This window comes from Indioceanicola profundi (genome assembly GCF_003568845.1).
Lineage (GTDB): Bacteria > Pseudomonadota > Alphaproteobacteria > Azospirillales > Azospirillaceae > Indioceanicola > Indioceanicola profundi.
In genome coordinates this window covers 1,456,992-1,910,513 of the sequence record NZ_CP030126.1, presented here as the reverse complement: position 1 = coordinate 1,910,513, position 453,522 = coordinate 1,456,992, and the positions used below count along the sequence as shown (strand labels likewise).

The 453,522-nt window shown below is 66.3% G+C and carries 428 protein-coding genes, 9 tRNA genes and 1 riboswitch (2 of these 438 running past the window's edge); of the genes, 262 read left to right on the top strand and 175 right to left on the bottom strand.

Translation table 11 applies throughout. From position 1 onward, the window contains the following. From DOL89_RS09090 to DOL89_RS09080, 3 genes are all read left to right on the top strand, one after another. A protein-coding gene (locus tag DOL89_RS09090; RefSeq protein ID WP_119678856.1) for a histidine phosphatase family protein crosses the window boundary here: on the top strand, positions 1-561 show its 3' portion. Its footprint begins 18 nt before the window's first position; the window shows 561 of its 579 coding nt (coding positions 19-579); its start codon lies beyond the left edge, outside the window; the stop codon is at positions 559-561. Positions 562-651: 90 nt separating this feature from the next. After that, a complete protein-coding gene (locus tag DOL89_RS09085; protein WP_119678855.1) occupies positions 652-840 on the top strand; it encodes a hypothetical protein in 189 nt (62 codons plus the stop codon). Positions 841-919: 79 nt separating this feature from the next. Further along, complete coding sequence (locus DOL89_RS09080) at positions 920-1,267, top strand: cupin domain-containing protein (RefSeq protein ID WP_119678854.1); 348 nt, start codon at positions 920-922, stop codon at positions 1,265-1,267. A gap of 11 nt (positions 1,268-1,278) precedes the next feature. Here the strand turns inward: DOL89_RS09080 and DOL89_RS09075 are convergent, their stop codons facing one another. From DOL89_RS09075 to DOL89_RS09045, 7 genes are all read right to left on the bottom strand, one after another. Continuing rightward, entirely contained in the window at positions 1,279-2,082 is an 804-nt protein-coding gene (locus DOL89_RS09075; RefSeq protein WP_225889741.1) for a ZIP family metal transporter, read from the bottom strand. A 170-nt stretch (positions 2,083-2,252) separates the two neighbouring features. Further along, positions 2,253-2,804, bottom strand: coding sequence for a universal stress protein (locus DOL89_RS09070; protein WP_119678853.1), 552 nt, complete (start codon positions 2,802-2,804; stop codon positions 2,253-2,255). 116 nt (positions 2,805-2,920) lie between these two features. Further along, positions 2,921-3,355, bottom strand: coding sequence for a CBS domain-containing protein (locus DOL89_RS09065; protein ID WP_119678852.1), 435 nt, complete (start codon positions 3,353-3,355; stop codon positions 2,921-2,923). Positions 3,356-3,690: 335 nt separating this feature from the next. Further along, positions 3,691-4,176 (bottom strand): hypothetical protein, encoded by a 486-nt coding sequence (locus DOL89_RS09060; protein WP_119678851.1) that lies wholly within the window; start codon positions 4,174-4,176, stop codon positions 3,691-3,693. Between the two features lie 136 nt (positions 4,177-4,312). Next, on the bottom strand, positions 4,313-7,840 hold the full coding sequence (gene smc / locus DOL89_RS09055; RefSeq protein WP_119678850.1) for a chromosome segregation protein SMC: 3,528 nt from the start codon (positions 7,838-7,840) through the stop codon (positions 4,313-4,315). Positions 7,841-7,885: 45 nt separating this feature from the next. After that, positions 7,886-8,542, bottom strand: a complete 657-nt coding sequence (locus DOL89_RS09050) for a DsbA family protein (RefSeq protein ID WP_162937413.1) — start codon at positions 8,540-8,542, stop codon at positions 7,886-7,888. Positions 8,543-8,618: 76 nt separating this feature from the next. Continuing rightward, positions 8,619-9,080, bottom strand: a complete 462-nt coding sequence (locus DOL89_RS09045; protein ID WP_119678848.1) for a DUF721 domain-containing protein — start codon at positions 9,078-9,080, stop codon at positions 8,619-8,621. Between DOL89_RS09045 and mutY the strand changes: the two genes are divergently transcribed. From mutY to DOL89_RS24810, 4 genes are all read left to right on the top strand, one after another. Further along, on the top strand, positions 9,079-10,251 hold the full coding sequence (gene mutY, locus DOL89_RS09040; RefSeq protein WP_119678847.1) for an A/G-specific adenine glycosylase: 1,173 nt from the start codon (positions 9,079-9,081) through the stop codon (positions 10,249-10,251). The genes DOL89_RS09045 and mutY overlap by 2 nt on opposite strands. 15 nt (positions 10,252-10,266) lie before the next feature. Further along, a complete protein-coding gene (locus tag DOL89_RS09035; RefSeq protein ID WP_119678846.1) occupies positions 10,267-10,989 on the top strand; it encodes a DUF1194 domain-containing protein in 723 nt (240 codons plus the stop codon). A gap of 291 nt (positions 10,990-11,280) precedes the next feature. Further along, positions 11,281-11,568, top strand: a complete 288-nt coding sequence (locus tag DOL89_RS09030) for a hypothetical protein (protein WP_162937412.1) — start codon at positions 11,281-11,283, stop codon at positions 11,566-11,568. An 84-nt stretch (positions 11,569-11,652) separates the two neighbouring features. Further along, positions 11,653-11,814: a hypothetical protein gene (locus tag DOL89_RS24810; RefSeq protein ID WP_162937411.1), complete on the top strand. Its 162-nt coding sequence runs from the start codon at positions 11,653-11,655 to the stop codon at positions 11,812-11,814. Between the two features lie 38 nt (positions 11,815-11,852). Here the strand turns inward: DOL89_RS24810 and glgB are convergent, their stop codons facing one another. From glgB to DOL89_RS09010, 4 genes are all read right to left on the bottom strand, one after another. After that, positions 11,853-14,039, bottom strand: coding sequence for a 1,4-alpha-glucan branching protein GlgB (gene glgB, locus DOL89_RS09025; protein WP_205574684.1), 2,187 nt, complete (start codon positions 14,037-14,039; stop codon positions 11,853-11,855). A 144-nt stretch (positions 14,040-14,183) separates the two neighbouring features. After that, a complete protein-coding gene (gene treS, locus DOL89_RS09020) occupies positions 14,184-17,498 on the bottom strand; it encodes a maltose alpha-D-glucosyltransferase (protein ID WP_119678843.1) in 3,315 nt (1,104 codons plus the stop codon). 210 nt (positions 17,499-17,708) lie between these two features. After that, complete coding sequence (locus tag DOL89_RS09015) at positions 17,709-18,347, bottom strand: outer membrane protein (RefSeq protein WP_119678842.1); 639 nt, start codon at positions 18,345-18,347, stop codon at positions 17,709-17,711. Positions 18,348-18,640: 293 nt separating this feature from the next. Then, the gene (locus tag DOL89_RS09010; RefSeq protein WP_119678841.1) at positions 18,641-22,081 is read right to left on the bottom strand and encodes a maltotransferase domain-containing protein; all 3,441 of its coding nucleotides are present in this window, start codon (positions 22,079-22,081) and stop codon (positions 18,641-18,643) included. 212 nt (positions 22,082-22,293) lie between these two features. On the opposite strand from DOL89_RS09010, the gene DOL89_RS09005 reads away from it, so the two are divergent. Next, positions 22,294-23,097 (top strand): polyphosphate kinase 2 family protein, encoded by an 804-nt coding sequence (locus tag DOL89_RS09005; protein WP_119678840.1) that lies wholly within the window; start codon positions 22,294-22,296, stop codon positions 23,095-23,097. 24 nt (positions 23,098-23,121) lie between these two features. On the opposite strand, the gene DOL89_RS09000 is transcribed toward DOL89_RS09005, so the two are convergent. After that, complete coding sequence (locus DOL89_RS09000) at positions 23,122-24,417, bottom strand: hypothetical protein (protein ID WP_119678839.1); 1,296 nt, start codon at positions 24,415-24,417, stop codon at positions 23,122-23,124. Between the two features lie 438 nt (positions 24,418-24,855). Between DOL89_RS09000 and DOL89_RS08995 the strand changes: the two genes are divergently transcribed. After that, the gene (locus tag DOL89_RS08995; RefSeq protein WP_119678838.1) at positions 24,856-25,296 is read left to right on the top strand and encodes a hypothetical protein; all 441 of its coding nucleotides are present in this window, start codon (positions 24,856-24,858) and stop codon (positions 25,294-25,296) included. Positions 25,297-25,317: 21 nt separating this feature from the next. Here the strand turns inward: DOL89_RS08995 and DOL89_RS08990 are convergent, their stop codons facing one another. Further along, complete coding sequence (locus DOL89_RS08990; RefSeq protein WP_119678837.1) at positions 25,318-26,481, bottom strand: trans-sulfuration enzyme family protein; 1,164 nt, start codon at positions 26,479-26,481, stop codon at positions 25,318-25,320. Between the two features lie 364 nt (positions 26,482-26,845). Between DOL89_RS08990 and DOL89_RS08985 the strand changes: the two genes are divergently transcribed. The 7 genes from DOL89_RS08985 (at position 26,846) to DOL89_RS08955 (ending at position 34,434) form a co-directional block, all read left to right on the top strand. Beyond that, positions 26,846-27,961, top strand: coding sequence for an NAD-dependent epimerase/dehydratase family protein (locus tag DOL89_RS08985; protein WP_119678836.1), 1,116 nt, complete (start codon positions 26,846-26,848; stop codon positions 27,959-27,961). Further along, positions 27,958-29,049, top strand: a complete 1,092-nt coding sequence (locus DOL89_RS08980; protein WP_119678835.1) for an NAD-dependent epimerase/dehydratase family protein — start codon at positions 27,958-27,960, stop codon at positions 29,047-29,049. The genes DOL89_RS08985 and DOL89_RS08980 overlap by 4 nt, the downstream gene beginning before the upstream one ends. 43 nt (positions 29,050-29,092) lie before the next feature. After that, on the top strand, positions 29,093-30,211 hold the full coding sequence (locus DOL89_RS08975) for a glycosyltransferase family 4 protein (RefSeq protein WP_119680339.1): 1,119 nt from the start codon (positions 29,093-29,095) through the stop codon (positions 30,209-30,211). A gap of 8 nt (positions 30,212-30,219) precedes the next feature. After that, on the top strand, positions 30,220-31,347 hold the full coding sequence (locus DOL89_RS08970) for a CgeB family protein (protein ID WP_119678834.1): 1,128 nt from the start codon (positions 30,220-30,222) through the stop codon (positions 31,345-31,347). A gap of 3 nt (positions 31,348-31,350) precedes the next feature. Continuing rightward, complete coding sequence (locus DOL89_RS08965; RefSeq protein ID WP_318658489.1) at positions 31,351-32,472, top strand: CgeB family protein; 1,122 nt, start codon at positions 31,351-31,353, stop codon at positions 32,470-32,472. Further along, positions 32,469-33,608: a CgeB family protein gene (locus DOL89_RS08960; protein WP_119678833.1), complete on the top strand. Its 1,140-nt coding sequence runs from the start codon at positions 32,469-32,471 to the stop codon at positions 33,606-33,608. Before DOL89_RS08965 ends, DOL89_RS08960 begins: the two co-directional genes overlap by 4 nt. Before the next feature lie 133 nt (positions 33,609-33,741). After that, positions 33,742-34,434, top strand: a complete 693-nt coding sequence (locus DOL89_RS08955; protein WP_119678832.1) for a fused DSP-PTPase phosphatase/NAD kinase-like protein — start codon at positions 33,742-33,744, stop codon at positions 34,432-34,434. 6 nt (positions 34,435-34,440) lie between these two features. Here the strand turns inward: DOL89_RS08955 and ubiA are convergent, their stop codons facing one another. Continuing rightward, complete coding sequence (gene ubiA, locus DOL89_RS08950) at positions 34,441-35,469, bottom strand: 4-hydroxybenzoate octaprenyltransferase (RefSeq protein WP_119680337.1); 1,029 nt, start codon at positions 35,467-35,469, stop codon at positions 34,441-34,443. 182 nt (positions 35,470-35,651) lie between these two features. Here ubiA and DOL89_RS08945 point away from each other — a divergent pair, with 182 nt between their 5' ends. The 3 genes from DOL89_RS08945 to DOL89_RS25500 all read left to right on the top strand — a co-directional run bounded on the left by DOL89_RS08945 (position 35,652) and on the right by DOL89_RS25500 (position 39,513). Continuing rightward, on the top strand, positions 35,652-36,425 hold the full coding sequence (locus DOL89_RS08945; RefSeq protein WP_119678831.1) for a 16S rRNA (uracil(1498)-N(3))-methyltransferase: 774 nt from the start codon (positions 35,652-35,654) through the stop codon (positions 36,423-36,425). A 53-nt stretch (positions 36,426-36,478) separates the two neighbouring features. After that, complete coding sequence (locus DOL89_RS08940) at positions 36,479-37,846, top strand: glutamate--cysteine ligase (RefSeq protein WP_119678830.1); 1,368 nt, start codon at positions 36,479-36,481, stop codon at positions 37,844-37,846. 134 nt (positions 37,847-37,980) lie between these two features. Next, positions 37,981-39,513, top strand: coding sequence for a sensor histidine kinase (locus DOL89_RS25500; RefSeq protein WP_225889962.1), 1,533 nt, complete (start codon positions 37,981-37,983; stop codon positions 39,511-39,513). A gap of 8 nt (positions 39,514-39,521) precedes the next feature. Here the strand turns inward: DOL89_RS25500 and tldD are convergent, their stop codons facing one another. Further along, positions 39,522-40,958 (bottom strand): metalloprotease TldD, encoded by a 1,437-nt coding sequence (gene tldD / locus DOL89_RS08930; protein ID WP_119678829.1) that lies wholly within the window; start codon positions 40,956-40,958, stop codon positions 39,522-39,524. 513 nt (positions 40,959-41,471) lie between these two features. On the opposite strand from tldD, the gene coxB reads away from it, so the two are divergent. The 9 genes from coxB to DOL89_RS08890 all read left to right on the top strand — a co-directional run bounded on the left by coxB (position 41,472) and on the right by DOL89_RS08890 (position 49,602). Further along, positions 41,472-42,326: a cytochrome c oxidase subunit II gene (coxB, locus tag DOL89_RS08925; RefSeq protein ID WP_119678828.1), complete on the top strand. Its 855-nt coding sequence runs from the start codon at positions 41,472-41,474 to the stop codon at positions 42,324-42,326. 20 nt (positions 42,327-42,346) lie between these two features. Further along, positions 42,347-43,939 (top strand): cytochrome c oxidase subunit I, encoded by a 1,593-nt coding sequence (ctaD, locus tag DOL89_RS08920; RefSeq protein ID WP_119678827.1) that lies wholly within the window; start codon positions 42,347-42,349, stop codon positions 43,937-43,939. 297 nt (positions 43,940-44,236) lie between these two features. After that, the gene (cyoE, locus tag DOL89_RS08915) at positions 44,237-45,163 is read left to right on the top strand and encodes a heme o synthase (protein WP_119678826.1); all 927 of its coding nucleotides are present in this window, start codon (positions 44,237-44,239) and stop codon (positions 45,161-45,163) included. Positions 45,164-45,176: 13 nt separating this feature from the next. After that, on the top strand, positions 45,177-45,338 hold the full coding sequence (locus DOL89_RS24805; RefSeq protein WP_162937410.1) for a hypothetical protein: 162 nt from the start codon (positions 45,177-45,179) through the stop codon (positions 45,336-45,338). Beyond that, a complete protein-coding gene (locus DOL89_RS08910; RefSeq protein WP_119678825.1) occupies positions 45,335-45,988 on the top strand; it encodes a cytochrome c oxidase assembly protein in 654 nt (217 codons plus the stop codon). The genes DOL89_RS24805 and DOL89_RS08910 overlap by 4 nt, the downstream gene beginning before the upstream one ends. Positions 45,989-46,072: 84 nt before the next feature. Next, on the top strand, positions 46,073-46,927 hold the full coding sequence (locus DOL89_RS08905; RefSeq protein ID WP_119678824.1) for a cytochrome c oxidase subunit 3: 855 nt from the start codon (positions 46,073-46,075) through the stop codon (positions 46,925-46,927). A 26-nt stretch (positions 46,928-46,953) separates the two neighbouring features. Further along, on the top strand, positions 46,954-47,358 hold the full coding sequence (locus tag DOL89_RS08900; protein WP_225889739.1) for a DUF983 domain-containing protein: 405 nt from the start codon (positions 46,954-46,956) through the stop codon (positions 47,356-47,358). Between the two features lie 4 nt (positions 47,359-47,362). Next, positions 47,363-48,121, top strand: a complete 759-nt coding sequence (locus tag DOL89_RS08895) for an SURF1 family protein (protein ID WP_119678823.1) — start codon at positions 47,363-47,365, stop codon at positions 48,119-48,121. Continuing rightward, a complete protein-coding gene (locus tag DOL89_RS08890; protein ID WP_119678822.1) occupies positions 48,118-49,602 on the top strand; it encodes a carboxypeptidase M32 in 1,485 nt (494 codons plus the stop codon). The genes DOL89_RS08895 and DOL89_RS08890 overlap by 4 nt, the downstream gene beginning before the upstream one ends. Before the next feature lie 20 nt (positions 49,603-49,622). Here DOL89_RS08890 and DOL89_RS08885 read toward each other — a convergent pair whose 3' ends face one another. The 3 genes from DOL89_RS08885 to DOL89_RS08875 all read right to left on the bottom strand — a co-directional run bounded on the left by DOL89_RS08885 (position 49,623) and on the right by DOL89_RS08875 (position 52,776). After that, positions 49,623-50,462 (bottom strand): protein phosphatase CheZ, encoded by an 840-nt coding sequence (locus DOL89_RS08885; RefSeq protein WP_119678821.1) that lies wholly within the window; start codon positions 50,460-50,462, stop codon positions 49,623-49,625. A gap of 29 nt (positions 50,463-50,491) precedes the next feature. Then, the gene (locus DOL89_RS08880; RefSeq protein WP_404813494.1) at positions 50,492-50,830 is read right to left on the bottom strand and encodes a response regulator; all 339 of its coding nucleotides are present in this window, start codon (positions 50,828-50,830) and stop codon (positions 50,492-50,494) included. Positions 50,831-51,108: 278 nt separating this feature from the next. Then, a complete protein-coding gene (locus tag DOL89_RS08875) occupies positions 51,109-52,776 on the bottom strand; it encodes an NAD+ synthase (protein WP_119678820.1) in 1,668 nt (555 codons plus the stop codon). A gap of 247 nt (positions 52,777-53,023) precedes the next feature. Between DOL89_RS08875 and DOL89_RS08870 the strand changes: the two genes are divergently transcribed. The 3 genes from DOL89_RS08870 (at position 53,024) to DOL89_RS08860 (ending at position 57,082) form a co-directional block, all read left to right on the top strand. After that, the gene (locus tag DOL89_RS08870) at positions 53,024-54,628 is read left to right on the top strand and encodes an FAD-dependent oxidoreductase (RefSeq protein ID WP_205574551.1); all 1,605 of its coding nucleotides are present in this window, start codon (positions 53,024-53,026) and stop codon (positions 54,626-54,628) included. Between the two features lie 127 nt (positions 54,629-54,755). After that, positions 54,756-56,480 carry a peptide ABC transporter substrate-binding protein gene (locus DOL89_RS08865; protein WP_119678819.1) on the top strand — a complete coding sequence of 575 codons (1,725 nt, stop codon included), beginning with the start codon at positions 54,756-54,758 and terminating at the stop codon, positions 56,478-56,480. 89 nt (positions 56,481-56,569) lie between these two features. Continuing rightward, entirely contained in the window at positions 56,570-57,082 is a 513-nt protein-coding gene (locus DOL89_RS08860) for an FKBP-type peptidyl-prolyl cis-trans isomerase (protein ID WP_119678818.1), read from the top strand. Positions 57,083-57,091: 9 nt separating this feature from the next. Here DOL89_RS08860 and DOL89_RS08855 read toward each other — a convergent pair whose 3' ends face one another. Further along, positions 57,092-58,279: a class I SAM-dependent methyltransferase gene (locus DOL89_RS08855; RefSeq protein WP_119678817.1), complete on the bottom strand. Its 1,188-nt coding sequence runs from the start codon at positions 58,277-58,279 to the stop codon at positions 57,092-57,094. 148 nt (positions 58,280-58,427) lie between these two features. Between DOL89_RS08855 and bioB the strand changes: the two genes are divergently transcribed. From bioB to DOL89_RS08830, 5 genes are all read left to right on the top strand, one after another. Then, a complete protein-coding gene (bioB, locus tag DOL89_RS08850; RefSeq protein WP_119678816.1) occupies positions 58,428-59,414 on the top strand; it encodes a biotin synthase BioB in 987 nt (328 codons plus the stop codon). Positions 59,415-59,519: 105 nt separating this feature from the next. After that, on the top strand, positions 59,520-61,721 hold the full coding sequence (locus DOL89_RS08845; protein ID WP_119678815.1) for a TonB-dependent receptor: 2,202 nt from the start codon (positions 59,520-59,522) through the stop codon (positions 61,719-61,721). Positions 61,722-61,818: 97 nt separating this feature from the next. After that, a complete protein-coding gene (locus DOL89_RS08840) occupies positions 61,819-62,022 on the top strand; it encodes a ribbon-helix-helix domain-containing protein (RefSeq protein WP_119678814.1) in 204 nt (67 codons plus the stop codon). A 75-nt stretch (positions 62,023-62,097) separates the two neighbouring features. After that, positions 62,098-62,814, top strand: coding sequence for a hypothetical protein (locus tag DOL89_RS24800; protein ID WP_162937409.1), 717 nt, complete (start codon positions 62,098-62,100; stop codon positions 62,812-62,814). Beyond that, positions 62,811-63,797, top strand: coding sequence for a 2Fe-2S iron-sulfur cluster-binding protein (locus DOL89_RS08830; protein WP_119678812.1), 987 nt, complete (start codon positions 62,811-62,813; stop codon positions 63,795-63,797). The genes DOL89_RS24800 and DOL89_RS08830 overlap by 4 nt, the downstream gene beginning before the upstream one ends. A 6-nt stretch (positions 63,798-63,803) precedes the next feature. On the opposite strand, the gene DOL89_RS08825 is transcribed toward DOL89_RS08830, so the two are convergent. The 5 genes from DOL89_RS08825 to DOL89_RS08805 all read right to left on the bottom strand — a co-directional run bounded on the left by DOL89_RS08825 (position 63,804) and on the right by DOL89_RS08805 (position 70,787). After that, positions 63,804-64,910: a CaiB/BaiF CoA transferase family protein gene (locus DOL89_RS08825; protein ID WP_119678811.1), complete on the bottom strand. Its 1,107-nt coding sequence runs from the start codon at positions 64,908-64,910 to the stop codon at positions 63,804-63,806. A gap of 4 nt (positions 64,911-64,914) precedes the next feature. After that, positions 64,915-66,159: a metal-dependent hydrolase family protein gene (locus DOL89_RS08820; protein WP_119678810.1), complete on the bottom strand. Its 1,245-nt coding sequence runs from the start codon at positions 66,157-66,159 to the stop codon at positions 64,915-64,917. Between the two features lie 68 nt (positions 66,160-66,227). Then, positions 66,228-67,562, bottom strand: a complete 1,335-nt coding sequence (locus DOL89_RS08815; RefSeq protein ID WP_119678809.1) for a spinster family MFS transporter — start codon at positions 67,560-67,562, stop codon at positions 66,228-66,230. A gap of 74 nt (positions 67,563-67,636) precedes the next feature. Further along, positions 67,637-69,895 carry a TonB-dependent receptor gene (locus DOL89_RS08810; RefSeq protein ID WP_119678808.1) on the bottom strand — a complete coding sequence of 753 codons (2,259 nt, stop codon included), beginning with the start codon at positions 69,893-69,895 and terminating at the stop codon, positions 67,637-67,639. Between the two features lie 37 nt (positions 69,896-69,932). Continuing rightward, complete coding sequence (locus DOL89_RS08805) at positions 69,933-70,787, bottom strand: alpha/beta fold hydrolase (protein ID WP_162937408.1); 855 nt, start codon at positions 70,785-70,787, stop codon at positions 69,933-69,935. Between the two features lie 170 nt (positions 70,788-70,957). On the opposite strand from DOL89_RS08805, the gene DOL89_RS08800 reads away from it, so the two are divergent. Genes DOL89_RS08800 through DOL89_RS08785 form a run of 4 tightly spaced genes read left to right on the top strand, consistent with a single transcriptional unit; the run spans position 70,958 to position 73,882 of the window. Continuing rightward, entirely contained in the window at positions 70,958-71,590 is a 633-nt protein-coding gene (locus DOL89_RS08800; protein ID WP_225889738.1) for a TetR/AcrR family transcriptional regulator, read from the top strand. Further along, positions 71,587-73,122 (top strand): acyl-CoA synthetase, encoded by a 1,536-nt coding sequence (locus DOL89_RS08795; protein ID WP_119678805.1) that lies wholly within the window; start codon positions 71,587-71,589, stop codon positions 73,120-73,122. Before DOL89_RS08800 ends, DOL89_RS08795 begins: the two co-directional genes overlap by 4 nt. After that, a complete protein-coding gene (locus DOL89_RS08790; RefSeq protein ID WP_205574550.1) occupies positions 73,119-73,514 on the top strand; it encodes a MaoC family dehydratase in 396 nt (131 codons plus the stop codon). Before DOL89_RS08795 ends, DOL89_RS08790 begins: the two co-directional genes overlap by 4 nt. Then, positions 73,511-73,882, top strand: a complete 372-nt coding sequence (locus tag DOL89_RS08785; protein ID WP_119678803.1) for a hotdog family protein — start codon at positions 73,511-73,513, stop codon at positions 73,880-73,882. The genes DOL89_RS08790 and DOL89_RS08785 overlap by 4 nt, the downstream gene beginning before the upstream one ends. A gap of 22 nt (positions 73,883-73,904) precedes the next feature. On the opposite strand, the gene DOL89_RS08780 is transcribed toward DOL89_RS08785, so the two are convergent. Further along, on the bottom strand, positions 73,905-74,384 hold the full coding sequence (locus DOL89_RS08780) for a YchJ family protein (RefSeq protein WP_119678802.1): 480 nt from the start codon (positions 74,382-74,384) through the stop codon (positions 73,905-73,907). A gap of 85 nt (positions 74,385-74,469) precedes the next feature. Between DOL89_RS08780 and DOL89_RS08775 the strand changes: the two genes are divergently transcribed. Then, on the top strand, positions 74,470-74,787 hold the full coding sequence (locus DOL89_RS08775) for a hypothetical protein (RefSeq protein WP_162937407.1): 318 nt from the start codon (positions 74,470-74,472) through the stop codon (positions 74,785-74,787). A gap of 79 nt (positions 74,788-74,866) precedes the next feature. Further along, positions 74,867-75,040, top strand: a complete 174-nt coding sequence (locus DOL89_RS24795; RefSeq protein WP_162937406.1) for a hypothetical protein — start codon at positions 74,867-74,869, stop codon at positions 75,038-75,040. Between the two features lie 24 nt (positions 75,041-75,064). On the opposite strand, the gene DOL89_RS08770 is transcribed toward DOL89_RS24795, so the two are convergent. From DOL89_RS08770 to DOL89_RS08745, 6 genes are all read right to left on the bottom strand, one after another. Further along, positions 75,065-75,523 (bottom strand): YybH family protein, encoded by a 459-nt coding sequence (locus DOL89_RS08770; RefSeq protein ID WP_119678800.1) that lies wholly within the window; start codon positions 75,521-75,523, stop codon positions 75,065-75,067. Between the two features lie 96 nt (positions 75,524-75,619). Beyond that, positions 75,620-76,711 carry a formate dehydrogenase subunit gamma gene (locus DOL89_RS08765; RefSeq protein WP_119678799.1) on the bottom strand — a complete coding sequence of 364 codons (1,092 nt, stop codon included), beginning with the start codon at positions 76,709-76,711 and terminating at the stop codon, positions 75,620-75,622. 48 nt (positions 76,712-76,759) lie between these two features. Next, positions 76,760-77,392, bottom strand: a complete 633-nt coding sequence (gene fdh3B / locus DOL89_RS08760) for a formate dehydrogenase FDH3 subunit beta (protein WP_119678798.1) — start codon at positions 77,390-77,392, stop codon at positions 76,760-76,762. A 15-nt stretch (positions 77,393-77,407) separates the two neighbouring features. Continuing rightward, the gene (locus DOL89_RS08755) at positions 77,408-80,341 is read right to left on the bottom strand and encodes a formate dehydrogenase subunit alpha (protein ID WP_119678797.1); all 2,934 of its coding nucleotides are present in this window, start codon (positions 80,339-80,341) and stop codon (positions 77,408-77,410) included. A gap of 12 nt (positions 80,342-80,353) precedes the next feature. Next, positions 80,354-80,560, bottom strand: a complete 207-nt coding sequence (locus DOL89_RS08750; protein ID WP_119678796.1) for a twin-arginine translocation signal domain-containing protein — start codon at positions 80,558-80,560, stop codon at positions 80,354-80,356. Positions 80,561-80,619: 59 nt separating this feature from the next. Beyond that, the gene (locus DOL89_RS08745; protein ID WP_225889737.1) at positions 80,620-81,219 is read right to left on the bottom strand and encodes a TorD/DmsD family molecular chaperone; all 600 of its coding nucleotides are present in this window, start codon (positions 81,217-81,219) and stop codon (positions 80,620-80,622) included. A 184-nt stretch (positions 81,220-81,403) separates the two neighbouring features. On the opposite strand from DOL89_RS08745, the gene DOL89_RS08740 reads away from it, so the two are divergent. Next, complete coding sequence (locus DOL89_RS08740; protein ID WP_119678794.1) at positions 81,404-81,961, top strand: hypothetical protein; 558 nt, start codon at positions 81,404-81,406, stop codon at positions 81,959-81,961. Positions 81,962-81,996: 35 nt separating this feature from the next. On the opposite strand, the gene DOL89_RS08735 is transcribed toward DOL89_RS08740, so the two are convergent. Further along, positions 81,997-82,908 carry a Clp1/GlmU family protein gene (locus DOL89_RS08735; RefSeq protein ID WP_119678793.1) on the bottom strand — a complete coding sequence of 304 codons (912 nt, stop codon included), beginning with the start codon at positions 82,906-82,908 and terminating at the stop codon, positions 81,997-81,999. 435 nt (positions 82,909-83,343) lie between these two features. Between DOL89_RS08735 and fusA the strand changes: the two genes are divergently transcribed. Next, positions 83,344-85,485 carry an elongation factor G gene (fusA, locus tag DOL89_RS08730; protein ID WP_119678792.1) on the top strand — a complete coding sequence of 714 codons (2,142 nt, stop codon included), beginning with the start codon at positions 83,344-83,346 and terminating at the stop codon, positions 85,483-85,485. A gap of 172 nt (positions 85,486-85,657) precedes the next feature. On the opposite strand, the gene rsmD is transcribed toward fusA, so the two are convergent. From rsmD to DOL89_RS08710, 4 genes are all read right to left on the bottom strand, one after another. Beyond that, positions 85,658-86,224, bottom strand: a complete 567-nt coding sequence (gene rsmD, locus DOL89_RS08725) for a 16S rRNA (guanine(966)-N(2))-methyltransferase RsmD (protein ID WP_119678791.1) — start codon at positions 86,222-86,224, stop codon at positions 85,658-85,660. After that, positions 86,205-87,998, bottom strand: a complete 1,794-nt coding sequence (locus DOL89_RS26005) for a pseudouridine synthase (RefSeq protein WP_119678790.1) — start codon at positions 87,996-87,998, stop codon at positions 86,205-86,207. The genes rsmD and DOL89_RS26005 overlap by 20 nt, the downstream gene beginning before the upstream one ends. A 121-nt stretch (positions 87,999-88,119) precedes the next feature. Then, complete coding sequence (locus tag DOL89_RS08715; RefSeq protein WP_119678789.1) at positions 88,120-88,623, bottom strand: pyridoxamine 5'-phosphate oxidase family protein; 504 nt, start codon at positions 88,621-88,623, stop codon at positions 88,120-88,122. 54 nt (positions 88,624-88,677) lie between these two features. Continuing rightward, on the bottom strand, positions 88,678-88,992 hold the full coding sequence (locus tag DOL89_RS08710) for a dodecin (protein WP_225889736.1): 315 nt from the start codon (positions 88,990-88,992) through the stop codon (positions 88,678-88,680). A 190-nt stretch (positions 88,993-89,182) separates the two neighbouring features. On the opposite strand from DOL89_RS08710, the gene DOL89_RS08705 reads away from it, so the two are divergent. Next, on the top strand, positions 89,183-89,617 hold the full coding sequence (locus DOL89_RS08705; RefSeq protein WP_119680331.1) for a nucleoside deaminase: 435 nt from the start codon (positions 89,183-89,185) through the stop codon (positions 89,615-89,617). Between the two features lie 307 nt (positions 89,618-89,924). On the opposite strand, the gene DOL89_RS08695 is transcribed toward DOL89_RS08705, so the two are convergent. The 4 genes from DOL89_RS08695 to DOL89_RS08680 form a co-directional block, all read right to left on the bottom strand. Further along, positions 89,925-90,116, bottom strand: coding sequence for a hypothetical protein (locus DOL89_RS08695; protein ID WP_119678787.1), 192 nt, complete (start codon positions 90,114-90,116; stop codon positions 89,925-89,927). Between the two features lie 61 nt (positions 90,117-90,177). Continuing rightward, on the bottom strand, positions 90,178-90,684 hold the full coding sequence (locus tag DOL89_RS08690; RefSeq protein ID WP_119678786.1) for a hypothetical protein: 507 nt from the start codon (positions 90,682-90,684) through the stop codon (positions 90,178-90,180). Next, entirely contained in the window at positions 90,684-91,211 is a 528-nt protein-coding gene (locus tag DOL89_RS08685) for a hypothetical protein (RefSeq protein WP_119678785.1), read from the bottom strand. Before DOL89_RS08685 ends, DOL89_RS08690 begins: the two co-directional genes overlap by 1 nt. Before the next feature lie 116 nt (positions 91,212-91,327). Beyond that, complete coding sequence (locus tag DOL89_RS08680) at positions 91,328-92,002, bottom strand: RT0821/Lpp0805 family surface protein (protein ID WP_119678784.1); 675 nt, start codon at positions 92,000-92,002, stop codon at positions 91,328-91,330. Positions 92,003-92,238: 236 nt separating this feature from the next. Here DOL89_RS08680 and DOL89_RS08675 point away from each other — a divergent pair, with 236 nt between their 5' ends. From DOL89_RS08675 to DOL89_RS08665, 3 genes are read left to right on the top strand one after another with little or no spacing between them, the layout of a single operon-like run. Then, complete coding sequence (locus tag DOL89_RS08675) at positions 92,239-93,531, top strand: 3-deoxy-D-manno-octulosonic acid transferase (protein ID WP_119678783.1); 1,293 nt, start codon at positions 92,239-92,241, stop codon at positions 93,529-93,531. Next, positions 93,528-94,520, top strand: a complete 993-nt coding sequence (lpxK, locus tag DOL89_RS08670) for a tetraacyldisaccharide 4'-kinase (protein ID WP_119678782.1) — start codon at positions 93,528-93,530, stop codon at positions 94,518-94,520. The genes DOL89_RS08675 and lpxK overlap by 4 nt, the downstream gene beginning before the upstream one ends. Beyond that, positions 94,507-95,427, top strand: a complete 921-nt coding sequence (locus DOL89_RS08665; protein WP_119678781.1) for a lysophospholipid acyltransferase family protein — start codon at positions 94,507-94,509, stop codon at positions 95,425-95,427. The genes lpxK and DOL89_RS08665 overlap by 14 nt, the downstream gene beginning before the upstream one ends. 4 nt (positions 95,428-95,431) lie before the next feature. On the opposite strand, the gene DOL89_RS08660 is transcribed toward DOL89_RS08665, so the two are convergent. The 3 genes from DOL89_RS08660 to DOL89_RS08650 form a co-directional block, all read right to left on the bottom strand. After that, positions 95,432-96,175: a metallophosphoesterase family protein gene (locus DOL89_RS08660; RefSeq protein WP_119678780.1), complete on the bottom strand. Its 744-nt coding sequence runs from the start codon at positions 96,173-96,175 to the stop codon at positions 95,432-95,434. Further along, positions 96,175-97,029, bottom strand: a complete 855-nt coding sequence (locus DOL89_RS08655) for a nucleotidyltransferase family protein (RefSeq protein ID WP_225889735.1) — start codon at positions 97,027-97,029, stop codon at positions 96,175-96,177. Before DOL89_RS08655 ends, DOL89_RS08660 begins: the two co-directional genes overlap by 1 nt. 128 nt (positions 97,030-97,157) lie before the next feature. Further along, positions 97,158-97,703, bottom strand: coding sequence for a hypothetical protein (locus DOL89_RS08650; RefSeq protein WP_162937405.1), 546 nt, complete (start codon positions 97,701-97,703; stop codon positions 97,158-97,160). Positions 97,704-97,936: 233 nt separating this feature from the next. Between DOL89_RS08650 and DOL89_RS08645 the strand changes: the two genes are divergently transcribed. From DOL89_RS08645 to DOL89_RS08630, 4 genes are all read left to right on the top strand, one after another. After that, a complete protein-coding gene (locus DOL89_RS08645) occupies positions 97,937-99,805 on the top strand; it encodes an ABC transporter ATP-binding protein (RefSeq protein ID WP_119678777.1) in 1,869 nt (622 codons plus the stop codon). A 114-nt stretch (positions 99,806-99,919) separates the two neighbouring features. Continuing rightward, entirely contained in the window at positions 99,920-100,606 is a 687-nt protein-coding gene (locus tag DOL89_RS08640) for an SDR family oxidoreductase (protein WP_119680330.1), read from the top strand. A gap of 94 nt (positions 100,607-100,700) precedes the next feature. After that, positions 100,701-101,732, top strand: a complete 1,032-nt coding sequence (locus tag DOL89_RS08635) for an alkane 1-monooxygenase (RefSeq protein WP_162937404.1) — start codon at positions 100,701-100,703, stop codon at positions 101,730-101,732. 176 nt (positions 101,733-101,908) lie between these two features. After that, the gene (locus DOL89_RS08630; protein WP_162937403.1) at positions 101,909-103,894 is read left to right on the top strand and encodes a S9 family peptidase; all 1,986 of its coding nucleotides are present in this window, start codon (positions 101,909-101,911) and stop codon (positions 103,892-103,894) included. A 328-nt stretch (positions 103,895-104,222) separates the two neighbouring features. On the opposite strand, the gene DOL89_RS08620 is transcribed toward DOL89_RS08630, so the two are convergent. The 3 genes from DOL89_RS08620 to DOL89_RS08610 all read right to left on the bottom strand — a co-directional run bounded on the left by DOL89_RS08620 (position 104,223) and on the right by DOL89_RS08610 (position 106,972). Then, positions 104,223-104,534 carry an NfeD family protein gene (locus DOL89_RS08620; RefSeq protein ID WP_225889734.1) on the bottom strand — a complete coding sequence of 104 codons (312 nt, stop codon included), beginning with the start codon at positions 104,532-104,534 and terminating at the stop codon, positions 104,223-104,225. 1 nt (position 104,535) lies between these two features. After that, a complete protein-coding gene (locus DOL89_RS08615; RefSeq protein ID WP_225889733.1) occupies positions 104,536-105,768 on the bottom strand; it encodes an SPFH domain-containing protein in 1,233 nt (410 codons plus the stop codon). Positions 105,769-105,865: 97 nt separating this feature from the next. Further along, on the bottom strand, positions 105,866-106,972 hold the full coding sequence (locus DOL89_RS08610; protein WP_119678773.1) for an AI-2E family transporter: 1,107 nt from the start codon (positions 106,970-106,972) through the stop codon (positions 105,866-105,868). A 143-nt stretch (positions 106,973-107,115) separates the two neighbouring features. On the opposite strand from DOL89_RS08610, the gene DOL89_RS08605 reads away from it, so the two are divergent. Beyond that, the gene (locus tag DOL89_RS08605; RefSeq protein WP_119678772.1) at positions 107,116-107,619 is read left to right on the top strand and encodes a CreA family protein; all 504 of its coding nucleotides are present in this window, start codon (positions 107,116-107,118) and stop codon (positions 107,617-107,619) included. A gap of 23 nt (positions 107,620-107,642) precedes the next feature. On the opposite strand, the gene DOL89_RS08600 is transcribed toward DOL89_RS08605, so the two are convergent. Together DOL89_RS08600 and DOL89_RS08595 are read right to left on the bottom strand one after the other, a co-directional pair. Continuing rightward, positions 107,643-108,794, bottom strand: a complete 1,152-nt coding sequence (locus DOL89_RS08600) for an AbrB family transcriptional regulator (RefSeq protein ID WP_119678771.1) — start codon at positions 108,792-108,794, stop codon at positions 107,643-107,645. Next, the gene (locus DOL89_RS08595; protein WP_225889732.1) at positions 108,791-109,741 is read right to left on the bottom strand and encodes a M14 family metallopeptidase; all 951 of its coding nucleotides are present in this window, start codon (positions 109,739-109,741) and stop codon (positions 108,791-108,793) included. The genes DOL89_RS08600 and DOL89_RS08595 overlap by 4 nt, the downstream gene beginning before the upstream one ends. 234 nt (positions 109,742-109,975) lie before the next feature. Between DOL89_RS08595 and DOL89_RS08590 the strand changes: the two genes are divergently transcribed. Continuing rightward, entirely contained in the window at positions 109,976-110,845 is an 870-nt protein-coding gene (locus DOL89_RS08590) for an N-formylglutamate amidohydrolase (protein ID WP_119678770.1), read from the top strand. Positions 110,846-110,851: 6 nt separating this feature from the next. Here DOL89_RS08590 and DOL89_RS08585 read toward each other — a convergent pair whose 3' ends face one another. Then, complete coding sequence (locus DOL89_RS08585) at positions 110,852-111,682, bottom strand: NAD kinase (protein ID WP_119678769.1); 831 nt, start codon at positions 111,680-111,682, stop codon at positions 110,852-110,854. 69 nt (positions 111,683-111,751) lie between these two features. After that, positions 111,752-112,798 (bottom strand): GTP 3',8-cyclase MoaA, encoded by a 1,047-nt coding sequence (gene moaA / locus DOL89_RS08580; RefSeq protein ID WP_119678768.1) that lies wholly within the window; start codon positions 112,796-112,798, stop codon positions 111,752-111,754. A 211-nt stretch (positions 112,799-113,009) separates the two neighbouring features. On the opposite strand from moaA, the gene DOL89_RS08575 reads away from it, so the two are divergent. The 5 genes from DOL89_RS08575 (at position 113,010) to gatB (ending at position 118,860) form a co-directional block, all read left to right on the top strand. Next, a complete protein-coding gene (locus tag DOL89_RS08575) occupies positions 113,010-115,109 on the top strand; it encodes an AsmA family protein (protein ID WP_119678767.1) in 2,100 nt (699 codons plus the stop codon). A gap of 94 nt (positions 115,110-115,203) precedes the next feature. After that, positions 115,204-115,479 carry a hypothetical protein gene (locus tag DOL89_RS08570; RefSeq protein WP_162937402.1) on the top strand — a complete coding sequence of 92 codons (276 nt, stop codon included), beginning with the start codon at positions 115,204-115,206 and terminating at the stop codon, positions 115,477-115,479. 85 nt (positions 115,480-115,564) lie between these two features. After that, entirely contained in the window at positions 115,565-116,038 is a 474-nt protein-coding gene (locus DOL89_RS08565; RefSeq protein ID WP_119678765.1) for a GNAT family N-acetyltransferase, read from the top strand. Between the two features lie 98 nt (positions 116,039-116,136). Further along, positions 116,137-117,285, top strand: a complete 1,149-nt coding sequence (locus tag DOL89_RS08560) for a PQQ-dependent sugar dehydrogenase (protein ID WP_119680328.1) — start codon at positions 116,137-116,139, stop codon at positions 117,283-117,285. A gap of 120 nt (positions 117,286-117,405) precedes the next feature. Continuing rightward, positions 117,406-118,860, top strand: coding sequence for an Asp-tRNA(Asn)/Glu-tRNA(Gln) amidotransferase subunit GatB (gene gatB, locus DOL89_RS08555; RefSeq protein ID WP_119678764.1), 1,455 nt, complete (start codon positions 117,406-117,408; stop codon positions 118,858-118,860). 84 nt (positions 118,861-118,944) lie between these two features. Here the strand turns inward: gatB and DOL89_RS08550 are convergent, their stop codons facing one another. Beyond that, complete coding sequence (locus DOL89_RS08550; RefSeq protein ID WP_119678763.1) at positions 118,945-119,601, bottom strand: DUF3313 family protein; 657 nt, start codon at positions 119,599-119,601, stop codon at positions 118,945-118,947. A 219-nt stretch (positions 119,602-119,820) separates the two neighbouring features. Between DOL89_RS08550 and DOL89_RS08545 the strand changes: the two genes are divergently transcribed. Continuing rightward, positions 119,821-119,912: transfer RNA gene (locus tag DOL89_RS08545), tRNA-Ser, on the top strand. Between the two features lie 162 nt (positions 119,913-120,074). Here the strand turns inward: DOL89_RS08545 and DOL89_RS08540 are convergent. Further along, on the bottom strand, positions 120,075-120,728 hold the full coding sequence (locus DOL89_RS08540) for a helix-turn-helix domain-containing protein (protein ID WP_119678762.1): 654 nt from the start codon (positions 120,726-120,728) through the stop codon (positions 120,075-120,077). Positions 120,729-120,947: 219 nt separating this feature from the next. Here DOL89_RS08540 and DOL89_RS08535 point away from each other — a divergent pair, with 219 nt between their 5' ends. From DOL89_RS08535 to DOL89_RS08525, 3 genes are all read left to right on the top strand, one after another. Further along, on the top strand, positions 120,948-122,003 hold the full coding sequence (locus tag DOL89_RS08535; protein WP_225889731.1) for a DMT family transporter: 1,056 nt from the start codon (positions 120,948-120,950) through the stop codon (positions 122,001-122,003). Between the two features lie 15 nt (positions 122,004-122,018). Beyond that, complete coding sequence (locus DOL89_RS08530; RefSeq protein ID WP_119678760.1) at positions 122,019-122,771, top strand: DUF6065 family protein; 753 nt, start codon at positions 122,019-122,021, stop codon at positions 122,769-122,771. A 66-nt stretch (positions 122,772-122,837) separates the two neighbouring features. Next, the gene (locus DOL89_RS08525; protein ID WP_119678759.1) at positions 122,838-123,296 is read left to right on the top strand and encodes a DUF2934 domain-containing protein; all 459 of its coding nucleotides are present in this window, start codon (positions 122,838-122,840) and stop codon (positions 123,294-123,296) included. Between the two features lie 20 nt (positions 123,297-123,316). Here the strand turns inward: DOL89_RS08525 and DOL89_RS08520 are convergent, their stop codons facing one another. From DOL89_RS08520 to DOL89_RS08510, 3 genes are all read right to left on the bottom strand, one after another. Then, entirely contained in the window at positions 123,317-123,547 is a 231-nt protein-coding gene (locus DOL89_RS08520) for a hypothetical protein (protein ID WP_119678758.1), read from the bottom strand. Positions 123,548-123,781: 234 nt separating this feature from the next. Further along, positions 123,782-124,450 (bottom strand): haloacid dehalogenase type II, encoded by a 669-nt coding sequence (locus tag DOL89_RS08515; RefSeq protein WP_119678757.1) that lies wholly within the window; start codon positions 124,448-124,450, stop codon positions 123,782-123,784. A gap of 84 nt (positions 124,451-124,534) precedes the next feature. Beyond that, complete coding sequence (locus DOL89_RS08510; RefSeq protein WP_225889730.1) at positions 124,535-126,505, bottom strand: lytic transglycosylase domain-containing protein; 1,971 nt, start codon at positions 126,503-126,505, stop codon at positions 124,535-124,537. 87 nt (positions 126,506-126,592) lie between these two features. Between DOL89_RS08510 and dapA the strand changes: the two genes are divergently transcribed. Beyond that, complete coding sequence (dapA, locus tag DOL89_RS08505) at positions 126,593-127,468, top strand: 4-hydroxy-tetrahydrodipicolinate synthase (protein WP_119678755.1); 876 nt, start codon at positions 126,593-126,595, stop codon at positions 127,466-127,468. Between the two features lie 25 nt (positions 127,469-127,493). Continuing rightward, positions 127,494-127,970, top strand: a complete 477-nt coding sequence (gene smpB, locus DOL89_RS08500) for an SsrA-binding protein SmpB (protein ID WP_119678754.1) — start codon at positions 127,494-127,496, stop codon at positions 127,968-127,970. A gap of 21 nt (positions 127,971-127,991) precedes the next feature. On the opposite strand, the gene DOL89_RS08495 is transcribed toward smpB, so the two are convergent. Together DOL89_RS08495 and DOL89_RS08490 are read right to left on the bottom strand one after the other, a co-directional pair. Next, a complete protein-coding gene (locus DOL89_RS08495) occupies positions 127,992-128,642 on the bottom strand; it encodes a uracil-DNA glycosylase (RefSeq protein ID WP_119678753.1) in 651 nt (216 codons plus the stop codon). An 89-nt stretch (positions 128,643-128,731) separates the two neighbouring features. Next, a complete protein-coding gene (locus DOL89_RS08490; RefSeq protein ID WP_119678752.1) occupies positions 128,732-129,370 on the bottom strand; it encodes a LabA-like NYN domain-containing protein in 639 nt (212 codons plus the stop codon). Between the two features lie 196 nt (positions 129,371-129,566). Here DOL89_RS08490 and folK point away from each other — a divergent pair, with 196 nt between their 5' ends. From folK to DOL89_RS08410, 16 genes are all read left to right on the top strand, one after another. After that, on the top strand, positions 129,567-130,079 hold the full coding sequence (gene folK, locus DOL89_RS08485; RefSeq protein ID WP_119680327.1) for a 2-amino-4-hydroxy-6-hydroxymethyldihydropteridine diphosphokinase: 513 nt from the start codon (positions 129,567-129,569) through the stop codon (positions 130,077-130,079). A gap of 96 nt (positions 130,080-130,175) precedes the next feature. Next, entirely contained in the window at positions 130,176-130,607 is a 432-nt protein-coding gene (rpoZ, locus tag DOL89_RS08480) for a DNA-directed RNA polymerase subunit omega (RefSeq protein ID WP_119678751.1), read from the top strand. A gap of 121 nt (positions 130,608-130,728) precedes the next feature. Beyond that, positions 130,729-132,909: a RelA/SpoT family protein gene (locus DOL89_RS08475; RefSeq protein WP_119678750.1), complete on the top strand. Its 2,181-nt coding sequence runs from the start codon at positions 130,729-130,731 to the stop codon at positions 132,907-132,909. A gap of 46 nt (positions 132,910-132,955) precedes the next feature. Next, positions 132,956-133,708 (top strand): pyridoxine 5'-phosphate synthase, encoded by a 753-nt coding sequence (locus DOL89_RS08470; RefSeq protein WP_119678749.1) that lies wholly within the window; start codon positions 132,956-132,958, stop codon positions 133,706-133,708. Continuing rightward, on the top strand, positions 133,705-134,157 hold the full coding sequence (gene acpS, locus DOL89_RS08465) for a holo-ACP synthase (protein WP_119678748.1): 453 nt from the start codon (positions 133,705-133,707) through the stop codon (positions 134,155-134,157). The genes DOL89_RS08470 and acpS overlap by 4 nt, the downstream gene beginning before the upstream one ends. Positions 134,158-134,199: 42 nt before the next feature. Then, the gene (lepB, locus tag DOL89_RS08460) at positions 134,200-134,982 is read left to right on the top strand and encodes a signal peptidase I (RefSeq protein WP_119678747.1); all 783 of its coding nucleotides are present in this window, start codon (positions 134,200-134,202) and stop codon (positions 134,980-134,982) included. A 32-nt stretch (positions 134,983-135,014) separates the two neighbouring features. Beyond that, a complete protein-coding gene (rnc, locus tag DOL89_RS08455; RefSeq protein WP_119680326.1) occupies positions 135,015-135,701 on the top strand; it encodes a ribonuclease III in 687 nt (228 codons plus the stop codon). Next, positions 135,698-136,669, top strand: coding sequence for a GTPase Era (gene era / locus DOL89_RS08450; RefSeq protein WP_119678746.1), 972 nt, complete (start codon positions 135,698-135,700; stop codon positions 136,667-136,669). Before rnc ends, era begins: the two co-directional genes overlap by 4 nt. A 20-nt stretch (positions 136,670-136,689) precedes the next feature. Further along, positions 136,690-137,439 (top strand): DNA repair protein RecO, encoded by a 750-nt coding sequence (recO, locus tag DOL89_RS08445; RefSeq protein WP_119678745.1) that lies wholly within the window; start codon positions 136,690-136,692, stop codon positions 137,437-137,439. Then, a complete protein-coding gene (gene parC, locus DOL89_RS08440; protein WP_119678744.1) occupies positions 137,436-139,721 on the top strand; it encodes a DNA topoisomerase IV subunit A in 2,286 nt (761 codons plus the stop codon). Before recO ends, parC begins: the two co-directional genes overlap by 4 nt. Positions 139,722-139,972: 251 nt before the next feature. Next, on the top strand, positions 139,973-140,758 hold the full coding sequence (locus DOL89_RS08435) for a tetratricopeptide repeat protein (protein WP_162937401.1): 786 nt from the start codon (positions 139,973-139,975) through the stop codon (positions 140,756-140,758). Between the two features lie 156 nt (positions 140,759-140,914). Then, a complete protein-coding gene (locus tag DOL89_RS08430) occupies positions 140,915-141,325 on the top strand; it encodes a MerR family transcriptional regulator (RefSeq protein WP_225889729.1) in 411 nt (136 codons plus the stop codon). 125 nt (positions 141,326-141,450) lie between these two features. Then, a complete protein-coding gene (locus DOL89_RS08425) occupies positions 141,451-142,587 on the top strand; it encodes a thiolase family protein (RefSeq protein WP_119678742.1) in 1,137 nt (378 codons plus the stop codon). A gap of 24 nt (positions 142,588-142,611) precedes the next feature. Continuing rightward, positions 142,612-144,954 (top strand): 3-hydroxyacyl-CoA dehydrogenase/enoyl-CoA hydratase family protein, encoded by a 2,343-nt coding sequence (locus tag DOL89_RS08420; protein WP_119678741.1) that lies wholly within the window; start codon positions 142,612-142,614, stop codon positions 144,952-144,954. A gap of 283 nt (positions 144,955-145,237) precedes the next feature. Then, entirely contained in the window at positions 145,238-147,031 is a 1,794-nt protein-coding gene (locus tag DOL89_RS08415) for an acyl-CoA dehydrogenase C-terminal domain-containing protein (protein ID WP_119678740.1), read from the top strand. Positions 147,032-147,188: 157 nt separating this feature from the next. Continuing rightward, positions 147,189-147,731 carry a thioesterase family protein gene (locus DOL89_RS08410; protein WP_119678739.1) on the top strand — a complete coding sequence of 181 codons (543 nt, stop codon included), beginning with the start codon at positions 147,189-147,191 and terminating at the stop codon, positions 147,729-147,731. A gap of 7 nt (positions 147,732-147,738) precedes the next feature. Here DOL89_RS08410 and DOL89_RS08405 read toward each other — a convergent pair whose 3' ends face one another. Continuing rightward, on the bottom strand, positions 147,739-148,323 hold the full coding sequence (locus DOL89_RS08405) for a thymidine kinase (RefSeq protein WP_119678738.1): 585 nt from the start codon (positions 148,321-148,323) through the stop codon (positions 147,739-147,741). 158 nt (positions 148,324-148,481) lie between these two features. Here DOL89_RS08405 and DOL89_RS08400 point away from each other — a divergent pair, with 158 nt between their 5' ends. Continuing rightward, entirely contained in the window at positions 148,482-149,006 is a 525-nt protein-coding gene (locus tag DOL89_RS08400; RefSeq protein WP_119678737.1) for a cell wall hydrolase, read from the top strand. A 259-nt stretch (positions 149,007-149,265) separates the two neighbouring features. Next, positions 149,266-149,709 carry a cell wall hydrolase gene (locus DOL89_RS08395; protein ID WP_162937400.1) on the top strand — a complete coding sequence of 148 codons (444 nt, stop codon included), beginning with the start codon at positions 149,266-149,268 and terminating at the stop codon, positions 149,707-149,709. A gap of 37 nt (positions 149,710-149,746) precedes the next feature. Here DOL89_RS08395 and DOL89_RS08390 read toward each other — a convergent pair whose 3' ends face one another. From DOL89_RS08390 to DOL89_RS08360, 7 genes are all read right to left on the bottom strand, one after another. Beyond that, the gene (locus DOL89_RS08390; RefSeq protein WP_162937399.1) at positions 149,747-150,280 is read right to left on the bottom strand and encodes a cell wall hydrolase; all 534 of its coding nucleotides are present in this window, start codon (positions 150,278-150,280) and stop codon (positions 149,747-149,749) included. A gap of 97 nt (positions 150,281-150,377) precedes the next feature. Beyond that, a complete protein-coding gene (locus DOL89_RS08385; RefSeq protein ID WP_162937398.1) occupies positions 150,378-151,634 on the bottom strand; it encodes an RNA polymerase sigma factor in 1,257 nt (418 codons plus the stop codon). Continuing rightward, positions 151,624-151,971 carry a YciI family protein gene (locus DOL89_RS08380; RefSeq protein ID WP_119678733.1) on the bottom strand — a complete coding sequence of 116 codons (348 nt, stop codon included), beginning with the start codon at positions 151,969-151,971 and terminating at the stop codon, positions 151,624-151,626. Before DOL89_RS08380 ends, DOL89_RS08385 begins: the two co-directional genes overlap by 11 nt. Before the next feature lie 128 nt (positions 151,972-152,099). Then, positions 152,100-152,798: a glutathione binding-like protein gene (locus DOL89_RS08375; protein WP_119678732.1), complete on the bottom strand. Its 699-nt coding sequence runs from the start codon at positions 152,796-152,798 to the stop codon at positions 152,100-152,102. A 141-nt stretch (positions 152,799-152,939) separates the two neighbouring features. Further along, positions 152,940-155,828 (bottom strand): ATP-binding protein, encoded by a 2,889-nt coding sequence (locus tag DOL89_RS08370; RefSeq protein ID WP_162937397.1) that lies wholly within the window; start codon positions 155,826-155,828, stop codon positions 152,940-152,942. An 84-nt stretch (positions 155,829-155,912) separates the two neighbouring features. Next, entirely contained in the window at positions 155,913-157,412 is a 1,500-nt protein-coding gene (locus tag DOL89_RS08365; RefSeq protein WP_119678730.1) for an SAM-dependent methyltransferase, read from the bottom strand. 117 nt (positions 157,413-157,529) lie between these two features. Further along, positions 157,530-158,057 carry a DUF523 domain-containing protein gene (locus DOL89_RS08360; RefSeq protein WP_119678729.1) on the bottom strand — a complete coding sequence of 176 codons (528 nt, stop codon included), beginning with the start codon at positions 158,055-158,057 and terminating at the stop codon, positions 157,530-157,532. A gap of 302 nt (positions 158,058-158,359) precedes the next feature. Here DOL89_RS08360 and DOL89_RS08355 point away from each other — a divergent pair, with 302 nt between their 5' ends. Both DOL89_RS08355 and DOL89_RS08350 read left to right on the top strand, forming a co-directional pair. Continuing rightward, on the top strand, positions 158,360-158,815 hold the full coding sequence (locus DOL89_RS08355; protein ID WP_119678728.1) for an RT0821/Lpp0805 family surface protein: 456 nt from the start codon (positions 158,360-158,362) through the stop codon (positions 158,813-158,815). Positions 158,816-158,843: 28 nt separating this feature from the next. After that, positions 158,844-160,115, top strand: a complete 1,272-nt coding sequence (locus DOL89_RS08350; protein ID WP_119678727.1) for a serine hydrolase domain-containing protein — start codon at positions 158,844-158,846, stop codon at positions 160,113-160,115. A 69-nt stretch (positions 160,116-160,184) separates the two neighbouring features. On the opposite strand, the gene DOL89_RS08345 is transcribed toward DOL89_RS08350, so the two are convergent. After that, positions 160,185-160,499, bottom strand: coding sequence for a hypothetical protein (locus DOL89_RS08345; protein WP_119678726.1), 315 nt, complete (start codon positions 160,497-160,499; stop codon positions 160,185-160,187). Positions 160,500-160,816: 317 nt separating this feature from the next. On the opposite strand from DOL89_RS08345, the gene DOL89_RS08340 reads away from it, so the two are divergent. Beyond that, positions 160,817-162,505: a methyl-accepting chemotaxis protein gene (locus DOL89_RS08340; protein ID WP_119678725.1), complete on the top strand. Its 1,689-nt coding sequence runs from the start codon at positions 160,817-160,819 to the stop codon at positions 162,503-162,505. Positions 162,506-162,583: 78 nt separating this feature from the next. Here the strand turns inward: DOL89_RS08340 and DOL89_RS08335 are convergent, their stop codons facing one another. The 4 genes from DOL89_RS08335 to DOL89_RS08320 form a co-directional block, all read right to left on the bottom strand. Beyond that, positions 162,584-163,267: an orotate phosphoribosyltransferase gene (locus DOL89_RS08335; protein WP_119678724.1), complete on the bottom strand. Its 684-nt coding sequence runs from the start codon at positions 163,265-163,267 to the stop codon at positions 162,584-162,586. Between the two features lie 176 nt (positions 163,268-163,443). Continuing rightward, complete coding sequence (pyrC, locus tag DOL89_RS08330) at positions 163,444-164,502, bottom strand: dihydroorotase (RefSeq protein ID WP_119678723.1); 1,059 nt, start codon at positions 164,500-164,502, stop codon at positions 163,444-163,446. A gap of 95 nt (positions 164,503-164,597) precedes the next feature. Further along, positions 164,598-166,775, bottom strand: coding sequence for a xanthine dehydrogenase family protein molybdopterin-binding subunit (locus DOL89_RS08325; RefSeq protein WP_119678722.1), 2,178 nt, complete (start codon positions 166,773-166,775; stop codon positions 164,598-164,600). Positions 166,776-166,789: 14 nt separating this feature from the next. Continuing rightward, positions 166,790-167,236, bottom strand: coding sequence for a (2Fe-2S)-binding protein (locus tag DOL89_RS08320; protein WP_119678721.1), 447 nt, complete (start codon positions 167,234-167,236; stop codon positions 166,790-166,792). Between the two features lie 207 nt (positions 167,237-167,443). Between DOL89_RS08320 and hisS the strand changes: the two genes are divergently transcribed. Together hisS and DOL89_RS08310 are read left to right on the top strand one after the other, a co-directional pair. Beyond that, entirely contained in the window at positions 167,444-168,805 is a 1,362-nt protein-coding gene (gene hisS, locus DOL89_RS08315) for a histidine--tRNA ligase (protein WP_119678720.1), read from the top strand. Between the two features lie 66 nt (positions 168,806-168,871). After that, positions 168,872-169,531 carry an EF-hand domain-containing protein gene (locus DOL89_RS08310; RefSeq protein ID WP_119678719.1) on the top strand — a complete coding sequence of 220 codons (660 nt, stop codon included), beginning with the start codon at positions 168,872-168,874 and terminating at the stop codon, positions 169,529-169,531. Positions 169,532-169,543: 12 nt separating this feature from the next. Here DOL89_RS08310 and DOL89_RS08305 read toward each other — a convergent pair whose 3' ends face one another. Next, positions 169,544-170,140, bottom strand: a complete 597-nt coding sequence (locus DOL89_RS08305) for a LysE family translocator (RefSeq protein WP_119678718.1) — start codon at positions 170,138-170,140, stop codon at positions 169,544-169,546. Positions 170,141-170,427: 287 nt separating this feature from the next. Here DOL89_RS08305 and DOL89_RS08300 point away from each other — a divergent pair, with 287 nt between their 5' ends. Continuing rightward, positions 170,428-173,484: a transglycosylase domain-containing protein gene (locus DOL89_RS08300; protein WP_119678717.1), complete on the top strand. Its 3,057-nt coding sequence runs from the start codon at positions 170,428-170,430 to the stop codon at positions 173,482-173,484. Here DOL89_RS08300 and DOL89_RS08295 read toward each other — a convergent pair. After that, complete coding sequence (locus tag DOL89_RS08295) at positions 173,465-174,406, bottom strand: L-lactate dehydrogenase (protein ID WP_119678716.1); 942 nt, start codon at positions 174,404-174,406, stop codon at positions 173,465-173,467. The two genes, DOL89_RS08300 and DOL89_RS08295, sit on opposite strands and share 20 nt — an antisense overlap. Positions 174,407-174,568: 162 nt before the next feature. On the opposite strand from DOL89_RS08295, the gene DOL89_RS08290 reads away from it, so the two are divergent. From DOL89_RS08290 to DOL89_RS08260, 7 genes are all read left to right on the top strand, one after another. Then, positions 174,569-175,210 (top strand): SCO family protein, encoded by a 642-nt coding sequence (locus DOL89_RS08290; RefSeq protein WP_119678715.1) that lies wholly within the window; start codon positions 174,569-174,571, stop codon positions 175,208-175,210. Positions 175,211-175,220: 10 nt separating this feature from the next. Then, on the top strand, positions 175,221-175,757 hold the full coding sequence (locus DOL89_RS08285) for a copper chaperone PCu(A)C (RefSeq protein WP_119678714.1): 537 nt from the start codon (positions 175,221-175,223) through the stop codon (positions 175,755-175,757). A gap of 309 nt (positions 175,758-176,066) precedes the next feature. Continuing rightward, positions 176,067-176,294: an AtpZ/AtpI family protein gene (locus DOL89_RS25490; protein ID WP_225889728.1), complete on the top strand. Its 228-nt coding sequence runs from the start codon at positions 176,067-176,069 to the stop codon at positions 176,292-176,294. A 7-nt stretch (positions 176,295-176,301) separates the two neighbouring features. Next, a complete protein-coding gene (locus tag DOL89_RS08275; RefSeq protein WP_225889727.1) occupies positions 176,302-177,045 on the top strand; it encodes a F0F1 ATP synthase subunit A in 744 nt (247 codons plus the stop codon). A gap of 65 nt (positions 177,046-177,110) precedes the next feature. Next, positions 177,111-177,338, top strand: a complete 228-nt coding sequence (locus tag DOL89_RS08270; protein WP_119678711.1) for an ATP synthase subunit C family protein — start codon at positions 177,111-177,113, stop codon at positions 177,336-177,338. Between the two features lie 194 nt (positions 177,339-177,532). Further along, entirely contained in the window at positions 177,533-178,180 is a 648-nt protein-coding gene (locus tag DOL89_RS08265; protein ID WP_162937396.1) for a F0F1 ATP synthase subunit B family protein, read from the top strand. After that, on the top strand, positions 178,180-178,662 hold the full coding sequence (locus DOL89_RS08260) for a F0F1 ATP synthase subunit B family protein (RefSeq protein ID WP_119678709.1): 483 nt from the start codon (positions 178,180-178,182) through the stop codon (positions 178,660-178,662). Before DOL89_RS08265 ends, DOL89_RS08260 begins: the two co-directional genes overlap by 1 nt. An 81-nt stretch (positions 178,663-178,743) precedes the next feature. On the opposite strand, the gene DOL89_RS08255 is transcribed toward DOL89_RS08260, so the two are convergent. From DOL89_RS08255 to DOL89_RS08240, 4 genes are all read right to left on the bottom strand, one after another. Beyond that, positions 178,744-179,700, bottom strand: a complete 957-nt coding sequence (locus DOL89_RS08255) for a glucokinase (RefSeq protein WP_119678708.1) — start codon at positions 179,698-179,700, stop codon at positions 178,744-178,746. 5 nt (positions 179,701-179,705) lie between these two features. Continuing rightward, positions 179,706-181,118: an alpha,alpha-trehalose-phosphate synthase (UDP-forming) gene (gene otsA, locus DOL89_RS08250; protein WP_119678707.1), complete on the bottom strand. Its 1,413-nt coding sequence runs from the start codon at positions 181,116-181,118 to the stop codon at positions 179,706-179,708. A gap of 429 nt (positions 181,119-181,547) precedes the next feature. Continuing rightward, the gene (locus DOL89_RS08245; protein WP_119678706.1) at positions 181,548-182,105 is read right to left on the bottom strand and encodes a GNAT family N-acetyltransferase; all 558 of its coding nucleotides are present in this window, start codon (positions 182,103-182,105) and stop codon (positions 181,548-181,550) included. Positions 182,106-182,110: 5 nt separating this feature from the next. Continuing rightward, complete coding sequence (locus tag DOL89_RS08240; protein WP_119678705.1) at positions 182,111-183,055, bottom strand: N-formylglutamate amidohydrolase; 945 nt, start codon at positions 183,053-183,055, stop codon at positions 182,111-182,113. A 180-nt stretch (positions 183,056-183,235) separates the two neighbouring features. On the opposite strand from DOL89_RS08240, the gene DOL89_RS08235 reads away from it, so the two are divergent. Continuing rightward, a tRNA-Val gene (locus DOL89_RS08235) sits at positions 183,236-183,310 on the top strand. A gap of 318 nt (positions 183,311-183,628) precedes the next feature. Here the strand turns inward: DOL89_RS08235 and DOL89_RS08230 are convergent. After that, a complete protein-coding gene (locus tag DOL89_RS08230) occupies positions 183,629-183,853 on the bottom strand; it encodes a hypothetical protein (protein WP_119678704.1) in 225 nt (74 codons plus the stop codon). Positions 183,854-184,007: 154 nt separating this feature from the next. Between DOL89_RS08230 and DOL89_RS08225 the strand changes: the two genes are divergently transcribed. The 4 genes from DOL89_RS08225 to DOL89_RS08210 all read left to right on the top strand — a co-directional run bounded on the left by DOL89_RS08225 (position 184,008) and on the right by DOL89_RS08210 (position 187,837). Then, a complete protein-coding gene (locus DOL89_RS08225) occupies positions 184,008-184,283 on the top strand; it encodes a GNAT family N-acetyltransferase (protein ID WP_205574548.1) in 276 nt (91 codons plus the stop codon). A 109-nt stretch (positions 184,284-184,392) separates the two neighbouring features. Then, positions 184,393-185,931, top strand: coding sequence for a dynamin family protein (locus DOL89_RS08220; RefSeq protein ID WP_119678703.1), 1,539 nt, complete (start codon positions 184,393-184,395; stop codon positions 185,929-185,931). A 90-nt stretch (positions 185,932-186,021) separates the two neighbouring features. Next, positions 186,022-186,630 (top strand): CDP-alcohol phosphatidyltransferase family protein, encoded by a 609-nt coding sequence (locus DOL89_RS08215; protein WP_119678702.1) that lies wholly within the window; start codon positions 186,022-186,024, stop codon positions 186,628-186,630. A gap of 7 nt (positions 186,631-186,637) precedes the next feature. Beyond that, the gene (locus DOL89_RS08210; protein ID WP_119678701.1) at positions 186,638-187,837 is read left to right on the top strand and encodes an ABC transporter substrate-binding protein; all 1,200 of its coding nucleotides are present in this window, start codon (positions 186,638-186,640) and stop codon (positions 187,835-187,837) included. Positions 187,838-188,156: 319 nt separating this feature from the next. Here the strand turns inward: DOL89_RS08210 and accC are convergent, their stop codons facing one another. The 4 genes from accC to DOL89_RS08190 form a co-directional block, all read right to left on the bottom strand. Continuing rightward, positions 188,157-189,500, bottom strand: coding sequence for an acetyl-CoA carboxylase biotin carboxylase subunit (accC, locus tag DOL89_RS08205; protein ID WP_119680323.1), 1,344 nt, complete (start codon positions 189,498-189,500; stop codon positions 188,157-188,159). Positions 189,501-189,518: 18 nt separating this feature from the next. Then, positions 189,519-189,983: an acetyl-CoA carboxylase biotin carboxyl carrier protein gene (gene accB / locus DOL89_RS08200; RefSeq protein WP_119678700.1), complete on the bottom strand. Its 465-nt coding sequence runs from the start codon at positions 189,981-189,983 to the stop codon at positions 189,519-189,521. 35 nt (positions 189,984-190,018) lie between these two features. Then, positions 190,019-190,477 carry a type II 3-dehydroquinate dehydratase gene (aroQ, locus tag DOL89_RS08195; protein WP_119678699.1) on the bottom strand — a complete coding sequence of 153 codons (459 nt, stop codon included), beginning with the start codon at positions 190,475-190,477 and terminating at the stop codon, positions 190,019-190,021. Positions 190,478-190,642: 165 nt separating this feature from the next. Then, positions 190,643-191,395: a DsbA family protein gene (locus DOL89_RS08190; RefSeq protein ID WP_225889949.1), complete on the bottom strand. Its 753-nt coding sequence runs from the start codon at positions 191,393-191,395 to the stop codon at positions 190,643-190,645. A 276-nt stretch (positions 191,396-191,671) separates the two neighbouring features. Here DOL89_RS08190 and DOL89_RS08185 point away from each other — a divergent pair, with 276 nt between their 5' ends. Next, positions 191,672-193,228, top strand: coding sequence for a DUF3369 domain-containing protein (locus DOL89_RS08185; protein ID WP_162937395.1), 1,557 nt, complete (start codon positions 191,672-191,674; stop codon positions 193,226-193,228). Positions 193,229-193,565: 337 nt separating this feature from the next. Here DOL89_RS08185 and DOL89_RS08180 read toward each other — a convergent pair whose 3' ends face one another. Beyond that, the gene (locus tag DOL89_RS08180) at positions 193,566-194,933 is read right to left on the bottom strand and encodes a M48 family metalloprotease (RefSeq protein ID WP_119678697.1); all 1,368 of its coding nucleotides are present in this window, start codon (positions 194,931-194,933) and stop codon (positions 193,566-193,568) included. A 154-nt stretch (positions 194,934-195,087) separates the two neighbouring features. On the opposite strand from DOL89_RS08180, the gene DOL89_RS08175 reads away from it, so the two are divergent. Continuing rightward, a complete protein-coding gene (locus DOL89_RS08175) occupies positions 195,088-196,194 on the top strand; it encodes a pyridoxal phosphate-dependent aminotransferase (protein ID WP_225889961.1) in 1,107 nt (368 codons plus the stop codon). Positions 196,195-196,200: 6 nt separating this feature from the next. Here DOL89_RS08175 and DOL89_RS08170 read toward each other — a convergent pair whose 3' ends face one another. Continuing rightward, a complete protein-coding gene (locus DOL89_RS08170; RefSeq protein WP_119678695.1) occupies positions 196,201-196,974 on the bottom strand; it encodes a M48 family metallopeptidase in 774 nt (257 codons plus the stop codon). A gap of 170 nt (positions 196,975-197,144) precedes the next feature. On the opposite strand from DOL89_RS08170, the gene mnmA reads away from it, so the two are divergent. The 25 genes from mnmA (at position 197,145) to DOL89_RS24780 (ending at position 220,782) form a co-directional block, all read left to right on the top strand. Further along, the gene (mnmA, locus tag DOL89_RS08165) at positions 197,145-198,278 is read left to right on the top strand and encodes a tRNA 2-thiouridine(34) synthase MnmA (RefSeq protein ID WP_119680320.1); all 1,134 of its coding nucleotides are present in this window, start codon (positions 197,145-197,147) and stop codon (positions 198,276-198,278) included. Then, on the top strand, positions 198,275-199,039 hold the full coding sequence (fabI, locus tag DOL89_RS08160) for an enoyl-ACP reductase FabI (RefSeq protein ID WP_205574657.1): 765 nt from the start codon (positions 198,275-198,277) through the stop codon (positions 199,037-199,039). The genes mnmA and fabI overlap by 4 nt, the downstream gene beginning before the upstream one ends. Before the next feature lie 189 nt (positions 199,040-199,228). After that, a complete protein-coding gene (locus DOL89_RS08155; RefSeq protein ID WP_119678694.1) occupies positions 199,229-199,975 on the top strand; it encodes a YebC/PmpR family DNA-binding transcriptional regulator in 747 nt (248 codons plus the stop codon). Between the two features lie 14 nt (positions 199,976-199,989). Continuing rightward, complete coding sequence (gene ruvC, locus DOL89_RS08150) at positions 199,990-200,517, top strand: crossover junction endodeoxyribonuclease RuvC (protein WP_119678693.1); 528 nt, start codon at positions 199,990-199,992, stop codon at positions 200,515-200,517. A 63-nt stretch (positions 200,518-200,580) separates the two neighbouring features. Further along, on the top strand, positions 200,581-200,841 hold the full coding sequence (locus tag DOL89_RS08145) for a type II toxin-antitoxin system VapB family antitoxin (RefSeq protein ID WP_119678692.1): 261 nt from the start codon (positions 200,581-200,583) through the stop codon (positions 200,839-200,841). Between the two features lies 1 nt (position 200,842). Then, a complete protein-coding gene (locus tag DOL89_RS08140; RefSeq protein ID WP_162937394.1) occupies positions 200,843-201,277 on the top strand; it encodes a type II toxin-antitoxin system VapC family toxin in 435 nt (144 codons plus the stop codon). Beyond that, positions 201,274-201,897 carry a Holliday junction branch migration protein RuvA gene (ruvA, locus tag DOL89_RS08135; RefSeq protein WP_119678690.1) on the top strand — a complete coding sequence of 208 codons (624 nt, stop codon included), beginning with the start codon at positions 201,274-201,276 and terminating at the stop codon, positions 201,895-201,897. The genes DOL89_RS08140 and ruvA overlap by 4 nt, the downstream gene beginning before the upstream one ends. A 38-nt stretch (positions 201,898-201,935) precedes the next feature. Next, positions 201,936-202,982 (top strand): Holliday junction branch migration DNA helicase RuvB, encoded by a 1,047-nt coding sequence (gene ruvB, locus DOL89_RS08130; RefSeq protein WP_225889960.1) that lies wholly within the window; start codon positions 201,936-201,938, stop codon positions 202,980-202,982. Next, positions 202,975-203,463: a YbgC/FadM family acyl-CoA thioesterase gene (locus DOL89_RS08125; RefSeq protein WP_119678688.1), complete on the top strand. Its 489-nt coding sequence runs from the start codon at positions 202,975-202,977 to the stop codon at positions 203,461-203,463. Before ruvB ends, DOL89_RS08125 begins: the two co-directional genes overlap by 8 nt. 50 nt (positions 203,464-203,513) lie before the next feature. Continuing rightward, a complete protein-coding gene (gene tolQ / locus DOL89_RS08120) occupies positions 203,514-204,218 on the top strand; it encodes a protein TolQ (RefSeq protein WP_225889948.1) in 705 nt (234 codons plus the stop codon). 3 nt (positions 204,219-204,221) lie between these two features. Next, complete coding sequence (tolR, locus tag DOL89_RS08115; protein ID WP_119678687.1) at positions 204,222-204,677, top strand: protein TolR; 456 nt, start codon at positions 204,222-204,224, stop codon at positions 204,675-204,677. Positions 204,678-204,721: 44 nt separating this feature from the next. Next, on the top strand, positions 204,722-205,660 hold the full coding sequence (locus DOL89_RS08110) for an energy transducer TonB family protein (protein WP_119678686.1): 939 nt from the start codon (positions 204,722-204,724) through the stop codon (positions 205,658-205,660). A gap of 79 nt (positions 205,661-205,739) precedes the next feature. Then, complete coding sequence (gene tolB, locus DOL89_RS08105) at positions 205,740-207,092, top strand: Tol-Pal system beta propeller repeat protein TolB (RefSeq protein ID WP_119678685.1); 1,353 nt, start codon at positions 205,740-205,742, stop codon at positions 207,090-207,092. 147 nt (positions 207,093-207,239) lie between these two features. Next, positions 207,240-207,731: a peptidoglycan-associated lipoprotein Pal gene (gene pal / locus DOL89_RS08100; RefSeq protein WP_119678684.1), complete on the top strand. Its 492-nt coding sequence runs from the start codon at positions 207,240-207,242 to the stop codon at positions 207,729-207,731. 239 nt (positions 207,732-207,970) lie between these two features. Beyond that, positions 207,971-208,894 carry a tol-pal system protein YbgF gene (gene ybgF, locus DOL89_RS08095; RefSeq protein WP_162937393.1) on the top strand — a complete coding sequence of 308 codons (924 nt, stop codon included), beginning with the start codon at positions 207,971-207,973 and terminating at the stop codon, positions 208,892-208,894. Positions 208,895-208,949: 55 nt separating this feature from the next. Further along, positions 208,950-210,230, top strand: a complete 1,281-nt coding sequence (tilS, locus tag DOL89_RS08090; protein WP_162937392.1) for a tRNA lysidine(34) synthetase TilS — start codon at positions 208,950-208,952, stop codon at positions 210,228-210,230. A 90-nt stretch (positions 210,231-210,320) separates the two neighbouring features. After that, positions 210,321-212,258 carry an ATP-dependent zinc metalloprotease FtsH gene (gene ftsH, locus DOL89_RS08085; protein WP_119678681.1) on the top strand — a complete coding sequence of 646 codons (1,938 nt, stop codon included), beginning with the start codon at positions 210,321-210,323 and terminating at the stop codon, positions 212,256-212,258. A gap of 151 nt (positions 212,259-212,409) precedes the next feature. After that, positions 212,410-213,513 carry a dihydropteroate synthase gene (gene folP, locus DOL89_RS08080; RefSeq protein WP_119678680.1) on the top strand — a complete coding sequence of 368 codons (1,104 nt, stop codon included), beginning with the start codon at positions 212,410-212,412 and terminating at the stop codon, positions 213,511-213,513. A 92-nt stretch (positions 213,514-213,605) separates the two neighbouring features. Continuing rightward, positions 213,606-214,973 (top strand): phosphoglucosamine mutase, encoded by a 1,368-nt coding sequence (gene glmM, locus DOL89_RS08075; protein ID WP_205574656.1) that lies wholly within the window; start codon positions 213,606-213,608, stop codon positions 214,971-214,973. Between the two features lie 202 nt (positions 214,974-215,175). After that, a complete protein-coding gene (thiD, locus tag DOL89_RS08070) occupies positions 215,176-215,976 on the top strand; it encodes a bifunctional hydroxymethylpyrimidine kinase/phosphomethylpyrimidine kinase (RefSeq protein WP_119678679.1) in 801 nt (266 codons plus the stop codon). Continuing rightward, entirely contained in the window at positions 215,973-216,407 is a 435-nt protein-coding gene (locus DOL89_RS08065; protein ID WP_119678678.1) for a DUF3293 domain-containing protein, read from the top strand. Before thiD ends, DOL89_RS08065 begins: the two co-directional genes overlap by 4 nt. 578 nt (positions 216,408-216,985) lie before the next feature. After that, entirely contained in the window at positions 216,986-218,002 is a 1,017-nt protein-coding gene (locus tag DOL89_RS24790; protein ID WP_162937391.1) for an NACHT domain-containing protein, read from the top strand. Next, a protein-coding gene (locus DOL89_RS08060) for an IS5 family transposase (protein ID WP_119678677.1) occupies positions 217,959-218,787 on the top strand; the annotation gives its coding sequence in 2 pieces (ribosomal slippage) (positions 217,959-218,327 and positions 218,329-218,787; 828 coding nt in all). The genes DOL89_RS24790 and DOL89_RS08060 overlap by 44 nt, the downstream gene beginning before the upstream one ends. A 72-nt stretch (positions 218,788-218,859) precedes the next feature. Next, on the top strand, positions 218,860-219,462 hold the full coding sequence (locus DOL89_RS24785) for an NACHT domain-containing protein (RefSeq protein WP_162937390.1): 603 nt from the start codon (positions 218,860-218,862) through the stop codon (positions 219,460-219,462). Positions 219,463-219,480: 18 nt separating this feature from the next. Next, entirely contained in the window at positions 219,481-220,782 is a 1,302-nt protein-coding gene (locus DOL89_RS24780; protein ID WP_162937389.1) for an NACHT domain-containing protein, read from the top strand. A gap of 185 nt (positions 220,783-220,967) precedes the next feature. Here DOL89_RS24780 and uvrB read toward each other — a convergent pair whose 3' ends face one another. Beyond that, positions 220,968-223,184 carry an excinuclease ABC subunit UvrB gene (gene uvrB, locus DOL89_RS08055; protein ID WP_225889959.1) on the bottom strand — a complete coding sequence of 739 codons (2,217 nt, stop codon included), beginning with the start codon at positions 223,182-223,184 and terminating at the stop codon, positions 220,968-220,970. A gap of 97 nt (positions 223,185-223,281) precedes the next feature. Then, positions 223,282-223,968 carry an NERD domain-containing protein gene (locus DOL89_RS08050; RefSeq protein WP_119678676.1) on the bottom strand — a complete coding sequence of 229 codons (687 nt, stop codon included), beginning with the start codon at positions 223,966-223,968 and terminating at the stop codon, positions 223,282-223,284. Positions 223,969-224,160: 192 nt separating this feature from the next. On the opposite strand from DOL89_RS08050, the gene DOL89_RS08045 reads away from it, so the two are divergent. From DOL89_RS08045 to DOL89_RS08030, 4 genes are read left to right on the top strand one after another with little or no spacing between them, the layout of a single operon-like run. Further along, entirely contained in the window at positions 224,161-225,057 is an 897-nt protein-coding gene (locus DOL89_RS08045) for a prephenate dehydratase (RefSeq protein WP_119678675.1), read from the top strand. Beyond that, a complete protein-coding gene (locus DOL89_RS08040; protein WP_162937388.1) occupies positions 225,054-226,136 on the top strand; it encodes a 3-deoxy-7-phosphoheptulonate synthase in 1,083 nt (360 codons plus the stop codon). The genes DOL89_RS08045 and DOL89_RS08040 overlap by 4 nt, the downstream gene beginning before the upstream one ends. A 60-nt stretch (positions 226,137-226,196) precedes the next feature. Further along, positions 226,197-227,399 carry a pyridoxal phosphate-dependent aminotransferase gene (locus DOL89_RS08035; protein ID WP_119678673.1) on the top strand — a complete coding sequence of 401 codons (1,203 nt, stop codon included), beginning with the start codon at positions 226,197-226,199 and terminating at the stop codon, positions 227,397-227,399. 25 nt (positions 227,400-227,424) lie between these two features. Continuing rightward, positions 227,425-227,988 carry a GNAT family N-acetyltransferase gene (locus DOL89_RS08030; RefSeq protein ID WP_162937387.1) on the top strand — a complete coding sequence of 188 codons (564 nt, stop codon included), beginning with the start codon at positions 227,425-227,427 and terminating at the stop codon, positions 227,986-227,988. A 46-nt stretch (positions 227,989-228,034) separates the two neighbouring features. Here DOL89_RS08030 and DOL89_RS08025 read toward each other — a convergent pair whose 3' ends face one another. The 4 genes from DOL89_RS08025 to DOL89_RS08010 all read right to left on the bottom strand — a co-directional run bounded on the left by DOL89_RS08025 (position 228,035) and on the right by DOL89_RS08010 (position 233,993). Continuing rightward, a complete protein-coding gene (locus tag DOL89_RS08025) occupies positions 228,035-228,970 on the bottom strand; it encodes a phosphoribosyltransferase family protein (protein ID WP_162937386.1) in 936 nt (311 codons plus the stop codon). A 420-nt stretch (positions 228,971-229,390) separates the two neighbouring features. After that, the gene (locus DOL89_RS08020; RefSeq protein WP_119678670.1) at positions 229,391-230,638 is read right to left on the bottom strand and encodes a hypothetical protein; all 1,248 of its coding nucleotides are present in this window, start codon (positions 230,636-230,638) and stop codon (positions 229,391-229,393) included. Between the two features lie 188 nt (positions 230,639-230,826). After that, on the bottom strand, positions 230,827-231,315 hold the full coding sequence (locus DOL89_RS08015; RefSeq protein WP_119678669.1) for a Dps family protein: 489 nt from the start codon (positions 231,313-231,315) through the stop codon (positions 230,827-230,829). 173 nt (positions 231,316-231,488) lie between these two features. Beyond that, complete coding sequence (locus tag DOL89_RS08010) at positions 231,489-233,993, bottom strand: ligase-associated DNA damage response DEXH box helicase (RefSeq protein ID WP_119678668.1); 2,505 nt, start codon at positions 233,991-233,993, stop codon at positions 231,489-231,491. A 52-nt stretch (positions 233,994-234,045) separates the two neighbouring features. Between DOL89_RS08010 and DOL89_RS08005 the strand changes: the two genes are divergently transcribed. Next, complete coding sequence (locus tag DOL89_RS08005) at positions 234,046-234,834, top strand: 5'-methylthioadenosine/adenosylhomocysteine nucleosidase (RefSeq protein ID WP_119678667.1); 789 nt, start codon at positions 234,046-234,048, stop codon at positions 234,832-234,834. Between the two features lie 244 nt (positions 234,835-235,078). Then, positions 235,079-236,977, top strand: a complete 1,899-nt coding sequence (gene mutL / locus DOL89_RS08000) for a DNA mismatch repair endonuclease MutL (RefSeq protein ID WP_119678666.1) — start codon at positions 235,079-235,081, stop codon at positions 236,975-236,977. A gap of 364 nt (positions 236,978-237,341) precedes the next feature. On the opposite strand, the gene DOL89_RS07995 is transcribed toward mutL, so the two are convergent. Then, positions 237,342-238,562: a beta/alpha barrel domain-containing protein gene (locus DOL89_RS07995; protein ID WP_225889947.1), complete on the bottom strand. Its 1,221-nt coding sequence runs from the start codon at positions 238,560-238,562 to the stop codon at positions 237,342-237,344. A 122-nt stretch (positions 238,563-238,684) separates the two neighbouring features. On the opposite strand from DOL89_RS07995, the gene DOL89_RS07990 reads away from it, so the two are divergent. After that, the gene (locus DOL89_RS07990) at positions 238,685-239,185 is read left to right on the top strand and encodes a YciE/YciF ferroxidase family protein (protein ID WP_119678665.1); all 501 of its coding nucleotides are present in this window, start codon (positions 238,685-238,687) and stop codon (positions 239,183-239,185) included. 39 nt (positions 239,186-239,224) lie between these two features. Here the strand turns inward: DOL89_RS07990 and DOL89_RS07985 are convergent, their stop codons facing one another. The 4 genes from DOL89_RS07985 to DOL89_RS07970 all read right to left on the bottom strand — a co-directional run bounded on the left by DOL89_RS07985 (position 239,225) and on the right by DOL89_RS07970 (position 241,348). Continuing rightward, positions 239,225-239,680 carry a periplasmic heavy metal sensor gene (locus tag DOL89_RS07985; RefSeq protein WP_119678664.1) on the bottom strand — a complete coding sequence of 152 codons (456 nt, stop codon included), beginning with the start codon at positions 239,678-239,680 and terminating at the stop codon, positions 239,225-239,227. Next, positions 239,677-240,159 carry a hypothetical protein gene (locus DOL89_RS07980; RefSeq protein ID WP_119678663.1) on the bottom strand — a complete coding sequence of 161 codons (483 nt, stop codon included), beginning with the start codon at positions 240,157-240,159 and terminating at the stop codon, positions 239,677-239,679. The genes DOL89_RS07985 and DOL89_RS07980 overlap by 4 nt, the downstream gene beginning before the upstream one ends. Continuing rightward, entirely contained in the window at positions 240,156-240,749 is a 594-nt protein-coding gene (locus tag DOL89_RS07975) for an RNA polymerase sigma factor (protein WP_225889946.1), read from the bottom strand. Before DOL89_RS07975 ends, DOL89_RS07980 begins: the two co-directional genes overlap by 4 nt. 104 nt (positions 240,750-240,853) lie before the next feature. Beyond that, a complete protein-coding gene (locus DOL89_RS07970) occupies positions 240,854-241,348 on the bottom strand; it encodes an EF-hand domain-containing protein (protein WP_162937385.1) in 495 nt (164 codons plus the stop codon). A 209-nt stretch (positions 241,349-241,557) separates the two neighbouring features. Here DOL89_RS07970 and DOL89_RS07965 point away from each other — a divergent pair, with 209 nt between their 5' ends. Together DOL89_RS07965 and DOL89_RS07955 are read left to right on the top strand one after the other, a co-directional pair. Continuing rightward, positions 241,558-242,412, top strand: coding sequence for a hypothetical protein (locus DOL89_RS07965; protein WP_119678660.1), 855 nt, complete (start codon positions 241,558-241,560; stop codon positions 242,410-242,412). 497 nt (positions 242,413-242,909) lie between these two features. After that, complete coding sequence (locus tag DOL89_RS07955) at positions 242,910-244,124, top strand: acyl-CoA dehydrogenase (protein ID WP_119678658.1); 1,215 nt, start codon at positions 242,910-242,912, stop codon at positions 244,122-244,124. A gap of 9 nt (positions 244,125-244,133) precedes the next feature. On the opposite strand, the gene DOL89_RS07950 is transcribed toward DOL89_RS07955, so the two are convergent. Beyond that, positions 244,134-244,610: a hypothetical protein gene (locus tag DOL89_RS07950; RefSeq protein WP_119678657.1), complete on the bottom strand. Its 477-nt coding sequence runs from the start codon at positions 244,608-244,610 to the stop codon at positions 244,134-244,136. Between the two features lie 74 nt (positions 244,611-244,684). After that, a complete protein-coding gene (locus DOL89_RS07945) occupies positions 244,685-244,882 on the bottom strand; it encodes a hypothetical protein (protein WP_162937384.1) in 198 nt (65 codons plus the stop codon). A 126-nt stretch (positions 244,883-245,008) separates the two neighbouring features. Here DOL89_RS07945 and DOL89_RS07940 point away from each other — a divergent pair, with 126 nt between their 5' ends. From DOL89_RS07940 to DOL89_RS07900, 10 genes are all read left to right on the top strand, one after another. Beyond that, positions 245,009-246,184 carry an adenylate/guanylate cyclase domain-containing protein gene (locus DOL89_RS07940; protein ID WP_119678655.1) on the top strand — a complete coding sequence of 392 codons (1,176 nt, stop codon included), beginning with the start codon at positions 245,009-245,011 and terminating at the stop codon, positions 246,182-246,184. Positions 246,185-246,428: 244 nt separating this feature from the next. Continuing rightward, complete coding sequence (gene cysS, locus DOL89_RS07935) at positions 246,429-247,802, top strand: cysteine--tRNA ligase (protein WP_119678654.1); 1,374 nt, start codon at positions 246,429-246,431, stop codon at positions 247,800-247,802. A gap of 139 nt (positions 247,803-247,941) precedes the next feature. Further along, positions 247,942-248,994 (top strand): cytochrome-c peroxidase, encoded by a 1,053-nt coding sequence (locus DOL89_RS07930; protein WP_119678653.1) that lies wholly within the window; start codon positions 247,942-247,944, stop codon positions 248,992-248,994. An 85-nt stretch (positions 248,995-249,079) separates the two neighbouring features. Next, positions 249,080-249,207, top strand: a riboswitch (TPP riboswitch). Between the two features lie 80 nt (positions 249,208-249,287). Further along, positions 249,288-251,153 (top strand): phosphomethylpyrimidine synthase ThiC, encoded by a 1,866-nt coding sequence (gene thiC / locus DOL89_RS07925; RefSeq protein ID WP_119680315.1) that lies wholly within the window; start codon positions 249,288-249,290, stop codon positions 251,151-251,153. 174 nt (positions 251,154-251,327) lie between these two features. Next, entirely contained in the window at positions 251,328-251,987 is a 660-nt protein-coding gene (locus tag DOL89_RS07920) for a DUF2987 domain-containing protein (RefSeq protein WP_119678652.1), read from the top strand. Positions 251,988-252,110: 123 nt separating this feature from the next. Then, positions 252,111-253,691: a glutamine-hydrolyzing GMP synthase gene (gene guaA, locus DOL89_RS07915; protein ID WP_119678651.1), complete on the top strand. Its 1,581-nt coding sequence runs from the start codon at positions 252,111-252,113 to the stop codon at positions 253,689-253,691. Positions 253,692-253,772: 81 nt separating this feature from the next. Further along, the gene (locus DOL89_RS07910; RefSeq protein ID WP_119678650.1) at positions 253,773-254,543 is read left to right on the top strand and encodes a substrate-binding periplasmic protein; all 771 of its coding nucleotides are present in this window, start codon (positions 253,773-253,775) and stop codon (positions 254,541-254,543) included. 126 nt (positions 254,544-254,669) lie between these two features. Further along, complete coding sequence (locus DOL89_RS07905) at positions 254,670-255,185, top strand: ferritin-like domain-containing protein (protein WP_119678649.1); 516 nt, start codon at positions 254,670-254,672, stop codon at positions 255,183-255,185. A 192-nt stretch (positions 255,186-255,377) separates the two neighbouring features. Continuing rightward, the gene (locus tag DOL89_RS25830) at positions 255,378-255,512 is read left to right on the top strand and encodes a hypothetical protein (protein WP_263973579.1); all 135 of its coding nucleotides are present in this window, start codon (positions 255,378-255,380) and stop codon (positions 255,510-255,512) included. A gap of 105 nt (positions 255,513-255,617) precedes the next feature. Continuing rightward, positions 255,618-256,787, top strand: a complete 1,170-nt coding sequence (locus tag DOL89_RS07900) for a baeRF3 domain-containing protein (RefSeq protein WP_119678648.1) — start codon at positions 255,618-255,620, stop codon at positions 256,785-256,787. A gap of 78 nt (positions 256,788-256,865) precedes the next feature. Here DOL89_RS07900 and DOL89_RS26000 read toward each other — a convergent pair whose 3' ends face one another. Together DOL89_RS26000 and DOL89_RS07890 are read right to left on the bottom strand one after the other, a co-directional pair. Beyond that, positions 256,866-257,831: a hypothetical protein gene (locus DOL89_RS26000; protein WP_162937383.1), complete on the bottom strand. Its 966-nt coding sequence runs from the start codon at positions 257,829-257,831 to the stop codon at positions 256,866-256,868. Positions 257,832-258,269: 438 nt separating this feature from the next. Next, entirely contained in the window at positions 258,270-259,172 is a 903-nt protein-coding gene (locus DOL89_RS07890; protein WP_119678646.1) for an ROK family protein, read from the bottom strand. Positions 259,173-259,357: 185 nt separating this feature from the next. Here DOL89_RS07890 and DOL89_RS07885 point away from each other — a divergent pair, with 185 nt between their 5' ends. Beyond that, positions 259,358-259,909 (top strand): hypothetical protein, encoded by a 552-nt coding sequence (locus DOL89_RS07885; RefSeq protein WP_119678645.1) that lies wholly within the window; start codon positions 259,358-259,360, stop codon positions 259,907-259,909. A gap of 12 nt (positions 259,910-259,921) precedes the next feature. Here the strand turns inward: DOL89_RS07885 and DOL89_RS07880 are convergent, their stop codons facing one another. Further along, positions 259,922-260,173: a hypothetical protein gene (locus tag DOL89_RS07880; RefSeq protein ID WP_119678644.1), complete on the bottom strand. Its 252-nt coding sequence runs from the start codon at positions 260,171-260,173 to the stop codon at positions 259,922-259,924. Between the two features lie 150 nt (positions 260,174-260,323). Between DOL89_RS07880 and DOL89_RS07875 the strand changes: the two genes are divergently transcribed. Next, entirely contained in the window at positions 260,324-260,545 is a 222-nt protein-coding gene (locus DOL89_RS07875; RefSeq protein WP_119678643.1) for a hypothetical protein, read from the top strand. A 12-nt stretch (positions 260,546-260,557) separates the two neighbouring features. Here DOL89_RS07875 and DOL89_RS07870 read toward each other — a convergent pair whose 3' ends face one another. Next, positions 260,558-261,586 (bottom strand): MBL fold metallo-hydrolase, encoded by a 1,029-nt coding sequence (locus DOL89_RS07870; RefSeq protein ID WP_225889945.1) that lies wholly within the window; start codon positions 261,584-261,586, stop codon positions 260,558-260,560. Between the two features lie 270 nt (positions 261,587-261,856). Between DOL89_RS07870 and DOL89_RS07865 the strand changes: the two genes are divergently transcribed. Next, positions 261,857-262,042, top strand: coding sequence for a hypothetical protein (locus tag DOL89_RS07865; protein WP_119678642.1), 186 nt, complete (start codon positions 261,857-261,859; stop codon positions 262,040-262,042). A 236-nt stretch (positions 262,043-262,278) separates the two neighbouring features. Continuing rightward, on the top strand, positions 262,279-263,355 hold the full coding sequence (locus DOL89_RS07860) for an OmpA family protein (protein WP_119678641.1): 1,077 nt from the start codon (positions 262,279-262,281) through the stop codon (positions 263,353-263,355). An 87-nt stretch (positions 263,356-263,442) separates the two neighbouring features. On the opposite strand, the gene DOL89_RS07855 is transcribed toward DOL89_RS07860, so the two are convergent. Next, positions 263,443-264,099, bottom strand: coding sequence for a LuxR C-terminal-related transcriptional regulator (locus tag DOL89_RS07855; protein ID WP_119678640.1), 657 nt, complete (start codon positions 264,097-264,099; stop codon positions 263,443-263,445). Between the two features lie 266 nt (positions 264,100-264,365). Here DOL89_RS07855 and DOL89_RS07850 point away from each other — a divergent pair, with 266 nt between their 5' ends. Further along, positions 264,366-265,121 carry a response regulator transcription factor gene (locus DOL89_RS07850; protein WP_119678639.1) on the top strand — a complete coding sequence of 252 codons (756 nt, stop codon included), beginning with the start codon at positions 264,366-264,368 and terminating at the stop codon, positions 265,119-265,121. Between the two features lie 110 nt (positions 265,122-265,231). On the opposite strand, the gene DOL89_RS07845 is transcribed toward DOL89_RS07850, so the two are convergent. Beyond that, positions 265,232-265,963 carry a protein phosphatase CheZ gene (locus DOL89_RS07845; protein WP_119678638.1) on the bottom strand — a complete coding sequence of 244 codons (732 nt, stop codon included), beginning with the start codon at positions 265,961-265,963 and terminating at the stop codon, positions 265,232-265,234. A gap of 188 nt (positions 265,964-266,151) precedes the next feature. Here DOL89_RS07845 and DOL89_RS07840 point away from each other — a divergent pair, with 188 nt between their 5' ends. Together DOL89_RS07840 and DOL89_RS07835 are read left to right on the top strand one after the other, a co-directional pair. Continuing rightward, positions 266,152-266,646: a YgaP family membrane protein gene (locus DOL89_RS07840; protein WP_162937382.1), complete on the top strand. Its 495-nt coding sequence runs from the start codon at positions 266,152-266,154 to the stop codon at positions 266,644-266,646. A gap of 189 nt (positions 266,647-266,835) precedes the next feature. Then, positions 266,836-267,336, top strand: a complete 501-nt coding sequence (locus tag DOL89_RS07835) for a phasin family protein (protein WP_162937381.1) — start codon at positions 266,836-266,838, stop codon at positions 267,334-267,336. A 58-nt stretch (positions 267,337-267,394) separates the two neighbouring features. On the opposite strand, the gene DOL89_RS07830 is transcribed toward DOL89_RS07835, so the two are convergent. The 3 genes from DOL89_RS07830 to DOL89_RS07820 form a co-directional block, all read right to left on the bottom strand. Then, on the bottom strand, positions 267,395-268,240 hold the full coding sequence (locus DOL89_RS07830; RefSeq protein ID WP_119678635.1) for a 23S rRNA (adenine(2030)-N(6))-methyltransferase RlmJ: 846 nt from the start codon (positions 268,238-268,240) through the stop codon (positions 267,395-267,397). 16 nt (positions 268,241-268,256) lie between these two features. Next, entirely contained in the window at positions 268,257-269,216 is a 960-nt protein-coding gene (locus DOL89_RS07825) for a DMT family transporter (RefSeq protein WP_119678634.1), read from the bottom strand. Between the two features lie 153 nt (positions 269,217-269,369). Beyond that, positions 269,370-270,068 (bottom strand): transglycosylase SLT domain-containing protein, encoded by a 699-nt coding sequence (locus DOL89_RS07820; protein ID WP_119678633.1) that lies wholly within the window; start codon positions 270,066-270,068, stop codon positions 269,370-269,372. A gap of 326 nt (positions 270,069-270,394) precedes the next feature. On the opposite strand from DOL89_RS07820, the gene DOL89_RS07815 reads away from it, so the two are divergent. Beyond that, positions 270,395-271,747 carry a tetratricopeptide repeat protein gene (locus DOL89_RS07815; protein WP_162937380.1) on the top strand — a complete coding sequence of 451 codons (1,353 nt, stop codon included), beginning with the start codon at positions 270,395-270,397 and terminating at the stop codon, positions 271,745-271,747. A 40-nt stretch (positions 271,748-271,787) separates the two neighbouring features. Here the strand turns inward: DOL89_RS07815 and DOL89_RS07810 are convergent, their stop codons facing one another. From DOL89_RS07810 to DOL89_RS07795, 4 genes are all read right to left on the bottom strand, one after another. Beyond that, positions 271,788-272,510, bottom strand: coding sequence for an LrgB family protein (locus DOL89_RS07810; RefSeq protein WP_119678631.1), 723 nt, complete (start codon positions 272,508-272,510; stop codon positions 271,788-271,790). Then, positions 272,507-272,878, bottom strand: coding sequence for a CidA/LrgA family protein (locus DOL89_RS07805; RefSeq protein ID WP_119680313.1), 372 nt, complete (start codon positions 272,876-272,878; stop codon positions 272,507-272,509). Before DOL89_RS07805 ends, DOL89_RS07810 begins: the two co-directional genes overlap by 4 nt. A gap of 72 nt (positions 272,879-272,950) precedes the next feature. After that, positions 272,951-274,474 (bottom strand): alkaline phosphatase D family protein, encoded by a 1,524-nt coding sequence (locus tag DOL89_RS07800; protein ID WP_119678630.1) that lies wholly within the window; start codon positions 274,472-274,474, stop codon positions 272,951-272,953. An 82-nt stretch (positions 274,475-274,556) separates the two neighbouring features. After that, positions 274,557-274,796 carry an anti-sigma factor family protein gene (locus DOL89_RS07795; protein WP_225889944.1) on the bottom strand — a complete coding sequence of 80 codons (240 nt, stop codon included), beginning with the start codon at positions 274,794-274,796 and terminating at the stop codon, positions 274,557-274,559. A 226-nt stretch (positions 274,797-275,022) separates the two neighbouring features. Between DOL89_RS07795 and DOL89_RS07790 the strand changes: the two genes are divergently transcribed. Beyond that, the gene (locus tag DOL89_RS07790; RefSeq protein WP_119678629.1) at positions 275,023-275,901 is read left to right on the top strand and encodes an SDR family oxidoreductase; all 879 of its coding nucleotides are present in this window, start codon (positions 275,023-275,025) and stop codon (positions 275,899-275,901) included. A 118-nt stretch (positions 275,902-276,019) separates the two neighbouring features. On the opposite strand, the gene DOL89_RS07785 is transcribed toward DOL89_RS07790, so the two are convergent. After that, positions 276,020-276,493: an RNA polymerase sigma factor gene (locus DOL89_RS07785; protein WP_119678628.1), complete on the bottom strand. Its 474-nt coding sequence runs from the start codon at positions 276,491-276,493 to the stop codon at positions 276,020-276,022. Between the two features lie 820 nt (positions 276,494-277,313). Here DOL89_RS07785 and DOL89_RS07780 point away from each other — a divergent pair. Then, the gene (locus DOL89_RS07780; protein ID WP_119678627.1) at positions 277,314-279,800 is read left to right on the top strand and encodes a glycogen/starch/alpha-glucan phosphorylase; all 2,487 of its coding nucleotides are present in this window, start codon (positions 277,314-277,316) and stop codon (positions 279,798-279,800) included. Positions 279,801-279,867: 67 nt separating this feature from the next. Here the strand turns inward: DOL89_RS07780 and DOL89_RS07775 are convergent, their stop codons facing one another. After that, positions 279,868-281,235: a metal-dependent hydrolase family protein gene (locus tag DOL89_RS07775; protein WP_119678626.1), complete on the bottom strand. Its 1,368-nt coding sequence runs from the start codon at positions 281,233-281,235 to the stop codon at positions 279,868-279,870. 114 nt (positions 281,236-281,349) lie between these two features. Then, positions 281,350-281,487, bottom strand: coding sequence for a hypothetical protein (locus DOL89_RS24775; protein WP_162937379.1), 138 nt, complete (start codon positions 281,485-281,487; stop codon positions 281,350-281,352). A 427-nt stretch (positions 281,488-281,914) separates the two neighbouring features. On the opposite strand from DOL89_RS24775, the gene DOL89_RS07770 reads away from it, so the two are divergent. From DOL89_RS07770 to DOL89_RS07750, 5 genes are all read left to right on the top strand, one after another. Next, on the top strand, positions 281,915-283,381 hold the full coding sequence (locus DOL89_RS07770) for a DEAD/DEAH box helicase (protein WP_119678625.1): 1,467 nt from the start codon (positions 281,915-281,917) through the stop codon (positions 283,379-283,381). 166 nt (positions 283,382-283,547) lie between these two features. Then, entirely contained in the window at positions 283,548-285,161 is a 1,614-nt protein-coding gene (locus DOL89_RS07765; RefSeq protein WP_119678624.1) for a peptide chain release factor 3, read from the top strand. Positions 285,162-285,334: 173 nt separating this feature from the next. Then, on the top strand, positions 285,335-285,670 hold the full coding sequence (locus DOL89_RS07760; protein ID WP_119678623.1) for a hypothetical protein: 336 nt from the start codon (positions 285,335-285,337) through the stop codon (positions 285,668-285,670). A gap of 10 nt (positions 285,671-285,680) precedes the next feature. Beyond that, on the top strand, positions 285,681-287,147 hold the full coding sequence (locus DOL89_RS07755) for a methyl-accepting chemotaxis protein (RefSeq protein ID WP_119678622.1): 1,467 nt from the start codon (positions 285,681-285,683) through the stop codon (positions 287,145-287,147). A 67-nt stretch (positions 287,148-287,214) separates the two neighbouring features. Then, positions 287,215-287,688, top strand: a complete 474-nt coding sequence (locus DOL89_RS07750) for a gamma-glutamylcyclotransferase family protein (RefSeq protein WP_162937378.1) — start codon at positions 287,215-287,217, stop codon at positions 287,686-287,688. 51 nt (positions 287,689-287,739) lie between these two features. On the opposite strand, the gene DOL89_RS07745 is transcribed toward DOL89_RS07750, so the two are convergent. The 3 genes from DOL89_RS07745 to DOL89_RS07735 are packed head-to-tail and all read right to left on the bottom strand — an operon-like array spanning position 287,740 to position 294,527. Then, positions 287,740-288,669 (bottom strand): transglutaminase family protein, encoded by a 930-nt coding sequence (locus DOL89_RS07745; protein ID WP_119678620.1) that lies wholly within the window; start codon positions 288,667-288,669, stop codon positions 287,740-287,742. Then, positions 288,647-291,214 carry a circularly permuted type 2 ATP-grasp protein gene (locus DOL89_RS07740; RefSeq protein ID WP_225889943.1) on the bottom strand — a complete coding sequence of 856 codons (2,568 nt, stop codon included), beginning with the start codon at positions 291,212-291,214 and terminating at the stop codon, positions 288,647-288,649. Before DOL89_RS07740 ends, DOL89_RS07745 begins: the two co-directional genes overlap by 23 nt. Beyond that, positions 291,207-294,527, bottom strand: coding sequence for a transglutaminase family protein (locus DOL89_RS07735; RefSeq protein ID WP_119678619.1), 3,321 nt, complete (start codon positions 294,525-294,527; stop codon positions 291,207-291,209). The genes DOL89_RS07740 and DOL89_RS07735 overlap by 8 nt, the downstream gene beginning before the upstream one ends. 327 nt (positions 294,528-294,854) lie before the next feature. On the opposite strand from DOL89_RS07735, the gene DOL89_RS07730 reads away from it, so the two are divergent. From DOL89_RS07730 to DOL89_RS07695, 8 genes are read left to right on the top strand one after another with little or no spacing between them, the layout of a single operon-like run. Further along, entirely contained in the window at positions 294,855-295,376 is a 522-nt protein-coding gene (locus DOL89_RS07730) for a flagellar basal body-associated FliL family protein (protein ID WP_119678618.1), read from the top strand. A gap of 41 nt (positions 295,377-295,417) precedes the next feature. Then, positions 295,418-296,491 carry a flagellar motor switch protein FliM gene (gene fliM / locus DOL89_RS07725; RefSeq protein WP_119678617.1) on the top strand — a complete coding sequence of 358 codons (1,074 nt, stop codon included), beginning with the start codon at positions 295,418-295,420 and terminating at the stop codon, positions 296,489-296,491. Beyond that, on the top strand, positions 296,488-296,970 hold the full coding sequence (locus tag DOL89_RS07720; protein WP_119678616.1) for a DUF6468 domain-containing protein: 483 nt from the start codon (positions 296,488-296,490) through the stop codon (positions 296,968-296,970). The genes fliM and DOL89_RS07720 overlap by 4 nt, the downstream gene beginning before the upstream one ends. Further along, a complete protein-coding gene (locus DOL89_RS07715) occupies positions 296,967-297,803 on the top strand; it encodes a MotE family protein (RefSeq protein ID WP_119678615.1) in 837 nt (278 codons plus the stop codon). The genes DOL89_RS07720 and DOL89_RS07715 overlap by 4 nt, the downstream gene beginning before the upstream one ends. 59 nt (positions 297,804-297,862) lie before the next feature. After that, entirely contained in the window at positions 297,863-298,498 is a 636-nt protein-coding gene (locus tag DOL89_RS07710) for a protein phosphatase CheZ (protein ID WP_225889942.1), read from the top strand. A 21-nt stretch (positions 298,499-298,519) separates the two neighbouring features. Next, the gene (locus DOL89_RS07705; protein ID WP_119678613.1) at positions 298,520-299,227 is read left to right on the top strand and encodes a flagellar motor protein MotB; all 708 of its coding nucleotides are present in this window, start codon (positions 298,520-298,522) and stop codon (positions 299,225-299,227) included. Further along, positions 299,224-299,970, top strand: a complete 747-nt coding sequence (locus tag DOL89_RS07700) for an OmpA/MotB family protein (RefSeq protein ID WP_119678612.1) — start codon at positions 299,224-299,226, stop codon at positions 299,968-299,970. The genes DOL89_RS07705 and DOL89_RS07700 overlap by 4 nt, the downstream gene beginning before the upstream one ends. Then, positions 299,967-303,086 (top strand): tetratricopeptide repeat protein, encoded by a 3,120-nt coding sequence (locus tag DOL89_RS07695; protein WP_119678611.1) that lies wholly within the window; start codon positions 299,967-299,969, stop codon positions 303,084-303,086. The genes DOL89_RS07700 and DOL89_RS07695 overlap by 4 nt, the downstream gene beginning before the upstream one ends. Before the next feature lie 600 nt (positions 303,087-303,686). Here the strand turns inward: DOL89_RS07695 and DOL89_RS07690 are convergent. The 6 genes from DOL89_RS07690 to DOL89_RS07665 form a co-directional block, all read right to left on the bottom strand. Next, complete coding sequence (locus DOL89_RS07690) at positions 303,687-304,142, bottom strand: PaaI family thioesterase (RefSeq protein WP_119678610.1); 456 nt, start codon at positions 304,140-304,142, stop codon at positions 303,687-303,689. Positions 304,143-304,437: 295 nt separating this feature from the next. After that, on the bottom strand, positions 304,438-305,553 hold the full coding sequence (locus DOL89_RS07685; RefSeq protein WP_119678609.1) for a TRAP transporter substrate-binding protein: 1,116 nt from the start codon (positions 305,551-305,553) through the stop codon (positions 304,438-304,440). 60 nt (positions 305,554-305,613) lie between these two features. Next, positions 305,614-306,471 carry an arginyltransferase gene (locus DOL89_RS07680; RefSeq protein WP_318658533.1) on the bottom strand — a complete coding sequence of 286 codons (858 nt, stop codon included), beginning with the start codon at positions 306,469-306,471 and terminating at the stop codon, positions 305,614-305,616. Between the two features lie 37 nt (positions 306,472-306,508). Next, positions 306,509-307,501: an alpha-E domain-containing protein gene (locus DOL89_RS07675; RefSeq protein ID WP_119678608.1), complete on the bottom strand. Its 993-nt coding sequence runs from the start codon at positions 307,499-307,501 to the stop codon at positions 306,509-306,511. A 3-nt stretch (positions 307,502-307,504) separates the two neighbouring features. Then, positions 307,505-309,076 carry a circularly permuted type 2 ATP-grasp protein gene (locus tag DOL89_RS07670; RefSeq protein WP_119678607.1) on the bottom strand — a complete coding sequence of 524 codons (1,572 nt, stop codon included), beginning with the start codon at positions 309,074-309,076 and terminating at the stop codon, positions 307,505-307,507. A gap of 183 nt (positions 309,077-309,259) precedes the next feature. Continuing rightward, positions 309,260-310,291 carry a flagellar motor protein MotB gene (locus DOL89_RS07665; RefSeq protein WP_119678606.1) on the bottom strand — a complete coding sequence of 344 codons (1,032 nt, stop codon included), beginning with the start codon at positions 310,289-310,291 and terminating at the stop codon, positions 309,260-309,262. Positions 310,292-310,516: 225 nt separating this feature from the next. On the opposite strand from DOL89_RS07665, the gene DOL89_RS07660 reads away from it, so the two are divergent. Beyond that, positions 310,517-310,999, top strand: a complete 483-nt coding sequence (locus DOL89_RS07660; RefSeq protein ID WP_119678605.1) for a flavin reductase family protein — start codon at positions 310,517-310,519, stop codon at positions 310,997-310,999. 39 nt (positions 311,000-311,038) lie between these two features. Here DOL89_RS07660 and DOL89_RS07655 read toward each other — a convergent pair whose 3' ends face one another. Then, positions 311,039-312,532, bottom strand: coding sequence for an aldehyde dehydrogenase family protein (locus DOL89_RS07655; protein WP_119678604.1), 1,494 nt, complete (start codon positions 312,530-312,532; stop codon positions 311,039-311,041). Positions 312,533-312,812: 280 nt separating this feature from the next. On the opposite strand from DOL89_RS07655, the gene DOL89_RS07650 reads away from it, so the two are divergent. From DOL89_RS07650 to DOL89_RS07640, 3 genes are all read left to right on the top strand, one after another. After that, positions 312,813-314,021, top strand: a complete 1,209-nt coding sequence (locus tag DOL89_RS07650) for a type III PLP-dependent enzyme (protein ID WP_119678603.1) — start codon at positions 312,813-312,815, stop codon at positions 314,019-314,021. Between the two features lie 69 nt (positions 314,022-314,090). Further along, positions 314,091-314,942: an alpha/beta fold hydrolase gene (locus DOL89_RS07645; protein ID WP_119678602.1), complete on the top strand. Its 852-nt coding sequence runs from the start codon at positions 314,091-314,093 to the stop codon at positions 314,940-314,942. Positions 314,943-314,952: 10 nt separating this feature from the next. Further along, positions 314,953-315,927 (top strand): YheT family hydrolase, encoded by a 975-nt coding sequence (locus DOL89_RS07640; RefSeq protein WP_119678601.1) that lies wholly within the window; start codon positions 314,953-314,955, stop codon positions 315,925-315,927. A gap of 51 nt (positions 315,928-315,978) precedes the next feature. Here the strand turns inward: DOL89_RS07640 and hemB are convergent, their stop codons facing one another. Both hemB and DOL89_RS07630 read right to left on the bottom strand, forming a co-directional pair. Beyond that, complete coding sequence (gene hemB / locus DOL89_RS07635) at positions 315,979-316,989, bottom strand: porphobilinogen synthase (protein ID WP_119678600.1); 1,011 nt, start codon at positions 316,987-316,989, stop codon at positions 315,979-315,981. Between the two features lie 56 nt (positions 316,990-317,045). After that, positions 317,046-317,993, bottom strand: coding sequence for a diacylglycerol/lipid kinase family protein (locus DOL89_RS07630; protein WP_119678599.1), 948 nt, complete (start codon positions 317,991-317,993; stop codon positions 317,046-317,048). 171 nt (positions 317,994-318,164) lie between these two features. Here DOL89_RS07630 and DOL89_RS07625 point away from each other — a divergent pair, with 171 nt between their 5' ends. The 5 genes from DOL89_RS07625 (at position 318,165) to DOL89_RS07605 (ending at position 322,184) form a co-directional block, all read left to right on the top strand. Then, positions 318,165-319,307: an isobutyryl-CoA dehydrogenase gene (locus tag DOL89_RS07625; protein WP_119678598.1), complete on the top strand. Its 1,143-nt coding sequence runs from the start codon at positions 318,165-318,167 to the stop codon at positions 319,305-319,307. Between the two features lie 81 nt (positions 319,308-319,388). Beyond that, on the top strand, positions 319,389-320,471 hold the full coding sequence (locus DOL89_RS07620; RefSeq protein ID WP_263973578.1) for an enoyl-CoA hydratase/isomerase family protein: 1,083 nt from the start codon (positions 319,389-319,391) through the stop codon (positions 320,469-320,471). 45 nt (positions 320,472-320,516) lie between these two features. Beyond that, positions 320,517-321,404: a 3-hydroxyisobutyrate dehydrogenase gene (mmsB, locus tag DOL89_RS07615; RefSeq protein WP_119678596.1), complete on the top strand. Its 888-nt coding sequence runs from the start codon at positions 320,517-320,519 to the stop codon at positions 321,402-321,404. Positions 321,405-321,499: 95 nt separating this feature from the next. Next, entirely contained in the window at positions 321,500-321,970 is a 471-nt protein-coding gene (locus DOL89_RS07610) for a MarR family winged helix-turn-helix transcriptional regulator (RefSeq protein ID WP_119678595.1), read from the top strand. Positions 321,971-321,992: 22 nt separating this feature from the next. Further along, on the top strand, positions 321,993-322,184 hold the full coding sequence (locus DOL89_RS07605) for a DUF6898 family protein (protein WP_119678594.1): 192 nt from the start codon (positions 321,993-321,995) through the stop codon (positions 322,182-322,184). An 80-nt stretch (positions 322,185-322,264) separates the two neighbouring features. Here DOL89_RS07605 and DOL89_RS07600 read toward each other — a convergent pair whose 3' ends face one another. Beyond that, positions 322,265-322,708: a MucR family transcriptional regulator gene (locus DOL89_RS07600; RefSeq protein WP_119678593.1), complete on the bottom strand. Its 444-nt coding sequence runs from the start codon at positions 322,706-322,708 to the stop codon at positions 322,265-322,267. Between the two features lie 537 nt (positions 322,709-323,245). Here DOL89_RS07600 and rpiB point away from each other — a divergent pair. The 11 genes from rpiB to DOL89_RS07545 all read left to right on the top strand — a co-directional run bounded on the left by rpiB (position 323,246) and on the right by DOL89_RS07545 (position 333,494). Beyond that, complete coding sequence (gene rpiB / locus DOL89_RS07595; protein ID WP_119678592.1) at positions 323,246-323,692, top strand: ribose 5-phosphate isomerase B; 447 nt, start codon at positions 323,246-323,248, stop codon at positions 323,690-323,692. A gap of 46 nt (positions 323,693-323,738) precedes the next feature. Next, complete coding sequence (gene glyA / locus DOL89_RS07590) at positions 323,739-325,028, top strand: serine hydroxymethyltransferase (protein ID WP_119678591.1); 1,290 nt, start codon at positions 323,739-323,741, stop codon at positions 325,026-325,028. A 31-nt stretch (positions 325,029-325,059) separates the two neighbouring features. After that, positions 325,060-325,530, top strand: a complete 471-nt coding sequence (nrdR, locus tag DOL89_RS07585) for a transcriptional regulator NrdR (protein WP_119678590.1) — start codon at positions 325,060-325,062, stop codon at positions 325,528-325,530. Positions 325,531-325,538: 8 nt separating this feature from the next. Beyond that, positions 325,539-326,675: a bifunctional diaminohydroxyphosphoribosylaminopyrimidine deaminase/5-amino-6-(5-phosphoribosylamino)uracil reductase RibD gene (gene ribD, locus DOL89_RS07580; protein ID WP_225889941.1), complete on the top strand. Its 1,137-nt coding sequence runs from the start codon at positions 325,539-325,541 to the stop codon at positions 326,673-326,675. Positions 326,676-326,757: 82 nt separating this feature from the next. Further along, positions 326,758-327,363 carry a riboflavin synthase gene (locus tag DOL89_RS07575; RefSeq protein WP_119678588.1) on the top strand — a complete coding sequence of 202 codons (606 nt, stop codon included), beginning with the start codon at positions 326,758-326,760 and terminating at the stop codon, positions 327,361-327,363. After that, the gene (ribB, locus tag DOL89_RS07570) at positions 327,360-328,520 is read left to right on the top strand and encodes a 3,4-dihydroxy-2-butanone-4-phosphate synthase (protein ID WP_119678587.1); all 1,161 of its coding nucleotides are present in this window, start codon (positions 327,360-327,362) and stop codon (positions 328,518-328,520) included. The genes DOL89_RS07575 and ribB overlap by 4 nt, the downstream gene beginning before the upstream one ends. A 12-nt stretch (positions 328,521-328,532) precedes the next feature. Further along, positions 328,533-328,997 carry a 6,7-dimethyl-8-ribityllumazine synthase gene (locus tag DOL89_RS07565; protein WP_119678586.1) on the top strand — a complete coding sequence of 155 codons (465 nt, stop codon included), beginning with the start codon at positions 328,533-328,535 and terminating at the stop codon, positions 328,995-328,997. Between the two features lie 22 nt (positions 328,998-329,019). Continuing rightward, positions 329,020-329,559 carry a transcription antitermination factor NusB gene (gene nusB / locus DOL89_RS07560; RefSeq protein ID WP_119678585.1) on the top strand — a complete coding sequence of 180 codons (540 nt, stop codon included), beginning with the start codon at positions 329,020-329,022 and terminating at the stop codon, positions 329,557-329,559. Beyond that, positions 329,556-330,590 carry a thiamine-phosphate kinase gene (gene thiL, locus DOL89_RS07555; RefSeq protein ID WP_119678584.1) on the top strand — a complete coding sequence of 345 codons (1,035 nt, stop codon included), beginning with the start codon at positions 329,556-329,558 and terminating at the stop codon, positions 330,588-330,590. The genes nusB and thiL overlap by 4 nt, the downstream gene beginning before the upstream one ends. A 100-nt stretch (positions 330,591-330,690) precedes the next feature. Next, positions 330,691-331,152: a flagellar basal body-associated FliL family protein gene (locus DOL89_RS07550; protein ID WP_119678583.1), complete on the top strand. Its 462-nt coding sequence runs from the start codon at positions 330,691-330,693 to the stop codon at positions 331,150-331,152. Positions 331,153-331,367: 215 nt separating this feature from the next. Then, positions 331,368-333,494: a sodium-translocating pyrophosphatase gene (locus DOL89_RS07545; protein WP_119678582.1), complete on the top strand. Its 2,127-nt coding sequence runs from the start codon at positions 331,368-331,370 to the stop codon at positions 333,492-333,494. A 78-nt stretch (positions 333,495-333,572) separates the two neighbouring features. On the opposite strand, the gene DOL89_RS07540 is transcribed toward DOL89_RS07545, so the two are convergent. Further along, positions 333,573-334,022 carry an outer membrane protein assembly factor BamE gene (locus DOL89_RS07540; RefSeq protein WP_119678581.1) on the bottom strand — a complete coding sequence of 150 codons (450 nt, stop codon included), beginning with the start codon at positions 334,020-334,022 and terminating at the stop codon, positions 333,573-333,575. Between the two features lie 215 nt (positions 334,023-334,237). Between DOL89_RS07540 and DOL89_RS07535 the strand changes: the two genes are divergently transcribed. The 7 genes from DOL89_RS07535 (at position 334,238) to DOL89_RS07505 (ending at position 338,687) form a co-directional block, all read left to right on the top strand. Beyond that, a complete protein-coding gene (locus DOL89_RS07535; protein ID WP_119678580.1) occupies positions 334,238-334,789 on the top strand; it encodes a ubiquinol-cytochrome C chaperone family protein in 552 nt (183 codons plus the stop codon). 3 nt (positions 334,790-334,792) lie between these two features. Then, positions 334,793-335,362, top strand: coding sequence for a YceD family protein (locus DOL89_RS07530; protein WP_119678579.1), 570 nt, complete (start codon positions 334,793-334,795; stop codon positions 335,360-335,362). Between the two features lie 101 nt (positions 335,363-335,463). Next, positions 335,464-335,646 (top strand): 50S ribosomal protein L32, encoded by a 183-nt coding sequence (rpmF, locus tag DOL89_RS07525; RefSeq protein ID WP_119678578.1) that lies wholly within the window; start codon positions 335,464-335,466, stop codon positions 335,644-335,646. A 29-nt stretch (positions 335,647-335,675) separates the two neighbouring features. Then, positions 335,676-336,731, top strand: a complete 1,056-nt coding sequence (gene plsX, locus DOL89_RS07520) for a phosphate acyltransferase PlsX (RefSeq protein ID WP_119678577.1) — start codon at positions 335,676-335,678, stop codon at positions 336,729-336,731. Further along, on the top strand, positions 336,731-337,705 hold the full coding sequence (locus tag DOL89_RS07515; protein ID WP_205574655.1) for a beta-ketoacyl-ACP synthase III: 975 nt from the start codon (positions 336,731-336,733) through the stop codon (positions 337,703-337,705). The genes plsX and DOL89_RS07515 overlap by 1 nt, the downstream gene beginning before the upstream one ends. 117 nt (positions 337,706-337,822) lie before the next feature. Continuing rightward, the gene (locus DOL89_RS07510; RefSeq protein WP_119678575.1) at positions 337,823-338,143 is read left to right on the top strand and encodes an integration host factor subunit alpha; all 321 of its coding nucleotides are present in this window, start codon (positions 337,823-337,825) and stop codon (positions 338,141-338,143) included. 7 nt (positions 338,144-338,150) lie between these two features. Next, positions 338,151-338,687, top strand: a complete 537-nt coding sequence (locus tag DOL89_RS07505) for a MerR family transcriptional regulator (RefSeq protein WP_119678574.1) — start codon at positions 338,151-338,153, stop codon at positions 338,685-338,687. A 98-nt stretch (positions 338,688-338,785) separates the two neighbouring features. Here DOL89_RS07505 and DOL89_RS07500 read toward each other — a convergent pair. Then, a tRNA-Pro gene (locus DOL89_RS07500) sits at positions 338,786-338,862 on the bottom strand. 200 nt (positions 338,863-339,062) lie between these two features. Between DOL89_RS07500 and cutA the strand changes: the two genes are divergently transcribed. The 3 genes from cutA (at position 339,063) to DOL89_RS07485 (ending at position 341,242) form a co-directional block, all read left to right on the top strand. Next, positions 339,063-339,419: a divalent-cation tolerance protein CutA gene (gene cutA, locus DOL89_RS07495; RefSeq protein WP_119678573.1), complete on the top strand. Its 357-nt coding sequence runs from the start codon at positions 339,063-339,065 to the stop codon at positions 339,417-339,419. Beyond that, positions 339,416-340,645: an MFS transporter gene (locus tag DOL89_RS07490; RefSeq protein ID WP_119678572.1), complete on the top strand. Its 1,230-nt coding sequence runs from the start codon at positions 339,416-339,418 to the stop codon at positions 340,643-340,645. The genes cutA and DOL89_RS07490 overlap by 4 nt, the downstream gene beginning before the upstream one ends. Positions 340,646-340,762: 117 nt before the next feature. Further along, complete coding sequence (locus DOL89_RS07485; protein ID WP_119678571.1) at positions 340,763-341,242, top strand: response regulator; 480 nt, start codon at positions 340,763-340,765, stop codon at positions 341,240-341,242. Positions 341,243-341,299: 57 nt separating this feature from the next. Here DOL89_RS07485 and DOL89_RS07480 read toward each other — a convergent pair whose 3' ends face one another. Genes DOL89_RS07480 through DOL89_RS07470 form a run of 4 tightly spaced genes read right to left on the bottom strand, consistent with a single transcriptional unit; the run spans position 341,300 to position 343,917 of the window. Then, the gene (locus DOL89_RS07480; protein ID WP_119678570.1) at positions 341,300-342,592 is read right to left on the bottom strand and encodes an O-acetylhomoserine aminocarboxypropyltransferase; all 1,293 of its coding nucleotides are present in this window, start codon (positions 342,590-342,592) and stop codon (positions 341,300-341,302) included. A gap of 26 nt (positions 342,593-342,618) precedes the next feature. Beyond that, positions 342,619-342,978 (bottom strand): CoA-binding protein, encoded by a 360-nt coding sequence (locus DOL89_RS07475; protein ID WP_318658532.1) that lies wholly within the window; start codon positions 342,976-342,978, stop codon positions 342,619-342,621. Between the two features lie 21 nt (positions 342,979-342,999). Beyond that, on the bottom strand, positions 343,000-343,128 hold the full coding sequence (locus tag DOL89_RS25935) for a hypothetical protein (protein WP_318658531.1): 129 nt from the start codon (positions 343,126-343,128) through the stop codon (positions 343,000-343,002). A gap of 6 nt (positions 343,129-343,134) precedes the next feature. Beyond that, on the bottom strand, positions 343,135-343,917 hold the full coding sequence (locus DOL89_RS07470) for an enoyl-CoA hydratase (RefSeq protein ID WP_162937586.1): 783 nt from the start codon (positions 343,915-343,917) through the stop codon (positions 343,135-343,137). Between the two features lie 214 nt (positions 343,918-344,131). On the opposite strand from DOL89_RS07470, the gene DOL89_RS07465 reads away from it, so the two are divergent. Then, on the top strand, positions 344,132-344,581 hold the full coding sequence (locus tag DOL89_RS07465) for a PaaI family thioesterase (RefSeq protein WP_119678569.1): 450 nt from the start codon (positions 344,132-344,134) through the stop codon (positions 344,579-344,581). Between the two features lie 61 nt (positions 344,582-344,642). Here DOL89_RS07465 and DOL89_RS07460 read toward each other — a convergent pair whose 3' ends face one another. Beyond that, a complete protein-coding gene (locus DOL89_RS07460) occupies positions 344,643-344,873 on the bottom strand; it encodes a glycine zipper domain-containing protein (RefSeq protein ID WP_119678568.1) in 231 nt (76 codons plus the stop codon). Positions 344,874-345,216: 343 nt separating this feature from the next. Here DOL89_RS07460 and rplM point away from each other — a divergent pair, with 343 nt between their 5' ends. From rplM to DOL89_RS07435, 5 genes are all read left to right on the top strand, one after another. Continuing rightward, positions 345,217-345,681: a 50S ribosomal protein L13 gene (gene rplM, locus DOL89_RS07455; RefSeq protein ID WP_119678567.1), complete on the top strand. Its 465-nt coding sequence runs from the start codon at positions 345,217-345,219 to the stop codon at positions 345,679-345,681. 2 nt (positions 345,682-345,683) lie between these two features. Next, positions 345,684-346,163, top strand: a complete 480-nt coding sequence (gene rpsI / locus DOL89_RS07450) for a 30S ribosomal protein S9 (protein WP_119678566.1) — start codon at positions 345,684-345,686, stop codon at positions 346,161-346,163. 93 nt (positions 346,164-346,256) lie between these two features. After that, on the top strand, positions 346,257-346,718 hold the full coding sequence (locus DOL89_RS07445) for a GNAT family N-acetyltransferase (protein WP_119678565.1): 462 nt from the start codon (positions 346,257-346,259) through the stop codon (positions 346,716-346,718). 69 nt (positions 346,719-346,787) lie between these two features. Next, positions 346,788-347,843: an N-acetyl-gamma-glutamyl-phosphate reductase gene (gene argC / locus DOL89_RS07440; protein ID WP_119678564.1), complete on the top strand. Its 1,056-nt coding sequence runs from the start codon at positions 346,788-346,790 to the stop codon at positions 347,841-347,843. Between the two features lie 56 nt (positions 347,844-347,899). Then, complete coding sequence (locus tag DOL89_RS07435) at positions 347,900-348,457, top strand: gamma carbonic anhydrase family protein (RefSeq protein ID WP_119678563.1); 558 nt, start codon at positions 347,900-347,902, stop codon at positions 348,455-348,457. A gap of 7 nt (positions 348,458-348,464) precedes the next feature. Here DOL89_RS07435 and hrpB read toward each other — a convergent pair whose 3' ends face one another. Together hrpB and DOL89_RS07425 are read right to left on the bottom strand one after the other, a co-directional pair. After that, on the bottom strand, positions 348,465-350,960 hold the full coding sequence (hrpB, locus tag DOL89_RS07430) for an ATP-dependent helicase HrpB (protein WP_119678562.1): 2,496 nt from the start codon (positions 350,958-350,960) through the stop codon (positions 348,465-348,467). 42 nt (positions 350,961-351,002) lie between these two features. Continuing rightward, positions 351,003-351,440 carry a response regulator gene (locus DOL89_RS07425; protein WP_119678561.1) on the bottom strand — a complete coding sequence of 146 codons (438 nt, stop codon included), beginning with the start codon at positions 351,438-351,440 and terminating at the stop codon, positions 351,003-351,005. Between the two features lie 219 nt (positions 351,441-351,659). Here DOL89_RS07425 and DOL89_RS07420 point away from each other — a divergent pair, with 219 nt between their 5' ends. Both DOL89_RS07420 and pssA read left to right on the top strand, forming a co-directional pair. Beyond that, positions 351,660-352,352 (top strand): phosphatidylserine decarboxylase, encoded by a 693-nt coding sequence (locus DOL89_RS07420; protein WP_119678560.1) that lies wholly within the window; start codon positions 351,660-351,662, stop codon positions 352,350-352,352. Next, entirely contained in the window at positions 352,352-353,227 is an 876-nt protein-coding gene (pssA, locus tag DOL89_RS07415) for a CDP-diacylglycerol--serine O-phosphatidyltransferase (protein ID WP_119678559.1), read from the top strand. The genes DOL89_RS07420 and pssA overlap by 1 nt, the downstream gene beginning before the upstream one ends. 83 nt (positions 353,228-353,310) lie before the next feature. Here the strand turns inward: pssA and DOL89_RS07410 are convergent, their stop codons facing one another. The 7 genes from DOL89_RS07410 to DOL89_RS07380 form a co-directional block, all read right to left on the bottom strand. Next, the gene (locus DOL89_RS07410; protein ID WP_119678558.1) at positions 353,311-356,508 is read right to left on the bottom strand and encodes an efflux RND transporter permease subunit; all 3,198 of its coding nucleotides are present in this window, start codon (positions 356,506-356,508) and stop codon (positions 353,311-353,313) included. Beyond that, on the bottom strand, positions 356,505-357,575 hold the full coding sequence (locus tag DOL89_RS07405) for an efflux RND transporter periplasmic adaptor subunit (protein WP_119678557.1): 1,071 nt from the start codon (positions 357,573-357,575) through the stop codon (positions 356,505-356,507). Before DOL89_RS07405 ends, DOL89_RS07410 begins: the two co-directional genes overlap by 4 nt. Positions 357,576-357,625: 50 nt before the next feature. Beyond that, entirely contained in the window at positions 357,626-358,165 is a 540-nt protein-coding gene (locus DOL89_RS07400; protein ID WP_225889940.1) for a PadR family transcriptional regulator, read from the bottom strand. A gap of 148 nt (positions 358,166-358,313) precedes the next feature. Further along, positions 358,314-359,204: a class I SAM-dependent methyltransferase gene (locus DOL89_RS07395; protein WP_119678555.1), complete on the bottom strand. Its 891-nt coding sequence runs from the start codon at positions 359,202-359,204 to the stop codon at positions 358,314-358,316. A gap of 73 nt (positions 359,205-359,277) precedes the next feature. Beyond that, positions 359,278-359,619, bottom strand: a complete 342-nt coding sequence (locus DOL89_RS07390; RefSeq protein ID WP_119678554.1) for a hypothetical protein — start codon at positions 359,617-359,619, stop codon at positions 359,278-359,280. A 167-nt stretch (positions 359,620-359,786) separates the two neighbouring features. Beyond that, positions 359,787-362,147 (bottom strand): Tex family protein, encoded by a 2,361-nt coding sequence (locus DOL89_RS07385; RefSeq protein WP_119680308.1) that lies wholly within the window; start codon positions 362,145-362,147, stop codon positions 359,787-359,789. A 297-nt stretch (positions 362,148-362,444) separates the two neighbouring features. Next, positions 362,445-364,118, bottom strand: a complete 1,674-nt coding sequence (locus tag DOL89_RS07380; protein ID WP_162937377.1) for an AAA family ATPase — start codon at positions 364,116-364,118, stop codon at positions 362,445-362,447. A gap of 616 nt (positions 364,119-364,734) precedes the next feature. On the opposite strand from DOL89_RS07380, the gene otsB reads away from it, so the two are divergent. Continuing rightward, entirely contained in the window at positions 364,735-365,529 is a 795-nt protein-coding gene (gene otsB, locus DOL89_RS07375) for a trehalose-phosphatase (RefSeq protein ID WP_205574654.1), read from the top strand. A 19-nt stretch (positions 365,530-365,548) separates the two neighbouring features. On the opposite strand, the gene DOL89_RS07370 is transcribed toward otsB, so the two are convergent. Next, the gene (locus DOL89_RS07370; protein ID WP_119678551.1) at positions 365,549-365,728 is read right to left on the bottom strand and encodes a hypothetical protein; all 180 of its coding nucleotides are present in this window, start codon (positions 365,726-365,728) and stop codon (positions 365,549-365,551) included. A gap of 267 nt (positions 365,729-365,995) precedes the next feature. On the opposite strand from DOL89_RS07370, the gene DOL89_RS07365 reads away from it, so the two are divergent. The 3 genes from DOL89_RS07365 (at position 365,996) to DOL89_RS07355 (ending at position 369,488) form a co-directional block, all read left to right on the top strand. Continuing rightward, the gene (locus DOL89_RS07365; protein WP_225889939.1) at positions 365,996-366,574 is read left to right on the top strand and encodes a polysaccharide biosynthesis/export family protein; all 579 of its coding nucleotides are present in this window, start codon (positions 365,996-365,998) and stop codon (positions 366,572-366,574) included. A 132-nt stretch (positions 366,575-366,706) separates the two neighbouring features. Beyond that, positions 366,707-368,113 (top strand): nSTAND1 domain-containing NTPase, encoded by a 1,407-nt coding sequence (locus DOL89_RS07360; protein WP_119678550.1) that lies wholly within the window; start codon positions 366,707-366,709, stop codon positions 368,111-368,113. A 676-nt stretch (positions 368,114-368,789) separates the two neighbouring features. Beyond that, positions 368,790-369,488, top strand: a complete 699-nt coding sequence (locus tag DOL89_RS07355) for a LuxR C-terminal-related transcriptional regulator (protein ID WP_119678549.1) — start codon at positions 368,790-368,792, stop codon at positions 369,486-369,488. Between the two features lie 124 nt (positions 369,489-369,612). Here the strand turns inward: DOL89_RS07355 and DOL89_RS07350 are convergent, their stop codons facing one another. Beyond that, positions 369,613-370,263, bottom strand: a complete 651-nt coding sequence (locus DOL89_RS07350; protein ID WP_119680306.1) for a response regulator transcription factor — start codon at positions 370,261-370,263, stop codon at positions 369,613-369,615. 582 nt (positions 370,264-370,845) lie between these two features. On the opposite strand from DOL89_RS07350, the gene DOL89_RS07345 reads away from it, so the two are divergent. The 6 genes from DOL89_RS07345 (at position 370,846) to DOL89_RS07320 (ending at position 377,159) form a co-directional block, all read left to right on the top strand. Further along, positions 370,846-371,520 (top strand): response regulator transcription factor, encoded by a 675-nt coding sequence (locus tag DOL89_RS07345; RefSeq protein ID WP_119678548.1) that lies wholly within the window; start codon positions 370,846-370,848, stop codon positions 371,518-371,520. A gap of 114 nt (positions 371,521-371,634) precedes the next feature. Continuing rightward, positions 371,635-372,189 (top strand): thioredoxin family protein, encoded by a 555-nt coding sequence (locus tag DOL89_RS07340; protein ID WP_119678547.1) that lies wholly within the window; start codon positions 371,635-371,637, stop codon positions 372,187-372,189. A gap of 134 nt (positions 372,190-372,323) precedes the next feature. Further along, a complete protein-coding gene (locus DOL89_RS07335; RefSeq protein ID WP_119678546.1) occupies positions 372,324-372,983 on the top strand; it encodes a tetratricopeptide repeat protein in 660 nt (219 codons plus the stop codon). Further along, positions 372,980-374,362 carry an outer membrane protein assembly factor BamB family protein gene (locus tag DOL89_RS07330; protein ID WP_225889938.1) on the top strand — a complete coding sequence of 461 codons (1,383 nt, stop codon included), beginning with the start codon at positions 372,980-372,982 and terminating at the stop codon, positions 374,360-374,362. Before DOL89_RS07335 ends, DOL89_RS07330 begins: the two co-directional genes overlap by 4 nt. 35 nt (positions 374,363-374,397) lie before the next feature. Then, positions 374,398-375,885, top strand: a complete 1,488-nt coding sequence (gene der / locus DOL89_RS07325) for a ribosome biogenesis GTPase Der (RefSeq protein WP_119678544.1) — start codon at positions 374,398-374,400, stop codon at positions 375,883-375,885. A gap of 74 nt (positions 375,886-375,959) precedes the next feature. Further along, positions 375,960-377,159: a hypothetical protein gene (locus DOL89_RS07320; protein WP_119678543.1), complete on the top strand. Its 1,200-nt coding sequence runs from the start codon at positions 375,960-375,962 to the stop codon at positions 377,157-377,159. A 30-nt stretch (positions 377,160-377,189) separates the two neighbouring features. On the opposite strand, the gene sciP is transcribed toward DOL89_RS07320, so the two are convergent. From sciP to DOL89_RS07290, 6 genes are all read right to left on the bottom strand, one after another. Then, positions 377,190-377,480, bottom strand: a complete 291-nt coding sequence (gene sciP, locus DOL89_RS07315; RefSeq protein WP_119678542.1) for a CtrA inhibitor SciP — start codon at positions 377,478-377,480, stop codon at positions 377,190-377,192. Positions 377,481-377,550: 70 nt separating this feature from the next. After that, positions 377,551-378,225, bottom strand: coding sequence for a flagellar hook assembly protein FlgD (locus tag DOL89_RS07310; RefSeq protein WP_119678541.1), 675 nt, complete (start codon positions 378,223-378,225; stop codon positions 377,551-377,553). Between the two features lie 22 nt (positions 378,226-378,247). Beyond that, positions 378,248-379,450, bottom strand: a complete 1,203-nt coding sequence (locus DOL89_RS07305; protein WP_162937375.1) for a flagellar hook-length control protein FliK — start codon at positions 379,448-379,450, stop codon at positions 378,248-378,250. A gap of 1,066 nt (positions 379,451-380,516) precedes the next feature. Next, the gene (locus DOL89_RS07300) at positions 380,517-380,948 is read right to left on the bottom strand and encodes a hypothetical protein (RefSeq protein WP_119678539.1); all 432 of its coding nucleotides are present in this window, start codon (positions 380,946-380,948) and stop codon (positions 380,517-380,519) included. Next, positions 380,948-381,292, bottom strand: coding sequence for a rod-binding protein (locus tag DOL89_RS07295; RefSeq protein WP_119678538.1), 345 nt, complete (start codon positions 381,290-381,292; stop codon positions 380,948-380,950). The genes DOL89_RS07300 and DOL89_RS07295 overlap by 1 nt, the downstream gene beginning before the upstream one ends. Next, positions 381,292-382,449, bottom strand: coding sequence for a flagellar basal body P-ring protein FlgI (locus DOL89_RS07290; RefSeq protein WP_119678537.1), 1,158 nt, complete (start codon positions 382,447-382,449; stop codon positions 381,292-381,294). Before DOL89_RS07290 ends, DOL89_RS07295 begins: the two co-directional genes overlap by 1 nt. A 253-nt stretch (positions 382,450-382,702) precedes the next feature. Here DOL89_RS07290 and DOL89_RS07285 point away from each other — a divergent pair, with 253 nt between their 5' ends. Next, entirely contained in the window at positions 382,703-383,113 is a 411-nt protein-coding gene (locus DOL89_RS07285) for a flagellar assembly protein FliX (RefSeq protein WP_119678536.1), read from the top strand. Between the two features lie 132 nt (positions 383,114-383,245). Further along, positions 383,246-383,671, top strand: a complete 426-nt coding sequence (gene dksA, locus DOL89_RS07280) for an RNA polymerase-binding protein DksA (protein ID WP_119678535.1) — start codon at positions 383,246-383,248, stop codon at positions 383,669-383,671. A gap of 236 nt (positions 383,672-383,907) precedes the next feature. On the opposite strand, the gene flgH is transcribed toward dksA, so the two are convergent. The 6 genes from flgH to DOL89_RS07250 all read right to left on the bottom strand — a co-directional run bounded on the left by flgH (position 383,908) and on the right by DOL89_RS07250 (position 388,613). After that, positions 383,908-384,687 carry a flagellar basal body L-ring protein FlgH gene (gene flgH, locus DOL89_RS07275; RefSeq protein WP_119678534.1) on the bottom strand — a complete coding sequence of 260 codons (780 nt, stop codon included), beginning with the start codon at positions 384,685-384,687 and terminating at the stop codon, positions 383,908-383,910. An 11-nt stretch (positions 384,688-384,698) separates the two neighbouring features. Beyond that, positions 384,699-385,652 (bottom strand): flagellar basal body P-ring formation chaperone FlgA, encoded by a 954-nt coding sequence (gene flgA, locus DOL89_RS07270; RefSeq protein ID WP_119678533.1) that lies wholly within the window; start codon positions 385,650-385,652, stop codon positions 384,699-384,701. A gap of 19 nt (positions 385,653-385,671) precedes the next feature. Beyond that, positions 385,672-386,457, bottom strand: coding sequence for a flagellar basal-body rod protein FlgG (gene flgG, locus DOL89_RS07265; protein ID WP_119678532.1), 786 nt, complete (start codon positions 386,455-386,457; stop codon positions 385,672-385,674). 13 nt (positions 386,458-386,470) lie between these two features. Further along, positions 386,471-387,193, bottom strand: coding sequence for a flagellar basal-body rod protein FlgF (gene flgF, locus DOL89_RS07260; RefSeq protein WP_119678531.1), 723 nt, complete (start codon positions 387,191-387,193; stop codon positions 386,471-386,473). 278 nt (positions 387,194-387,471) lie between these two features. Then, entirely contained in the window at positions 387,472-387,945 is a 474-nt protein-coding gene (locus DOL89_RS07255; RefSeq protein WP_119678530.1) for a peptidylprolyl isomerase, read from the bottom strand. A gap of 107 nt (positions 387,946-388,052) precedes the next feature. After that, positions 388,053-388,613 carry a peptidylprolyl isomerase gene (locus DOL89_RS07250; RefSeq protein WP_119678529.1) on the bottom strand — a complete coding sequence of 187 codons (561 nt, stop codon included), beginning with the start codon at positions 388,611-388,613 and terminating at the stop codon, positions 388,053-388,055. A 160-nt stretch (positions 388,614-388,773) separates the two neighbouring features. On the opposite strand from DOL89_RS07250, the gene DOL89_RS07245 reads away from it, so the two are divergent. Genes DOL89_RS07245 through DOL89_RS07235 form a run of 3 tightly spaced genes read left to right on the top strand, consistent with a single transcriptional unit; the run spans position 388,774 to position 391,942 of the window. Continuing rightward, on the top strand, positions 388,774-391,374 hold the full coding sequence (locus DOL89_RS07245) for a YdbH domain-containing protein (RefSeq protein ID WP_119678528.1): 2,601 nt from the start codon (positions 388,774-388,776) through the stop codon (positions 391,372-391,374). Further along, positions 391,371-391,598, top strand: a complete 228-nt coding sequence (locus tag DOL89_RS07240; RefSeq protein ID WP_119678527.1) for a YnbE family lipoprotein — start codon at positions 391,371-391,373, stop codon at positions 391,596-391,598. Before DOL89_RS07245 ends, DOL89_RS07240 begins: the two co-directional genes overlap by 4 nt. Continuing rightward, a complete protein-coding gene (locus tag DOL89_RS07235; RefSeq protein ID WP_119678526.1) occupies positions 391,595-391,942 on the top strand; it encodes a YdbL family protein in 348 nt (115 codons plus the stop codon). Before DOL89_RS07240 ends, DOL89_RS07235 begins: the two co-directional genes overlap by 4 nt. 10 nt (positions 391,943-391,952) lie before the next feature. Here the strand turns inward: DOL89_RS07235 and DOL89_RS07230 are convergent, their stop codons facing one another. From DOL89_RS07230 to DOL89_RS07210, 5 genes are all read right to left on the bottom strand, one after another. Further along, positions 391,953-393,146, bottom strand: coding sequence for an iron-containing alcohol dehydrogenase (locus tag DOL89_RS07230; RefSeq protein WP_119678525.1), 1,194 nt, complete (start codon positions 393,144-393,146; stop codon positions 391,953-391,955). A gap of 105 nt (positions 393,147-393,251) precedes the next feature. Beyond that, positions 393,252-393,980, bottom strand: coding sequence for a hypothetical protein (locus DOL89_RS07225; RefSeq protein WP_119678524.1), 729 nt, complete (start codon positions 393,978-393,980; stop codon positions 393,252-393,254). Positions 393,981-394,121: 141 nt separating this feature from the next. After that, the gene (locus tag DOL89_RS07220; RefSeq protein WP_119678523.1) at positions 394,122-396,326 is read right to left on the bottom strand and encodes an LPS-assembly protein LptD; all 2,205 of its coding nucleotides are present in this window, start codon (positions 396,324-396,326) and stop codon (positions 394,122-394,124) included. A gap of 153 nt (positions 396,327-396,479) precedes the next feature. After that, positions 396,480-396,722, bottom strand: coding sequence for an Lrp/AsnC ligand binding domain-containing protein (locus DOL89_RS07215; protein WP_119678522.1), 243 nt, complete (start codon positions 396,720-396,722; stop codon positions 396,480-396,482). A gap of 3 nt (positions 396,723-396,725) precedes the next feature. After that, positions 396,726-398,186, bottom strand: coding sequence for a DEAD/DEAH box helicase (locus DOL89_RS07210; protein WP_119678521.1), 1,461 nt, complete (start codon positions 398,184-398,186; stop codon positions 396,726-396,728). 252 nt (positions 398,187-398,438) lie between these two features. On the opposite strand from DOL89_RS07210, the gene DOL89_RS07205 reads away from it, so the two are divergent. After that, positions 398,439-399,161 carry an alpha/beta fold hydrolase gene (locus DOL89_RS07205; RefSeq protein WP_119678520.1) on the top strand — a complete coding sequence of 241 codons (723 nt, stop codon included), beginning with the start codon at positions 398,439-398,441 and terminating at the stop codon, positions 399,159-399,161. Positions 399,162-399,230: 69 nt separating this feature from the next. Next, entirely contained in the window at positions 399,231-399,356 is a 126-nt protein-coding gene (locus DOL89_RS25825) for a hypothetical protein (RefSeq protein WP_263973577.1), read from the top strand. A 27-nt stretch (positions 399,357-399,383) separates the two neighbouring features. Here the strand turns inward: DOL89_RS25825 and DOL89_RS07200 are convergent, their stop codons facing one another. The 3 genes from DOL89_RS07200 to parE form a co-directional block, all read right to left on the bottom strand. After that, the gene (locus DOL89_RS07200; RefSeq protein WP_119678519.1) at positions 399,384-399,920 is read right to left on the bottom strand and encodes an isochorismatase family protein; all 537 of its coding nucleotides are present in this window, start codon (positions 399,918-399,920) and stop codon (positions 399,384-399,386) included. A gap of 90 nt (positions 399,921-400,010) precedes the next feature. After that, complete coding sequence (locus tag DOL89_RS07195; RefSeq protein ID WP_119678518.1) at positions 400,011-400,514, bottom strand: GNAT family N-acetyltransferase; 504 nt, start codon at positions 400,512-400,514, stop codon at positions 400,011-400,013. 38 nt (positions 400,515-400,552) lie between these two features. After that, positions 400,553-402,544, bottom strand: a complete 1,992-nt coding sequence (gene parE / locus DOL89_RS07190) for a DNA topoisomerase IV subunit B (protein ID WP_119678517.1) — start codon at positions 402,542-402,544, stop codon at positions 400,553-400,555. 103 nt (positions 402,545-402,647) lie between these two features. On the opposite strand from parE, the gene DOL89_RS07185 reads away from it, so the two are divergent. After that, positions 402,648-403,067 carry an acyl-CoA thioesterase gene (locus DOL89_RS07185; RefSeq protein WP_119678516.1) on the top strand — a complete coding sequence of 140 codons (420 nt, stop codon included), beginning with the start codon at positions 402,648-402,650 and terminating at the stop codon, positions 403,065-403,067. Between the two features lie 79 nt (positions 403,068-403,146). Here DOL89_RS07185 and DOL89_RS07180 read toward each other — a convergent pair whose 3' ends face one another. Both DOL89_RS07180 and DOL89_RS07175 read right to left on the bottom strand, forming a co-directional pair. After that, positions 403,147-403,482, bottom strand: coding sequence for a hypothetical protein (locus DOL89_RS07180; protein WP_119678515.1), 336 nt, complete (start codon positions 403,480-403,482; stop codon positions 403,147-403,149). Between the two features lie 193 nt (positions 403,483-403,675). Continuing rightward, complete coding sequence (locus DOL89_RS07175; RefSeq protein ID WP_119678514.1) at positions 403,676-404,098, bottom strand: response regulator; 423 nt, start codon at positions 404,096-404,098, stop codon at positions 403,676-403,678. 276 nt (positions 404,099-404,374) lie between these two features. Between DOL89_RS07175 and DOL89_RS07170 the strand changes: the two genes are divergently transcribed. Then, the gene (locus tag DOL89_RS07170) at positions 404,375-404,881 is read left to right on the top strand and encodes an OsmC family protein (protein ID WP_225889937.1); all 507 of its coding nucleotides are present in this window, start codon (positions 404,375-404,377) and stop codon (positions 404,879-404,881) included. A gap of 97 nt (positions 404,882-404,978) precedes the next feature. On the opposite strand, the gene DOL89_RS07165 is transcribed toward DOL89_RS07170, so the two are convergent. The 4 genes from DOL89_RS07165 to DOL89_RS07150 form a co-directional block, all read right to left on the bottom strand. Beyond that, positions 404,979-405,383: a hypothetical protein gene (locus tag DOL89_RS07165; RefSeq protein ID WP_119678513.1), complete on the bottom strand. Its 405-nt coding sequence runs from the start codon at positions 405,381-405,383 to the stop codon at positions 404,979-404,981. Between the two features lie 194 nt (positions 405,384-405,577). After that, complete coding sequence (locus DOL89_RS07160; RefSeq protein WP_162937374.1) at positions 405,578-407,449, bottom strand: DUF885 domain-containing protein; 1,872 nt, start codon at positions 407,447-407,449, stop codon at positions 405,578-405,580. A gap of 43 nt (positions 407,450-407,492) precedes the next feature. Continuing rightward, positions 407,493-409,343, bottom strand: coding sequence for a DUF885 domain-containing protein (locus DOL89_RS07155; RefSeq protein WP_119678511.1), 1,851 nt, complete (start codon positions 409,341-409,343; stop codon positions 407,493-407,495). A 12-nt stretch (positions 409,344-409,355) separates the two neighbouring features. Next, positions 409,356-412,049 (bottom strand): M1 family metallopeptidase, encoded by a 2,694-nt coding sequence (locus DOL89_RS07150; protein ID WP_162937373.1) that lies wholly within the window; start codon positions 412,047-412,049, stop codon positions 409,356-409,358. Here DOL89_RS07150 and DOL89_RS24770 point away from each other — a divergent pair. Next, positions 411,975-413,336 (top strand): M10 family metallopeptidase C-terminal domain-containing protein, encoded by a 1,362-nt coding sequence (locus tag DOL89_RS24770; protein WP_162937372.1) that lies wholly within the window; start codon positions 411,975-411,977, stop codon positions 413,334-413,336. The genes DOL89_RS07150 and DOL89_RS24770 overlap by 75 nt on opposite strands. 62 nt (positions 413,337-413,398) lie before the next feature. On the opposite strand, the gene DOL89_RS07135 is transcribed toward DOL89_RS24770, so the two are convergent. Continuing rightward, a tRNA-Ser gene (locus tag DOL89_RS07135) sits at positions 413,399-413,488 on the bottom strand. Positions 413,489-413,646: 158 nt separating this feature from the next. On the opposite strand from DOL89_RS07135, the gene DOL89_RS07130 reads away from it, so the two are divergent. Beyond that, positions 413,647-415,665: a response regulator gene (locus DOL89_RS07130; RefSeq protein WP_162937371.1), complete on the top strand. Its 2,019-nt coding sequence runs from the start codon at positions 413,647-413,649 to the stop codon at positions 415,663-415,665. A gap of 135 nt (positions 415,666-415,800) precedes the next feature. Further along, complete coding sequence (locus DOL89_RS07125; RefSeq protein ID WP_119678506.1) at positions 415,801-416,019, top strand: hypothetical protein; 219 nt, start codon at positions 415,801-415,803, stop codon at positions 416,017-416,019. On the opposite strand, the gene DOL89_RS07120 is transcribed toward DOL89_RS07125, so the two are convergent. Beyond that, positions 416,016-416,450: a GFA family protein gene (locus tag DOL89_RS07120; RefSeq protein WP_119678505.1), complete on the bottom strand. Its 435-nt coding sequence runs from the start codon at positions 416,448-416,450 to the stop codon at positions 416,016-416,018. The genes DOL89_RS07125 and DOL89_RS07120 overlap by 4 nt on opposite strands. A gap of 163 nt (positions 416,451-416,613) precedes the next feature. Here DOL89_RS07120 and mfd point away from each other — a divergent pair, with 163 nt between their 5' ends. After that, entirely contained in the window at positions 416,614-420,273 is a 3,660-nt protein-coding gene (gene mfd, locus DOL89_RS07115; RefSeq protein WP_225889936.1) for a transcription-repair coupling factor, read from the top strand. Here the strand turns inward: mfd and DOL89_RS07110 are convergent. After that, a complete protein-coding gene (locus tag DOL89_RS07110; RefSeq protein ID WP_119678504.1) occupies positions 420,263-420,904 on the bottom strand; it encodes a DsbA family oxidoreductase in 642 nt (213 codons plus the stop codon). The two genes, mfd and DOL89_RS07110, sit on opposite strands and share 11 nt — an antisense overlap. A 134-nt stretch (positions 420,905-421,038) precedes the next feature. Here DOL89_RS07110 and DOL89_RS07105 point away from each other — a divergent pair, with 134 nt between their 5' ends. Together DOL89_RS07105 and DOL89_RS07100 are read left to right on the top strand one after the other, a co-directional pair. Beyond that, positions 421,039-421,452, top strand: coding sequence for a hypothetical protein (locus tag DOL89_RS07105; RefSeq protein WP_119678503.1), 414 nt, complete (start codon positions 421,039-421,041; stop codon positions 421,450-421,452). 19 nt (positions 421,453-421,471) lie between these two features. Beyond that, positions 421,472-422,479: an alpha/beta hydrolase family protein gene (locus DOL89_RS07100; RefSeq protein ID WP_119678502.1), complete on the top strand. Its 1,008-nt coding sequence runs from the start codon at positions 421,472-421,474 to the stop codon at positions 422,477-422,479. A gap of 7 nt (positions 422,480-422,486) precedes the next feature. Here the strand turns inward: DOL89_RS07100 and DOL89_RS07095 are convergent, their stop codons facing one another. After that, positions 422,487-422,732, bottom strand: coding sequence for a hypothetical protein (locus tag DOL89_RS07095; protein WP_119678501.1), 246 nt, complete (start codon positions 422,730-422,732; stop codon positions 422,487-422,489). 108 nt (positions 422,733-422,840) lie between these two features. Here DOL89_RS07095 and DOL89_RS07090 point away from each other — a divergent pair, with 108 nt between their 5' ends. Then, the gene (locus tag DOL89_RS07090) at positions 422,841-423,071 is read left to right on the top strand and encodes a hypothetical protein (RefSeq protein WP_119678500.1); all 231 of its coding nucleotides are present in this window, start codon (positions 422,841-422,843) and stop codon (positions 423,069-423,071) included. Between the two features lie 77 nt (positions 423,072-423,148). Here the strand turns inward: DOL89_RS07090 and glnA are convergent, their stop codons facing one another. Both glnA and DOL89_RS07080 read right to left on the bottom strand, forming a co-directional pair. Beyond that, positions 423,149-424,558, bottom strand: a complete 1,410-nt coding sequence (glnA, locus tag DOL89_RS07085; RefSeq protein ID WP_119678499.1) for a type I glutamate--ammonia ligase — start codon at positions 424,556-424,558, stop codon at positions 423,149-423,151. A 158-nt stretch (positions 424,559-424,716) separates the two neighbouring features. Then, on the bottom strand, positions 424,717-425,055 hold the full coding sequence (locus DOL89_RS07080; RefSeq protein ID WP_119678498.1) for a P-II family nitrogen regulator: 339 nt from the start codon (positions 425,053-425,055) through the stop codon (positions 424,717-424,719). Positions 425,056-425,405: 350 nt separating this feature from the next. Here DOL89_RS07080 and DOL89_RS07075 point away from each other — a divergent pair. The 28 genes from DOL89_RS07075 to nuoN all read left to right on the top strand — a co-directional run. Continuing rightward, positions 425,406-425,481, top strand: a tRNA-His gene (locus tag DOL89_RS07075). 140 nt (positions 425,482-425,621) lie between these two features. Continuing rightward, a complete protein-coding gene (locus DOL89_RS07070) occupies positions 425,622-426,377 on the top strand; it encodes a 2OG-Fe(II) oxygenase (RefSeq protein ID WP_162937370.1) in 756 nt (251 codons plus the stop codon). A 9-nt stretch (positions 426,378-426,386) separates the two neighbouring features. After that, the gene (locus DOL89_RS07065) at positions 426,387-427,847 is read left to right on the top strand and encodes an NAD(P)H-hydrate dehydratase (RefSeq protein ID WP_119678496.1); all 1,461 of its coding nucleotides are present in this window, start codon (positions 426,387-426,389) and stop codon (positions 427,845-427,847) included. 283 nt (positions 427,848-428,130) lie between these two features. Beyond that, the gene (locus tag DOL89_RS07060; protein ID WP_119678495.1) at positions 428,131-428,397 is read left to right on the top strand and encodes a hypothetical protein; all 267 of its coding nucleotides are present in this window, start codon (positions 428,131-428,133) and stop codon (positions 428,395-428,397) included. Positions 428,398-428,537: 140 nt separating this feature from the next. Beyond that, on the top strand, positions 428,538-430,889 hold the full coding sequence (locus DOL89_RS07055) for a 1-deoxy-D-xylulose-5-phosphate synthase N-terminal domain-containing protein (protein WP_119678494.1): 2,352 nt from the start codon (positions 428,538-428,540) through the stop codon (positions 430,887-430,889). A 184-nt stretch (positions 430,890-431,073) separates the two neighbouring features. Further along, positions 431,074-431,158: transfer RNA gene (locus tag DOL89_RS07050), tRNA-Leu, on the top strand. 103 nt (positions 431,159-431,261) lie between these two features. Further along, positions 431,262-432,593, top strand: coding sequence for a trigger factor (gene tig, locus DOL89_RS07045; protein ID WP_119678493.1), 1,332 nt, complete (start codon positions 431,262-431,264; stop codon positions 432,591-432,593). Positions 432,594-432,807: 214 nt separating this feature from the next. After that, the gene (gene clpP / locus DOL89_RS07040) at positions 432,808-433,422 is read left to right on the top strand and encodes an ATP-dependent Clp endopeptidase proteolytic subunit ClpP (protein ID WP_119678492.1); all 615 of its coding nucleotides are present in this window, start codon (positions 432,808-432,810) and stop codon (positions 433,420-433,422) included. Positions 433,423-433,726: 304 nt separating this feature from the next. Next, positions 433,727-434,992: an ATP-dependent Clp protease ATP-binding subunit ClpX gene (gene clpX, locus DOL89_RS07035; RefSeq protein ID WP_119678491.1), complete on the top strand. Its 1,266-nt coding sequence runs from the start codon at positions 433,727-433,729 to the stop codon at positions 434,990-434,992. Positions 434,993-435,294: 302 nt separating this feature from the next. Beyond that, positions 435,295-437,703 (top strand): endopeptidase La, encoded by a 2,409-nt coding sequence (gene lon / locus DOL89_RS07030; RefSeq protein WP_119678490.1) that lies wholly within the window; start codon positions 435,295-435,297, stop codon positions 437,701-437,703. 141 nt (positions 437,704-437,844) lie between these two features. Continuing rightward, positions 437,845-438,117 (top strand): HU family DNA-binding protein, encoded by a 273-nt coding sequence (locus DOL89_RS07025; protein ID WP_119678489.1) that lies wholly within the window; start codon positions 437,845-437,847, stop codon positions 438,115-438,117. A gap of 171 nt (positions 438,118-438,288) precedes the next feature. Then, positions 438,289-438,363 (top strand) — tRNA-Val (locus tag DOL89_RS07020). A gap of 304 nt (positions 438,364-438,667) precedes the next feature. Further along, positions 438,668-438,744, top strand: a tRNA-Asp gene (locus tag DOL89_RS07015). A 29-nt stretch (positions 438,745-438,773) separates the two neighbouring features. Then, positions 438,774-438,850 (top strand) — tRNA-Asp (locus DOL89_RS07010). Positions 438,851-439,226: 376 nt separating this feature from the next. Continuing rightward, positions 439,227-439,607 (top strand): NADH-quinone oxidoreductase subunit A, encoded by a 381-nt coding sequence (locus DOL89_RS07000; RefSeq protein ID WP_404813484.1) that lies wholly within the window; start codon positions 439,227-439,229, stop codon positions 439,605-439,607. A 49-nt stretch (positions 439,608-439,656) separates the two neighbouring features. Beyond that, entirely contained in the window at positions 439,657-440,229 is a 573-nt protein-coding gene (locus DOL89_RS06995) for a NuoB/complex I 20 kDa subunit family protein (RefSeq protein WP_119678487.1), read from the top strand. Positions 440,230-440,279: 50 nt separating this feature from the next. Then, positions 440,280-440,990 carry an NADH-quinone oxidoreductase subunit C gene (locus DOL89_RS06990; RefSeq protein WP_119678486.1) on the top strand — a complete coding sequence of 237 codons (711 nt, stop codon included), beginning with the start codon at positions 440,280-440,282 and terminating at the stop codon, positions 440,988-440,990. Between the two features lie 12 nt (positions 440,991-441,002). Beyond that, a complete protein-coding gene (locus DOL89_RS06985; RefSeq protein ID WP_119678485.1) occupies positions 441,003-442,223 on the top strand; it encodes an NADH-quinone oxidoreductase subunit D in 1,221 nt (406 codons plus the stop codon). Then, positions 442,220-442,858, top strand: a complete 639-nt coding sequence (nuoE, locus tag DOL89_RS06980) for an NADH-quinone oxidoreductase subunit NuoE (protein WP_119678484.1) — start codon at positions 442,220-442,222, stop codon at positions 442,856-442,858. The genes DOL89_RS06985 and nuoE overlap by 4 nt, the downstream gene beginning before the upstream one ends. A 21-nt stretch (positions 442,859-442,879) precedes the next feature. Continuing rightward, a complete protein-coding gene (gene nuoF, locus DOL89_RS06975) occupies positions 442,880-444,184 on the top strand; it encodes an NADH-quinone oxidoreductase subunit NuoF (protein WP_119678483.1) in 1,305 nt (434 codons plus the stop codon). A 16-nt stretch (positions 444,185-444,200) separates the two neighbouring features. Further along, positions 444,201-446,267, top strand: a complete 2,067-nt coding sequence (nuoG, locus tag DOL89_RS06970) for an NADH-quinone oxidoreductase subunit NuoG (RefSeq protein ID WP_119678482.1) — start codon at positions 444,201-444,203, stop codon at positions 446,265-446,267. Positions 446,268-446,273: 6 nt separating this feature from the next. Continuing rightward, a complete protein-coding gene (gene nuoH / locus DOL89_RS06965; protein ID WP_119678481.1) occupies positions 446,274-447,275 on the top strand; it encodes an NADH-quinone oxidoreductase subunit NuoH in 1,002 nt (333 codons plus the stop codon). Between the two features lie 102 nt (positions 447,276-447,377). Then, entirely contained in the window at positions 447,378-447,866 is a 489-nt protein-coding gene (gene nuoI / locus DOL89_RS06960) for an NADH-quinone oxidoreductase subunit NuoI (RefSeq protein WP_119678480.1), read from the top strand. 123 nt (positions 447,867-447,989) lie between these two features. Beyond that, positions 447,990-448,598: an NADH-quinone oxidoreductase subunit J gene (locus DOL89_RS06955; protein ID WP_119678479.1), complete on the top strand. Its 609-nt coding sequence runs from the start codon at positions 447,990-447,992 to the stop codon at positions 448,596-448,598. Position 448,599: 1 nt separating this feature from the next. After that, positions 448,600-448,908, top strand: coding sequence for an NADH-quinone oxidoreductase subunit NuoK (nuoK, locus tag DOL89_RS06950; RefSeq protein ID WP_119678478.1), 309 nt, complete (start codon positions 448,600-448,602; stop codon positions 448,906-448,908). 19 nt (positions 448,909-448,927) lie between these two features. Beyond that, the gene (gene nuoL, locus DOL89_RS06945) at positions 448,928-450,859 is read left to right on the top strand and encodes an NADH-quinone oxidoreductase subunit L (RefSeq protein WP_119680302.1); all 1,932 of its coding nucleotides are present in this window, start codon (positions 448,928-448,930) and stop codon (positions 450,857-450,859) included. A gap of 19 nt (positions 450,860-450,878) precedes the next feature. Continuing rightward, positions 450,879-452,435: an NADH-quinone oxidoreductase subunit M gene (locus DOL89_RS06940; RefSeq protein ID WP_119678477.1), complete on the top strand. Its 1,557-nt coding sequence runs from the start codon at positions 450,879-450,881 to the stop codon at positions 452,433-452,435. Positions 452,436-452,450: 15 nt separating this feature from the next. Further along, positions 452,451-453,522 carry the 5' portion of an NADH-quinone oxidoreductase subunit NuoN gene (gene nuoN, locus DOL89_RS06935; protein WP_119680301.1) on the top strand. Its footprint extends 374 nt past the window's final position, so the window shows 1,072 of its 1,446 coding nt (coding positions 1-1,072); the start codon lies at positions 452,451-452,453; its stop codon lies off the right edge, out of view.

The window sequence follows — 453,522 nt, the reverse complement described above, 5'->3', positions numbered from 1 at the left end:
ATCCTTTTCCTGTTCCTTCTCGTCACTTTTCCGGCTGCGGCCGATGCTGCGGAAGAGGAACTCTGGGCGCTACTCCGCAATGGCGGTGCTATCGCCATGATCCGCCATGCCGAAGCGCCGGGCGTCGGCGACCCCTCCCACTTCGAGCTTTCGGACTGCGCCACGCAACGCAACCTCTCCAAAGAAGGGCGCGCGCAGGCCCGCGGCCTGGGAGAGGCGTTCCGGAGGGAGCGGATTCCGATAGCGCAGGTCCTTTCCAGCCGCTGGTGTCGTTGCCTGGACACCGCGCGCCTTGCCTTCGGCGAACTCACGCCATTCGCGCCACTCGACAGCTTCTTTGGACAAATTGAATCAGGAAATGTCCAGACACAGGCCGTCAAAGATCACATCATTGCGTGGAATGGGAAAGGTACCCTGGTCCTTGTCACGCATCAGGTGAATATCACTGCCTTGACGGGAGTCTATCCCAGGTCCGGGGAAGTGATCGTTCTGATGCGGGATGGCGGGGATTTGAAGGTCGCCGGAAGGCTGAATCCCTCCTTCGATTTTGCCGCGGAATGAAACATTCGAAACAGGTTGCCGACATCTTTCAGACACGAACCATTGTTGTTCTTCGACTATCGGAAACGCTCGACCTGATGGAGGCCGACCATGACCAAGCACCGGACCGCACTGATCCTTCAGGCATTGATCCTGATCGGATTGCTGCTGGCTGCGGTCATTTCCGCCCCGTCGCGCGCCGCCCCGACGGACCGTCCGGTCGGCGAACTCGGTCGTGAGGATCATGTCGCCAAGGCTCCGACCGATTATGTCAGGGTGACTGCCGCCGGTCGGCACTGAACAGTACCCTGCACAGCTTCCAACACAGGGGCGCCGCCGCTATCCTGGCTGTCCCGCAGACAAGCATACGGAAGCGCCCATGCCCCCGGTCGTCAGCTTCAAGGACAGCCTGCCGTCCCCCGACAGCTACCGCCCCGATGCCGAAAAGATCGTAACCGGCGACCCGGTCCAGACGGTGGCGAACGGGTTCAGCAGCACGGATGGACGCTTCAACTGCGGCGTCTGGACGGGGCAGGTTGGCTCCTGGCGAGTCTCCTTTACGGAGAACGAGTTCTGCCATCTGCTGGAGGGCAAGGTCATCGTGACCGACACGGCCGGCGACGCCCGCACCTTCACCGCCGGCGACGCCTTCGTCATGCCGGCCGGGTTCGTAGGCACCTGGGAAGTGGTGGAGCCGGCAAAGAAGCTCTATGCGGTGTATGAGTAGGCGTCGCCCGCTTACCCCAGCGACACGTCCAGAAACATCATCAGCGCCAGCCCGACCATCAGCCCGCCTGTTGCCTGGGTCTCGTGGCCCTTGCGGTGGGTTTCGGGGATGATCTCGTTGCTGACCACGAACAGCATGGCGCCTGCGGCAAATCCCAGGCCCCAGGGCAGCAGGGGCTGCGACAGGGTGATCGCCGCGGCCCCGACCAAGCCTCCAATCGGCTCTACCAGTCCGGTGAGCAGAGCGATCAGCACAGCGTGGGACCGCTTGTAGTCCAGCCCGATCAGGGAGGCCGCAACGGCCAGACCTTCCGGCATGTTCTGCAAACCGATGGCCAGGGCCAGAGAATTGCCGCTGGTGACGTCGCCAGCCCCATAGCCGACGCCGACAGCCATCCCCTCGGGGAAGTTGTGCAGCGTTATGGCGATGACAAACAGCCAGATGCGCCACATCTTGGACTGGCTGTGCCGATCATTGCTGCCGCTGACGAAGTGCTCATGCGGGGCATAACGGTTGACCAGATAGAGCACGACGGCGCCCAGCAGCACGGCCGCGGCAACTGTCGCCGCGGCCGCGCGCGGCGTTCCGCCATTCTGCTGAAGATTGTCCAGCGCCGGAATGATCAGGGAGAAGAAGCTGGCGGCCAGCATGACGCCGGCGGCAAAGCCCAGTAGCCCATCCTGTACCCGTTGCGGCACCCGCCGGACCAGCAGCATGGGCAGAGCGCCTACACCCGTTGCCGCGCCCGCAGCCAGACTGGCCAGCGCGCCCAGGGCGACCGGGTTGCCTTCGAACCAGGAAATGAGCGCGTCCACTGGTCGCCGTGCCTCAGCGGCTCACGGGCATCGCTCCATCGTGGCCGTGGCTGGGTCGTCGATCACTGTGCTGCGCGTCATCATGCTTCCTCCCGTACAGGGCGGTGAACGCCAGGAGGGAGCAGGCGGTTCCGTTCCCCTGCCCACGGAATAGCCGCGGGGAGGTGGGCTCAGGCCAGAAGGTCGATCTGCCGGTCGGTCAGGTTGCCGGGTACGACAACCAGCGGGATTTCCAGCTCTCCCGCCAACTGGCCGGCCAGCCAGGAGATCAGCTTGCCTCTCCGGACAGAGGGAGGGGCGGCGCCCACGACCAGAGCATGGATGTCGCCATCCTCCTGGATCGCAGAGAGGATCTCCTCCCCGATCTGGCCGCGCCGGATCTGCAGTTCGGGAATCAGGCCGGTCAGCCGGTTCACCTGACAGGCCATGTCGTGCAGCAGCAGCTCGGCCTCCTCGCGCTGCTCCATCTCCATGGTGTCGGCGATGCTCATCCATTCGCCGAATTCGACGGGCTCGACCACATGCATCAGGGCGAGCAGCCCGCCAACCTTGTGGGCGCGCATGGCGGCGAAGCGCAGGGCGGCGGTGGATTGCGGGCTGCCGTCCACGCAGACGAGGAACTTGAACCGCTCTCCCGGTTCGGGCCGCGCATCGGCCGCGGGGAAGGGAGCAAGCTCGGGGCGGTGGACCGGAGTTGGCTGCATCAGGCGTTCGAAATACATGGCATGCCTCCGTCAAGGTGGGCCGGGCACGTCAAGGCAGGTTGCGCGCACCGGGCCGTCAGGCCCGATGCCACCGGTTTCGCTGAAATCACAGGAACCCGTGCTCTGGCGGCCGGTCAGAGGCCGCCCGACACGTATTCGCGCAAGGATTCCACCTCCTGCGCATATTCCTCCACCCGGAGCTTCACTACGTCGCCGATGGAGATGAAGCCGACCAGCTTTCCGTCATCGACCACCGGCAGGTGGCGGAAGCGGCCTTGGGTCATGCGCTCCATGATGCTGGCGATGGTGTCGGTGGACTGGCAGGTCACGACCTTTCGGGTCATGAATTCTGCGACTGGACGGTCCAGCACGCCGGCGCCGTGCACGGCAAGTCCCCGCACGATGTCACGTTCAGACAGGATGCCTGCGATCTCACCGTCCGAATCCACCACCAATACCGCGCCGATCCGGTTCACATGCAGCAACTGCGCGACCGTGCCCGTGCTTTCCTCCGGGCGGGTGGTGATGATTGCGGCCCCCTTGTTCTTCAGGATCGTCGAGACGTGCATGACCGTCCTCTCCTCCGCATCTATGGGCCTTTTGGTCTGCGGGTCGGTGGCCCGGTCGCCCTGTTGCAACAAGGGAACGCCATGTTGCGGCGCACGCGCAAGAGCCTTTCGATGCTGCAACAGCAAAGTAATAGATGCTGCGGCAGCACTGTCAGCGGCGAGGTCAGGTAATAAGACGCGTCAAGTTCTTGAACTCGGCCGGTTCTGGCGCCGAACAATCCCGCTTCTGCATGGAATCAACTTCAAATCGGATGGGAAAAAGAAAAGGGCACCCCCGAACGGAGTGCCCCTGAAAACCGTCACGCCCTGGCCGGCGAAGCCGGTACGCCGGGAGATCAGCGAACAAGCTGCTGCTGCGGCACCAGCGCCAGGCAGTTCTCGACGATCTGATAGCACTGGTCGAGCCGGGCGCTCGGCCCCGCAGACGAGCTGTTATAGACCACCTGCTGAACCGTGCCGTTCTTCAGCGTGAAGGTGGCTTCGCAGTTCCGGCTTTCGATCTCCGTCCGGTCGTCCCAAGCTCCCCAACCCGGGCTGTAGCGCCAGCCATACCAGGGATGCCAGTACGGGCTGAAACCCATGGATGGCACGCTGCGGGATACGATCCGCTCACTGCTGTAAGTGAAATAATCCAGGTTATCGACGTTCGCCTGCCGATCCGGCACGCCGGCGCAGGACAACAGCGTTTCGGCCGGCATGCCGACAAAGGCCTGCTGGGCAAACAGGGCCTGATCCGCCTGCGGATTGGCGCAGGCGCCCAGCCCCAGAACCAGTGCGCCTGCTGCCAGCGCACGGCCTGCCTGGGTGCCAAACTTGCTCATCGCAATTCGCTCCTCAATCGCGGGCACCGCCTCGGTACGGGACCCCAACTTACAACCCCTCCCGCCCCAGGATAGTCACCGCGATGGCATTATTAGGGCAGAAACGTTTCCGACCGGTCAGGGCGGGCAAAGCCCGTCAGGCCGCCCCGCGCAGCTCCTCCGCCATGGCGAGGTCGACGGAGACGAGCTGGCTGATCCCGCGCTCCGCCATGGTCACGCCGAACAGGCGGTCCATGCGGGCCATGGTCAGCCGGTGGTGGGTGACGATCAGGAAGCGGGTGTAGCCGCCCCGCGCCATCTCCTCCACCAGATCGCAAAAGCGGCCGACATTCGCCTCGTCCAGCGGCGCGTCCACCTCGTCCAGCACGCAGATCGGCGCGGGATTGCAGATGAAGACGGCGAAGATCAGGGCCAGGGCCGTCAGGGCCTGCTCGCCGCCGGACAGCAGCGACAGCACCTGCAGCTTCTTGCCGGGCGGAGAGGCGTAGATCTCCAGCCCGGCGTCCAGCGGGTCCTCCGCTTCGGTCAGCTTCAGGTGCGCCTTGCCGCCGCCGAACAGCTTGGTGAACATCTCCTGGAAATGGCCGTCCACCTTGGTGAAGCTGGCCAGCAGCCGCTCCCGCGCCTCCCGGTTCAGGGAACTGATGCCCTGGCGCAGGCGGGCGATGGCGGCGATCAGGTCCTCCCGCTCCGCGGTCATGGTGCCGATCTGGGCTTCCAGCTCGGCCACCTCGACCTCGGCGCGCAGGTTCACCGGGCCCATATTCTCCCGCTCCGCGGTCAGCCGCTCCAGGCGGGTTTCAACGGCGGCAGGCTCCGGCATCTGCTCGCCGGGTTCGATTTCCGCAACGGCCAGGATTTTCTCCGGCTCGCACTCCAGGCGTTCGGCGATGCGTTCGCGCAGACTGTCCTGGAGCTGGCGGGCGGCGCCGACGGCGGCCTCGGCATGGGCGCGGGCCTCGCGGGCATCGGCAAGCCGGCTTTCCGCCTCCCGCAGCGCCCGCTCCACCTCGTTCAGATGGCCTTCCAACTGGACCAGCTCGTCGGCGGCCCGCTTGCGGGTGCGCTCGGCCTCCGCGATGCGGTCCAGCAGGGCGGCCCGCTCCAACTCGATCTCCGCCGGGCGTTCGGCCAGGGTCTCCAGCTCGGCGCGGCCCTCCGCCGCCCGCTCCTCCAGCTCCCGGAGGCGGCCATCGGTGCCGGCCAGCCGGCCGGTCCAGGACGCCTCCTCCTGCGCGATCGCCGCGAGGCGGCGCTGACGGCTTTCCGCCTCGCGGACCAGCCGGTCCATGGCATTCTGCCGTTCGGACTGCGCGGAGCGCGCCTCCGCCAGCCTGGCGCGGAATTCGGCGATGCGGTTGCGGCCCTCCGCCGGGTCGGGCAGCTCTTCCAACTGGGCGCGGGCCTCGGCCCATTCGGCCTCCGCCTCCGCCCGGTCCTCCGCCAGGGCCTCCACGGCTTCGGTCAGCGCCTGGAGACGGCTTGCGGCGGCGGCGGAGGCCTGGGCCAGCTTGGCATGGGCATCGCGGGCCTTGGAGGCGGCGGCGAAGGCGGCGCGCACGGCGTCGCGCGCGGCCCGGTCGCGGTTCGCCGCCTGGTCCACCGCCTGTCGGGCGGCGGTCAGGGTGCTCTCGGCCTCCTCCCGCGCATCCTCCAATGCGGCCTTGGCGGTCAGGGCGCGTTCCTCGGCCTCGTCCAGCCCGGCCTCAAGCTCCGTCAGGCGGTTGCGCTGCTTCAGCCGCTCCGCCGCGGCGGTGGGGGCGCCGGCGCGGACGGTCAGACCGTCCCAACGCCATGCGCCGCCGAAACGGGTCACCACGATCTGGCCGGGCTTGAGCGCCAGCGCCGCCCGGTCCCCGGCGACACCGTCCTCGACCACGCCGACATGGGCAAGGCAGCGCGCCAGATGGGCAGGGGCCTTCACATGGGCCGCCAGCGGTTCGGCCCCGGCGGGCAGGGGGGCCGGGTCGGGCAACGCCGGCATGGACCGCCAATGGATCGGGGCGGATTCCTCGAGAGCCGCCGCCAGATCGTCGCCAAGCGCCGCGGCCAGGGCGGCCTCATAGCCGGGGGCGACGGTCAGGCTGTCGATGGCCGGGGCGTGGTTGCCGGGCGTGCCGGCCTTCAGGACCGAGCGCAGGGCATCGGCCTCCGCCTTCAGCTTCGCGTAGGCGGTGTCGAGCTGGGTCAGGGTTTCGCGGGCGCGCGTCTGGGCGGCCTGCCCCTTGGCGCGGACTTCCTCCAACTGCCGGTCGGCGGCTCCCTTTGCGGCCTCGGCCTCCTCGGCTTCGGCGCGGGCCATCTCCAGCCGCTCCTCCGCCGTGGCGATGGCCTCCTCGGCTTCCGATAGAGCGCCGGCCCCCTCCATCTGGCGCTTCAGCGCGTCGCGCTGGCCCTCCTGCTCCTCGATGCGGCGGTGGAGCGTGGCGGCGCGGGCTTCCAGCTCGCGCACCTGCCGGTCCAGGGCGCCGCGCTTCGCCTCCTCCGCCGCTATGGCATCCATGGCGCGGGCCAGTTCCCGGTCGATGCTCTCGACCAGATCCTTCGCCTCCAGCAGCGCGCCCTGCGCCTCCTCCCGCAGCATCTCCTCCTCGGAGGTCGCCTCGGTCAGGAACTGCCGCTCCTCCGCCAGCCGCTCGATGGCGCCCCTGGCGTCCATGGCCAGCGACTTCTCGCGGGCGAGGTCGCCGTCGATCTGGGCCAGCCGACGTTGCAGGGCGGCATAGCCCTCCTTCGCCCGCCGCTCCTCCGCATCCAACTGCTCGCGCGCCAGCACCAGCCGTTGCAGGGCGGCAGCCGCCGCGGCTTCCGCCTGCCGTTTCGGCTGGATGTCCGCGGCGGCCATGGTGCGCTTGGTGGTGTTCTGGGTCACCGCCAGCATCAGGTTGCGGACGGCATTCTCCGCCTGCTCGAAGCCCGCGCGGGCGCGGGCCAACTGGTCCTCCGACTGCGACCAGCGCAGATGCAGCAGGATGGCTTCCGCCCGGCGGATATGCTCCTGCAGGTTCCGGTAGCGGCTGGCCTGCCGGGCCTGTTTGCGCAGGCCCTGGAGCTGCGTGTCCATCGCGCCCAGAACATCGTCCAGGCGGGTCAAGTTGGCTTCCGCCGCGCGGAGACGCAGCTCCGCCTCATGCCGGCGGGCGTGCAGGCCGCTGATGCCGGCCGCCTCCTCCAGCAACTGGCGGCGGTCGCCGGGACGGGCGTTGATCAGCGCGCCGACCCTGCCCTGGCTGACCAGGGCGGGGGAGTTGGCGCCGGACGCATTGTCCGCGAACAGGATCTGCACGTCGCGGGCGCGGACATGCTTGCCGTTGATGCGGTAGTCCGACCCCTCCGACCGTTCCAGCCGGCGGGTGATCTCCAGCACGTCGGCCTCGTTCAGGCCGGCGGGGGCGGTGCGGCTGCTGTTGTCCAGCACCAGCCCCACCTCGCAGACGTTCCGAGCCGGCCGCGTCGCGGTGCCGCCGAAGATGACGTCGTCCATGTCGGCCCCGCGCATGCGCTTGGCCGATGTCTCCCCCATGACCCAGCGGAGGGCTTCCAGCAGGTTCGACTTGCCGCAGCCGTTCGGCCCGACTACGCCGGTCATGCCGGGTTCGATCAGCAGTTCGGTCGCGTCGACGAACGATTTGAAGCCGGAAAGGCGGAGCTTTGTGAACTGCACGGCGGCGTGGTCCTGGGAACCGACGGTCTGGAAGCCTTCCGGGAATTACGGGGCCTTGCGCTTGGCGCCCGCATCCTCTAGCGCTTCGAACAGTTCCTTCTCATTCGCGCCGGCAACGGTGGTGCCGGTATTCTCAACGATGAAGGTCGGGGTGGAATTGACGTTGTACTTGGAACCGCCGGTCGCCTGGCTCTGGATCAGGAAGTTCTCAAGCTGCTTGTCGGCCATGCAAGCGTCGAACTGCGCCTGGGTCAGTCCGGCCATCCGGGCGACCATGGCGAGACGCTTTTCGTAATCCTGGTTCAGCCAGGTAGCTTGGCTCTTGAACAGCACGTCCTTCAAGCCTTCGAACCGCTTCTCCCCAGCGCAGCGGGCAAGCTGGTGGGCGCGCAGGCCCGGCGCGTTCAGGGGGAAGTCCCGGAAGATCAGCTTCACCTGACCGGGATCGACGAACTCCGCCTTCAGCTTCGGCCAGATCTCCTTGTGGAAGGTGGCGCAGTGGGAGCAGGCGAGAGAGGCGTACTCGATCAGCGTGACCGGCGCGTCGGGATTGCCATAGACTTTCTCCCCCATCCAGGGATCGAGCCCGGCCCCACCTGAAGCGCCCTGTGCCCAGGCGGGCAGGGCGGCGGCGGCCGTGGCGGTCAGGGTCAGGCCGAACAGGCCGCGGCGGGTCAGATCGGTACGAAGATTTCGGCGCATGCTCGCATCCTCAACACAAGATGTTGGACTATAGATAAGGGAAGGCGCCCGTCGCAAGCGGGCTGGGCCGTCGCGGTCAGGCCGGGCCGATGGCGCGGCCCAGCCGTTCCAGCGCATCGCGCAGGTCCGGGCTTTCCAGGCCGGCGGTCCGTCCCTTCAGCTCCGCCTCCTGCTGCGGGGTGAGGCGCTTGGGCGCAGGTGCCGGCTTCCAGTTGATCTTGAGGGCAGGGGCGCCGTGCACCAGCTTCAACCGGGCCACCGCGCGCCAACCGAAAAAGGCGTTGATCCGCTCCAGCAACTGCGGTTCCTCATGCTGGAGCAGCAGCGCCGCCGGGCTGGTGACGCGAAGGTGCAGCGTGGCATCCTCCCGCTTCCCCTTGGGGAAGACCAGCTTGAGGGGGGAGGTCTGCTCGGCCAGCCGCGGGCCCATGATGCTGGACCAGTCGGCCAGCAATGACCCGAACGCCATGCCATGCTTGCCCAGCGCCTTGCCGGCGATGGAAGTCACGTGCCGTCCCAGCCGGTGGGGTCCTGTCATGGTTCAGCGTATCCGTTCTACGAAGCCCGACCTTAATCCCGAGCACAGCCTGCTTAAAGCAGAACCGGCCCGGCCTGACCAGCCTGCCGACGCCGGCCTGTCCGTTCAGCCCGACCGCGGCGCCCTGCCGCCCCGGCTTCTGGACTGGTACGACCGGCACCGCCGAATCCTGCCCTGGCGCAGCCCGCCGGGGGAGCTGGCCGACCCTTACCGCGTGTGGCTGTCGGAAATCATGCTCCAGCAGACCACGGTGGCGGCGGTCGGACCCTACTTCCAGGACTTCACCACGCGCTGGCCCACGGTCGTGGACCTTGCGGCGGCGGAGCTGGACGACGTGCTGCGCGCCTGGGCCGGCCTTGGCTACTATGCCCGCGCGCGGAACCTCCACAAATGCGCGCAGACCGTAGCCAAGGATCACGCCGGCATATTTCCAGAGGATGAAGAGGGATTGCGGCAGCTTCCGGGCATCGGCACCTATACGGCCGCCGCCATCGCCGCCATCGCTTTCGGCCGGCCCGCCACGGCCATGGACGGGAATGTGGAGCGCGTCGTGGCACGGCTGTTCGATGTCCGCGACCCTCTACCCGGCGTGAAGCCTGTTCTGAAGGAGCTGGCATCGGAGCTGGTTCCGGAGCACCGTCCGGGGGACTACACCCAGGCCCTGTTCGATCTGGGCGCTACGATCTGCACGCCGAAGAAGCCCCGCTGCATGCTGTGCCCAGTGGCCGATCTCTGCCGCGCGCGGGCAGCCGGAAGCCAGGACGGGCTTCCTGCCAAGGCGGAGAAATCAGCGAAGCCGGTGCGGCGCGGCATCGCCTTTTTCCTTACCGACGCCGCCGGCAACATCCTGCTGCGGCGGCGGGCGGAGACTGGCCTGCTGGGCGGGATGATGGAGGTGCCCTCCAGCGCCTGGGGACCGGCTGCGCCGACCCTGGAGGACGCAGCGGGACAGGCGCCGCTCGAGCCTGCCGCATGGCGAACCCTGCCGGGGCTGGTCCGTCATACTTTTACCCACTTCGAGCTTGAACTTGCCGTGGTTGCCGGACAGGTAGGCTCCGCGCCGGCCCCGGAAGGATGCCGCTGGGCGGCGCCCGACCGGCTGGGGGAAGAGGCGCTTCCCACTGTCATGCGCAAGGTGTTGCGGCATGCCCTGGCGGCGTCATCGGGCTGAGGAACAGGTGCTTGAATGGGTGAGGGAGGTGGGCGCATCGGCCGGCGCGGGGTGCTGGCGGGCCTGGGCGCCGGCGCAACCCTGGGGACCGCGGCGGCCCTGATGCCGCGACAGGTGATGGCCGACGCGGGATCGCCGGCCGTGGATGTGGCCCTGCTGCTCGCCGTCGATGCTTCGGCCAGCATCAGCAAGGGATTGCTGGATTTCCAGCTTCGCGGACATGCCGATGCCTTCCGTCATCAAGGCGTGGCGGCCGCCATTGCCGGTGGTCCCATGGGGCGGATCGCGGTCCAGCTCTGTCAGTTCGCCGGGCCGGATACGCTGACCACGCTGGTGCCGTGGACGCTTCTGTCGAATGCGGAGGAATGCGCCGACTTCGCCAGGCGTATCGATGCTGCGCCCGGCATCGCGATGGGGGGAAGCACCGCCCTGGGCAGCGCCGTCATCCAGGGAGTCGAGCGGCTGGACGGAATTCCCTTCAGCAGCACGCGACGGACCATCGATATCGTCTCCAACGGCTTCAACAATGCCGGACTCGACCCGCTGACCGCCCGTGGCCATGCGGCCGCGGCCGGAGTCACCGTGAACGCGCTCGCAATCCTGGACGAATATGACTGGCTGGAGAGCTACTACGCCGGCAGCGTGATCGCGGGCCGGGGCTCCTTCGTCCGCACGGCAGCGACGCGGGAGGATTTCGCCGCGGCCTTTCTTGCAAAACTTGTAACGGAAATCGCCTGATCCCAATGGTTCGGCGAGAGAATGCCGGCCTGCTCACCTGCTATTCCCTTGGCGCAGGCATTCCACTTTTTCTCATAGAACCGGCTTCTCTTGATGTTTTCTTTCTGGACGCGGCTGCTGCGAAGTAGCCCCGTTGCGTTGAGAGGTTTCGGATGGCTGAGCTGCGGCGGCGGCATAAGCTAACCCACTGATCTGAAACAGACAAGAAACATTCTTTCCACATATCTTCCGCATCGAAAGCGCGGCCCGCCCGAAGAGTTGACGGACCCGCTTCAAATTGACGAGCGGAAGATGCGTACGAGAATGGTGATCGTGGAAATGATCTGGTCCCTTGCCGTCCTGGCCGCCACAGTGGCTACGGCGATGCCCGCATTCGCGGAGGAGACGGCTCCCGAGCAGGTAGCGGAACTTGTCCGGGCGGAACCGCCCGCCGCCGCGCCCGGGACTGCCCCGGAGGGAACGGTGGAGGAGTTCGCCCGCCAGCTTGAAGAGGCGAGCAACAGCTTGCGCGGGCAGATCGAACTGGTGCGGATGCCTCTTCCAGCCGACCGCCCGGCGGAGCAGCGGCCGGGCCTGTGACTTCCGGCGGTTCCGCCGCCGGATGATGCCCGGGCAGCAACCGCTTTGCATTCCTGCTGTTGAAGGGCTTTCTAGGAGGCGTTCATGCGACAGCACGGAGCGATCCGGGAGAACCGGAACGGCCTTGCGGCCGTCCTCGGGCTTCTAGGCGGCATCATCGCCGGAGCACTGCTCCTGGCGCCGGCTGAAGAGAGCAAGGCCGGGGAACCGGCGCTGCATTATCCCACCGCCCGCGGCGAGCGCTGACCCGCCGCCAGCAGGGCGGCGGGCCGCGGCGGCCGGCATCAGCGGGTGAGCTGGAACATCATGGTGGCGAGCGGCGGGAGCGTCAGATTCAGGCTGTAGGGCCTGCCGTGGGCAGGGATCTCGTCGGCCTGGAGCCCGCCGCCATTGCCGACGTTGGACCCGCCATAGACCTCCGCATCGGTGTTGATGCGTTCCGCCCACCAGCCGCCCGAGGGAACGCCGAGGCGGTAGTCCTGGCGGACGATCGGCGTGAAGTTGCAGACCACGGCCACCAGATTGCCTTCTCCATCCTTGCGGACGAAGGCCAGGACCGAGTTCTCGCTGTCGGCGCCCTCCAGCCACTCGAAACCTTCCGGCTGGCAGTCCAGCTTGTGCAGGGCCGGCAGCTCCCGGTAGAGGCGGTTCAGATCGCGCACGAGATTCTGCACGCCCTTGTGGTCTGGCAGGTCGGTGACGAACCAGTCCAGGCCGCGGTCGTGGTTCCACTCCCGCTCCTGAGCGAACTCGCCGCCCATGAACAGCAGCTTCTTGCCGGGATGGCCCCACATGAAGCCGAAATAGGCGCGCAGGTTCGCAAACTTCTGCCAGCGGTCGCCCGGCATCTTGCCGATCAGGCTGCCTTTGCCGTGCACGACCTCGTCATGGCTGAGCGGCAGGATGAAGTTCTCGGAGAAGGCATAAACCAGGCTGAAGGTGATGTCGTTGTGGTGCCAGCGGCGGTGGATCGGTTCCTTCGAGATGTACTGGAGCGTATCGTGCATCCAGCCCATGTTCCATTTGAAGCCGAAACCCAGCCCGCCCAGATAGGCCGGCCGCGACACGCCGGGCCAAGCCGTGCTCTCCTCCGCCACCGTCATGGTGCCGGGATAGCGGCCATAGGTCAGCTCGTTGGTCCGGCGCATGAAGTCTATGGCTTCCAGGTTCTCCCGCCCGCCGAAACGGTTGGGAACCCACTGGTCCGCCTTGCGGCTGTAGTCCAGGTACAGCATGGAGGCGACGGCATCCACGCGCAGCCCGTCCAGATGGTAGTGGTCCAGCCAGAACAGGGCGTTGTCCGTCAGGAAATTCGCCACCTCCCGCCGGCCGAAATTGTAGATCAGGGTATTCCAGTCCTGGTGGAAGCCCTGGCGGGGATCGGCATGCTCATACAGATGCGTGCCGTCGAACATGCCCAGCCCATGCGGGTCGGTGGGGAAGTGCCCCGGCACCCAGTCCAGCAGGATGCCGATCCCCGCCGCATGGCAGGCCTCGACGAAGGCCTTGAACTCCTCCGGCCCGCCATGGCGGCTGGTCGGCGCGTAGAGGCCGATGGGCTGGTAGCCCCAGGAGCCTTCGAACGGATATTCCGTGATCGGCAGCATCTCGATATGGGTGAAGCCCATCTCCGCCACATAGGGGACCAGCTCCTCCGCCATCTCCCGGTAGGTCATGTGGCGGTTGTCTTCCCCGCGCTTCCAGGAGCCGAGATGGACCTCGTAGATGCTGATCGGGGCCGTGCGATCGTTGGACTGGGCCCGGCGGTCGCGCCAGGACTGGTCCGACCATTCCCACTGCGGAATCCCGTGCACCACGCTGGCGGTGCGGGGCGGCAGTTCCGCCTGGAAGGCGAAGGGATCGGCCTTCTGCGGCATCAGATGACCATGCGGGCCGCGGATCTCGAACTTGTAGGAGTCGCCCTTGCCCACATGGGGGACGAAAATTTCCCAGACGCCGATGCCGGGGTGCAGGCGCATCGGCAGGCGGCGCCCATCCCAGGCATTGAAATCGCCGACGACGGACACCTTCCTCGCATTCGGCGCCCAGACAGCGAAGGCAGTGCCGGCAACGCCCTCATGGGTGACCACATGGGCGCCCATCTTTTCCCAGAGCCGCTCATGGGTACCTTCGCCGATCAAGTGCCGGTCCAGGTCGCCCAGCCAGGGACCGAAGCGATAAGCGTCCTCCATCTCCATGGGGCCGCTGCCGAAGTCGATCTCGAACCGGTAGGGCCGCTGGGCGCCGGGAATACGGGCCAGCCAGAAGCCGGCATCATGGATGCGCTGCGCCTCGGCCAGCCGTTCCCCGGTTTCCTGGTCGATCACCGCCAAGCTCTGGGCCTGGGGAAAGATGGCGCGCACCTGCCAGCCGCTCTGCGGATCGGAATGAGGACCCAGTACGCTGAACGGGTCGCCATGGTCGGCATCCATCAGGGACTGGATGGCATGGGTAAAGCGGGTGTCGATCATGATGTCGGGCATGGGCGGGCGAACCTCCCCTGGCGGAACGGATCATCGGGTGACGTGCGGACGTACCGCGTCAACCCGTGAAGAGCGGATTTGTCAGTAGGCGGGTCCGGGGAAAATGCACTGGCATCCCCGGACCCTGTCCTGTCAGCCGGCCTGCTCGCCACCCTTGGCGCCCAGCATGTCGAGCACGCCGCTGACCGGGATGGAGAGCCAACCGGGACGGTTGCCCGCCTCGTAGGCGATCTCGTAAAGCGCCTTCTCCAGCTCGAACAGCTCCATCAGCCGGTCGGCCTCACCCTCGCCCTTGGGGTAAGCGGGGCTGTCGCCGATGTGGGAACGATAGCCTTCCAGGAAGTTCCGGCGGGCTTCCGCCTCCCACTGCTCCGCCATCGGGCGGAGCCGCGGCATGGTGTCGGCATGGACCTCCGCGATGTGTCGCAGGGCTGCCCAGGAGACGTAGTCGAAGCTGCGCAGCATCCCGGCCACGTCCCGCATGGGGGCGTTCTTGGCCCGGCGCTGGGCCAGGTTCTTCATCGGCTCCCCTTCGAAGTCGATGATGTACCAGTCCGTGGAGGAGCGCAGCACCTGGCCCAGATGGTAGTCGCCATGGATGCGCACCTTCGCAGCGTCCACCGTGCCGTGGGCGAGGCGGGCGAGGCGCTTCATCACCTCCTCCTCCCGCGCCAGGAGGGCATCCACGTCGGCCGCGGTTTCCTCCGGCAGGTCGTTGCGGACCAGCCGCAGGGCCTGGAAGGCGCGGTCGGCCTGCTTGCGGGCCTGTTCGTGCCAGCCCTGCATGTCGGTTTCGGTCACCGGCTCCGGATCGAAGTCCGGGTTGCCGGTGGCGGTAGACAGGGCGACATGCATTTCCGCCGTCCGCTCGCCCAGGGTACGGGCCAGCGTGTTGTAGAGGCCCCAGATGTCGGCAGGTGAAACCGGCTCCTCCGGCTCGTTCTCGGTGCCGGCGGAGAGCTTCAGCCGCTCCTCCTCCAGTTCACGGTTGAGGTAGTCGAGGGTGAAGCCCCAGCCGTCGCCCTGGTTCCGCACGAAGCCCTGAAGTACCGCCACCGCGATGCAGTGGTCGCCTTCTTCCATCTCGACCGAGCCCAGAAGGGGCGGGGTATTGGCGAACGGCACCTGTTCGGTCAGGAACCGGCTGATCTCCAGCTCCGGATGGATGCCGGACTCCAGCTTGCGGTAGACCTTGAACACCATCTCGTCGCCGATGATGACGGAGGTGTTGGACTGCTCCGCCCCCAGGCTGCGCACGACGACATCGTCGGGCAGCGGCTCCCGGCTGAGCCGGTTGGTGGGCCGGAAGCGCAGGGTGGCGCTGCCGGGCACCTGCGTGCCCCTCTGCATGGCCTGAATCACCGTACGGACGAATTCCGGGTGCTGCATGGCATCGAACGCCGCCCCGACGCGTGGGCCACGGCGTGCCTTCGCCACCGTGTAGGGCAGCAGTGACCAGCCGGTGTTGCCGGCACTCTCCTCCCAGGAGAGGGCAAGCGGCAGGAAGTAGGACTGCGGCTCCGACGATCCGGTGTGGGACACCTCCACCCGCGCCATCAGATAGCCTTCGGCGCCGTTGGGGAGCACGGCCGTGCCGGCAAGGCGGGTCCCGGTGATGCGGGCGTCCTTCGCGCCGAACCAGCGCTGCTTCGGGATGTAGAGCGGCAGGGCTTCCTGCTCCAGCTCCCGGGCGGAGCGTCCGCTCAGCGCGTCCTGCCAACTGTTGCGCAGGACCAGAGTGATCAGGTCGGGGGTCACCTCCGGGATCGGCTCGTGCCAGCTCGGCAGTTCCGGCTGGGAGGTCAGGATGAACCAGTAGAAGCCGAAGCTGGGCAGGGTAAGCAGGTAGGGCAGGTCGCCCACGGGCGGGAAGATCGACCGGCCGAGCAGCTCCACCGGCACCCGGCCGCGCAGCTCCCGCAGGTCGAGTTCCACCGCCTGCGCCGAGCGGGACAGGTTGGCGACGCACAACACCGTCTCTCCCTCATGCTCCCGCAGATAGGCCAGGACCTTGCGGTTGCCGGGGTAGAGGAAGCGGAGCGTGCCGCGGCCGAACGCCTTGTGCGACTGGCGCACCGCCACAATCCGGCGCATCCAGTTCAGAAGAGAGGAGGAGGAGCGGGCCTGCGCCTCCACATTGACGGCGTCGAAGCCATAGATCGGGTCCTGAAGGGCGGGCAGGTAGAGCCGCGCCGGGTCGGCCCGGCTGAAGCCGCCATTGCGGTCCGGGCTCCACTGCATCGGCGTGCGGACACCGTCCCGGTCGCCCAGGAAGACGTTGTCGCCCATGCCGATCTCGTCGCCGTAATACATGACCGGCGTGCCGGGCATGCTGAACAATAGGCTGTTCAGCAGCTCGATCTTGCGCCGGTCATTGTCCATCAGCGGGGCGAGGCGGCGGCGGATGCCGAGATTGATGCGCGCCCGCCGGTCGGACGCGTAGAAGTTCCAGAGATAGTCCCGCTCCTTGTCGGTCACCATCTCCAGCGTCAGCTCGTCATGGTTCCGCAGGAAGATCGCCCATTGGGCGTCGGACGGAATTTCCGGAGTCTGACGCATGATGTCGGTGATCGGGTGCCGGTCCTCCATGGCGAGCGCCATGTACATGCGCGGCATCAGCGGGAAGTGGAACGCCATGTGGCATTCGTCTCCGCCCTTCTCCGGGTCGCCGAAATAGGGCAGCACATCCTCCGGCCACTGGTTGGCCTCGGCCAACAGCAGGCGGTCGGAATAGTGCTGGTCCATCTCCGCCCGGATCTTCTTCAGGATGTCGTGCGTCTCGGGCAGGTTCTCGCAGTTCGTGCCCTCGCGCTCGATCAGGTAGGGCACGGCGTCCAGGCGCAGCCCGTCCACGCCCATGTCCAGCCAGTACTTCATAACGTTCATCACCTCCCGCAGGACGCGGGGGTTGTCGAAGTTCAGGTCCGGCTGGTGGCTGTAGAAGCGGTGCCAGTAGTAGGCCTGCGCCTCCTCATCCCAGGTCCAGTTCGACTTCTCCGTATCGCAGAAGATGATGCGGGTTCCGGCATACTTCCGGTCATTGTCGGACCAGACATAGAAGTTCCTGTGGTTGCTGCCCGGCGGGGCCTTGCGGGCGCGCTGGAACCAGGGATGCTGGTCGCTGGTGTGATTCACCACCAGCTCGGTGATGACGCGCAGGCCGCGCGCGTGGCACTCCCGAATGAAGGTGCGGAAGTCGCGCAGGTCGCCGTACCGGCTGTTGATGTCGCGGTAGTCCGCGATGTCATAGCCGTCGTCGCGTAGCGGGCTGGGATAGAAGGGCAGCAGCCAGATACAGGAGACGCCCAGCTCCTGGATATAATCCAGCTTGCTTGTGAGCCCGGCGAAATCGCCGATTCCATCATTGTTGGAGTCGAAGAACGCCTTGACGTGCGTCTGATAGATAACGGCGTCCTTGTACCAGTGCCGGTCGTTGCGATCGATCATGGGCGGTTTTTTTCTGCGTGCGGGGTAAGAACTGAACAGGACGGAGCGCGAAGGGTTGCGCTCCCCTAGTCCAAACCACCTCGGCCGGGAAATTCACCACGCTAGAGCGTATTACCCTTTATGAGCGATGCAGCCGGAAGCCAGCGCCGGAATCGAAACGGCCGCCCGATGGGGCGGCCGTGGTCGATGAGCGGCGGGAGAGGGCCGGACCTAGTTGCTGCCGCCGAAGGTGAAACGGAAGCCGGCCAGCGCCGACCAGCTCTGCAGATGGTTGTCGGACATGCTGGAAATGCCGAGATTGAAATCGTCGCTGCGCATGAAGCGGCCATCGGCGAAGAAGGACAGCGTGTCGGAGAAGGGAACCGACAGACCGACGATGCCCTGATAGGCGAAGACGTCGTCGCGGGTGCTGAAGCCGGTCACCGGCTCCACGCGGGTCCAGCCCACGCCGACACCGACATAGGGCGTCGCCCAGTCGCTGATGTTGAAGTCGATCAGCGCATTCGCCATCAGGCTGCGCGAATCGAGGGTGCCCGTGCTGGTCTCCGCAATCGCGCCGATGCGTTCGTTGCTGGCGTTCCGGTAAAGATATTCCAGTTCCACCCGGAGGCTTTCCATCGGCTGCCAGCCCAGTGAAGCGCCGGAGCTGATGTTCGCCAGGGCCGGATCGAGGACGGTGGAGGAGGCTGGAGCACCGCTGAGGGTGCTCCATCCGCCAAGCCCCTGCAGATAGACGCCGCCTTCCGCCTGTCCGCTCTGCTCAGACGGAGTCTCAGCGTGGCTCGTCGTGACGGCGATCGGGGCGGCAGCCAGGGCCAGGGCGAAAAGGGTCGTCTTGAGCGCGTTCATGGGTCCTACTCCACTTCCGCACTATAGCCGGTGACGCTCTTAGAGTCATGACGTCAGCCGCCCGACCCTTTTCGATCACCTGCTGTTGTGTCTGCCGGAACACACTGGAGAGAACCCATCCTAGGTGCGCAAGGTTTCTCGCACCCAGTCCCCAATCGGTAGCCTATCCCGATGAGTCCGGCGAGTGATCAAAATGGGTGAGACCATCCCCTAGGTAACTGGCGGCACGACCTTTGGCCTAGTCCGGGTCCGGCAGGGCCGGGCCCGGACTACCGTCGGATATCGCCCCGGCCTCAGCCGGTCCTGGCGATCCGCCAGATGGCCGCCGGGTTGATGCCGGGGTCCAGCGTCACATGCTGCCACTTGCCGTACCAGAACCAGCGGCCGCCGGTGAACAGGTCCTCCACCTCGACCACGCCATCGTCAGGCAGCCCGAACTCCCAGAGCGGGACTTCGATAGCGACATGGTGGGCCGTCTCGTTCGGGTTCATGTTGACCGCGGCCAGGATCATTTCCCCGCCCTGCGGGGCGAGCTTGCCGTAGTAGATCACCTGGTCGTGATAAGCGTTGTAGAAGCGAAGGTTGGTGAGCTGCTGCAAGGCGGGATAGCGCCGCCGCATCCGGTTCAGGGCGCGGATATAGTCCCGGATATTCTTGGGATCGTCCCAGTTCCAGGCCTTCAGCTCATACTTCTCGGAGTCGAGATACTCCTCCTTACCCGGCACAGGCTTGCCGACACACATCTCGAACCCGCTATACATGCCCCAGACGCTGGACAGCGTGGTGGCCAGGGCGGCGCGCATCTTGAAGGCGGCCGGGTTCTCCGAATGCAGGTAGGGCGGGTCGATGTCCGGAGTGTTGACGAAGAAATTGGGACGGTAGTGCTCCTTCTCCGGTCCCTGCGTCAGTTCCACCAGATATTCCGTCATCTCCTGCTTGTGCTGGCGCCAGGTGAAGTAGGTGTAGCTCTGGGAGAAGCCCAGCTTCGCCAGCCGCTTCATCATCTTCGGCCGGGTGAAGGCCTCCGCCAGAAACAGGGTATCAGGATGGCGGTCCTGCACCTCGCGGATCATCCATTCCCAGAAGGGCAGGGGCTTAGTGTGGGGATTGTCCACGCGGAAGATCTTCACGCCCTGCTCCACCCAGAACAGGATCACATCGCGCAGAGTGATCCACAGGCTGGGCAGGCCGCCCTGGTAGAAGCTGACGTTGACGATGTCCTCGTACTTCTTGGGCGGATTCTCGGCGAAGCGGATGGTGCCGTCCGGCCGCCATTCGAACCATTCCGGATGCTCCTTGATCCAGGGATGGTCCGGGCTGCACTGGATGGCGAAGTCCAACGCGATCTCCAGCCCGTGCTCGCGGGCGGCATGGACCAGCCGGTGGAAATCCTCCAGCGAGCCCAGCTCGGGATGGATGGCGTCGTGGCCGCCGGCCTCCGACCCGATGGCGTAGGGGCTGCCGGGATCGCCCGGCTCCGCCTTCAGCGAATTGTTGCGGCCCTTGCGGTTGGTCAGCCCGATCGGGTGGATGGGCGGGAAATACAGGACGTCGAAGCCCATGTCCCGGACATAGGGCAGCTTCCGGATGACGTCGTCAAAGGTGCCGTGCCGGTTCGGGTCGTCCGACATGGAGCGCGGGAACAGCTCGTACCAGCTTGAGAAGCGGGCGGCCGGACGGTCAACGAAGACCTCGTATTCGCGGGAGTGGGACCGGTTCGTCCGCGGGCCGAAGCGGGCCATGTCGGCGGCCAGGCTCTCGCTCAGCATGGCGTCGGTCAGACGGTTGCGGTCCCAATCCGGGATGTTCCTGACAAGGTCGAGATGGGCGGCCAGGGTGGCCTTGCCGCGGTCACGGGCCTGCTCCACCGCCTGTTCCAGCAGCGTGCGGCCTTCCACCAGTTCCAGCGAGATGTCGCGGCCGGCATCCAGCTTCTTGCGCGTATCCGACCGCCAAGTGGCATACAGGTCGCGCCATGCCTCGATCCGATAGACCCAGCGAGCATTGCGGGTCAGCGACACGCGGCCCGTCCAGCGGTCGTTCTGGACGACCGCCATGGGCACCTCGGCCCAGTCTTCCTCGCCGTCCGGCGTCTTCTCGCCCAGGATGCGGTACTGGACGACCGCGGCGATCTTATCGTGACCGTCGGCGAATACGTCCGCCCACACCTCCAGCACGTCGCCAACGGCGCGTTTCACGGCAAACCGGCCGCCATCGATGGTGGGATAAACATCCTCCACCGCCACGCGGTCATCGGCCAGCCGGTTCAGCAGGTCCATACTCTCCTGCTCCGAACGCTGGACGGAGACGCGGATGGACTGACCGCGGAAAACGCGCAGCTCCAACGGTTCCAGCATCACCGGAACGCCTGGGTCCAGCCGCATCGGCGCTCGGCCGGGAGTCACGTCGCGGAAGCTCATCCCGTTGGCGGCGGTCAGCAGGATGCCGGGATCGATGCCATGTGCCTGCCATCCGTCCGGGTTCAGCAGGATCAGCGCGGACTCGCCCGACACCGGGCATGCCCGCAGCAGGCCGACCAGGGCATCGTCCGGCCGCGTCAGGCGGGAGAGGGGGCCTTCCATGTTCAGGGCCGGGGTGGCGGCCTTCATGGCATTGACCTCGGCGATGAAGCCGGTCAGGTCCAGCCTGGGCTGCGCGGCTTCCGCCTGCCAGTCGCCGGGGCGGGTGTTGACCACATCCAGCTTGCGGGTGAAGGCGTACTCGAACCCGGCGGGCACCATGACGCCGCTGCTGATGCTGGCGGAGAAAAGATAGCGCATGCGCAGCGCCGCGGCGAGCTGGCGGGGATCGTCCGTGCCCAGCTCGGCTTGAAGCTCCGCCGCCAGGCGGTTGGTATCATGGCTCTCGGGAAAAGCGATGGAGGGGGCGATGGTCCTGAACTGCTCGAACTGCTCCAGCAGCCAGTCGGAACGGAAATCCCACCATTTCGAGCTGTTGAAGATATAGTCGAAGCCGGCATCCGCCAGCGCCTCGACCTGCTCCGTGGTGCAGCCCAGCGTCTCGGCGAAGAACTTGCAGTCCGGGTCCTCCGAACGCGCCGCCTCGATCAGGGCGCGCCAGACGCCGGCCGGCACCAGATAGGCGGCGTCGCACCGGAACCCCTTCACGCCCATCGCCACCTGTTGCTTCACCCAGTCCGCGAAGTAGCGGATCAGGCCGTCGCGGGCGGTGGGATTGTCATAGTCCAGCTCGGCGAGGTCCCCCCAGATGGTAACGTTGGACGGGTCCTCCGGGTCGATGGCGCGGGGGCTGTAGAGGGTCCCGTCATTCTCACGCCGGTACCAGTCGGGATGCTGGCTCACCAGGGCGGAGTCCTTGGCGGTGTGGTTCACCACCAGATCCAGCATGACCTTCAGCCCGTGCCGTCCGGACTCCTCGAAGAAGCCTTGGAGCTGTTCGGACTCGTCGCCCTCGCCGGCCCGGAACAGGTCGTTCAGCCGGAAGGGGTCCTTAACCGCATACAGGCTGCCGGAAAAGCCGGGGTAATGGATCGGGTTCAGGTAAATCCAATCGAACCCCATCCTGGCGACACGCGGCAGATGCTGTCGCCAGTCGGCGACGGTGCCGGCAAGCAACGGGAACAGATTGTAAATGCGCGGACCGGGCGCGGTCTGCTGCCCTGCCGAGGGCTGGGCGCCCGGCGGCGGGGAGCCGAGGCGGTTCTCCGGCGGGCTGGTATCGGCGGGGCTGATGCGGAGGGCGGGATTCGACATCGGCGGCGGCCTGCTTCTGCGGGTCGGGGTCGGAAACGGACTCAGCCCGTCAACCCCTGGCGGATGCGGCCGGTTCCCGAACTACCCGTCCGTCATGTCGCGGAACTCTGGCGCGCCGGTGTTTTCCGGTGCAGCCTGCCCACTGCCGGCCCGCAACCAACCGCGAATTCGGGCGTTGCGGAAACACCTCCTGAATTCGGAACAGAGGCCTTATGCCCGACACACCGTCCCCGATCCGCTTCGCCGATCTGCCGATGGATCGCTCCGCATATGGCGAGAAGCAGGATTACGAAAAGGAGCTGGCCCGGCTCCAGGAAACCGTTCTGCATGTGCAGCAGGCGTACTGGCACGGCGGGTTGCGGGCCGTGATCGTGCTGGAAGGATGGGACGCGGCTGGCAAGGGCGGGGCGATACGCCGACTGACCGAGAAGCTGGACCCGCGCGGCGCCCATGTCTGGCCGATCGGCGCGCCATCCGCGGATGAGCAGGGGCGCCACTATCTCTACAGGTTCTGGCAGCGCATCCCGTCGCCCGGCACCTTCGCGATCTTCGACCGGTCCTGGTACGGGCGCGTGCTGGTGGAGCGGGTGGAGGGCTTCGCCAGCCGGGAAGCCTGGACCCGCGCCTATCGCGAAATCAACGAGTTCGAGAGGATGCTGACCGACGACGGGGTCCGGATCGTCAAACTGTTCCTGCACATCACCAAGGAGGAACAGCTCAAGCGCTTCGAGGAGCGTCTCAAAAATCCCTACAAGCGCTGGAAACTCACCGAGGAGGATCTGCGCAATCGGGAGCGCTGGGACGATTATATCCGGGCCGCTGAGGAGATGTTCGACCGGACAAGCACGCCCGATGCGCCTTGGACCCTGATCCCGGCCAACTACAAATGGCACGCCCGGACCGCCGTGCTGCGCGCCGTGGTGGACCGGTTGGGCGAAGGCGTGGACGTGACGCCGCCGCCCCTGGACGCGAGCGTACAGAAGGCGGCGGCGGACATGCTGGGGATCAAGCTCTGAGCCTGATCCCCTCGCAAAGCGGGCTTACTGCCCGGCAGCGGCGGGAGCCGGAGCCTGGCCCTGCTGCGGCTGTGCTTCGGCCTTGGCGTCGAGATCGCGCAGGACCTTGGCCAGATTAACCGTGGCATCCTCCGCCACCTTGCGGTTCGCCTCCGGCGCCTCGTGGGTGAAGATGTTCAGGAGCTGCAGACGTTCGGTCTTGCCGTCCTGGGTCTTCACCTCCGGACCGGGGACGAGCTGGAAGAGCAGCGAGACGAAAGCGGTCTCCTTTTCCCCCTTGCAGATCGCCTCGCCGGTGCGCAGCCCGAAGTTCTTCAGCTTTTCGGGGTCTTTCAGGCTCTGGGTGAAGGTGCCTTCGCAGGTCTGCTTCAGGCGCTCCAGATAAGTCTCCGGAACCTTGCCGATGTCGCCCGCCGAAGCCGGAACCGGCAGACCGCGAACCGACCCCAGGACGTCCTGGCCGATCTGCCAGGCGAAGTCGCCGGGCTTCTGCTCGGGCGGGAAACGGTCCACCGGCAGGGCGCGGGCATCCTTCAGCCCGGCGGCGACCAGCATCTGGGCCAGTTGGGGCGGCATGGCCGGCGGCGGGGGCGGAAGCTCCAGCTTCCCTTCCATCGCCTGGGTCACGCAGTTGCTCAGATCCGTCATGGCCTTGGCGGTGCCCTTCAGGCGGAACTGGGCCACGTCGCCCGGAACCTCCACGGACAGGACGCTGCCGGTGCCGATCGCCTTGATCAGCTCCGCATCCTCACCCAGCGCAATGACCAGCGCCTCCGGCTGGGTCACGGCCGCCGGCCGCTCCCGCTCCAGGCTGCTGTCGATCTTCACCTTGACCGGCAGGCGGGCGCCCTGCTGCATGCGGGCGCCCGGCACGCCAAGGATCAGGTTGACCTTGTTCTCTGGGTTCTTGAGGAACAGCAGCTCCAGCCCGTTGTCGAACTGGTTGCCGGTCACGCACATCTTGAAAGCGCCGTCGGAGAAGACCTCCGGCGACACCTTCCATTCGCCGGTCGGGGTGCCGACCTTTGCGGGCTCCTTCGGCTTGGCGGCCTGGGCCTGAGCCTGCGGACGCTGCTGCTGCTGCGCCTGAGGCGCGGCGGCGGGCGCCTGGGGCGCCGGCTGCGGCCGGGCCTGCGGATTGATCGTGCCAGCGGCGGAGCCGCCGGGCGACTGGACCGTGCCCGGAAGCACGAGTCCGCCGCCGGATGGCTGCGTGGTCGTACCGGCGGCAGGCGTGTTGTTGGACTGGGCGGCGGCGGTGCCCACTGCCAGGGACATGGCAGCGCCGGCAAGCAGCAGGCGGGCGAGCGAACGCGACATGGTACGGACCACGATAAAGTGAACCCTTCTCGAGATTGGGCCAGCGGACCCTAGGGCAGCGGCGTGCGGCGTGCAAGTGGCATCGGGACTTCGGCCGGACAACTCCCGACTCCAGAGCCGGCTGTCCCGATTCCATTCGCCTGACGCATGACCCCGGGAAAGTCTAGGCGGGACCGGTTTCCATTTCCTTGCCGGAAACCAGCTTTCAAGACGCCCCTCGGGGGCCCGGCTCATCGCTGTCTATGGTGCGAAGATGGCGGGAAGGGGGCGGGAGGGATTTTCCGCGTATGCAGGTGGTGCGCCTGCCCGCCAATCAAACAAAATTGTCGCAATATTCTGCGAATTGTCCTTCAGCAATAATGACTTCGGCGCCAAATAGCTGTTGGATTTAGTTCCACTCCGGAGGTATAGTTACCCTATTCCAAAGGGGTTGCCACCATGCGCCTGATCGCGGTTTTCGCCCTCACCCTTTTGTTCGCCGCTCCCGATCTGGCCCGCCAGGAACTGGGGTCGGATGAAATCGGCCGCTTCGTCACCTCGGCGGAGGAGATGGCGATGGAAGAAGGGCTCACCGCGACGCGGACGGCGCTCCCGCCGGGGGGTGAGGAAATCGCCCGTCGTCACGGCTTCGAACCGGAAGCCTGGACGGTCATGGCCCGGCGTGTCTGGGGCGCATATGAGGCGCGCCACATGGCCCCGGCACTGTCTCCGGCCTCGGAAAAGGTGAAGCTCAACGGCCTCACCGGCGCGGAGCATGGTGAGCTGAAGACGATCCTCACCACTGCCCGAAGCGATCTCGCCTTCATCGCGGCGGAGACGGAAGCCGACCGCGCCGCCATCTCCCCCTTCATGGATCGCCTGGACAGGTTGGCTGAATAAACCATCCAGGGCGCGTCCAACCTACGCCCGGACCTTTTCCAGCGCCTGCTCCAGATCGGCGATCAGGTCGCCCGGATGCTCGATCCCGCAGGACATGCGCAGCAGGTCGGGCGGACAGGGGCTGTCGGCCCCCTCCACCGAACGCCGGTGCTCCACCAGACTTTCCACCCCGCCCAGCGATGTGGCGCGGGTCCAGATTTCCAGCGCCGCGGCAACATCGATCGAAGCCTGCTCCCCGCCGGCGATGCGGATGGACAGCATGCCGCTGAAGCCGCCCCGCATCTGGCGCGCCGCTACCGCATGGCCGGAATGGCTCTCCAGCCCGGGATACAGCACCTCCGCCACGCCGGGATGGTTCGCGAAGTGCCGGGCAATCGCCATGGCCGTCGAACTGGCGCGCTCCACCCGCAGCCCCATGGTGCGCATACCCCGCAACAGGAGCCAGGCCTCGAACGGGCCGGGGATGCCGCCATGGTCGGCACGCACCGCCCTCACCTTGGCCCAACGCTCATCCTCCCGCGCGGTCACCAGCGCGCCGGCCAGCACGTCGCTATGACCATTGAGGTATTTGGTGGCCGAATGCATCACGATGTCGGCGCCGAACTCGATTGGTCGGGTCAGCAGCGGGGTGGGGACCGTGTTATCCACCGCCAGGATGGCGCCGACTCCGTGGGCGATCTCCGCCATGGCAGTCAGATCGGTGATGCACCAGGTGGGGTTCGCCGGAGTCTCCACCCAGAGGATGCGGGTGCTGCCCGTGCGGACGGCGGCGCGGACAGCGTCCGCGTCCGTCATGTCGACGAAGTCCACCGCCAGTCCCCACTGGGCGGCGAAGCCGCGCAGCCATCTGCGAAGGGCCCAGTACATCACCTGCGGCGCGATCACATGGTCGCCCGGCGACAGCGTCTGGAACAAAGCCGTCGCAGCCGACATGCCGGAAGAGAAGAGAAGGGCCTCCGCCCCGCCTTCCAGCGTGCACAGCAACTGTTCCGCCGCCGTGAAGGTGGGATTGATCGGCCGGGCATAGCTATAACCGGCGGGGTAGCTCAAATCGCCCGCCCGCAGGAATGTCGTCGCCGGATGAATGGCTGGAATCACGCCGTAGGTATCCGCATCATGGACTCCCATGCCGTTGGCCAGCAGCGTATCGGGATGCGGGGTCTCGGGCGTCGTCCTGGCGGCCATGTCCATCCTCCGGTCTAAGCGGCAATGCGGGTGTAGCCCGTCCGGCGCCTACGGGCCAAGAGCTTTGCCGGAGCCGCGACAGTCGGGCGCGCGGGGAGCCCGCCGTGCGTTTTACCCCCTCCGGAAGAGCGGATACTTCGATGGGCATCTTCTACAAAGAAGATGAAGAAGGTCCGGAACAACGTCCATCAGGCAACGTTGATCCTGCCGAGTTGGATGCAAATCGAATAGTCGGCCATCGCCTTCCCAATCCGTGGACAGTACCACCTCTCCGGTGGGTCGTCACGCCAGACAAATCCTTCCCACGGTCGCCTATCAAGGGCGGTTCCCGATCCGATGGCCGGGCTGGTGATTAGGGGAATACATGGCAAAGAACATCCTCATCACGGGCGGCGCCGGTTTCATTGGTTCGCATCTGGCGGATCAGTTATTGGCAGCCGGCCACCGCGTGCGTGCGCTGGACTGCCTGTCGCCGCAGGTGCATCCAGACGGTGAGCGGCCCGACTATCTCGATCCCGATGTCGAGTTGATCAAGGGCGACGTCCGGGATGCCAACGCCGTGACGTCCGCGCTGAAGGGCATCGACACTGTCTATCACTTCGCCGCCATGGTCGGCGTGGGGCAGAGCATGTACCAGGTCGCCGACTATACAGGCGTCAACGACCTCGGCACCGCCGTGCTGCTCCAGGCCCTGATCGAACGCCCGGTGGAGCGGCTGGTCGTCGCCTCCTCCATGAGCGTCTATGGCGAGGGGCTCTACCGTCAGGCTGATGGAACGCTGGTCGAGGGGCAGGAGCGTCCGCGCGCCCGGCTGGAGCGGGCCGAGTGGGAGCTGCCGGGCTCCGACGGCGGGGAGCTGGTTCCGGTGCCGACGCCGGAGTCGAAGCAGCCGGTGCTCTCCTCCATCTATGCGCTCGGCAAGTATGTCCAGGAGCGGCAATGCCTGCTGATCGGCAGCGCCTACGGTATCCCGACCACGGCCCTGCGGTTCTTCAACGTCTATGGTACCCGTCAGGCGCTCAGCAATCCCTACACCGGCGTGCTGGCGATCTTCGCCTCCCGCCTGCTGAACGGGAAGCGGCCGATGATCTTCGAGGATGGGCGGCAGCAGCGTGATTTCGTCCATGTGAAGGACGTGGCGAATGCCTGTCGGCTGGTGCTGGAAAGCCCCGCCTCCGCCAATGCCGTTCTGAATGTCGGCAGCGGCCGCGCCGTCTCCATCGCGGAGCTGGGCGAGCGGTTGGCCCGCATCGTCGGCAAGGAGCACCTGACGCCGGAGGTGACCGGCCGCTACCGCGTCGGCGACATCCGCCACTGCTTCGCCGATATCGGCAAGGCCCGTGCACTGCTGGGCTATGAGCCGCAGGTCACCCAGGAGGAGGGCATGGCGGAGCTGGCCGAATGGCTGTCGGGTCAGGTCTGCGTGGACCGGGTGGACGAGGCGTCCAAGGAACTGGCCATGCGGGGGCTGACGGTATGAAGGACGGAACCTCTCCCATCCTGGACCGGAACGGCGACCGTCCCGTCCTGATCACCGGCGGGGCTGGCTTCGTCGGCACCAATCTGGCCTCCCGGCTCGCGCGCCAGGGCCGCAAGGTCATCGTCTACGACAACCTTTCCCGCGCCGGGGTGGAGCGGAACCTGACCTGGCTCAAGGCCACCCATGGCGACATGGTGGAGGCCGAAGTGGCCGACATCCGCGATGGGGAGCGGCTGGCGGCCGCCGTTGCGCGGGCCGGCAGCGTGTTCCACTTCGCCGCCCAGGTGGCGGTGACCACCAGCCTGACCGACCCGGTTCATGATTTCGAGGTCAATGCCCTGGGCACGCTCCGCCTGTTGGAGGTGGTGCGGGCGCAGCAGACCCCGCCCACTGTGCTGTTCAGCTCCACCAACAAGGTCTATGGCGCGCTCGCCGATCTGGAGCTGGAGGAGGGGCCGGCCAGCTACCAGCCGCGCGATCCCGTCCAGGCGCTGGGCGTGACGGAGGACCGGCCGCTGGACTTCCACAGCCCCTATGGCTGCTCCAAGGGCGCTGCCGACCAGTATGTGGTCGACTATGCCCGCAGCTACGGCCTGCCTGCCGCGGTGCTGCGGATGAGCTGCATCTACGGCCCGCACCAGTTCGGGACGGAGGATCAGGGCTGGGTGGCCCATTTCCTGATCGCCGCCGGCAAGGGCGACACCATCACCCTCTATGGCACCGGCAAGCAGGTGCGCGACATCCTGCATGTGGACGATCTGGTAGACGCCTTCCTCCTGGCGGAGGAGCGGATGCCGGACCTGCGCGGGCAGGCCTTCAACATGGGCGGCGGCGCGGAGAACGCGCTCAGCCTCCGCACCGTGCTGAACATCATCGAAGAGCTTCAGGGGGCGGCCCCGGCCGTCAGCTTCGGCCCCTGGCGCACTGGCGATCAGCCCTGGTACGTGGCCAATTCCGCCCGCTTCCGGCAGGCGACGGGCTGGTCTCCCAAGGTGGAAGCGCGCGACGGCATCGGCCGGCTGCACCGCTGGCTGACCTCCGGCCAGATCGCGCCGGCCTCTTCCGCCGCCCTGGCGGAAAGCCGGTAAGGCCATGCGCGCCACCTATTCCGCATTCTCCGGACCCACCACGATGACCGAGCCGCCCGGCCATGTCCTGATGACCGCCGATTGTCTCGGCGGCATCTGGGATTATGCGCTGACGCTGGCGGGGGAACTCGGTCGGCGGGGCACGCAGGTGACCCTGGCCGTGCTGGGGGGACCGCTGGCGGAAGACCAGCGTGCCGCGGCGCAGGCGGTCCCTGGCCTGTCCCTGGCGGAAAGCGGCTTCAAGCTGGAATGGATGCCGGACTGCGGGGACGATGTCGCCCGGTCGGGACAGTGGCTGCTGGAGCTGGAGCGGGAGGTGAAGCCCGATCTGGTCCACATCAACGGCTATGCCCATGCCGCCCTGCCTTTCACCGCCCCGGTTCTCTGCGTCGCCCACTCCTGTGTCGCAAGCTGGTTCGCCGCGGTGAAGGGGGAGGAGCTGCCGGAGCGCTTCGACGGGTATTGGGAGAGCGTCGCCGCCGGCCTTGCCGCGGCAGGCAGGGTGGTCGCGCCTAGCCGCACAATGGCGGCCGATCTGGCCCTGCACTATGGCGTGGCGCCGGAGGTGACCGTCATCCCGAACGGCATCGATCCGGCCGGCTTCGCTCCCGGCGCCAAGGAACCGGTCGTGCTCTCTGTCGGCCGTGTCTGGGATGAGGCGAAGAACATCGCCGTGCTGGACCGTGTCGCCCGCGGCATCGGCGCGCCCGTGCTGGTGGCGGGCGATGTCCGCGGTCCGGACGGGACGGAACGGCGGCCGGACTACGCCATGGCGCTGGGGCGGCTGCCGCGGGCTGAACTGCGCGACCTCTATGCCCGCGCCCGCATCTTCTGCCATCCGGCCCGGTACGAGCCCTTCGGGCTGGCCGCGCTGGAGGCGGCGCTGTCCGGCTGCGCGCTGGTGTTGGGCGACATCCCCAGCCTGCGGGAGGTCTGGGGCGATGCCGCCATCTATGTCCGGCCGGACGATGTGGACGGTTTGCGCCGCGCCCTGAACGGACTGCTGGCCGATTCCTGCCGGGCGGCCGATCTGGCCCAGCATGCCCGCATCCGCGCCCGCCGGTACACCGCCTCCGCCATGGTGGAGGCCTATCTCGACCTCTATGCCGATCTGCGGGAACCGCGCGCGCCAAGAGCGGCCGAAACCGCCACCGCTGCCTGAGGAAGCACATGCGCTTCGTTTTCTTCGTCCATTCCCTCTTCTCCGACTGGAATCACGGCAATGCCCATTTCCTGCGCGGACTGGTGAGGGAGCTTCAGACCCGCGGTCATGCGGTCCGTACGTTGGAGCCCGCCGACGGCTGGAGCCGCAGCAACATGCTGGCCGAGGCGGAGGGGCCGGCGGCGCTGGAGGACATCCACCGCACGTTCCCCGACCTCGCCTCCGAGCTTTACGATCCGGCGGCGCTGGACCTGGATGCGGCGCTGGACGGGGCGGATGTGGTCATCGTCCATGAATGGAACGATCCGGCCCTGATCGCGGCGCTGGGCGCCCGTCGCAAGGCCGGCGGCGGCTTCCGACTGCTGTTCCACGATACGCATCACCGCAGCATCACCCAGCCGCAGGAGATGTCGCGCTACGACCTCTCCGCCTTCGACGGGGTGCTGGCCTTCGGCGAGGCGGTGCGGCAGCGCTATCTGGCGGAGGGCTGGAGCCGGCGGGCCTGGACCTTCCATGAGGCGGCGGATACCAGCATCTTCACCCCGCAACCCGCCGCGGAGCCGGTCCGCGACCTGATCTGGGTCGGCAATTGGGGCGATGAGGAGCGGACGGAGGAGCTGCACCAGTTCCTGCTGGACCCCGTGCGCCGCCTGAAGCTCGATGCCGACGTCTGGGGCGTGCGCTATCCGGACGAGGGGCGGATGGCCCTGGCGGCCAGCGGCATCCGCTACCGCGGCTGGATGCCGAACCACCGGGTTCCGCAGGCCTTCGGCGAGAGCCGCGTCACTGTCCATGTGCCGCGCCGACCCTATGTGCAGGCCCTGCCGGGCATTCCCACCATCCGGGTGTTCGAGGCGCTGGCCTGCGGCATCCCGCTGGTCTCCGCCCCCTGGGAGGATGCGGAGGGGCTGTTCCGGGTCGGCCGGGATTTCCGCATGGTCCAGGACGGCGCCGCCATGACGGCCGCCCTTCGCGAGTTGCTGATGGACAGCGACGCGGCGGCGGAGCAGGCCCGTTGCGGCCTCGAAACGATCCGCGCCCGCCACACCTGCGCCCACCGGGTGGACCAGCTTCTTGGCATCTGCGCCGAGCTTGGCGCCCCCGGTTCCTTCCTGACCCTGGCCGAGGTGTCCTGACACATGGGACTGACGATCTCCTTCTACGGCTCCAGCCTGGTGAGCGCCTATTGGAACGGGGCGGCCACCTATTACCGCGGCATCATCAAGGAGCTGGCCCGCCGCGGCCACCGCGTGACCTTCTACGAGCCGGACGCCTATGACCGGCAGAAGCACCGGGACATGAAAGAGGACCCGGACTGGGCCGAGGTGGTGGTTTACGAGGCGACGCCGGAAGGCGTCTCCCGCGCCGTGCAGGCCGGCCGCAACGCCGACATCATGGTCAAGGCCAGCGGCGTCGGGGTCTTCGACGACTGGCTGGATGCGGCGGTGCTGGATGCCCGGCGGGCGGATGGCCTGGCCGTGTTCTGGGACGTGGACGCGCCGGCCACGCTGGACCGCATGCGCGACAATCCCAACGATCCGTTCCGGCCACTGGTGCCGAAATACGATGCCGTCTTCACCTATGGCGGTGGCGATCCGGTGGTGAACGCCTATACGGAGTTCGGGGCGAAGCTCTGCGTGCCGGTCTATAACGCCGTCGATCCGGACACGCACCATGCCGTTCCGCCGGACCCGAAATTCACGGCCGACCTCGGCTTCCTGGGCAACCGTCTGCCGGACCGGGAGGCGCGGGTGGAGGAATTCTTCCTGAAGGCGGCCGCCCTGGCGTCGGAGCGGACCTGCATCCTCGGCGGCTCCGGCTGGGGCGACAAGCCGATGCCGGGCAATGTGAACTATATCGGGCACGTTTACACGGCCGACCACAATGCCTTCAACTGCACGCCGCTGGCCGTGCTGAACATCAGCCGGGAAAGCATGGCCCGCTACGGCTTCTCCCCCGCCACGCGGGTGTTCGAGGCCGCCGGGGCCGCCGCCTGCCTGATCACCGACCATTGGGTCGGGCTGGAGCTGTTCCTGGAGCCCGGCGAGGAGGTGCTGGTCGCCCGGAACGGGGAGGAGGTGGCCGAACATCTCCGCGCCCTGACGCCGGAGCGCGCCCGCGCCATCGGTCAGGCCGCCCAGCGGCGGGTCCTGTCGGAACACACCTACGCCCATCGCGCCGCCCAGGTGGAGACGCTGCTGACGACCGGTGAGCTGGCAGCGGGGAAGATCGGGGGCGGGAAGATGAGGGCCACGGCATGAAAAGCGCGCTCGACATCGTCATCCTCGGCCTGTCGATCACGTCGAGCTGGGGCAACGGACACGCGACCACCTATCGCGGGCTGGTTCGCGAACTGGCGGCGCAGGGGCATAAGGTGACCTTCCTGGAACGGGACGTGCCCTGGTACGGCGGCGCGCACCGCGACCAGCCGGAGCCGCAGGGCTGCCGCACCATTCTCTATGCCGGGCTGGACGAGCTGTTCGAGACCCATGCCGGCCTGGTGCGCGATGCCGATGCGGTGATCGTCGGCTCCTACGTGCCGGACGGGCGGGAGGTCGGGGCCTGGGCGCAGGCCACGGCCAAGGGGCTGGTCGCCTTCTACGACATCGACACGCCGGTGACCCTGGCGGCGCTGGAGAATGGCGGTACCGCCTACCTCGCCGCGGACCAGATCCCCGGCTACGGCCTCTATCTCTCCTTCACCGGCGGGCCGACGCTGACCCGGCTGGAGCGGGAGTTCGGTTCGCCGATGGCGCGGGCCCTCTACTGCTCCGCCGATCCGGACATCTACCGGCCGGACGAGCAGGCGGAGCGCTGGGCACTGGGCTATCTCGGCACCTACAGCATCGACCGGCAGCCCACCCTGGACAAGCTGCTGCTGAAGGTGGCGGAAGCGCTGCCGGAGCGGAAGTTCGTCGTCGCCGGCCCGCAATATCCGGGCGACATCGTCTGGCCGAGGAATGTGGAGCGCATCGAGCACCTTCCGCCGGGAGAGCACCGCGGCTTCTACACCACCCAGACATTCACGCTGAACGTGACCCGGGCCGACATGATCCGGGCGGGGTGGAGCCCCAGCGTGCGGCTGTTCGAGGCGGCAGCCTGCGCCGCCCCCATCATCTCCGACCATTGGGAGGGGCTGGACGAGCTGTTCCGCCCGGGCCGGGAGATCCTGATCGCCCACAGCACCGACGACGTGGTCAAGGCGCTGACGGAGATGACGCCGGAGTCGATCCGCGCCTTGGGCCTACGCGCCCGCACCCGCGTTCTGGCCGCTCATACTGCCGCCCACCGGGCGGAGGAGCTTGCCACACATCTGCGGGAGGCCATCGGCCGCCGTGCCGTGGTCAGCCGCCCGTCCCGCCGCCGCGTCGCAGCGGCTGCCCGCGCCGGTGCCTGACGCCTCGCCCGATCCGCATGTCACCCCTTCGCTGAGCTATCTGCTCCGCATGGCCGTCCATCCCTAAATGGGGTGGACGGCCACCGGCGGCGTAGGTTACGCCACCGCGGGTCAATGCGGAGATCGAGGAAACATGTCGAAGAGCGGGCTGGCCAACGAGACCACGGCGCTTACGCCGGTCGGCCGGCGGCACCTGATCGGGCGGTATGTGAACTCGATCTTCAAGGACCATGCCTTCATCCGCATGGTCTACAAGAACATGTTCCGCATCACCGACAGGATGTGGCGCTCCAGCCAGCCTACCCCGGCGCATGTGGAAGACGCCCAGAAGATGGGCATCAAGACCATCATCAATCTGCGTGGCCGGCGCGATGACTGCGGCAGCTATTTCCTGGAGGAGCGGGCGTGCCGCCGGCACGGCGTCACGCTGGTGGATTTCCCGGTGAACAGCCGCGACGCGCCGAAGAAGGAAAATCTGCACAAGGCGCGGGAGATCTGGAATTCGATCGAATATCCGGCCCTGATGCACTGCAAGGCCGGGGCCGACCGCGTCGGCTTCATGAGCGCGCTGTATCTGCTGGTTCATGAGAAGCGGCCGGTGGATGAGGCCATGAGCATGCTGCACTGGCGGTTCGGCCATGTGCGTCAGGCCAAGACCGGTATCCTGGACCGTTTCTTCGAGGAATACCGGGAGTACAGCGCCAAGACGCCCATAGACTTCTACGACTGGGTGGACAACGTCTACGACCCGGTCGAATTCAAGGCGCGCTTCATGTCCACATGGTGGGCGAACACCATAACCGAGACGATTCTGAAGCGCGAATAGGGACGATCAGCGGACCGGATAGCTGACCAGCTCGAACGGTGGGGACAGGTGCGGCGCATGGCGGCTGCGGAGCGGCTCAACCGGTACGCCGCCTCCGCCGTTGCTTGCCGCCGCAGGCGGCTGGGATGCGACGCCGGCCACGATCGCCAGCAGGAGCGCCCAGCCGACGAACCGTGCCGCCTTGAAGGTGGCCAGACTGTCGGCCGGATCGTCCGGCTCCCACCCCCGCACCTGCGTCGCCAGCAGCAGACCCGTGATGAGCAGCGGCAGCGTCATGGCCCACTGGTCGCCAAGGGGAACGACGGCCACCGCCCAGAGCATGAACGCGCCGGCATAGAAGGCCGACACCCATTGCCGGGAACGTCCGCCGAACAGCAGGGCGGTGGACTTGATGCCGATGCGGGCATCGTCCTCCTTGTCCTGGTGCGCATAGATCGTGTCATAGCCCAGCGTCCACAGGATGCAGCCGGCATAGAGCAGCAGGGCAGGAGCATCAAGGGCGCCCGCCACCGCTGTCCACCCCATGAGGGCGCCCCAGTTGAAGGTCAGGCCCAGGAAGGCCTGCGGCCACCAAGTGATCCGCTTCATCAGCGGGTAGCTGAAGACCAGCGCCAGGGAGGCTATGCCCAGCCCGATGGAGAGCCAGTTCAACTGAACCAGAACCAGAAGGCCGGCCAGCAGCTGCGCCGCAAGGAACAGCAGCGCCTGCCGCACGCTGACCTGTCCGCTGGGGATCGGCCGGACGGCTGTCCGCTCAACCTGGGCATCCAGCTTGCGGTCCAGAATGTCGTTGACGGTGCAGCCTGCCCCTCGCATCACTACCGCGCCGATGGCGAAAAGCGCCATCAGATACAGGTCCGGCCACTGGCCTGCCGGGGTTGCCAGGGCAATGGACCACCAGCAGGGGAACAGCAGCAGCCATGTGCCGATGGGCCGGTCGAGCCGTGCCAGACGCGCATAGGGGGTCAGGGCCGCCGGAAGCCAGCGGTCGACCCAGTTGCCGGCGCGGATATCGGTATGACCCGTACCGGCCATGCCCTCCGCGCGATGCTCGTCCGTGTGGGCCGTGCTGCTCATCTCGTCCGGATCGCTGTGGTGTGCGGGTGAGCTTAGCGCAACATGTCGCCGAAATCACCAATATGGTGCGGCTGGACCTGGACGGGTCCCGGTGTCACCTTTCGGCTCTCGCCGCCCCGCTTCTGGACAGCTGATCCCGAATGACCGCCGACCGCCCGCGCACCCGCCTCTTCGTCGAATCCGCCCTGGCTTCCGGCGGCGAGGCGCCGCTTTCGCCCGGTCAGGCGCATTATCTCGGCCGTGTCCTCCGCATGGGGACCGGCGACCGGCTTCTTGCCTTCAACGGGCGTGATGGGGAGTGGCTGGCCGAGGTCGGCGCGCTCACCAAGTCCGCCGGGACATTGCGCCTTCTGGAGAAGGTCCGTCCGCAGCCGGCGGAGCCCGGCCCCTGGCTGCTCTTCGCGCCGCTGAAGGGCGGGCGCACCGAATATGTGGTCGAGAAGGCGGTGGAGCTTGGTGTCGGCGCGATCCAGCCGGTCTTTACGCGCCGATCCGATGTCAACCGGGTCAATCAGGAGCGGATGCGCGCCAACGCTGTTGAGGCGGCGGAGCAGTGCGAGCGGCTGTCGGTTCCGGAGGTCCGGGAAGCAGCGGACCTGCTGCGGGTGCTGGAGGGATGGGATGCCGGCCGCACCCTGTTCGTGGCCGCCGAATCAGGTCGAGCGGAACCGCTGGTGATGGCCGTCACAGCGCGGAAGGGGCAACCCGCCGCATGGCTGATCGGACCGGAAGGCGGCTTCGATTCAGAGGAGCTTGACGCCCTGAGGCACTTGCCCTTTGTTGTGCCCGTCGGTCTCGGTCCCCGCATTCTGCGGGCCGACACGGCGGCGTTCGCCGCGCTGGCAGCCTGGCAGGCGCTGGCGGGCGACTGGACGGGCGATGCCGACGGCGTGCGGCCTCCGTTCCGCGCCTGAGCCGACCTGTAGTTCACTGTTTCAACGCCTCTCTTTCTTAGGAACCCAGCGCCATGTCCGCCCCCCCGAAGTCGCGCGGCGAACCGGTCACCAGCCGCCGCCAACTGGTGGAATATCTGGAGCAGGGCTGCAAGCCGGCCGCCGAATGGCGCATCGGTACGGAGCACGAGAAGTTCGCCTTCCGCACGGCCGACTACCGGCCGCTGCCCTATGAGGGGCCGGGCGGAATCGGCGAAGTCCTGCAGGCCTTCGTGGACCGCTTCGGCTGGGAGCCGCTCTATGAGGGCGACAACGTCATTGCCCTGCAGAAGGGCATGGCGAACATCTCGCTGGAACCGGGCGGCCAGTTCGAGCTGTCGGGCGCCCCGCTCTCGACCATCCATCAGACCTGCGCGGAGGTGACGGAGCATCTCTGTCAGGTCAAAGAGATCGGGCAGGATCTCGGATTCGGGATGCTGGGGCTGGGCTTCAACCCGCTGTGGCGGCGGGAGGACATCCCCTGGATGCCCAAGGGCCGCTACAAGATCATGCGGGAATACATGCCGAAGCGCGGCAATCTCGGCATCGACATGATGACCCGCACCTGCACTGTGCAGGTCAATCTGGATTTCAGTTCCGAAGCCGACATGGTGAAGAAGTTCCGCGTCTCGCTGGCCTTGCAGCCGGTAGCGACGGCGCTGTTCGCCAACAGCCCCTTCACGGAGGGCAAGCCCAACGGTTTCCAGACCTTCCGCAGCCATATCTGGACCGACACGGACCCCGACCGCACCGGCGATCTTCCCTTCGTGTTCGAGGACGGATTCGGGTTCGAGCGCTATGTGGATTATGCGCTCCAGGTGCCGATGTATTTCGCGTACCGCGACGGCAAGTACCTGGACGCCTCGGGCCAGGATTTCCGCCGGTTCCTGGAAGGCAAGCTGCCCGTCCTGCCGGGGGAGCAGCCGCTGCTGACCGACTGGAACGACCATCTGACCACCCTTTTCCCGGAAGTCCGGCTGAAGCGGTATATGGAAATGCGCGGCGCCGATGGCGGCCCCTGGAAGCGCCTCTGCGCCCTGCCGGCCCTCTGGGTCGGGCTTCTGTACGAGGGATCGGCCCTGGACGCAGCCTGGGATCTGGTCAAGGACTGGACGCATGAGGAGCGCGCCATGCTCCGCCGCGATGTGCCCCGTCTCGGCCTGGATACCCCGTTCCGCGGCGCAACACTTGCCACGGTGGCGCGGCAGGTTGTCGCCATCGCCAAGGAGGGGCTACGCCTGCGGGGACGGAAGGCGGGTATGGGCGATGACGAAACCCACTTCCTGGAACCGCTCGCCCGCATCGCCGAAACGGGTGTCACGCCGGCTGGGGAACTGCTCGCCAAGTATCACGGCGCGTGGAACGGCAATGTCGAAAAGGTCTATGACGAATATGCGTACTGAGCGGATGCTCCCCAGGGTGCTTCCGTTCAGCTATCTGTTCCACCTGCGATGAACATTAGGGTAGGCTTAATCCGTCGGTATATATGCCGCCGCGGACCTACGTTTCTGCGCCGGCCTCTGGAGGCTGCGTGGACATGTTGAGGCACGGCCAGTTCGCCGATCCCGCGATGGAGCGGGCCTACCGGTTGCACAGCATGGAGGGAGAGGTCGTCTCCCTCCGCCGCAACCTGTTGGGCCTCATGGTCTTCTATCTGGCTCCGCTGCTGCTGGATTTCGTCTATTTCAGCAGCGATACCGTCTTCTACATCTTCCTGCCGCTGCGCGTCGGCGTCTACGCCACGATCCTTGCCGTCGTCCTGCTTCCGATCCGGGAGGACACGTACAATCTGCGTCACGCGCTGCTGATGCTGCTGCTGACCTATATATGGGCCATGGCGGTGATGGTCGCGCTGATGGTGGATCGGCCAAAGGCGACTCTGACCGTCTCCTTCTTCGTCCTCATCATCGTGCTGATGAACTACCTGTTCCTGCCGACGCGCTGGCGGCTTCAGGTGATATTCGGCGTGCTGGCGAGCGCGGCCTATGTCGGCATCGTCATGCCGATCGGGGACGGGCAGCCGAGCGAGATGGCTACCGTCTCGGTGATGCAGTTCCTGGCGAATCTGTTCGGCGGCCTGACCGCCTGGCAGCTCGCTACCCTGCGCCGGACCGAATTCGCGCGGATGCGGCAGTTGGAGGAGGAGCGGGAGCGTCTGCGCCAGGCCAATGATGGCCTGCTGCGCTCGGAAACGATCATTGCCCAGCAGCGCGATCAGCTTGCCCAGCAGGTGAGGGAACTGAAGGAGGCTCAGGAGAGGCTGATCATGGCCCAGGCGAGTCTGGTCCAAGCGGAGAAGCTGGCGTCCCTCGGCCAACTCGTGGCCGGCGTGGCGCACGAGCTGAACACGCCCATGGGAATCGCCGTCACCGCAGTTTCCCACCTTGGCGACAGCATCGCGGAACTGGAACGGGCGGTGGGGCAGGGGAAGATCACCCGCAAGCAGTTGAACGAGTTTCTCTCCATCCTGGCGGACAGTTCCCATCTGGTGAACGCCAATGTCAGCCGCGCGGCGGAGCTGATCCAGAGCTTCAAGCAGGTCGCGGTGGACCAGGCCAGCGCCGAGCGGCGCGGCTTCGAGTTGAAGACCTATCTGGAAGAGGTGCTGCAAAGTCTGGCGCCGCGGCTGAGGCGGCTGCCGCACAAGGCGGAGCTGGACTGCCCGCCGGGCATCCTGATGGACAGCTTTCCCGGCGCTATCTCCCAGGTGGTAACCAATCTGGTGCTGAACGCCACCATCCACGCCTTCGGCCCCGGACAGGCCGGGCGCATCGCCATCACCATCCGCGACCATGGCCCGGATCAGGTGGAACTGCTCTTTGCCGATGATGGGCGCGGGATTCCCCTGGAAAACCAAGGGCGTGTTTTCGATCCCTTCTTCACCACGAACCGGTCGAACGGCGGCAGCGGGCTCGGCCTGCACATAGTCTATAATCTGGTGACACAGACTCTGCGTGGATCGATCAGTCTTCGCTCCGCACCGGGGCAGGGAACCAGCTTCCTGGTCCGTCTGCCCCGCCGGGTAGATGCATGCGCGGACCACCCGGCCATGGACCGGGCAGCCGGCTGAGCAACCCGTCAGGCGGCGCGGGTGCCGCCCACGGTCAGGCCGTCGATGCGCATGGTCGGCTGGCCGACGCCGACCGGTACGCCCTGTCCCTGCTTGCCGCAGACGCCGATGCCAGGGTCGAGGCAACTGTCATTGCCGATCATCGTGACCTTGGTCAGCGCGTCCGGCCCGTTGCCGATCAGGGTGGCGCCCTTGACCGCCGCGCCGATCTTCCCGTCCTCGATCATATAGGCCTCGGAGGCGGAGAAGACGAACTTGCCGGAGACGATGTCCACCTGGCCGCCGCCGAAATTCACGGCATAGAGCCCGCGCTTCACGGAGGCGATGATCTCCTCCTTCGGCTTGTCGCCGGAGCGCATCACCGTGTTGGTCATGCGCGGCATGGGCATGTGAGCAAAGGACTGACGGCGGCCGTTGCCGGTGGGCTTCACCCCCATCAGCCGTGCGTTCAGCCGGTCCTGCATATAGCCGACCAGGATACCGTCCTCGATCAGGGTGGTGCAGTTGGTGGGCGTGCCCTCGTCATCCACGCTCAGGGACCCGCGCAGGCCTTCCAGGGAGCCGTCATCCACGACGGTCACGCCGGGCGCTGCCACGCGCTGACCCAGCAAGCCCGAGAAGGCGGAGGTCTTCTTGCGGTTGAAATCGCCCTCCAGCCCGTGGCCGACGGCCTCGTGCAGCATGACGCCGCACCAGCCCGGCCCAAGCACTACGGGCATCTCACCGGCCGGGGCGTCCACGGCGGACAGGTTCACCAGCGCGCCGCGCAGCGCCTCGTCCACATGGGACTTCCACACCTCCGGCTCCAAGAACCGCTCATAGGTGGTGCGCCCGCCGGCGCCATAGCTGCCGGTCTCCATCCGGTCGCCTTCGCCGACCACGACGGAGACGTTGAGGCGGACCAGGGGCCGCACGTCGGCCACGCGGGTTCCGTCAGCACGGACGATCTGCACCGCCTGCCACTCCCCGGCAAGCGAGGCGGAGACCTGCTTCACCCGCGGGTCGAGCGACCGGGCATATCCGTCGATCTGCTCCAGCAGCTTGACCTTGGCCTCGAAAGGAACGAGGCCCAGCGGATTGTCGCTGGCATAGAGGGCGCGGTTGGTGCCGACCGGCGGCTCGGCATAGATGCCGGCATGCCCGGAGTGCACCGCCCTGACCGTGTCGCCCGCGCGCCGGATGGCATCCTCGCTGAGCGTGGAGGCATGGGCGTACCCCGTCGCCTCGTCCGCCACGGCCCGAAGGCCGAAGCCTTGCGCTGTGTCGAAGCTGGCGCTGCGCAGCTTCCCGTCATCCCAGGAAAAGCCTTCCGACTGGGCGTATTCCAGGAACAGTTCGCCATCGTCCGCCCCGCGGAGCGCGTCGGCCACGATGCTTTCGGTGCGCGCCCGGTCCAGCCCGGCACGGGTGTAGAAGATATCATCGGTCTGGGCGAGGTTCGACATGCGCTCACTCCGAAGCGGAACGGGATCAGGCAACCGTAAGAGAATGGCGATCCAGGGCCCGTCCGGCAACCCGCCGGAGCGCTTTCCAGCCCGGCAGGAAGAGCAGGAAGCTTGGCCGGATTCGCACCCAAATGCCCATACCGAAGTTGCGGATTCCGGCTGCGCCAATGAGATGGATCAAGCTGCGACCGTTTGCCCCCGGCCTTGGAAGCCTAGCGGAATCGGACTTTCTTTACGTGTGCCGGCCGGGTGGCTATGGTCTGCGACGATATGTGCGCCTCGTCACAGGGGCTTGCATGTTGTTCGAATGCCCATCGCGCGTGTAGGTTCCCGGCCAGCCTGATAACAACGGGTTCGGGGTCGCGTCACGCCGCGACGTCGCCAGTGCGCTCAATCCCGGTCGGGCGGTGTTGCCGGCCAACGGTATTCCGGGATCTGGGCTCGCGCTGGCGGGCGGGCGGTCCGGCTAGCCTAGGGGCGCCAAGTCCCCGACAACGATGAGAGTGGTTAGGGATGTCTGTACGCAAGATCGGCGCCGCAGTGTCGGCCTTTTTCCTTACCGCGCTGGGCAGCGCCATGGCCCTTGCCCAGGACGCGACCAACGTCGGTGCGCCGACCCCGTGGCAGATCGGCCTCCAGCAGGCCGCTTCCCCGGTGAAGGCGCAGCTCGACGGGTTCCATGACCTGTTGCTCGGCATCATCGCCGCCATCGTCCTGTTCGTCGCCGGCCTGTTGGCCTACGTGCTGGTCCGTTTCCGGGCCTCCGCCAACCCGGTGCCGTCCAAGAACACGCACAACACCCTGCTGGAAGTTGCCTGGACGGTTGTCCCGGTCGTCATCCTGGCGGTGATCGCGGTTCCGTCCTTCCGTGTGCTCTATTACATGGACAAAGCGCCGAACGCCGAGATGACCCTGAAGGTGACCGGCTACCAGTGGTACTGGGGCTATGAGTACCCGGACCAGGGCGGCATCGCGTTCGAGAGCTATATGCTCCCGGCCGAGCAGGTGACCAATCCTAACCTCCGTCTGCTCGAAGTGGACCAGCGCGTCGTCGTGCCGGTCGACACCGACATCCGCGTGCTCGTCACCGCCTCCGACGTCATCCACTCCTGGGCCATGCCGGCCTTCGGCGTGAAGAAGGACGCCGTCCCGGGCCGCCTGAACGAGACCTGGTTCCGCGTCGAGCGCGAGGGCGTCTATTACGGCCAGTGCTCCGAGATCTGCGGTGTGAACCACGCCTTCATGCCGATCGCCATCGAGGCTGTTTCCAAGGAGGCTTTCGCCGACTGGGTTCAGCAGCAGCAGGCCAAACTCGGCATTGAGCCGACCACGCAGGTGGCGAAGGCCGCCATCCCTGCCGGCGAGTGATATTAGGAAGGAATTGAGACATGGGTGCTGTCTCCGGGGCTCACGCCCACGATCACGATCACAAGCCGGGCTTCGTCAAGCGCTGGCTGTTCTCGACCAACCATAAGGACATCGGTACCCTCTACCTGTTCTTCTCGGTCATCGCCGGCCTGATCGGCGGCCTGTTCTCCGTCATCATGCGTATGGAGCTGCAGGAGCCGGGAATGCAGTTCCTGGCCGACGGTCAGATGTGGAACGTGCTGATCACGGCCCATGGCCTGATCATGGTGTTCTTCGTCGTCATGCCCGCCCTGATCGGCGGCTTCGGCAACTGGTTCGTGCCGCTGATGGTCGGCGCGCCGGACATGGCGTTCCCGCGCCTGAACAACATCAGCTTCTGGCTGATCGTGCCGGCCTTCCTGCTGCTGCTGGGCTCCGCCTTCGTGGGCCAGGGTGCGGGCACGGGCTGGACGATCTACCCGCCGCTGTCCGACGATTTCGGTCATGCCGGCCCCAGCGTGGACATGGCGATCTTCGCCCTGCACCTCGCCGGCGCCAGCTCGATCCTGGGTGCTGTGAACTTCATCACCACCATCTTCAACATGCGCGCCCCGGGCATGACGCTGCACAAGATGCCGCTGTTCGTCTGGGCGATGCTCGTCACGGCGTTCCTGCTGCTGCTGGCCGTGCCCGTCCTGGGCGGCGCCATCACCATGCTGCTGACCGACCGTAACTTCGGCACGCACTTCTTCGATCCGGCCGGCGGTGGCGATCCGGTGCTGTTCCAGCACCTGTTCTGGTTCTTCGGCCACCCCGAAGTGTACATCATGATCCTGCCGGCCTTCGGCATCATCAGCCACATCGTGTCGACCTTCTCCCGCAAGCCGGTCTTCGGCTATCTGGGCATGGCCTACGCGATGGTCGCCATCGGCGTGGTTGGCTTCGTGGTCTGGGCGCACCACATGTTCGCGGTGGGTCTGGATGTCGATACCCGCGCCTACTTCACGGCGGCCACGATGATCATCGCGGTTCCGACAGGCGTGAAGATCTTCTCCTGGATCGCCACGATGTGGGGCGGCTCCATCGAATTCAAGTCGCCCATGATCTGGGCCATCGGCTTCATCTTCCTGTTCACCGTCGGCGGCGTGACGGGCGTGGTGCTGGCCAATGGCGGCATCGATATCGTGCTGCACGATACCTACTACGTGGTTGCGCACTTCCACTACGTGCTCAGCCTCGGTGCTCTCTTCGCCATCTTCGCCGGCTACTATTACTGGATCGGCAAGATGAGCGGTCGGCAGCACCCGGAATGGGCGGCCAAGGTGCATTTCTGGACCACCTTCATCGGCGTCAACCTGCTGTTCTTCCCGCAGCACTTCCTGGGTCTGGCCGGCATGCCGCGCCGTATCCCGGACTATCCGGACGCCTATGCCGGCTGGAACATGATCTCCTCCTTCGGCGCTTACATCGCCTTCGCCTCCACGCTCTTCTTCTGCGTGATGGCGATCTACACCCTGGTGGCCGGCCGCCGGGTTGAGGGCGACTACTGGAAGACCGGTGGAACCACGCTGGAGTGGACGCTGTCCTCCCCGCCGCCGTTCCACCAGTTCGAGACGCTGCCGCGCATCAAGTGATGCGGCGGCGGGACGGCGGGGTCGACCTGCCGTCCCGCCGGTCTTTTGAGGGTCCGCCGCCTTCCGGCGGCCTGGGGCAGGGACGTGTCGTCCGGCCCCGCACTGAGGCGGTTCATGAGGGGAAGGCCGCGCGGGATGCACCGTCCCGCGCGGTCTTGCCACCCGGCAGACCGCAAAGCCCGGCGACGGGAGCGGCTGGTGCAAAGGCGGGCCATAACCGCCGTCCAGCCGGTATGTGATGACAGGCCGGCCCGATCCGACGGGCCGCAGGGGTCGTAGGGACGAAAGACAAGCGGGATGAGCGATACCGCACTCGATACACGCACCGGCGCCGCACTTGGCGGTTACGAGCAGGCGACGGCTGGCGTGGGCGACTTCATCGCCCTGCTGAAGCCGCGCGTCATGTCGCTGGTGGTGTTCTCCGGGTTCGCCGGCCTGATGCTGGCCCCCGGCCATTTGCACCCGGTCCTTGCCGCGGTGGCGATCCTCTGCATCGCCGTCAGCGCAGGTGCTGCCGGTGCCGTCAACATGTGGTACGACCGCGACATCGACGCGATCATGACCCGCACCCAGAAGCGGCCCATTCCCGCCGGCAAGGTCGATCCGGACGAGGCGCTCGCCTTCGGCGTGGTGCTGTCCGTAGCGCCGGTGATCCTGATGGGTCTCGCCGTGAACTGGGTCGCGGCCGGGCTGCTGGCCTTCGCCAGCGCCTTCTACATTTTCGTCTACACCATGTGGCTGAAGCGCAGCACGCCGCAGAACATCGTCATCGGCGGTGCTGCCGGCGCGTTCCCGCCGATGATCGGCTGGGCGGCCGTCACCGGCGACATCAGCCTCGCCAGCGTGGTGCTGTTTGCCCTGGTCTTCTTCTGGACGCCGCCTCACTTCTGGGCGCTGGCCCTGTTCCGCAGGATCGATTACAGCGACGCCGGCGTGCCGATGCTTCCCGTCGTGGCTGGCGAGCGCGAGACCAAGCGGCAGATGCTGGCCTATACGGTCCTGCTGTTCCCGCTGGCGCTAACGCCCTACGTGCTCGGCGTGTCCGGAGTGGCCTATGCCATCGGCGCCGCGGTGCTGGGCGGCCTATTCCTTCTGTCCGCCGTGCGCGTGCTGCGCGCGGAGGAGGGGGACTACAAGCCCGCCAAACAGATGTTCGCTTTTTCCATCCTCTACCTGTTCCTGCTGTTCGCCCTGATGGTGGGCGAACGGCTGGTGCTCGGCTGAGCGGGAGGGAACCATGGATGAGGACAAGCAGCCAAGCCGCGGCAATCCCAGGAGCGAGTTGCACAAGCGTCAGCGGGGCAAGAACCTCGCGGTGCTGGCGGTGCTGCTGTTCCTGGTGGGGCTGATCTATGTGATCGCGATGGTCCGCATGTCGGGGGGAGGCATCACGCCATGACCCGGCAGCAGAGACATGGCGGTCGCAGCAACGCCCGCGTTGCCGTGGTGCTGGGCGGGATCGTGGCCGGCATGACCGGCCTGACCTTCGCGGCCGTACCGTTGTACGATCTGTTCTGCCGTGTGACGGGCTTTGCCGGGACGCCGCAGGTGGCGGACGGCATCGCCGGTCCGGTGCTGGACCGCAAGATCACCATCCGCTTCAATGCGGACGTGAACCGGGACCTGAAGTGGAGCTTCCGACCGGAGGCGAACACCATGGACGTGCGCGTGGGCGAGCCGGCATTGACCAGCTACCACGCCCGCAACAACACGGATGCGGCTCTGGTCGGGACGGCGACGTACAACGTCACGCCGGAGAAGGCTGGGATCTATTTTAACAAGATCCAGTGCTTCTGCTTCACCGAGCAGATGCTGGAACCTGGGCAGTCGGTGGACATGCCGGTCTACTTCTTCGTGGACCCGGCGATCGCCGAGGACCCGCATATGGACGATGTGACCACCATCACCCTGTCCTACACCTTCTACAAGGCGCCCGATCAGACGCTGGCCCATCAGGCTATGGACGGCGAGGGCGCCAGGGATTACCAAGAGAGCGCCCAGGCGGCCCCTCCGGCCGTCGCGGGCACTCCGGCGGAGCGTTTGAACTGAAAGACACCGGGCCCGCCCCGACCTCCATACAGCGGGAGGATCGGGACCGATCGGGAAGCCGGGCGAGCCGAGGGATAGAGAGAGATGGCTGACGTACAGGCGCAGAACGAGGGCATCAAGCAGCCCTACCACCTGGTAGACCCCAGCCCGTGGCCGCTGCTCAGCAGCTTCGCCGCCGGCCTCCTGGCCACTGGTGCGGTGCTGCAGTTCCACGACATGGGCTGGTACCTGCTGGCCGCCGGCTTCGTCGCCGTGCTGGCCTGCATGTTCGGCTGGTGGCGCGACGTGGTGCGGGAGAGCGTGGTCCAGAAGGCCCACAGCCCGATCGTCAAGATCGGCCTCCGCTACGGCATGGTGCTGTTCATCGCGTCGGAAGTGATGTTCTTCGCGGCCTTCTTCTGGGCCTTCTTCGACGCCAGCCTCTTCTACAACGAGCCGATTCAGACGGCCCGTATCGAGGCGACCGGCGGTGTCTGGCCCCCGGCCGGCACCGTCCCGATGAACCCGTTCGACCTGCCGCTGATGATGACCGTCATCCTGCTGCTGTCGGGCTGCACGGTGACCTGGGCCCACCATGAGATCGTGGAAGGCAACATGAAGGCCGCCTCCAAGGCCCTCGGCCTGACGGTCGCCCTCGGCGTGCTGTTCTCCGGCTTCCAGATCTACGAGTACGGCCACGCCACTTTCGCCTTCAACCAGAACGTCTATTCGTCCGCCTTCTACATGGCGACGGGTTTCCACGGCGCCCATGTGATCATCGGGACGATCTTCCTGGCGGTCTGCTGGTACCGCACGGCGCGCGGCCACTTCACCCCGACCAGCCATTTCGGCTTCGAGGCGGCGGCGTGGTACTGGCACTTCGTCGACGTGGTCTGGCTGTTCCTGTTCGTCTCCATCTACTGGTGGGGCGGCGGCGGCGCCTGGCCGGCCGCGCACTGATCCTGCTGAAACCAAGCGAGACCGTGGTGTCGCAATCGACCCACAGTGACGATGTCCTCCCCTACCTGCGCGCGGGCCTGCGGTGTCGCTGCCCGCGTTGCGGGGAGGGGAGACTCTTCAAGGGTTATCTGGACGTCGTGGACCTATGCGAGGTCTGCGGCCTGGAACTGGCCCGGAACGACAGCGGCGACGGTCCGGCTGTCTTCCTCATTTTCATTCTCGGCTTCACCATCGTTCCGCTGGCGCTGATGGTGGCCATGCGGGTGGACTGGCCGCTCTGGCTCCATGCCATCATCTGGTCCGTGGTGATCCTCGGCACAGCACTCGGCATGCTCCGCCCTGCCAAGGGCATGACCCTGGCGCTCCAGTATCGCTACCGCCGCGACGAGTTCGATCGCGCCCCGGACGAAGCGCCGGGCGGGCAAGGCTGATGCCATGAGCGCTCCCGACGGAGCCGACCATCTCGGTCCCCGCCGATTCCGCCCAAGTCTCTGGATGACGCTTGCCAGCTTGGTTACGCTCGCGGCGCTGATCACGCTCGGCACCTGGCAGTGGCAGAGGCTGGAGTGGAAAACCGCGCTGATCAACCGGATCGAGACGCGGCTCGACGCCGATCCTGTGCCGCTGCCGCCCTCCATCGACGATCCCGAAGCCTGGGACTACCGGCCGGTCAGCGTTACGGGCACCTTCCTGCATGACCGCGAACTCCATCTCGGCCCGCGCACCATGCAGCAGCCGAACGGCACGAACCGCACCGGCGTGCATGTGCTGACCCCACTACGGCGCAGCGACGGGCAGGGGACGGTCCTGGTGGACCGCGGGTTCGTACCGGATGACCTGCGCGATGCCGTCCGGCGGGCGGAGGGGCAGGTGCCCGGCGAGGTGACCATCCGGGGAATCGCCCGCACGCCCGACAGCCCGAACTGGCTTCAGCCCGAGAACCGCCCCGCTGAGAATTTCTGGTTCTGGACCGACCTGCCCGCCATGGCCGTCGCAGCCGAGGTCCAGGAACTCGCTCCTGTCGTTGTTCAGGCGGACAATACGCCGAACCCCGGCGGCTGGCCCTTGGGCGGCCGCACGGTGGTCAATCTGCCCAACAATCATCTCTCCTACGTCATCACCTGGTACGGCCTGGCCCTTACCCTGGTTGGCGTCTGGATCGCCGCAAGTTTCCGGAGATTGCCGCTGAAATGAGTTCCGCCTACGCCCGCCTGGAAGCCCACTTTGCCCGCCGCTCCGCGCTTCAGGGGGCGCTCGGGATACTGAACTGGGACACCCGCACGATGATGCCGGAGGCGGCCAGCCCGGCCCGGGCGGAGCAGGTGGCAGCGCTGGAAGGGGTGCTGCACGCGATGCTAGCGGAGCCGCGGCTGGCGGACTGGCTGAACGAGGCCGAGTCGCGGGCTGGCGAGCTGGATGACTGGCAGCTTGCCAATCTGCGGGAGATGCGGCGGATGCAAGCGCTCGCCGTCTGTCTGCCGTCCGAGCTGGTGGAGGCCAGCGCCCGCGCCAGCTCCAGGGCGGCGATCATCTGGCGCGATGCCAAGCGCAATAACGACTTTGCGGCACTCCTGCCCGCCCTCCGCGTGGTTCTGGCCCGGCAGCGGGAAGAGGCGGAACTGAAGGCCGGCGTGCTGGGCTGCGGCCTTTACGATGCGCTGCACGACAGCTATGAGCCCGGTAGTCGGGTCGCGGACTTCGCCGGCGTGTTCGAGAGCTATGCCGCCTGGCTTCCCGGCTTTCTGGAGAAGGTGGAGGCGCGGCAGGCCAATGAGCCGGAGGCCCTCCCGATGGAGGGGCCTTTCGATCTGGAGGTCCAGCGGCAACTGGCCGCCGACATCGCGGCGCGCATCGGATTCACCGGCCGGCTGGACCGGTCCCTGCACGCCTTCTTCGGCGGGGCGACCGGGGACGTCCGCATCACTACCCGCCTGGACCCGGACGACTGGTTCAAGGCCTTCAAGTCCAGTCTGCATGAGACCGGGCACGCCATGTACGAGATGGGACGTCCGGCCCGGTGGCTGTCGCAGCCGGTTGGGCAGGCGCGGGGGCTCGCCGTGCATGAGAGCCAGAGCCTCATGCTGGACATGCAGGTGGGCCGGCATGCGGGTTTCCTGGCCTGGGCAGCTCCCATCCTGGCGGCCGGCTATGGCAAGTCCGGGCCGGCCTGGACCGCGGACAATCTCCTACGGCGCATGCGCAAGGTCGAGCGGAGCTTCATCCGCGTGGATGCGGACGAGATGACCTATCCGGCGCATGTGATCCTGCGCTGGCGGCTGGAGCAGGCGATGGTGGAGGGACGGCTCGACCTTGGGGACCTCCCGGACGCCTGGAACCAGGGCTTCCGGGAGCTGCTGGGAGTGACCCCGCCCAACGATGCTATGGGCTGTATGCAGGACATCCATTGGCCCAGCGGGCTCTGGGGCTATTTCCCGACCTATACGCTCGGTGCCATGATGGCGGCCCAGCTCTTCGACATGGCGCGCAGGGTGTTGCCCGACCTGGACGGGGACATCGCCCGCGGCGATCTCTCGGGCCTGCTGGGCTGGCTCGGCGAATCCATCCATGCGAAGGGGCGTCGCTACACCGGTACGGAGCTTCTGGTGCAGGCGACCGGACGTCCCCTCGACGCGGATGTCTTTAAGCGCCACCTCGAGGCGCGCTATCTCGCATAGGCGCTGGTCGGCGGGTCAGCTTACGGGAACAGGTCGTCCACGGCCGACTGGGACAGCGGCTCCGCAGCTTCCCCGTCGGCCAAGGTCGCGGCGGGGCGGTCGGGCACGGGGGCCGGCGGCTTCTGCGCCAGCGGATCGTCCACGCTCCGCGTCGCGGCGACGGCTCCCGCCAGCAGTGCGTCAACGGCATCCTGGTTGATGCCGCCCCGCAGCGCAGGCCCGTGCAGCAGGTGGGCGTCGGGCCGCGTGTCCTTTGGCTCATCCGACGGGTCGTTGGTAAGATCTTCCTCTTCCAGCCCGCCCCAGATCTGGATCATGGCATGCACCCGGCGCTCGATATAGCGCAGGGCGTTCACCACCTTGGTCATGCGCTGTCCGGTGATGTCCTGGAAGCTGCAGGCGGTCATTATCTCCATGACCTCCCTGTCCAGAATCGACGCCAGCTCCGGCTGATCCTTCCGCAGGCGGTCGGCCACGGACTGTATCCGCTCCGATCCGTTCAGGATTTCCGTCGTGGCATGCTCAGTAGCCTGGAGGATCGCATCCAGCTCCTCCGTCGCAACCATGATCCGGTTGGCGGAAGGATCGTCCGGCTTCAGCGCTGCGACCTCACGCCGGGTCTCGGCGATATGGGCGGACAGTTCCTGCAACTCGCGCCGCAGGATTTTGATGTGGCTGGCCGGGTCTATATGGGGCGTGTCCCGCGTCTCACGGAACAGGCGGCGGACATCGTCGACGGCGACCACTCGGTGCCGCCGGTCCCGCATCCGCAGGAAAGCGCGACCGCGGCGGGAAGAGAGCAGAGCGTCCTCGATCTGCTCATATTCCCGGTCCGTCAGATCGGCGACGATGTCGCTCACGGCCGCACCGTTCCGGACGGGTCCGTCCGTCAGGTCAGAGCGCCGATGACGCTCTCGATCTTCTTCTTCAAGGTGTCGGCGTTGAACGGCTTCACGATGTAGTTATTCACGCCGGCTTCCTTGGCGGCAACGACGTTTTCCGTCTTCGACTCCGCGGTCACCATGATGAAGGGCGTGGCCTTCAGGCGGATGTCCGCCCGCACTTCCTTCAGGAGCTGCAGGCCGGTCATCGGCTCCATGTTCCAGTCGGAGATGACCAGACCGAAGGTGCCTCCGCGCAGCTTCGCCAGTGCTTCCGCCCCATCGGCCGCTTCCTCGATGCGAGTGAAGCCGATCTGGGTGAGCAGGTTCCTGATGATGCGCCGCATCGTCGCGTAATCGTCGACAACCAGCACCTGGATATTCGTGGACACGAGGAAGCCCCCACCTGAACCGTTGCGCCTTGATGCAGCCGTTTCCAGCTGCCCGGGGCCGATCCTACGCGAAAGAGGTTAAGGCATTGTGCCTTCGCCTCAACCATTCCCCGATCGATCGGCTACAGGCAGGCACTTTGGTGTTTCCGCCCGGGGATTGTCAAGTAAGGGGTAGGGGCCGGGCACCCGGTCTCGCCGGTGCGGCAAGCGAAGTGCCTCGGCCGGCGCGTTGATCAACCGGCCAGGATGGATATGAAGCCGCTGGTGATCGGATAGCGGCGGTCCTTGCCGAAACTGCGGCGGGTGATCTTGACGCCCGGCGGGGCCTGGCGGCGCTTGTATTCGGCCCTGTCCAGCAGACGCCAGACCTTGTTCACCACCTCTGCCTCATGACCGCGGGCGACGATCTCCATCAGGCCCATGTCCCGCTCCACAAGACATTCGAGAATATCGTCCAGCGCGTCATAAGGGGGCAGGCTGTCCTGGTCGGTCTGATCCGGTTTCAGCTCCGCGGACGGCGCCTTGGTGATGATCCGATCCGGCACCACCCGGCCGGACGGTCCCATCACGCCGGCGGGCAGATGGGCGTTCCGCCAGCGGCACAACTCATAGACGGTGGTCTTGTAGATGTCCTTCAGCACGTTGAACCCGCCGCACATATCGCCATACAGCGTGGCGTAGCCCACCGACATCTCCGACTTGTTGCCGGTGGACAGGACCATGCCGCCGAATTTGTTCGACAGCGCCATCAACGTCACCCCACGGGAGCGGGACTGCAGGTTCTCCTCCGTGATATCCGGGTCCTTGCCGGCGAAGGCGGGAGCCAGCATGGAGTCGAAAGCCTGCATGGCCGGCTGAATGGAGATGGTATCGATGCGCGCGCCCAGCAACTCCGCGGCCTCGGCAGCGTCGTCCAGGCTGTGCTGGCTGGTATAGGGCGACGGCATCATCACCAGATGCACCGCGTCGGCCCCCAGCGCGTCCACGGCCACGGCGGCGGACAGGGCGCTATCCACGCCGCCGGACATGCCGATGATGACGCCGGGAAAGCGGTTCTTGCCGACATAGTCGCGCAGGCCCAGCACCATGGCCCGGTAGATCGCCTCCAGCCGTTCCGCCGGCTTCGCAAATTCGGTGCTGGCGCAGCGCCAGCCGTCTGCCTCGCGCGTCCAGTGCGTCATGCCGAGATGCTCATCGAAGCCTGGAAGCTGTGCGGCCAACGACCGGTCGGCGTTCAGCACGAAGCTTGCCCCATCGAACACCAGCTCATCCTGCCCGCCGACCTGGTTCACATAGATCAGCGGCAGCCCGGTCTCCGTCACGCGGGCGACGGACAGGTTCATGCGCATGTCGCTCTTGTCGGTCTCGAACGGGCTGCCGTTGGGGACCACCAGGATTTCCGCTCCTGTCTCGGCCAGGGTCTCCGCCACGTCGGGCGTCCACATGTCTTCGCAGACCAGCAGACCCAGCCGCACGCCGCGGAAATTCACCGGGCCGGGCAGGGGGCCGGCGGAGAAGACGCGCTTCTCGTCGAAGGGGCCGTAATTCGGCAGGTCGTGCTTGTAGCGCACGGCGGCGATCTGCCCGCCGTCCAGAAGCAGGGCGGCGTTGTAGGTCCGGCCCTGGTCCTGCCAGGGCGCGCCGATCACCATGGCCGGCCCACCATCGGCGGTGTCCGCCGCCAGTTCTTCGACAGCCTTTCGCACCCTTTCCAGGAAGAAGGGCTTCAGCACCAGATCCTCCGGCGGATAGCCGCAGATCACCAGCTCTGGATAGACCACCAGATCGGCCCCACGCGCCGCAGCATCCGCCCGCGCGCTTCGAATGCGCGACTGGTTCGCGCCCAACGCGCCGACAGTAGGGTTGACCTGCGCAAGGGCGATGTTCAGGCGGTCGGTCATATCGGTCTTTTCCTGTTCCCGGGCCGGCAGCCCAAAATGCGATTCCTTATGCTCGCGGCGAGCATAAGGCGTCAACCGTGCCTCGCGTGGCGTGGCACAACTCCAGTCTGCCACATCGGGACCGGCTTTTGGCAAGGGAGCCTGGCCTGGAATCACGGCCGGAACCATCCTCAAACCGCCCATGTTGAGCGGGCATCCCCCTTCCGGCCGGACTCCGGCGGACCCCGATCTTGATGGAGAGGCGCCCATGCCCGTTGCCCGTACGATTTCCCTCTGGATGGACACGGCGCCCTGGCCGGAAGCGCAGACCTACTTGCCCCACCCGGACGAGCCGCCCAGCGAATCCGGCCTGACGATGGCGGACACGCTCAATTTCGCGCCGCATAGCTTGATCGACCGCCGCCCCCCCGCCGACGTGGTGGTGGTCGGGGCGGGCATCGCAGGCATGACCACCGCCTATCTGCTGGCGCGGGAGGGCCGGAAGGTGATGGTGGTGGACAAGGGGGAGATCGGCGGCGGCGAGACCTCCCGCACGACCGCCCACCTGTCGAACGCAATCGACGACCGCTACAGCTTTCTGGAGACCCAGCACGGGGAAGAGGGCGCGCGCCTTGCCGCGGAGAGCCACACGGCCGCCATCGACCTGATCGAGCGGATTGTCGCGCACGAGAAGATCGACTGCGACTTCCGCCGGGTGGACGGTTATCTGTTCCTGGCTCCGGAGGACCGGCGGGAGCTGCTGGAGGAGGAATTGGCAGCGGCGCACCGGGCCGGTCTGGGCGATGTGGCGCTGATCGAGGATTTCCGGCTGCCCGGCACCTATGCCGGCCCCGCGCTGCGCTTTCCCCGCCAGGGCCAGTTCCACCCGATGAAGTATCTGAACGGCTTGGCCAAGGCCATCACCGCCATGGGCGGGCTGCTGGTCACCGGCCACTGCATCGTCGAGGTGGAAGGGGGCGAGCTGGCCATCATCCATGACAGTGAGGGACGCTCCCTGCGCGCCCAGGCCTGCGTGATCGCCACCAATTCCCCGGTGGTGGATAAATTCGCCGTTCACTCCAAACAGGGACCGTACCGGACCTACGTCGTGGCTTTGCGACTGCCCAAAGGCAGCGTGGAGCCAGCGCTGTGGTGGGACACCCGCGAGGACTACCACTATGTCCGCCTGCAACCCGCCCAGGACGGCAGCGGCGACGACATCCTGATCGTCGGCGGAGAGGACCATAAGAACGGCGAGGCCCATGACATGCAGCAGCGCCTCGTCCGGCTGGAGGACTGGGCGCGCAAGCACTTCCCCATGGCGACGGAAACGGTCTACCGCTGGTCCGGTCAGGTGATGGAACCGTTCGACGGGCTGGGTTTCATTGGCCGCGACCCTGCCAATACGGCGAACATCATGATCGCCACCGGCGACAGCGGCATGGGAATGACCCATGGCACGATTGCCGGCATGCTGATCACCGATCTGCTCCAGGGGCGGCACAACAGCTGGGCGGGCCTCTATGATCCCACCCGCAAGATGACCCGGAACCTCAGCGAGTTCGTTCGGGAGAATCTGGACAACGCCCGCGAGTTCGCCTTCGGCGGCGGTGCCGAAGTCATGACCGAAGCGGCAATTCCCGTGGGCGGCGGGGCGATCATCCGCGAGAAGGGCCAGCTGGTGGCCGCCTACCGCGACGACAACGGCGAGGTCATCCGGCTGTCCGCCACCTGCCGCCATCTCGGCTGCACCGTCCATTTCAACGAGCTGGAAAAGAGCTGGGACTGCCCCTGCCACGGCAGCCGTTATGCCGCCGACGGCAAGCTTCTCACCGGCCCCGCCACCTCCGACCTGCCGCGGATCGAGGAATAGGGCGGGACCGGACATCCGAGACGCTCCCGTCCCGGTCGTCGGGCCTCCGATGGCGCGATGATCGGCGGCGGGTGCGTGGGCAACCGGACCGGTGGATTTCGGGTGCGGATTCAGCAATGATGCCGGAATGCGCACGACCACTTTCGAATTTGCCGCAGCGGCCCTGGGTTTCCTTGGTATCCTCATTTCGGGTCCGGTCGGGAACGGGCTTGCTCCGGAGCCGGCGCAGGCAGCGGAAGCGGCGCCCGACTCCAAGGAACTGCGCATCGGCGTCTCGGAATATCCCGGCAGCTTCCACCCTAACTTCAATGGCCAGGGCATCCGCTCCTATGTGGGCTGGATGACCTATCGGCCGCTGACGGCCTACGATAAGGACTGGCGGCTCTACTGTGCGCTCTGCACCGAACTGCCGAGCCGGAAGAACGGCCGCATCAGGGACGTCACGCTGCCCGACGGACGAAAGGCGGTCGCGGTTCGCTTCACGCTGCGTCCCGACGCCGTCTGGGGCGACGGAACGCCGGTCACGACCCGGGACGTCGCCTTTACCTGGGAAGTCGGCAGCAACCCGGCCGTTGGCGTCATCGAGCAGGATTTCTTCACCAAGGACGTTGTGAAGCTGGAGGTGGCGGATGAAAAGACCTTCATCCTCTACCGCCAGCCCAATACATGCACGCCGGAGAACTCGAAGGGCCTGATCCTGCTGCCGGAGCATGTTGAGCGGGCGGCCTATGAGCGGGACCCGGCCAACTACAAAGTTTCCAGCCGCTATGAAAGCGACACGACCAATCCCGGTCTCTGGTTCGGTCCCTACCGGGTGACGCGGGTGGAGGCAGGTGCCTCCATCGTCCTGGAGCGCAATCCGACCTGGTACGGTCGCAAGCCGTATTTCGACCGGATCGTTGTCCGCACCATCGAGAATTCCGAGAGGCTGGAACAGGCGCTGCTGAACGGCGAGGTGGACTATGTGTCGGGCGAGTACGGCTTCACGGTCCAACGGGCGGCCCAGTTGGAACCGCGGCAGCAGCACCGGTTCAAGATCCTGTGGCAGCCCGGCTTCGCGTACCGGCACCTCGACCTGAATCATGATCATCCGGCCCTGGGCGATGTGCGGGTCCGGCGGGCCCTGCTGCATGCGCTGAACCGGCTGCGGATCAATGATCGGCTCTTCTACGGCCGCAATATCCTGGCCCACGCGGACATCCATCCCATGGACAGGGGCTATGAGAAGGATGTGTACAGATATCCGTACGATCCGGTCCGCGCGGGCTGGCTGCTGGATCAGGCGGGCTGGCGCGCGGGACAGGACGGCATCCGCCGTAACGAGGACGGGGTTCCGCTGGAGATCGAGCTCTGGGCCGGCGCCGGGGACCGTACCATCGAGTTGGAGCAGCAGTTCATCGAGGACAGCTGGCGCCAGATCGGCGTCCGCACCATCCTGAAGAACGCGACGGCGCGGGTGCTGTTCGGCGAGATCCTGCAGGAGCGACGCTTCAATGGGGCGGCCCTGTTCTCCTGGATATCCCTGCCGCACGATCCCCAGGACACCGTGCTGCATTCCCGCCAGATCCCCACGGCGGAGAATGGGTGGAGCGGGCAGAATTTCCTCGGCTACAGCAATCCGCGGATGGACCGGATACTGGACCAGATCGGACAGGTCTGCGATCCATCGGCGAACCAGGCGCTCTGGTCCGAAATGCAGACCCTGTATGCGGAAGAGCTGCCGGCCCTGCCGATCTTCTTCTTGTCGCAGCCCTATTTCATGCCCCTCTGGCTGGAAGGGGTGGAGCCAACGGGCCATCAGTTCGAAAGCACCATGGGCATCGAGAACTGGCGCCGGGCGGAGGACAGGTAGGGACGTGTTGCGGGCTTGCGGCGGGCCGCCGATCCGACCATGATCCCGCGCCTGACAATCAAAGACCCGAGACCACGGAGAGTCGCCCCATGAGCGTCCGCACCGCAGCCGCAGCCCTGGCGCTTTTCGCCTTCTGTGCGCCGATGTCGCTCGCCCTGGCCCAGGACCAGTCGGCACCGGCCCAGGCGGAAACCGATCCGCAGAAGCAGTTCCTGATCGAGAATGGCAAGAAGAAGGGCTGGCGCACGACGCCCAGCGGCCTGCAGTACCGCATCGTCAAAGACGGCGAGTTCGGCGCCAAGTCGCCTAAATCCAGCGATGCCGTGCTGGTGCATTACGAGGGCCGGCTGATCGACGGCACTGTCTTCGACAGCTCCTACGAGCGTGGTGAGCCGATCAGCTTCCCGCTGAGCGGCGTGATCCCCGGCTGGACCGAGGGCGTCGGGATGATGCGAGTCGGGGAAACGCGCGAACTGGTGATCCCGGCCGAACTGGCCTACGGCGCCCGCGGCGTGCCGGGTTCCATCCCGCCGAACTCCACGCTGATCTTCAAGGTGGAATTGCTGGAGATCGTCGATCCGGCCGCCATGCCGCCGCGTTGAGGCGGACCCTCAGAATGACGGCCTGTCCAGCAGCTCGGCCAGCTTGGGCCTGACGCCCCAGCTCCGGGTCAGCTCCCCGTACTCCGCCGCGACGGCGGGGTCCGGGGCAGCGCCGGTGCGCACGGCCCGCAGCAGCGTGTTGCGCGGCGTGTGCTCGCTGCCCACGAACTCCACCACATCCACCTTGTACCCGGCCTGACGCAGCAGGGCCGCCCGCAGCGTGTCCGTCAACACGTCGGCGAACCGCTCCCGCAGGATGCCGTGGCGCAGCATCATGGCCCAGGGTGCCGGCGGTTCCGCCTGCGCCTTGATCTGGGATTGGATATCGTGGTGGCAGCAGGGGGCGGCCAGCACGAACGGAGCCTGCCAAGTCACGGCCCTTGCCAGCGCATCGTCCGTCGCCGTATCGCAGGCATGCAGCGCCAGCACCACGTCCGCCCCATCCACATCGGCCCCGGCGATGGTGCCCTCAACGAAGTTGAGGCCGGTCCAGCCGAGCTGCTCCGCCAGTTCGGTATTGCGCTCCTTGGCCTGGCGCTTCACGTCCACGCCCGTCAGCTCCACCTCCAGCCCGCGCACGCTGGTCAGGAACCGGTAGGCGGCGAAGGTCAGGTAGGCGTTGCCGCAGCCGAGATCGACCACACGCAGGGGTCGATCGGCGGGCAGCTTCTCCTGCTTCAGCGTGGCGTCCAGCGCGTGGACGAAGGCTTCCACCTGCCGGTACTTGTCCATGCGCGACGGCTTGATCCGCCCGTCCGGCCCGGCGATGCCGACCGCCTGCCAGAAGGGGTCGGCCGGGTCCAGCACGCGCTGTTTGGCGCGGTTGTGGTCCAGCTTCTGTGCGCCGGTACGGGACTTGTCGCGATGGACCATGGCCTCGCCCTTCTTTGTGACGCGAAGCTGTACCGTCCCGTCCGTCGTTTCCACATGCCAGTTTCCGAAGGGCAGGGCCAGATGGGCATCCACCGCCTGTTCGGCCGCCGGCCCGTAGAGGGCGTTGCTGGTATGGGCCTGTCGTTCGTCATAGGCGACGGATTGCAGGTGCCGCCCGGCCTTCAGCTCCACCGGGCGCAGCTCCAGCCGCCGCCAGGGCACAGTCGTGTTCCGCTGCCGTCCGGAGGCGACCGCCCGCACGAAGCGCTCGGAATCCAGGATCAGGCCGCGCAGCTCGGCCAGGGCGTCGGGAAGGGTGGGCATGTCGGTGTCGGACCTGGATCGGAAATCGTCCGAAGGTAATGGCGATCCGTGGTCACGGGGTCAACAGGGTGGGGCATCTCGTCCGCCTGGACAGCGGTGCCCGATCCCTGCTACCCGGCTGGTCCCTGTCGGAACAGCATGACCCGCCATGACGCTTGCCCTTGATGCCGCCGCCCCGGCCCGGACCAGCCCGATCCGCCACGACTGGACGCGGGAGGAGGTGGCCGCCCTTTTCGACCTGCCGTTCCCGGATCTGATGTTCCGGGCTGCGGACCTGCACCGGCAGTTCTTCGACCCGGCGGAAGTCCAGATTTCCACCCTGCTGTCGATCAAGACCGGCGGCTGTCCGGAGGATTGCGCCTACTGCCCGCAATCGGCCTCCTACGAGACCGGCCTTACCGCCTCCAAGCTGATGGAGGTGGATCGGGTGCTGGCGGAGGCGCGGGCGGCCAGGGAACGCGGGGCGAGCCGCTTCTGCATGGGGGCGGCCTGGCGCAGCCCCAAGGACCGCGACATGGACGCCGTCTGCGCCATGGTCGAGGGCGTCAAGGCGCTGGGTATGGAAACCTGCGTTACGCTGGGCATGCTCAATGCCGATCAGACCCGGCGTCTGAAGGATGCCGGCCTGGACTACTACAACCACAATCTGGACACCTCCCCGGAGTTCTATGGGGAGATCATCACGACCCGGACGTATCAGGAGCGGCTGGACACGCTGGCGCTGGTGCGGGATGCCGGGATCAATGTCTGCTGCGGCGGCATCGTCGGGATGGGAGAGGGGAGGGCGGATCGCGTCGGGCTGATCCACCAGCTTGCCACCCTGCCCAAGCACCCCGAATCCGTGCCGGTGAACTTGTTGGTCCAGGTGCAGGGCACGCCATTGGCGGACGGCCGTGGGCTGGACCCGTTCGAATTCGTGCGCACCATTGCGGTCGCCCGCATCGCCATGCCCGCCAGCATGGTCCGGCTTTCCGCCGGGCGTGAGGACATGAATGAGCAGATGCAGGCCATGTGCTTCCTGGCCGGCGCCAACAGCATCTTCTATGGCGAACGCCTGCTGACCACCCCCAACCCCCAGGCCGACAAGGACATGGCCCTGCTTGCCCGGCTCGGCATGCGGCCGATGGAGGGGTAAGGCGGCATCGGGCGGCAGGTGAGAACCCATCCGCCTTTACAGGCGACCCCGCACCTGCTACCGGGCTGCCGCCGCAACGTCCCATTAACACGCGACGCTCCGATCATGACCCGGTCCAGCCCTCTGTCCACCGCCTTGCTGCTGGCGGCGGCCAGCCCCCTTGCCCTGACCGCGCCCGCCCTGGCCCAATCCAGAGGCCCGGTGGAGGAAATCGTGGTGACCGCGCGCCAGCGGGACGAAGCGGCGCAGAGCACGCCGGTCTCCCTGGCCGTTTTCACCGCCGCGGAGATCGAGCGGGCGCAGATCGAAAGCATCGCCGGCATCGCAACCCGCGCGCCGGGGCTGGTGGTCAGCGACCCCTTCGGCCGCTTCAATCCGGCCCCGGCCATCAGGGGCCTGACCCAGCCCGGCGTGGGAGAGGAGCCTTCGGTGGGCTTCTTCCTGGACGGCGTCTACATTTCCGGCCGCAGCTCCATCAACCTGTTCCTGGACGATCTGGAGCGGGTGGAGGTGCTGAAAGGCCCTCAGAACGCTCTGTTCGGGCGCAACAGCTTCGGCGGCGCGGTGAACCTCGTCACAAGGAAGCCGGGCGACACGGTGGAAGGCTTCATCGAAGGCGGCATCGGTACGAAGGACCGGCGGGAGCTGTCCGTCGGCGTCTCCGCCCCGCTGATCCCCGGAAAACTGGCCGCCCGCGCCAGCTTCGCCCTGGATGAATATGGCGGCTTCTACAGCAACCCCGTGCCTGGCGGTCCCGACATCGGGTCAGAGCGGTCGGTGGCTGGCGCCCTGACCCTACGCGCCACCCCCACCGACAGCCTGGAGGCCGTCCTGCGCGTCTCCTATGCCGAGGATGACGACGGACAGCCCAAGGGCTGGTACCTGGCCACGAACTGCGAACCGCGGCTGGTGAACGGGCAGCCCTCCGGCAGCCTCAGCCAGTTCTGCGGGGAAATACCGGATGGCGTTCCGGCCTCCATGGCCGCCAATGCGGAGCATTTCGGCTTCGCCCGCGATGCCTGGCGGACGGCTGCGACGATCAATTACCGGTTGCCCTTAGCCACCTTGACCAGCATCAGCGCCTTCAATGCTGAAACCAACGAGTTCAACCGCGACAACGACTACAGCCCGGCCCTGATTTCCCAGGCCGGCCAACTCACCGACCGCTGGGACGCCAGCCAGGAATTTCGCCTGCTGGGCGGGGAGGGCGGGCCGCTGACCTGGGTTGCGGGGGCGAGCTGGTACCGCTTCGACAATGAGACGGAGCGGCGGAACATCGAGTTCTGGTCCGGCCAGACGGCGACGGCCGGTCTGCCGCGTACGAATGAGGAAACGGACAGCCTCGCCGCCTACGGCTCGGTCACTTGGCAGGTCCTGCCGGATGTGGGGCTGACGGCCGATCTGCGTTGGCAGCGCGACTGGAAGGAGTTCCAGACGACCAGCCTGGACCGCAACGGCAATCCCATTGCCCTGGACAATGCATGGACCATGTGGACCCCGCGCTTCGTGGCCGACTGGCAGGCGACGGAGGACGTGCTCCTCTATGCCAGCGTCGCCAAGGGGGCCAAGAGCGGCGGCTTCAGCACCATGGCGAACCTGTTCGAGGAAGAGCGTAGTTTCGATCCCGAAACGAACTGGACCTATGAGGTCGGTGCGAAGACCACCTGGCTCGACGGGCGGCTGACGGCCAATGGCGCCCTGTTCTGGATCGACTGGACGGACCAGCAGGTCGTCGCCGCCAGCACCGCCGGCACCAACAACAATTTCTATACCAACAATGCCGCCCGCAGCCGCAGCCGCGGCTTCGAGCTGGAGATTGCCGCCGTGCCGGCGGACGGGTTGGATCTGCGCTTAGCCTACAGCTACGTGGATGCCGAGTTCCGCGACTATCAGGACCCGGATTATCGCGACATCCCGTCCTTCGCGCCGGACGGCGACATCTCTGGCCTCGCTCTGCCCCGCCAGTCCAAACACCAGCTCGTCGCCAGCGGCCAGTATTCGGCCGACCTGCCCGTCGCTGCCGGCCTTGGCTGGTTCCTGGGCGGCGAATGGCTGTGGCAGTCTAAGCAGTATACGGAGAACTCGAACCTCTCCTGGATTCCCGCCGACGGGAAGCTCAACGCCTGGACGGGGCTGGAGCATCAGGGTCTTCGCCTGACCCTGCGCGTACAGAACCTGCTGGACGACCGCTCGCCGCCCGTAGCCGTGCGCTTCAGCGAACCTACCGCCGCAGGCTACCGCCGTGCATGGCTCGTCACCCCAGGCGATGGGCGCACCTGGACCGTCCAGGCGCGGTGGAGCTTCTGAAGTGTCGGGGCGGCGCTAGTTGCTTTCGCGTCTCTTCAGCGCCCGTTGGGAACGCGTCTCCTCTGTTGCTTTACCCTTGCAGGGCACACCACCCGCCATGATCAAGAAGCGCTCCCTGATGATTGCCGGCCACCCCACCAGCGTGACGCTGGAGGCGGAGTTCTGGGAGGCGTTGAAGGAACTGGCAGCCGCCCGCGGCACCACCGTTTCAGCCCTGGTGGAGCAGATCGACCGGGAGCGGGAGGGAAACCTGTCCAGCGCGATCCGGGTCTGGGTCCTGAACGCCGTCCGTGGCCGGTAGCTCCTGCCGCACTTGTCACCGCGACCTCGGCGGAGGATTGTGGGGCAGGGGACATCGGGCGTCAGCGGGGCGGGGATGAATCAGGGTGGTGCGGTCCGGCGGTGGCGGCGCTGGCATGTGTGGCTGGCGCTTCTGGTCGGCGTACAGGCGGCGATATGGACGGTCAGCGGGCTCTACATGACCGCCATCAGCATCGACACCATCCATGGCGATCATCTGATCCGCCCGGACGAGCCGACGTCCATCCGCCTGGACGGGCTGGGCACCGATGTCAGGGCGTTGCGCAGCCACTACGGCGCGATCACGGGGTTGCGCCTCGGCAGCGTGGCTGGCGGAAGCTTCCTCGTGGTCGATCATTCCCGCGGTCAGGCCGTGCTGGACCCCACTACCGGGCAGGAGCTTTCCTGGCCGGACGAGGCGGACATCCGCCGCATTGCCGCCTCCTTCTATGCTGGCAGCCATGCCATCGCCAGGGCCGAACTCCTCCGGGACATCCCGGACGAAATCCGCGGCCGTGCGGCCCCGATCTGGCGGGTGGAATTCGACCATTGGAACAGGCCGACCCTCTATCTCTCCGCCGCGACGGGCGAGCTGGTGACCCGCCGGCATGAGCTGTGGCGGCTGTTCGACTTCGTCTGGATGCTGCACATCATGGATTACGAGGCGCGGGAGAATGTGAACAACACGCTCCTCCGCGTGGCGACCCTGGCGGCGCTGGCCCTGTCGCTGGCCGGGGCAGGGCTGCTGATCCTGCGGCTGTGGCGGGGCCGGGCGCAGGGGGATGCGGCATGAGGACCCTGCGCGCCATCCACAAATGGCTGGGGCTGCTGGTGGGACTGCAGCTCCTCGCCTGGGTGGGAAGCGGGGCGGTGATGTCCCTGCTGGACCATCAGGCAGTGTCCGGCCATTCCGTCTCCCGCCCGCAGCCGGCTCCCGTTCTGGGCCGCACCCAGCCTGTAGCGGAGCTGTCGGCGCTTCCAGCGGCGCTGGGGAGGCCGGAAGTCCGGTCGCTGCGTCTCCGCCCCCTGCTGGACCGCTGGGTGTATGAGGCGGTGCTGCCGGACGGGACCTTGCGGCTCCTGTCAGCCGAGGACCTCTCCCCGGTGGCGGTGGATGAGGCGCTTGCGCTGGAGATCGCGCGCGCTGGATATGCCGGTCCGGGGCCGGTGTCGGGCGTTGCGGCCCTGACGGCGCCGGTGCAGGAGCTGCGCAAGCATGAAGGACCGGTCTGGCGCGTGGATTTCGCGGATGAGGACGCCACGGCGGTCTATGTGGATGGCGGCACCGGCCGCATCCTGGCCCACAGGACCGATTCCTGGCGGCTGTTCGACATCGCCTGGATGCTGCACATCATGGATTACCGGGGGCGGGAGGACTTTAACCATCCGCTGATCATCGCCGCCGCGATTGCCGCTACATGGCTGGCCCTGACCGGGCTGGTGATGCTGCCTGCCGGCCTGCTGAGGGACCGGTTCGTCCTCCGCCGGCAGGTTGCGGTTCCGGCGCGGCTCACCGGCGGCCCGTTCGGTGAGGGGCAGGCGGTCGACCTTCCGGCCGGGAAGAGCTGGTTCGAGGCCTTGGCCGCCACGGGAACCGCACTGCCGTCCGAATGCGGCGGGGTGGGGGACTGTGGCCGCTGCCGCATCACCCTGGACCCGGCCCCAGCCGCTTGCGAGGCGGATCGCCGCCGCATCCCCCAGCGCCGCCTGGACCAGGGCGTGCGGCTTGCCTGCCAGCATGCGGTTGCGCCGGGCAGTTGCGCCCGGCTGCCCTGAACGGGCTCACGCCGGCTTCACGCCCCAATCCTTCAGCACCTCATCCGTATGCGCGCCCGGCTTGGCCGGGCCGGAGGCGATGCCGCCGGGGGTGCGGGACAGGCGGGGGGCCGGGGCGGGCTGGGTCATGCCGGCCGCCTCATCTAGCGTGCCGCGCGCCTGCATGTGCGGGTGGCTGGCGGCTTCCTCCAGCGTCAATACGGGCGTCAGGCAGGCGTCGCTGCCCTGCATCAGGGCGGCCCATTCGTCCCGCGTCCTGGTCCGGAACAGATCGGTCAGGCGCTGGCCGATCTCGGCCCAGTTGGACCGATCCATATAGCGGTCGAACAAGGGATCGCTCAGCCCGGCCAACCGGCGGAACTCGGCCCAGAATTCCGGCTCCAACGCGCCCAGCGCCACATGCCTGCCGTCCGCGCATTCATATGTCGTGTAGAATGGGGCGCCGCCGTCCAGCAGGTTCTCCCCCCGGCGCGGGGTCCACGCTCCTGCCCGGCCCATCCAGTGGAACAGGGACATCAGGGAGGAAGCGCCATCCACCATGGCGGCGTCCACCACCTGTCCCTTGCCCGACCGCTGCGCCTCGATATGAGCCGCCAGCAGGCCGAAGATCAGGAACATGGACCCGCCGCCGAAATCCGCCACCAAGTTCAACGGCGGCACCGGCTTGCCATCCTTCGGACCGATCGCGGCCAGAGCGCCCGTCAGGGCCAGATAGTTGATGTCGTGCCCCGCCTTGTCCGCCAGCGGCCCTGACTGGCCCCAGCCGGTCATGCGGCCATAGACCAGCCGTGGATTGCGGGCCAGCGCCACCTCCGGCCCGAGCCCCAGCCGCTCCATCACGCCGGGCCGGAACCCCTCGACGACCATGTCCGCCCTGTCCATCAGGCGCAACGCGGTTTCCATGTCGCCCGGGCTTTTCAGGTCCAGGGCGATGGAGCGGCGGCCCCGGTCGAATGCGCCGAAGGGATGGCTGAGTTTGGCATCCGGCCGGTCCACCCGCACCACATCCGCCCCGAAATCGGCCAGCAGCATGGCGGCATAGGGAACCGGGCCGATGGCGGCGAACTCCAGCACGCGCAGCCCCGTCAGCGACCCCGTCCTCTCCGCCGCCATCGGGTCAGAAGCCGGGCTGTGCCGCGAAGGCCGGCGCACCGGGGCGGGAGGCAAGTGCGCCCAGAACGGCCCGGACGTCGATACCGCCCTTCCAGATGCAGCGGTGGTTGCTGCGGTCCGCTGCCATGCTGATGTCCTGCTCCGGATTGCCCTCCACCAGAAGCAGGTCCGCGGCGGCCCCGTCCCGGAGCCGGCCGGCATCGGGCAGGTCCAGCAGGTCGGCGGCATGGGAGGTGCCGGCGCGCAGCGCTTCCAGCGGGGGAAGGCCCAGATCCACCATGTGGGCCAGCTCCTGGGCATTCTCCCCATGGCGGTTGGCGGGCGTGCCGGCATCGGTTCCCATTGCCACCTTGCCGCCGGCCTTGGCATAGCGGCGGAAGCTGTCGGCATGCATGGCCCCGAAGCGCTGGATCTTCTCCCGCACATAGGCGGGCAGCCGCTCCGGATTGGCCAGCAGGTTGCGGGCGGCGGCCAGGGTGGCGACCAGATAGGTGCCGCGGGCCAGCATCTCCGCGATGATGTCGTCGGTCAGCTCGAACCCGTGCTCGATGCTGTCGATCCCGGCAGTGACCGCATTCCGGATGCCGGCGGCTCCCTGCGCGTGCGAGGCCGTGTGCTTCCCCAGCCCGTGGGCGGTGCGGACGGCGGAGGCGATCTCCTCCGCCGTGAAGTGGGCGGCCAGCGGATCGACGCCGGGGGTCAGCACCCCGCCCGTCGCCATGATCTTGATGCAGTCGGCGCCATGCTTGACGTTCAGGCGCACCGCCCGCGCGACCGCATCCGTCCCGTCGGCCTCGATCCCGATCCAGTGGCCGTGCCCGCCGGTCATGCAGACGACGCGCCCAGCACAGCGCAGGGTGGGGCCGATATAGCGCCCGGCCTTGATGGCGTCGCGGACATCCATCTCCACATAGTCGCGCCCGCCGAGGTCGCGCAGGGCGGTGATGCCGCCCGCCAGCGTGGCCTGCGCATTCTCCAGCGTATGGAGCGTCAGCTCGCCCGCCGGCATGTCGCGCAGCAGGCCCACCACATTATCCTGCGCTCCCATGTTCAGATGCACATGGCAGTCGATCAGGCCCGGCATCAGGGTGCAGCCGGCCGTATCCACCCGCGTCCCGGCATAGCCGTCGAACTCCGCCAGCGGGGCCACGCGGCGGATGCGGCCGCCCTCCGCCAGCACGGCCCAACCCTCCCGCACCGGGTTGGTGCCGTCGAAAATCAGGCCGCCAAGGAACAGGGTGGTGGACATGTGTGGCGCTCCATAGCCGGAAGGTCGGGGCGCGATGCTACACGATCCGGTGCTGAATGGGAGGCGTCCTACCGGTGCCAGTCCCTGTCCAACCGGCGGGAGGCCAGGAAGAGGAAGAGAGCGGCCAGTACATAGAAGACCAGCCCGATCAGGATGGAGTAGCGCAGCGACTCCGCCCCGTAACGGGGGATCAGGAAGTCGGACAGGCGGCCCAGGAAGAAGGTGCCGAAGCCGATGCCGAGCAGATTGTTGATGAACAGAAAGGTGGCCGAGGCCGTCGCCCGCATGGACGGCGCCACCAGCCCCTGGATGGCGGAGAGCACGGGGCCCAGCCAGACGAGGCTGAGGGCCTGGGGAATCAGGAACAGCAGGAACGCCGCCAGCAGGTTCGGCGCCAGGATGCCGGCACCGAACAGCGGGATCGCCAGGGCGAAGGCGCCGGCGGGTACCAGCGCATAGGCGGCCTTGCGGGCATGGCCCAGCTTGTCCGCCAGATAGCCGCCCATCCAGACGCCCAGCACGCCGCCCAGCAGGATGATGCTGCCGAAGAACAGCGACGTGCCCACCAGCGTGAGGTCCACGCCCTCGCCGAATCCGACGGCACTGGCAAGCTGCTGAAGTTCGGCGGGGTAGCTGCGCTTGAAGAAGCTGGGAAGCCAGAAGATCAGCCCGTAGCCCATAATGGAGCTGCAAGAGGCGCCGAAGGAGATGAACCAGAAGCTGCGCTTGGTTGAGAGGACCCTGAGCACCTCCCCGATGGACGGGGCGGCAGCCCGCGCGGTCGGCGGGTCGAAGCGCCCACGCACCGGCTCCCGCACGGTGAAGCGCAGCAGGGGAGCCAGGACAAGACCGGCCAGCCCGACCACCATGAAGGCGCTGCGCCAGTCGATATAGGCGGCGATCAGCCCGCCGAACAGGATGCCGGCGGCCGATCCCAGCGGGATGCCGAAGCTGAACACGGCCATGGCGCGCCCGCGCTCGCTGGCCGGGAAATAGTCGGAAATCAGGGAATAGGCCGGGGCCACGCCGCCTGCCTCGCCGACGCCGACGCCGACGCGGGCCAGGAAGAGCTGCCAGAAATTCTGGGCGAAGCCGCAGATGGCGGTGAAGCCGCTCCAGATCGCCAGCGACCAAGTGATGATCCGGACCCGGCTGTACCGGTCGGCCAGCATGGCGATGGGAATGCCGAGACCCGTATAGAACAGGGCGAAGGCCAGTCCGCCCATCAGTCCCAGCTGGGTGTCGGACAGGCCCAGCTCCGCCTTGATGACTGGGGCCAGGATGCCGATGATCTGCCGGTCGATGAAGTTGAAGATGTAGACGAGCAGCAGGACCACCAGCACATAGCTGCGATAGCTGCGCTCCGACTTCTCCTCCGCAGTGCGGATCACGGTATCGGCCATGTACGGGTCCTCTGGGCCTGGAACGGAAAAGACGCCCGGACCTGAAAGGCCCGGGCACCGCGGTATTCATATCATCAGAAGAGGAATTCGACCGTGGCCGTCACGGTGCGCGGCGGACCGTAGAAGGCGGTGATGGAATTCCCGAACAGGGCGCCGGGGAAGACATACCCGCCGACCCGGTATTCCTGATCCGTCAAGTTGCGGCCATGCAGCCCGAACTTGATGTTCTCCGCCTCGTTCGTCCACACCAGCGACAGGTCGAGCAGGGTATAGCCGTTCTCGTCCAGCAGGGGGTTCGGAGTCTCGAAGAGCGAATAGGAGTCGCGGTAGCTGGCCGCGCCCGTCACCGTCAGATACCCGTAGTTGCCCAGGTCCCGGTTGTAGGTGAGCGTCAGATTGCCGGTCCATTCCGGCGTGTTCTGGAAGACGCGGGTGTCGGACACGTCGGCTTCGATGAACTGCTGATTGCTCGGTCCGGCCGGCTGTGCGGGATCGAAGGCGGGGTTGAGGACGAAGGTGCGGAATTCCTCGAACTCCGGTTCGATCCAGCCCACCGAGAAGCTGGCGCTCAGATCCTGTGTCAGCGAAACGAAGCCCTCCAGCTCCACGCCCTTGATGGTGGACTGGCCGGCGTTGCCGACGTCGCTGGCGATGTTGCCGGTCAGCGTCGGGGTCTGCTGCGTGAACTGCATGTTCTTGTAGTCGGCATAGAACGCTGCGAGGTTCAGCCGGAGACGACGATCGAAGAAGGCGCCCTTCACGCCCACCTCATAGCTGTCCACCGTCTCGGGGTCGTAGCCTTCCGTCGTGGTCGGGATCAGCGACGCATCGCCACGCATGTCGAAGCCGCCGGATTTGAAGCCCTGGCTGAAGCTGGCATAGGTGTTGATGTCGTCCGTCAGTTCATAGGACAGGGACACGCGCGGCGTGAACTCGCTGAAGGTCCGCTCATTGGTGTAGTCGGTCAGCGGAGCGCCCAGCGGGCCGGTCTGGCTGCCGCCGAAGGTGGGGCTGCGCAGGCCCAGATAGTTGGCGCGGAAGACGGTGCCTTCTTTCGTGTCCTCCGTGTAGCGGGCGCCGACGGACAGGGACAGGGCATCGGTCAGGTCGTAGCTGACATCGGCGAAGGCCGCCCAGCTTTCCGTCTTCACCTCACCCGCGGTCAGGATCGTGACACCGAGATTGCCTACGACGGTGTCGAACGCGCCCGCGGCGTTCGCATCCATGTAGTAGACGCCGGCAACACCCTGCCAGCGGTCCCCGGTGAACAGGGCCTGGAACTCCTGGCTGAACTGGTCGTCCTCATAGAAGGCGGGGATGTCCAGGATCGGTTCCGGCAGGCCGTCGAAGTCGATGATGGTGTCGGTGTTGCCGTCGCGGTAGGCCGTGATGCTCTTCAGCGTGACCATGTCGGTCACGTTCCACTCGCCCAGCAGGGAGATGCCGCGCGTCTCCACGCTGTTCTCGTCGCCAGCGCCGGAGCGAGTGTCATAGATGTCGTCCAGCGGCGCTTCGCCGGTCGGCGTCGGGGTGAGGCGGTATCCGTGCCGTGGGGCGGAGGTGTCCCGGGTCGCGTCAGCCGACAGGCGGAAGAACAGGGCGTCGGTCGGCGTCGCCTCCAGCGTCAAACGTCCGGTGCGCACATCCTTGTTGTAGTGCTCGGCACCGGTGGAGACATTCTCGCCATAGCCGTCCCGCTTCAGCACCGCGCCGGCAGCGCCGATGGAGACCTTGCTGTTGATCGGCAGGCCGCCGGACACGATCAGGTCCCGCTGCCCGTAGGAGCCGAGATTGCCCTTGACCCTCAGCGAGGCCTCGTCGCCGATCTTGCGGGTCACGTATTTGACCGCGCCGCCGATGGTATTGCGGCCATACAGCGTGCCCTGCGGTCCGCGCAGCACTTCGATCCGCTCGATATCGAAGATGTCCAGCACGGCGCCCTGGGGGCGGGCGACATAGACGTCGTCGAAGTACAGGCCGACGCCCGGCTCGAAGCCCCAGAGCGGGTCCTGCTGGCCGACGCCGCGGATGAAGGAGATCAGGGTGGAGTTGGAGCCGCGCGCGACTTGAAGCGTCAGGTTCGGAGTCGACTGCTGAAGGTTCGTGATGTCGATGGCGCCCTGGTTCTCCAGCGCTTCCGCGGTGAAGGCGGTGACGGCCACCGGAACATCCTGCAACGTCTCTTCACGCCGTCGGGCGGTGACGACGATCTCCTCCAGCGGGCCGCCGAGGCCGGGCGCCTGCTGGGCCAGGGCGGGCAGGGCCGCCGGCATGGTGAACAGGGCGGTACCGGCATAGAGCAGTGCCGCACCGGTTTTGAAACGCGTCTTCATGTGTTCCTCCCTCCTCTTTATTGCTTGTGACGGCGCATCAGGCCGCTTTGCTGGTTCCGCGGGCCGGTGGCGGCAGTTCCGCGGCGAACTGGATCAGGGTCGAATTGAACCGGGCCGGCTCCTCCAGATGCGGGGCATGGCCGGAATGCTCGAAGGCGATGATGCTGGCGCGGGGCAGCAACCCCTGCAGCTCTGCCGCCGTTTCCGGCGCATAGAGACGGCTGCGGGTTCCGAAGGCGATCAGGGCGGGCAGGTCCAGCCGGCGGAGTTCCGCCCGGAAATCCATGCCGGACAGCGACACCCACAGGGCAGCCATGGCGTCCGCATCGGCACTGCCGATTTCCGCAGCCGCCCACTGCTTCAGCTCCGCATGCTCGCCCTCGTGGCCGTGTGCGAAGATGCGCTGGGATGCCCGGCGGCTGACCGTGGGCCAGTCGGCGCGCATGATTTCGGCTGCTTGGTTCGTGCTGCGGCCGGGGCTGCTGCCGCGCAGCCCGTACATCCAGTCCGGGCCGTTCACCACCTTCGGGGACATGTCGACCACCACCATGCCGGCGGTACGGTCCCGCATCCCGTCCAGAAGCGCTTGCCACAGCACCATGGCGCCCATCGACCAGCCCACGGCCAGCATGCCGGTCAGGTCGAGGGAATCGGCCAGGGTGCGGAGATCGTCGGCCAGTTGCCGCACGTTCGGCCGGTCCCCCTCACGGTGGGACCGGCCATGCCCGCGCAGATCGACGCTGATGACGCGGAACCGGTCGGGCAGCCCTGCAATCTGCGGGCTGAAGAAGCCCCCATGCGTGGCCCAGCCATGGACCAGCAGCAGGGGCCGTCCCTCACCGGCGGCATCGTAAACGATGCGCGCGCCGTCGCTTGCCACTACGTGCGGCATATGGGTGGTTGCCTCCCTATCGCGCATCCGCCCTGCCGGGCTTGGCGCGGTCGGTCCCGGTTATCCCGGTGACCCTTTTGATGGCGCTATGCTTGCGCTAAACTGAAACCTGAGTCAATGTTCAAGTTGAACGGCCATTCAGGTTTTTGACGCCCGGGGAGGATATGGCCTTGGAAGATTCGGCAGAGACGGCGCTGTCCAAGGCGCCCCGGACCGAACGCGGCAAGCGCACCCTGCGCCGTCTGCTGGATGCGGCAGCGGCGGAGTTCGGGGAGCGCGGCTATCACGACGCCTCGATCAGCGGCATCACCCAACGGGCCGGGGCTGCGCTGGGCACCTTCTATACCTATTTCGACAGCAAGGAGCAGGTGTTCCGCGCCTTGGTGGACGATATGGGCCGCCTGACCCGCCACTGGATCGCGGAGCGGGTGGGCAATGCGCCCGACCGCCTGACGGCGGAGCGGGTGGGGCTGGAGGCATTCATCGAGTTCGCCCGGGAGCACAAGGACCTCTACCGCATCGTCATGGAGGCTCAGTTCGTCGCCGAGGATGCTTATCGCGAATATTACCGTGTCTTCGCCGAAGCCTACCGGCGCAACCTGGCCCAGGCCGTGGCCAAGGGTGAAATCCGCCCCGGCCCGGCGGAGGAGCGGGCCTGGGCGTTGATCGGCATGGGCGTTTTCCTGGGGCTGCGCTACGGCGTCTGGAACCAGGACAAATCCCCGGCGGAGGTGGCGGCCGCCGTCTCCGATATCCTGACCCATGGTCTGCGGCCGGACCCCGCGGCGGGGGAGGGGCCATGATCCGGGAGCTGTTCGACGTCACTGCCCGGCGGGCGCACCTGTCGCCCGGAAGCCCGGCGATGGAGGAGCTGGCGACGGGCCGGAGCGTCACCTACCGCGAACTCGACGACAGGGCGGCCCGAGCGGCCAGCCTCCTGATGGAGTTGGGATTGGGTGAGGGCGACCGGGTGGGCGTCCTCTGCCGCAACCGCATCGCCTTCTTCGAGCTGATCTTCGCCTGCGCCAAGCTGGGCGCGATCCTGGTGCCGCTGAACTGGCGCATGCCCGCGCCGGAGCTGCGGCAGGTGCTGGAGGACAGCCGGCCGACGGTCGTGTTCGCCGGGGCGGAGGACCGGGCCGTGGCGGCCGACGCCATCGGGCCGGATGTCCGGCTGGTCGGGTTGGACGATGCGGGGGCCGGCGGCTACGAGGCGCTGCTCAAGACGGCCAAACCGCATCCGGGGCGGGAGCGGTGGCCGGCGGATCAGGTCTGGTACCTGCTCTACACCTCCGGCACCACGGGGCGGCCGAAGGCGGTGATCTACACCTACGGCATGGCCCTGGTGAACTACGTCAATATCGGGCAGGCCATCGGGCTCACAGGGCGCGACGCCACGCTGTGCTTCCTGCCGCTGTTCCACACGGCGGGGATCAACCTGCATGCCCTGCCGACGCTGATCGCCGGCGGACGGGTGCTGGTGCTGCCGGGCTTCGACGCGGATGTGATGCTGGACCTGCTGGCGGCGGGGCGGCTGGACACCTTCTTCGGCGTGCCCGCGGTCTATCAGCAGATCAGCCTGCATCCCCGGTTCGAGGAGGTGGACCTGTCCCGTGTTCGCCACTGGGGCTGCGGCGGGGCGCCCCTCCCGGACGCGCTGGCAAAGCGCTTCTTCGACCGCGGCGTGCGGGTCTGCAACGGCATGGGAATGACGGAGACGGGGCCGACCCTGTTCCTGATGGACCCGGACCGGGCGGTGGAGAAGATCGGCTCCGTCGGCAAGCCACAGATCATGAGCGCGGTGCGCATTGTCGGTCCGGATGGGCGGGATGTGCGGCCGGGCGATGCGGGGGAGCTCTGGATCGCGGGGTCGGGCATAACGCCGGGCTACTGGCAGCGCCCCGATGCGACAGCGGCGGCCTTCTCCTCAGATGGGTGGCTGCGCTCCGGCGACCTCGCCCGGCAGGATGGGGACGGCTATTTTTACATCGTCGGGCGGCTGAAAGAGATGTTCATCACCGGCGGGGAGAACGTCTATCCGGCCGAGGTGGAGAATGTGCTGATGCTGCATCCCCAGGTGCTGGAGGCGGCGGTGGTCGGCATGCCGGACGAGAAGTGGGGGGAGGTAGGGCGCGCCTTTGTCCGGGTGCGCCCGGGCCGGGACGCACCTTCGGCGGAGGAGCTGACCGCCTTCTGCCGCGCCCGGCTGGCGGCCTACAAGGTGCCGAAGCGCTTCGACCTGATCGAGGATTTTCCCCGCACCGCCTCAGGCAAGGTGCAGAAGCACAAGCTGCCGAAGGACGCATCCCTACCGGGTTCGGGTGATCCGACATGAATGAGCGTGCAATGGACCAGATCTCCGTCGAACGCACGCTGACGCAGGCGGAATTCGATCTGTTCGCGCGGCTGTCTGGCGACGACAACCCCATCCATGTGGACCCGGACTTCTCCGCCCGGACGCGGTTCGGCCGAACGGTCGCGCACGGGGTGTTCCTCTATTCGATTCTGCGCGGGTTGGCCGACCGGCTGGCGCCCGGTGGGCGGCAGGCCGCGCAGGAGGTGCGCTTTCCAGCGCCGACCTATGCGGGTGAGCCGATGCGGTTCGAAGCCTGGGTCGAGAGCCAAACTTCAGACGGGGCGGAGATCGGCATCCGCGCAATCCGCATTGCCGACGGGGTGGTCACCTGTGACGGGCGCACGGTCCTGCTGCAGGGGGACGACGAATGAAGCTCGGCGACATGGCGGAGATCACGCGCATTTTCACCGCGGCGGATGTGGCGGATTATGTCTCGCTCGGCGGTGCGTCCATGCCGGATGGCGTCCTGCCGGAGCCGCTGATCGGCGCGCTCTTCTCCTACCTGCTGGGCGTCAGGTTGCCGGGGCAGGGGACGAACTATCTGAAGCAGGAGACGGAGCTTCTCGGCAAGGCTCGCGTGGGCGAGCCGCTCACCGCGCGGGTCGAGATCACCCGCCTTCGCCCGGAAAAGAATCTGGTCGATCTGGAAACCACCTGCCGCACATCGGACGGGACGGTGGTGGCCAGAGGACGGGCGCTGGTCTATGTGGCGGATGTGGAAGGCAGGCCGGCGGCTTGAACCGCCGGCCCCGGCGAAGGCATTACGCGCCGCAGCACTTCTTGTATTTCTTGCCGCTGCCGCAGGTGCAGGGATCGTTGCGGCCAACCTTCGCGGCCGTGCGGGGACGCTGGCCCATGATGCCCTCCACATACCACCAGCGACCATCACGATGGGCGAAGCGGCTGGACTCGTGGTGCAGGTGCGGCTTGCCGCCGATGCTGAAGTGGGCCACGAACTCGACCCAGCCTTCCTCGTCCCCCTCGCGGCCCTTCTCCGTGGACTTGACCTCGAGCCCGGTCCACTCGCTGCTCTTGGCCCACTCCGTCACATTGGCACGGTCGAAATCGTCCCGCGTCTCCGGCAGCAGCGTCTCTTCCAGATAGTCAATGTTCTGGACGGCGAAGGCGCTGTAGCGGGAGCGCATCAGGGCCTCCGCCGTGGGGGCCGGACGCTCACCCGCCAGATAGGGGCCGCAGCAATCCGCAAAGGCGCGGCCGGAGCCGCAGGGGCACTTTTCCATGTCCTCAGATCCTCAGAACTCTCCGCGCGGTGCCATACACCATCGGCGGGGCCGGGGCCAAGCCCCGTCGCCTACATGGGCGTTCGTGCTGACCGATACGGCCCGCCGCCTGTTCAATGCAGACCGGAGACGCATGGAGGACCGGATGGAGCGGATGAGTGCGGACGACGTGACGAAACGGGAGCAGGAGCTGCTCGGCGGGCTGGAGCGGCTGGTGGAAATGGAAATGCAGCTCTCCCGTCTGGAAACTGCGGCCGAAAAGGCCATTCCGGATTCCGAGGCGCGCAGCCGCGCCCGCGACCTGCTGGGCGAGGTCCGCGACCTGCTGGAGCGGCAGTCCGCTGCCGCCGAGCGGTCTCTACAGACCTTCCGGGCGGAACGGGGACTGGCGCCGGACGACTGAGCGCAATGGCCGGATGTGGAAGCCAGGGGCTGCAACCAATCGTGCTCCTGAGCGGTTATGATGTTTGGAGGTGCGACCGATGAAAGCGTTTCTTGCTTCACTCACCGTCTTCGTCCTGCTGGTGGCCGGCACCGCCTTTGTGTTCCAGACCTGGCTTTCCGTACCTGCGACGGAAGCCTACTCGCGTGAAAGCGCCGATCCCCGCCAGGACGGGGCCGTGGAACAGCGTGAGGGCTTCGCGCCGGGCGTCTGACCCGGCGGAAGCCTTCGTCCATTTTCAGGGCTTTTTCGCCGGCGGCATGGCAAGTCCGCCGTCGGCAATCCACTTCCAGCTTCCATCCGCCTGAAGGCGCCAGACCGTGATATAGCGGCTGGGCTGCTCCCTCACCGTGCCGTCGGGGCCGGTGCTGCGGATGGTCGCCCCTCCCCACGTATAGCCAAAGGTGCCGTCGGCCGAGATGCGGCCGTCCTGCGGCTCCCAGATCAGGTGGTAGCCGGGCGGGAACAGCTTCGGAAGATCGTCCCGCTTCAAGTCGGGCGAGGGGAGGTTCAGCATCTGGACCGCCGGCTCGGCGAATGCAGCGAAGGCCGGACCAACGCCCTTTTCCTGCGCCATGGCATTGAAGGCCCTGTCGGCCTCCAGAAGAGCGGCCGCAGCATCGTCCGCGGCGGCAGGCGGGGAGAATGGAAGAGTTGCGGATACCGCCACGGCCGCAGCGGTCAGGATTGCACGCATGTCTCGCACCCGTGATCAGGGGTAGTCTGCGTGCAATCCTTGCTGCGGCGGGCTGGTTTTACAACTGCGGTAATCGAAGGCTATTGCGGGCCGGGATCAGTCCGCCCCGGCCACGCTGGCGCCGGGCTGGACATCCCCGCGGACAGCGCCGGCCTTGCGCTGTTCATTGTACCAGCCGCGGTGATGCTCGATGGCCCAGTTCTCGTCCACCTCGCCGCGGCCCATGGCGTCGAACGCGCCCTCCATTCCCAGCGTGCCGATGTAGATGTGGCCCAGGATCATGGCCATCATCGCCGCTGCCAGGAGCGAATGGATGACGTGGATGATCTGCATGCCGGAAACACCGGTCCAGTAGAGCGGCACCATCATCAGGAAGCCGCTGAGCGCGATGCTCAGGCCCAGGAAGATGACGCCCCAGAACAGGATCTTCTGACCGGCATTGAAGCGCCCCGCTTCCAGATGCACGCCCTTGCCGCTGGCCAGGATGCCGCCGGCGCTCTTGATCCAGGCGATATCCGCCTTCTCCGGGATGTTGTCCCTGATCCACAGGACCAGCATCAGCACAAGTCCCAGCACGAAGGGAACGCTGGAGATGGTGTGGATGAGGGCGGAGGCGCCGGCGAGGTCGCCGAACGCGGAGTGCCCCAGCAGCGGCAGCAGCAGGGGACGACCAAAGGTGATGACCAGCCCCGTCAGGGCCAGCAGCACGAAGCTGATCGCCGTCATCCAGTGGGCGAAACGGTCCAGGCCGTTGAACCGCGGTACCCAGCGGCCGGACCGCCCATGCTCGATCCGGATTCGGCCGCGCCACAGGAAGAAGATGGTCAGCAGCGCAAGCATGCCGATGATGGCGGCACCAGCGATCCAGAACAGCCAGTCCATGCGGTAGGCGCGCCATGTCCTGCCCTCCGGCTGAACGACCATGGCCAGGCTGTAGTTCGGAATGCTGACCCGCCCCATGACCTGATCATTGTGCGGGACGTAGAGTTCCACATCGTCCGGGGACTGGAAGCGGTCGCTCGGGGTGCGGCTTTCCAGTCCGGGCGACACCGGCGCGTTCACGTCCCTTCCGGCCCCGCCGCCGATATCGTTCCCTTGCGCCGTCTCCTGGGCGATGGCCGACTGCGGGACAGGGCTGGCCACCGCGAGCAGGGCCGCTGTGAGCAGGATGAGGAGCCTGCGGGTCATGTCCGTTCTCCCTGTTCGTTTGGTTCGGCCCGACGGCCGGTCGTTGCCTCAGCCAAAGCGCACCGGGCGCCCCATCGGAGCGAAGGTGCCGGACTGTTCGGTGGCATAGGCGACGGACCAGCCCCACGCGCCGGAGCCGTAGCCACGCCGGACCACCCGCTCCTTGTAGATTTCGGCCAGGATGTCGCCATCGCCGGCCATCAGGGAGCGGGTCGAACACATCTCGGCGCAGAGCGGCAGCTTGCCCTCCGCCAGCCGGTTGGAGCCGGACTGGTGGTATTCCTCTGGCGAGTTGTCCTCCAGCGGACCGCCGGCGCAGAAGGTGCACTTGTCCATCTTGCCGCGGCTGCCGAAGTTGGTGGCCTGCGGGTACTGCGGCGCGCCGAACGGGCAGGCGTAGAAGCAGTAGCCGCAGCCGATGCAGACCTCTTTGCTGTGCAGCACCACCCCGTCGTCGGTCTGGTAGAAGCAGTCCACCGGACAGACGGCCGCGCAGGGCGGCTCGGTGCAGTGCATGCAGGCCATGGAGATCGAGCGCTCGCCGGGCTGGCCGTCCTGGAGCGTGATCACGCGCCGACGGTTTATGCCCCAGGGCACCTCATGCTCGTTCTTGCAGGCGGTGACGCAGGCGTTGCACTCGATGCAGCGCTCGGAGTCACATAGGAACTTCATCCGGGCCATATCCGGTGCCCTCCCTTAAGCTTTCTCGACCCGGCAGAGGGTCACTTTGGTTTCCTGCATGAAGGTCACGGGATCGTAGCCGTAGGTCGTGACCGCATTCGCCGGCGCGCCCAGTACGATCGGGTCCGTTCCAGGCGGATAGGCGTTGCGCAGGCTCTCGCCTTCCCAGTAGCCGCTGAAGTGGAAGGGCAGGAACACGACCCCCGGCCCGACGCGCTCGGTCACCAGCGCCTTCATACGGGCGCGGGAATTGTTCTCGGGGCCGTAGATCCAGACCCAGCCGCCATCCTCGATGCCCAGGCGTTGGGCGTCGCCGACATTGATCTCGGCGAACATCTCCTGCTGCAGCTCGGCCAGCCAGCGGTTGGAGCGGGTTTCCTCGCCGCCGCCCTCGTACTCGACCAGACGGCCGGAGGTGTAGACGAAGGGGAACTGCTCGCGGATGTTCTTCTCCAGGGCTGCGACCTGGACGCCCCGGTTCAGGTGCGGCAGGCGGAAGTCGCGTCGGTTCTCCAGCGCCGGGTAGGCCTGCGCCAGTTCCGGGCGCGGCGTGTAGATCGGCTCGCGGTGGATCGGCACCGGGTCCGGCAGGTTCCAGGCCACGGCGCGGGCCTTGGCGTTGCCGTAGGGCAGGCAGCCATGTTTCAGGGCGATGCGCTGGATGCCCAGCGAGAGGTCGGTGGCCCAGGAGACGCTGTCCACGTCGTTGCCGCCGATCAGCTCGATGACCCGCCGCTCGTCCGGCGTCAGCTCCTGGTCCCATCCCAGCTTGCGCAGGACGGCCATGGTGAATTCGGGATAGCCGTCCTCGATCTCCGATCCCTTGCTGAAGCTGCCTTCGGCCAGCAGGGTCTCGCCATTGTGCTCCACCCCGAAGCGGGCGCGGAAGGTGCCGCCACCCTCCATCACATGCTTGGAGGTGTCGTACAGCACCGGGCTGCCGGGGTGGCGCAGTTCCGGATTGCCCCAGGCCGGCCATGGCAGTCCGTAATATTCGCCCTTCAGCGGCCCCTTGGTGGCCTGCATGGTGATCTTGTCGAAATCCTCCTGGTGTCGCATGTGCAGCTTCAGGCGTTCCGGCGTGATGGCGGTCCAGCCGATGGACAGGGAGCCGCGGTTGATCTCGCGCAGGATGTCCTCCACGACCGGCTGGGTGCCCTCCACATGGATGTGCTTGAAGAGCTGGTCAGCGAAGCCGAGCTTGCGGGACAGGAGATAGAGGATCTCGTAGTCGTTCTTGGACTCGAAGATCGGCTCGACGAACTTCTCGCCCCACTGGATGGAGCGGTTGGAGCAGACGCGGCTTCCTTCCGTCTCGAACTGGGTGCAGGCCGGCAGGATATAAGTGCCGTTGCGGCGCTGGCGTATGGCGGCGAAGGTGGTGGGATGCGGGTCGATGACGACCAGCAGCTTCAGCTTCTCCATGCCCTTGATCATGTCGGGCATGCGGGTCACGGTGTTGCCGCCATGCCCCATGACCACCATGCCGGTGATGGGATTGGGCTGCTCGATCTCATCCCCTTCGGCGAGCACGCCGTCGAACCATCGGGTGGTCGGGATGCCCTTCAGCTCGGCAAGCTTCTTCTTCTCCTCGAAGGGCATTCCCTCCAGGCCGAAGCGGTTGATGACCCAGTCATAGGGCATGTCCCAGACGCGCGCCCAGTGCTTCCAGGCCCCCTCCGCCAACCCGTAATAGGCGGGCAGGGAGGAGACATCGAGGCCCATGTCCGTGGCGCCCTGCACATTACAGTGGCCGCGATAGATGTTCGCCCCGCCGCCGGGCACGCCGATATTGCCGAGGGCGAGCTGGAGGATGGAGAAGCAGCGGACATTGGCGGTGCCGACCGTCTTCTGGGTGGCGCCCATGCACCAGATCAGCGTGGCCGGGCGGTTCTCCGCCATCTGTTTCGCGACCTGGTACAGCTCCTCGCCCTTGACGCCGGAAACCCGCTCCACCTCCTCGGGCGTCCATTTGGCGACTTCGGCGCGGACCTCGTCCATGCCATAGACGCGCTGGTTGATGTACTCCTTGTCCTCCCAGCCATTCTGGAAGACGTGCCAGAGAATGCCCCAGACCACCGGGATGTCGGTGCCGGGACGCAGCCGCACATACTGGGTGGCATGGGCGGCGGTGCGGGTGAAGCGAGGGTCGATGACGATCCAGGGGGCGCGGTTGCGCTCCTTCGCGCGCAGCATGTGCTGCAGCGACACCGGATGCGCCTCGCAGGGATTGCCGCCGATGATGACCAGGCACTTGGAATTCTGGATATCGTTGTAGCTGTTGGTCATCGCGCCGTAGCCCCAGGTGTTGGCGACACCTGCGACCGTGGTGGAATGGCAGATACGGGCCTGATGGTCGACGTTGTTGGTTCCCCAGAACGCCGCCGTCTTGCGCAGCAGATAGGCGGCTTCGTTGGAGAATTTGGCGCTGCCCAGCCAGAACACGCTGTCCGGCCCGTCCTTCTGGCGAATGTCCAGGAGCTGGTCGCCGACCTCATCGATCGCCTGCTCCCAGCTTACGCGCTGCCACTCGCCGTCCACCAGCTTCAGCGGGTACTTCACCCGCCGCTCGCCCTTCACCAACTCACGGACGGAAGCGCCCTTGGCGCAGTGGGTGCCCTGGCTGATCGGGCTTTCCCAGCCCGGCTCCTGCTGCACCCAGACGCCGTTCTGGATCTCGCCGATCACAGTGCAGCCGACGGAGCAGTGGGTGCAGATGTTCTTGCGCTGCACGACCTCGCCGTCGCGGGCGATGGCGTCGGCCTTGGCCTTCCTCACCATGGTAGGGGACAGGGCGCCCAGGGCAGCCAGCCCGCCAGCGGCAAGGCCGGAATTCTTCAGGAAGCCGCGGCGGTCGATCCCACGAGCCTGGCCGGCATTCGCCAGCGTGGCCGCCATCCCGCGGCGGCCGGCGCCTGTGTCGCTGGCAGCGCGTCGCTTGGTCAGCATGGCCTGTTCCCCTTAGAGACGGTTCAGAAAGTAGAAGCGCTGCACATGGGCCGTTTCCCGGTAGCGCGACTTGATCTGCTCCTCCGGCGTTTCCGTCAGGGTCTCCCCCTCGGCGGCGACCGCGGCCGCGGCGCCCGCCGCCGCGCCGACGCCCGCCAGACCCGCGGCCTTCAGGAAATTCCGGCGCTCCAGACCCTTCTTGCTGTCTTCGCCGCTCATGACCCGTCTCCCTTGCTCATGCCCGTGGTTGCCGGCACATCCGTTCATTGGTCCGTCACTCATGCCGCCGTGGTGTCCAACGGCGGAGAGAACGAAAAGGCTTCCCGTTCCAAGCTGATAAAAAGGCGACCCAGTGCACCGACGGGACGGTAGAACTCCGCCGACTCCGCCTGCTCCAGGTCACGGAAGAAGGCGGGGGTCCACCCCGCCAGTTGCCGCTCGAAGAAGCGGCGCTCATCGTTAGGGCCGGCGCCAACCTGCCTCTCGACCAGCGCAGCCATCACCTCCAGCTCAGCGGCGATGTGGTCTTCGGGCTCCTTGACCTCATCGGCGCGCTCGACGCCCAGCCGGGCCAACTCGTCCCGTATCGCGATGAGCGGCCGGTCCATCAGGAACCCGGTGATGTAGTAGGAGGCGTAGGGCATCAGCTCGCCGCGGGCGACGCCGATGAAGAGCCTGCCGTACTCCCGCCGGGCCTCGTCCACCGTCGCCCGCCGCGCCGCGGCTGCAAGCCCGTCCAGGACGTTGCCCAGGGGCGTGGACGCATCCGGATCCAGGCGGCCGACCATATCCAGCAGCTCTGCTTCGGGCGGTCTTGCCAGAAGAACCGCCATGAGGCGGTACAGCTGCGCTCGTTCCCGGTCGACTTCGTCCAACACGGACCCTTGCTGCATTGCCTGGCGCACCTCGATTGCGAAAAACGGGCACACGCCCGCTGACGTGCCAACAATACGGACGCAGGATTGTCACGGGCCTGCATGTACGAAGAGGGACGAACGGGCAGGCGGCCTGTTATCCCCCGAAAGGCTCCACAGGACGCCGCCATACGTGGGAGTATCGCCCGTGCGATCCATCGGTTTCGCAGCCCTTCTTTCCGCCGCTTCGCTGGTTCTGGCCCCGCTGACCCTGACGATACCGGCCGCAGTTGCGCAGGAGGCGCAGCCCGCTCCGGTTCCGGAGAACAGCCAGTCCCCGCAGACGCAGGGGCAGCCCGAGCCGAACTGGCCCGGCGACACGCAGAACTGGGACACCAGTAGACGGGACAGCGGCCCCGGTAATCCGGGAGAAGCCGAGCAGAAGGGCCTGACTTCCCCCGAGGTGCAGGAGAGCCAGGCGGGCCAGCCCACCCAGCAAGGCACCCGCGCGCCCAATGCCAGCGTGAACGGAGAGGCGGAGGCGGCCGGCGGTGGCGAGGCGCAAGGCGGTTCGCCGCTCTATGCCGCCCTGCATTGGGCCCGCGCAATGCCCGTCGACCTGAACGGCAACCCGGTTCCCCGACCCAATGCCTATGCCTCCGAACCGGTTGCCGATCAGAAGCTGACCTTCCCGCCTCGCCCCGAGCCCGCCGCGCCGCCGGCGGAAGCCCCGCCTCAAGGTGAGGCGCCGCCTCCGCCGCAGTGACAGCGGCGCAACTGTTGGAGCGCCTGGAACCGGCTTCAGGCGCTCGCCTCCTCCGTCCGGCGCATGTCCCGGAACGCGGCATCCAGGGCCAGTGAGCCCCAGCGGAACGCGCGTATCAGCCGGGCCGGGGCAGTCGTGAGCACCTGTACGAAGCCCTTTTCCGGATAAGCCTCCTCGACGATGCCGATGCCGACATCCCGGTTCCGACCGTCGGTCAGCCCGATCAGCAGTCCCGGCGGGGGCGTGGCTCCAGGGCTGGCTCCTTCCATCGTGATCCGCCCCAGCGGCAGGATCAGGCTGGCTGCTCCCCGGAAGTGACGGCCGAACGCCAGTTGGCGCGCCCGGCGCCGATCGCCCTGTGTCTTGCGCCGGGCCAGCGGGGAAGGTGCGAGGCGGAGATGGCGGATGTGCGGATGGTCGGCCAGCACATCCTCGATCCCCTGGTCGCGGCCGATCGTGACCAACAGGGTCGGCTGGACGGCCTGGATCAGGGCCGCCATCAGACGGCGGCCGGGGCCGCGCAGGAAACCCACGGTGTTGATCAGCACCAGATCGCCCTGCGACGCCGCCCGCTCCACCAGATGCCGGGTTCCGGCCACGACCCGCCCCCAGGCGCGCAACGGATCGGTCGTGCCTACAAAGGCGAGTTCGGTCAGCCTCAGCTCATCGTCGGCGTCGAGGCGTCCCGCCGTGATGCAGGCAGGCGGCCCGACCGTCTTCTGTCCGGGATCGGCATCCACCAGCGTGGGTCTGCGGCCGGCAGCTTCCGCATGCCGGAGCGCCAACCGGCAGAAGGTGCTCTTCCCCATGTCGGTCGGGCCAAGGATCAGGAGGCGGGCTGTATCGGGAAAGCTGGCCCGGTCCAACGCCTGCTCCCAATCCGGGGGCACGTCGATGACGCCGGTTTCGGCATCCGTCGGCAGAGGCGCGGCGAGACTGGCGTCCATCAAATGGCCCCCATGGGTTAGGCCTGTGGTGAACGGCCCGCAGGGGCCGCTGTTGCGGCATCCCTCCAGATTTCATCCGCAGACGACCCGTCGGCCGGGCGGCTGCCCGTTTGACGTGCAGATCCGCCATTTCCCTGCGCCGTCGCGCCGTTTCTGCGTTGACGGACCGGAAGCTCTGAGCGATACGGTGGCGCGGTCGCGCGTTGCCGTTCTCCCACAGGCTGGACGGCAGAATGCTGACGCGTACCGGTCATGCCGTCCAGCCCCTTGGAAAACGGGCTCGATCGCAGTAGATACTTCGCCGCCCCGGGAAGTGTAGCGGTCTGTCCGCCGACGTCCCGGTTTTTTCGTGCGGGCCATCGGCCCGCCTTTGTCTTTGAACTTACCGCGCCGGGCCTCATCCAGAGAACCGACGTTGGACGACGGAGCCTACATATGCCCCGCACTACCCCGCTGGCAGACATTCGGAACATCGGCATCATCGCCCACGTCGATGCCGGTAAGACCACGACGACCGAGCGCATTCTGTACTACACCGGTCGTAAGCACACGATCATCGACATCCATGATACCAAGGACCTGAAGTCGTCGACCACGACCGACTACATGGAGCAGGAGCAGAAGCGCGGCATCACCATCCAGTCCGCCGCGGTGTCCTGCTTCTGGAAGGACAAGAAGATCAACCTGATCGACACGCCGGGCCACGTGGACTTCACCATCGAGGTGAACCGCTCCCTGCGCGTGCTCGACGGTGCGGTCGTGGTGTTCGACGGCGTTGCCGGCGTCGAGCCGCAGACCGAGACGAACTGGCGCCTCGCGGACAACTACAAGGTTCCGCGCATGTGCTATGTCAACAAGATGGACCGCTCCGGCGCGAACTTCCGCCGCACCGTTCAGATGGTGCGCGACCGCCTGGGTTCCCGTCCTGTCTGCCTTCAGCTTCCGCTCGGGTCCGAAGACAACTTCCGGGGCATGATCGACCTCGTCGAGATGAAGGCTTACGTCTGGTTCTCGGATGAGAAGGACAGCAAGTGGGAGATCTGGGACGTCACCGACGATCTGGCCGACAAGCTGAACATCACCAACGCCTATGACCGTGAGCTGCTGTCCCAGGTCGCGACCTATCGCACCGAGCTGGTCGAGAGCTGCCTCGAGCTCGACGACGAGGCGATGGAGAAGTATCTGGAGACCGGCGAGGAGCCGGACGCCCAGACGCTGAAGGAGTGCATCCGCAAGGCCACCATCCGCAACGTGTTCGTTCCGGTGCTCTGCGGCTCTTCCTACAAGAACAAGGGCGTGCAGCAGCTCCTGGATGCGGTTGTCTGGTACCTGCCGTCTCCGACGCAGGTCGAGAACATCAAGACCGTGGACGCCGACGGCAACGCCGTGGGCGAGCGCAAGTCCTCCGACGACGAGCCGTTCGCTGGCCTCGCCTTCAAGGTGCTGAACGACAAGTACGGCTCGCTGACCTTCGTCCGCGTCTATTCCGGCGTGGTCTCCAAGGGCCAGTCCGTGCTGAACAGCACCCGCGGCAAGCGTGAGCGCATCGGCCGTATCGTCGAGATGTTCGCGAAGGACACCAACGACCTGGACGAGGCGCGTGCCGGCGACATCGTCGCCTTCGTCTCCCTGCAGGAGACGGACACCGGCGATACCCTGTGCGATGCGTCCGCGCCGGTGGTGCTGGAGCGCATGCGCTTCCCGGACCCCGTGATCAGCGTCTCGGTCGAGCCGAAGAACCGCGCCGACCAGGACAAGTTCTCCATGGCGCTGGGCAAGATGGTCCGCGCGGACCCGTCGCTCCTGCTGGAGACCGACCGCGAGACCGGTCAGACCATCCTGCGCGGCATGGGTGAACTGCACCTCGAGGTGACGCTGGACCGTCTGCGCACGGAGTTCCAGGTGGAAGGCACGATGGGCCGTCCGCAGGTGGCTTACCGTGAGACGATCACCCGTCCGGTGACCCACGTCTACACCCACAAGAAGCAGACTGGCGGTTCCGGCCAGTTCGCCGAGGTGAAGATCGTGTTCGAGCCGCGCGAGCGTGGCGAGGGCTACCAGTTCGTCGACCAGGTGGTCGGCGGCACGGTGCCGCGCGAATACATCCCGTCGGTCGACAAGGGGCTGCAGCTCCAGAAGGACGACGGCGTGCTGGCCGGCTACCCGACCGTGGACTTCAAGGCCACCCTGGTGGACGGCAAGTACCACGAGGTGGACTCCAACGCGCTGACCTTCGAAATCGCTGCCAAGGCCTGCTTCCGCGAGGCCATGAAGCTGGCTGGCCCGACCCTGCTCGAGCCGGTGATGAAGGTCGAGGTGGTGATCCCCGAGGACTACCTGGGCGACGTGATCGGCGACGTGAACCGCCGCCGCGGCACGATCCTGGGTCAGCTCGAGCGTGGCAACAACATCGCGGTCGAGGCCCATGTGCCGCTGTCCGAAATGTTCGGCTACATCGGTCACCTGCGCGGCATGACCTCGGGCCGTGGCTCCTTCTCCATGGAGTTCTCGCACTACGACCCGGTTCCGCGGAACGTCGCGGACGAGATCATCGCGAAGAGCGGCAAGGCCGCCTGAGCGACGGTCCCGACGGGACAGTGAAATGCGGCCGCACCCCTCGGGGTGCGGCCGTTTTCTTTTGGCGGATGCCGAATCCGCTCTGAAGCAAGACTGCAGACATGCGGAAAGACCGGACCGCATCCAGGATGCAGTCCGCCGCCAATCGACGGAAATATCGGGAAGAGGCCGGCTAGCCGGCCAGGCGCAGGAAGATCACGCGTGCCTGTGAATAGCCGCGCTCCTCCAGCGTTTCAAAGGCGGGCGGGGCGGTGAAGGAATCCGTGGCAGCGATCTCAACCACGCACAACGCGCCGGACGACATCCAGCCGGCGCGTGCCAAACCCTCCAACGCCTTCGGCGCCAGATCCTGGGCATAGGGCGGGTCCAGGAATACCAAGCCCGCCGCTTCCGGCGCTGGCGGCGGCCGAGTGGCGTCGCCTGTCACGAAGCGGCAGTTGCCTGCCTCCCGCAGCTCGTCGGCGTTCCGTCGGGCGGTGTCGAGCGAGCTGCGTGCCTTGTCCAGGAAAACCGCTCTTGCGGCCCCGCGCGACAGCGCCTCAAGCCCGAGAGCGCCGGTGCCGCAGAACGCGTCCAGCACGGTGGCCCCCTCGATGGGGGACTCATCGTCAGGTCCCCAGCCCGAGTGGGCGAGGATGTTGAAGAGGCTTTCCCGGGTGCGGTCGGAGGTGGGGCGAACGTCCCGGCCCGATGGGGCCAGCAGCCGCCGCCCCCGATGTTTACCGCCGACGATCCGCACCGCGGCCCCCGCCCGGCTTCGCGCCCCCGCCAGGACCCTTGCCGCCGGGACCGCCGCGCCCAGCTCCCCTGGGTCCGCCGGGACCGCCCCGGCCGGGGCCGGACGGGCGGTCGTTACCGCCGGCAGGACCACGCCCGCGCGGACCCGGCTTGCCGCCGAAGGCCTCACCGCGCGGCGGCCGACCGGGACGGTCCCCGCCAGCGCCAGGACCGGCATCCCTGCCGCGCGGAGCCCGCGCCGGACGATCCTCACCGTATCCGCCGCCACGGGCCGGGCGTGCCGGACGGTCCTCGCCGTACCCGCCGCCGCGGGGTCCCCGTGCTGGACGATCTTCGCCAAATCCACCGGAGCGGGGTGCCCGTGCCGGACGATCTTCGCCAAATCCGCCGGAACGGGGTGCCCGTGCCGGACGGCCCTCGTCGAAGTTCCGACCGCGGGGAGCCCGTTCCTGGCGCTCGCTACCGAAACCCTCCGAGCGGCCGCCGCGGGCAGGGCGCTCCCCCGGACCCGACTTGCGGGCGTCGTGGGGCGTACGGCTGCTCTCCGACCTCGGCGGGCGGGCGGGCCGTTCGTCGCCCGTAGCGGGGACGGAGCGGCTGGCGACGCGGGCTGCAACCGCGCGCTGGGTTTCAAACCCAGGGCGCGTACGTCCGCCCCGGGTGGAACGGATGCGGATGCCGCCTTCCTCCTCCGCCTGCCGACGGGACGGGGGAGCCGTCTGCTCGTCGTCGGGGAAATGGCCGCGGGGCTTCTCGTCCCGCCAGTCGTTGCTGCGGATCGGACGCTCGGGGCGTTGCGGGCGATTGGGATCGTTCAGCACGCGCTCGACACTGTCCCGCGCCATACGGGCATTGGGCCGCCGTCCCTCAAGCCTGCCGCCCTTGGTGGCGGAGCTGGGAGCGGAGGCCGCGGCAGCCTTGGGCAACTGGTCGAAGCGCAGGCGCACCGGCTCCGCACTTCTTGCCCGGCGCTCCTCCTTCGGGAAGAAGGCCGGAAGCTGGTCGCGCAGGATGCGGCGCGGCACCTCCTCCACGTCCCCTTCCTCCAGCTTGCCGAGTTGGAAGGGACCATAGGCGATGCGGATCAGCCGGCTCACGGGTAGACCCAGATGCTCCATCACCTTGCGGACTTCGCGGTTCTTGCCTTCGCGCAGTCCGACGGTCAGCCAGGCATTGCTGCCCTGGACGCGGTCCAGCTCCGCCTCGATCGGGCCGTACTCGATCCCGTCGACGAACACGCCGTCCTTCAGCCGGGCCAGCGCCGCCTCGTCCGGATTTCCGTGGACCCGAACGCGGTAGCGGCGCAGCCAACCGGTGGAGGGTAGTTCCAGATGCCGCGCCAGTTCCCCGTCATTGGTGAGCAGCAGCAGACCTTCGGAATTCAGGTCCAGCCGCCCGACGGAGACGACGCGGGGCATTTCACGGGGCAGGGCATCGAACACCGTGTCGCGACCCTTCTCGTCGCGCGCACTGGTGACCAGCCCGGCCGGCTTGTAGTAGCGGAAGACGCGCGTCGGCTCAGGATCGGGCACGACCTGCCCGTCCACGGTGACGCGGTCGGCCGAGGTGACCGTCACGGCGGGGGTGTCCAGCACCTTGCCGTTCACGGCCACGCGGCCCTCCGCGATCCAGCGCTCGGCATCCCGGCGCGAGCACAGGCCCGCGCGGGCGAGGCGCTTTGAAACGCGCTCACCAGCCTGTTCGGTTTCAGGAATCTCTGAACCCGGCGCGTCCGTGGAGGAGGCGGCGGGCGGCGTCTTTGGATCGTTCGACATGGCGCGGGACTTTACGCAGGTGCGGGCCACCGCACAAGAAAGCCCGAGGCCGGTTTGCCGGCACCCGGGCCGTCGTTTTGCGCATGGATGCGAGGTTCGGACCGAACCGGGGTCCGGGCGGTCAGTGCGGCATGTTCAGCTTGCCATGGTCACCGGGCTTCGGCGACTGGCCGGTTATCGCGGCCTTGGCATAACCGTACAGGTGCACCATCGCGGAGGAGGGGCTGTCCCAGTACTCCGCCATCTCGATCTCCACGGCCAGCAAACCTAGGTCGGGATCGTCCAAGCCTTCGGGGAACCAGGTCCGCATCGGCTCCGCCCAGAGCCGGCGCATCCGCTCGGGATCGCGCGAAAGCCGGGCATGGCCGGAGACGGAGACATAGTCCTGCTTGCTGGGATTGCCGTAGGACAGGCCCACCTGCGGATTGCTCTGCAGCTCCTCGATCTTATGGGAAGACAGGCGGGTGAAGAAGTAGAGGGTGCCCGCGAAATCAGGGTCCTTGAGCGTCCACATCGGGCGGGACCGGAGATGGCCCTGATCGATGCTGGTCATCATGGCCACATCGATCCCGTCGATCATTTCGATGAGCTTGTCGAACTTGCCGTCTTTGGCCGTCTGGGCCATGGGAGTCTCCCTGGGTGCCGTGGTCTTGACGGCCGGGAAAACCCAGCCGACGGATCAGGCCCTGGCAACAGGGTTCGGCGAAGCTTGGTTCCGGGAACCGTCCGCCGAATCCAGGCGGTAGCCCAGTCGCAGCCCGACCTGCCACCGGCCGACCTTGCCGTTGACGACGGTGCCGCGAAGGTCCGTGACCTCGAACCACTCCACATGGGGCAGGGCCCGCCCGGCTCGCTCGATAGCCCCTCCGATGGCATCCTCGATACCGGTCGCGGAGCAGGCGACGACCTCGATCGTCCTGTAGGCGCATCCGCCCGCCTCATCCGCCAATTCGGAATCGGCGGTCGCTGCCGGGTCGCGGAGCGGCATGTACATGGCTCGCCTCTTGCGTGCGGTTCTCTGCGCTTTTGCAGTCTCGCACGGGGACGTCCCGCGCAAAGGCGCGCGGAAGCGGTGGCAATCGGCGCAAGCGGGCGGGAGCCTCTCCCATCGCGCCGGCTTGACGGAAGCTGACCATCAGGGCAAGCCTCCGTCCATGTCTGATCCTGCGACCAACACCACGCCGATGGAGCTTGCCCTAGCAGAGGCCCGGGCCGCCGCCACGCGGGGAGAGGTGCCCGTCGGCGCCGTCATTGTCGATCCGGTCAGCCGTACGGTGCTGGCCAGGGCCGGGAACCGGACGGAGGAGCTGGCCGACCCGACCGCGCATGCGGAGGTGCTGGCGATCCGGGAAGCCTGCCGCCGCCTGGGCAGTCCGCGCCTGCCCGGCCTCGACCTGCATGTGACCTTGGAACCCTGTGCGATGTGCGCGGCGGCCATCAGTTTCGCCAGAATTCGCCGGGTCTATTTCGCTGCCTATGATCCCAAGGGCGGCGCCGTGGATCACGGACCCCGCTTCTTCAGCCAGCCCACCTGCCACCACGCGCCTCAATCTTATGGCGGCATCCAGGAGCAGAGGGCGGGGGAACTGCTGCGGGAGTTCTTCCGGAGCCGACGCTGAGGGCCGATCAGGCGTCAGCGTGCGCGGGCGGGGCAGCGGGCAAGGGGGTGGCGGGGGTGTACAGTACGAGATCCGCGCGGCTGAGCGGTCCTCGGTCGCGCGGGGACGTGGCCGGAAGAGCGATGCCGTACCAAGCCAGCGATTTCGGGCGGACGACCGCGATCAGATAGGCCGCCAGCATGGCGAATATCGGAAGACTGCCAAGCAGAAGGAAGGATCGGTCTTCCACCCTGGGGGAGAGCAGTAATCCGCCTGCGACCACGGCGCCGCCCGCGCCTGCCGCGACAATGATCGCCAGGAACAGTCCCTATGGCCGCCGCTTGGTCATACCGGCAATGAGCCCGATTCCCGTCGCGATGGAGAGAACGCCCAGGATCACCGTCTGAAGCGAGGGAAGCGGCGGAGCCGGCAGCGGATCATATTGGATCATGGCGGCGATGAAGCCCAACGGCCAGATCATGAGCAGCCCGGCCATGGCAAGCGTCGGACCCAATGTCATCGGAAATGCTGTGCGGGAACTATCAAGACTTCTGGCGGAAAAGTCTTTCACCCGCATGCGATCAGTTTCCTTGGCTGGAACCGCGCCCCGGCAACGGCTCTGGTCCTGCGCCGATGGTACGGGCGGGGGGAGGGCGGTGGAGGTGGTCGGTGGGAATTGCCGGCTGACGTTCCGCCCCTGTCTGATCGGGCGGGTTGAAGTTGCACGGGTCGCGGGGATCGACGCCTTCGCCGATCAGCGCGCCGGCCGTAGCTCCGACCCCGGCGCCAAGCGTACTGGCGATCACCTGCTCGCTATCGTTGCCCGGTTCGGCCACGAGCAGTCCGGCAGCGATGCCGGCCACGGTGCCGAGTGCGATACCGACCTTCTCCCCGCGGGACCGGCGGGCCTTGCATTCGCGGACCAACTCCAGCCGGCGCTGCTCCTCGATCTGGGCGGCGCGCACCTCACCGGGCGTGGGTGCGCGCTCCAGCTTGCGAAAGCCGCCCGGTTCCGCCGGTGCGACCTGTGCCATGACCGTGGCGGCCGGCAACAGGAAGGCGAAGGCCAGCGGCAGCAGCGCGCGCATCAGCGCTGGCCGCTCCAGAAGTCCGTCGGCGCGCTGACCGACGGGGTGCCGGCCAGATTGCCGTCATAGAGGTGGCGCAGGTAGGAGTGGTTGTAGGACAGGCTGCCATGCCAACGATCATAGCCACCCGTGCGCGGGTTGTAGCCGAGATAGCCGCTACGCACCGGGTTTTCGTAGATCATCACGCCGTCGCCCATCAGGCGGCTCATCCGCGTGTCGCGCTGGGCATAGACCGGGCCGTTGCCGGGGACGGCATGAAGCGTCACGCCGACATCGGGATCGCTCTCCTCCTGCTCGATTCCAGCTCCGCCGAAGCCAAGCTCCGGCCCGCCGGGCGCGTAGCCGGGGAACTGGCTTGGCGCAACGCGTTCGCCCGGCAGGGGCGTGCGCTGAAGCTGGGAGAAGCCGTTGACCTTGGTTCCCTCGGGTACGATGGACGCCGGTTCCGCCACGGCGGGCGCGGCGGACAGCAGGCCGGCAATGGCGCCGGTCAGGGCGAGACGGGTCAGATTGGCACGCACGGACATCGGGACACTCTCCGTTCCGGTGGGGCGAAACCCGTCCAACAGGCGGATCGCCCCCTCGATCCAATAGAGTTCGTCCCTCCCGCCCCCGTCGTCAAGAGGTGGGAGGGGCGACCGGCCTAGTTCATGATCTGCCATGCGCCGTCCGGCTGGCGACAGGCGGTGCCGGTGGCCGCCTCCGCCCGACCGCCAATCATCACGCGGCTGGTATATTCGCGGCAGTAGGTGCCGCCGGCCTGTTGCCATGTCCGGGTGGGCACCACCTCGTACCGCGTGCCGGCATCGGGATTATCCCACAGGATGGGCTGGCCGGTGGGCGCACGTTCCAGCGCCTGGACGAGACAGCCCTGATCCGCCGGCTCCATCTGCCGGCCGATGGCATTGCCCAGCACCGCGCCCAGAAGCACGCCGCCGATGGTGGCCGCTACCTTGCCATCGCCCTTGCCGAACTGGGACCCGCCCAGCCCGCCGGCCACGGCGCCCAGCAGGGTCCCGAGATTCGCACCGACAATGCCGCGGTCGCAGCTGCCGGCATCGATCCCGACCGGCAGGTCATAGAAGCGGGGGATATCGCGGACGCCGCTGTCATACCGGGTATCGTACCGGTGGGACCATCGGCGGTCATCGTCATGCCGATGCTTGTCCTTGTGGCGGTGCTTGTCTTCATGCTTGTCGCGCCGTCCATGGGCGGGCGCCCAGTCCGGCGGATCGGCGAAGGCTGTTGCGGCAGGTCCCAGGGCCAACAATCCGGCCAGGGCGGCCGCTAGGGTACGTGTACGGAAGCAGGTGCGCATGGCGCCTCAGAGTCCTCGAAATCCGTTTATCCGGACCAGATTCAGTTCCGGATCGCGGCGAGAGTAGGGCAACCATCGGGCGCTTTGGTGTGCACTCTTTGGGAGTATGCCACCAGTCAGGGCCTTGATCCGTGCCGCTATCGCGCGTGGGTACCTCGTGCTAGGGTCCGCGCGCCCGCCACTTTCGCCGGCGCGCAACTGTTGACATCCAGACTGCCCGCTGCCCTGCGATTCTCATGCTCGAGCTTCTCTATCGTGGTCTCACCCATCTGGCCGGTCCCGCCGTCGGGCGGTTGCTGGACCGGCGTGCCGCGCGTGGGAAGGAAGACCCGTTGCGGCGGCATGAGCGGCTGGGCCGTCCCAGTCTACCGCGTCCTGCCGGCCGACTGATCTGGCTGCATGCCGCAAGCGTAGGCGAGAGTCTGGCAATCCTCCCGCTGGTGGAGCGCCTGCTGGCCCTGTCCCCTACGGCCCATGTGCTGGTGACGACGGGGACGGTGACCTCCGCCACCCTGATGGACAAGCGGCTGCCGGCGCGGGCGTTCCATCAATATGTCCCGGTGGACCTGCCCGGAGCCGCCAAGCGGTTCGTGGATCATTGGCGGCCGGACATGGTCCTGTGGGTCGAGTCGGAGTTCTGGCCCAACCTTCTGGGCGAGGTGCGGCGGCGGGGGCTGCCCTGCGGTCTGATCAACGCCCGCATCAGCGAGAAAAGCTTCCGCAGTTGGCGCAGGGTGCCGCGAACGTCCCGGCGGCTGCTGTCGGTCTTCCAGCTTGCCCTCGCCCAGACGGCGGAGGGGGCGGAACGGCTGTGCGCACTGGGTATCCGAGAGGTTCGGGCTGTCGGAAACCTCAAATACAGCGCCGCGCCGCTGCCGGCCGATCCGGAGATGCTGGCCAGCCTGCGGGCGGCGGTAGGGAGTCGGCCGGTCTGGGCGTTCGCCAGCACCCATCCTGGCGAAGAGGCGCTGGTGCCGACGGTCCACCGACGTGCGGCCCTGCCGGGTCTGCTTTCCATCATCGTGCCCCGGCATCCGGCCCGTGGGGCGGAAGTCGCGGAGCTGCTGCGGGGGCAGGGGATGTCCGTAGCCGTCCGCTCCGTCGACGGAGCGCCGCGGCCGGAGCACGAGGCCTATGTCGTCGACACGCTTGGGGAGCTGGGGCTGGTCTACCGTCTGGCCCCCGTCGCAGTGATAGGCGGGTCCTTCGCGGGCATTGGGGGGCACAACCCTATTGAGCCGGCGCTGCTCGGCGCCGCAGTGGTGCACGGCCCCAGCATGCACAATTTCGCCGAGGTGGCGGCGGAGCTGCAGGCCAGGGGCGGCGCGCTGAACGTTCCCGATGGGGATGCGCTGCCGGGCTTGGTCCGCGACCTGCTGACGGATGGCATGGCACGTGCCCGGCTGGCCGATGCCGCCCTGGCGGTTGCGGAAGAGAACCGCCAAGCCGTGGACCGGGTGCTGGCCGCCCTCGACCCCCTGCTGGCGCGAGCCGGCTTCGCGGAAGAAATCTGGGGGAGCGTGGAGTGAAGGCGCCCGCCTTCTGGCAGCGGCAGCCGGGACTTGCGGCCGCCCTGCTGTCGCCTGCCGCGGCCCTGTGGACCGGGATTACCCGCCGCCGGCTTCGGGCCGGGCCGGCCTGCCGCGCGGTGGTTCCGGTCATCTGCGTTGGAAACTTGGTAGCCGGAGGGGCCGGCAAGACACCGGTCGTCCAGGCGCTGCTGTGTCGGTTGGAAGTGCGCGGCGTCCGACCGGCGGCGCTGAGCCGTGGTCATGGCGGGCGACTTGCCGGTCCTGTACGGGTCGATCCAGCCCGGCATGGGGCCTGGGATGTGGGGGATGAGCCGTTGCTGCTGGCGGCCGGCGGCGCGCCCTGCTGGGTGGCACGGGACCGTGCAATGGGAGCTGAAGCAGCGGTTCGGGCTGGCGCGGAGGTCATCGTACTGGATGACGGATTCCAGAACCCGTCCCTCGCTAAGGATCTGTCGCTGATCGTGGCGGACGGTGCGGCCGGCTTCGGCAATGGGCGGGTAATCCCGGCCGGTCCGTTGCGGGAGCCGCTGGCGGACGGGCTGGAACGGGCGCAGGCGGTTGTTATCATCGGACAGGACCGGGCCGGGGTGCGGGCGTTGATTGGCGGCAGGCTGCCGGTCCTCACTGCACGACTGGTTCCCGACATGGCGGTGTCGGCCGATCTGGTCGGGCGGCGGGTGCTGGCCTTTGCCGGCATCGGCCGGCCGGCCAAATTCTTCGACACGCTCGCGGAGATGGGCGCCCATGTGGCCGAAGCGGTTTCCTTTGCCGACCATCACCCTTATAGCGATGCGGAGGTCGAGCGGCTGGTTGCCCGAGCACGGAAGCTGGATGCCGTGCCCGTCACCACCGCCAAGGATGCGATGCGCCTGGGCAGCCGGCACCGGGAGATGGTGCGGGTCCTGCCCGTGACGCTCGCCTTCAACGACATGGCTGCCCTCGACGCGCTTCTGGACCCGCTGTTCTCCGCCCATGGCCAAACATAGCCCCGCCCGCCGCCGTTTCGACCGACTGGTCGGCTACCGACTTGAGACCGCTGCCGTGTCCCTGTTCACGGGCCTGTTGCGCAACCTGCCGCTGGACCGCGCCAGCGCCCTGGGCGGGAAGCTGGCCGGCGCAATCGGCCCGCGCCTTGCCGCCAGCCGCAAGGCCGCCCGCAATCTGTCCCGCGCCCTTCCGGAGCTGGATGAGGCGACCAGGGCCAGGGTGCTGGCCGAGGCCTGGGAGAATTTCGGCCGCACCATGGCGGAATATGTGCACTTGCCCACCCTGAAAACCGAATGGAAAGGCCGGGTAGAGATGGTGGGGGAAGAGTACCTCGCTGCCCTGGCGCAGGACGGTAGGCCCGGCATTGCCGTCACCGGTCATTTCGGCAATTGGGAGTTGGCGGCGCTGGCCTGCGCGCTGCAAGGGCTGGAACTCACCTTCGTGTTCCGGGAGCCGAACAATCCGCATGTGGCCAAGCGTCTGGCCGATGCCCGCAGTGTCCTGGGCGGGGACATGGTGCCCAAGGGCAAAGCCGCGGCAAAAGGGCTGATCGTGGCCATGCGCAAGGGCGGCCATGTCGGGCTGCTGGTCGACCAGAAGCTGAACGAAGGAATTTCCATCCCGTTTCTTGGGCAGGAGGCCATGACCGGCACCGTGATGGCCGATCTGGCCCTACGGTTCGAGGCCCCGGTGGTGCCGATCCGGGTCACCCGCCTGCGGGACGCCAGCGGACGCTTCACCGCCCGATTCCGGGTCCAGGCGTTCCCGCCGCTGGAGTTCCGGCGCACCGGCGATGCCCCCGCCGACACGGAAGCGACGATGCGGCAGGTGAACGACCTGCTCGGCGACTGGGTCCGCGACGATCCCGGCCAGTGGCTCTGGCAGCACCGGCGCTGGAAGGATTGAGGACCTAGACCTCGATCAGCGCGTAGGGCTTGCCCGTCGGCTTTTCGATATGGGCGGCGACATTGTAGACGTCATAGCCCCGCCGGGTCTTGCCGTGATAGGTGCCGCGGTGGGCATGCCCGTGGAAGATGGCGCTGATCCCTTCGAACCGGTCGATGGTTTCCGCCAGCCGGCTGGAGCCCAGAAAGGGGAAGATGGCTTCCGGCTCGCCGGCCACGGTGTCGGCGATAGGGGCGTAGTGCAGCACGACGACCCGCCGCTCCGTCTCAAGCGCCTTCAGGGCGTGTTCCAGCCGCATTGCCTGTTCGATGGCTTCCTGAACGAACGCCTTGATCGGCGCCTCGCCGAAGGCGTCCAGCATCTTGCCGTCGAAGCCTCCGGCGAAACCCTTTACTCCGGCAAAGCCGACACCGCCGATCTCGACCGTCTCATTCTCCAGGAACTGCACGCCGGCCTGGACCATCACCTTCTCAAGCTCCTCGACCGAACCGCACTGGTGGTCGTGGTTGCCCAGCACGGCCAGCACGGGGATGGTGCAGGCGCGGAGATCCTCCGCCAGAGCTTCGGCCTCCGCCGCGGTGCCGATGTTGGTCAGGTCCCCGCAGAGGCAGAGCACGTCCGCCTCCCGGCTGACTTCCGCGAAGGTGTCGTGCCACTGTCCCCTGTGACTGGGGGAGGCGTGCACGTCTCCGATGGCGGCGACGCGCAGCTTGTTTCCAGGGCGCTCGATGCCGGTCGTCTCTTCCATCACGCCGATTTGTCCTTCTCCGCAGTCTCCACTACTGGGGCGGGTGCGCCGATGATGTCGGCGAAGCCCCATCGGGTCACGTCAATCTCATAGTCGATCGGGCTGAATAGCCGCCCGCGGCAGACCTTGGTCTTGGGCACCGGCAGGTCGGCATGCTGCTGGGCGCGCTGCAGCAGCTCGTCATAAAGCCAGCGCGGCACGTTCTCCCGTTCCGTCGGGTAGACGAAGCGGAAGTTCAGCACATGGATCAGCAGTACCTCCCAGTACTGTTCCATGTGGTTCAGCAGCCGCTTCCAGTCGATCCGGTCCGACTGTTTCAGGATCATGTGCGCCACATCCGCCCCGTCGTAGCGGTGGCGGAGCTGCAGCAACGCCTTGGACCAGATCAGTTCGGTCGGCGGGGTGAGCTGCACCTCGATCCCGTAATATGTCGCCGGATGGCTCTCCTGGAACCAGGCGTCGGAGATCGGCACGATGGCGACGCCGGAGCTGAAGATCACGTCGAAGAAGTAGGGGCCGCGCTTCACCTTCGCGATCCAGCGCTCATCCTCGATCTCGGTTTCGAAGCCCAGCTCCTGGAAGTGCAGCAGGATGCGGGGGAAGTCCCCGGCCTTGCAGAAGATGTCCAGGTCCTTGGTCGGGCGATCGATGCCGGTATAGCAGTTGATGGCGAAGGTGCCGGCCACCAGGAACGGTATTCCGCTGTCCTTCAGAATCTGAAGGCTTTCGGCATAGAACTGGTCGGCCTCGGGATGGCTGGCGCGGGGCGGCTCCCCCGCCAGGACCGGGGCGGACCCCATTACGGGCTCGGACGGGACGGCGCCGTTGGACATGGCTGTGGTCGGGACGGTCAAGGTGCGCCTGCAGGCTTGTTGTGCTGCTGCCCGCAACAGGATCGATCCTGTCCCGGTTCCCGTATGCGGCGCGACCATCCCGAATCCTGCCGGGCGGTTTCCAGCCCGGCAGGCGGCGGTGTTCTCCGTCAGGGAGCGGTTCGCGCCACGGCAGGTTTCTGGCCGATCAGCGTGAAGTTGCTGCCCACCTTCAGGTACATGCCCATGCATCGGCGCGTACCGGTAGGCAAGCTGTTGAAAGCAGCCACTCCAGTCGCCTGGGCGGCCTGAATAGCCAGCCCGATGTCACCGGGGGGCGGATTGGCAAGGTCGATGATCGAAGCATCGAATTGCGGACATTCAACCTTGATATCGCCAGTCAGGGTCTTCAGTAGTCCCCCAGGAACCGTCTGCAACATCTGGTAAAAGGCGAACAGCGATGAGAACGGACTGGCTGCCTGCATGGAAGCGAGGATCTTTACCAGCTTGTCCTTATCGTTTCCGTTCGCCTTGATCGCCACATCAAGTTCGATCGGCTTTGCAATAATGGTGGGATTCTGAGCCCCCGGTTGGGTGGTCGTGGTGCTATGGTTATGCGAGAGATCGACCTTGACCTCAACGCCAAGGCCCAGATTCATCAATTGATCCGCAAGATCTGAAGTAAAGGTCTTCGTAAAGACAACATCGCCTGCCACGTCAGCTCCTGATCGCATCTGACGTACGTTTACGTCTAACGCGATAAAAAATCATATTACCAATGGTGGATCAAGGCGGGGTGGTCCGGTCCGGACCAGCCAAAGGGATTCAGCGCAGGTGCGGTCGCAATTTTGCAATTGACGGATTGCGAGGCCAGATATATCCGACTTCGGATGAATTGGGGCGGCTTCATCCTGGGCTGCCGGATTCTCGTTCCGACGGGTGAATTCCCATGCTCGCCTCCCTTCTGCGCCGCTCCATGCGGGCGGTGCGCATCGACAGCCTGGAAGACCAGGACCGCGCCTTCGCCTGGGAAGACCAGGAGCCGGTGCGACCGCTGGAGCGGCGGCCCTTCCGTTTCATCTGGGGGCTGATCCGGGAGAAGTTCGCGGGGCGCTTGGCGCTGATGGTGCTGGCCGTGGTGATCGGGCAGACGATCGATGCGTTCGAGCCCTATGCGCTGAAGGCGGTGATCGACGGGCTGACGGCGGCAAGCAACGGCGAACCGGTGGAGGGGATCGGCCTGATGGGCTGGTTCGCGGTGCTGATGGTCATCTGGTTCTCGGCCATCGGCATGTACCGCATTTATCAGGTCGTGGACATCTACACCTCGCCCTCCATCCGGGCGCTGGCGCAGAAGCGCATGTTCGCCTGGCTGATGGGGCACAGCCACACCTACTTCCAGGACAACTTCGCCGGAAAGCTGGGCCAGAAGATCAAGCAGGGGGCCAACGCCATCCTGGGCATCATCGAGATCATGATGTTCGACATGATCCGCACGGCGGTGCTGCTGGTCGTGGCGGTAGCCTTGCTTTGGACCGCGTCGCCGGCCTTCAGCGGGTTCCTGGTGGCCTGGGCGGTGGTCTATATCGCGGTCAGCGGCTGGCTCGCTCGCCACTGCTTCCGCCTGTCGGAGCAGATGAGCGAGGCGGTCTCCAGCTCCTCCGGCCGGATCATCGACGCCATTACCAATGCCGACCTGATCCGCGGTTTCGCCCGCACGGCGTTCGAGCGCTCCTTCCTGGGCCACTGGGTCAATGCGGAACGGTTCCGGTCCCGCCGGCTGCGCTGGTACCTGGTCGTCATGCGGCTGTTCCAGATGGTCAGCATCATCGCCCTTCTGGGCGTGCTGGTCTGGGTGGCGTTGAGCCGCACGCTGGCGGGCGCCATGACGGTGGGCGACTTCACGCTGGTCTTCACCCTGGGTTTCCAGATATCCAACACGGTCTGGCATCTGTCCGACCGGCTGCTGAGCTTTTTCGAGGAGCTGGGCACGCTGTCGGAAGCGCTGGACCTCGTCTCCGCTCCCCACGACATTGTGGATGCGGAAGGGGCGAAGCCGCTGGACATTACAGCCGGCGGGATCGAAATCCGCGATCTGGCCTTCAGCTTTCCCGACGGAACCAAGGTGTTCGACGGGCTGAACCTCACCATCCAGCCGGGGGAGAAGATCGGGCTGGTCGGCCGGTCGGGCGCTGGCAAGTCCACGCTGGTCAAGCTGATCCGCCGGCAGGTGGAACCCCAGCGCGGGGCAGTCCTGATCGATGGTCAGGATGTCCAGCAGGTCACGCTGGAAAGCCTGAACGCCGCCATCGCGGAGGTGCCGCAGCAGCCCGGCGTCTTCCATCGCACCGTAGGGGAAAACATCGCCTATGGCCGGATGGGGGCGACGCAGGAAGATGTGGAGCGAGCGGCACGACAGGCGCACGCCCACGACTTTATCATGAAGCGCCCTACCGGCTACGAGACGGTGGTGGGGGAGCAGGGGATCAAACTCTCGGGCGGGGAGCGCCAGCGGGTGGCCATCGCCCGTGCCCTGCTGAAGGATGCGAAAATCCTGGTGCTGGACGAGGCGACTTCCGCCCTGGACAGCGAGAGCGAGCATCTGATCCAGGAGGCGTTGTGGACCTTGATGCAGGGGCGCACTGTCCTTGCCATCGCGCACCGCCTGTCCACGATCACCGGGATGGACCGCATCCTGTATGTGGAGAATGGGCAGGTCGTGGAGCAGGGGAGCCATACGGAACTGCTGGCGCTGGGCGGCCGCTACGCCGCCCTGTGGTACCGGCAGAGCGGCGGGTTCCTGGAGGCGGCGGAGTAATACCGCCGTCACCCAGCTTCGCCATCGGCACCGGCGGAGCATGCTGCTGCGGTGCTGCCGTTCCGCGTTTTCCCGTGTTGTCCCATCATGACCGAAGAACTGGGAGACAGCCGCATGCCCACCGTCGTCATCACCGGGGCCAACCGCGGGATCGGGCTGGAGTTCGCACGGCAGTATGCTGCTGATGGATGGCGGGTCGTCGCCACCGCGCGCGATCCAGCCCGGGCGCAGGCGCTGGCGGAGGTGCCGGGCGTGGAGATAAGGGCCTTGGACGTCGCGGACCCGGCCGCAATCGCCGCCTTTGGCAGGGAACTGGGCGATGAACGGATCGATGTGCTGATCAACAATGCCGGCGTCATGGGTCCTCCCTTCCCGCAACAGTCAAAGGACGGGCTGGATGCGGAAGGGTGGGTGGCCGCCATGCGGGTGAACACGCTGGCGCCGATCCTGATGGTGCTGGCGCTGAAGGAAAAGCTCTGCAAGTCCAGCCGCCCCACGGTCGCCAGCATCAGCAGCCAGCTCGGCTCCATCGAGGAGAACCAGTCCGGCGGCATGTATGCCTATCGGGTCTCCAAGGCCGGACTGAACATGGCGAACAAGAGCCTGGCCGTGGATCTGCGGGACTGGAACATCTGCTGCATCGTCCTGCATCCCGGCTGGGTGCAGACCGACATGGGCGGGGAGCAGGCCCCGGTGAAGCCGGCGGACAGCGTCGCCGGCCTGCGCAAGGTGATCGGCGGCGCCACCATGGAGCATACCGGCTGCTTCTTCTCCTATGACGGGCGGGAAATTCCCTGGTAAGGGCGGAATAGTCTCCGGTCTCCTCCTTGTGCCCATTCCCGACCTACGGCAGCATTCCCGGAAATGCTCGGGAACAGAGCTGCCGGAGGGGGGAATGGCGACGGTGATGCATGTGCTGGCGGCCTTTGCCGTACCAGCCGCGGCTTTCCTGGGCCTATGGCTGGGCGGATGGTGGGTGCTTCTGCCCTTCGCCTGGTTCGGCGGTTTCGCCGCCCTGTTCGATGCCCTTCTGCCGGAGGACCGGCGAATGGACGTGCCGCCCGGCGGGATCGGGGATGGGCGCGTGGTATGGTTCGTCCTTCCCGTCCTGGCCGCCCTGCTGGCATTTGCGCTGCACCTGATCGCCTCGGGCCATCTTGCAGGCTGGGAGGTGCCGGCGGCGGCGCTGGGAGTGGGGCTGGTCAATGGCAGTGTCGGACTGACCGCCTCCCATGAGTTGATCCACCGGCGCTATGCGGCGGAGCGCGGGCTGGGCGTGGCGCTGGCCGCCCTGGTGCTGAACGGGCATTTCCGGATCGAGCATGTCCATGGTCATCACCGCACCGTCGGCACCCCCGACGACCCAACCACGGCCCGGCTTGGGGAGTCCTTCTGGGCCTACAGCCCGCGCGCCTTTTTCGGCGGCATCGCCGAGGCGTGGCGGCTTGAGCGGGAGCGGCTGCAGCGTCGGCACATTCCCGTGCTGGGGCCGCGCAACCGGATGTTCCACTACGCCGCGATCCAGGCGGCGCTGCTGGTCGCGGCTTTCCTCTGGGCCGGCTGGGCAGGTATCGGCTTCTTCCTGATCCAGGCGGTCGTGGCGATCCAGCTTCTGATGGCCACCGGCTATATCGAGCATTATGGGCTGCAACGCCATCCCAACGCCCGCGGCGGGTATGAGCGCGTGGCGGCGCAGCATAGCTGGAACTCCGCCCACCGGATGACGAACTGGACCAGCTTCAATCTCGGCCTCCATGCCGAGCATCACCGCTGGCCGGGCAAGGAATATCCGGAGCTGGTGGATGACGGCGACGCCATGCGCATGCCCTTCGGCTATGCCACCATGGTGACTCTGGCCCTGGTGCCCCCGCTGTGGTTCCGCATCATGGACCCGAAGGTGAAGGCGGCGACGGCTGGGGCAGGATGAGGGGGGAGTGGCAGGGGGCGTTCTATCGGCTGCCGCCGCCTCGCCAACGATGGACCGGTTGCGTCTTCGGGAGCGGGACCACCGGTCGGGTTCGGCTGGATTAAGGCCGGCGACCTGCTACCCTTTCCGTTCAGGGCCGGACAGGCCGACAGAAACGGATGGAGCTGGAACAGGACATGCTTCGCTTGAACACAGTGCTGCGCGCCGGCGTCTGCGCGCTCGCCATTGCCGCATTCGCGCCGGCCTTCACCGGCACCGCTTCCGCCCAGCAGGTGGAGCGGGTGGAGAAGGGTAATCTGGTGCTGGAGAACGTGCCGGCGGCGGACCCGGAGCTTGCGGACAAGTTCCGCGCCTACCTGAACGCCCGATCCGCGGGGTTCGCCGGCTGGACGGCGGATGGCAGCGGCATCCTGATCACCACCCGGTTCGGCGAGGTCAATCAGCTCCATCTGGTGCGCCAGCCGATGGGCGCTCGCGAGCAGATCACCTTTGCCGAGGAGCCGATCACCAACGGCGAGTTCCGCCCGGTCGCCGGATCTAACGAGCTGATCTATGTCTGGGACAAGGGCGGATCGGAATACTACCAGCTCTTCCACCTGGACCTGGATAGCGGCGACAGCCGGATGCTGACCGACGGCAAGTCGCGCAACCAGTCCTTCCTCTGGTCCCACAAGGGCGACCGCATCGCCTTCACCAGCACCCGGCGCAACGACCGCGATACGGACGTCTATGTGGCCGCCCCCGAGCAGGTGGCATCGGCCAGGCCGGTGGCGGAAATGGAGGGGTCCTACAGCCCCATCGCCTTCTCTCAGGACGATTCCAGGCTGCTGATCGGGCAGTACATTTCCGTCACCCGCTCCTTCCTTTATATAGCAGACCTGAAGGCCGGCACGGTCACGAAGCTGCGGCCGGAGCTGGACAATGTCTCGCAATCCGCCGTCGGGTTTACGCCGGATGGAAAGGGCGTCTTCATCCTGTCCGACGAGGCGGGCGAGTTCCGCCGGCTCGGCGTGCTGGACATCGCCGGAGGCGGGGTGCGCTGGGTCAGCGAGGATATTCCCTGGGATGTGGAGGATGTCACCCTTTCCAAGGACGGCAGCACCATCGCCTACGCCTTCAATGAGGGCGGCTGGTCGTCCATCCGGCTGCTCGACACCGCCAGCCTGCAGCATAAGCCGGCGCCAGACCTGCCGAAGGGCGTGGTGGGCTCCATGGGCTTCAGCCCCGATGGCAAGCGCCTCGCCATCAGCATCAGCCAGCCCACCGCCCCCGGCGACGTGTTCGTGGCCGACATCGCGAGCGGCGAGGTGAAGCAGTGGACGAAGAGCGAGGTCGGCGGCCTGAACACCGAAACCTTCGCCACGGCGGAGCTGATCGAATACCCCACCTTCGACCAGGTGGACGGCAAGCCCCGGATGATCCCGTCCTTCCTCTATACGCCCAGGAATGCGCAGGGGAAGCTACCGGTCATCATCTCCATCCATGGCGGGCCGGAGGCGCAAAGCCGGCCAAGCTTCAGCTCCACCTACCAGTTCTGGGCCAATGAGCTGGGTGCTGCCGTGCTGGTGCCGAATGTCCGCGGCTCCACCGGCTACGGCAAGACCTATGTGACGCTCGACAATGGCTTCAAGCGGGAGGATTCGGTCAAGGACATCGGGGCCCTGATCGACTGGGTCGCGACGCAGCCGAACCTGGACAAGGACCGCATCGCCCTGGTCGGCGGGTCCTATGGCGGCTACATGGTGCTGGCCGGCATGACCCACTACAATGACCGGCTGGCCGGGGCGGTGGACATCGTCGGCATCTCCAACTTCGTGACCTTCCTTGAGAGCACGAAGGAATATCGCCGCGACCTTCGCCGCCCGGAATACGGGGATGAGCGGGACCCGGCGATGCGGGAGCATCTGCTGAAGATTTCCCCGCTGACCAACGCCCACAAGATCACCAAGCCCATGCTGATCGTGCAGGGCGCCAACGACCCCCGGGTGCCCCGCAGCGAGGCGGAACAGATCCTGGCCCAGATCCGCGCCAATGGCGGCGATGCCTGGTACGTGCTGGCCATGGATGAGGGGCACGGCTTCCGGAAGAAAGCCAACCAGTTCGAGGATCAGATGGCCCGCGCCATGTTCCTGCGGAAGATTCTCGGGCAGGCGACGAACTGAGGATAATGGTTCGCTGTAGGATCGCCCCGGCCGAACTGCCGGGGCGGTTTTCATGGCGGCACAACTCGACCTGCGCTCCCCAAGGGCACAAACTCAGGAGCTGCAGGGTCGGGAAGCAGTTCTTCGTCTACATTCTCCACGGAAAAACGACTGAGGAAATGGGAACGAGCGTGGAAGCTGCGCCTGATTGAGGAGCATAATCCGCAGTGGCTGGACCTGTATGAGACCCTGAACGCCTAGGAACATCAGGCACGCCGGATTTCGAATCCTCTCCTGCATGCCAATGCGTCCGGCACCAGTTACAAGCAGCCTCTACCGACAAAACCTCTCACGCGCTCCGCTGCACCTCGGACGGCTCCACCATCAGCAGCGGACCGTCCGCTCCGGTGATGCGGACGGTGCTGCCGGCGGGGAGATCGGGGCCGGTGACGGACCAGAGGGTGTCGCCCAGGAAGGCGCGGCCCCGGCCATTGACGATGGCACTTTCCAGGACGGCGATCTTGCCCCTGTACTGATCGGCCCGGCGGTTCAGGTAGGGCTCATCCGTTTCCGCCGGCGGCTTGCGCGGCGCCAGCTTGGCGAAGGCGACGAAGGCAATGGACAGTACGGCGAAAACGCCGAACTGCCACTGCCAGGACATGTCAGGCATCATAAGCAGCGCCAGTCCGGTGGCTCCCGCCGCCAGTCCCAGCCAGATCAGGGCTGCGCCCGGAACGAACATCTCCACCAGCGCCAGGATCACGGCACCGACCCACCAGTGCCAGAAGGCGATATCGAGCGGCTCCATGGGGGCTCCTTCCGAAAGTCCGGCGGTCAGCGGTCTGCAGCGGGCAGGTCGGGCAGCGAGTCATCATCCCCAGCGGCGGCCCAGGGGACGGGGCCGGGGCCGGCGGTTGCGGACGGGGCCGCGGGGCGCCTGAAGGCGGGGTGCCGCCCGAACCGCTTCCACCCGATCCGCCGCCGGACGGGAAGGCGTCGCGCGCGATCTCCGCGATGCCGCCCAGCGCACCGATGATGCTGCTGGATTCCATCGGCATGAAGAGAATCTTCTGGTTGGGGCTCTTGGCGAACTCGGCCATGGTCTCGACATAGCGCTGGGCCACGAAGTAGTTGATGGCCTGCACATTGCCCCCGGCGATGGCGTCGGACACCATGCGGGTCGCCGCGGCTTCCGCCTCCGCCTCGCGCTCGCGGGCCTCGGCATCGCGGAATGAGGCTTCGCGCCGGCCCTCCGCCTCCAGGATGGCGGCCCGCTTCTCGCCCTCCGCCTTCAGGATGGCTGCCTGCCGCAGCCCCTCCGCTTCCAGGATCACGGCGCGGCGGTCACGCTCCGCCTTCATCTGGCGGGCCATGCTGTCCACCAGGTCACGCGGCGGCTGGATGTCGCGGATTTCGATGCGGGTGACCTTCACGCCCCAGGGCTGGGTCGCATCGTCCACCACATGCAGAAGCTGGGTGTTGATCTTGTCCCGCTGGGACAGGAGCTCATCCAGGTCCATGGAGCCCATGACTGTGCGGACGTTGGTCATGGTCAGGTTCAGGATGGCGAGTTGAAGCTGGTTCACCTCATAAGCGGCCCGGGCGGCGTCCAGCACCTGGAAGAAGACCACGCCGTCGACGGTCACCATGGCGTTGTCCTTGGTGATGACCTCCTGGCTCGGCACGTCCAGCACGGTTTCCATCATGTTCAACCTGGCGCCGATCCTGTCGACCACCGGTACGATGAAATGCAGCCCCGGCCGGAGGGTGTGGGTATACCGGCCGAACCTCTCCACCGTGTATTCCCGGCCCTGTGGAACCGTCTTGACCCCCAACAGCAGCAGGACCACCGCGAAAACCGCGATGGCAACCACAAACATGCTGAACGGCTCCATTCCCCTCTCCCTGATCGATAACAAGCATACCTCTATCAGATATAGGGTATGCACGACGGAAGCGGGAGATGATCCTCAACCGAAAGGATGAATTTCTTCAGCCCATCAAGGCGCCCAGCGTCCGCAACTGCGGGGTGGCGTCGCAGAGAATCTTGAACACCGCCAGGATCGGCACTGCCAGCAGCGCGCCGGGAACGCCCCACAGCCAGCCCCAGAACAGCACCGTGCTGAAAACGAAGATCGGATTCAGCGTCAGGCGCTTGCCGATCACAGTGGGCGTGATGAAGTTCCCCTCGAATGCGGTCAGCAACATGAAGCCCAGCGGCGGGGCAAGCATCCGCACCCAGTCGTCGAAGGTCAGCAGGCAGACCACGGCCAGGATCAGGGCCGTGCAGGCCGATCCCAGATAGGGGATGAAGTTCAGCAGGCCGGCTACCATCCCCCACAACAGCGGGTTCGGCACGTCCATCAGCCAGAACATGCCGGCGGCAACAATCCCCAGGCACAGATTGATGCCCGTTACGGTCAGCAGATAGGTGGAGATGTTGATCTGCACCGTGTTGACGATATCCACCAGATGCAGCCGGTCCTGAACATTGGGCAGGGAGCGGATCACGCTTTCCAGCGTATGGCGGCCGAAGGCCAGAAAGAAGAAGGTCAGGGCGATCACCAGCAATGTCTGGGCGATCACCATCTGGGTCTGGGTCAGGATTTCATCAGCCAGATTCGGTCCCTGGACCACCACCTCCGTCGGCTGTTCGTCAGCCCCCGTCATCTGCTGCAGTTGCTGGGTCGCCTCACGGGCCTGGGCAAGTCCCTGTTGCAGATCCTTGAGCTTTTCGCCCAATTCCGCCAGCACCGTCGGCGCACGCTCGACCCATTGTACGGCAGGTTCAGCTACGGCGGCCACGCCGGCCCCGACGGCGCCGATCAGACCCAGCATCACCAGCACAGCCGCCACCGGCTCGGCCAGCTTCAGACGGTGCAGCGCCTTCACCGGACCGCGGAGTAGAAGGCTTAGCAGAAACGCCAGGAACACGGGCAGCAGGACATCCTGGGCGAAGTACAGCGTGTACATCACCGCTAGGCCGACGAGGATCAGGAGACAGATTTTCTGCACCTTGGCCGGATCATGGGGGGCCAAGTGCTTCTGCTCCTCCTTCGCCTCGGCGAAGGTCCGCTCCACTGCAGTGCGCTCGGCCATTCCTCGTTTTCTTCCTGTCGCGGTTCGAACAGAAAACAGCAAGGGGGCGTGTTTGTTCGGGAGCGGCGGGCAGGGGACGCTTGCAGCCTGTGCCGGAAAGAGCCAGCTAAGCATCAGGACAACATGTTCTTCGGGATAGTCTCATGCACCTCGTCAAGACGGCCGCCGCCCTTGTCTCCGCCTGCCTGCTGGCATTCTCAGCGGCAGTGCCTGCCGCCGCACAGGAGGAGGTCGGGGAGTTCAGCAACGACTGGACCGGAAACGAACTCAAGGTCATCGCCATGGAGGACCCGGAGGTGGACGGCGTTACCTGCCACATCGTCCATTTCGACCGGTCGGTGATCGATCGGCTGCGCAAGGGCAACTGGTTCGAGGACCCGTCGAACGCCTCCATCGCCTGCCGTCAGACCGGTCCGATCGTCATCGGCGACATAGAGACGGGCAAGAGCGGAGAGGAGGTGTTCTCCGAGCGCAAGAGTCTGGTCTTCAAGGCCCTGGCCGTGCGCCGGATCTATGACAAGACCAACGACACGCTGGTTTATGTGATCTACAGCCGCCAAGTGACCGAAGCCTCGGCCAAGATGGCGATTTCCAGCGTTCCGCTCTTCGCCGCTCAGCCAACCTGGAAGAACGGCAAGCCGAGCTGACGCCGCCGACCGGTTCGCCGCCTTCACCCCTTGTCCCGTCCGCGCGCTTCCGCCTTCAGCCGTTGCGCGCGCCGGTGCCACAGGCGGAAAGCGGCGGGAGCCAGGATCACCACCAGGATGATGCGCACGATGTGGTGGGTAGCGACGAAGGCCGGGTCGGCCTGGAGAGACAGCGCCACAAGGCTCATTTCCGCCAACCCGCCCGGCGCATAGGCCAGGATCAGCGCGGCGAGGTCCAGTCCCGTCGCCGTATGGACAAGGAAGGCCACGGCAACAGTCACCGTCAGCAGCACCAGCGTCAGCCCCGCCGCGACCAGCGCCGTGCGCAGAATCCGGCCGAGCGCCAGCCCGGCGAAGCGGCAGCCGATGGCCGCCCCCACCACCACCTGCGCCGAGGCGACGACCAGACCCGGCGGCTTGCCGGCCGTGAGGCCGGAAAGGTGGATGGCCGCGCTCAACAGCATCGGTCCGACCAGCAGTCCGGCCGGAATCCCCAACCTCTGCGCCACCGGCGCGCCGATGACGCCGCAGGCGGCCAGCAGCAGCCAGTCGGCCGGAGGCAGCGCTCCCAGAGCCGGTCCCAGGCTGTTCAGGCTCCAGTCCCGCGCCTGCGTCTCGAACCCTGGCAGGTGCTGGAAGGCAATGGGGACCAGCAGAACCACCATCAGGATGCGAAGGGAATGGTTCAGGGCGATGGTCCGGTCGTCCCCGCCCATGGCGCCCCCCATCAGCACCATCTCGTTGAAGCCGCCCGGCATGGCGGCGAAGTAGGAGGTCACCGGGTCGTAGCGGGCCACCAGCCGCAGATAGGCCAGCCCCACCAGGGCCGCCACCGCCACATAGACCAGCAGTCCGGCAAGGCTGAGCTGCCACTCGCCCAGACGGCCGAGCAGCTCCGGCGTGAAGGAGCTGCCCAGCATGATGCCGAGTATGGCAACCATGGATGCCCGCAGCTTCTTCGGGACCGATACGGGCAGGCCCGCCATCGCGGCCGCGGTGGTGAACACCATGGAGCCGATCATGAAGGCCAGCGGCACATGCAGCTTGAAGAACAGCACGCCGCCGGCCGTGCCCAATCCCAGCGCAAGCGCCAGTCCCCGCCAGTCCACCCGGCGGCGCCATGAAGTTCTGGAAGGCTGCTGTGCGGGGGCGGAGCCGGTATCCCGCGGGCTCATGCCACGATCCGGCCCAGCCGGACCGCCGTCTGCCCCGGCTTCAACCGGCGGCACGGCATGATCAGCAGGCAGTCGTCATGCGGCGTGCGGACTTCCCGCGCGCCATCGATGGCGATCAGGGTTCCCGCGTGCGGTATCAGTTCCATGCCGTCATAAGGCTCCACGAACTCGAATCGGTCGGTATCGACCGTCACGGCGTCGGTGATCTCCACCACCCGCGGCGGCGGCGCAGGCGGCAGGGCGGAGAGGTAGTGTTCGGCATCCACAGGGGCGATGGTCCCGGCCGCCAGCAGGAAGCGCAGGGCGGTCTCCATCGCCACCTCATCGGTTCCGGCCTGCCAATGTTGTCCGCACTCCGCCAGGATAGCCGCGGCGGTGCCGTCCGGCGCTGAAAAGCGGTCATGGTCGATCAGCCGCTTGCCCGCGGCATGCCCGCCATCGGCAATGATCCATCCGGGGAAACCGACCCTGAACGCAAGCTCGCGTCCGCGCGCGGAACTGCCGCACAGCATCAGCGGCGCGGTTCGGTTCTGCATGGAGTGGATGTCCAGCAGCAGATCGGCGGTTTCGAATACCGGCCACAGCTCCCGCGCCCGCCGCAGCTCCACGCTTTCACGGGCGCCTTCCAGGGCGTCAGTGCCCCAGACGCGATTCATGTCCTCCTCCACGAACCGGGATGCCGTGGGGATGGACGGATCGAAGGAAAGATATGCGGCGACGTTGCTGAAGGCGAAAGTCAGCCGGCCGCGCCGGGGCCGCAGCCCGCCCCGCAGGAAGCGGTCCAGCACAATGGCCCCGCACAGCTCGTTTCCATGCATCAGGGCGTTCAGCACCACATGCGGGCCGGGCATGCCGGCCTCAAAGCTTGTGACATAACGCACGCCGATATTGCCGACCCGGTGATCGGCGATGTCAGGGGCAATCAGCTCTACGGGATCGGAGCCCAATCCACCGGTCCTTTCCTCACGCCGTATGCGAATTCCGCAGCCATCCTGCGCGGCGGCGGCAGGATGCCGCGCAGCATGGTTTTTGTCGACGGCTGCCGCGCCGGCTTGTATACGGTTTTGTGATGGAACGATAAACGGTCAGTGACGACGGTTCCGGTTTGGGCCGATGAACGCTCGACCAGGAGAGGAAGCGCTGCCGGAGTTCGCCGGCCGACTTGGCGGAGCAGCGAGCCTATGAGTTTGGTGATCGACGACGTCCTGATCCGACATGATCCAGTCGGTGAGCCGGTGCCGGTTGTTTTGGACAGCCCCCACAGCGGCACCAAATATCCCCCCGAATTCGACTTCATCTGTCCGCTGGCCCTTTTGCGGCAGGCGGAGGACACGCATGTGGACGAGCTGTTCGGGCTGGCGCCGGACCACGGCGCCGCTCTGCTCTGCGCGCTCTTTCCCCGCAGCTTCCTCGATGTGAACAGGGCCGAGGACGATATTGATCCCGCCTTGCTGGCCGATCCCTTTCCGGGCCGTCTGAACCCGTCGGAGAAAAGCCGGCTGGGCATGGGGCTGGTCCGCACGCTCTGCCGGCCGGGCATGCCGATGTATGACGGTAAGCTCACCTCCGCCCAGGTCGCGGCGCGGATTGAACGCTACTGGCGTCCTTACCATGAGGAACTGGCCGGCATGATCTCCCGCGTGCGGGACCGGTTCGGCGTGGTCTGGCATCTGGACTGCCACTCCATGCCCTGCCTGTCCGGCCCCGGCGACTGGCCGGAGCACCGGGTGGATTTCGTGCTGGGCGACCGTGACGGCACCACTTGCGACCCGCACTTCACCCGCTTCGTAGCGGAACAGCTCCGCTCCATGGGCTACCGGGTGAAGCTGAACGACCCCTACAAGGGGGTGGAGCTGGTACGCCGCTACTCCAACCCGGCGGAGGGAATGCACAGTCTCCAGGTCGAAGTCTGCCGCCGGCTCTACATGGATGAGGAGACGCTGGAGAAGCACGACGGTTTCGAGCCCTTGCGCCGGAACCTGACCGAACTGGTGCGGCGCATCGGCATCTATGCGCGGGAAAGGGTGCTGAGCCGGGCCGCCGCGGAGTAGGCGCGGCTACGGCGCGAACTGCTCCTTCAATATCCGCTCCTCCAGGTTCATCTCCGGATCGAACAGGATGGTGGAGCAGATATTGCGGTCTTCGAACACCTCCACCCTCAGCACGTCGCGGACTTCGGTGAAGTCGGCGACGGCGCTGACCGGGCGCTTTGCCGGTTCCTGGACTTCAAAGACGATGCGCGCGGCATGCGGGAGCAGGGCTCCGCGCCAACGACGCGGCCGGAAGGCGCTGATCGGGGTAAGGGCCAGAATTCCCGCCCCCAGCGGCAGGATCGGCCCGTGGGCGGAGAGGTTATAGGCCGTACTGCCGGCCGGGGTGGAGACCAGGGCCCCGTCGCAGGTCAATTCCGGCAGCCGCACCACCCCGTCCACGCTGATGCGCAGCTTCGCCGCCTGTCGGGTCTGGCGCAGCAGGGACACCTCGTTGAAGGCCAGCCCTTCATGCACCCCGTGCTGGGTCGTGGCCATCATCCGCAGGGGATTGAGGCAGACGCGCTGCGCCCGGGCGATCCGGTCGATCAGCCCTTCCTCGCTGAATTCGTTCAGCAGAAAGCCGACACTGCCGCGGTTCATGCCGTAGACCGGCCGCATGTGGGGAAGATGCCGGTGCAGCGTCTCCAGCAGGAACCCGTCGCCTCCGAGCGCTACGATCACGTCGGCCTGATCCGGCTCCACCCCGTGGTAGCGCCGTTCCAGCCGGGTCCTTGCCGTCCGGGCGTCCACCGCGTCGGAGGAAACGAAAGCGAGCGCCGGCCGGTCGGCCCAGCGGGTCGGCTGAGGCTCCGGGGCGGGCGGCGGGCTGCCCAATGGCGTGTTGCGGTCCGGCATGGAACGGAACTCTAGCCGAAGCGGGGGAGGCGGGATATGGGGCGTTTGGGCGGGGATGGTCCGCCCGGATCAGCCGCCTGTCACGCTCATATGCCGGCCCACGGCAGGTCCCTTGCGGGCGCGGTCGATGATGAAGTCGTGGCCCTTCGGCTTGCGGCCGATGGCTTCCTCGATGGCTTGGATCAGCTGCGCGTCGTCCCCACTGGCGCGGAGCGGGGCCCGCAGGTCGGCCGCATCCTCCTGGCCCAGGCACATGAACATGGTGCCGGTGCAGGTCACGCGCACCCGGTTGCAGCTTTCGCAGAAATTATGGGTCAGCGGCGTGATGAAGCCGATTCGGCGGCCGGTCTCCTCGACCCGCGCGTACCGGGCCGGGCCGCCGGTGCGGTAGTCGGTCTCCCGCAGGGTCCATCGGCTCTCCAGATCGCGGCGCAGCTCGCCCAGGGAATAGAACTGGTCGGCACGTGTCTCCGCCCCGCCATTTCCGTCGATGTCGCCCAGCGGCATGACCTCGATGAAGGTCAGGTCGAATCCCTGTTGGCCGCACCACGCGACCATGTCATGAATTTCCCCGTCATTGACGCCCTTCAGCGCAACGGCGTTGATCTTGACTTCCAGGCCCGCCCGCTTCGCCGCTTCCAGCCCGTCCAGCACCTGGGGCAGGCGGCCCCAGCGGGTGACCTCGGCGAACTTGGCCGGGTCCAGGGTATCGATGCTGACATTGATCCGGCGGACACCGGCCGCGCGGAGCTCATCCGCATATTTGGCGAGTTGGCTGCCATTGGTGGTCAGGGTCAGCTCATCCAGGTCGCCGGTCTTCAGGTGCCGGCCCAGTGAGCGGATCAGGGTCATGATGTCCCGCCGTACCAGCGGCTCCCCTCCCGTCAGGCGGAGCTTGCGTGTGCCCATCCGGACAAAGGCGCTGCACAGCCGGTCCAGCTCCTCCAGGCTCAGAATCTCCGCCTTCGGCAGGAAGGACATATGCTCCGACATGCAGTAGACGCAGCGGAAGTCGCAACGGTCGGTGACCGAAACGCGGACATAGGTGATGGCCCGGCCGAACGGGTCGATCAGGGGCTTCGTCGGGGCCAGAACGCTGCCGTCGGCACTCGCCATGCATCCTCCTCGCAGGTGGGCCGTGGCGGACCCGCCTTGTCACAGCACTCCGGCCAGCGGCGCAGAGGGCAATATATCAACGGATATAGCGCCTTTCCGGCCGGGGTTCCAGACGGGTATGCGCCATGCGCGCCGGCCTTTCAGGCTTGCCTTCCAGCGCCGATAGGACGACCTATCCCGGTGCAGCAAACCGGAAAGGCTCCGATCCGCTATGAAAAAGCTTCTGATCGCCCTCCTGGCCATCGTTGTCATCCTGGTTGCAGCCGTCGTGCTGCTGCCGTTCCTGATCCCGACGGAAACCATCGTCGCGCGGGTGGAACAGCAGGTGCGCGAAATGACGGGACGGGAGCTGACCATCGCCGGACCGGTGGATGTCTCCGTCATCCCGAATCTTTCAGTGAATGCGGAGAATGTCCGGTTCCAGGGGTTCGAGGGGGGCGAGGATCTGCTGGCGCTGGAGGCGCTGGAACTACGCCTTGCCTTGTGGCCGCTGATCTCCGGAAACGTCCAGGTCGATCGGTTCGTGCTTATGCGGCCGCAGATCAATCTGGTGAAGGACGCCCAAGGTCAAGCGAACTGGGACGTCATGCCCCAGCAGGCGGAGCCGCAGCAGGAAGGCGGAACCACCCTGTCTGAACTCCAACTCGGCGATGTGGAGATCGTGGACGGGCGGGTCAGCTACACCGACAAAGCCAGCGGGATGAGCCGCACGGCGGAGGACGTGGATGTGGTCCTGTCGCTGGAAAGTCTGGCCGAGCCGTTGCAGGCGACGGCTTCGCTGCGGCTCGACGGACGTCCGGTGGAGCTGGAGGCGAATGTCGCCCCGGCCTCCGTCCTGATGCAGGGCGGCGAAGCGGCATTGCGGACGGCGTTGCGGGCAAGCGGGGCCAACCTGTCCCTGGATGGCAAGCTGAACATGCCGGCGCAGGGGCAGACAGCATCCCCCGCAGTGGCCGGGGGGCTGAACCTCGCCATCGAAAGCCTGCCCGCCTTGATGGAGTGGGCGACGGGAACCGCTCCCGGTGCGCTGCCCGTGGAAACGTTGGCGCTTACGGGCCGGCTGCAGGCCGGAACCGAGCAGGTGGCCTTGTCGGGAATGGAGTTGAAGGCGGACGATATCACCGCCACGGGTGACCTTGCTGTCGCGCTGGGTGGAGCGCGGCCGGCGGCGAAGGGGCAGATTTCCGTCTCCCGCCTCGATCTGGACAAGTTCCTGCCGCCTCCGGCCACGGAAGAACAGCAAGCCGCACCGGCAAGCGATCAGCCGGCAACCGACGAAGGATGGAGCCGGGAGCCCATAGACCTTTCCGCCCTGCACAGCGCCGATGCCGACCTGGACATCAGTCTGGCGGGAATTATCCTGTCCGGCGTGGAGATTTCAGCCACCACGCTGGGCATCGACCTGGAGAACGGGCGGCTCGCGGCCAATCTGGGCGAGACGGGAATCTTCGGCGGCACGGTTCAGGGTGCGGCGACGGTGAACGCCCGGAACCAGACGCCCGGCTTCCAGGCCAAGGCCCAGGTGAACGGCGTGCAGGCGGAGCCTCTGCTGACGCGGTTCGCCGGTTTCCAGCGTCTGACCGGCGCAACGGAGGCCAGCCTTGACGTGACGACCATCGGCGCCAGCATCTACGATATAATGGCCGGGCTGAATGGTCAGGCGCAACTGCTGTTCCGCGACGGCGCCATCAAGGGAATCAACATCGCCGAGCTGGTTCGTACCGTGACCGGAGGCGGCAACTCCGGCGCACCGCAGCAGACCGACTTCGCCGAGCTGGGCGCCAGTGTCGCCATCGCCGACGGCATTGCCCGTACAGACGATCTGCGCCTGCTGGCCCCGCTGCTTCGCATTGCCGGGAAGGGTCAGGTGATGCTGCCGGAGCGGCAGGTGGACATGCGCATCGTACCCAGCTTGGTCGCCAGCATCGAAGGGCAGGGCACCGGTGCGACCGACCGCTCCGGCCTGTCGGTGCCAGTGCTGGTGCAGGGCAGTTTCAGCGATCTCAGCTTCAAGCCAGATCTGGCGGGCGTGGCGACGGAAGCACTGCGCGATCCCGCCAAGGTCAAGGAGACCATCGAGAAGCTGAAGGATGCACCGGAGGCGCTCCGCGAGGGGCTGGGAGGAGCACTGGGCAATGTGCTGCAAGGCCAGCAGGGACAGCAGCAGCCAACAGGTACCGAGACCCAGCAGCCGGCAGCCCCGAAGCCGGAGGACGCCGTACGTGGCCTGCTTCAGGGCGTGCTGGGCGGACGGCAGCAGCAGCCCCCGGCCGAGCAGCCTACCCCCGCCGAACCAGAGGGAAACCAATAGCGGACATCGAAAGGTATAATACTTTTGGTGATTCCGGCATCGCGGATCGGATATATTCAACTCTCTGCAAAAGCGCGGTCAGGGAGAGTCGGATATGCCATCGGTTGCGGCGTTCGTTCGAAAAGTTTCCTCAAGCCCATTGGTCAATCTGGTGGTCGCCAGCGCCCTTGTCGCGACATCCTTGATGGAGCTGGAAGAGGTGCTGGTCAGCGATGTCGAACGGATCGAGGGCGCACACGGGATGCTGTTGTTCGGCGTGCTGCACCTGCTGAAAACGCTGCCGGACCTTCTGGAAGCCGTCAGCAAGGGGCAGGAGGGGCTGAAGAAGGCCAAGGAAGCCGTCGGGCTTCCGGGCGGCGAACAGGCCTGAACACCCGGCCCGGCCTCATCCTCGCTACGCCCTGACGGGGAGCCGTGCTATGGGGCGGTGGAATTCACACCGCCCAGGACCTGTCATGCCGATTTCCCTCGATCTTGCCCCTGGCCTGAAGGCGCACTGGCTCAGCTTCGACGAGATGAGCGCCGCGGAGCTTTACGATGTCCTGGCCTTCCGCCAGAACGTCTTCATCGTCGAGCAGGCCTCCGCCTACCAGGATCTGGACGGCAAAGACCAGTCCTGCAGCCATCTGCTTGTGCATGACAGCGGCGGCGCGCTGGCCGGTTATCTGCGCGCGCGCGGAACGGTTGGCGGGACGCCGGCCTTCATCGGCCGTATCGTGATCGGCCCCGCCCGCCGCGGTACCGGTCTGGGCCGCGCACTGGTGGCGGAAGGGCTCCGCTTCATGGCGGAGCACCATCCCGGCCAGGATATCGAGATCGGCGCGCAGAGCCATCTCCAGCGCTTCTATGCGGGGTTCGGCTTCGTCCGCGAGGGTGAGGAATATGATGACGGCGGCATTCCGCACGTCACCATGTGGAAGCGTCACTAGCCCATCCTCTCCAGCCCTTAGGGCCAGTCGCATCTTCACAGATCGCACCCGGCATCCTATTTCCCCGTCAATGGTTTGATCGGAATGGAGATATGGTGATGCGGGTTCTGGCTTCGGTGATGGTATCGGCCCTGGCGCTGACGGCGGGTCTGGCTGCGGCCAATGCGGCTCCGCCGGAATTCCAGACCCTGCCGAAGCCGGAGGCGAGTCCCGCGCTGGCGGTCACCACCGTGGCGGAGGGGCTGGACCATCCCTGGGACATCGCCTTCATGCCGGATGGCCGCATTCTGGTCACGGAGCGCACCGGGAATCTGCGGGTCATCAAGGATGGCAAGCTGCTCGAACAGCCGATTCAGGGTCTGCCGGAAATCGAGGAGGTCGGGCAGGGCGGTCTGCTGTCCGTCAAGCCGCACCCGGATTATGCGCAGAACCGGCTGGTCTATCTGACCTATGCGGAGAAGGACCCGGAGAAGGCCGGGCATCGCACCGTCGTCGCCCGCTTCAAGGATCAAGGGGACCGCTTCACCGATGGAGAGGTGATCTTCCGCGGCACGACGGTGGCGTCCCGCCATCACTTCGGCTCCCGCATGGCTTTCGGACCCGACGGAAAGCTCTATTTCACCATCGGCGAGCGCGGCCAGCAGGACCGCGCCCAGGACCCGTCCGACCCGTCGGGCGCTGTGCTGCGCATCAATGACGATGGCTCCATCCCGGACGACAATCCATTCGTCGGCCGCGACGGCTATCATCCGGCCGTCTTCACCATCGGCAACCGCAATCCCCAGGGGCTGGCGTTCGAGCCCGGCACGGGGACCCTCTGGGCCAGCGAGCATGGGCCGCAGGGCGGCGACGAGGTGAACATCATCCGCCCCGGCGTGAATTATGGCTGGCCGGTCATCACCTATGGCGTCACCTACGGCATGGGGCTGAAGATCGGCGAGGGGACGGAGAAGGAGGGCATGGTCCAGCCGGAGATGTATTTCGTCCCCTCGCTGGCGGTGAACGACATCACCTTCGTCCAGGGGGACAGCTTCCCCGGCCTGCAGGGCGACATCGTGATGGCGCTGCTCGCCGGCGGCCTCGTCCATCTGGATGTGGAGGACGGGAAAATCGTGGCCGGGCAGCGGCTGCTGGAGGATGAGCTGGGCCGTACCCGCGATGTCGTCCAGGGACCCGACGGCGCCCTTTATGCCCTGATTGACGATCCGGCTCCGGATGGGAAGCTGGTCCGGATCGAGCGGCAGTAACCGGGGCTTGGCGTCGGCGCCTGCGATCCGGACCGGCGCCGACCCGTTCCCCCCTTGCCCTTTCCGGCGAATCCGGCCAAAACCGGCGGGTGGATTTCCGCATTTGTGAGTGCGAGCGACATGGCTTATCGGATCGAAGGCGAGACGGGCGAGTGGGAAGTGGTGATCGGGCTGGAGGTGCACGCCCAGGTCATCTCCAACGCCAAGCTGTTCAGCGGGGCGGCAACCGCCTTCGGGGCGGCGCCCAACAGCCAGGTCAGCTTCGTGGATGCCGGCTTCCCCGGCATGCTGCCGGTGATCAACGAGTTCTGCGTGGAGCAGGCGGTGAAGACCGGCCTGGGGCTGAAGGCGCAGATCAATCTGCGCTCCGTCTTCGACCGCAAGAACTACTTCTATGCGGACCTGCCCTCCGGCTACCAGATCAGCCAGTACAAACAGCCCATCGTAGGCGAGGGCACGATCATTCTCGATCTCCCCGACGGGGAAAGCCGGGAAGTCGGGATCGAGCGGCTCCACCTTGAGGTAGATGCCGGCAAGTCGCTGCATGACCAGCACCCGACCAAGACCTATGTGGATCTGAACCGGGCCGGCGTCGCGCTGATGGAGATCGTCTCCAGGCCCGACATGCGCTCCCCGGAAGAGGCGGCAGCCTACCTGCGTAAGCTGCGCACCATCCTGCGCTATCTCGGCACCTGCGACGGCAACATGGAGGAGGGCTCCATGCGCTGCGACGTCAATGTGTCGGTACGCAAGCCGGGCGCGCCCTACGGCACCCGGACGGAGACGAAGAACGTCAACTCCATCCGCTACGTCCAGCAGGCCATCGAGTACGAGGCCAAGCGCCAGGTCGAGGTGCTGGAGGAGGGCGGGGAGATCGTGCAGGAGACCCGCCTGTACGACCCCAACAAGGGCGTCACCCGCTCCATGCGCTCCAAAGAAGAGGCGCACGATTATCGCTACTTCCCCGATCCCGACCTGCTTCCGCTGGTGCTCGAGCAAGGCTGGGTGGAGCAGGTGAAGCAGACCCTGCCGGAACTGCCGGACGACAAGAAGGCCCGGTTCATGTCCGAGTACGGGCTGAACGCCTATGATGCCGGTGTCCTGGTCGCGGAACGGGCGCGGGCCGACTTCTATGAGGAGGTGGCACGCGGTCGAGACGGCAAGATGGCGGCGAACTATGTCATCGGCGATCTGCTGGGCGCGTTGAACAAGACCGGCCGCGATATCACCGAGTCGCCGATTTCGGCGGAGGACCTCGGCGGGCTGATCGATCTGGTCACGGACAACACCATTTCTGGCCGCATCGCCAAGGATGTCTTCGCCGAAATGCTGGAGACCGGCGAGAAGCCGGCTGTGATCGTGGAGAAGAAGGGCCTGCGTCAGGTCACCGATACCGGGGCCATCGACAAGGCCATCGAAGACGTCATGGCCGCCAACCAGGACAAGGTGGCGGAGTACCGGTCGGGCAAGGAGAAGCTGTTCGGCTTCTTCGTCGGGCAGGTGATGCGCGCCACTCAGGGCAAGGCCAACCCGGCCCTGGTCAACGACATCCTGAAGCAGAAGCTTCAGGGCTGATTGCTGCAGACACGAAAACCCCCGCTGGAGGCGCCTCCCGCGGGGGTTTTTCTTTTGCTGGGCGGCTTCTCTGAAAAGCCCGGCTCAGCTTGCCGATCCGGCATTGAACAGGCCGGCGATCCGTTCGGACCAGCGGCTGACGAACCTGTCGGCATCGCCGAATTCCGTACGCACATTCAGATTGCTGGTCAGGGGCAGCCCGGTATCAGCGTCGGCGATCACGGCAAGAACCTCACCGCTCGCCGAATCGCGCACGACAGCCTGGAATGCGGCCCCGCCGATACCATAGCTGTGGGTGATGAAGCCGCCCGGCCGGCGGCGAGGATCGAGCGGGTTGTTGGGCGTGAACTCGGTCACGGTGACCTCGACGACCGCGACGCCCGGACCCGCGCTGTCGGCCGTACGGCCGGACCCGAAGGCGCGGTTCAACTTCTCGGAGAACTCCTCCTTCGCGTGCCTTACGGTACGGTCGTCCAGGACGAGATCGTCACGGTCGCGCTGGATGGCGACTTCGACCGGTGCGATCACCACCTGGCGGTAGCTGGCCAGATCGGCTCCTGGGCGAACGAAAAGCTGATCGAACGTACCATGATCGACCGGAGCAAGTTTGGCCGCCTGGGCCAGCGTTTCCGGCGCGGGAGTTTCGGGCGAGGTTTCCGCCTGTGCGGCAACGCCAAGGGAAAGGGCAAGCGCCGTGGCCGCAGCGGCAGTGAGAAGTCGGGGCGCGTACTTCCGGATCATCAGAATCTCCTGCTCATATCGGGAGCCGATAACCTATTCCTCTGACAGATTGTGGCATTTTGACGTAAAGAAAAGGGCCGCATGAACGGCACTCCACGCCGTTGCGGTCTACAGCAGCACTTTCCCGCCGGAAGCTGTGGCAGAATGATTGACAAGACCTCGCCGGCCCCTTAAACACCGGGGCCTGTCGCCGGTGTACATGTCCTCCGGCGACGCGCCGGAGGGGTGGCCGAGTGGCTGAAGGCGGCGGTTTGCTAAACCGTTATACGGGTAAAACCGTATCGTGGGTTCGAATCCCATCCCCTCCGCCAGTTCCAAGCATTTTCTGCTTACCAGAAGCCGGGCAATGCCCGGCTTTTTGCGTTCAGCAGCCGGATCGTGTACAGCCCGGCAAAAATAAACGGCCCGCCGGGAAAGGCGGGCCGTCCAGTCACTCTCACAGGTCTTGGCCGGTAGGTAGAGCCTTCTGAGGCTCAGCTCTTCTCGCGAGCGGCACGTACGATGTCCGACGGGTCCCAGACAGCATTGCGCCGCCGCCGGGCCGAGTTCATCGGCATTTCGATGTTCGTGGCCTTCGGTGGGCGACCGCGGCGCTTCGGCGTCGGCGTCTCGACCATGGCCGGAGCGCGCTCTGCCTGGGCGGGGGTGGTCACGCCGGCGATCAGGGGTTCCCGGGTTTCCTCATCGGGCTCAGCCATCACGCCGGGCGTGACGGAGCGAAGAAGGGAAGCAATGGCATCGGCCACGAGGGGCGGAGCGGTCTTCCAGGCGCGCAGTACATCCAACTCCCGGCGGGAGATGACGGGAGACTGCTCGTCCGCCGCACCGCTGCGGGCGTCTGCCGCACTGCTCGATCCGGGAAGATCCAACCCATCAAAGAAAAAGGTCAGCGGAACATCCAGTATCTCTGCCAGCCTGAACAGCTTGCCCACAGACACGCGATTCGATCCGCGCTCATATTTCTGCACTTGCTGGAACGTGATGCCGAGTGTTCTGGCAAGGTCCGACTGCGACATTCCAAGAAGTCCACGACGCAGCCGGATACGGCCTGCGACATGGTTCTCGATGTTTGACTCGATTACGGCAACCTCGGCGTTCTTGCTTCTTCTCGGCATAATGTTCTCCAACCCTGTGAGCCGCTTGGCGGCGCGGTAGTATCCGGCCCTGTCGGTGCGCTAGAGTATGCCTGACCGAGGTTTATGACAACCACCGCGCGTTACCGCATTGCCGGGGCGTCAGATTGCGTTCGGCGCACGCATACGATCGTGTGCTATACTTATCAGAAGTGACACATATCCGCGCATTCGTAAAGTTCTGTATTGTGATCGGACAGTCCGTGTACAGGAATGGCCCGGAAAACCGCCAAGCGGGACGGTAGGGTTCCCACCTTCAGAAAGTGCAGTGCCATTTTGCCGACAGAATCTCCACAGACACCGCTTGGATTTTCAGCACGCATGCCAAAGAAGCAAACCGATGCTGTTCAACATCTTCATATCAGCAACACCGACCTTACAGCGCTGGCCGTTCTGACGCTCGGCATTGTTGGAATCGCATGGGCGCCGATTTTCTTCAGGTTGAGTGAAGCGGGGCCGGTCGCCACAGCTTTCTGGCGTGTAACATTGGCGGTTCCCTTGCTCTATGCTTGGTGGCGGCTGGATTCGGCACGTCCGGGAAGAGGGGAGCGGCAACCCTCCACCTGGCGCGATAGAATGCAACTTGTCGCTGCCGGGGCTTTCTTCGCCGGTGATCTTGCCTTCTGGCATTGGTCGCTGACCTGGACCACGGTGGCCAATGCAACCCTGTTCGCCAATGCGGCCCCCCTGTTCGTGACCCTGGCGGGCTGGCTGCTGCTGGGGCAGCGGTTTCGCCCGCTGTTCCTTGCCGGGCTGGCGGTTGCGGTCGTCGGCGCCGGCATTCTGATGGGCGCCAGCGTGCGACTCGGACCCGATCATCTGGTGGGAGATCTGCTGGGACTCGTCACCGCCATGTTCCTGGCGGGATATCTGTTGGTCGTGGAACGGTTGCGCACTCGCTTCACCACCGCCACGATCATGCTGTGGAGCGCACTGAGCGGCACCGTCCCACTGCTTCTCCTGGCCATTCTGGCGGGCGACAAGCTCCTGCCGGAGAGTTGGTACGGGTGGGCGGTGCTGCTCGGTCTGGCGGCTGTCAGCCATGCTGGCGGGCAGAGCCTGATCGCCCAGGCCATGGCGCGACTGCCTGCCGCCTTTACGGCGGTGTCCCTTTTGCTTCAGCCTGTGCTTGCGGCCCTCTTCGCCTGGGCCGTGCTGGCGGAACCGGTTCTGGCCCAGCAGGCGCTTGGCGGGTTGGTGATTCTCGGCGGAATTGTACTGGCCCGTCGTGGAAGCAGGAAGGTTGCCGATGCCGAGCGGGAATCTTGAGAGGGAACGCACATCTTGAAGCTGATCTGCCATCCCGTGCCAGGCTTCGATCCGGTGATCCGGCCGGCGCCCTTGCAACGGGCCTGGATGGATGCCACGCCGGACCGGTTCGCCTATCGCTGCCTTCCGCTGAATATTGCAAACGCCCATGGGTGGGAGGTGCTCTGTCCGGCGGACTTCAGCGCCTATTGGGACGGGAAGGGAACGAAGGAGGCGATCCGGATCGTTTCCGACGCCCATCCCAGTCTGCTGCCCGTCAGTCACTTCGGCGCGGGCGTTCTGACCTTCCATGTGAACTGTCTGCTGCGCACGGAGCCAGGGATCAATCTCTGGGTGGGCGGCCCGCCGAACGCCCCGAAACACGGGATATATCCCCTGACCGGGGTGATCGAGACGGACTGGGCTCCCTACAGCTTCACCATGAACTGGAAGTTCACCCGCCCCCGGACGCGCGTGAAGTTCAAGAAGGGGGAGCCGTTCTGCTTCTTCTTCCCGCTGAACCGCGACATGGTCGAAGCGGTCGAGCCCGTGATCGTATCGCTTTCGGCCGATCCGGAATTCGCGGCCCAGCATGAGGCATGGTCCAAGGGGCGCGCCACCTTCATCGAGGAACTACCGAAGGAGGGATCATCCGCCCGGGCGGAGGGTTGGCAAAAGGCCTATTTCCGCGGCAAGCTACCTGACGGTACGCCTGCTCCGGCCGAGCACAGGACGAAGCTGGCGCTGAAGCCCTTCCGCCCGGCTGACGGCACCGGAAGTGGGGAGTAGCGGACGGGGAACACCACCCCCCATCCATCCGTTGTGGTCCCAGCCAAAAGGGAGGCGAGGTCTGGCATGAGCGATCTGGACGAACAAATCCGGCAGAGAGCGTACGACATCTGGCAGCGCGAGGGCTGCCCTGAGGGTCGCCATCATGAGCATTGGCTCCAGGCCTGCCGCGAAGTGATGGCTGAAACAGGCGCCGCCCCGTCAGAGGCGCCGGAACCGCCGCCCGACGTTGTGGCGTCGGAAAAGGCCGCTGCAAAGAAGCCGCGCGGTCGCAAGGCCGCCGCTTCGGAAGAGGCCGGAGATGCCGCCCCCGCCGCTGCAGCACCGGAGGAACCTGCAGTAAAGCCGAAGGGGAAGGGGGGCCGGAAGTCGGCCGCCATGGATACCCCCGCGCCGGAGGCAGCCGCGGCCGACAAACCGAAGCGGAAGACCGCAGCCGCGACCGACGGAAAGAAAGCCGGCGCGACAGGTGCGAAGGCCGCGTCCGGTGAGACCGGAAGGGGCCGGCGCAAGCAGGAGGCCTGAGCCCGCCGCCGAGGCGCAGCTCAGGCGGCGTTCTCGACCAGGACCAGGGAGGCCGGGATCACCCCACCGATCGCTCCGAACGCCTTGCGCTCATTGTGGAGGGCCTCCAGCAATTCGCTCAGGCTCTCCTCGATGAATCCGGGCCCGTGGCGATTCAGCTCCGCCTGGGTCAGCGCGATGAACGCATCCAGAAGGCGGGCATGTACATGGCAGGAGTGACGAATTTCAGATTCGATCGCAAAACCCCGCATGGATACGGTCCCCGGTTCGAAGGTTGATTGGCGAAAGCCCCTACCAGAAGCAGCACTATCTACACGCCGGGCCAGTTAATGACTGGTAAAGGCGGGTTGCAGGAAATACTCCTCTTAAGCGCTACTGCTTTTCTGCAACACATCACTGCCCCAAAAGAGTGTGAAACGGGCATGGCGCGGCCTAACCCGTCGGCGCTGGTTGAATCTAAAGTGTTAAATCTTCGGAGCGTGGCGCTACAGGCTGCCCAGCCAACCGGCAAGCCCGCCAAGGTCTTTCAGCTCAATTTCAGGCCTGGCCGGCAATCTTTCCGGCGGCGCTCCCGCACGGTTCACCCACGCGACATGGAAGCCGAAGGCAGCTGCCCCGCCGGCATCCCAGCCGTTGGAAGAAACAAAGGCGACCTCGGCAGGCTCTACGCCGAAGTGGTCGCAGGCCAGACGGTAAACGTCGGGGTGTGGCTTGTAGAGCCCTGCGACCTGAACCGACAGGACGCCATCCAGTAGTCCGTCCAGGCCTGCGCTTTCCAAGCCTGCGCTCAGCATGTCCGGATCGCCATTGGACAGGATCGCCGTCGAGATACCGAGATCGCGCACCGCTTGCACCGCGGCCGCGGCTTCGGGAAACGGGTCGAGCCGGTCATAGAGGGCCATCAGCCGGGATTTCAGGTCCGGATCCTGCAGCCCGGTGGCATCAAGCGTGAATTCCAGAGCCTCGAGCGTCACCTGACGGAAGCTTGCGTGGCGGCCCATCAGACTGCGCAGCCACGTGTACTCCAGCTGCTTGCGTCGCCACAGGTCGGAGACAGTGCTGACCTTGTCTCCAAGCTCCGCCGCGCAGCGCGCAGTGGCGGAGGTGAAATCCAACAAGGTGCCATAGGCGTCGAAAGCGACGAGCCTGATCATGGGCGTCCTCCGTTGCATGGTCTCCGGCCGCGCGACGGTGCTGTCGCGCGGCTTTTGATTACACAACGGAGAAACAGGCGGCAGTTACCCGTTCCCACCTGATCCCCGGTTCAGATCCTGGCTGATCGGCACGCGCTTCTGGTCCAGCCGTACACGGTAGACCTGAAGGTTTTCCATGACCCGCTGCACATAGTTCCGGGTTTCGTAGTAGGGCATCAATTCGATCCAGTCGATCACGTCGGTGCTCTGGCTGCGGGGATCGCCAATTTCCTTCAGCCAGCTCGCGACGCGCCCCTGGCCCGCATTGTAGGAGGCGATGGCCAGCACGTACGACCCGCCGAACCGGTCCAGCAGCCCCTGCAGATAGATGGTGCCCAGGCGGACATTATGGTCCGGGTCGGCAGTCAGTTTCTCAGCGCTGTGCTTGATGCCGCTCTGCCGGGCGATGTGCTGGCCGGTTGCCGGCATGATCTGCATCAGGCCGCGGGCGCTGGCGCTGCTCACCGCCTCCGTGTCGAAGCTGCTTTCCTGCCGGATCAGGGCATGGACCAGCGCCACTTCCGGTGAACCGGCTGGAAGCCTCTTCTCCAGCACCGGATAGCCGTCCTCGAGGATCAGCACGCCGTCCTGTGCCGCCTGACGCGCGGTGAAGACGGCGAGGTCCCTGCGGTCGAGCTCGACCGCCAGCTTGGCGAGAGGCTGATACTGTTCCGCCGTCTTGGCGTTGCTCATCAGCCGTCGCATGAACAGCTCGAACAGCCTGCCTTCCCGACCCTCGATCCGATGCAGAAGCCGGACCAGCCGCACCAGCTCCGACTGGCTATAGCTGGTGATGACGGCCTTCTCGAGCGTGATATCGGCGACGCCCTCGCCGGGCGTGCGGCCAGCCTTCTCTCCCGCCAATTGGCCGTAGAAGGTGGAAGGATACGATGCCGCCGTCTCATACCAGGTCCGGGTGCGCTGCGCGTCTCCCGCCGCCTCAGCCGCGCGGCCGGCCCAATAGGCCCCGCGCGACCGGCTGATGGGAGAGCTGACGCCGCGGTACAGCTTCTCGAAATGGGCCAGGGCGCGATCCGGCTTGTTCAGGAAGCGCAGGGACAGCCAGCCCGCCAGGAATTCCGCCTGGGCGAAGGCGATGCCGCTCTCCGCACCCGGCGCCGACGCCAGCTCATAGGCCTTGGCCCACTTCCCCTTCTCGATCAGGCGGCGGGCCAGGATGTTGCGCTCGGTCCACCAAGCCTCCGGCCTGCCCAGGTTCTTCGGCGCCTTCGCCAGCAGTTCCAGCGCGCCATCGGTCAGGTCCTTCTTGCGCCGCCAGCGGACGCGCTCATACACCAGACCGGGGTCGTCCAGCAGGTTCGAGGGAACCCGGCGAAGGGCGCCGTCCACGCCGCCCTCCATGTTCATCAGCGCAATTCGCGCCAGCGCCACATGCTGCCTGCCCTTGTCCACCAGGGACAGGTTGCGCTTGGCGCCGGCGGCGTCGCCGTCCCAGAGCAGCCGGTCGATCCGTGCCCAATGGTCGGACGGACGCAGAAGACTGTTGAAGCGCTTGCGGAAGTCACGCTCCTCCACCGCCCCGAGGGAGCCGTTCACATAATGGCGACGAACCAGCGCAATGGCGTCATCGCTGCGCCGAAGCTCCATCAGCGCGTCTACCTGCCGGGTGAAGCCGATGGTGCTAACGGGCGCGTACTGTTCAAACCAGGCGACGACCTCCTTGGGCGGAAGCCCGGCAGGCATCGCCCGTTCCGCATTCCGGCGCAGGGCGATCTGGTTCGGCCAGTCGGGATTCCCGCGGATGAAGTCGCGCAACTCCTCCCACCCGGCGCTGGCGGTATTGCCGGAAAGCTCCATCCAGAGGATGACCTTGGCCGGAAGTTCCGTCCTGGCCCGGTTGGCGAGACGGCGGGCCTCCACCAGGTTTCCACGCTCGGCCGCCTTGAAGGCTTCCCGATAGATCTGCACATCCTGCGCGGTTATGGCCTCCGCCGCCGCGATGGCGGGGCTGCCGAGGGTGAGCGCGAGAAGAATAACGGATGCAATGCGCCGCAAGGGAGCCCTCATGCTGCCGTACTTGTTTCGGATAGGGTGGATCGTTAAGGTTCGCGGCTTCACGCCGCAAGGCCCAGGGAGGTCGGAATGTTCAGGGGCTCGATCGCCGCACTCATCACGCCGTTCCGCGACGGCAAGGTGGATGAGCGGGCGTTCCAGGATTTCGTCGAGTGGCAGATCACCGAGGGCACACACGGCGTCGTGCCCGTGGGCACGACGGGCGAGTCCCCCACGCTGTCCCATGAGGAGCATCGGCTCATCGTGGCGCTCACGGTGGAGGTTGCCAAGGGCCGCGTGCCCGTCATCGCCGGCACCGGTTCCAACTCCACGGAGGAGGCCATCGGCCTGACCCGCTATGCCAAGCAGGTCGGCGCCGACGGAGCGCTGGTGGTCACGCCCTACTACAACAAGCCCAGTCAGGAAGGTCTGTACCAGCATTACAAGGCGATCCATGACGCGGTCGACCTTCCCATCATCATCTACAACATCCCCGGCCGCAGCGTCGTGGACATGAGCGTCCAGACCATGGCGCGGCTTGCCAAGCTGCCGAACATCGTCGGCGTCAAGGACGCCACGGCGGACCTGGTCCGGCCGTTGCGCACCCGTACCGAAATCGGACCCGATTTCGTGCAGCTCTCCGGCGAGGATGCCACAGCCACGGCCTTTCTGGCACAGGGGGGAGTGGGGTGCATCTCCGTCACCGCCAACGTGGCACCCCGTCTGTGCTCCCGCATGCAGGATGCCTGGACCGAGGGCGATCTGGCGGAGATGGCCCGCATCCGCGACCTTCTGATGCCGCTGCATAATGCCCTCTTCGCGGAGACCAGCCCCGCCCCGGTGAAGTATGCGGCCAGCCTGCTCGGCAAGTCCACGGACGAAGTCCGGCTGCCGCTGGTGCCCTGCACAGACGCCACCCGAGTCCTGGTCCGTGAGGCCATGATGAAGGCTGGATTGTTAAGCTGATACATTAAGAAAAGGTTGGAAGTCCATGGCTCGCGGAGCATCCGCGAACGAGCGCCTGGCGGCGCAGAACCGCCGGGCGCGGTTCGACTATTTCATCGAGGACACGCTCGAGGCCGGCATCATGCTGGCCGGCACGGAGGTCAAATCGTTGCGTGGCGGAAAGGCCAGCATCAACGAGGCCTATGCCGGCCCGCAGGGCAACGAGCTGTTCCTGTTCAACGCCTATATCCCCGAATACGGGCAGGCCGGCACCTACTTCCAGCATGAAACCAAACGCCCCCGGAAACTGCTCGTGCACAGGCGCGAGCTGAACAAAGTCCTGGCGGCGATAACGCGTGAGGGGATGACCCTCATCCCGATGTCGATCTACTTCAACGATCGCGGCATGGCCAAGGTCGAGCTCGGCATCGCCAAGGGCAAGAAGAAGGGCGACAAGCGCGAGACGGAGAAGGAGCGCGACTGGCAGCGCGACAAGGCCCGCCTGATGCGGGCCAAGGGCTGATACCGCCGGAGACGGGTGGAACTACCGCCCGTCCAGATGACTTCTCACCGCCCGGAACACGTCATGGAACATCTCCGTCGTCAGGCGACCGGTGTTCGTGTTGTAGCGGGAGCAGTGATAGCTGTCGAACAGCGTCACCCCGCCGGGCAGCTCATGCTTGGCCCCGTGGGCGAACTTGACCCGTGACGGCGTGCCCCCGAAGGCGGCCACGACCGAGGCGTGGGAGACCAGCCCCAGCGCCACAACGGCCCGGAGGTTCGGCATGTGCCCGATCTCGTCGATCAGGAAGCGGCGGCAGGTCCGAACCTCCTCCGGCGTTGGCTTGTTCTCCGGCGGCACGCAGCGGGCGCCGTTGGTGATGCGGGCGTCCAGCAGCGTCAGGCTGTCGTCCGGCCGGCGCTCATAGACACCGGCGGCGAAGCCGAACTCCAGCAGCGTGGAATAGAGCAGGTCGCCGGCATAGTCACCGGTGAACGGCCGACCAGTCTGGTTGGCCCCGTGCAGCCCCGGTGCCAAGCCGACGATCAGCAACTGCGACGTCAGCGGCCCGAAGGCCGGGACGGGCGCGTTATGGTAGGCGGGAAACTTCTCCCGGTTCAGTCCGCGAAAGGCGGCGAGTCGGGGGCAGAGCGGGCAGTCGCGCGGGGGAACCAGCAGCGGCTGGGCGTCCATGGCGGAATCCTGGAAATCGTGCGGGCCTGGAAGCAGGGCAGTGTGGCGGTCGGAGTTCGTTCCGACCGCCCGGTTCGGCGATGGCGGAATCAGTCGCGCAGATCGTCGTCCAGATCGCCGTGGTCCATGTCGTCATGGTCCGGCTGCGGGGAATAGTTCGAGGGACCGCTGCCCTGCTGGTAGCGGGGGGAGTTCATGCGCATGATCTGCGGCGACAGATCCTGTAGCTCGATGAAGTTGTCCGCCTGCCGGCGCAACTCATCCGCCACCATGGGCGGAACGGAGCGGACGGTGCTGACCACCGTGACGCGGACCCCCTTGCGCTGCACCGCCTCCACCAGCCGGCGGAAGTCGCCGTCGCCGGAGAAGATCATGATATGATCCACATGCTCCGCCATCTCCATCACGTCGATGGCGAGCTCTATATCCATGTTTCCCTTGATCTTGCGCCGACCCGCCGCGTCGGTGAACTCCTTGGTCGGCTTGGTGACCATGGTGTAGCCGTTGTAGTCCAGCCAGTCCACGAGCGGTCGGATCGGGGAGTATTCCTGGTCCTCGATCAGCGCGGTGTAGTAGAAGGCCCGGACCAGACGTCCCTTGGACGCGAACAGCTCCAACAGGCGCTTGTAGTCGATGTCGAAATTCAGTGACCGTGCGGCCGCATAGAGGTTGGCCCCGTCGATGAAGATGGCCAGCCGTTCTTCCTGGTAGAATACCTTGCGTTCCATGATTAAATCCAATGAATGGTTGTTGATATGACCGGTGCCCGAAAAGTTCGTCCCTGCTGAAATTCTTGAAATCAGGGCTCGGAAATCCGGTAGTCAAGTATGCCACGTTGGCATCCGGCGGCAAGCTGTGTATTCCACCCGACCTGCAAAGGCAAAGCCTGTGCCCGATGCGGGCGGTAACAAGGAAGATCCGGCCTTGATCCTGATCGGTATTGGCTCGAACCTCGGCGCTGCCGGCGGCACCACCCCGCGGGAAACCTGCGAGGCGGCTTTGCATGCGCTTGGCAGGGCAGGGCTCCAGGTTCTGCGGCGGTCCCGCTGGTTCGAAACGGCACCCGTGCCCATGTCCGACCAGCCCTGGTTCGTCAATGGGGTGGCGGAGTTGTCGACCGAGCTGACGCCGGATGCGCTGCTGGACGTGCTGCATCGTGTGGAAGCCGATTTCGGACGCGTCCGCCGGGTCATGAACGAAGCCCGGGTGCTGGATTTGGATCTGCTGGACTATGACGGCGCGGTCCGGGACGCGGCGCCCGTTCTTCCGCATCCCCGTCTGCATCAACGGGCGTTCGTGCTGCTGCCGCTGAAGGATCTGGCTCCGGGCTGGCGGCACCCGCGGAGCGGGAAGGGAATCGATGAGCTTATCAAGCAGTTGGACCCGGCGCAGGAGATAAGGCCGTTGGGAAACGGGACGACATCTCCGCCGTTATGATCCCTGCACCGCAAGACCGCTTCCGGCCCCCATCTTGCGTTGCCGCATGTCGTCTCGTATATAAGGGGGCTTGACCGGCATTGGAGTGATTTCGGTATGGCCCGCGTTACCGTTGAAGATTGCGTTGAGAAGATCCCGAACCGTTTCGAGCTCGTGATGGTGGCTGGCCAGCGCGCCCGCGACATCGCGGCCGGCGCACCGCTGACGGTTGATCGTGACAACGACAAGAACCCGGTGGTGGCCCTGCGTGAGATCGCCGACGAGACGGTCTCCCTGGACAGTCTCCAGAACGCCCTGATCAAGGGGCACCAGCGCGTCGCCGAGCAGGACGAGCCCGAGGAAGAGATCGTCGAGCTCATGGCCGGCGAGGGGGCCTGGTCCGTGGCCGACCAGGGTGCCGGCGGCGAAGACGCCTCCGACTTCGAGGATGAGGAAGGAGAGGCCGTCATCGATGCCGCCGAGACCGGTGAGCCGAACTTCGACGAGGATGTTCCGGTGGCCGATCTGGCCGACGAGGACAATATCTGACCGGCTGGCGGGAGGAAGCGGTGCCCGCGTCCTCTCGTCCGCTTGTCCGCCGAAGCGCCGCGGGCCACATTCCTGGAACCAGCGTCCTCGCGGATGATGGTTCCGGCAGTGGTGGCTTCGCATGATCCGTCAGTACGAACTGGTTGAGCGCGTCAGGGCCTACGATCCGCAGGCGGACGAGGACGCGCTCAACCGCGCCTACGTCTTTTCCCTGAAGGCGCATGGATCGCAGAAGCGCGCCAATGGCGATCCCTATTTTTCCCACCCGCTGGAAGTCGCCGGTCTTCTGACCGGCCTGAAGCTCGACACCTCCTCCATCGTCACGGCGCTTCTCCACGACACGGTGGAGGATACGGTCACCACGATCGAGGAAATCCAGCGCATCTTCGGGCCCGAGGTGGCGCGGCTCGTCGACGGCGTCACCAAACTTTCCCGCATCGAGCTGCAGAATATCGAGCAGCAGACCGATCAGGCTAAGCAGGCGGAGAATTTCCGCAAGCTGGTGCTGGCCATGTCGGAGGACATCCGTGTCCTTCTGGTGAAGCTGGCCGACCGGCTGCACAATATGCAGACCCTTGGTTATCTGACCAAGCCTGAGAAGCGCCGCCGCATCGCTCGTGAGACCCTGGAAATCTATGCGCCGTTGGCTGAGCGCATCGGCATCCAGCGCTGGAAGGACGAGTTGGAGGAGCTGTCCTTCAAGGAGCTGAACCCGGACGCCTACAGCTCAATCTGGAAGCGGCTGGAAGGGCTGGAGGAAACGGGCGCCGGCCGGGTCGACCGCATCATCGCCGAGTTGAAGGAGACTGTGGCCGCAGGCGGGCTGCCCGAGGCGCAGATCTCCGGGCGGCGGAAGTCGCCCTATTCGATCTGGCGCAAGATGCAGATGAAGAACGTGGCGTTCGAGCAGCTCTCGGACGTTATGGCCTTCCGCATCGTCGTGGAGAATATCGAGCAGTGCTATCAGGCGCTGGGCACCATCCACGCGCACTACCCGGTCGTGCCGGGCCGGTTCAAGGACTACATCTCCACGCCGAAGCCCAACGGCTACCGCTCCATCCACACCACGGTGATCGGGCCGGAGCGGCAGCGCATCGAAGTGCAGATCCGCACCCGCGAGATGCATGAGGTGGCGGATGTCGGCGTGGCCGCCCACTGGTCCTACAAGGCGCGCCAGCCCGGCGGGCAGGTGGTGACCGAGGGGCGGCAGTACCGGTGGCTGCGTGAGCTTCTGGACATTCTCGAGCATGCCAGCCGGCCCGAGGAGTTCCTTGAACATACCAAGCTGGAGCTGTTCCAGGACCAGGTATTCTGCTTCACGCCCAAAGGCGACCTGATCGCCCTGCCGCGCGGTGCTACTCCGGTCGACTTCGCCTACGCCGTCCACTCCCAGGTCGGCGACACCTGTGTCGGCGCCAAGATCAACAGCCGGATGGTCCCGTTGCGGGCGCCGCTGTCCAACGGCGACCAGGTGGAAATCCTCACCTCCAAGAACTCCACCCCGTCGCCGGACTGGGAAAACTTCGTCGTCACCGGCAAGGCGCGGGCCCGCATCCGCCGCTTCATCCGCTCCAAGGAGCGGAGCGAGCATATGAAGCTCGGCCGCGGTCTGCTGGAGCGCATCTTCAAGCAGGAAGGCTACGAATATTCCGACAAGGCGCTGGACGGGGTCATCAAGATCCACCAGCAGCCCACGGCGGAAGACCTGCTGGCGGCGATCGGCGCGGGCACCGCGGGCGCGCGCGACGTCTTCAACACCATCTTCCCAGGCCACAGGACACAGCAGACCACGCCGGTCGAGGACAAGATTGTCCCGACGCCGAAGGTCAAGCCACGCAAGTCCGGCATGCCGGCGCTGCCGATCCGTGGCCTGATCCCCGGCATGGCGGTGCATTACGCCCGCTGCTGCCACCCGCTGCCCGGCGACCGCATTGTCGGCATCGTGACCACCGGCAAGGGCGTCACGATCCACACCATCGACTGCGAGACGCTGGAAAGTTTCCACGACAGCCCGGAGCGCTGGATCGACGTGTCCTGGGACCCGGAGGCGGAAGGGGAGGATTCGGTCGGCCGCCTGAACGTGGTTGTGCAGAATGAGCCCGGCGCGCTCGGCACCATTTCCACGGTGATCGGCAAGAACGGCGGCAACATCACGAACCTGAAATTCACCAGCCGCTCGACCGACTTCTTCGAAATGCTGATCGATATCGACGTGCATGATGTCAAGCACCTGACCAACATCATGGCCGCACTCCGCGCCACCCCGGTCATCAATTCGGTGGACCGGGCGCGGGGGCGGTGAGGCTGCCGTTCCTTTCCCGCGTTCCATGAGCCGACAGGAGCTTCCGGTGAACCGTCCCCTGCGCCTTGGCGTCAATATCGACCATGTGGCCACCGTCCGGAATGCCCGCGGCGGACCGCATCCGGACCCGGTGCGTGCGGCGCTGCTGGCGGCGGAGGCTGGTGCCGACGGGATCACCGCGCATTTGCGCGAGGACCGGCGCCACATCATCGACAGCGACATCAGCCGCCTGATGGAGCAGATCGGACTTCCGCTGAATCTGGAGATAGCGGCGACGGAGGAGATGCTGGCCATCGCGCTGCGCCACCGACCGCACGCCGTCTGCATCGTGCCGGAACGGCGGGAGGAGCGGACGACCGAGGGCGGGCTGGATGCGATGGGCCAGCGCGACCACCTGCGGCGCTATGTGGAGGAGCTGGGGGCCGCCGGCATCCGGGTCTCCCTGTTCATCGCCCCCGATCCCGAACAACTGGATGCCGCCATCTCCTTGGGCGCGCCTGTCGTCGAGCTGCATACCGGCTCCTATGCCGATGCGGAGGACCCGGCGGCGGTGAAGGCCGAGCTGGACCGGCTGGAGGCCGCCGCGGCCTATGCGGAGACCATCGGGCTGGAGTGCCATGCCGGTCATGGATTGCGCTTCGACAATGTCATGCCGGTTGCCTCCATTCCCACGGTCGTGGAGCTGAATATCGGCCATTTCCTGATAGGAGAGGCGATCTTTACCGGTCTTGACGGGTCCATCCGGCAGATGCGGGCGTTGATGGACCGGGCACGCATGGCGGAGAGCAGACCGGTATGATCATCGGAATCGGCAGCGATCTCTGCGACGTGCGCCGCATCCAGCGGTCCATCGAGCGGTTCGGGGACAGGTTCCTGGATCGCGTCTATACCGAAACCGAGCGGCGCAAGGCGGACCGGCGCGGCGATGACGGGCCGCACAGCCCGCGCACGGCCACCTACGCCAAGCGGTTCGCCGCCAAGGAGGCCTGCGCCAAGGCGTTGGGCACCGGATTCCGCGACGGGGTATTCTTCCGCGACATGGGTGTCGTGAACCTGCCCAGCGGCCAGCCGACCCTGCACCTCACCGGCGGGGCGCTGGAACGGCTGCGGCGGATTACCCCGCCGGGCATGGAAGCGCGCATCCATCTGTCGATGACGGATGAACTCCCGCTCGCCATGGCGTATGTCATCATCGACGCGGTGCCTTCCGGCACTGCCGACCCCTCCACCGGCGGCCCACACCGCTGATCACCTTCGCGCGGGCTCCCGCCCCGCCACAGAGACCGAACAATGAGCAAGAACACCGATGGCGGCTGGGGTGAAACCGTCCGCACCGTCATCTTCGCGGTGGCGATCGCCTTCGGCATCCGGACCTTCGCGTTCGAGCCGTTCAACATTCCCTCCGGCTCCATGATCCCTACCTTGCTGGTGGGCGATTACCTGTTCGTGGGCAAGTTCGGCTATGGCTACAGCTGGTACTCAATGCCCTCCATCCTGGTGCCGGAGAGCGTCACGGGGGCAAAGGCGGAAAGCTGCGACGATGTGCCGGGCCGCCTGTTCGGCCGGATGCCGGAGCGCGGCGACGTGGCGGTGTTCAAGCTGCCGCGCGATCCCCGTACTGACTATATCAAGCGCATCATCGGCCTGCCCTGCGACCGCATCCAGGTGATCGACGGCGTGCTTCACATCAATGGCGAGGCGGTGAAGCGGGAGCGGGTGGACGATTTCGTCGTCGGCGAGATGCTGGGCCGGCAGATCACCGTGACCCAGTACCGCGAGACGCTGCCCAACGGCCGCAGCCACTTGATCCTGGAACAGCTCGGCGATCAGGGTGAGCTGGACAATACCCAGGTCTTCGTCGTGCCGCCGGGCCATCTCTTCGCCATGGGCGACAACCGCGACAACTCGCAGGACAGCCGGGTGCTGAGTCAGGTCGGCTTTATTCCGATGGAGAATCTGGTCGGCCCGGCACAGATCATCTTCCTCTCGCTGGAGGAGGGCACCCGCTTCTGGGAGTTCTGGAAGTGGCCGACCTCGCTGCGCTTCAGCCGTATCTTCGACGGGGTCGAGTGATGGCGGAAAGCGCCGGCCATGAGCCCGCGGATATGGAACCGTTGCAGGAGGCGCTGGGTCACCGCTTCGCCGATATCAGCCGGCTCGAAGAGGCGCTGACGCACCCGAGCATGGCGGGATTGGACCGCCGCGCCAAGGTGCGGGTCTATGAGCGGCTGGAGTTCCTGGGCGATCGTGTCCTGGGCCTGATCATCGCGGAATGGCTGTTGGAACGCTTCCCCGACGAGCCGGAGGGGGCGCTGGCGCGCCGGCATACGGCCCTGGTCCGGGCGGAGACGCTGACCAAGGTGGCGGAGCGCCTGGACCTCGGCCGCTATATGCGCCTCGCCCCGTCGGAGCATGAGGAGCATGGCAAGGTAAACCCCGGCATCCAGGCCGACGCGTGCGAGGCGGTGATCGGGGCGTTGTACCTGGATGGCGGGCTTGAGGTGCCTCGGCGCTTCATCCGCAAGGCCTGGGCCGGAACGCTGGAGAATGCAGCGGCGGCGCCGCCGCAGGACCCGAAGACCGCGCTTCAGGAGTGGGCCATGGGCCGGGGGCTGGGTTTACCCGTTTACGAAACGGTGTCGCGCACCGGCCCCGACCACGCGCCGGTGTTCGAAGTGCGCGTTACCGTCAAGGGCCACCCGCCGGCGACGGCCAAAGGTGCGTCGAAACGGATTGCGGAAAAGCAGGCGGCAGGAGATCTCCTCCGTCAGATCGGGACTGGAAAGCAATGAGCGAGCGGGACGAAGAACTCTCCATCGGGATCGGTCCAGGGGAGGATGACGGGGAGGAGCTTTACGAGCCGGAGCATCCGCGCTGCGGCTTCGTGGCCCTGGTCGGCGCTCCGAATGCCGGTAAATCCACCCTGCTGAACAGCTTTGTCGGCGCCAAGATCGCTGCCGTCAGCCCCAAGGTGCAGACCACGCGCTCCCGCGTGCTGGGCATCACCACTGTGGGCGACAGCGAGCTGCTGTTCGTGGACTTGCCCGGCATCTTCCAGCCCAAGAAGCGGCTGGAACGCGCCATGGTGGCCGCGGCGTGGCAAGGGGCGACGGACGCCGACCTGATCGTCGTGCTCTATGACGCCTCGCGCCCGCGGATCGACGAGGATACGCGCGGCATCCTCGCCCGCATGAAGGAAGATGGGCGCAAGGCCATCCTGGCGCTGAACAAGATCGACCTGATCAAGCCGGAGAAGCTGCTGGCCCTGACGGCCGAGTTCCAGGAGCACGGCATCTTCACCGACATCTTCATGATCTCCGCCATGACCGGCGACGGGCTGGAGCAGCTGCGCGATCATCTGGCGGCGAATGTGCCGGAAGGACCTTGGCTCTACCCGTCCGACCAGCTTTCCGACATGCCGTCACGGCTGCTGGCGGCGGAGATCACGCGGGAGAAAATCTTCCTGCAACTGCATCAGGAGCTGCCCTACGCCGCCACGGTGGAGACCGAGGCGTGGGAGGAGTTCGAGGATGGCAGCGCCAAGATTTCCCAGGTCATCTATGTCCAGCGCGACAGCCAGAAAGCCATTGTGCTGGGCAAGGGCGGCAGCCGTATCAAGCAGATCGGCGCTGCCAGCCGGGCCGAGTTGGAGGAAATCCTGGACCGCCGCGTCCACCTGTTCCTGTTCGTGAAGGTTCGCGAGAACTGGACCGACGACCCGGAGCGGTACGAGACCTGGGGGCTGGACTTCAACGCGTGACCGGCAACGGGGGCTGAGGCATGGACTGGATCGATGAGGGCATCGTTCTCTCCAACCGCCCCCATGGGGAGACGGCGTCAACGGCCGTTCTGCTGACACGGGAACACGGACGCCACGCCGGTCTGGTGCATGGCGGGCAGGGCAGGGCCATGCGGCCGGTCCTGGAGCCGGGCAGCCGTGTCGCCGCGCGCTGGCGCGCCCGTCTGGCCGACCAGCTCGGCCACTATACGCTGGAGATGGAGAGGGCCACCGCCGCGGGCCTGCTGGACGAGCCGTTGCGGCTGGCGGCCCTATCCTCGGCCTGCGCCCTGCTGGATGCGGGGCTGGCGGAGCGGGAGCCTCATCCCGGCCTCTATGACGCGACACTGGCCCTCTTCGCCGCCCTCCAGACGGAGGTGTGGGCGGAGATTTATGTGCGGTGGGAGATCGGTCTGCTGGAGGAGCTGGGCTTCGGCCTGGACCTGGAGCGATGCGCCGCGACCGGCATTGCCGAGAACGACCAACTCGCCTATGTGAGCCCCAGGACCGGCCGCGCCGTCTCCCTCTCCGCGGCGGAGCCCTTCAAGGAGAAGCTGCTGCCGCTGCCCCGCTTCCTGGTGGGGTTGAGCGCCGGCGGGCCGGAAGAGGTGAAGCAGGGCCTGGACCTGACCGGCCATTTCCTGGACCGCCACGTCTTCGCCCAACGCCATGTGGAAGTGCCGCCGGCGCGGGTCCGTTTCGCAGAACGCTATACCCGAACGCACACAAAATCTGGTATAAACGAGGGATGACAGACGCAGCTTTTGAGATATTGGACAAGCGCCTCGCCGATGCGCTGGGTGAGCGTTACCTGTCCTATGCCCTCTCCACCATCGTTTCCCGCTCCCTGCCGGATGTGCGTGACGGGCTGAAGCCGGTTCACCGCCGGCTGCTCTTCGCCATGAGCCAGTTGAAGCTGGACCCATCCACGCCGCCGAAGAAGTCGGCCCGCGTGGTCGGCGACGTGATCGGCAAGTTCCACCCCCATGGCGACCAGTCTGTCTATGACGCGCTGGTGCGCTTGGCACAGGACTTCGCCGCACGCTATCCGCTGGTCGAGGGGCAGGGGAACTTCGGCAATATCGACGGCGATAATGCCGCGGCCATGCGCTACACCGAGGCGAAGCTGACGGAGGTGTCCAAGGCGATCCTGGCCGGGATCGATGAGGATGCCGTCGATTTCCGCGCCACCTACGACGGCGAGGGCGAAGAGCCCATCGTCATGCCGGCCGCCTTCCCGAACCTGCTGGCCAACGGGGCCGCGGGCATCGCCGTGGGCATGGCCACCAGCATCCCGCCCCACAACGTGGCGGAGCTGTGCGGCGCCCTGAACCTCTGCATCGTCAAGCGGGAGGAATGGGACCGCAAGCTCATCGCCCTGGAAGGAGCCGCCAGGCTCACGGCCGAGCGGGAGATCGCGGAGACGCTGGTATCCTGGGTGCGCGGGCCGGACTTCCCGACCGGCGGCACGCTGGTGGAGAGCCGGGACGCCATCATCGAGGCCTACGCCACCGGCCGCGGCGCCTTCCGCACCCGCGCCAAGTGGGAGAAGGAGCCGCTGGCCAACGGCACCTGGCAGGTGGTGGTCACCCACATTCCCTATCAGGTCCAGAAGTCCCGGCTGGTGGAGAAGATCGCCGAGCTGCTGGCGGAGCGGAAGCTGCCCCTGCTGGAGGATGTGCGCGACGAGTCGGCGGAGGATATCCGGCTGGTCCTGGTGCCGAAGAGCCGGAACGTCGATCCCGCCGTGATGATGGAGCAGATGTTCCGGGCCACCGACCTGGAAACCCGCTTCAGCCTGAACATGAATGTGCTGGATGGCGGGCTGGTGCCGCGGGTGATGAACCTGCGCCAGGCCCTGTTCGCCTTCCTGGACCACCGGATGGAGGTTCTGGAGCGGCGCTCCCGCCACAGGCTGGGCAAGATCGACCACCGGCTGGAAGTGCTGGGCGGCTATCTGATCGCCTATCTGAACCTGGATGAGGTGATCCGCATCATCCGCGAGGAGGATGAGCCCAAGAGGGAGCTGATGCGCACCTTCGATCTGACCGACGTTCAGGCCGAAGCCATCCTGAACATGCGGCTGCGCAGCCTGCGCAAGCTTGAGGAGTTCGAGCTGCGCAAGGAGCACGACGCCCTGACGAAGGAGCGGACGGAGCTGCTGGAGCTGCTGGAGAACCCGGCCAAGCGCTGGAAGACCATCAAGAAGGAAGTGGCCGACATCGACAAGAAGTTCGGCCGCTCAACCGCACTGGGTGAACGCCGGACCGAGGTGGGCGAGGCCCCGGCCGAGATCGTCGTGCCGGTGGACGCGCTGATCGAGCGTGAGCCGATCACCGTCTTCTTGTCGGAGAAGGGCTGGATCAGGGCCGTGAAGGGTCATATCCCGCCGGCGGAGGCTGCGGAGGCCAAATACAAGGAAGGCGATCAGGCCGGCTTCGTCCTGCATGCGGAGACCACGGACAAGCTGCTGCTGTTCACCAGCACCGGCAAGTTCTACACGCTTGGGGCCGACAAGCTGCCCCGTGGCCGCGGCTTCGGCGAGCCGATCCGCATCATGGTCGATATGGGCGATGCGGAGGTGGTCAATCTCCGCGTCCACAAGCCGGGGCAGGTGCTGCTGGTGGCGTCCAGCGACGGGCGCGGCTTCCAGGTGCCGTCGGATGACGTCATTGCCCAGACCCGTGCAGGCAAACAGGTGCTGACCACCGGCGATGGCGCCGTGGCTGCGCTCTGCGTGCCGGTGGAGGGGGATGCGGTAGCCGTGATCGGCAACAACCGCAAGCTCCTGGTCTTCAAGCTGGAGGAGTTGCCGTCTCTTGCCCGCGGCAAGGGCGTGCAGCTTCAGAAGTACAAGGATGCCAGTCTGGCGGACGTGAAGACCTTCAAGCTGGAGGAAGGGTTGACCTGGCAGTTGGGCGAACGGACCCGGACGGTTTCCATGCCGGAACTGGGCGGCTGGATCGCCTTCCGCGGCAGCGTCGGCAAGCTTCCTCCCAACGGCTTCCCGAAGAACAACAGGTTCAGCGGCTGAGTCCGGGCACGGCAACAAGGCCCTGCGCATTCTCCGAGGCCCGGCATGGTTCACCATGCCGGGCTTCATTTCATTGATCCCCACCTGCGTACCGGCCAGCTTTGCCGCCCGACCGGATTCGCCCGGCAGGAAATGCCTGCTATAGCGCCGCATACGGCCGTAATCCCTGTGATCAGGTAGGTACCACTTCTGGCACGCCCATTGCTGAGTTCCCGATGCCGGCAGAAGTCGGTCAGCAGGGGATCAGAACGATGTGCGATGTGGAAGAATGCCTCAGCCTCTCCCGCCAGCAGCTCCAGGCCGGCCTGTTGGACGAGGCGGAATCGGGCTGCCGCATGGCCATGGAATCCTCCCCCGAGCATGCGGCGGCCGTGCATCTGATGGGCATCATCGCATTGCGACGTGACCAGCCGCAGGAGGCCATCCAGCTCTTTGCCCGGGCCGGCGACCTCGATCCCGGCAGCGCGGATTATCCGACCAGCCGGGGCCTGTTGCTTCTGGGCAGCGGGAAAGCGGAAGCCGCCGAGGAGGCGTTCCGCAGCGCCCTGCGGGCAGATCCGCGCAGTCCTGCAGCCCATATCGGTCTGGGCCGGACCATGCTTGAGCAGGGCCGCATGCTGGAGGCGGAGATGAGCTTCCGTACGGCCCTTGACCTGCGCCCCTCGTCGGTGGAGGCGCAGGCCGGGCTTGGAATGACGTTGTGGCAGATGGGTCATGCGGGGGAGGCGGAATTCTGCTTCCGCCACGTCCTGGCTATCCGTCCCCGCCATATGGAAGCGGCATTCAACCTCGCCGGCCTGCTGCTGTCCTCCGACCGGCTGGAGGAGGCGGGCCGTCTGCTCGCCGGCATCCTGGCAGCCGAACCCACCCATGCGGAGGCCGCCATCGCCCTTGCCTGGGTATTCGAGCGCCAGGAGCGGATAATGGATGCCAAGACCCTTCTCTCCGCCATGTGTCAGCGTCTTCCCCAGGACCGGGCATTGCGGGCCGAACTGGACCGGCTGGACGGCCGAACCGCCTTGCGAAAGGTTGCCTGATCCGGGCCGCTGGTTCGGGGGCGCTTGACGGGGCGGTCATCGACCCGTTGACAGCGCGCCGCCGGTCACTTACCTTTACGTAAACGTAAGGCAAGGCTCCATGCAGGGCCGGCTGACAGGGCAGGCATGGTCATGCTCGACGGGAGGAAGCCGCCAATGTCCACGGCGACCGGGGAACGGACCTACACGATCAGTGAGCTTGCCGATGAATTCGGCCTCACGCCCCGCACCCTGCGGTTCTATGAGGATGAGGGGCTGCTGTCCCCGGCCCGTCAGGGGCAGTCCCGTGTCTACAGCCGCAAGGACCGCGCCCGTCTCAAGCTGATCTGCCGGGGCAAGCGCCTCGGCTTCTCCGTCCAGGAGATCAAGGAATTCATCGACCTTTACGACCCGGAACGGCGTCAGGTCGAGCAGATGCGCTATGCCCTGGTACTGGGCCGCAAGCGCATCACGCAATTGGAACAGCAGCTCCGCGATGTGCAGCAGACCTTGGCGGAGCTGAAGGAAAACGACCGCCAGATCGTGGACCATCTCCGGCGTCAGGGAGCACTGCCCGATGAGGAGTGATCCCCGGCCGCCGGACTGACGATCCGCATAGGAAATCCCAGTTCCAACCAATACCGACTGAAACCACCACCGGCGCCGCGGGCTGAACCCGGGCCGGGAAATCTCCAGGCGAGGAGCGCAGAGCGATGAAGAACGTCGTGATTGCCGGTTATGTCCGGTCCCCCTTCCATCTGGCAAACAAGGGCGAGCTGACCAAGGTCCGCCCGGACGACATGGCCGCCGCAGTGGTCAAGGGCCTGCTGGAGAAGACCGGCGTGGACCCGAAGGAGATCGAGGACCTGATCGTCGGCTGCGCCTTCCCGGAAGGCGAGCAGGGCTTCAACGTCGCCAAGCTGATCGGCATGCTGGCCGGCCTGCCGCAGTCGGTGGCGGGCACCACGGTGAACCGCTTCTGCGGCTCCTCCATGCAGTCTATCCACATGGCCGCCGGCGCCATCCAGCTCAATGCCGGTGAGGCCTTCATCTGTGCCGGCGTGGAGAGCATGACCCGCGTGCCGATGATGGGCTTCAACCCGATGCCGAATCCGGGTCTGGTGCAGTCCAACCCCGGCGCCTACATGTCCATGGGCATCACCGCGGAGAATCTGGCGCGCAAGTACCAGTTCACCCGCGCGGACCAGGAGGCCTATGCCGCCGAGTCCCACCGCAAGGCCGCCAAGGCCCGCGAGGAGGGCCGCTTCGAGGCGGAGATCATCCCGATCCAGGCCGGTTCCAAGCTGGTGAGCCAGGATGGCTGCATCCGTCCGGAGACGACGGCCGAGGGTCTCTCCACCCTGAAGCCCGCCTTCGACGCCGAGGGCACCGTGACCGCCGGCACCTCCAGCCCGCTGACCGACGGCGCGTCGGCCACGCTGGTCTGCTCGGAGGATTTCGCCCGCGCCCATGGGCTGAAGCCGCTTGCCAAGATCCGTTCCATCGCGGTTGCCGGCTGCGATCCGACCATCATGGGCTACGGTCCGGTGCCGGCCACCAGGAAGGCGCTGGAGCGCGCCGGCATCACGGTGAAGGACCTCGACATCATCGAGAGCAACGAGGCCTTCGCCGTGCAGTCCATGACGGTTGCCCGTGAGCTGGGCTTCGACCAGTCCAAGGTGAACATCGACGGCGGCGCCATTGCGCTGGGCCATCCGCTGGGGGCCACCGGCGCCCGCATCACCGGCAAGGCGGCCGCCCTGCTGCAGCGCGAGGGCAAGAGCCTGGCACTCTCCACCCAGTGCATCGGCGGCGGCCAGGGCATCGCCACGGTCCTGGAAGCGGTCTGATCCAAGCGGAACGGGAGAAGACCCATGCAGATCAAGAAAGCCGCCGTGATCGGCGCCGGCGTTATGGGCAGCGGGATCGCCGCCCACATCGCCAATGCCGGCATCCCCGTCTACCTGCTGGACATCGTGCCGAACGCGGTGAAGGAGCAGGGCGGTGACCGCTCGGTGATCGCCAAGACGGCGATCGAAAAGATGCTGAAGACCGATCCGGCCCCCTTCATGCACAAGAAGGCCGCCAGCCTCGTCACTCCCGGCAATATCGAGGACGACCTCGAAAAGCTGGGCGACGTGGATTGGATCGTCGAGGCCGTGCTCGAAAACCCGAAGATCAAGCACGACCTCTACCAGCGGCTGGAGAAGGTGCGGAAGGACGGTTCCATCGTCTCCTCCAACACCTCAACCATCCCGTTGAACGTGCTGCTGGAAGGCCAGACGGACCGTTTCGCCCAGGATTTCTGCATCACCCACTTCTTCAACCCGCCGCGCTACATGCGCCTGCTGGAGGTGGTGAAGGGCGAGCGCACGAAGCAGGAGGTGATCGACACCGTCTCCCAGTTCTGCGACGTGACGCTGGGTAAGGGTGTCGTCCGCTGCAAGGACACGCCGGGCTTCATCGCCAACCGCATCGGCACCTACTTCATGCAGGCCGCCACCAACGAGGCCGCCGATGGCGGCCTGACGGTGGAGGAGGCGGACGCCATCGCCGGCAAGCCGATGGGCCTGCCCAAGACCGGCGTGTTCGGCCTGATCGATCTGGTGGGTCTGGACCTCGGCCCGCTGATCTCCAAGTCGCTGCTGTCCACCCTTCCGGCGGATGACGACTACCGCCGCATCGTGCGCCAGGACCCGATCGTCGAGAAGCTGATCGCGGAGGGTTATACCGGCCGCAAGGGCAAGGGCGGCTTCTACCGCATGCAGAAGCTGCCGGACGGCAAGCGCGCCAAGGAAGCGCTGGACCTCAAGACCGGCCAGTACCGCCCGTCGGAGAAGCCGTCGCTGGACTCCGCCAGGGCCCGCGGCCTGAAGGCGCTGGTCTCGCATCCGGACAAGGGCGGCCAGTATGCCTGGCGCGTTCTGTCCCAGGCCCTGACCTACGCCGCCGACCTCGTCCCCGCCATCGCAGATACGGTGGTGGAGGTGGATGAGGCCATGCGCCTCGGCTACGCCTGGAAGTTCGGCCCGTTCGAGATGATCGACCAGCTCGGCGCCGACTGGTTCGCCGAGCGGCTGGCGGCCGAGGGCAAGCGGGTACCGGAGCTGCTGAAGCTCGCCGCGGGCCGGTCCTTCTACCGGGTGGAGAACGGCAAGCTCCAGTTCCTGGGCACGGATGGCGAGTACCGCGACGTCGAGCGGGCGGAAGGCGTGCTGCTGCTCTCGGACATCAAGCGGGCCTCCAAGCCGGTGCAGAAGAACGGCTCCGCCTCCCTCTGGGATATCGGCGACGGCGTGCTGTGCCTGGAGTTCACCTCCAAGATGAACGCGTTGGACGCGGACATCATGGCGATGATCCGCAAGGCGATGGAGATCATCGGCGACGGCAAGTCCGGCCCCTACAAGGCGCTGGTCGTGCATAACGAAGCCAGCAACTTCTCCGTCGGCGCCAATCTGGGCTTGGCCCTGTTCGCCCTGAACATCGGCCTCTGGCCGCAGGTGGAGCAGTCCATCACCGAAGGCCAGATGACCTACAAGGCGCTGAAATACGCGCCGTTCCCGACCGTCGCGGCACCGTCCGGCATGGCGCTGGGCGGCGGGTGCGAGATCCTGCTGCACTCCAGCGCCGTCCAGGCCCATGCCGAGAGCTATATCGGCCTGGTCGAGGTCGGCGTCGGGCTGCTGCCGGGCTGGGGCGGGTGCAAGGAGCTGCTGATCCGCCACACGGTCAACAAGAAGCGCCCCGGCGGACCGATGCCGCCGGTGGCCCAGGCCTTCGAGACCATCAGTACCGCAAAGGTCGCCAAATCCGCTTTCGAGGCCAAGGAGCTGCTGTTCCTGAAGCCCACGGACGGCATCACCTTCAACAAGGACCGGCTGCTCGCGGACGCCAAGGCGCGGGCGCTGGAACTGGCGAAGGATTACAAGGTGCCGGAGCCGGTGGAAATCCGCCTGCCCGGCCCGACCGCCAAGGTGGCGCTGGAGATGGCGGTGGAAGGCTTCGCCCTGCAGGGCAAGGCGACGCCGCACGATCTGGTGGTCTCCAAGGCCGTGGCGTCCGTGCTGTCGGGCGACGAGACCGACATCACCCGGGTGGTGACGGAGGACGAGCTCTACGCCCTGGAGCGCAAGCACTTCATGGCGCTGGTCAAGACCCCCGGCACCATCGACCGCATCGAGCACATGCTCGAGACGGGCAAGCCGCTGCGGAACTGAGGTTCAGGCGGGGCCGGAGTGATCTCCGGCCCCGCCATTCTCTCCAACCGTCATCCCGGCGAAAGCCGGGACCCAGGAGTCCCAAGGGCGGTTCTGGTGGCTCTGGGTCCCGGCTTTCGCCGGGATGACGGTAATTAAGAGTATGTACCGGCCGTGAGGCCGAACCCTTCATCGAAACCCGACAAGCCTCCCATCGCCCATCGTTTCGAATCCGGATCGGTCCGCGGACGCCGGTGCCGGCGCGGTGGGGGAGGGGAGGATGGATGCGAGAAAGGAACGATCCATGCCCGTCTACAAGGCCCCGCTCGAGGACATCGGTTTCGTCCTCAACGATGTTCTGAACGCCCAGTCCTTGACCCAGCTTCCTGGCTTGGGCGATGCCAGCCCCGACCTCATCTCCGCGGTGCTGGAGGAGGCGGCGAAGCTCTGCGAGAACGAGCTGCAGCCGCTGAACCGCTCCGGCCATGAGGAGGGCTGCCACTACGAGAACGGCGTCGTGCGCACGCCCAAGGGCTTCAAGGAAGCCTACGACAAGTATGTCGAGGGTGGCTGGCAGGGCCTGTCATTCGATCCGGAGTATGGCGGCCAGGGTCTTCCCCACACGCTGACCTTCGTGATGGAAGAGCTGATGAACTCGGCCAACATGGCGTTCGCCATGTATCCGGGTCTGACGCAGGGGGCGATGAACGCCATCCACACCCATGCGAATGAGGAACTGAAGGCCCAGTACCTGCCCAAGATGGCGTCCGGCGAGTGGTCCGGCACCATGTGCCTGACGGAGCCGCATTGCGGCACCGACCTCGGCCTGATCAAGACCAAGGCCGTCCCGGCCGGCGATGGCAGCTACAAGGTGACCGGAACCAAGATCTTCATCTCCGCCGGTGAGCATGACCTCACCAGCAACATCATCCATCTGGTGCTGGCGAAGCTGCCAGATGCTCCTGCTGGCACCAAGGGCATCAGCCTGTTCCTGGTCCCGAAGTTCCTACCGGACGAGAACAACGAGCCCGGCCAGCGCAACGGCGTCATGTGCGGGTCCATCGAGCACAAGATGGGCATCATGGCCAACGCCACCTGCGTCATGAACTTCGACGACGCCACCGGCTGGCTGGTGGGTGAGCCCCACAAGGGCATGCGCGCCATGTTCACCATGATGAACGCCGCCCGCCTGGGCGTCGGCATGCAGGGGCTGGGCATCGCGGCCGTGGCCTATCAGAACGGCCTCGCCTACGCCAAGGACCGGCTCCAGGGCCGCTCCCTCGGCGGCGCCAAGGCTCCGGAGAAACCCGCCGATCCGATCATCGTGCATCCGGACGTGCGCAAGAACCTTCTGGCCGGCAAGGCCTTCGTCGAGGGTGGGCGCGCGCTCGGCTACTGGGTCGGCATGCTGATCGACATGTATGAGCGTCACCCCGACCCGAAGGTGCAGCAGGAGGCGGAGGATTTCGTCGCCCTACTGACCCCGGTGGTGAAGGCCTACTTCACCGACATGGGGTACGAGGTCGCGACCAACATGCAGCAGGTCTATGGCGGCCACGGCTACATCCGCGAATGGGGGATGGAGCAGTTCGTCCGCGATGCCCGCATCGCCATGATCTATGAGGGGGCGAACGGCATCCAGGCGCTGGATCTGGTCGGCCGCAAGATGCCCCAGAACATGGGCCGCCTGCTCCGCCGCTTCTTCCACCCGATGCAGGCGGAGCTGGAATCCAGCATGTCCAACCCGGCCCTGATGGAGTTCGTGATCCCGCTCTCCAAGGCGTTCGGGAAGCTCCAGCAGGCCACCGCCATCATCGCCCAGAAGGGCATGGCGCGCCCGGATGAGGCCGGTGCGGCCAGCACAGACTATCTGCGCATCTTCGGCCTGGTCAGCCTGGGCTGGATGTGGCTGAAGATGGTGAAGGTGGCTCAGGAGAAGATGGCGGAGGGTTCGGACGGCAAGCAGTCCTTCTACGACGCCAAGATCAAGACCGCCCGCTTCTTCATGGAGAAGATGCTTCCCGAGGCGGATGCCCGATTCAAGAGCCTGATGGCCGGCGGCAAGACCCTGATGTCGCTGGACGCCGACCAGTTCTGAGGCTGACGGCAGCAAGGGCCCCGGTGGAAACGCCGGGGCCCTTTTTCATTCCGGCCCGTAGGTCGCAAGCAGCGAAGCGCATTGCGACATTTACCGCGCCCCATGCCTGCGGCAATGTCGCGATGCGCTCCGCTCCTCGCGACCTACGTTTGGCCCCATGAATCTCCTGCTCCGCCTGCTCAAGACCGTCCTCGCCGCCCTGTGGTTCAGGAAGCGGCTGCACCCGCTGGCGGTGTCGGAGCTGGTGCTGCGGGTATGGCCGACGGATTGCGATCCGAACCTGCACATGACCAATGCCCGCTATCCGTCGATGATGGATCTGGGCCGACTGGACCTGCTGATCCGCACCGGCATGGGGCGGCTGATGTGGAAGCGGCGCTGGTCGCCGGTGCTGGGCAGCATGATGATCCGCTACCGCCGCGAACTGCGGCCCTTCCAGCCGTTCCGGCTGAAGAGCCGGGTCATGGGCTGGGACGGCAAGTGGATATACCTGGAACACGTCTTCGAGACGATGGACGGCGAGGTGGCCGCCATCGCCATCGGGCGCGGCGTGTTCGTCGGCGCCCAGGGCACCGTTCCGGTGGCCGAGCTTCTGACCGCTGCCGGCGTGCCCGATGCCGTTTCACCCCCGATCCCGCCCGCTGTCGCGGCCTGGACCGCTGCGGAGCAGGACCTGACGGGGAGCGCCAGGGCGGCGTGAGGCGGAGCTAGATTTCCAGCGTCAGCTCACGGCCCGGCCTGGGGCTGTGGTCGTGCCAGTGGGCATTGCAGCGGGGCTCGTAGAGGTCTGCCTGACCCAGCTCCACCGTGCGCTCATTGCCGTGCTTCTTGAAGCTCTTGCTGGCGTCGTGGCCGCAGATGGCGCAGCGGGAGCGCAGCTTCTGGATGCTGTCCGCCATGCCGGCCAGGGTAGCCGTCACGATGAAGGGCCGGCCCTTCCAGTCAGTATCCAGGCCGCTTACCGCCACATCGATTCCGCGGTCCAGCAGCGCGCGGATGCTCTCCACGATGTCGCCCCTGAAATGGGGCTCGCAACAGAACTGCACCTCGTCGACGAAGACGGCGGCGACATCGTCGGGGACGGCCGGCATTTCACTGATGGGAACGGCGTCGAAGCCGACCCCGTCGTGATTGACCACCCTGTCCGCCCCGTACCGCACATCGAAGGCGGGCTTCAGCAGCATGATCCGGGTGCCGGTCCCGTGCGTGTACCAGATGGCGCGCTTCAGGATCTCCGTCGACTTGCCCGAGAACATCGGGCCGCAGATCACTTCCAGCTTTCCATACCGCACGGCATCGATCCTCCCTAAAAGCTTAGCCGCTTATATGGCAGGGAGGGGTAGGGCTGCCAGCCTGATGGAGACGTTTACCACCTTGTGTCACAGCATCCGTAACAAGCGCAGGCCCCGCACGTTGATGCTCCACCGTTCAACGACGATGGAGGTTGCGGATGCGCGCCATGTTCGTGCTGGCACCCCTTTCCCTCGCAGCCCTGCTTCCTGCGGCCGCGCTGGGAGATGATGCCGCTACGCCGGAAGCCCAACAGTGTCTGGCGAAGGCCGTCTATTTCGAAGCCCGTGGCGAGGATGAAGTCAGCCAGCGCGCCGTTGCCGATGTGGTCATCAACCGCGTTGAGCATCCGGATTTCCCCGATTCTGTCTGCGAGGTCATCCAGGACGGCGGGGAGAAGCCGCCGTGCCAGTTCTCCTGGTGGTGTGATGGCAAAAGCGACGACCCTACCGAGCCCGAGGCCTGGGAGCAGGCGCAGTCGGTGGCACAGGAGGTCATCCAGGAGCCGGAAAAGGACGTGACCGACGGCGCGGTCTTCTTCCACTCCGCCGGCCAGACACCCGCCTGGGGAGACGAGATGGAGCCGGTCGGCCAGATCGGAAGCCATATGTACTACCGGGCGCCCGAGGATGATGAGGAGCTTCAGCAGGCCGAGGTAACTCCTCAAGAGACGCCGGAGGAATAGCTGGAAACTGCTGTAATGAAATTGCGACCCGCCCCTTTAGATAGTGGCGGTCCGCTCCCGGACGAGGTAGAGGGCAAGGAGCGCTAACGAGCCGGAGCTCCGGGGGATGCCCAAATCCCTGCCTCTTGCCCTTTCCCTGTCTGGCTTACTTGTCCTGGGACTGACCGGCTGTGCGGAACAACTGCCGATCCGGACGGGTCCATTGCAGGCTCCGCAGGTCACTGCGATGCTTCTTCCCCCGCCACACCCGGAGCCCGCCGTGGACCAGGAGCAGGCGGAGGTCGATCCGGAAGATGCGGAATGCCTTGCCCAGGCGATCTATTTCGAAGCGCGCGGCGAGCAGGACGCGGGAAAGCGCGCCGTTGCCGCGGTGGTGCTGAACCGTGTCGCCCAGCCGGAATTCCCCGATACCGTATGTGGTGTCGTCCGCGACGGCGGGGAGAGGCCGCCTTGCCAGTTCTCCTGGTGGTGCGACGGGAAGAGCGATGCGCCGACTGACGAGGTCGCCTGGTCGGAGGCGCTGTCCGTCGCCAACGAGGCGCTGCAGGGTCTGGAGAATGACTCGACGGAGGGCGCCCTGTTCTTCCACCACACCAGCGTCCGGCCCGGTTGGCGGCGCGTTTTCCAGCGAACCGTGCGCATCGGCCCGCATATCTTCTACCGTGTTCCGCAGGAAGCGGACACCGGCGGGGAGGGCGGTTAGGACACCGCCCCGGTGAGGTTGCGGATGGCGGCCGGGTTCAGATCTGGTCGTCGGTCACAGGGCGGTAGTAGATGTGGTCGTCGATCTGCGCCGTCTGCCGGAAAACATTCATCCAGTCCGGTGATGTGTCGCGCCGATGGAAGTACATGGCGCCGTTCGTCGGGTCAGGATGCTTGTGCTCGAACATCTCCCTGGCGATGCGCTTGGCATCCATCCAGGCATCCTGCTCCTCGATTTTCTCGGCCTGGCCATCGCACCACCAGGAGAATTGGCAGGGCGGAGTCTCCCCGCCCTGGCGGACGACGCCACAGATCGTATCCGGGAATTTGTCATGGCCGACCCGGTTCATGACCACCGCCGCGACCGCGCGGCGGCCGATCTCGCTCTCCCCGCGTGCTTCGAAATACACGACCTGGGCCAAGCACTCGATTTCCGCTTCCCGGAAGGCGATCTCCTCTGGAGAGGGGCCGGGCGGAGGTGGAGGGGCTGCAGGAGGGGGCGGGGGCGGCTTTGCGGCGCAGCCGGCTACGAACAGAACCAGTGCCAGAAAGGCAAGGATGCGCCGCGTCATTCTCTCCCCCTCATCAGACCAATGCGCGAACGCATAGGGGGTGAAAACTGTTCCGCTCTTATTCCGGATGCTTCGTACGAGCTGCCAACCCCGCGGATCAAACAGCGGACAAGCGTTCCTCAAGCAGGCGGCGGGACGGTTCCGAGATGGCGAGGGCAAGTGCGGAGCGGAGATGGGCTCTGGCCTCTTGTGGCCGGTCCGCCCGGCGGCAGAGTTCGGCAAGCGTAGCATGATAGAGGGGATAGCGCGCCAGCCGCGGGTCTGCCTCCAGCCCTGCCAGCGCCGCCAGCCCTTCTACAGGCCCCGCCGCTTCCGCCAGCGCCACCGCCCGGTTCAGCGCGACCAGAGGTGACGGGTGGTGCCGCATCAGCCTGTCATAGAGCGTGACGATTCGGTTCCAGTCCGTCTCGGACCAGGTGGTCGCCGCTGCGTGGGTTGCGGCAATCGCCGCCTCGACATGCCAGCGTGTTTCCTCTCCGCCCTGCATGGAGCGGGCAAGGTGGCGAAAGCCGCGGGCAGTAAGGTGCGGGTCCCACGCGCCCCGGTCCTGGCGATCAAGCGGCACCAGCAGCCCGTCCGGCCCGGTGCGCGCCGGCAGGCGCGCCGCCAGCAGGCAGAGGAGGGCAGCCAGCGCATGTGTCGCCGGCCGGGCTATGGCAGGGTGTTCCGCGGCTAGGCAGGCCAGGCGCACGGCTTCCATCGCCACGGCGGCGCGTATCAGCCTGTCGCCCTCCAGCGCTTCGTAGCCGCTATTGAACATCAGGTACAATGTGCCCAGCACGGGAGGCAAGCGGGCGGGAATCTCCTCCGGTCCGGGAATGGCAAACGGCACCTGCGCCTTGGCCAGGGCTGCCTTGGCCCGAACCAGCCTCTGGGCAAGTGTCGGCTCCGGCAGCAGGAAGGTCCGTGCGACCTCCGCCGTGCCCAACCCGCAGACCGTCCGTAACGCCAGCGCGATCTGCGCTTCCGCCGACAGGACCGGGTGGCAGCAGGCGAAGACCAGCCGCAGCCGGTCGTCCTCCAGCTCCCGCGCGAAGCAGGGATCGTCGGCGGCTTCCATCGAAAGGGCGTCGGCGATCTCCCCCGGCGTGACCGGGGCCTGGAAACGGTTGCGGCGCAGCCCATCCAGGGCCGCGTTGCGCGCTGCCTGCCACAGCCAACCAGCCGGGTTGGCCGGTACGCCCTGGAACGGCCAGAGTTGGAGGGCCTTCAGCAACGCTGTCTGTACCAGCTCCTCCGCCGTATCCAGGCTGCCGGTCAACCGGGCCAGACTGGCCGTCATCCGGCCCGCCTGCACGCGGAACAGGTCGGCCACCAGTTCCGGGATACCGTCGGCGGACGGCTCACAGCTCATGGATCTGGCGCAGTTCGATCTCGCCGATGGCAAGATGCGGGCAGTCGGCGACCAGACCTTCCGCCTCCGCATAGTCCGCGGCTTCTATGATGAACAATCCGCCGATCACGTCCTTGGCCTCGGTATAGGGGCCGTCCGTGACCAGCAGCCGTCCTTCCTGACGCTTCAGGCGTCTGCCGCCCTCATCCATCAGTTTTTCACCGCCGATAAGCCGCCCGGCTTGTGCCAGCTTGGCCGACCAGGCCATGTACTCTTCGATGCACGCCTGCATTTCCGCCGGGGAAAGGGCGGCGGTCGCGGCAGGAGTCTCGCGCAGGATCAGGACGAACTTCGCCATCGGGCATCTCCATCGCACGGGCGGCGGAACTGCCGCCCTCTCCCGTGACGAATGGAGTTTGGCGCAATCGACAGGGGGAGAAAACTTTTCTAAGAGGGGCAGCCGGCTCCCCCGCCCGGCAACTGGCATCAGCCCTGCTGCTTCTTCCCGAACATGTTCTCCCGCTCCTCGTCACTCAGGGGCTGTCCAGCCGGGCGTGCGGAGTCCTTCAGCAGGTCCAGCCCGCGGTGTACGGCAGGCCGCGCCGCGATCTCGTCGATCCAGCGCTTCACGTTGGGATAGTCCGACGTGGTGATGCCGTAGCGCTCATGCAGGCGCAGCCAGGGGAAGGTTGCCATGTCGGCAATCCCGTATTCATCGCCGCCCAGGAACCGCGCCTCGCCCAGCCGCGTGTCGGCTACCTTCATCAGGCGCTTGGCCTCATTGCCGTAGCGCTCCACGCCGTAGGGGATCTGCTCCGGTGCGTAGAACATGAAATGGCCTGCCTGACCGAACATCGGACCGACACCGCCCATCTGCCACATCAGCCACTGGATGTGCGTGTACCAGGTAGCCTGATCCCGGGGCCGGAACTTGCCGGTCTTGTCCGCCAGATAAATCAGGATGGCGCCGGATTCGAACAGGGTGATCGGCTTTCCGTCCGGACCGTCGGGATCGACAATGGCGGGCATCCGGTTGTTCGGGCTGATCTTCAGGAAATCCGGCTTGAACTGGTCTCCCTTGCCGATGTCCACCGGATGGACATCGTAGGCGAGCCCCATCTCCTCCAGCGCGATGGAGACTTTATGGCCGTTGGGTGTCGGCCAGACATGAAGCTGGATCGTCATGTGTCTCTTGTCCTTGAGGCTGCAAAAAGGAAGTAGGGGCTATATGGTGTGCGGCAGGCGCGGATTAAGCCCGCCTGGGGCAAAGCTCCGTCGCCGGGACGGCAACAATCCGGATGCCGGATCATCCAGCCAAACCTGCCCCTACTGTCCCAGTGCAATGGCAAGGGCGGGGTCAGTGGTGAGATCGCCGAGTTGTACGGCGCGGAGCCGGACCGGCAGGCGCAGGGTGAAGCGGCAGCCCTTGCCGGGCGTACTCGCCAGATCCACCGTGCCCTGCAACGGGCCGGTCACCACATTGTGGACGACATGAAGACCCAGGCCGGTGCCGCCGCTGCTGCGCCGGGTGGTGAAGAACGGCTCGAACGCCTTGGCGCGGACCGCGGCGGTCATGCCGACGCCATTGTCGGCCACCTGGAGTTCCAACATCTCCTCGCCCTGCTCTCCCATCACAGGGGTGGGCCGCACGGCTATGGTCAGGGCAGGGGACGCGATCCCGTCGAAGGCATGGCTGACGGCGTTCTCCACCAGATTCGTCACGACCTGAGCCAACAGGCCAGGGTAGGTGGTCAGGCGCAGGCCCGGCTCCCCCTCCACCGACAGGGCGATCCCGCGCGGACGCAGCAACGGCTGCACGGTCGCGGCTACCTCGCGGAGGTAGTCGGTCAGCTCCACCTCCCGCGCCTCGTCGTTGGTGCGGTCCGCCGCCACCTGTTTGAAAGCGCTCACCAGGTTGGCGGCGCGCTTCGCGGTGGTCAGCATCAGCGAGGCGGTTTCCTCCGCGGTGCGCAGATGCTGAAGCAGGTCGGACTTGCGGAGCTGCGCCCGCGCCAAGCGGCCATTGATGCTCTCGACCTCTTCCATCATGTGGGAGGCGAGGCTGAGCAGGATGCCGATGGGCGTGTTCACCTCATGCGCTACCCCCGCCACAAGCTGGCCCAGGGAGGCCAGCTTTTCCTGCTGCACCAGCCGTCCCTGGGCGTCCTGGAGAGTCGCCAGCGCCTCGTCCAGCGAGCGGTAGGCCTGGGCATTGGCAAGGGCAATGGCGCCGTACGCTGCCAGACTGCGGACGATCCTGTGCTCACGCTGACCGAAGGCGTTCGGGCGGTCCTGCTGTACCGACAGAACACCCAGAACACGCCCGCCCACGGCAAGGGGGCAGTAGATCATGCTCAGCATCGGGCGTGTTCCGGGGACATGCGCCCGCTCCCCCGCGCCCAACGACCTTTCCACCAGAAGTTCCCGGTTCTCCCGTACGGAGCGGGCGGAATAGGAATCCGGGTTGGACAGGGCTATGGAATAGGGCGGCAGCGACATGCCGTCCTCAATCCGGAACTGGATATCGATCCTTTGCCGCGCCTCGTCCAGCAAACCGATGAACATGCAGGGCGGGTCGAGCAGAACGCCCAGCCGTTCGCGCAGGGTCACGAGGATGGCGTCGACATCCAGGCTGGCCGTGATCGCCTTGCCGGCGAGTCCGAGCTGTTCCAGTGCCTGGTTCGCCTGGTCGAGCGCCATCGCGCGCTCCGTCTCCGTCCTGGCGAGGGCCTTCATATGGTCGGCCTCGTCACGCGCCCGCAAGGTCTCGAAGCGGGCCTGCATGGCGGCCAGCCTGTCAGCGCTTTCCTTGTTGAAGGTACGTTCCCAGGAGCTGCGAGCGAGGCGCTCATATTGAAGGGCAAGCTGGAAGTCGCCCACCGCCTCATAGTCCGCAGCCAGTTCGGAGAGCAGATCCGGCCGCATCGCATAGCCCGGAATCGACTGGCCGACCGCCATGGCCTCTTCCAGCAGTGCAATCGCCTCGCGATGTCCTTCAACAGGACTCCCGGCGAGGCGCCGCCGTGTCCCGGCCAGCGCGTGCAGCGCCACGACCTGTTCCAGGCGGTTGTCGCGCCGGCGCGCAATTTCCAACGCCTGATCCAGCCTGTCCCGCGCCTCCTCCAGCCTGCCCAGCGCATTGCAGGCGCGGGCGGTGCCAAGGAGGGCAAGGAGTTGGACATCCTGCTGGTTCCCGAGGGTCGCGTTCTCCAGAGCCCGCGAAAACCAACTCGAAGCCTCCTCGGCCTCGCCCATTTCCAGGCAGGTGTTTCCATAGGTCACGCATGCGACCTGAAAACGGCGGGTTCCGGAAAACCTCTGCAACTCGGTCAGCGCATCCAGATACAGCGCCCGGGCCTCCGCTTTGTGGCCGATCCGGCTGTGCGTGTGCGCCAGTGAGGAGAGCGCAGCCCCTCTGGATTCGGGCCAGCCCGTCGCTTGGGCGATTGCATAAGCTCGCTGCTTCCACTCCATGGCGGAAGCATAGTCGCTGATGTTGGTAAGAACGCTGCCGATCAGGTTCATGAGACCGATCTGCAGCCAGACCATGCCCGCCTGCTCCGCGGGGCCGAGGCCAGTCTTGGCGGTCTCAAGAGCGGCGAGGAGATCGCTTCTGTCCCTCTGAAGGAAGGCCTCGACGAATGCGCCCAGTGCCTGGGAGGCAGGATGGCGCAAACCCCCGAGCGCCGCCATGCCGTTCCAGTATTCCCGCGCGGATGCGGTCTCCGACCCGAGACGGAGGTCAATAGACCTGATCTCGACGAACTGCGCCCGGACGAGGTCGCCCGCATCCAGGAACAGTGCGCGTGCTGACTGGAGACAGGCAAGGGCGCCGCCCGTATCGCCCCCGAAGAAGAGCCGCTCCGCCTCGCAGGAGAGGGCATCCCCTTCGCCGACCCGGTCGCCTGCCGCCTGGAAGTTCTCCATCGCCTCGAGAACGAGGTCGCGGGACCTGTCCAGGTCGGCGAAGAGGCGGAACGCCTCTCCCCGGACCAGCCGGAGCCGGGCAGAGGCGGAACCCGCCTCTGCCCCGTTGAGGAACGGCAGGAGTTGCTCTGCCGCATCGGCCAGTTCGACCGCCCGACGCGTATTGCGCTGCCTCAGATACCAAGCCAGTTCCACGAGCACCCGGGCGCGGGAATCCGGACCCGATGGCTGCGAAAGCAGCTCATTCAGGGCGTCAACCCGGTCCGAGAGCCCGTGGGAGTCGATCATCGGCATCCAAGGCGGCAGTTCAGCTTTCATACCATGACAGAGGCGGCCCCGGCGAGCATGCGAACCGAATGCCGCCTCCGGCCGTCAGCGCTGGTCCTCGTCCGCGACACTGACATCAGAATCGCTCGGCGGCACATTTTCGGTGATGTGCAAGTCAGTATTGCTCATCGGAATATCCTCGGTAACGCTGAGGTCGGTATCGCTGGACGGTGCATCCTCGGTAACGCTCAGATCGGTGTCGCTGGGCGGCACGTTCTCGGTGACGTTCAGGTCCGTATCGCTCGACGGCACATTTTCGGTGATGTGCAGATCGGTATTGCTGGGGGGCACGTTCTCAGTGACGTTCAGATCGGTATCGCTTGGAGGCATGCCCTCCGGAGCATCCTCCTCCGTCATCGACACGTCGGAATCCGATGGCGGAGGATTGCCGGGCGAGGCAGCCCCGCGGTTCGGCACCACCATGGCTGACACCAGCCGCGAGACATTGCGGGACAGAAGTGCCTTGCGTTCCGCATCCGTCAGATAGGGGAAATTCTCCAGGAATTGCTCCGGCGCATCCTCGAACGCCCGGCTTGCCGCGGGGTCCAGGGCCAGCTTCGTGATGACGTTCAGCAATGCCGGCGAAGCCAGATGAGCCTTGTAGTGGGGAGACCGCGCATGCTGCGCCAGGGCTTGCACCGCCTCCGCCTCAAGCGGGCCGTACTCGGAGATCGGCGCGCGGCGGGCGGCGGCGGGATTCAGCACCCACTGCGCGCCGAGCTTCTCGGCCATGGTCGGATCTGTATCCAGGACGGTTCCCGGCGGAATATACAAGGTGCTGGCCGGATGGACCGACGCCAGGACGGCTGGATCGCGATAGGCGCTGAGCCGACGTCGGATGAGCTGCGGAGCTACTCCGGGCAGGGAGGCCGCGAGATAAAGCACGGTGACATGGTCGGGGCCGTAAGTCTCGATCAGCCGCTCGAACAGGATAGCCCGCTTGTTGTTGCGGAAGCCGTGCGCGAAGTTGTAGGCGGCATCGCCCACCGACCCGACTTGCAGGATCACCACATGGCCGGAGGTAACGAGCGGCCGGTTGCGGAGCAGCAGGTCCGTGGCCTCCAGCATCTGAAGCCCGCTCTGGGCAGGATCGATCCGAAGGTCGGCGAACAGCGTGTCGGTCGAGGACACCCCGGCGAGCATCTCGGTCGGATAGCCTTCCTTTGCCGCCACCGCCAGCGCGCGCCGCGCCGGGTCGACGAAGAACCCGGGATGACCGTAGAACACGCCAACGACGGTCCTGCCGGCGCGCACCTCCCGCAGCATGACCTCGGCCATCTGGATGTAGGTGATGCGTCGGCGCTTGTCGTCGCCATAATATTGGGACAGGTCTATGGCATTCGGGTTCAGGTCACGGATGAACGCGGCGGACGCACCATCAATCACCTTGTAGAAAACAACGTCGGCGTCACGGATGTGCGCGACCGTTTCCTGGGTGAAATGGGCGACCGCCTTGATGCCGGAGCCCACAATCGTCAAGCGTCCCTTGCCGGCTGCCGCCCCTTCCGTCTGGGCGGACTTGGGCGAGATGCCGCCGTCCATCATCTTCCGTCTCCTATCCTGGCAATCTACCGACCGCGTTGGTTAACTCGATCGAGCATTCCCGGATAGGTTAGGCGATGATTGTTCTTTGCGAAACAGGTATTAGAGATCGCGCTATGGTTAGGCGGTTGCTGAGCCTGGACCAGCTCCTTCGAAGCTTGTGGTGGCGTGCAGGGCCGCTGCAAGCTCACCGATACGCTCCTCGGAGAAGACCTGTATGCCATGGCGGCGGAGCAGCGCAGCGGTGACGCCGGAGCCCTGATGCCGCGATCCATCAAAGCGCCCGTCATGGATGAATTCCGAACCGCAGCTTGGGCTGCCCTCTGTCAGCAGGGCAAACCGGCAGCCATGTAGTCTCGCGGTTTCCAGAGCTTTGCGCGCGCCATCCAGAAACGCCTCGGTCACGTCGCCCCCGGTTTTCTCCATGACGGCCGCTTGCCCATCCAGCACGCTGGAACCATCGGCCCCGTTCGCGATCTCCGCCGGTGGTCGGGGCACGGGCAGTCCTCCGGCGAGCTCCGGGCAGATCGGAACAAGGCGTCCTTCGGCCTGCCATTGCTCCAGCAGCGCATGGGTGAGGAGCTTGGGCCGACCATCGTACCGGATCGGCCGTCCCAGGAGGCACCCGCTGACGAGGATGGATTTCATTTCTTCACCCGGCTCGATGCAGGAGCTAATGCACTATCACTCCGTTGACGCGCTGGCGACCCGCTTCAGCTTTGATCCGTGGGCGTGCCCTATTTCGGGCACATGCGCCCGATAAGGTCACCGCCCGAAAGAACAGCGGGTGGCTCCGATGGCATTGAACAGTGCGGCTGCGGCATTCCTGATGCCGGCCGGACAGGATCGGAAGGATCGGGGGCTGCAATCATTTTGTGCCCTCCCTTGCGCAACGGGCGTCGACTGCGGCAAAGAGGGATGGACGTCACCATTCAGAGTTCTCGGCCGCCATGAGCCGCACCGCATCCATCCGGTCCTTCAAAAATTTGATGCCGCAGATCAGGCCGGTCCTGACCGGACTTGTCCTGGCGGGTCTTCTGGCGGGGTGTGCCACAAAGGAGCCGCCGGCGCCGCCGGCTCCGCCCGTGCCTACGGTGGTCCAGACGGACATCATCCTCACGCCGCCGGACGAGCAGGCGCTGAAGGTTGCCATGGACCAGCTTTTCCTCGTTCAGCCCAACCGCACCGTTCCGTGGATCAGCCCGGAAACCGGTCTGGCCGGAGCGGTGAAGGTGCTTCGCGACGGGTTCGACGACGAGAATCGGCCCTGCCGGGAATTCCACTCCGTCATCACCCGCGGGAATCTTTACAAGCACTCGATCGGCTTTCTCTGCAAACAGTCCGCCGGCGGGTGGGAGGTGGTGGACGTGCAGACCTACCCGCTGTACCGGCACGGCGAAGTGTGAGCAGCCCGGCGTCGGGGAGGCGTGACATATGAGGCGCTTCCTGCCTGCCGCATTCGGAGTCGCCGTGCTGTTGAGCGCTGCTGGCCTGATCCTCTGGCTGCGTACGGAGCCTGGAACAGCCCCGGAGCCCGTATCCGGCCAGCCGGTCCGCATCGACCTGACCGAGCCTGAGCCGATCGCTCCGCCGCCAGCGCCCGCCGGGCCGGCGACAGTGGAGGTGCCCGGGACCGCCGGACGCATCATGCCCGTCGCCGCTCCCGAAAGCGCGGTCCTCACCGCAGAAGGGGAACGGCTGGTGCTGGATTTCGCCCGTCGCACCGGGACGGAGGCGCTGCTGATCTGGCAGGGCGGGGCGTTGCAGCTGGAGTTCTACGGGGCAGCGACTCAGCCTTTCGACCGGCTGGACGGGCGCGGGCTGCAGGCCGGGCTTCTGACGTTGCTGGCCGGACAGGCCGTGCGTGATGGATACATTCCCTCGCTCGAGGACCCGGTGGTCCGTTGGATCGGGGAATGGAAGGACGACCCGCGGGGCCGGATTACCCTGCGCCAGCTCCTGCAGGGCACCAGCGGGCTGGATCTGCCTGCCGGCGAACCGGTCATGGACGATACTTTGGCCCGGACCCTGTCAGCGCCGCTGGCGGCCGCGCCGGAGACCCGGTTCGCACCAAACCTCATGGAAATGCAGGTTCTGGGACTGGTCCTGGCCCGTGCCGCGGGTCAACCTCTTCCGACCTATCTGTCGGAGCGGCTGTGGCAGCCGCTGGGAGCGCGCACGGCGGAGATGCGACTGGGGGCGGACGGCACTCCTGTGCTGACCTGCTGCTTCGCAGCAACTCCGCGCGATTGGTTGCGTATCGGTCTTCTGCTTCTGGAAGGGGGAGCGGTCGCGGGGCAGCCGCTCGTGTCCACTCCTTGGGTGGACGATGTGCAGCGGCCCACGCCGTGGTCCAGGAACGACGGAACCCGCGTCCGCCTGGCATGGCCATTCGATCCCAAGGGGCCGTTGCAGGCCAGCGCCGCCTTCCGGGAGCCCGATACGGTGTTCCTGACAGGCGATGGGGGGCAGCGGATCTATGTGGCGCGCGGGGCCGATCTGGTGATTTTGCGCCTGGGCGCCGAGGTCGAACGATGGGACGAGGCGGAGCTTCCGAATCTGGTCGCCCGTCATCTGGAGGTGCAGCAGGCGAGGCCCCGCAAGGCAGGAGGCGATCTGTCTGGAATTGAGCTTCCGCCCATCACCACGCCGCCGCCCATTCCGTCGGTAGAGGCCGTGCCCCTGGACGCGCCCGCCGCCGAATAGAAGGATCGTTCCGCTGAAGAAACAACCGCCGCTCCTGGAAGCAGCGGTTGTTTGTATCTGTAGCCCCTCTCAGCGGGACTTGAAGGCGCGCAGTTGCTTATTGAAGTCGCTGGCGAGCTTTTCCATCTGCGACGACGCCTCGTTATAGTCGCGCGTCCAGTCACGGCCAGCGCGGCCGCGATTCTCATTCTCCAGGCAGGCGAGATATTCCTGGGTCTCCGTCACGTAGGTCCGGAGCGCCTGCTGCGCTGCAACCATGTCCGCCTCGGGAGCGGTGGCGCCGTCCGGAATAACCGGGGGCGCGCTGAGGACGCAGTCGGCCTGCGATGCTGTCGGAATGCCAAGGGCCAGGGCCAGAACGGCCAGTGCGGTCAGCTTTCTCATTTTACCCTCCTGTTGCCTGCCGACGCCCCGGCACGGGCACTCCTGCCGTTGCGTCACCCCGAAAAGCTTATGTGCCTACATAAATGTAGTTACATTAAGGGGTACTGCTATGCGAAAGTGACGACAGGGTTCAAGTCTCAACCGACTGGATACAAGGCCCAAGACGATAAGCTAGGGCTAATGAGAACCCCGGAGGATTGCACCCAAAGTCGAGCGCGCGCATAAACCATACTAAAGATACCGCCAAGTCGGGTAAGGGCCGTCCAGAGCTTCAGGTCCGACGGCAGGGCAGGCTGAGCACGAGGAGAACATCGGAGATGAACACGATCACCGCGGGAATGGGGGGCCGTCTCAAGGGCGCATCGGGGCCGACGGCTGCGTTGTTCGCCAGTTGGTCGGTCAGCCGGAAGATTACAGTTGCCGTCGCCGGTCCCGTGATCATCGGGCTCGGCATCGTCATCCTGCTGAGCGCGACGTTCATGCGCAGTTCGATGCTGGACCAGTCTGTCCAGTCCCAGACCCAGGTGACGGAGATGATGGCGGCCCAGATGTCCGCCGCCGTCCGCTTCAAGCAGGCGATGGCCGTCTCCGACGCCTATACGGAAACCGCCAACGCCGAGGGGAGCGCCCTTTCCAACCTCAAGGTCTATGACAATGAGGGTGAGCTTCTGGACCAGTATCCGCCGCAGGACAGCGGACAGGCCCAGATTTTCACGGATCACAAGATCCCGAACACCGTCACGGACCTGACGGCGACGGATGTGGGCTCCCACCTCATCGTCTCCGTGCCTGTGCGGGCCGGCGCGAACCGCGATCAGGTCGGCACGCTGACCGTGGCCTGGAGCCGCGACAATCTCGAGAGCGCCATCTGGGAAACGATCTTCGGCAACCTGCTGGTGGCGCTGATCGTTCTTGGCGTCCTGCTGGGTCTGTTGGTCTTCGTTCTGCACCGCCTTGTCGGTTCGCCCCTGCGCACGCTGCAGACCGCCATGACCAAGCTGGCCGACGGTGATCTGCAGGTCGCAGTGACCGGAACCGAGCGCGGTGACGAGATCGGCGCCATGGCCAAGTCGGTGCAGGTGTTCAAGGACAATGCGCTGGAAATGGAGCGCCTGAAGAAGGCGCAGGAGGAGCGTGATGCCCAGGCGGCGGAGGAGAAGCGCCGGGCCATGCAGCAGCTCGCCAACGACTTCGAGTCCTCGGTCAAGGGCGTGGTGGCGGAGCTGACCGGTGCCGCGACCCGTGTCCAGGACACGTCCGAAAACCTCTCCGCCTCTGCCGAGGAAAGCCGCGCCCAGACCAGTGCCGTCGCCGCGGCGACCCAGCAGGCCAGCGCCAACGTCCAGTCTGTCGCAACCGCGACCGAGCAGCTTGCCGGCTCGCTGGCGGAGATCAGCAATCAGGTCAACACCTCCGCCCGCATCGCTCGCGATGCCTCCTCCACGGCAGAGAAGACCAACGGCACCGTCCAGTCGCTGGCGCAGCGTGCCCAGTCGATCGGCGATGTGGTCAAGCTGATCTCCGACATTGCGAGCCAGACCAACCTGCTGGCCCTGAACGCCACCATCGAGGCTGCCCGCGCCGGTGAGGCCGGCAAGGGCTTTGCGGTCGTCGCCTCCGAGGTGAAGAGCCTGGCCAACCAGACGGCCAAGGCGACGGAGGAGATCGCGGCGCAGATCACCACCATGCAGGACGCCACCAAGGAAGCGGTGGATGCCATCCTGACCATCTCCAAGACCATCGGGGAGATCAACGACATCTCCGAGATGGTCGCGGGTGCGGTGGAGGAGCAGGACAGCGCGACCAAGGAAATCGCGCGCAACGTCCAGCAGGCCTCCATGGGCACCATGGAGGTGACCCGCAACATTGAAAGCCTGGAGCAGGTCGCCCACGAGACGGGCGAGTCCGCCAATGGCATGCTGGAAGCGTCCCGCAACCTGTCCCGCCAGTCGGACGAGCTGCGCAAGCAGGTGGATCGCTTCCTGGCGCAGGTCTGCTCCGCCTGACGGAAGCGGCCGGTCCCGGAAAAAGAAAGGCCCCCGCGCCGGACGGTGCGGGGGCCTTTTCCGTCTAGGCCGAGCCGATCAGCCCGCCGCGCCCGGCTCCTTGCCGCCATTGGCGCTGGACCAGGCTTCCGGTGCGTGCAGGAACTTCTCCACCTCGTCCAGGGTGCGGGCGTCCAGGCCGCCATCCTCCCGGGCGACGCGCAGCACGTCCCACCAGGTCGCCAGCGCGTGCAGCTTCACGCCCATGGCGTCCATCGTCTCCTTGGACTTCGGGTAGATGCCGTAGTGGAAGACCACCCAGGCATGTTCCACCACGGCGCCGGCCTGGCGCAGGGCACTGACGAAATTGACCTTGCTGCCGCCGTCGGTGGTCAGATCCTCCACCAGCAGCACCCGTTGCCCCTCCGTCAATTGGCCCTCAATCTGGGCATTGCGGCCGAAGCCCTTGGGCTTCTTGCGGATATACTGCATCGGCAGGTCGAGTGCGTCGGCGATCCAGGCGGCATAGGAGATGCCGGCCGTCTCGCCGCCCGCCACGGCGTCGAACGCCTCGAACCCGGCATCGCGGTAAAGCTGGTCGCGCGCCGCTTCGATCAGGAAACGCCGAGCCCGCGGGAAGCTGATCAGCTTGCGGCAGTCGATATAAACCGGGCTGGCGCGGCCCGACGTGAGGATGAAGGGCTGGGCCGCGTTGAAGTGGACCGCCTTGGTTTCCAGCAGGATGCGGGCGGTCTGGGTGGCGGCGGTCTGGGCGTCGATCATGGGCGGGGTCCGGTGTCGTGCGGCGCTGGGGTCGCCGGCGGGATGTTGCGTGTCCTTCCGCCACTTCTGTCGTCATCCCGGCGAAGGCCGGGACCCAGGAATCCCGAGGGCGGTGCTTGTGGTCCTGGGCCCCGGCTGTTGCCGGGGTGACGGGAATGGTTCCGTGGAGGCGAGGCTTACTCCCCCGCCATCCGCCAGTCCAGCCGCTCGCCGGATAGGAAGGGCAGGACGGCGGCGCTGCCGTCCACGTCCAGCACGTCGCGCACGGTCTGGCCGCTTCGCTCCAGCGTAATGGTGTCCGGGTTCGGTTCCAGCCCGTAGAAGCGCGGGCCGTTCAAACTGGCGAAGGCTTCCAGCTTGTCCAGCGCGCCCTCCTGGTCGAAGACCTGGGCATAGAGTTCGATGGCGGTCGCGGCGGTGAAGATGCCGGCGCAGCCGCAGGCCGTCTCCTTCGCCCCGATGGGGTGGGGAGCCGAATCCGTGCCCAGGAAGAACCAGGGCTCCCCGCTGGTCGCCGCCCGGCGCAGGGCCAGCCGGTGCTTCTCCCGCTTGGCGATGGGCAGGCAATAGAGATGCGGGCGGATGCCGCCGGCGAAGATGTCGGATCGGTTGATCATCAGGTGGTGCGCCGTGATGGTGGCGGCCAGCCGCCCGCTCGGCCCGTGCTGCCGGACAATGGCGACACCCTCCTCGGTCGTGATGTGCTCCATCACGATCTTCAGGGTGGGGAAGCGGTCCAGCAGGGGGCGGAGCACCAGCTCGACGAACACCGCCTCCCGGTCGAACACGTCCACGGTCTTGTCGGTGACCTCCCCATGCATCAGCAGAGGCATGCCAATGGCCTGCATCCGCTCCAGCACCGGATAGACCTTCGTGATGTCCGAGACACCGGCGGCGGAGTTGGTGGTGGCGTTCTGCGGATAGAGCTTCACCGCCGTCAGCACGCCGTCGCGGAAGCCGCGCTCGATATCGTCGGGATCGGTGCCGTCCGTCATATAGGCGGTCATCAAGGGCTGGAATCTTGCATCCGATCCCAACGCCTCCTGGATTTCGGCCCGGTAGGCCATGGCCTTTTCGGTGGTGGTCACCGGCGGGACGAGGTTCGGCATGATGATGGCCCGACCCAACTGCCGCGCCGACAGCGGCAGCACGGCCCGCAGCATGGCGCCCGTGCGGATATGCAGATGCCAGTCGTCGGGACGGCGGATAGTGAGGCGCTGCGGTTGTTCGGTCATGGTTGGGCTCCGTCCTGCGGGTTGCCGTTCTTTAGACCGAAGCGCCCCGGTTTGGAAAGGCGTGCGGGCGCTGGTACCAGCGCCCGTAGCCACCTCTATGCGCGGGCCTGCAATGCCTTCATGATCGGCAGGGTGCGGATGCGCTTGCCGGTCAGGGTGGACAGGGCATTGGCGACGGCCGGTGCCGTGGGCGGCAGGCCGGGCTCCCCGACGCCGCCGAGCGCTTCGCTGGAATCGATGAAGTGGACATCGACCACCGGCGCTTCGGGGAAGCGGAGAAGGCGGTAGCTGTCGAAGTTCTTTTCCACCGTCTGACCCTCGGCGATGGTCGCCGCCTCATACAGGGTGGTGGAGAGGCCTTGGACGACACCGCCTTCCATCTGGCTCTTCGCCCCATCGGGCAGCACCACCTCGCCGCAATCCAGCACCGCTGTGACCTTGTGGACGCGCGGGGTGCCGTTCTCCATCGAGACCTCCGCCACATGGGCGGACAGGCTTCCGAAGCTCTCGAAATAGGCGATGCCCAGCGCCCGGCCCTCCGGCAGGGGCTTGCCCCAACCGGATTTTTCCGCCGCCGTGTCGATCACCGTGAGGGCACGCTTGTCGCCGGCCAGCAGCTCCCGCCGGAATGCGACCGGGTCCTTGCCCGCCTCGGCGGCCAGCTCATCAATGAAGCATTCCAGGAAGAAGGCGTTCTGCGTCGCACCAACCGACCGCCAGGGCGCCACGGTCACGGGAACGTGCCGCATCGCATAGTCCAGCCGGTAATTCGGGAGCTTGTAGCGGATGTCCGCCAGGTTCTGGACGGATGAACCGTCCAGTTCCCCCTCTTTGATCCGATCCGGCGCGAACTCCATGGCCAGGGACGGGCCGCTGGTGCGGATATGCAGGGCAGTGACCTTGCCGTCCTGGTCCAGCGCCGCCTTCAGGCGCGCCATCTGGGCGGGGCGGAACCAGCCCCGCTCCATCTCATCCTCGCGCCGCCAGAAGAATTTCACCGGCGTCCCGGGCATCGCCTTGGCGCAGATCGCGGCGTGCGGCACGCCGTCATCCGTCACCAGCCGACGCCCGAATCCGCCGCCGATCTGGAGCGTGTGGAGCGTGACCTTGTCCTTCGGCACGCCGGTGGCCTTCTCGACTCCGGCTATAGCCTGGTCCTGCCGCTGGGTCGGGGCCCAGATCTCCAGGCCGCCATCCTTGAACAGGGCGGTGCAGCTCCAGGTCTCCATCGGCGCGTGGGAGAGATAGGGAACCTCGTAATCCGCTTCCACCAGCTTGGCGGCCTTGGTGAAGGCCGCACCGATGTCGCCCACATTCTTTGCTTCGGCCGCCTTCGCCGCACCCAACCCCTCCTGCATCATCGCGCTCAGCGCTTCGGAGGAAATACTGGTGTTGGGAGAGGGGGCCTGGGTCAGTTCGATGGCGTCGGCGCCCCGCATGGCGGCCCAGCTATTGTCCGCCAGCACGGCGACGCCGCCCGGTACACGGACCACCTCGCGCACGCCCTTCACCGCGCGGGCGGCCTTGTCGTCAAAGCTGACGATCTCGCCATGGAACACGGGCGTGAAGCGGGCGCAGGCGTAGAGCATGCCGGGCAGCTTGAAGTCCAGGCTGTAGACATGCTGGCCGTTCACCTTGGCCGGCAGGTCCAGGCGCGGCGTGCCCTTGCCCACATAGCGGAAGGTGGCGGGATCGCGCAGGGTGGGCGATTCCGGCGGGGTCAGCCTGGCCGCATCCTCCACCAGCTCCCCGATGCCCACCGACTTGCCGGTGACCGAGTGGGTGACCTTGCCGTCGGTGAGCGTCAGCTCGGACACCGGGACCGACATCCGCGCAGCACCCGCCGCGATCAGCATCTCCCGCGCCTGGGCCGCACCCTTGCGGATATAGGGATGCCAGCGCCGCACGCCCCAGCTTCCGCCCGAACTCATGAAACCGCCCCAGCGGTAGGAATCGGCGGGCAGGGCCGTCTCGACCGACACGTCGGCCATGTCCACGCCCAACTCGTCTGCCACGGCGGCTGCGTGGGCGGTCTGGCTGCCCTGGCCCATTTCGGTGGTGGGGGACAGGACCCGGACCTTGCCCTCGGGCGTCACGACCACATAGGCCGTCAGCATGCCGGGGGCGGCATTGGCGCCGGCGCCGGCCGCGATGGTCGGCGGCGGGGCAGGCTGCTGCTGAGCCCAGGCGGGCAGGGGAAGGGAAACGGCAACGGCAAGCCCGCCGATGCCCTTCAGGATGGCGCGGCGGGACAGGGGCGCGAAATGGTTCATGGCTCCGTCCTCCCTCAGGCCACGCCGGCGGCGCGCTTGATCGCGCTGCGGATGCGGGGATAGGTGCCGCAACGGCACAGGTTCCCCTCCATCGCCGTATCGATCTCGGCATCCGTCGGCTTCGGCGTCTCGGTCAGAAGTGCCGCGGCGGACATGATCTGGCCGGACTGGCAGTAGCCGCACTGCGGCACCTGCGCCTCAATCCAGGCCTTCTGCAGGGGATGGTCGCCGCCCAGCCCCTCGATGGTCGTGACCGTCGCCCCTTCCGCCGCGGCGACCGGGGTGATGCAGGACCGGATCGGCTGCCCGTCCAGATGCACCGTGCAGGCGCCGCACTGGGCGACGCCGCAGCCATATTTGGTTCCGGTCAGGCCCAGCATGTCGCGGATGGCCCAGAGCAGGGGCATGTCGGGATCGGCATCGATCTCACGCGCCTCGCCATTGACGGTCAATCGGATCATCGCGGGTCTCCCGGTCCTGTGGTCGGCAGAACGGTTTTGCCACAGAGCGAAGACCATGTGCACGCTTTTGCAGACGAAAATCCTGCTGTTTCCGCAAAGGGCTACGCCCGCGACCGCGACGATTCCTGTGCCGGGGCTTGGCGGGGCGCGTGCGACCCGTTAAAGGGAGGGGCAGAAACGCACCCGCGCAAATCGGACGCCTGCATCATGTCCATCATCAGCCCCCGCACGCCGCCCGGCACCATGGAACTGCTGCCCCGCCGGCAGATCGCCTTCCAGCGCATGCTGGACACGATCCGCCGCACCTATGAGCGGTTCGGCTTCCTGCCCATCGAGACGCCCGTGTTCGAGGTGGCGGACGTGCTGCTGTCGAAGTCAGGGGGCGAGACGGAGAAGCAGGTCTATTTCGTGCAGAGCACCGGCGCCATCGAGCAGGGGCACAAGCCGGACCTGGCCCTGCGCTTCGACCTGACCGTGCCCCTGGCCCGCTATGTGGCGGAGCATGAGCGCGATCTGGCCTTCCCGTTCCGCCGCTACCAGATCCAGCGGGTCTATCGCGGCGAACGGGCGCAGAAGGGCCGCTATCGCGAATTCTACCAGTGCGACATCGACGTGATCGGCAAGGACAGCCTGCCCGTCGCCTATGATGCGGAGATGCCGGCCGTCATCTACACAATCTTCAAGGAGCTGGATGTCGGCCCCTTCCAGATCAATTTCAACAACCGCAAGGTCCTGCTGGGGATGTTCGAGGCGCTGGGCATCGACGACCCGGCCAAGCGCGCCCTGGTCCTGCGGCAGGTGGACAAGCTGGACAAGCTCAGCCGGGAGCAGGTGACCGGCCTGCTGACAGGGGATGAGATCGGGCTCTCGGCGGATGTTGCCGAACAGGTCCTGTCCATGATCGGATTCGCCGGCCCTGCGGAGGAGACGCTGGCCCATCTGCGTGGGCTGAACCTGTCCAGCGAGACCTTCCGGACCGGCATTGCGGAGTTGGCTGAAGTGGTCGCCGCGCTCAAGGCCTTCGGCGTGCCGGAGACCAACTGGCGGGTCAACCTCGCCATCGCCCGTGGCCTCGACTACTACACCGGCACGGTCTATGAGACCTTCCTGACCGACCATCCCGGCATGGGCTCCGTCTGCTCCGGCGGGCGGTACGAGAATCTGGCGGGGCTCTACACCAAGTCGAAGCTGCCCGGCGTCGGCATCTCCATCGGTCTGACGCGGCTTTTCTACGTGCTGGAGCAGGCCGGGATCGTCACCGACGGACCCAGTACGGTGCAGGCGCTGGTGACCCAGTTCGATCCCGCCCTGCTGCCCGATTATCTCGCCATCGGGGCGGAGCTGCGGGCGGCCGGCATCAACACGGAAATCCAGCTTGAGCCGGCGAAGCCCAAGAAGCAGTTCGCCTACGCCGACAAGGCCGGCATCCGCTTCGCCATCATCATGGGACCGGATGAGAAAGCGCGCGGCGAGGTCACTGTGAAGGACATGGTGACCGGGGAGCAGAGCTCCATCCGTCGCGCCGACCTTGCCGCGGTGCTGAAGGAACGGCTGAATCCGGCTGTCTAGCGCGGCGGCCCGGAAGGGAGCGGCAGGGTTTCCGCCGCTCCCGCGTATAAGCGGTAGGTGCAACCCATGTCCGGCTCTGAAATGAAACACCTGCCGCTGCTGTTCCTGGCCCTTCTCCTGCCGCTCTCCGCATGTGGCGGGCGGCCCTCCATTCCCCCGGATGCGCTACGGCCGGCACCGGTCAGCCTGGCCGGGGAACGGCTGGGCCCTCCGGTGCGGAGCGAGGCGGCCTATAGGGACGCGGCCATGGGCTGGGTCGCCCGCGTGGATGCGGATGGGGACAGGCGGTTGGCATTGGCAGAGGTCCAGGCCGATGCGCGACGTTACTTCGCCACTCTGGACCTGAATTCCGATGGCATGGTGGACGTCCGGGAACTCACGCAGGTCCGGCTGGCGCAACGGGAGGTGCAGCGCACGGCGACCGGTTCCGATGAGCCTGAGAGTGTTCAGTCGCCGGACAACCTGGCGGGCGAGGCGCCCAGGCGCGACCAGCGGAACGGTGGCGGCCGGCTCGGCGCGCCGGACCCGGTGATGGCGGCCGACCGCAACGTGGATTTCCGTGTCACCGCCGACGAGCTGGCGGAGGAGGCGGGGCGGAGGTTCGCCGCGCTGGACGCCAATGGCGATGGTTTCCTGGACCAGACTGAATTGTCGGCCGCGGTGGCAAGAGCCTGGGAAAGGGCTCCTGCCATCATGCCGCGCCAGGGCCGTGGCCCCGGACGCTGAGGTCCCGCTGTTCTACAGCAGCCCTGCCACGCCGAAGGCAACGATTCCAAATGCGCTGACGATATTCAGACGGCGTATCCAGGCGGCATCTTTCAGCACCTTCGCGAGCCCGGCGCCACCCAGGGCGAAGAGCATCTGAACCGCGAGGCTGCCCAGGAACAGACAGGCGGCGGCCAGGATGATCGTGGGCGTTGCCGGGTCCGCCGGCAGGTGCGCGGTGAAGCCCATGAAGAGCAGCACCGTCAGCGGGTTCACGATGGTCAGCGACAAGGTTGTCAGGTAGGGGCGGCCGGGCGGCGGCCTTGCCCCGTCGACCCTCGGGGCGGGTGCCGTCAGCGCTCCATACAGCATCCACAGGCCGAAAACGACCAGCAGCAGGGCGGCTCCGGCCTCGATCGCCGACCGGTTGGCCGCTAGAAGGGGAGCCAGCGCCGTACCCGCGGAGAAGGCTACGAGGGCGTAGAGGAAATCGGCCGTGGCCGCGCCCAGCCCGGCCCGGATTCCTGCCCAGGCCCCATGCCGTAGCCCGGTATTCGCGATCAGCAGAGCGATCGGCCCTACGGCGATGCCGAGGGTGGCCCCGAATAGAAGGGCTGTGACATGGATCATGGCGCGCTCTGCCGGAAAATCTAAATTTCAGCCTAGAACCGGCGATTGCCGGCAGCAACGGCCACAGTGCTTCCGACGGAGGAACTACGGGTGAGGCTGTAGGCAATGTGCCCATGATGCCACATTGCCCTGGTCATCGTGTGCAGGCGGGAAATCCCGCTGAAACATTCAGAGAACATCATCGACGCGCCGCTTCGGCCGAGCGGGTGAAAAGGGCTTTTTAACCGAACCGGGCGCATGGTTACCTCAGGCGGTCGGAGTACCGCCGGTGCAGGGGGTAGTTGGTGATGGCGCGTGCGCGGTGGGTGCGGGTGATGTCCTGGGGGCTGAGCCTGGCGCTGGTCGGCGGGGCGGGAGCTGCTGCGTATCACGAGATGAACGCATCCCGGTTCCAGTCGGAGTTTCTTGCCCGCTTCGGCAAGGACCTGACCTGGACCGTGCAGCGCGGCCCCAACCCGGATGTCCGATTCCCGGATCAGGGGCCGTATGACCTGCGGCTTGGTTACACCCGCATCCCGCAGTTCCTGGAACGTCTGACGGCCGGACCCTACAAGGTGGAAGCACAAGCCCGGCCAACCCCGGCCTTCCGCGATTATGTGGAGTTCGGCGGCTTCCCGCCATACCGGGAGAAGACCCGCGCCGGTCTGACGATCCATGACCGGTCCGGCGGCGTGCTGCACGACGCCCGCTTTCCGGAGCGGGTTTATGAGGGCTTCGACAGCGTTCCGCCGCTGGTTGCCAACACGCTCATGTTCATTGAAAATCGGGAGCTTCTGGACCCGAAGCATCCCCATCGCAACCCGGCGGTGGAGTGGGACCGCTTTGCGCTGGCGCTGGGCAGCATTCCGCTCCGCGCCATCGGCATGGATGCAGACAAGGCCGGCGGCTCCACCCTCGCCACCCAGATCGAGAAATACCGCCACTCCCCCGAAGGCCGTACCGGCAGCGGGGTTGAGAAGCTGCGGCAGATGATGAGCGCATCCGTCCGGGCCTATCTTGACGGGCCGGATACCACGGCTGCCCGTCACCAGATCCTGGTGGACTATCTGAACTCTACCCCGCTCTCGGCCAAGGCCGGACTGGGTGAGGTCAATGGAATCGGCGATGGTCTCTGGGCGTGGTTCGGCACCGACTTCACCGTCGCCAACCGCATTCTTCGCGCCACCCCGATGACCGAGGCGGAGCTGGCGACGCAGGCCGTGGTCTATAAGCAGGTCCTTGCCTTGCTGCTGGCACAGCGTCGTCCCAGCGCCTATCTGGCGCGCGAGCGGGCAGCCCTGGACGATCTGGCCAACCAGCACCTCCGAGCGCTGGAAAAGGCCGGCGTAGTGCCGGCGGCGCTGGCCGATGCCGCCCGTCATTTTCCGCTCCGCTTCCGGGAGCAGCCGCCCGTCCTGCCGCAGCCGGAGTTCGTGGAGCTGAAGGCGACCAACTCCATCCGGACCCGCCTGCTCCAGCTTCTCGGGCTCGGCAGCCTCTATGAGCTGGACCGGCTGGATCTGACGGTCGAGACGACGCTGGACCTTTCCGCCCAGAGTCGCGTCACCGATACGCTGAAGCAGCTTGCCACGCCGGAGGGGGCCCAGGCGCTGGGGCTGGTCGGGGACAGGCTGCTGAACAATGCCGATCCGTCGAAGGTGGTCTACAGCCTGACCGTCTTCGAGCGCACGCCCACCGCCAATCTGGTGCGGGTGCAGGTGGATACGCTGGACAAGCCGCTCGATCTCAATGAAGGCGCCAAGCTCGATCTCGGCTCCACGGCCAAGCTGCGGACCATGGTCAGCTATCTTGAGATCATCGCCAAACTGCATGGTCGGGTGAAAGGGCTGGAATCCTTCGAGATGGAGGCAGTGGCCGCCGACGCGCAGGACCGGCTGACCCAGTGGGTCACGCGCACCATGGCTGCCCGCAAGGCCCAGGGCGGCGGAACCATGCCGCTGGGCGAGCTGCTGGACCTCGCCATGCAACGGACCTTCTCCGCCAGCCCGGCGGAGCGGTTCTTCACCGGCGGCGGGCTGCACAGCTTCGGCAATTTCGATCACAAGGACGATGGCAAGATACTAACCGTGGCGGAGGCCTTCCGCCACTCCACCAATCTGGTCTTCATCCGGATCATGCGCGAGGTGGTGAATCACTACATCGCTGAGGGCCCGGCGCGGAAGGACGATGTGCTGGACGACCCGCGCCACCCGGCGCGCATGACTTATCTGGCCCGCTTCGCCGACCAGGAAGGCAGCCAGTTCCTCAACCGCTTCTGGGCCGACTACAAGGATCTCGACCCCGATCAGGCGCTGGACAAGCTGGCCGGGCGGTTGAAGAAGATCCCGGACCGGCTGGTCACGGTCTTCCGGTCCGCCCGGCCGAATGCCGGCGTGGCGGAGTTGCGCGCCTTCCTGGCTCGTCATCTCCCCGAAGGCGCACCGAACGATCAGCGTGTCCAGGCGCTCTATACGAAGTACGATCCGGCTGCCTGGAGCTTGAACGACCGCGGCTATATCGCCCGCATCCATCCGCTGGAACTGTGGCTGGTCGCCTATCTCCAGGACAGTCCGAAGGCCAAGCGGAAGGACATGCTGGAGCGGAGCGCCGAGTCCCGGCAGGAAAGCTATAGCTGGCTGTTCAAGTCACGCTCCACCCGGGCGCAGAACACCCGCATCGGCATGGTGCTGGAGGAGGAGGCCTTCGCCCGTATCCATGAGGAATGGAAGCGGCTGGGCTACCCCTTCGGCGCGCTGATCCCCAGCTATGCCACCTCGATCGGCAGCAGCGCCGACCGGCCCGGCGCGCTGGCGGAGCTGATGGGCATCATTCTGAACGACGGGGTCCGCCTGCCCACGGTCCGCGTCACGGAACTCCACTTCGCCGACGGTACGCCCTTCGAGACGCTGTTCGGTCTGGATGAGCAGACCGAGGGGCAGCAGGTGATGACGCCGGAGGTGGCCCAGGTGCTTCGCCGGCATCTTGCCGACATCGTGGAGAACGGCACCGCTCGCCGCGTCCAGGGGGCCTTCATCAATGGCGACGGCACGCCCATGGTGATCGGCGGCAAGACCGGCACCGGCGACCACCGGTTCGAGCGCTATGGACCGGGCGGCGCAGTGCTGGAAAGCCGGGTGGTCAACCGGACGGCCACCTTCGTCTTCTATGCAGGCGACCGGTTCTTCGGCGTCATCACCGCCCATGTCCAGGGGCAGGAGGCGGCGAAGTACCGCTTCACCTCCGCCCTGGCATCGCAGCTCCTGAAGGCGCTGGCCCCGGCTCTCCAGCCGCTGTTCACCCATGGGACCCAGACGGCGGAAAATGCGCAGGGGGCGGCAATGGAGCTTACAGCCGCACCCCGTTGAAGGCGTGGCGCAGGATTTCGGCACTGCGCTGAAGGCAGGCGGTCTCGCCCACGTCCAGGTCCGGCATCAGCGTGTCCACTACGCCGCCGCTTCCGATCATGCGGGGCAGGGACAGAGCCACATCCTGCACGCCCACCACCTCGGGCGTGACCATTGAGCAGGTCATCAAGGCCCGCTCATTGTTCACGATACACTCGGCGAGCCGCGCCAGACCGGCGCCGATGCCGTACCAGGTGGCGCCCTTGCCCTTGATGATCCGCGCGGCGGCGCAACGGACCTCGTCCTCGATGACATCGCGGTAAGCCGCGCACATCGGGCGGTTCAACTGATTGGCCGCTTCCACGACCGGCAGTCCGCCAGCTCTGGCCTGCGACCAGTGCAGCACCTCCGAATCGCCATGCTCGCCAAGCACATGGGCGTGCACCGACTTGGGGCTCACCCCCAGATGCTGGGCCAGCAGGGCACGGAACCGCGCGGTGTCCAGGATGGTGCCGGACCCGATGACCCGGCAGGAGGGCACGCCGTGGCGTGCGGCGATGACCGTGCAGATCTGGGTGATCACATCCACCGGGTTGGTGGCGACCAGGAAGATGGCATCCGGTGCGGCCTTCAGCACCTCCGGGATGATGTCGGCGAAGATTTCCGCGTTCCGGCACAGCAGGTCCAGCCGGCTTTCCCCCGGCTTCTGATTGACCCCGGCCGCCAGCACGACGATGCCGGCGCGGTTCAGGTCGGAATATTCGCCCGCCCGCACCGGCATGGGATGGGAAAAGGGCGTGGCATGCAGGATGTCGCGGGCCTGCGCATCCGCCAGGGCGGCGTTCTTGTCCACGATGACGAGGTCACTGCCCACGCCGCGCATGACCATGGCATAGGCCGCCGCACTTCCGACGAACCCGGCCCCGACGATGCCGATCCGCATGATATGTCCCCTTATCCGTTTCTTCGCTGAACCTAACAGCCGGTAACAGGCTATGGTTTGATGAAGGTCAATTCGGCGGTGTTCATTGCTGCGACCCGATGCCTCCTTTCAGCCTGACCGGCGGCTGCCTAGGTAGACCTACGACATTTGGGAGCTTCTGACATGAATGGTGGCCGCCTTCTGCGCATCGTCCTCATCCTGGTGCTGGGGCTCGGCATTGCCGGGCTGATCGCCTGGTGGACCATCCAACAGGATCAGGCGAATCGCACGGCGCAGGGCGGGGGCGGGATCACTGCCGTGGCGGTGCCGGAGGGCGTCAGCATCGGCGGACCCTTCGCGCTGACCGACCATACCGGGGCCGCTGTCACGGATGCCGATTACCAAGGCAAGTTCCGCCTGATCTTCTTCGGCTTCACCTTCTGTCCTGATATCTGCCCGACCGAGCTTCAGGTCATGGCGCAGGCGCTGGATGTACTCGGCCCAGCCGCGGAGGACGTGAAGCCCCTGTTCGTCACCATCGATCCAGAGCGGGACACGCCGGCGCAACTCGCCGAGTATGTGTCGTTGTTCGATGACCGGATCACCGGACTGACCGGCACGCCGGAGCAGATTGCCGATATCGCGCGCAAGTACCGGGTCTATTACGCCAAGGCTCCCGGCGACGCGGAGACATACCTCATGGACCACTCCACCTATACCTACCTCATGGGACCGGACGGCCAGTTCCTGACCGTCTTCCCGCGGGGAACGGATGCCGAGACCATGGCGAAGAGCATTCGCCAGTTCATGCAGGGGCAAAGCTGAGGAGCAGAACATGATCCGCCGTTTCGCAGCCGTCGCGCTCGTCTCCGCCGGCATTCTCGCGCCGATCGCCGCGTGGGCCGCCGACCGGCCCGCCGTCGAGCAGGCCTGGGCGCGGCCGACCACCAGCATGGCGAAAGCCGGCGGCGCATTCCTGGTGATCCGCGACGTGAGCGGAGAAGGGGACCGGCTGGTCTCGGCCAGTTCCCCCGTGGCGGAGAAGACGGAGCTGCACACCCATTCCATGGAGAACGGGGTTGCCCGGATGCGCCCGGTGGGAGAGCCGTTGGAACTGCCTGCTGGCGGCGTGCTGGAGATGCTTCCCGGCGGCAATCACGTCATGTTCATCGGCCTGAATGAGCGATTGGCGCCCGGCGCTACGGTTCCCCTGACGCTCAGCTTCGAGCGGGCCGGCGAAGTCGAGGTGGAAGTGCGTGTGCTCAAGGCCGGCGAGAAGCCGCCCGCTTCTGCGGAATCGAGCGGCGGTGGCCAGAACGGCGCGCATGACCATGGGGCGCACCACGATGCAGGGGCCGGTCACCACGACTGATGGGCAGGATTTCACGCCCGAATGGCTTAAGACGCCGCATCAAAGTGCCGCAGGGGCAGCGTATTTACTGAAATATCAATGACTTAATGCGGGGGTTTCCAGGCTTGACAGGGGTGGGACCGGCCCGTATGGTGCCGCCGCTTTCGCACGGCGTCGAACGCGGCGGCGGAAGGGGGACACATCGTGACAGATGACAGGCCTCCTCCAACGCTGGAGGACATCGAAGCAAGATTGCGGAACGCCAGGCGCCAGGCTGGCATGGACCCGCCCGAACCCCTGCCGGGGCAGGAGGGGGGATCCAACGGGGACATGGCACTGGGGATGCGCATCGCTGTCGAGCTGGTGGCAGGGGTTGTCCTCGGCCTCTTGCTGGGCCTCGGTCTGGATCGCTGGCTGGGCACTGCGCCTTGGGGCCTGATCGTGATGGTCCTGGTCGGCGCGGTTGCGGGGTTCATGAACGTGTACCGTGTGGCCTCGGGCCAAGGGTATGCGGCAGGCTTCAAAGAGTCCCGGAATCCTCGGGACCATGTGGAATGAGGGTGACGTGGCTGGTCCGCTGGAGCAATTCGAGATCGTCAGACTGATCCCGCTGCCGGTCGGTGGGCTTGACCTCTCTTTCACCAACTCGGCGCTGCACATGGTTCTGGCCGTGGTGCTGGCCGCCGTTCTGCTGGTAGTCGGCATGCGTGGACGCGCCATGGTGCCGGGTCGCCTGCAGTCGATGGCGGAAATTCTGTACGAACTTGTCGCCGGAATGGTGAAAGAGAATGCGGGAGAGAAGGCTCGCCCGTACTTTCCCTTCATCTTCTCCCTGTTCGTCTTCGTCCTGTTCGGCAACCTGCTGGGCCTGATCCCCACGGCCTTTACCTTCACCAGCCACATCATCGTCACCTTCTCGCTGGCGATGGTCGTGTTCCTGTTCGTGACGGTTCTGGGCATTGCCCGGCATGGCCTGCACTTCTTCCATCTGTTCCTACCGGAGGGCACGCCGCTTTGGCTGGCGCCGCTGGTGGTGCCGATTGAGGTCATCTCCTACTTCGTCCGCCCGATCAGCCTGTCTGTCCGTCTGTTCGCCAACATGCTGGCAGGCCACACCATGCTGAAGGTGTTCGCCGGCTTCTCGGTGAGCTTGGCCGGAATGGGCGCCATCGGTGCGATCGGCGGGCTTGTGCCTGTTGCCCTGAACGTGGCGCTGTTCGCCCTCGAGTTTCTTGTGGCCGGTATTCAGGCCTATGTTTTCGCGCTGCTGAGCTGCGTGTACCTACGCGACTCGCTGGAACTGCACTGATCCGGCTGTCGATCCTATCCCACCCTTCGAGTTCTTCGACTCGCTCTAACCAGAGGATTGTTGAAATGGAAATCGCTGAAGCCGCAAAGTTCATCGGCGCCGGTATCGCCATGCTGGCCCTGTGGGGCGTCGGCATGGGCCTGGGCAACCTGTTCTCCGGCCTGTATCAGGCTGCGGCCCGCAACCCGGCCGCCATCCCGGCCTACCGTACCTTCATCTTCATCGGCTTCGCCCTGACCGAGGCGGTCGGCCTGTTCGCCCTCGTCATCGCCTTCCTGATCCTGTTCAGCTAAGAACGGGTTCGGTGGCCGCCGCCCGGCGGCTGCGCTTCAGCACCGGTCGATCCGCCGTTGCATTCGATCCTTGTTGATCGTCGATGCAACGGCGGTCGTCTATCGACATCCGCTTTGCCGGGTGGCGAACGGTGTTGCCGGAAAACAGGCGAAGCTCCGCCCTGGCGGGCGGGCTTGAGTGAATGGGTGCCAACATGCGTATCGACAGCCTGAAGCGCTGGGGCCTGTGCGCCGGCATCGCCCTGCTGGGCGGCGCGTTGCTGGTCGACCCCGCCTTTGCCCAAGGGGCCGCCGAGGCCATTGGCGAGGCTGCGTCGGGGCAGGGGCCGGACGACCACCACAGCGGCGGTCTTCCACAGTTGAACCCGGCCAACTATGCGTCACAGATATTCTGGACGCTGGCGACCTTCGGTCTCCTTCTCTGGCTGATGTCCAAAGTCGCCCTGCCGCGCGTCGGCGAGGTGCTGCAGGCCCGCCAGGAAAAGATTGCCAACGACCTGGACAAAGCGGCGGCCCTCAAGGCCGAGGCCGAGCAGGTCATGCAGGCTTACGAAAAGGCTGAAGCGGAGGCCCGCGCCAACGCACAGCGCATCATGGCCGAAACAGTTGCCGCTGCGGATGCCGACGCTGCACAGCGTTTTCGTGAGCTCGACGCGGAGTTGACGCAGCGCAGCCGCGCGGCGGAAGAGAATATCCGTGTCGCAAAGGAAAATGCGATCCAGTCTCTGCGCAACGTCTCCGTCGAGGCGGCGCAGTCCGCGGTGGAGCGTTTGGTTGGCCTGAGCCTGTCGGCCGACACGGTCACGACCGCCGTGGACGACGTGCTGAAGGAGCGTGCGTGATGTTGGAGAATCCGTATTTCTGGGTTGCGCTGGCCTTCCTGATCTTTGTCGCCATCGTCGCAAAGATGGCGGGCAAGACGATTGTCGAGGCTCTCGACACCCGTGCCGACCGTATCCGCCAGGAGTTGGAGCAGGCGCAGCAGCTGCGTGAGGATGCGCAGGCCGCCCTGGCCCAGTATCAGCGCAAGCAGCGCGACGCGCTGAAGGACGCCGAGGAGATACTGACGCATGCGCGGGAAGAGGCGCAGCGCATCCGCCAGCAGGCAGCAGTCGATCTGGAGGCATCGCTGAAGCGCCGTGAGGCACAGGCGATGGATAAGATCGCCCAGGCAGAGTCTCAGGCCGTGCAGCAGGTCCGGGAGTTGGCTGTGGATGTGGCGATCGCCGCGACTGAGCGGCTGCTGGTCCAGAATATGGACCGCACCCGCAACGACCAGCTCGTCGACGCGGCCATCAAGAACCTGCCGGCCAATCTGCACTGAGCAGACAGGCAGCGTTGAAATAGAAAGGGCGCCCATCGAGGCGCCCTTTCTATTTCCGGGTACTGTGCTGGATGAACCCCGTTACGACTTCCTGAGCTGCGCCTGTAGCCCGACGAAGGCCGGGTAAGGGTGGGTGACCACATAAGTCGGGATCGGTCCCAGGAAGTCGCGCATCCGGCCCTTCTCAACGAAGCGCTTGCGGAACCGGCTGTGCCTCAGGAAGGACAGAATTTTCGGCGCGATGCCACCGGCCACGTAGACGCCGCCGCGCGCTCCCAGTGTGAGGGCGAGATTTCCAGCCACCGTGCCCAGCATGGCGCAGAACATCTCCAGCGCCTCCTGGCTGGCCGGGTCTCGTCCCTCCAGCCCTCGGGTCGAGATTTCAGCCGCTGTGAGCTGCTCCGGCTCCCGCCCATCAATGACGACCAGCGCTTCGTAGAGGTTGACAAGACCCGGACCGGAAAGGACCCGTTCGGCCGAGACGTGCTCGAACCGCTTGCGCAGTTGGGCCAGCACTGCGCCTTCGCGGTCGGAGACCGGCGCCATCGTCACATGGCCGCCCTCGGTGGCCAGGGCCGTCCAGCCTTGGATTCCGGGGATCAGGGCCGAAACGCCGAGACCGCTGCCGGGCCCAAGTACCCCCACCGGGGCCTGGGCTACCGGCGCACCGTCCCCAACCTGCGCCAGATCGTCCGGCCCCAGCTCGGGCATCGACAGGGCCACGGCGGTGAAGTCGTTGATGACGTCAAGCCGCTCCAGCTCCAGCTCCCGCCTGACGTTCGCGATGGAAAATTCCCATGGCAGATTCGTCATGCGGATGATGTCGCCAGTCACGGGGGAGGCGACAGCAAATGCGGCACGGGCCGGCCGAACCAAGCCATTCTGCTGCGCCAGATAGGCTTTCGCCGCATCGGCCAGCGAAGCGTAATCCGCGCAACGCAGCACCCTCTCTGCGAACGCTCCGTCCGGCCCGACCAAGGCGAACCGGGCATTGGTGCCGCCGATGTCGGCGATCAGGGACAGTGTTATGTCACTCATTGAAGTCAGTCTGCCGATCCCAGGCCATAGAGCGTGTCCACATAGACTTCACGCCAATGCGTGATGTCGTTCGCGACGATCACCTTCATCATGGACTCGAACCGCTCACGACGTTCCGCCAAAGGCATGGTCAGAGCCCGTTGAAGATTCTCGGCAACCGCGCGGATGTCATAGGGATTGACAATCAGGGCGGCGTCAAGCTCCTTCGCCGCGCCGGCAAAACGGGAGAGGACCAGTACGCCGGGATCTTCCGGGTTCTGGCAGGCGACATATTCCTTGGCGACCAGATTCATGCCGTCCCGCAGCGGCGTAACCAGCCCGATCCGGGCATTCCGATAAAAGCCCGCCAAACTCTTCCGGCTGAAGCTCTTGTTGAGATAGCGGATCGGCACCCAATCGAATTCGGCGAAGCGTCCGTTGATATGGCCGGCCAGCGTCTCCAACTCCCGGCGGATCGCCTGGTACTCGGCCACATCGGTGCGGGAAGGCGGCGCGACCTGCATGAAGCTGACCTGACCACGATTGCCCGGATAGGCATCCAGCAAGGCCTGGAACGCCTCGAACCGCTGCGGCAGGCCCTTGGAGTAGTCCAGGCGGTCCACACCGATGATCAGGGCCCGTCCGCCCAGGCTGTCCCGCAGACGCTGCGTCTGGGCCATGTCGGCCGCTTGGGTGGCCAGATCGATCATGGTCTGGGTTTCGATGCTGATAGGAAAGGCGCGGGCGATCGCGGTCCGACCGAAGGCATGCACCCGCACGCCGCTCCAGCCGGGCGGCCCTTCCTCCAATTCCTCGACCAATCCGCCGGCTTCGTACCGGATGTAGTTGGCGAAGCAGCGCAGGTCGGCTTCGGTCTGGAAGCCCACCAGGTCGTAAGCGCAGAGATTCCGGACGATGGATTCGTGCCCGGGAAGCGCGACCAGGATCTCGGGTGCAGGGAAGGGGGTGTGGAGGAAGAAGCCCATCCGCTGCGACAGCCCCATCGTCCGAAGCTGCTCCGCGAACGGAATCAGGTGATAGTCGTGCACCCAAACGAGATCGTCCGGCTCCAGCAGTGGGGCCAGACGGGATGCGAAGAGGCCGTTGACCCGCTGGTAGCCTGCATAGGTCCGGCCGGAGAAGCTGGCGAGGTCCAGGCGGAAATGGAACAGGGGCCACAGGGTCGAGTTGGCGAAACCGTTGTAGTACTCGTCGAGATCGCGCTTACTCAGCCCCATGGTGGCATAGGTCAGCCGGCCGACCTGATTTATATCAGGCGGACCCGACTCCGTGTTTTCCGTGGTCGTCCCGTTCCAGCCGAACCAGATGCCGCCGCGGCTTTTCAGCGCTTCCAGGATGGCCACTGCAAGGCCGCCAGCCTGCTGCTTGCCCTCCTCGGCCGGGGCTACTCGATTCGAAACGACGACGAGACGGCTCACTGCTCCTGTCCTCCGGGGTTCCGGGCTGCCGCCTGACATACCAGGCAACAGGAAACAGGCCTCCCAGGCCTGCGGTTCGGGAGCAGACCATAGCGGTGTGCCCGATGTTCTACATCCTAGACCCTTGGACTGTCCGACCGGCAAAGGCTTCCGGTCGGCTTAGCACTTTCGTTCCCTCCAGCGGCGCTGCACTGCGGCATCATTGTCGGTGCCGGCTCTCCCGCTGAGCCTGTCTGTACAGCTAGCATTTTGAAGCAGATGGATTTTTCCCTTGATTACCGGTGGAGGGGCGGGCTTATATTGCAGTGCGGCATGGGTTGCTTCCAGTGATCCTGCCGTAACGCACTTCTTGGGCGTTTCCTCCCTAAACTCAGGCCGTGCCGTTGGGCACGGCCTTTTTCTTTGCGTATTGCGGCGCGATGAGACGGTTCACGGCGGAGGCAAGTCGCTGCCATCGCCGAGCGGGCGCTGCATGATCATCAAGTCCAGCCAGCCGCCGAACTTGGCCCCGGCTCCAGGAATGGCGCCGACCTCCAGAAAGCCGTGCCGACGGTGCAGGGCGATGCTCGCTACATTACGGCGGTCGCCGATCACCGCCACCATCCGGCGATGGCCGAGAGCCGTACACCGGCTGATCAGTTCACCCATCAGCATCGACGCGACGCTCCGGCCCCGCGCCCACTCGGCGACATAGACGGAATTTTCCACTGTATGCCTGTAGGCGGGTCGGGTTCGGAAGGGGCTGGCATAGGCGTAGCCTGCGACCCGTCCATCATGTTCAGCCACGAGCCACGGCAGGCCAGCGGCCTGAACCTCCGTCAAACGTCGGCGCATCTCCGTCGGATCGGGGGCGGCAAACTCGTAACTGGCTGTGCCGGCCAGGACCTCCGGCCCGTAGATGGCAGCGATTGCAGCCGAATCGTCCGGCCCGGCATCCCTCAGAGTCAGAATGGGACGTTTCAGCGTTACGGAGGGCGCCTCATCCATGTGGTTCACCGTCGCGTCGGCAAAAGGGCGCTGGCTTGCAGCCTGCCCAGGGCCGTGACCAGCTCCGCCATGTGTTGGGCAAGGCTGGAAATGAAGGGCCGTCGCTCCAACGTCCGCTCTTCCATGTAGAGCGCCCGATTGATCTCGATCTGCAATGCATGCACTCCGTCGGCGGTGCGCCCATAATGTCGCGTGGTATGGCCGCCGGCATAGGGGGCATTGCGTCCGACGCCGTATCCCTGTGTCCGCAACACCATCTCCGCCGCCGTGATCACAGCCGGAACGCAGGAACTGCCATAACAGTCGCCCAGCACCATGTCGAGTTTGCCCCCGGCGGCGATCTCGGGCGGCAGTCCGATGGACGGCATGGAATGGCAGTCGAGCAGGATGCAGTAGCCGAACTGCGCCTGCGTCTCCTCGATCAGGCCTCTCAACGCGGCGTGATAGGGAAAATAGCAGCGCTCCACCCGTCGCAACGCGTCACGGAAGCGCAGCTTGCCAGCATAAATATTCTCTCCACTGGCGACGATCCGGGCAATGGTTCCAAGGCCGGCCTGCACCCGCGCACTTCGGCTGTTCACATAGGACGGTACCGGTCCGTCGAACATGGCCGGGTCCAACTCGAACGGCTCCCGGTTCGGGTCCAGATAGGCGCGCGGGAACAGGGCGGAAATCAGCGGCGCGCCAAGATCGGCAGCGGGCGCGAAAATCTCATCGACGAAGCAGTCCTCCGACCGCCGGAGGGACAACGCGTCCAGCCGGGATGAGGCCAGGAACTCCATTGGATAGTTCCGGCCGCTGTGGGGCGACGCCAGTACCAGGGGCAGGGTCTGGACCGCTGGCCTGCGGATGTGGAAAACGGCATCCCCGTCCGCGGCATCCTGGTCCGGAGCGGCTGTGGAGCCTGGGCCCGCGCTGATGTCCGGGGGGCTGAAGGAGGGGCGGTCCATGTGCTTCATCTAGCGGATAACACGGCGGCATGCCACCGCGCCAAGCGGCCGGCAAAAAAAAGCGCATGTCCCGGAAATCGAAGGGTTGCCAACCCCGAAGCAGGGTGCTACAAGCCCGCCTCGCTACGGGGCGCTGCCCCGCGGCGGCTCTGGCGAAAGCCGGAGCGACCCCAAGGGATCGGGCGCGTAGCTCAGCGGGAGAGCACTACGTTGACATCGTAGGGGTCACAGGTTCAATCCCTGTCGCGCCCACCATCCCTTTCAAAGCCTGCCAGTTCAGCAGGCGAGCCGCAAAGCGGTTCCAGTAGATAATCTGCCCAGAATTAGAATCAGGTATCCACATCGGAGGCCGCTACGGTCCCCGGCGCATGATCATCCGGCGTCGGCGCTTGGCCCGGATATCTTCCAGATGTTCATTGCGGGCTTCTGAAACGGACTCGGCGTTTTCTGTTCGGTCCTGGACCGTGGATGGTGCTTGGCTGCAGCCGGCAGCCAGAACGGCCGCGCCGACGATGAGAAGCCCCATCCGCATTTCGGTCAGACTAGGGATATAGCGTCGGATACTGGCCAGAATCAACCTTCCGGCCTGATGGGTCTGCCCAGGATTTCGCACCGCTCGATATCGTTGAAGCAGTAGTGCATCAAGGCGGCGCACTCCCCGGTCGAAAGGCCGGCATATGTGCATTCCTCGGCAATCCTCTCCTCAAACTCCTGCTCACCGTTGTCCGGCGCGGATGCGTCCTGCCCGCTGCAAGCAGCGAGCACAACGGTCAGCAGGGCTGCAGCGGCACACCTCATTTCCCGGTCCCCCTGCGGTCCACAGCCTTACGGGACGCGACCGGTGCAACCGATGCCGGGCGGGTATGTTGCGGAGGAGGAGGGGCGGGTGCAGATCGCCCATATAGCTGTTGGTCGGTGGGCGCCATGCGCCCTTGATGAACTGGACAGGTGGATGATGAGCGACGTCAGGGACAATACCGAGCAGGATCGGTATGAGCTTGAGCAGGATGGAATGATCGCGTTCGCCGACTACCGCCGAAGCGGCAACAGCGTCCGTATCTCGCATGTGGAAGCGCCGATCCCACTGCGCGGCACCGGCGCTGCCGACCGGCTGATGCGCGGCATCACGGACATCGCGCGCCGTGACGGGCTGACCATTTTTCCCCTATGCAGCTATGCCGCGGCCTGGATGCGCCGTCACAAGGAAGTACAGGACCTTCTCGGTTAAAGCAGCTTCGACACCTCGGCTGGATGGGCTCATTCTCTCTTGCGCATGGCACAAGACACCGCTTTGCGGTGTTCCCCCCATTGCGCGCGCATAAAAAGAGGGACGCCCCATGGCACGTTCAATGATCCGGCGCAGGATCGATAACCTGCGCAAGCATCTGCAAGAAGAGAATCCGGATCTGGTTGGGCTGGTCGATTCATATGGTCGAATGGACCAGGTGCTCCACCGGATGCGGCTGCTCGATCCGGAGGACACGCTGACCAACCGGATCGGCTGGTGGCCGGTCGTATCCCTGGTCGGCCTCTACTCCTCGGGGAAGAGCACGCTGATCAATGATCTTCTGGGCCTCAAGGTCCAGCGGACGGGCAATCAGGCGGTGGACGACAAGTTCACCGTGCTTTGCCACGGGACGGAGCTGCGGGAACTGCCGGGAACGGCGCTGGATGTCGATCCCCGGTTCCCGTTCCACGCCATGGGCGACGAGATCGAGAAGGCCGTCCCCGGCGAAGGCAAGATGGTCAACCGCTTCCTGGCCCTGAAGACGGTTCCGTCGGAGCAGCTCAAGGGCATGATCCTGGTGGACAGCCCCGGCTTCGACAGCGACGAGTACAGGGCGGCCACGCTGCGTCTGATCGACCATATCCTGGACCTGTCCGACCTGACGCTGGTGGTCTTCGATGCCCGCAAGCCGGAGCCGGGCGTCATGCGGGACACGCTGGAGAAGCTGGTCGCCCGCATCAAGGACCGGGCGGATGCGAACAAGTTCCTGTTCGTGCTGAACCAGATCGACGCCACCTCCCGCGAGGACAATCTGGAGGAGGTGGTGGGCGCCTGGCAGCGGGCGCTGGCCAGCGTCGGCATCACCGGGGGCCGGTTCTATTCGATCTACAGCACCGCCGCCTCCACGGGTTCCGACATCCAGATCCGCCTGCAGGAGATCAGCCGGCGCGATACCCGTGAAATCCGCCAGCGCATCCACGAGGTGCCGTCGGTGCGCGGCTACCGGGTCGCGAACAGCCTGGAGGCGATCACCAAGGATCTGCGGGAGGACGTGATCCCCGGGCTGACCGCCGCTCTTGGCCGTTGGCGCAAGGCGACCAGCCGCATCACCTGGGGCGCCATCATCCTGGCCCTGGTTGCGGCCGGCGTTATCGCCGGTCTGGTCATCGGCGATCCCTTCGCGAACATCGACGTGAACAGCCCCTGGTTCTGGGGTACTGCCGGCCTGCTGATCCTGCTGGTGCTGGCGGCACGCTGGATCGGCGGCAAGATGGTGGCCCGGCGGATCGCCCGCGAGCTGCCGGAGCGCCGGGGCACCTTCGCCCTGGAGATGAGGCGCGCCTTCCTGGCCGCGACCAGCTTCCCGCTGTTCCTGCGCAAGCGGCCAGTGGGTTGGTCGAAGGGCACCGACCGGAAGCTGGACCGTATCCATGAGGAAGTGGCGGCGGAGGTCCGGCGCATGAACGACCGCTATGCCCGTCCCGGCACCGGTTCGGAAGGCGCCGGACCGGGCTTCGCACCCCCACCGGTGGAAGTCGCCCATGCACCCGCCGTCCCGGTCCAGTCCGCACCGCCCCAGGCGGCCCGGACGGTCGAGGTTGTGGAGCCGGAGCGGGATATCGGCCGTACGGCCGGGGCCCAGGGCTGACCCCCGCGGCACGCCCGCCTTGTTCGGTGCTGGACAAGGCGGGCGGGCGCGTGCAGGTGAGATGGCATCCGAAGCGAGCCCGGGTGGCACATGCTGGATGCGAGCCTGCGGCGGTTGATCGATCCGCCCCTGAACAGTGCCGGAGTGCGGCTGGGCCGGCTCGGCATGCCTGCCACTGCCGTGACGCTGGCGGGCTTTGCGGTGGGAGTGGCCAGCTTCCCCTTCCTCGCCGCCCAGATGTATGGCTGGGCGCTGCTCTGCATCGGGTTGAACCGGCTGGCGGACGGGTTGGACGGGGCAATTGCGCGCGCCCGTGGCCCCACCGACCTGGGCGGCTATCTGGATATCACGCTGGACTTCCTGTTCTATGCCGGCGTGCCGGTGGCCTTCGCCTTCGGCAGGCCGGAATTCGCCCTGCATGCCGCCGTGCTGGTCTTCAGCTTCGTCGGCACCATGGCGAGCTTCCTGGCCTTCGCCATCATCGCCGCCAAACGCGGCATCACCACGGCCGAGCGGGGCGCCAAGGCCATCTATTACCTGGGCGGGCTGGCGGAAGGGACGGAGACCATCATCTTCCTGGCGCTGGCCTGTCTGCTGCCGGACCTGTTCGGCTGGCTGGCTGGCGTGTTCGCAGCCATGTGCTGGATCACCACCGGTTCCCGCATCGCCCAGGCCGTGCTGACCTTCCGCGACGAGTAGGACTTCCATGCACCGCCTGGCCGCCACCCTGATCGCCCTGCTGGCCGTGCTGGCGGCGCCTGTGCAGGCGCAGCAGCGGAGCTGGGCCGAGATCGAGGCGGCGGCGCGGGGGCAGGCGGTCTACTGGCGGGCCTGGGCGGGGGACGGGAAGGTCAACGCCTTCATCACCTGGGCCGCCGCCATCCTGCGGGAGCGGAACGGGATCGAGCTGCATCATGTGAAGGATGACGATCCCGGCAATGCGGTCACCGCGGTGCTGGCGGAGAAGGCGGCCGGAGTCGCCAGCGGGGGCAAGCAGGATCTGCTCTGGCTGAACGGCGAGAATTTCGCGGCCATGAAGGAGAACGGGCTGCTGCACGGTCCCTTCACCCATCTGCTGCCGAACTTCGCCCTGGTGGATACGGAGGGGAAGCCGACCACGCTGGTCGACTTCACCGTGCCGACGGACGGCTATGAGAGCCCGTGGGGCATGGCGCAGCTCACCTTTTATTACGATAGCGAAACGGTCGAGCGGCCGCCCCGCAGCATTCCGGCGATCCTGGAATGGGCGGCGGAGAATCCCGGACGCTTCACCTATCCGGCTCCGCCGGATTTCACCGGTTCCACCTTCCTGAAGCAGGCGCTGCTGGAGCTTGCGCCCGACCGGTCCGTGTTCGCCGAACCCGTGACGGATGCCGGGTTCGAGACCGCGTCGGCCCCGCTCTGGGCCTATCTGGACCGGCTGCATCCCCACCTTTGGCGCGGCGGGCGGGCTTTCCCGCCGAACTATCCGCGGATGCGGCAGCTTGTAGACGACGGAGAGGTGGACATCGCCTTCGCCTTCAATCCGGCGGAGGCGGCGAGTGCCGCGTCGCTGGGGCTGCTTCCGGAGTCGGTGCGGGCCTATGTGCTGGAGGGCGGCACCATCGCGAATACGCACTTCGTCGCCATCCCTTTCAACTCCTCGGCCAAGGAGGGGGCGCTGGTGGTGGCGAATTTCCTGCTGTCGCCGGAAGCCCAGGCCCGCAAGGCCGACCCGGCGCTCTGGGGCGATCCGACCGTGCTGGACATGGACAAGCTTTCGCCGGACCAGCGGGCGCTGTTCGACCGGCTGGAAAGGCCGCCCGCCATGCCCCCTGAGGGCGATCTTTCCCGGACCCTGCCGGAGCCGCATCCAAGCTGGATGGTGCGTATCGAGGAGGAATGGAAACGGCGCTATGCCGACTAGCGAAGGCGGAGGACAAGGCGTGCCGCAGGTGGCCCTTAACGCACCTAACGCGACCCTTAACGCACCTAACGCAACAGATTCGCCGGGTGGGCGTCCCTGGACCGCACCCCTGCCGTGATGCGGCGGCACAGGCGGCAGCGGTTGCGGCTGGAATGCAGCCCGGCAGCCGGGACGGTTCCACCATGTCCAAGACCCGCCGGTCACCGACCGGCGGAGCCCAGTATGGCAGGTGTTAGGAATCCTGTCACTGCCCTGCGGGCTGGAGCAGGGCGGCACGAGGTCCGGCGGCCCGCTCCGCAGCCTACAGGAAGGGCTGCCGCTACAGCTTCTTCTTCATCCACTCTTCGAGCCAGCGGATGTCGTAGTCGCCATTGATGAAGTCGGGCTCGGAGATGATCTTCTGGTGGAGCGGGATCGAGGTGTCGATGCCCTCGATCACGAATTCCTCCAGCGCACGGCGGAGCCGCATCAGGCACTCGTTCCGGGAATTCCCGTGCACGATCAGCTTGGCGATCATGCTGTCATAGTGCGACGGCACGCGGTAGCCGTCATATAGGGCGGAATCGACCCGCACGCCCAGACCACCCGGCGCATGGTACTGCTTCACCTGGCCGGGGGAGGGAACGAAGGTCTCCGGATGCTCGGCATTGATGCGGCACTCGATGGAGTGGCCGTTGAACTTGATGTCCTTCTGGGTGATGCCCAGCGGCGCGCCGGTGGCGACGCGGATCTGCTCCCGCACCAGATCGACGCCGGTGATCATCTCGGTGATGGTGTGTTCGATCTGCAGGCGGGTGTTCATCTCGATGAAGAAGAACTGCCCGTCCTCGTACAGGAACTCCATGGTGCCGACGCCGCGGTAGCCGATCAGCTTCGCGGTACGGGCGGCCAGGGCGCCGATCTTCTCCCGCTCCTCCGCGTTCAGCGCCGGGGAGGGAGCCTCTTCCACGACCTTCTGGTGCCGACGCTGGAGGGAGCAGTCGCGCTCACCGAAATGCACCACATTGCCGTGATGGTCGCCCAGGAGCTGGATTTCGATGTGACGCGGGTTGGCCAGATACTTCTCGATATAGACCTGGTCGTTGCCGAAGGCGGCGCGCGCCTCGCCACGGGCGAGCTGGTAGGCCTCCTTCAGCTCATCCTTGGACCAGGCCACCTTCATGCCCTTGCCGCCGCCGCCGGCCGCCGCCTTGATCAGGATCGGGTAGCCGGCCGTCTCGCCTATGGCGAAGGCCTCCTCCACCGAGTTCACCGGCCCGTCGGAGCCGGGCACGCAGGGCAGGCCATGGGCGATCACGGTCTTCTTTGCGGTGACCTTGTCGCCCATGATCCGGATATGCTCCGGCGTCGGGCCGATCCAGGCGAAGCCGTGCTCGATCACCATCTCGGCGAACTGGGCGTTCTCCGACATGAAGCCGATGCCGGGATGGATCGCGTCGGCGCCCGTGATGGTCGCGGCCGACAGGATCGCCGGGATGTTGAGATAGCTTTCCTTGGAAGAGGGCGGGCCGATGCACACGCTCTCATCCGCGAGGCGCACATGCATGGCGTCGGCGTCGGCCGTGGAGTGCACGGCAACCGTCTTGATGCCCATCTCGCGGCAGGCGCGGTGGATGCGCAACGCGATCTCACCGCGATTGGCGATGAGGACCTTTTCGAACAGACCGTCCTGCATCAGCCCTTACTCGATGATCATGAGAGGCTCGCCGTACTCGACCGGCTGAGCGTCGTTGACGAGGATCTGGGTGATGGTGCCGGCCTTCGGCGCCTTGATCGGGTTCATCACCTTCATGGCCTCGATGATCAGGATGGTCTGACCGGCCTTGACGCTGTCGCCGACGCGCACGAACGGGGCGGCGCCCGGCTCCGGCGAATGATAGGCGGTGCCCACCATCGGGGACTTCACCGCGCCCGGATGCTGGGCCGGGGATGCTGCCGGAGCTGCCGCCGGGGCAGCGGCCGCCGGCATCGCGGCGGGGGCGGCCATCATGGGAGCAGCCATCATCGCCGGCGCGGCGTGGATTGCCGCCTTGGTCAGGCGGATGCGCTTCTCGCCCTCGGAATACTCGATCTCCGTCAGGCCGGTCTCCGTCAGGAGCTCCGCCATCTTGCGCACGAACTCAGCGTCCAGTTCAAACGTCGCCATTCTTCTTAAACCCTTTGATGGCCGGTCGCACCCTGTCAGGCCGGGTCCGCGGCGTCGACGAGACGGGCAACCGCCTCCAGCGCCAGGACATAGCCGTGCGGGCCGAAGCCGCAGATAACACCGCGCGCAACCGTGGACACATAGGAGTGATGTCGGAACGGCTCACGTCGGAAGATATTGCTGAGATGAACCTCCACCACCGGCAGGCCCACGGCGCTCAGGGCGTCGAGGATGGCGATGGAGGTGTGCGAGTAGGCACCCGCATTGAGCAGGATGGCATCGTGTTCGCCACGCGCATCCTGAATCCAGGTCACCAGTTCGCCCTCATGGTTGGACTGGCGGAAATCGATCTCCAGCCCGAGGCGCGCGGCCGCGTCCTCGCACAGGCGCTCGACATCCTCAAGCGTGTCCGTTCCATAGACATGCGGCTCCCGCGTGCCGAGCAGGTTGAGATTCGGCCCGTTCAGGATGAGCACGGAAGGCTGGATGGCCAAGGTTGGCTGTCCCGACATGGTGGTCCCGGAAAACCGCGCGTTTATAGCATGGGGACCGCCGGGGGCAAGGACTGAGCGTCAGCGGAGGCGACAGGCGTGCCAATCCCGCCCCCATGTGCCGCAGGGAACACGGGAGCGGGTATTTGCCGGGGGGCTGGAAGCGGCTCAGCCGCCCTTCTGCGCGGCGCGTTCGGCGGCGAACAGCTCGGTGAAGGCGTCGCGGCCGATCATGCCGGGAACAACCGTCTCTCCCACAACGAAGCCCGGAGTGCCCCGGATGTTCAGGGCCTGGGCCAGCTTGTAATTGGCGTCGATCTCCGCCTGGACGTCGGCGGACTTCATGTCCTTCTCCAGCCGGTCCATGTCCAGACCGACCTTGCGGGCGACGTCCCGGATCACATCGTTGTTCAGCGGCCCCTGCTGGGTGATCAGCGCCTCATGCATTTCCGCGTACTTGCCCTGCTTGGCGGCAGCCAGCGCGGCCTTGGACGCCTCGACCGAGGCGGGGCCGAGGATCGGGAACTCCTTCATCACGACGCGGACCTTGCCGTCGTCCTTCACCGCCGCCGAGCGCTGCGGATGGGCGCGCTTGCAGTAGCCGCACTGGTAGTCGAAGAACTCCACCAGGGTCACGTCGCCCTTTGGATTGCCCAGCACCGGCGAACCGGGGCTGCGGGTCAGCTCCTGCTGATTCGCTTTCACGGCCTGCGAGACGGCCTGGGACGCCTGCTCCTCCTCCCGCTGCTGGAGGATGGTGATGGCCTCGGTGATGATTTCCGGATTCTGCAGGATGTAGTCGCGGACGATCTGCTCGACCGCCTTGCGGTCCATCTGCGCCGGTTCGGCGGCCGCGGCGGGCAGGGTCACGGCCGTCAGGGAAAGGCCGATCAGTGCGGCGCGCAGGGGGCGGGACATCATCACTCAACAGCTCCGGTCGATGCGCCGGCGGAATATCCGGCGCCATGGATTGGCACGATAGACACAGGAGATGGCGAAATCGTGGAGGGATGCAAGCCTGCCGCCCGCTACGTCCGCGGGAAGGACCGGAGTTTCTGACTTGCTTAGCCGACTGAGGTATGCGGAGATATGGGCCGCCGGCAGTCTGCCGGAGGGCCGGTCTCTTTTTTCCGGCCGGGATCATCCGAACACGACCCGGACGGTTCGCAGTCCGATGACCACGGCAGCCGCATGATCATGAATGACGACTTCCTGTTCCAGGATGAGGCGCCATCGGCTCCGACCCGTCCCGAGTTCCCGCAGAAGCCCTGGCTGATCCTGATCGTCGACGACGATCCGGAGGTGCATGCCATGACGCGGCTGGTCATGAAGAAGTTCAGCTATCATGGCCGGCCGGTCCAGTTCCTGTCCGCCTATTCGGCGGAAGAGGCGTTGCAGATCCTGCGCACTGATCCGGGAATCGCGATGATTCTGCTGGATGTGGTGATGGAAACGGATGATGCCGGGCTGCGCCTGGTGCCCCGCATCCGGGAGGAGCTGAACAACGACGCCGTCCGGATCATCCTGCGCACGGGCCAGCCGGGCCAGGCGCCGGAAGACGCGGTCATCCACGGCTACGATATCAACGATTACAAGGCCAAGACGGAGCTGACGGCCCAGAAGCTGGGCACCGCCACCGTAGCGGCGCTACGCTCCTACGAGCACATCACCATGCTCCAGCGCTCCCGCAGGGGGATGGAGCGGATCATCGAGGCGTCCACCAACCTGTTCAATCTGCGCGCGGTCGATCATTTTGCCGAGGCGGTGATCCAGGAGCTGGCGCGGGTGCTGGACGTGCCGCAGGACGGGCTGGTCTGCGTGCCCAGAGGGGCTGCCAGGGCCGACGCCCAGATCCTGGCCGGCGCCGGCACATATGCGGGCACCACCGGAATGCGGCTGGCCGCCGCGGTCAGCGGGGAGCTGTCGGACAAGATCCTCGCCGTGCTCCGCGAGCGGGAGCACCACCACGAGGACGGGCTGCTGATTCTCTGGCTGAAGACCAATGACGGCCGGGATGCGGTAGCCTGCATCCACACCGGCCGCGAGCTGGACGAGCTGGAGCGGCGGCTGGCGGAGGTGCTCGGCTCCAAGATCGCCATCGGCTTCGACAATCTGCACCTCTACGATCAACTTAAGAAGGCGCACAAGGCGACCGTCATCGCGCTGGCCGGACTGGCCGAGTACAAGGACCCGGAGGGCGGCGGCGACCATGTGCTGCGCCTGTCGCGCCTGATCACCGAGGTAGCCTTCCTTCTCCGCACGGACCCGGCCTATGCGGACAGGATCGATGACGAGTTCCTGGACCTGATCACCATGGGCTCCATGCTGTACGACATCGGCATGGTGGCCGTGCCCGACCGCATTATCGCCAAGCAGGGCGACCTGGACGAGGATGAGCGGAAGATCATGGAGGCGCATTGCGAGCGGGGGGCCGCCCTGCTGGAGAAGGCGTCCCGCATGGTGGAGGGGTCGAACTACCTGTCTTTCGGTGCCGCCATCGCCCGCGCCCACCAGGAACGCTGGGACGGCAGCGGCTATCCCCACGGTCTGAAGGGAGAGGAAATCCCCCTGGCCGCCCGCATCGTGGCCGTTGCCGATGTCTTCGACGCCCTGACCCACAAGCGGAGCTGGCGCGAGGCCGTGCCGGTGGCCGAAGCGCTGCGCCGGATCGAGGCGGGCTCCGGCACATTGTTCGATCCGGGCGTCGTGCAGGCCTTCTTCAAGGCCATGGGCGGACGTGGCCGCATGCGTTGAGGGCTCTCCCGACAGAGCACGAGCGGCGCCCGATTCCGCCCGTATAAAAGCCGACATCGCCGCAGATGCGCGGCTTCCGCCGTCCCGAACGGCGTTCTTCCCTGTCTGAAGGCGAAGGCGTTTTCAACAGGGGACAGGACTGAGTGTCGTACCGGTCGAAGGCCGAGGCGACGTCCCTCCTGGCTGGAATTGCCGGCGGAGTCATCACCTCTTGCCGGCAGGCCGTGCTCGCGACGGGCGTGATGGCGGCGCCGGCCCTTGTTCCCAGCATGGCGCTGGTGGCGATCAGGCGGGCAATCCGGCCGCGACCGGGTCCTGACTGCCGCGCGCCTGCAGCCTATCCCCGCTGTCTGCCGGGGCTGTTCTCCACCAGCACGCGGATGTCCTGCGCCCTCAGCCATTCCGGGGAGCCGGCCGGCAGCATGCGCTCAGCCTGGTCGGCATGGAACTTGGCGGCCTGGATGTCGCCGCGGGCCAGGGCTTCCTCGGCCCTCGCATAGGCGAGCTGCGGCTTCATGTCGGCGCGGCTGTAGGCGCTGGCCAGCAGCCGCCAGGGCAGGGAGGAGCGCCGCTCCAGCCGGGTCGCCTCGCCAAGGTTCAGGATCGCCTCATCCAGCAGCTTGTCGTCTCCGGCCTCCAGCAGCGCATGGCCCAGCGCTGCGCGCAGCAGCCCCGCCTCCGGCATCAGCTTCACCGCCTCGCGGTAGGGCGGCACGCTGTCGGCGGTGCGGCTGTTCTCGAAGAGGATCTGACCTTTCAGCTCATGGAAATAGGGGTTTTCCGGTTCCTCCTTGATCAGCCCGTCCATCAGCCTCAGCGCCTCATCGACGGAGCCGGTCTGGTACAGCGCGATGGCGCGGCCATAGCGGGACGGGATGTCGGTAGCCGCAGCATCGAATTTCCGCAGGGCCTGCTGCGGGCGGATGAAGCCCATCAGCTTGGCCTTCATGCGGGCATGGTACTCGTAGAATGGCTCGGGGAAGCGGCTGTTGGAGTGCTTGGAGCGGTTCTCGACGAAGTTGCGCGCCGCTTCCAACCGGTTGGACTGGAGCGGGTGGGTCAGCAGGTACTCGACCTGCCGGCTCTGCGGCAGCAGCGTCTGGTCCATCAACCGGCTCATCAGCTTCACCATGCCCGTGGCCGGCCAGCCGACTTTCTCCAGGTGGGTGAAGGCGAACTCGTCGGCCCCGCCCTCCTGCCCGCGGGAGTGGGAGAGATAGGTGCGCCGCGCGACCTCCTGCCCGCCGCCCATGACGCCAGCGCCGACATCGCCCCGGCCGGCGCCGATGGCGGCGGCGAGGCCCAGCAGCGTGGACAGGGTGGCGACCACCGCCGCGTCTTCCATCGCATTGCGGCCGCGGGCAAGATGGCCGCCGCTGATGTGGCCGATTTCGTGCGCCATGACGCCGATCAGCTCATCCAGCTCGGTATCCATCAGCATTCCGGTGAACCAGAAAATGTTCTGGCCGGCGGCAACGAAGGCGTTCAGCTCGTCATCCTTGATCAGGGCGATGGTCACCGCCTCGGGCACGATGCCGGCCGACTGTAGAATCGGCGTGGCGAAAGCCTTCAAGGTCTGTTCGATTTCGGTGTCGCGGATAAACTGCATCTGCCGGCCCTGGGCAAAGGCCGGCTGCACCGCCAGCATTGCCGTCACGAGCCAGACGACCGCCAGCATCGACAGCCGTTTCGAAAGCGCAATCATGAAACCTTCCTTCGGCGACGCCATACGGACCCAAGCTAGCCATGAAAAAAGTGGCGATGGAAGGGCCGGCTTGCCAGAAGCCGACGCGCCGGATTTCTCGAAAACCGGCATCTGGGCGCCGTCTGCCCGCGGACGCGTGGCCCCCTTCATTGTGATGGAGGTGCTGCGCGCCGCCAACGAGCGGCAGGCGGCGGGCGGCGACGTGCTGCATCTGGAGATCGGCCAGCCCAGCACCCCGGCACCGCGCGGCGTGGTGGCGGCGGCGCAGGCTGCACTGGCAAGGGAAAGGCTGGGTTATACCGACGCGTTCGGGCTGCCGGCGCTGCGGGAGGCGATTGCCCGCTGGTACCGGGACCGGCACGGCGTGTCCGTCGATCCGGGGCGGATCGCGGTGACCACCGGCTCCAGCGCCGGGTTCCTGCTGGGCTTCCTGGCGGCGTTCGAGCCGGGGGACAGGGTGGCGCTGGCGGCACCTGGCTATCCCGCCTACCGCAACATCCTGCGCGCCGTGGGGCTGGAGCCGGTGGAGTTCCCGACAGGCCCGGAGACCCGGTTCCAGCCGACGGTGGAACATCTGGAGGCGCTGGAGACGCCGGTGCGCGGGCTGATCGTGGCCAGCCCCAGCAATCCGGCCGGCACGATCATCCATCCGGCGGAGCTGGCGCGGCTCACCGCCTGGTGCGAGGCCAGGGGCGTCCGCGTCATCTCCGACGAGATCTATCACGGGCTGGAGTACGGGCAGGCGGCCAGCTCGACCGCGCTGGCCTCCACGAACCGGGCGCTGGTGGTGAACAGCTTCAGCAAATATTTCAGCATGACGGGCTGGCGGCTGGGCTGGCTGGTGGTGCCGCCGGAGCTGCTGCGGGCGGTGGAGTGCCTGGCCCAGAACCTCTACATCTCCCCGCCGACGATCAGCCAGCATGCGGCCGTGGCCGCCTTCGACTGCATCGAGGAGCTGGAGGGGCATGCGGCCCGCTATCGGCGGAACCGGGACATCCTGCTGGAGGAGCTGCCCAGGGCGGGGCTGAGCCGCTTCGCCCCGCCGGACGGGGCCTTCTTCCTCTATGCCGATGTCAGCGGGGTGACGGACAACAGCGAGGAATTCTGCAAGCGGCTGCTGGCGGAGACGGGGGTGGCGATCACGCCCGGCACCGATTTCGACCAGAGCCGCGGCCACCATTCCGTCCGCCTGTCCTTCGCCGGGGCGGAGGCCGAGATGGCGGAGGCGGCGCGGAGGATCGGACGCTTCCTGAAGGGCTGAGGCGGGTCAGGAGGCGCGAATTTGGGGCAGCATCTCCTCGATGGCGCGGATGCGGGCCTGGGGGGCGGGGTGGGTGGCCAGGAAGTCGGGAACGCGGGAGCCGCCCGCGGCCTCCATCCGCCGCCACAGCTCCACCGCCTCGGCCGGCTCGAACCCGGCTTGCGCCATGGTGACTAGCCCCAGCCGGTCGGCCTCCAGCTCCTGGTTGCGGGAATAGGGCAGAACCAGCCCGTATTCCACGCCGATGCCCAGGGCCGCCGCGATCTCCACTGCATATTCCACATCGCCCAACTGCAGCAGCAGGGAGATCAGGCGCATTCCGAACTCCTTGGCGACCTGGGTGTTCATGCGCTCCTTGCCATGCTCCGCCTGGAGATGGCCGATCTCATGACCGACGATGGCGGCGAGCTGGTCGGCGCTGCCGATCACCTGGAACATGCCTTCGAAGACGCCGATCTTGTTGCCGGGCAGGGCGAAGGCGTTCACCTGCGGGCTGGCGAAGACCACCGTTTCCCAATCCGCCGGATTTGCGCCGATGGCGTCCAGAAGGCGGGCGGATATCTGGTCCAGCACGTTCTGGAACCGGACATCCTGGCTGACGGGCGTCTTGGCCCGGATTTCCTCCCACCCCTTCAGCCCCATCTCCACCACCGTGCTGTCGGAGACGAGGTCGAAGGGCAGTTCCTCTCCGCAGCCGCCGAGCAGGGGGGCTGTGGCGGCGGCCCCCATCAGGGTTAGCAGGCGGCGTCGGGGAAGGGGATGGCAACGGCACATGGGCATGCGGCTCCGGACCTGGACAACATGCTGGCAACGTCGTGCCGCTGCTCCCGTTCCGCAAGGGGGCGGGCATCCGCGCAAGCATGCCGCCCCGGCGCGGGCGCGCGTTGCGCTGCCGCCCGCATCGCCTATATTCGCGCCCCATGGACACAGTTCTTCCCCCCATCGCCGGGCTGAACAGCCTGGGCATCGACAAGGCGCCGAGCGACACCCGCGTGGTGGTCGCCATGTCGGGCGGCGTCGACTCCTCCGTGGCCGCCGCCATGCTGAAGCAGCAGGGCTACGACGTGGTGGGGATCACGCTCCAGCTCTATGACCACGGCATGGCCGTGGGCAAGAAGGGGGCGTGCTGCGCCGGCCAGGACATCTATGACGCCCGCCGCGTGGCCGACGCGCTGGAATTTCCCCATTACGTGCTGGATTACGAGAGCCGCTTCGGTCAGGCGGTGATCGACGATTTCGCCGACAGCTATCTGCGGGGCGAGACGCCGATCCCCTGCGTGCGCTGCAACCAGCGCGTCAAGTTCCGCGACCTGCTGGAGCAGGCGCAGGACCTTGGAGCCGACTGCCTGGCCACCGGCCATTATGCCCAGCGCATCATGGGGCCGGCGGGGGCGGAGCTGCACAGGGGCGAGGACCCGAGCCGCGACCAGAGCTATTTCCTGTTCGCCACCACGCCGGCGCAGCTCGACTTCCTGCGCTTCCCCCTGGGGCATCTGCCCAAGACGGAGACCCGTGCCATCGCCGAGCGGCTGGGCCTGCCCGTCGCGGACAAGCCGGACAGCCAGGATATCTGCTTCGTGCCCACCGGCAACTACGCCTCCGTCGTCGAAAAGCTTCGGCCGGGCAGCCTGGAGCCGGGCGACATCGTCCATGTGGACGGAAGGGTTCTGGGCCGGCACGAGGGCACGATCAAATACACCATCGGCCAGCGCAAGGGCCTCGGCATCGGCGGTCGCAAGGGACCGGACGGGGAGGAGCTGGAACCGCTCTATGTCGTGAAGGTCGATCCGGCGGCGAAGCAGGTTGTCGTCGGCCCGCGCGAGGCGCTGGCCCGCGACATGGTGCGGGTCAAGGAGGTCAACTGGCTGGCCGCCGAACTGGCTGGCGGGGCCGTAACCTGCGAGGTCAAGCTGCGGTCCGCCCAGCGGGCGGCGGCGGCCACCGTCACCCTGGACGGGCAGGGCGGGGCGGTGGTGCGGCTGGATGAGCCGCAGTACGGTATCGCGCCGGGGCAGGCCGCGGTATTCTACCAGGGCGGCCGGGTGCTGGGCGGCGGCTGGATCGGCGGGACGGAGCGGGCATGATCACCCTGGCGGGCAAGCGTGGATTGGTGGTCGGGATCGCCAATGGCAGTTCCATCGCCTATGGCTGCGCCAGGGCCTTCCGGGAGATGGGCGCCGATCTGGCGGTGACATATCTGAACGAGAGGGCGAAGCCCCATGTCCGCCCCTTGGCGGAGGGGCTGGGGGCGCAGTTGATCCTGCCCTGCGACGTGCGGGAGCCCGGCCAGCTCGAAGCGGTGTTCGAGGAGATCGGGCGGCGGTGGGGCCGGCTGGACTTCCTGCTGCACTCCATCGCCTACGCCCCGCGGGAGGATCTGCACGGGCGCGTGGTGGATTGTTCGCGCGACGGCTTCCTGACCGCCATGGACGTCTCCGTCCACAGCTTCATCCGCATGGCCCGGCTGGCGGAGCCCTTGATGACGGCCGGCGGATGCCTGCAGACGGTGAGCTTCTACGGCTCCGAAAAGGTCGTGGAGCATTACAATCTGATGGGGCCGGTCAAGGCCGCGCTGGAAAGCACCGTGCGCTACATGGCCGCCGAGCTGGGGCCCAAGGGCATCCGTGTGCATGCGCTGTCGCCGGGGCCGTTGGCGACGCGGGCGGCCAGCGGGATCGACCGGTTCGACGAGCTGCTGGCGCGGGCCGCGGCGCGGGCGCCCACCAACCAGCTCGTCACTATCGAGGATGTCGGCGCCTATGCCGCCTTCCTGGCCAGCGATGCGGCCAAGGCCGTGACCGGGGCGGTGGAATACATCGATGGCGGCTACAACATCGTCGGTTAGGGCTGACCGCGGCTCCAGGCCCAAGCCCTAAGGCCCGCATGGCGGGGCTGTACGTCCTGCATTCTTCGCCCATGAAAATGCCCCGCGGGACGGGTGTGCTTTGCGCGACGGCCTGTGGTACAAGCCCTGATCTTCCATCCCGCTATCCGCCCGGCCTGGGCGGACGGTTCAGAGAATTGCCAGGGTCCCATGGCCGGTCATAGCCAATTCAAGAACATCATGCACCGCAAGGGCGCGCAGGACGCCAAGCGGGCCAAGAAGTTCAACAAGCTTGCGCGCGAAATCACCGTGGCGGTGAAGTCGGGCATGCCCGACCCTGCGGCGAATCCCCGCCTGCGCGCCGCCATCGTCGCCGCGCGCGCGGAGAACATGCCGAAGGACCGCATCGACCGCGCCATCAAGCAGGGCACGCCGGGTGCGGACGACACCAATTACGAAGAGGTGCGGTACGAGGGCTACGGCCCCGGCGGCGTCGCGCTGATCGTGGAAGCGCTGACCGACAACCGCAACCGCACCGCCTCAGAAGTGCGCACCGCCTTTTCCAAGAATGGCGGGACGCTGGGTGAGACCAACTCGGTCAGCTTCATGTTCAACCGCATTGGGCAGGTCGTCTACCCGGCCGAGGTGGCCGATGCCGACGGCATGCTGGAAGCCGCCATCGAGGCCGGTGCGGAGGATGTGCAGTCCGACGAGGTGAACCACATCGTCATCACCGCGGTGGACGATCTGGGCTCCGTACGCGATGCGCTGGAAGAGAGGTTCGGCGCACCCTCCAGCGCCAAGCTGACCTGGCAGGCGCAGACATTGATCCCAGTCGGCGAGGATGCCGCCCAGACCCTGCTGAAGCTGATCGACGTGCTGGACGACAATGACGACGTCCAGGAGGTGATCGGCAACTTCGACATCTCCGCCGACGTTCTGGAAAAGCTGGGCTGACCGGACAGGATGCGATGACCGCCCTCTCCACCATCCGCGTCCTGGGGCTCGACCCCGGGCTGCGGCATACCGGCTGGGGCGTCATCGACGTCACCGGGAACCGGCTGAGCTTCGTTGCCGACGGCGCCATCCACACCAATGAGAAGCAGGACCTCTCGCGACGGCTGGAGGTCCTGCATGACGGCATCCTGGACGTGATCCGGGCCTGGACCCCGGACGAGGCTGCGGTCGAGGAGACCTTGGCCAACAAGAACCCGTCATCCACCCTGAAGCTGGGGATGGCGCGCGGGATCGCCCTGCTGGTCACGGCCAGGGCCGGGCTGCCGGTGGAGCAGTACCTGCCCATGATCGTGAAGAAGTCGGTGGTGGGCACCGGACATGCCGACAAGGCCCAGGTTCAGCACATGGTGCGCATGCTGCTGCCCGGCTCCCAGACCACCAGCGCCGATGCCGCCGACGCCCTGGCGGTTGCCATCTGCCACGCCCATACGGCAGGAACGAAGCGGCGCGTGCTGGACGGGATGCTCGGAGTCCGCCGGTAGCTGTTGCCGCTTTGTTCCCGTCGGTGTAGAATTCTTCCCTGCTGGGCAGAAAGGAAGAATGCCATGGCGCTGAACATCAAATCCGATGAGGCCGAGCAGGCCGTCCGGCGGCTTGCGGAGCTGACGGGGGAGAGCATCACCGAAACCATCCGAATCGCGGCGGAGGAGCGGCTGGCGCGGCTTGAGGCAACACGCCAGCAGGCGGAGCTCCGGCGTCGCGCGGATATCCGGGAGCTTCTGGAGCAGGTCCGCAGGGCGCCGGTCCTGGACAACCGCCCGGAGGACGAAATCCTGGGCTATGACGATCTCGGGATGTTCGACTGACATGCGGATCGTTCTCGACACTTCCGCGATTCTGGCGGTCGGCTTTGATGAGGCTGACGCGGATACCTATCAATCCGCTCTTGAGATGCTGCACCGGCCCTTCATCTCCGCCGTCACGCTGTTCGAGATGCGGACGGTCCTGGCATTCCGGAAGGGGCAGGACGTGCTGACGACGATGGAGCTGGCATTTGCGCGCTGGAACACGGAAGTCGTGCCTTTCGACGAAGGGCAGGCGTCCGCCGCTTTCCAGGCCTATCGCCGCTACGGCAAGGGAACCGGTCATCGTGCGAAGTTGAACTTCGCCGATTGTGCAGCCTATGCGTTGGCGCGGTCGGTGGATGCGCCGCTGCTTTTCAATGGTAACGACTTCAACCATACCGACGTGACCCCGGCTCTGCCTCTGCTGGTGCCCGAGGCGGGAGGGAGGACCTTATGATCGCCAAATTGCGCGGCATCCTCGATGCCACCGGCCTGGATTATGCGGTGGTGGACGTCAACGGAGTCGGCTACCTCGTCTCCTGCTCCGCCCGGACGCTGCGCCGGCTGGGAGGCCCGGGGGAGGCGGTGACGCTGCTCACCGACATGTGGGTGTCGGAGGACAACATCCAGCTCTTCGGCTTTTTCGATACGCAGGAGAAGGACTGGTTCCGGATGCTGACCACGGTGCAGGGGGTGGGGGCGCGGGTCGCGCTGAACATCCTGTCCGTGCTGTCGCCGGACGAGGTGGCCACCACCATCTCCGCGCAGGACAAGACGAATCTTTGCCGTGCGGACGGGGTAGGCCCAAAGTTGGCTGCCCGAATTTTGAACGAATTGAAGGATAAGGTCGCCAGCATCGGCATGGCCGCGCTGAGCGCGCCGGCAGCCGCGGCTCCCGCCGGGGCGGCGGCGCCTGCGGGCGGCGGCCCCGTGGCCGATGCCGTCTCCGCCCTGGTCAATCTGGGTTACCGCCGGGTGGAGGCGTTCACGGCGGTCAACAGTGCGGTCCAGCGTCTCGGGGCTGATGCCAGCATGTCCGACCTGATCCGGGCCGGGTTGAAGGAGCTTAGCCAGTGAGTCCCGCCCCCAACAGCGACGCACCCAAGCCCCAGCGGCTGGTGGAGCAGGACCGCATCGGCGGCGACAATGCGGAATCCTCCATCCGCCCGCTCTCGCTGGCCGACTTCACCGGTCAGAAGCAGGTCCGCGAGAACCTGGCCCTGTTCATCAAGGCTGCGAAATCCCGCGGCGAAGCGCTTGACCATGTTCTGCTTTTCGGGCCTCCGGGGCTCGGCAAGACGACGCTGGCCCAGATCGTGGCGAAGGAGCTGAATGTCGGCTTCCGCGCCACCAGCGGGCCGGTGATCGCCAAGGCCGGCGACCTGGCGGCCCTGCTGACCAACCTCCAGCCGCACGACGTCCTGTTCATCGACGAGATCCACCGCCTGAGCCCGCAGGTGGAGGAAATCCTCTATCCCGCGATGGAGGATTTCCAGCTCGACCTCATCATCGGGGAAGGGCCGGCGGCGCGCAGCGTGCGCATCGACCTTCCGCCCTTCACCCTGGTCGGCGCCACCACGCGCTCGGGCCTTATCACCCGCCCTCTGCGGGAGCGGTTCGGCATTCCGCTGCGCATGCAGTTCTACGAGCCGGAGGAGCTGCAGCTCATCGTCAGCCGCGGGGCCCGCCTGCTCGCCATGCCGCTCAGCCCGGACGGGGCCATGGAGATTGCGCGCCGCTCCCGCGGTACGCCGCGCGTCGCCGGCCGGCTGCTGCGCCGGGTGCGCGACATCTGTTCCGTCGCGGGGCTGGAGACGGTGGATGCGAAGGCGGCGGACAGCGCGCTGACGCGGCTCGAGGTGGACCGGATGGGCTTCGACGCCATGGACCGCCGCTATCTCTGCTGCATCGCGGACAATTACGGCGGTGGGCCAGTGGGGGTGGACACGCTGGGCGCGGCGCTGGGCGAACAGCGGGACGTGCTGGAAGAAACCATCGAGCCATACCTGATCCAGCAGGGGCTGCTTCAGCGCACGCCGCGGGGGCGGATGCTGACCGATGGCGGCTACCGCTATCTGGGGCTTCCGGTTCCGGCCGCGGCGGCGCGGCAGTTGGATCTGCTGGGCACCGTGCCGCCGGAGGAGGAGGGGGAGGATGTCTGACACGCTTTCCGCCCCCGGACCAGCCGAGGGCTGGCTGGATGGCGACGCCCATATCTACCCGTTCCGTGTCTATTACGAAGACACGGATGCGGGCGGCATCGTTTACCATGCCAACTACCTGCGGTTCTGCGAGCGGGCGCGCAACGAGATGATGCGCTGCATGGGCTACCCCCATGCGGCGATGGTGCGTGATGAAGGTGTGGCATTCGCGGTACGGCGCTGTGAGATCGATTTTCTAAGGCCTGCCGTGCTGGATGACGCGCTTGAAGTCGTGTCCCGGATATCGGATATCGGCGCCGCGACAATGGATGCCGTTCAGATTGTCCGCCGGCCCGCTGCCGGCGACGAAGGCGCGCCCGAGGAGTTGGCCCGGCTGACTTTGCGGCTTGCCTGCATTAACCAAAATGGAAGACCCGTGCGGTTACCGGTAGCGCTACGCAACGCTCTCGGTCAGCCGCCCGCGGGTAGAGATCCGGGCTGAACACCCGATTTGTGCATCCCCTTGACCATGTGATGATGGAGCCCGCCGTCATGGAAACCGCTGTCGCCGCCCAGGCGCACGACCTGTCAATCATCGGCCTGTTCATGATGGCCGACTGGGTGGTGAAACTCGTCATGCTTGGGCTTGTCGCCGCCTCGATCTGGTGCTGGGCGATCATCTTCGACAAGGCGGTGAAGCTGCGCCGCATGAAGGCCGCCGCTGCGGATTTCGAGGAGCAGTTCTGGTCCGGCGGTTCGCTGGACCAGCTCTATGACGATGTGGGGCAGGACCCGTCCGACCCGCTTTCCTCCACCTTCGCGGCCGGCATGCGGGAGTGGCGGCATGCCAATGAACGTGGGCTGTCCGGCGGGAACATGCGGGCCAACCTTGCCCAGCGGGTGGAGCGGGTCATGTCCGTGACCGTCGGCCGCGAGATGGCGAATGCGGAGCGGTACATGACCGTTCTGGCCTCCGTCGGCTCGGTCGCTCCTTTCGTCGGGCTGTTCGGCACGGTGTGGGGCATCATGAGCGCCTTCACCAACATCGCCTCGCAGCAGAACACCTCGCTGGCCGTGGTCGCTCCCGGCATCGCCGAGGCGCTGTTCGCGACGGCGCTCGGCCTCGTGGCCGCTATTCCGGCGGTGATCGCCTACAACAAGTTCTCGACCGATCTGGGGCGGTATGCCGACCGGCTCGACTCATTCGTGACAGAATTCTCCTCCATCCTGCAGCGTCACCTGGAAGAGCGGGGCTGAACCATGGGTGCGCAGCTTGCAGGGAAGTCCGGCGGCGGACGCGGCGGGAAGCGCCGCTACCGCGCCATGTCCGAGATCAACGTGACGCCCTTCGTGGACGTCATGCTGGTTCTGCTGATCGTGTTCATGGTGGCTGCCCCGTTGTTGACCGTGGGCGTGCCCATCGATCTGCCGAAGACCAACGCCCCCGCCATCCAGGGACAGGACGAGCCCCTGGTCATCAGCGTGGATGGGGAGGGAACCGTCTATGTCAATGAGACGGCAACCGACATGGAGCAGCTTGTCCCGCTGCTGACGGCCATCACCGAAAACAATCCGGAGGCCCGCATCTTCGTCCGTGGCGACCGTAACCTGGCCTACGGCCGGATCGTGGAGGTCATGGGCACGGTGAGCGCGGCCGGGTTCAAGAAGGTCGCGCTGGTCGCCGAGATGCCGGACCAGCCTGCCGCCCGCCGTTGATATCGCCCCTCATCGCCTGAAGCCTGGAGCGCCGGCCCCTAATCATGCGCACCGCGATCATCCTTTCCGCCGTGCTGCACGTCGCGCTGTTCCTGGTCGCGATCGTCGGACTGCCGCGCCCGGAGAAGCGGCTTGCCGCCATTCCCGAGGCCATTCCGGTTGAAATCGTCGACGTCGGCCAGCTGACCAATACGCGGATCGAGCCGAACAAGGAGCCGCCGAAGCCTGCACCCGCCAAGCCGCAGCCAGCTCCGCCGCGCAACCAGCCGCCGCCTCCTCCGCCCCAGGCACAGGCGGAAGCTCCACCCCCGCCGCCGGTGAAGACTCCGGAACCGCCGAAGCAGGTCGCCCAGGCGGAGCCCGAGCCGAAGCCGGAGCCGAAGAAGGAAGAGCCGAAGCCCAAGCCCGAGCCGAAGCCGGAGCCTAAGAAGGAAGAACCCAAGCCCGAGCCCAAGAAGCCGGAGCCGAAGAAAGAAGAGCCGAAAAAGCCTGAGCCCAAAAAGGAGGAGCCCAAGAAGGAGCCTCCGAAAAAGGAAGAGCCGAAGAAGGAGGAACCCAAGCGGTCCTTCGACAGCGTGCTCAAGAACCTGGAGAAGCTGAAGGAGGAGACTCCGCCGGCTCCGCGCCAGGAGCCCAAGGAGGAGCAGGTCGCCGAGGCTCCGGCTTCGCAGAGCGTCTCACGTTCCGACAGGCTGACCATCTCCCAGGTCGATGCCGTCCGGCGCGCGATCCGGCCATGCTGGAGCGTCGATGCCGGCGCACGGGGCGTCGACAACTATCTCGTCGTGGTCGAGGCGAACATGAATCCCGATGGAACGGTGAGGAATGCGCGGGTGGTGTCCAGCACCGTCGATCGCGCCTCCACCGACCGGGCGCTGCGTGCGTTGTTGAATCCGCGCTGCCAGCCTTTTCCGCTCCCGCCCGACCAGTATGACGACTGGAAGGTCATGACGGTGAACTTCAATCCGCGGGACATGCTGTGAGCGCGGGCCGGCTTTCCGCCGGCCCCGCCGGCACGACCATTCCAAACCATCCGCAAGTAACAGGGGGGATCGCCCTGACATGACGCGCCTGTTCCACATGATACGCCGGGTGGCCATGGGGGCCGCCCTAGTGCTGGCCGCGCTGGCCGCGGCACCGGCGCCCGAAGCCCGCGCCCAGCTCGTCATCGACATGACGGAAGGCGTGTCGGAGCCGATTCCGATCGCCGTCACGGACTTCTATGGCGAGAGCCCGCAGGACCGCCAGATCGGCCAGAACGTGTCCGGCGTCATCCAGGCGAACCTGGAGCGCACCGGCCTGTTCCGTCCGCTGGACAAGCGGGCCTTCATCCAGTCGCCGGAGCAGCTCCGCGCCGGGCCGCGCTTCGCGGACTGGCGGGTGATCAATGCCGAGGGGCTGGTGATCGGCGCTGCCAGCACGCAGCCGGATGGCCGTGTCCGCATCGAGTTCCGTCTGTTCGACGTGGTGCGTGGGCAGCAGCTCACGGGCCTCGCCTATTTCACCCAACCCGACGGATGGCGTCGAGTCGCCCACATCATCTCCGACGCCATCTACAAGGCGATCACCGGTGAGGAAGGCTACTTCGATACCCGCATCGTCTACATCGCCGAGTCCGGCCCGGCGAACAACCGGGTGAAGCGGCTGGCCATCATGGACCAGGACGGGGAGAACCACCGCTTCCTGACCGATGGCCGCGTGCTCGTCCTAACGCCGCGCTTCTCTCCGACGGCACAGGAAATCACATACCTGAGTTACTTCAACAACAGGCCTCGTGTTTACCTGTTCAATATCGATACCGGTCGGCAGGAAGTCCTGGGGGATTTCCCCGGCATGACTTTCGCCCCGCGTTTCTCGCCGGACGGCAACAAAGTCATCATGTCGCTGGCCACCGGAGGCAACACGGACATCTATACCCTGGACCTCCGCACCCGTCGGCAGACCCAGTTGACCAACCACCCCGGTATCGACACGGCTCCGTCCTACTCTCCGGACGGAAGTAAAATCGTGTTCGAGTCCGACCGCGGCGGAACACAGCAGCTGTATACGATGAATGCAGATGGTTCCGACGTGAAGCGGATTACTTTCGGGCAGGGGCGTTATGCAACTCCGGTCTGGTCCCCGCGCGGCGACCTGATCGCCTTCACGCGGCTGCATCAGGGTCGCTTCTATATCGGCGTAATCCGTCCGGACGGTACTGGTGAGCGCCTTCTGACGGAATCCTTCCATGTGGAAGGCCCGACCTGGGCTCCCAACGGGCGCGTGCTGATGTACTTCAAGGAGCGTCCCGTCGGCGCCGGCGACCGCCAGCGGCAGGCGAAGCTCTTCTCCATCGACCTCACCGGATTCAATGAACGGCAGGCTGTGACACCGACGGACGCTTCGGACCCAGCTTGGTCGCCCTTGATTCCTTAAGTCCGTCCCATTATTTTCGCACCGCAGAACGACGCTAAGACTTTACAGTCCGAGGATCGGAGAAATCGCCGACTGAACGTATATTGGCGTCGCTCGTGGGGCAGTTCCGATCATCAAAACTAGTGTCGAAGTAGGGGGTCTCAAAAAATGCGCGTTAAGTACCTGAGCATGTTCGCGGCGCTTCTGCTCGTCTCTGCTTGCCAGAGCGCGCCGGAAACTGCCGACACCTCCAACGCGGGTGGCAACACCTCCGTTGCGCCGGCCCAGCCCGCCGGTCCGGTTCCCGGCACTGCCGAAGACTTCGTCGTCAATGTCGGCGACCGCGTCTTCTTCGGTTTCGACCGTTACGACCTCACCCCGGAAGCGACGGCCACGCTTGACCGTCAGGCCGCCTGGCTGAAGCAGTATCCGGGCGTCACCGTGACCGTCGAGGGTCATGCCGACGAGCGCGGCACCCGCGAGTACAACCTCGCCCTGGGTGACCGCCGCGCCTCGGCCGTGAAGAACTACCTCGTCGCCCTGGGCGTCGATGCTGGCCGCGTGCAGACCATCAGCTACGGCAAGGAGCGTCCGGCGGTGCTCGGCTCCAACGAGTCCGCCTGGGCGCAGAACCGTCGCGGCGTGACCGTGGTGAACTGATCCGTACTGGATCAGTCACTCGGTGCCGCAGCGTACGAACGCCGCGTCATGATCAGGGAGGCGCCGTCCGGGAAACCGGGCGGCGCTTCTTTGGTTTCAGGATGGCCGAAATGCCTGCGGGGCCGTTTCTGTGGCGTAAATGCCATAATCTGTCCCTTTCGGGGCGTTAGTCTTCCTCTGTTTACCGGCGGACGCTACGCTTCCGGCCGGTCCAGTCACTTCCGGGCATGCAGACGATCATGAAGATCAAGACCCGTTCCCGCCTTGCCGGCGTCGCCCTCGCGGCTCCCCTGCTGGCCATTGCGTTGCTCGCTCCCGCCGCCCAGGCGCAGAGCGGCGACATGCGCGAATTGCTGAATCGTCTCAACCGGCTGGAAACCGAAGTCCAGACCCTCAGCCGCGAGGTCTACCGCGGGGGCGGGACCCGTCAGGGCGGCGGCGGGAGCGGCGGCGCGCAGATCGCCCCGAGCGTCGCTGGTGATTTCGAAGTCCGCCTGCAGCGGCTGGAAACCGATGTCCGGACCATGACCGGCCGGTATGAGGAAGCTACCTTCCAGATCGGGCAGCTCCGTGAGCAGCTGGAGCGGTTGGCAACAGACATGGAATACCGTCTGACCCAGCTTGAGCAGGGTCGCGGCGGCGCACAGGCAGCGCCTGTTGGCGGCGGCTCCGCCCAGCAGCCGGCATCCCCATCTGCGGAACCCACAGGGGAAGCGCTGCCGCCGATGGCAGCTGCACCCTCGGGCGGAGCCGCCGCACCGGCGGACCTGCCCTCCGGCGGGCCGCAGCAGCAGTATGATTACGCCTTCGGCCTGTTGCGGCAGCAGAACTATGCGGCTGCCCATGCCGCCTTCCAGCAGTTCCTGACGGACAATCCGGGCCACCAACTCTCAGCCAATGCCCAGTACTGGCTGGGAGAGACGCTGTATGTCCGCAGCATGTTCAAGGAAGCGGCCGTTGCTTTCGCGGAGGGCTACCAATCCTATCCGAAGAGCAGCAAGGCGCCGGACAACCTGCTGAAGCTCGCCATGTCGCTCGGCGCCATCAACCAGAAGGAAGACGCCTGCCTGGCGCTCCAGCAGTTGGCGGGCGAATACAAGGATGCACCGACCACGATCCGCCGCCGTGCCGAGCAGGAGAAGAACCGGCTGCGGTGTGGCTGAACACCGCAGCATTCCGCCCGCCGAGCCGATAAGCTCCGCGGAGTTTGAACGGCTGATGGCGCCGCTAGGGCCGTTCGAGGCTGCACCGCATGTGGCGGTTGGCCTCTCCGGCGGGCCGGACAGCATGGCCTTGGCCTTGCTGCTCCACGACTGGGCACAGCGGCGTGGCGGCAGTCTGTTGGCCATCACCGTGGATCATGGTCTGCGGCAGGCCAGCGGAGCCGAAGCAGAGCAGGTTGCCGCGTGGATGGGGTTTCACGGCATACTTCACGTCATTCGCCGCTGGGAAGGAGCCAAGCCCGTCACCGGCCTGCAAGAAGCGGCACGTGGGGCCCGATACGACCTGCTCGAGCAGGAATGTCGCGAAAGAGGCATTCTTCATCTGGCATTGGGCCACCAGCAGGAGGATCAGGCGGAAACCGTACTGATCCGGCGGGGCATGCGTAGCGGACCCGACGGGCTTGCCGCCATGCCGTCCATCCGCGAGCGCCCCGGACTACGGCTGATCCGTCCCGTGCTGGGCGTTCTCCGTGCACGGCTGGAGGCGACCTGTGACGTCAGGGGGCAGCCCTTTATCCGCGATCCATCCAATCGCGATACGCGGTTCGCCCGCGGACGCCTGCGTGCGACGGAGCCTGTGGATCCGGTCCCCGCCCTGGCCGAAGCGGCACGGCAGGCCGGCTGTCGCCGTGCAGACCGCGATGATCTGCTGGCGCAGATGCTGGCCCGGCATGGGGCCTTTCATCCCGAGGGATGGATTGAACTGGATGCAGCGGTTTTCAGAGTCCTGGACGACGAGGACAGCCTCGGCCTCCTGTCGCGGCTGACCGGAGCTGTCGGCGGCAGACCCTATCCGCCGCGGGGGGAGAGGATGGAGCGGCTTCTGACCCGTCTGCGCGAAGGCGCGGGCGAGTTCAGCGGCGGCAGCCTGGGAGGATGCCTGTTCAGCCGAGCTGGCGCGGTTCTCCGCATCGTAAGAGAGCCGGCATCGGTCGAAGCTCCGATTGTCGTCGCGCCGGGCGGAACCGCAGTATGGGACCGGCGGTTTCGTCTGGAGTGGAATGGCAGCCGGACGGTGACATTGGGTGCATTGGAAGCCGAGGGATGGGCAAAGATATCCTCTGACCCGATCGTTCGGGTAGGTCGGGTACTGCCCGCGTCGGTCCGTCGCACGCTTCCGGCGATCAGGGGGGGGCAAACCCTGCTCCTCGTACCCCATCTGAACTATGTGCGTCTCGGATCGGGTTGCTTAGGCTACAGATTGGGGCCGGAGGCGCCGGTGCCCGCGGCAGGTGCGAGGTTCTCTGTTGTCATGCCTGCCAGGGAGATTATCTAATGGGAAGCTTCCCGCGAGGGATCTGTTTCCGGCGACGGCACCGCACCCGGGGGGCAGAACCCGCGGGGCGGTCGACGAAAGGCTCGTGACGTGAATAATTTCGGCAAGAACCTGGCGCTCTGGATCATTATCGGGCTGCTGCTGGTGGCCCTGTTCAACTTGTTCCAGACGTCGTCAACCCGGGTCTCCCAGCCGGGTGTGATCCCCTATAGCCAGCTCCTGGAAGATGCGGAGCGCGGCGCGGTTGCCGACGTCACCATCAAAGGAGACCAGGTCACTGGTCACTATAGCGACGGGCGCAGCTTCAGCACCTATGTGCCGCCCAACTCCAACATCGGCGACCGGCTGGCCGAGCGGAATGTCCGCGTCAGCTCCGTACCGGAAGAGGGGCCGAACACCCTGGTCAGCATCCTGCTGTCCTGGTTCCCCATGCTGCTGCTGATCGGCGTCTGGATCTTCTTCATGCGCCAGATGCAGGGCGGCGGCGGCAAGGCCATGGGCTTCGGCAAGAGCCGCGCCCGACTGCTGACGGAAAAGGTCGGCCGCGTGACCTTCGACGATGTCGCCGGCATCGACGAGGCCAAGCAGGAGCTGGAAGAGGTCGTCGAGTTCCTGAAGGACCCGCAGAAGTTCCAGCGCCTGGGCGGCAAGATCCCGAAGGGCGTGCTGCTGGTGGGACCGCCGGGTACCGGTAAGACGCTGACCGCCCGCGCCGTGGCGGGTGAGGCCAACGTGCCCTTCTTCACCATCTCCGGCTCCGACTTCGTGGAGATGTTCGTGGGCGTCGGCGCGTCCCGCGTCCGCGATATGTTCGAGCAGGGCAAGAAGAACGCCCCCTGCATCATCTTCATCGACGAGATCGACGCTGTTGGCCGGCATCGTGGCGCAGGTCTCGGCGGCGGCAACGACGAGCGTGAGCAGACCCTGAACCAGCTCCTGGTGGAGATGGACGGGTTCGAGGCGAACGAGGGCGTCATCCTGATCGCCGCCACCAACCGTCCGGACGTGCTGGACCCGGCGCTGCTGCGCCCGGGCCGCTTCGACCGGCAGGTGGTGGTGCCGAACCCGGACGTGCTGGGCCGCGAGAAGATCCTGAAGGTCCATATGCGCAAGGTGCCGCTGGCGCCGGATGTGGAGCCAAAGGTGATCGCCCGCGGTACCCCCGGCTTCTCCGGTGCCGATCTGGCGAACCTGGTGAACGAGGCGGCGCTGCTGGCGGCCCGCGCCGGCAAGCGCGTGGTCGGCATGGCGGACTTCGAGAACGCCAAGGACAAGGTCATGATGGGTGCGGAGCGCCGCTCCATGGTCATGACCGAGCAGGAGAAGAAGCTGACCGCCTATCACGAGGCCGGCCACGCGCTGGTGGGCCTCTACATGCCGGCCAGCGACCCGCTGCATAAGGTGACGATCATCCCGCGCGGCCGTGCGCTGGGCGTGACCATGAACCTGCCGGAGCGGGACAAGTGGACCTACTCCAAGCTGGAGCTGGAAAGCCGTCTCGCCATGATGTTCGGCGGCCGCGTGGCGGAGGAGCTGATCTTCGGGCCGGAATATGTGACCACGGGTGCCGGCAACGACATCCAGCAGGCCACCAACATGTCCCGCCGCATGGTCACCGAGTTCGGCATGTCCGACAAGCTGGGCCGGGTGCGCTACTCCGCCAACGAGCAGGAGGTGTTCCTGGGCCACAGCGTGACCCAGCAGCAGAACATGTCCGAGGGTACGGCCAACCTGATCGACCAGGAGGTCCGTCGCATCATCGAGGAGGCGGAAGGCCATGCCCGCCGCATCCTGACGGAGCATATCGACGAGCTGCACAAAATTTCCCTGGCGCTGCTCGAGTACGAGACGCTGTCGGGCGAGGACGTGAAGGCTCTGATCCGCGGCGAGTCCATCGTCCGGACCGAGCCGCCCCAGGCTCCGCCGGCCGTGAAGGCCGAGCCGCCGAAGGGTGGCCGCCGCGGTTCCGTTCCGACCACCGGAAAGGACACCGGCGGTTTCGAGCCGGAGCCGCAGCCGGGCGTGTGACGACGGCGAACCGCCGAACCATGGAAAGGCCCCCGGAGCGATCCGGGGGCCTTTTCCTTTGGTTGCCGGCGTGCTTCCCGAAATCGGGGGTATGCCGGCCCGGTCCGGGCCGTTAACCTGATCTCTTCCCTTACTGCACAAGTCCGATGCCATGCCGCTGCGCGACCTGCCCCTGCCGTCCTCGCCCGCCGAGCTGTACATCCGCCCCGCCGGGCTGCTGACCGGCGAGGTGGCGCGGAGTGCTGTGGCGAGCGAACTGGCGGTGCGGCTGGCGGGGGGGCGCTTCGCCTTCGGCATGGCGGAGGTGGCGGTCCGGCACGGGGATGGGGCCTTGCGGGCGGTGGCGCCGCTCCAGCCCGTGCTGGACTGGGCCGCAGGGCTGCCGGAGGCTTTCGCTTGGCGGGCGAAGATCCAACTCGCGGCGCTGGCCCAGCCGCAGAAACTGTGGGCGGGGCTGCGGCTGGACCGGCCGCTGGTCATGGGCATCGTCAACGTGACGCCGGACAGCTTCTCCGACGGCGGCGACTTTGCGGGAGCGGAGAACGCCATCGCCCATGGCAGGGCGCTGCTGGAGGCGGGAGCCGACATCCTGGATATCGGCGGGGAGAGCACCCGGCCGGGGGCGGCGCCCGTGGCCCCGGAGGAGGAGCTGGCGCGGGTGCTGCCGGTGATCCAGGCGCTGGCGGCGGAAGGTGCCGTGATCAGCGTCGATACCCGCCATGCCGCGGTGATGAGGGGGGCGCTGGCGGCCGGGGCGCGCATCGTCAATGACATCACAGCACTGAGCGGCGATGCGGAGAGCATGCGGGTGGTGGCGGAGGCCGGGTGCCCGGTCGTCCTGATGCATATGCAGGGGGAGCCGCAGACCATGCAGGCCAGCCCCGGCTACCGCGATCCCACGCTGGACGTGTTCGACATACTGACGGAGCGGGTGGAGGCGGCCGAGGCGTTCGGCATCGCGCGGGAGGCCATCGCCATCGATCCCGGCATCGGCTTCGGCAAGAATGCGGAGCATAACCTGCACCTGCTGCGCCATACCGGTCAGTTCCACGCGCTGGGAGCGCCGATCCTGGTCGGGGTGAGCCGCAAGCGCTTCATCGCCGGCCTGTCGCGGAACGAGCCGCCGAAGCAGCGGCTGGGCGGGTCGCTGGCGGCCGGGCTGGCGGCGCTGGACCAGGGGGCGCAGATCCTGCGGGTGCATGACGTGGCGGAGACGGCGCAGGCGGTTGCCATGTGGGCGGCGCTGCACGGGTAGGGCAGATGGCTGCGCGGGCTGGCATGGGGCCGCACGCTCCGGTATAACCGCCCGCCATGGCCGCGCGGCGGCTAGACCGAATTTCCGAGGGTATGATGACGCGCAAGCTGTTCGGCACGGACGGCATCCGGGGCAAGGCGAATACGGAGCCGATGACGGCGGAGACGGCGCTGAAGGCCGCCATGGCGGCCGCACTCCAGTTCCGCCGGGGCGACCACCGCCACACCGTCATCATCGCCAAGGATACCCGCCTGTCGGGCTACATGCTGGAGCCGGCGCTGACGGCGGGCTTCACCAGCATGGGCATGGATGTGATCCTGGTCGGGCCGATGCCGACGCCGGCGGTGGCCATGCTGACCCGCTCCATGCGCGCCGACCTCGGCGTCATGATTTCCGCCTCGCACAACCCGTTCCATGACAACGGCATCAAGCTGTTCGGGCCGGACGGGTACAAGCTGTCGGACGAGGTGGAGGCGGAGATCGAGGCGCGGATGGGCCGGCCCTTCGCCCCCGATCTGGCCGGCGAGCGGGAGCTCGGCCGGGCGCAGCGGATGGAGGATGCCTCCGGCCGCTACATCGAGCAGGTGAAGGCCAGCTTCCCGCGCGGGCTGCGGCTAGACGGCATGCGCATCGTGATCGACTGCGCCCATGGCGCCGCCTACAAGGTGGCCCCTCGCGTGCTGTGGGAGCTGGGGGCGGAGGTCATCGCCATCGGCGACAAGCCGGACGGCTTCAACATCAACGACCGTGTCGGCGCCACAGCCCCGGCCGCCCTGCAGAAGGCGGTGGTGGAGCACGAGGCCGATCTGGGCATCGCGCTGGATGGCGACGCCGACCGGCTGTTCCTGGCGGACGAGCACGGCAACCGCATCGATGGCGACCAGATCATGGCCCTGATCGGCACCGACTGGGCGGCGCGCGGCAAGCTGAAGGGCGGCGGGATCGTCGCCACGGTGATGTCCAACATGGGGCTGGAGCTGCTGCTGAAGGGGCAGGGGCTGAGCCTGGCGCGCACGCCGGTGGGCGACCGGTATGTGGTGGAGCACATGCGGGAGCATGGCTTCAACCTGGGCGGCGAGCAGTCCGGCCATCTGGTCCTGTCCGACTTCGCCACCACCGGCGACGGGCTGCTGGCCGCACTCCAGGTGCTGGCCTGCCTGAAGGAGTGGGAACGGCCGGCTTCGGAGGTGTTGAAGGTGTTCGAGCCGCTGCCGCAGCTCTTGAAGAATGTGCGCTTCGCCGCCGGCACCGCGCCGCTGGAGGCGGCGGAGGTGAAGGACGCCATCCGGGCGGGCGAGGACCGGCTGAACGGCCGGGGCCGCGTGCTGATCCGCAAGTCCGGCACCGAGCCACTGATCCGGGTCATGGCGGAGGGGCCGACGGACGAGGAGGTGGCGCAGGTGGTGGACAGCATCGTCGCGGCGGTGGAACGGGCCGCCGTGTCCCGGGCTGCGGAGTAGGCGTTGCGAGGCCCTTCGACAGGCTCAGGGCGAGGGGTGTTGTGGGGTCCTTTCGTGGGAGCTTGCGGGGGCCCTTCGACGGGCTCAGGGTGAGGGGTGTTGCGGGGCCTTTTGTTGGGGGGCCTCCCCCACGCCACTATCCTCACCCTGAGCCTGTCGAAGGGTGGCCTCGCGGACGGTTGGGGGCGAGCAGGAGAGTGATATGAAGGGACGCGTCCTCATCATCGCGGGGTCGGACTCCGGGGGCGGGGCGGGGATACAGGCGGATATCAAGGCGGTGACCGCGCTGGACGGGTACGCCATGACCGCCATCGCCGCCCTGACCGCCCAGGATACGCGCGGCGTCCACGGCATCCACCCGGTCCCGGCGCCCTTCATCGTGCAGCAGATGCGGCTCTGCCTGGAGGATATCGGGGCGGATGCGGTCAAGACCGGCATGCTGGCCACCGTGGAGGTGATCGAGGCGGTGGCGGAGACGCTGTACCAGATAGCCCCCGGCGTGCCGGCGGTGATCGATCCGGTGATGGTGGCCAAGGGCGGGCACCGGCTGCTGGACCAGGGCGCCACCTCCGCCGTGCTGTCGGCCCTGCTTCCCCTGGCCGCGGTGCTGACCCCCAACGCGCCGGAGGCGGAGGTGCTGGTGGGGCATGAGATCCGCACGGTGGACGATATGCGTCGCGCCGGCGAGGCGCTGATGGCCCGCGGGCCGAAGGCCGTGCTGATGAAGGGGGGGCATCTGGAGGGACCGGTGGTGACCGACCTGCTGCTGACCGCCGAGGGCGAGACCTGCTTCGCCGGGGAGCGCATCGACACGCCCCATACCCACGGCACCGGCTGCACCCTGGCCAGCGCCATCGCCTGCGGCTTGGCCCAGGGGCTGGACACGGCGGAGGCGGTGGGGCGGGCGCGGCGGTATGTGGAGATCGCCATCCGCACCGCGCCGGGCCTTGGCCACGGGCACGGCCCCCTGAACCACAGCCACACCGTGAAGCCCTTCGCATGACCAGCATCAAGGACCTCCGCGTCTCCTACGAATCGGCCACATATGTGGCGCTGGACCGCGGCAAGGAGGTGGCGGTGCGCGCCAACGCCCCGCATCCGGCCCTGGACAAGCTGCTGGAGGCCAAGGGTGCGGCGGAGGCCGTGTTCATGACCGCCTACAACCCCGAGAACGCCCGCAAGGGGGAGGCGGAGAACCAGGCGGCCAACAAGCGGCTGCGCGAGATATTGGAGGAGGAGGACCTGGACTTCCTTCCCGCCGAGCACCGCGCGCCGAAGGAAAGCGACTGGCCGGTGGAGAAGAGCTTCCTGATCCTGGACCTGCCCCCGGCCGACGCCCTGGCCCTTGCCGAGATGTTCGGCCAGTACGCCATCCTCTGGGCCGCCTACGACCAGCCGGCGCAGCTTCTGTTCTCCAAGCTGGCGAAGGGCTGAGCGGGGCGGGGAGCGGGCTGATACAATAGGGGATTTAATAATCTTCAAGGATCGGCATCCATCTGGTGACTTCATTTACGAGACAGAACTCTCCAGAAGACTGCCGAGGCGCCACGCGTACTCACGCCGCGCCCGCCGTAGCTGGTACAGGTATGCATCCGGGGCAGTTCGCAGTAGCCTCTCATTCCCACGGCACAGATACATCCAAGCGGAACATTCAGGCGTTACTATCCTGGTTCAAAATGCATCTTCCGCTGCCGCATGGGTAGAGAAAACCTCAGCGTAATGAAAATGCGACAAGCTGAGTTCAGTGTCAGAATGTATTAGTCGATTTACAGGACTGATTCGCATACGGAGTGGGATGACAATCTTCAGGCCCGCCATGTTATGGCCTGAATATCTGAAAACCTATGCATTTGTATATGGGCAAAAAAACTGTATTTATCTGAACGCAGGAAAATAAACTCTACGGTACGTCGCTGCCTTGGAAAAGCTATTGCGGAGCTTGCGCTTCTGCACGAAAGTGGTAACCTTAAGTAGTAAAACGGCATTTTCGAAAGAGGAAGAAGAGGGTAGCTATGGATGCAATTACCGCAGGAGTCGGAATAAATCTGATTAGTGCGTCTATTCAAAAAATCGGATCCGTAACATTTCAGAAGTTTGTCAAAGTAAATAAAGTAGAGCAAATGATCCGTAATGGGGCTGCCCATGACCCCGTATTGGTGGAGGCGCTCGATCATTTTCGCAAGGCGCTACTGCGAGGGGAAAGCTCTTACACGCAGGACGTAGAGGCATTTATCTCTGAGCTAATGAAGACTACGCTGCTGTCTGAGTTGATGGACGAGTGCCTAATTGGAGTACCTAGCGAGTCCTTAAAGTACGCATTTTCCGCGATATGTGCAGAAACCTGTGGAGCTGACAGGGCCGATGAGCTTTTTCTCGCCCTTGTTAATACCTTTCGTGCAACCGTGCGCGTATTGCTTAAAGACGATGCCCTTCATGTCTATCTCCGCGCCATCTCGACAGAAATTCAGAAGCTTCGTTCCAAAATTGCGCTTAAGCTAGTTCCCTCCAATTCTCAAGCAACGTCAAAACAAAATTTTCAGAAGAAAATACAAAACTTAGCTAAACACCTTGTACCGAGTTTTAAGTCGATAAGAATTGAAACAAATAGAGGGGCTAGGATAGTGGATCTTAGCCGATTGTACCTAGAGCCACACCTGTCGTTGCGTAGGCCGAATCCAGCTGGCGTTCGAATGCTCGAAATATCTCGGCGTCATTCAGTTGACGATCTCGGAGATGAGTCTCTACTCGCTCTTACTTACAAAGAAGTAGCTAATTCTGCTCGGCGGATCGTGGTTCTGGGAGATCCGGGAGGCGGAAAATCAACACTTTGCCAGTACCTTTGCTATAAGGTTGCGAAGGCAGCAGCAAGCACACAGTCGAGATCGGTCAGGCAAAATGGTAGACTTCCCATAAGAGCCTATTCCAGTAGGGAGCTTGCCGTATCTGGGCTGTTGGACTTTTGCTCTTCAACGGGTGGAGGTCACGATGGGGAGATTGGTCCAGGACGATGGCTGGCGGTTGCCGGATGAGCTCTGGTGGCGCATGGAGCCGCTGCTGCCGGAGCGTCCAGCGCATCCGCTGGGCTGCCATAATCCGCGGGTTCCAGATCGCGCCGCGATGGACGCGATCTTCTTTGTCCTGCGCACGGGTAGTCAGTGGCAGGCGCTCAAAGCCACCGGCATCTGTTCGCCATCTTCCGCCTACCGCCGTTTTCGCGAATGGACCGAGGCCGGTGTGTTCGAGGCCTTCTGGCGTGAGGGGCTGCTGGCCTATGACGGCCTGGTCGGGATTGATTGGAGTTGGATGTCGGCAGACGGAGCAATGACCAAGGCACCGTTGGGCGGGGAAAAAAGTCGGCCCCAACCCGACCGACCGCTCCAAGCTGGGCACCAAGCGGTCCCTGCTGACCGATGGACGCGGCCTCCCCCTCGGCCTCGCGGTCGCTGGCGCCAACGTGATCGACTTCAAGCTGCTGGAGCAGACGCTTGAGGCTGTTGTCGTGCCGCGGCCTGAGCCCACCCCAGCGCATCCTCAGCATCTCTGCCTCGATAAGGGCTACGACTATGACGGGCCGCGGCAGCTTGGGTATGATTACAGGCTCACGACCCACATCCGCCGCAGGGGTGAGGATCGCACGGCAACGCCCGCCCACCCGCACCAACCCCGCCGCTGGATGATCGAGCGGGCACATTCCTGGCTGAACCGATACCGCCGCATCCTCGTCCGATGGGAAAAGCGCGCCGACACCTATGAAGCCATGCTCCACTTCGTCTGCGCCATCACCGTCTGGGAGTTCGTCTGCCTACTGAAATAGGTTCTAAGAGTCATTATTAGAAGTTTCGAGCGCGCGAAAGGAGCGGACCCGCAGCTCTCTCTATTGGATTTCATGTGCCGTGATATATCAGACAAGGCAGGGGAGCCGATAGAAGTCGTTACTCCGGTGATTCACTATGCTGTCAGTACAGGTAGAGCGTTGGTCGTATTTGATGGGTTGGACGAGATACTGGACCCATCAAGGCGCCGAGAGTTCATTGATGACGTTCTGAATTTTACCAACCGATACCCTTTAAGTACTATTGTGGTTACCTCTCGGGAAGTTGGGTATGAAGAAGCGCCTCTTACACGGGATTTTGAAGAGCTCACAATAGCGCGATTCGGTACAAAGCAGATAGGTGAATACCTGATCAAGTATTTTGTGAACGTCTTCCAGGTTGATGCTGATGAAGCGAGCCGTATGGCTAATAGGTTTGTTGAGCAAGTAAGGGCTCATGCATACGACTTAGCACAAAATCCTTTGATGCTAGGGCTCATGGCTTGGCTTTTCCATGTGCAGGGTGACGTTCCAGCTAACAGGCCAGAAATATATAAGGAATGTTCTCTGCTAATGTTTGAAAATTGGGATCAGAACAGAGGTATAAAAGCAGAGATTCCAGCAGACTTCGACTTACTAAATCTGTTCAGCCATCTAGCAATGTTGGTATACTGTTAAGTCGAATTGGAAGAGGGGGTGTCATCGGAGTGGCTGAAAAAGGAAATTGAAGCGTACTTTGCAAGCCTATACGAGGATAGAGCTCGTTCAATTGAAGCAAGCAAGAACTTGGTAAGTTTTGTAACGGGTAGATCATGGGTGATGTTTGATGCGGGTTTGGGCATATATAAATTCACCCATCGGACCTTCCTCGAGTACTTTTACGCGAGGAGCATAGATGAACGTTATGACACAGTCTCACAAGTCGTGAAACATGTACTTCCCCATGTGTCGCGTTCAGAATGGGAGGTTGTTTCTCACTTGTGTTTGCAGCTAAAGACGTTTCGTAACACTAGAAGAATGTCGGAAGCCCTAGCGGAGCTCAGTGAAAGGTGCCTGATAAAAGTAGCTACAAGCAAGTCAAAGATCGCGCAATTGGGTTTCTGTGCGAAAGCTCTTCACTATCTTGCTGGTCCTGAGGCGGAAGTAAGATTTTTTGTTGGGCGTCTATATGAGGCAGTATTTGTAATAATGGAAAAGAATTTTTTCGAGGGTGGGCAGATAATTAGTGACATGCTTAAATGTCTTAGTGAGAGGCGGGGCGTTGTGGTTGACAGCGTGATGCGTCTGTTAATGCGTGATATAATCGAATGCCATCCAACAAGAATGAGTTTGGCAGTGTCTATCGTGGACCAAGGCACTTACGGATTCAGGGGGCCTTGGGGGCCTGGGCGGCGGTGGGTGAATAGAAGTTTACGAGATCAAATTTTGGAAGGAGTTAAAGATCAAATATTTCTATCGGCGAGTAAAAACCTATTTGCGGCGCGATTGAAGTGGGAATGGTATGATCTTTACGATAACGAAGATTTTAGAAATTACGGATTGGCGTTGGTTCTTGCTGATGATCATCACGAAGCTCAAGCACGTGGTGTTGGGATGCTTTTGACCATTCTATCCGGGCCCCCGCATTCGGAGAACTTAGCGAATGGTATTGGGCCTTGGATCGTGGATCTTGTGTTTCAAAGAAGGCCGCCCATTAAGATCGACATAAGCAAGGTAGCTGTTGATAGAATTGCGCCTTCGAATGTTGTCGGAAATAGGATGTCGAGCGCAATCAAGAAGGATTCATCAAGGGCGCGGGTTGTTTTTGCCTGCGGATTATTGCTGCACGAGTTTGAGGAAATTTCTAGATGTTCTCATGTTTCGAGAAGTCTCTCTCCTCTTGCGAGAAAATTGTCTCCGTTGCTCGAGAAAGGTAAGATTCTTGCTGCGGCTGATTGTGAAGTCATAAAGGCTTGGATAAATGGCGAGATTTCGTTTTTAAGTGGAAGCCAGAAATGAATGCGAGTACTGGAAGTTCGGCGGATGCTGACCGGGTTGATGGACCTGTTTGGATGAGGGTTCTTCGCGGCCGACCGGTTTCCAACGAAGGTAGTTGGATTGCCATAGTGTGGTCGAGTTTTGATGTTGGCCTCGCAGGTCTGCGGGGTGGCCTTTGCCGAGCGGGGTAGGAGTTCGAACCTAGCTCACCGCCGCTTCCTAGTCCTCGTCCCGCCGAACTGGATGCCGCCTACCTCCACCCCGCCATCGTCGGTGGCGTGGGCGGCGCGGGGTTGGCGGGGGGCGGAGTCGGAGCCTCGGCCGCCTTTGCGGGGGCGGCCGCTGCCGGAGTCGTCGCGGCCGCGCCCGCCGCGGGGGCGTTCGCCCTGGGCGCTGGCGCGCAGCGCGCTGGCGCCGGGGATGCCGGGGGCGGCGAGGCCGAGGTCGATCTGCTCCAGTCGGCGGATTTCGTCGCGGATGCGGGCGGCCTCCTCGAACTCCAGGTCGGCCGCGGCGGTGCGCATCTTCTTCTCCAGCTCGGCGATGATCTGCTTGATGCTCTTGCCGGAGAGGTCGGCGCCGGCGGCTCCGGTGTCCACCTCCACACGGTCGCCGCGCTCATAGACGCTGCCCAGCACGTCGGCGATGTTCTTCTTCACCGATTCCGGCGTGATGCCGTGCTCGGCATTGTAGGCGAGCTGCTTGGCGCGGCGGCGCGAGGTCTCCTCCAGCGCCGCCTTGATGCTGTCCGTCTCGCGGTCGGCATAGAGGATGGCGCGGCCCTCCACATTGCGGGCGGCGCGGCCGATGGTCTGGATCAGCGAGGTGCGGGAGCGCAGATAGCCTTCCTTGTCCGCATCCAGGATGGCGACCAAGCCGCATTCGGGGATGTCCAGCCCCTCGCGCAGCAGGTTGATGCCGATCAGCACGTCGAACACGCCGAGGCGGAGATCGCGGATGATCTCGATCCGCTCCAGGGTCTCCACGTCGGAGTGGACGTAGCGGACCTTGATGCCGGCCTCCATCATGTATTCGGTCAGCGCCTCGGCCATCTTCTTGGTCAGGGTGGTGACCAGGACGCGCAGCCCCTTGGCCACGACCTCCCGCACCTCCGCCATGACGTCGTCCACCTGGGTCTCGGTGGGGCGGATGATGACCTCCGGATCGACCAGGCCGGTGGGGCGGACCACCTGCTCGGCGAAGACGCCGCCGGTGCGCTCCATCTCCCACGGGCCGGGGGTGGCGGAGACGAACACCGTGGGCGGCCGCATCACGTTCCACTCCTCGAACTTGAGCGGGCGGTTGTCGGTGCAGGAGGGCAGGCGGAACCCATGCTCGGACAAGGTGGTCTTGCGCATGAAGTCGCCTTTGAACATGCCGCCGATCTGGGGAACCATCACATGGCTCTCATCCACGATCAGCAGGGCGTCGTCCGGCAGGTACTCGAACAGGGTCGGCGGCGGCTCCCCCGGATTGCGGCCGGAGAGATAGCGGGAATAGTTCTCGATGCCGGCGCAGGAGCCGGTCGCCATCATCATCTCGATGTCGAAGGTGGTGCGCTGGTCCAGCCGCTGCGCCTCCAGCAGGCGACCCTGGGCGTACAGCTCCTCCAGCCGGACCTTGAGGTCGTGCTTGATCTGGTTGATGGCCTGCTGGAGCGTGGGCTTCGGTGTGACATAGTGGCTGTTGGCGTAGATGCGCACCTCCTTCATGGAGGCGGACTTCTCGCCCGTCAGCGGGTCGATCTCGACAATGCTCTCCACCTCGTCCCCGAACAGGGAAAAGCGCCAGGCGCGGTCCTCCATGTGGGCGGGGAACAGCTCGATGGTGTCGCCGCGCACGCGGAAGGAGCCGCGGGCGAAGCCGACATCGTTGCGGCGGTACTGGAGCTCGATGAGCTGGGCCAGGAACTTCTGCCGGTCGAGCGTGTCGCCCACATTCACGTCCACCGTCATCGCCTGATAGGTCTCGACCGAGCCGATGCCGTAGATGCAGGAGACGGAGGCCACGACGATGGTGTCCCGCCGCTCCAGCAGGGCACGGGTGGCGGAGTGGCGCATCCGCTCGATCTGCTCGTTGATCGAGGATTCCTTCTCGATATAGGTGTCGGTGCGGGGGACGTAGGCCTCCGGCTGGTAATAGTCGTAGTAGGAGACGAAGTACTCCACCGCATTGTCGGGGAAGAAGCTCTTCATCTCGCCATAGAGCTGGGCGGCCAGGGTCTTGTTCGGGGCGAGCACCAGGGTCGGGCGCTGAAGCCGCTCGATCACATGGGCGATGGTGAAGGTCTTGCCCGAGCCGGTGACGCCCAGCAGCACCTGGTCCTTCTCCCCCTGGTGCAGGCCCTGCGTCAGCTCCTCGATGGCGCGCGGCTGGTCGCCGGCCGGCGTGTACTCCGACACCACGGTCAGCGGATGCCGCATCGGGGGCGAGGGCAGGCGGGTGCGCCAGGGCATGACCGGGTTGTCGGTCAGGGGCTGGTGCGGAGCGGCGGCGGGGGCGAGATCCTGGGGCATGGGGCTAAGATACGGTGCGGGCGCGCCTTGTTCCAGGGGGTGATCCCGCTTTGTTCGCGCGCCCGCCAGCGGCGTGCTGCAGGGCGTGGCACAGCGGTTCCCACGCGGTCTCCACCGTGTGGCTGGGCGGGCCGTCCTCGCGGGCGTAGGCGCGGACCGCGTCGGCGAGGTCGGCGCTGCGGCAGCAGCTTTTCGGGGGCGGGCCGCCGAAATCGGCGCTGTTCGGGAAGACCGCCAGCACCCGCACCCGGACCAGGGGGAAGCGGGCGCGGATGGCGCTGATCAGGGGATGGAGCTGGATCACGGGGTTCAGCATGGTGGCGACCTTGTGGTCCGGCGCCGCATAGCGCCACTGCCCCGCCGACGGGTTGGCGCGCACCCGGCCCGAGGCGGCGGCGGGGGCGGACACGATCAGCAGGATGGAGTCCGGCAGCCGCACCACATGGTCAATGGCGGCGGTGCGGTGCTTGGAGGTCTTCAGCGGGATATTATGCAGGGCCTCGAAGCCGAGCTCGTCCAAGGCGAGGCGGCGCTTGAAGAGTTCGGCATTGTACTGGCGGGCGTTGAGCTTCCGCACCTTGGGCCGGGCGGCGCGCAGGACCGTCATCAGCAGGATGAGCAGGATCACGGCGGCGGTCCCGATCAGGACCGCGTCGGCAGGGTCGATGGGCAGGAGGCTGGCGTCCGGCATGGGGAATGACTACCCCATCCGGCGGAGGCTTGTCACCGGGGCGGGTTGTGGGGGCGGGGCTGTCCATGCGTTCGGCGAAGGGGTGCCAGAAGCGGGCGCGCGGGCAATGATGTTGCGGTGCCGCGGCGCTGTCGGATAGTTTCGGACCGATTTTACGCCCGACGACCCGCCGAACCCCGAGGATTCCGCCCCATGACCACAGACGCCGCCATTGCCGACGCAGGCGCGGAGGCTGAGCGCCGGGTGGTCTATCTGGGGCCGGAGGGCACCTTCACCCATATCGCCGTGCGCCACCTGTTCCCCGCCGGCTCCGGCCTGGAGCTTCAGCCGGGGGCCAGCGTCGCCGCCTGCTTCGACGCGCTGGCCCATGGGCGCTGCGGACGGATCGTGGTGCCGGTGGAGAACGGGGCCAAGGGCTATGTCGGCGACACGGTGGAGCAGATGACCGCCCGCGGTGCCGAGCTTGCCGTGCTGGCCAGCGCCGAGGTGCCGGTCACCTTCTCCCTGTACCGGCTGCCGGGCGACCGCGGCACGCTGCACACCATCGCCAGCCATCCCTTCGGGCTGGCGCAGGTGAAGGGCTGGAGCTCCGCCCGGCCGCTGAAGGAGCTGGAGACGCCCAGCACCTCCGCCGCGCTGGAGCTGCTGGCGCGGGAGCGGACGGCGGGCATGGGGGCGGTGGCGGCCCCCGGCATCGGCGATCTTTACGGGCTGGAGGAGTTGGAGACGGACCTGCAAGGCCCGTCGGTCAACGCCACCCGCTTCCTGTGCATCGGCCGCGGCCCGGCCGGGCGGGCGGAGGAGACGGCGGAGGGCTATGTGGCCTTCCTGGCCAAGGACCCGGCGGCGCTGGCCCCGGCGCTGGCGCGCGCGGCGCAGGACGGGCTGATCCCCGCCGTCGCCCCCGCCAAGCAGGGGCCGGCCTTCGGCGGCTACCGCTACGTGCTGGAGCTGCACGGGCCCGGCGCCAGCCGGGCGGCCGCACCGCTGGCCGGCGTGCCGGGCCTGATCTTCCTGGGCGCCTATGCCCATTCGGCCGTGAGATTGCCCCCAAGGGCTGAGATTCTGTTGAGAGGATGGATTCCGTGACTTCCGAGACCGCCCCCGCCGCCGGCAAGCCCACCCGCCCGGACACGCCCATCGTGCTGGGGATGGAGGTGGATTCTCTGCTGGGCCAGCTCGCCCGGCTGAAGGACCGTCGCGCGACCGTGCTCTATGCCGACATCTTCCCGGACGACAGCGAGTGGGACCTGGAGGAGTTCGAGCAGCGGCTGCGCTACTTCCTGCTGCTGACCGCCATCCTGCTGTACAAGTCGGCGCTGCCGGTGGTGAAGATCATCAATCTGGTGACCCCGCCCGACGCCCACCGGCAGGAGCTGCGGGAAACGGTGGCGAAGCGGGCCAACCTGCTGCGCGCCTATACCCGCGGCGGCTTCGCCGATCTGAACAATATCCGCCGCTGGATTCCCGAGCTGGACGCCACCTCCGCCGAGGGGCGCGATCTGGGTGAGATCGTGCTGCGCATCCAGGACACGCTGGACTTCATCGCGGCCTGCCTGGGCGGCACCGGGGCCATCGAGCATATCGCCAATGCCGAAGCCTTCTTCGCCCTGTCGGCGGAGGCGGCGATGGCCATCGACCCGGCCCATGCCGACACTACCACCCACGCCGCCCATGTGCTGACCGCCGATCTGGCCGCGTTGCGCGACAATGCGGCGCTGAAGGATTTCCTCCGCTCCGTCCAGAACCCGCTGCTGGTGCGGGTCGACGGGGCGGACGGGCTGGTTCCGGCCCTGGAGGGGCTGGCCGGTGCGGGCGGGCAGCCCAGGGTGATCCTGGATGTGGTCCGGCGCGCGCCCGACGTGGTGGCCCCCGCCGTTGCGGCCCAGCGTGCGCTGCCCGACACGGTCTGCGCCCTGATCTCCACCTTCGACGGCGTGCCGGTGGCGGTGGAGGAGGGGCGGACGGATCTGCGCGTCGGCAACCGCGAGGTCGATGCCTTCTGCGCCGACGGGTCCGCCTGGGCCGGGGTGGGGCTGGCGGCCGGGGGCGGGCAGGGCGATTTCCGCCTGACCGCGCGCAACCGGATGCCCAGCTTCGCCTACCACCTGATCGAAATGCTGAACCGGTCGGCCTTGCCCATGTCCAAGCGCGGACTTCTGGGCTAAACCCTGCGCCCGGCCCACCCTCGCCGCCCAACCAACCTAAGCCAAGCAGAGCTTGCCATCATGACGATCCTCGCCAGCCGCCTTGCCCGTATCAAGCCGTCCGCCACCATCGCCGTGAACAGCAAAGCGCGGGCGCTGAAATCGGCCGGACGCGACATCATCGCGCTGGGGCTGGGGGAGCCGGACTTCGATACGCCGGACAACGTCAAGGAAGCGGCCATCCAGGCCATCCACGCCGGATTCACCAAGTACACCGACGTGGACGGCACGGCCGAACTGAAGAAGGCCATCAGCGCCAAGTTCAAGCGGGAGAACGGGCTGGACTACGAGCCCGCCCAGATCACGGTTGGCGTCGGCGGCAAGCAGGTGCTGTACAACGCCCTGATGGCCACGCTGAATCCGGGCGACGAGGTGATCATCCCGGCGCCCTACTGGGTCAGCTATCCGGACATGACGCTGCTGGCCGAGGGCACGCCCGTCTTCGTGCCCTGCCCGGCGGACACGGGCTTCCGCATGACCCCGGACATGCTGGAAGCGGCGATCACGCCGAAGACCAAGTGGCTGATCCTGAACAGCCCCAGCAATCCCAGCGGCGCCGCCTACAGCCGCGACGAGCTGAAGGCGCTGGGCGAGGTGCTGCTGCGGCACCCGCATGTGTGGGTCATGTCCGACGACATGTACGAGCACCTCGTCTATGACGATTTCGAGTTCACCACCATGGCGCAGGTGGTGCCGGCCCTTTATGACCGCACCCTGACGATCAACGGCGTCTCCAAGGCCTACAGCATGACCGGCTGGCGCATCGGCTATGCCGGCGGCCCGAAGGACCTGATCAAGGCCATGGGCGTGATCCAGAGCCAGAGCACCTCCAACCCCACCAGCATCTCCCAGGCCGCCGCCGTGGAGGCGCTGAACGGGCCGCAGGATTTCATCCCGGTGCGGTCGGACGCGTTCAAGGAGCGGCGCGACCTGGTCGTGTCCATGCTGAACCAAGCCCAGGGGCTGTACTGTCCGAATCCGGAAGGCGCCTTCTACGTCTACCCGTCCTGCGCCGGCACGCTGGGCAAGACCAGCCCCAGCGGCAAGGTGCTGGAGACCGACGAGGATTTCGCCATGGAGCTGCTGGAGGCGGAAGGCGTCGCCATCGTGCATGGCGAGGCGTTCGGCCTGTCCCCGCACTTCCGCATCTCCTACGCCACCTCCACGGACGTGCTGGAGGAGGCCTGCCGGCGCATCCAGCGCTTCTGCGGAAACCTGCGCTGACAGGGCCGGCCGGGAGCCGCATCCCATGCTGACGCTGTCCACCGCGCGGCTCGATGCTCTCCCCCTCGGGCCGGGGGATTACGAGGCGGTGCGGTCCCTGCATGCCGATCCCACGGCATCGGCTACCCTGTCGCCCGACGGGCGACCCCTGCCGGAGCAGCGCACCCGGGCCGCCTTGCAGCGGATGGAGGATCGCTGGCTGCTGGACAACATCGGCCCGTGGTCGTTCCGGCTCCGCACCGATCTGCTGCGGGACGGGGTCGCGGTGGCGCGGGCCGGCGACTGGGTCGGCTATGCCGGCATCCGCCGCGCCGACGATCCCCTGCGCGGGGAAGGGGAACTCTGGGAGCTGATGTATGGCATCCGCCCGCTTTTCTGGCGCGGCGGATTCGGCATGGAGATGGCCGAGGCGGCGCTGAAGGATGGGCGGGAGCGGCTGGAGATCACTGAGGTCTGGGCCTGGACGCTGTGGACAAACCGGGCCAGCCGCGGGCTGATGCGCCGGTTGGGCTTCCGGCAGGTGGGCGGCGCCATCTATGCCGGCCTGCCGCATGTGGTCACGCGGGCGGAGCTGGAGCCGTCGGATTAGAGGCGAACCGGTCGATGTGCCGTGGGGCCACTCCCCGCTACGGGGTTCAGGCGGCGTTGCCGAACAAGGCGTGGCGGGTCCGCCAGTAGAGCCTGCGGGCCAGGGTATGGTACTGGGCCTGCACCCTGGCGATGGACATTCCGGGCCTGTAGAGTTCGCCCGTCCGCAGGCAGAGCACCGGCTTTCCTGAAATATTGCTGATTTCTGCGGCCTGATCCGGGCAGCCTTCGATGAAAAGCTCCGCATCTGTGCAGTCGCGGTAGGTTGTCGCCTTGAACCTTGTCTGGCTGCCGGCCGGCTGGTGCGTTCCGGGGGAGGCCTCACCGAGCATGTGAAGGTGGCGGTAACGCACCTTGTGTTGCTTCAGCCACTCTTCGGTTTCGCGGCGCAAGCTTTCAGGTCGGCCGGTGACGAGATGGCCGATCTCGTACTCGGTCATGAACAGCGGCTGCGCCCTTTTCACCGCCACCGCATCTTCGGGACCGTGATCCTCCAGATCGCTGCATAGAACGCCGTCGATTTCCATGCAGCAGCTTTCCAGATGCGGATGGTTCATGACGTTCCATTCGAAGAAGCGGGGGATCGGCACCTCTTCCAGGAAGATATCGACCATGCGCGTGCTCTGCGGCGCGGCGTAGGCGGCAAGATAGGTGATCCGATGCGGCAGGCCGGCATCGGCAACCAGCTTCTTCGCCCGCTCAATGGCATATCCGGACATTACGGAATCATCGACGACCAGTATGTGAAGCGCGTCATGGGGGAAGCTGATGTTCCGCCGCCGCTTGCGCTGTCCGCCGTTCAATCTGCGATTCTCAAGAAGGCCGTCTATGTCGGTCAGGCAGACGTTCAGAGCCAAGGCGATGAAATTTGCGACCAGCAGGCCACTGCGCGGAACACCGACGACAAGATCGATGTCGCGAGGGATCTTGTGCAGATTCACCCTCACGGTACGCGCCAAGTCAGCCAACGATCGGTAGTTCATGCCTCGTTCCATCCAATCCAAGTGCACCGGGGCGCTGCTTCGGCTCGACCGCCTTGCCGCATGTTCCCGTCGTGGGTGAACCGATGGCTCCGCGGAAGATGGCCGGGAGACAGATACCTCGGCGCATTCGTGCGTCGGTTCGGGAATATGACGATATGGGGGCGGATTTGTTGCACGCCAGCTTCCCGATTGGGCAGAATATCCGGCCAAGGGCATTAGACCGAGATGGGCACGGCAACCCTATGCAGTGCTGGAAGAGCGTCCCCGTGATCCGCCTTTGTCGAGGTTATTTCGGATTGGGGAGTGCGGCGGGAGCATCGGATCGGTCTCCATCCAACCGGGATCGGAAACCGGTCCAGCCTTCCTGGGATGGCGTGGATATTCACCCGATCCGGCAAGCCAGCTTGATCGGGTGACGCTTCAATCCACCCGCTGTCCCGTGAAGGGGTTCCAGCCCAGCGCCGCCAACGCCGTCCATGCCGTGGCGCCCAGATGGGGGCGGCGGTAATAGCGGAAATCGTCGGTTACGCTGTCCGGACCGATGGCGAGGCCGGTGCTGATGCTGAGCTCTCGCGTGGCCCAGAGATAGCCGCCGGGGCTGACCTGCCCGGCAATGCCGGCGAGCAGGCGGTCGGCCTCCCCATCCTGGCCGAGGACGCGGTAGACCAGGGCGGCCTGCGCCGTGCCCTCGACCCAGAGGCCGTCGCGATCGTCGTTGAAGTCGAACCCGCCCTCCACGCCGTGGGCGCGCTCCGCATAGGCGAGGGCCGCCCGCCACCCGTCCGGCGAATCGCGCAGCAGCAGCGGCCAGAGCTGGGCGTCTAGGCCGGAGGTGGCGTGGTTCACGGTGATTCCGTCCGGCGCGGTGCCGGTCGGGAAATGGTCCCGGCCCGCGTCCCACATGGCGTCCAGGAAGCCGCGCGCATGCCGTGCCGCGGCCCTCCAGTCGCCCTCCGCATCCGTACGGGCCAGCCAGCCGAACAGGGCCACGAGGTCGGTGTTGTGCTCCGTGGATTTCCAGGTGAGGGGGCGAGGGGCATCGTCGAAGCCGTGGATGCCGCCGGTGAAGCCGCCGGGCCCCTGCCGGTCCTGCGTATTCTCCGCCACCCAGTCGGCCAGCCGCGTTGCGCCGTCCAGGAAGCGACGCTCCCCCGTCTGCTCATGCAGGGTCAGCAGGGCCAGGGCGGCCCAGGCCACATTGCCGGTGGCGGTGCCGACCTGATAGGCATCCTCCAGCCAGCGGTTCTGCGCCGGGTCCCACCAGCCCATGGGCGGGATCGGCCGTTCCGCCTGCGGCCCGGCCCGGTAGGCGTTGCGCAGCCGGCCAGCGGGGCCGAGCCGGTCCAGCCTGGCGGCGGAGAGCAGCGCTTCGCCGATGCGCAGGGCCTGTTCATGCCGGCCGCAGGCGGTCAGGGCGATGGCGGCCAGGGCGTTGTCATAGGTGAAGGCGGCGTTCTGGAGCGCCGGCTCCGTTTCCGGCCCCTGTCCGGAAGCCCCGTCATAGCTGCGGAGGAAGACGGGTGCGGAGCCGGGGATTTCGTCCACCCTGGCGGCGAGGGCGGAGCAGGTTCCGGCCGCGAGATCTTGGGCGGGGGAGGCTTGGCCGGGCATGGGGGAGATGATGGTTGCCATCAGCAGCCAGAGGGCGAACCGGCGCTTCCGCGCCATGGGCGGTATCCTTGTTCGACGGCAGGGGCGGCACGTCGGATTACGCGGCGGGGCCGCTAATCCGACCTACGGGTCCGGCGTGGATGCCGTAGGTCGGATCAAGCGGAGCGCCGATCCGACACGGCGGTGCGGAACCGTCACCACCGTGTCGGATCATCGCCCATCGGGCTCGATCCGACCTGCGGATGCTATTCCAGCATGGAGCGGAGCATCCAGGCGGTCTTCTCGTGGATCTGGAGACGCTGGGTCAGCAGGTCTGCGGTGGGCTCGTCCCCGCCCTTCTCGGCGGCGGCGAAGACCTTGCGGGCGGTGCGGGCCACGGCCTCGTGCCCTTCCACGAGCTGGCGGATCATGTCCATGGCCGGGGGAACGCCCTGCTCCTCCTTGATGGTGGTCAGCTTGGCGTACTGGCCAGAGCTGCCGGGGGCGGGGAAGCCCAGCGCACGGATGCGCTCCGCGATCTCATCCAGCGCGTTCCACAGCTCGGTATACTGCTCCATGAACATGGCGTGGAGCGTGTTGAACATCGGGCCGGTGACGTTCCAGTGGAAGCTGTGCGTCTTCTGGTACAGGCCGAAGGTGTCGGCCAGCAGGCGCGACAGGCCGTCGGCGATGGCGGCGCGGTCCTTCTCGTCGATTCCGATGTCGATCATGACGGATTTGGCTGGTTTGGCCATTTGAACTCTCCTCCTCTCTAGGGCTCGGACGATATCTGGCCGGAAGCGGCCCGGCGCCGCAATGGGAGATGAAACAGGTGCGGCATTCAGCGTAGGACCGGGTGCTTCGGGCTTCAAGCTATCTATCTGGAATGTTTCTAAACTGGCGTTTCCGCCGATGCGACGCGTGCCGCCTACAACGCCAGCCTCCCTTGATGGCTGCTGCGGGGGAGGAGTTCGGGCACGGCCTCCTCCAGCAGGTCGCCGGCGGCCTCCTCCAGAAGGGCGTCGGTGGCGCTGCCGTAGACGCTTTCCCTGCCGACCTCCAGCAGCACGGGGACGGCCAGCGGGCTGACCCGGTCCAGGGCGCGGTGGACGATGCGGCCCTTGATGCGGGCCAGCATGTCCGACAGGCGGCGGATGTCGGTGAGGCCGGAGGCGGCGTCCGCGCGGGTGGCGCGCAGCAGCACATGTCCGGGCTCATGCTTACGCAGCACGTCGTAGATCAGGTCGCTGCTGAAGGTGACCTGACGGGTGTTCTTCTGGAGGCCGGGATGCTTGCGCTCGATCAGGCCGGCGATGACGGCGACATTGCGGAAGGTGCGCTTCAGCATGCTGGATTCGTCCATCCAGGCTTCCAGATCGTCGCCCAGCATGTCCTGGTCGAACAGGGCGTCCAGCTCGTCCGGGGCGGGCTCCTTCAACTGCCAGGTCGCCAGCACATAGTCGGTGGCGACGAAGCCCAGCGGCTGCAGGCCCATGCGCTCCATCCGGCGGGTCAGCAGCATGCCCAGCGTCTGGTGCGCGTTCCGCCCCTCAAAGCAGTAGGCGACCAGGTATTGGCGGTTCCCGCGCGGGAAGGTCTCCACCAGCAGGCCGTGCCGGTCCGGCAGGACGGAGCGGTAGCGCTGGAGCCGCAGCCATTCCTGCACCGGCTCCGGCAGTTGACACCAGCGGGCGGGGCTCTCCAGCATGGCGCGGACCCGGTCGGCGAGGTGGGAGGAGAGCGGCAGGCGGCCGCTGGCATAGGCGGGGACCTTGGGCTCCCCGCTGCCGCCCTTGGCCACTTGCACCTCCATGTCCCGCACGCCCAGGAACTTCAGAAGCTGGCCGGCGAAGACGAAGGTGTCGCCGGGTGTGAGGCCGTTGACGAAATACTCCTCCACCTCCCCCAGCACCTGGCCGCGGTTCATGCGGACACGCAGCACCGTCGCCTCCACGATGGTGCCGACATTCATCCGGTACTGCCGGGCGAAGGCGGGGGAGGCGATGGACCAGAGGCCGGTGTCCGGGTCCTGCATCAGCTTGTGGAACCGCTCATAAGCGCCCAGCGCGTAGCCGCCGGTCGCCACGAAGTCGAAGACGTCGTCGAACTCGTCGCGGGTGAGATCGGCATAGGGGGCGGCGCGCACCAGCTCGGCATAGAGCGCGTCGGCGGAGAAGGGGGCGGCGCAGGCGGTGCCGGCGATGTGCTGGGCCAGCACGTCCATCGCGCCGGGGCGGAGTCGGTCGCCGTCCAGCGTATGCTCCGCGATGGCCTCGATGGCGGCCTCGCACTCCAGCACCTCGAACCGGTTGGCGGGGACCAGCAGGGCGCGGGAGGGCTCGTCCAGCCGGTGGTTGGCGCGGCCGATGCGCTGGAGCAGGCGCGACACGCCCTTCGGCGCGCCGACCTGCACCACCAAGTCCACGGCGGCCCAGTCGATGCCGAGGTCGAGGGAGGAGGTGGCGACCACGGCGCGCAGGCCGCCCTTCGCCATCGCCGCCTCCACCTTCCGGCGCTGCTCCACGGCGAGACTGCCATGGTGGAGGGCGATGGGCAAATTGTCCTCGTTCAGGCGCCACAGCTCCTGGAACACCAGCTCCGCCTGGGCGCGGGTGTTGACGAAGACCAGGGTGGTTCCGGTCCTGCGGATGCGCTCATACACCTCCGCCAGGGCGTGCAGGGCCATGTGGCCGGACCAGGGCAGGCGCTCCTTCGTCGCCAGTATCTCCACCTCCGCCCTCGCGCCGGCGCGGCCCAGAACGGTGCGCACCGGGGCCAGCTTGCCGGCATCGTCGTGCAGCCGGCCGGTGGGGGAGAGCCAGGCCACAAGATCGTCGGGATGGGCCACGGTGGCGGACAGGCCGACGCGGCACACGCCCGGCGCGAGGGCGGAGAGGCGGGCCAGGGCCAGGGCCAGCAGGTCGCCGCGCTTGGTGCCGGCCAGCGCATGCAGCTCATCCACGATGACGCAGCGCAGGCTTCGGAACATGTCCGGAGCCTCCCGGTAGGACAGCATCAGCGCCAGGCTCTCCACCGTCGTCATCAGGATGTGCGGCGGGTGGGTGCGCTGGCGCTTGCGCTTGGCCTCCGGCGTATCGCCGGTTCGGGTCTCCGCCCGGATCGGCAGGCGCAGCTCGGCGATGGGGGTTTCCAGATTGCGCTGGATGTCCACCGCCAGCGCCTTCAGCGGCGAGATGTAGAGGGTGTGCAGCCCCTCCCGCGGGCGCTCCGACAGTTCGATCAGGCTGGGCAGGAAGCCGGCCAGGGTCTTGCCGCCGCCGGTCGGGGCGATCAGCAGCGCGTTCTCCCCGGCCCCGGCCGCCTCCACCATCTCGAGCTGGTGGGCATGGGGGTGCCAGCCGCGCGAGCGGAACCATCCGGCGATGGCGGGCGGCAGCAGGGAATCCGTATGATCGGGGAGGACAGCAGGCATCGTGACCGATATATGAGGCTGATCCGCCCGGAATCAAAATCGCGAGTACAAGATGGCGCAGCACAGCACTCCGGAACAGGCCTCCGGTCCCATCGGCCTGATCTGCGCCATCCCGGAGGAGATCGGGCATTTCGGCGCGCACTTCGCGGAACGGACGGCGGAGACACTGGCCGGCTTCACCTTCCGCGCCGGCGCGCTGGACGGGGTGGAGACGGTGGTGGTGGAGGCCGGGATCGGCAAGGTCAACGCCGCCGTGGTCGCCACCCTGCTGCTGGAACGGTTCGGCTGCCGGGCGCTGGTCTTCTCCGGCGTTGCCGGCGGGCTGGACCCGGCGCTCGGCATCGGAGACGTGGTGATCGCAACCACCCTGATCCAGCATGATTACGGTTCCGTCTTCCAGGGCGCGGTGAAGGTCTACCAGCCCGGCGTGCCGCCCATGCCGCAGTTCGCGCAGGAGCATGGCTACCGCCTGGAACCCGAGCTGGAGCGGCGGGTGCGGGCGGTGGCGGCGGGGGTGGAGCTGCCCGCCATGCCGGCGGCAGCCACGGGCGGGGTGGTGCGGATGCCGCATATCGGGTTCGGCACGGTGCTGACCGGCGACCAGTATGTGAATTGCGAGGCCATGCGCGCCCGGCTCCACACCGGCTTCCAGGCCAAGGCGGTGGAGATGGAGGGTGCCGCCATCGCGCAGGTGGCCGAGCGCTACGGCGTGCCCTGCCTGGTGGTGCGGTCGCTGTCCGACCTGGCCGGGCATGACAGCCATATGGATTTTTACGCATTCGTCGAGGCCGCCGCGGCCGGGGCGGCGGAGCTGGTGCGGAGGTTGGTGCGGGTGGTGTGAGGGGGCGGTCTGGCGGGATTTGCGGTACCTTCTCCAGCCATCATCCCCTCTCCAGCCGTCATCCCGGCGAAAGCCGGGACCCAGGAGTCCCAAGGGCGGTGTGGGTGGCTCTGGGTCCCGGCTTTCGCCGGGATGACGGAATGTCGGGAATTGCGGTCGTGCCATGTATGAAGTGGCAGCGATGCGCCCCCATACCTAGTCCGCCCGCTTCCGGCCCGGCGCAACATCTGCTATCCAGGCGGCTATGGATATCCGCCGACTGCCCGATACGCTCGTCAACCAGATCGCCGCCGGTGAGGTGGTGGAGAGGCCGGCGGCTGCGGTGAAGGAGTTGGTGGAGAATGCGCTCGACGCCGGGGCGACGCGCATCGACGTGACCCTGCGCGACGGCGGCAAGGCGCTGATTGCCGTGGCGGACGATGGCTGCGGCATGGAGCCGGAGGCGCTGGCCGTGGCGGTGGAGCGGCATGCCACCAGCAAGCTTCCGGACGACGACCTCACCCATATCCGCACCCTGGGCTTCCGGGGGGAGGCGCTGCCCAGCATCGGGGCGGTGAGCCGGCTGACCATCACTTCCCGCCCCAAGGGGCAGGACAGCGCCTTCGCCATCAGCGTGGAGGGCGGGGCGAAGATGGCGCCGGCGCCGGCGGCGGGCGGGTTCGGCACGCGGGTGGAGGTGCGGGACCTGTTCTACGCCACGCCGGCGCGGCTGAAATTCCTGAAGCGCAGCCGGACGGAAAGCGACCATGCGGTGGATATCGTCCACCGCCTTGCCATGGCGCATCCGGACGTGGCCTTCACCCTGACCGACGACGGGCGGACGCCGGTGCGGCTCACCGCCGGAACCGGGGACCTACTGGGCGTGCGGCTGTCCCGGCTGGGGGCCGTGCTGGGGCGCGAGTTCGAGGAGAACGCGCTGCCGTTGGAGGCGGAGCGGCAGGGCGTGCGGCTGACCGGCCATATCGGCGTGCCCACCTTCAACAGGCCGACCTCCGCCAGCCAGTATCTGTTCGTGAACGGGCGGCCGGTGAGGGACAAGCTGCTGGTGGGGGCGGTGCGGGGAGCCTATGTCGATTTCCTGGCACGCGACCGGCATCCGGTGCTGGCCCTGTTCCTGGAGATCGATCCGGTCGAGGTGGATGTGAACGTGCATCCCGCCAAGACGGAGGTGCGGTTCCGCGACCAGGGGCTGGTGCGCGGGCTGATCGTGGGATCGCTGAAGCACGCCCTGGCACAGGCCGGCCACAGGGCCAGCACCACCGTCGCCATGGGGGCGCTGGGCAGCTTCCAGCCCCATGCCGTTCCGCAATCCAGCTTCCAATGGCAGCCGCGGCAGAATTCCGGCGGCGGGCTATCTGGTGGTGGATTGCCCGGCGGCTACGGCGGGCAGGGCGGCTATGGCGGCGGCACAGTGAGCCGGGAGATGGCGGAGATCGCCATGGCCTTCCAGGCGCCGCTGGGCCCCCGCCGGGAGGAGCCGCCGGCCCCCATCGCCGCCTTCGAGCCCTCCGCCCGCGCGGAGATGCCGGCGGCAGGGGCGTCGGAGGCTCCGTCCCAGCAGTTCCCGCTGGGGGCGGCGCGGGCGCAGGTGCATGGCACCTACATCGTCGCCCAGACGGAGACCGGGATCGTCATCGTGGACCAGCACGCCGCCCATGAGCGGCTGGTCTATGAGCGGATCAAGTGCGACCTGGTCGAGGGCGGGGTGAAGCGCCAGGGGCTGCTGATCCCCGAGGTGGTGGAGCTGGACCCGGCGGATGCCGAGCGGCTGGTGGAGCGGGCCGGGGAGCTGGCCGAGCTGGGGCTGGCGCTGGAGCCGTTCGGCAATGGCTGCGTCGTGGTACGGGAGGTGCCGGCCCTGCTGGGCGGGCGCGCCAACGTCAAGGCGCTGGTCCAGGATCTGGCGGACGAGCTGGCGGAGCTGGGCGATACCCACGCGCTGAAGGAGCGGCTGGACGCCGTCTGCTCCTCCATGGCCTGCCACGGCTCCGTCCGGGCCGGGCGGCCGATGAATGTGGAGGAGATGAACGCGCTGCTCCGCCAGATGGAGGCGACGCCGCACAGCGGCCAGTGCAACCACGGCCGGCCCACCTATGTGGAGCTGAAGCTGGCGGATATCGAGCGGCTGTTCGGGCGGCGGTAGGGCGTTTCGGCGGGGGTGGCCCTTCGGGGGAGGGTCTCTTGGCGGGGGCGGAGAGGGCGGCCCCTGGGTCCCGGCTTTCGCCGGGATGACGGAGGTTGGTCGGGGTGTTCCTCTCCTTTGTCGGGAGCGGGGATTTCAAGGCTTTTCGGCGGGTCGGAGAAGGCGGCCCCCTCTCCCGCCCCCTCTCCCCGCGGGGGAGAGGGGCGGGACGGCGCTGGCGGTGTTGGAGTGGATTTCCTTTGCCGCAGGGAAAGGCGGCGGGGTAGTGGGGCGGTGTTGGAAGTGGTCTCCTCTCCCCGCCGGGGAGAGGATGGGAGAGGGGGGCCTTCGCTGGGGGTTCCGAAGAGGCCGCTCCGGGGACGGGCTAGCGCTTCAGCAGGAACTCGCGGCCGACCTTGACCCTGGGCACGCCGTCATAGGCGACGATGTCGGCGGTCGCGTAGGTTTCGCCCCACTTCTCAGGCAGGTAGGAGCCGGTGCCGACCACGTCCAGCGGGGCATTGGCATCCGCCATGATGCGGCACTTCTCCGGGCTGAAGCCGGAGGAGCCGACGATCCTCACCTTGTCGAATCCGGCATCGTCCAGCTTCTCGCGCACCCAGTGGACGGCGGCGGCGGAGACGCCGGCGCCGATCAGGTAGCGCAGCTCCGTCTCGTTCCGGTAGCCGCGGATGCTTTCCGGGGCGCGGCGGTCCAGCACGGCATAGCTCTGCGGCGGGTCCAGCCCTTCCACGAAGCGGCCGCCCGGCGTGTCGAGACGCACCGAGAGCTGGCCGGAGGCGGCCAGTTCGGGGAAGCGGCGGCAGACCTCCAGCGCGTCCGACACCTCCTGGCCGAAATAATCGACCAGCACGGTCATGGGCTCGTCCGGGAAGGTCTCCCGGTACATCTCCGCCGCGCGCACGGTGCTGCCGGCATAGCCGATCAGGGCGTGGGGCATGGTGCCCATGCCGACCTGCATGCCGAACATGTGGGCGGTGGCGTCGGTGGCGTTGCCGATGAAGCCCTTGGCCCCGACCTTGCGCCTCGCCCGCGCAGAGCCGACCGAAGAGGCGTAGGCCATGATCTCCGCCATCTCCGTCCCGGCGCAGTGGCGGGCGTCCATGGCGATGAAGGCGACGTTCGGAAGCTCGGCCGCCATGGAATAGGCGTTGTAGGCCGCCACGCAGGCGGGGCCGAGCTTCATCAGGAAAATGGTTTCCAGCTCCGCCATGCCGGAGAAGGGGCCGGTGATCCACAGCATCGGCTCGCCGGCGCCCACCCACTTGCCCTCCGCATAGTTCTGCTCGATCACCGGCTCGAACCCGCGGGCCGCACAGATGCCGCGCAGCCAATCCAGCGCCAGCCGGGGGGCGAAGACCACCGGCCGGCGCATGAAGATCGCATAGGTGACCGGCACGTCCCCGAACCGCTCCACGATCTGGCGGGTGCGCTTGAAATAAACGTCGGTCCAGCGCTGCACCGCTTCGGGCGGAGGCACCAGCGTGGAGGCCGGCGTGCCGGTGGCCTGGGCGGAAGAAGCGGCGTTGTGGTCCTGGGTCATGGCGCGTGGCTCGATCTGTGCGGCGATCCGGGGGCGGATCATAGCGAGGTCACAGAACAACATGAAAGAGTCACGCGACGCTCCGCCGGTTGGACTGTTCTGGCGAGGGAGCGGTTCGGTTACCGGATCGCACCTGTCCAAACGGCACAAGAGGGAATGCGACCATGGCGTCGAAGACGATGAAGGACCTGCTGATCATGGAGCTCCGCGACATCTATGACGCGGAGAAGCAGGGCCTGCGGGGCATGAACAAGGTTGCCCGCAAGGTCACGAACGAGAAGCTGAAGGAAGCGCTGAGCAACCATAAGGAGGAGACCGAGCAGCAGGTCGAGCGGCTGAAGCAGGTGTTCGAGCTGCTGGACCAGCGTCCGCGCGGCAAGCACTGCGACGCCATGGAAGGCCTGGTCTCGGAAGCCCAGGAAATCCTGGAGGAGGGGCTGGAGCCCGAAGTCCTGGACGCGGCCATCATCGCGGCCATCCAGAAGATCGAGCATTATGAGATCGCCTCCTACGGCACCGTCCATGCCTATGCCGAGGCCATCGGCAACCAGGAAGTGGCGAAGCTGCTGGAGCAGACGCTGAACGAAGAGAAGAAGACGGACGAGCTTCTGAACAAGATCGCCGTCGGCGAGGTCAACAAGAAGGCCATGCAGGCCGCCGCCTGATCGGCAAGTGAAGTGGGGAGCGCCCGGCGCTCCCCATATTCAAGGGTTACGCTCCCGCTCCCGCGGGTCCCGTCGCTTCGGCTCCGGCGGGGGCGGGAGGGTGCCGTTGGCCTGGGCCTCGGCCATGACGCCGACGACCGTGGCATGCAGGGAGCTTTGCGTCTCCCCGACCTTGGCGCGCAGGGCCGCCAGGGCCGCATCAGCCGCCGCGGGATCGAAGGGACGGGCCCGCAGGGCCGTATCCACCGCCCGCCGCGCATCGCGCATTTCCCGCATATCCATGCGCAGGTCAGATCCCTCGGGCCGGAGCCGCTCGCGGATCGGGCCTCTTAATTCCTCCGGTACGGCGCTGAACGCCCGGTCGAAGAGAAAATCGCCGGAACGATGGCGGGGCGGGTCGCCCCAGTGATGACCCGCGATCAGGCCGCCGAGCAGCATGTTGACGGCCACCGACACGGCCAGCGCCAAGGACAGGATTAGGGTGGTCCGCCTCACTGCACTTCCTCCAACTCGTACAATCCATCCAGCAACAGGGCCAGCTCCTGCTCGGGCGTGGCTGCCGCCGTCACCGTATCCGTCGCCGTAAGGCCGGGGAGCTGAACCCACTGGCCGTAGCCCAGCACGAAGCCGAGCAGGCCGGTGGCCATGGCCATGCCGGCGCCCGCCGTCGCCATCCGCCAGCTCTCGCCCAGCATGGCGGCAAGCCGGTCCAGCAATCCGGGGGCGCGGGCCTGCCGCGGTTCGGCAAGCGGAATGTCCAGCACCGCCTGCCGCAGCCGGACGCTTGCAGGCACCGCCGGTTCCGCAAGAACCGACTCGACGAGGCGGGCGGCGTCCAGCGCATGCCGGGCCGGGATCGACCGTGCCAGAAGCGCCCGTGCGGCCTGCCGGTCGGCCCCCGGCCACATGTCGATGTCCGGGCCCAACCGGTCCAGCAGTTCCTCGAACCGTTCCATATCCAGCCCGGCGCTCATCCTTCGCCTCCATCGCCCCTGGGCGGCATGCGCCCCCATTCGGCCAATCCGGTGCGCAGCGCACGCCGCGCCCGAACCAACAATGTTTCCAATGCCTTCACGCTGACCTGCATGGCGGCGGCGGCCTCCGCATTGCTCATGCCTGCGCTGTAGGTCAGGCTCACCGCGGCGCGCTGCCGTTCCGGAAGATCGGCCAGGGCCCGGTTCACGGCCGCGGCGGTCTCGTTCCTCTCGGCGGCCCGGGCGGGATCGTCGGCGGGATCGGCGGGATCGCCCGCCGCCTCAAGATTCTCATGTGCCGGACGGCGGCGCAGGTCCAGGCAGAGATTCATCGTGATCCGATAGAACCAGGTGGAGAATTTCGCCGCCTCCGGCCGGAACCGGTCGGCGTTGCGCCAGAGCCGGAGAAAGGCCTCCTGCGCCACATCCTCCGCTTCCGCCGTGTTCCCGAGGACGCGGCGGGCAACCGCGACGGTACGGTCGAGGTGGCGGTCCACCAGTGCGGCATAGGCCCTGCGGTCGCCGGCGGCCACGCGTGCCACCAGCGCCTCGTCGCTCTGCTCATCCGTATCGGCGCTGTGGTCGGGCAACCATGTCTCCGCGGATGGGGACACGCGCGCCGTCCTCGGCATGGGTTGCTCCCGGCGGAGCGCGTGTCCCGTCATGGCGTCAACCTATCACCGGTTCCGCCGGATCAGCGATTGTCGCGTTCGGGCTTGCCGCCCTCGTGCCTGTGGTCGCCATGGTGCTTGCGCTTCGGACGGTCGTCACGGGACAGCGTGCCGTCGTCGTTGCGGTCCATGTGCTCGAACATGCGGCCGCGGGCCTGGGTGAACTCGGCCTGGGTGACCGTGCCGTCCTTGTCGGCGTCCAGCCGCTCGAACATCTTGCCCGCCCGCTCCGTGGCGCGCTCGGTGGCGGCCTTCACGGCGTGGGCCGTCGCCTCCTCCTTTGTAACGCTGCCATCGCCATTGGCGTCGATCTCGGAGAAGCGCGTTGCAGCGGCGGCCTCGAACTCGGCGGCGTCGATGCTTCCGTCCTTGTTCGTGTCCAGCTTCTCCATCATCGCGGCGCCGTGGTGGCGGCCATGCTCTCCATGATGCTCCTGGTCGCCACCGGCGGGCTGGGCCAGGGCGGAGCCGGCGGCGAGGGTGCTCAGCAGCAGGCCGGCGGTCAGAATGCGGATCATCTCGGTCCTCTCTCGGGTACTTGATCGGTGCGATGCCCGGACGGGAAGCCCGTGCATGTTCCTGATACGGAGGGGCGGCGAAAACCCTGCGCGGTATTTTCAGCCCGCTTTCGAAGCCATGTGCGCGCGGTCCTTGGACGTGCTATTGGTTTTCCGGAAGGGGGTCATACGACCTCGGAGGTAGCGCCGAATCCACAGCGAAGCCGGGCATGTCACTCGCTGCCGAAACCAGGACCCGGGGCGTCGTCTATGGACGCAGCCTCGACTACAAGCCGCTTCCGCCGGCGGCGGAGGCGCTGGGCAGCCCCATACGGCTGACGGATGTCGAGCTGGTGCAGCTGCCGCGGAAGTCCTGGCGCGACCAGATGGCTCTGTTTCTCCAGGCCAGCGGGCTGTCCACGATCCCAGCGACCACGCGCCTGCGCTGGCAGGCGCACGGCGTGATCGACTGGCTGCAGGGATCGCTGCTGGGCCGGGGGCGGGGGCGGCGTCAGCCGATCACCCATCCGCTGCAGCTCATGCCCGCCATCGAGTTCATGATGGGCCTTCCGGCCGAGCTGGATGTCGAGCGGCGGATGATCCACGTCCTCGTGGGCCGCGCCCTGATCGAGTACCGCAAGCGCATCAGCCAAGTCCGTGAACGGCCGATGCTGTTCGCCAAGGAGGCCGGCAGCCATTTCATGACCGGCTTCAAGGAACAGCAGCTCGTCTCCCGCATGAGCGCGCCGGCAGAGCAGTTCCAGGCCGTGCAGCGCATCTACAACAGCTACTATGCCTTCAAGGCCAACTACATCTATTCCATCATCTGCCGCGAACCGCCGGAGAGCGGGAACAGGCTGTTCTCCAAATTCATGCGCGCGATGTTCTTCCTGTCCACCATCCGCGACGACGGCACCATCGCGCCCAAGCCGTCCTACCGCGCGCTGCCGCCGAAGGAGCATGTGGTCTTCCTGGCCAAGCGCGACATGGCGCTCCAGTCCCGCCTGCGGGACGATGAGCAGCTCCGCGGGGAGTTGCAGCAGCTGCTGAAGTACTTCCGACCGTTGCGGGGGCCGGTGCTCTGATCCGGCGCCGTGCCGCAGGGCCGCCGCCGGCCTGCCCAATTTTCGCCCGCCCCCGCCGTCACTGTCCCGTGCCAGGATGGAACCCGGCACCAAGGATCGAGACGCCATGCGTCCAACGGACAGATCACACAGACGCACGACACGCAGCCGCATGCTTCTCCTCACAGGCTTGGCAGGGGTGTTGCTGCTAAGCGCGTGCGCCAGCCCGTGCGAGCGGATCAATGCGGACCTCCGGACCCTGAACGCGGAGATGATTCGCAATCCCGGCATTCTGACCAGCGGCAAATATGCCTCGGAGTTCCAGGAGCTTGCGGCCCGCTCGGTTGAGCATTCCTGCCTCCAGTAGGGGCCCGGAAGGGGTGGTGCCGCGGGATGGGCCCCGCTTGCCTTGACAGGGCTTGCATAAGGCAGAATGTTGCCCGGCAACGCATTTCGATACGAGGGCGGTCCCGCGCGGCGGCGCAGGCTTTGAGGACCGCCCGGCGGGAGAAACCATCATGTCCGACAGCGCGGCACTCGACGCGAAGGCCAAGTCCCCGAAGGGCGGCACGTTCCAGTGGGACGATCCGCTGCACCTGGATGCCCAGCTGACCGAGGAGGAGCGGATGGTGCGCGACACCGCCCGCGACTACTGCCAGGACAGGCTGATGGCGCGGGTGCAGGAAGGCTTCCGGAACGAGATTTTCCACCGCGAGATCATGTCCGAGATGGGCGAGCTGGGCCTGCTGGGCATGACCATCGATGGCTACGGCTGCGCCGGCGTGAACCATGTCTGCTACGGGCTGGTCGCGCGCGAGGTGGAGCGAGTGGATTCCGGCTACCGTTCGGCCATGTCCGTGCAGTCCTCGCTCGTCATGCACCCGATCCATGCCTATGGCACGGAGGAGCAGCGGCAGAAGTACCTGCCGAAGCTGGCCACCGGCGAATATGTGGGCTGCTTCGGCCTGACCGAGCCGGATGCCGGTTCCGACCCGGCCAGCATGAAGACCCGCGCGCGCAAGGTGGATGGCGGCTGGCGCATCAGCGGCTCCAAGACCTGGATCACCAACTCCCCCATCTCCGACGTGTTCGTCGTCTGGGCCAAGGACGATGAGGGCGTCATCCGCGGCTTCGTGCTGGAGAAGGGGATGGAGGGGCTGTCCGCCCCGAAGATCGAGGGCAAGTTCAGCCTGCGCGCCTCCATCACCGGCATGATCATGATGGACGAGGTGTTCGTCACCGAGGAGCACTACCTGCCCAATGCCAAGGGTCTGGGCGGGCCGTTCGGCTGCCTGAACAAGGCGCGCTACGGCATCTCCTGGGGGGCGATGGGCGCTGCGGAAGCCTGCTGGCATGCGGCGCGCCAGTACACGCTGGACCGCAAGATGTTCGGCCGCCCGCTGGCCGCCACCCAGCTCATGCAGAAGAAGCTGGCCGACATGCAGACGGAGATCGCGCTGGGGCTGCAGGGCTCCCTGCGTCTCGGCCGCATGATGGACGACGGCACATGGACGCCGGAGATGATCAGCATGCTGAAGCGGAACAACTGCGGCAAGGCGCTGGATATCGCCCGCGTCGCCCGCGACATGCATGGCGGCAACGGCATCAGTGACGAGTACCAGGTGATCCGCCATGTCCTGAACCTGGAGGCGGTGAACACCTATGAGGGCACGCACGACGTGCACGCCCTGATCCTGGGCCGGGCGCAGACCGGCCTGCAGGCCTTCGGCTGAAGAAGCGGGTCAGGCCTGGCCGCCGAAGTCCCGCAGATCGTGGGCACGGGCGACCAGGCTTGACGCCAGCTCGCGCAGGGGCCGGCGCCAGTCCTGGCCAATGCGCTCAGGAAGGCCGTTCAGAACGGCCAGACGCTGCCGCAGGAATTCGGCGCTGCCCACGGGCAGGGGAACGCCGGGTTCGCTCAGGGCTTCGAGATAGCGGCGGTGGACGGCGGCGGCGGCGAGACGGATGCGGCGCTCCACCTCGCCGATGCGCGCCACCATCTCCCGCCGCGCCGGGTCGGACATTCGCTCCACCTGATTGCGGGCGGACTGCACGAAAATCAGGCAGCGCTGCTCCTCCGTGCAGAAATCGCGGTATTCGGCGAAGAGCCGCCATGTGTCCCGCCCCGGCAGCAGCACGCCCCATACCCGCATCTCCCGCTCGGCGGTCAGCTCGAGCAGGTCGATCATTCTGCGGACGGAGTCGGCTGTCTTCTTCACGTCGGTTCCCCTTCCGGGCGGATACGGGGAAGGCAACGCACCGTACAGGCGGCCGGGCCGCGCCGTTCAGTGGTTCATCCGGCGAAGACCAGAAAGAGCACCACCGCTATGGCGATGGTGATCGCCGTATAGAGGATGTGCCGCCCGATCGGGGGATAGGAGCTGCCCAGACCGGCGGAAGGGACCTGGTACACAGCTCCTTTCCAGCCGGCGCGGGCGGTGCTTTCGCGGCGGGCATCGTCGCGGTTCTGGTTCATCTTCGGGTCCGGCATGTGCTGCTCATGCGGCGACAACCCGCCAGGGTCGACTTCATCCCGGCTTGTGTTCCTGCCCATCGGGCGTAATTTGCGAAATCGCGGCGGCTTCCGGCAGCCGCCATCACCCCGGAGTTCTGCGACGTGAGCCCGCTTGCCCCACTGACCGACCGCCTGCGCGGCTTCACCGACTGGCTGATGCTGGGCGGTGCGCATGCCATGGAACTGGCCGAGCTGTTCGAGGCGGCCTGCGCGGAGCTGGCAGACGCCTATCCGCTGGATCGGGTCTCCTTGAATCTGGAGGTGATCCATCCCGAGTTGGGCGGGCAGGGTATGGAATGGCGGCGCGGGGCGGAGCTGCGCCGGACCCATGCGCCGCGCGGGATGGAGGAGAATCCGGACTATCTCTACAGCCCGGTCCGCGTGGTGGATGAAACCGGCCAGTCTTTCCGCGCCGGCATCGCCGATGGCGACATGGAGATGGGCATCCTGCGCCGGCTGTGGTCGGAAGGGTTCACCGATTACCTGATCGTGCCGCTGCCGTTCCGGGACGCCGACCGCACCGCCGCCATCAGTTTCGCCACAAGGCAGCCGGGCGGCTTCACGTCGGAGAATGTGCAGGAGCTGGAGCTGGTCGCCCGTGCGCTGAGCCCGCTGGTCGAGGCGCGCGTGATGCGGATCATCGCCACCGACCTGCTGTCGGTTTACCTGGGGCGGGAGCCGGGCCTGCGCGTTTTCGACGGGCAGATCCGACGCGGCGACTATTCCAGCATCTTCGCCGCCATCCTGTTCTGCGACCTTCGCGGATTTACGGCCTTCACCCAGGCCAACATCTCCAGGACGGTGATCGCGCGCCTGAACGACTGGTTCGGCCATGCCTGCGCGGCCGTGGAGGCGAGCGGGGGCGAGGTGCTGAAGTTCATGGGCGATGGCATGATGGCGATCTTCCCGGCGCAGGAGATGAACCCGGCTGAGGCCTGCGGCCACGCGCTGACCGCGGCGGCGACGCTGGAGGCATCGGTGAATGCCTGGAACGAGGTCCGCCCGACGGATGTGCCTCCGCTGGAATACGGGCTGTCGCTGCATCTGGGCTATGTCGCCTTCGGCAACATCGGCGGGGTGCGCCGACTGGACTTCACCGTGGTCGGGCCGGCGGTGAATCAGGCCGCCCGCATGCTCGATCTTGCCAAGCAGCTCGAGCGGCAAGTGGTTGTGAGCCAGGCCTTCGCCGGCTGCTCCGGCCGCAGCTTCGAATGCCTGGGCAGCTTCGATCTGCGCGGTCTGCCGAAGCCGGAGATGGTGTACGCGCCGCAGATATAGGGGCGCAGCCTGGACCGTGGACCGGAGCGGCAAAGCCTGTTACCAGTAGCCGGTCCGGGGCGGTTGAACGCCGCTCCGGCGAGACCGCGCAGGTTCAGAGAGAGCGAATGTCCGTCGCGCACGCCATCGCCGCCATTCGGCTGGTGAATATCCGGGAGCAGGGGGGAACCCATGCCCCCTGTTGTTGTCCGCACGCCTGAGCCGCTGCACCCTTTTCCCAGGCCAGAGACGTCCGGAGTTTTCCATGGCGCTGACGCTGTACAACACGCTGACCCGCACCGAGGAAGCGTTCGCCCCCATCGATGCCGAGCATGTGCGCCTGTATGTCTGCGGGCCCACGGTCTATGACTATGCCCATATCGGCAACGCCCGCACCTTCAGCGCCTTCGACCTGCTGGCCCGGCTGCTGAAGCATCTGTATCCGCGCGTGACCTATGCGCGGAACATCACGGATGTGGACGACAAGATCATCGAGCGGTCGAAGCAGTCGGGGGAGCCGATCGACGGCGTCACCGCCCGCACCACCGACCAGTTCCATGCCGACATGGACGATCTGGGCCTGCTGCGCCCGGATATCGAGCCCCGCGCCACCACCCACATCCCGCAGATGGTGGAGATGATCGGGAATCTGGTGGAGAAGGGCTTCGCCTATGCCGCCGAGGGGCATGTGCTGTTCCACGTGCCGGCCATGCAGGATTACGGCCGCCTGTCGCGCCGCAGTCAGGACGAGCTGATCGCGGGCGCGCGGGTGGAAGTCGCGCCCTACAAGCGCAGCCCGGCCGACTTCGTGCTGTGGAAGCCGGCCAAGGAGGGGGAGCCCGGCTGGGACAGCCCCTGGGGCCGCGGCCGTCCAGGCTGGCATATCGAGTGCTCCGCCATGTCGGCGCAGCATCTGGGGCAGGTGTTCGACATCCATGGTGGCGGGCTGGACCTGATCTTCCCGCACCATGAGAACGAGATCGCCCAGAGCCGGTGCGCCCATGGCACCGCGGTGATGGCGAACTACTGGATGCATTCCGGCTTCCTGACCATCGCCGGCGACAAGATGTCCAAGAGCCTGGGCAACTTCTACACGGTGCGGGAGCTGCTGGAGGAGTTTCCGGGGGAGGCCATCAGGCTGGCCCTGCTGAGCGCCCATTACCGCCAGCCGCTGGACTTCACCAAGGAGAAGATCGCCCAGGCGAAGCAGACGCTGGACCGCTGGTACGGTGTCCTGCGCGGGCTGGATACGGTGCAGGAGGCCGATGTGCCGGCGGAGGTTCTGTCGGCGCTGGAGGCTGACCTGAATACACCGCTGGCCATCAGCCAGATACATGAGCTGGCGGGGGCCTTCCACCGGGAGCAGGACCCGGCGAAGAAGCTGGAGGCGGCCGCCGCGCTGAAGGCCGCTGGCGGGCTGTTCGGGTTCCTGGGGCACCCGCCGGAGACCTGGTTCCGCTGGACCACGGCGGGTGCCGGCGGGCTGGACGAAGCCGCCATCGAAGCCGCCATCCAGGCCCGCAAGGATGCCCGCAAGGCGAAGAACTTCGCCGAGGCGGATCGCATCCGAAACGATCTGGCCGCCCAGGGCATCATCCTGGAGGACGGACCGCAGGGGACGAGCTGGAAGCGAGGATAACCGCTTCCCTCGCGGACTTGCTTAGCCACTCCGATTGAGGTGGATCAACGACGCTGGCGGGCGTGGGGATTAGAAGGATTCCAGGCCGCTGCACCACTTCCGGGCGGTGCGGCGGCAGGACTGGAAAAGGAATCCGACCATGCTGAAGCCGCTGCTGTTGGGAGCCGCGCTCATCGGTCTTCTGGCCGGGCCGGCGGGCCCCGCCGGAGCCGCCGCCGATCCGTTGCGGGAAGAGGCGAAGCAGCACTTCGCGCCCATCGCCGCCAAGCCCCCGGCCATCAAGGACAACCCGGCGACCGCGGAGAAGGTCGAGCTCGGCAAGATGCTGTTCTTCGAGCCGCGCCTGTCCGCCAGCCACCTGTTCTCCTGCAACTCCTGCCACAACGTGGCGACGGGCGGGGTGGACGGGCTGGAAACCTCCATCGGGCATGGCTGGGCGGCGGGGCCGCGCAACGCGCCGACCGTGCTGAACGCCGTCAACAATGTGGCCCAGTTCTGGGACGGGCGCGCCGTGGACCTGAAGGCGCAGGCCAAGGGCCCGATCCAGGCGGCGGTGGAGATGAACAGCACGCCGGAGCGGGTTCTGGCCGTGCTGAACAGCATGCCGGAGTACAAGGCGAAGTTCGCCCAGGCCTTCCCGAAGGAAAAGGACCCGGTGAGCTTCGACAATGTGGCCCGCGCCATCGAGGTGTACGAGGCGACGCTGGTGACGCCAGACGCCCCCTTCGACCAGTGGCTGAAGGGCAAGGACTCCGCCCTGACCGCCCAGCAGAAGCAGGGGGCGGCCCTGTTCATGGAGAAGGGCTGCGCCGCCTGCCACAACGGGATCAATGTGGGCGGGCAGGATTACTTCCCGTTCGGCGTGGTCGAGAAGCCGGGGGCGGAGGTGCTGCCGGCCGCCGACCGCGGGCGGTTCCAGGTCACACAGACGGCGGATGACGATTATGTCTTCCGCTCCCCCACCCTGCGGAACGTGGCACTGACGGCGCCCTATTTCCATTCCGGCAAGGTGTGGGATCTGCGCCAGGCGGTGGCGATCATGGGCACCAGCCAACTCGGCACCGAGCTGACGGAGCCGGAGGTGGAGGCCATCACCGCCTTCCTGCACAGCCTGACCGGTGCCCAGCCCAAGGTGGAGCTGCCGATCCTGCCGGCCAGCACGGCGACGACGCCGAAGCCGGTGTCGCGCTGAGGGCAGGGTAAGGGGCGGCGGGAAGGAACCTGCCGCTCCCGCACCCTTCCACCCGTTGACAGCCGAACGGTTCCAGGGCCTTATGGCCGCATCCTAGGGGAGCCCCGGTGAAGGGGCTGAGATACCGCTGGGCCGCCCCACGGGGCGGCGTCGCGGGAACCCTTCGAACCTGATCCGGGTCGTACCGGCGTAGGGATGGAAGCACCGGGGCTGATTCCGCCGATCAAGGCGACAGTTCCGGCATATATGCCGCCTTCCGTGCGCGCCCGGATCTCCACCAGATGGGGATCCAGATGCCAGACAGCCTTCTTCCCAAATCCACCGATTTCTCCGTCACCACCGGCCCGCTGCCCAGCAGCCGCAAGGTGCATGTGGAGAGCAAGCGCTTCCCCGGCCTGACCGTGCCGATGCGGGAGATCGACCTCACCGCCGGGTCGGGCGAGCCGCCGGTGCGAGTCTACGACACCTCCGGCCCCTATACCGATCCCGCCGTGACCACCGACATCCGCAAGGGCTTGGCCGAGCTGCGCCGGTCCTGGATCGAGGGGCGCGGGGATGTGGAGCGCTATCCCGGCCGCGACGTGAAGCCGGAGGACAACGGGCTGAAGGATGGCGAGACCAGCAAGGTCCCCGTCTTCGACCGGGCCGGCCGCCAGCCGCTGCGGGGCAAGCCGGGCAAGGCGGTGACCCAGCTCGCCTATGCCCGCGCCGGCATCGTCACGCGGGAGATGGAGTATATCGCCATCCGCGAGAATCTGGGCCGGGAGAAGCTGCGCCAGGAGGGCAAGGATTTCCGCGATCTGGGCGGGGAGAGCTTCGGCGCGTCCATTCCGGACCATGTCACGGCGGAGTTCGTGCGCGACGAGATCGCCCGCGGCCGCGCCATCATCCCCGCCAACATCAACCACCCGGAAGCCGAGCCGATGATCATCGGCCGGAACTTCCTGGTGAAGATCAACGCGAATATCGGCAATTCCGCCGTCACCTCCAGCGTGGCGGCCGAGGTGGACAAGCTGGTCTGGGCGATCCGCTGGGGTGCGGACACGGTCATGGACCTGTCCACCGGGCGCAACATCCACACCATCCGCGAATGGATCCTGCGCAACAGCCCGGTTCCCATCGGCACGGTGCCGATCTACCAGGCGCTGGAGAAGGTGGGCGGAGCGGCCGAGGAACTGACCTGGGAGCTGTACCGCGACACGCTGATCGAGCAGGCGGAGCAGGGGGTGGACTACTTCACCATCCATGCCGGCGTGCGCCTGCCCTATATCCCGCTGACGGCCAAGCGCGTCACCGGCATCGTCAGCCGCGGCGGCAGCATCATGGCCAAATGGTGTCTGGCCCACCACAAGGAGAACTTCCTCTATACGCACTTCGAAGAGATCTGCGAGATCATGAAGGCGTATGACGTGTCGTTCTCGCTGGGCGACGGGCTGCGCCCCGGCTCCATCGCCGATGCCAACGACGCCGCCCAGTTCGCCGAGCTGGAGACGCTGGGCGAGCTGACCCAGATCGCCTGGAAGCACGACGTCCAGACCATGATCGAGGGGCCGGGCCATGTGCCCATGCACCTGATCAAGGCGAACATGGACAAGCAGCTCCGCGAGTGCGGGGAGGCGCCGTTCTACACCCTCGGGCCTCTCACCACCGACATAGCACCGGGCTACGACCACATCACCAGCGGCATCGGCGCCGCCATGATCGGCTGGTTCGGCACGGCCATGCTCTGCTACGTCACGCCGAAGGAGCATCTGGGGCTGCCGGACCGCGACGATGTGAAGGTCGGCGTGGTGACCTACAAGATCGCCGCCCATGCCGCCGACCTCGCCAAGGGGCATCCGGCCGCCCGCGAGCGGGACGACGCGCTCTCCCGCGCCCGGTTCGAGTTCCGCTGGCGCGACCAGTTCAACCTGTCGCTCGACCCCGAGACGGCGGAGAAGTTCCACGACCAGACCTTGCCCGCGGAAGGGGCCAAGCTGGCGCATTTCTGCTCCATGTGCGGGCCGAAATTCTGCTCCATGAAGATCACCCAGGAGGTCCGCGACTACGCCGCCAAACAGGAGGCGGAGAGCGGGATGGCGGAGATGAGCGCCGCCTTCAAGGAGCAGGGCGGGAAAATCTACCTCTCCGACCGGGAGGTGCCGGAGGATCATCATTGATCCAGAGGTGATCCTGCGATGTCGGCCACGCTTTGCGTGTCCGACCTACGTGGGCGGAAGTAGGTCGGTCATGCCGTGGGCGTGGCCGACATCCGCCGGCGTGACGGGGCGCACAGAAGGGTTTGTGGAATCTGGTAACGTACGCCCATTGCGCGTGCTGTACCGGGTTGCTCCATGTCCTTCCGTGCCATCATCCTCACTGCCGCCGTCGTGCTGGGCCTTGCCGGGCCAGTGGCGGCCGAGACCTATCAGGTTCCGTACAAAACCTTCTTCGACGAGCTGAAGAAGTATGAGGCGCGGCCGAATACGGATCGGCTGGCCCTGCGCTCCAGCCTACGCGCCAAGGACCGGGACGAGGATCTGGAGAAGGTGGAGATGACCATCATCACCGCCGACGGGCCGGTCGCGGTCACGGTGGATGAGGACAATGCCTTTGTCCTGCCCATGAATCCTGTCTGGGTGGATGAGCGGGCCGTGGTGCAGGTGAACCAGGACCCGAAGGAATTCGACATGCGCATCCAGGTCGGCATGAAGCTGACCGATCCCAAGGCCTTCGCCTATTCCGACGTTCTCGCCGCCTTCAAACAGGTGGACGGGGTGATCGAGAAGGAGGCTGGTGTCTTCGCCTTCGTCGTGCCGTCGGCCAAGACCCTGCGGGTCCAGTGCGGACCGGACTGCACGGCCACGCTGGCCTCCAAGGCGGGAGAGCGGGTGATCAAGGCGGATGAGCGCGGACGGGTCAACATCCGCAAGGACAAGAAGCTGGAGCGGGAAAATCCCACCATCAGCCTGTCGCACCCGGCGCGCTATACCGTCATCAGCACCAAGGAATAGGGCTGAGTTGCCGCCCTGCGCTGGGCCGCCCCGCGCTGGATGGGGAGCCCTTGCGCTTGCCGCAGGCGTGGGGCTGGGCTAGGTTGCGGCGCACTTTCCGACCCCGCTCAGGAACAGTGCGCCATGGCCGCTCCCACCACCGCCTCCGCCGCCCTCCATAATGACCGCGTCCTGATCCTGGACTTCGGTTCGCAGGTCACGCAGCTCATCGCCCGCCGGGTGCGCGAGGCCGGGGTCTATTGCGAAATCCATCCCTTCAACGCCGATGAGGACCGTATCCGCGCCTTCGGGCCGCGGGCGGTGATCCTGTCCGGCGGGCCGGCCAGCGTGACGGAGGAGAGTTCCCCCCGCGCGCATGACAGCGTCTGGACGCTGGGCGTGCCGGTGCTGGGCATCTGCTACGGCCAGCAGACCATGTGCGAGCAGCTCGGCGGCAAGGTGGAGCCGGGCGAGACCCGCGAATTCGGCCGGGCCTATGTGGATGTGAAAGAGGACTGCGCCCTGTTCGAGGGCATCTGGCAGGTGGGGGCGCGCGAGCAGGTCTGGATGTCCCATGGCGACCGGGTCACCAGGCTGCCCGAGGGCTTCCGCATCGTGGCGCAGAGCGAAGGCGCCCCCTATGCCATCATCGCCGACGATACCCGCCGCTTCTACGGCGTGCAGTTCCATCCCGAAGTCGTGCACACGCCCCATGGCGACGCGCTGATCCGCAATTTCCTGTTCGGCGTGGCCGGGCTGGCGGGCGACTGGTCCATGGCGGCCTTCCGGCAGGAGGCGGTGGACCGCATCCGGGCGCAGGTCGGCGAGTCCAAGGTGATCTGCGGCCTGTCCGGCGGCGTCGACAGCTCCGTCGCCGCCGTGCTGATCCATGAGGCGATCGGCGACCAGCTCACCTGCATCTTCGTCGATACCGGGCTGATGCGGACCGGCGAGGCGGAGCAGGTGGTGACCCTGTTCCGCGACCATTACAACATCCCGCTGGTGCATGTGGACGCCTCCGACCTGTTCCTGGGCGAGCTGGAGGGGGTGTCGGACCCGGAGCAGAAGCGCAAGATCATCGGCCGCCTGTTCATCGAGGTGTTCGACAAGGAGGCCGCGAAGGTCGGCGGGGCCGGGTTCCTGGCCCAGGGCACGCTCTATCCCGACGTGATCGAGAGCGTGAGCTTCACCGGCGGCCCCAGCGTCACCATCAAGTCGCACCACAATGTCGGCGGCCTGCCGGAGCGGATGAAGCTGAAGCTGGTGGAACCGCTGCGCGAGCTGTTCAAGGACGAGGTCCGGGCGCTGGGCCGTGAGCTGGGCCTGCCGCACAGCTTTGTCGGCCGCCACCCGTTCCCAGGGCCGGGGCTCGCCATCCGCGTGCCGGGCGAGATCACGCGCGAGAAGCTGGAAATCCTACGCAAGGCGGACAGCATCTATCTGGAGGAGATCCGTGCCGCCGGCCTGTACGACGCCATCTGGCAGGCCTTCGCCGTGCTGCTGCCGGTGCGGACCGTGGGCGTCATGGGCGACCACCGCACCTATGACTACGCCTGCGCGCTGCGCGCCGTGACCAGCGTGGACGGGATGACGGCGGACTATTATCCGTTCGACCACGGCTTCCTGGGCCGCGTCGCCACCCGCATCATCAATGAGGTGCGCGGCATCAACCGGGTCACCTACGACATCACCAGCAAGCCGCCCGGCACCATCGAGTGGGAGTGAGGCGCAGCCGACATGCCCGGAGTAGCTGTACAGCGCGGCCGCATTGACATACCATAGTGTGCCATTTTCGAGTTACAGGCGATGCGCTGCTCCCCGTTGCTCCTCATCCTGGCCCTGTGGATCGTCGGCGCCGACGCGCTGGCGGAAGCGCCGCCGCGGCTGATCCTGGCGACGGAGGAGAACCCGCCGGCGAATTTCACCGATCCGGAAACGGGCAGGTTCGTCGGCGTGGCCCATGAGAAGGTGGTCCATTTGATGCAACGGGCCGGGCTGGACTATAAGGTCCGGGTCCTGCCCTGGACGGACGCCTTCGGGCTTGCACAGACCGATCCGCGGGCCTGCGTCTATCTTACGAACATCACGGAGGAGCGGCGGCCCGGCTTCCAATGGGTCGCTCCATTGACCGAGGGCGGATGGGTCCTGTTCGCGCGTGCCGACTGGACCGGCAAGGTGGAGACTCCTGAAGATCTGCGCGGGTTGCGGATCACGGTCCAGCAATCCAGCGGGATCGAGGCCCATCTCAGAAAGCTATCCGAACAGATCGGCGGCCTGGATCTGGACACCCAGGCAGGCTTTGGAAACCTGGGACGGCTGGCGCGGGGCGAGGTCGACCTCTATGCCGCCGGCATCTGGACCGGCGCCTACCATGCCCGCAAGGAGCGGGTGCCCGTGCGCATGGTCTACCGGCTGCGGTCCTCGACCGGCGGGCTGGCCTGCAACAAGGAAATGGACCGGGATCTGGTGGCCCGCATGCAGGCGGCCCTGGACAGCGTGATCGCGGACGGCACGGCGGACCGGATCGACAGGCGGTACGGGCGCCCCGCCGGCTGGAGCAGGGGGCTGGGGGACTGAAGATTCCTCCGCTCAACTCACTTCGTCACAACACCGTCATCGGGACGATCCTGGCTTCCAAATGTTGCGGTGCGGACGGTGGCTTGATTGCCACCGGTTCCAAACGACGCGAAGGAGGCAGGCCCCATGGCCAATGTTCAAGAAACCTTGATCGACTATCTCCGCGACGCCTATGCCATGGAGCAGCAGGCGATCAGCATCATGGACCGCCAGATCGAGCGGCTTGAGAACTATCCGGAGATGACCGCCCGGCTGCGCAGCCACCGCGCCGAGACGGAGCGCCAGGCGGAGCGCATTGAGACCGCCCTGCAGCGGCTGGGCACCGACACCTCCTCTCTGAAGACCGGGATGGCGAAGCTGTCCTCCAACCTCCAGGCGATGATGAACACCTTCGCCGGCGACGAGGCGGTCAAGGACGTGATCTCGAACTACACGTTCGAGCATTATGAGATCGTGAACTACAAGATCCTGAAAGCCACGGCCGAGACCGCCGGCGAGATGGAAATCGCCCGCCTCGCCGAGGAGAGCCTGCGCGAAGAGGAGCAGATGGCCTCCTGGGTCGAGCAGAACATCGGGGTGATCACGAAGGACTTCCTGTCCCGTATCGAGAACCCGCACATGCAGCAGACGGCCAAGCGCTGACCGGCCGAACAGGGCGGGGCCAAGCCGGCCCCGCCCCGTGCTGTGCTGCCTGTATGACCGCGACCTGACTGTTGCGGCTAGAACACGGCGGGAACGGACGAGAACGTAACGGCAACTAAGCACTTGCCGTTCTCATTCCGTTCCCACATTCTCCTGGAAGAACAGATGCGCAACATCATCTAGGAGGATGACATGGTCGACCTTGCCCTCGGTACCCGCCGCCGCTCCCGCCAGCGCTGGGTCTTGCTGAGCGAGTTCCTTGCCATCACGGGGCTCTTCACCACCCTGTACGCCTGGTTCGTCGTCGGCGCGGCGATCACCGCCTGATCCGGGTCTTCGTCAGCCTCGGTGGGAACCGGGCGGGGAATGGTGCGGTTGGCAGGGTTCGACCTTTCAGGTGCGACCCACAAGCCAACACGGGCGATAAAAACCATGCTCACCCGCGACGACCTGACCACACTCCTGGCGGACACGACCACGCCGGCCGTGTCCGCGTTCCTGCCGACCCATGTGGCCGGGCGGGAGATCGCACAGGACTCGACCCGCCTGCGCAACCTGCTGAACGAGGCCCGCGGCCAACTTGAGCAGAAGGGCATGCGCAGCACCGATGCGATGAACATGCTGAAGCCCGGCTACGACCTCGTGGATGACGGCGCCTATTGGCGGCACCAGTCCCACGGGCTTGCCGTCTTCCTGAACCCACGCCGGTCCATCGTGCACAAGGTGCCGATCGAGGTGCCCGAGGCGCTGTTCGTGGATGACCGGTTCCATGTCCGGCCGCTGCTGCCGGTTCTGGCCGCAGACGGGCATTTCGTGCTGCTGGCCGTGACCATGAAGCAGGCGCGGCTCTACGAGGGCAGCCGGTTCGGCATGACGGAGGTGCCGATCGAGCGGCTTCCGCGCGGGACGGAGAATCTGTTCACGGTCCTGGACCGGATGGGCGAGTCGGGCACGCGGCCTGACGACGGCACCACTCAGAAGCCGACCACCGCCAATGCCAGCGACACCGTGGCCTATGCGCAGAGCGGCAGCCAGCAACAGGTCAGCAACGATGAGCTGGGGCAGTATACGACCCAGCTCGCCCACGCCATGGACCAGTGGCTGGGCGGCAGCGGAACGCCGCTGGTCGTGGCTGCCGACGAGCGGGTGGCCGGGCGCTACAAGATGGCCAACCGCTATCCCAATCTGGTGCAGCCGGTGATCCAGACCCACCCCGACAGCATGTCGGAGGAGGAGCTGCACAAGGTCGCCTATGAATGCGTACGCCCGATGTTCGAGCAAGGACGGTCGGACAGCCTGGACCGCTATCGGATGCTGGCCGGCGACGGCTCAGGCCGAGGAATTGCTGAACCTGCGCAGATCATCGAAGCGGCCTTCAGCGGTCGCGTGGACAGGCTGTTCCTACGGCAAGGGGCTGAATGCTGGGGACGCTGGCTGGAGGATTCCAACCGCGCCGTCATCCATCACGGCCGCCAGGACGGCGACCGGGAGATGATGGAGTTTGCGGCTGGCCGGGTGTTCACGACCGACGGCCGCGTCTATGAGCTTCCGGCGGAGCAGATGCCGGCCGATTCGCCAATGGCGGCGACGCTGCGCTACTGACCCCGTCTTATCCGGCGTTCAAATGGAAACGGCCCCGCCAAGCAGGCGGGGCCGTCCTTCACCAGGGTCCGGGACCGATCAGCCGCGGGGCTGTTGCGGCGGACGCTGATTGCGGTACTGCTGCACGGGAATCGGACGCTGCTCATCCCTGCGGCTGGCCGACATATCGATCTCCATACGGGCGATGACCTTGCGCATCTCGTGCAGCGCATCGGCCAGAGCCTGCATGCCCTCTTCACCCGGAGCGGCGCGCCAGGCGCGGTACAGATCGGCACAGACCTTGGCAGTAGCCTCCATCCGCTCATCCGCCGGCTGGGCCGGGGTTTCCTGAGCTTCCTGCCGGGCGGCGTTGGTCCGCTGCCGGTGATAGGGATACGCCTGCTCCCCGCTGAACCGATCCGGCTGTTCGAACGTCTCGAACCGCTCGGTCCGCTCCTGGCGCGGCGGCATCGGCTGACGCTCCGGACGGTCCATGCCGAGCCGGTCGGCGCCGAGACGCTCCGGACGGTCCATGCCGCCGCGGTCGCGGTTGTTGCGATCCCCGCGTTCGGGGCGGCCCTGACCGAACCGCGGACTCCGATCGGGGCGGTCGCCACGTTCCGGACGGTCGCCGCGTTCCTGCCGATCCTCGGGCTGCTCGCCGGCATCAGGCTGACGCGGCGGACGTCCTCCGATCTCCAGGCGGTTACGGCCTTCCCGGCCTTCCCGGCGCGGCTGGCCCTCGCGGGCCTGCTCCGGAACAGGGGAAGCGGGGGCTTCGACGGGTGCGGCAGCTTCGGCAACCGGCGCGATTGCAGGTGCGGGAGCCGTCACGACCGGCGCCTGTTCCAAAGTCTCGCCTGCATCGGCCTCCGGCGCGGCGTCGTTCTTTTCCGCCTTCCGCACGATGTAGCTGATCGCGCTTGGCGTACAATCGAACTCGCGTGCGATCGCAGACAATGTCGCGCCAGACTTGTAGCGCTCCAGAATCTGCGGCCAGGCGGACTGTGGAATGCGGCCCCGGCGCTTCGGCGTACCGGATTCGTTTTCAGATTCAGCAGTCAAGATGTCACTCGGTTGCCAGAGAGGCTCTTGCGTCATGACGCGCGGTCGCCGTTTTTGAAAGACCCTCATCCAGCGCGCGCGGTTGCCGCATCGGCGGCGCAACGAACTGCGGAGGGGGATGACAGGGTTTACATCGCCCATATTGGCGAAACCGGACCGAAATGCCAGAGCAAGAATCGCGATATACGGAAAAATTCGCCTGAAAAGCGCACAGGACCGCTAAGTCGGTGATTTTTAAGCCATTACGTCTATGCCGAATGGATAGGTGGAGGCTCCGCTCAAGGTGTAAACCGCTGCGCCAGCGATTAGATTCCAGACGTTCGCAGTAGTGCAGGCGTCTTTTAAAGGATGCTTCTGCGCGCTTTTCGAAGAAACACCAGTTCTGGAGCCGATTTTAAAACATTCGAGCTAGCCTTGAGGCCTGCCGCCCAGTCCTGGCTAGTCGTTCCAAAGCCACGCGGCTCCGCGTACGCCGCTGGAGTCGCCATGCATCGCACGGCGAATCGGCGTGTCGACTCCATCGGAGAAACACCAGTTCGACAGGCGCTCCGGCAGAAGTTCATAAAGACGGTCGACATTGGACATGCCGCCGCCCAGCACGATGATGTCGGGGTCCAGCACGTTCACGATTCCGGCCAGCCCGCGGGCCAGCCGGTCCGCATACAGCTCCAGACTGGCCGCGGCGGCATCATCCCCCGCCGCCGCGAGGGCCACGATCTCCGGGCTGGAAAGCTCCTGGCCGGTTCTACGGGCGTGGTCGGCAGTAAATCCGGAACCTGACGCCCACAGTTCGATGCATCCGCGGCGGCCGCAATAGCATTCCGGTCCGGGCCATTCCGATCCGTCCGGCCAGGGGAGGGGATTGTGGCCCCATTCGCCGGCGATGGCATTGCGTCCGGTAAGAACTTTCCCGTCCACGACGATGCCGCCGCCGCAGCCGGTGCCGATGATGACGCCGAACACAGTGGCGGCCCCTGCTGCGGCGCCGTCGGTGGCCTCGGATACGGCAAAGCAGTTGGCGTCGTTCTGCAGCCGCACCGGCCTGTCCAGCGCCCGCTCCAGATCCTTGTCCAGGGGTCGGCCGTTCAGCCAGGTGGAATTGGCGTTCTTCACCAGTCCGGTGCGGGGAGACAAAGTGCCCGGCATGCCGATGCCGACGCTCGCCCCGGCAGCCCCGGCTTCCGATTCGAGGGTCCGGACCAGATCGGTGATGGCGGCGATGGTGCCCGCATAGTCGCCACGGGGAGTCGCGATACGGCGGCGGGCCGTTTCTGTACCAACGGAGTCCAGGACGACGCCTTCGATCTTGGTTCCGCCCAAATCGATTCCGATCCGGTCCATGCTCTGCCCGCCTGCTGCTCGAACGGCGTGGATATCAGCCGTTTGCGGAGCAGCAAACAGCGCCACGTTCTGACACATTATCGTCACAGCTCGCGACCGTCAGGGCCATATTGCGGAACGACCCGTCCTTCGGGCACACTAACCGAAATTTCAGCGATACGTCTTTTATGCCGGAGCCACTTCGTATGCGCCGCCGCTTTGCGACCGCCCTCCCACTGCTTGGCCTGATGATGCTGGCCGCGCCGGCCCTGGCGAAGCCTGTCTGCTTCACGGAAGCCGAGGCCGAGGCCGAAGAGGCGATCCGACTGCATACCGAACTCATGGTGATCGGCCTGACCTGCCAGGAAAGCGCGCCTGCGGGACAGCTGTCCCTCTTTGCCCGCTACCGTCAGTTCACCGATCAACACCAGACGGCGATTCGCGCCTGGGAGAAGGCGCTGATCGCGCATTTCAAGCGCGTCGGCAAGGGCAGCGCCACGAAGCTGTTCGACAGCTATCGCACAAGCCTTGCGAACGAAATCTCGCGCCGCGCCATCGCGCTCAGCAATCCGGTCTTCTGTGCGGCCTATGTGCCGCTTGCAGAGAAGGCGCTGACCCTGACCTCGGCCGAACTCGGCCAGAGGCTCTCAGCACCGGAGCAGGGCGTGCAGGTTGCGTCGCTGCCCCGGTGCGACCGGCCCCTGCAGACGTTGCAGGTGGCCGCCAGCGGTTCCGGGGAGTCGGGCCCCGCCCGCTGAGCCGGGCCGCCGCTACCGGACGGACGGCGGAAGGGAAAGATCACCCGGATCGCGGGCCAGCGCCGCCGTGTTCGGCATGACGGCGCGCGTTCGGGCCAGTTCTGATTCACAGGCCTGCATGACCTGACGCCAGAAAGTCGCGCCACGGTGATGGTTGACGGCAATCAGCTCCACGAGCCGGTTCCGGGAATGGGTCACGGCATCCTCACCCAGCTCGCGGACAAGCTGCACGGCGACTGCCAGGATATCCAGATTGTGTTTCATAGCTGCAATAACGCAGTGCAGCATCATGCGTTCCCGACCGGCCGGAACCCCCCTCCTAATGGTGTTGTTCTTTTTGCAGGGAGCAGAGGCATTCTCCCAAAGCGATCTCCGAACGGGATGGTCGCACTACGCCGACAGGGAAGTATTCAGATGCAGGTCACGCGCAGACACGGCCGACAGGATGTCCGGATCGGGCAGCGGTTCCGCAAAACGGGCGCCGGAGTCTGGGAAGTCGTCGGGATGAGCCGGGACGGGATGGGGCACCAGCATGTCCGCCTGCGCCGCGTCGCGGACCCCAACACAGAGAAGACCATTGCCATGGCGATGCTGTACAACGCCCGCGAGTTCCAGCCGGAACCGGTGGAGGAATAAGGGCCGATGGCGTCAGCCCGCCCGGAAGCGGTGTATTCCATCCCCGGCCGTTTCAACGGTCATGCGCCTCAGGCGGACAAGATGATGCAGATGGGCCAGCGCCTCTCCCAGCGCGAAGCTCGTCTGGTGCGTGTCCAGGGCACGGGGGAACAGGAGGTGCATGATCTCCGCTCCCGACCGCGGCCGTGCGGCACAGTGGCCCACCGTCTCCTCCAGCCGTTCCGCATGGTGCGCCGCCAGGGCGTCCAACCGGCTTTCCAGCCCGTGGAACGGCAACCCGTGGGACGGGAGAACCAGCGTCCTTTCCGGCAGGCCGCGTAGGCGATCCAGACCGTTGAGGAAGTCGGACAGCGGATCGGCTTCCGGTTCCAATGGCCACACGCTGACATTCGGGCTGATCCGGGGCAGCACCTGATCGCCGGAAATCAGAAGCTCCAGCTCGGGACAGTACAGGGCGGCATGCTCCGGCGAGTGCCCGCCGCCGCCGATCACCCGCCAGTCTCGCCCGCCGATCCGCATCTGGTCGCCATGGCGGATGCGGTGATAGGCCGCCGGCACCGCTGGAACCCCGCGGGGGTAGGCGTTGCCCCGCTCCAGCATCGATGTGAGTTCAGCCCCGGTCAGACCCGCATTGCGGTAGAACCGCTCGAAGGCGGCGGCAAGATCGGACGTCCGGTCCTGGTGCAGCAGGCGCGCCATCAGCCATTCGGCCTGGGTCATATGCAGCGGGACATCGAACCGGCGGACGATCCAGTCGGCCAGACCGGCATGGTCCGGATGGTAGTGGGTGACGACCAGCCGCTCGACCGGCAGCCCGTCCAGTCCGGTGGAGAAGACATGCTCCCACTGGGCGCGGCCGCGGCTTCCAGCGATGCCGGTGTCCACGATCGTCCAGCCATCATCGCCGCGCAGAAGCCAGAGATTTACATGGTTCAGCGCGAAAGGCAGGGGCTGGCGCATCCAAAAGACGCCGGATGCGACCTGCAACAGCCGGGACTCGGCCGGCGCCTGCGGGTAGGGATGGGACAGGGTATCTGGCAAAACGGTCTATCCTGGGTTCGGTGACCTGGAGACGGGGGCCATCGAGGATGGTCGGTCCGCGTATCCCCCGGATGGCAGGGGGAACGCAAGCCCGCTTCCCCTGTTCGGCACATCCGTATTGCTAAGTGCGGAGGGGAAGTGGACCTAAGGCGCATGGATTCCCGCCGGCCTCGGGATGTAGATGGGCACTGGCTGCGGACGCAAAGTCCTGCGGTGCAGAGATCATTGCGGCGGCCCAGCCGCGTTCCGTTGTTGCCAAGGATGTATAGAATGCAGCGTAAGGACAGCTACGTCATCGAAATCGAGGACGAGGCGGTCGGTCTCGTCGTTGATGAGCACGGCGGGATGGTATTCCACGCGGCCCATCCTTCGCTCGGCGGCCTTCACGGGCGTCTGTTCCCGGATGCGACCGATGCCGTGCGTGCAGCCCGGCAGGCTCTTCGACTTGCGGCCTGACGGCTGCAACCCACCTATGTGATGTTGTCGTTTCCCTGGCAGCGCCTTGTGTCCCGATTAAAATCCTTTCGTGGTGCCACAAAGTTGCCAGCTTGCCTTGGCAAGCGTTTCTTATAACTGAGCCGACACCGTCGGCCGGTGTACCTCCGGGACCAACCCCGGAGGGGCCGGCACCAGAAAACGGTCGGTTATCACCGGGAGCGGCCTTCGGGCCCATAAGGAGAAAGGTTAAAACGATGAAATTCCGCCACATGTTGCTGGTCAGCGCCGCGGCGCTCGCCATGCCGGCGACGTCATTCGCCCAGCAGTCCTCCACCATCAGCGAAGGCTTCTATGTCGGCGCCCAGACCGGGGTGAGCTGGCTGAACAGCTTCTCGCTTGCAGGGCCGGTCGAGAACAATGTCGGCTTCGACGAGGACTGGACCGGTCTGGTCGAGGCCGGCTACCGCATGGGCAACGGCCTGCGCTTCGGCCTGGAGTTCAGCTATAGCGACCATACGGTCGGCGACATCACGGGCGGCGTGAACCGCGTCGGCGGCGACGGCGACCTGAACGCCTATACCTATATGGCGACGGCGACCTATGAGTTCGACACCGGTTCCCCGATCCGCCCGTATCTGGGCATCGGCGCCGGCGTTGTGACGCTCGAATACGACAATGTCGGCCCGGTGTTCAGCGCCGGCCAGTTCGTGGACGACAAGGACAGCGCCTTCGCCTATCAGGCCCATGCCGGTCTCATCTATTCCGTCACCCCGAACCTGGACCTGACGCTGGGCTATCGCTTCATCGACAGCAACGGCCTCAGCTACACGACCACGGCCGGGACCGGGTTCGAGGAAGACTACCAGAACCACTCCGTGCTGGCGGGCGTGCGCTGGGTGTTCGGTTCGGCTCCGCCGCCGCCCCCGCCGCCGGTCACCCAGCCCGCTCCGCAGCCTGCGGCCCAGCCGGCTCCGGCTCCGGCTCCGGCTCCGGCGCCTGTGACCCGAAACTTCACCGTGTTCTTCGATTGGGACAGCTCCGAGCTGACCGCGGACGCCCGTGAAGTGCTGTCCAACGTCGTCGAGAATGCCCGCCAGGGCAGCGTCACGGCGATCGAGGTGATCGGCCATGCCGACACGTCCGGCCCGGCCGACTACAATCAGCGTCTGTCCGTCCGCCGCGCCGAGGCGGTGCGGGAGTACCTGATTTCCCAGGGCATGCCGACCGGTCAGGTCGACATCGCCGGCCGCGGTGAGAACGATCTGCTGGTCCCGACTCCGGACGGCGTGCGTGAGCCGTCGAATCGTCGCGGCGTCATCATCTTCCCGTAAGGCGAAGATCGACTCAGGAAAGGGGCGCCGTCACCGGCGCCCCTTTTTTTCTTTGCCCCCAAGGACAGGGGCGCACGGACAGCGAACTCAGCCCATCGGGCGGATGCCGTGTTCAAGGGCCCAGACGGCCGCCTGCGTCCGGTTGGCGGCGCGAATTTTACGAAGCACATTCTTGAAATGCATTTTCACGGTCGACTCCGTGACCTGTAGCCGGATGGCAATGGCCTTGTTGGACAGGCCGGCGAGCAGGCAGGCCAGGATCTGCCTTTCCCGCGGCGAGATGTCCTGGAGACTTCCATGAACGGCGGAGGGCCCGCCCCCAAGCAGGGCGAATGCGCTTGGCGGGTAGACGCACTGGCCGAGAGAGATCAGGCTCAGCGCGTGCCGTAGCGCTGCGGGTTCCATGCCCTTGCCGAGGTGGCCGTCGGCTTCCATGGCCAGGCTGTCCCGTACAGCCTCTTCCGACACATCCTCCGACAGCACCACCAGCGCACTCTCCGGTGCCATGGCGCGGAGCTGACGCAGCATGTCGGTCCGTGGCGCCATCTGCATGCCGCGTCCTGACATTCCCGCCGGATCGACAATCAGGAGCTGCGGTTCCAATCCGGCCGCCATGGCGGCGCTGGCCGCAGCCTCTTCGGAAAAGGAACCCTGGACAACGAACCCGTCCCGCTCCAGCAGGGCCGACAGCGCTGCTGTGAAGAGTTGATCATGGTCGATGATGATGACGGATCGGGCGGTCATGGATGTCCAAATATAAAGAATTTTACGCGATTATTCGGAAAACAATGAGCGTGTCTCGGCTTCGGGAACCCCGCTCTGACAATTGTGGATGCCAGTATCAAAGGAGCGAGTTCAAGTGATAACCTACCCGAAATTTCAACACACGGCCAGGATTGCCTTGCCATCATTTCCATTGGTGCGCAGAATATATCCGTTGGGGCCTGCGCGAAATAAGTAACCTCTGCGCGACCCCGCATCCGGGGTTCCCCCTGTTCGGAGATATCGGGATGACGGCAATGCAAATGACCGGGCTGCGGCTCGACACCGGGTGGGGACCGGCCGTCATCGACCGCGGGCGCGTCGTCGGCAGGTCGGGGGAGGACAGGGCGGCAAACCGCCGACGCTTCCTGATTGTCGATCCGCAGGCCATGGTTCGGCATGGCCTCGCATTGTCCCTGCAGTCGCGCCATCCAGGCGGTTCGGCATATCAGGCAGCCACGGTGGACGAAGCTCTTATCCTCGCCGATGGTGCGGGGAAGGTCGATCTGATCGTCCTGGACATCGACCTGTACCCTGCCACTGCGCATGTGGCGGTGCGCCGCCTCAACGATGCATTTTCCGCGCCTGTGATCGTGACAAGCTCCACGGCGGACCCGGCGGCTGCGCTCGCCTGCCTTTCTGCCGGCGCCAGGGCCTTTCTGCTGAAGACCGATCCCGGCGCCGTTCTGGAGCACACAGTGGGGCTGATCCTGTCCGGCGGAGATCATGTGCCCCTGCCAAGCTGGCTGATCAGCAAGGGGCGGATGATTTCGCGGGAGGAAGCCTGCCCCGTGGCCCCGCTGGATCGGCTGACCGCGCGCCAGCGGGAGATATTCTCGCTGATCCTGTCCGGCTGTTCGAACAAGGAGATCGCACGGAAGATCGGCGTGCTGGAGGGCACCGTGAAGGTGCATGTCCGGGCGATGATGCAGAAGCTGGGTGCCGCGAACCGGACCCAGGTCGCCGTCATGGCCGCCCGTAGCGGTCTGCGTCCTGACCTCTGAACAGTTCCCGGACCGGCTTCCGATCAACTGAAACCGGAAACCGGCCTGACGTTCTTGCGTCGGGGCGAATCCTCATCCGATCAGGCAAGTTAGCCTGATCGGAATCCGCTTTAGTCGAACAGGGCGTCGATATCCGACTGGGAGATTGTGTCGGCAGCCATTGCCGGTCCGTGGAGCTGAAGACCCTCATCCACACGGTCGGTCGTCGGGGGCAGGGGCAGGGTCTCGAACTCCTTCCTGTTCCAGACGCCCATCATGGCTTCCACTCGCTCCTCGATGAAGGAGAGCGCCTGGACCACCTTGGTGATGCGCTGTCCGGTCAGGTCCTGGAAATTGCAGGCTTCGAAGATGCGCAGCGTAACTTCATTGAGGTCCTTCAGGCGGGAATTCTGGTAGCCCTCGGGAAGCTGAGCCCGTACCTCGCTGACGATCTCCTCGATTTCCTCGGCGGCGCTGATGATGACGTTCGTGGCCTGCTCGGTGGAGCGGACCACGGCGTTGAGCTGTTCGCTCGCTTCCAGGAACTTATCGTCCTGCGCCAGGGGATGGCGGAGCTGCGCCATTTCCAGCTTGGTCGCCTTGATCCGGCCGGCGATGTCGGCGATCTCCACCTGAATCTGGTCGATCTGGGTTCTGTCGTGGCTGAGAAACCGGTCAAGCTTGGAGCCCAGCGCGTCGATGGCGAGAAGGACCGCGGCCTGGTCGGCCGGCGCCGCACCCGGCGCCGGCAGGACGGGAGTGGAGGGCAGGGCCGTAGCGGCGGCGGTCGCGTCGGGCCGTATGGCCTGGACCCGGTTCGCGCGCTGCAATTCCGCCATGAACGGCCGCTGTTGACCACGCATCCTCTGCTCCCCTTGCCGATGCGGGCAGCCCAGGACGGCCCGCCCACTCTTTCGGATAGCATGATCGAGTTTCATAAAAATTGTAAGCGCCCCCGTCCTGTTGCCGGGGCGGATCGCGAGCCGGGAACCGTGTGCGCGCCCGGCCTGTTTTCCCGGCAGGACATGAACAGTCAGCGGAGCAGACCCAAGTGAGCGACTCCCGATCAATGATCAGCCAGACCCTGCCCTTCGGTCCCGTGAATGTCGGGCCGACGGAGAGAATCGTCACGGGGGGGATCGGCGGTGCGCTGCTGCTGCTGGGGCTGGACCGCGGACGGGCAGCGGGAACCCTCATGGCGCTGGCCGGCGGCGTCCTGCTGACCCGCGCCGTGACCGGTCATTGCCCGGCCTATCAGGCCATGGGGCGCGGCCACGCCGACGATGAGTTCGGCCGCTTCGATCCCGGCCGGTATGAGGATTTCGAGCGCGACGACTTCACGACCGCCGAGCTGGGCGGGCGAATGGGCGGTGGTTCCATGCGCAACCGCGAGGATGTGGCGGAAGTCCTTTCCGGCCCGCACCCGTCGGCGCAGCAGGGGCGCGGAAACGTGCCGGAAGAGGATGATGTGGAGCAAGCCTCCGAACTCTCGTTCCCGGCGAGCGATCCGCCGTCCTACATGGGCGACCGCGTCGGACACAGGTGAAGAACTCGGATAGCTGCTAGCCTAATGCGGTACTTCTAAGTAACTGCGTCGGCGGCGGAACCGTCTTGTCTTTATCCCTCCCAGGCCATCGCTGCACATGCTAACAAAAGCGCGCCGCGATGGCCCAATCAGCGACACGTCATTACTTAAAATGCGGCGTGATCAGCTGTAATTATGAGGAGAGGCGACATGGCGACCGAGACGACTTCGACGAAGAACGACTCCCGCACTGCAACTCAGCAGGCCGCCACCGAGCTGGCCCGCATCGCCCGGACGGCGGATGGAGCCGGTGCAGCCGAAGCCGCGGCCAAGGTGGGCAGCGACTCCGCGCGTTCGCTGAGCGCGTCCACCGCCGGCAACATGGAGGCCTTCCTGCAGGCCCAGGCGATCATGGCCGAGGGCATGCGGACCGCCTGGCAGGAATGGATGGGCTACAGCCAGTCCGCCATGCAGCGCTGGACCGAAAAGCTGCAGACTCCCCTGCAGATCCGTTCCCCGCAGGACATCATGCTGTCGCAGATTGACACGGCGCGGGAGGAGATGGACCAGCTGCTCCAGAATTCCATGCGCGTATCGGACCTGATGACCAAGGCGGCCGGAAGCGCCATGCGCCGGATCACCGAACGCGGCAGCGCCGTTGCTTCCGACGCCGTGCAGGACTCGGCGGAGATGCAGCGCCCCGCCGCCTGAAGGCTGTGAAGCGCCACCGGGGCGGGACGAAGCAAAGTCCCGCCCTTGCGGCGTCCCCCTATTCAGGGGCGATCCATTCCACCCGCCAGCCGCCCTTGCCGGTGCTCATCGCGCTCTGAAGGGCCGGCAGCACCGTCCGCAGACGGTCGTCGAGCTGCCAGGGCGGATTCACTACGATCATCCCGCAGCCCACCATCCGCTCAACCCGGTCCTCATCCGCCCAGCTGTACTCGGCAGCCAGGATGCGGGGAAGGCCGCTGTTCTCCAGTGCCTGATGCAGGTTCCAGACGGCAGCGCGGTCCTTGATCGGATACCACAGGGCATAGATGCCGGTTGACCAGCGGCCATGGGCGAGGCGGAGCCCCTGTACCAGCCGCTCATACTCATCGGTCGCTTCGAAGGGCGGGTCCACCAGCACCAGCCCGCGCTTCTGCTTCGGCGGCAGGTGGGCCTTCAGCGCCAGCCAGCCATCCATGTGGTGGACCTGCGCCTGGGGATCATCCCTGAACTCCGCCTTCAGCGTCCTGACGTCCTCGGCATGCAGCTCGGCCAGGATGAGCCGGTCGTCCGCCCGCATCATGGAGCGCGCCAGTCGAGGGGAGCCGGGATACCAGCGGAGCGGCTCGCCCGGCGTGTTGTCGGGACAGCGCCGCACGGCTTCCAGATAGACCTTGAGGTCGGCCGGCAGGTTGGTCGCCGACAGCAGACGGCGGATGCCGGCGTCGGCTTCTCCCGTCTTGCGCGCCTCCGTCCCTTCCAGGTCGTAGCGGCCGATGCCGGCATGGGTATCGAGGACGCAGTAGGGGGCAGGTTTGGCGTTCAACCGCTCCAGGATCAGGGTCAGCACCACATGCTTCATCACGTCCGCCGCATTCCCGGCGTGGTAGGCGTGGCGGTAATTCATCGGTTCAATTCCAGATTCAGGGCAGGTCCGCCCGCAGCTTTACTGGTGCAGGACGTCCGCCGCCCAGCTTGATCTCGCGCAGGGTGATATAGACGCCGCTGCCGATCACGATCAGGGCGCCCCCGATCACCATGATGTCCGGAACCTCGCCCCACAGCACGAAGCCGTAAATGGTGGCCCAGACCATGGCGGTGTAGTCGAAAGGCGCCACGACCGCCACGGGGGCCTTCCGGTAGGCGTTGGTCAGCAGCACCTGCGCCAGACCGCCCACCAGCCCGATGCAGATCAGCAGCGCCAGATCGGTCCAGGAAACAGGGAGGACGAAGTTGTAGGGCAGGAACGCGGCCCCGCCGACTGCCGCCGTCATCATGAAATAGAAGACGATGGTCGTGTTCGGCTCCGTCGAGGAGAGGCGGCGGATGCTGATCATGGCCAAAGCGGCAAAGAACGCGCCGGTCAGCGCCAGGATCGCACCGAGCGCCATGCCGTCATCCAGCGCGGCAACGCCGGCGGCGAAGGTCCGGTCCGGTCGCAACATGATCAACACGCCGGCAAAGCCGACGATCAGCGCCACAGTCCGCCGCCAGCGGACCTTTTCGCCCAGCAGCAGCACGCCCAGGATCGTAACGAAGAAGGGGGCTGTGAAGCTGAAGGCGGCGGCGTTGGCCAGCGGCATCAGCGAAAGCGCCGTGAAGCCGCAACTCATAGCGAGCGCCCCGGCCCCTGCACGCCAGGCATGGCCCCAGAGTCTGGTGGTCTTCAGGCTCTTCAACCCGCCGGCCCGGACGATCAGTGGCCAGATCACCACCAGCGCAAAGACGGAGCGGAAAAAGATGATCTGGTTCACCGGATAGGTGTCGCCCAGCGACTTGATCATCGCGTTCATGCTGGCGAACAGGAAGATCGCCGTGGCCATGCTGATGATGGCGCGACCGATGGGGGCCGGCTGGTCGGCGGCGGAAGCCGATGCGGTCATCTACGGAAACCTGGGGCAACGGGCAGCGGCGGAAGGCCAATCGCCGGCCAAGTTGGCCCATTCCGTCCTGAACCGCCACGGTTCCGCGGGCATGGCTGCATTCGAAATCAAAGGGATCAGACGATTCGGACGGCGTCCGCCCGGAAACGGGGCTCAGCTCACCGGCAGGCCGGCGGCGACCTGGAAGGCGCGGCGGGTCTTCGGGGCGATCTCCACCACCTTGTCCGCCTTGCAGCGCCGGCCGTCGATCAGATCCGCCGACGGAGCGCCGAGCGCGGCGAGCTGGCGGTGCACCTGGCACTGGTAATGCTGCCGCCGATCTCCGGTGCCGCCATTGTAGCGCGCGACGGCGGCCGCCCAGCTTCCGGTCTCCTGGCGCAGGCGCACCAGATAACGGGCGGCATAGCGAACATTCTCCGCCGGGTTCACGATCTTCTCGACCGGGCGGAAGCTGTTCTTGTGGTGGGCGACCGAGAGCTGCATGCAGCCGGCATAGACGTTGCGGCGCAGCTTGCCCTTATCGTCCCGCAGATGCGAGGCCGCTTCACGCTCCGTCTTCGGGAAGAGGGAGCGGCCCTGAACATTCACAGCGTAGGGAGCGGGCGTACCATTCTGCCCGCTTTCCACCAGCGAGACGCTCAGCAGCAGGCCGGCGGGAATGGACAGCTCCTTCTCCGCTGCCAGGATCGCGTCCAGGCAGCCATCGGCGGCGGACTGCACAGTGGTGGGCCGCGGCTTCTTCTGGGGAGCGGTGGCCTGGGCCGGGAGGGCGAACAGGCTCACGGCCGTCGCCGCGGCAAGTGCGGAGCCGAGCAGACGGGAGAACAGGGGCGCGCGGCGCTTCTGCGTCATGCTCCTTCATCTCCCTCGAATCAGCACCGGACCCATGTGCCGGCTGCATAGCCTTTCCCGATTTGGGGTCCGGGAGTCAACCCGGTTCTTGGATAAAGAGGTAGGAGCACCGGTGATCCCCCCTTTGTCGCGGCCATCCATGCCTCTGGAACAGGGCGGAAAGGCTCGGCGCAGGGGCGTTAATCAGCCGGAAACCATGCTCCGCGCCTTTGGCATGGCCGGATGCGATCACCCCCATTTTCAGCAGTTGTGAAGCAGCCCGGACTGCCTCATATGGCGCATCCGGCCCTGTCGGAGGGGCTGATTCGGCATGGATGCTCCCCACCGTGACAGACATTTCAGCTTTCCTGCCCGCTGGCTCGGCCAACACGGCTCTTGCCCAGGCGGAAGCGGCTCTTGCGGCTGCCTATGACAGCCTGGACCAGGACGATGCCGGGGCGGCCGCGCGCCATCTTGAGCGGGCGCTGGCGCTCGACCCGGCCTTTCCGGAAGCCAACGGCGCCATGGCGGAGATACTGGCGGCCGAAGCCCGGTTCAACGAGGCGGCGGAGCGGTTTGCCCGTGCGCTCGAAGGCGATCCCGGACGGGTGGCCTGGCATCGCGGGCTTGCCGCCAGCCTGGAGGCCACAGGACGAACTGCCGAGGCGGCGGCCGCCGCGCGCACCCTGCTGGAGCGGCGGCCGGACGACGCCGTCACGCACCGCCGTCTGGCCCGTCTGCTGGCGCGCACGGGCGACGTCGCGTCGGCGCTGGAGCACGCCTGGGAAGCGCGCTTCCTGGATTCGAGCCTGTCCGCCCTGGTCGAGCTGGCGGACGTCTTCATCGCAGCCGGTGAGCCGATGGCGCTGGCCGAGCTGTTGGAGCCGGCGCTCCGTCGGGTGGAGCCGGACTCGCCGGACCGGGGCAGGGGGCTGGTTGCGCTTGGACGTGCCTGGATGAGCCTTGCGGAAACGGAGAAGGCCCGCACCGCCTTCCGTGCGGCGCTGGAGATGGATGAGGAGGCTGACCCCTATGGCGCCGGCCCGATGCTCCAGGCGCTGGAGGCGCAAGCGGACGGCGAGCTGACGCCGGCCTTCGTCCGCGCCCTGTTCGACCGGTATGCCGACCGGTTCGATGCCGATCTGGTTGGCAAGCTCAAATACGGCGCGCCGCAGGCCCTGCGGCAGGCGCTGGAGCGGCTGGGGCTTACGCCGGGGGCGGGGCTGCGCATTCTGGATGCCGGGTGCGGAACCGGTCTGGCCGGCGTTGAGCTGCGGCCCTTCGCCGGCCATCTGGCCGGGGTGGACCTGGCACCCCGGATGGTCGAGAAGGCGCGTGCCCGCCGGATTTATGACGAGTTGTCGGCGGGCGACTTGGTGGCGACGTTCCAGGCCGGGCCGGAGGCCTGGGACCTGATCGTCGCGGCCGACGTGATGGTCTATATCGGCAACCTCGTTCCGGTGCTGGAGAACGCGGCCCGCGCGCTGACATCGGGCGGCCGCGTCGCCTTCACCTGCGAGCGGGGGGAGGGCGACGGCTATCTCCTGCATGAGGGGCGGCGCTACGCCCATGGCGAGGGGCATGTCCGCGCCGCCGCCCTCGCAGCCGGTCTGGAGATCGAGCTGCTGGAGGATGTGGTTCCCCGCTGGGACCGTGGGCAGCCGGTGCCTGGCATGCTGGTGGTGCTGCGCCGGCCCTGAGCGGCTGAAGCCCCTGTCCGCCATTGGTGGGCATGAGTTTTCAGGTTCCGAACAGCCGGACCAGCAGTGGAACGAGCACCGCCGTCAGGAAGCCGTTCAGCGCCATGGCGATGCCGGAAAAGGTGCCGGCCAGGGGATGCATCTGGAAGGCGGCGGCGGTGCCGATCCCGTGGGAGGCGGTGCCGAGCGCCGTTCCCTGAGCCTGGGGGCTCCGGATGCCGGCGACGCGCAGCAGCCAGGGACCGGTGACTGCGCCCAGGATGCCGGTGGCGATCACAAGCGTGGCGGTCAGGGAGGGCAGTCCGCCGATCTGTTCCGCAATGCCCATGGCGATGGGCGCCGTCACGGATTTCGGGGCCAGCGACAGCACCGTCTCCCGATCAGCGCCCAGCAGCATGGCCGTGGCGATGGCGCTCGCCGCCGCAGTGACGGCTCCCGCCAGCAGGGCGCAGCCGAGCGGCAGGGCATGCCGCCGCACTTCCGCCCGGTAGCGCCAGAGCGGAACGGCGAGCGCCACGGTCGCCGGGCCGAGAAGGAAATGCACGAACTGCGCGCCGTCGAAGTAGGTCGGGTAATCGGTGCCGGACATTGTCAGTAGAACGATCAGGATCGCGATGGAACCGGCCACCGGATTGGCCCAGGCCTGCCGGCCGGTGCGCTCGAACGCTGCGCGGGCGAGCAGATAGGATACCAGCGTCGCCGTGAGCCACAGCAGCGGGCTTGCGCTGAGATAGACCCAGACCTCCGTCAGATCCCCGATCATGGCCGGCTCTCCCCGGCATCGCCGCCCGTCGGCCGGTTGCCGGCGACGAGGCAGAAGACCTTGGCGGTGACCAGAACGGTCAGGAAGGTGCTGATAATCAGGGCAGCCAGGATGGCCGGCCATGCCTCCCCGATGCGGGCGAACTGCATCATGACGCCGACGCCCGCCGGCACGAACAGCAGAGACAGGTTGGACAGCAGCGTGTCGGCAGCGGTGCCCAGTCCGTCCGAGACACCCTTGCGCCATGCCAGCCAGCCGAACAGCAGCAGCGCCCCGATAACCGGGCCGGGCACCGGCAGTCCGGTGCCGCGGGCGGCAACCTCCCCGGCGAGCTGACAGAGCAGGATGAGGGCGAGGGCCTGGATCATGGGCGTCTGCTCCCTGGCTACGGTGCGGCCCACCATGCTGGCGCGGTGCCTCCGGCCGCGCCAGGGGGGCGCTCACATACGTGTAATGACGCGACGGAAGGTGGCCGGGGCGCCCTCGGCGTTCCATTCGGCTACCAGTTCGCCGTCCGGCCCGGTGGTCAGGGCGAGCCAGTTCCGCGCCGGCAGCATCTTGCGCCCGGTCTCCGGGAAGCCCGGCATCTCCAGCGTCAGCCCGTCGAACAGACGCTCCTGCCGGGCCGCAAGCCGCTCCATGCCGCGCACCAGCCTGTCGGAGGGGGCCGGATGCACCATACCGGAACTGATGAGCTGCCAGATCTCCAGATCGAGACCTCGGATCACGCCGACGGAGGCCAGATGAACCTCCCCGGACAGGATGGTGACGCGGCAGCGCGTCTCACGGGAGAAGGCGGCGAGCTGGCGGATGAACCAGCTCCATTCCTCCGCATGGGTCGGGCTCCGCCACTGGTCGCGCAGATCGTCCTCGATCCGCTGGCGTCCGGGAATGAAGTTCAGCACCCGCTCCAGCAGGCCGAAGCTGGGGAACACCAGCGGCACGCTGGACATGACCAGCAGGTGCCGGCACTCCCGGAAGCGGTCGAGCCAGTCAGGCAAGGCCGCGCGTGTGCCGGCCGACATGACACGGTCGGGGCGGCGGCGGCTGCGCAGGTCGGGGGCAAGCACGCCGACATCGTTGAGGATCAGGCCCTGGCTGTAATCGCCATCGTCATGTTCGGCGCCCCAGACCGTTTCCGCCGGGTCGTCCTCCGCAATGCCGAGCTGGAACAGGCGGAAGGCCCGCGTCGCAGCGGCAAGGATGGCGCGGTAGGCGGGGCTGTCCAGCAGTTCCACAGGGTGGCTGCCCCAACCGTCGATGATGTCGTGGTCGTCCCACATGCAGAAGTTCGGGACGGAGGCGAGCACCGCCGCCGCTTCGGCCTGACCCCAGGTATAGCGGTATGTGGCCAGGTACCAGACATCCAACTGCAGGTCCAGATCGTCCGGCAGGCTGGTCACGGAAGGGCGACGGGACAGGGAGAGCGCCGCCACCTCCGCCAGTGCCGGCACATGCTCCCACAGCCCGTCGGCATAGATCTGGTCGCCGCCCATCAGCAGCAGATGGTATGGCTCCGCCCGGTGGCGGCCGAGAAGGTGGGCCCAGCGGGCATTGCGGGACAGGCCGTGGCGGGGAATCTCCGACTCGTCCTCGGACCCGCCGCAGGAGGTGAAGGCGATGCGCGTCGGCACCGCCGTGCCCGGCACGGCGAAATGCCAGCGCTCCTCCTGGTACAGGAAACCGTAGGCGACGCGGCCATCCAGAAGTCCGCGCGGAACGGCGAAGTCATAGCGCCACATCCGCAGACGCCCGGCGGTGCGGTCGACCTCTCCCCAATCGTGCAGGAACCGGGGAGGGACCGGGAGGCCGACGCCCTCCACCTGAAGGTCGGGCGGTTCTTCCTCCCCGCCCATGACGACGCAGACGGCCACACGCCAGCGGTCACCCTGGGTGCCGCGGGCGTGGAGGATGGGGCCAAGCACCAGCTTCGCGGCCGGCCGTCGGCTTCTTCGTCTCTTCATGGGTGATCAGGTCGGGCGGAACGGACATCCTGCCGCCCGCAGGGGCGGCGCGTACAACATGATCCCGCCCGGGCCGGGGCAGTCAATCCTTCGTGTTCTTGGAAGACCCGCTGCGCAGGAGGGAGAGCATGTTCTCCGGCACCGGCTCGTCCATCACGGGGTCGTAGATCCGACGCAGCTCGTCCACCTGCCGGCGGTAGCGGTTCACCATGCTCTGGGCAGCCGGGTCACGGGCGAGGACTGTTTCGATCTCAAGCCTCTCCTCGTCGCTCAAAGCGCCGTCGAGATAGGCGTTGATGTCCTGCATGGTCAGTTTTCTCATCAACATTTTCCAGACCACCCGATTGCCATCCGGCACTTGCCGGTATTGCGTTCCTTTCCGCGCGAAGCCCGTCGCTGCCGACAGGAGCCGCCAGCGGAGGAACGCCGCCCGCGAGAGTGAGGCTGCCGCGGGTGCCCAGTCAACATCGACGGCAGCGCACTTGTTCCCGGAACGCGGGCTTTCCTTCGGCTGTTGACGCGGCGATTTCCGCAACGGAGAGCAAGTGATGTCCGATACCGGCGATTCCAGCAAACCCAAGACGGTTCCTGCCCAGCACCAGTCCGTGCAGCCGGGCCTTGAGCACGAGATGAATCCCAGGCCGGAGTATATCCGGGACGGGTACAAGGGCTCTGGCCGACTAGAGGGTATGGTCGCGGTCGTAACCGGCGGCGACAGCGGCATCGGCCGAGCCGTCGCCGTCCATTTCGCCCGTGAAGGGGCCGATGTGGCCATCGCCTATCTGAACGAGGATCGCGACGCCGAGGAGACCCGCGGTCTGGTGGAGGCCGAGGGCCGCCGCTGCCTGCTGTTCAGGGGTGATCTCGGCTATGAGGAAACCTGCCGGGACCTGATCGCCCGCGTCGTCGAGACGTTCGGGCCGCGCATCCACGTCCTGGTGAACAATGCCGCCGAGCAGCACCCCAAGGGCAGCCTGGACGAGATCACGGCCGAGCAGTTGGAGCGGACCTTCCGCACCAATATCTTCGCCCAGTTCTTCCTGACCAAGGCGGCGCTGCCGCATCTCCAGAAGGACAGCAGCATCATCTGCACCACCTCGGTCACCGCCTACCGGGGCAATCCTCAGCTCGTCGACTATTCCTCCACCAAGGGCGCCATCGTAACCTTCGTCCGCTCCATGGCGGCGCAGTTGGCGGAGAAAGGCATCCGGGTGAACGGCGTCGCGCCGGGGCCGATCTGGACACCGCTGATCCCGTCCACCTTCCCGGCGGAGAAGGTGGAGAAGTTCGGCGGAAGCGAACCGCTGGGCCGGGTGGGGCAGCCCTCGGACGTGGCTCCCTGCTACGTCTTCCTGGCGTCCGCCGATGCCGCCTATATGAGCGGTCAGATCCTGCACCCGAACGGCGGGGAACCGGTCGAAAGCTGACGGCCCGTCACAGCCGGACGGCAAAAAGGCCGATCCCTCCGGATCGGCCCTTTTTGTACGGAGCAGGACGGGAAAGTGGGGCGGCGACCGGACGGACCGCCCCGTTCCCCCTCCGGATTTACGCGGACATCATGTTGTTCAGGCGCTCGCGCGCCCGGCACAGACGGGAACGGATGGTCCCGATGGAGACGTTCAGCTTCTCCGCCGCTTCCTGATAGGGGCGGCCCTCGATGGCGACAAGCTTCACCACCTTGCGCTGGCAGGGAGTCAGGGTCTTGAAGGCGCGGTCCACATCGCGGCAGACGAGACGTGAAAGCTGCGTGGCGTCGCAGGATGCGGCGTGGTCCCACAGCTCGACCTTCGTCATGTGCTTGTCGCGCTGGAGATTATTGAAGTGCAGGTTCTTCAGCATGGTGGTCAGCCACGCCTGCATGTTGGTTCCCGGCTCGAACCGGTGGGAGCGGGACAGGGCGCGGGCGACGCAATCCTGCGTCAGATCTTCGGCCTGGGTCGCGTCACGGGTCAGCTTGCAGGCGTAGCGATGCAGCGCGGGGATGCAGGTGACCAGCTCGTCGGAGAAGGAATAGGCCATGTTCGGGCTCCGTTGCGTTTCGTGATGTCCTGGTGGGGGACTGGGACTCGCTCGTGCTCGGAGGTGATCATTCGGACAGTGATCCGGCGGCGGTTCCGGGCATGGCTCCGCCGTCGTCCGCCAGGCAATCGGCCCGGCGGAGGGCAAGTGACTTCCTTCGCGGACGCAACACCGTCCGTCCGCGTCGGATGTTCAGGGGAAGGTGATCAGGCCAGTGGCTGCTAGTCGGCCCGGACTGTGCTCATGCTGTGAAGCACTGGGGCCGTACCAAGCATCGGACCGGTCAGGTGATCGGCTCTGTCGCTCTTCATCCTGTTGCCTCCGGGTCACTCTCAAGCACGCAGGTGGGGTGAAGGGGTTTCCCTGACGTGCTATTGCTTCGGCATCATCGCCGGTGTGGTTGGGAAACGCGACGCCCTGGGGTATGTTCCGAGGTCTTCTCAGGAATCGACTTCAAGTCTTTGGGAAAACGAGAGTTGTGTTGCCGATCTAATGGGTTGAAGTGCCGGATGTTCGCCACTTTCGACATGAAATGGCCTGATTTGCATTGCGGCAGAACCTGGAAATATCTTTAGAAGCGGTATTTCCATCCGCTCTTGCTGATTTACGATTGCGCGGTTTGAGCATGTTGGGGGTGTCTGCCCCTTATTCGTGATTGGCAGTTGCCAAATCCCGTTGAACAGGGCGCAATTGCCGTTGGCGGAATGGGGCTTGCCCGCCGTCAAACGATCCTTAACTCTGCCCGCTGCTATCTGTTCAGAGTGTGGATCAGGGATGACGCCCTGGTCCGGATGCAGACCTAGAAAGACGATTCCTGCCCATGGACGCTCGTTACAAGTCGCGTGAGATCGGCCGCAAGGCGCTGGATGTCGATGCGCTGAAGCGCTCGTTCCTGGAGTGGCTGGTCTATTCGGTCGGCAAGGACAAGGTCTCCGCCACCCGCCGGGACTGGTTCACCACGGCAGCGCTCGCCGTGCGTGACCGGGTCGTCGACCGCTGGATGGACACCACGCGCACCGTCTACGCGCAGGACGCCAAGCGGGTCTATTACCTCAGCATGGAGTTCCTGGTCGGCCGGCTCCTCTCCAACAACCTCGCCAATCTCGGGCTGGTCGAGGCCTGCCGCGAGGCGTTCGATTCCGTCGGCGCCCGGCTGGAGGACGTGATCGACACGGAACCGGACCCGGCGCTGGGCAATGGCGGGCTGGGACGGCTGGCCGCCTGCTTCCTGGACAGCATGGCGACCCGGAACCTGCCTGGCATCGGTTACGGCATCCGCTACGAGTATGGGCTGTTCGAGCAGCGGTTCGAGCACGGATGGCAGGTGGAGTATCCCGACAACTGGCTGCGCTTCGGCAATCCGTGGGAGTTCCCGCGGGCGGAGGTGCTGTATCCGGTGCAGTTCTACGGCCGGGTGGAGGCGGTGCGCGACAATGCCGGCCGGACCAGCTACCGCTGGGTGGATTCGGACAAGGTCTTCGCCATGGCATTTGACACGCCGGTGGTGGGTTATGGCGGGGAGACGATCAACACGCTGCGCCTCTGGTCGGCGCGCGCCGCCTCCGACTTCCACTTCGGGCACTTCAACGAGGGCGACTATCTGAAGGCCGTCGAGCAGAAGGTGCTGTCCGAGAACCTGTCGCGCGTGCTCTACCCTAACGATGCGACCGAGGTGGGGAAGGAGCTGCGCTTCAAGCAGGAATATTTCTTCACCAGCGCCAGCATCCAGGACATCCTGCGCCGCTACCTTCAGCACCACAGGACCTTCGACCAGCTGCCGGAGAAGGCGGCGATCCAGCTCAACGACACGCACCCCGCCATCGGCATCGCGGAGCTGATGCGGCTGCTGGTGGACCAGCACGGGCTGGAGTGGGATCACGCCTGGGACATCACCCGGCGCACCTTCAGCTATACCAACCATACCCTGCTGCCTGAGGCGCTGGAGGCATGGCCGGTGCGGCTGGTGGAGCGGGTGCTGCCCCGCCACATGCAGATCATTTATGAAATCAACGCCCAGTTCCTGAACGGCGTGAAGCGCGGGGCGGACGTGGCGAAGATTCAGCGTCTGTCCCTGATCGACGAGCATGGCGACCGCCGGGTTCGGATGGGCAATCTGGCCTTCCTGGGCAGCCACAAGGTCAATGGCGTCTCCGCCCTGCACACGGACCTGATGAAGCAGACGGTGTTCGCCGACTTCCATCAGGTCTTCCCGGACCGCATCACCAACAAGACCAACGGCATCACCCCGCGCCGCTGGCTGCATCAGGCCAATCCGGCCCTGGCCCGGCTGATCTCAAGCCGGATCGGCAATGGCTGGGTGGCGGATCTGGAGCAGCTCAGGGCCCTGGCCTCCCGCGTGGACGACGAGGTGTTCCGGGAGGAGTTCCGCCGCGCCAAGCGGCAGAACAAGAAGCGGCTGGCCGCATACATCGCCCGCCATGTGCAGGTGGACGTGAATGTGGACAGCCTGTTCGACGTGCAGGTCAAGCGCATCCACGAATACAAGCGCCAGCTCCTGAATCTGATCCAGACGGTGGCGCTCTACAACGACATCCGGGACAACCCCACCAGGGACTGGGTGCCGGTCACCAAAATCTTCGCCGGCAAGGCGGCGCCCGCCTATCACGTGGCCAAGCTGATCATCAAGCTGGCGAACGACATCGCCGCGGTGATCAACAACGATCCCGTCGTGCATGGCCGGCTGAAGCTTGTGTTCCTGCCCAACTACAATGTCAGCCAAGCGGAAGTCATCATGCCCGCGGCCGACCTGTCGGAGCAGATCTCCACCGCCGGGCTGGAGGCGTCGGGCACGGGCAACATGAAGCTGGCCTTGAACGGCGCGCTCACTATCGGCACGCTGGACGGAGCCAATGTGGAAATCCGGGAGCATGTCGGGCCGGAGAACATCTTCATCTTCGGCATGACGGCCGACGAGGTCGGCGAGTTGCGCCGCACCGGCGACTTCTCCCCCCGCCAGGTTATCGCCGCCAACCCGCGGCTGAAGCGGGCGCTGGACATGATATCGTCCGGCACCTTCTCACCCGACGATCCGCAGCGCTTCCGCCCCATCGTGGAAGGCCTCTACGCCACGGACCATTTCCTGGTGACCGCCGACTTCGAGGATTACTGCAACACCCATGCGGAGGCAGTGGAGCTTTACCGCGATCAGGAGGAATGGACCCGCCGCGCCATTCTGAACACGGCCAATATGGGCTGGTTCTCGTCGGATCGGACCATCATGGAATATGCTGACGAGATCTGGGACGTGCGGGCTGTCCAGCCGGTCGCCGCGGAGGCGGCGGAGTAGAAGTCCGCACGGCCCAATGAAAACGGCCCGGACGCTTTGGCATCCGGGCCGTTTCCTTTTCACCTGCTCAGTTGGCCGGGGTGAAGGGCTGGCGCAGGCCGCCTTGCTTGTGGATCGTGCCGCGGCGCATCACGAAATCCACGGTTTCCAGCCTGGTCACGTCTGCCAGCGGGTCCCCGGCTACGGCGATGATGTCGGCGTCCTTGCCGGGCTCGATGGTACCGATGCGGTCCGCACGATCCAGCAGGGCGGCAGCACCCGTCGTGGCGCTCCGGATCGCGTCGGCCGGGCTCATGCCGGCATCCACCATCAGCTTGAACTCCTTCGCGTTCTGACCGTGCGGGCTGACGCCGCTATCGGTTCCAAAGGCGACCTTCACGCCGGCCTGGACGGCGCTGCCGAAGTTCTTCTGCATGATCGGGCCGACGGTGGCCGCCTTTTCCCGCTGGGCGGGGGTGAGGGTGCTGCTGCCCGCGGCCATGCGGGCCACGGTGTCGCCGGCCAGCAATGTCGGCACCAGCCAGGCGTCATGCTCCCGGAACAGCTTCACGGACTCCTTGTCCAGGTAGCTGCCATGCTCCACGCTGTCGATGCCGGCGCGCAGGGCGGCGTTGATGCCGGGCGTGCCGTGCGCATGGGCGGAGACCTTCTTGCCCAGCATGTGGCCGGTATCCACGATGGCCTGGACCTCGTCATCGAACATCTGCTGCCCGGTGCCGGCGGCGATGTTGGACAGGACGCCGCCGGTTGTAGCGAGCTTGATGACATCCGCGCCATTGCGGACCTGGGTGCGCACCGCCTGTCGGCAGGCGTCGACACCGTCGCAGACATTCTCCCCGTGCAGGCTGTGCAGGAACTCGGTGATGTCGGCGTTCATGCCGTTCACGTCGCCATGCCCTGCGGTGACCGAGAGCATCCGCCCGGCGGCTAGGATGGTGGGGCCGGCAACTCGGCCCGCCTCGATGGCGTCGCGCAGGGCGAAGCCGGTCCGGGCGGGGGAGCCGAGATCACGCACGGTGGTGAAGCCGGCTTGCAGCGTGCGGTCGGCGAAGACGGTGCCCATCAGCACCGTATCCTCCGGATCGTCCTCCACATCCTCGAGCCGGGAGCGGGGACCCAGTTCGCCGGTGATGTGGACGTGGCTGTCGATCAGGCCCGGCAGGACGAAACGGTCCTTGAGATCGATCACGCGTGCGCCATCGGCTCCGACCGCGGCCGGGTCGGCATAGCCGTCACGGACTTCGGCGATGCGACCGTCGCGGACTATGATGGTTTGTCGGGACCTCGGCTGCTCACCCGGAACCGCCAGCAGGGTGCCGGCGTGGATCAGCGTGGCGGAAGGCTCCTGCGCCTGGACCGTCGCGGCAGGCAGATTCGAAATGGCAAACAGGCCGGCGGCGAGGGCGGCCCGGCCGGCGGAAAGGCGGATGGACATGCGATCTCCCTGTCCCGTTCTTTTCAGGGCCTTCCGGTGCGTACCGGCAGGCCCTGTCGTGCGAGCGGGATTGTGGAGCCATCGCGCCGTGAGGGGAAGGCGAAAGGCCGACCGTCAGCGACTGTGCAGGCGGCTGCCCGTATCCGGCGTCTCATTCTCGATGGCGTAGGTGAACTGCGCCACATTACCAGAGCGGCTGATCCGCCAAGCGCCGGGCGGGATATCCGGCTCGGTGCGGAGCAGGGGCTGCAACTCGTGAGGGATGGCTTTTGATTCGGGGCGCGTCGGCTGTCACAAGGGACCGACGTGCTGCCGGATATGACTGCCCGGTTCTGCCCTGCTCAGAACGCGGGGCGGGTGTGCTGCGATTTTCTACTGGAACAGGGCAACAACTGTGCCATATGTGGTCGCACTGAACCGAGTGGCTGTGGGGCCCCCGGTGCCGGCGACTAGACTGTCCGGCACCATCGTGTACGCCCCGACGAATTTTCGGGTCGTGCATGTATCGCCGGCGGCATTGTTCCGCTGCCGCGCGCTGCTCCTCACCTTCCGAACAAGCCGAGCCGCTCTTTTGCAATCGCGGACCTGCGACGTGTCTACGTCCGGGGCGCCGCACAGGGGCGCTTTGCGTTTCCGCCGTGGCTTCGGCGGGCGCCGCCCGTTTGGAGAGTGAGAGTAGATGTCTGTTACGTTCCACGATCTCGGCCTCACCGAAAATCTTCTGAAGGCCATCGACGCGCTGGGCTTCACCCAGCCGACGCCGATCCAGGCCGAAGCCCTGCCGCATGCCCTGGCAGGCCGCGACGTCATGGCGTCCGCCAACACCGGCACCGGCAAGACCGCCGCCTTCGTCCTGCCTGCCCTGCAGCGCATCGCCCAGAACCAGCGCGCCGAGGGTAGCTGGGGTCCCCGCGTCCTCGTCCTCACCCCGACCCGTGAGCTGGCCACCCAGGTCATGGACAATGTGAAGGCGCTGTCCAAGTTCTCCCGCGTCCATACCGGCACCATCCTGGGCGGCATGCCCTACCGCTTGCAGCTCGAGATGCTGCGCCGCCGTGTCGACCTGATCGTCGCCACGCCGGGCCGCCTGCTGGACCATATGGGCCGCGACCGGATCGACCTTTCCGGCATCGAGCTGCTGGTCCTGGACGAGGCCGACCGCATGCTGGACATGGGCTTCCGTGACGCGGTGGAGGAAATCTCCTCCAAGTGCCCGCCGACCCGGCAGACCCTGCTGTTCACGGCGACGCTGGACGGCAATGCCGAGCGGCTGGCCAAGCGCCTGCTGAACGATCCCGTGCGCATCGACGTTGCCGGTCAGGTCGTGACCTCCGTCAACATCGACCAGCGCTGGCTCAAGGCCGACGGTCTCGACCACAAGCACAAGCTCCTGGACGCCCTGCTGGCGGATGAGAGCTTCGAGAAGGGCATCGTCTTCGCTGCCACCAAGCGCGACGCCGACCGGCTTGCCGGTGAGCTGTTCGACAAGGGCCATGCGTCCGCCGCCCTGCATGGCGACATGCAGCAGCGCGACCGCAACCGGGTCGTCACCGCCCTGCGCCAGGGCCGTGTCCGCCTGGTGGTCGCCACCGACGTTGCCGCCCGCGGCATCGACGTGGCCGACCTGACCCACGTCATCAACTTCGACCTGCCCCGCAATGCGGAGGACTATGTCCACCGCATCGGCCGGACGGGCCGCGCCGGCAACAGCGGCATCAGCTACAGCCTCTTCACCCGTCAGGAGATGGGGCTGGTGAAGGCCATCGAGCGCTACACCAACGAGCGCGCCGTCTTCAGCACCCTTCCGGGTCTGGAGCCGTCGCCGGAGCCGGCGCGCCGGCCGGGTGGGTTCGCTGGCAAGCCGGGCGGCTTCGGCAAGCCCTTCGGTCACAAGACCGGCGGCTACAAGGGCCATGGCGGCGGTCATGGCGCCCCGCGTGAGGGCGGTCGCGACGGCGGCTGGGGCAAGCCCCGCTTCCGGGACGAGCGTCCCGGCGAGGGGCGTCCGGCCGGGGAAGCCCGTCCGGACCGCGAGCCGCGGGAGCACCGCGAGTTCCGGGGCGAGGGCCGTCCGGCCCGCGCTCCCCGGGCCAACGGTCCCCAGGGTGCGGCCCCCTTGCGCCGCGCCCCGCGCTCGGGCATGTAACCTGATGTGAAGTGAGGCTGTAGGCTCCAGGGCTTGCAGCCTCACTTGTTTCCCGTCGTCCCGGCTTTCGACCGGATGACGGTGGTGAAGGCGGCAGCCTCCACCCTGTGGCCCCTCCACACGGGGGCGGCCATCCGGACCGAACACCAAGTGCGTAGTGACAGCCATGCCCGAGAATCTCCTTCAAGAGGTCGAGAAGCGCCGGACCTTCGCGATCATCGCGCACCCGGACGCCGGCAAGACCACCCTGACCGAGAAGCTGCTGCTGTTCGGCGGCGCCATCCAGATGGCGGGCGCCGTGAAGGCGCGTGGCGAGCAGCGGCGCGCCAAGTCGGACTGGATGAAGGTGGAGCGGGAGCGCGGAATCTCCGTCACCGCCTCGGTGATGAATTTCGATTATGCGGAGCGCACCTTCAACCTGGTGGACACGCCGGGCCACGAGGACTTCTCCGAGGACACCTACCGGACGCTGACGGCCGTGGACAGCGCGGTGATGGTGATCGACGCCGCAAAGGGCATCGAGAGCCAGACCCGCAAGCTGTTCGAGGTCTGCCGCATGCGCGACGTGCCCATCGCCACCTTCGTCAACAAGATGGACCGCGAGGCCCGCGACCCGTTCGAGCTGATGGACGAGATCGAGCGCGACCTCCAGCTCGAGGTCACGCCGGCCTCCTGGCCGATCGGCTCCGGCTCCGACTTCAAGGGCTGCTACGACATCATCCGCGACCGGCTGATCCTGATGGACCGCCGCGCCGGCGACGTCGCGTCCGAGGGCATCGAGTGCCACGGCATCGACGATCCGAGGATCGACGAGCTGATCCCCGCCGACCTTGCCGCCAAGCTGCGCGAGGATGTGGAGATGGTGCGCGGCGTCTGCCCGCCCTTCGATCTGGAGACCTACCGCTCCGGCCACCAGACGCCGGTGTTCTTCGGCTCCGCCATCAATAATTTCGGCGTTCGGGAGCTGCTGCTGGGCCTGGCGGAATACGCCCCGCCGCCGCGGCCGCAGAGTTCCGACAGCCGCGAGGTGAAGCCGGACGAGGGCAAGGTCACCGGCTTCGTGTTCAAGGTCCAGGCCAACATGGACCCGAACCATCGCGACCGCATCGCCTTCTTCCGCCTCTGCTCCGGCCAGTTCAAGCGCGGCATCAAGCTGAAGCATATGCGCTCCGGCAAGACGCTGGCGGTGAACAACGCCGTGCTGTTCCTGGCGCGCGACCGGGAGCTGGCGGAGGATGCGTTCCCTGGCGATATCATCGGCATTCCCAACCACGGCACGCTGCGCATCGGCGACACGCTGACCGAGGGGGAGGAGCTGCGCTACACCGGCGTGCCGAGCTTCGCGCCGGAGCTGCTGCAGCGCGTCCGGCTGGACGACCCGCTGAAGGTGAAGCATCTGCGCAAGGCGCTGGAGCATTTCGCGGAGGAGGGCGCTTCCCAGGTCTTCAAGCCCATGATCGGCGCCGACTGGGTCGTGGGCGTTGTCGGCCAGCTCCAGTTCGAGGTGCTGGCTGCGCGTCTGGAGGCCGAATACGGGCTGAAGGGCCGGTTCGAGACGGCGGGCTATGACAGCGCCCGCTGGGTCGAGTGCGACGACCCGGTGAAGCTGAAGGCCTTCGTGGATGCCAAACGCGGCGATCTGGCGGAGGATCATGACGGTGCGCTGGTGTTCCTGGCCCGCAACTCCTGGACCCTGAACCGGCTGACCGAGGATTATCCGCACATCCGCCTGCTGAAGACGCGGGAGCAGAGCAAGTCGGTGACGACGCAGGCGGCATAAAACATCCGCACCGCAGACCGCATAGGAAAGGGGGCCGTTTCGGCCCCCTTTTTTGCTGTCGGCGATCAGAGACCCCACTTCTCCTATGCAAAAAGTGGTAGTATACTGACGGTAGAACTACGCCTGATGTAAGCCACATAAAGTTAGGACGGAAAACCATTGGGTCCGCCTCCATGCGCCGCCTTTGCACCTTCGTTCCCGCTGCGATGCTGTTGGCCTTCAGCGTGCCGCTTGCCGGGATGATCATGGCGGCTCCCCGGGAGCAGGCGGCCACGGCCGCAGTGTTTTTCCCTCCCTGGACTGGAAGCCCGGCCCGTATGGACATCATTGCAAGGGCGGATGCCGTCCCGGTGCGGTCGGGCGTGATTCCCTTCATATGGGTGGTCCGGTCGGATCGACCGGGCTTGCCCGGGCGGCTGCGCCGGGCCGGCGCTCTGCTGATCCTGGATCCCGAAGCCGCCTGGGGCTGTGCGGCGGCAGAAAAAGCAAAGGACGCCGGCGGCGTCTGAGGGGGGCGAAATGGTTGCGATGGTGCGGGAGGTTGTTCGGCTGCGGAGCAGGGTCAATCGCATTTTTGCGCTGGCGCTCTGGCTGCATGTCCCGGTGCTGCTGGCCATCGGGTGGGCGAGCGGAACCGGCGGCTGGATGCATGAGGCGGCAGCCCTTCTTCTCGCCGCGACGGCCACCTTTTCCTTGCGGCTGGACCGGAACGGGGAGACGACGTCCTACCTGATCGCCGTGGGCTTCGTCGGAATGGCGTCGCTGATCGTCGGCAAGTCGGCGGGACCGTGGCAGATCGACGTCCACATGTACTATTACGCGATCTTCGCCATGCTGGCCGCCTACTGCGATTGGCGCGTGGTTCTGGTCGCGGCGACGGCGACGGCGCTGCATCATCTCGGCCTGAACTTCCTGCTGCCCTATGCGGTCTTTCCAGATGGCGCGGATTTTGGCCGAGTGGTCCTGCACGCGGTCGTCGTCATTCTCGAATGCGGCGTGCTGGGCTGGCTGACCTGGACGCTTGAGAGGGCGCTCGCCCGGTCGGAAGAGGCGATTTCCAAGGCGGAAGCTGCGGCTGGCGAGATTTCGGCCCTTGCGGAACAGGCGCGGCGGACGGCGGAGCAGGCGAGTGCCGACCGCCGCGACGCCCGCGCCCGCATTTCCCAGAATTTCCAGGAGGAGATCGGCACGCTGATCGGCCGGGTGGACACGGCGTCGCACAGCGTCGGCGCTTCGTCCCGCAGCATGGGCGGGCTGCTTGAGGAAGCCGGGCGGCAGACGGAACGGGTATCAGGGGCCGCAAGCCAGACCGCCGAAGGGGTGGAAAGTGTGTCGGCTGCGGCGGAGGAGCTGGCCGCCACCATCCGGGAGGTCGCGGCCCAGGTGAATGAAAGCGCGCGGCTGACCGCCGCCGCATCCGCCCAGGCGAAGCTGACCAACGGCACGGTGGACGGGCTGAACGAAGCGGCCCGGCGCATCGGCGAGGTCGTGGACATGATCGGATCGATCGCCGGCCAGACAAACCTTCTGGCGCTGAACGCGACCATCGAGGCGGCACGGGCGGGAGAGGCCGGCAAGGGATTCGCCGTGGTTGCCAGCGAGGTGAAAGGCCTCGCGAACCAGACTTCCCGCGCGACGGAGGACATCATCGCGCAGGTTGCCGGTATCCAGCAGGTGGCGCGGGAGGCCGCCATGGCGATCGGGCAGATCACCGGCACCATGGACCGTCTGAACGAGATTGCCGCGGGAGTCGCCGCCGCCGTGGATCAGCAGCAGGCGGCGACCCGCGAGATCGCGCGGAACGTGACGGAGGCGTCATCCGGGGCGAAACATCTGTCAACCACCATTACAGAGGTGGCGCATGCCGCCCTTCAGAGCCGGGGCGAGGCCGGCGTCCTGATCGATACCGCCGCAGCGCTGGATCGGGAGGTCGTCAGCCTGCGGCGTGCGGTCGCCATGTTCATGGAAAAGCTCGACGTGGCATGACCCGCAGCGCGCCTGTCCGGCAGGTTCCGGTGGAAGCCGGAGGGCGTTTCGTTACATGTTCCGCCCCATGTTGCTGTTCGCTTATGGCACTTTGCTCGACCCCGATGTGCGCAGGATCGTCCTGAATCGCCCAAGTCCGACGGCAGAAGCCACTCCGGCCATTCTGCACGGGCACAGGCGGGTGAGGGTGGAGGACGAGGTCTATCCCACTGTTCTGCCCGATCCAGGGGGGACGGTGGACGGGTTGCTCGTGCCGCTGCGGAGCGGGTGCGAAAGGGACCGTGTCCAGTTCTTCGAAGGGTTCGAACTGCTGCTTCGAGAGCATGTGGTGGCATGCGCCGTGCGTGGGCCGGTTACCGCCCTGGTCTGCACCGCCACGCCGGATATCCGCCATACGGGAGAGCCGTGGAGCCTTGAGGAGTGGCGGCGGCTGCATAAGCCGGATTATCTCGACGCCAGCACGGCCTACATGGATGGGTTCGGGACGCTGGGCATCGATGAAGTCCACCGCGTCTGGATAGAGAGCGGCAGGGGAGCCTAGCCCTCCGCCGCGGCGGCGCAGGATTGGAACCGGCGCGTCGAACCAGCCGAATTAGGCAATCTCCTCCACATCCACGGCCACGTCGACGGTATGGCTTCCGCCGCCGAGGATGACGCCGCGAAGCGGGCAGACGTCGTCATAGTCGCGGCCCCAGGCGACGGTGAGATGATCGAGCTCCACCAGGGTCGCGTTGGTAGGGTCCAGGTCCAGCCAGCCGAGACGGGGACCGCACCAGGCCTGGAGCCAGGCATGGCTGGCGTCCGCGCCCTGAAGCTTCATCTGGCCAGGCGGGGGCAGAGTGCGGAGATAGCCGCTCACATACCGCGCCGGCACGCCCATGACGCGCAGACAGCCGATCATCAGATGCGCAAAGTCCTGACAGACGCCGCAACGCTGCGCCAGCACCTCGGCCACCGGCGTGCTGACGGTGGTGGAACCGGCGCGGAAGGTGAACTCGCGGTGGATGCGCCGCATCAGGGCAATGGCAGCCTCCGCCACCGGGCGTCCCGGCAAGAAATCCTCCGCGGCATAGGCGGCCAGATCCGGGTTGGGCACCGGCACCCGCGGACTCTGCGCCAGGAACTCCGCGGCAGGGCCGTCCTCGATGGCGAGCGCCTGCACCTGCTCCCAGGGCGGGGTGTCGGCGGGGTCGAAGACGAGGCCAACGCGTACCTCGACGATCAGTTCGGAGGTTACGGTCAGGTTCTCATGCGGAACCTGGATGCTGGCATAGGTGGTCGGGTTGCCGAACCAGTCCAACCGTGCAATAGCCAACGCCGGCACCGGCCAAATGGTCAGGTTCGCGATGCCGCCCGTCTGTCGCGGATGCGGGCGCGGCGCCAGATGTGCCAGAAGCTGGGAGGACGTGACCATGTCCGCATAGGAATAGCGGGTCACATGGCGGCAGCGGTAGCGCACGCGCGCCGGCGCGGCCGCGGATGGCCCCAAGGCCGTCAGCTCATGTAGGTCGGGCGAAGACATGGGCGAAATAAGCCTGGGAAATGAGGTTGGAAATCTCAGGCAGCAGACGATGCAGCCTGTCCGTCATGGCGGCCAGCGCTGCCGGATCGCGGGCAGGGGCTGGATCACGGACCAGCCGTGCCGCAGCCTCGACAAGGCTTCGGGCCAGTTCGGTCGGGCTGACCCCGCTTTCCGACGCCGGCGCCGCCGGCAGGGCCGACAACATGCGTCCGACCTTGTCCAGTTGGAAGACGAGGGAGCGGGGATGCTCCGAGTCGGAGAGCAGCAGATCCAGCGCATGCTCCCGCCGCAGACCGGCTGGAAAACGCTCCCGATAGACGGTGGCCGCATCGGCCAGCTCCAACAGCACCTCCAGCGCCGGAGCAACGCGGGGAAGCGGGCGGACGATGCCAGTGCCGGCGAATGCGGTGGCAAGGCCGATGGCCCGCTCCAGCCGCCGGCCCATCACCATGAAGCGCCAGCCGGGCCCTCGGCTCATCCCGTCCTGCTCCAGCCCGGCCAGGGCGGACAGGCCGGTTGCAAGCTCATCCAGGCGGAGGTGTAGCCCGGCCGGGTCGGCGCGCAACGGGCGGCTGGCCTGACTGTTCATGGCGGACAGCAGGCGGTTGAAGTCCGGCGGAAGACGGTCGCGCACGCCCATGGCCGACCGGCGCAGCCGCTCGATGGCGGTGCGCAGCCCGCCGGGATTGGCCGGATCGCCGACGATCTCCAGCGCCTTGCGCATGCTGCGCGGCACGTCCCCCGGCGCGGCCTTGCCGACGGAGACGTCTGCGATGGCCATCGGCGCCATGCCCTGCACGCCCATGAGCCCCAGCAGGGGAACCAGCTCCTCCACCGCGCCGGGGCGGGTGTCGTCGGCCATGCGGGAGGTGGCGGCACGTAGAACCCGGACGGCAGCGTCCGCCCGCTCCGCATAGCGGCCGACCCAGAACAGGTGGTCGGCGGCGCGGGAGGGCAGGTCGCCCGGAACGGGTGCCGGCTCATGACGGCCGGCTTCGGGGCCGGACTGGCGGCGCATGGCCGGCGCGCAGGGCGCCCCGCCGACCACCCAGACATCCTTTGCCCCGGCTCCTTCCTGAAGCGACACGGCGGGATAGCGCGGGTCGGCGCTGATTCGGGCAAGGCCGCCCGGCATGGCGATCCAGCCGCGCTCGCTACCAGTTCCATTGGCGCACAGGAAGGCGCGCAGGACCAGGGGACGGGCATCCATTCTCCCGTCCTTCCAGACGGGAGCCGTGCTGGGCGTCATGGCGTCCTGCCCCACCCAGGCGCAGGGCCGTTGCCGGATGCGGTCCGCCATCTCCCCCCGCTCCTCGCGGGACAGATCGCGGCCATAGACGGCCTTGCCGGACACGGCGGAGAAGGCGGAGCGGAGCACCAGCTTGTCCATCCGCTCCGCCATGAGGCCGAGCTGCGTGGGGTTGCCGCCCCACAGCGTCGGCACGTCGGGAAGCATGGGGTCCTCGCCCAGCAGCCGGCGGCAGAGGGCGGGCATCCAGGGGATGAAGCTGGGGCTGTCCGTCAGGCCGGAGCCGAGGGCGTTCGCCACTGCCACATTTCCCGACCGCACGGCCTGGGTCAGGCCTGGGACGCCGATGGCGCTGTCGAGGCGGAGTTCCAGCGGGTCGCACCAGTCGTCATCGACGCGGCGCAGGATGACATCCACCCGCTCCAGCCCGGCCAGGGTCTTCAGATAGACGGTCTGGTCCCGTACGGTGAGGTCCGCCCCCTCGGCCAGGGTGAGGCCGAGATAGCGGGCGAGATAGGCATGCTCGAAATAGGCTTCGTTGAAAGGCCCCGGAGTCAGCAGCACGGCGCGGGCCGCGCCATCGGGGCCGGAGCGGCGGGGGGCGATACGCGCCAGTGTCGCCCGCACCGCCTCGAAGAAGGGAGCCAGCCGGTCGACATTGCAGGTGCGGAAGGCGTCTGCCTGGGTCTGGCTCATCACCACGCGATTTTCCAGCGCATAACCGGCGCCGGTGGGGGATTGGGTGCGGCTGGACAGCACCCGCCAGACCCCGTCGGGCCCGCGCACCAGATCGGCCGCGAACAGGACCAGCCGCATGCCGCCCGGCGGCGGGACCCCGTGGGCCGCGCGAAGGAAACCGGGATCGGCATAGACCAGCGAAGCCGGCAACACGCCCTCGCGCAGCAACCGCTGCGGCCCGTACACGTCGTCCAGCACCGCTTCCAGCAGGCGGGCGCGCTGGATCAGGCCGGCGGAGATCGTCCGCCACTCCTCCGCCGGAAGCAGCAGGGGCACCGGGTCCAATGGCCAGGGCCGCTCCAGCCCGCCATTCTCGGCATAGAAGTTGTAGGTGACGCCGTTCTGGGAGAGCAGGCGGCGCGCGAGGTCCCAGCGCGCCGCCATCTCTTCCGGCGCGAAGGGGCCATGGGCGGACAGGAAGCGTTGCCAATGCGGACGCAGCCGCCCCGTCCCGGTGACCATCTCATCCCAGACGGGACCGATGCCGTAGCCGATGCTGTCGGCCTCGCCGAAAAGGCTCGGCTGACCGTCCGTCAGTTGGTACGCAGGTTCAGCCAAGGCGCATGTCTAGGGTCAGAGGGAAGTCGGCGTTGCGGATTTCCGTCGGCGCGGTCATCGGACCCGGCGTATGCCCGAACGGGAAGAACCGCGCAAGCCGCCGCCCCTCCGCCTCGTTCGCATTCACCGGGAATGTGGTGAAGTTCCGGCCGCCCGGATGCGAGACGTGATAGGTGCAGCCGCCAACCGAACGGCCCGTCCAGGTATCGAGGATATCGAAGACCAGCGGGCTGTGCACCGGAATGGTGGGGTGCAGGGCAGTGGGCGGCTGCCACGCCCGGAACCGCACGCCGGCCACCATCTCCCCCTCCGTCCCGGTCGGGCGCAGCGGCACCAGCATGCCGTTGCAGGTGACAGCGTATCGGTCGCCGGCAGCGCCGGCGAGGCGAACCTGCAGGCGCTCCAGGCTGGCATCCACATAGCGCACGGTGCCGCCGCCGCCCGGCTCCTCGCCCAGCACATGCCAGGGCTCCAGCGCGGTGCGCAGCTCCAGCGTCATGCCGCGTTGCGCGACATGCCCTAGAACGGGGAAGCGGAAGGCGACATGGGGCGCGAACCAGGCCGGATCGAAGGCGTAGCCGGCGTTCCGCAGGTCGTCCACCACGTCCTGGATATCCTGGATCACGTAGTAGGGCAGCATGAAGCGGTCATGCAGCTCTGTGCCCCAGCGCACCAGCTTGCCTCGGTAGGGTTCTTTCCAGAACCAGGCGATCAGGGAACGCAGCAGGAGTTGCTGAACCAGACTCATCTGCGCGTGCGGCGGCATCTCGAAGCTGCGCAGCTCCAGTAGGCCGAGGCGGCCGGTGGAGCTGTCGGGGCTGTAGAGCTTGTCGATGCAGAACTCGGCCCGGTGGGTATTACCCTGCACGTCCACCAGAAGGTGGCGGAAGGCGCGGTCCACCAGCCAAGGCGGCGGGCTGCCCTGCCACTGGTCCAGCGTGCGGAAGGCGATCTCCAACTCGTACAGGCTGTCGTGCCGCGCCTCGTCCACGCGGGGATGCTGGCTGGTCGGACCGATGAACTGGGTGCTGAACAGGTAGGACAGGCCGGGGTGGTTCTGGAAATAGGTCAGCAGGGACCGCAGCAGGTTAGGCCGGCGCAGGAACGGGCTGTCGGCCGGGGTCGGGCCGCCCACCACGATGTGGTTGCCGCCGCCGGTGCCGACATGCTTGCCGTCCAGCGCGAACTTTTCCGTCCCCAGCCGGGTCTGGCGCGCATCCTCGTACAGGGTGGTGATGGTGTGGGTCAGCTCTTCCCAATTGTGGGCGGGGTGGATATTCACCTCGATCACGCCGGGGTCGGGCGTCACGGCAATGGAATTCAGGCGCGGGTCGCGCGGCGGGCCGTAGCCCTCCAGCACCACCGGCATGTCCAGCTCGACCGCCGTGGCCTCGATATGGGCCATCAGCTCGATCCAGTCCTCCAGATGGCTGGCGGGCGGGATGAAGACATAGAGGCGGCCGTCGCGCGGCTCCACGCAGATAGCCGTGCGCACCACCCACCAGGCGCTCTCCCCCCGCTCCGGCACGTCCGCGCGGACATCGGCCATGCGCCGCTCCGGTGTAACCCCCTCCGTCCGGCCCAGATGCAGGGCAAGTTGGGAGTTCAGCTCATCCCGGGACGGCAGCGGGCCGCGGTAATCGAACGGGTCCTGCTCCGGCGCGTGGGGATAATCGGCCTCCGCCACCCAGGGCAGGGAACCCAGCGGAAGTCGGTAGCCGATGGGGCTGTCGCCCGGCGCCAGCAGCAGGCGGTCCGTGCGCATCGGCCAGGGGCTGGACAGCCAGACCGGGCCGGATGCCTCATGCCGGCGGTTCAGCGGCAGGGCGTAGCCGATGGCGCGGTCCAGCCCCTGCTCGAATACCTTGGCCAGCCGTGCCCGCTCCTCCTCATTGTCCAGCTTGGCGTCGAACGGGTCCACATTCACGGGCAGTTTGCGTTCCCGCTGGATGTAGTGCCAGGGGTCCTCGAAGGCCGGGCGGGCGAGGTCGCCGGGTACCCCCAGCCGCTCCGCCAGCCGGGTGATGAAGCGCTGGGCGTGGTCGACGCCGAAGCCGTAGTTCCTGCGCTCATCCGCCTGGTACTCGGCATGGGTCCAGAGCGCATCCCCGTCGCGGCGCCAGTAGAGCTGGAGCGCCCAGCGGGGCAGGCTTTCCCCCGGATACCATTTGCCCTGACCGAAATGCAGCAGGCCGCCGGGAGCGAAGCGGGCCTTCAGCCGGCGGATCAGGTCGCCGGCCAGCAGGCGCTTGGTCGGACCCTGGGCCGCCACCGTCCACTCCGCCCCGTCCATGTCATCAATGGATACGAAGGTGGGTTCGCCGCCCATGGTCAGGCGGATATCCTCCTCCACGATCTCCCGGTCGACCTGACGGCCTAGCTGGTCGATGGCGGCCCATTGCTCGTTGCTGTAGGGCTTGGTGGTCCGCGGCTCTTCCCGGATGCGGGTCACCGACATCTCATGATGGAACTCGACCTCGCACTGTTCCAGGGCGCCGGACACGGGAGAGGCGGAGAAGGGGTCGGGAGTGGCGGCGACGGGGATGTGCCCTTCGCCCGCCATCAGGCCGGAGGTGGGGTCGAGCCCGATCCAGCCGGCCCCGGGCAGGTAGACCTCCGCCCAGGCATGCAGGTCGGTGAAGTCGGCGCTGGGCCCCTCGGGACCCTCCAGCGGCTTCTGGTCGGGCGTGAGCTGGATCAGATAGCCGGACACGAAGCGGGCAGCGAGGCCCATGTGGCGCAGCACCTGCACAAGCAGCCAAGCGGAGTCGCGGCAGGAGCCGGTACCGAGCTCCAACGTCTCTTCAGGAGACTGCACCCCCGGTTCCAACCGGATCACATAGCCGACACTTCCCTGGACCTTCTGGTTCAGGCCCACCAGGAAGTCGACGGTCGCGGTCTTATTACGCTCGATGGCGGACAGAAGCCGCGCCAGTCCGGGTCCCGGCTCCTCCGCCTCCAGGAACGGCTTCAGGTCCTTCTCCAGCAGCGTGTCGTAGGTGAAGGGCCAGTGCTCCGCCCCCGGCTCCAGGAAGAAGTCGAAGGGGTTGATCGCGGCCATATCGGCGACCAGATCGACTTCCAGCGTGAACTCGGTCGTCTTGTCCGGGAAGACGAAGCGGGCCAGCCAATTGGACTGCGGGTCCTGCTGCCAGTTCAGGAAGTGGTTCTTGGGCGTTACTTTCAGGGAATAGGACAGGATCGGCGTGCGGCAGTGTGGGGCCGGACGAAGCCGGACCACCTGTGGCCCCAGACTCACGGACCGGTCGTAGCGGTAGACCGTTTTGTGATTGAGTGCCACGTGAATTCCCATGCCGCGCTCCTCCTGCTGATTGTCCCGCCGCCCCTCGGACGGCGCAGAGTAACACCAGCCCAACAGGCGGGTAAGCGTGCATTGCACAACACGAGTTGCATTCCGGCCCGTTCCGTTTCCGGCAGTGCGGCATGGGGGACTCACCTGCCGCTGTTCTTTGCCGGTCCCCCTCGAAATTGTTGAAAGCCCTTGTTAACCACCCCATGATTAGGTGGTACCGCATTCGTGCGTGGTGGGTGCTGGCCGGTTCACGGGGACCGGAACGGCCGGTTCGCCGCGGAACGGCATTCCGATGCGGCATGGGGACGGGGACAGGGCGGTGAAGCCATGACGGCGATTGAGACGGATGGCGGCGGGATCACCGATCAGGACATTCCGCGCAAGAAGCTCAGCGGAAAGAAGATCGTCCTCTTCATCGTGCTGCCGCTGCTGATCGTGATCGGCGGCGGCGCTGCCGTATTCTTCTCGGGGCTGCTCGGCGGACATGCCGGGGAGCATGGGGAAGAGCACGCAGAGCAGCCTGCCGCGCCGGCCTATACCGGCCCGCCGGTCTTCCTGCCCATGGAAGAGATCCTGGTCAATCTGAATACCCAGGAGCGGCGGCCGGTCTTCCTCAAGCTCAACATCACACTGGAGTTGATGCGGCCGGAGGATCAGGCGGCGATCCAGGGCGTCATGCCCCGGATCGTGGACACCTTCCAGGTCTATCTGCGTGAGCTGAGGCCCGATGATCTGCGCGGCTCCGCCGGGCTGTACCGGCTGCGGGAGGAACTGCAGATGCGCGTCAACGCCGCTGCCCACCCGGTCCGGATCAAGGACGTGCTGATCAACGAATTCCTGGTGCAATGAGCGTGTCGCGACCGACGCTTCGGAGAGGGTGAGGGGAGCAGATGGCGGACCCGCAGGAGCTCAGCGAGGAAGAACGCATGGCCGCCGAATGGGCGGCCCTGGCGGATGAGGGCGGCGACGGCTTCGGCGACATGGGCGGCGGCGGGGCAACGCGCGTCCTGAACCAGGACGAGATCGACAGCCTTCTCGGCTTCGACAGCGACGGCAACGGCGACGGCGACAACACCGGCGTGATGGCGCTGGTGAACTCGGCGCTGGTGAATTACGAACGCCTGCCCATGCTGGAGGTGGTCTTCGACCGCCTCGTCCGCATGATGTCGACGAGCCTGCGCAACTTCACCAGCGACAATGTCGAGGTCAGCCTGGACCAGATCAGCTCGGTCCGGTTCGGCGACTACCTGAACTCCATTCCGCTGCCCGCCATGCTGGCCGTGTTCAAGGCGGAGGAGTGGGACAATTACGGCCTGATGGTCATCGACTCCGCGCTGATCTACTCCATCGTGGACGTGCTGCTGGGCGGGCGGCGCGGCACCGCGGCGATGCGCATCGAAGGCCGGCCCTACACCACCATCGAGCGCAATCTGGTCGAGCGCATGGTGCATGTGGTCCTGTCCGACCTGTCCGCCGCCTTCGACCCGCTTTCGCCGGTGACCTTCCGCTTCGACCGGCTGGAGACGAATCCCCGCTTCGCCACCATCGCCCGGCAGGCCAACGCCGCCGTACTGGTCAAGCTGCGCATCGACATGGAGGACCGCGGCGGCCGGCTGGAGCTGCTGATCCCCTATGCCACGCTGGAGCCGGTGCGCGAGCTGCTGTTGCAGATGTTCATGGGCGAGAAGTTCGGTCGCGACAGCATCTGGGAAACCCACCTCGCGTCCGAGCTGTGGAGCACGGACATTCACCTCTCCGCCGTGCTGGACGAGATCGTGCTGCCGCTGAACGAGGTGCTGTCCTGGCGCGTCGGGAGCCGCGTGCTGCTGAATGTGGCGCCGGACGACACCATCGACCTCCGCTGCGGGGACGTGCCCATGTTCCTTGGCCGAATGGGCCGCAAGGGCGGAAACATTGCCGTGCGCATCGACAAGGAAGCGCCGAAGCCTGAGGGGCAGCCATGATGCCGGGCGTCATTTCCATCCTGCTGGATCTGGTGGTGATCTGTCTGCTGATCGCCACCATCGTCTATGCCATCCGCCTGAACCGGCAGCTTACCGCCGTGAAGGAGAGCCGGTCCGAGCTGGAAGGTCTGGTGAAGGGCTTCGCCGAGGCAACGGCGCAGGCGGAAGCCGGCGTCAAGGGTATGCGCAGGGCCGCCAGCGAATCCGGTGAACTGCTCCAGTCCCAAATCCTGAAGGCCCAGGATTTGAAGGAGGAGCTGGAGATCATCGTGCAGTCCGCCGATGGCCTCGCCAACCGTCTGGAGGCGGCCAGCGGCAAGGCGCGGCAGGCGGCGATGTCGGCGCAGAGCCCGGCGCCCGCTCCGGTTCCGCCGGCCCCGCCCGCCCGTCTGGCGCCGGGGCCGTCCGCCAATGCGGCGGAGCCCCGGTCCAAGGCGGAAAAGGAACTGCTCCAGGCGCTGGAGAACCTGCGCCAATGACCCGCGACGCGCAGACCTCGTCCAGGACTGTCCCCGCCGCTGCGGCCCGCCCGCCCGTGCGGGCCAAGCAGCCGGTCCGCAAGGCCGCCAAGGCATCGGAGAAAGCGCCGCGCCGGAGGTTTTCCCTTCGGCCACGACTGATTCCGGCGACGATTTTCGCGGCCGTGCTGCTGCTGGGCGCGCGGGTCGGCGATATCTGGACCGCGGTGGCTACGGGCGGCGAGTTTCCTGATGTGGCGCGCGTGGTTGCCAGCCAGCAGGTAACCGAAGGTCTGCCGCCATTGCGGCCTGCGCCGGCCGAAGCTGCTCCTGTCCAGGTGGCGGAAGCGCCGGCCGCCCAGCCGGCCGCCGAGAAGCCCCCTGCCGCCGCACAGCCCGCACCGGCGCCTGCCGCCGCTCCGCAGCCGGAACGCTCCTTCAACCCGTCGGAGGTGGAGCTGCTGCAACGGCTTCAGGAGCGCCGGGAGCAGTTGGATGCGCGCGCCCGCGAGCTGGACCAGAGAGAGGCGCTGGTTCAGGTCGCGGAGCAGCGTCTGAACCAGAAGATCGGCGAGCTGGACGCGCTGAAGGCCGAAATCGGAAAGCTGATCCAGCAGGTGAATGAGCAGGAGCAGGCTCAGCTCGACAGTCTGGTCAAGATCTACGAGACCATGAAGCCGAAGGAGGCTGCGGCCGTCTTCGAGCAACTGGGCGACGATGTGCTTCTGGATGTCATCGGCCGCATGCGTGAAAGCAAGCTGGCCCCCATCTTCGGCGCAATGGACCCGGCCAGGGCCAGCAAGATCACGGCCCTGCGCGCCGCCCGCACGAATCTTCCGGCGCTTCCGCAATGACAGTCCGCCGGCCCCCGTCCTTCCAGATCCCAATCTCCGCCCCGAGAAGTGAGTAGATCATGCGATCCGCCGATCCCGCCCTGCAGGACATGCTCGACACCGCCCGCGTTCAGGCGAAGGTCCCGCTCACCCGCGAGGAGGTGGCGGGCATCGTCAGCTCCGTGATCGCCTCCATGGGCGGCGATGTCGGGCAGCAGGAACTGAAGGTCTATGCCGAGTTGGAGGCGCTGGCGCGCTACATCAACAATGCCAAGCGCGAGATCGCGGAACTGCATCCGGCCGACATCCACTCCGAGCATATTCCGCGCGCGACCGATGAGTTGGACGCGGTCGTCACCCATACTGAGGAGGCCACCAACCGCATCATGGATGCCTGCGACCAGATCATGGCGCTGGCGGGCGATGCACCGGCCGAGACCTCTGCGAAGCTGATGGACGTCACCACGGGCATCTACGAGGCCTGCAACTTCCAGGACATTACCGGCCAGCGCATCACCAAGGTAGTCCGCGCGCTGAAGCATATCGAGGCCAAGGTCGAGGCCATGCTGCTCGCCATGGGGGAGGAGGTGCAGCAGCGCCATCCCAATGTGGCGGAAGAGGTCAAGAAGGACGACGAGGACAAGTTCCTGCTCCACGGCCCGCAACTCAGCGGGGCCGGGGTGGACCAGGCCTTCATCGACAGCCTGTTCGACTGACCCGACGACCGGCGGGCGGGAATGTTCGGATCGCAGGACAGTACAACTGGACAAGGCATCGGACCGGCGGGCAATCCGCCGGGCGGCGAGGGGGATGGCTCGTCCGGGCTGATCCAGTATCTGGCCGTTTTCATCCTGCTGCTGGGCTTCTTCATCCTGATGAATGCGCTTTCCCGGTTCGAGGAGGCGAAGGTCGGCGACGTGCTGGAAAGCGTGGAAGCGGCATTCGCCCGCGGAGAAGGCGCTGAGGACCCGTCGGGCGACCGCTTCCGGGCCGGATCTCTGGCAGAGGCGGCCACGGCGGTGCGGGAACTTGGCGAACTGATCCTGGCGGAGATACCGCTGGCCAAGCTTGCTCCGGATTCCGATGGGCGCACTCTCGTCCTGGAAATGCCGGCTACGGAGCTGCTCCTGGATGGAAGCGGGCAGCAGACCGTGCGTGAGGACCGGGTGGCGCTGCTGAGCCGCGTGGCAGGAATTCTGCTTCCGCGTGCGGGCGGAGTGCAGGTGCGGCTGGAGGCGCTTCTCGCGGCGGGGGGCGATCCGGACGCCAGGGTCGGGCAGATCGACGGGGCCGGAGCCATCGCCCGCGGACTGGTCCATCATGGCGCGCCCGCCGGTGCGCTGACGGTCGGGATGGAGGCTGGACCGTCGGGCCGACTGCGCCTGCTGTTCACCCTGACCGCCGCCGGCCGTGCGATCTCTCTTACGCCGGAGGCCGGGTCATGAGCGCTGCCGCCGGAATTCCGGGCTTCGGACGTCTGATCCCTGGCGGGAGCGGCCCGGCGGGACGCGCTTGGCTGGTGACTTTCACCGATCTGGTCTGCCTGCTGCTGACCTTCTTCGTCATGCTGTTCGCCATGTCGGAGCCTGACCCACGGCGATATGCAGCCTTCGCCCAGGGACTGCCCGGCGAAGCCGCGCCCCGGCAGGATGGCGAGGCCACTCCCCGCACGGCTTTCAATGCCGAGGGAACGGACCGGGAGCAGGCGATCGACCTGGGCTATCTCGGCCGGGTATTCGAAAGCCAGATGGCCGGGCGTGCGGAACTGGCCAATGTGCGGATGACCCGGCGTGAGGACCATATCGTGCTGGCCCTTCCGTCGGACCTTTTGTTCACCTCCGACTCCGCCGAGCTGTCGCCGGCGGGGCGGCGCGCGGTCTTCCTGCTGGGCGGTATTGCGGCCAATCTCGGCAATGCGGTGGATGTGGTCGGTCATGCCGATCCGGCCACGCCCGGCCCGCGCTGGCCCTCCAACTGGGAGCTGTCGCTTGCACGCGCCGGTGCGGTGGCGGATGCGCTGGCCGACGCCGGATATCAGCGCGACATCACCGTCCGCGGCCAGGGCGATGCAGCGTTCGGCGAGGTCGCACCCTGGCTTCCGGAGGTCCGACGGCGCGAGCTGGCGCGGCGCGTGGACCTGATCGTGCGGGAGCATCGTGCGAGCGGAGAACAGGGGGGCCTGCCATGAACCGCCGGCCATTGACCGACGCCTTCGCGGCCCTGCTGCTTGCCGCGACTTTCCTGACCCCGCCCGCGATGGCTCAGGAAGCCGCCCCGGCGGAGGCCGCCGCGACTGAAATCCCGACCGTGCCTGTGCGGGCCGGCATCCATCCGGCCTATGCGCGTCTGGTATTCGACTGGAATACTCCGGTGCCCCATGTCATCGAGCGGAATGGCGACCGGGTTACGGTCCGGTTCGCCGCTCCTGGACGGGCTGACCTGGCGCGGGCGCGCCGGATCAATCCGCCACGCGTAGCCGATCTGACGGCGGAAGACTCATCCGAGCAGGGGATGGCGGTGTCCTTCACGGTACCGCCTGGAGCGGTGCTGAAGGACTTCCGCAACGGCACGCGGCTGGTGATCGACGTTTCCGACCCGCCGCCCTCCGCCAGGGCGGCCGCCGCGCCGCAGCCGCCCGCGGCGGAAGCTGCGGAACCCGCCCCGGCGGCGCAGCCGGCCGCGTCGGCCGCCGCGGCTGCTAAACCATCAGGATCGGCGTCGGAAGACGTCCCGCTGTACAAGATTCCGGGCCGCGGCTCCGGAACGGAGGAAGCGCAGGAAGCTGCCCGGCAGCAGGCGGCGGAGCCGCAGCAGGCCCGGCCCGTCGTCGCGGACCGCACGCCGCAACCGCTTGCGCCGGCCCAGGAGACGCCGCAGGAGCCTTCCGCGCCTCCGCCTTCCCCCCCGCAGCCGGCAGCGGCGGCGATCCGGACGGAAACAGCGCCGCCCGCACACTCCGCCGCACAGATTGTTTTCGATCCGCGCAAGCCCACCGCCGCTGTGATGTTCGAGCGCGCGGGCTGGTTCTATGTGCTGTTCGACCGCGTCGTGGATGCACAGCCCTCGGGTCCGGCCCTCGGCGGTTTCACCGGGACCGTCGAAAAGGTGGAGCTGGAAGAGGGGAGCGGCTATCGCCTGGCGCTGCCGCCGCTGGCGGTTCCACGGGTGGAGCGCGACGGAACCCGTTGGAGCATTTCGTTGGAGCAGGCCGACGCAACCGGAGGTCCGGCCAGCATCAATGTCCGCCCGGACCCGGACTTCGCCCTCGGCGCACGCGTTGTCATCGCGGCGGAGGAGGCGGACACGATCCTCCGCTTCCAGGACCCTGTCGTCGGGGATGTGCTTCATCTGGTTCCGCTTCCGGTCGCTGGACAGCGCCTCGCCGAACCGAGGCGGTTCCGCGAGGCGGAGTTGCTGCCGACGGTGCAGGGTCTGGCGATCCGACCGCTTGATGACCGGCTGGAGGTCCGCGCGGTGCGGGAGGGCGTGGACATGACCGTGCCCGGCGGGCTGCGCCTGTCACCGGAGGAGGACGCGCTGACGGCCAATCCCCCGGTCGTCGCGGCTGAGCCCGAGGCTCTGTTCGACTTCGACAGGTGGGGCAGGGTGGCTGCCAAGGACATGATCCCGACTCGGCAGGTGCTGTGGCAGCGGGAAACCGAAGCGCCGGCGGAGCTGCGCGATAAGGCGCGGCTCGACCTCGCCCGGTTCTACGCCGCCAATGGTTTCGGTACGGAAGCCCTGGCCATGCTGAGTCTGGTCCAGCAGGAGCAGCCCGATATTGACCGGCGGCCGGAGTTCCTGGCCGTCAGGGGCGTGGGGCGGGCGCTGACAGGCGACATCCAGGGCGCGCAGCAGGATTTGTCAGCACGGGACCTGGGCGGAGAGCCGGATGCGGATCTCTGGCGGGCCATGGCCGCATCAAAGGCGGGCGACCATGCGCTGGCCCACCGCCTGTTCACGGCACGGCGCGACCGCCTGGATAGCTTCCCGGACCCCTTCTTCACCCGTATCGCCATGGCTGCGGTGGATAGCGCGCTGGCACAGGGAGCCGTGGAAACGGCGGCCCTGTTGACCGATCGGCTGGTGAAGCGCGGCGCCGAGGACGGTTCGGATGCGAACCATGTCCGGTATCGCCGCGCCAGGGTGCAGCAGGCGCTGGGGGACACGGCGAAGGCCAAGAAGACGCTGGCCGGGCTGGCGGCGGGCGATGACCGGTTGAACCGGACCCTTGCCACGCGCGACCTGATCGAGCTGCGTCTCGGCGATGGCGAGATCACGGCGCAGCAGGCGGCTGAGGAATACGAAAAACTCCGCTTCGCCTGGCGCGGCGACGGGCTTGAACTGGCGATCCAGCGCCGGCTCGGGGAGATGCATGTGCTGGCCGGCAACTACGCCCAGGCCTTCGACACCATGCGCCGTACCATCTCGCTCTTCCCCGATGATCCGCAGGCGGCGGAGATCGCGAACCAGATGACCGGCACCTTCACGGACCTGTTCCTGAAGGACGGCGCGGCGCACCTCTCACCGCTGGAGGCGCTGTCCCTCTATGAGCAGTACCGGGAGCTGACCCCGCCGGGCGCGGATGGCGACCGGATCATTCGTCGGCTGGCCGAGCGTCTGGTGGAAATCGACCTGCTGGACAGGGCTGCGGAGCTTCTGGACCGGCAGGTGCAGTTCCGGCTGAGCGGCGCGGAAAAGGCGAAGGTCGGCGCACGGTTGGCGGCGATCCGCCTGCTCGACAACAGGCCGGATGACGCGCTCACGGCTCTGGACAAAAGCAACGCGCCCGATCTGCCGCCCTCGCTGGAGGAGGAGCGGCGGTTGTTGCGGGCGCGGGCCCTGTCGCGCACCGGCAGAGGCGCGGATGCGGTGCAGCTCCTGGCAGCCGACAGCTCCAGGCCGGCGGCCCTGCTGCGGATCGACATCGCGTGGCGGGATAAGCAGTGGCCAGCCGCGGCGCAGGCGCTGGCGGATGTCATCGGTCCTCCGCCAGCGGACGGCACGAAAATCCCGGCCGAGACGGCGAAACTGGTTGTGAACCAGGCGGTGGCACTGTCGCTGGCCCAGGACGATGCCGGGCTGGCGACCCTGCGCGACCGGTTCGGACCCGCGATGGGAGAGACGGCCGAAGCGCAGATGTTCACCGTACTGACCCGGCCGGGCGAACCGGCGGGGCTGGTGGACCTGAACAGCATTCAGGCCCGGATGGCGGAGATCGATACGTTCCGAAGCTTCCTGGACGGCTACAGGACCCGGCAGGAGGCATCCGCCGTGCCGCCCAGCGGACCGCTGGGAAACTGACGCCAGGGAAGGGCGCGGCTACCGGTCCCGGCAGCGGAGCGGGCGTGGAGTCCGCTGGGGGCTGACAAGGTTGGCAATCTCGAACAGTAGGAAGCCCTGATCCTCGTCCGGATCAAGGGCGGGGCGTTCAGGATGCTGTGCGAGGTACTTCCTGTACCGGCTCAGCCGCTCTTCCTTGGCGTCCGATCGCCACGGGGTGCGTTCAAAGAGAGATGTCTCAACCATCTTTGACCAGTGTCCCACCCGTTGGAGTGAGGCAATGATTGGTTAAGCAAATGACAGTGTAAAGACCAGAGTACGTCAATATGTTTACAAGTAGCTGCGAACTGGAGGTAACCATCTGCCGGTCGCAGGAGAGATCAAGATATCTAGTGCACTGTCCGTTTGGTCCGACCTATCTATTGGGTGCGGTCGCCTGTGAACAGCGCGCCTAGACGAATGGCTTAATACCTATTTGTGAAGCGCTGCGCATGCCGGTCCGGGATTTGCCGCGCCAGTCATCACGGACCGGATCGTGTGTGAAATCCACCCGATTGTGGCCGGTTCTGCCCGGTTTCCGGTTCAAGGTCGCGAAAGGACTTTCTTGGAGCACCCGGTTCTCTAATCGGCCACCCCGTCCCGGCCTTCGATCTTCATCAGGGTCGCAGTGAGAAGGGCAACCAACCTCTCCTTGCCCGCGGTTTCGGCGAAGACCTCGGTCTGCGCCAGGGTGAGGGTCCGTCCGGCCTTTACGACGCGGCCTCTGGCCACGATTTGCTCACCGGCGGCGGGCGCCACAAGGTTGATCTTGAACTCGGTGGTCAGCACTCCGGCGCCCGGCGGCATGAGGCTGAGCGCGGCATAGCCGGCGGCGGTGTCCGCAATTGCCGAAACGGCCCCTGCATGAACGAACCCGTGCTGCTGCGAGACTGCCGAGCTCGGCGACAGGGCAATGTCGACCTCTCCCGGTGCAATGCGCAGGATCGACGCGCCAAGGGTGCCCATCAGCCCCTGCTTGTCGAAGCTGGCTTGGATGCGGGCCTGAACGGTCGGCTCTTCCGGGGTCAAGGTGCTCATGCGCTGCGCTCACTACGGTTGGACAGGTCGGTTCTGGACAACGCTCTTCATCATAGGGGGAGGTCGGCCGCTGGACGCCCGGCAAGGCGGACATCGCTCATCGTAGAGTTCCAATCGAAACGCTCCGTCATTCCCCGATGCCGAGCATTGGCGAAGACTGGGACCAAGCATCGTGGATGGCAAGCTCAAGCAAATTCGCCGCATCGGCGCCTGATACGATGAGACGGCGCGCTCGTTCCTTCCGGTCCTCCAACGGGACGGTTGTCCGGCTGTGGGGAAGGCTTGTTCACACGAGCTATTCCAGGGCCAGCCGGACGTCGTGATTGCGGGCCTGCATATAGGTGAACTCGCCCACGCGGGTCCATGGCCGGACCTTGGTCCTGAATTCCAGGAAGCTCTCGATCACCCTCCTGGTCATGGGGTCGCCATTGGCGTGGAGTTCGTTCAGAACCTCATTCGCCGCATCGCCGAGGGCCTGGAGCAGTTCGGGCGACAGGCGGCGGAGCTGGACGCCATGCGCTTCCACCAGGGTCCGCAGTGCCGGCCCGCTGAGCGCCGTATATTCCGCCAGCATATTGTTGTTCTCCGCTTGTGCCGCAATCTGGAGAGCAAGCTGGAGGTCGCGTGGCAGCGCGTCGTACTTCGCCTTGTTCACGGTGAGTTGGAGACCGGCGCTGGGTTCCTGATAACCGGGAGAGTAGTAGTAGGGCGCCACCTGGTAAAATCCCAGCGCCAGATCGTTCAAGGGCCCGACCCATTCGGCCGCGTCCAGCGCGCCGGACTGAAGGTTGGTGAAAATTTCGCCAGCCGGGACATTGACGATGGTGGCGCCGAGCTTGGAGAGGACCCTGGCATTGTTGCCCGGCGTCCGCATTTTGAGGCCCCGCAGATCGGCGGCGGTTCTGATCTCCTTCCGGAACCAGCCGACCATCTGCGCTCCTGTATTGCCGGCCAGGAAGCCCTTCAGCCCGAAACCTGCATAAAGCTCATCCCACAGCGGCTGCCCGCCGCCATGATGGACCCAGGCATCCAGCTCATTGGCCGTGAAGCCGAAGGGGAAGCAGGTGAAGAAGGCCGTCGCCTCCGATTTGGACAGGTGGTAGTAGGAGGCGTCGTGGCCAAGCTCCGCCGTGCCATTGGCCACGGCGTCGAAGCATTGAAGGGCTGGCACCAGTTCGCCCGCCGCATAGACCCGCACCGTGATGCGGCCGTCGGTAAGCTCGGCGATGCGCCGGGCCAGTCGCTCGGCACCGGTGCCGACGCCGGGAAGACCCTTCGGCCAGCTCGTGACCATTCGCCATTCCTGCCGGCCGGACAGGATGGCCGGAGCCTGGGCGCGTGCCGCCGCGACAGGCACCGTAGCCGATGCGGTGGCCGCACCTGCGGCGGTCAGGAAGGCGCGGCGCTTCATGATGGGAGTCCTCGTCCGATTTCTTCTTGATTGGCGCTTCCGGGAAGGGCCGGTCCGATCCTAGTAAAGCCCATCCCCGTCGTAGCCGCCATCATCGTCCAGATCGGGCGGAATTGGCATCATCTTCGCCGGCTCGGCCTCGGCCGGCGGCAGCGGCACCCAGCCCTCCCGGCCTAGCATCTCGATGGGCTGGAACTTGGCTTTGTATGCCATCTTACGGCTCTCGCGTATCCAGTAGCCCAGATAGAGGTAGGGCAGGCCCAGACGCCGGCACTCCTCCACCATCGCCAGGATCAGCCACGAGCCGAGGCTCCGTTGCGGTTCGGACGGGTCGTAGAAGCTGTAGACGGCGGAGAAGCCGTCATCCAGCCGGTCGGCCAACAGCCCGCCGCGGAGCTTTCCGTCCGGCGAGCGTGCCTCGAACAGCCAACTGTCCACCCGGCCCTCATCCACCATGGCGGCGAAATCAGCCAGGCTCATCCGCCGCATCTCGCTCTCCACATGGCGGGCGACCTGATAGGCGGTGAAGACCTGATACTGCTCGATGGTGGCGCCAGCGGGAACCGGAGTCAGGGTCAGGTCGGCGTTGCGGCGGCGCAGCCGGCGCTGGGTGCGGTTGCCGGTGAACTGCTCCACCGGAATGCGCACCGGGACGCAGGAATTGCATCCCGGGCACACCGGCCGATAGACGATGTCGTGGCTCCGGCGGAAGCCGGCCCGCGACAAGCTGGAATTCACTTCGGGCGCATGGGCGCCGGACAGGCGGGTGAACAGCTTGCGCTCAATCCGGCCCGGGATGTAGGGGCAGGGCATCGGCCCCGACCGGTAGAACTGCTGCAACGGACGGAAATAGGGCGGAATGATGCTCATCGTGCAGTCGGACCTCTCGATCGCGTCGGCCCCATCATCATCCGTCAAAGCTTAACGATCCGCCAGCTTTCACCGCCGTCCGCCGCTACTCCGCCACGCCGGGGCCCTCCGTCAGGGCTGGCACCGGCTGCTCCATCCCGAAGAAGGCGCGGCTGATCTCCTCCGACACGGAGCCGAGGCGGAGTTGCAGCCAGTCCAGATATTCGTGCAGGCCCCTGTCGATCACATCGTCGATCGCGTGGGTCTGCAAGGCGGCCTGGATCTCGTCAAGGCGCTCCAAGGCGAGATTGCCGCGGCGCAGCCTGTACTTGGAGGTGAGCCGGCCCAGAACCTGCTCCACCTCCCGAATGCAGACGGCAACTGAACGGGGGAACGCGTCGTTGAAAAGCAGGAAACCGGCAACGCCGGATGCGGTCATGCCGCGCGGATAGACCCGACGGAACGCATGATAACCGGCGGCGGAGCGTAGCAGCGAGTTCCACTGGCTGATATCGAAGGGCGAGCCGATATCCGCCGTGCTGGGCAGAAGCGTGTGGTACTTGATGTCGAGCAGGCGGGTGGTCTGGTCCGCCCGCTCCAGATACTTGCCCATCACGTAGAAGTGCCAGCCCTGATCCCGGAAGAAGGTGCCTTCCGTGATGCCCATATGGGCCTGACAGGCCTCCTTGATGCCGTTGCACAGCTTGGGCAGGTTGTGCCGGGCGATATCCGTCACGGTCAAAGTCTGCAGGCGGCCGTAGAAGACGTTGATCTGGGTCCACATCTCCGTACTGATCAGCGGACGGAGCTGACGGGCATTCTCCCGCGCGGCGCGGATGGCGGCGATGATGCTGGTCGGGTTCTCCGCATCCAGCACATAGAACTTCACCACATTTTCGGCCGAGGCGTTGGTGTAGCACTGGAAGAAGCGCTCCCGGTCGGCGTTCAGCTCGACGATGGGCAGCCAGTTCTTGGAGCCGTGGCTGTCGCGGGAGAAGGTCTCGTGCACATCCAGGATGCGCGCCAGATTCTCCGCCCGCTCCATATAGCGGGCGAGCCAGAAGATGCATTCGGCATAGCGGGCGAGGAGAACGGCCATGGGTCAGCCCTCCTGGCTTTGGGCTTGGGACTGCGATATGCCGGGCATGCTCTGGCTCTGCTGTCCCTGGGATTGCGACTGCACCGGCGTGTCGCTCTCAAGCACCCAGGTGTCCTTGGACCCGCCGCCCTGGCTGGAATTCACGATCAGCGTGCCCTTGCGCAACGCAACCCGCGACAGCCCGCCGGGCAGCACCCAGGTGTCCTTGCCGGTGATGGCGAATGGGCGAAGGTCCACATGGCGCGGCTCGATCCCCTCATCCACCAGGGTGGGGCAGACGGAGAGCGGGACCATGGGCTGGCTGATGTAGTTGGCGGGATCGGCCAGAAGCTGCCGGCGGCAGGCATCCAGCTCCGCAGCACTGGCGCGCGGCCCGATGGTGATGCCATAGCCGCCAGCCTCGCCCACCGGCTTCACCACCAGCTTGTCCAGATTGTCGAGCGTGAACTGGAGCGCGTCGGGCTCCCGGCAGATATGGGTCTCGACGTTCGGGATGATCGGGTCCTGATCGAGATAGTATTTGATCATGCGCGGCACATAGGCATAGACCGCCTTGTCGTCCGCGACGCCGGTGCCAATGGCGTTGGCCAGGGCCACATTGCCCTTCCGGTAGGCCTCGAAGATGCCGGGCACGCCCAGCGCGCTGTCCGGATTGAAGGCCAGCGGGTCCAGGAAGTCGTCGCCGATGCGGCGATAGATCGAATGGACCGGGGCGAGGCCGCCGGTGGTCTTCATCCACACCCGGTCGTCCAGGACGACCAGATCGCGCCCCTCCACCAGCGGCACGCCCATCTCGCGCGCCAGGAAGATGTGCTCGAAATAGGCGGAGTTGTAGGGGCCTGGGGAGAGCAGGACGACCTGCGGGTCCTGGTACTGGGCCGGAGCGATCTCGCTCATCGCCTCCAGCAGCTTCATGCCGTAATTCTCAATCGGGCGGATGCCGATGTCGGACATCAGGTCCGGGAAGGCGCGCATCATCATGTGGCGGTTCTCCACCACATAGGACACGCCCGACGGCACGCGGCCATTATCCTCCAGCACCCGGAAGGTGCCTTCATGGTCGCGCACCAGATCCACGCCCATGATGTGGATGTAGGTGCCGAAGGGAACGTCCAACCCCTCCATCTGCGGGCGGTAATTGGCGTTGCCGAAGACAAGGTCGGCCGGGATGACGCCGTCCTTGATGATCTTCTTGTCGTGGTAGATGTCGTGCAGGAACAGGTTCAGGGTGGCGACGCGTTGCTGCACGCCGGCCTCGAGATGGGCCCATTCCGCGGCCGAGATGACGCGGGGGATGACATCGAAGGGCAGGATGCGGTCCACCGCCTGGGCCTGGGAATAGACCAGGAAGGTGATGCCGAGATTGTAGAGCTCCAGTTCCGCATCTTTGGCGCGGCGCTTCAGATCCTCGTAATCGATGGCGCTGAGCGTGTTGCGGATCGGCTCTGTATGCCGAGCCGGCCGGTCGGGGCGGCCGAAAAGTTCATCGTAGAAGCCTTGTGCATCGTAGGCCTCAAGCAGGCGGCCCACACCATTGCCCGTTCCGTTCACGAATGCCCCCGACGCCCCCGCCATTCCCAATCTGCACGTCCCGCGCGGACCCGGCGCCGTGGGCGTATCCGGCGCAGCCCCGGTTTTTCGCAGCCGCGAAACGACATTAGCAGATCAGTAACAATTGGCTAGGGTCCTCCGCAGCCTCCGGTAGGCAGTTCCTGCGGAGTACCCACCGGAAACGGCGAATCTCCGCATGGAGTACCTTCAAGGACCGTTCGCCGCCTCGCCGATTGGCTGTTCGCGCAGCAGGACGATGGAAATCCTGCGGTTCCGCGGGGAGTTCGGGTCCTCCGGAAACAGATGCTCCTTGTCCGCCCGCCCGATTACGGACTCGAAACGGTCGGGGCTCACGCCCGCAGCCTCCAGCGCCCGGCGGCTGGCGTTGGCGCGATCGGTGGAAAGCTCCCAATTGGAGAAGCCGGCACCCTGGCGGAACGGCAGGCCGTCCGTATGGCCCGTGACGGACAGGCGATTGGGCAGCCGCGCCACGGCCTGCGCCACGGCGGAGAGAAGCTGCGCCGTCTGTGGGAACATCTGGGCGCCGCCGGAAGGGAACATGGAATAGCCGAACTGGTCCACAAGCTGGATGCGCAGCCCCTCCGGCGTCTGGTCGATGATCAGGCTTTCCGCCAGCGTCTGCATCTCCGGCACGGCCTGGATGGCTTGGCGAAGCTTCCGGACAGCCTCATCGAACCGCTCCTGCTCAAGCTTCGCCAGCGCGTCCCGGACCTCCTCCGGGCTGAGTTCGCCATCCCGATTGCGATCCGCCTCGGCCCGCCGGCCGGCGGCGTCCAGTTCGGCCATGCCCTCTATATAGGGGGAACGGCCCTGGCCGTCGGCCTCGGACCCTGCAGCCGCGTCGGCGGAGCTTTCGAAATCCTCCATCCCGTCATCGGGCGCGTTGGAACTGGGAATGGACGGGGTGGGAAGGGTGATCTGGGGCGGAGAGCTGGCGTTCGCCTTCGATCCTTCCACGGTGATGGTGCGGCCGCTCAGAATGCCGCCGGCTCCGCTTTCCTGCTTCGACGGGCTGGCCGGGCTGAAATAGTCGGCGATGCCCATCTTCTGTTCTGAGGTGGTGACGTTCAGCAGCCAGAGCAGCAGGAAGAACGCCATCATGGCCGTTACGAAGTCGGCATAGGCCACCTTCCAGGCGCCGCCATGGTGCCCTTCCTCGCCACGCTTGATCTTCTTGATGATGATCGGGGCCTGGTCATTGCCACTGCCGCCCGCCATGTCCGTCCCCGCATTTTGCGAAACCGGGGAACTCTACCCCGAAGGGAGGGGTGGGAACAAAGGGCATCTTTGCAACAGGGGCGGCCGTCCCTGGCCCTTCCGCCGGCTCGCTGCCGGCTTATGTGATGGAGGTCCGCCGTCCCCGCGGGCTTGCGCGCGCGCCAATGCTCCGTTAGGGGATGCGGTTCACCATGCCCTTGCCGACGGACTGTCCAGGACCAGCCTATGATCATCGATCCGCGCGCCTTCCGTGACGCCATGGGCTGCTTCGCCACGGGCATCTGCGTGGCGACGACCGTGGCGCCCGGCGGACAGCCCGTCGGCATCACGGTGAATTCCTTCAGCTCCGTCTCCCTCGATCCGCCGCTGGTGCTTTTCTGCCTGGACCGGGAGGCGGAGAGCATGTCCGCCTTCACCTCGGGTCCCGGCTTTGCCCTGACCATCCTTTCGGCGGAACAGCAGGACGTCTCCATCGCCTTCGCCTTCCGGCCGGCGGAGGAGCGCTGGGCGGGGGTGCGGACTGAAAAATGGGAGACCGGCGCGCCGGTGATCCAGGGCGGGCTGGCGGCCATGGATTGCGCGCTGCATGCGGTACATGACGGCGGCGACCACGTGATCGTGGTCGGCCGGGTGTTGCGCCTGGGCTCCCGGCCGGACGGAGCGCCGCTGGTCTATCTGCGCGGCGTCTACCGCGCGGTGGAAGGCTGAGGGGCGGGCGGATAAGGGCCCGCCGCCCCCGCCGGACGATCACGCCATGTTGATGATGATCGTCTTCTTGTGGGTGAAGTGCTCCAGCATGGCCTCGAGCGTGGCCTCCTTGCCCAGCCCGGACGACTTCACGCCGCCATAGGACAGGTTCGGCTGCACCACCAGGTTCTGGTTCACCTGCACGAAGCCGGCCTCCAGCCGCTGGGTGGCGTCCAGGGCGGTGCGGAGATCCCTGGTCCAGATGGTGGCGGCCAGACCGAATTCCGTATCGTTGGCCTGGGCGATGACGTCCTCATAATCGTCGAATTTGATGACGCAGGTGACGGGCCCGAAAATCTCCTCCCGCGCCAGCCGGCTGGCGTTGGTCAGGCCGGTGAAGATCACCGGCTGCACGAACAGCCCCTTGGTCAGGCCCTCCAGCTCCGGCATGGCGGAGCAGGAGTGGGCGGTGCCGCCCTCCGTCACGCCGTGGTCGATGTAGGCTTTCACCTTCTTGAACTGGTCGGGAGAGACGATGGTGCCGATGTCCGTCTTCTCATCCAGCGGGTCGCCCATGACCATGGCGTCCACCTTGGCCTTCAGCGCCTGCACGAACTGGTCATGGATGGAGCTGTGGACGAAGATGCGGCTGGCCGCCGTGCAGCTCTGCCCCTGGCGGGTGAAGCGCATGCCGGCAATGGCGCCCGCCACGGCCTGATCCAGGTCGGCATCGCCCATGACGATCATCGGCGACTTGCCGCCCAGTTCCAGCGTCACGGGGATCAGCCGGTCGGCGGCGGTCCTGGAGACGATCTTGCCGGTCTCGACCGAGCCGGTGAAGGTGATCTTGCCGACCTTCGGGTGGCTGACCAGCGGCGCGCCGCATTCCGGGCCGTAGCCGGACAGGATGTTCAGGATGCCGGGCGGCAGCACCTGGGCCATGATCTGGCAGGCGCGCAGCACACAGAAGGGGGCCTCCTCCGCCGACTTCACCACCACGCCATTGCCCGCCACCAGCGCCGGCGCGATCTTCAGCGCCATCAGCATCATGGGCACGTTCCAGGGAATGATGGCGCCGACAATGCCCACCGGCTCCCGCACTGTCATGGTCAGCATCTTGGGATTGAAGGGCACCGTTTCGCCCTTCAGCTCGCCGCCCAGCCCGCCGAAGAAGGTGAAGGCGTCCGAAAGCACGTTCGCCTCCACCCGGCTTTCCGTGCGCAGGGCCTTGCCGGTCTCCAGCGCGATCAGGCGGGCCAACTCCTCCTTGTGCTCGGTCAGCGCGCGGCCGCATTCGGCGACCAGCCGGCCGCGCTCCCGCGCCGGGACCATCTTCCAGGCCTTCTGCGCCTCGGCGGCCGCGCGGACGGCGGCGTCAACGTCGGCAGCCTCGCCATAGGCGGCCTGACCCACGACCTCGCCCTTGGCCGGGTTCACCACGTCGAAGGTCTTGCCGGAGGCGGCCGGCACCAGCTTGCCGCCGATCAGGTGCTTGCCCGACAGCTCCTTGGCCAGCGCGTACGGGTCCAGAACCGGGGTTAGGGTGCTCGACATCGACGTTTACTCCCGAGTTTTCGTTGGTGCGGTCGCGCCATGGGCGCGGCCCGGTGCTGCTGCCCTTGTAGCAGACCGGCGGGGGGCGGCAAACCCCACCGGACGAGTCGGGGAACCTGACCGGACGGACAGGAATCGGGTCTGTTCCTTGCGCGGCAGAGTGCTCCTGCTTTCGATTTCGCGGCTCATGCCTGTGTGCAGCCGTTTCGCCTTTCTTTTTTGCCGGCCATCTTCACAGGGCCGGGCGCTGTCCGCATAACTGCAGTCACAGGATCGTAAAATGAATCAGCGGGGAGCTGCCGTGACGCTGCCGAAATTCGCCGACGCCGCTGCCATGGTTGCGGAGATGCGGCCGGAGGACCCGGTCTATTGCTATCGTCCCCATGTGCTGACCGCGCGCGCCCGGCAGTTCGTGCAGAGCTTCCCCGGCGAGGTGCTGTACGCCGTGAAGTGCAATCCGGAGCCGCATGTGATGGACGCGCTCTGGGCCGGCGGCATCCGGCATTTCGATACGGCCTCCCTGCCGGAGATCACGGATGTGCGGCGGCAGTTTCCGGAGGCCGGCTGCTATTTCATGCATCCGGTCAAAAGCCGCGAGGCGATCCGGGCGGCCTATGAGCAGCACGGCATCCGCCACTTCGTCGTGGACCACCCGGACGAGCTAGAGAAGATCAGCGACTGTACCGGCCGGGCGCGGGACGTGGTCATCATGGTGCGCCTCGCCACCGCGCGCGGGGCGGCGGTCTACGACCTCGGCGGCAAGTTCGGCTGCACGGTGGAGCAGGGGGCGGAACTGCTGCGCATGGCCGCCAGCCGGGGCCTGCGCGCCGGCATGTGCTTCCATGTCGGCAGCCAGTGCATGACCCCGCAGAGCTATGTGGCGGCACTTGGCCTCGTCGGGCGCGCCCTGGATCTGGCCGGGGTGGAGCCGGCGGTGATCGATGTCGGCGGCGGATTCCCGACCGATTATGTCGGGCCGCAGGCGCCGCCCCTGTCCGACTTCATGGACGCGATCCAGCGCGGGCTGGCGGAGATCAGGCGTCCCTCCGACTGCCGCCTCTGGTGCGAGCCCGGCCGCGGCATGGTGGCCAGCGGGGCCAGCGTGGTGGTGCGGGTGGAGCTTCGCCGCGACAACCACCTCTATATCAATGACGGGCTCTACGGTTCGCTATGCGATTTGAAGTTCCCCGGCATCCATTTCCCGATGCGGGTGATCCGGCCCGGCGGGCAGGGATCGGCACGGCTGGCCCCCTTCGGCTTCTTCGGCCCGACCTGCGACTGCTATGACCAGTTGGAGGGGCCGTACATGCTGGCCGAGGATGTGCGGGAGGGCGACTATATCGAGATCGGGCAGGCGGGCGCCTACACCACCGTGACCCGCACCAGCTTCAACGGTTTCTTCGCCGGACGCTATGTCGAGGTGGCGGATGGACCCTTCCTACCCACCTTGGAGATGCGCCCGCCCGAGTTAGTGCCAGCGGCGGAGTAGCCTTCCAGGCGGCGGCGGACGCATGCTATCCAGACCGGCAGCCCTGATCCTGTAGGAGATGTCCGCCCCATGCCGACCATGACCGAACGGTCCTTCCTGGGCCTCTCCGCCACTGGCTTCCACCGCGTCGCCTACACGGAATGGGGAACAGGGCCGCGCACCATCGTCTGCGTGCACGGGCTGACCCGGAACAGCCGCGATTTCGACGTGCTGGCGGCCGATCTGGCGGAGACGCTGAAGGCGCGGGTGGTCTGCCCAGATGTGGTCGGGCGCGGCCGGAGCGACCGGCTGGTGAACCCGGACAATTACGGCTATCCGCAATACATGTCCGATATGGCGGCGCTGATCGCCCGGCTGGATGTGGAAACGGTGGAGTGGGTCGGCACCTCCATGGGCGGGCTGATCGGCATGCTGCTGGCCGCCCAGCCGAACAGCCCGATCAGCCGCATGGTCATCAACGATGTCGGCCCCTTCGTGCCCAAGGCCGCCCTTCAGCGCATCGCCGACTATGTCGGGGTCGAGCATGCCTTCGAGGATCTGAACAAGCTGGAATCCTACCTGCGCGCGACCTATGCCGGCTTCGGCAAGCTGACGGATGCGCAGTGGGCGCATCTGGCGCAGCACAGCGCGCGGGGGCTTCCGGACGGCCGGTTGGGGCTGGCCTATGACACCGGCATCGCCCGCATCTTCGCCCAGGCCCCTATCGGCGACGTGGACCTCTGGCCGGTCTGGTCCATGATCCGCTGCCCGGTGCTGGCCATCCGGGGCGTGGACTCAGACCTGTTGCAGCCGGAGACGGCCCGGCGCATGGCGGAGGAGGGGCCGAAGGCGAAGGTGGTGGAGATCGCGGAGACAGGGCATGCCCCGGCGCTGATGGACCCGGCCCAGATCGCCGCGATCCGCGACTTCCTCGGCGCCTGACCCGCTCCGCATGTCGCCTCTCGGATTTCCGCCTTTCCGGGAGCGGTTCCCCTGGATCGGGCCCCACCTCCAGACCGTGCGCAACACGCTGGTGCATCCGCGGGTCGGTCTGCCTCCGGGCGAATGCCTGCGCTTTCCCATGGAGGACGGGACCGGTGACGTGCTGGCCGGCACCCTGACCCGGCGGGAAATGGCGGCGGAAGGGAGGGCTCTGGTGGTGCTGGTGCATGGGCTGACCGGGTGCGAGGACAGCTTCTATGTGCGCGCCACGGCGCGGGCGCTGCTGGACGAGGGGTTTCCGGTCCTGCGCCTGAACCTGCGGGGCGCCGGCCCCAGCTCGGCCACTTGCAGGCAGCGCTACCATGCCGGCCGGACGGGCGATTTGCGCAAGGTGCTGGGCGGGCTGCCGCAGGCGGAGTTGGAAAACGGAGTTGCCCTAATCGGCTACAGCCTGGGCGGCAATGCCGTGCTGAAGCTGCTGGGCGAGGGGGAGTTTCCGGTGCCGGTGCGGGCCGGGGCCGGCATCTCCGCCCCCATCGACCTATCGGGGTCGAGCCGCTGCTTCCTGCTGAAGCGGAACGCCTTCTATCATCGCCGGCTGCTGGGCAGCATGAAGAGGGAGACGCTGGCCCTCGGCCCGGACCTTCCGGACGAGCTGGCACAGGCGGTGCGGGAGGTCCGGTCGGTGTGGGAGTTCGACGACCGGGTGGTGGCGCGCTGGAACGGCTGGTCCGGGGCGGAGGAGTATTACCGGATCAATTCCGCCCTCCAGTTCCTGCCGGCGATCCAGGTGCCCACCCTGGTGATCCATGCGCTGGACGATCCCTGGATTCCGGGCAGCGCATACACCGCGTTCGACTGGGCCGGCAATCCGGCGCTCACCCCATTGCTGCCGGCGAGGGGCGGGCATGTGGGGTTCCATGGCGTGGACGGGATCTGGCACGACCGCTGCCTGGCGCAGTTCCTGCTGCGGCACGCGGCGTGAAAGGGGCGCCGGGCGGAACGGGGCTTCGAAATGCCCGTTCCGCCCGATCCGTCAGCCCTGCTTCAGCAAGCGCGCGGCGTCCAGGGCGCCATAGGTCAGAATGGCGTCGGTGCCGGCGCGCTTGAAGCCCAGCAGCGTCTCCAGCAGGCACTTCTCATAATCCAGCCAGCCATTGGCCGAGGCGGCGCGCAGCATCGCGTACTCTCCGCTGACATGGTAGGCGAAGGTGGGAAGCTGGAAGGCGTCCTTCACCCGGCGGATGACGTCCAGATAGGGCAGCCCCGGCTTCACCATCACCATGTCGGCCCCCTCCTGGATGTCCAGGGCGACCTCGCGCAGGGCCTCCTCCGCATTGCCGGGGTCCATCTGGTAGGTCTTCTTGTCGCCCTTCAGCAGGCCGCCGGTCTGCACGGCATCGCGGAAGGGGCCGTAGAAGCCGCTGGCGTACTTGGCGGCGTAGGAGCAGATCCGGACCATGTCGTGGCCGGAGGCGTCCAGCCCGTCGCGGATGGCGCCGATGCGGCCATCCATCATGTCGGACGGGGCGATGATGTCGCAGCCGGCTTCCGCCATCACGACGGACTGGCGGACCAGCACCTCCACCGTCTCGTCGTTCAGGACGCGGCCGTCCTTCACAATGCCGTCATGACCATGGCTGGTGTAGGGGTCGAGGGCGACATCGCAGAGCAGGCCGACATCCGGAACCTGGGCCTTGATCGCGCGGATGGTGCGGCACATCAGATTGTCGGGATCGCCGGAAAAGCTGCCCTGCGGGTCCTTCAGTTCCGGCGGGGTGATCGGGAACAGGGCCAGCCAGCGGACGCCGAGATCACGCGCCGCCGCCGCCGCCTCCACCATCAGGTCGATGGTCCGGCGCTCCACCCCCGGCATGCTGGCGATGGGCTCCCGCCGGTTTTCGCCCTCGATTACGAAGACCGGCCAGATCAGGTCGTCGGTGGTGAGGGTGTGTTCCCGGACCAGCGCCCGCGTCCAGGCGTCCGTGCGGTTGCGGCGCAGGCGGGTGCGCGGGAAGGCGGCGTTCAGATGGGGCAGGCTCGTCATGGAACGTGATCCGATTGGACAGGATAGCGAGAAGCTACGCCCGGCCCGGCTCCTGCTCAAGTCGGCGCGGCAACTCGTCCCGGTTCGGCGGGTTCAGCGTCCTGCTGCACGGAACCCGGGCGGAGCACCTTCAGCGCGCCCGGCAGGATGCGGTAATGCAGCGGGGTCTCGACCTCCAGCAGCTCTCCATCATTCGCGACGCGCACTTTCCGGCGGTTGCGGAACACGGTAGCCTCCGTCGTGCGGTAGACTTCCAGATCCGGATCGCCGCGCCAATTGCCCATCATGATCTGGGCGATCAGCTTCAACACCCGCCAGCGAGCGCGGTGGCGGGAGGCGTAGATGGCAAGAATGCCGTCCGTCAGGCTGGCGCGGCGCAGGATGGGGCCAAGACCCTCGTCATACTGGTTGTTGGCAATCGCCAGGAAAGGCGTGACCAGGCGGCGCGGCCCATCATCGAGGACGAGTGTGACCTCGAACCGCTGGTAATCGAGCAGGGTATGGATGAAAGCCAGCGTCATGGCTGGCCATTTGCTGAGGCCGTGGCGCTTCCGCTCCCTCTCCCGCTCGCGCACCATCCGGGGATAAAGGCCGAGGGCGGAGTTGTTGAGGAAGGGGCGGCCGTTCATCTCCGCCATGTCGATGGGCTCGATCCGGCCGGCGGCCAGGGCCCTTGCGGCTTCCTTGATGTCGAACGGAATACCGAGATCGCGGGCCAGCAGGTTCATGGTGCCCAGCGGCAGCACGCCCAGCGCCTTGCCGCTGCCGGTCAGGATATGGGCGGCGCTGGCGATGGTGCCGTCCCCGCCGCCAACAACCACGACATCGGCATCCCCGTCGCGCGCCTGCTCCAGCGCCTTCTGAATGTCATGGGCCGGCACGGCGGTGCAGACGACGCGGTGGCCGGCCGCTTCGAACGCCTCCTCCACCTCCCGCACCGCCTCCTCGGGGGGGCGGTCGAGCAGCGATCCGGCGGAACTGTTCAGCACGACACTGAGTTTCATGGCTGCCCGCCGATCCCCTTCATGTGACCACACAAGGAACGGCGGCAGGGTGGAACGGGTTCCGGAATGGTAGCACCCCCGACGCGCCTGGGTGCTTTGATTGACAGGGAAGGGGGCGCGGCTATGATCCCGTTTCCAATGAAACAATCATAAGAACAGGCCGGGAGAACCATGGACTTCACCCTCTCCGACGACCAGCGTGCATTCCAGGACATGGCGCGGAATTTCGCGGCCGAGCACTTGGCGCCCCATGCCGCGGAATGGGACGAAACGGGGCACTTCCCGGTGGAGAAGCTGCGGGAGGCGGCTAAGCTCGGATTCGCGGGTCTCTACTGCAAGGAGGATCATGGCGGCACCGGGCTGACCCGGCTGGACGCCGCCATCCTGTTCGAGGAGCTTTCCGCCGCCGACCCCTCCACCGCCGCCTACATCTCCATCCACAACATGGTGGCTTGGATGATCGACAGCTTCGGCAGCGAGGAGCAGAAAGAGCGCTGGCTGCCGGGCATGTTCACCATGGACACGCTCGCCAGCTATTGTCTGACCGAGCCGGGCAGCGGGTCCGACGCGGCCTCCCTGCGCACCAAGGCGGAGAGGGATGGCGACCATTATGTGCTGAATGGGTCCAAGGCCTTCATCTCCGGCGCCGGGGCCACGGACCTCTATGCCGTGATGTGCCGTACCGGCGGGCCGGGGCCGAAGGGCATCTCCACCATCATCGTGGAGAAGGGCACGCCCGGCCTCTCCTTCGGGAAAAAGGAAAAGAAGATGGGCTGGAACAGCCAGCCCACGGCCACGGTGATCCTGGAGGATTGTCGCGTGCCGGTGGCGAACCGGCTGGGCGAGGAAGGCGACGGCTTCAAGTTCGCCATGAAGGGGCTGGATGGCGGGCGCATCAACATCGCCGCCTGCTCGCTGGGCGGGGCGCGGGCCTGCCTGGATCAGGCGCGGGACTATATGAACAGCCGGCAGCAGTTCGGCAGCAAGCTGGCCGACTTCCAGGCACTGCAATTCATGTTCGCCGACATGGCGACCGAGCTTGATGCCGCGCGGCTGATGGTCCACCGGGCGGCCAGCGCCCTGGATTCCGGCGACCCGAACGCCACCACCTACTGCGCCATGGCCAAGCGCTTCGCCACCGACTACGGCTTCAAGGTGGCGAATGAGGCGCTCCAGCTCCATGGCGGCTACGGCTACATAAAGGAATATCCGGTGGAGCGCTTCGTCCGCGACCTGCGCGCCCATCAGATTCTTGAGGGCACGAACCAGGTCATGCGCCTCATCATCGCCCGCAAGCTGTTGGGCGGGGCGTGATCCGACAAGGCTACGGGATTGTTGGAATGCGGGTTCCGCACCCGCGCCAGCCTTCGAAAATCCCCAATAATGAGGAAATCTGTGACCCAGGACGTGATCTTTGAGGTGAAGGGCCCGATCGGGCTGATCACCCTGAACCGGCCGAAGGCCCTGAACGCGCTGACCCTGGAGATGATCCTGGAGATCGGCCGGCAGTTAAGGGAGTGGGCCGGCAACTCTGCGGTAAGCGCCGTGGTGATCCGCGGGGCCGGCGACCGGGCCTTCTGCTCCGGCGGCGACATCCGCGCCATCTGGGAGGATGGGAAGGACATGCGGGAAGGGCGTGGCGAGGGTCGCATCGCCCGCAACTTCTTCCGTGAGGAATACCGGCTGAACCGCCAGATCAAGGTCTTCCCCAAGCCCTATATCGCGCTGATCGACGGCATCACCATGGGCGGGGGCGTCGGCGTCTCGGTCCACGGGTCGCACCGGGTCACGACGGAGCGGACCCTGTTCGCCATGCCGGAGGCGGGAATCGGCCTGTTCCCGGACGTGGGCGCTACTTATTTCCTGCCCCGCATGCCCGGCTACACCGGCCGCTACATCGGCCTGACCGGCGCCCGCCTGCAGGCCGGCGACCTGCACTATCTCGGCATTGGCACCGGCCATGTGCCCAGCGACAAGCTGGACGCCCTGGTCGAGGATTTCGCCAAGGCCGCCTGGTCCACCGACGCGGACCCCTACAAGCTGGCCGACGACATCACGGCCGGGCACGAGATCAAGGTCGACCCGCCCATCCTGGCTCAGCACCGGGAACTGATCGACCGCGCGTTCCAGCATGAGCGGGTGGAGGAGGTGCTTGCCGATCTGGAGGCGGACGGAAGCGAGTTCGCCGCTGCCGCGATCAAGAGCATGCGCGGCCTGTCGCCGACCAGCCTGAAGGTCACGCTGGCTCAGTTGCACAAGGGCGTGGAGCTGTCCTTCGATGATGCCATGCGGCTGGAATTCCGCATCACCCGCGCTCTACTGAACGACCACGACGTCTATGAGGGCATCCGCGCCGCCGTGATAGACAAGGACCGGTCACCGAAATGGAGCCCGGCCAGCCTGGAGGGTGTCAGCGAGGCTGACGTGGACCGGCACTTCGCCGAACTCGGCGACGACGAGCTGACCTTCGAGGATTGAGGCCGGCGCGGTCAAACAACATACAAGACGATTCGGGAGGAAAGCATGGGCACGATTGCATTCATCGGGTTGGGCAATATGGGCCTGCCCATGGCGAAGAACCTGGTCAAGGCCGGGCACACGGTCGTCGGCTTCGACGTGGCCGAGGCCAACATGGCCGGGCTGGAACAGGCCGGCGGCCGGCGCGCGGCCAGCGCCGGTGAGGCTGCCGCTGACGCCGATGCCGTCGTGACCATGCTGCCCGCCGGCCCGCATGTGCGCGAGGTCTATATGGGGACCGGCGGGGTCATGGAGCGGGCCAAATCCGGCGCCCTTTTCATCGACAGCTCCACCATTGACGTGGACAGCGCCCGCGCGGTGGCCGCAGCTGCGGAAGAAAAGGGCTTCGAGATGGTGGACGCCCCGGTCTCCGGCGGCACCGGCGGCGCTGCGGCCGGCACGCTGACCTTCATGGTGGGCGGGTCCGACGCGGCGTTCGGACGGGCGAAGCCGATCCTGGAGACGATGGGCAAGAACATCGTCCATGCCGGCGGGCCGGGCACCGGACAGGCGGCCAAGATCTGCAACAACATGATTCTCGGGATCAGCATGATCGCCGTCTGCGAGGCCTTCACGCTGGCAGACAAGCTGGGCCTGGACCGGCAGAAGCTGTTCGACATCAGCTCCACCTCCTCCGGCCAGTGCTGGTCGCTGACGACCTATTGCCCGGTGCCGGGACCGGTGCCGACCTCGCCGGCGAACCGGGACTATCAGCCCGGATTTACCGTAGACATGATGCTGAAGGATCTGAAGCTGGCGCAGCAGGCGGCCGCCGGCTCCAAGGCCGCGACCCCGCTGGGAGCCAACGCTGCCGCCCTTTACCAGCTCTTTTCCGCCTCGGGCCGGGGCAACCTGGATTTCTCTGGAATAATCAAGATGCTTAGCGGCGTTTGATGCGCTAGTCTCTCGCCATCCGAGATAACCTGAGCCACTGGCCGGGGCCGCACTTGTGTGCTGTCCCGGCAGTTAAGGAGCAAGGGAGTACAGACTTGCGCCAGCCCTATTACGACAGCATTCTGCTCATCGAGCGGTTGCACCGACACTTCCTTGAGGTGCTTAAAGTTGAACTAGACCGACTAGGCGTCCAGGACATCAATAACGTCCAGAGCTTGATCCTCTACAACATCGGCGACGATGAGCTGACTGTCGGGGAGCTGACCGCCCGGGGGTACTATCTGGGTTCCAACGTCTCCTACAACGTCAAGAAGATGTACGAGAACGGCTATCTGACGCAGGAGCGCTCGCCGCACGACCGTCGGTCGGTGCGTGTGCGCCTGTCCGAAAAGGGGCTGGCCCTGCGCGACAAGGTCAGCGCCCTGTTCGAGCGCCAGATCGCCGCTCTCGACAAGTCCGGCCTCTCGACGGAGGAGCTGACCAAGGCGAACGAGACCATGCGGAAGCTCGAGCGCTTCTGGACCTCGGCCCTGGACTATACGAACTTCTCCATCACGGCGGCTTGAGAGCCGTTCGGGAGAGGCGGGCATGGCGCAGGTGCGGGATGGAAGCGCGCTTCTGGAGTTCCGTACCGTAGGAACGATCACGCGCGTCAGCGCCATTGATCCGGCGACCAACACGGAAGTGGTCATCCAGGGGCCGAGCAGTGCGGGTCGGGCTACGCTGACCCGCACCGCCATCGCGAAGCTGAACTACGTTTTGGGGAAGAGGGCCGGCTGACCGCGAAGCCGGCTTCCCCGACCAATGAAAAAGGCCGCACCTGGAGGTGCGGCCTTTCTTCGTTCCGGCAGTTCGCTGCGTCAGGAAGCGCGGCGGCGCGTCTGCCGGGGGGAGGTGCGGCCGAGGCCGATCTTCTTCGCGAACTCCGAACGCTGGGCGGCATAGTTCGGGGCGACCATCGGATAGTCCGGCGGCAGGCCCCACTTGGCCCGGTATTCGTCCGGCGTCATGTTGTAGGTGGAGCGAAGATGACGCTTCAGCATCTTCAGCTTCTTACCGTCCTCAAGACAGACGATGTATTCCGGAGTCACCGACTTCTTGATCGCAACGGCCGGCCGCGGCGGCTCCGCCTGCGGCTCGCGCGCGCCGCCCTGCAGACCGGTAAGCGATGTATACACGGTATTGATGACTTCCGGTATCTGCTGCGTGGGCAGCACATTCTTTCCGACATAGGCGGAGACAATCTCCGCCGTCATGCGCAGAAGCTCACCGGTCTGGAGATCATTCCCGTTCTGGTCCGTCATTGCCAATGCCCTGAGAGTAAATGTGAAGGTCGAAATCGCTTCGCATAGTAGGACTTGAGTGTCAATCAAAAATCTTCAAGCTATCCATAGTGTTACTTCGGCGCACTTGTAGCGGCAAGTCGTTGATCTGGAAAAGGCGGAATTCGCATGGCTTTTCAGCAGCGGACTCTAGTGAGGAGATCGATGTTTTGTGGCGGCTCGTACCTGGATATAGCTCGCCCGCCAGTGGTAACTTGACTTTCGGTCAACCTGAAAGCGCAGCGGCAAACTTCAGTCTTCCATGCACGACTGCCGACTCGCCGGGACAAGGACTCGCCGGACTGGAGGGCGGTCCAATTGCAGAAATACCGGCTGGGAGAGTTGCGCGCCTCGGGCAAGGCCGCCCTGCGATGCGGTATGGTGCGGGAACTGGCACCGGACCACATCATCTGGTAGGGTCCGGCCCAGCGAGGGGTGGTGCCGCGTGCGCCGCCCGTCCCAGGCGTTACCTGGGAAATACATCGCGGTTTACTTATCGGCACGGGACAGATCAGGCCAATGAACAGCGAACAAGCCGCCGGCCCCATCGTCATCGCCTCCGACCATGCCGGCCTAGAGATGAAGGCGGAACTACGCGCCATGATGGAGGAGGCCGGTCATACGGTCCTGGACCTCGGCCCGCACTCCAGGGACAGCGTGGACTATCCGGATTTTGCCGATGCGCTGGCCGCCGCTCTGAAGGACGGCCGGGCGGCCAGGGGCGTGCTGATCTGCGGGTCCGGCATCGGCATTAGCATTGCGGCCAACCGTCACCGCCATGTGCGTGCGGCCCTGTGCCACGACGCGACGACCGCGCGCCTGTGCCGGGAGCACAATGACGCCAATGTGATCGTGCTGGGCGCGCGGACCACCGGTGCGGAGATCGCCCGCGATTGCGTCACCACTTTCCTGGCCACGCCGTTCGCGGGCGGCCGCCACGCCCGGCGCGTCGCCAAGCTGTGCTGACGCCCGCCGATTGAAGCAAGGCCGCAGAGCCTGGAGGATTTTTGCCATGGACCATCATCAGGGCTCCCGTTTCTTCGCCGACAGCCTGGCCGATGCCGATCCGGAACTGTTCGGCGCCATCGGTCGGGAACTTCGCCGCCAGCAGGACCAGATCGAGCTGATCGCGTCGGAGAACATCGTTTCCCGCGCCGTGCTCGAGGCCCAGGGCTCGGTGCTGACCAACAAGTACGCCGAGGGCTATCCGGGCAAGCGCTACTACGGCGGCTGCGAGTTCGTGGACGAGGCGGAGACGCTCGCCATCGAGCGGGCGAAGCAGCTCTTCGGCTGCACCTACGTCAATGTGCAGCCGCATTCCGGCGCACAGGCGAACCAGGCCGTGTTCATGGCCCTGCTGCAGCCGGGCGACACCTTCATGGGCATGGATCTGGCGGCCGGCGGCCACCTGACCCATGGCGCTCCCGCCAACCAGTCCGGCAAGTGGTTCAACGTGGTCAGCTATGGCGTGAACCGCGACGACCACTTGATCAATTACGACGAGGTGGCGGAGAAGGCGCGGACCCACAAGCCGAAGCTGATCATCGCCGGCGGCTCCGCCTATCCGCGGAAGATCGACTTCGCCCGCTTCCGCCAGATCGCGGACGAGGTCGGCGCGTATCTCATGGTCGACATGGCCCACTATGCGGGGCTGGTCGCGGCCGGGATTTATCCCAGCCCGATCCAGCATGCCCATGTGGTGACCACCACCACGCACAAGACCCTGCGCGGCCCGCGCGGCGGCATGATCCTGTCCAACGATCCCGACCTGGGCAAGAAGTTCAACAGCGCCGTCTTCCCTGGCCTGCAGGGCGGCCCGCTGATGCATGTGATCGCCGGCAAGGCCGTGGCCTTCGGCGAGGCGCTTCGGCCCGACTTCAAGCGCTATGCCCAGCAGGTGGTGGACAATGCCCAGGCGCTGGCGTCGCGCATGCTGGCCGGCGGGCTGGACGTGGTGTCCGGCGGCACCGATAGCCACATCGTGCTGGTCGATCTCCGGCCCAAGAAGCTGACCGGCAAGGCGGCCGAGGCGAGCCTGGAGCACGCCGGCATGACCTGCAACAAGAACGGCGTGCCGTTCGACCCGGAAAAGCCCTTCGTCACCAGCGGCGTGCGTCTGGGCAGCCCGGCGGCGACCACCCGCGGCTTCGGCGTGGAGGAGTTCACGCAGGTCGGCGACATGATCGTGGAAGTGCTGGACGCGCTGTCCAAGTCCAACGGCGACAACAGCGCCGCCGAGCAGCGGGTGCGGGAGCGGGTGCGCGAACTGTGCAGCCGCTTCCCGATCTACCCCACGCTCTGACAACAAGAACAAGCGGGGAAGGGGAGGCAGCATGCGGTGCCCGTTCTGTGGGAATGACGATACCCAGGTGAAGGACAGCCGGCCGACCGAGGACAACTCGGCCATCCGGCGGCGCCGCTTCTGCCCCGCCTGCGGGGCCCGCTTCACGACCTTCGAGCGGGTTCAGCTCCGCGAGCTGACCGTGGTAAAGAGCGGCGGAGCGCGGGAGCCCTTCGACCGGGAGAAGGTGCTGCGCTCCATGCGCATCGCGCTCCGCAAGCGCCCGGTGGATGCCGACCGCATCGACCGGGTCGTGAACTCCCTGGTCCGCCAGCTCGAATCCTCCGGCGAGACGGAAATCCCGTCCAAGCAGGTGGGCGAGATGGTGATGAACCATCTGGCGGCCTTGGACAAGGTCGCCTACATCCGCTACGCCTCGGTCTATAAGGACTTCCGCGAGGTCGCGGACTTCAACCAGTTCGTCGAGACGCTGCGTTCGGACGTGGACGCGGATGCGGATTGAGGCCGGCAATGGCCTCTCCCACAGCAGCGCCACCAGCCGCATTCACTGATGAGGACCGCGCCCATATGGGGGCGGCCCTTTCCCTGGCTGCGCGCGGGTTGGGCCAGGTCTGGCCCAACCCGTCGGTCGGGTGCGTCATCGTCAGGGATGGGCGCGTGGTCGGCCGCGGCGCCACCGGCAAGGGGGGACGGCCGCATGGCGAGACCATCGCCCTGGCACAGGCAGGCGAGTTGGCCCGCGGCGCGACAGTCTATGTCAGCCTGGAACCCTGCAATCACCACGGCAAGACCCCGCCCTGCACCGAGGCGCTGATGGCGGCCGGCGTGGCGCGGGTCGTCGTCGCCTGCCAGGACCCCGACCCGCGGGTCCATGGCAGCGGGCTGGAGCGATTGAGGTCCGCCGGCATCCGGGTGGAGACCGGGCTTCTGATGGAAGAGGCGGCGGAGCTGAACGAGGGCTTCTTCCGCCGCATCCGCGATCGTCGGCCCATGCTGACCCTGAAGCTTGCCACCACCCTGGACGGCCGCATCGCCACCCGCACCGGCGAGAGCAAGTGGATCACAGGGGAGATGGCGCGGAGCTGGGGCCACGGGCTGCGTGCCCGGCACGATGCCATCATGGTCGGAATCGGAACGGCGCTGGCCGACGATCCGGACCTGACCTGCCGTCTACCTGGGCTGGAGGGGCGGTCACCGGTTCGGGTTGTGGTGGACAGTCGGCTCCGCCTGCCGCTCACGGGTCGCCTGATCCGCACGGCGCGCGAGGTGCCGACCTGGATCGTGACCTTGAAAGATGGCTGCGATCCCCTGCGCCGTGAAGCCATCGAGCAGTGCGGGGCCGAGGTGATCGAGGTGGAGCCAACATCCGCCGGCGAGCTGATGGCCGGCGGCGCGCTGGTCGCGCTCGCTGCGCGGGGAATCACCAGGGTTCTGGCGGAGGGCGGCGCCCGGCTCGCCGCTTCGGTGCTGCGGGACGATCTGGTGGACCGGCTGGAATGGTTCCGGGCCGGCGTGGTCGTGGGCGGCGACGGGTTGCCTGCGGCCCAGGGCTTCGGCATCACGGAGCTGGCCCGCGCCCCGCGCTTCAAGCGGACGGCCCTGCGCGCCGTAGGACCCGACGTGCTGGAGAGCCTGCGCCGGGTCTGACACTTTCCCGCGTGCCCGGCCATGCGCGGAGCGCACGCAAATGGCTCTCGCAACTTTCCATCCGGCGACCTAGTTTACGGCCATGTTCACAGGACTGATCACAGATGTCGGCCGTGTGGCCGCCGTGGAGCAGCGGGGCGATACCCGGCTGACCATCGAGACGCGCTTCGACATGGATACGGTCGAGCTTGGCGCCTCCATCGCCTGCAATGGCGTCTGCCTGACGGTGGTGGAGAAGGGACCGGACCGCTTCGCCGTGGATGTGTCGGGGGAGACGCTGTCCAAGACCACCGTGGGCAGCTGGACCGTCGGCACGCCGGTCAATCTGGAGCGTTCCCTGCGCTTCGGCGACGAGCTGGGCGGTCACCTGGTCTATGGGCATGTGGATGGCGTGCTCGAGGTGCTGGGCGTGAAGCCGGAGGGGGGCAGCCACCGCTGGACCTTCCACGCGCCGGAGCATCTGGCTCGCTTCATCGCGCCGAAGGGCTCGGTCGCGCTGGACGGCGTCTCGCTCACCGTGAACGAGGTCGAGGGGGCCGTGTTCGGCGTGAACATCATTCCGCACACGGCCGAGAAGACCAGCTTCGGTACCCTGAAGCCGGGTGATCGGATGAATTTGGAAGTCGACATGCTGGCCCGCTATGTGGAGCGCATGTTGGGCGCCCGTATTTCGGAGAAGCATGCATGAGCCCCGCCGACGACACCCGCCTGCCGCCGGAGGACCGGCTCGTCCTCTCCTCGCCGGAGGAGCTGATCGAAGAGGCCCGGCAGGGCCGCATGTTCATCCTGGTCGATGACGAGGACCGGGAGAACGAGGGGGATCTGGTCATCCCGGCCCAGGCGGCGACTCCCGAAGCCATCAACTTCATGGCCAAGTACGGCCGCGGCCTGATCTGCCTTGCCATGGACAGCCAGCAGATCGAACGTCTGCGCCTGCCGCTCATGGCGCAGCAGAACGGCACCCGTCATCAGACCGCCTTCACCGTGTCCATCGAGGCGCGGGAGGGGGTGACCACCGGCATCTCCGCCGCCGACCGGGCCCGCACCATCCAGGTCGCCATCGATCCCAAGACCGATCCGGCCGACATCGTGACGCCCGGCCATATCTTCCCGCTGCTGGCCCGCGACGGCGGGGTGCTGGTCCGCGCGGGGCATACCGAGGCGTCGGTGGACATCGCGCGGATGGCGGGGATGCTGCCGGCCGGCGTGATCTGCGAGATCATGAACGATGACGGCACCATGGCCCGCTTGCCGGACCTGATCCAGTTCGCCCAGTTGCACGGCCTGAAGATCGGCACCATCGCCGACCTGATCGCGCACCGCCGCCGCACCGAGACCCTGATCGAGCGCATGTACCGGACGCGGCTGGACAGCCATTTCGGCGGCGGCTTTGACATGATCGTCTACCGCAACCGCGTCAGCGGGGCCGAGCATCTGGCGCTGGTGAAGGGCGATGTGCGGGGCGGCCCGCCGCCGCTGGTGCGCATGCATGCGCTGGACATCGTCAAGGACCTGCTGGGCGACACGAGGCGCGGGCCGGGCGGCGACCTGGAAGTCGCGATGCGCGAGATCGAGCGGGAAGGGCGCGGCGTCGTCGTGATTTTGCGCGATGCGCAGCCCTTCTCCCTGTCCGACCGTCTGCGCACGCTGGACCAGGATGGCGGGCTGCCCCAGGGGGAACTGCGCGACTACGGCGTCGGGGCACAGATCCTGACCGACCTCGGCGTTGGCGAGATGGTGCTGCTGACCAATACGCGGAAGACCGTGGTTGGGCTGGAGGGCTATGGCTTGACCATTGTCGGCCAGCGCGCCATACCCACCGGCCTTGCCGGCACGAAGGACTGAAGGAGACGGGCTATGGCCGAACGGCCCCATATCATGATCGTGGAAGCCCGCTTCTACGAGGACATCGCCGACGAGCTGGTCCGCGGCGCCATCGCGGAGCTGGAAAAGGCGGGCGCCACCTATGAGCGCTTTTCCGTTCCCGGCGCCTATGAGATCCCGGCGGCGATCCAGTTCGCGGTGAAGTCCATGGATTTCTACTCCGGCCGCCGCCGCTTCGACGGTTACGTGGCGCTGGGTTGCGTGATCCGGGGCGAGACCACCCATTACGACTATGTCTGTGGGGAAAGCGCCCGCGGGCTGCAGGATCTGGCCCTGCGGCACACCCTGGCCATCGGAAACGGCATCCTGACCGTGGAAAACGGAGAGCAGGCCTGGGCCCGTGCCTCCGTGGACAAGAAGAACAAGGGGGGCGGCGCTGCCCGCGCCTGCCTTGACATGATCGAGCTGAAGCGCCAGTTCCGCCTGCACGACCGCTGACCGTTACCTGCGAGTAGAGCCGATGCCCCGCGCCAAGAAGACCCCCGATCCGGTTGTGCCGAAGGAGCCGCCCAGGCCGAAGCAGACCGGCTCCGTAAAGGCACGGCGCAGCTCCGCCCGTCTTGCCGCAGTCCAGGCGCTGTATCAGATCGAGATGGGAAGCACGCCGACGGAAGTCGCCATCGGCGAATTCGTGCGCTACCGCATCGGGCATGAGCATGACGGCGACACGCTGGTGACGGCTGACGCCCAGCTCTTCGCCGACATCGTGCGCGGCGTCATGGCCCGCCGGGCGGACATCGAGAGCGTGCTGCGGGGCGCTCTGACCGGCCAGTGGCAGTTCGACCGGATCGAGACCGTGCTGCGCTGGATTCTCTGTGCCGGCGTGTTCGAGCTGATGGAGAAGCCGGAGACGGCTCCCCACATCATCATCAACGATTATATCGACGTGACCCACGCCTTCTTTGCTGGCAAGGAGCCGGGCATGGTGAACGGCGTCCTGGACCGTCTGGCCCGCACGCTTCGGAGTGCGGAGATGCCCCCCCGCGGGGAGCAGCCGTGACCGGGGCGGGGGATACCCCGCCCGGTTCCAATCCCGGTTCCCGGCCCGATGGCGCGCTTGGGGAATTCGGGCGCATCGAACGTTACCTGAAGCCGCTGGCCGAGGGCGTGCCCGGAGCCTTCGGCCTGACGGACGATGCAGCGGTGCTGGATGTGCCGGCGGACAGCCAGCTTGTCGTCACCACCGACGCCATGGTGGCCGGCGTCCATTTCCTGCCCAGCGACCCGCCCGCCGACATCGCCCACAAGCTGCTGGCCGTGAACCTCTCCGATCTGGCAGCCAAGGGTGCCCGGCCGCTGGGATACAGCCTGGTCACCAGCCTGCCCAAGGACCAGTCGGAAAGCTGGCTGGCAAGCTTCACCCAGGGGCTGGAGGCGGCGCAGCGCCGCTGGGGCATCGGGTTGCTCGGCGGCGACAGCGTCTCCACCCCAGGCCCGATGAATCTCACCATCAGCGCACTCGGCACCGTGCCTGCCGGCCGCATGGTCCGCCGGGCCGGGGCCAAGGCGGGAGACCTTCTTTTCGTCAGCGGAACGATCGGGGATGCGGCGCTGGGCCTTCTGCTGGCGTTGGGACAGCTGGAGCGGACAGCGGATTTCCGATCCGACGAGGTCCTGATCGCCCGTCTCCGCCGGCCGGAGCCCCGGCTGGCCCTGGCGTCGATGCTGCTGGAACACGCGACGGCGGCCCTGGACGTATCCGACGGGCTGGTCGCAGACCTGGGCCATCTGGCGCAGGCGAGCGGGGTCGGGCTGGTGGTCGAGGCGGCGCAGGTGCCGATCTCCAGTGCCGCGGCGGAGCATCTCGGGAACTGGCCCGGACTGCTGGCCGACATCCTGACCGGCGGTGACGATTACGAAGTGGCCTTCACCGCCCCGGCGGATGCGCGGGAGCAGATCGTGGAATCCTCTGCCGCCGTAGGCGTGCCTGTCACCGCAATCGGCCGGGTGGCGGCAGGGCGGGGCGTCCAGGTGCTGGACCGCGCCGGCATCCCCCTGGACCTTGGAGCCGGCGGCTGGCGCCACTTCTGAGCGGTCGCGTCGGATCGCACGCAAACACGTCGCGCCAAGGCTGGGACTGGCTTATACTCCAACCGTATTACCCAGCACGGATGCGGGCGGCTGCGGCCTCATGAAAAAGATCATCCTCCTCGTCCTTGCCCTCATGGTGCTGATCGGCGCCGGAGTCGGCGGCTATGTGCTGTTCGGGCCGAAGCATGAGGAGGTTGCCGAGAGCGATGAGCCACAGCTTCCGGTAAAGCCCACGGGGGTGCCGACCTTCGTGAGTATCGGTCCCCTGGTCCTGCCTGTGATCCGTGACAAACGGGTGGAGCAGAACATCTTGCTGCAGGTGTCGCTGGAGGTGTACGGGGATGCAACGCGGGAGTCGGTGCGCCAACTGACGCCGCGTTTGAACGACGCCTTCCTGCGGGCGCTCTACGGCGACATCGAGGCCGGCGACGTGATGCAGGGCCAGCTCGTCAACGTGAATGCGATCCGGGACAAGCTGATGGCCGCCTCGGAGGAGGTTCTCGGGGTCGGCGTGGTCTGGGACGTGCTGATCCAGGCGGTTACCCAGCGCCCGGCCATGTGACCGTCGGGGAGCGGCGACGCCGGCCTCCGTCGCCCTGTTTCCATTTCCCACTCTTTCGCGTCCGTGGACGGATGCCGGACGTACCCCGCCGGCGATTCGCCCTTGGATTGCCATGGAGTTTGACGGCTGGCATCCTGACGGGATCAAACCGGCGTCGGACCGCCTTCGCGGGACAAACAATAATCCCCGGCGCCCCGAACAGGGTAGGAAGCGACATGCACCAGGGAGTTCTTCTGTTCGTCCTGGGATGTGGCGTACTCGCCATTGTCTACGGGATCTTCACGGCGCGTTCAGTGCTTGCGGCCAGCGCCGGCAATATGCGGATGCAGGAAATCGCCCGCGCCATTCAGATCGGCGCAAATGCTTATCTGAACCGGCAGTACACGACCATCGGAATCGTCGGCGCCGTGATCGCCGTCATCGTCGGAATATTGCTGGGCTTCTACGTCGCCATAGGCTTCATCATTGGTGCGGTTCTGTCCGGGGCGGCCGGTTATATCGGCATGAACATCTCCGTCCGCGCCAATGTCAGGACGGCCGAGGGGGCGCGGCAGGGGCTGGCCCACGGCCTGTCCATCGCGTTCCGGGCGGGCGCGGTGACCGGCATGCTGGTCGCTGGTCTCGCCCTGCTAGCGGTGGCCGGCTACTACGTGCTGCTTCTGGCCTTGGGAGTGAGCGGCCGCGGAATGGTGGATGCGTTGGTCGCACTCGGGTTCGGCGCCTCCCTGATCTCGATCTTCGCCCGCCTGGGCGGCGGCATCTTCACCAAGGGCGCTGACGTCGGCGCCGATCTGGTCGGCAAGGTGGAGGCTGGAATTCCGGAGGACGACCCCCGGAATCCGGCGGTCATCGCGGACAATGTCGGCGACAATGTCGGCGACTGCGCCGGCATGGCGGCCGATCTGTTCGAGACCTATGCCGTCACGGTGGTGGCGACCATGGTCCTGGCCAGCATTTTCTTCGGCGCCCAGGCCGACGCGATGAATTCGCTGATGATCTATCCGCTGGCGATCGGCGGCATCTGCATCATCACCTCGATCATCGGCACCTACTTCGTGAAGCTCGGTGCGAACAACAGCATCATGGGCGCCCTCTACAAGGGCTTCATCGCCACGGGCGTGCTTTCGCTGGTGGGAATCGGCCTGATGACGCTCTGGGTCCTGCCCGACGGGTTCGGCAGCGCCTTCACGTCCGATGCCGGGGTCACTTTCACCGGGACCGGATTGTTCCTGTGCGCCGTCATCGGGCTGGTGGTGACGGGACTGATCGTCTGGATCACGGAATATTACACAGGCACCGAATACCGTCCGGTGAGGTCGGTCGCTGAAGCCTCGAGGACGGGACACGGCACCAATGTGATCCAGGGGCTGGCGGTCTCCATGGAATCCACGGCCCTGCCGGCCCTGGTGATCTGCGGGGCGATCATTGCGACGTACCTGTTGGCGGGCCTGTTCGGCATTGCCATCGCCGTGACCAGCATGCTGGCCCTGGCCGGAATGGTGGTGGCGCTCGATGCCTACGGGCCGGTGACGGACAATGGCGGCGGCATCGCGGAGATGGCGGACCTGCCCAAGGAGGTGCGGGTCACGACCGACGCGCTGGACGCCGTCGGCAACACGACCAAAGCCGTGACCAAGGGCTATGCCATCGGCTCCGCGGGTCTTGGTGCGCTGGTGCTGTTCGCAGCCTATAACGAGGATCTGAAGTACTTCATGGCCCGGCCAGAGGAGTATCCCTACTTCACTGGCTTCCAGCTCGATTTCAGCCTCGCAAACCCCTTCGTCGTCGTCGGGCTGATCATCGGCGGTCTGCTGCCCTATCTGTTCGGGGCCATGGGCATGACCGCCGTGGGCAGAGCAGCCGGCTCGGTGGTGGAGGAGGTGCGGCGGCAGTTCCGCGAGAATCCCGGCATCATGGCCGGGACCAGCAAACCGGACTATGGCCGGGCGGTGGACATGCTGACCCGGGCGGCGATCAAGGAGATGATCATCCCCTCCATGCTGCCGGTGCTGGCGCCGGTGGTCGTCTACTTCGTCGTGCTTCTGATCGCGGGGAAGGGAGCGGCGTTCTCCGCCGTCGGGGCGATGCTGCTGGGAGTCATCGTCACCGGACTTTTCGTCGCCATCTCGATGACCTCGGGCGGCGGCGCCTGGGACAATGCCAAGAAGTACATCGAGGAGGGGCATTTCGGCGGCAAGGGCTCCGACGCCCATAAGGCGGCGGTGACCGGCGACACGGTCGGCGACCCCTACAAGGACACCGCCGGCCCGGCGGTCAATCCGATGATCAAGATCACCAACATCGTCGCCCTGCTGCTGCTGGCGATCCTGGCCCATTCCTGAGCGGGAGAGCCGGAAATGACGAAGGCCCCGGAGCGGCGCGCTCCGGGGCCTTCGAATTTCATCCAGGACGGAAGATACCTACTTCTCTTCCTTTTTCTTGCTGGAGCGGTTCACATTGCCCAGCAACTGCTCCACGAAGGTGACCTCACGGCCGGCGGTGGGGGTGGAGCGGTCCACGGGATCGACATGGCGCGCCTGGCTGCCGTCGATCTCCTCCACCGTCTCGACGATGCCTTCATCGTTGAAGCGCACCTTGACGATGCGCTGGCTGGTGATCTCCGGCTCGAAGAAGGCGGTCTGCGCCGTCCGGAAGCCGATATAGTACCAGGTCTTGTCGTCCACTGTGCCCGTCGCGGTCGGCGTGCCGAGCGCGTACTGGACCTGCACGCGGGAGGTCACGCCGGGTTCGATCTGGGCCAGTCTCTGGTCGGTGGCGATGTTGCCGCGCGTGGCCTGGATGGGCGAGCAGCCGGCAAGGGCGATGGCAAGCAGGCCGGTCGCGAGCAGCGGGGCGGTGAATTTCGGCATGAACGGTCGCGAAGCTCTGGTTGCTGTAGGGTTGTCCTGCGCCTTGGGCCGGCAATCTGCCGGGACCGCGCCGGTCTTGACGTCCGATCCCCGACGTCCCAAGGTCGGCACGCTTGACGGGGGCGGACCCGGCCCCCATCTGGGCCGTGACATTGCACCGGGGTCCACTGCCTGTCAACGACTGCCCACCCCGGCAACCACCTGGATCGCGACCCGTGCTGAACCGACTGTTCCGGCGCTCATCAAACCAGCGCACCGTTGCCGAACTCTATGGCCGCATCGTGGCACAGGCACGCAGCGAGTCCTTTTTCACAGGCGTCGGCGTACCGGACACCATCGAAGGCAGGTTCGAACTGATCGCTCTGCATGCCTGGCTGGTCATGCGGCGGCTGTCCCGGGAAGGGCGAGGGGCGGCGGAGTTCAACCAGGCGCTCTTCGACTTCATGTTCGCGGACCTGGACCTGAACCTGCGGGAGGCCGGGGTAAGCGACCTGAAGGTGGGCGACAAGGTCAAGGAGCTGGCCACCCATTTCTACGGGCGGGTGAAGGCTTATGAGGACGGGGTGTCGCCTGGTGCGGCCCAAGGGGCGTTGGAAGCAGCGCTGGACCGCAATCTCTTCGGCTCCACCCTGCCGGAACCTCGTCATGTGGCCGCCATGGTCGAGTATGTGAGGCGGGAGGCTGCGGCACTGGATGCCGAACCCGCGGACGGGCTGTTGAAGGGGCGCGTGACTTTCGGTCCCGCCCCCCAAGCCTGGGAGGAGTGAGAGATGAAACATGAAATGCGGGCGCCGGCGCCTGAATTCTCCCGCCGGATCATTGCCGACACGGTATCGACCAGCGGCACTGGACAGGAGATCGTGGCCGACGCGCAGGAGCGGGCGGCCCTGGCCCGCCGGCTGGATCTTGTCTCCATTGACAAGCTGACGGCGCGCGTGAAGCTGCGCCGGGTGCGCGGCGAGTATGTCCGGGTGACCGGCGAGATCGAGGCCGATGTGGTGCAGAGCTGCGTCGTGACTCTGGAGCCCGTTCCGGCCCATGTGAACGACAGCTTCGAGGCGCTGTTCGCGCCCGACCATCTGGTGCCCGACGAGGAGGATGAGGAGGTCGAGGTCACCTTCTCCGGCGGGACGGAATCGGATATTCCCGAGGCGATGGACAATGGCTCCATCGATATCGGCGAGTTGGCCGCCCAGCACCTCTCCCTGGCTCTCGACCCTTATCCGCGCAAGCCCGGCGTCTCCTTCGAGGAGATCGACGATCCTTATGAGGAGGATGCCCGCGAACCGGAGAGGCCCAACCCTTTTGCAAAGCTTGCATCGCTGAAGCGCCCGACCTAAATACGGCATTCACGCTTGCGAGCGCTGGGCTTTTCCAGTATTCAAGCGCTCCTGTCCGGGCGGCCCTTCGGGGCCGCCTTAAACATTGCGAGTTTACCACGATGGCTGTTCCCAAGAAGAAGACCTCCAAGTCGCGCCGCAACATGCGCCGTTCGCATCACGCGCTGACCGGCTCCTCCTATGCGGAGTGCAACAACTGCGGTGAGCTGAAGCAGCCGCACCATGTCTGCGGCTCCTGCGGTCACTATGACGGCCGTGAGGTTGTCCAGAGCACCGCTGCCTGATCATAGGGCGGACGGAAAGGACGGCACCGTTGAGCACGCGTCTCCGCATCGCCCTGGATGCGATGGGTGGCGACCATGCGCCAGACATGGTCGTGGCGGGTGCCGATATCGCACGCGAGCGCTGCCCCAACGTCGACTATCTCTTCGTCGGCGATGAGCAGCGCGTCCGTGCGTTGCTCGACAGGTATCCGGCGCTGAAGTCCATTTCCGAAGTCCGGCACGCTCCGGACGTCGTCGGCATGGATGCGAAGCCCTCCGCAGCCCTGCGGACGGGGCGGCAGTCCAGCATGCGGCTGGCCATCGATGCGGTGGCGGCAGGCGATGCCGCTTGCGTGGTTTCCGCCGGCAATACCGGCGCGCTCATGGCCATGGCCAAGTTCGTGCTGAAGACCCTGCCGGGCATCGACCGGCCGGCCATCGCCAGCTTCTTCCCCACCCAGCGCGGCGAGAGCGTGATGCTGGACCTTGGGGCGAACCTGGAATGCGACGCGGACAATCTGGTCCAGTTCGCCGTGATGGGCACCGTCTTCTCCCGCACCGTGCTGGGCCTGCTGGAGCCGACCATCGGCCTGCTGAATGTCGGGTCGGAGGAGCAGAAGGGCCATGAGGCCATCCGGCAGGCCGCCGCCGCCCTCCGGCAGACTCCGCTGGCCAAGAGCTTCCATGGCTTCATCGAAGGCAACGACATCGGCGCCGGCACGGTGGATGTCGTCGTCACCGACGGCTTCACCGGGAACGTCGCTCTGAAGACAGCCGAGGGGACTGCCAAGCTCTATGCCGAGTTCCTGCGCCAGACCTTCTCCTCTTCGCTGATGGCGAAGCTGGGATATCTGTTGGCGCGCGGCGCCTTCCAGAAACTGAAGATGCGGGCCGATCCGCGGCGCTATAACGGGGCCATGTTCCTGGGCCTGCGCGGCGTCTGCGTCAAAAGCCACGGCGGCACGGACGCCATTGGCTTCGCCAACGCCGTGACGGTCGCGGTGGATCTCGTGAACCACGGGTTCAACGAGAAAATCCGGGACGAGCTGGCCAAGCTCCAGGCGTCCCTGTCAGGTAATGATTCCTCCACTGCAGCAGCCCTGTGATGACCCGCAGATCCGTTATTCTGGGGTGTGGCGCGTACGTTCCCGAGCGCGTCATGACCAACCACGACCTGGAGAAGATCGTCGATACCACGGATGAGTGGATCGTCGAGCGGACGGGCATCCGTTCCCGCCACATCGCTGCCGAGGGGGAGTTCACCTCCGACCTGGCGGTGAAGGCCGCCGAACGCGCCCTGGCCCATGCCGGCGTTTCGGCGCAGGAGGTCGACCTGATCGTGGTGGCCACGGCCACTCCCGACAACACCTTTCCGGCCACAGCTTCCAAGGTTCAGGCCAAGCTGGGCATCACCAGCGGCATCGCCTTCGACGTGCAGGCGGTCTGCTCCGGCTTCGTGTTCGCCCTGGCGACGGCCGACAACTTCATCAAGGCCGGGCAGGTGAAGACCGCCCTGGTGATCGGGGCGGAGACCTTCTCCCGCATCCTGGACTGGACCGACCGCACCACCTGCGTACTGTTCGGCGATGGCGCCGGCGCTGTGGTGCTGCGGGCTGAAGAGGGAATCGCCGGGACGGACCGGCGCGGAATCCTTTCCACCCACCTGCACACCGATGGCCGCCACCATGACATGCTCTATGTCGATGGCGGGCCGTCCAGCACGCAGACCGTCGGCCATCTGCGTATGCGGGGGCAGGAGGTCTTCAAGCACGCTGTCGTCAATCTGGCGAGCGTGGTTGAAGAAGCTCTGGAGGCCAACGGACTCACCTCCGCCGCCATCGACTGGCTGGTTCCGCACCAAGCCAACAAGCGCATCATCGACAGCACCGGCCGCAAGCTGAAGCTTGACCCCTCGCGCGTAGTGCTGACCGTGGACCATCATGGCAACACCTCGGCCGCCTCAATTCCTCTGGCGCTGTGCGAGGCGGTGCATGATGGGCGCATCCAGCGCGGCAATCTGGTGCTGATGGAAGCCATGGGCGGCGGCTTCACCTGGGGGGCCGCACTCGTCCGTTGGTGACGGGTGCTGCACCTTATTTCGCACCTGCATCAAGAATCACCCGCAACTCTTTGGATTGACGGGCTTATCCCGTCAAAGTACGGTTTTCCCCTGGGAGCTATCCGGGGGGAATGCGCCATGAGCAATACCGTTACACGCGCACAGCTTAGCGAAGCGGTCTACCAGGAGGTGGGCCTATCGCGAAACGAGTCGGCAGATCTGGTCGAGAGCGTTCTGGATGAGATCGTCGAGGCGCTGGCGCGCGGCGACATGGTCAAGATTTCCTCCTTCGGCAGCTTTGCCGTTCGCTCCAAGGGACAGCGCGTGGGCCGCAATCCCAAGACGGGGGAGGAGGTGCCGATCCTGCCCCGCCGGGTGCTGGTCTTCCGCGCCTCCCATGTGCTGAAGGACCGTATCAACCAGCGGCTGGCCGGTGCCGACGCCGCTCTGACGGGCTGAGCCGGGTATGGCTGATGCTGCGGATACAGAAACGCGGTCTAGAAGCGGAAAATCCGCCACCGCTTTTCGCACCATCAGCGAAGTATCGGCCGACCTGGACGTGCCGCAGCATGTGCTCCGCTTCTGGGAAAGCAAGTTTCCGCAAATCAAGCCGCTGAAGCGCGGCGGCGGCCGGCGCTACTACCGCCCGGACGATGTCGAGCTGCTGCGCCGCATCCAGGTGCTTCTCTACAAGGAAGGCTACACGATCAAGGGCGTGCAGCGTCTCCTGAAGGAGAGTCGCGGCGCATCGGCGCTTTCCGCGAATGATGCCAGCCCTGATGAAGACGAGTCGGAGCATGCCGAGCTGACCGCTCAGGAAGCCGCCGATGCTTCGTCTGCACTGTCCGACATCACCGGCGCTGATGCTGCGCCACTTTCGTCCGATCCCGCAGCAGAAATTCCCGAAGCGGGGTCCGGCAGTGCTCTACCCGCTGACAAACGCCGCGAACTGGAAGGGATTCTGGCGGAACTCCAGGCGATTTCGCGGTTGCTGCGTAGCTGATCGGACGGGCGGACAGCAATTGCAGCCAAGGGCTGCTCACACCGCACCAGCGGGCCGGAAGGCCCTATGCGCTTATCTATGGAAGCTTTGGAGAGGAATGGTCGGAGCGACAGGATTCGAACCTGCGACCCCTTGACCCCCAGTCAAGTGCGCTACCAGGCTGCGCCACGCTCCGACCTCTCCTGGACCGCGGGGCTGGGGGCCCTGCTGCGGTCCGGGCGCGGACAATAGCCAGCCCGGTTTCCAAATGCAACGCCCCAAAAACAGGATTTCGCAAATTCTTCCAACAGCGCTTGCGGCGCTTGCGTGCCGGCTGAATGACGGCGGCGTTACGATGCGATAAGGTTCTGCTTTCCCCGCCTCCGGGTCTCCGCGATGCCGACCGACAGCAGCGTGATCTTCGTCTACATGACCGCGGGCTCGCCGGAAGAGGCGCAGCGCATTGGACGGGTTCTGGTCGATGAGGGGCTTGCGGCCTGCGTCAACATCCTGCCGGAGATGATCTCCATCTATCGTTGGCAGGGACAGGTCGAGGATGGGCGGGAAAGCGTCATGATCGCCAAGACCCGCACCGACCGCTTCGACGTCCTGGCTGCCCGTGTCCGCGACCTGCACAGCTACGAGACGCCCTGTATCGTGGAACTGCCGCTTGGCCGGGGCGATGCGCCCTATCTGGACTGGCTGGTCCGGGAGAGTGCGCCGGCAGCGGTTACGGGAGGAGACCCGGCATGACCCGCGAAGACCGCTCCGGCATGCTGTCCGTGGCATTCTCCTGCCTCGGCCATGCCACCATGCATATTCTGGCTGCTCTGTACCTCACCGTCGTCCTGGTGCTGGAGGATGGGTGGGCCGGGATGTCCTATGACGATCTGATCCGGCTCTGGACCATAGGTTCGCTGATGATCGGCCTGGGCGCGCCTTTGGCCGGATGGCTGGGCGACCGCTGGTCCGAGTCGCGCATGATGGTCCTGATGTTCCTGCTGACCGGCGCCGGGTCGATGCTGGCCGGGCTGGCGGATACGCCGACCCAGCTTGCGGCGGCGCTGGCCGTGCTCGGCCTCGGCGCTTCGATCTACCATCCGGTCGGGATGTCATGGGTGATCAAGAACGCGCGGGCGAGGGGCCGGGCGCTCGGCATTCTAGGCATCTTCGGCAGCGTCGGCATCGCCCTCGCCGCGCTGATCGCCGGCACGCTTTCGACCTGGGGCGGCTGGCACCTCGCGTTCCTGGCGCCGGGTGCGGCCTCTATCGCGATCGGGCTGATCCTGGCCGGCCTGATCGCCGCCGGCGTGGTGTTCGACCGGAAGGGCGATGTGAAGCCGCAGGCTCCGCCGTCGCGAGGCGATGCGGTCCGGGCCTTCCTGGTGCTGTCCGTCACGATGATCTGTGCCGGGTTGATCTTCAACGCCACCCAGACTGTGCTTCCGAAATGGTTCGAGGTGGACCTGTCCGGAATGGTGGAGACCACGGCCGGCATCGGCATGCTGGTCACGCTGGTCTATCTGCTGGCCAGCAGCGCACAGTTCGCTGGCGGCTGGCTTTCCGACAAGCTGTCCATCCGACGGGTCTATGTGGTCTGTCTGCTGATCCAGGCGCCCGTGCTGCTGCTGGCCGCGCAGCTCGGCGGGCCGGTCGTGCTGTTGCTGGCCACGGCGATGGTTTTCACCAACGGTCTCCAGATCCCGGCGGAGAACCTGCTGCTGGCACGCTACACGCCGGAGCGGTATCGCGGATTGGCCTACGGGGCGAAGTTCGTCCTCAGCTTCGGAGCCGCGCCGGTGGCGGTCCAGCTAGTCGCCTTTACCTATGGTCTTTCCGCGGATGTAAGCCTGTTGTTCGTTACGCTGGGAATTCTGGCGCTGACCGCATGGGCGGCGGCGCTGCTGCTGCCGCGGGAAGGTACGGCGGTCCAGGCTTCCGCTATACAGCCGGCCGCCACGGGGGCGGGGGCGGACTGATCCGGGCGGCTGGAACCTTCGCTTGAAGAGTGACGTTCACGAGTTTGTAACCGGACAGGTTTCCGGGCCGCAGACGGTCCCGCGACCCGCTGGTGCAGGCTCTTGAATGAGGATCCCATGCGCGACGGAGCTGGAACGGCCGCGTCCAACATGTTTACCCGTCACCACGGTGCCATTGGCGCCGGGCAAAGGGACGGTGCGGCCCGGCGGCTCATCGTGGTCGAGGATGAGGCGATCACGGCGCTCCATCTGGAGACGCTGCTTGCCGAACTCGGCTATCAGGTCTGCTCGGTCGAAGCGACGGGGGAAGGGGCGATCGCCGCAGCCGCCCGCCACAACCCGGATCTGGTCCTGATGGATGTCCGGCTTGCGGGGCAGTTGGACGGCCTTGCCGCGGCCCACCATATCCGCAGCACCTATGGCATCCCGTCACTGCTGATGACCGCCTTCAACGATCCCGGCACGGTGGCGAAGGCCAAGGCAAGCGGCACCATCGGCTTCATCCCGAAGCCCTACACCGCACGCCAGGTCGAAAAATGCGTTCAGCAGGCGCTTCAGGCGGTCTCCGGACCGGCGCAGACCGCGGCGGAATATTGAGGAAGCAAGGAATAGGGACCCGGTCGGGTCCCTTTCCATATCGGCTCATCGAGAGGTTCAGAGAGCGTTCAACGCCCGGTCCAGGTCGGCGATGATGTCGTCCGCGCTCTCCAGCCCGACGGACAGGCGCACCACGTCCGGCGTGGCTCCTGCCGCGGCAAGTCCCTCCGGCGTCAGTTGCCGGTGAGTCGTGCTCGCCGGGTGGATGATGAGGGAGCGGGTGTCGCCGATATTGGCGAGGTGGCTGAACAGCTCTACCGTTTCCACTAGTTTGACGCCTGCCTCGTACCCGCCCTTGAGACCGAAGGTGAAGACAGCGCCGGCTCCCTTCGGCAGGTATTTCTTCGCCAACGCGTGATAGGGGCTATCCGGCAGGCCGGCATAGTTCACCCATTCCACCGCCCGGTGGCCCTTCAGGAACTCAGCCACCTTCTGGGCATTCTGGCAGTGCCGCTCCATCCGCAGCACCAGGGTTTCGATCCCGGTCAGGGTCAGAAAGGCGTTCATCGGGGCCTGACTGGGCCCGAGGTCGCGCAGGCCGATGGCGTGGCCGTGGATGGTGAAGGCCAGGTTCCCGAAGGTCTCGGCAAAGTTCAGCCCGTGATAACCGGGCTCCGGCTCCGTCAGTGCCGGGAACTTGCCGCCCTTCCGCCAGTCGAACCTGCCGCTGTCCACCACCACGCCGCCGACGGAGTTGCCGTGGCCGGCCAGGAACTTGGTGGTGGAATGGACCACCAGTGTGGCCCCGTACTCGATGGGACGGCAGAGATAGGGCGTCGCCATCGTGTTGTCGACGATCAGCGGAATGCCGGCCTCGTCAGCCACCTTCGCAATGGCCTCCAGGTCGGAGATGACGCCGCCGGGATTGGCGAGACTCTCCACGAAGATCGCCTTTGTCTTCGGGGTCAGCGCCTTGCGGAAGTTTTCCGGATCGTCGCCGTCCACGAAGGTGCAGTTCCAGCCGAAAGCGCGCGGGAAGCTGTTGGAGAACTGGTTCAACGAACCGCCATAAAGCTTTCTGGCAGCAATGAATTCGTCCCCTGGGCTCATAAGCGGGAAGAGCGCCAGCATCTGGGCCGCATGGCCCGACGCGGTGCAGGTCGCCCCGATGCCGCCCTCCAGATTGGCCAGCCGCTCCTCCAACACGCTGACCGTAGGGTTGGTCAGGCGGGAGTAGATGAAGCCGACCTTCTGAAGATTGAACAGCGCCGCAGCCTCTTCCACGTCCTCGAAGACGTAGCTGGTGGTCTGGTAGATGGGGGTGGCGCGGGCGCCCGTGGCCGGGTCCGGTGCGGCTCCGGCATGGATGGCGCGGGTTTCGAACCCATAGCTGCGGTTCGTGTCCGACATGGTATTTCCTCCTGCCCTTCAGGGGCTTAGATCAGTTTCTTGACTTGTTTCACCGGTCGCTTGCGCGTGGTGATTATGTTGGAATTGATGCCCTGGCGGCCGATCTCGCCGAACAGGCGGGCATATTCGATCTTGGGGCAGCGGTTCATGATGACGGTGGAACCGAGTTCCTCTGCCCTGGCTGCGGCGGCATCGTTGCGGACGCCGACCTGCATCCAGACTACCGGCACGCCCATTTCCGCCGCCTCCACCGCAACTTGGCCCGCCGCCTCCGGATTGCGGAAAATATCCACCATGTCAGGCCGTTCGGGCAGTTCCTTCAAACTTGAATACACGGTCCAGCCCAGGATTTGCCGCCCGGCCAGCCCTGGATTGACGGGCAGCATGCTGTAGCCCTTGTCCGTCATTTATTTCATCACGAAGTAGGCGGCGCGCACCGGATTGTCGCTGGCCCCCACCAGGGCAATGGTCCTTACCCGGTCCAGAATGCCGCGCAGCAGACTGTCCGGATAGGGCCGGTCATGGTCGACTGGCATGAGGGGTCACGCCATCCAGACCGGGGACCGCTTGCCCAGGAAAGCGTCAATGCCCTCTCCGGCATCCTCCAACCCCATGTTCAGCGCCATCACCTCGGCCGTATAGGCATAGGCATCCTCCAGGCCCATTTCCCGCTGCCGGTGGAAGGCTTCCTTGCCCAGCTTCAGGACGCGCCCGGATTTAGCGGCGATCTTCGTGGCGAGCTGATCAACGGCGGAGTCGAGTTCCGCTGCCGGAACGGCTCGGTTGATCAGGCCAAGGCGCACCGCCTCCGCGGCATCGACGGGCTCTCCGGTCAGGAGCATCTCCATGGCGGCCTTGGCCGGCACGTTCCGGCTCAACGCCACCATGGGGGTGGAGCAGAACAGGCCGATATTCACGCCGGGCGTGGCGAACTTCGCCGTGTCCACCGCGATGGCCAGATCGCAGGAGGCGACAAGCTGGCATCCGGCCGCCGTGGCCGTCCCCTGGACCTTGGCGATTACCGGCTGGCGGAGATGGACCAGGCTCGTCATCAGCTTCGCGCACTGCCGGAACGTCTCCAGATGGCCGGCATGTCCCTCCGTGGCGCGCATCTGCTTCAGATCGTGCCCGGCGCAGAACACCGGGCCGGCTGCGGCCAGCACCACGACCTTGATGACTGGATCGACAGCCACCTCGTCCAGGGCGGTCTGCAAGGCGGACATCACCTCCCGCGACAGCGCGTTGCGCGCCTGCGGTCGATTGAGCGTCAGCATCGACACGCCGTCCCGGTCCTGCCGCAGGACAAGCGGGGCCGTTTCGGCCATTGCGGAAGCGATCATGGTCTGCACCTCTGCATCTAGGGTCCGGCTGCCGGATGGTATCAACGGCCGGTGCAACCGCCAATGCCGGGGCGCGCGCGCCGCCTGTGGGACGGGTGGTAACCCGACCGCACCTCTGCCACAGCACCCATTCCGTCTGTGGCGAAGACCGAGGCCGTCGCGCTATAGCGGGATCGGAACAAGAATGGGAGGGAACGGAATGCTTCTGGAGGATGCAAGGCAGCCTGCGCTCAGCGCACATGCCTTCACCGAACTGCTGGCGGAGCATATGCCCCAGGTGGGGAAAGCCGGACTGACGGTGGAGGAGATGGGCTTCGGGACCTGCCGTATCCGCCTGCCGGTCGGCGCCGACGATCTGCGGGCCGGCGGCACCATCTCCGGCCCGACCATGTTCAGCATGGCCGACCTTGCGCTTTATGGCGCGGTGCTGAGCCGGATCGGGCCGGTCGCGCTGGCGGTGACCAGCACCATGACCATCACCTTCCTGCGCAAGCCGGGTGTGAAGCCGCTGGTGGCGGAGGGCCGGGTGATCCGGATGGGCCGCCGTCTCGCCTATGGCGAGATCAGCCTCTTTTCGGAGGGGGAGGAGGAGCCTGTCGCCCATGCGACGGGTTCATACGCGATCCCCAGCGGAGCCGCCGGCGGCTGACATGGAAAGGGCGTGGCCGTTTCCAGCCACGCCCATAACCGGCTTGGAACCGCGGCGTCGGTCAGTCGAACAGATCGCCGTCGCGGTCCTCAAGCTCATCCACCACGGCGCCTGCGGCAGCGCCGCCCGCGGCACCGATGGCGGTACCGGTCAGCCCGCCGCCGGTCGCGACGCCCACGGCCCCGCCGGCGAGCGCGCCTGTGGCGGCGCGTTCCTCCATCGTGTTGCCGCAGGCCGACAAGCCCAGCGCCAAGGTCCCAAGCGTCACAATCATCATAATCGGACGGCGCATCTTCGCCCTCCCTTCATGGTTGACGACTTTCCACCCCAACCGTGCGGGGTGCGGCAGGTTCCTGGAGGAGGGGCAGACGCCCAAAAATGACTCGAGGCGCGCCAGGATAAGCCATCCAGAACTGCTGTTTCGGCGCTCACCCGCTGCAGTTCATCGCCAGGGCAGCAAATTATCCAAATAAATCAATAGGCTTCAGCGCATGGTATGATAATACCGTCTTCCAGGATGCTGTAGACACAGCGCTTTTTGCGCTTGACTGGGCGCTCAGACCGGCCTACTTAACCCACCGCTTCGGCGCCAGCCTCCAGGCTCGGTGCCTGGACCATCGTTTGCGAGTGCTCCGATGACTACTTACAGCCTCAAGCCTTCCGACATCGAAAAGAAGTGGATTCTGATCGATGCCGAGGGTCTGGTTCTGGGCCGCTTGGCCAGCCAGATCGCTATGCGCCTGCGTGGCAAGCACCTCCCGACCTACACCCCCCACATGGATTGCGGTGACAACGTCATCGTCATCAATGCGGAGAAGGTGAAGCTGACCGGCAACAAGCGCCAGGACAGCATCTTCTACTGGCACACCGGGTATCCCGGCGGGATCAAGCAGCGTTCCAAGGGCCAGATCCTGGACAGCAAGTATCCCGAGCGCGTGATCCTCAAGGCGGTCGAGCGCATGGTGCCGCGCGGACCCCTGGGCCGCCGCCAGATGTCGAACCTCCGCGTCTATGCCGGTGCCGCGCACCCGCATGAGGCTCAGAACCCGGAGGTCGTCGATATTGCGGGTATGAACCCGAAGAATAAGCGGAGCGCGTAATTATGGCCCAGACCCTGAACAGCCTCGCCGATCTGAAGCCGGGTGCCGACGTTACGGCCCAGGCTGCCGTGACCGCCGAGCCGAAGCTGGACCAGTTCGGCCGCGCCTATGCCACCGGCAAGCGCAAGGACGCCGTCGCCCGCGTGTGGATCAAGCCGGGCAAGGGCACCGTGACCGTCAATGGCCGCGAGCTGGCGACCTATTTCGCCCGCCCCGTGCTGCGCATGATGATCAACCAGCCGTTCCAGATCACCGACCGGGTGCAGCAGTTCGACGTGAACTGCACCGTCTCCGGCGGTGGCCTGTCCGGTCAGGCCGGTGCGCTGCGCCACGGCATCTCCAAGGCCCTGACCTACTTCGAGCCGGGCCTGCGCCCCGCCCTGAAGGCGGCCGGCCTGCTGACCCGCGACCCGCGTACGGTCGAGCGTAAGAAGTACGGCCGCGCCAAGGCCCGCCGCAGCTTCCAGTTCTCCAAGCGCTAAGCGCGGATATCCGGTACATGCCGGATATCGGATCAGGGGCGTCCCACATCGGGGCGCCCCTTTTTCTTTGCATCTGACACGGGGTGACACGGGATGGCACTGACGGACGAAGTGGTGGTGCGCGTGGCACGGCGGCAGGATGTGCCCGCCCTGGTGGCGTTGCTGGCCGACGACAGTCTTGGGAAGGACCGCGAGTCGGCGGCCGACCTCGCCGCCTATCTCGAGGCGTGGGACGAGATGGCCCTGGACCCGAATGCGGAAATGCTGGTCCTTGACGTGGAGGGGCTCGTGATCGGCACCGCCACGCTGACCTATGCGCGCCATCTTGCCCGCATGGGCATGCGGCGCTGCACGGTGGAGGCGGTGCGCATAGCCGCGGCATATCGTGGGCAGGGGCTGGGCCGCGTGCTCATGGACGCCTGTGTGGACATGGCGCGGGCCCGCGGCTGCGGGGTGATCCAGCTAACCAGCGACAAGCGGCGGACGGATGCGCACCGGTTCTACCAGCGCCTCGGATTCGAGGCTTCGCACGAAGGGATGAAGCTTTATCTCTGAGGATTGTTGCCGTTATCGATGCAGCAATGAATGGCCCCGCCAGACCGGGGGCCTAGAGAAGGAGCCCAGATGATCCAGCCCGACTTCACCCCCGCCCGCATCGCCATTCTTGGCGCCTCCGGCTATACGGGGGCGGAGCTGATGCGATTGCTGGTGCGCCATCCCAACGCCCGCATCCGCTATCTGACTGGTGAGCGGCAGGCCGGCAAGCCGGTGGCGGAGGTGTTTCCGCACCTCGCGCCCTACGGGCTGCCCGATCTGGTGAAGATCGAGGATGTGGACTGGAGCGATGTGGATTTCGTCTTCTGTGGCCTGCCGCACGGCACGACCCAGAATGTGATCGCCGGCCTGCCGCATACAATCAAGGTGGTGGACCTCTCCGCCGACTTCCGGCTGGCCGATGTCGAGACCTATGCCAAGTGGTATGGGCATGCCCACCAGGCGCCCGACCTGCAGAGGAATGCCGTCTACGGCCTGTCGGAGATCAACCGTCAGGGGGTGCAGAATGCGCGGCTGGTGGCGAATCCGGGCTGCTACCCGACCTCGGCCCAGCTTCCACTGATCCCGCTTCTGCTGCGGGAGCTGATCGAGGCCGACGACATCATCATCGACGCCAAGTCCGGCGTGTCCGGGGCCGGCCGAGATGCCAAGCAGGCCAGCCTGTTCGGCGAGGTGGCGGAGGGTATCCATGCCTACGGCATCGCCGGCCATCGCCACGCGCCGGAGATTGAGCAGGGGTTGAGCCTTGCAGCCGGGCGGGAGGTGCTGGTGAACTTCACGCCCCATCTCATGCCGATGAGTCGGGGCATCCTGGCGACCAGCTATGTCCGGCTGAAGCCCGGCGTGTCGGTTGCCGATTTGCGGGCGGCCATGGCCGAGCAGTATGCAAATGAGAGCTTCGTGAAGCTACTGCCGGAGGGCATCGGTCCCCAGACCCGCCATGTGCGCGGCAGCAACTACTGCCTGATGAACGTCTTTGCCGACCGGCTTCCGGGCCGCGCCATCGTGATCTCGGTGATCGACAATCTGATGAAGGGGGCTTCCGGCCAAGCGGTCCAGAACTTCAACATCATGTCCGGCGTCAACGAGACGGTCGGGCTGGATATCGTGCCGGTGTTCCCGTAAGGAAGCGTTGGGGCTAGGCTGGCGGAAATCGTCCAAATCCATATCGGGAGGTTTCGATGACCGCCACGCTCCAGCCGCTCATCCTGCCCTTCAAGGGCATCACGCCGCGCATCCATCCCACGGCCTTCCTGTCGAACGCCGTCCTGATCGGCGATCTGGAGATCGGGGAGGATGCGAATATCTGGTTCGGCGTCACCATCCGGGCCGATGTGGGGGCGATCCGGATCGGCAAGCGCACCAACATCCAGGACGGCACCGTCATCCACTGCACCGGCGGCTATACCGAGACCATCATCGGCGATGATGTCACGGTGGGGCATCTGGCGCTGCTGCATGGATGCACGGTGGAGGACGGGGCGTTCATCGGCATGAAGGCCTGCGTCATGGACAAGGCGGTGGTGGAAACCGGCGGCATGGTGGCCGCAGGCGCGCTGGTGCCCCCGGGCAAGGTCGTCAAGGCGGGCGAGGTCTGGGCCGGCAATCCGGCCCGGTTCCTCCGGGAAATCCGGGACCAGGACCGCGCAGTCCATCAGCATACGATCCCGCACTACATGAAGCTGGCGCAGCAATACATGTCCGAGTCAGGCGGGAAACTGCCCGACGCAGCGGAGTAGGCGGGAATCAGGCACCCCGGCGCTTGGCCCTGGCGGTCGGCTCGGCCACCAGGGGATCGTCGGGCCAATAGTGCCGCGGATAGCGCCCGGCCAGATCCTTCTTCACATCCTTGTAGGTATTCGCCCAGAAGGAGGCGAGGTCGCGCGTGACCTGAACCGGCCGGTGGGCAGGCGAGAGCAGGTGGATCAGCACCGGTGCCCGCCCGCCTGCCAACCGCGGCGTTTCCGCCAGCCCGAACATCTCCTGCAGGCGCACGGCAAGGACCGGTTCGGGTCCGGAATAATCGATGGGGATGCGCGATCCGCTGGGAACGTCAAGGTGTGTCGGGGCGAGGCGGTCCAATTCCTGGCCCTTCTGCCAATCCAGAAGACCGGTCAGCGCCGAGCGAAAATCGATCCGCTCCAGATGCCCGCGCCGGGAGACGCCGTCCAGATAGGGTGCCAGCCAATCCTCCAGCGTCTCCAGCAGGGCCGCATCGGACATATCCGGCCAGTCGCCGGGTGCCTGCGCATGCAGGAAGGCTACCCGCGCCCTCCAAGCCTGAAGCTCCTTGGTCCAGGGCAGGGCGGTAAGCCCCATCTCCCGGATGCCCTGGATTATCGCCGACAGCACCGCATCAGCCGGCGGGTTCGGAAGCGGACGGTCCTCCAGGGCCAGTTCATAGAGACGCCTACGGCTCCGGGCCTGGACAAGCTGTTCCCGCCCATCCCACGTAACGATCTTCTCCGCGCGGATCAGGTCGGCGAAATTCTCCTCCAGCTCAGCCAGGCTCAGCGGCGCGGCAAGGAAGATGCGGGCATCGCGACCCTGACCATCCAGGTCGGCCACTGCCAGGTATTTCTGCGCGGCAAGCGGGTCCGTCGGGTCCAGGGCAGCGCCCCGACCGCCGGACAGGCGGTACTGGCCCGGCTGGCCGGCACGGGCCTGGGCGATCCTGTCCGGGTAGGCCAAGGCCAGCAGCGCGCCGGCCTGGTCCGGTTCCACGTCGCCGGGCTTCGCATTCAACTGCCGCTCCAGCTGCCGGGCCGTTTCGCGCGCCTGATGCAGGCTGCCGCGGTCGACGCCCGCCAGATCGGCGCCCCGTGAATCCAGCAGATCCAGCCGGCGGCGAAGGTCCGCGTCCCGTGCCGGCCCGCGCAGCAGATCCCGCTCCCCCAGCAGAGCCGCGACACGGCAGGCGAGCCGGGCCTGTCCCCTGGAAGCTCCGACAAGCACCATATGCGCCAGACGGGGATGCAGCCCGAGACCCGACATGCGCCGGCCATGGTCGGTGATGCGGAGATTGCTGTCGAGCGCGCCCAGTTGCTGAAGAAGCGCCCGCGCCTGGGCCAGAACAGCTTCCGGCGGCGGGTCCAGCCAGGGAAGTTCTGCCGCATCGGCAACGCCCCAGCCTGCGAGTTCCAGTGCAAGCGGGGTCAGATCGGCGCGCAGAATTTCCGCCGGCGTGAAGGGGATCAGGGCACGGTCGGCCTGTTCGCTCCACAGCCGGTAACAGACGCCGGGTTCCAGGCGGCCGGCGCGACCACGCCGCTGATCGGCCGAGGCGCGGGAGGACCGCACCGTCTCCAACCGCCCCATGCCGCTGCGCGGGTCGAAGCGGGAGATGCGGGACAGGCCGGAGTCGATCACGATCCGGATGCCCTCGATCGTCAGGCTGGTCTCGGCGATGCTGGTGGCCAGCACGACCTTGCGCCGCCCCGGCGGAGCTGGCCGGATCGCCGCATCCTGCGCTTCCAGCGACAGGTCGCCATAGAGTGGAGTCAGATCCACGTCGCCCGGCAGGCCAGATTCGGACAGGTGCCGTTCGACACGGCGGATTTCCCCGGCGCCGGGCAGGAAAACCAGCACGCTTCCGGTCTCTTCCGAAAGGGCGTGTCGCACCGACCGCGCGGTCCATGCCTCGATCCGTTCCCCGGCCGGGGGCTCCGACCAACGAGTCTCGACGGGATGGCTGCGCCCCTCGGACGTGACCAGGGGCGCTCCCCCCATCAGGGTTGCGATAGGGCCGCCATCCAGGGTCGCCGACATGACCAGCAGGCGCAGATCGTCCCGCAGCAGAGTCTGGCTTTGCAGGCAGAAGGCAAGGGAGAGGTCGGCATCCAGCGAGCGCTCGTGGAATTCGTCGAACAGGACGGCCCCGATTCCTTCCAATGCCGGGTCGGACTGGAGCTGGCGCAGAAAAATGCCTTCCGTCACCACTTCGATCCGGGTGCGGGCGGAAACACGGCTGTCCAGCCGCACGCGGTAGCCGACCGTACCACCCACATCCTCGCCCAGCATGCCGGCCATCCGCCGCGCGGCCCCTCGCGCCGCGAGACGGCGCGGTTCCAGCATGATGATCTTGCGTCCTGCCAACCATGACTCATCCAGCAGGGCCAGGGGCACGCGGGTGGTCTTGCCGGCGCCGGGCGGAGCCTGGAGCACGGCATTCGGGCCGCTCTTCAGCGCGTCCAGCAGGCCCGGCAGAGCCTCATCGATGGGAAGGGGAGCGAACTGGGGCAAAGAAGGATCGGCTGTAGGGCGTCGGGCGATCGTCGCCCGACGCTATACCGCAGCCGTGCTCAGGTGACCAGCATCCAGGGTGTCGGCGGAATGACCCGACGGTGGAACACTGTCCAGGATGCGGCGCAACTCCTCCGCCCGGTAAGGCTTCCGCAGAAAGGCCCAGGGATGAAGGCGCGCCGCCCGCTCCCGGACCTCCGGACTGTCCACCGCGGTCATGAACAGGCTCCGGCATCCGGTCCGGTCCAGTATCTCGCGCGCCGCATCGATCCCATCACGCTGGCCACGGAGCATGATGTCCATCATTACGATGTCCGGTCGGTAGTGGCAGGCCAGGGCAACGCCATCATCCGCCGTCGCGGCGATTCCGCAAACCCGATGTCCCATGAACTCCAGCGTCTGGCGCAGGGCGAGCGCGATGATCGCCTCATCCTCGCAAACCAGAATGGTCAAGGGTTGGCGGGTCAGCAACTGGACCATAATGGCCGGGTACTCCGAGGGATGGTGCAGGCATGAGTCTTTCGGATAGATGTTCCACAAATTCGGCGGCAATTGAAAGCCTGCCTTCTTTCAAAATAGGGGTAGGCATTTCGCCCTATTCGGCCGCCGCGGGGCCGCCTCATACGAATGCGGCTTAATTTCCCGTAAGCGGCTGTCTACTATGCCGGCCTTATCCACGTTGGAAGTGTTGTGCACCTGATGTCCGCGCTCAAGACCGTCATCGTGCCCGTCAACCGGGCCGGCTACCCCTTCATCGCCATCTTCGCAGCGGTGGCCCTGGTCCTGTTCTTTGTCTGGCAGCCGCTGGGCTGGATCGGGCTGATCCTGGCTGCCTGGTGCGTCTACTTCTTCCGGGACCCGGACCGGGTGACGCCCAGCCGCCCCGGACTGGTGGTCAGCCCTGCCGACGGCACGGTTATTCTGATCACCAAGGCATCGCCCCCGCCCGAACTCGGGATGGGCGACATCCGACTGACCCGTGTCAGCGTGTTCCTGAACGTTTTCGACGTGCATGTGAACCGGGTGCCCACCGACGGCGTGATCAAGGATGTGGAATACCATCCGGGCAAGTTCCTGAATGCCTCGCTGGACAAGGCCAGCGACGACAATGAGCGCATGTCCATCCGCATGGCGGCGCCCGACGGGCGGGAGCTGGTCTTCGTGCAGATCGCGGGTCTGGTGGCGCGCCGCATCCTGTGCTGGGCAAAGCCCGGTCAGCCGGTGAAGGCGGGCGAGCGGTATGGGCTGATCCGCTTCGGCAGCCGTTGCGATGTCTATCTGCCGGATGGCGTCGCGCCGCTGGTCGTGGTGGGGCAGAAGATGGTCGCCGGTGAGACGGTTCTAGCCGACCTGACCGGGTCGGAGCAGCAGCGAGAGGGGGAGGTGCGCTGATGGTGCGCACGCCACGGGTCTTCAAGCGCCGTCAACGTAAGCTCCGTCCGCCGCGTCTGCGCGGGCTGACGCTCAACAAACTGTTGCCGAACGCGCTGACCCTGTCGGCCATGGCCGCCGGCATGACGGGGATGCGCTTCGCCATTGAAGGGCGCTTTCCGGAGGCCGTGGTGGCGATCCTGGTGGCGGCCGTGTTCGACGGGCTCGATGGCCGGATCGCGCGCATGCTGAACGCCCAGAGCCGCTTCGGAGAGGAGCTGGACAGCCTGTCCGACGTGGTGAGCTTCGGTGTAGCTCCTGCGGTGATCCTGTATCAATGGACGCTGCTGGACGCCCGGACCTTTGGCTGGATCGCGGCGCTTCTGCTCGGCATCTGCGCGGCCCTCCGGCTGGCGCGGTTCAATACGATGCTGGGCGCTGCAGCGGAAAAGCCGCCATGGGCCTACAATTACTTCACCGGCGTCCCAGCGCCGGCTGGGGCCGGTCTGGCGCTGCTGCCGCTCGTGGCGACACTGGAAGTGGGACCCGGCTGGTTCGATAGCCCCTGGCTGGTAGCGCCCTGGTCGGTCTTCGTCGCGGCCCTGATGATCAGCGCCGTGCCGACCTTCTCGCTCAAGGGCCTGCGCATCCCGCAGCATTTTGTCGTATTCCTGCTGCTGGGCGTCGGCGTGCTGGCGGCAGCCCTAGTCAGCGCGCCCTGGGCCACGCTGGCGGTGATCAGCCTGCTCTATGTTCTGAGCCTGCCATTCAGCTCCCTTCAGTACGCGAAGCTCCAGCGCGAGGCCGCCCGGCTGACGGATGAGGATGATGAGACGGCAGTGCCCGCCACGGACCCTTCCAGCCAGCCGCCGGAAGCCCCGCCGTCCGGGACGTGACCCGGTCTACGGAGAAAGCCCGACATGAAAAACCCCGCCGGAGCGATCCGGCGGGGTTTTTCCTGGCTGTTCCTGGCTGATGCTTATTCCGCGGCGTCGACCAGTCGTGAAGGTCTGCCCTCGGCGGCGGTGCGCCTGTCTTCCGCCTTGGACATGCGCCTACGCTGGCGCCAGCTCGACAGATTCGCCCGGACCATCAGCGCGCACGGCGTCACCACCAGGGTCAGCAAAGTTGCGAAGGTTAGGCCAAAGGCGATGGCCGTCGAGAAACTGACCCACCATTGGGTGGAAGGGGCGCCGACAGTGACCTCCCGGTTCACGAAGTCGATATTCGTCTGGAACACCATCGGAAGCAGGCCGAGCACAGTCGTCACCGTGGTGAGGAACACTGGCCGCAGTCGCTGGGCCCCGGTACGCAGCAGCGCCTCCCGCGCCGAGCCGGTGGTTTCCTTCAACCGGTCGAAGGTGTCGATCAGCACGATGTTGTTGTTCACCACAATGCCCGCCAGCGAGATCACGCCGATGCCGGTCATGACGATACCGAAGGGCTGGGCGGTGATCAGCAAGCCGATCAGTACGCCCACGGTGGACATGATCACGGCCGAAAGGATCAGGAAGGTGCTGTAGAAGCTGTTGAACTGCGCGATCAGGATGACCGCGATCAGGAACAGCGCCACGGCGAACGCCTTCGACAGGAAGGCGGAGCTTTCCTCCTGCTCCTCATTCTCACCCTTGTAGGTGACCTGCACGCCCTGGGGCAGCGGATTCTCCCCGAGCCAGGCCTGGATCTCGTGAAGCTTGGTGTCGGCCAGGGCGCCTGGCGGAACATCCGCCTTCACCTCCATCACCCGGCGGGCCTCGACCCGGTTGATCATGCCGATCTTGGGCTGCGGCTCCCGGATGACGAAGTTGCCGACGGGGATCGCCCCCTGGTCGGTGGGCAGCCGGACCTTGTCCAACTGCTCGATCGAGCGGTACTCGGCCGGGTAGCGGGCGACGATATCGACCTCGTCGTCGGTGTCGTCCGGCCGGTACTCCGCCAGGATCAGGCCGTTGGTGACCAGCCGGATGGCATCGCCCACGGCCGACACGTCCACGCCGAACTTGGCGGCCTGGGCGCGGTCAACCTTCACCTCCCAGTCGATGCCGGGCAGGGGCCGGGTATCCTCTACGCCGACGAAGCCGCCGATCTCCTCCAGCCCGCGCCGGACATGGGCGACGGCAACGGGCAACTGGTCGGGGTTCATGGCGGCAAGCTCAATCTGGATGGGCTTGCCGGAACCGGGGCCGTCCTCCTGCTTTCGGGTCTCGATGATGATGCCGGCCAGATCGGAGGTCGCCTCCGCGATGTCCGCCAGGATCACGTCGGCGCGCCGCCGCTCATCCCATTCCTTGAACTGGATGTCCACGCGGCCGATCACGTCCTCGGCCTGTTCGCCCATGCCGCCGCCGGTGCTTTGCCCGATGACGCGGGTATAGACGGACTGGAACTCGTCGCTGAACGGCAGGATGCGCTCCTCCACATCGCGGATCAGCGCGTCCTTCTCCTGGATCGACATGTTGCCGCGGGCATGCACCATGACGCTGGCGACCCGTGGCTCGGATTCGGGGAAGAACTCGGTTCCGTGCCCCTCGGCCATGTGGAGCGCCCAGACCCCGATTAGCAGGCAGATCGCAGTGAACACGATCTTGCCCGGATGGTTCAGTGCCCGGTCCAGGATACGCACATACATGCCGGTGGAGCCGCGGAGGTCGCGCAGGTCGCCGGACTCGCTGGCAGCCAGCGCCTTCATCAGCGCCGGATCGGCAGCGCCGGCCCGGCCGAATACGCCGCCCAGCGTCGGGATGAACAGCAGCGCCATCAGCACCGATGCCGATAGCGTGGCGATCAGGGTGATCGGCAGGAACTTCATGAACTCGCCCACCACGCCCGGCCAGAAGAGCAGGGGCGCGAAGGCCGCCACCGTGGTCAGGGTGGAGGAGATGATCGGCCATGCCATCCGCTGGGCCGCCAGCGCATAGGCCTCCCGGGGCGGCAGTCCCTCCGTCATCTTCCGGTCGGCATATTCGTTCGTGATGATAGCCCCGTCGACCAGCATGCCGACGACCATGATCAGGCTGAACAGCACGATGTTGTTGATGCTGGAGCCCATGATCCAGAGCACCAGCAGCCCCATCAGGAACGAGCCGGGAATAGCCACGCCGACCAGCAGCCCGGTGCGCACGCCCAGGGCAGCGATACAGACCACCATGACCAGCAGGGCAGCGCTGATCAGATTGTTGGTGAGGTCGGAAACCATCACCCGGATTTCGTCCGACTGGTCCTGGCTGTAGGAGACGTGAACCGCGGACGGCCACCGCGCCTGCTCCTCGGAGACGATGGAGCGGACCTTGGCGATGGTATCGATGATGTTCTCGCCGGTGCGCTTGGTAACCTCCAGCGCGACGGCCCGATCCCCGTTCACACGGGCAAGGCTGTTGGGGTCCTTGAAGGTGCGGCGGATCTCGGCGACGTCCTTGAACAGGACGACGCTATCGCCGTTCACCTTCACCGGCATGTTCCAGATGTCCTCCACAGTCTCAAACAGACCGGGCACCTTCACGGCGAAGCGGCCGGCCCCTGTATCGAGATTGCCGGCGGCGACCAGACGGTTGGACCGCTGGAACAGTGCGATCACGTCGTTCGGGTTGATGCCGTAGCTTTCGAGCAGCATGGGATCGATGATGATCTCCACCTGCTCCTCCCGGTCGCCGGAGATATCGACCTCCAGCACCTCCGGCAGGGCCTCGACCCGGTCTTCCAGCTCCCGGGCAAGACGGACCAGCGTACGCTCCGGAACGTCGCCCGACAGGGTGACGATGATGACCGGGAAGAGGGAGAAGTTCACCTCGTTGACCGAGGGCTCCTCCACGCCGTCTGGCAATTCGGGGCGGGCGATATCCACCTTCTGGCGGACATCGTCCAACGCCTTGTCGGCATCAAAGCCGGCAACGAACTCCAAACTGACGTTCGCCCCGCCCTGATAAGCGGTGGCGCGCATCTCCTTCACGCCCTCGATGGTGCGCACCTGCTGCTCGATGGGGCGCACCAGAAGGCGTTCCGCATCCTCCGGGCTGATGCCCTCAAAGGAGACGGAAACGTAGATTATCGGAATGTTGATGTCCGGCGCCGCTTCCTTGGGCATGAGCTGGTAGGACATCCAGCCGCCCACGACGAACAGCACGAACAGCGCGATCACCATGCGTGAGCGGCTGATGGACCAGGAGATGATGCTGTTCATGACAGGCCGCCCTCTACCGGCACCGGGCGGACTTTTTCGCCCGCAACGACGAATTCCTGGCCGACCACGACGATGCGCACCTGCTCCGGCAGCCCGGCCAGCCAGACGCCGTCCTGGGTGCTGCCGAGGATCGTCACGGGATGGAACTGCACGACATCTTCCGCATCGACCGTCTTCACGCCGATGGTGCCGTCATCGTCGAGCGTCAGCACGGCCGGAGAGAGCTTGTGGGCCAGACGGGTGGTGACCGGCAGACGCAGGGAGGAGGTCAGCCCGGCGACGATGCGGCGGTCGGGGTTCGGTGCTTCCACTTCCACCCGGAAGGTGCGGGCGGCTTCTCCGGCGCGGGAGGCGAGGAACGTGATGCGCCCTGCGATCTCCTGTCCGTCGAGCATCCGGATCACGGCTTCGTTCCCGACCTGCAGGTCATAGACGTCGCGCTCCGTTACGAAGGCGACGAACTTGATCGGGTCCAGGTCCACCACCGTGGCAATGGGGTCCTTCGCGTCCACATAGTCGCCGACTTCCACAACGCGGTCGTCGACCACGCCCTCGAAGGGCGCGCGCACCTCCGTCTTCTCCAGCGCAAGCTCGGCTTGGCGCAGCTGGGCCTGGGCGGCCTCGAAGCGCGCCTTCGCCTCGGCACGGCGGACTTCGGAGTTGAAGCCGCGTTCCGCCAACTGCTGGGCCGCCTCATACTCGATTCGGCGGAGATCCAGGTTTGCCTTGGCTTCCTCCAGGTCGGCCCGGCGGCTTTCCACCGCGATCCGGACGAGCGGGGCGCCGGCCTGAACGGGCGTGCCCTTCTCGACCAGCACCTCCTCGACCGGGCCGCGGATTTCCGCGCGCAGCTCGACGATGCGGTTGGCCTGCGACATGCCGTTCACGACCACTTCACGGACCATGGGCGTGGCGGTCAGGTCGGCGACCCGCACCGCGAAAAGCTCCTTGGTTGCCGTGGCCGCGGGCGGCGCTGCGGCTTCGTCAGACGATCCGAACTGTCCCGAAACAAGCCAGAGCACCGCCAGGACAGTGATTCCGAGCGCGACGACATAAGACGACTTCATGATCCAACCCCCAGCCGTCGAAGCGCCACGCCCCGGACCGGCTCCCCTGATTACTCCGCCACCTTCGGTTCGAGCAAGGCGGCGCCGATCAACTCGTGCCGGTGCTCCTCCAGGTAGGATGCTGCGGCGCGATACAGCGCCAATCCCAGCCCCTGTACGAATTTTTCGCCAGGAGTGCCGTGTTGATCGTCACTGCTCTCCATCTTTGCGATCAATGACCGGTATTCATCGATGCGGTCGCCGATGATGCGGTCCAGATGCCGTGGAGGCAGAAGATGTCCGAAGAACAGCATGAACATCAGGTCTGATCGGAGCTTGTCAGGCGCCGGCTGACGGGTCAGCGCCTGATACAGCACATGCCGGCCGGCCGGCGTGATGCGGTAGACCTTCTTGTCCGGTCGGGATTCCGTACCGTGCTGCGCGATTGCCACGAGGCCTTCGTCCTGCAGCCGTTTCAGGGCCGGATAGATCGAACCGAATCCCGCATCGCTGAAATGGCTCAGCGGGCCGTCCTCGAACTCCTTGCGGATTTCATAGCCCGAAGCGTCGCCCCGGCTGAGTACGCCGAGGCACAGGGTCTTCACATCCATGATTATGAGATTCGCTGTTCCGAAATGAATTGCGCCGCCTTTTTAGGCAGCGCTGGGACCATACGCCTCCCAACTGTGCAGTCAAGATACGTATCGGATTAGAATATATAGGGCCGAGACACAAGGCGCCAAGGCGGCATGGCCGTGTTCAGCCACGGATTCCGCGGGCAACCCGTATGTGCATGTTCAGCGGCACCAGCCCGTCTGCTCCCGCCAACTCCCCAAAGCGCTCACCTGCCGCTTGTTCCACCGCTTGGCGCGCGGCCCCGTCCAGCAACGCGAGGCGGGGAGCGAACGCCATTTCCAGGGTGGGGCGCCAGAATGGCCGGCTCGCCGGAGTAGCGACAGTGTACCGCAGCGTCTCCTCCGCCGCTCCGGTCAAACCGCCGGCTGCGAATATGGCGGCGCTGCTGCCCGGCTGCCCGAAGCGGAACAGCGCGGCGAGACCTTGCGCGGGATCGGGGCCGAGAACCTCGTCAAGGGCGGCTGCCAGTTCGCGGAAGAGTGTATTTTCCTCCAGCGGTCCCCAGACGGCCGCAACGGCGACGCCCCCAGGCCGAAGGACCCGCGCTATCTCGGCGGCGGCGCGGGCGGCATCGGGTACGAACATCAGGCCAAACCGGCAGGTGACCCGGTCGAAGACTCCGCCGGGAAAGGGCAGCGCTTCCATATCGGCCGCAGCGAACCGCAGATTCACGATGCCCCGCTCCGCCATACGGCGGCGAGCGCCGTCCAGCATGCCGGGAACGAAGTCGGTTGCGATGACAGTGCCGTTCGTCCCCACCAGCTCCGCGGCTGTCAGCGCGGGCTCCCCGGCGCCGGAGGCGAGATCCAAGACGCTATCCCCGGTATTCAGTCCGGCAGCGGCCAGGAGGGGGCGGTTGATGCGGTCGGCGGCTTCGGAGACGGGGTCGGCCCAGCGGTCCCAGTTGGCGCTGCTGGCGGACCAGCGTTCCCGCTCAAACTCACGGTCGGGAGAGGCGGAGGGGCTGCGCAACGGCGGCGTTCCGCCGGCGTGATTGGGCCGGTCCCTGTCCATGGCATCCTCCCGCACTTTTTCGTCCGGCAGTCTAAGGACGGGATGCGCGGGAGGTAAAGACGAGGAACTGGAATCAGCCGACCGGATCGGCCTGCGGAACGGAGGCGAGGGCGGAGAGGTGCTGCCCGAAGGCCGTCAGAACCGGCTCGAACTGGGCAAGCTGCTCCCGCAGCACATGGGCGTCGGTGCGCAGGATAATATTCGGGGCCGCCTTCATCAGCCGTTCCGTCCGGAACGGGCCGATCTTGTCGTCCAGGAACATGGCCAGCCCCATCAGCATGCCCAGATTCACATCGTCCGATTTCTCGGGCGTGGACAGTACGCCGTGCAACTGTTCCAGCAACCCGTATGTGACGATCGAGGTGCGCTCGATAGTATCGTCCGGGGTCCGGTCCTGATCCTGCTGCTTCGCCATGACTTTCGCTCTCCATCCGGGCATGAGCGCCGGTGGAAACGGTAAGGTCGGCGGAGTAATGAAATCGTTAAATTTCGAAGGGGATCGCGAGACGACTTGTGGATACCCCTATCCGTCCGGGTTGGGACGAACTTCCACGATTCCGGATACTCCGCCGACAATGCGGCTCAGCGCTTCTTCGACATGGCGGCGGCAAGCGCCGCCCCAAGGGCGCCCATGTCGGCTCCCGCAGGCTGCTTCGGCTGTGCCGGCCGGCCCTGGGGGGCTCGGGGCGGCTGCGAGGATGGCCGGGACCCGTCGCGCCGTGCGTCATCGCGGCGAGCATCGTCGCGCCGGGCCGGGGCAGGGCGCTCGTCCAGCTTCATGGTCAGGGCCACGCGCTTGCGCTTCAGGTCCACCTCCAGGACCTTCACCTTCACGATATCGCCCGCCTTCACAACGCTGTGCGGGTCTTTCACGAAGGAGTGGGAGAGCTGGGAGATATGCACTAGCCCGTCCTGGTGGACGCCCACATCCACGAAAGCTCCGAAGTTGGTCACGTTGGTGACCACGCCCTCCAGCACCATGCCGGGCTGGAGATCCTTCAGATCCTCCACCCCCTCTTTGAAGGCGGCGGTCTTGAATTCGGGGCGCGGATCGCGGCCCGGCTTTTCCAGTTCGTGCAGGATGTCGGTCACGGTGGGAACGCCGAACTTCTCATCCGTGAATTCCGCCGGATCGAGGGAACGCAGGAAGGTGACGTCGCCGATCAGCTTTTCCAGGCTGCGGCCGGTCTTTTTCATGATCCGCTCCACCACCGGATAGGCCTCCGGGTGGACGGAGGAGCCGTCCAGCGGGTTCTCCCCGTCCCGGATGCGGAGGAAGCCCGCCGCCTGCTCGAATGCCTTGGGGCCGAGGCGGCTCACATCCAGCAACTGCCTGCGACGGCGGAACGCGCCATGCGTATCGCGGAACTCCACGATATTCTTCGCCACGCTCTCCGACAGGCCGGAGACGCGCGCCAGCAGCGGCACAGAGGCGGTGTTCAGGTCCACGCCGACGCCGTTCACGCAGTCTTCGACAGTCGCATCGAGGGTACGGGCCAGCTTGGTGGGCGAAACATCATGCTGGTACTGGCCGACGCCGATGGATTTCGGGTCGATCTTCACCAGTTCCGCCAGCGGGTCCTGGAGCCGCCGCGCGATGGACACTGCGCCGCGCAGGGAGACGTCCAGCTTCGGGAACTCCAGCGCCGCGACCTCCGAGGCGGAATAGACCGATGCGCCGGCTTCGGAAACCATGACCTTGGTCAGCTTCAGCTCGGGATGGCGGTTCATCAGGTCGGCCGCCAGCTTGTCGGTTTCCCGGCTGGCGGTGCCGTTGCCGATGGCGATCAGGTCGGCCTTGTGCCGGTGGGCCAGCGCCGCCAGCGTGGCGATCGATCCGTCCCAGTCCTTCCGCGGCTCATGCGGGTAGATGGTGGTGGTCTCCACCAGCTTGCCTGTGGCATCCACCACCGCGACCTTCACGCCGGTGCGGATACCAGGGTCGAGGCCGATGGTGACCCGCATGCCGGCCGGCGGGGCCAGCAACAGGTCCTTCAGGTTCCGGCCGAACACCGCGATGGCCTCATCCTCGGCGCGCTCGCGAACGACGTTCATGAGGTCGAGTTCCAGGTGCAGGGCGATCTTGGTGCGCCATGCCCAACGGCAGCATTCCAGCAGCCACTTGTCGGCCGGCCGGCTCCGGTCCGCGATCCTGAAACGGGCGGCGATCATCGCCTCCGCCGGATGCGGATAGCCCGGCGCGGGCTCGTCCCCGACTTCCATCTTCAGGTCAAGGACCCCGCCGGCCCGGCCACGGAACAGGGCCAGGGCACGATGGCTCGGCACCTGCTTCAGCGGTTCCGCGAAGTCGAAATAATCGGAGAACTTCGCCCCTTCCTCGGCCTTCCCCTCCACAAGGCGGGAGACCACGCGGCCATGATCCTGGGCGTAGCTGCGCAACGAACCCACGAGTTCCGCATCCTCGCCCATCCGCTCCACCAGGATGGCGCGGGCGCCGTCCAAAGCGGCTTTGGTATCCGCGACGCCCTTCTCCGCGTCGACGAAGGCGGCGGCCTCCATCTCCGGCGTCCGGGTCGGGTCGGACAGCAGCAGATCGGCCAGCGGCTCCAGCCCGGCTTCCCGGGCGATCATGGCCTTGGTCCGGCGCTTGGGCCGATAGGGAAGGTAAAGGTCTTCCAGCCGCGTCTTGGTGTCGGCCGTATCGATGTCCCGTTCCAGCTCGGGCGTCATTTTGCCCTGTTCCACGATGCTGGCCTTGATCGTGGCCCGACGCTCCTCCAGTTCGCGGAGATAGCGCAGCCGTTCCTCCAGGGTGCGGAGCTGCGTATCGTCCAGACCGCCGGTGGCTTCCTTGCGGTAACGGGCGATGAACGGGACCGTCGAGCCTTCGTCCAGCAGGCCGACCGTGGCTTCCACCTGCTGCGGACGAACGCCCAGCTCCTGGGCGATCTGGGTAGCGATACGGGAGTTCAGGCTGTTCATGGACAGGAATATCCGAAATGCGCCCCCGCCGGGGCCCGGTTCCGGCTGGATAGCGCAGCCAATGCCCGTCGCCAAGGCCAAAGCTGATTTGGCCAATCGGAAGGGTAATCCGGCCCTGTCACAATTAAGTATTAAAAGGAGAAATCTTCGATTTTCTTGCTCTTGTTAACTATCATTTAAGCGGCGCCCGGTATTCAGGGCGGGCAACTGTGGTTGCGTTTCCTCCCTAGTGAAACTTGAAACCCCGGCCTGTCTCTGCCAGGCCGGGGCTTTTTTCGTCTGTGAGTTGCTTCTGCTTCAGGGGCGTAGCCGGGGTTCCGGCGGCGCGTCTTCTGGCTGCGGCGGGCTCTGCGATACCTGCGGCCGACCGGCCAGCCGGTCGTCGACCGCATCCAGTTTTGCGGTAACCGCCGGATTTGCCGGATCGACGCGAAGAGCGCGTTGATAATAAACACGGGCCGTCTGCCAGTCCTGTCTGGCCTCCGCCGTATTCGCCCAGGCCTGATAGGTTTCCAGGATGCGCCGCCGCAGGTCCGCCAGAAGCGGGTGGCGCGGATCGATGGCGCGGATTTCCTGCAGGGTGGTGAAAGCGTTGTCGGCCTGGGGCGTTGTCAGCTTGCGCGCGGCGAACTGTGCTTCCGCCCGGCTCGCGAGCGTCCGGAGCTGCCGCGCCTCGGCCTGCGTCGGGCCGGGAGGAGGTGCAAGCGCGACATCCTCCTCGCGGGCCGGAGAGGCCGCATCCTGCGCCAGCTTCTCGTCGGCTGCCTGCTCCGCGCTGTCGAGTTCGGCCAACTCCTCATCATCCAGAGGCTGGGACTCTTCGGGAGGCGGGGCCTGCCGGGCCGGGTCAGGAAGGCTGGCCGACCCCGCGGCAGGAGCGGGCTCCGCCGGGACGTCTTCCCCGCTGAGGACACGCCCCGCAAGCTCCGAGAAACGCTCCACATCCTCGGCGGAGTAGCGCGTGGGCTCCTCGGCCGCCGGAGGGGTAGAGGTTGCGACCGTGCCGGCTGTCGGTTGCGCGGGGGCCGGCTGCGCCTGGGTTGCCGCATCTCCGGCTGCCGTGCCCGTACGGCCGGCGCTCGGAACCTCCGGCGGAGTATTGAAGGCGGTGTCGGCCGTTCCGGTTGGCGCGGATACATCCGCGACGCGGTCACGCGTGGGCTCAAGACCTGACCGGGTGTCTGCCGGACCCGTAGCGACCGATGTTGCCGCCGGCCGTTCCAACCCGAGCAGGTCCGTGATCCGCTCATCCTCCAGAACGCCTGTATCGTAGAGATAGGCGGCGCCGGCGATGCCCAGCACGCCGATCATCAGGAAGGCGAGCCAGCCGCCCTTGCGCGACGGCTTTTCCCGCCCGGTATCCTTGCGGGGGGCGAAGATTGGGCCGTCATCGGCAATCCGCAGATCGTCCCGCTCCGGCGTCACCGTCGGCCCGATGGTGTAAATCGTGCCCACAGCTTCGACGGTCGGCAGCAGGTCGGCTTGTTCCAGCCGGTTGCGCAGTTCCGGGCCACCGGACAGAAGCACCTGCAAGAAGCGCCCGGACGGGCTGACGGAACCGGACAACTCCACCAGGTCGCGCAACGTGTCGGGGGAGAGGCGATCCGCCTCCTCCACCATCATCACGCCTGTGCCGGCAAGATCCAGCCGCTCCTCCAGCGCCTCCACCAGCGCTTCGAAATCGGCAGGCGTATAGTCCGAGCCCAGCATGCTGGCCCCGGCAACCTCGATGAGGTCCTCCACGGTCACGCCGGTGGCGGCCGCCACGGTCATCACCATGCAGCCTTCCGCCTCGACATGGCGCGCCAAGCGCGCCAGCAGACCCACCCGGGTTGCCGGCGCGTCTCCGACCAGGACCAGAAGCCTGCGGCGGCCGATGACGGCCAGGAGCAGTCCGTTGAAGATCGTTTCGCCATCGGCGATGCCAGCATCGTCTTCAGGATCGATGGTGGCCAATGGTGCCGTCCTCATGCGTGGCCGGCCCTCCTGCAAATGAACCGAAGTTAAAGGGGATCTCGCACGATCCACCCGATGCACAGGAGATTAATGGACAGGGACGCAGGTCGGCCCCGGTGCGATGGTGGGGGGCGCTGACCTTTCGGGTCTGTATTCGATACTTTCGCGCATCCTCTGCGGGGCTGGACCGTAATCGCTGTTTCCAAATGGACCTGAACAGCTATCCCGGCGGGCGGTTCCGTTCAGCATCCGACCAATTCCGGGCGGCCGAGCGTACCGGACATTCGGCTGTGCCGTAGGGCTGGCACCGTGCAGATCCGGCGTGCGGCATAGTCCGTTCGTCCAGGGCATCGGCCGCTTGGGGGGTTGTACCGGTTCCGTCGATCTGGCAGAAAAAAGGCCGCTCCGAGGAGCGGCCTGAGTTTAGGGAGGAAACGCCCGAAAAGGGCACTGCAGCACCAAGATGCTGCACTGCAAGATGCTGCACTGCAAGATATTGGACTTGTCGTTGCGTTTGGCAAGACCGGACACGGCCCCACATGGGGCCGTCGTCGTTTTCGGCCTTCTTGTTGCGGATCGGCATCACCCCGTATGTGTGGGCGGGTCCGGATTACGGCGGATGAGGAGTTCCATGATGTCCAGCACCGAACAGCAGCCGGCCTTACTGGACGAGGTCGGGCTGCAAAGTCTGGCTGAGCGCATCGCCGCATCCCGGCCCGCCATCTTTCTCGATTATGACGGCACGCTGAGCGAGATCGCGCCGCGCCCCGATCTGGCGACGCTGGACGAAGGGATGAGGGACAGGCTCCGCCGGCTGGCCAGAGGGTGTCCCCTGGGAATCATCAGCGGCCGGGACCTCGACGATGTGCGCCGGCTGGTGGGAGTCGAAGGGCTGATCTACGCCGGCAGCCACGGGTTCGACATCGATGCGCCCAGCGGTCGCCACCGCATGGGCGAAGAATATGTTGCAGCGCTGAGTAGGGCAGGCGAGGCGGTGGAGCGCGCCCTTACCGCCGTTCCCGGCGCGCTCGTCGAGAAGAAGCGATACGCCGTGGCGATCCATACCCGCCAGGTTCCGCCGGAACGCAAGCCGGAGGTGGGGGAAGCGGTAGCGGCCGTGGCGGCGGGTGAGCCCGAGTTGCGGCGGACCGGCGGCAAGGAACTCTTCGAGCTACGTCCGAACCTGCCCTGGGACAAGGGGCGGGCTCTTCTGCATGTGTTGGAAGCAGAGGGACTGGGCGACTGCACGCCTGTCTATGTGGGAGACGACCTGACCGACGAGGATGCGTTCGCCGTCCTTACCGAGCGCGGAATCGGGGTAAGGGTCGCCGAAGCGGGCGAGCCGACCAAAGCCGCCTTCGTCGTCAGCGACGTGGCCACGGTCGGCCGTCTGTTGGACCTGGTCGCGGACCGGCTTCAGGCCTGAACGCCCGCACCGGCGCTACTCAGGGGCGCATCTTCGGCGGATAGGCCGGCTTGGCGTGATCGGGGTTGACCTTTTCGTCCGTCGCCGGTTCCGGCACGCCGCCCGGAGTATAGGGCGGCATCGCATCGTCGCCGGGATGCTGGGTCGACGGGTGGGTCGGCTCCTTGCGGGGGTGGTTGGCGGGCGATCGCGAGGGCATGGCGGCTCCTTGGTCCATCTTGGTCCTGGACGGAACAGCCCTGTCGGCGACCGCGTTCCATGAGGAGCCTCTTCCGCCGGTCGGCTCCTCCGACCCTTTGCCAAGCGGATAGGCGGCAAGCGCAACCGGAGAGCGGCACCGATGCCGGGTTGGCGTAGGGCGTACACCGAATTCCCACAGCTCTTCCGCTTCTCCGTTTTTTCGGTGTGCTGCCGTCTTCATTAGACTGGCACTCCGCGTATGAATCGATACCGAGGAAGCCCAATCATGCTGCGTATGGCCACCGTCCAATCCGCTCTGAGGCCTTTCGCCCTGGTGGCGGCCCTGGCGCTGGGAGCCTGCGGATCGAGTCCGCCGGCCTTCCAGGAAGTCGCTATGGCGGAACCGCAGGCCTACACCCTGGGGCCGGGGGACTCGATCCGCGTCATCGTCTTCGGCCACGAGCAGTTGTCCGGTGAGTTCTCCGTCGACGGCAGCGGTCACATCGCCCTTCCGCTGATCGGGGAAGTCCGGGCCACGGGCGCATCCGCGCGTGAGCTGGAGAAACGCATCGCCCAGCAGCTCGCAGACGGCTATGTGCGCGACCCGCGCGTCAGCGTCGAGGTGCTGAGCTTCCGGCCTTTCTACATCATCGGCGAGGTCAATAATCCGGGGCAGTACCCCTATGCCGCCGGAATGACCGCCGTGACTGCCGTTGCGCTCGCCGGCGGTTATACCTACCGGGCCAAGCAGGATCAGGTCGTCATCACACGGACAGTGAACGGGCAGAAGCAGGAGGGGACCGCCCCGCCGAACACCCCCGTCATGCCCGACGACGTGATCCGTGTGCCGGAGCGCTATTTCTAAGGCGTGGGCCGAACCGCTGCCGGATGCGTTGTATCTGGCAGGAAGGTGGGCGGCCGGCATGGGACTGGTGCCGGCCGCCGCCCGCCGGCGGAAAATTGCCGAACCCGAACAAGTGACAAGTCAGAAGGCCTCATGCGCTCCTTCTTCCGCAGTCGGCGACCAGCCGACGAACCCGTTCCCGCTCCGGCAAACACCCGCGGCGCCATTTCCGTCGAGGCGGAGCGGATACGCCCGGCCGAGCCGGCCATGCCCGGCATGCGGCGGGAGGGCGGACCGATCCGCCGCGCCACCGCGATGGACGAGAACGTCCCTCGTTTTTCCATGCCGATCTCCAATGGCCTGCGCTCCGCCACTACGGTTGCGCCGGAAGTGAGCCGGAGACTACGGGAGGCGTTCACGCCGACCCGCCCGAAGCAGGAGGTGAATGCGCTCTTCATCGGGCGCCTGGGCACTATCCGCCGGATCATCTCCGCCATTGAGGAGGAGCGGGCGAATGTCGTGCTCTACGGCGACCGCGGCCGGGGCAAGACCTCGCTGGCCAATGCCGTGGAGCAGATCGCCGTCCAGGCCGGGTACCTGACCATCAAGATGACCTGCTCCGCCGAGCTGGGATTCGAGGACATGTTCCGCGCTCTGATGGGGCGTATCCCATCCAGCTATCACAAGGGCGCGGCCGGGAACCCGTTCTCGGGTCCGCGGGGATTCGCCGCCTTCGATGAACGGCTGCCCAAGGGTCCGTACACGGTCACCCAGCTTGCCGACGTGATGGACGAGATCGCCGGCACGCATGTGCTGATGGTGCTGGACGAGTATGACCGGATCGCCTCGGAGGACACGCGCAACAAGCTTGCCGAGCTGATCAAGAATCTCACCGACAAGGGAAGTCCGGTCACTCTGTTCATCATCGGCGTAGCTGAAAGCGTCGACCATCTGCTGGGCAAGCATCCCTCGATCCAGCGCGCACTGGTGGCTGTGCACCTGCCGCCGATGAGCGACCGGGAGATCGAGCGGATCATCCTGGCCGGCGCGGAAGCGGCAGGCATCAGCTTCTCCGCGGATGTCCGCCGCCGGATCGTGAACCTGTCCAAGGGCTTGCCCTATTACGCCCAGCTTCTGAGCCTGCACTCGGCGCGCGCGGCCGTGGGTCGAAGCTCGAATCAGGTCGAACGCCAGGATCTGGCGGAAGCAGTCAAGCGTTGCACCTCCGAGGCGGAGCGGGCCCTCATCGAGGCTTATCACCGCGTGATCGGCCCGGAAGGGGCAGGGCCGCGGGCCGACGTGCTCTATCTCTGTGCCCAGGCGCCGACAGACGACTTCGGCAGCTTCCGGGAAAGCGATGTGGCGCAGGTGCCGTTGCGCGGCGCCGGTCCTGCACACAAGCCCGAGGTCATAAATCGCACCTTGGCTGAGCTGACCGAAGGGGATGGCGCTATCCTCCAGCGCGTCATCGTCCCCGACGGGCACCGTATCCGCTTCCGGAATCAGATGATGCGGCAGTTCGTTCTGCTGATGCAGGCTGAGCGCCGGGAACTGCTCTGACCTAAATCGCGCCGTCCGGCCCCGGGATTCGGGGTCGGATGGCCGGTCAATCTCAGGATTATCGGCGAAAGCCGCTGCCCACCCCTGGCTCAGGGGATGTGGCAGCGGCTTTTTCCATGGTCCAAGGACTCTGGCGCGTATCTGCCGCGGAACCGATCCGCTGCTGTCCATCAAGTAGAAGCCGCCGATCCCTATGCCTTTCGTGACGGCCTATGCCGCCCAGCGGTATGTGGATAGGCCAGTCGGACTGTGACCATCCCTGTCACAGCGGGCAGACTCCATCCTAATGGCAGCAGTCATTCGGACCTTTTCTACTCTTGTACTTACCTCCTAAAGCGCTGAAAATCCGAGATACGCAAATTCGATGTAAGTAAAGCCGCCGAGTAGGGCAGGGATCGATGTTCCTGAAATCTGGTGATATAAATGGCATACAGGGGTAGAAGCCCTACTTTTTTGCACTCATTCCTGCTTGGAAAAGCGGCATATGCCTAAAGCGGCTATGTTTTAATGCCTTCGAGAGATATAAAAATGACCGATACCGGGGTATGTTTCACCCGAAAGAAGAGAGCGCCGATGGATGCCCGATCCGGCAGAGCTAACGGGAATGGTTTTCCGGAGCGCTAATAACGGCGCAAATCACGTAAGCCAACCAGTCAAACTAGCGCGGGAGCAGAGCATGGAAAACGTCACGGCTTTTCTTATCGATGCCAACAAGCTGTTTCGTGAGGGGTTGAAGCGCCTGTTGGAAGAGAGCCCGTTCAAGATCGTCGCCGAAGCTGGCAACGTCCGCGAGGGCGTCTCGATCGCCGAGCAGGGGCTGAAGCCCGACCTGATCCTGCTGGACCTCGTCAATGGCGGTGAGGAAGAGGCGGAAGCGATGCGCCGGCTGCGCCAGGCGCTCCCCGACAGCCGCATGGTCGTTCTCACCACCGATCTCTGCACGCGGCGTCTGTCCAATGCGCTGGAAGCCGGGGCCGATGGCTACCTGATGAAGGATCTTTCGTCCGATGCGCTGACGCAGTCGCTGCGGCTGGTGATGATGGGCGAGAAGGTTTTCCCGACCCACCTCGCGGCGCTGCTCATCAGCGGCCGGGTGAACGGAAACGGGCTGGAGATGCCGGTGTCCCGCAAGGGCCTGTCACAGCGTGAGATCCAGATCCTCCGCTGCCTCCTGAACGGCGACAGCAACAAGATGATCGCCAACCATCTCAACATCACCGAAGCGACGGTGAAGGTTCACCTGAAGAGCCTGCTCCGGAAGATCAACGCCTCCAACCGGACCCAGGCCGCCATCTGGGCGCTGAACAACGGGATCGGCGGCGAGTTCGCCGGCGCCGGCAATGTGCCGCAGCAGGCTTCGGCGGCCGTAGGCTGACAGGCCGGGCGCGGGCCGCGGCCGTCACACGGCCGCAAACTGCCGAATGAGAAGGGGCGCACCTGATGGTGCGCCCTTTTCCATGAGCGGACGGAGCGGAGATCGACTGACCGGCAGGAACGCCTCAGGCGCTGCGGGCTTCGCGGGACAGTCCCTGGCGGGCCGGCTGCAGGGCGTGCTGCTGGCGCGCGGCGAACACGCCGGCTTCCGTCCGGTTCCGGAAGTGGAGCTTGGCCAACACGCTGCGGACCATGCTCTTCACCACCGCTTCCGACAGGTCGAGCTGCTCCGCGATCGTTCTGTTGTTCAGGCCCTGGCCGAGGAGCTGCAGGCACTGGAACTCCACATCCGTCAAGCGCGGCAGCAGGGTGAGCCGGATCTCGTCCACGCCCATGCGGGAGAGGAACTGTTTCGGCAGGATGCAGTGGCCCTCGACTCCAAGGTCGATAAGCTCGTTGACCCTGCCCAGATTTATGTCCTCGAACACCCAGGCATCGGCAAAGGCGAGGATGTGGGCGGCATCGAGGAGCTCGCGGCTGCTGAGTATGACGATGATGCGGCTGCGCCTGGAGAGGCGGAGATACACCATCGGTTCATTCTCGCGCAGGGCGGAGAATTGCTGCACGTCGATCAGGATCACGTCCGGCGTCGACGTGGCCTGGCTCAGCTCCGCGATGTCGTGACAAACCGTCACACGGTGGCGGCTTTCTCGGTCCAGCGCGGAGAGCAACTGGCCGGCGACGACCTCATCTCCGGGGACCAGACAGACATGCATTGCGTTCACCTTGCCTCTCCGGCTGCTCTGGGCGGGCATCATCGATCGATCGTTCTGGGCGTCCATATCTTCGCTCGTCTCGAGTAATCCTCGCCCCACGTGAACACGCTCGGCGGGCAGATACGTCCGTGTCGCAGGAGAAGTCCAACGCAATGCTTAACTCTTCCGGGTGGAATGAGGTTAAGATGAAAGCTACTGGAGTTCCCAACAATCACTGGGTTCAATTGAAAGAGCTCGTGGCGCTATGGAACATTGTTCAGGGTAAACATCTCAAGTCTGGCAAATGGCGATGACGCCATATGTTGTGATACCTCGGAGGAAGCCGGATGCGTGTTTCCGTAGGTGGCAGGCGATCCCGGAATCGCAACGGAGCGCCTATTGGGCTATGCTACTGCAACCTTTTCGTAACGGGGCGGGAAGGCGGGCCGGCCTACATCGGTGTAGGTGGACCTGGGCGGGTCGTCCCACACGGAAAAGGTTTTGCATATACTTGTATGGAAGTGTGATGCCGAGGTATAAGCTGTGGTTGAACCCGTCGTGGATGCACGACTCCCTTAAGCTCGATTCAGGCTTGGCTTCTACATGCGCCTGCTGATTGCCGACACCGACAGCGCCTTCCGTGTACGCCTGCGGCCCGCCCTCCGGCGGGTCCAGGGATTCCGCAATCTCGAGGAGTTCGACGATTTCGAAAGCCTGCAGTCTGCCGCGTCCGGGTCGGAGCCGGCGGTGCTGCTGGTTTCCGATGCGTTGGCCGGCCTGCCTTCGGGCTGCATCTCCCAACTGGTCCAGGCCGATCCGGAGCGGCCGGTGATCGTCCTCGGCGCTGACGATGCGGAGCGGCTCCGCGCCATGTTCCGCGAAGGCGCGCGGGGCTATGTCCGGCGCGCCCACGCGGCTGAGGAGCTGCCGCAGGCCATCCCTGTGGTGCTGGAGGGGGGGATCTACATTCCTCCGATCCTGGGCATGCGGCCCAGCAACGAGCCGCTGATGACCCAGGCCGGTCCGGTGCCTGCCGGGTTCTTCCGCGAGGACGGGGCGCAGCAACTGACTCCGCGTCAGCGTGAGGTGCTGTCGATGATTCGCTCCGATTGGGGCAATTCCGACATCGCCGATGCGCTCGGCGTGACCGTCGGGACCGTGAAGATCCACATCACGGCCATCTTCAAGGCGCTCGGCGTGCGAAACCGCACCCAGGCCAAGATCGCGGCGGAGTGGCTGAATGTCCCGATGCTGAAGAAGCCGTCGGGTGACAGCTGAATCGGCAGTGGTCACACCGTCATAATGTCGCCATGCCGGCCCGGCTCCTGCTATAGAGGTCGGACAGGGCCGGAACCCGGCCCTTCGGGAGGTCCATCCAGGCAGGAGGTGACCATGGCGGCGGAAACGCCTATTTGCGATTTCGGCTGGAAGGCCGTCGACTTCCAGCTTCGCGGCATTGACGGCAGGACCTATGGCCTGCCGGACGTGCGTGGGCCGAACGGTCTGCTGGTGATGTTCATCTGCAACCATTGTCCCTACGTGCAGGCCGTCGTCGACCGGCTGGTGGCCACCGTGGACGAATTGCGGCAGCACGGGATCGGCAGCATCGCCATCATGTCCAACGATACCGAGGCCTACCCGGAGGACTCCTTCGACCACATGGTGGAATTCGCGGCGGCACACCGGTTCGGCTTCCCCTATGTGATCGATGAAACCCAAGCCGTCGCCCGGGCCTACGATGCGGTCTGTACGCCGGACTTCTTCGGCTTCAACGCCGATCTCGAGTTGCAGTACCGGGGACGCCTCGACGCCTCGCGCAAGCAGGCCGTGGATGGGGCGGAGCCGGAACTTCTGAACGCCATGATCCAGGTTGCGCGCACCGGGCAGGGGCCGCATGACCAGATCCCCAGCATGGGCTGCTCGATCAAGTGGCGCGATCCGGTCTGACCGGCCGGTAGGAGCTCCGATTTCCCACCCGCGGTACAGTCCGGCACGACCCTCGCGCCTTGACCATCGACGGGGCCTCTGCTATCGGCCCCCTTCTACCCTATGGAGTCCGGCTTAGGCCGGGAGTAACCCCGATGTCCGATATCTTCCGGGAAGTCGATGAGGATCTTCGCCGCGACCAGGCGCAGAAGATCTGGAAGCGATTCGGTCCGGCCCTCATCGCCGCAGCTCTCATCGTCGTTGCCGCCACGGCTAGCTATACGCTGTGGCAGCGGGCCCGGCTCGCCGACCAGCGGGAGCGGACGGCGGTTCTGACCCGGGCGATCGAGGCAGCGGTGCCAGAAGGCGCGGCGGCCCCGTCCGCCGAGGCAGCGGACGAGCTGGCGGCAGCGGCAGCACAGCTCGACGGCGGCCACGCCACGCTCGCGCGCCTTTATCAGGCGGCGGCGCTCGCCAATGGCGGCCAAAGGGAGCAGGCGGTCGCCGTCTATGACGAGATTTCCGGCTCCGCGGAAGATCCGCTGCTGCGAGATCTCGCCTCGCTGCATGCGGTGCTGCATCAGATCGACAGCGGAGACCCGGCCCAGCTCCAGAGCCGCCTCGCGCCTCTTGCTTCGCCGACGAGCCCTTGGCGCTGGTCCGCGCGTGAGTTGACCGGTCTGCTGGCGATCCGTACCGGCGATACAGCCCGCGCGGGATCGATCTTCCGGGAGCTTGCCGCCGACGCCGAGGCGCCGGCCGGCATCCGCACCCGCGCCACAGAGCTTGCCGCCCTTTACCCCGAGTCCAAATGACCCGAGAGATTTCCGTGGCCCATCGCCCCACCATGCGCGTCTCGCCGTCCCGCCGCAAAGCCGTCGCGGCGGGGCTGGCGGCCTGCCTGCTGCTGTCCGGATGCGACACCATCGGCGGATGGTTCGATAGCGAGGACGAGGGCCCCCGCCTGGGCGGCAACCGCATTTCCGTTCTTCAGCTCGAGCAGTCCCTGGAGCCCGACCCGACCCTGCAGCAGGCGGAGATCGCCCTGCCGGAGGCGCAGGCGAACGCCGCCTGGACGCAGCCCGGCGGCGACATCCGCCACGCGCCCGGCCATCTGGCGTTGGGCCGCGACCTGCGGGAGGTCTGGCGTGTCGCGATCGAGGGCGGCACGCGCTCCCGCCCGCTGCTGAGCGGTCCGGTGGTCGCCAATGGTCGCGTCTATGTCCTGGACACCGAGTTCGACCTTCACGCCATCGACGCCGCGACCGGCGCCACGGTGTGGACGGCGAATGTCGTCCGGCCGGACCAGGAGGGCGAGGCCTTCGGCGGCGGCGTCTCCGTCGGCGATGACGGGCGCCTGTTCGTGACCACGGGTTACGGTGAGGCTGTCGCCATCGACCCGGCCAACGGTTCGGAAATCTGGCGGCAGCGCATCGCCGGCCCGATCCGCTCCGCCCCGACGGTTGCCCAGGGCCGCGTCTTCGTTGTCGCCACGGACAACCAGACCATCACGCTCGCGGCGGAGAACCGCGTCCTCCAGTGGACCCATACCGGTATTCTGGAGACGGCGGCGCTCCTCGGCGGCTCATCCGCGGCGGTGGAGAACGACATCGTAATCGTTCCCTACTCGTCGGGTGAGCTTTACGCGCTCCGCGTCGAGAATGGCGTGCAGGCCTGGTCCGACAATCTCGCCACGGTGCGGCGCGGCAGCGCTGCCGGAGCCCTGGCCGACATCCGTGGTCTTCCCGTCATCGACCGTGGTCTCGTCTTCGCGGTCAGTCACAGCGGGCGCATGGCGGCGATCAATCTGCGCACCGGTCAGCGCGCCTGGGAACAGGATATCGGCGGCATCAACACGCCCTATGTGGCCGGCGACTGGATCTTCGTGCTGAGCAACGAGGCGCAGCTTGTGGCGCTGGCGCGCGACACCGGCCGCATCCGTTGGATCAGCCAGCTCCAGCAGTTCGAGGACGAGGAGGATCGCGAGGACCCGCTGGTCTGGGCAGGCCCGATTCTGGCCGGAGGCCGTCTCATCCTGGTGAACAGCGAGGCCGAACTGGTCGAGGTGTCGCCGCGGACCGGAGAGGTGGTCAACAAGATCGACCTGCCCGACGCGACATTGTTGCCGCCGGTCGTTGCCGACAACACGCTTTATGTGTTGACGGACGATGGCGACCTCGTCGCCTATCGCTGAAGCCCATTTCCACGGACGGGCATAGGGGGAGTGCCATGGCGCAGGCCGCCCGGCGGCTGACGGTCGCCATCATCGGTCGCCCCAATGTGGGCAAGTCCACGCTGTTCAACCGGCTGGTGGGCAAGAAGCTCGCCATCGTCGACGACACGCCGGGCGTCACCCGCGACTGGCGCGCGTCGGATGCCCGCGTCGGCGGGCTGGATCTGGTTGTGGTCGACACGGCCGGGCTGGAGGAAGTGTTTGACCAGAGCCTGGAGGCGCGCATGCGCCGCCAGACCGAACAGGCGCTTCAGCGCGCGGATGTAGGGCTTTTCCTGATCGACGCACGCGCCGGCGTGACGCCGCTGGACCGGCATTTCGCCGGCTGGCTGCGTCGGTCCGGCACGCCGGTCATCCTGGTCGCCAACAAGTGTGAAGGGCAGGCGGGCCAGCCCGGTCTGCTCGAAGCCTTCGAGCTTGGCCTGGGCGAGCCGGTGCCGCTCTCGGCGGAGCATGGAGAGGGGCTGGCCGATCTGGTCCAGGCGCTGCTGCCCTTTGCCCCGGAGGAGGAATCCCCGTCCGAAGCGGCGGACGCGCAGGATGCGGCGGACGCCGTGCCGGTTCCCGCCGCCGCGGCGCCGGACAGCCCGGAGGAAGCCGCGCGCCTTGCCGAAGCCGGTCAGGCCGTGGAAGGCGAATCGCGGCAGGGCGAGCAGGAGGAGCCGGCGCCGAAGGTGCTTCAGCTCGCCATCGTCGGGCGTCCCAATGTCGGCAAATCCACGCTGCTGAACAGCCTGGTCGGGGAAGAGCGGGTTCTGACCGGGCCCGAGGCCGGCATGACCCGCGATGCCATCGCGGTGGAGTGGATTTGGCGCGACCAGCCGCTGAAGCTGGTTGATACCGCCGGGCTGCGCCGGAAGGCGCGGGTGGAAACCAAGCTGGAGAAGCTGGCGGTCGCCGATACGCTTCGCGTGATCCGGTTGGCGCATGTCGTCGTCCTGGTGCTGGACGCCAACGCGATCCTGGACAAGCAGGATCTGACCATCGCGCGCATGGTGATCGAGGAAGGGCGCGCCCTGATCATCGCGATCAACAAATGGGATGCGGTGGAGAACCGGCAGGAGGCGTTGCAGCAGCTCCGCGACCGGCTCCAGACCTCGATGCCCCAGGTGAAGGGCATTCCCACGGTCACCATCTCGGCCCTGCGCGGGCAGAAGCTGGACTCGCTTCTGGACAGCGTGCTGGACGTGTACGCGCTCTGGAACCGGCGTATTTCGACTGCGCAGTTGAACCGCTGGCTGCACGGCATGCTGGAACAGCATCCGCCGCCGCTGGTGGAGGGGCGCCGCCTGAAAATTCGCTACATGACCCAGGTGAAGAGCCGGCCGCCGACCTTCGCCCTGTTCGTCAACAAGCCGGTCGACCTGCCGGAACATTATATGCGTTACCTGGTCAACGGCATGCGGGAGACTTTCGATCTGCCCGGCGTGCCGATCCGGTTCCTGGTCCGGAAGGGCAGCACGAATCCCTACGCTGGAAGTTAAGCTAAAATCCGAAGTGTCTTCGCCCGGAGCCTCTCATCCGATAGTATGTATCCGGATGGCAGTGGGGGCTGCACGTGCTGAAATGGATCAGGAACCGCTTGGTCGGGTACGAGGTGTTCTTCCAGCATGAAGGACGCTGGCGGCTTGAGGCGGTCACCGATGATGAGGATGCGGCAGTCGCCCTGGCGCGGAAGGCGCTCGGCAGCGGCGGGACGCTGTCCGCCAGGGTGGTGCGGCAGCGCTCCATGCTCAACGGCTTCACCACGGAGACGGTGATCTTTGAAGATGCCGTGCAGGCCAGGGAAAAGCCGGTCGTCGTCGCCAGCCCGTCGCAGCCGACCCCGCTCTGCGCCACAGTGGCCGACCTCTGCGAGGATGCGGGGCGGCAGGTGGTGGGGCAGGTCCTGAAGGACTATCTGGCCCGGAACAATCTCACCGCCACGGAACTTCTGCACGGCTGGTCCCATGCCCGGCGGCTGCAGGACAAGGGCGGCGGCATTGTGACCGCCGCCATCCACCGCACCGCCACGGCCCAGGCCGCGACCACCGGCACCTCGGTGAAGGACCGCGTGAAGGAGCTGATCGGGCTTGTCGACCAGGCGACAGGGCTGGCCCGGGACTTTGCGGCTGAGCGCAAGCGTCTTCCCCCGTTCCAAGGCGCGGATATCGCTGCCTACGCCCGGACAGTGCAGGCCGCCGTGGGGGAGGATCGATATGCCTACGCGATGCGCTCCCTGCTGACGGTCTGGCTGTTCGAGATTTCAAGCCTGCCCGGCAAGCTCGACTCGGTCGTGGAGTTGATGGAGCAGCCGGACATCGACGAGCCGCTCATGCGGCTGCTGGACGGGATCGCTGCCGACACGCTGATTTTCGCGGATGTCATCCAGGACGTGTTCGGTGCGCGGTCGAATCTGGCAGGCTTCCTTTGCGCCCTGGCAGGATTTCTCCAGGGTCGTCAGGTCGGCGGGATGTCGCCGGGGGCGGCGCGGCTGTCGGGACTGATCGGCCGGGGAGTGGCTCCGCTCTGCCGTCAAGTCCTGACCGCGCGCTTGGTCCAGGAGATCGCAAGCGACAAGCCGCTGGACAAGCTGAACCCTGCCGCGGACGGCACGCTGATCGAGGAGCTGACGACGGCGCTGATGCAGGGAAATGGTGAAATGTTCGGCGGTGAGGCGGTTCGCAAGGCGATGTCGATCCGGCGGCTCCGCAATCGCCAGGATGTGCTGAGAGCCAAGGGGCTCCACGCCGTTGCCGACAACCTGCGGGCCGAGTAGGGCGGCTACGGCCGGGAGTGCCCGGATCGGTCAGGCCGCGGACTGGCCGTCGCGGCGATATTGCTGGATGCGGGTGGTGCGCAGGCCCCGAGGGCCGTGCTTATCGATCAGCCTCTGCCAGGTAAGAAATTCCTCGACGCTGAGATTATAGCGGCTGCACGCTTCCTCCAAGGTGATGATGCCGCTGCGCACGCCGGCAACGACTTGCGCCTTGCGTCGGGTGACCCAGCGTTTGGTGTCGGGCGGGGGCAGATCGTCAAGGGTTATCGCGTTCTCGGCAATCGCCGGGACGGACACGCAGCCGGTGTATTCAGAGGTCATCTGGCACGCGGAAGTGTTGGTATTTACCCCTATCGATACGTTCTACCCATTAAGATTCGGTGAAATGCGTTCAAGCGCCGGTCTTGTTCCGGATGGAGAGTACGTTCTCGGGCTTCACGGCCATCACGCCGACCACCAGGTACGTATTGCCGTCCGACATGTCCACGCCGGTAACCACCCCTGTGGACTGGACCAGGGTTGCGATGTCCTCGCCGTCGGAGCCCTTGGCCTTCACGGCGACCTGATAGAATCCGTCCTGCAACTGCTTGCCGGAAGCACTCTTCCCGTCCCAGCTCAGGTCATGATAGCCGGCGGTCTTGGGCATGGACATGCTGTGAACCAGCAGGCCGGTGTTGTCGTAGAATTCGACCGTGGCGCTGGCGGCCGGTGATGGCAGCGTGACCGTGAGGTTCGCCTTGCCCTCCTGCAGCGCGATGCCGTTCCCCTGCATTTCAATGACCTTGCCCATATAGCTGAGAGCCTGGACGGGCCGGTTCTGGTTCATCGTGCCGATCAGCGCGTCCAACTTGTCATTGGAGGCGATCTGCTGCTCCACCTGGGAGAACTGGACGAGCTGGTTGGTGAATTCCGAGGCGTCCTGCGGCTGCATCGGGTCCTGGTTCTTGAGCTGCTCCGTCAGCAGCTTCAGGAACGTCTGGTAATTGTCGGAAAGGGTCTTCAGCGCATTGGGCTGCGCCGTTGTGGCCGTCTGCCCGACGCCGGTGCTGGTGATCTCGGTAGCCATCCTTCATCTCTCTCTGAAGCGGTCAGACACGCACATCGACGCGGCCGGGGCCGATCGTCAGGGCCGGCGCACCGGCCGGGGTGGCGGGTGCGTCGACCGCTCCATCATTCGCGATCCGCAGTCCGGCATTGCGGCCGCGTTCCTGCATATGTTCCCGCTGGGCCTGTCCTCCCTGGTCGCGCAGGGAAAAGCTGAGCCCGTTGGCATCGGTTTTCAGACCGGCATCCTGCAAGGCCCGTTCCAACCCGCGGGCGTCACGTTGCAGCATGTCCAGAGTGCCCGCGTTATCGGCGGTCACCATGGCCCGCAGCGTTCCGTCCTTGCCGAAATCAAGTTGCACGTCGATACGTCCCAGATCCGCCGGCCGGAGTTGCACGGTCAGGCGATCATGCCCCTCCGCAGCCGCCTTCTGGATATGCAGCGCGATCTGTTGCGGGGCGGCGGCAGGATGACCGGGGCGGACAGGCCGGGCATTCGCGACGAGCTGTGCGAAATCGGAGCTGCCCGTCTTCTGAAGTTCGGGAGCGGCCGGGGCATGAAGCTGGATATCAGCTTCCGCCTGTGCGCCATCCTGCTGCCCGTATCCGGAACCGCCCTGTTCGCCTGTCTGCTTCGACGGCTCGATGGCAGCCGCAAGGTCCTGGCCGGTACCGGGGGAGGGATTTGCCGATGGCTCGGCAAAAGCTGCCGCGGCTGCGCGTTGCGGGGCGGAAGCTGCTGCAGCCACTGCCGGTTCCGGCCGTTCCGGAGCATTCCGTCCGGCGGGCCGATCCTCCTGCACACGGGCGCGCCAGTCACGTCCGGCATCAGCCTGTTCTGCCTGACCTATCTGCTCCATCAGTTGGGCCGGCGCCAACCCCGATGGCTCGGCCGGACCGGACCCGCTTGCCGCGGCCGCGTCCGGCACATCCGCCACCCTCACGGCATCCGCCGGGGCTTTCGGCAGAGACGTGGAGGCCAGTGGGGCGGACGCGCCATCGCGGGAGGGTGCATCTCCATCAGCCCCACCCGCCGCAATGTTCTCCGCCGCAATGTCCTCCGACACAGTGCTCGCCGCCGGTGCTGACGGCGCGGGCATAGGCGGCTCCGGTGCAGGGGCAGCGCCCGAAGCCTCGACGGGAGCATCCACGGGCACCTGGGCAACCAGCGTCATTCCATCGGCTTCAGCTTCGGCCGTGGAGGAGGAATCTGCTGCCCGGCCGGCATCCGCCGACACCTTGGGCACAGCCTGCTCCGCCACACCCTCCGCACCAGCCGCCCGCGCTGGCCTTGCGATCGGCCCCGAAGGCGTGGGTGTGGCGACGGTCCTGGCGGGCGCTGCCGCGACGGCGGTGACGGGGGGCTGAACAGGAGCAGCTGTGGCTGCAACCGGCGCTGGCTGGGTAGGCTGCGTCGGAACCGGATTGTCCAGGACCTGGGCCGATCCGGTGCCGGCGGTCTCGGGCGATGGGCCCGGCTCGCTTCCGGATATTGCCGGGATAGAGATATCCGCCGGCGCGGAAGTTGCCGGTTTGGGAGCTGTCGGCAACGGAAGCGCTTCCGGAGTCCAGGCTGTGTCTGCGGGCTGCACGACCAAGGTGTCGGAGGATACCGGGACGGCTGCTTCATCGTCGGCCACCGGAACCAAGGAGTCGGATCGGTCCGCAGCCCCGTCGGCGCGAAGCGTCGCCGCGGCGGGAGGGGCGGGAGCGCGTCCGTCCACTGCTGGCACGATATCCAATGGATTGGAAGCAGTCCCCGGCGGCAAGGGCATTGGGGTCTGTTCCTGTGCGTTATGCCGGATCGCGGCGCCCGCCATGAACACCGGCACCCCGCCCTGCAATACAGGGGCGCCCCGGCGGGCCTGCCCCGCTGCTTGGGCGGAAGGGGCGGACGTTGGCTGGATGGACGGCGCGATGCTTGGCGCTGCCGCGGCCAAGGGGGACTGCGCCGTTCCGGGCGGTGCCGCGACAGCCTCTCCCGAGTCCGCCTTGATGAGCCCGGCCAGGAGCGCGTTGAAAGCGCCGTCCGTGGTTTGGGTCGCCGTTGGCGCGACCGCCCCGGCGGGAACCGCGGGAACGCCGGCTTTCTGCGGCAGGATCTGGGCGGAAAGGATGTCCATGGCTGACGTCCCGATTGGTGGTTCCGCTTTACAATGCAAGCAGCGGGCCAGATTCAAACCCGGCTGTATCGGTCGCGACCAGGGATGCCCGGCGGACTCCTGCCGTTCCCACCGGGCAGGGCATGCCGGGATGGGCAGCTTCTGCCGAGTGCCGCTCCTGGCCGGTCCTTAGCTGCCGGACTGGCCTGTCTCAGAGAACCTGATTGAAGGATGAGGCGGGGGCACGGCTGCCGCGGCCATAACCGCCGGCTCCGCCCGGCGGCCCTTCAAGCTCCTGCGCACGATTGACCGCATGGACAATCGTGGCGGCCAGGGCGTCCGTAGCGCGCAAGGCGACCTGTACGGCCATCGCGTTCGCCAGGCTCGCAGCCTGGAAGGCCACGATTGCGTCCTGGAGCCGCTGGCGCTCCTCGGCTTCCAGCTCCCTCAGCCCTACCGGATCGCGGGCGATGGCCCGCAGGGCCTCCTCATGGGCGCGGGCTAGGCGCTGCTTCATTTCCCCAAGCTCACGTAGGCCGTCGCGGTCGCGCGCGGCGATCAAGGCCTTCTCCTGCGTGAACAGCAGGGTGAGCTGGTCCATGCTGTCGGTCAGGGTCTCGATCCGGACCATCCCGGCGCTCATCAGCGGCCTCCCTGGGCAGCCATTTCCTGGGCTTCCAGCAGGGACCGCTTCACATGATCGGCCAGCCCGAAGCCGCCGGCTTTGGAAACCTCCTTGCCGTACTGCTCCATCAGCAGGCCGCGATAGGTTTCCTCAGCATGGCCGCCGCCGAAATTCTCATCCGCGCCGACGCCTTCCCACATGCTGCTCAGCATCTGGGTCACGAACACCGCCTCGAACTCCTTGGCAGCCTTGTCGATCTCGGCTTCGCTCGCATTGCGGCTCAGCCGCAGGGCGGCGGCCGGCCGGCTCTGCTGAATGGCGACGCGGTCGAAGCCGGGCGGGGGCAGGGCCATGTCCGTCATCACATCACCTCGATCTCGGCCTGGAGCGCGCCGGCCGCCTTGATGGATTGGAGGATGGAGATCATGTCGCGGGGGCCGACGCCCAGCGCGTTCAGGTTCTGCACCAGCTCCTGAAGGGAGACGCCGGCGGGGATGATGGTCAACTTGTTGTCCTTGCCGTCATCCACCTGGATATCGGTGCGCGGGACCACCACCGTCTGCCCGCCCTCGTTGAAGGGGCCCGGCTGGCTGACCTGCGGCGTCTCCACGACACGGATGGTCAGGTTGCCCTGGGCGATGGCGACGGTGCTGATCCGGACGTTCTCACCCATCACGATCACGCCGGACGCCTCGTCGATGACGACGCGGGCGGGCTGGTCCGGGGTGACGCGCAGTTGCTCGATGTCCCGGATGAAGCCCACCACATCGCCTCGCCGGGGGGCGGGCACGTCGATCAGGATGGAGGCAGGGTCTGTGGCCTGGGCCGTCCTGGTGCCGAACACCCCGTTGATCGCCTCGGACACGCGCTTCGCCGTCGTGAAATCAGGGTTCCGCAACGCCAGCCGGACATAGGGCAGGTCGGTCAGGGCGAAGGGGATCTCCCGCTCCACGATGGCGCCGCCGGCGATGCGGCCGGAGGTGGGAACGCCGCGGGTGATGCTGGCGGCCTGACCCTGGGCGGCGAAGCCGGAGACGGCCACCGCGCCCTGGCCAACCGCATAGACCTCGCCATCTGCGCCCAGCAGCGGCGTCACCAGCAGCGTGCCGCCTTGCAGGTTCTTGGCGTCGCCAAGCGTCGCGACGGAGATGTCGATGCGGGTGCCCTGGGTGGTGAAGGGGGGGAGGGTAGCCGTTACCATCACGGCGGCGACATTGCGGGTCCGTAGCGTCTCGCCACGGATGTTCACGCCCAGCCGTTCCAGCATGCCGATCAGGCTCTGCTCGGTGAAGGGGGAGTTGTTAATGGTGTCGCCGGTCCCGTTCAGGCCCACCACCAGGCCATAGCCCACCAGCATGTTGTCGCGCACCCCCTCCACATCGGCGATGTCCTTGATGCGGGACTGGGCATCGGCGACTCCGGGCTGCAACAGTGCCAGTGCCAAGCCTCCGGCAACCGCGGCGGACCGCAGCAGGCGGGGCAGGCTGGAAAGGGCGGATCGGATCGACTGGCGCAACATGGCTCGATTCCCTGGGACCGTTCGCCTTCCCTATGCGAGCAGCGTGCCAACCGGGGGATCGTGCGGGAATCGAGCGAATGCAGCGGTCCTGTAAGGCTTGGCGGCAAGCCCTGCACCCGGCCGGCGGAAAAAATTGCCCTATGCGCCGCGGCGGCGCGGGTGATAACACTAATGGAGGATCGGGGCGCTTCCGCCGCGGCTGGCAGGGCCTGATCCGGATTCGCCATACACTTCCGCAACCATCGCGACGGCCATGAAGATCGAGGGTCCCGGTTCACTCCGCCCCGGCCAGGTCCGCAAGGCCCAGAAAAGCGGCTCCGGTGGGGACTTCCGCAGCCATATCGAGGCTGAGGAGGACGGCGGCGCGTCGCGTGCCGGCGGGGCGCAGTCCATGTTCGGCGTCACCCCCCTCTTTGCCTTGCAGGAGGTGGACGATGCGCTACAGGGCCGGAAGAAGGCCCGTGCCCGGGCGGAAGACATTCTGGACCGGCTGGACGAGATCCGCCTGGGCCTGCTGAGCGGGACGATTCCGCAGGAGCGGCTGGTGGAACTGGTGCGCATCATCCAGGCCCGGCGGGAGCAGGTGGAGGATCCGCGACTCCAGGAGATCCTGGATGAGATCGACCTCCGCGCGCAGGTCGAAATAGCGAAACTGACCCGCTAGTTGCTCCGCAAATTCAGGAATCCTTGAAAATCAATAGCTTAACAGATTTGCCTTGGATCGTTGAGATTGTTGCGGGCGAAAGGGGCGATCCCTATACTCCCGCGCGTCTCGACCCCCAGGATCGGACCTGAAATGTCGTCTTCTGCGCCGCTGTTGCCTCCCGATTACCGGCCGTCCGAGGACGAGCCGTTCATGAACCCGATCATGCGGGAATATTTCCGCCAGAAGCTGCTGAAGTGGCGGGCGGAACTGCTCAGGGAATCCAATGAAACCCTGCAGAGCCTGCAGGATGGTGGAATCCAGGAGCCGGATATCGCCGACCGTGCCTCGGCGGAAACCGACCGGGCGCTGGAACTGCGCACCCGCGATCGGGAACGCAAGCTGATCTCCAAGATCGATGCCGCGCTCGACCGGCTCGAGCAGGGAGAGTACGGCTATTGCGATGAGACGGGGGAGCCCATTGGCGTCCGCCGCCTCGAAGCCCGCCCCATCGCGACGCTGAGCCTGGAAGCCCAGGAGCGGCATGAGCGCATGGAGCGCACGCACCGGGACGACTGATCGCCCGGCGTTCCGGCAGGGATGAAGCCCGAACGGGCCAAAGAAAGAAGGGCCGGCGAATTGCCGGCCCTTTCAGTTTTCGAGGCTTGAAGAAAAAGACAATCGGTCTCTGGCACTGCGGACCCCGCCCCGACAGGCGGAGTATTCGGTTCCTGGTCCTTTCGCGTTCGGCGGTTCTTGAGAGAGGCCGCGCCGCTTCCGACGGCGGTGCGCCCGGTGAGGATGGGATCGGCGGGTCAGAAGGGCGTGATGATGTCCAGCACCTGACTGCCCCAGCGCGGCTGCTGCACGTCGCTGATGTGACCGCGTCCGCCGTAGGAGATGCGCGCTTCGGCGATCTTCTCGTAGCTGATCGTGTTCTGGGAAGTGATGTCCTCCGGCCGGATGATGCCCGTGATGGTCAGCTCGCGGACCTCGTAATTCACGCGCACCTCCTGACGACCCTGGACCACCAGATTGCCGTTGGGCAGGACCTGGAGGATCAGCGCCGCCACCTGAAGATCGATCTGCTCGGTGCGCTGGATCTGGCCGCCGCCGGCGTTGTCCATGGCGGAGGAGATGTCCACCAGACCTTCCAGCGTGTCATCGCTGGGCGTCGGAAGGACGCGGGCGATATTCCGCTGAAGGCCGAACAGGCCGGGCACGGACAGGCCGTCGCTGCTCTCCCGGTTCCGGGAGGAGCGGTTCTGAAGCTGTGCCCGGTCGTTGATCTGGATATTGATGGTCAGGATGTCGCCGACATTGCTGGCGCGCTGGTCCTTGAAGAAGGCGCGGGTGCCGGACCGCCAGAGCGAATTGGCCTGCTGCACCGGCGGCGGGGCCGGCGGCATGGGCATGCTGACCGGCTGATAGCCGGGCACGGCCTGCGGATGCTGGATGTGCGTTAGTTCCGGTACCTGTCCGACCTCGGCGAGCCGGGTGGCCATGCAGGCGTTCAGCATCAGGCTGCTCAGGGCGAGAGCCAGGACCGGGGCCCGGCGGATCAGGCGGGCAGGGGCGGTCTTCGTGATGGTCATGGCACTCTCCCTCAGTTCGAGGCGGTGGTGAGTTGGACGGCGCCGGCGGGAACCACGGTCACCAGACCGTCGGAGGCCACCTTGGCGTCGATGACGCGGCTGCTGGTCGTGTTGGCGACGCGGATGACCTCTCCCACCGCGCCATCGGCCAGCGCGCGGCCCTGGGCCGTCAGCGTCATGGTCGGGCTCTGAAGCAGGATGGTGACGACCGCGCCGCGCGGCACCACGACCGGCGCGCGCACATCGCGGACCCGCATGGGCCGATGAGCGGTCGTCGCGCGCCGCACGGTCTGGCCGATCAGCTCCTCGGCAGCCAGCACGGTGTCGGAGCCGGTGCGGTCGCGGGGAACGATGGTCCAGTCAAGATCGGCTTCGGTGATGATCTCGCCCGGCATCAGGCGGCGGGTCAGCACCGGAACCTCGACCACCTCCACGGCGCGGGCGCCGATATTCTGGCGCAGGCCGGTGGCCGGGACCAACAGATCGGCCGTGACGCGGCCCCGCCCGGCATCATAGGCAAGATTTTCCACCACCAGCGTTTCATCCATGCCGGCCGGCAGGTGCAGGGTCAGGGTGCGGTTGTCCAGCGACAGGTCCAGCTTGGACTGGACACCCTTGTCGGCCAGCGCCTCGATCAGGGCCTCCTGGATACGTTCCGGCCCGAGAGAGATGGAGGCGCGCTCCACCATGATGCGGTCGGCGCCCGTGGTAGGCTGCCAGTCCAGGCCGTTGGCCGTCGCGATCCGGCCCAGTGCCGCGGGCTCCAGGTTGATGCGGCGGCCCGGCTCCGGCGCTGCGGCGACCGCACGCTCGGCCGTGTCGCTGTCCAGCCCGTCGAAGAGATCGCCGAGGCGGATCTGCGCGCCATCGACCCGCGCCGCGGCCCGAAGGGTGGCGGCATCGGCCTGGGCAGCCATGCCGGCCAGGAGCGTGCCGGCGAGGAGGAGTGTGGCGAAGCGCTTCATGATCCTGTTCCTCCCGGCGTCAGCGCAGGTTCGTCACGGACTGCATCATCTGGTCGGATGTGCTGATGACGCGGGAGTTCATCTCGTAGGCGCGCTGGGCGCTGATCAGGCTGGTGATCTCCGAGACGATGTTCACGTTGGAGGTTTCCAGCGCCTGCTGCATCAACCGCCCGACGCCCGGCTCGCCCGGATTGCCGGCCAGCGCCTGACCGGAGGCCGGGGTTTCCAGCAGCAGGTTGTCGCCGACGGCCTCGAGACCGACAGGGTTCGGGAACACGGCGAGCTGGAGCTGGCCGACATTCTGCGGCTCCACCTGTCCGTCCAGCTTCACCAGCACCTCGCCGTTGGGGTTGATGGTGATATCCACGGCGTTCTGCGGGATCACGATGCCGGGCTGCACATTGTAGCCGTCGGCGGTGACGATCGTGCCCTCGGCGTTGAGCTGGAAGGAGCCGGCGCGGGTATAGGCGGTCTCGCCGTTCGGCAGCTCCACCTGGAAGAAGCCCTGGCCGTTGATGGCGACGTCCAGCACGTTGCCGGTCGGGGTGATGTTGCCCTGCTCGTTGATGCGGTAGACCGCCGCCGCCTTGACGCCGGCGCCGACCTGCACGCCGGCCGGAACGACCGTGCCGGCGTCGGAGGAGGTGGAGCCGACGCGGCGCATGTTCTGGTACAGCAGGTCCTGGAACTCCGCCCGCTGACGCTTGAACCCCGTCGTCGTCATATTGGCGATGTTGTTCGAGATGGTCTCGACGTTGAGCTGCTGGGCCAGCATTCCCGTCGCGCCGATGCTGAGGCTACGCATTCTCAGGGTCTCCTTACTGCACGCGGGAAAGCTTCTGGAGCGCGGTGCGGATGCGCTCGTGCTCGCCATCGATCATCTTCTGGGTGTTCTGGTACTGGCGGACGACTTCCATCATCTGGGTCATCTCGACCACCGGCTGGACGTTGGAGCCCTCGATGGCGCCCTGCGCCACCTGTGGGTTCTCCAGCACTTCCGGCTCCTGCGCGGTGGCGTAGAGGCCGCCGCCCAGTGTCTCCATCCGCTGCTCGTCCGCGAAGGTGACGACCTTCATCCGGGCGACTTCGCCCTCCTCGGTCATCACCGTGCCGTTGCCGGTGATGGTGACGTGCTGGGCGGCGGCGGGGATGATGATGCGGGCGTCCTGGTCGGACAGGACCGGAAGTCCGTTGCCGTCCACCAGCTCACGGTCGGCATTCATCTGGAAGCTGCCGCCGCGGGTGTAACGGGGCCCTGCGAAGGTCTCCACCGCGAAGTAGCCGCGGTCGCGCAACGCCACATCCAGCGGATTGTCCGTCACCATCAGAGGGCCCGGAGCGACATTGCGCATCAGGCCGAAATCCTGGACGAAGGACATGCTGTCCTGCTGGCGGTCGGGCTGCTCCAGATACTCCAGGAACAGCATGCGCTGGGCCTTGAAGCCGGTGGTGTTCATGTTGGCGACGTTGTTCGCCATCACGTCCACCTGGCGGCGCAGCGCCTCCTGGCGGGAGAGCGCGATGTAGAGCGTATTTTCCATCGCAGTGCCTCGAAACGCGGGGCCGGTCGTTGTCGGACGCGCCGGCCGATTGTCTTGGCATTCCTATAAGCAGGCGGCGTGCCAAGTTCCGAAGCTTAGGAAAATCAGTAGGTTGGGTTTGGCGGGAGGGCTGCTGCATCCATCCTGCGGCGCTGGGGGCAGCGACTGCCCGGCAGCATTTGCCGCCAGGGTCCGGGCGCGGCATGCCCAAACGGAAACCGCCGCGCCCCGGGGTGGGGCGCGGCGGTCTGCGGAACCGGCCGGATGGCTATGTGCCGTCAGGCCGCGTCGGCGGCCACCTGCATCTTCACGATGCGGTCGGGGTTATCGACCGTGCCGCTCTGGCCGCGGCCGCGCTTGATCTTGTCCACATGCTCCATGCCGTCGGTGACCTGACCCCAGACGGTGTACTGGCGGTCCAGGAAGCGGGCCTCGCCGAAGCAGATGAAGAACTGGCTGTCGGCGCTGTCCGGATTGGCCGCACGGGCCATGGAGCAGGTACCGCGCACATGCGGCGCTTCGTTGAACTCCGCCTTCAGCTTCTTGCCGGAGCCGCCGGTGCCATCGCCCTTCGGATCGCCGCCCTGGGCCATGAAGCCCTCGATCACCCTGTGAAAGGCAAGGCCGTCATAGAAGCCTTCGCGGGCCAGCTCCTTGATCCGGGCCACATGGTTGGGCGCCAGATCGGGGCGTAGCTGGATGGTGACCCGGCCGTGATCCAGGTCGAGGTAAAGCGTGTTCTCGGCGTCCATGTCGGTTGTCCTTCCATCCCTTCGTGTCGATGCCGCCGCTGAAGTCCGGCGATACGGGCCGCCGACCTTAGCGGGACCTTTCCGGCCTGCCTACCGCGAACGTGCGGTCACTTCTTTCCGGACTTGCCATCCACGTCCGCGGCAACGCGCATGGAAACGATCCTGTCCGGGTCCTCAACCAGTCCATTGGCCGAAACGTCCCCCTTCTTGATCGCGTCCACATGCTCCATGCCCGACACGACCTTTCCCCAGACCGTATAAAGCCGGTCCAGGCTCGGGGCCGGGCCATACATGATGAAGAACTGGCTGTCGGCACTGTTGGGAGAGGCCGCGCGGGCCATGGAAACAACGCCCCGCACATGCTTCTCCTCCGACGCCTCCAGCGGCAGCGTCTGGCCGGACCCGCCGGCACCGGTGCCCGTCGGATCGCCGGTCTGGGCCATGAAGCCCTCGATCACGCGATGGAACGGCGCGCCGTCATAGAAACCCTGGCGGGTCAGCTCCTTGATCCGGGCCACATGCTTCGGGGCCAGATCGGGACGCATTTCAATCACCACACGGCCGGTGGGAAGCTCGAGATAGAGCGTATTCTCAAGGTCCGCAGCCTGGGCGGGGACGCCGATGAACAGCGCGGCGAACAGGGTCAGGATGGCAGCAAGGCGGCGCATCGTTTCACTCCCACAGGATTGTTTGAGGCGACCTTAGCCGCAGTCGGCCTCGGGCGGAAGTCCGCCACCAAATTGCCCTGTCCGGAGCTTAGAACCGGGCGGGAGGGATGGGGGCATGTTAGCCTCTATCGGACGGGGATCAGGAGGGGCATCCGGGACCATGGCCGGCAGGGCTGTCGGGTATATCGTCGGAGGGGCGCTGGGCCTCGGCGCGCTTGCCGCAGCGGGCGCCGCGGGCGTGCGCTATTGGCTTCCCGGCGTCATCGAGTCCCGGGCGGAGGAAGCGCTGCATGCCGCGGGGTTTCCGGCAGCGAAGATTACGCTGAAGCGCATCGGCCTGGAAGCGGCCGAGCTTGCAGTGGTCCTGGCCGAGGGGCAGGGGATCGAGCGGGTCCATCTGGACTACACGCCCTCCGGGCTGTGGGGCGGACGTTTGGACCGGGTGGTGCTCAGCGGCATCAGGCTGGAGCTTCAGGCCGATGCCGGCGGCGTGCGTCCCACCGCCATGGAGAGTTCGGAGGAGCCCCAGGCCGACGGGGGCATGCCGGAGGTTCCCGTCGGCGAGATCGTGGTGGAAGATGCCGGGCTGGAGTTGCTGACTCCGGCAGGCGTCATCCCCCTGCCGGTCGACGCGGTGGTGCGGCAGCCTGAATCAGGCCGGTTCGGATTCGAAGCCACCGCGGGTCTGATCCTGGGGCCGGTCTCGGGCGCAGCGGATCTGGCGGGGAGCTATGGACCCGACGGTCTGCAAATGACGTTCGGCATCACTCCTGCCGACTCCACGAAGACAGGGACGACAGGCGCTGTCTCCGGTAAGGGCCGCGTTGCCTGGAGCGGCGAAGGCCTACCCGCGGGACGGGCGGAGCTGGAGATTGCGGGCGCGTCCCTGCCTGACGGCACGCCCTTGCAGGCCGGCTTTCGCTGGCTCGGCGAGGGGGAGCGGCATGAGCTTCAGGCGCTGCTACGGCCCGGACAGGACATTTCCGCCCAGGTAGCCGCAGTCGCGGTCCGTGAGCCGGGCGGGCATTTCCGGGTCAGCGGCACCGCCGATCTGATCGCGGAGAAGCTGGAGGAAGCGGTGCGGCTTGCCGGGGCGGGCCTGCCGGTTATCGGAAGGGGAAGCCTCAGCCTGCGTGTCGCCGATGCGCCGGTTACAAGCGCCGTCCCGCCCATGGATGTGGCGGTACGCCTGGAACGGACCGGATGGGCCGATCTGGCTTCCAACGGCGTCATTGCCGCCTCCGGCCGCGTCGAACGCCTTGGGGATGGGGGCTGGCTCTACGAGTCGGACGGCGACCTCACAGTGGAAGCGGTGCCGTCGGGCGCTATGAAGGCCGCGCTGCCGCCGGAACTTGCCTCAAGCCCGCTCTTTCTGTCCCTTCGCCCACCGCCGGAGGGACCGCTCCGTGTCACTGCCTCGCCGGCGGAACAGGGATGGCGTATCGCCGGCGCAGGTACCTTCGGGCTGGAAGCCGGTCAGGCCGCAGCCGGGGGGCAACTGGAATCGCTTGAGATTGTGACGGGCAGCGACGGGCTGGTCCATGCTGCGCTCAGCCTCATGGATGTCGGCCTGGACGCTTCCCCCTGGGGCGTCGCGGCGCGCGGGCTGGAGGCGGCTGCGACCTACGCGCCGGCGATGGAAAGGCCCCTGGCGCTGAAGGTCTCTGCCGGAACGGTCCGAATTGCCGGCAATCCCGCGCCCGTAGCTCCTTTCGCCCTGAATGCGACGGTGAGTGGTGATCCGCAGGGCATACTGACTTTCCAGACGGATGCCAGCGCAGCGTCCGGCTCCATCGTCCTGGAGGCGTTTGGCACCGCCAACATCTCCTCCGGTACGGGGCAGGCGGATATCCAGCTCTATCCCGTTCGCTTTGGCCAGGGCGGTCGCAAGCCGGCGGAGCTTTCGCCCCTTCTGGCACAGTATGCCGAGGAGGCGGAGGGCACGGTCGCGCTGAAGGCGCGGGCAGGGTGGGGCAAGGGCTCTACCCCTGGCCGGGCAGAGTTGCTGCTGGAGGATGTGAGCCTGACCGGCCCGTCCTTTGTACTCCAGGGCCTGAACGCGGTGGTAACGGCGGACAAGCTCCAGCCGCTCCACATGCCGGAGCAGGAACTGTCCATCGGGCTGCTGGATGTGGGCATACCGCTTTCCGACGGTCTGGTGCGCTTCGCCGTTCCGGAGTCGGAGACGCTACGGGTCGGACAGGCTGAGTTCGCCTGGGCCGGCGGCTCGGTGCGGGCGCAACCCTTCGCGGCCGATCTCTCCTCCATGACCGGCAGCGTCACGCTCGAAGCCGAGGGGCTGGAACTGGGCCAGGTGCTATCCATGGCCGGCGTCGACGGTCTTGCCGCAACCGGGACATTGAACGGCCGTATTCCGGTGATAGTGGAGAAGAATGGAGTCCGGTTCGAGCAGGGCCGGCTGGACGCGGCGGGGCCGGGAACCCTCCGCTACGATCCGGCCGATCCGCCTTCCTTCCTGGACCCCGGCCAGAATGACAGTACAGGCCTCGTCATGCAGGTGCTCCAGAACTTCCACTACACCGAACTCGGCATCATCATCGACGGATCGGCGGGCGGTGAGATGGAGGTGAAGCTGCGGGTGCGGGGATCGAATCCGGATTTCTATGATGGCTATCCGGTCGCCCTGAACCTTAATCTCAGCGGCGCGCTGGCCAGCATCCTTCAGAGCGGGGTAACCAGTTACCGCATTCCCGAAACGGTGAAAGCCAGGATCGAGCAGTTCAGGAACACAGGCCAATGAAACAGAGAACACTCCAACAGGGGGCCGGCCTCGGGCTGATGCTGGCGGCGGTAGCAGCCTGCTCCCCCACCGTGAAGGTGCAGGCGCCGGATAAGCCCATCGAGATCAACATGAACATCCGGATCGAACAGGAGGTTCGGGTGAAGATCGACCGCGAGCTGGACGATGTCTTCGCCCGCAACCCCGAACTGTTCGGCATTCCCGCGGATGGGAGCACGAAATGATGATGAAGCGAATCTTCGCGATACTGGCCCTGGTCGCCATGACGCTCGGCGCCGGAATCGGCCCCACCATGGCCCAGGCGGACCTTACCGCCGCCAAATCCCAAGGTCTGGTGGGAGAGCGGCCGGACGGGCTGGTAGGCTTTGTCGCGGATCAGGTGCCGGCGGATGTCCGGGCCATGGTCGAGCGCATCAATGCCGAGCGGAAGGCCCAGTACCAGGAGGTGGCGCAGCGCACCGGTCAGAAGCTGGCGCAGGTTCAGGCCGTCGCCGGGGACCGCCTGGTGCAGGCGACTCCCAGCGGCCAATTCGTGATGAACGCCGCCGGGCGCTGGGTGAAGAAGTAACTCCGGCAGGTCAGGTGAGATCGCCTTCCATTGCACGGCGGTAGATGGCTTTGATCTCGTCGCAGGTGAGGGGCAGCGGATTGTCGCCGGCGAAGGGGTCCGCCGCTGCTTCCTCCACCATTGTCGCGATGCGGGCATCGTCCATGCCAAGGCCGCGCAGCGTATGCGGAATGCCAAGTTCCGCCCGCATGGTCAGAAGGCATTCCAGGAACGGCTCGAAGGCGGGTTCCAGCCCGACATAGGCGGACAGGCGGACGATCCGCTCCTCCACCACTGGGCGGTTATGGGCCAGCACATAGGGCGTCAGAACGGCCGCGGCCAGCCCGTGATGAGTGTCGCGAGCGGCGGCGATAGGATCGGCCAGTGCCTGGACGGCACCCAATCCGCGCCGGAACACCATCCCGCCCAGGCTCGCAGCCGCCATCACCATCCCGCGGGACACCAGATCGCTGCCATTGCGGAATGACCGGGTGAGATAGGTGCGGACCAGCCGCACGCCCTCCGCCGCCATCCCCTGGCAGGCCGGATCGAAGGGGCTGGTGCAATAGGCCTCGAGATTATGGGCAAGGGCGTTCATGCCGGTCGCCGCGGTGAGGATCGGCGGAAGGTCCGTCGTCAGCGCCGGATCGATAATCGCCACGCCGGGCAGCATTCCGGGATGCCGCAGAACCTTCTTACGGGTACGCCGCCCCTCCTGATCCTTGATGACGGCATAAGCTCGTGCTTCCGCTCCGCTGCCCGCCGTCGTCGGAACGGCCACGAGCGGGGGCAGGGGTTGCGGCCCCGGATGGGGCAGGGGACCGGAGCGGGGCATGACGGTGACCTCGAAGTCCCAGGGCGACCGCTCCTCGCCGATGAGAAGCGCCGCCACCTTCGCGACCTCCATGGAGGTGCCGCCGCCGAAGGCGATGATGCCGTCATGGCCGCCCTGCCGGTAGGCGCCCGCAGCACCCCTGGCGTGCTGAAGCGACGGATTCGACTTGATATCGGAGAAGACGGACAGCTTCAGCCCGTGGGCCTGACAGGTAGTCATCGCCTGCCGCAGGATCGACGATCCGGCAAGACCAGGGTCGGTCACGACCAGCGGCCGCGTCATGCCCAGACACGCGGCGGCCTGATTCAGCTCCGATATGCGGCCGACGCCGAACCAAATATCGTTCGGCTCGGTCCAAGTACCGCGCAGGCAATTGACATCCTCGACCATCGTCCGCTCCACAATCCGCTATGGATAGAACAGCGGTGTGAACAGGACGCTCCCACGTCCAACGCCGAAAAGCCGGAGTAGAGATCGCCTGCGAATTCGGAGCGGTCAGGGAAAGGCGCAGGTATCGCCGCTGATCTCCACAAACGAACGGGCGGATGATTCGACGATATTGAACCGGTATTCCTTGTCCCCGATCACGACGGAGTGCTGGATCGGCAGCATTCCGGTCGCTTCGGATACGTCGCCGTCGATCTGGGTGAACTTCAGGGTTACCGGCTGGCGGGGATCGAACCAGGCTTCGGCATCCCCGTTGGCGTTTCTGGCCGATGCGCCCTCGCCTCCGATGGTGACCGCGCCGTTCGCGAAGGTGACGGAGGTGTTGGCGCCGCGATAGAGCGGCGTCGGCAGGACGAATCGCTTGGTTTCCGGATGCGTGCAGTTCCGGACCGTCCCGGTCTGGCTGATGATGAAGGCCAGGCGGTTGGCATCCACCCCTTCCGCCAGCTTCTGGGCCAGAAGCTCCTGCAATCTGGCCAGCTCTCCGGTCGGCACCTCCCGCTGGAAGCGCACCTCCAGCTCGCTGGCCTTGATCTCCGCCGTCTGTGCAATCTGCTGCAATTGCGCGGCGCGCCGCTCCGCCTGCTCCTTGGCGGCGGTGAGGGTGGCAATCTCCTCCTGGAGCGCGATTTCGCGGGCCTTCAGCTGCTCCACCCCCACCAGATAAGAAAAGGTGGCGAGGCCTCCCAGGATGGCCAGGGCGAACAGGAACTTGGCCGCGCGCACCCAGAAGCGGCGACGGCGGCGGCGGTCGTAATCATAAAGCCCGTAGCTCATCCGGATAGGCTGCTATCATCCATAGGAAGTGCCGCCCGGCGCGACCGGGCGGAGTGGCCGACCCTACCGGGCTACCTGTCCGAACACAAGACGGGCTCTGCTACGCCGGGGTGTGACCAACGAAAGCCCGTCCGGCCAGCCTCACTGCTCGGACTGCTGGAACACGTCGCCGGACAGGGACGGGCTGAGGAAGGCGCCGAGGTTCTTCAAGGTCAGGCGGAAGAAGACCCGGTCGCCGGTATCGATGCCGGTCCGGCGAGTGAAGTCCCGTTCCCCGATCAGCTGGAAGGTCAGGCACTCATCCTGATAGGTGAGAACCAGACCGGTGGAGATGGGGCCTCCATCCTCGGCCAGATCGCGCCGATGGCTGACGCCTGCGGACCAGTAGCGGGAGAAGGCGGAGTTCACGCCAAGGGTCAGCTCCTCCCTGTCCTGGGAGGCCGTGCCGCTCTCCAGCGTCATGCGGTCCAGATAGAGATAGCTGCCGCTGACGCGGAACTCCGGCGGGCCGAACACGCCGAAGGCATCATGTCGGCGCTGGGCGAAGGTCTCGCTGTCCAGGCGGAAGCTGTAGGAAAGGTCCAGCCAGGGGGAGGGCGTCAGCTCGATCCGCCCCACCCAGTCCGACACCTTGTTCTCCAGGCCCGAACCTTCGGGGAAGTCGTTCTGGCGCTGAAGCCGGTAGCTCTGTCCAAGGAACAGGGTGCTGCTGCCGCCGCCGAATCCGAACAGGCCCGCACGCACGCCGTAGGTCAGGCGCTGCCCGCCTTCCAGGCGGTCGACGCCGGGGAAACGGGAGGGCAGGAACAGATTGGTGTGGTCGAACTCGACGTCCTGACTGTCCTCGTTCGGCAGGTCGCCGTCGTTGTCGGCATCGGGCGCCAGGGTCAGCGCGACGATCGGTTCGATCAACTGCTGGACCCGCCCGGTCTGGCGGGCCAGGGGGAGGCTGGTGGTCAGTTGAGCCTGCGGAAACAGGCGGATGTCCGTCCTGTCGCTGCCGGACTCGACCTCTCCGGTGGGTGAGAAGTCGCTGACCCAGTAGGCGTCGCTGCGAACCCCGGCGGACAGGGTGGAAACAAGTCCGATAGGCGCCACGAAGTCCCGGCGCCAACCCGCCTCCGCCGATAGTCGCCGGGTATCTGTCCCCCCGTCGCGGATCAGGGACAGCATGCTGGCGTCCAGCGACCAGCGCCCGCCGAGCGTCTCTCCCGGCTCTCCCAACGCGCTGTAGCCGGCGAGCGGGATGACGAAGGGCTCCTCCTCCGGATTGTTCGGGCGCAGATCCTGGAAGTCGTAGACATTGATCGAGGCGTAGCTACGTCCTTCGAACCGCTCGGCGAAAAGCCGCGTGGTCAGCAGATCGTCCTCGCTGTAGTCGTAGCGCAGCAGGTGGGTGTCGTCCGTTACCCGCGCGACGTCGAAACCCCAACGCCAGCGGTCGTCGATTTCAAAGCGCCCATTGCCGAAGATGTGGCCCCGGAATTCCTTCTCGGTCTCGACCAGGGTCCCGATCTCCCGCTCGCGGTCGGTATAGGTGGCGCTGCCGGTCAGCATCAGGCTGCCGCTGGCGAAGCGCTGCCTGTATTCGCCGCCCAGAAGCAGGCCATCCTCCGTGCTGGGCGTCACCTCCAGGGTGAAGTCCTTGTCGGGGGCGATGTCGAAGAAATAGTAGATGCGGGCGAAGGTCCCGAGGTCCGAGGACACGCCGCCGCCCGGGCTGAGAAAGCCCGTCCGCCGTTCCACGGTCGGGTCGGGATGGGCGAAGAACGGGGTGTAGGCGACGGGAATTCCCCCGATCTCCAGCACCGCGTCGCGGTAATAAACGTCGCGGGATTCCTGGTCGTGGGTCACCCGCGCGGCCCGGATCTGCCAGAGGGGAGGCCGGGACGGGTTCTCCTCGCACAGGGCGCAAGGGCTGTAGACCGCCTGCTCAAGCCGGGTGAAGCGGCCGTTGACCCGCTCACCTTGCGCGCCGGCCAGTCGGGAATTGTCCGACAGCAGCACCCGGATCTGATCGACGAAGCCCTGCTTCATCCCATCGGACAGCTCGACGTAATCGGCGAAGATGACTTCGCCCGTCGCTTCCAGGATGGAGACGTTGCCGCTCGCCACCACGATATTGGTGCGCTCGCTGAAGCGCACGGAGTCGGCCAGCAGGATGCGGGGGCCCTGTGCCAGCTCGACACCGCCGCTGGCGGTCACGATGCCCGCGGCGTCGTCATAGTCAATGCTGCCGGCGCTCACCAGCACCGGCTCCCCGCCGCCCAGATCCTGGGCCAGCGCCGTGGTGGAGAGAAGCAGGGAAAGAAGGGTCGTCCCGACGATACGCTTGGCTGGGGTCACGCCGTCTGCCCCTCCGGGCGTCTACGGGTCTGGATAGGTCGCTAGACTGCACCTATTCCCGAACCGGACGGACGTGTCAACGTCCGCCGCGCCGATGCGGCAGCTTGGCGGGCCAATCCGTGGCGCGGAGGGAGCCGAGAGGGCGGAAAACCGTCAGGCGAAGGCCTTGAAGGTGATGATGGTGAAGGTGTCTTTGACGCCCGGAAGCGTTTGGAGGCGGCCGGTCACGAAGTGCCCGATATCCGCGCCGTCCTCCAGATAACACTTCATCATCAGGTCGTACTGGCCGGAGATGGAATGGACCTCGGAGACCTCCTCCACCTCCTGCACCGCATGGTCGGCCACCTCATAGGCGCGGCCAAGCTCACACTTCATCAGGACGAAGATGGTCTGCATGGCTCACTCCTCGACCGAAGGGGCGCTCTCCGTGGACCGGGTCGGACGGGCGGCGCGCAGGATGAAAGCGGGGATATCGTCGCCGAAGCCGATGACGGGCGTACGATCCTCGACCTCCTCCTCACGGCGGCGGCGGCGCTCCTCACGATAATCGCGGCGTTCCGGACGGTGCTCATGCGCTTCCCGCTCGGGCCGGCGGGTCTCCTGCACGCGTTCCTCGACGACAGGCGCCGGCTCTTCCGGCCGGCGACGCTCGCCACGGCCGCGGCGGCCCTCTTCCTTCGAAGCTCCGGGCTTGCCGCGCCTGCGGCGCGGGTCGGCGCTGTAGTCAAGCTCCGGCGTTTCCAGCCCGTCGATCAGCACGCGCGGGATTTCCATGCCCACCAGCTTCTCGATGGCCTGGACGTATTTGCCATCGTCGGGGCCGGCAAGGGAGAAGGCGCGGCCAGCCAGCCCGGCGCGGCCCGTCCGACCGATGCGGTGGACATAATCCTCCGCATTGTAGGGAACGTCGAAATTGAAGACGTGGGAAACGCCCTTGATGTCGATGCCGCGCGCGGCCACGTCCGAGCAGACCAGCAGGTCGATAGCGCCCTGCCTGAATGCTTCCAGCGTCTCGGTCCGGACGGACTGGACCAGATCGCCATGCAGCGCGCCGGCGTTGAAGCCGTGCTTCTGCAGCGACTTGTGCAGGATCGCCACATCCTTCTTGCGGTTGCAGAAGATGAAGGCGTTCTTCACATCCTCGGTCCGCAGGAGGTGGCGCAGGGCCTGACGCTTGTCCTCGTCATAGACCACCGCCAGCGCCTGGGTCACCGTCTTCGCCGGAGAGGCGGGCGGGGCGACGCTGACTTCCTTCGGGTTCATCAGGAAGGCATCGGCGAGGCGCTTGATCTCCGGCGGCATGGTCGCGCTGAAGAACAGGGTCTGGCGAATCTTGGGCAGCAACCCGACGATCCGCTCGATATCCGGGATGAAGCCCATGTCCAGCATGCGATCCGCTTCGTCGATCACCAGGAACTTGGTGTCGGTCAGCAGGATGTTTCCGCGCTCGAACAGGTCGATCATCCGGCCCGGCGTGGCGATCAGGACGTCGACGCCGCGCTCCAGCTTCTTGATCTGGTCGCCAAAGCTCTCGCCCCCGATCAGCAGGGCCATGTTGAGCTTGTGGAACTTGCCGTACTTGTCGAAATTCTCCGCCACCTGCGCGGCCAGTTCACGCGTCGGCTCCAGGATCAGGGAGCGCGGCATACGTGCCTTGGCGCGGCCCTGGGCCAGGATGTCGATCATCGGCAGGGTGAAGGATGCCGTCTTGCCGGTACCGGTCTGGGCAACGCCCAGCACGTCACGACCCTGGAGAACCCACGGGATGGCTTTCTCCTGGATGGGGGTCGGCTGGGTATAGCCGGCATCTGCGATCGCCCGCAGGACTTCGGGCCCGAGCCCAAGTTCCGAAAAGGTCATTCGGCCTTCGATGACAAGAGTGTTGCGACAGGAACGTAAAGCAGACGAACCGCGCCATGTCCTAGGGGGCATAGATGGGACACGCTGGCATCTGATCAACCGGAACAGCCGCCTGTCGTCGCGCAGGCGGTTGAATCGGGGAGAAAACAGGGCCGTTGCATCCCCATGCCCGGCTTGGCGCAGGGCGAGGGTTCGGCTAGGGTCGCGCGGTGAATATCAACTCCTGCCACAAAGAGCAAGGATATCCCCGCCATGGCGAACGATTCCGGCTCTGAAAGACTGAGTCTCATCCTGCTGCCCGGACTTCTGTGCGACGCGGCCTTATGGGAACATCAGCGTCAGTATTTGGCCGACATTGCCGACGTCCATGTGGCCGACCTGACCGGCGGCGGCAGTATCGGTGAATTCGCCGGGAACGTGCTGAGCATGTCGCCCCGCCGCTTCGCCCTGGCCGGCCTGTCGATGGGCGGCTATGTCGCCATGGAGATCATGCGCCGAGCGCCGGAGCGGGTGCTGCGGCTCTGTCTGCTGGACACCACGGCGCGTCCCGACACGCCCGAGCAGACCGAAAGGCGGAAGGCGCTGATCCGCGTGGCGGAGGGAGGAGGCTTTGCGCGGATCATGCCGACCATGCTGCCGAACCTGGTCCATCCCGACCATCTGCGCGATCACCGCATCTCCGGCGAGGCTGTCCGGATGGCGGACCGGGTCGGTTCCGAAGCCTTCGTCCGCCAGCAGCGCGCCATCATGGCAAGGCCCGACTCCCGGCCGTTCCTGCCGTCCATCTCCGTACCGACGCTCTGCATCGCAGGGCGGGAGGACACGCTGACCCCGCCCGACCGGGCGGAGGAGATGGCGGCAGCCATCCCCGGGGCGGAGGTGGCGGTCGTTGAGAGGTGCGGGCACCTCTCGACCCTGGAGCAGCCGGAGGAGGTCACGCGGCTGATGCGGAACTGGTTGCTCCGGCCCCGCTGACATGTCGGCGGTGCTTGCCCCCACGGTGGCGGAGCGCTAACGTCCGGCCACGCAAACCGGGGTAGAACCATGTCCATCGCCGCGCTTGGAGTCTTCATCATCGTCACCGTCCTGTGCGCGGTGTGCATCACGGTCATCAAGCCGAAGGATGGCGGCGGTCACGGCCATGGCCATCACGGACACGGCCACCACTGAGTCGGCAGTCCGTCGGTCCGGCGTCTTTCAGCCCAGCGCCTTGATCAGGGGCAGGAGCTGCTTGAATTCCGGCCGATCGTAACGGCCGAGCCATTCGAACAGCACCATCTCCGCTGTGACGACATCGACCCCATGGCGGGCCGCGCGTGCCAGCGCGGCATCCTTGTTCGCCGGATCGCGGGACCCGGTGGCGTCGGCGACCATGGACACCTCGATCCCCTTGGCCCGCAGGCCCAGCGCCGTCTGGAGGACGCAGATATGCGCCTCCGTCCCGCAGAGCACCACTGTGCCGCCGGACTGAGCCCATGCCAGGAACGCAGGATCTTCCGCCGAGCTGAAGGTGGTTTTTCCGTAGCGGACCGGCACCAGTTCCGCCAACGTCTCCACGGTCGGGCCGATCCCGGCCGGGTTCTGTTCCGTTGCCACGGCGGGCACGGAAAGAACCCGCGCCGCCTCCGCCAGGACACGGCAGCGCTGCAACACGCGCTCATGATCATGCACCGCAGCCAGAAGCTTTGCCTGCACGTCGATGATGGCGAGACGGGAAGCGGAGGTGAGCAGCATCGGTCCGGTCCTGGTCAAGTGGGGACCCGTCAAGGCTAGCCCCGATCCGACGATCCGTCACGGTCCCGAACGGTCGCTTTCAGAGAAAGCTCAGCCCAGCCGGCCGAAGGCATCGGCGTAAATAACCGGCGAAGGCTCATTGGACTGCCCGTTCAGGCGAAGCGCCATGAAGCACGGGCCGGAATAGGGGCTGGAAAACAGCTCTGCGGCCTGGGCCGTGAAACCGAAACGAGTGTAGTAAGCAGGGTCGCCGAGCACGAAGACGATGGAAAAGCCCTGCTGCTGCGCCCGGGTCAGGGCGGCGCGGACAAGACGGCTGCCGATGCCCCGGCGCTGGAATGGCGGCGAAACTGCGACCGGGGCGAGCGCCAGGGCATTTTCCGGCGATTTGAGCCGTGACAGGGCCAGATGGCCGCACAGGCTGCCCTCCTGATCCGTCGCGAGCAGCGAGAGGACGAGATCGCCGTCGCGCCTGAGGCCGTCCACAAGCTCTGCCTCTCCGTCCCGGCCGAACGCCTCGGTCACCAGGAGACGAATCGTTTCCTGGTCCTCTGGCTCCTCGGGCCGGATGGCGAGGCGGGCAGGGGCATCCATCGCATCACGCCGGGTCGTCGGGTTCGGGGAAACGGGGATCAGACGTCCAGATCCTGCGCGAACTTGGCGTTCTCCGTGATGAACTTGAAGCGGAGTTCCGCCTTGCGGCCCATCAGGCTCTCCACCAACTCCTTCGTGGCGTCGGCGTCGTCCTTTTCGTCCGGGTCCTTCAGGTCCGGGACAACCACCCGCAGCAAGGACCGCTTGGACGGGTCCATGGTGGTTTCCTTGAGCTGGGACGCCGGCATTTCACCCAGGCCCTTGAAGCGGCTGATCTCGACCTTGCCGCGCGCATTCTTGAACTCGCCGGCCATCAACTCGTCCTTATGGGCGTCGTCGCGGGCATAGCGGACCAGATTGCCGGCAGCCAGACGATAGAGCGGCGGCAATGCCAGATACAGGTGCCCTTGCTGGATGAGCTGCGGCATCTCACGATAGAAGAAGGTCATCAGCAGGCTGGCGATGTGCGCGCCGTCCACATCGGCGTCGGTCATGATGATGACCCGCTCATAGCGCAGCCGGTCGGCACTGAAGTCCTTGCCAGCGCCGCAGCCGAGCGCCAGCACCAGATCGGACAGCTCCTGATTGGCGCGCAGCTTCTCGATGGAGGCGCTGGCGACATTCAGGATCTTGCCGCGCAGGGGCAGGATCGCCTGGGTTTCCCGGTTGCGGGCCTGCTTGGCGGAGCCGCCGGCCGAATCACCCTCGACGATGAAGATTTCCGTGTTGTCCGCGGTCTGACGGGCGCAGTCGGCCAGCTTGCCGGGCAGGCGCAGGCGGCGGGTCGCCGTCTTGCGCGCCGTTTCCTTCTGCGCCTTGCGGCGCGCGCGCTCCTCGGCCTTCTCGACCAGCCGCTCGATCAGGGCCTTGGCGGACGCGGCGTTGGCGGAGAGCCAGTGATCGAAATGGTCCTTGATCGCCACGTCGGTCAGGCGGCTCGCCTCCGGGCTGACCAGGCGTTCCTTGGTCTGGCCCTGGAACTGCGGATCGCGCACGAAGACGGACAGCAGCACCGTGGCGCCGTCCATCACATCGTCGGCGGTGATGGAGGCGGCGCGCTTGTTCTGCACCATCTCCCCATAGCCCTTCAGCGCGCGGGTCAGCGCGGAGCGCAGGCCCACCTCATGCGTTCCGCCGAGCGGTGTCGGGATGGTGTTGCAGTAGGTGTGGCTGAAGCCCTCGTCGTCATCGGGCCAGGCGACCGCCCACTCGACCCGGCCGGCCTCGTTCGGGAAGGTCGCCTCGCCCGCGAAGGGGGAGGGGGTGACCGTGGCCCGGTCCTTCAGCGCCCCGTTCAGATAATCCAGCAGACCGTTAGGGAAGTGCAGCGTCTCCGCGGCCGGCACGGCGCTGTCGGCGGACAGCAGCGCCGGATCGCAGCTCCAGCGGATCTCCACGCCACGGTAGAGATAGGCCTTGGAGCGGACCATGCGGTACAGCCGCTCCGGCTTGAAGGTCGCGCCCTCGCCGAAGATGTCCGCGTCGGGGTGGAAGCTCACCACCGTGCCGCGTCGGTTGTGCACCGGGCCGACATTGACCAGCGGTCCCAGCGGAACACCGCGGCTGTAAGTCTGGGTGAAGAGCTGGCGGTCGCGCGCGACCTCCACATGCAGCCGGTCGGACAGGGCATTCACGACGGCGGAGCCGACGCCGTGCAGGCCGCCCGAGGTGGCGTAAACCTTGCCCGAGAATTTGCCGCCGGAGTGCAGCGTGGTGAAGATCACCTCGAGCGCCGACTTGCCGGGATATTTCGGATGCTCATCGACCGGGATGCCGCGGCCGTTGTCGCGCACGGTGATGCTGCCATCCGCGCCGAGTTCGAGGTCGATGCGGCTGGCATGGCCGGCCACGGCCTCGTCCATGGCGTTGTCGAGGATTTCAGCGGCAAGGTGGTGCAGCGCACGCTCGTCGGTCCCGCCGATATACATGCCGGGCCGTCGGCGCACGGGTTCCAGCCCCTCAAGAACCTCGATGTCCTCGGCGGAATAGCTGTCCTGCTTGCGGGCGGTATTCTGGAAAAGGTCGCTCATACGGCACATTATATGCGCCGCCACATATACACTTCAATAGGTGCGGTATACGGGCCTAGGGCCGCCTACAAGATTTTGTAGCTTATTGATCCAAGAGGAGAAAATGGACCAGACCGAACGCGGCGATGCGACGTCGCAGGGCGCTCCGGACTTCGAGAACGAAGCGCCGGCCCTCCGCACCTTCACCATGCCGCGCGACCTGAACGGCAATGGCGACGTCTTCGGCGGCTGGGTGCTGTCGCAGATGGATCTCGCCGGGGGCGCCGTGGCCGCGAAGCGCGCCAAGGGCAAGGTGGCCACCGTCGGGATCGAGGCGATGAAGTTCCACCGTCCGATCAGCCTGGGCGATGAGGTGAACTGCTACTGCCGCATCCTGAAGGTCGGAAATACCTCGATCAAGGTCCTGATCGAGACCTGGGTGCGGGCCTGGGGAAATCCCGATGGGTACAAGGTGACGGAAGGCGTCTTCACCTTCGTCGCCATCGGAGAAGACAGGAAACCCCGGCCGGTTCCGCCTGAGTGACGGAACAGGTCCGGGGCCGTATCGACGATGCGCCGGGCGGCTGAGGCTGCCGCCCGGGCATTCGCCTGCCTGGCAGTGATTACTGACCGCCGCCCGCCGGCGGGGTCGTGGCGGGCTCCTCCTCCATCTCCTCCGGAGGAGCAGCCGGGTCCGGGGCCTCGCCGCCCGTCGTGGTCGTCGGGCCGGGGCCACCGCCGAAGGTGGTCACGTTCGGATCTTCGGTCTCGGTCGCACCCGTCGGGCCGGCGACTTCCGGCTCCTCGACCGGCGGCGGTGCGGCAGGCTCGGCCGGAGGCGCTTCCGACGTAGCGGCGGGCGGCTCAACGGCTTCGGTGTCCGCGGTATTCGTGTCGTCGCCGCAAGCGGCCAGTCCGAGGACGAGCACGCTCGAAATGGCCAAGAGCTTCGCACGCATCGTGATCTCCTTAATCCCGAGAGGTGGCAGTCTTTTCGTTCTTTTGACGCTATGCGGCCGTTCAGCGGCTCATAGCGCCCTCACGCCACCTAAACACGGGGAAAGGCAAAATATCGCGCTGCTGCCGCCCTTGATTGTTCATCTCCGCCCGTGACAAGGGAGAGACGAAGACCGGTGAACGGAAATGCCTCGGTCAGGAAGGCTCTCCGCCGTCGCCCAATCTGCGCACGGCGAGTTCCAAGGCGGATTTCAGCTGGTTGGCCGAATAGGGCTTCTGCACGAAACCCAGAGGGTAGGTCTGTGCGACGCGGCTCAAGGTCGGTTCGTCCGCATAGGCGGACAGGTAGATGGAGCGGATGTTGTATTCCGAGCGCAACCGGCGCGCCGTATCGATGCCGTCCACCGGTCCGCGCAGCCTGATGTCCATCAGCGCAAGCCGCGGATGCGTCTGATCCGCCAGCTTGATCGCTTCCGGTTCGGACGCGGCAATGCCGACCACATCGTACCCGAGTTCGGTGACGGTCAGCTTGATTCCCAAGCCGACAAGCGCGTCATCCTCCACAATCATTATGCGGGTTCGGGGGCTGCCGGATGAGGTGGAACCTTCGGGGTCCATGACGAGTGGGCGGTCCGTTCGCATCAGGTCCAAGCGACCAGGACGGTCACTATCTTAGAGTGCGTATCGGCTGATGTTTTATCCACCGAACAAGTCTCAAACTGGTTAACGCATTCAAGTTCGGGCGGCAACTCGTCCGCTCGGGTACGACCAATGGCCTAGCATATCCTTCGAGGAAGCGGAACGGCCCTTTGATGCTGTTGTATGAAGGCCAGCAGGGCCGTGGGGGGATAGCCGGCCGATACTCGAATTCACCAAAAACAGACAGGGAGAGAGATGATGAAGGCAGAGGAGCTGCGTTCCCTTCAGGCGCCTTTGAAGCAGAAATACAAGGACGCGCCGGACGCTGCCGTTCTCACATTGCGGGCCAGCGGGGATTTGGACAGCGACGCCCTGGTCTGCAAGGTCGACACCGGCCGCGCCCTGGTGGAAGCCGGCCTTCATCCGGCGACTGGAGGTCCTGGGAACCTCGCCTGTTCCGGCGACATGCTGCTGGAGGCTCTGGTCGCCTGTGCGGGCGTGACGTTGAAGGCCGTGGCGACAGCACTGGAGCTTCCGGTTTCTGGCGGGCGTGTGCTGGCCGAGGGCGACCTGGACTTCCGGGGAACGCTCGGAGTCGCCAAGGACGCGCCCGTCGGCTTCCGCGAAGTGCGGCTGCGATTCGAACTGGAGGGCGACCTCGACGAGGAGCAGAAGGCCACGCTGATCAAGCTCACCGAGCGGTATTGCGTGATCTACCAGACCCTCAAAGCGCCGCCCGCCGTCAGCGCCGTGATCGCCTGACGGCGACGATTCCCGTGGGCTTCCGGCCCGGAGAGGTTGGAGGCGTCTTTCCGGCGACCTCCTCCCCATCCGGTCCATTTCACCCAGCCGCATATGGTCAGCGGCTGGACTGGCCTTCGGCGGCCGGCACGGGTTCCCAGGTCTCGATGGCCGTCTGCGTTCCGCCGAACTGCGTATAGACGCCCAGAACTTTGCCATCCGGCGAACGGCGGTAGACCGCGACGCCGGGAATACCGGCGCCGACGAACACCGTGGAGAGCTGGCCGCCGGACAGGATGCCGGTGCCGAGATGGCTCTCTTGCCCGATCTTCCAGGCGATGGTGTAGGTGTCGCCGGTCTTGGCGACCCTGGCGACCCCCTTGTAGCCGCGACCGCCTTCCATCTCGCCCGTGACGACGTAGTCGCCCTCGAACTCGGCGGCACTCGCTGGACTGACGGTCAGAAGCAGGGCTGCAGGCAGGGCGACGGAGAGGGCGCTGGCGAAGATGCGGGGGAGGTGCATGTCGGATTCCGCCTTTCGGATGGTCGCAGATCCAAAGGGGCCGCGGCCCGGCCTCCGCGCGGCCGGTTCTTGCAGCCCCTCGGACGATACCTGTACGCAACCACCTCTCGGTCAACGCCTGCGCCGGCCCTGCGGTACGCCCCTGCCCGAAAGAGCAGGGGCGCACACCATAATCGCGACTGTCCCCGCGGCGCTCAGCTCCGCTTCGTCTCGGCGATCCAACTGTCCACCAGCGTCTCCAGCGCCGGCAAGGAAACAGCGCCGGAGGTGATGAGGGCGTCATGGAAGGCACGCAGGTCGAAGCTTTCGCCCAGCTCCTTCTTCGCCTTGTCCCGCAGCTCCAGGATTTTCAGCAGGCCGATATAGTAGCTGGTGGCCTGTCCCGGATTGACGATGTAGCGGTCCACCTCGCGCGTCGCGACCTCGCGGGAGAGCGGGGTGTTGGCGACGAAATAGTCGATGGCCTGCTGTCGGGTCCATTTCTTCGCGTGGATGCCGCTGTCCACCACCAGCCGCACAGCGCGCCATATCTGCGTGTTCAGCCGGCCGAAATCGCTGTAGGGGTCCTTGTAGAAACCCAGCTCCTTCGGCAACTGCTCGGCATAGAGGCCCCAGCCCTCCGTATAGGCGCCGAAGAAAGCGAACTTGCGGAAGGTCGGGATGTCCTGAAGCTCCTGCGCGATGGCGATCTGCATGTGGTGACCGGGAATCGCCTCATGATAGACGATGGCCTCCAGGCTCCACTTCGGCAGCTCCTTCGTGTCGTACAGGTTGGCGTAGAAGATGCCGGGGCGTGAGCCGTCGAGGGCGGGACGGTTGTAGAAGGCGGGCGGCGCCGACTTCTCCCGGAACGCCTCGACCCGCTTCACGATCAGGTCGGCCTTCGGTTTGGTGATGAACAGCCCGTCCAGCTTGGGCCGGAAGGCATCGATATAGGTCTCCGCCTGCCGGATGAAGGCTTCCTTGCCCTCGTCGGTATTGGGGTAGATGAACTGCGGGTCGGAGCGGAGATGCTCGAAGAAGGCCTGCAGGTCGCCCTTGAAGCCGACCTTGTCCTTGATGGAGAGCATCTCCTTCTGGATGGACTCGACTTCCTGAAGGCCGATGCGGTGGACCTCGTCGGGATCGATGTCGGTGGTCGTCGACTGCTTCAGCTCGAAGCGGTAGTAGTCGCGGCCGTCCGGAAGCTTCCAGACGCCGTCCTCGTCCGTTGCCTTGCCGATCTGCGATTCCACCACGGAGGCCAGCTCCTTATAGGCCGGAGCCACCTTGGTCAGCAGCGCCTCGCGGGCACGCCCGACCAGGTCGTCCTTGGCCGCCTGATCGATCTTCAGCGCGCCGACCTTCGTCTTGAAATCGGCGAAGATGGCGCTGTCGGGCTTGCCCTCCTCGAACGGCGCGCCGGAGATGACGGAGCGAACGTCGGGCAGCATCTTCTCAAGCGAGAATTTCGGGGCGATGACGCCCATGGCCTCGCTGGCCTTCGCGTTCGCGATCGTCTGGCCGAGCACATAGGGCACTTTGCCGAGGCGGGAGATATAGGCCTCCGCATCCTCCGCGCTGTCCACCCGGTGCTGGTTGATAAGGAGGGAGGGAATGCCGGTGTGGCGGCCATAGAGATGGTTCAGCGCGTAGCCGTGTCGCCGCCACTCGTGGGCCTCGATCTGCCGCTCGGCCTGCTCCTCGAAGATGCGGTAGTTGAGGCGCGCGGACTCCGGGAGCTGGGCCGGGTCCCAGCCTTCGCGGAGGTGCCGCAGCATGGCCTGCGTGCGTGCGACCTGAGCTTCCGCCATCTCGTCCGAATTGTTGTCCCAGAGGCCGTAATTGGTCTTCTGGCCGAGTTGGGTCTGGAACTCCGGCGACAGGGCAAGCCCTTCCTGGAAAGCCTGCTCGAAGAAGGCGTTCAGCGCCTGGACATCGCCCTTGGAGGAGGGCTTGGCCGCAGCGCCGATCTCCAGCGGCTGGGGCGGGGCCATCTGCGCCCAGGCGGAACCACCGGCGGAGAGAAGGGAAAGTGCGGCCGCGCCGGCGAGTGCAGCGCTGCGGAGGCGGGCATGAAGTCGCATCGGATGTTCCCTGGTTTTCTGGTCTGAGTCTGTAAAGAGTCGGTCAGGCGCGGCGGCTCGCCACCCAGTCCGCCACCACATCCTCAAGGATGGGCAGCGGGACGGAGCCGTTGCGGAGGATAGCGTCATGGAATCCGCGGATGTCGAAGCGGTCGGCAAGCGCCGTCTCAGCCTTCCCGCGTAGTTCCAGGATTTTCAGAAGGCCGAGATAGTAGCCGCAGGCCTGGCCCGGCCAGACGATGTAGCGGTCGATCTCGCGCTCAGCCGATTCCCGCGGGACGGCCGAGTTTCCGGCGAAGTAGTCGATGGCCTCCTGCCGGGTCCAGCGCTTGGCATGGATGCCGGTATCCACCACCAGCCGGATGGCCCGCCAGAGTTCGAAGGTCAGCCGACCGAAATCGGCGTAGGGGTCCTTATAGAACCCCATCTCCTTTGGCAGCCGCTCGCTGTAGAGCGCCCAGCCTTCCACATAGGCGTTGTGCCAGTCGAAGCGCCGGAAGGTAGGGAGATCGGTCATCTCCTGCGCGATAGCGATCTGCAGATGGTGGCCGGGCACGGCCTCATGGAAGGCCAGCGACTCCATCTGGAAGCGGGCCATCTCGCGCATGTTGGAGAAATTGACATAGTAGGTGCCCGGACGCGACCCGTCGGCGGCCGGGGGGCTGTAACGGGCGATGGCCTCCGATGCCTCGCGGAACGGCTCGAACCGACGGACGATCACCGGGGCCTTCGGCTTTATGCCGAACTGCCCGTCCAAGGACGCCTGCACCTCTGCCAGGATGCGCTCCGCCTCGGCGAGATAGGCCGCATGCCCTTCCGGCGTGTCGGGGTAGTAGAAGCGCGGGTCCTCCCGCAGATGGCGGAAGAAGGACTGGAGGTCGCCGCTCCAGCCGACCTGCCGCATGATGGCCTGCATCTCCCCATGGATACGCGCGACCTCGGCCAGCCCGCGGGCATGGACTTCGTCCGGGTCCAGTTCCAGCGTCGTATGCCGCTTCAGGCAGAAGCGATAGAACTCCGCCCCGTCGGGCAGCTTCCAGACACCGTCATCGTCCGTCGCCCGCGCATGGAGCGTGCCGATATGATCGGCCAGCCGCCGGTAGGCCGGACCGAACGACCGCTCGAGCGACGCTTCCGCACGTGCCGACAGTTCGGCCTTCTCACCGGCGGGAACATCCATTCCCTCGATCTTCGCCTTGATGTCGGCCAGGAGCGCGCTGTCCTCCGTCGCGTCCTTCTGGAAGGGACGACCCCGCAACGTGCCAAGCACGGCGTCGCGGGATTTCTCCAAAGAGAAGCGGGGTGGGATCACGCCCGCGCAGGCCTGCCGCTCGGCCGCCGCGATCAGTTGATCCACGGCGCTGCCGATCCGGCCGACCCGCGCTTCCCAGGCAGCGAAATGGCCGGGATCACGCACCGGCTGGCTGTTGATCAGCAGCGACGGCATCCCGCTGTGCCGGCCGTTGAAATGCTCAAGCACATAGTCGTGATTGCGCCAGCGGTAGGCGGCGATATTCTCCTCCGCCCTGTACTCCCACAGGCGGTAGTTCATGCGGGCCCGGTCGGACAGGCCAGCCGGATCGACCTCCGCCCGCATCCTGGCCAGCCGCTCCACCTCCAGCTTGTGGCTTTCGGCATCGAAAGCCTCGCTCACCTCATTCCAGCGGTCGTTCGCGGCGCCGTTCAGCCCCAGCATCGTCTCCCATTCCGGGGACCGGGAGAGGGCGTCGCGGTAAGCCTCCTCGAAGAATGCATCCAGCCAGCTTTCCGGGTCCCCGGTTTGCGCAAGGGCGGCGGCCGGCAGGGCGGGAAGGGCGGCCAGCACCGTCAGCGCCGCACCGCGCTTCAGCACTGACCGCCGCGCGATGGGTGAACCCGGCGTCATTCCATTCATCTGCCGCTCCTCTCAATTGATCTTCGGCAGAGCGCCGATGGCGGGGCGCTGGGCCTTCACCAGCGCGGCGCAGAGGCTGATCCGCTCCAGCGCCTGGGCCAGTGCGCGCGGGCCGCCGGGAATATCCGCCACGACTGGCGCGAACAGCGCTTCCACCTCGTCACGTCGTTCGGCGGTGCAGCCGTCGTCCACGGCCTGGACGATCGTACGCAGGCCGGGTTGGCCCAGTCTCTCCTGAAGCGCCGGAAGGTTCGCCTTCACCCAGTCCCACATCGGATCACGGTTTGCGGGTTCCCCTCCGTGGCGCTCCAGCAGCCGCCGAACCTCGTTGGTGCGGAGCTTTTCCCAGAAGACGAGCTGGCGGACCTCGGCGGACAATTCCGGGTCGGTGATCCCGTTGAGAGCATCCAGCGCCTGTTCACGAAGAATCGCATCCGTGGAAGTGGCAAGGATGCCCTTCAGGTGTTCGGCAAAGGGCTTCCCAAGCTCCTGCGCGGCAACTCCCAGCGCCGAACCGGCGAGATCGGGCGGAACGGCGGACGGATCGGCTTCAGTCCCCCCGAAGCCGGTATAAATCCTGGCGAGCTTCAGCAGCTCCGCCCGGACGGACGGATCACGCGCCTCGAATGCGAGAAAGGAGACGAGGCGGCCGCGCAGGAGCGCCGTGTTCTGCGGCCTTTCCCGGTCCGCCGCCCCGCCGGGCAGCAGGCCGATCCGGTCCAGCGCCGGGCGGTACAGGCCGGCCAGTTGCTCCTCCAGGAAGGGGCGGTCAGCCGGGTCGATGACCGTGTCGAGGATAATGTCCAGAGCCGGCAGCGCCGCGGTCGCCACGTCCCAGTCTCCGGAGGAGGCAAGGGCGCGGACGGCGGCCAGGAAATCCGGCATTTCCGCGCGCCCGGCGTTCAGGCCTCCCCACAGGCTGTCCAGCGCTGCGATCTGTTCCGCCGGGGGAAGTGCCGGCAGAAGCTTCAGCAGTTCCTCCTGGCTGCGACCGGCCAGATCGGCCCGGTAGTAGCCCGCGCCGTTCACATTCGGGACAAGGGCTGTCGGGCAGGTATCGACAGGCAGATCCACCTTCATCTGCGGCTTGTCCATCAGCACGCAGGTCACGTCGGCATCGGACGGGCCGGGACGCAGGCAGACGGGCAGGGACCAGCTCTGCCCCTGCCGGATGCCGGAGCCGACCGGCCGATACCGCTCCTGCCGCAACGTGACCTCGGCCTTTTCAGGGCTGGTGCAGGCCACATCCATGTAGATCAGCGGCAGGCCGGGCTGGTCCACCATGGAGCGGAGCGCCGCGACGATACGGGAATCCCCCACGGTGTCCGCAATGGACTGGAAGAAATCGTCGGAGGTGGCGACTCCGTGGGCATGGCGGGTGAGGTGGTAGCGGATGGCCTTGCGGAACATCTCCTCTCCGACATAGGCCTCCATCATGCTCAGCACGCCGCCGCCCTTGCGATAGGTGATCCAGTCGAAGGCGTTGGAGATTTCATGTACGCCCGCGACCGGCTGGCGGATCTGACGGGTGTTCTCCAGGCTGTCGACGCTCATGGCTTCGATCGCCAGCCGCTGGGTTTCCCGCCCGAACTCCTCTGTTGGCCGCCAGGCGCTGACGGCCTTGATGCTCATCCATGTGGCGAAGCTCTCGTTCAGCCAGATGTCGTCCCACCAAGCCGGCGTGACCAGATTGCCGAACCACATGTGCGCCAGCTCGTGGGCGTGGGTGATGGCGTAGCTGCGACGGTCCTGCAACGGCGTGCTCTCATCCACCAGGATGCGCTGCTCCCGATAGATGATCGCGCCGACATTCTCCATCGCTCCCGCCCCGAAATCCGGCGCTGCGATCAGGTCCAGCTTCTCGTAGGGATAGGGAATGCCGAAGTACCGCTCGATCTCGGCGAACATTCCGGCCGTATCGGCCAGCGCCGTCCTGATCCGGTCTCCCTTGCCGCGGACGGTGACGCCGCGCAGCGGCACGGGATGGTCGCGCACCTCGTTGGCCGGCAGCGCCTCCCATTCCACGATGTCCAGCGGCCCGACGGCGAAGGCGAGCAGGTAGGTGGGCAGGGGCTTGGTCCGCTGGAACGTCAGCCGACGCTGCCCGTCCGGCAACGTCTCCTCCGCGGCCAGCGGCGTGGTGGTGACCGCCTCGTGCCCCTCCTTCACGGTGAGGATGATGTCGAAGGGCGTCTTGAAGCGGGGCTCGTCGAAGCCCGGCCAGGCAAGGCGGGCTGAGATCGCCTGGAACTGGGAGAACAGGTAGCTTCTGCCATCTTCCGTGGTCTTGTAGATTCCGCGAAGCCGGCGGTCGTAATCCGCGGAATAGGCGATGGTCAGGTCATGCCGTCCGGCTGCAAGCGGTTCGGGGAAGGTGATCCGGGCCACGCCGTCCTTCTCCACCTGCTCCCATCTGCCCTGGACGGGCGCTCCGCCCGTGGCCGGGGTCGCGGTGACGGAGGAAACGCGCAGGTCCTTGCCGTGCAGCCAGACCGTCTCCTGCGGGGATGCAAGCTCCACCGTGATGACCACGGTTCCGGTGAAGCCATCCATGTCGGGATCGAGCGCAAGGTCCAGCCTGTAATGGTGCGGCGTGACCCCGTCCGGCAGCTTGCCGGTCGGAACGTCGCCATGCGCGCCGTGCGCGAAGGCGACTCCCGTCATCCCGGTGAGAAAGAGCAGCACGGCCGCAAGGGCCCGAACCATGATCCGCATATCGCTCCCCGCCCAATTTCGGAGGGGAGCCTATCGGCCCGCGATGCGGTGGAGCAAGGCGGAGACTGTTACAGGATTGAAACAGAAGCCCGGTGCGGAAGGCTGTGCCGGCCCGGGCAGGGCCTGCGCGGCAAGAGTACAATTTCAGAGAAGTTGAATGTATTTCTTCCGCTGGAGGTGATCCCCGAAGCCCCTCTGCCGCGTGGACCAGCAAGGCGTAAAGATTCCTGGGGCGTGGACCGCACGCTCAAGGAGGCTGCCATGCCCATTATCATCGACGGCGAGAACGAAGGGTTTGCTCTCTTCGGAGACACGAACGGCGACCTAGACGGACATGCCCGTGCCCGTGGACAGCGGATACGTGTTGATGGTGAAGACATCGGAGCCGGTCGTCTGATCGGCGATGCGCGTGAGCTGCACGACCATGCGCGCGGCGGCAATGATCGCATCCTGGCTGTCCGTTTCGATGAGCTTGAGGTGGTCGGCGATGCGCTGGTTATCGAGGGGCGTGCGCGCGGCGGCCATGACAGGATACGTGCCTCCGCCTTGAACGAGGCACAGGTCAGCGGCGACGCCTTCACGCTGCAGGATCGGGCGCGTGGCGGCGATGACGTGATCTGGGTAGGCGGTGAAAGGTTCGCGGCCGGCATCGGCGATGCCGGTGAAATCTCCGGCCGTGCCCGCGGCGGGGACGACATCCTGCTCGCCAGCGGCAGGGTCGCGAACAATCTCAGGGGCGATGCGGAAAGGATGTCGGGGAACAGCCGGGGCGGCGACGATGTGGTGATCGGCGCAACCGGTGCCACCAACAGCCTCGCTGGCGACGCAACCAGCCTTGTGGGGCGGGCAAGAGCTGGAAACGACCGTGTGATCGGCGCCGATGGCCGGCGGGGAGCAGGTGAGCCGGAGACGCAAAACTTCATGTATGGCGACGGCGTAACCCTGGAGGAACGCTCCAGGGGCGGAAACGATGTCCTGGTCAGCGGTACCTTTGCCGACGACACCATGTATGGCGACGCTTTCCAGGTGCGCGACATCGCACAGACCGGCAGGGACCGGTTCGTCTTCGCGCCGGACAATGGCAACGACCGGATCTGGGATTTCCAACCGGGCCGCGACCGGATCGACCTGAGGGCTTTCGACTTCGACGATTTCAGCGACGTGCGATCTCTATTCGAACGCACGACCGACGGCCTGCGGATCACCTTCGACGCGGAGAACTCGATCCAACTCGTCGCGATCGAGAGCCTCTCGGCACGGGACATCCTGATCGGCTGATCACCGGACCAGGGAAGCCGGAACTGTCCGGCTTCCTTCGCGGAGAGGAGATTATTCGGAAATGGCGGATGGGGTGGGATTCGAACCCACGGTGGGCTTTCACCCACGGCGGTTTTCAAGACCGCTGCCTTAAACCACTCGGCCACCCATCCGGCTGGGCCAACAGGTAACGATAGTCCGCGCGGACGGCAAGAGGGCTCTTCGCCGCCGCGGGCTGGTCTGCTGCGCGATGCGTGATATAAGAGGGCCGGCGGGTTGGACGGGGCGGGGCCGCCTTGCCGGCCCGGCGCGTCAAGCAGGTGGCATGCGCATGGATGGCGACGATCTGGACTCCCTGTTCCTGACGGAAGACCAGGAAGGAATCGCTCCGGACCAGCCGGCGGCGCAGGATGCACCGCCCTGGCCGATCCTCGTCGTGGATGACGACGAGGAGGTTCGCATCATGACCCGCCTCGTCCTGGGCAGGCTGCGTTACAAGAACCGGCCTCTGGAACTGCTGATGGCAAGATCCGCGCTGGAGGCGGAGGAGCTGCTGCGCCGGCGCGACGATATCGCCGTGGCGCTGGTCGATATCGTGATGGAGACGGATGACGCCGGTCTGCGTCTGGCGCGGCGCATCCGGGAGGATTTCGCGAACCAGGACATGCGGATCGTGCTCCGTACCGGGCAGCCGGGACAGGCGCCGGTGCGCGAGGTCATCCTGAACTACGACATCAACGACTATAAATCGAAGACCGAGCTGACGTCGGAGAAGCTGTTCATCACCATCATCACGGCGTTGCGCAGCTACGACAACATCCGCAATGCCCGTGCGGCCGAGTCCGCCAGCCGGCTGAAATCCAGCTTCCTCGCGACCATGAGCCATGAAATCCGCACGCCCATGAACGGGGTGCTGGGGATGCTGGAGCTGTTGTCGCATTCGGGCCTCGATGCCGACCAGCTTGAGATGCTGGGCACGGCGCGGGACTCGGCTGGGGTTCTGCTGCGCATCATCGACGACATCCTGGATTTCTCCAAGATCGAGGCCGGGCGAATGGATATCGACCGGCTTCCCGTGAATATCGGGGCTCTGGTCGAGAGCGTGGCCGAGACCGTGGCTCCCAACGCGCACGGGAAGGGGCTTGCGCTCCACGTCCATGTGGACCCCGCAATGCCGGACCTGCTGATGGGCGACCCGGTTCGGCTCCGCCAGATTCTTTTCAACCTGACGGGCAACGCCATCAAGTTCACCGAGACGGGCAGCGTCAGCGTGCGGGCCAGGATAGTGCCGGACGCTCCGTGGGACTCTGTCCGCGTGCGGGTGGAAGTCAGCGACACCGGCATCGGCATCCCCAATGAGATGCAGAGCAAGCTGTTCCAGCCTTTCACCCAGGCGGAGAGATCCACCAGTCGCCGCTTCGGCGGCACAGGGCTCGGTCTTTCCATCTGTCGCCGCCTCGTTGAGCTGATGGGCGGAGAAATCGGCCTGGATAGCCGTCCTGGCTGTGGCTCTACCTTCTGGTTCTGGCTCGATCTGGAGAGAGGGGCAGAACTGCCCGAGTCCGGCGCGGACAGCGAGCCGGCGGTGGCAGGGCTCCGGGTCCGCCTGGAAATCCCGAATCCTGTGCTGGCTGGAACCGTTGCGGATTATCTCGGCCATGCAGGCGCGGAGACGGTCAGGGCGGGGTCGGCGGACGTCATCATCCGCAGCCTGCCGCCTGGGTCCTCCTGGCCGGCGTTCGGAAATGACGGGCCGTCCGTGCTTCTTGCCGAGCACGAGGCGAAGCCTGAGGGGATGCCTGCGGACGTGCAGATCGTCGCCCGTCCCGTGCGGCGCCTGCCGCTGTTGGCGGCCGTTGCGGCGGCTGTCGGTTCCGCGGGCACGCGCCCGTGCGCCGCAACTCCGCAGGCGCCGCCTCCGCCTCCTGTCCCGCCGTTGACGGCGGACCGGCTGGTGCTGGTCGCTGAGGATCAGGAGATCAACCAGATGGTCATCCGCCGCCAGCTCACGCTGCTGGGGCTGGCCTGCGACATCCTGCCGGACGGGGCGGCCGCGCTGGAGGCATGGCGCACCGGCCGGTACGCGCTGGTCCTCACCGACTGCAATATGCCGGAGATGGACGGATTCGAGCTGACGGAGGCGATCCGACGGGAGGAGGCGGAAACCGGCCGCCGAACGCCAGTCATCGCCCTGACGGCCAGCGCAATGGCAGGGGAGGATGAGCGCTGCCTGACGGCTGGAATGGACGGGTTCCTTTCCAAGCCTGTCGATCTGGCGCAGTTGGACAGATGCATCCGCCGGTGGATTGCCGTGCCGGCCGGGCAGGAAGCGGCGGAGATGGTCGGCTAGCACCCGCACTGCCGTCGGACGGCAAGCATGCATTCCTGCGTTGCGCCAAGCTTGGAGTGCCCTGTGCGGGAAGACACAGGCCAGAAACACAGCGGTGTGTAGATGGGATCGTCATTTCCGCCGGGAGACGATCCCATGAAAACCGCCAGTGCCCTGCTCCTCGTCCTGATGCTCTCCGCCTGTGCCGGTACGGGCGGCCCGGCCATGCGCCATGCCAGCCTTGTGGATGAACACCCTGATTTCACCAATTGCGTCGCCCTTGTCCAGGCATCCTGGGCGTCGGACGCGGCCAGCCGGGCGGAGAGGCTGCAATCCTGCCTCAGCCGTCCCCAGGTCGCCCAGACCGACCTCTAACGGCCAGCTCGATAGGGAGACCAGTCCGGACCGTCATCCGTATGCCGCGGCAGGCTGTCCGCGGTCTCGAACCAGGGCAGAATGCTTGCCGTCCAGATATGATAGCGGGGCGGGAGCAGGGACGGATCATCCAGGGTGCAGATGGCGACGTCGAACTCCGGCTCCCCCTCCGTGTAGGTGAAGAAGAGCTGGGTGCCGCAGTTCGGGCAGAACTGCCGCAATGCCTTCGGCGACGATGCGTAGCTCGCCGGCGCACCGCCGGTCAGCCAGACCGCACCAGCCGGAAATGTGGCCCAGGCCATGACCGGCGCGCCGGACGCCTTGCGGCACATGCCGCAATGGCAGTAGGCAACGCCGGTCGCGGCGATGGCTCCGGAAATCCGGTAACGTACCGCGCCGCAGAGACACCCGCCGTGAAGATCGTCCGTCATGTCCGGAAATCCGGCTGGAGGCATGTTTGCGATGGCATAACACGCGCGGCGGCGCGTTGGCGTCGCGTGCTTGCGTGCCGTCCACTCTTGCCGCCCGGCGGATCGTCGCTATTAGTTAGCGTCCCGGCGCCCGCTGAAGCCCCTTGATAGACGAGCCTGTTCCGTGAAGATCGATCAAAGCCTCGCCCTCGACCCCGGTGCTCCCCGCCGCGTCCTGATCGCCGGCGCGCCGGAAGGGCAGGATGCAAGGGTGCTGGCGCAGCTTGCCCGTAGCGCGGGGCCGGCCGGGCTGCTTCATGTGGCGGTGGAGGATGCGCGGGCGGCGCGGCTGGCAGAGGCGGTGGCCTTCTTCGATCCGGAGGTGGAGGTGGTGCAGTTCCCGGCCTGGGACTGCCTGCCCTATGACCGGGTCAGCCCCAATGGCGACATCGTGGCCCGGCGCATCGACGCGCTGACCCGCATGATGGAGCGGGCGGCCAAGCCGAAGGGGAAGACCGCGCCGGCGGAGACGAAGCCGCTGCTGGTGATCACCACGGTGAATGCGGCGCTTCAGAAGGTGCCGCCGCGCCTCGCCTTCCGGAACGCCACCTTCCGCGCCAAGGTGGGGGAGCGGATCAGCACGGACGAGCTGAACCGCTTCATGGCCAACAACGGCTACACCCGGACCCAGACGGTGCGGGAGCCGGGCGAATACGCCATCCGCGGCGGCATCATCGACCTGTTCCCGCCGGGATCGGCGGAGCCGTTGCGCCTGGACCTGTTCGGGGATGAGCTGGACGGGGTGCGCACCTTCGACGCCATGACCCAGCTCACCATCGAGAAGCGGGACGGCTTCACGCTCAAGCCGATGTCGGAGGTGTTCCTGGACGAGATGTCGATCCAGCGTTTCCGCAGCGGCTACCGCGAGCTGTTCGGCGTGGTGATGGGCGACGATCCGCTCTATGAGGCGGTCAGCGCCGGGCGCAAGCATGGCGGGATGGAGCACTGGCTGCCCCTGTTCCATTCCGGCCTGGAAACGATCTTCGACTATCTGCCGGATGCGGCCGTCAGCCTGGACCCGAACGCGGAGGAGGCGCGGGACCAGCGCTTGGCGCAGATCGGCGACTTCCATCAGGCCCGCCGCACCCTGAAGGAGGCGGAGAAGCAGTCCGGCAATCCGGTCTACAAGCCGGTGCCGCCCAACCTGATGTTCCTGGACGGTGGCGCCTGGGACCTGCATCTGAACGCCCGCGCCGTGGGCCAGCTCTCCCCCTTCGCCGCGGTGGAGGGCGGGGTCAATCCCGATCTGCTGGATGCGCAGGGGCGCAAGGGTCGCGACTTCGCCGAAGCCCGGGTGCAGCAGGGCGTCAATGTCTACGAGGTGCTGAAGGAGCATATCGGAGCCTTGCAGGCGGAGGGGCGGCGCGTCGTCATCGCCGGCTATTCCACCGGTGCCCGCGACCGCCTGCTGGCGCTGCTGAAGGAACATGGCGTCGATCGGGTCAAGACCGTGGAAGCCTGGGCCGAGGTGGGGGAGCTGAAGCGGAACGTGACGGCCCTGGTCGTGCTGGCCCTGGATCACGGCTTCGTCACGCCGGACCTGGCCGTCATCACCGAGCAGGACATCCTCGGCGACCGTCTGGTGCGGACGGGGGCGAAGAAGAAGCGGCGCGCCGCCAACTTCATCGCGGAGGCCGCAAGCCTCAATCCCGGCGACTTCGTCGTCCATATCGACCACGGCATCGGCAAATATGACGGGCTGGAGACCCTGACCGTCACCGGCGCGCCGCACGACTGCCTGCGCATCATCTATGAGGGCGGGGACAAGCTCTATGTCCCGGTCGAGAATATCGAGATGCTGTCCCGCTACGGCTCCGAGGAATCGGGGGCGACGCTGGACAAGCTGGGCGGGGCCGGCTGGCAGTCGCGCAAGGCGCGCGTCAAGAAGCGGCTGAAGGACATGGCGGACGCCCTGCTGCGCATCGCGGCGGAGCGGCAGTTGCGCACGGCCCAGCCGGTGGAGATTCCCGACGGCGCCTGGGACGAGTTCTGCGCCCGCTTCCCCTTCGCCGAAACCGAGGACCAGCTCAACGCCATCCAGGACGTGATTGGCGATCTCGGCAGCGGCCGGCCCATGGACCGGCTGGTCTGCGGCGATGTCGGCTTCGGCAAGACGGAGGTGGCGCTGCGGGCCGCCTTCATGGCGGTGATGAACGGCATGCAGGTGGCCGTGGTCGTGCCGACCACCCTGCTGGCCCGGCAGCACAGCCGCACCTTCGAGCAGCGCTTCGCCGGCCTGCCGGTGAACATCGCGCACATGTCGCGGCTGGCGACCACGAAGGAGGTCAACCAGGCCAAGGCCGGGCTGGCCGACGGCACGGTGGACATCGTGGTCGGCACCCATGCGCTCCTGTCCAAGACCCTGCAGTTCAAGAATCTCGGCATGGTCATCGTGGATGAGGAGCAGCATTTCGGCGTGAAGCAGAAGGAGCGGCTGAAGGAGCTGCGGGCCGATGTCCATGTGCTGACCCTGACCGCGACTCCGATCCCGCGCACGCTGCAACTGGCCCTGTCCGGCGTGCGCGAGCTGTCCTTGATCGCCACACCGCCGGTGGACCGGCTGGCGGTGCGGACCTTCGTGCTGCCCTACGATCCGGTGGTGATCCGCGAAGCGATCATGCGGGAGCATTTCCGGGGCGGGCAGAGCTTCTATGTCTGCCCGCGCATCGAGGATCTGGAGAAGATCCGCCTCCGGCTGGAGGAGCTGGTGCCGGAGGTGAAGGTGGTAGTGGCGCACGGCCAGATGCCGGCCACCCAGTTGGAGGAGGTGATGACCGCCTTCGACGAGGCGAAGTACGATGTGCTGCTGGCCACCAACATCATCGAGAGCGGGCTGGACATCCCCAACGCCAACACGCTGATCGTTCACCGCGCCGATCTGTTCGGCCTGGCCCAGCTCTATCAGATCCGCGGCCGCGTCGGCCGGTCCAAGACCCGCGGCTACGCTTACCTGACCTATCAGCCCCGCACGGTGCTGTCGGCCACGGCCACCCAGCGGCTGCACGTCATCGAGACGCTGGACAGCCTCGGGGCCGGCTTCCAGCTCGCCAGCCACGACATGGACATCCGCGGCGCAGGCAACCTGCTGGGCGAGGAGCAGTCCGGCCAGATCCGCGAGGTCGGGGTGGAGCTGTACCAGCAGATGCTGGAGGAGGCGGTGGCCGCTGCCCGCCAGGGCCGCGACGGCGGGCCGCCCATGCAGGAAAGCTGGTCGCCCCAGATCAATCTGGGCATGCCGGTGCTGATCCCGGAAGCCTATGTGCCCGATCTGGGGGAGCGGCTGACCCTCTATCGCCGCGTCTCCGATCTGGTGGACCGGCAGGAGATCGATGCGTTCGCAGCCGAAATGATCGACCGTTTCGGCCCGCTTCCGGAGGAGGTGGACAATCTTCTGAAGCTCGTGGAGATCAAGCGGCTGTGCAAGGAGGCCGGGGTCCAAAGCCTGGATGCCGGGCCGAAGGGCGCCGTCGCCGGCTTCCGCGAGAACAGCTTCAAGAATCCAAGCCGGCTGGTGGAGTTCATCCAGTCCCAGGCCGGCACGGCCAAGCTGCGCCCGGACCACAAGCTGGTTCTGCTGCGGCCCTGGGACAGCCCGGAGACCAGGATGGCCGGGACGCGGCAGTTCATGCAGGCGCTGGCGCAGATGGCGGCGGGGGAGAAGGTGGCCGACATGCCGGCCCCGCCGCCGCCTCCACCCCCGCCGCCGGAGCCGCCGAAGAATTTCCGGCCAGCGGTGCGCGGCCGGAACACCGCTCCCTGGCGGCCGATCAATTCTAGGCGCTGACGGTCGGAACCTCGGCGGCGATGTCCAGCAGGGGAAGGAAGGTTTCCACCTCCTGGGCGCCGGCGACACCGTAGCGGCGATTGAAGATGTAGTAGGGCACGGCCTGGATGCCGAGCTGGCGGGCCTGGATGTCGCTGTTGCGTACAGCAATGACGTCCTTGTCGGAGGCGAGGTACCGGGCCGCTTCCTCCCGGTCGATGCCCAGGCGGGCGGCGAGGGCGGAGAGCACCTCCCGGTCGCCGATATCCAGCTCCTCGAAGAAATAGGCCTGGAACAGCGCATCCACCATGGCGGTAGAGAGGCCGTAGCCATCGGCCAGCCGCACCATTCGATGCGCGTCGGCTGTATTCGGCGTGCGGCGCAGCCGGTCGAAGCGCACCTCCAGCCCATCGCGGCGGGCTGCCCGCTCGATCATCTGGTAGACTTGGGCAGCCCGGTCGGCGCCGCCGAACTTCATGGCCATGTAACGCGCCCTGTCCATGCCGCCTTTCGGCATGTCGGGATTGAGCTGGAAGGCGGCCCAGCGCAGATCGACGGGCATGCGCGGCCGTTCCGCCAGCGCACGGTCAAGGCGGCGCTTGCCGATCAGGCACCAGGGACAGATCAGGTCGACATAAATCTCGATCAGCATGATGGTGGGAGAGTATCCCCGGCGTGTCCGGCTGGCGAGTAGGAATGGAACGCCTGCGGCATGACGATTCCCCATTTCCGTCACGGTCGGCCTCCGGTACCTTTGGACCATGCGCGGCCGGAGGGAGTACCGAGATGGGCGACACTTACGTTACGCTCAAAGTGCGGGAGGCATTGCGGTCGGCCGGCGGAAGCCGCGGTCAGGCGCAACGCATCCTGATCGCCATGGCGCTGGAGGATGAGCAACTCCTGCGGGGCCTCGCGCAGCCATTCCTGAAGGCAATCGCCGGCAGCGCCGTTGAGCGCGTGGCGCGGGCAACAAAGGATGGCGACGCCGTTATTGCCAGGAGTTCCGCTCCGGTCGCAGCGTCCCGCGGCAGTGCGCGGCCCCAGCGCCGCCTTTCTCCCACCGCGCTCGATGCGCTGGTCGCCCAGATCGGCCAGGGTGAGCGGGCGCCGCTGGCCAATGCAGCGAGCGGCGCGGAGGTCAGCCCGGATCAGGCCAGCGCGATGAAGACGCTCGCTGCGGCATTCCGCAGCCGCAAGTGAGTGCGTTGGAGATCATGGAATGTTGAAGCGCCTTCTCGCCGCAGCTCTGCTGTTCGGGTCCGCGTGTCTCGCGGGTCCTGCGGCTGCGGTTGAGCGGGAAGTCACGTTCCAAGGGGCGGACGGCGTCCCCCTGGCCGGAACCCTGAATGTGCCGGACGGGGCGGGAAGGCATCCGGCGCTGCTGCTGATCCAGGGCAGCGGGCCTACCGACCGGAATGGAAACAACCCGCTGGTTCCGGTTAGGATCGATCTGCTGAAGCAGTTGGCCGACATGCTGGCGGCAGAAGGGATCGCCACGCTGCGCTACGACAAGCGCGGCATGTTCGCGAACAAGGCGACGATGCCAACCGATCCGGCCGCTCTTCCGAACTTCACCCGCTGGGACGCATTCGTGGAGGATGCGGCCGGCGCGTTCCGGTTCCTGGCGGAGCAGCAGGCTGTGGACCCGGCGCGGATCGGCATCGCCGGCCATAGCGAGGGTGGTCTGGTCGCGCTGGATCTGACTGCGCGCGGTACCGTAAGGCCCAAGGTCCTGATCCTTCTGTCCACGCCGGGCCGGCCGCTTGCTGCCGTCATCGAGGAGCAGCTCGAGCGGACGTTGGAAGCGCAGAATGCCCCGCCGGATGTTGCAGCGGATATGCTGGGGGCCAGCCGACGCATCTCCGATGAGATCATAAGGACGGGCAGGGTGCCGGATGACGTTCCGGCCGGCCTCAAGGCGCTCTACCCGGACTATGCCGGGCCATTCCTGCAATCCCTGCTCCGTTTCGATCCCGCCCAGGCGGCGGCCGGGCTGGACATGCCGGTCCTGGTCCTGACCGGCAAGGCCGATGCCCAGGTTTCGGTCGAGCGGGATGCCGCCGCGCTGGCCCGACCCGTCGCCAAACTGCCGGGAAGTCAGGTGACCGTTCCGGAAGGAGTCAGCCACAATCTGAAGAGCGTGGAGGAGAACGGTCCCGGCTTCGAGGGTGCAGTAGCGCCGGAGGTACTGGAGAAGCTTAAGGAATGGCTGGCCGAGCACCTGTGAAAAGCCGCTAGCGCAACAGCACGCACAGCCGGCCCACGCATCGGACCGCCACGAACACGTCCTTCTGGCCGCTGCAGGCGATCTTGTAGATCGTTTCCGCGTTGCCGCCCTGGGTCCGCTTCAGCACCTCCACCTTCCCGGGCGGGCAATTGGCGTTCCGTGCCACATCCTTCGCCTCCGCCTCCGACGCGTGGGCGGAGGAGCTGGCAAGGGCCAGGGCGGCGAGCAGTAGGGCAGGCAGGGCAGGTTTCATCCAGATCGCACGGAATGGTTGGCGAGGAGTTGTGGCAGGTCTGTCCGGTCGGAAGCAGTATAGCACGTCCCGACGCGCGCTGGGGCGTCGCCGTGCCTGGAAGCCGATGTGACCATTGCCAGGATATTCATCCGGCTGCTCGGGGCGGCGATGCTGCTGGCCATCGCGGCCCTGCTGTATCTCTATCTGATGCCGCTGCCGGAGGACCGTTTCAGCACGCCGGTCTGGATCGGACCGGCCCAGGTCGTGGATGTGGCCGCAGCGGTGGACAAACCGGACCGGGCCCTCCGCATCGAAGACGGGCAAATCGCCGGTACCGTACGGTGGTCTCAGCCGTAATTCCGTTCCATAGAGTGGAAATGAAAAGGGCCGCCCGTCGCCGGGCGGCCCTCCATGCCGATTCTGATCGGTAAGGATCAGACCGAGTAGTACATCTTGTACTCGATCGGGTGCGGGGAGGTCTCGAAGGCGAGGACCTCTTCCATCTTCAGATCGATGTAGCTGTCGATCATGTCCGCAGTGAACACGTCGCCCTTCATCAGGAACTCGCGGTCGGCGTCCAGATTCTCCATCGCTTCGCGCAGCGAACGGCAGACGGTCGGAACCTCCTTCAACTCCTCCGGCGGGAGGTCGTAGAGGTTCTTGTCCATCGCCTCGCCCGGATGGATCTTGTTCTGGATGCCGTCCAGACCGGCCATGAGCTGGGCGGCGAAGGCCAGATAGGGGTTGGCGGCCGGGTCCGGGAAACGGACTTCGACGCGCTTGCCCTTCGGGTTGTTCACGTACGGAATACGGCAGGAGGCCGAGCGGTTGCGGCTGGAGTAGGCCAGCAGCACCGGAGCCTCGTAGCCCGGAACCAGACGCTTGTAGCTGTTGGTCGTCGGGTTGGTGAAGGCGTTCAGGGCGCGGGCATGCTTGATGATGCCGCCGATATAGTACAGCGCCATGTCCGACAGGTCGGCATAGCCAGAGCCGGCGAAGAGCGGCTTGCCGTCCTTCCAGATGGACTGGTGGCAGTGCATGCCCGAACCGTTGTCGCCATAGACCGGCTTCGGCATGAAGGTAGCGGTCTTGCCATAGGCATGGGCGACGTTGTGCACCACGAACTTGTAGAGCTGCATGGCGTCGGCCATCTGCACCAGCGTGCCGAACTTCACGCCCAGCTCATGCTGCGAGGCCGCCACCTCGTGGTGGTGCTTCTCGACGGCGACGCCCATCTCCGCCAGGACGGACACCATCTCGGCGCGGAAGTCCTGGCCGCTGTCGATCGGGGCCACCGGGAAGTAGCCGCCCTTCACCGCCGGACGGTGGGCGAGGTTGCCGCCCTCGTAGTTCTTGGCGGAGGTGTAGGGACCTTCCTCGCTGTCGAACTCGTAGAGGACGCGGTTCATCGAGACGTCGAACTTCACGTCGTCGAACACGAAGAACTCGGCCTCCGGGCCGAAATAGCAGGTGTCGCCGATACCGGCGGCAGCCATGTAGTTCTCCGCCGCCTTGGCGATAGAGCGCGGGTCGCGCTTGTAGGGCTGCCCGGTGGAGGGCTCATAGACGTCGCAGAACACCGTCAGCAGCGGCTGGGCAGCGAACGGGTCCATGACCGCGGTCGAGGCGTCCGGCATGAGGATCATGTCGGACTCGTTGATCGCCTTCCAGCCGGCGATGGACGAGCCGTCGAACATGATGCCGTCGGTGAACATGTCCTCGTCCACCGTGCTGATATGCTGCGCGGTGTGCTGCAGCTTGCCCTTCGGGTCGGTGAAGCGGAGGTCGACGTACTTGACGTCATGCTCCTTGATCAGGTCGAAGAACTTGCTGGTATCAGACATAGCCTCGGTTTCCGTTGGTTTGAGGTTTTGCCGGTGGCGATTGGGACGCCGCAACTGCCGACCGGCTGAGCTGGCAGGCGGACGCCCGGGTGGTGCTACGGGCGGCTCAGGGTGGCCCAGGCTGCTCCACCCCTTGCCGATAAGAAACCCTGGTCCGGTCAGATCGCGTCGGGGCCGCGCTCACCGGTCCGGATACGGATAACCTCGTCGACTGCGGTGACGAAGATCTTGCCATCGCCGATGCGCCCGGTGTGGGCGGCCTGCTGGATGGCTTCGATGGCGCGGTCGACCATGGCGTCGTCCATCACCACTTCTATCTTCACCTTGGGCAGGAAATCCACGACGTATTCGGCGCCGCGATAAAGCTCGGTATGCCCCTTCTGCCGGCCGAAGCCCTTGGCCTCGGTGACAGTGATGCCACGGATGCCGACTTCGTGGAGCGCCTCCTTCACCTCGTCCAGTTTGAACGGCTTGATGATGGCTTCGACTTTCTTCATCGGCTCCAAAAGCTCCCTGTACCGCGCCGGTCGGAGAGGCGCGTGTTCCAAGCGCCTGATCGGCGCGCCCAACGGGGTAAGCATGCGGCATGCCACGGCCTAAAACCAGCGGAGTCCGCGCCTTCTTCCCCGTTCGAGCGTGACTTTGCCGAAATAGCGGGCAAAACACTGCACCTTTTTTCATCACTTGATCGGCGCGAGGGCATGTCGCATAAGGCAGGCTAGCAATCCTGCGCGTTTTCGGCAGGATACGTGGAAGGCAGATCTGCTCTGCCTTTGACGGAACAGACACTTTCAACAGAGGGCTTGACGAGGCAGGGCGGATTGTTGCATACGCTGGCCTCCCGGCGGCGACGGTAGCTCAGTTGGTAGAGCCCTCGGTTGTGGTCCGAGTGGTCGCGGGTTCGAGTCCCGTCCGTCGCCCCATTTTCCCGCTCCGGCGGGGCCGGGACCCCTTCATAAAATATCCCCATCATTGCCCCATGCAGCGCAGGTGACGTTCGCCTGCCGCCACGGCATGATGCCGCCGCTACCACGCATGGGCGCGGCATGGAATGGGGAGCATCGTGACAGATCTGCTGGCCAGGGCGACAAGAGCCGATATCCGCCTGGACCCGTTCCCGCATTTGATCGTGCGGGATGCGCTCCCGCCGGAGGTGTTCGAGCCGCTGCGGGCCGGACGGCCCCGCTTCGCCGACATCGGCTGGAGCGGCGAACCGCCGAGCGGGCAGCGGATGCCCTATTCCGCCTATCAGTTCCAGACGCAGGACCGGTTTCATCCGCTGTGGCGCGAGCTTACGGCGCGCATGTCCTCGTCCGACGTGCTCAGCCGCGTGGTCGATCTTTTCGGGGATCACATGCCGGTCCATGCCCCGGAAGTCTGGGGCTGGGTGGATCGCAACCCGAGCCCGAAAGTCGGGCTGCTGTCCAGGGACGGCTTCGAATCGGTCGATGTGCTGACCGACGCGCGGCTGGAGATCACGACTCCGGTGAAAGGCGCGCCGAAAAGTCACCGCAGGGCGCATCTCGACACCGCAAACCGGCTGTTCACGGGGCTGTTCTATCTGCGCGATGCGGACGACCCGTTGCCGGGCGGCGATCTGGGCCTCTACCGCTGGCGCGCCGCACCGCGGGAGACAGGGCGGTTCGAGATCGGCGAGGATGAGGTGGAACTGGCGGCGGTTGTTCCCTATGCCGCCAACACGCTGGTGCTGTTCCCCAACTCCCGTCACGCGCTGCACGGCGTGATCCCCCGCGGGCCGGGACCGTTCGAGCGGGCCTATCTGTTCTTCACGGCGGAGATCGCATCCGACCTGTGGTGAGGACCCGCCATGGCGCATGAGATTCTGACAGTCGATGAGATGTACCGGGCCGACCGGGCCGCCATGGCCGCCGGCGTACCCGGACCCGAACTGATGGAATCGGCTGGCGCCGCGGTGGCCCATGCCATCCGGGAACGATGGAGTCCATGGCCGGTCGCGGTTCTGTGCGGGCCGGGAAACAATGGCGGCGACGGATTCGTCGCGGCACGCCTTCTGGCAAAGGCTGGATGGCCGGTGCGGCTGGGGCTGCTTGGCAGCACGGAGTCGCTGAAGGGGGACGCCGCCTGGGCGGCCGGAACCTGGACCGGTCCGGTTGAGCCGCTTGGGACGGCTCTGCTGGACGAAGCGGAACTCGTGATCGATGCGCTGTTTGGCGCCGGGCTGTCCCGTCCCTTGGATGGCGTCGCCCTGGGCGTGGTCGAAGAACTGGTCAGGCGCGGAACACCGGTCGTCGCGGTGGATGTGCCCAGCGGCATCCGGGGCGACGATGGCAAGGTGCTGGGGGCCGCGCCGCGGGCTGTCCTTACCGTCACCTTCTTCCGGCACAAGCCGGGGCACCTGCTGCTGCCGGGGCGGGCGCTGTGCGGGGAGTTGGTCGTGGCGGATATCGGCATTCCCGCACGGGTGCTGGACGGAATAGAGCCGCTGTGCCGCCGAAACGATCCGGAACTGTGGGGTGGGCGGTATCCCTGGCCGAGTCTCGGCGGACATAAGTACAGCCGCGGACATGCGGTGATCCTCGGCGGGGAGGTAATGACCGGGGCGGGACGGCTGGCGGCGCGGGCGGCGTTGCGGGTCGGGGCAGGGCTGGCGACCATCGCCGCACCGCCGCCGGCCGTGCAGATTTATGCGCTCTCCATGCCCAGCGTGATCGTGCAGCCTGTAGCCGACAGCGGTGCCTTCGCCGAACTGATCGCCGATCCCCGGCGGAATGCCGTCCTGATTGGCCCCGGAGGAGGCGTGTCGGCGGAGACACGAAGCGCTGTCCGGGCGGCGGTGGAAGCCGGGAAAGCCGGCGTGCTGGATGCGGATGTCTTTGGAAGCTTTGCCGGAGATGCCGAGGCGCTGTTCTCCGGACTTTCCGACCGCTGGCTGCTGACCCCCCATGAGGGGGAGTTCGGCCGCGTCTTCGGCGGCCTGACAGGATCGAAGCTGGAGCGGGCCCGGGCGGCTGCGAGGCGGAGCGGGGCGGTGGTTCTGCTCAAAGGCGCGGACACGGTCGTCGCGCACCCGGACGGGCGGGCGGTGATCAACGACAACGCCCCGCCGGACCTGGCCACCGCCGGCTCCGGCGACGTGCTTGCAGGGATGGCGCTCGGGCTGATTGCGCAGGGGATGAGCGCTTTCGATGCCGCCTGCGCCGCTGCCTGGCTGCATGGAGAGGCCGGGCGGCAGGCGGGACCTGGGCTGATCGCTGAAGATTTGCCGGAAGCATTGCCAGCAGTTCTGCGCAGGCTCAAAGCGCAATAGCGATCGGAAGCAGTTCCCTCCGACCGCAACTGCCTCATTCGCCAGTCTGCCAGTCTCCCGGAATGCACATGCATGCGGTCTTATGCATTTGATCCGCTCCCTATCGACAGCAATCATCGATTCCGCCGTCTCCATGGGACGGCAGTCGCAGATATGGTTATCAAAACCTTGCCCGTGTTCCGAATGCGGGTTAACCTGTTTGCGTAAGTAAATTGGATTAGCCCCAGGAAACAGGGCCTGGGCGGCTACCCCGGAATCGAAAATAACCGGACAGGGGGCGGCAATGGGCATCACGCTGTTCAAGCGTGCCAAGCTGGAGAAACCGGTGGTGCCGGGCTCCGTCTACAGGCGCGTCATCGCGCGGGGCGTCACGGAGACGGCCTATGTGCTTGCCGTGACTGACACGCAGTTCAACATTCCGCATGTCCGCTTCATGGTCCACAACGACCAGTGCCGGGGCGGCGGCGGCGAGGAGGCCGCGGGTGGGGATTTGAGGACGCTGTCGGTGGACAGTTTCCAGCGCCTGTTTCAAGAACAGGTTGCCGACTGATCCCGCGGATTGCCGGCTGCACATCGGGGTAGGGCAGCGGCCCGCTGTTTCCCAGGCGGGCGGGAAGTCTTATACAGGAGTCCAACCTCCACCCATGGCCGGCGCAGATGTGCGGGCCCCGGAAGAAGAGACTCCTGGAAATGCCCGATACCGCCACCCTGCCGAAGATCGGCGACAAGGCCCCGTCCGAGCGGGAGCGCCGTCTGCATCTCTTGAAGGAGCTGGAGCGCAAGGTGCTCTGGCTCAGCACCTGGACAATCCACAATGCCAACCACCTGCGCCCCTCGCGCGACGGGTTGAAGGTCGGCGGCCATCAGGCCTCCAGCGCCTCGCTCGCCAGCATCATGACGGCGCTGTACTTCGACGTGCTGCGCCCGCAGGACCGGGTGGCGGTGAAGCCCCATGCCAGCCCGATCTTCCACGCCATCCAGTACCTGATGGGCCGGCAGAGTCGGGACAAGCTGGAGCGGTTCCGCGCCCTCGGCGGGGCTCAGTCCTATCCGTCCCGGACCAAGGATACGCCGGACGTGGATTTCTCCACCGGCTCCGTCGGCCTCGGCGTGGCGGTCACCGCCTTTGCCAGCATGGTGCAGGACTATGTGCGGCTGAAGGGCATGACCGACCAGCCGGAGGGGCGCATGGTCGCCCTGGTCGGCGATGCCGAGCTGGACGAGGGCAATGTCTTCGAAGCCATGTTGGAGGGCTGGAAGCACGATCTGCGGAACACCTGGTGGATCATCGACTACAACCGCCAGAGCCTGGATTCCGTGGTCTCCGACAAGCTCTGGGTCCCGATCGAGGGCATGTTCCGGTCGCTGGGCTGGAACGTGAACATCATGAAGTACGGCAAGAAGCTGGAGGCCGCGTTCCAGCAGCCGGGCGGCGACGCTTTGCGGGACTGGATCGACAATTGCCCGAACCAGCTCTATTCCGCGCTGACCTTCAAGGGCGGCGCGGCCTGGCGCGAGGCGCTGGTGCGCGATCTCGGCGACACCGGCGGCATCAAGGCCATGCTGGACAGCCATGACGATGCCATGCTGGGCGCGCTGATGACCAATCTGGCCGGGCATGACCTGGAAACGATCCTCGACACCTTCCACGGGGTGGAGAGCGAGCAGCCGGCCTGCTTCATCGCCTACACCGTCAAGGGCATGGGCCTGCCCTTCGCCGGCCACAAGGACAACCATGCCGGCCTGATGAACCTGGACCAGATGGCCGAGTTCAAGCGGCAGTGCGGCCTGAAGGACGGCGAGGAGTGGGAGCGCTTCGCCGGGCTGGGCGTGGACCCGGAGGAGCTGGAGGCGTTCCTGGCGGAGGTGCCCTTCGTCCAGGGCGGTTCCCGCCGGTTGAAGGCGGCTTCCGTGCCGGTGCCGAACCTGCCATCGCCGGGCGGCGACAAGGCCTCCACACAGGAGGGCTTCGGCAAGATCCTGGCGGAACTGGCCAAGTCGGATGCGGAGATCGCGTCGCGCATCGTGACCACCTCGCCGGACGTGACCGTCAGCACCAATCTGGGCGGCTGGGTCAACCGGCGAGGGCTGTTCGACCGGAAGGAGGTCATCGACATCTTCCGGGAGCAGAAGGTGGTCTCCGCCCATCGCTGGCACGGCGCGCCCGACGGCCAGCACATGGAACTCGGCATCGCCGAGCATAATCTGTTCCTGATGCTGGCCGCCCTGGGAATGAGCCACGAGCTGTTCGGCGTGCGGCTGCTGCCGGTGGGCACGCTCTACGACCCCTTCATCATGCGCGGGCTGGACGCCTTCAACTACGCGCTCTACCAGGACGCCCGCTTCATGGTGGTTGCGACCCCCAGCGGCGTCACCCTGGCGCCGGAGGGCGGGGCGCACCAGTCCATCGCCACGCCCCTGATCGGCATGGGCCTGCCCAAGCTGGCCAGCTTCGAACCGGCCTATGTGGATGAGCTTGCGGCCATCATGCGCTGGGGCTTCGAGCATATGCAGGCCGCGGACGGCGGCAGCGTCTATCTGCGTCTCTCCACCCGCAGCATCGAGCAGCCGAAGCGCAAGCTGGATACGGCGGCCGTGATCGATGGCGGCTACTGGGTGCGGGAGCCCTCGCCGGATGCCGACCTCGCCATCGTCTATTGCGGCGCCCTGGCGCCGGAGGCGATGCAGGCTCATGCGGCCCTGCTGGAGGATGTGCCGGGGGCCGGGCTGCTGGCCGTGACCTCGCCGGACCGGCTGCAGGAGGGCTGGAGCGCTGCCCGCGCCGGCCGCCAGGGCGGGCAGGGTGCCGAGAGCCATGTGGAGCGGCTGCTGGGCCGCCTCAGCCCCGATGCAAAGCTGGTCACCGTGATCGACGGTCACCCGGCGGCGCTGTCCTGGCTCGGCGGCGTGCGCGGGCACAAGGTGGCGGCGCTCGGCATCGAAAGCTTCGGCCAGTCGGCGGACATCCAGGACATCTACCGGGTCATGGGGCTGGATGCGGACGGCATTCTGGACGCAGCGGCGCGCGTGCTCCTGGATTGAACGGACGCGGCAGGCGATATCCCAACGTCGCCCTGAACCGGTCGAAGGGCGGGGGAGGGCCGGCGGACTCGGGAATCATATTCCGGCGGCTTATTGATCCATATCGCCCTTGGCGGGAGCCCGTTCCCTTGCTATAGGGACCGCTCCCGCCGGGGTGGCCCTGTTCGGGCCGTTCCGGCATGGGGCGGGCGTGGCGGAACTGGTAGACGCGCCGGATTTAGGTTCCGGTGTCGAAAGACGTGGGGGTTCAAGTCCCTTCGCCCGCACCATGATCGTAACCGCAACCACCGCGCAAGGGATGACCTTGGCGCGGGAGCTCCTGACCGGATTCGCCGGCGGGGCGACCACAGAAGAAGACAGGCACTCCTTCCCATGCAGATCACCGAGACCAGCGCCGCCGGCCTGAGCCGTGAATTCAAGGTCGTCATCCCCGCCACGGACATCGACGCCCGGGTCAACTCCAAGCTGACCGAGATCGGCAAGACCGTGCGCATGCCCGGCTTCCGCCCCGGCAAGGTGCCGATGCCGATCCTGAAGCAGCGCTACGGCCAGTCCGTGATGGGCGAGGTGTTGGAGGGTGCTGTCAATGATAGCCAGGCTCAGGCCATCGAGCAGAACAACCTCCGTCCGGCCCTCCAGCCGAAGGTGGAAGTCACCAGCTTCGAGCCGGGCAAGGACCTGGAATTCTCCATGAAGGTGGAGCTGCTGCCGGAGATCGAGCCGGCCGACCTGTCCGGCGTCGAGATCACCAAGCCGGTGGTCCCCGTCAATGACGAGCAGGTGGACGAGGCGCTGAAGCGTCTGGCCGACAGCCGCAAGCAGAGCGAGAAGGTCGAAGAGGACCGCGCCTCCGCCAATGGCGACATCCTGGTCATCGACTTCGACGGCTCCGTCGACGGCGAGAAGAAGCCCGGCATGAAGGGCGAGGATTACAGCCTGGAGCTGGGCTCCGGCACCTTCATTCCCGGTTTTGAGGACCAGCTCGTCGGCGCCAAGGCGGGCGAGCACAAGACCGTCACCGTGACCTTCCCGGCCGAGTACCATGCCGCCGAGCTGGCCGGTAAGGAGGCTGTGTTCGAGGTCGACGTGAAGGAGCTGCGGGCAACCAAGCCGGCCGAGCTGAACGACGATCTGGCCAAGGGCTTCGGCTTCGATGATCTGGAGAAGCTGCGCGAGGCCATCCGCGAGCGCATCGGCGCCGACTACGGCAACCTTTCCCGCCTGCGTGCCAAGCGCGCCCTGCTGGACAAGCTGGCCGAGCTGCACGATTTCGACGTCCCCGCCGGGATGGTCGACATCGAGTTCAACCAGATATGGAGCCGCCTCCAGCAGGAGCTGCAGTCCGGTCAGGTCGATGAGGAAGACAAGGACAAGGACGAGGAGGAGCTGAAGAAGGAGTATCGCGACATCGCGGTGCGCCGTGTCCGCCTCGGTCTGCTGCTGTCAGAAATCGGCCGCCGCAACAACGTCACCGTCAGCCGTGACGAGTTGAACAAGGCCGTGATCTCCGAGGTGCAGCGCTACCCCGGCCAGGAGCAGCAGGTGTTCGAGTTTTTCAAGAAGAACCCGCAGGCCATCGAGCAGCTCCGCGCCCCGCTGTTCGAGGACAAGGTCGTGGACCACATCCTGTCCAGCGTGAAGGTCAACGAGGTCCCGGTCACGGCCGAGGAGCTGATGAAGGACCCGGAGGAGGAGCAGGCCTGATCCGGTCTTCTTCCCACACTGGGCTGAATTGAATTCGGGGGCGGTGGTCCAAGCGGGTCACCGCCCCTATCTGTTCCGCACCCCGGTACATCCGAGGCATTGTCCGGTCCTTAGTCTTTTGCGTCAATTTCGGTCTGGCGCAACACGGACCTGACCGGCTATGACGTGAGAACGAAACATCCCGACCGGTACGCAGCGGAGCTGAGCGAGGGACATGATCGAGCCGCAGATGAATGCACTGGTTCCGATGGTGGTCGAGCAGACCAACCGGGGCGAGCGCGCCTACGACATCTATTCGCGCCTCCTGAAGGAGCGCATCATCTTCCTGGTGGGCGGCGTCAATGACGCGGTCGCAAGCGTAGTCTGCGCCCAGCTCCTGTTCATGGAGGCGGAGAATCCGAGCAAGGAAATCTCCTTCTACATCAACTCGCCGGGCGGCTACGTGACGGCCGGTCTCGCCATCTATGACACCATGCAGTACATCCGGTCTCCGGTTGCGACGATCTGCATGGGACAGGCGGCCAGCATGGGCGCGCTGTTGCTGGCGGGCGGTGCGCCGGGCCGGCGATTCTCGCTGCCGAACAGCCGGATCATGGTCCACCAGCCCTCGGGCGGCGCCCAGGGGCAGGCGGCGGATATCGAAATCCAGGCGCAGGAAATCCTGCGGATGCGCCAGCGCCTGAATGAGATTTTCCACCACCACACCGGCCAGCCGATGGATGTCATTGAAAAGGCCATGGAGCGCGACAAGTTTATGAGCCCGGAGGAGGCGAAGTCCTTCGGACTTATCGACGACGTGTTCACCCACCGGCCGAGCAGCGAGGGCTGATCTGGACGGTTCGCAGTACCTCCAATGGCGCGGGACACCTCATGAGTTCCGTGCGAAATGGGGGTGGGGCGAACAATCTGTTGATCCCGTCGCTTTCGGTGTTGTTGAATAGGCGGGCAGGGCGTTCGCGCCCGGTTGCCTCGTCGGATCCCAGGGGCGGGATCATGGGTCGGACCGCCGTAAGGCGGAATGGCTTCGGAACCGCCCCAGACTCGTTGGACGCCGGTGGCGTCCGGGCGCACGGGTCGGTGGCCATGCCGGGCCTGTCCGGTTCGTACGCTCCCCGGTGATGTACGGAGCTCATATGACCAAGTCGACCGGCGGCGACTCGAAGAATACTCTTTACTGCTCGTTCTGCGGGAAGAGTCAGCACGAGGTGCGGAAGCTCATTGCCGGCCCAACCGTGTTCATCTGCGATGAATGCGTCGAGCTGTGCATGGACATCATCCGCGAGGAGAACAAGACCACGCTGGTGAAGTCCCGGGACGGCGTACCCTCGCCGCGGGACATCTGTGCCGTACTGGACGACTATGTGATCGGCCAGGAGCATGCGAAGCGGGTGCTCTCAGTCGCCGTACATAACCACTACAAGCGCCTGGCCCACAGTGCGAAGCACAACGACGTGGAGCTGGCCAAGTCCAACATCCTGCTGATCGGTCCGACCGGTTCGGGCAAGACGCTGCTGGCGCAGACGCTCGCCCGCATCATCGATGTGCCCTTCACCATGGCCGACGCCACCACCCTGACGGAGGCGGGCTATGTCGGCGAGGATGTGGAGAACATCATCCTCAAGCTGCTCCAGGCCGCCGATTACAATGTCGAGCGGGCGCAGCGCGGCATCGTCTATATCGACGAGGTCGACAAGATCAGCCGCAAGTCCGACAACCCGTCGATCACCCGCGACGTGTCGGGCGAGGGCGTGCAGCAGGCCTTGCTGAAGATCATGGAGGGCACCGTCGCCTCCGTGCCGCCGCAGGGCGGGCGCAAGCATCCGCAGCAGGAGTTCCTGCAGGTCGACACCACGAATATCCTCTTCATCTGCGGCGGCGCTTTCGCCGGGCTGGAGAAGATCATCGGGGCGCGCGGCAAGGGCACCTCGATGGGCTTCGGCGCGGATGTCCGTGCGCCGGAAGATCGCCGCACCGGTGAAATCCTGCGTGAGGTCGAGCCTGAGGATCTGCTGAAGTTCGGTCTGATCCCCGAATTCGTCGGCCGTCTGCCGGTGGTCGCCACCCTGCACGACCTGGACGAGGATGCGCTGATCGAAATCCTGACCAAGCCGAAGAACGCGCTGGTGAAGCAGTATGCGCGGCTGTTCGAGATGGAGGATGTGAAGCTCGGCATCCATGAGGAGGCTCTGCGCGCCATAGCGCTGAAGGCCATCCAGCGGAAGACCGGCGCCCGCGGCCTCCGCTCGATCATGGAGTCCATCCTGCTGGAACCGATGTACGACCTTCCCGGCCTGCAGGGCGTGGAGGAGATCGTCATCAACAAGGAAGTGGTGGAGGGCCGCGCGAAGCCGCTCTACATCTACTCCGACCGCCGGAGCGAGGCTGCGCCAGGGGCGTAATCGCCGACCCCAGGCCAGTACGTCATCAGGAGGGGCGGCCCGCGCGGGCCGCCCTTTTTGTTTGCGGTGCAACAACTTGCCGGGACTTTCCACCCCTGGGTTAGCCCGTCGGCTCCACCGACACATCCTGTGACATGCGCATTAGGGTCAGTCGGCCTCAGGTCAAGCCCTTGAAGGGGGTGGGGGCGTGTGCCACGTTAGCCATGTAGCCGTCGCCGGAAGCGCCGTGCCCAGATGGGGCGGCCGGATGGACATGGCCCAGAGTGGGCTGATGGCGCGACAAGAAGAGAAGGCACGCAAATATGCTGGATATCCCCCGTGGTGTGCTCTACCCGGTCCTGCCGCTGAGGGACATCGTTGTCTTTCCGCACATGATCGTTCCCCTGTTCGTCGGCCGCGAGAAGTCGGTGAAGGCGCTTGAGGACGTCATGAAGGACGACAAGCAGATCCTGCTTGTTACCCAGAAGAACGCCAGCCAGGACGACCCGAGCCCTGCCGACATCTACACTGTCGGAACCGTGGGCACCGTGCTCCAGCTGTTGAAGCTGCCGGACGGCACCGTGAAGGTGCTCGTCGAGGGCGGCCGGCGCGCCGTGATCTCCAAGTTCGAGGAGAACGAGGAGTTCTTCCAGGCCTATGCCGACGTGATCGAGGAGAAGGTTGGCGAGCAGCAGGAGCAGGAAGCCCTGAGCCGCGCCGTCGTCTCCCAGTTCGAGCAGTACATCAAGCTCAACAAGAAGATTCCGCCCGAGGTGCTGGTCTCGATCAACCAGATCGACGACGCCGGCAAGCTCGCGGACACCATCGCCTCCCACCTCCAGCTCAAGATCGCTGAGAAGCAGCAGCTCCTCGAGACGCCGAGCGTGGCGGAGCGGCTGGAGAAGGTCTACGCCTTCATGGAAGGCGAGATCGGCGTGCTGCAGGTCGAGAAGCGCATCCGCAACCGCGTGAAGCGCCAGATGGAGAAGACCCAGCGCGAGTACTATCTCAACGAACAGCTCAAGGCGATCCAGAAGGAACTGGGCGAGTCCGAGGACGGCAAGGACGAGGTCGCCGAGATCGAGGAGCGCATCGCCAAGACCAAGCTGTCGAAGGAGGCGCGCGAGAAGGCCATGGCGGAGGTCAAGAAGCTCCGCTCCATGAGCCCGATGTCGGCCGAGGCCACGGTGGTTCGCAACTACCTGGACTGGATACTGTCGCTGCCCTGGAAGAAGCGCACCAAGATCAAGAAGGACATCCGCCACGCGGAGGAGATCCTGAACTCCGATCATTTCGGTCTGGAGAAGGTCAAGGAGCGTATCCTCGAGTACCTCGCCGTGCAGCAGCGCATGGACAAGGTGCGCGGCCCCATCCTCTGCCTCGTCGGCCCGCCGGGCGTCGGCAAGACCTCGCTCGGCAAGTCCATGGCCAAGGCCACCGGCCGCAACTTCGTCCGCATGTCGCTGGGCGGCGTTCGTGACGAGGCCGAGGTGCGCGGCCACCGGCGGACCTATATCGGCTCCATGCCGGGCAAGGTCATCCAGGGCATGAAGAAGGCGAAGTCCTCCAACCCGCTCTTCCTCATGGACGAGATCGACAAGCTCGGCGCCGACTGGCGCGGGGACCCGTCGTCCGCCCTGCTGGAGGTTCTGGACCCGGAGCAGAACGGCACCTTCGCCGACCATTACCTGGAGGTGGATTACGACCTTTCCGACGTGATGTTCGTCTGCACAGCCAACACGCTGCGCATGCCGCAGCCGCTGCTGGACCGTATGGAGGTGATCCGCATCGCCGGCTACACCGAGGACGAGAAGGTCGAGATCATCAAGCGGCATATCCTGGACAAGCAGGTGAGGACGCATGGTCTGAAGCCGTCCGAGTTCAGCATCACGGACGACGCGCTCCGCGACCTGATCCGCTACTACACCCGGGAAGCCGGCGTGCGTAACCTCGAGCGCGAGGTCGCCAACCTCACGCGCAAGGCCATCAAGGAGATCCTCATGGAGGGTCATGCCAAGGTGGAGGTCACGCCGGAGAACCTGGAGAAGTATGCCGGCGTCCGCCGCTTCCGCTACGGCGAGGCCGAGGCGGAGGACATGGTGGGCGTGGTCACAGGTCTGGCCTGGACTGAGGTGGGCGGCGAGCTTCTGTCCATCGAGAGCGTGATGCTGCGCGGCAAGGGCCGGGTGGTCACCACCGGTAAGCTGGGCGATGTCATGAAGGAGTCCGTCCAGGCGGCGGAAAGCTATGTCCGGTCCCGCGCTCCGCAGTTCGGCATCAAGCCGACGCTGTTCGAGAAGAAGGACATCCACGTCCACGTTCCGGAAGGGGCAACCCCGAAGGACGGGCCGTCGGCAGGCGTCGCCATGATCACCTCCATCGTTTCCGTGCTGACCGGCATTCCGGTCCGCAAGGACGTGGCGATGACCGGCGAGATCACCCTGCGCGGCCGTGTGCTGCCGATCGGCGGCCTGAAGGAGAAGCTGCTCGCCGCGCTCCGCGGCGGGATCAAGACCGTGCTGATCCCGAAGGACAATGAGAAGGACCTGGCGGACATCCCGGAGAACGTCAAGAAGGGGATGGAGATCGTCCCTGTCTCCGTGGTGGACGAGGTTCTGCAGCGTGCGCTCACCGCCGCTCCGACCCCCATCGAGTGGTCGGAGGCGGAGGAACTGGCCCAAGTGCCCGCAAAAGCTGGGGATGAGGACCGCGACGAGGTGATTCGCCATTGATGTGACGCGCAAAATCGTGTGAATTGAGGTTCCGTCGTAACCCCTTCGGCTAGGGAGTGCGGCGGAACCCGGTTTCACAGCGCGCTACGTCCATGGACGCCGCCTGATCCTTTTCTACCTGGCTTTAGAGGGGGGCCTTAAGTGAACAAGAATGATCTCGTTGCCTCGGTTGCCGAAACTGCCGGCCTGACCAAGGGCGATGCCGGCAAGGCCGTCGACGCTGTGTTCGATGCCATCGCCGGCGCCCTGAAGAAGGGTGACGAAGTTCGTCTGGTCGGTTTCGGGACCTTCGCCGTTGCGGAGCGCGCCGCTTCCGAGGGGCGCAATCCCCGCACCGGCGAGAAGATCTCCATCCCGGCCTCCAAGCAGCCGAAGTTCAAGGCCGGCAAGGGCCTGAAGGACGCGCTGGTCTGAATCGGAAGGGCAGGGTTTGCTGTGGGTGCATCGCACCTTTGGGCAGACCCTGCCGACGGCCCCGGATACACCGGAAATGCGGCCGGATGAATTTCTGTCTTGCGGACGGGTCGCCTGCTGGCGTACCCGTCTTTTTTATCGCCCCGCGGCATCGCCGGACGGGAGCGGGTCGGGCGGTTAGCTCAGGGGTAGAGCTTCGGTTTTACACACCGCGGGTCGGGGGTTCGAATCCCTCACCGCCCACCATCATCCTCCAGTTACATTCAGCCATTCTTGCCATAACCGGTGAGAATCCGCCCATTCGCGTCCTGCGCCTGCCGCCGGCTCCGCTGGATGCATGTCCGGCATAATGCCGTCCGGAAAGCTGTGGAGGAGGGGCCGCCTGTTGCCCGGCCGGCCTATCTGCAACGTGGTCCGGAAATAAATCATTTTCCTGTTTGACAAGCCCGGCTAAGGCCCCTATACAGCGCCCCACCCCACGGCGGTAAGGGGCGGTGCAGCGCACCGCGGACGGTTCGAAAGGCCGGTCCGAGCCGTTGTCGGAAGCAATGCGGGTGTAGCTCAGTTGGTTAGAGCGCCGGCCTGTCACGCCGGAGGCCGCGGGTTCAAGTCCCGTCACTCGCGCCACTTCCGAACCGGGGTAGAAGGTATTCTGCGCGGGTGTAGCTCAGTTGGTTAGAGCGCCGGCCTGTCACGCCGGAGGCCGCGGGTTCAAGTCCCGTCACTCGCGCCACCTTTCAAATCCAATGCGATCCATCAGATCGATGCCCGCCGGCAGTCCGCCGTAGCGGGCGATGTGCTTTTTGCGCCAGCGAAGCGGCCCGCCGGCAACCTCCCGGAAGGCTCCCGCGCCGGGCGGCCATGCATCGCCGCTCCCCCTGCTGCGCCGCCAGGGTTGAGGCATTTCGCGTCCAACCCTCTGATTCCGCGAGGCTCGCGGGGGCATGCCGCAGTGCCACGATAAGGGCGTAATTTGCTTTCCTTGAGGGTGGCGGACGCCTATATTCCCCCGGGCCCCGGAAGGGGTTCTCCGTTCATGAACCGCTGGCTTGGGTGTGCGCGCAGCCGATGGCCGCTCTCACGCCACAGCCGGCCGCAAGGTTTTGACCATGCCGAACCCGCTTCTGAACCCGATGTTGGTCGAGTACCTGCCGATCATCATCTTCCTCGGAATCGCGACCGTGATCGCCCTGCTGATGGTGGTCATGTCCCTGGTCGTGGCGAAGCAGAACCCGGACAGTGAGAAGCTGTCGGCCTATGAGTGCGGATTCGAGCCGTTTGCCGATGCCCGCAGCAAGTTCGACGTCCGCTTCTATCTGGTCGCTATCCTCTTCATCATCTTCGACCTTGAGGTTGCCTTTCTGTTCCCGTGGGCCATATCTCTGGGCGACATCGGGATGTTCGGCTTCTGGTCGATGATGGTCTTCCTCGGCATCCTGACCGTCGGCTTCATCTACGAATGGAAGAAGGGCGCGCTGGAGTGGGAGTGATCCCCTGCCGGACCCGCGATCTTTGCACTCAGGCCGTGAGCAGCCAGTCATGAGCAATCTCATCACCCCCGTCACTTCGAGCCTGCCGCAGGGCGCATCCTCGCCCCTGCCGCCGGGCCCGGCGCAGGACGCCTACATGAAGGCCGTCACCACGGAGATCCAGGACAAGGGGTTCATCGTCGCCAAGTACGATGCGCTGCTGGATTGGGCCCGTACCGGCTCGCTGTGGCCGATGACCTTCGGCCTGGCCTGCTGCGCGGTCGAGATGATCCACGCCTACATGGCGCGCTACGACCTGGACCGCTTCGGCGTGATCCCGCGTCCCAGCCCGCGCCAGTCCGACGTGATGATCGTCGCCGGCACGCTCTGCAACAAGATGGCCCCGGCCCTCCGCAAGGTCTATGACCAGATGGCGGAGCCGCGCTGGGTCATCTCCATGGGCTCCTGCGCCAATGGCGGCGGCTACTACCACTACAGCTACTCGGTGGTGCGCGGTTGCGACCGCGTCGTGCCGGTGGACATCTATGTTCCAGGCTGCCCGCCGACCGCGGAGGCGCTGGTCTACGGCATCCTGCAGCTCCAGAAGAAGATCAAGTCGGGCAACCGCCTGATCCGCACCTAAGCCTGTCCGGCGGGGCCGACGGGCCCCGCGCAGAAGAAGACGCCGCCATCATGAGTGACCAAGCCCTTCAGGAACTCGGCGATCACGTCCAGTCGGCCATCGGCAACGACGTGATCAGCGTGGAGGTGAAGCTCGGTGAGCTGTGCGTGACCGTCGAGCGGCACGCGATCCTCCGGGTTCTCCAGTTCCTGCGTGACGATTCCACCTGCCGGTTCCAGCAGCTCATGGACATCTGCGGCGTGGACTATCCCGACCGCCCGGAGCGGTTCGAGGTGGTCTACAACCTGCTGTCCGTGAAGCACAACAACCGCATCCGGGTGAAGGTCAACACGGATGAGGATTCGGCGGTTCCCTCCGTCGTCGGGCTGTTCCCGGTCGCCGGCTGGTTCGAGCGGGAAGCCTGGGACCTGTTCGGCATCTTCTTCAGCGACAATCCGGACCTGCGCCGTATCCTGACCGACTACGGCTTCGAGGGGCATCCGCTTCGGAAGGACTTCCCGCTGACCGGCTATGTGGAGATCCGCTACGACGACGAGCAGAAGCGCGTCGTCTACGAGCCGGTGCGGCTGACGCAGGATTTCCGCAGCTTCGACTTCCTCTCCCCCTGGGAGGGCATGACCGACGTCCAGTTGCCGGGCGACGAGAAGGCCGTCATTCCGCTGGGCGCGGTGAACCCGACCCAGCAGGAGATGGCGAACAATCCGGCCGCCAAGGCTGTCGCCCACGGCGGCGATGCCGGCGCCACGAACGTGAAGAGCTGAGGAGGCGGCACCATGTCCCAGATCGCCCCGCCGGCCGTCGGCGCCAAGTCCGACGAAACGCAGATCAAACCCTTCACCGTCAATTTCGGACCGCAGCACCCGGCTGCCCACGGCGTGCTGCGCCTGGTCCTGGAGATGGACGGCGAGATCGTGGAGCGCGCTGATCCGCATATCGGCCTGCTGCACCGCGGCACCGAGAAGCTGATCGAGTACAAGACCTATATCCAGGCGCTGCCCTATTTCGACCGGCTGGATTACGTCTCCCCCATGAGCCAGGAGCACACCTTCGTGCTGGCCGTGGAGAAGCTGCTCGGGATCGAGGCGCCGCCGCGCGGTCAGTACATCCGCGTGCTCTATGCCGAGCTCACCCGCATCCTGAACCATCTGCTGAACATCACGACTTTTGCCCTCGACGTCGGCGCCATCACGCCGTCGCTCTGGGGTTTCGAGGAGCGTGAAAAGCTGATGGAGTTCTATGAGCGCGTGTCCGGCGCCCGGCTCCACGCCAACTATTTCCGCGCTGGCGGCGTGCACCAGGATCTGCCGGCCGGTCTGGCCGACGACATTTGGGAATATACCGAGCGTTTTCCGGCCTTCATCGACGATCTGGACAACCTGCTGACCGGCAACCGCGTGTTCAAGCAGCGCACCGTCGATATCGGCGTGGTCAGCTCGGACGATGCGCTGGCCTGGGGCTTCTCCGGTCCGATGCTGCGCGGCTCCAACGTGGCCTGGGACCTGCGCAAGTCGCAGCCCTACGACCGCTATGAAGAGTTCGACTTCGACATTCCCGTCGGCCTGACCGGCGACTGCTGGGCCCGATATCTCGTCCGCATGGAGGAGATGCGCCAGTCCAACCGCATCATGCGCCAGGCGCTGGAGAAGCTGGCCGTCACGCCGGGTCCGGTGATCGTGAACGACCGCAAGGTGGCGCCGCCGCCGCGCGGCGAGATGAAGCGCTCCATGGAGTCGCTGATCCACCACTTCAAGCTCTACACCGAGGGCTACCACGTGCCCGCCGGCGAGACCTACACGGCTACCGAGACGCCGAAGGGCGAACTCGGCGTGTTCCTGGTCGCCGACGGCACCAACCGCCCGTACCGGTGCAAGATCCGGCCCACCGGCTTCTCGCACCTGCAGGCCATGGAGTTCATGTCCAAGGGGCACATGCTCGCCGACAGCGTGGCGATCATCGGTTCCATGGACATCGTGTTCGGAGAGATCGATCGATGAGTGCGACCAACGGCGCTTCCCAGCACGAGCCGGGGTCTTTCGAGTTCACGCCCGAGAACCTGGAACTGGCCAACCGCATCATCGCCAAGTATCCGCCGGGACGCCAGCAGAGCGCGGTGATGCCGCTGCTCGATCTGGCGCAGCGGCAGAACGGCAAGTGGCTGTCCACCGTCGCCATCGACTATGTGGCCGACATGCTGGGCATGCCGCGCATCCGCGCGCATGAGGTCGCGACCTTCTACACGATGTACAACCTGAAGCCGGTGGGTAAGCACTTCGTGCAGGTCTGCACGACGACGCCCTGCTGGCTGCGCGGGTCGGACGACATCGTGCATGCCTGCGAGAAGAAGCTGGGCGTCCGCCTGGGCGAGACCACGCCGGACGGGCAGTTCACCGTGATCGAGGTGGAGTGCCTGGGGGCCTGCGTGAACGCGCCGATGGTGCAGATCAACGACGATTATTACGAGGACCTCACGCCGGAGACGATGGAGAAGGTCCTGGACGCGCTGGCCCGCGGCGAGACCCCGCCGGATGGTCCCCAGAACGGCCGCATCCGGTCCTGCCCGGCGGGCGGACCCACGACGCTGATCGAGCAGGCCAGGCGCGTCGGCGTCAAGCCGGCCGGTCAGGCCTGAGCGAGGGAAGGGAGTAGCGCCATGCTGCGCGATGAAGACCGCATCTTCACCAATCTCTACGGCTTCGAAAGCCCGTTCCTGGATGGCGCCCGCGTGCGCGGCGACTGGGACGGCACCAAGGAGCTGCTGGACCTCGGCCGCGACAAGATCATCGAGCTGGTGAAGGAATCCGGCCTGCGCGGCCGCGGCGGCGCCGGCTTCTCCACCGGCATGAAGTGGTCCTTCATGCCGAAGAAGACGGATGGCGGTCCGGTCTATCTGGTCATCAACGCCGACGAGGGCGAGCCCGGGACCTGCAAGGACCGGGAAATCATGCGCCACGATCCGCACAAGCTGATCGAGGGCTGCCTGATCGCCGGCTTCGCCATCGGCGCCACGGCCTGCTACATCTACATCCGCGGCGAGTTCTACGACGAGGGCGCCAATGTTCAGCGCGCCATCGACGAGGCCTATGAGGCCGGCCTGATCGGCAAGAACGCCTGCGGCTCCGGCTACGATTACGACATCTACCTGCACCGCGGCGCCGGCGCCTATATCTGCGGTGAGGAAACGGCGCTGATCGAAAGCCTTGAAGGCAAGAAGGGCCAGCCGCGCAACAAGCCGCCATTCCCGGCCATGGCCGGCCTCTACAGCCGTCCGACCACCGTGAACAATGTCGAATCCATCGCGGTGGTCCCGACCATCCTGCGCCGCGGCGCCTCCTGGTTCGCCAATCTGGGCCGGCCCAAGAACAGCGGCACCAAGCTGTTCAGCGTGTCGGGCCATGTCAACCAGCCCTGCACCGTGGAAGAGGAGATGGGCATCCCGCTGCGCGAGCTCATCGACAAGCATTGCGGCGGTGTGCGCGGCGGCTGGGACAACCTCCTGGCGGTGATCCCCGGCGGCTCCTCCGTGCCGGTGCTGCCGAAGGAGACCTGCGACACGGTGCTGATGGACTTCGACTCGCTGCGCGAGGTGCGGTCTGGTCTCGGCACCGCGGCCGTCATCGTGATGGACCGCTCCACGGACATCGTGAAGGCCATCGCCCGGCTGTCGAAGTTCTACATGCATGAGAGCTGCGGCCAGTGCACCCCGTGCCGTGAGGGCACCGGCTGGATGTACAGGGTCATGCAGCGGATGGTGAAGGGCCAGGCGCGCGTCGAGGAGATCGACATGCTGCTGGACGTCACCAAGGAGATCGAAGGCCACACGATCTGCGCCCTGGGCGACGCGGCCGCTTGGCCGATCCAGGGTCTGATCCGCCATTTCCGGCCGGAGATGGAGCGCCGAATCATGGATTACCGCAGCCGCGCCGACCGCGGCGGCGTGCCGATGGCCGCCGAGTAAGGGCGGGAGGACCGAAATGCCAAAGTTGACCATCAACGGTACCGAGATCGAAGTTGCGCCCGGCACTTCCGTGCTGCAGGCCTGCGAGCAGCTCGGCATCGAGGTTCCGCGCTTCTGCTACCATGAGCGCCTGTCCGTTCCCGCCAACTGCCGCATGTGCCTCGTCGAGGTGGAGCGCAGCCCGAAGCCGGTGGCGAGCTGCGCCATGCCGTGCGGCGAGGGCATGGTGGTGAAGACCGACACGGAGCTGGTCCACAAGGCCCGCAAGGGCGTGATGGAGTTCCTGCTGATCAACCACCCGCTGGACTGCCCGATCTGCGACCAGGGCGGCGAGTGCGATCTGCAGGACCAGGCCGTCGCCTATGGCTTCGACCGCGGCCGCTTCTCCGAGAACAAGCGGGCCGTGCGGGACAAGAACATGGGTCCCCTGATCAAAACGATCATGACCCGCTGCATCCATTGCACCCGCTGCATCCGCTTCATGGATGAGATCGCCGGCGTGAATGCGCTGGGGGCCGTTTATCGCGGCGAGCACATGGAGATCACCAGCTACCTTGAGCAGGGCATCGATTCGGAGATGTCGGGCAATCTGGTCGATGTCTGCCCGGTTGGCGCGCTGACCAGCAAGCCCTACGCCTTCACCGCCCGCCCTTGGGAGCTGCGGAAGACCGAAACCATCGACGTCATGGACGCGGTCGGCTCCAACATCCGCGTCGACACCCGCGGCCCCGAGGTGATGCGCGTCCTTCCCCGCCTGAACGAGGCGGTGAACGAGGAATGGATCGCCGACAAGACCCGCTATTCCCACGACGGCCTCAAGCGCCAGCGGCTGGACCGCCCCTATGTACGGGGCGAGGACGGTAAGCTGAAGCCGGTGAGCTGGGGCGATGCCTTCGCGACCATCAAGGCGCGGCTGGCCGGAGTTTCCGGCAACCGGATCGCGGCGCTGGCAGGCGACACGGTCGACGTCGAGTCGACCCTGGCGTTGAAGGAGCTGATGACCGCTCTGGGCAGCGCGAACCTGGAATGCCGGCAGGACGGCGCCAGGTTCGACGTGACCAACCGCAGCGGCTACATCTTCAACACCACCATCGCCGGGCTGGACCAGGCCGATCTGGTGCTGCTGATCGGCAGCAATCCCCGCTGGGAAGCGCCGCTTGTCAATGCCCGCATCCGCAAGGCCTATCTGGCCGGCAAGATCAAGACCGTGGCCAATGTCGGCCCGGCCTTCGACCTCACCTACCCGGTCACCCAGCTCGGCGCAACCGGTTCGGTGCTGGCGGAACTGGCGGCCGGAACGCACGCCTTCTGCGATGAGCTGAAGGCGGCGAAGAACCCGGTCATCATCCTCGGCATGGGCGCGCTGAAGCGGCCGGACGGCATGGCGGTCCAGGCCGCCGTGGCGAAGCTGGCCGAGAGCTGCAACGTGGTCCGCGAGGACTGGAACGGCTTCAATCTGCTGCACACCGCCGCCGGTCGCGTCGGCGCGCTGGAAGTCGGCTTCGTGCCGGGGCAGGGCGGGCTCGACCTGGAAGGCATCCTGGCCGGCTGCCGGTCCGGTGAGATCGAGGTGGTCTACCTGCTTGCCGCCGACGAGATCCCGGCCGAGAAGCTGGGCAACGCGTTCGTGATCTACCAGGGCCACCATGGCGACCGCGGCGCGCACCGCGCCGACGTGATCCTGCCGGGCGCGGCCTATACCGAGAAGAATGCCACCTACGTGAACACCGAGGGCCGCGCTCAGCACGCGCGACTCGCGACGTTCCCGTTGGGCGAGGCGCGCGAGGATTGGAAGATCGTCCGCGCCCTGTCGGCCGAACTGGGGCATGTGCTGCCCTACGACACGCTGTCCCAGCTCCGCCAGCGGCTGGCGAAGATCAGCCCGGTCTTTGCGGCCGTGGACAGCGTGGTGCAGGCCGGCTGGACCCCGCTTTCCGCGACGGTGAACGTTGAGCCCGCAGCGTTTGCGCCGGCGATCGAAAACTATTACATGACCGACCCGATCAGCCGCGTCTCCCCGACGATGGCGAAGTGCACCGAGGCGTTCGTGAAGCCGGCCGCGCCGGCCATCGCGGCGGAGTAAGCGACGATGGTTGAGCTCTGGAACGACATCCCCCTGGTCATCCGAATCATCGTGTCGATCGTCGCGATCGTCGTTCCGGTGATTGTCGGCATGGCGATGCTGACCTGGTTCGAGCGCAAGGTCATGGGCGCCATGCAGCTCCGCCAGGGTCCGCAGCTCGTCGGCCCCTTCGGTCTGCTGCAGCCCTTCGCGGACGGCATCAAGCTGCTCCAGAAGGAAACCATCGTCCCGGCCGGCGCCAACCGGATCGTCTTCCTGGGCGCGCCGATGCTGACCTTCCTGCTGGCTCTGGTGGCCTGGGCGGTGATCCCGTTCGGGGCCGGGCTGGTGCTGGCCGACATCAATGTCGGCATCCTCTACCTGTTCGCCATCAGCTCCATGGGCGTCTACGGCGTCATCATGGCGGGCTGGGCGTCCAACTCCAAATACGCCTTCCTGGGCGCGCTGCGCTCGGCCGCGCAGATGGTGAGCTACGAGGTCTCCATCGGCCTCGTCATCATCACCGTGCTGCTCTGCGTCGGTTCGCTCAATCTCTCGGCCATCGTGATGGCGCAGGAGGACCTCTGGTTCTTCATCCCGCTCTTCCCGATGTTCATCATCTTCTTCATCTCGGCCCTGGCCGAGACGAACCGCGCGCCCTTCGACCTGCCGGAAGGCGAGTCGGAACTGGTCGGCGGCTTCCACACGGAATACTCGTCGATGGCCTTCGCCCTGTTCTTCCTGGGCGAGTACATCAACATGATCGTGATCAGCGCGATCACGACCGTTCTGTTCCTTGGCGGATGGCTGCCCCCGTTCGACTTCTTGTCGTTCATCCCTGGGCCGCTGTGGTTCATCCTGAAGATCGTGTTCTGCCTGTTCGTGTTCGTATGGGTGCGCGCCACGCTGCCGCGCTACCGGTACGACCAGCTCATGCGTCTGGGCTGGAAGGTGTTCCTGCCGTTCTCCCTGCTCTGGGTGGTTCTGACGGCGGGCGTGCTGGTGGCCTTCGACTGGCTGCCGACGTAAGAACGACTGTTTTTTCGGATGCCGGCCGGTGGCGCGGAGGGCGCGCCACCGGCCGGAACGCGCAGGGGCCCAGGGTCCCGCGCGAGAAATGGAGGCAATAGCATGGCCCTGCTCGATCGCACCGCGCGCGGCCTGTTCCTGTGGGAGCTGGTCCAGGGTCTGTCCCTGACGCTGCGCTACTTCTTCAGGCCCAAGGTCACGCTGAACTATCCCTTCGAGAAGGGACCGATCAGCCCGCGCTTCCGCGGGGAGCACGTGCTGCGACGCTACCCCAACGGGGAAGAGCGCTGCATCGCCTGCAAGCTGTGCGAAGCGGTCTGCCCGGCGCTGGCCATCACCATCGAAGCGGAACCGCGCGAGGACGGCTCGCGGCGAACCACCCGCTACGACATCGACATGACGAAGTGCATCTACTGCGGTCTCTGCCAGGAGGCCTGCCCGGTGGACGCCATCGTCGAAGGTCCGAACTTCGAGTTCGCCACCGAAACCCGCGAGGAGCTTTTCTATAACAAGGAGAAGCTCCTGGCGAACGGCGACCGCTGGGAGGCGCAGATCGCCTCCAACATTGCAGCGGACGCCCCGTACCGCTAAAAAGGCGGCGCTGCACAATACCACGGCGCCCGGGGTAATCCCCCGGGCGTCAGCCCTTCCCGAGACGGAGTTCCCTCCGTGCCCAGCTCAAGAACACGATCCGCGCCGGAGGCGGCGTAAACCATGGCTTTGACCGCAATCGCGTTCTACGCGTTCGCCGCCATCCTGCTGGCATCCGCCGTGATGGTGATTTCCGCGAAGAACCCCGTCCATTCGGTGCTGTACCTGATTCTGGCCTTCTTCAATGCGGCCGGTCTCTTCGTGCTGATCGGCGCCGAGTTCGTGGCCTTCATCCTCGTCATCGTTTACGTCGGCGCCGTGGCGGTGCTGTTCCTCTTCGTGGTGATGATGCTGGACATCAACTTCCAGGAGCTGAGGCAAGGGTTTCTCCAGAACCTGCCGATCGGCATCCTGGTCGGCCTCGTCCTGGCGGCTGAACTGATCTTCGTGGCGGGCGCCTGGTACGTGGCGCCGGAAGCGATCGTGCAGGCCGCCGTGACCGATGGCGTGGTCATGACCAACACCGAAGCGATCGGGGCGGTGCTCTACACCCGCTATGTCTATGCCTTCCAGGCCTCGGGCCTGATCCTGCTGGTGGCGATGATCGGGGCCATCGTGCTGACGCTCCGGGCGCGCACCGGCGTCCGCCGCCAGACGATCACGCAGCAGGTGGCGCGCACCCGTGAAGAGGCGCTGGCCGTGCGCAAGGTTCCGACGCGGGGAGGGGTGTAAGATGGATATCGGGCTTTCCCATTATCTGGTCGTCTCGGCCCTGCTGTTCACGCTGGGCGTGTTCGGCATCTTCCTGAACCGCAGGAACGTCATCATCATCCTGATGTCGGTCGAGCTGATCCTGCTGGCCGTCAACATCAACCTGGTGGCCTTCTCCGCCTTCCTGGGCGACCTGACCGGACAGATTTTCGCGATGTTCATCCTGACCGTCGCGGCCGCTGAGGCCGCGATCGGGCTGGCGATCCTGGTGGTCTACTTCCGCAACCGCGGCTCCATCGCGGTCGAAGACATCAACATGATGAAGGGCTGAGGCGGGTCCGATGGAAACGATGGCAATCGCTGCGGTCTTCCTGCCGCTGCTCGGCGCCTTCATCGCCGGCTTTTTCGGCCGGCTGATCGGCGACCGAGGCTCCCAGATCGTCACCTGCACGCTGCTGGTCATCTCGGCTGTGTTCTCCGTGATCCTGTTCACCGAGATCGGCTTCGGAGAGGCCGGCGGCACCGTTCCGCTCTTCACCTGGATCGACAGCGGCACGTTCGACGTGTCCTGGGCGTTGCGCATGGACACGCTGACCGCCATCATGCTGGTGGTGGTGAACGGCGTCTCCTCCATGGTGCACATCTACTCGGTCGGGTACATGAGCCACGACCCGTCCAAGTCGCGCTTCATGGCCTACCTGTCGCTCTTCACCTTCATGATGCTCATGCTGGTGACGGCCGACAATCTGCTGCAGATGTTCTTCGGCTGGGAGGGCGTCGGTCTCGCCTCCTACCTGCTGATCAATTTCTGGTACGAGAAGAAGAGCGCCAACGACGCCTCCATGAAGGCCTTCCTGGTGAACCGCGTCGGCGATTTCGGCTTCGCCCTCGGCATCATGGCGATCTTCGTGATCTTCGGGACGATCCAGTTCGACGAGATCTTCGCCCGCGTGCCGGAACTGGCGGATCTGAGCTTCACCTTCCTTGGGTTCGAGGTGCATGCGCTCACCACGGCCTGCATCCTCCTGTTCATCGGCGCCATGGGCAAGTCGGCCCAGCTCGGCCTGCACACCTGGCTGCCGGACGCGATGGAAGGCCCGACCCCGGTGTCGGCGCTGATCCACGCGGCCACCATGGTGACGGCTGGTGTGTTCATGCTGTCGCGGATGAGCCCGGTGTTCGAGTATGCGCCGGACGCGCTGGCCTTCGTGACCGTGATGGGCGCGCTGACCGCCATCGCCGCGGCGACCATCGGCATGACCCAGTTCGACATCAAGCGGGTCATCGCCTATTCGACCATGAGCCAGCTCGGCTACATGTTCTTCGCCATCGGCGTCGGCGCCTATCCGGCGGCCGTGTTCCACCTGATGACGCACGCCTTCTTCAAGGCGCTGCTGTTCCTCGGCGCCGGCTCCGTGATCCACGCCATGTCCGATGAGCAGGACATGCGCAACATGGGCGGCATCTGGCGGCTGATCCCGGTCACCTACGGGCTGATGTGGATCGGCAATCTGGCTCTGGCGGGCATCATCCCGTTTGCCGGCTACTACTCCAAGGACATGATCCTGGAGGTCGCCTATGCGGACCATAGCTGGTACGGCACCTTCGCCTTCTGGATCGGCCTGCTGGCGGCGCTTCTGACGGCCTTCTACTCCTGGCGTCTCCTGCTGCTGACCTTCCACGGACAGCCTCGCGCCAATGAGCGGGTGATGGCCCATGTGCATGAGAGCCCGCTGGTGATGCTGGTCCCGCTGTTCGTGCTGGCCATCGGCGCGCTCTTCTCCGGCTACGTCGCCTACGACTGGTTCGTCGGGCACGACATGGCGGAGTTCTGGGGCGGCAGCATCTTCATGCTGGCCGGCGAGCACGGGACGATCATCGAAGAGGCGCACCATGTGCCTGGATGGGTCCCGGTGGCGCCGCTGCTGGCCGGCATCCTGGGCATCGCCCTGGCCTATGTCTTCTACATGTTCAAGCCGGATCTGCCGGGCCGGGTCACCGCCGCGATCGGCGGCTTCTACCGGCTGGTCTTCCGGAAGTACTATTTCGACGAGCTGTACAACGCCCTGTTCGTCCGCCCCGCCGGCAAGCTCGGCTACGGGCTGTGGAAGGGCGGCGACGAGGCGGTGATCGACGCCTTCGGACCTGACGGGGCCGCCCGATTGACCCGCGGCCTGTCCGTGGTCACGAGCCGCCTGCAGACGGGCTATGTGTACCACTATGCCTTCGTGATGGTGATCGGCGTGGTTCTGCTGGTCGGCTGGTTCTATTTCGCGCGCTGAGTGAGGGAGTAGTCTAAAGATGGCTGACTGGCCGATCCTGACACTGACGACGTTTCTTCCGATCGTCGGCGCGCTGTTCATCCTGGTGATCCGGGGCGAGCCCGACATGGTCGCGCGCAATGCGCGCGCCGTGGCGCTGTGGACGTCGCTGATCACCTTCGTGATCTCTCTGTTCATCCTCTTCAACTTCGACCCGGCCAACCCCGGCTTCCAGCTGGTGGAGGAGTATGCCTGGATTCCCAGCTACAACATCTCCTACCTGAAGGGGGTGGACGGGGTTTCTGTCTGGTTCGTCCTGGCCTCCACCTTCCTGACGCCGATCTGCGTCCTCTCCGCCTGGGAGTCGGTGCAGAAGCGGGTGAAGGAGTTCATGATCGCCTTGCTCGTGCTCGAGACCATGATGGTCGGCATGTTCACGGCGCTGGATTTCGTGCTGTTCTACCTGTTCTTCGAGGGCGTCCTGTTGCCGATGTTCCTGCTGATCGGTGTCTGGGGCGGCCCGAACCGGGTCTATGCGGCCTACAAGTTCTTCCTCTACACCTTCATCGGCTCCGTGCTGATGCTGCTGGCCATCCTGACCATGTACCTGGCCACCGGCAGCATGGACATGCGGGTGATGATCGAGCATGAGTTCGCCCGCGACATGCAGGTCTGGCTCTGGGTGGCGTTCTTCATCGCCTTCGCGGTGAAGACCCCGATCTGGCCGCTGCACACCTGGCTGCCCTTCGCCCACGTGGAGGCGCCGACCGCCGGTTCCGTCATGCTGGCCGGCGTCATGCTGAAGATGGGCGGTTACGGCCTGATCCGCGCCAATGTGCAGATGCTGCCGGAAGCCACCTTCATCTTTGCCGACTTCGTCTTCGTCCTGTCGGTGGTGGCGATCATCTACACCTCCCTGGTGGCGCTGGCGCAGAGCGATATGAAGAAGATGATCGCCTACAGCTCCGTGGCCCACATGGGCTATGTCAGCATGGGCATCTTCACCATGAACCAGCAGGGGCTGGACGGCGCGCTGTTCCAGATGCTCAGCCACACCTTCGTGTCGGCTGCGCTCTTCCTCTGCATCGGCGTGGCCTATGACCGGCTGCACACCCGTGAGATCGCGCGCTATGGCGGCATGGCGATCAACATGCCGCGTTATGCGGTGGTGTTCGCCGTGTTCATGTTCGCCTCCGTCGGCCTGCCGGGCACCAGCGGCTTCGTGGGCGAGTTCCTGACCATGATGGGCGCGTTCCAGGTCAACACCTGGGTGGCGTTCTTCGCGGCCACCGGTCTGGTCCTGGGGGCGGCCTACATGCTGCTGCTGTACCGCAAGCTGTTCTTCGGCAAGCTGGACAAGCCGGATGTGAAGGCGATGACGGACCTGAACTGGCGCGAGGTAACGATGTTCGCCCCGCTGGTCGCCATCGTCCTGATCATGGGCATCTATCCGGCCTCTTTCAAAAACGTCTATGACGCCACGGTGGCGGGGATCATCGCCGACCACCAGGAGTCCCTGCGCGCGGCCGGCCTGATCCAGGCTGATCCGCAAGTCGCGGTCGCGCCCGCGGACGCCGGCAACGCGAACGAGAATTGAGCCATGGAAACGGTCATGCTTCCAGTCCCCAACCTGACTCCGGCGCTGCCCGAGATCTTCCTGGCATGCGCCGCGATGGCGGCGCTGCTGGCGGGCGTCTTCCGCGGCGAAGGGGGCACGCGCGTCGTCTCCTGGCTCAGCATCGGCGCCCTTCTTGTCACCGGCGTGCTGCTGGTCACCGGTCCCACGGGCCGCGAGGTCACATTCAGCGGCCTGTTCGTCAATGACAGCTTCGCCGTGTTCTCCAAGGTCCTGATCCTGACCGCCACGGCGCTGTCGGTCATCCTGTCCATGCGGTACCTGGAGCAGGAGCAGATTTCCCGTTTCGAGTATCCGGTGCTGATGCTGCTCGCCACCGTCGGCATGATGGCGATGGTCTCGGCCAACGACCTGATCTCCCTCTATGTCGGGCTGGAGCTGCAGAGTCTGTCGCTCTACGTCATCGCCGCCTTCCGGCGCGATTTCGCGAAAAGCAGCGAGGCGGGGCTGAAGTACTTCGTGCTGGGGGCGCTCAGCTCGGGCCTCCTGCTCTACGGTTCCTCGCTGGTGTACGGCTTTGCCGGTTCCACCAATTTCGACACCTTGGCGACGGTATTCCGGGCGGGCGAGACGCCGAGCCTGGGCGTGATCATCGGCATCGTCTTCGTGGCGGCCGGCCTGGCTTTCAAGATCTCCGCCGTTCCGTTCCACATGTGGACGCCGGACGTGTACGAGGGTGCGCCGACCAGCGTGACCGCCTTCTTCGCGGTTGCGCCCAAGGTGGCGGCCATCACGCTGTTCATCCGCGTGCTGGTCGATCCGTTCGGCGATCTGCTGCCGCAGTGGCAGCAGGTGATCTGGTTCTGCTCCGTCGCCAGCATGATCCTGGGCGCGCTGGCCGCGATCCAGCAGACCAACATCAAGCGGCTGATGGCCTACAGCTCCATCGGCAATATCGGCTATGCGCTGGTGGGTCTGGCCGCCGGTACCGAGGACGGTGTCCGCGGCGTGCTGATCTACATGGCGATCTATCTCGCCATGAATGTCGGCGCCTTCGGCATCATCCTGTCCATGCGCCAGAACGGCCGCATGGTGGAGAGCATGGACG

Bases quoted from the DNA above. Each gene is read 5' to 3' on its own strand.
- DOL89_RS09085 (WP_119678855.1), top strand. From the start codon at position 652: ATGACCAAGCACCGGACCGCACTGATCCTTCAGGCATTGATCCTGATC.
- DOL89_RS09080 (WP_119678854.1), top strand. From the start codon at position 920: ATGCCCCCGGTCGTCAGCTTCAAGGACAGCCTGCCGTCCCCCGACAGC.
- DOL89_RS09070 (WP_119678853.1), bottom strand. From the start codon at position 2,804: ATGTATTTCGAACGCCTGATGCAGCCAACTCCGGTCCACCGCCCCGAG.
- DOL89_RS09065 (WP_119678852.1), bottom strand. From the start codon at position 3,355: ATGCACGTCTCGACGATCCTGAAGAACAAGGGGGCCGCAATCATCACC.
- DOL89_RS09060 (WP_119678851.1), bottom strand. From the start codon at position 4,176: ATGAGCAAGTTTGGCACCCAGGCAGGCCGTGCGCTGGCAGCAGGCGCA.
- DOL89_RS09050 (WP_162937413.1), bottom strand. From the start codon at position 8,542: ATGCGCCGAAATCTTCGTACCGATCTGACCCGCCGCGGCCTGTTCGGC.
- mutY (WP_119678847.1), top strand. From the start codon at position 9,079: ATGGTTCAGCGTATCCGTTCTACGAAGCCCGACCTTAATCCCGAGCAC.
- DOL89_RS09045 (WP_119678848.1), bottom strand. From the start codon at position 9,080: ATGACAGGACCCCACCGGCTGGGACGGCACGTGACTTCCATCGCCGGC.
- DOL89_RS09035 (WP_119678846.1), top strand. From the start codon at position 10,267: ATGGGTGAGGGAGGTGGGCGCATCGGCCGGCGCGGGGTGCTGGCGGGC.
- DOL89_RS09030 (WP_162937412.1), top strand. From the start codon at position 11,281: ATGCGTACGAGAATGGTGATCGTGGAAATGATCTGGTCCCTTGCCGTC.
- DOL89_RS24810 (WP_162937411.1), top strand. From the start codon at position 11,653: ATGCGACAGCACGGAGCGATCCGGGAGAACCGGAACGGCCTTGCGGCC.
- glgB (WP_205574684.1), bottom strand. From the start codon at position 14,039: ATGATCGACACCCGCTTTACCCATGCCATCCAGTCCCTGATGGATGCC.
- treS (WP_119678843.1), bottom strand. From the start codon at position 17,498: ATGATCGATCGCAACGACCGGCACTGGTACAAGGACGCCGTTATCTAT.
- DOL89_RS09015 (WP_119678842.1), bottom strand. From the start codon at position 18,347: ATGAACGCGCTCAAGACGACCCTTTTCGCCCTGGCCCTGGCTGCCGCC.
- DOL89_RS09010 (WP_119678841.1), bottom strand. From the start codon at position 22,081: ATGTCGAATCCCGCCCTCCGCATCAGCCCCGCCGATACCAGCCCGCCG.
- DOL89_RS09005 (WP_119678840.1), top strand. From the start codon at position 22,294: ATGCCCGACACACCGTCCCCGATCCGCTTCGCCGATCTGCCGATGGAT.
- DOL89_RS09000 (WP_119678839.1), bottom strand. From the start codon at position 24,417: ATGTCGCGTTCGCTCGCCCGCCTGCTGCTTGCCGGCGCTGCCATGTCC.
- DOL89_RS08995 (WP_119678838.1), top strand. From the start codon at position 24,856: ATGCGCCTGATCGCGGTTTTCGCCCTCACCCTTTTGTTCGCCGCTCCC.
- DOL89_RS08990 (WP_119678837.1), bottom strand. From the start codon at position 26,481: ATGGCCGCCAGGACGACGCCCGAGACCCCGCATCCCGATACGCTGCTG.
- DOL89_RS08985 (WP_119678836.1), top strand. From the start codon at position 26,846: ATGGCAAAGAACATCCTCATCACGGGCGGCGCCGGTTTCATTGGTTCG.
- DOL89_RS08980 (WP_119678835.1), top strand. From the start codon at position 27,958: ATGAAGGACGGAACCTCTCCCATCCTGGACCGGAACGGCGACCGTCCC.
- DOL89_RS08975 (WP_119680339.1), top strand. From the start codon at position 29,093: ATGACCGAGCCGCCCGGCCATGTCCTGATGACCGCCGATTGTCTCGGC.
- DOL89_RS08970 (WP_119678834.1), top strand. From the start codon at position 30,220: ATGCGCTTCGTTTTCTTCGTCCATTCCCTCTTCTCCGACTGGAATCAC.
- DOL89_RS08965 (WP_318658489.1), top strand. From the start codon at position 31,351: ATGGGACTGACGATCTCCTTCTACGGCTCCAGCCTGGTGAGCGCCTAT.
- DOL89_RS08960 (WP_119678833.1), top strand. From the start codon at position 32,469: ATGAAAAGCGCGCTCGACATCGTCATCCTCGGCCTGTCGATCACGTCG.
- DOL89_RS08955 (WP_119678832.1), top strand. From the start codon at position 33,742: ATGTCGAAGAGCGGGCTGGCCAACGAGACCACGGCGCTTACGCCGGTC.
- ubiA (WP_119680337.1), bottom strand. From the start codon at position 35,469: ATGGCCGGTACGGGTCATACCGATATCCGCGCCGGCAACTGGGTCGAC.
- DOL89_RS08945 (WP_119678831.1), top strand. From the start codon at position 35,652: ATGACCGCCGACCGCCCGCGCACCCGCCTCTTCGTCGAATCCGCCCTG.
- DOL89_RS08940 (WP_119678830.1), top strand. From the start codon at position 36,479: ATGTCCGCCCCCCCGAAGTCGCGCGGCGAACCGGTCACCAGCCGCCGC.
- DOL89_RS25500 (WP_225889962.1), top strand. From the start codon at position 37,981: ATGTTGAGGCACGGCCAGTTCGCCGATCCCGCGATGGAGCGGGCCTAC.
- tldD (WP_119678829.1), bottom strand. From the start codon at position 40,958: ATGTCGAACCTCGCCCAGACCGATGATATCTTCTACACCCGTGCCGGG.
- coxB (WP_119678828.1), top strand. From the start codon at position 41,472: ATGTCTGTACGCAAGATCGGCGCCGCAGTGTCGGCCTTTTTCCTTACC.
- ctaD (WP_119678827.1), top strand. From the start codon at position 42,347: ATGGGTGCTGTCTCCGGGGCTCACGCCCACGATCACGATCACAAGCCG.
- cyoE (WP_119678826.1), top strand. From the start codon at position 44,237: ATGAGCGATACCGCACTCGATACACGCACCGGCGCCGCACTTGGCGGT.
- DOL89_RS24805 (WP_162937410.1), top strand. From the start codon at position 45,177: ATGGATGAGGACAAGCAGCCAAGCCGCGGCAATCCCAGGAGCGAGTTG.
- DOL89_RS08910 (WP_119678825.1), top strand. From the start codon at position 45,335: ATGACCCGGCAGCAGAGACATGGCGGTCGCAGCAACGCCCGCGTTGCC.
- DOL89_RS08905 (WP_119678824.1), top strand. From the start codon at position 46,073: ATGGCTGACGTACAGGCGCAGAACGAGGGCATCAAGCAGCCCTACCAC.
- DOL89_RS08895 (WP_119678823.1), top strand. From the start codon at position 47,363: ATGAGCGCTCCCGACGGAGCCGACCATCTCGGTCCCCGCCGATTCCGC.
- DOL89_RS08890 (WP_119678822.1), top strand. From the start codon at position 48,118: ATGAGTTCCGCCTACGCCCGCCTGGAAGCCCACTTTGCCCGCCGCTCC.
- DOL89_RS08880 (WP_404813494.1), bottom strand. From the start codon at position 50,830: ATGCGGCGCATCATCAGGAACCTGCTCACCCAGATCGGCTTCACTCGC.
- DOL89_RS08875 (WP_119678820.1), bottom strand. From the start codon at position 52,776: ATGACCGACCGCCTGAACATCGCCCTTGCGCAGGTCAACCCTACTGTC.
- DOL89_RS08870 (WP_205574551.1), top strand. From the start codon at position 53,024: ATGCCCGTTGCCCGTACGATTTCCCTCTGGATGGACACGGCGCCCTGG.
- DOL89_RS08865 (WP_119678819.1), top strand. From the start codon at position 54,756: ATGCGCACGACCACTTTCGAATTTGCCGCAGCGGCCCTGGGTTTCCTT.
- DOL89_RS08860 (WP_119678818.1), top strand. From the start codon at position 56,570: ATGAGCGTCCGCACCGCAGCCGCAGCCCTGGCGCTTTTCGCCTTCTGT.
- DOL89_RS08855 (WP_119678817.1), bottom strand. From the start codon at position 58,279: ATGCCCACCCTTCCCGACGCCCTGGCCGAGCTGCGCGGCCTGATCCTG.
- bioB (WP_119678816.1), top strand. From the start codon at position 58,428: ATGACGCTTGCCCTTGATGCCGCCGCCCCGGCCCGGACCAGCCCGATC.
- DOL89_RS08845 (WP_119678815.1), top strand. From the start codon at position 59,520: ATGACCCGGTCCAGCCCTCTGTCCACCGCCTTGCTGCTGGCGGCGGCC.
- DOL89_RS08840 (WP_119678814.1), top strand. From the start codon at position 61,819: ATGATCAAGAAGCGCTCCCTGATGATTGCCGGCCACCCCACCAGCGTG.
- DOL89_RS24800 (WP_162937409.1), top strand. From the start codon at position 62,098: ATGAATCAGGGTGGTGCGGTCCGGCGGTGGCGGCGCTGGCATGTGTGG.
- DOL89_RS08830 (WP_119678812.1), top strand. From the start codon at position 62,811: ATGAGGACCCTGCGCGCCATCCACAAATGGCTGGGGCTGCTGGTGGGA.
- DOL89_RS08825 (WP_119678811.1), bottom strand. From the start codon at position 64,910: ATGGCGGCGGAGAGGACGGGGTCGCTGACGGGGCTGCGCGTGCTGGAG.
- DOL89_RS08820 (WP_119678810.1), bottom strand. From the start codon at position 66,159: ATGTCCACCACCCTGTTCCTTGGCGGCCTGATTTTCGACGGCACCAAC.
- DOL89_RS08815 (WP_119678809.1), bottom strand. From the start codon at position 67,562: ATGGCCGATACCGTGATCCGCACTGCGGAGGAGAAGTCGGAGCGCAGC.
- DOL89_RS08810 (WP_119678808.1), bottom strand. From the start codon at position 69,895: ATGAAGACGCGTTTCAAAACCGGTGCGGCACTGCTCTATGCCGGTACC.
- DOL89_RS08805 (WP_162937408.1), bottom strand. From the start codon at position 70,787: ATGCCGCACGTAGTGGCAAGCGACGGCGCGCGCATCGTTTACGATGCC.
- DOL89_RS08795 (WP_119678805.1), top strand. From the start codon at position 71,587: ATGATCCGGGAGCTGTTCGACGTCACTGCCCGGCGGGCGCACCTGTCG.
- DOL89_RS08790 (WP_205574550.1), top strand. From the start codon at position 73,119: ATGAATGAGCGTGCAATGGACCAGATCTCCGTCGAACGCACGCTGACG.
- DOL89_RS08785 (WP_119678803.1), top strand. From the start codon at position 73,511: ATGAAGCTCGGCGACATGGCGGAGATCACGCGCATTTTCACCGCGGCG.
- DOL89_RS08780 (WP_119678802.1), bottom strand. From the start codon at position 74,384: ATGGAAAAGTGCCCCTGCGGCTCCGGCCGCGCCTTTGCGGATTGCTGC.
- DOL89_RS24795 (WP_162937406.1), top strand. From the start codon at position 74,867: ATGAAAGCGTTTCTTGCTTCACTCACCGTCTTCGTCCTGCTGGTGGCC.
- DOL89_RS08770 (WP_119678800.1), bottom strand. From the start codon at position 75,523: ATGCGTGCAATCCTGACCGCTGCGGCCGTGGCGGTATCCGCAACTCTT.
- DOL89_RS08765 (WP_119678799.1), bottom strand. From the start codon at position 76,711: ATGACCCGCAGGCTCCTCATCCTGCTCACAGCGGCCCTGCTCGCGGTG.
- fdh3B (WP_119678798.1), bottom strand. From the start codon at position 77,392: ATGGCCCGGATGAAGTTCCTATGTGACTCCGAGCGCTGCATCGAGTGC.
- DOL89_RS08755 (WP_119678797.1), bottom strand. From the start codon at position 80,341: ATGCTGACCAAGCGACGCGCTGCCAGCGACACAGGCGCCGGCCGCCGC.
- DOL89_RS08750 (WP_119678796.1), bottom strand. From the start codon at position 80,560: ATGAGCGGCGAAGACAGCAAGAAGGGTCTGGAGCGCCGGAATTTCCTG.
- DOL89_RS08735 (WP_119678793.1), bottom strand. From the start codon at position 82,908: ATGGACGCCAGTCTCGCCGCGCCTCTGCCGACGGATGCCGAAACCGGC.
- fusA (WP_119678792.1), top strand. From the start codon at position 83,344: ATGCCCCGCACTACCCCGCTGGCAGACATTCGGAACATCGGCATCATC.
- DOL89_RS26005 (WP_119678790.1), bottom strand. From the start codon at position 87,998: ATGTCGAACGATCCAAAGACGCCGCCCGCCGCCTCCTCCACGGACGCG.
- DOL89_RS08715 (WP_119678789.1), bottom strand. From the start codon at position 88,623: ATGGCCCAGACGGCCAAAGACGGCAAGTTCGACAAGCTCATCGAAATG.
- DOL89_RS08710 (WP_225889736.1), bottom strand. From the start codon at position 88,992: ATGTACATGCCGCTCCGCGACCCGGCAGCGACCGCCGATTCCGAATTG.
- DOL89_RS08705 (WP_119680331.1), top strand. From the start codon at position 89,183: ATGGAGCTTGCCCTAGCAGAGGCCCGGGCCGCCGCCACGCGGGGAGAG.
- DOL89_RS08695 (WP_119678787.1), bottom strand. From the start codon at position 90,116: ATGACATTGGGTCCGACGCTTGCCATGGCCGGGCTGCTCATGATCTGG.
- DOL89_RS08690 (WP_119678786.1), bottom strand. From the start codon at position 90,684: ATGCGCGCGCTGCTGCCGCTGGCCTTCGCCTTCCTGTTGCCGGCCGCC.
- DOL89_RS08685 (WP_119678785.1), bottom strand. From the start codon at position 91,211: ATGTCCGTGCGTGCCAATCTGACCCGTCTCGCCCTGACCGGCGCCATT.
- DOL89_RS08680 (WP_119678784.1), bottom strand. From the start codon at position 92,002: ATGCGCACCTGCTTCCGTACACGTACCCTAGCGGCCGCCCTGGCCGGA.
- DOL89_RS08675 (WP_119678783.1), top strand. From the start codon at position 92,239: ATGCTCGAGCTTCTCTATCGTGGTCTCACCCATCTGGCCGGTCCCGCC.
- DOL89_RS08665 (WP_119678781.1), top strand. From the start codon at position 94,507: ATGGCCAAACATAGCCCCGCCCGCCGCCGTTTCGACCGACTGGTCGGC.
- DOL89_RS08660 (WP_119678780.1), bottom strand. From the start codon at position 96,175: ATGGAAGAGACGACCGGCATCGAGCGCCCTGGAAACAAGCTGCGCGTC.
- DOL89_RS08645 (WP_119678777.1), top strand. From the start codon at position 97,937: ATGCTCGCCTCCCTTCTGCGCCGCTCCATGCGGGCGGTGCGCATCGAC.
- DOL89_RS08640 (WP_119680330.1), top strand. From the start codon at position 99,920: ATGCCCACCGTCGTCATCACCGGGGCCAACCGCGGGATCGGGCTGGAG.
- DOL89_RS08635 (WP_162937404.1), top strand. From the start codon at position 100,701: ATGGCGACGGTGATGCATGTGCTGGCGGCCTTTGCCGTACCAGCCGCG.
- DOL89_RS08630 (WP_162937403.1), top strand. From the start codon at position 101,909: ATGCTTCGCTTGAACACAGTGCTGCGCGCCGGCGTCTGCGCGCTCGCC.
- DOL89_RS08620 (WP_225889734.1), bottom strand. From the start codon at position 104,534: ATGTCCTGGCAGTGGCAGTTCGGCGTTTTCGCCGTACTGTCCATTGCC.
- DOL89_RS08615 (WP_225889733.1), bottom strand. From the start codon at position 105,768: ATGGAGCCGTTCAGCATGTTTGTGGTTGCCATCGCGGTTTTCGCGGTG.
- DOL89_RS08610 (WP_119678773.1), bottom strand. From the start codon at position 106,972: ATGGCCGAGCGCACTGCAGTGGAGCGGACCTTCGCCGAGGCGAAGGAG.
- DOL89_RS08605 (WP_119678772.1), top strand. From the start codon at position 107,116: ATGCACCTCGTCAAGACGGCCGCCGCCCTTGTCTCCGCCTGCCTGCTG.
- DOL89_RS08600 (WP_119678771.1), bottom strand. From the start codon at position 108,794: ATGAGCCCGCGGGATACCGGCTCCGCCCCCGCACAGCAGCCTTCCAGA.
- DOL89_RS08590 (WP_119678770.1), top strand. From the start codon at position 109,976: ATGAGTTTGGTGATCGACGACGTCCTGATCCGACATGATCCAGTCGGT.
- DOL89_RS08585 (WP_119678769.1), bottom strand. From the start codon at position 111,682: ATGCCGGACCGCAACACGCCATTGGGCAGCCCGCCGCCCGCCCCGGAG.
- moaA (WP_119678768.1), bottom strand. From the start codon at position 112,798: ATGGCGAGTGCCGACGGCAGCGTTCTGGCCCCGACGAAGCCCCTGATC.
- DOL89_RS08575 (WP_119678767.1), top strand. From the start codon at position 113,010: ATGAAAAAGCTTCTGATCGCCCTCCTGGCCATCGTTGTCATCCTGGTT.
- DOL89_RS08570 (WP_162937402.1), top strand. From the start codon at position 115,204: ATGCCATCGGTTGCGGCGTTCGTTCGAAAAGTTTCCTCAAGCCCATTG.
- DOL89_RS08565 (WP_119678765.1), top strand. From the start codon at position 115,565: ATGCCGATTTCCCTCGATCTTGCCCCTGGCCTGAAGGCGCACTGGCTC.
- DOL89_RS08560 (WP_119680328.1), top strand. From the start codon at position 116,137: ATGCGGGTTCTGGCTTCGGTGATGGTATCGGCCCTGGCGCTGACGGCG.
- gatB (WP_119678764.1), top strand. From the start codon at position 117,406: ATGGCTTATCGGATCGAAGGCGAGACGGGCGAGTGGGAAGTGGTGATC.
- DOL89_RS08550 (WP_119678763.1), bottom strand. From the start codon at position 119,601: ATGATCCGGAAGTACGCGCCCCGACTTCTCACTGCCGCTGCGGCCACG.
- DOL89_RS08535 (WP_225889731.1), top strand. From the start codon at position 120,948: ATGGCCCGGAAAACCGCCAAGCGGGACGGTAGGGTTCCCACCTTCAGA.
- DOL89_RS08525 (WP_119678759.1), top strand. From the start codon at position 122,838: ATGAGCGATCTGGACGAACAAATCCGGCAGAGAGCGTACGACATCTGG.
- DOL89_RS08520 (WP_119678758.1), bottom strand. From the start codon at position 123,547: ATGCGGGGTTTTGCGATCGAATCTGAAATTCGTCACTCCTGCCATGTA.
- DOL89_RS08515 (WP_119678757.1), bottom strand. From the start codon at position 124,450: ATGATCAGGCTCGTCGCTTTCGACGCCTATGGCACCTTGTTGGATTTC.
- dapA (WP_119678755.1), top strand. From the start codon at position 126,593: ATGTTCAGGGGCTCGATCGCCGCACTCATCACGCCGTTCCGCGACGGC.
- smpB (WP_119678754.1), top strand. From the start codon at position 127,494: ATGGCTCGCGGAGCATCCGCGAACGAGCGCCTGGCGGCGCAGAACCGC.
- DOL89_RS08495 (WP_119678753.1), bottom strand. From the start codon at position 128,642: ATGGACGCCCAGCCGCTGCTGGTTCCCCCGCGCGACTGCCCGCTCTGC.
- DOL89_RS08490 (WP_119678752.1), bottom strand. From the start codon at position 129,370: ATGGAACGCAAGGTATTCTACCAGGAAGAACGGCTGGCCATCTTCATC.
- rpoZ (WP_119678751.1), top strand. From the start codon at position 130,176: ATGGCCCGCGTTACCGTTGAAGATTGCGTTGAGAAGATCCCGAACCGT.
- DOL89_RS08475 (WP_119678750.1), top strand. From the start codon at position 130,729: ATGATCCGTCAGTACGAACTGGTTGAGCGCGTCAGGGCCTACGATCCG.
- acpS (WP_119678748.1), top strand. From the start codon at position 133,705: ATGATCATCGGAATCGGCAGCGATCTCTGCGACGTGCGCCGCATCCAG.
- lepB (WP_119678747.1), top strand. From the start codon at position 134,200: ATGAGCAAGAACACCGATGGCGGCTGGGGTGAAACCGTCCGCACCGTC.
- rnc (WP_119680326.1), top strand. From the start codon at position 135,015: ATGGAACCGTTGCAGGAGGCGCTGGGTCACCGCTTCGCCGATATCAGC.
- era (WP_119678746.1), top strand. From the start codon at position 135,698: ATGAGCGAGCGGGACGAAGAACTCTCCATCGGGATCGGTCCAGGGGAG.
- recO (WP_119678745.1), top strand. From the start codon at position 136,690: ATGGACTGGATCGATGAGGGCATCGTTCTCTCCAACCGCCCCCATGGG.
- parC (WP_119678744.1), top strand. From the start codon at position 137,436: ATGACAGACGCAGCTTTTGAGATATTGGACAAGCGCCTCGCCGATGCG.
- DOL89_RS08435 (WP_162937401.1), top strand. From the start codon at position 139,973: ATGTGCGATGTGGAAGAATGCCTCAGCCTCTCCCGCCAGCAGCTCCAG.
- DOL89_RS08430 (WP_225889729.1), top strand. From the start codon at position 140,915: ATGTCCACGGCGACCGGGGAACGGACCTACACGATCAGTGAGCTTGCC.
- DOL89_RS08425 (WP_119678742.1), top strand. From the start codon at position 141,451: ATGAAGAACGTCGTGATTGCCGGTTATGTCCGGTCCCCCTTCCATCTG.
- DOL89_RS08420 (WP_119678741.1), top strand. From the start codon at position 142,612: ATGCAGATCAAGAAAGCCGCCGTGATCGGCGCCGGCGTTATGGGCAGC.
- DOL89_RS08415 (WP_119678740.1), top strand. From the start codon at position 145,238: ATGCCCGTCTACAAGGCCCCGCTCGAGGACATCGGTTTCGTCCTCAAC.
- DOL89_RS08410 (WP_119678739.1), top strand. From the start codon at position 147,189: ATGAATCTCCTGCTCCGCCTGCTCAAGACCGTCCTCGCCGCCCTGTGG.
- DOL89_RS08400 (WP_119678737.1), top strand. From the start codon at position 148,482: ATGCGCGCCATGTTCGTGCTGGCACCCCTTTCCCTCGCAGCCCTGCTT.
- DOL89_RS08390 (WP_162937399.1), bottom strand. From the start codon at position 150,280: ATGACGCGGCGCATCCTTGCCTTTCTGGCACTGGTTCTGTTCGTAGCC.
- DOL89_RS08385 (WP_162937398.1), bottom strand. From the start codon at position 151,634: ATGAGCTGTGAGCCGTCCGCCGACGGTATCCCGGAACTGGTGGCCGAC.
- DOL89_RS08380 (WP_119678733.1), bottom strand. From the start codon at position 151,971: ATGGCGAAGTTCGTCCTGATCCTGCGCGAGACTCCTGCCGCGACCGCC.
- DOL89_RS08375 (WP_119678732.1), bottom strand. From the start codon at position 152,798: ATGACGATCCAGCTTCATGTCTGGCCGACACCCAACGGCCATAAAGTC.
- DOL89_RS08370 (WP_162937397.1), bottom strand. From the start codon at position 155,828: ATGATCGACTCCCACGGGCTCTCGGACCGGGTTGACGCCCTGAATGAG.
- DOL89_RS08365 (WP_119678730.1), bottom strand. From the start codon at position 157,412: ATGATGGACGGCGGCATCTCGCCCAAGTCCGCCCAGACGGAAGGGGCG.
- DOL89_RS08360 (WP_119678729.1), bottom strand. From the start codon at position 158,057: ATGAAATCCATCCTCGTCAGCGGGTGCCTCCTGGGACGGCCGATCCGG.
- DOL89_RS08355 (WP_119678728.1), top strand. From the start codon at position 158,360: ATGAGCCGCACCGCATCCATCCGGTCCTTCAAAAATTTGATGCCGCAG.
- DOL89_RS08350 (WP_119678727.1), top strand. From the start codon at position 158,844: ATGAGGCGCTTCCTGCCTGCCGCATTCGGAGTCGCCGTGCTGTTGAGC.
- DOL89_RS08345 (WP_119678726.1), bottom strand. From the start codon at position 160,499: ATGAGAAAGCTGACCGCACTGGCCGTTCTGGCCCTGGCCCTTGGCATT.
- DOL89_RS08340 (WP_119678725.1), top strand. From the start codon at position 160,817: ATGAACACGATCACCGCGGGAATGGGGGGCCGTCTCAAGGGCGCATCG.
- DOL89_RS08335 (WP_119678724.1), bottom strand. From the start codon at position 163,267: ATGATCGACGCCCAGACCGCCGCCACCCAGACCGCCCGCATCCTGCTG.
- pyrC (WP_119678723.1), bottom strand. From the start codon at position 164,502: ATGACCGAACAACCGCAGCGCCTCACTATCCGCCGTCCCGACGACTGG.
- DOL89_RS08325 (WP_119678722.1), bottom strand. From the start codon at position 166,775: ATGAACCATTTCGCGCCCCTGTCCCGCCGCGCCATCCTGAAGGGCATC.
- DOL89_RS08320 (WP_119678721.1), bottom strand. From the start codon at position 167,236: ATGATCCGATTGACCGTCAATGGCGAGGCGCGTGAGATCGATGCCGAT.
- hisS (WP_119678720.1), top strand. From the start codon at position 167,444: ATGTCCATCATCAGCCCCCGCACGCCGCCCGGCACCATGGAACTGCTG.
- DOL89_RS08310 (WP_119678719.1), top strand. From the start codon at position 168,872: ATGTCCGGCTCTGAAATGAAACACCTGCCGCTGCTGTTCCTGGCCCTT.
- DOL89_RS08305 (WP_119678718.1), bottom strand. From the start codon at position 170,140: ATGATCCATGTCACAGCCCTTCTATTCGGGGCCACCCTCGGCATCGCC.
- DOL89_RS08300 (WP_119678717.1), top strand. From the start codon at position 170,428: ATGGCGCGTGCGCGGTGGGTGCGGGTGATGTCCTGGGGGCTGAGCCTG.
- DOL89_RS08295 (WP_119678716.1), bottom strand. From the start codon at position 174,406: ATGCGGATCGGCATCGTCGGGGCCGGGTTCGTCGGAAGTGCGGCGGCC.
- DOL89_RS08290 (WP_119678715.1), top strand. From the start codon at position 174,569: ATGAATGGTGGCCGCCTTCTGCGCATCGTCCTCATCCTGGTGCTGGGG.
- DOL89_RS08285 (WP_119678714.1), top strand. From the start codon at position 175,221: ATGATCCGCCGTTTCGCAGCCGTCGCGCTCGTCTCCGCCGGCATTCTC.
- DOL89_RS25490 (WP_225889728.1), top strand. From the start codon at position 176,067: ATGGCACTGGGGATGCGCATCGCTGTCGAGCTGGTGGCAGGGGTTGTC.
- DOL89_RS08270 (WP_119678711.1), top strand. From the start codon at position 177,111: ATGGAAATCGCTGAAGCCGCAAAGTTCATCGGCGCCGGTATCGCCATG.
- DOL89_RS08265 (WP_162937396.1), top strand. From the start codon at position 177,533: ATGCGTATCGACAGCCTGAAGCGCTGGGGCCTGTGCGCCGGCATCGCC.
- DOL89_RS08260 (WP_119678709.1), top strand. From the start codon at position 178,180: ATGTTGGAGAATCCGTATTTCTGGGTTGCGCTGGCCTTCCTGATCTTT.
- DOL89_RS08255 (WP_119678708.1), bottom strand. From the start codon at position 179,700: ATGAGTGACATAACACTGTCCCTGATCGCCGACATCGGCGGCACCAAT.
- DOL89_RS08245 (WP_119678706.1), bottom strand. From the start codon at position 182,105: ATGGATGAGGCGCCCTCCGTAACGCTGAAACGTCCCATTCTGACTCTG.
- DOL89_RS08240 (WP_119678705.1), bottom strand. From the start codon at position 183,055: ATGGACCGCCCCTCCTTCAGCCCCCCGGACATCAGCGCGGGCCCAGGC.
- DOL89_RS08230 (WP_119678704.1), bottom strand. From the start codon at position 183,853: ATGAGGTGTGCCGCTGCAGCCCTGCTGACCGTTGTGCTCGCTGCTTGC.
- DOL89_RS08225 (WP_205574548.1), top strand. From the start codon at position 184,008: ATGATGAGCGACGTCAGGGACAATACCGAGCAGGATCGGTATGAGCTT.
- DOL89_RS08220 (WP_119678703.1), top strand. From the start codon at position 184,393: ATGGCACGTTCAATGATCCGGCGCAGGATCGATAACCTGCGCAAGCAT.
- DOL89_RS08215 (WP_119678702.1), top strand. From the start codon at position 186,022: ATGCTGGATGCGAGCCTGCGGCGGTTGATCGATCCGCCCCTGAACAGT.
- DOL89_RS08210 (WP_119678701.1), top strand. From the start codon at position 186,638: ATGCACCGCCTGGCCGCCACCCTGATCGCCCTGCTGGCCGTGCTGGCG.
- accB (WP_119678700.1), bottom strand. From the start codon at position 189,983: ATGGCGACGTTTGAACTGGACGCTGAGTTCGTGCGCAAGATGGCGGAG.
- DOL89_RS08190 (WP_225889949.1), bottom strand. From the start codon at position 191,395: ATGATGTCCCGCCCCCTGCGCGCCGCACTGATCGGCCTTTCCCTGACG.
- DOL89_RS08185 (WP_162937395.1), top strand. From the start codon at position 191,672: ATGAATGACGACTTCCTGTTCCAGGATGAGGCGCCATCGGCTCCGACC.
- DOL89_RS08180 (WP_119678697.1), bottom strand. From the start codon at position 194,933: ATGATTGCGCTTTCGAAACGGCTGTCGATGCTGGCGGTCGTCTGGCTC.
- DOL89_RS08175 (WP_225889961.1), top strand. From the start codon at position 195,088: ATGGAGGTGCTGCGCGCCGCCAACGAGCGGCAGGCGGCGGGCGGCGAC.
- DOL89_RS08170 (WP_119678695.1), bottom strand. From the start codon at position 196,974: ATGCCCATGTGCCGTTGCCATCCCCTTCCCCGACGCCGCCTGCTAACC.
- fabI (WP_205574657.1), top strand. From the start codon at position 198,275: ATGATCACCCTGGCGGGCAAGCGTGGATTGGTGGTCGGGATCGCCAAT.
- DOL89_RS08155 (WP_119678694.1), top strand. From the start codon at position 199,229: ATGGCCGGTCATAGCCAATTCAAGAACATCATGCACCGCAAGGGCGCG.
- ruvC (WP_119678693.1), top strand. From the start codon at position 199,990: ATGACCGCCCTCTCCACCATCCGCGTCCTGGGGCTCGACCCCGGGCTG.
- DOL89_RS08145 (WP_119678692.1), top strand. From the start codon at position 200,581: ATGGCGCTGAACATCAAATCCGATGAGGCCGAGCAGGCCGTCCGGCGG.
- DOL89_RS08140 (WP_162937394.1), top strand. From the start codon at position 200,843: ATGCGGATCGTTCTCGACACTTCCGCGATTCTGGCGGTCGGCTTTGAT.
- ruvA (WP_119678690.1), top strand. From the start codon at position 201,274: ATGATCGCCAAATTGCGCGGCATCCTCGATGCCACCGGCCTGGATTAT.
- DOL89_RS08125 (WP_119678688.1), top strand. From the start codon at position 202,975: ATGTCTGACACGCTTTCCGCCCCCGGACCAGCCGAGGGCTGGCTGGAT.
- tolQ (WP_225889948.1), top strand. From the start codon at position 203,514: ATGGAAACCGCTGTCGCCGCCCAGGCGCACGACCTGTCAATCATCGGC.
- tolR (WP_119678687.1), top strand. From the start codon at position 204,222: ATGGGTGCGCAGCTTGCAGGGAAGTCCGGCGGCGGACGCGGCGGGAAG.
- DOL89_RS08110 (WP_119678686.1), top strand. From the start codon at position 204,722: ATGCGCACCGCGATCATCCTTTCCGCCGTGCTGCACGTCGCGCTGTTC.
- tolB (WP_119678685.1), top strand. From the start codon at position 205,740: ATGACGCGCCTGTTCCACATGATACGCCGGGTGGCCATGGGGGCCGCC.
- pal (WP_119678684.1), top strand. From the start codon at position 207,240: ATGCGCGTTAAGTACCTGAGCATGTTCGCGGCGCTTCTGCTCGTCTCT.
- ybgF (WP_162937393.1), top strand. From the start codon at position 207,971: ATGAAGATCAAGACCCGTTCCCGCCTTGCCGGCGTCGCCCTCGCGGCT.
- tilS (WP_162937392.1), top strand. From the start codon at position 208,950: ATGGCGCCGCTAGGGCCGTTCGAGGCTGCACCGCATGTGGCGGTTGGC.
- folP (WP_119678680.1), top strand. From the start codon at position 212,410: ATGCCGCTGCGCGACCTGCCCCTGCCGTCCTCGCCCGCCGAGCTGTAC.
- glmM (WP_205574656.1), top strand. From the start codon at position 213,606: ATGATGACGCGCAAGCTGTTCGGCACGGACGGCATCCGGGGCAAGGCG.
- thiD (WP_119678679.1), top strand. From the start codon at position 215,176: ATGAAGGGACGCGTCCTCATCATCGCGGGGTCGGACTCCGGGGGCGGG.
- DOL89_RS08065 (WP_119678678.1), top strand. From the start codon at position 215,973: ATGACCAGCATCAAGGACCTCCGCGTCTCCTACGAATCGGCCACATAT.
- DOL89_RS24790 (WP_162937391.1), top strand. From the start codon at position 216,986: ATGGATGCAATTACCGCAGGAGTCGGAATAAATCTGATTAGTGCGTCT.
- DOL89_RS24785 (WP_162937390.1), top strand. From the start codon at position 218,860: ATGTGCCGTGATATATCAGACAAGGCAGGGGAGCCGATAGAAGTCGTT.
- uvrB (WP_225889959.1), bottom strand. From the start codon at position 223,184: ATGCGGCATCCGCTGACCGTGGTGTCGGAGTACACGCCGGCCGGCGAC.
- DOL89_RS08050 (WP_119678676.1), bottom strand. From the start codon at position 223,968: ATGCCGGACGCCAGCCTCCTGCCCATCGACCCTGCCGACGCGGTCCTG.
- DOL89_RS08045 (WP_119678675.1), top strand. From the start codon at position 224,161: ATGACCACAGACGCCGCCATTGCCGACGCAGGCGCGGAGGCTGAGCGC.
- DOL89_RS08035 (WP_119678673.1), top strand. From the start codon at position 226,197: ATGACGATCCTCGCCAGCCGCCTTGCCCGTATCAAGCCGTCCGCCACC.
- DOL89_RS08030 (WP_162937387.1), top strand. From the start codon at position 227,425: ATGCTGACGCTGTCCACCGCGCGGCTCGATGCTCTCCCCCTCGGGCCG.
- DOL89_RS08025 (WP_162937386.1), bottom strand. From the start codon at position 228,970: ATGAACTACCGATCGTTGGCTGACTTGGCGCGTACCGTGAGGGTGAAT.
- DOL89_RS08020 (WP_119678670.1), bottom strand. From the start codon at position 230,638: ATGGCGCGGAAGCGCCGGTTCGCCCTCTGGCTGCTGATGGCAACCATC.
- DOL89_RS08015 (WP_119678669.1), bottom strand. From the start codon at position 231,315: ATGGCCAAACCAGCCAAATCCGTCATGATCGACATCGGAATCGACGAG.
- DOL89_RS08010 (WP_119678668.1), bottom strand. From the start codon at position 233,993: ATGCCTGCTGTCCTCCCCGATCATACGGATTCCCTGCTGCCGCCCGCC.
- DOL89_RS08005 (WP_119678667.1), top strand. From the start codon at position 234,046: ATGGCGCAGCACAGCACTCCGGAACAGGCCTCCGGTCCCATCGGCCTG.
- mutL (WP_119678666.1), top strand. From the start codon at position 235,079: ATGGATATCCGCCGACTGCCCGATACGCTCGTCAACCAGATCGCCGCC.
- DOL89_RS07995 (WP_225889947.1), bottom strand. From the start codon at position 238,562: ATGATCCGCCCCCGGATCGCCGCACAGATCGAGCCACGCGCCATGACC.
- DOL89_RS07990 (WP_119678665.1), top strand. From the start codon at position 238,685: ATGGCGTCGAAGACGATGAAGGACCTGCTGATCATGGAGCTCCGCGAC.
- DOL89_RS07980 (WP_119678663.1), bottom strand. From the start codon at position 240,159: ATGAGCGCCGGGCTGGATATGGAACGGTTCGAGGAACTGCTGGACCGG.
- DOL89_RS07970 (WP_162937385.1), bottom strand. From the start codon at position 241,348: ATGATCCGCATTCTGACCGCCGGCCTGCTGCTGAGCACCCTCGCCGCC.
- DOL89_RS07965 (WP_119678660.1), top strand. From the start codon at position 241,558: ATGTCACTCGCTGCCGAAACCAGGACCCGGGGCGTCGTCTATGGACGC.
- DOL89_RS07955 (WP_119678658.1), top strand. From the start codon at position 242,910: ATGTCCGACAGCGCGGCACTCGACGCGAAGGCCAAGTCCCCGAAGGGC.
- DOL89_RS07945 (WP_162937384.1), bottom strand. From the start codon at position 244,882: ATGCCGGACCCGAAGATGAACCAGAACCGCGACGATGCCCGCCGCGAA.
- cysS (WP_119678654.1), top strand. From the start codon at position 246,429: ATGGCGCTGACGCTGTACAACACGCTGACCCGCACCGAGGAAGCGTTC.
- DOL89_RS07930 (WP_119678653.1), top strand. From the start codon at position 247,942: ATGCTGAAGCCGCTGCTGTTGGGAGCCGCGCTCATCGGTCTTCTGGCC.
- thiC (WP_119680315.1), top strand. From the start codon at position 249,288: ATGCCAGACAGCCTTCTTCCCAAATCCACCGATTTCTCCGTCACCACC.
- DOL89_RS07920 (WP_119678652.1), top strand. From the start codon at position 251,328: ATGTCCTTCCGTGCCATCATCCTCACTGCCGCCGTCGTGCTGGGCCTT.
- guaA (WP_119678651.1), top strand. From the start codon at position 252,111: ATGGCCGCTCCCACCACCGCCTCCGCCGCCCTCCATAATGACCGCGTC.
- DOL89_RS07910 (WP_119678650.1), top strand. From the start codon at position 253,773: ATGCGCTGCTCCCCGTTGCTCCTCATCCTGGCCCTGTGGATCGTCGGC.
- DOL89_RS07905 (WP_119678649.1), top strand. From the start codon at position 254,670: ATGGCCAATGTTCAAGAAACCTTGATCGACTATCTCCGCGACGCCTAT.
- DOL89_RS25830 (WP_263973579.1), top strand. From the start codon at position 255,378: ATGGTCGACCTTGCCCTCGGTACCCGCCGCCGCTCCCGCCAGCGCTGG.
- DOL89_RS07900 (WP_119678648.1), top strand. From the start codon at position 255,618: ATGCTCACCCGCGACGACCTGACCACACTCCTGGCGGACACGACCACG.
- DOL89_RS07890 (WP_119678646.1), bottom strand. From the start codon at position 259,172: ATGGACCGGATCGGAATCGATTTGGGCGGAACCAAGATCGAAGGCGTC.
- DOL89_RS07885 (WP_119678645.1), top strand. From the start codon at position 259,358: ATGCGCCGCCGCTTTGCGACCGCCCTCCCACTGCTTGGCCTGATGATG.
- DOL89_RS07880 (WP_119678644.1), bottom strand. From the start codon at position 260,173: ATGAAACACAATCTGGATATCCTGGCAGTCGCCGTGCAGCTTGTCCGC.
- DOL89_RS07875 (WP_119678643.1), top strand. From the start codon at position 260,324: ATGCAGGTCACGCGCAGACACGGCCGACAGGATGTCCGGATCGGGCAG.
- DOL89_RS07865 (WP_119678642.1), top strand. From the start codon at position 261,857: ATGCAGCGTAAGGACAGCTACGTCATCGAAATCGAGGACGAGGCGGTC.
- DOL89_RS07860 (WP_119678641.1), top strand. From the start codon at position 262,279: ATGAAATTCCGCCACATGTTGCTGGTCAGCGCCGCGGCGCTCGCCATG.
- DOL89_RS07855 (WP_119678640.1), bottom strand. From the start codon at position 264,099: ATGACCGCCCGATCCGTCATCATCATCGACCATGATCAACTCTTCACA.
- DOL89_RS07850 (WP_119678639.1), top strand. From the start codon at position 264,366: ATGACGGCAATGCAAATGACCGGGCTGCGGCTCGACACCGGGTGGGGA.
- DOL89_RS07845 (WP_119678638.1), bottom strand. From the start codon at position 265,963: ATGCGTGGTCAACAGCGGCCGTTCATGGCGGAATTGCAGCGCGCGAAC.
- DOL89_RS07835 (WP_162937381.1), top strand. From the start codon at position 266,836: ATGGCGACCGAGACGACTTCGACGAAGAACGACTCCCGCACTGCAACT.
- DOL89_RS07830 (WP_119678635.1), bottom strand. From the start codon at position 268,240: ATGAATTACCGCCACGCCTACCACGCCGGGAATGCGGCGGACGTGATG.
- DOL89_RS07825 (WP_119678634.1), bottom strand. From the start codon at position 269,216: ATGACCGCATCGGCTTCCGCCGCCGACCAGCCGGCCCCCATCGGTCGC.
- DOL89_RS07820 (WP_119678633.1), bottom strand. From the start codon at position 270,068: ATGACGCAGAAGCGCCGCGCGCCCCTGTTCTCCCGTCTGCTCGGCTCC.
- DOL89_RS07810 (WP_119678631.1), bottom strand. From the start codon at position 272,510: ATGATCGGGGATCTGACGGAGGTCTGGGTCTATCTCAGCGCAAGCCCG.
- DOL89_RS07805 (WP_119680313.1), bottom strand. From the start codon at position 272,878: ATGATCCAGGCCCTCGCCCTCATCCTGCTCTGTCAGCTCGCCGGGGAG.
- DOL89_RS07800 (WP_119678630.1), bottom strand. From the start codon at position 274,474: ATGAAGAGACGAAGAAGCCGACGGCCGGCCGCGAAGCTGGTGCTTGGC.
- DOL89_RS07795 (WP_225889944.1), bottom strand. From the start codon at position 274,796: ATGAGAAAACTGACCATGCAGGACATCAACGCCTATCTCGACGGCGCT.
- DOL89_RS07790 (WP_119678629.1), top strand. From the start codon at position 275,023: ATGTCCGATACCGGCGATTCCAGCAAACCCAAGACGGTTCCTGCCCAG.
- DOL89_RS07785 (WP_119678628.1), bottom strand. From the start codon at position 276,493: ATGGCCTATTCCTTCTCCGACGAGCTGGTCACCTGCATCCCCGCGCTG.
- DOL89_RS07780 (WP_119678627.1), top strand. From the start codon at position 277,314: ATGGACGCTCGTTACAAGTCGCGTGAGATCGGCCGCAAGGCGCTGGAT.
- DOL89_RS07775 (WP_119678626.1), bottom strand. From the start codon at position 281,235: ATGTCCATCCGCCTTTCCGCCGGCCGGGCCGCCCTCGCCGCCGGCCTG.
- DOL89_RS07770 (WP_119678625.1), top strand. From the start codon at position 281,915: ATGTCTGTTACGTTCCACGATCTCGGCCTCACCGAAAATCTTCTGAAG.
- DOL89_RS07765 (WP_119678624.1), top strand. From the start codon at position 283,548: ATGCCCGAGAATCTCCTTCAAGAGGTCGAGAAGCGCCGGACCTTCGCG.
- DOL89_RS07760 (WP_119678623.1), top strand. From the start codon at position 285,335: ATGCGCCGCCTTTGCACCTTCGTTCCCGCTGCGATGCTGTTGGCCTTC.
- DOL89_RS07755 (WP_119678622.1), top strand. From the start codon at position 285,681: ATGGTTGCGATGGTGCGGGAGGTTGTTCGGCTGCGGAGCAGGGTCAAT.
- DOL89_RS07750 (WP_162937378.1), top strand. From the start codon at position 287,215: ATGTTGCTGTTCGCTTATGGCACTTTGCTCGACCCCGATGTGCGCAGG.
- DOL89_RS07745 (WP_119678620.1), bottom strand. From the start codon at position 288,669: ATGTCTTCGCCCGACCTACATGAGCTGACGGCCTTGGGGCCATCCGCG.
- DOL89_RS07735 (WP_119678619.1), bottom strand. From the start codon at position 294,527: ATGGGAATTCACGTGGCACTCAATCACAAAACGGTCTACCGCTACGAC.
- DOL89_RS07730 (WP_119678618.1), top strand. From the start codon at position 294,855: ATGACGGCGATTGAGACGGATGGCGGCGGGATCACCGATCAGGACATT.
- fliM (WP_119678617.1), top strand. From the start codon at position 295,418: ATGGCGGACCCGCAGGAGCTCAGCGAGGAAGAACGCATGGCCGCCGAA.
- DOL89_RS07720 (WP_119678616.1), top strand. From the start codon at position 296,488: ATGATGCCGGGCGTCATTTCCATCCTGCTGGATCTGGTGGTGATCTGT.
- DOL89_RS07715 (WP_119678615.1), top strand. From the start codon at position 296,967: ATGACCCGCGACGCGCAGACCTCGTCCAGGACTGTCCCCGCCGCTGCG.
- DOL89_RS07710 (WP_225889942.1), top strand. From the start codon at position 297,863: ATGCGATCCGCCGATCCCGCCCTGCAGGACATGCTCGACACCGCCCGC.
- DOL89_RS07705 (WP_119678613.1), top strand. From the start codon at position 298,520: ATGTTCGGATCGCAGGACAGTACAACTGGACAAGGCATCGGACCGGCG.
- DOL89_RS07700 (WP_119678612.1), top strand. From the start codon at position 299,224: ATGAGCGCTGCCGCCGGAATTCCGGGCTTCGGACGTCTGATCCCTGGC.
- DOL89_RS07695 (WP_119678611.1), top strand. From the start codon at position 299,967: ATGAACCGCCGGCCATTGACCGACGCCTTCGCGGCCCTGCTGCTTGCC.
- DOL89_RS07690 (WP_119678610.1), bottom strand. From the start codon at position 304,142: ATGAGCACCTTGACCCCGGAAGAGCCGACCGTTCAGGCCCGCATCCAA.
- DOL89_RS07685 (WP_119678609.1), bottom strand. From the start codon at position 305,553: ATGAAGCGCCGCGCCTTCCTGACCGCCGCAGGTGCGGCCACCGCATCG.
- DOL89_RS07675 (WP_119678608.1), bottom strand. From the start codon at position 307,501: ATGGCCGTTCTCCTCGCCCGCTATGCCGAATGCATCTTCTGGCTCGCC.
- DOL89_RS07670 (WP_119678607.1), bottom strand. From the start codon at position 309,076: ATGGCGGGGGCGTCGGGGGCATTCGTGAACGGAACGGGCAATGGTGTG.
- DOL89_RS07665 (WP_119678606.1), bottom strand. From the start codon at position 310,291: ATGGCGGGCGGCAGTGGCAATGACCAGGCCCCGATCATCATCAAGAAG.
- DOL89_RS07660 (WP_119678605.1), top strand. From the start codon at position 310,517: ATGATCATCGATCCGCGCGCCTTCCGTGACGCCATGGGCTGCTTCGCC.
- DOL89_RS07655 (WP_119678604.1), bottom strand. From the start codon at position 312,532: ATGTCGAGCACCCTAACCCCGGTTCTGGACCCGTACGCGCTGGCCAAG.
- DOL89_RS07650 (WP_119678603.1), top strand. From the start codon at position 312,813: ATGAATCAGCGGGGAGCTGCCGTGACGCTGCCGAAATTCGCCGACGCC.
- DOL89_RS07645 (WP_119678602.1), top strand. From the start codon at position 314,091: ATGCCGACCATGACCGAACGGTCCTTCCTGGGCCTCTCCGCCACTGGC.
- DOL89_RS07640 (WP_119678601.1), top strand. From the start codon at position 314,953: ATGTCGCCTCTCGGATTTCCGCCTTTCCGGGAGCGGTTCCCCTGGATC.
- hemB (WP_119678600.1), bottom strand. From the start codon at position 316,989: ATGACGAGCCTGCCCCATCTGAACGCCGCCTTCCCGCGCACCCGCCTG.
- DOL89_RS07630 (WP_119678599.1), bottom strand. From the start codon at position 317,993: ATGAAACTCAGTGTCGTGCTGAACAGTTCCGCCGGATCGCTGCTCGAC.
- DOL89_RS07625 (WP_119678598.1), top strand. From the start codon at position 318,165: ATGGACTTCACCCTCTCCGACGACCAGCGTGCATTCCAGGACATGGCG.
- mmsB (WP_119678596.1), top strand. From the start codon at position 320,517: ATGGGCACGATTGCATTCATCGGGTTGGGCAATATGGGCCTGCCCATG.
- DOL89_RS07605 (WP_119678594.1), top strand. From the start codon at position 321,993: ATGGCGCAGGTGCGGGATGGAAGCGCGCTTCTGGAGTTCCGTACCGTA.
- DOL89_RS07600 (WP_119678593.1), bottom strand. From the start codon at position 322,708: ATGACGGACCAGAACGGGAATGATCTCCAGACCGGTGAGCTTCTGCGC.
- rpiB (WP_119678592.1), top strand. From the start codon at position 323,246: ATGAACAGCGAACAAGCCGCCGGCCCCATCGTCATCGCCTCCGACCAT.
- glyA (WP_119678591.1), top strand. From the start codon at position 323,739: ATGGACCATCATCAGGGCTCCCGTTTCTTCGCCGACAGCCTGGCCGAT.
- nrdR (WP_119678590.1), top strand. From the start codon at position 325,060: ATGCGGTGCCCGTTCTGTGGGAATGACGATACCCAGGTGAAGGACAGC.
- ribD (WP_225889941.1), top strand. From the start codon at position 325,539: ATGGCCTCTCCCACAGCAGCGCCACCAGCCGCATTCACTGATGAGGAC.
- DOL89_RS07575 (WP_119678588.1), top strand. From the start codon at position 326,758: ATGTTCACAGGACTGATCACAGATGTCGGCCGTGTGGCCGCCGTGGAG.
- ribB (WP_119678587.1), top strand. From the start codon at position 327,360: ATGAGCCCCGCCGACGACACCCGCCTGCCGCCGGAGGACCGGCTCGTC.
- DOL89_RS07565 (WP_119678586.1), top strand. From the start codon at position 328,533: ATGGCCGAACGGCCCCATATCATGATCGTGGAAGCCCGCTTCTACGAG.
- nusB (WP_119678585.1), top strand. From the start codon at position 329,020: ATGCCCCGCGCCAAGAAGACCCCCGATCCGGTTGTGCCGAAGGAGCCG.
- DOL89_RS07550 (WP_119678583.1), top strand. From the start codon at position 330,691: ATGAAAAAGATCATCCTCCTCGTCCTTGCCCTCATGGTGCTGATCGGC.
- DOL89_RS07545 (WP_119678582.1), top strand. From the start codon at position 331,368: ATGCACCAGGGAGTTCTTCTGTTCGTCCTGGGATGTGGCGTACTCGCC.
- DOL89_RS07540 (WP_119678581.1), bottom strand. From the start codon at position 334,022: ATGCCGAAATTCACCGCCCCGCTGCTCGCGACCGGCCTGCTTGCCATC.
- DOL89_RS07530 (WP_119678579.1), top strand. From the start codon at position 334,793: ATGAAACATGAAATGCGGGCGCCGGCGCCTGAATTCTCCCGCCGGATC.
- rpmF (WP_119678578.1), top strand. From the start codon at position 335,464: ATGGCTGTTCCCAAGAAGAAGACCTCCAAGTCGCGCCGCAACATGCGC.
- DOL89_RS07515 (WP_205574655.1), top strand. From the start codon at position 336,731: ATGACCCGCAGATCCGTTATTCTGGGGTGTGGCGCGTACGTTCCCGAG.
- DOL89_RS07510 (WP_119678575.1), top strand. From the start codon at position 337,823: ATGAGCAATACCGTTACACGCGCACAGCTTAGCGAAGCGGTCTACCAG.
- DOL89_RS07505 (WP_119678574.1), top strand. From the start codon at position 338,151: ATGGCTGATGCTGCGGATACAGAAACGCGGTCTAGAAGCGGAAAATCC.
- cutA (WP_119678573.1), top strand. From the start codon at position 339,063: ATGCCGACCGACAGCAGCGTGATCTTCGTCTACATGACCGCGGGCTCG.
- DOL89_RS07490 (WP_119678572.1), top strand. From the start codon at position 339,416: ATGACCCGCGAAGACCGCTCCGGCATGCTGTCCGTGGCATTCTCCTGC.
- DOL89_RS07485 (WP_119678571.1), top strand. From the start codon at position 340,763: ATGCGCGACGGAGCTGGAACGGCCGCGTCCAACATGTTTACCCGTCAC.
- DOL89_RS07480 (WP_119678570.1), bottom strand. From the start codon at position 342,592: ATGTCGGACACGAACCGCAGCTATGGGTTCGAAACCCGCGCCATCCAT.
- DOL89_RS07475 (WP_318658532.1), bottom strand. From the start codon at position 342,978: ATGCTGCCCGTCAATCCAGGGCTGGCCGGGCGGCAAATCCTGGGCTGG.
- DOL89_RS25935 (WP_318658531.1), bottom strand. From the start codon at position 343,128: ATGCCAGTCGACCATGACCGGCCCTATCCGGACAGTCTGCTGCGCGGC.
- DOL89_RS07470 (WP_162937586.1), bottom strand. From the start codon at position 343,917: ATGGCCGAAACGGCCCCGCTTGTCCTGCGGCAGGACCGGGACGGCGTG.
- DOL89_RS07465 (WP_119678569.1), top strand. From the start codon at position 344,132: ATGCTTCTGGAGGATGCAAGGCAGCCTGCGCTCAGCGCACATGCCTTC.
- DOL89_RS07460 (WP_119678568.1), bottom strand. From the start codon at position 344,873: ATGCGCCGTCCGATTATGATGATTGTGACGCTTGGGACCTTGGCGCTG.
- rplM (WP_119678567.1), top strand. From the start codon at position 345,217: ATGACTACTTACAGCCTCAAGCCTTCCGACATCGAAAAGAAGTGGATT.
- rpsI (WP_119678566.1), top strand. From the start codon at position 345,684: ATGGCCCAGACCCTGAACAGCCTCGCCGATCTGAAGCCGGGTGCCGAC.
- DOL89_RS07445 (WP_119678565.1), top strand. From the start codon at position 346,257: ATGGCACTGACGGACGAAGTGGTGGTGCGCGTGGCACGGCGGCAGGAT.
- argC (WP_119678564.1), top strand. From the start codon at position 346,788: ATGATCCAGCCCGACTTCACCCCCGCCCGCATCGCCATTCTTGGCGCC.
- DOL89_RS07435 (WP_119678563.1), top strand. From the start codon at position 347,900: ATGACCGCCACGCTCCAGCCGCTCATCCTGCCCTTCAAGGGCATCACG.
- DOL89_RS07425 (WP_119678561.1), bottom strand. From the start codon at position 351,440: ATGGTCCAGTTGCTGACCCGCCAACCCTTGACCATTCTGGTTTGCGAG.
- DOL89_RS07420 (WP_119678560.1), top strand. From the start codon at position 351,660: ATGTCCGCGCTCAAGACCGTCATCGTGCCCGTCAACCGGGCCGGCTAC.
- pssA (WP_119678559.1), top strand. From the start codon at position 352,352: ATGGTGCGCACGCCACGGGTCTTCAAGCGCCGTCAACGTAAGCTCCGT.
- DOL89_RS07410 (WP_119678558.1), bottom strand. From the start codon at position 356,508: ATGAACAGCATCATCTCCTGGTCCATCAGCCGCTCACGCATGGTGATC.
- DOL89_RS07405 (WP_119678557.1), bottom strand. From the start codon at position 357,575: ATGAAGTCGTCTTATGTCGTCGCGCTCGGAATCACTGTCCTGGCGGTG.
- DOL89_RS07400 (WP_225889940.1), bottom strand. From the start codon at position 358,165: ATGGATGTGAAGACCCTGTGCCTCGGCGTACTCAGCCGGGGCGACGCT.
- DOL89_RS07395 (WP_119678555.1), bottom strand. From the start codon at position 359,204: ATGGACAGGGACCGGCCCAATCACGCCGGCGGAACGCCGCCGTTGCGC.
- DOL89_RS07390 (WP_119678554.1), bottom strand. From the start codon at position 359,619: ATGGCGAAGCAGCAGGATCAGGACCGGACCCCGGACGATACTATCGAG.
- DOL89_RS07385 (WP_119680308.1), bottom strand. From the start codon at position 362,147: ATGAACAGCCTGAACTCCCGTATCGCTACCCAGATCGCCCAGGAGCTG.
- DOL89_RS07380 (WP_162937377.1), bottom strand. From the start codon at position 364,118: ATGAGGACGGCACCATTGGCCACCATCGATCCTGAAGACGATGCTGGC.
- otsB (WP_205574654.1), top strand. From the start codon at position 364,735: ATGATGTCCAGCACCGAACAGCAGCCGGCCTTACTGGACGAGGTCGGG.
- DOL89_RS07370 (WP_119678551.1), bottom strand. From the start codon at position 365,728: ATGCCCTCGCGATCGCCCGCCAACCACCCCCGCAAGGAGCCGACCCAC.
- DOL89_RS07365 (WP_225889939.1), top strand. From the start codon at position 365,996: ATGCTGCGTATGGCCACCGTCCAATCCGCTCTGAGGCCTTTCGCCCTG.
- DOL89_RS07360 (WP_119678550.1), top strand. From the start codon at position 366,707: ATGCGCTCCTTCTTCCGCAGTCGGCGACCAGCCGACGAACCCGTTCCC.
- DOL89_RS07355 (WP_119678549.1), top strand. From the start codon at position 368,790: ATGGAAAACGTCACGGCTTTTCTTATCGATGCCAACAAGCTGTTTCGT.
- DOL89_RS07350 (WP_119680306.1), bottom strand. From the start codon at position 370,263: ATGCATGTCTGTCTGGTCCCCGGAGATGAGGTCGTCGCCGGCCAGTTG.
- DOL89_RS07345 (WP_119678548.1), top strand. From the start codon at position 370,846: ATGCGCCTGCTGATTGCCGACACCGACAGCGCCTTCCGTGTACGCCTG.
- DOL89_RS07340 (WP_119678547.1), top strand. From the start codon at position 371,635: ATGGCGGCGGAAACGCCTATTTGCGATTTCGGCTGGAAGGCCGTCGAC.
- DOL89_RS07335 (WP_119678546.1), top strand. From the start codon at position 372,324: ATGTCCGATATCTTCCGGGAAGTCGATGAGGATCTTCGCCGCGACCAG.
- DOL89_RS07330 (WP_225889938.1), top strand. From the start codon at position 372,980: ATGACCCGAGAGATTTCCGTGGCCCATCGCCCCACCATGCGCGTCTCG.
- der (WP_119678544.1), top strand. From the start codon at position 374,398: ATGGCGCAGGCCGCCCGGCGGCTGACGGTCGCCATCATCGGTCGCCCC.
- sciP (WP_119678542.1), bottom strand. From the start codon at position 377,480: ATGACCTCTGAATACACCGGCTGCGTGTCCGTCCCGGCGATTGCCGAG.
- DOL89_RS07310 (WP_119678541.1), bottom strand. From the start codon at position 378,225: ATGGCTACCGAGATCACCAGCACCGGCGTCGGGCAGACGGCCACAACG.
- DOL89_RS07300 (WP_119678539.1), bottom strand. From the start codon at position 380,948: ATGAGCGCCGGGATGGTCCGGATCGAGACCCTGACCGACAGCATGGAC.
- DOL89_RS07295 (WP_119678538.1), bottom strand. From the start codon at position 381,292: ATGACGGACATGGCCCTGCCCCCGCCCGGCTTCGACCGCGTCGCCATT.
- DOL89_RS07290 (WP_119678537.1), bottom strand. From the start codon at position 382,449: ATGTTGCGCCAGTCGATCCGATCCGCCCTTTCCAGCCTGCCCCGCCTG.
- DOL89_RS07285 (WP_119678536.1), top strand. From the start codon at position 382,703: ATGAAGATCGAGGGTCCCGGTTCACTCCGCCCCGGCCAGGTCCGCAAG.
- dksA (WP_119678535.1), top strand. From the start codon at position 383,246: ATGTCGTCTTCTGCGCCGCTGTTGCCTCCCGATTACCGGCCGTCCGAG.
- flgH (WP_119678534.1), bottom strand. From the start codon at position 384,687: ATGACCATCACGAAGACCGCCCCTGCCCGCCTGATCCGCCGGGCCCCG.
- flgA (WP_119678533.1), bottom strand. From the start codon at position 385,652: ATGAAGCGCTTCGCCACACTCCTCCTCGCCGGCACGCTCCTGGCCGGC.
- flgG (WP_119678532.1), bottom strand. From the start codon at position 386,457: ATGCGTAGCCTCAGCATCGGCGCGACGGGAATGCTGGCCCAGCAGCTC.
- flgF (WP_119678531.1), bottom strand. From the start codon at position 387,193: ATGGAAAATACGCTCTACATCGCGCTCTCCCGCCAGGAGGCGCTGCGC.
- DOL89_RS07255 (WP_119678530.1), bottom strand. From the start codon at position 387,945: ATGGACGCCGAGAACACGCTTTACCTCGACCTGGATCACGGCCGGGTC.
- DOL89_RS07250 (WP_119678529.1), bottom strand. From the start codon at position 388,613: ATGCGCCGCCTTGCTGCCATCCTGACCCTGTTCGCCGCGCTGTTCATC.
- DOL89_RS07245 (WP_119678528.1), top strand. From the start codon at position 388,774: ATGGCCGGCAGGGCTGTCGGGTATATCGTCGGAGGGGCGCTGGGCCTC.
- DOL89_RS07240 (WP_119678527.1), top strand. From the start codon at position 391,371: ATGAAACAGAGAACACTCCAACAGGGGGCCGGCCTCGGGCTGATGCTG.
- DOL89_RS07235 (WP_119678526.1), top strand. From the start codon at position 391,595: ATGATGATGAAGCGAATCTTCGCGATACTGGCCCTGGTCGCCATGACG.
- DOL89_RS07230 (WP_119678525.1), bottom strand. From the start codon at position 393,146: ATGGTCGAGGATGTCAATTGCCTGCGCGGTACTTGGACCGAGCCGAAC.
- DOL89_RS07225 (WP_119678524.1), bottom strand. From the start codon at position 393,980: ATGAGCTACGGGCTTTATGATTACGACCGCCGCCGCCGTCGCCGCTTC.
- DOL89_RS07215 (WP_119678522.1), bottom strand. From the start codon at position 396,722: ATGCAGACCATCTTCGTCCTGATGAAGTGTGAGCTTGGCCGCGCCTAT.
- DOL89_RS07210 (WP_119678521.1), bottom strand. From the start codon at position 398,186: ATGACCTTTTCGGAACTTGGGCTCGGGCCCGAAGTCCTGCGGGCGATC.
- DOL89_RS07205 (WP_119678520.1), top strand. From the start codon at position 398,439: ATGGCGAACGATTCCGGCTCTGAAAGACTGAGTCTCATCCTGCTGCCC.
- DOL89_RS25825 (WP_263973577.1), top strand. From the start codon at position 399,231: ATGTCCATCGCCGCGCTTGGAGTCTTCATCATCGTCACCGTCCTGTGC.
- DOL89_RS07200 (WP_119678519.1), bottom strand. From the start codon at position 399,920: ATGCTGCTCACCTCCGCTTCCCGTCTCGCCATCATCGACGTGCAGGCA.
- DOL89_RS07195 (WP_119678518.1), bottom strand. From the start codon at position 400,514: ATGGATGCCCCTGCCCGCCTCGCCATCCGGCCCGAGGAGCCAGAGGAC.
- parE (WP_119678517.1), bottom strand. From the start codon at position 402,544: ATGAGCGACCTTTTCCAGAATACCGCCCGCAAGCAGGACAGCTATTCC.
- DOL89_RS07185 (WP_119678516.1), top strand. From the start codon at position 402,648: ATGGACCAGACCGAACGCGGCGATGCGACGTCGCAGGGCGCTCCGGAC.
- DOL89_RS07180 (WP_119678515.1), bottom strand. From the start codon at position 403,482: ATGCGTGCGAAGCTCTTGGCCATTTCGAGCGTGCTCGTCCTCGGACTG.
- DOL89_RS07175 (WP_119678514.1), bottom strand. From the start codon at position 404,098: ATGGACCCCGAAGGTTCCACCTCATCCGGCAGCCCCCGAACCCGCATA.
- DOL89_RS07170 (WP_225889937.1), top strand. From the start codon at position 404,375: ATGATGAAGGCAGAGGAGCTGCGTTCCCTTCAGGCGCCTTTGAAGCAG.
- DOL89_RS07165 (WP_119678513.1), bottom strand. From the start codon at position 405,383: ATGCACCTCCCCCGCATCTTCGCCAGCGCCCTCTCCGTCGCCCTGCCT.
- DOL89_RS07160 (WP_162937374.1), bottom strand. From the start codon at position 407,449: ATGCGACTTCATGCCCGCCTCCGCAGCGCTGCACTCGCCGGCGCGGCC.
- DOL89_RS07155 (WP_119678511.1), bottom strand. From the start codon at position 409,343: ATGAATGGAATGACGCCGGGTTCACCCATCGCGCGGCGGTCAGTGCTG.
- DOL89_RS24770 (WP_162937372.1), top strand. From the start codon at position 411,975: ATGCGCGCCGTGCGCGAAGGCGACTCCCGTCATCCCGGTGAGAAAGAG.
- DOL89_RS07150 (WP_162937373.1), bottom strand. From the start codon at position 412,049: ATGGTTCGGGCCCTTGCGGCCGTGCTGCTCTTTCTCACCGGGATGACG.
- DOL89_RS07130 (WP_162937371.1), top strand. From the start codon at position 413,647: ATGGATGGCGACGATCTGGACTCCCTGTTCCTGACGGAAGACCAGGAA.
- DOL89_RS07125 (WP_119678506.1), top strand. From the start codon at position 415,801: ATGAAAACCGCCAGTGCCCTGCTCCTCGTCCTGATGCTCTCCGCCTGT.
- DOL89_RS07120 (WP_119678505.1), bottom strand. From the start codon at position 416,450: ATGACGGACGATCTTCACGGCGGGTGTCTCTGCGGCGCGGTACGTTAC.
- DOL89_RS07110 (WP_119678504.1), bottom strand. From the start codon at position 420,904: ATGCTGATCGAGATTTATGTCGACCTGATCTGTCCCTGGTGCCTGATC.
- DOL89_RS07105 (WP_119678503.1), top strand. From the start codon at position 421,039: ATGGGCGACACTTACGTTACGCTCAAAGTGCGGGAGGCATTGCGGTCG.
- DOL89_RS07100 (WP_119678502.1), top strand. From the start codon at position 421,472: ATGTTGAAGCGCCTTCTCGCCGCAGCTCTGCTGTTCGGGTCCGCGTGT.
- DOL89_RS07095 (WP_119678501.1), bottom strand. From the start codon at position 422,732: ATGAAACCTGCCCTGCCTGCCCTACTGCTCGCCGCCCTGGCCCTTGCC.
- glnA (WP_119678499.1), bottom strand. From the start codon at position 424,558: ATGTCTGATACCAGCAAGTTCTTCGACCTGATCAAGGAGCATGACGTC.
- DOL89_RS07080 (WP_119678498.1), bottom strand. From the start codon at position 425,055: ATGAAGAAAGTCGAAGCCATCATCAAGCCGTTCAAACTGGACGAGGTG.
- DOL89_RS07065 (WP_119678496.1), top strand. From the start codon at position 426,387: ATGGCGCATGAGATTCTGACAGTCGATGAGATGTACCGGGCCGACCGG.
- DOL89_RS07060 (WP_119678495.1), top strand. From the start codon at position 428,131: ATGGGCATCACGCTGTTCAAGCGTGCCAAGCTGGAGAAACCGGTGGTG.
- DOL89_RS07055 (WP_119678494.1), top strand. From the start codon at position 428,538: ATGCCCGATACCGCCACCCTGCCGAAGATCGGCGACAAGGCCCCGTCC.
- tig (WP_119678493.1), top strand. From the start codon at position 431,262: ATGCAGATCACCGAGACCAGCGCCGCCGGCCTGAGCCGTGAATTCAAG.
- clpP (WP_119678492.1), top strand. From the start codon at position 432,808: ATGATCGAGCCGCAGATGAATGCACTGGTTCCGATGGTGGTCGAGCAG.
- clpX (WP_119678491.1), top strand. From the start codon at position 433,727: ATGACCAAGTCGACCGGCGGCGACTCGAAGAATACTCTTTACTGCTCG.
- lon (WP_119678490.1), top strand. From the start codon at position 435,295: ATGCTGGATATCCCCCGTGGTGTGCTCTACCCGGTCCTGCCGCTGAGG.
- DOL89_RS07000 (WP_404813484.1), top strand. From the start codon at position 439,227: ATGCCGAACCCGCTTCTGAACCCGATGTTGGTCGAGTACCTGCCGATC.
- DOL89_RS06995 (WP_119678487.1), top strand. From the start codon at position 439,657: ATGAGCAATCTCATCACCCCCGTCACTTCGAGCCTGCCGCAGGGCGCA.
- DOL89_RS06990 (WP_119678486.1), top strand. From the start codon at position 440,280: ATGAGTGACCAAGCCCTTCAGGAACTCGGCGATCACGTCCAGTCGGCC.
- DOL89_RS06985 (WP_119678485.1), top strand. From the start codon at position 441,003: ATGTCCCAGATCGCCCCGCCGGCCGTCGGCGCCAAGTCCGACGAAACG.
- nuoE (WP_119678484.1), top strand. From the start codon at position 442,220: ATGAGTGCGACCAACGGCGCTTCCCAGCACGAGCCGGGGTCTTTCGAG.
- nuoF (WP_119678483.1), top strand. From the start codon at position 442,880: ATGCTGCGCGATGAAGACCGCATCTTCACCAATCTCTACGGCTTCGAA.
- nuoG (WP_119678482.1), top strand. From the start codon at position 444,201: ATGCCAAAGTTGACCATCAACGGTACCGAGATCGAAGTTGCGCCCGGC.
- nuoH (WP_119678481.1), top strand. From the start codon at position 446,274: ATGGTTGAGCTCTGGAACGACATCCCCCTGGTCATCCGAATCATCGTG.
- nuoI (WP_119678480.1), top strand. From the start codon at position 447,378: ATGGCCCTGCTCGATCGCACCGCGCGCGGCCTGTTCCTGTGGGAGCTG.
- DOL89_RS06955 (WP_119678479.1), top strand. From the start codon at position 447,990: ATGGCTTTGACCGCAATCGCGTTCTACGCGTTCGCCGCCATCCTGCTG.
- nuoK (WP_119678478.1), top strand. From the start codon at position 448,600: ATGGATATCGGGCTTTCCCATTATCTGGTCGTCTCGGCCCTGCTGTTC.
- nuoL (WP_119680302.1), top strand. From the start codon at position 448,928: ATGGCAATCGCTGCGGTCTTCCTGCCGCTGCTCGGCGCCTTCATCGCC.
- DOL89_RS06940 (WP_119678477.1), top strand. From the start codon at position 450,879: ATGGCTGACTGGCCGATCCTGACACTGACGACGTTTCTTCCGATCGTC.